The sequence below is a fragment of the Streptomyces sp. NPDC096132 genome, from assembly GCF_044763345.1.
Taxonomy (GTDB): domain Bacteria; phylum Actinomycetota; class Actinomycetes; order Streptomycetales; family Streptomycetaceae; genus Streptomyces.
The window spans coordinates 40,936-412,982 of the sequence record NZ_JBIWGA010000008.1 but is presented as its reverse complement, the minus strand read 5'-3'; the positions used below and the strand labels follow the sequence as shown (position 1 = coordinate 412,982).

Below are 372,047 nucleotides of genomic sequence, written 5' to 3'. Positions count from 1 at the left end.
CGCGGTGACGATGCGGTCGCGGGTCGAGTCCGCGGCGGTCGAAGAAGCCATGTCGTAAGACTACCTAACCAAAAAGTTTTGTTTGGCAAAGGCGGCCGACGGGGCGTACGGTAAAAACAAACATTTTGGTTTGACCTGAGGAGTGCGTCATGCAGCACCGGACACTCGGCGGCCAGGGCCTGGAGGTCTCGGCGACGAGCAGGAGGGCCCCAGGGCGGTCAGGGACTTCCGCGACGAGGTGGTCCTGGCCACCAAGTTCGGCTTCGACCTGACCGGGCACCGTCAAGGAGCTGATCAAGGCAGGCAAGGTCAAGTACTTCGGCCTGAGCGAGGCCGGCCCCCAGACCATCCGCAAGGCCCACGCGGTACAGCCGGTGTCCGTCCTGCAGACCGAGTACTCCCTGTTCGAGCGGGATGTCGACCAGCTCTTCCCGGTCCTCGACGAACTCGGTTAGAACGTCGAGGCCGTCGACAAGCACGCAGACTTGGCTGCGGCCAAGGGTGCCACGATCTCCCAGCCGGCCCTGGCCTGGCTGCTCACCCGCGGCGAGCACGGCGTACCCATCCCCGGCAGCCGCAGCCCGAATCGCACCGAAGAGAACACCGGCACGGCCGACCTCGCCACCATCGCCGAGATCCTGCCCCACGGCGGCTTCGGCGCCCGCTACGCCAAGGGTTACGTGCCCGCCTGGATCCGACCTGGCCCCGGCGTCCGACCGCCTCCACGGCCACCGCCCGAACCCTCACTCCGAGGGCCCAGCGGCCCTACGCACCTAACCGTCCGAACCGACGGACAAGTCCGTCACCCTACGAAACCACCGAACAGGACATCGATCATGACGCAGCAAACCATCGTCATCACCGGCGCCAGCGACGGCATCGGAGCCGCGGCAGCCCGGCAACTGGCCGCCAAGGGCGAGGAAATCGTCCTCGTGGGCAGGTCACCGGCCAAGACCGCGGCGGTCGCGCAGGCGCTGGGCGCCCGCTACTACGTGGCGGACTTCGCCGACCTCGCGCAGGTGCGCGAACTCGCCGACAAGCTCCAGGCGGCCCACCCGCGCATCGACGTGCTCGCCAACAACGCGGGCGGGATCATGGGCGACCGCGCGCTGACCGTCGACGGCTTCGAGAAGACCTTCCAGGTCAACCACCTGGCCCCGTTCCTGCTTACCAGCCTGCTCATGCCCGCACTGACCGCCGGCAACGCCAAGGTTGTGCAGACCGCAAGCGCCGCGGCGAAGCAATGGGGCCGCATCGACATGGACGACCTGCAGAACGAAAAGGACTACACCCCGAACAAGGCGTACGGCAGCGGCAAACTGGCCAACATCCTGTTCACCCGGGAACTGCACCGCCGCTACCACGCGCAGGGCATCGCCGCGGTGGCCTTCCACCCCGGTGTCGTGGCCACCAACTTCGCCAGCGACACCACCCACTTCATGCGGTACATCTACCACACCCCGGTCATCAAGAACCTGTTCACGATCAGCCCGGACAAGAGCGCCAAGGAGCTGGTCTGGCTCGCCGAAGGCACCCCCGGCGGCACCTGGCAGCCCGGCGAGTACTACGAGAAGCGCAAGCCGGCACCGTCCACCGAACAGGCCCGCGACCACGAACTGGCCCGTCAGTTCTGGGACCGCAGCGCCAATCTGCTGTCGATCACCACGCGGTGAAGGTCCGGCGTACGTGAATGACGCTCGTCGCCTGGGCGGTCACCGCACAGGCGACGGCATGCAAGCCGGACTCCCACCGGCCCGCCATACGGCGGGGAGAAACCGCCGCACGGCGACTGATCTCGGGGCGGTCAGGACAGACCATGACCCCCGGAGATGCTCGAACTGGTCGATGGGCACGCACGTGGCCGTCGTCTCCTCCGGCTTGCAGACGATGCGGGCGCTCTCCACTCTCCATGTCGGCCGTCGGCCGGAAGACCTCGTACGGCTCCACCCCGGAAGCAGAAGCACCTAATCCGCGCCACGCCCCAGCGCCATGTCCCGGGGCAAGTGGACCTCGACCATGACGTCTCCAGCCGATCGCGCAACCTGCGCGCCAGCCCCGATGCCCATCCCGCCGGCACACCTGTTCGGCCGCGCGATGCGGCGGCCCTGCCGGGGCGCGGCCCGGGTCGGCGCGCCCCGATCCCCAGGGCGTCCGCGCCTCATTGCGCCCTGAGCTCGCCCTGCTCCTCCGGCCACACACGCGAGAGCGGCCACAGCAGGAAGACAGCCACACGAGAACTCAGTCGTCGTTTCTGGTGTTCTCGCTCGGCAGGAACGTCTGGCGCGCCCAGAGGCTCAGCAGCGCCACCCCACCGACCAACAGCGGCACCGGGTCACGGGCAGGAGGAGCCAACACGTACCCCAGCACCGTGACCGTGCAGACCGTCAGGGGAATGAACGCGGCCGCACCCTCTATCCCCCATCGCAACGTCGGCTGAGCAGTGCCCAGAACCCTCGCCCCACCGGGCACCCACGGGCAGACAGCGACCACCAGCAGGCCCGCGGTATTGCAGGTGTCGACCAGCCGACAGGACATCGCCTCGGGGCTGTGCGGGCCGACCGTCCACAGCCGCAGGGTGTCGCCGATCAGCATGAGGGACAGCCCGACGATGCCAACCCACAAGGTGGCTCTCTGGTCGCTCCGTACGAGACGGCGCAGGGCAAACAGAAAACTGAGGAACACGACCTCCGCTGTCCAGAGAACACCCACCATCCCCGTCCCCAGCCGCCAGCCGTCACTGGCCCCCCGCAGCAGTACCCATCCCGTCATGAACACGGGACCGGCTGTGACGACCCCGTCAAGCACGCGCCGCAGCAAGACGCGTCGGCCCTTGCCGGCATCGGCCGCGACCACCAGACCGGCCATCCCCAGGCCAACCGCCAGCGTCACTCCGATGACCACCACCGAACCGAGCAGCGATGGCCCGTCCCGTCCCGAACCCGGCGGGTGAGCCGACAGTACGTTGACCGCCCCCCGGTACACACCCCCGGCTACCGCCGAACCCCCCAACAGCAGCAGACGCGTCCGCACCCGTCCACTCGCTCCCCACGCACGGACCACCAGGGAGACCGCCAACCCCCAACACCCGGTGGACGGACCGAAAGCCACCATCCGCGCCACCACGCCCCCGGCCACCCACGGTCCGCTGAAACTCAGCGCTGTTCCCACGAGACAGGCCACGCCCACCGCGCCCCAGGCCCACGCCCCGGTCCGATGGCAGCGGCCCGCCCGGACACTGAGCACGTCCGGCGACTTCCCCAACCCCGACATCAGGTGTGCCTTTCACCCGGTCCCCCGCCCGCCGGGCCTTTCCTGCAGCCCCCGGATCCCTTCAGAGACCGTAAAAGACTCGCCGCCCGCCCCGAACTGAACAATCGGCTCATTCACCCGTACTGCGTAAAGGAGTCCAGATCACCCCCGGAACCATTGAGCTTTTCAGCGTTGCCGCTCCAGGGTGAGGATGGCCGCGGTGATTGACGACGTTACCCACGGGCCGGCCGTGCGCACGACCGAACACCTCCCCCAACGGCGCGGGAGCCTCGTCCGTTGCGCACACCGGGAGCGTCGCCCGATCGGGTCCCGCGCTGAAATGGCGCAATGATTGCCTGATTGCGAGGATGCGCAGGTCACGCACGTCGCGCCTGTCAGGTCCTCAGACCTGCGCCGGTCCGAACATGCGCGGGGTCGTACTCCTCGTGGGTGCCCTCCAGCCAGAGGTTGGCGTGGTTGGCCGGGGTGCCGTGGCCGGGACCGGTCACCAACGGCCCATCGGCGTCCCGCTCACGGGCGAGCGTGTTGAGCGCCGCGTACACCGCAGCGGCTCCCGTAGCAGCGCGTTGCCGCGCAGGAAGATCCCCGATGCGGCCATGTAGTGGGCCGCTCGCCGGTACGCCGCATCTTCCTGGTGTGCCGAGCTCATCCGGTGGGCCTCCGTTTCCTACGAGGTCAGGGGGGTACCCGGCTGCCTCGGCACACGCGCCGAGCCGTTGCGGGCACAGCCGTGCGAAGCGGTCGGGACCGCGGGGAAGGAGCACCGTGTCGGCAGGAAACTTCGGCCCAGTCCTGGTGGCCGACGCAGGCTCGTCCAGCCTGAGGCTGACCGTGTTCGGCGACGACGGGCAGGTCCTGGCCGAACACCACAGCGCCTCCGCACCCGGCGAAGGCGTGTCCGACCCTCTGCGGCAACTGCTGGCCCAAACGCCATCGCCCACGGCCGTGGGTCACCGCATCGTCCACGGCGGACCCGGAATGCGCAGCCACGTCCTGGTCGACGACGAGGTCCGGACCGCCCTCGGGAATGTGGCCGACCTGGCACCGTTGCACGTCCCGCCGGCCCTCACTGTCCTGGATACCGCCCGGAACTTGCTACCCGACGTCCCGCACGCAGCCTGCTTCGACACCGTCTTCCACGCCGGCCTGCCCGCCGCCGCCCGCGAGTACGCGGTGCCCGCCACCTGGCGCGAGGCGTACGGGATGCGCCGCTACGGCTTCCACGGACTGTCCTACGCCTGGGCACTCGGCCGGACGGCCGAGTTGCTCGGCCGGCGCCCCGAGCAGCTCCACCTGGTGATCGCCCACCTGGGCGGCGGCTGCTCCGCCTGTGCGGTGCGCAACGGGACCAGCGTCGACACCACCATGGGCTTCACACCGCTGGAGGGGCTGGTGATGAGCCACCGCAGCGGAAGCGTGGACCCCGGCGCCCTGACCTGGCTGCAGACGCGGCATCGTCTGTCCGCCGACGACATCGAGGACGTACTGAACCACCATTCCGGTCTGCTCGGCCTCTCCGGCACCTCCGACGACACCCGCGACCTCGTCCGCAGCCGGGCAGCGGGCGACGAGCGCGCCGCTCTCGCCCTGGACGTCTTCACTCATCACTGTCGCCGCGGCATCGCCGCGATGGCCGCGTCCCTCGACCGGCTCGACGCCCTGGTCTTCACCGGGGAGATCGGCGAAGACCAGCCCGAGGTCCGCGAAGAGGTATGCACCCGGCTCACCGCCCTCGGCCTGACCGGCGGCCTGCGCACGCCCGACGACGCGAGCCGTCCGGCAATCGTCAGCGGGCCGGGGGTGGAAATACCGATCGTGGTCGTACCCACCGGAGAGGCCCAGCAGATCGACCACGAGACCCGAACCCTTCTCAGCGGCCCGTGAGGCGCATGCGCCCCTTCCGCCCCGCCTCGTCGCGTTCGTGAGAGAAGTGCGAGAAGGTGCCGCCCCGCTACCGCCCTCCGCGGTCAGCGCCGCCCGCCCAGGATGATCTTCCAGACGCGTGTTGCCACCTGCAGATTGAGCCGGGTGTCCACATCCGCCAGGTCGCGGTCGCTGATCTCACGGATGCGCTGCAGCCGGTAGCGCAGGGTGCTGCGGTGGACGGTCAGTGCGGCGGCCGCGTCGTCGTAGTTGCCTCCGCAGTCGAAGTAGCGCGAGAGCGTCTCCACCAGCTCCGTGTCGTGCCCTGCGTCGTAGTCGATCAGCTGGCCGAGCCACTCTCGCACGAAGTCCTCGAGTTCCCGGAGATCGTTTCCGGGCCCCAGGATCCGGTACAGCCCGAGGTCGTCGAAGAACGTCGTCCCGCTGCGCTGGCGGGAGTTCTGCCGCACCTCCAGGGCCCGCAGTGCCTCCTGGTAACAGCGGGGAATGCCGTCCGGTGAGTCGCAGCGGGTGCTCACCCCGATCGCGCCGTCGGGCGTCCCCAGCTCACGGGCCAGCGCAGTGTGCACGGCATCGTCGTCGGGCCTCGCTTCGGTCAGCAGGACCATCCGGTCGCCGCGACGGGTGATCAGCGGACGGGTCGCCATGGTGGCCGTCGCTTGCTCGACGGCACGGGTGAAGGAGCTGTTCGCGGCGTTGCCCGGCCAGTGCACCACGACCACGTAGTGGGTACGTTGCAGGTCGTGGCCGACGGCTTCGGCCCGGGCGTAGGCGCTCGTCTCGTCGGTGCCCTCCAGCAGGTCGTCGATCAACTGGCGGCGCAGCCGCGCTTCGACCTCGGTGAGTTCGCGCATATGCACGAGCTCCTGGGCAAGCGACCGCAGGGCCTGGTCCAAGGCGAACATGGTGTGCTCATTGGCCGTCGCCTCGGGGTCCTCGATGGCGAGGACGCCGAGGACGTCGCCGCGCGGCCGGGCCAGGGCGATCAGCCGGTCCTTGACTCTGACCGGGCCCGCTTCGCGCGCGACGTGGCTCAGCATCTCTTCCTGGGAGGTCGGGGACCGCACCGGATAGGGGTCGGGCCGGTCGGGACCCGCCCAGGACCTCAGGTTGCCGAACCGGTCCTCGATGAGCGCCGACAGCCCGGTGAGCTCGTACAGCGCTTGGGTGACGGCGTCCTCGCCGCCGCCCCGGGCAGCGACACGGGCGAGGGTCTCGTGCACGGTCTTCTGCAGGTGCAGCTCGGAGCGCATTGTGTCCAGCTCCCGCAGTGCGGTGTCCCGTTCGGTGCGCAGGCGGCTCAGTTCGCCGGCGTTGTCGTGCTGCGGGGCGCGCGCGACCGTCAGTGACAGGGCCGCCGATGTGAGCCCCACGAGGGTCGAAAGGAGGAAGTGCCCCTGCTCATCGGGCTCGGAGTGGGAGGAGACCACGAGGTAGCCGAGCAGACCGCCGGCCCCGCGCAGGCCGAACGCCCAGGTCCAGGACCGCTCTGGAACGGATACGGAACCGTCAGCCTCGCCCAACTCCTTCATCCCCGTGTCGTCGACCGTTGGCACTCCCACGTCATGGCCGGGGACGCGGGACAAGCCGTCGTCCGTCGCGAGGTATCCGGCCTCGGCGTGGTAGGGACCAAGGGCACTGACGTGCCGCATGGCCAACCGCACGATCTCACTCTGCTCCGCGCAGGTGAACAGGGTGTGGGACAGCACCAGCAGCCCGTGTGGGTCCAGCGCCGCGAGCGGACGGGGGCGGTGCCGTTCGGTGCCTGCGGTGTTGTTCGGGTGGCGGGTCACCTTCTGGTCGGAGACGTGCGGGGAAAGCCTCCGTGGCGGATGGGAGGCCATGGTCACTCCGTTCCCCTCCGGTCATCGGAGGCGCTCGAGCGAGTCGTGGGATCCACGCCGGTGCGAGCCCCGCGTACCCAGCCCAGGCAAGGCAATCCGACTTGTCCGAATTTGAGCCTTGTTCTCGTGGACCGACCGACCGCGTCGATTTCTGACCTAGCGGGTGCAGGCGGAGCGCGCCGCTCTCTTGCAACGCTGGGCCTGTCAGGGATCGCCGGGCGCACCGGTGGCCGTGGCAGGAAGGACTGGCTGATGAACGAGCAGGCCCGCAGGACCATCGCCTCGTACACGACCTACCAGGAGGCGGAACGCGCCGTCGATCACCTTTCCGACCACGGTTTTCCCGTCGAGAGGGTGGCCATCATCGGGCAGGACGTGCGCCTGGTCGAGCAGGTGACCGGCCGCATGGGACATGGCGGGGCCGCGCTGCAGGGCGCGGCAAGCGGTGCCCTGCCCGGTGCGCTGATCGGGTGGATCTTCGGGCTGCTGAACTGGCTGAACCCGGTCGTGTCGGGACTGCTCCTCGCCTTGTACGGGCTGGTTTTCGGAGCACTCGTCGGCGCTCTGCTCGGCCTGCTGGTGCACGCGGCCCAGCGTGGCCGCCGGGACTTCGCCTCGGTGAGCTCCATGCAGCCCAGCCGGTACGACGTCGTCGCCGACGAAGCGGTCGCCGACGAGGCGGTGCAGATGCTGGCCGAGCTGCCCAGCGGGACCGGTACCAGCACAAGCAGCGGGGTTTGGAAGGGCAGCCGCCCGCGGAGCGGTCCCGCCGTCACCTGAGCGAGTGCGGAAGACCGGGCGCGACTCCGAGGCGAGCCGCCCGTCGCGGAAGGAGTTCCTCATGGCCAAGGCAGTAGGCATCGACCTGGGCACCACGAACTCGGTGATCGCCGTCTGGGAGGGCGGCGAGCCGGCGGTTGTGCCCAACAGCGAGGGCAACCGCACGACGCCGTCCGTGGTGGCCTTCACCGACACCGGCGAGCGCCTGGTGGGCCAGCTGGCCCGCCGCCAGTCGATTCTCAACCCCAAGGGCACCATCTACTCGGCCAAGCGGTTCATCGGCCGGCACTTCGACGAGATCTCCGATGAGGCCAAGGCCGTCGCGTACGACGTGGTCGAGGGAGACGGCGGCGCCGCCCGCTTCAAGGTGCGCGACAAGCTCTACGCGCCTGAGGAGATCAGCGCGCAGGTGCTGCGCAAGCTCACCGACGACGCCTCCAAGCAGCTGGGAGAACGGGTCACGGAGGCGGTCATCACGGTGCCCGCCTACTTCAACGACGCCCAGCGCACCGCCACCAAGGACGCCGGACGGATCGCCGGCCTGGAAGTGCTGCGGATCATCAACGAGCCGACCGCGGCCGCCCTCGCCTACGGCATGGACAAGAAGCAGCACGAGACGGTGCTCGTCTTCGATCTGGGCGGCGGCACCTTCGACGTCAGCATCCTCGACGTCGGCGACGGCGTCGTGGAGGTACGGTCCACGGCGGGCGACAGCCATCTGGGCGGCGACGACTTCGACCGCCGGCTGGTCGACCAGCTCGCCGACGGCTTCCAGAAGGAGAACGGCATCGACCTGCGCCAGGACCCACAGGCCCTGCAACGCCTGTTCGAGGCCGCCGAGAAGGCCAAGACCGAGCTCAGCTCGGTGACCCAGACGCAGGTCAGCCTGCCGTTCATCACGGCCGACGCCTCCGGCCCCAAGCATCTGACCACGACGATCATGCGGTCCACGTTCGAGCAGATCACCGGCGACCTGGTGGAGCGCTGCCTGGGCCCGGTGCGGCAGGCCATGGACGACGCCAAGGTCAGTGACAGCGACATCGACGAGGTCATCCTCGTAGGCGGCTCCACCCGCATCCCCGCCGTCCAGGCCCTGGTGCGGAGGCTGACCGGCGGCAAGGAACCGAACATGAGCGTCAACCCCGACGAGGTCGTGGCGATGGGCGCCGCGATCCAGGCCGGGGTCCTCAAGGGCGAGGTCAAGGATGTCCTGCTGCTCGACGTCACCCCGTTGTCGCTGGGCGTGGAGACACGCGGCGGCGTGATGACGAAGATCATCGAGCGGAACACCACCATCCCGGTGCGCCGCAGCGAGACCTTCTCCACCGCCGAGGACAACCAGCCCGCCGTCGACGTCGTCGTCCTCCAGGGCGAGCGCGAGCTGGCCGCCGACAACCGGGTCCTGGGTCGCTTCCAGCTCACCGACATCCGCCCCGCGCCGCGCGGCGAGCCGCAGATCGAGGTCACCTTCGACATCGACGCCAACGGCATCCTCAACGTCACCGCGCGGGACAAGGACACCGGCAAGGAGCAGGGCATCACCATCAGCGAGAGCTCCAACCTCGATCGTGGCGAGGTCGAGCGGATGGTCCAGGAGGCCGAGCGCAACCGCGGCGAGGACCAGGCCCTGCGCGAGGCGGTCGACGCCCGCAACGAACTGGACGCCATCGCCTACCAGGTCGAAAAGCGCCTTGGCGAGCTCGGCGACGCCGCGCCCGCACACGAGAAGGCCCGCGCCGAGATGCTGGTGGCCGAGGCCCGCGAGGCGGTGAAGAACGAGGCCGGGGTGGACAAGGTCCGGCCGCTGACGTCCGAACTCCAGCAGGTCTTCGCGGGGCTCGCAGCCCACCAGGCGGGAGCCGCAGCGGGCGGTCCGGAGGGCACCGGCTCATCGGACGGATCCGGATCCGGGGACGACGACGATGTGATCGACGCCGAGTTCGACAAGGGCTGAGGTGGCCCGCCATGCCCAAGCCACACCAGGGCCGAGAGCCCGACCCGCCGCCCGAAGGCGCCGTACAGCCGCCGCGCGGGGACCTTGAGCAGTCCGGACCGCCGGCCGAGGAGGCCGAGCCGGGGCCCGACGCGGCAACCGCCACCGCCGCACCCGAGGACGAATCCGCGGTCGCGCTGCGAGAAGCCGAGGACCGCTGGCGCCGCGCCCTGGCCGACCTCGACAACCAGCGCAAACGCCACGCCAGGGAGCTGGAGCGAGAGGCCGCGGCCGAACGCGCCCGTACGGCCGCGGCCTTCCTGCCCGTCATCGACAACCTGGAACTCGCCCTGAGCCACGCGGCCGCCGACCCCGGTGCGATTGTCGAAGGTGTCCGGGCCGTGCGCGACCAGGCGGTGAACGTGCTGGAGCGGCTGGGCTACCCGCGCCACGCGGAGAAGGGCGTGTCGTTCGACCCGGCCCGGCACGAGGTGGTCGGCGTGGTCCAGGATTCCGACGCCGATCCGAACACCGTGGTCCAGGTGCTGCGACCCGGTTACGGGGAGGCCGAGCGGCAGCTGCGCCCTGCCGCCGTGACCGTCGCCAAGCGGGAGTGACCGTCCATGGCACGCGACTTCTACGAGGTGCTCGGCGTTGCGCGCACCGCCGACCCGGACGAGATCCAGCGGGCCTACCGCACCCTGGCCCGCAGGTACCACCCCGACGTCAACAAGGACCCCCAGGCGGAGGAGCGGTTCAAGGAGATCAATGAGGCCTTCAGCGTCCTGTCCGATCCGGACCAGCGAGCCCGGTACGACCGCTTCGGCGAGGACTTCCGCAGGATCCCGGAGGACTGGGAGGAGCGAGTCGCCGCCGGCGCGGGAGCCGGCAGCGGCTTCTGGGGGGCCACCGGCGCCGGTCCCCGGGTGCGGTACTCCACGGCAGGCTTCGGGGGCGAGGGGGTCGACGTCGAGGATCTGTTCGGCTCGCTGTTCGGCGGCGCCGGGCGGATGCGTGTGCCCGGCGCCGACCAGGAGGCCGAACTGCCGCTCACCGTCGAGGAGGCCTATCGGGGCGGCCGCCGTACGGTCACCCTCGCCGGGCCGGCCGGGCAGCGGCGCTACCAGGTCGACGTGCCGCCCGGCGCCACCGACGGGCAGCGCATCCGGCTGGCCGGGGAGGGCGGGCGCGGGAGCGGCGGCGACGCGCCCGCCGGGGACCTGTACCTGAGGGTGCGGATCCAGCCGCACCCCGAGTTCCGCCTCGACGGCCGGGACGTCCACGTGCGGCTTCCGGTCACCCCGTGGGAGGCGGCGCTGGGCGCGACCGTGCCGGTGCCCACGCCCAGCGGGGCCACGGCGAAGGTGACCGTGCCCGCCGGGTCCTCCAGCGGACGGCGCCTGCGGCTGCGTGGCGAGGGCATGCCGGGCCCGCGCGGCGCGAACGGTGACCTGTACGCGGAGCTGCGGATCATGGTGCCGCCCCGGCTGAGTGACCGGGAGCGCGAGCTGCTGGAGGAACTTGCCGCTGTCTCCTCGTTCGACCCCAGGAGGACGTGATGAGCGACCGACCGGCCGGGGCCCGCCCGTCCCACGCACGCACGCACGAGGTGGGCGTGCAGTACGCGATCGTGCCCGTGCCCAGGCTCTCCCTGGAGACCGTGGCCCGCCGCTCGGGCCTGCATCCCGACCTGATCCGTCGGTTCGTCGCCCTCGGATTGGTGGACGCCGACCGTGACGCCTCCGGACGGCTGGGGTTCGCCCCCACTGCCCCGGCCGCCCTGGCCCGCGTCCAGCGGTTGCGCACCGGGCTGTGCCTGAACTACGCATCCCTCGGTCTCGTGCTCGACCTGCTCGACCGCATCAGTCTGCTCGAAGCCGCGCTGCGGCGTGCAGGCGTGAGGAGTGATCTACCACCATGGACATGAACCGCCTGACACAGAAGTCCCAGGAAGCCCTGCAGGAGGCCCAGAGCGCCGCAGGCCGCCTGGGCCACACCGAGGTCGACGGCGAGCATCTGCTGTTGGCCCTCCTCGACCAGGAGGAGGGCCTGATCCCGCGGCTGCTGCAGCAGGCGGGCACCGAGCCCGAGGAGTTGCGCGCGGCCGTACGCGAGGAACTCTCCCGCCGGCCCAAGGTGACCGGCCCGGGCGCGGCACCGGGCCAGGTCTTTGTCACCCAGCGCCTGGCCCGGCTGCTGGACGCGGCGGAGCGGGAGGCCAAACGCCTCAAGGACGAGTACGTGTCCGTGGAACACCTGCTGCTGGCCCTGGCCGAGGAGGGCTCGGCGACCGCCGCCGGGCGCATCCTGAAAGAGCGGGCAGTGACCCGGGATTCCTTCCTCGGCGCGCTCACCCGGGTCCGCGGCAACCAGCGCGTGACCTCCGCCAACCCCGAGGTGGCCTACGAGGCCCTGGAGAAGTACGGCCGCGATCTCGTCGCCGAGGCCAGGACCGGGCGCCTCGACCCCGTCATCGGCCGGGATGCCGAGATTCGCCGCGTCACCCAGATCCTCAGCCGCAAGAGCAAGAACAACCCTGTCCTGATCGGCGACCCCGGCGTCGGCAAGACCGCCATCGTAGAGGGTCTCGCCCAGCGCATCGTGCGCGGTGACGTGCCCGAAGGACTGCGCGACAAGACGGTGTTCGCCCTCGACATGGGCTCGCTCGTGGCAGGCGCCAAGTACCGCGGCGAGTTCGAGGAGCGCCTCAAGGCCGTGCTGAGCGAGGTCAAGGCCGCCGAGGGGCGGATCCTGCTCTTCGTCGACGAGTTGCACACGGTCGTCGGCGCGGGCGCCGCCGAAGGTGCCATGGACGCGGGCAACATGCTCAAGCCCATGCTGGCACGCGGCGAACTGCACATGATCGGCGCGACCACCCTGGACGAGTACCGCAAGCACATCGAGAAGGACGCCGCCCTCGAACGCCGCTTCCAGCAGGTACTGGTCGACGAACCCAGCCTGGAGGACACCATCTCCATCCTGCGCGGACTGCGTGAACGCCTGGAGGTCTTCCACGGTGTCAAGATCCAGGACACGGCGCTGGTCGCGGCGGCGACGCTCTCCCACCGCTACATCACCGACCGGTTCCTGCCGGACAAGGCCATCGACCTCGTCGACGAGGCCTGTGCCCGGCTGCGCACGGAGATCGACTCCATGCCGGCCGAACTCGACGAGATCACGCGCCGGGTGACCCGCCTGGAGATCGAGGAGGCCGCCCTGTCCAAGGAGAGCGACCCCGCCAGCAAGGCCCGCCTGGAGGAACTGCGCAGGGAGCTGGCCGACCTGCGCGGCGAGGCCGACGCCAAACACGCCCAGTGGGAGGCCGAACGGCAGGCGATCCGCCGCGTGCAGGAACTGCGCCAGGAACTGGAGCAGGTCCGCCACGAGGCGGAGGAGGCCGAACGCGCCTACGACCTCAACCGTGCCGCCGAACTCCGCTACGGCCGCCTCCAGGACCTGGAGCGTCGGCTCGCCGCGGAGGAGGAGCAACTGGCCGCCAAACAAGGGCAGAACCGGCTGCTGCGGGAGGTCGTCACCGAGGAGGAGATCGCCGAGATCGTCGCCGCCTGGACCGGCATCCCCGTCGCCCGCCTCCAGGAGGGCGAACGCGAGAAACTGCTGCGCCTCGACGAGATCCTGCGCGAGCGCGTCATCGGCCAGGACGAGGCCGTCAAGCTCGTCGCCGACGCCATCATCCGCGCCCGCTCCGGCATCCGCGACCCTCGCCGCCCCATCGGCTCGTTCATCTTCCTCGGCCCCACCGGCGTCGGGAAGACCGAGCTGGCCAAGACCCTCGCCCGCGCCCTGTTCGACTCCGAGGAGAACATGGTCCGCCTCGACATGAGCGAGTACCAGGAGCGGCACACCGTCAGCCGGCTCATGGGGGCCCCGCCCGGATACGTCGGCTACGAGGAGGGCGGCCAGCTCACCGAGGCCGTACGCCGCAAGCCGTACTCGGTCGTGTTGTTCGACGAGATCGAGAAGGCGCACACCGATGTGTTCAACACCCTGTTGCAGGTCCTCGACGACGGCCGCATCACCGACTCCCAGGGCCGCACCGTCGACTTCCGCAACACCGTGATCATCATGACGTCCAACATCGGCTCCGAGCACCTCCTCGACGGCGCCACCGCCGAGGGTGAGATCAAGCCGGACGCCCGCGCCCTGGTCATGGGCGAGCTGCGCGGGCACTTCCGCCCGGAGTTCCTCAACCGCGTCGACGACATCGTGCTGTTCAAGCCGCTCGGTGAGCGGCAGATCGAGCGGATCGTGGAGCTGCAGTTCGACGAGCTGCGGCAGCGGCTCGCCGAACGCCGCATCACCGTCGAACTCACCGACGCCGCCCGGGAGGTGATCGCTCACCAGGGCTACGACCCGGTGTACGGGGCCCGGCCGCTGCGGCGTTACATCTCCCACGAGGTCGAGACACTCGTCGGGCGCGCCCTGCTGCGCGGGGACGTCCAGGACGGCGCGACCGTCCGCGTCGACGCCCAGCACGGAGAGCTGGTGGTCACCTACGACCAGCCCGAGGACGTGACGGGAGCGAGGGCGGCATGAGTACCGTGCAGGCCACCAACGTCACCTGCCCGCACTGCGGGCGCACCAACCGGGTACCCGTGGCTGCCGAGGGCCGCCCCACGTGCGGCAACTGCAAGCAGCCTCTGCCGTGGATGGCGGACGCGGGTGACGACGACTTCACCGAGGTCGTCGAGCAGGCCACCGTGCCCGTCGTCGTCGACCTGTGGGCCACCTGGTGCGGCCCCTGCCGCATGGTGAGCCCCGCGCTGGAGAAGGTCGCCGCAGATCTCGCGGGAAAGATCAAACTGGTCAAGGTCGACATCGACAGGAACCCGCGCCTGGCGCAGCGATTCGAGGTCCAGGCGGTACCGACGCTGCTTGTCCTCGACAAAGGACGGACCATCGCCCGGCAGGCGGGTGCCGCACCTGCCCCTGCCCTGCGGCGGTGGGTGGAGCAGACGATCGCGGGCCGCGAACCGGCCGGGAAAGGATGATCGGCCATGACCGTACGAACCGACCCCCACCTCGCCCTCGTACGTCCCGTCACCCCGCGCGCCCCGGGATGCGAGGAATGCCTGGCCACGGACTCCCCCTGGGTCCACCTCCGGCTCTGCCTGACCTGCGGCCACGTCGGCTGCTGCGATTCCTCGCCGAACCGGCACGCCCGCCGTCACGCCGCCGCCGACGGCCACCCGATCGTGGCGTCGCTGGAGCCCGGCGAGGACTGGCGGTGGTGCTTCGTCCACGAGGCGCTCGTGTGATGCCCGGCGACGAGACGCTGCCGGGCACAGCGCCGGTGCCGGACGAGGCGGAGGAGAGCGTCCCCTTCGAGACCCCCGACATCTACGGCGCCTATCCCCGTCTGTCGGACGACCAGATGGCCCGCCTGGCGCAGCACGGCCAGAGGCGCGCGGTCGACACTGGTGACGTGCTGATCCGGGAGGGCGAGCGGTGCGAGGCGTTCTATGTCCTCCTCAGTGGTTCGGTCGCCATCGTCGAGGGCTACGGCACCCCCGGCGAACGCCTGCTGCGTGTGCACGGCCCTGGCCGCTTCATCGGCGAACTCGGCCTCCTGAACGGACAGGTGGCCTTCTACACCGCCGTGGTCAGGGACCCCGGCGAGATCCTCACCCTGTCCATGGATCAGCTGCGTGACCTGGTGACCCGGGACTCCATCCTCGGTGATGTGGTGCTGCGCGCCTGCCTGGGCCGCCGTGCTCTGCTCGTCGGGCAGGGCGCCGGCTTCCGTATCATCGGCTCGCGCTATTCGCCCGACACCCGGCGGCTGCGCGAGTTCGCCGCCCGCAACCGGCTGCCGCACCGCTGGATCGATCTGGAGACGGACGAGGAGGCCGAGGCGCTGCTGCGCCGCTTCGCGGTCGGTCCGGAGCAGACGCCGCTGGTGATCTGGCGGGACACGACCCTGCTGCGCAATCCGAGCAACGCCGAACTGGCCCGGCTGATCGGCTTGCCGCCCCTGCCATCGGGCAACGGCCGCGGCGATCTCCTCATCGTCGGCTCCGGTCCAGCCGGTCTCGCCGCCGCGGTGAACGCCGCCTCGGAGGGCCTCGGCACGACCGTGGTCGAGGCGATGGCCACCGGCGGCCAGGCCGGGACGTCGTCCCGCATCGACAACTGCTTCGGCTTCCCCTCCGGCATATCCGGCGCCGAGCTCACCGAGCGGGCTGTGCTCCAGGCGGGCAAGTTCGGCGCCCGGATCAGCGTCCCGGCGGAGGCGGCCCGGCTCGAACGGCGGGACGGCCACTACGCCGTCAGGTTCGCTGACGGCAGCGAGATCACCGCCCGTACCGTCGTCCTGGCCACCGGCGCCCACTACCGCCGCCTCCATGTGCCCGGCATCGAGCCGTTGGAGGGCGCGAGCGTCCACTACTCGGCGACCGTCTACGAGGCCCAGCAGTGTCGTACCGACCCGGTGGCGGTCGTCGGCGGCGGCAACTCCGCGGGGCAGGCCGTGCTCTTCCTGGCCGGGTACGCACCGCAGGTGTATCTGCTCGTCCGTGGGCCGAGTCTCGAGGCGCACATGTCCCGCTACCTGATCGATCAGATCGAGCGCCACCCGCGGGTGCGCGTGCTGCTGCACACCGAGATGACCGAGGCACTCGGCGACAAGGCGCTGGAGGCGGTCACCGTGGTCGACCACCGTACGGGCGAGCACCGCCGCCTCGCGGTGCGGGCCCTGTTCGTCTTCACCGGCGCCGAACCCCACACGGAATGGCTGTCCGGCGCGCTCGCCCTCGACGCGCGCGGCTTCGTGCTCACCGGCGCGGAGGCGCAGGCCTGCTCCGTTCCCGAACTGTGGCAGAGCCAGGGCCGCGACTGCCTGACGTTGGAGACCAGCATGCCTGGCGTCTTCGCCGCCGGCGACGTCCGCAGCGGCTCGGTGAAGCGCGTGGCCTCCGCGGTCGGCGAAGGCGCGATGAGCATCCACTTCGTGCACCGCTACCTGGGCCAGACGGCCGCGCCCGGCGGCACTGACAGCACCCCGCACACCCGTCCGAAGGAGTCCGCTTGGCTCGCATGACACCCAGCGGGCGACGAGATCACGAGAAGGAGAAGGAGGCGATGGGAATGACCACGCCCGTCCGGCGCCACCGCGGTGGCGCGATGCAGGACAGGCCCCTTGGCTGGGCACGCAATCCGTTGACGGAGTTCGACCAACTGCTCAGCGAGATGAGCGGACTGATCGAATCCACGGTGGGAGGCGCGGCGCCCGCAGTCGCGTGGACACCCCTGGCGGATGTCACGGAGTCCGACGACGCCTTCCACGTCGAGATCGAACTCCCTGGCGTCAAGGGCAAGGACATCAACGTCGAAGCGAACGGCCAGGAGCTGGTGGTCACTGGAGAGATCAAGGAGAAGGAACGCAAAGGCGTCCTGCGCCGGAGCACCCGCCGCACCGGATCCTTCGAGTACCGGCTGCGGCTGCCCGGAGAGGTCGACACCGAAAAGATCAATGCGCAGATGTCGGATGGGGTGCTCAACATCACCGTCCCCAAGGCCGAGGTCGCAAAGCCCCGGCACATCGAGATCAGCGAGACGAGTGAAAGCACCGAGAACAAGGGCTGACACGCGAACGCCGCGGTTCCGGGCACCCGTCCGGCACCGCGGCCGGGCCGGCGAGGCTCGACCCCCGGGGTGACTCATGATCACGTCCCTGTCAGGCCCTCATGGCGGCGGAGACTCGGCACGCGGCTCCCCACCGGCTTCCTCGCGGCGCCGCAGACGCCAGGCGCGCAGCAGCCGAAGGGGGAGCAGGCCCAGCGGTGCTCGCCGGCCCATGTCCGCCTGGTCCTCGCGGTCGAATGCCTGTGCGTAACGCGCGGCGTCCTGGGCGGTCGGGTATCGCTTGGTGCCCTCCGCTCCGCACCCGCGCGCGCAGTGCCAGTGCATCGTGTCGCCCTCATGGAGAAAGCGAAAACGGTGTCCCAGCAGGTGACAGCGCAGCACAGAAGACCACCCTATGCGGACCAGTCCATACCGGCCTGTTCTACAGGTGACAGCCCGTGGCCCTGAACGAGGAGGCGCGGCATGACCACCACAGCCGAGCTCGGTGTCGTCACGACCAAGGTCCCCGCCCGGCTTGACCGGCTACCGTGGTCCCGATTCCATTGGCGGATCGTCATCGGTCTGGGAACCGTCTGGATCCTGGACGGACTCGAGGTGACGATCGTCGGGGCGGTCGCCGCCCGTATGACCGAGCCGGGCAGTGGCATCAACCTGACCAGCGCCGACATAGGCACTGCCGCCGCCATCTACGTCGCAGGCGCATGTGCGGGCGCCCTCCTGTTCGGGAGGCTCACCGACCGCTACGGGCGCAAGAAGCTGTTCATGCTCACGCTCGGCATCTATATCCTCGCCACCGTCGCGACCGCGTTCGCCCACGACGCCTGGTACCTCTACCTCGCCCGCTTCATCACCGGTATGGGCATCGGCGGAGAGTACGCCGCGATCAACTCGGCCATCGACGAGTTGATTCCGGCCCGTAACCGCGGGCAGGTGGACCTGGCCATCAACGGCAGCTACTGGGTCGGTGCGGCGCTCGGCAGCCTGGTCGCCGTGCTGCTTCTCAACGAGAGTCTGCTGGCAGCGAACCTCGGCTGGCGGCTGGCCTTCGGCCTGGGCGGCATCCTGGGCCTGGGCATCATGCTGGTACGCCGCCACGTGCCGGAGAGTCCGCGCTGGCTGTTCATCCACGGGCACGAAGACGAGGCTGAACGCATCGTCGACCGGATCGAGGCCGAGGTGCACCAAGAGACCGGCCGTGAGCTGCCGGAACCGGGCGAGGCGGTCACCGTACGCCAGCGCGACGTCATCCCGTTCAGGGAGATCGCCGGCGCGGCTCTGCGGCGGTACCCGCGTCGCGCCGTTCTCGGTCTGGCGCTCTTCATCGGACAGGCGTTCCTGTACAACGCGATCGTCTTCGACCTGGGCACCATCCTGAACGGCTTCTTCGACATCGGCTCGGGCTCGATCCCCTACTTCCTGGCCCTCTTCGCCATCGCCAACTTCCTCGGACCACTCCTTCTCGGCCGACTGTTCGACACCGTCGGCAGAAAGCCGATGATCGCGGGCACCTACTTCGGCTCGGCGGTCGTGGCAGCCGTCCTCGCCGTCCTGCTGATCAACGGCTCCCTGACGACATGGTGGTTCTTCCTGCTGGTCTCGCTGACCTTCTTCGTGGCATCCGCGGGAGCGAGTTCGGCCTACCTGACGGTGAGCGAGGTCTTCCCCATGGAGACCCGAGCCCTGTCCATCTCGCTGTTCTTCGCGATCGGCACGGCCGTGGGCGGAATCACCGGCCCGCTGCTGTTCGGCCACTTGATTCACAGTGGCGATGCCGACCTGGTGGCCATCGGCTTCCTCGTGGGAGCGGCAGCCATGGCGCTGGGCGGGCTGGCCGAGGTCTTCTTCGGTGTCCGGGCCGAACAACAGTCCCTGGAGAACATCGCCCGCCCGCTCACTGCCGAGGAAGCCGAGGCGGCCTGGCACAACGAGCCCGCGCCGCAGGACGCACGAGACCGCCGCCGGCCCGAGCACGTCCGGCAGGCCGAGCACGAGCGGGAACTGCGGATCGCCGACCGCACCGCCCGCCGCCGGGAGCGGGAGCGTGCCGGAGCCCGCCGCTACCGCCCGGGCACCGGACCGGGCAGCACCCTGTACTCGCCGGGGATGGCCGGCACCGCGGGCACGGCAAGCCGTACGTCCGCCATGGCCGAACAACGCCTCGACGACGAGATCGAACAGATCACCCACGCGCTCCAGGAAACCGGCCCGACGAGCCGCGACCGACTCGAACAGGCCGTGGGCGGCCGTTCCTGGGGCCCCGGACGCTTCCGCCGTGCCCTGCGTGAGTCCGAGCGGGAGTCCAGGGCCAGGAGCCTTGCCAACGGCAGCTACGCGCCGACGGACGGAGCCGGACGGCTCGACAGCGCACCGGACGAACCCCATGACCAGAGTGACCGGGGCACAAGGAGGCAGCGATGAAATACGACGGATTCCTCGCCCGTGTACGCGAGCGAGGCGAATACAACGACCAGGACGAAGCCGCGGACGTCACCAACGCCGTGCTGGAAGTGCTGGCCCAACGGATCAGCCCGGGAGAGGTCAAGGACCTCGCATCCCAGATGCCCGGCCCGCTGGGACAAGTTCTGGAACATGCCACGCCGCAGCGGGCGCAGAGCTTCGGGATCGAAGAGTTCTACCGCCGGGTCGCCGAGCGCACCCATGCCCGGCCGCGGACGGCGCAGTGGGACGCCAGCGCGGTCCTGACCACCGTTGCCGACGCTGTCACCGGCGGAGAACTGAATCAGATCATCAGCCAACTCCCCTCCAGTTACGCGGTCCTGTTCGGCAAGGCCGACCTTGCGGACTGAGCCCGTGAGGCGCTCGGCTCCTCAAAGACGTCGAGGATGCCTTCGAATGGCCCAAAGACCGGCGCAAGCGGTCGTACGCGGCACTGCGGGCCGTGCTGCACCCGCTCCGGGATCGTCTCCCGGTCGAGACGGCCGTGCAGTTCGGCGCCCTTGCGTTCACGGATCAGGGGGCTGCCACTCGAACATCAAAATCGTGGCGTCGTCGCTGAGTTTGTCGTGCCGATGCTCGAGGATGGCATGGATGAGCAGGCGCAGCACTTCCGGGGCGCTCTGCCCCGCTGCGGTCGACCGGATGATGTAGTCGGTGAAGCGCTCCAGGCCGAACTCTTCGCCTGCCTCGTCGCGTGACTCCACGACGCCGTCTGAGTAGAGCAGTATGCGGTCACCGGGTTCGAGGCTGACGTCGTGCAGCTGACGGGCGGTCCCGGCGAGACTTGCGGGCAGACCCAAAGGGGGCTCAGGTGCCCGCTCCAAGGCCCTGTGGAGCAGGCGATGGCGACGGATGAGCAACGGAGGCGGGTGGCCGCAGTTGCACCATCGCAGCACACCAGTGGGCATGTGCAACTGGGTGAAGACACCCGTGCAGAACTGCTCCGGAAGCCACTTGGCCAGCGCCTCGTCCACGGTGCCCGCGAGTTCGTTCAGGCCTGCCCCGCTGCGCCGGGCGTTACGGCAGCCTGCCATGGCGACAGAGGTGGCAAGTCCGGACGCCAGGTTGTGCCCCATGCCGTCAAGGATCGTGGCGTGCAGAACGTCCTCGGTGAACGCATGGTCGAAAGCATCGCCGCCCAGTTCGTACGCAGGCTCCAGAACCGCCGTCGAGACCACCCGGCCGGTGCCGATCGACCGGGGAGGGAGGAAAGCCCTCACCATCTCCGTGGGCAGGTGCATCGGCCTGGTACGCATGCGCTGCGCGATGGTGTCGCTGTAGGTGCGCTTGGATGTGATGATCAGTGCGAGGAGCAGCGCCGTCGTTCGACAGCGCCGTAGCTTGAGCCCGTCCAGGGTGCTCATGTGCAGCTCCACGACGCCCAGCCGCTCCGCCCCGTCGGCCAGGGGCAGCCAGACGTTCATCCCGCCGGAGGGGCCTTCTTCCACTCGGAGAGAGTCGGTGCGGTAGGCCCATCCGGCCAGCGAAGTGTCGAGGTCCAGTTCCGGCTCGCCTTCGACAAGAGGCACCAGCAGTCTTTGCTGGATGTCGACCAGATAGATGGTGGCCCTGCCCAGACCCATGGCCCCGGCATACCGGCTCAGGACCACGGGCAGTTCCACAGGTGATGCCAGCTGGGCTGCTCTGACCAGTTCCTCCAGCAGCCGCTCCCCGGACCCGTTGGACATGTTCCTGTCCATGCCTTCGATCATCCCCGCGAGGTGGAGCCGCCACAATCTGAGCCCTCCGACACCCGAGATATGGGCCGATCAGCCTGGGGTGCTGGGGCCCATGGCCTGCTCCGCCTGGTCCGGTCGCCACTCACAGCAGGAGGTCGAAGACGGCTCGAGCCTCGTCCCAGTGCTGGGTCTGGGGGTTCTTCAGGTCGGGGTGGAGGATCTTGAAGCTCTGGGCAAGGGCCAGGCTGAGTCCGCCGATGATGTCCGGATAGGCCGCCTCGGTCTCCTCGTCGGGCGTGCGGTCCAGAGCGGGGTGGGTGGCGAGCTGTTCCAGGATCGGCTTGAGCTCTACCTCCTGGTCGATCTTCCGGAAGTGGTGAATGCTCTCCTGCAGGCCTTTCGTGATCGGTAGGTCACAGGTCCGGATGACGTCGCGCCCGTTGGCCTTGGCAGTGGCCTGGGCGACGGTCAGCAGATCGTAGAGCTTGGCGTCGACGAAGTCGCTGTAGCGCTTGAGATCGTTCTTGTCGACGTCCAGCCCCCCGGCCGCGCGGAAGAACCTTTCGAACCTGGCGATGGACATCACGGTCATGACGGCAACCTCCGGCTGCGGGCGTCGGGTGGCTCCCGGCTCCCTGGGTTTCCCCGCCAGCCTGGCCGACGGGAGTCCGCGAACGCATGCGCATACCGGGCCCAATTAGCCTCCCTGTATTGCCCTGCCAGGCCCAGGCCTCCGCCTGCCCGGGGAGTCGGCCGGGCGCGCGGATCGACAGCAGCGTGAACACCGCGTCACCGAGCGGCCACGTAAGGGGTGCCCCGGATATCGCTGCTGATGAGGCCCCACGCCGCGGTGGCGAACACGCCAGGGACCGCTCGGGAAAGGCCGGTGGACAGTGCCCCGGTTGACGCGGACCTCCCGCCTACCAGCCGCTCCGACGCCGACAGGCCGGCGTGTCACGGGGCGTCGACGTTACCTCGGCGGCGTCTGCGGGCACTTGGGGTCGCGGGGCAGCCGACGAGGAGGGTCCAGTCATGCGGGTGTCGCGGGACGTTACGGTCGTGGCTCTCCTGGCGGATCCGGACGCGCCGACGGAGATCGCGCAGCGCATGGCCCGGACACTTTCTGCCCGGCTCGCCGACAAGTCGGGCCAGGGGCGACGGTTCGACGTCGAGGTGGTCAGTGAGCCCTTCACCTCGGGGACGGAGGACCCGCCCACCTTGATGCGCCGGATCATGGACCGTGGGAGTGCGGAGAACTGGGACATCGTCGTGGCCCTCACCGACCTTCCGCTGCACTCACACGGGCGCAAGCTCGCTGTGAATCTGAATCACGAACACGGCTTGGCGCTGCTCTCTCTTCCTTCGCTGGGGGGCCTGCGGCTACAGACGAGGGCCCGGCGGGCCGTCGAAGAAGCCGTGCTTGGCTTGGCGGGTCCGCACACCACTGGGGCTGAAGGACCTCCGCGAGGCCGGCCGCTTCTGGGGCCCTTCGTCAATCGTCTCGCGCCTATTCATCCGGGCCCGATCGATGAGAAGGAGACCGACGAGCTTCGGTACGTCGTCGGCGGGCCGCGCGGTTACCTGCGGGTGCTCGTCGGTATGGTCCGCGCCAACCGGCCGTGGCGGTTGGTGCCGGGCTTGTCGAAAGCCCTGGCGGCCGCACTCGCCACGGGAGCAGTCGCCACCGTGAACTCCACCGTCTGGAGCCTGGCCGCGGCCCTGAGCACGCCACGCCTCGTGATCGCCATGGTCGGGGCTGTCGCGATCATGATCGGCTGGCTGATCGTGGACGCGGAGCTGTGGCATCGATCAGCAGAGAGCTCCCCGGAGGCGCGGCAGAGGGCGCGGCTCTACAACGCCTCGACAGTAATGACCGTGGGTATCGGGGTGCTCGTCTGCTACGTGGGTTTGATGGTCATCAACTGGGTGTGGGCGCTGTTCATCCTCAACGACCAACTGTTCGCTTCCGTGACACGAACCCCGCTGCACGCCGAGGAGTACTTGACGCTGTCCTGGTTCGTCGCTTCGGTCGCCACCGTGGGCGGCGCGCTGGGGTCAGGTCTGGAGAGCGACGAGGCGATCCGGGCAGCCGCCTACTCCAAGCGCGAACAGGAACGTCGCCGCACGCTCCAGGACGACCACGGTGACCAGCCCCCGAAGTGAACCTTGTGACGGATCAGGACCCGCGCACCGAGGTGGGTGAGGGCTCCGGCGGCGGGGGGCGCCGCGCCTCCTGAAGCGGGGAGTAGTCGCCCGGCCGCGTCGAGCGCCGCCACACGTACACCGCTGTCGTCATCACGAGGATCAGCCCCGTCAGGATGAGCAGTTCGATCCCCTCGACGTTCCACCGGAAGGACTTCTCCGCCTCGGCCGTGACGATGAGCACCTTGCGGATGCCGGCAATCAGGCCGACGACGAGGAACGGCTCCGCGTCGAGGGTCCGGTTCCTGATGGTGAGGCGGACGGTGTGGAGCAGCTCGGCCACGATGAACAGCACAAGGCCGTTGTCCAGGGCGGAGAGAACGACCGTCTCCACGCGGTGCGGCCCCTGGATCGACCTGATGACGTCGTGGACGACCTCGACGGTCAGGAGCCCCGCGAGCAGTACCAGGAGCGCAGCGACGACGAGGTGGATGCCGTCCTCGATGAGCTGCAGGAGGCCCTGCACCCGGCCGCCCTCGATCTTCGGGAGAATGGGTCGCACATTCAGCATGCTAGGAGTCCCCCGGCCCGCAGGCACGACGTGCCGCCGAACGGGCGGACGAGCGGATCCCTCCCTCTGCCGGCCTCCCGGGGAAGCGGCGAGGCGCGACGAAGACATCCCCGCCAGGGCGGCCTTCTCGTTCCGCTCCTCCCTCCAAGGGTTGCGGCCCGTCTGCCTCGAAGCTGCCTGCTCTCCTCCCACAACTGCCAGTAGTCCGCGCCGCCGTCCTCGCTGCTGCTGACCGCGGTGCGCGGGTCCGGCTTGAGGACGACCGCGTTGCCGAGGGCCAGCGCCGGGGCCACGGCCCGCATGGGCAGACGAGCGGCACGTTGGCCGGGGCGATGACGCCGACGACTCCCACGGGGACCGGGCGGGCGAACGACAGCCGCTACTGCCCGGAACGCCGCCCCTCACCGTAGGGAGCTCCCGCCAGGGCCGCGGCCTCGTGGCACTCCTCCAGGCCACCGCCGCTGACCTGATGGGCCGCCCAGGGCCGGCCGGCGCCGGACTCCCGCACGAGCCCGGTCTCGATCTCGCGCCGGTGCTCCTCGAAGAGCCGCGCGGCATTTCGCAGCACGGCCGCGCGGTCCGGGTACGGCCGGGCCGCCCACTCGCGCTGGGCCCGCGTCGCCCGCTCGACCGCCTTGTCCACGTCGGCGGGGGTCGCCGAGCCGACGCGGGCCAGCGTCTTGCCGGTGGCGGGCTCCACAGCGTCGTACATCTCCCCCGAGCCGCTGATCCACTCGCCGGAGAAGATCCGGCCGTCCCCGGTGCTGCTGTCCAGGAAAGTCACGGCGTCCTGTTCCATGTTGTCCGGGTCGTCGGGTTGCAGAGGTGGCGGCGCCGGGGCGGCGGTCAGGGCCTGGCGAGGGGGGTGACGGCCAGGGCGTCCGCCGGGACGGCCGTGTCGGTCTCCTCGGAGGTGGCCGGTGCGCCGGCGTGTCGCAGGGCGATCGCGGCGATCACCACGCCTGCCAGGCTGGCGCCGGCGCTGACGTACATGCTGAGGTCGAGGCCCGTTTCCAGGGCTGTGCGGGCGAGCGGAGCGACGGTACGGGACAGCGCGCCGAGGTCGGCGTTCGCGACGGCGAGCGCGCCGTCGTTGTCGTTCACGGCGTTGGCCACGCCCAGCGCCCGGTCGGGGAGCCCGGCGGAGGCGAGCTTGTCGGAGAGGGCGCCGCTCGCCGTGCCCAGGGCCACGGCGCCGATGACCGCCGGGCCGAGGGACTGCCCGGTCTCGCGGACGAGGCTGGTGACCGCGCTGGCCATGCCGGCGTGCCGGATGCCGACGGCGCCGACCGCGACGGCCGTCAGCGCGGAGAACATCGTGATGAAGCCCGCCCCCATGAACAGGATCGGCCCGGTCATCGACGCGAGGTTCGTGGCGTCGGCCGGCAGCAACGCCATCCAGGTCTCACCGGCGGCCAGCGACAGCAGTCCGAAGATCAGCAGGGTCCGCGGGTGCAGGCGCTGCAGCAGCTTCGGCAGGAACGGTGTGAGCAGTATCGGGAACGCCTGGATGAGCGCGAAGGGCAGCGCGGCCTGGAGCGGTGAGAGGTGGTGGACGTTCTCCAGCTTGAGGCTCAGGGCGTACGCCGTGCCGATGAAGCCGAACAGGGCCAGCAGCCCGATGGCGGCAGCCGCGGCGAAGGACGGGTTGCGGAACAGTTCCAGCCGCAGCATCGGCACCCGCGATCTGTGCTCGACGACGAGGAAGGTCACGAAGGCGGCGAGGGCGAGAGCGAAGGCGAGCACGATGGGGGGTTCGGAGAAGCCGTCGTTGGCGCCTTCGATGACGGCGTAGAGCAGCGCCAGCAGGGACACGGCGATGGTGATCTGCCCCGGCCAGTCGAGTCCGCGCCCGGTGGGCTGACGGGAGTCGGCGACCCCACGGGCGCTGACGGCCGCGGTGACCAGGCCGAGCACCGCGAGCGGGACGTAGGCCCAGTGCCAGTCGGTGTGTTCGGCGGTGAACCCGCTGATCAGCGGGGCGATCATCGCGCCGAACGCCAGGCTGATCGCCCAGTACGACAGGGCACGCGCGCGGGCGGCGGGCTCCGGGGTGCCCGCGACGATCACCGCCAGCGAGGTGGGGAAGATCGCCGCGGCACCGAGCCCGGCGACCACCTGGCCGATGAGGAGCTGGGTCAGCGCGCCCGAGGTGGCGACGACCAGGCAGCCGGCCGTGATCAGCAGTCCGCCGACGACCATGAGGCGTTTGCGTCCGAAGAGGTCACCGAGGACGCCGAAGTTCAGCTCCAGGATCGCCGTGGGCAGGATGAAGGCCGCCGGGATCCAGGCCAGAGCGGCGACCGAGGCCCCGAAATCCCGCTGGATCTCCCCGAGGATCGGGGAGGCGAGCGGGATGCCGATCTGGGCCACGCAGATGGCGAGGCAGGCGGCGACGAACGTGCCGCGGCTCAACGGAACAGGGTGGGTCATGAGGGTCCTCCTGTACGGCTCGGGCGGACTCCGCCGGCCGATGATACGGATTTGACGTCTCGAATATCCGGACGCCGGTATCGCTGGACAGGACGCTGCACCTTCACGACTTCCCGCGTCAAGGGGCCGGACCGGCCGAAGTGCGCGATTGACGCCTCAACGACACCCAGCCTATTGTCCTGATAATCGAGTCGACCATCCCGATAAAGGAGACACTCATGGCGATCACCGGACTCGGCCACACCGGCTTCTGGGTGGACGACCTGGAGAAGATGCGCGACTTCTACGCCCGGGTCCTGGGGCTGACCGTGACCGACGAGGACGAGGAGCGGGGAATCGTGTTCTTCTCCTCGCGCCCCGACGAGGAGCACCACGAGTTCGTCCTGCAGCAGGGCCGCACCGCCCCGGCCGGCGCCAAGCTCACCCACCAGGTGTCCTGGCGGGTGGACTCGCTGGAGACGATCATCGAGTTCCACCACCGGTTCCGCGCCGAGGGCATCGAGGTCCAGCAGGAGGTCACCCACGGCAACGCGATCGGGATCTACTTCTTCGACCCCGAGGGCAATCGCAACGAGGTCTATCTGCGGATCGAGCGTGACGTGCGTCAGCCGTTCCGCAAGACCATCGACCTCGACCAGGACCCCGCGGACGTGCTCGCCGAGGCCGAACGGCTGCTGACCGACGGCGGCCCGGCCTACCAGCCGGTCCAGTGACCCATCCCCCACTACGGAGCACGCCCATGCCCCCACCACCGGCACAACAGCCGACGCCCCAGCCCCCCGTGCTCGTCGTCGGCGCCGGCCCGACCGGGCTCACGGCCGCCCATCTGCTCGGCTCCCGCGGCGTGCGGGTGCTGCTGGTCGAACGCAACACCACCACCAGCGACGACGCCAAGGCCATCAGTCTCGACGACGAGTCCCTGCGCACCCTGCAGCAGGCCGGACTCGACGAGGCGTTGTACCCGATCATCGTGCCGGGCACCGGAACCAAGTACTTCGGCATCGGCGGCCGCCCGCTCGTGCACGCCCGCGGCACCGGCGACCAGCGTTTCGGGCATCCCTTCAAGAACCCCTTCGCCCAGCCGGACCTCGAACGTGTCCTGTGCGAGCAACTGCGCCGACACCCGAACGTCGATGTGCGCTTCGGCACCCGGCTGACGGCCCTCACCCAGCGCCCCGACCGGGTGCGCGTGTCCCTGAGCACCGACGCGGAGGACGGACTGGTCGAGGAACTGGACGTCTCCTACGTCCTCGGCTGCGACGGCGGCCGCAGCACCGTGCGCGAACTGCTGTCCATCCCCATGCGCGGCACCAGCTTCCCCGACGAGGTGTGGCTGGTGGCCGACACACTGGAGGACGCCCACGACCAGCGCTACGGCATGCATCACGGCGACCCCGACCGGCCGGTCGTCATCGTCCCGGGCCGCGGCGGCCGCTGCCGCTACGAGTTCCGCCTCGAGCCCGGCGAGTGCGAAGCCGGCACGCCACCGCCGTTCCAGCTGGTGCGCCGACTCCTCGGCCCCTACCGGGAGATCACGCCCGAACAGGTCGAGCGCGCGGTCGCGTACAGCTTCCACGCGCTGCTGGCCGAACGGCTGCGCGACGGGCGCTGCTTCCTGCTCGGCGACGCCGCCCACATGATGCCCCCGTTCGCCGGACAGGGCCTCAACTCCGGCCTGCGGGACGCCGCCAACCTCTGCTGGAAGATCGACGAGGTGCTCGCGGGCCGGGCCGGCGACGCCCTGCTCGACACCTACGACACCGAACGCCGCCCGCACGCCCGGGCCGTGATCGACCTTTCCGTCCGGCTCGGCCGGATCGTCATGACCACCAGCCGTGGCCGCGCTCTGCTGCGCGACCTTCTGGTGCGCGGCGCCATGCGCACACCGCCGGGACGCCGCTACCTCACCGAGATGCGCTACCGCCCCACCACCCGCGTACGCTCCGGAGCCGTCGTCCGCCTCAACGGCCCCCGGCAGTCACTCGTCGGTACGCCACTGGCGCAGCCGCGCGTCCTGAGCGGGCCGCACCACCTGGCCACACGGCTCGACGACGTCCTCGGCCCGGGCTGGAGCCTGCTGGGGGTCGGCGTGCCCGACTCCGCCTGGACGGCCGCCGCACGGTCCGGCCTTCCGGACTCCGCCCACGTGGACGTCTACCTGGAGGACCGGGCTCCGCGTGACCGCGACGGCCGGGTGGGGATCGCCGACGCCGACGGCCGGCTCGACGCCCTCCTCACCGGTCTGGCAGGGCACTTCGTGCTCGTGCGCCCCGACCGGCTGGTGGCCGCCGTGTTCACCCCCGACCGGGCCGGGCACGTCGCGGCCGAGCTGAGACGCCTCACCACCGACGGGGGCACCACCGCACCGGCACCCGCCACGCCCCCCGCGGCTCCCGGCAGCACGCACACCCTCCTCCCCTCCGACCCGCCCCCCGCAGCCCACACCCAAATCCAGGGAGTACGCCGATGAGGCTCACCACCGTCCGTCTCGACGACGAGCACCGGATCACGACCGCCGCCCGGCAGGAAGGCGACGAACTCGTCCTGCTGCCGTACGCCGACGTGGGCGCCCTGCTGTCCGGCGGCGACGGCTGGCAGGAACGGGCCGCCTGGGACGGAGAGCGCATCCCCCTCGACGAGGCGTGCCTCGCTCCCGTCGTGCCCCACCCCAACAAGATCGTCTGCCTGGGACTCAACTACGCCACCCACATCAAGGAGATGGGCCGCCCCACGCCCACCCACCCCACCTTGTTCGCCAAGTACGACGGCTCCCTGATCGGCGCGCACGACGACATCCACATGCCACCGGTCAGCGACGACCTCGACTGGGAGGCCGAACTCGGCGTCGTCATAGGACGCGGCGGCCGCCACGTACCGCGCGAGCAGGCCCTCGAACACGTCGCCGGATACACGGTCGTCAACGACGTCACCGTACGGGACTGGCAGCACCGCACCCGCGAGTTCCTCTCCGGCAAGACCTTCGAGGCCACCACCCCCGTCGGCCCCGCTCTCGTCACCCCCGACGAGCTCCCCCCGGGCGCCTCGGGACTGACCATCGCCTGCAGCGTCGACGGCCACACCATGCAGAAGTCCAACACCGCCGACCTGCTCTTCGACGTCGCCGACGTCATCGCCTACGTCAGCACCATCATCACCCTGCTGCCCGGCGACCTGATCTGCACCGGAACCCCGGGCGGGGTCGGCGCCGGCCGCGACCCGAAGGTGTTCCTGCGCCCCGGCCAACAACTCGTCACCACGGTGGAGGGCATCGGGGAACTGCGCAACACCGTCGTCAAGGACCGGCTGTAGACGGTCGACAGCGGCCACGGCCCCCACCAGCCCACAGCCACCCGCCAGGGTGTCGCACATGTCAGGAACCACGTCCCCCAGCCATCGCGAGCGCAACTCCACGGCCGACCGGATAGCCGAACGACCGGACCTTGTGGCCCCCACATCCCTCGGCGGAGCCCGCATGCCGTCGTCCGCCCATCCCCCGGCGCTAGCCACCGTCGCCCCTCCACGACACCGTCACCTGCAGATGGCCGGTGGCCCTGCCCTTGGTGATCACCGCGCCGGCCTCGACGGCGAGGTCCACGCCGAACTCGACCGTGATCTCGTCGGGCCGGGCCTTGCGCAGCTGGTCGAGGGCCGCCTGCGCCGCCTCCGTGATCGGCTCCAGGGCGTCCTGCAGGGTGCCGGGCACCTCCCGGACGACGTCCACGAGGCGCCCGGCCTTCACCGGCCCCTCCGCCTCGGCCCGCGCCTCGACCAGGACGGAGCCCCCGCCCTCCAGTGGAATCCGAGTCAGCGGTGCCAAAGCGCCACCTCCTCCGTTGCTCGCGGGCGTTCAGCATGGATCCCGGCAAGCATCCGGCACGCCTGGCATATGCCGCAGCTCGGAGTGAGCCGTACGGAGGAGGCGTCAGACCGGCCGGGCCCAGCCCACCCGCTTCCTGCCGCTCAGTTGGACGTAAGGGGCGTCGACGCTCCCCACGCAACGAGGCCATTCGCACCATGGCCTGGTGCCCGGCATCGCTCCGAGCTGACCACGCACTCGGGCTTGTGCGCATGCCACCCACCGCCTCCCGTCTCCAGGAAGGCCAGGTCACTCGTCAACCGAGTCATGCCGCGATGCTGGACCCGTCACGCCCACAGTCGACGCAGAGCACGCATTCGGCCTACTCGAACGATCCACTGAGCACAGCTTGTGGTGATCTGATCACAGGGCGAAAGCGCAGTGGATGGCGAGCCCCACCGCGACAGGCCGCCACCGCTGCACGGCGGTCGGGAACCGCCCCGTGGCCGCCCAGGCGCCGGGCGACCTCGAGGCCCGTCGTAAGGCCTCATCCGGCAGGCCCCCGATCGCCCGGCAGGCCCCCGATCGCATGGACGCACGAGGAAGGCATGGCGATGACCCCTGCACGAGACACTGACCGCAGACCCGACGTCGACCGAATACCCAGGCGGAAGCTGCGCAGCAGGGCGGCAATGCTGGGTGTCTGCGGGCTGCTGCTGACCGCCCCGTACGCCGCCTGGCCCGGAGCAGCCCCCGCCATGACGCAGCTGGCCAGAGCGGACGGCATGGCCACCGACGCGGCGGTCCCGCCAGGACTGCGGCGCTACCACCAGCAGAAGCTCCTGTGGGAGACCTGCCCTGACGCCCCTTCGTTCCAGTGCACCACCGTGAAGGTGCCGTTGGACTACGCCCATCCGGACGGAGGCGACCTTCTCCTGACAGCCACGCGGAAGAAGGCCACCGGAACCGGCACACGGATCGGCTCGCTGCTGGTCAATCCCGGTGGGCCCGGAGAGTCCGCGATCAACTACTTGCTGGGCAACGCCGACTACTACTCCCCGTCCGTACGCGCCTCCTACGACCTGGTCGCAATGGATCCACGCGGTGTGCAGTACAGCACCCCGGTGGTGTGTGAGAACGACACTGTCACGACCGCCGCGGGGGTCGGCCGCCGCATGTCGACCGACTCGACGGAGATCGCATCGGATGACGCGGGATACGAACAGCTCAGCGACGCGTGTGCACAGCACGCCGGGCGGCTGCTCCCCCATGTCGGCACCCTGGATGCCGCCCGGGACATGGACGTTCTTCGTGCGCTCCTGGGCGATGACCGGTTGCACTACGTCGGCTTCTCCTACGGCACCTACCTGGGTGCGACCTATGCCGATCTCTTCCCGTCCCGGGTGGGCCGGATGGTGCTCGACGGTGCTGTCGACCCCGCTATGGACGGGTACCAGGACTTCCTGCAGACCGCGGCCGGCTACCAGCTGGCATGGGAGTCCTTCGCCGCCGACTGCGCGGCCCACGCCGATTGCCCGCTGGGCCACTCCGTCCAGGAGATCAGCCGCGGACTGGACACACTTCGGCGCTCTCTGGACCGCGCCCCCCTCCGGCAGGGCAAGGACATCTCCATCACAGGGGACGACCTCGTCGCCGCGGTCACGACGGCACTGACCATCCCCGAGTGGGAGCTGCTGCGCGCCGCGCTCCAGGGAGTGCTGGCCGATGACACCACCGCGCTGCAGCGACTCCTGGGCTCCGCGGAGGACACCTCCAGTAATGCCGCCGACGCGTTCTACGCCATCAGCTGCTTGAGCGCCCCCCTCGCCCCGCGGTTCACCTCCGTGCAGGTCCAGGCGGCGCTGCCGCAGTTCCTGAGAGCCTCGCCCCAGTTCGGCACTTGGTATGCGACCCAGCTCATGCAGTGCGCCCACTGGCCCGTCCCGCCGACCCAGCCCGCACAGCCCGTCTCCGCGCCAGGTGCCGCTCCCATCCTGATCGCCGGCACCACTCGCGATCCTGCCACCCCGTACCCCTGGGCCAAGGCGCTCGCCCGCCAGCTCTCCTCCAGCCGCCTGCTCACCTATGACGGCGACGGGCATCTGGCTTACCTGCACGGCAGTACCTGCGTCGACACGGCCGTGGACCGTTATCTGACACTGGGCCAGCTGCCCCCCGTCGGCAAAACCTGCACCTGACAGAACCTCACCCTCCCGTCCGGGCCGATGGGGCGCATCGCAGCATCGGCTCGACGGCACCAGGCTGTCCTGCCCTCGGCCTTCCAGGCGCGCCCGCCGATACCGCCGTCAGGGACGCGCAGATACATACCTGTTCCAAGGCCACGGAGCGCCCCGGGTCGGCCCGTAGCCCACTACGCCGACATCGAACGACTCGCTCACGTTGTCCTCGGCTCCTCGAGCCGGCACCGGGTTCGCCGCGAGCCGGGTCGGGTTCGCCGCGCGTCTCACGACGTGATTCTGCCGAGCCAGTCGGTGACGACCTCGTGGACGAACGCGACCCGTTCCTCGTAGGTGTCCAGCGGCGGCATCGCCTTCTTCCCGAAGATGACCGCCGCGGTCTTCTCCTTGCAGCCGCCTGGCCCCTCCCTCGCCGTACGCCTGGGGCTCGGAGGGCCGTTCGACGTGTGTTGCCACCTCTCCCTCGACCTGCCGGCGTTCAACAACGTAGCCTCGCTGAAACCCGCTGAGATCACCTCACTTGAGGACGATGCCAGGAGGGGGCGAGATGACCCGCTAGGGACCCGGTGAACAGGATCGCCACCCAAGCCTGTACGGGCGAACCAGATCTCGGGACTGTGTGACTCAGGAGCGAGCCGTCGAGCCTGTCGCCAGCATTCCGTTGACCACGAGCGCGGCCAGCGTCTCCGCCGTGGCGGTGAGCTGGTCCGGCGAGGCGGGCTCGGGTCTGCCCAGGCGCTTGGCCAGGGGGAGTTCGACCATCCCCGAGACGGGAGGAATGACGGCGAAGAACAGCACGTGCAGCGGTGCGGGCGCCATGCGGCCCGCCGCCACGAGCCGCTCGATGATCGACTTCATCGTCTGCAGGGTCGGCGCGATGTAGTGCTCGAACAGGTAGTCCAAGCGTTCCGTCTCCCGGTTGAGTTCGTCGACGAAGAGCCGTGCCATCAGTGGCCTGTCCGCCGCCATGCGGTAGAAGGCGGTGATGATCTGCCGCAGGTTCTCGGCGTCGTCGAGCGAGCGATCCACCTGCGGCAGACCCGCCAGCTGCGCACCCAGAGCGGAGTCGACCACCGCACGCCAGAACGCCGCCTTGGACCCGTAGCGGTCGTTGATGAAGTTGTGACTGACGCCCAGGCGGCGGGCCAGCTCGCGCGCGGAGGCATGGTCGTACCCCAACTCCGCGAAGGCCTCCATCCCGCGCCGCAGGATGCTCCCTTCCTCCGGCACCGCGGGAGTGCCCACGCCGGGGCGCCCCGGCCGTCGGGCGGATTCGGTTCCTGCTCCCACTTCTGCCTCCTTCACTGATCACCCCGGACCTCCTGGGGCTCCCCCACAGCGTACTTGACACCTGTCAGATAGAAGCTAATCTGACATACGTCAGACGAGCTTCCTCCGGCGCGAAGAGGGCCGCATGACCAGTCACTCTTCGTTGGGCTGACCTGCCCGGATCGCCACGAAACCCTCTTCCCCCCAGCAGCCGTGCCGGCAACGACTCCCGCTCGGCCCGGCGACATCCCCTTCCGAAACGAGAGCCAGATGACCGCAAGCCACACGCCCCCCACGAGCTCCGGCCGCGTGTTCGGCCCGGAAGCCGCACGCCGTCGGCACGGAGCGAAGGCGGACCACATGGCGACCAGGCTCACCGCCGGGGATCCCCTCGCCGACGCCGTCGTCGCCGAGCTGGACCTCTACGGCACGGGCGCCCGGCGCGTCCTCGACGTGGGCCTCCGGCGTGGCCTGGCCAGTCTCGACGAACCGCCTCCCGCGGCCGTCGCCGCGCTGCTGAAGCAGGTGGAGAGCGCCCCTACCTGGGTCGATCCCCTGATGCTCCACCGGGGCGATGTCGTGAGCCAGTCCGTACCCCCCATGTGGTTCGGCCTGTGCTCGATCACCAGCGCGCTCGCGTACGCCTACGCCTCCCCGGCCGTAGCGGGACCGCTGGCTCGGCAGGGACAGCCGGCCGCCATGGCCGCGCACCGGCTCGCGAAGGCAGGGGTGTGGACACGGCAGACCATCAGGCCGGGAGGACTGCTGCGCGGTGCCCCTGGATACGTGGCCACCGTCGATCTGCGGCTGCGCCATGCCCGTATGCGGGCCAAGGCCCTCAAGGACTGGGACGCCGGCGCCGAGGGACTGCCCATCGGGCAGCTCGACATGGCCCGCACGTGGCTGGGCATCACCCACGTCGCCTTCCGGACCCTGTCGGTCATCGGCATCGACGTCACCGCCGAGGAGGAGCGCTCCCTTCACCAGTACTGGTCGTACGTCGCCCATCTGCTGGGACTCGACGAGAGCCTCTACGGCGATGTGGCCGACCGCGCGAGCGCCGACCGACTGCGGGACCTGCTGGACTGGGCGACGGCGGCCCCGGACGAGAACTCACGCGCACTCACCCGGGCCATGATCGACGCGCAGGCTCGTGCGATGGCCGCCGCGCCGGATGCCGTGCTGTCCGAGGACCAGTTGCGTGTCCTCATCCACAACGTGCTCCGGCGGAGCTTCGGGGACGGGACCGCGGACCGCCTCGGCATTCCCACTCCCACCGCGACCGATCTCATGCCGCTGATCGGCACGCTCAATCGCCAGGCCCGGTACTGGCAGACCTTCTCCCCGGCCTCGGCCCAGGCGGCTCGCCGTCAGGAGCCCGAGGCGGCCGAACCAGAACCGACCGCCGTCGTCCTTCCTCTCGGCATCGCTCTTCGGCAGGGGACAGCGGTCAGCCACCGAGCACCTACCGCTGCCTGATCCTCCTCCGCCATGCCTCGCGGTCGAGGGCGACCGTCTCCGAGAAGGCCTGGCCAATCCCGTTGTCGCACTCCCCTTGGAGCTATCCGTCATGTCCCGAACCTCTACGGACACACCCGGCACCGCCGGCGTGTCCACCCTTCCTACCGGCGACCCCGGCCCCCGTCATCGCTGGTGGATCCTCGCCGTCATCGGTGTGGCCCAGCTGATGGTGGTGCTCGACTCGACCATCGTGAACATCGCCCTGCCCTCCGCCCAGAAGGACCTGGGCTTCTCCGACGGGGACCGGCAGTGGGTCGTCACCGCCTACGCGCTCGCCTTCGGCAGCCTGCTGCTCTTGGGCGGGCGGATAGCCGACCTCTTCGGCCGCAAGATGACCTTCCTGGTCGGCCTGGTCGGCTTCGCCGGCGCCTCCGCCCTCGGCGGTGCCGCGTCCGGCTTCGAGATGCTCATCGCCGCCCGCGCGGCACAAGGCCTGTTCGGCGCGCTGCTCGCCCCGGCCGCCCTGTCCCTGCTGACCACGACCTTCACCGACGCCAAGGAACGCGGCAAGGCGTTCGGCGTCTACGGCGCCATCGCCGGCGCCGGTGGTGCCATCGGTCTGCTGCTCGGCGGTCTGCTCACCGAGTACCTCGACTGGCGCTGGACCCTCTACGTCAACCTCGCCTTCGCCGCTATCGCCTTCGTCGGCGGCCTGATCCTGCTCCAGCGCTCGACCCGGGACAAGAGCGCCACCATCGACATCCCCGGCACGTTCCTCGTCTCCTCCGGCCTGTTCTGCCTGGTCTACGGCTTCTCCAACGCCGAGAGCCACGACTGGAGCTCGCCCGAGACCTGGGGCTTCCTGGTCGCCGGAGGGATCCTGCTCACCGCGTTCACCTGGTGGCAGACCCGCTCCACCCACCCCCTGCTGCCCCTGCGCGTCCTGCTCGACCGCAACCGCGGCGCCTCCTTCGTCTCCATCCTGATCACCGGCGCCGGCATGTTCGGTGTCTTCCTCTTCCTCACCTACTACCTGCAGCAGAGCCTCGGCTACACCCCCGTCAAGACCGGCCTGGCCTTCCTGCCCATGACCGCCGGGCTCATGCTCGCCGCGACTCTCGCCTCGACCGTGCTGATCCCCCGCATCGGCCCCAAGGCGATCGTGCCGCTGGGCATGGGTGCCGCTGCCGCCGGCATGGTGTGGCTGACCGGCCTCGACCTGAACAGCAGCTACACCACCGACATCCTTCCCCCGCTCGTCGTGGCAGGCATCGGACTCGGCCTGGTCATGGCCCCGGCCATGGCCCTGGCCACCGACGGCGTCGGCGCCGAGGACTCCGGCGTCGCCTCGGCGGCCGTCAACACCATGCAGCAGGTCGGCGGCTCCCTCGGCACCGCCCTCCTCAACACCCTCTTCTCCAGCGCCGTCACCAACTACCTCGACGGCAAGAACCCCAGGGACCCCGCCGTCCTCGCCCAGGCCGGCCTGGAGGGCTACTCCACCGCCTACTGGTGGTCGGCCGCCTTCTTCGCCGCCGGCCTGATCGTCAGCGTCGTCCTCTACCGACGTGGTGTCCCCACGCACGACCCCGACGCGGCCCCTGTCGTCCACATGTAAGGCTCCGCCGGGCCGAGGCACCGTCGCCTCGGCCCGGCGGTCGTTCGTCGTCCGGACCCCACTCGGTCCGCATCCGAGAGCACGGAGAAACCATGGAGCCCCGGAGCGGCCGGAACCGAAGGCCGGACCACGGCGGGTTCCCACAGCGCCCATGGTGGGTGGAGCTCACCCTGGTGTGCGGCGCCGCGGCGATGGTCATGAGCGCTCCCGTCTCCGACCTGCCCGAAACGCCGCACACCCCGGGATGGCTCTGGCAGTGACCTTCGGGTGCGTCGGGTACGAAGATCATCCCAGCCCTCACGGTCGGTGGTTCGACTTGGCGGCAGTCGAGGGCGGGGTGAAGGCGAGACCCAGGTCCCAGCGGGCACTGCGGGTGGTGTTGCCGTCGACGTACTTGTAGCCGTTGTCGTAGTGCAGGTAGTACGTGTGGGCGTCACCTGCGGTGGCGGCCTTCGCCCAGTCCGCGCGGGCGTCCTGCATGTCCCTCACCAGGGCGTCGACGGACTTGTCCGCGTGGCCCGGCCAGGTGCGGCCGCGCAGGACGCCCGTCTGCTTGCCGAGCACGTCCCGGACGTCCGCCGCCCAGTTTCTGTGGGCGTCCAGGTCCTCGTCGGCGTCTTCCTCCGGCTCCTCGTGGAGGACCTCGTCGACGGCGTTCATCGCCTTCAGGAAGGCCAGTTGGTCCGCGTCGAGCCTGGACTCGTCGGTACGAAGCGGGCCGTCCAGAGTGCCGTACGCGTCGGTGTGGGTGAAGACGCAGGTGATCTTGTTGCCTCTCCAGGCCCAGCTCTCCGCGGTGGGTCTCAGGTAGTTGACGCCGACTTTGTCGGTCAGCCTCCAGTGGTCCATCGCGTACGCGTCCTGGAGCTTCCAGCACTTGTCCTCGGCCTTGTCGGTGACGTCGTCGTCGCCCGGGTAGTCGCCGTCGGACAGCGGGATGGTGCCGAACACCTCGGCATCGTGCTCGAAGTTGCAGGACACCTTGTCGACGTCGTAGACGTTCCGGTCAAAGCCCGTGCCCGGGAGGTCGAAGCAGTCGCCCTTGGCGAGGGAGTAGCTGTTGCCACCCCGGGCGCCCTCCTCGAAGCCCTCCCAGGCGGCGGAGGCGATGTTCGTGGACAGCGACACCGCCCACAGCGCTAGTCCGAGGGAGGACACGACCGCGCCCGCGATCGCCATCCCCTTGCCGCGCTCACCCCGCTTCCTGATCTGCACCAGCGCGATGATCCCGAGGACCAGCCCCACCGCCGGCAGGAAGCACAACAAGCCCAGCACAAGGGCGGCGATGGCAATGCCGTTGACCGGAGCAGGGCGGGCGAAGGGGCTGTCGCCCTGGCCCCAGACCGGGTAAGGGGCGTAGGGGTGCGGCCACTGCGGTCCTTGCGGTCCCTGGAGGTGCGGATACGGGCCCTGCAGCTGTGGAGACTGGTACAGGTCCTGGGGCTGCTGGGACCCTGAGGGCGAGGGTATGGACACGGGCACCGTACTCCTGATTCAAACTGACGTGCGACGGTTCGAGCCATTGCCAGTACTTGTAGGTTGCCGTTCGGGTGAGGGGTTTGGACTGCAACGCAATGTGACAGTGCCAGGCGGCCCCGCCGTCGTTTGGATCGGCTACTTCGCGACGGTGGCGGCGAGCTTCGACAGCGGCTCCGCCAGCGCGTTGACCGCGTCCGACAGCTGCTTGCGGTCGGCCTCGCCAAGCTTGTCGTAGGACGTGAAGCCGTATGACGTCCTGTTCACGCGGTACTTGTCGAACATCGCGTTCAGCGTGGCGAACCGATTGTCCAGTTCGGTCGCCAGTGCCGTGTCGTTTTCCTGCCCAACCGCCTTGAGTAGCAGCTCAGACGACTTCTGCGCGCCCTCGATGTTGGCCGTGAAGTCGACCAGGTCGGTGTGCGAGTAGGGCTCCTCCTCGCCCGTGACCATGCCGGTGGCGACCTCGTCGAGCAGTTCCTTGGCGCCGTCGGCCATGGAGGTCGCGGTGATCTCCGCCTTGCCGATGCGGCTCTGCCAGTCACTGACGTCGGCGATCAGCTGGTCGGCAAGCTGCTTGTCACGGCCGGTGATTCTCCTGTCCTGCCAGAGGGCCTTCTCCAGGCGGTGCCAGCCGGTCCAGTCGGTGGCCGGGTCCTGGCTCTTCCTGAGGCCGTCCTCACGGACGTCGACCTTGAAGCCGATGTCGCCAAAGGAATCGGCGACTGGCGCGGTGTGCTCCCAGCCGATGCGGGAGAGCGCGTACGTCTTTCTGGCTTCCTCGATGTCGCCGTCCTTGACTGCCGTGGCGAAGGTCTCGGCCAGCCGCAGCGTCTCGTATGCCTGCTCCTGGGCGTAGGCGCGGTAGGTGGCGACGGCCCAGTCCAGGCGGGGGTCACGCTTGCCGGCGGTGCCGCCGGTGACCTTGAGATCCTGCCGGGCGCTGTCGGAGTTCATGCCCGACCTGCAGCCTATCTGGTAGTCACCGGCCTTCACCTCGGCGGTGACCCGCTGCTTGGTGCCGGGGCCAACGTTCTCGCGCTCGGCGAGGACCCGGTCGTCCGGGAAGAGGATGTAGACCGCGGTGACCAATGAGCCCTTGTTCTCGATGGCGAGTTCGACGTGTCCGGCGGCGATCTCCTTCTTGGAGATCTCGCACCTGCTGTCCGTGGAGATCACGTCGATGACGTGATCGCTGCCCTTGGCATCGCTCTTCTCGGCGCAGCCCGTGAAGGCGGTCAGGGCCGCCGCCGCGGCAGCGGTGACGACGGAGAGTTTGACGGCTCGCATCCAGGCTCCCGAGGATGGTTGGAAAATCACGTGGCGGAACCCGCCTGGAATGGTGAAGCTCGCAAAACAACGGCCGGCCCAAAGCTCGTTGCGGATCACCCCGTCACCGGCCTGCCGTGATGGCCTTCAGCCAAGCACTCAGGGTCGCCACCACGGTGACGGAGATCGTGGTGAGCCACACCGTGTACAGCCACACGGGTCTTGCTCTGCCATGTGAGGCGACCCACGTGACCCACGCGGCCGATGATCCGGCGGCCAGCGCCACCAACCAGCAGACGAGTACGGGGATCCCCGACTCCTGGAATTCCATTTTGAGCAGGAACAGCCACAGGTAGAGCGGGAAGGTGAACGCCGACACGATCACAGTTGCGGCGGTCAGCAGCTGCCGCACCACCCCATGTTGATGGTGCAGTCTGCCTCTCAGTACCTCACCGGTCATCAGGGTCGGCATCGTCAGCATGTACACCACTGTCCACTCCAGGCCTGAGAACCGGGAGAAGTAGATCAATGGCCAGCAGGTCGTGATGGTGATCAGCTGCGCCGCCAGCGCGTGCGCGGAGCCACGGGCACAGGGTGTGTACGGAAACGAGGCAGGCCACAAGACATGGTGAGCACCGATCTCAGGCCCCAGGCGCAGGGCCCTTTTCCAAAGAGTGCCGATCAACTGCTTCACGTACCAGCGCCTTTCGAACGGGAAGGGGCTGCGGGCACGTGCAGCGCAAGGCCCCATCACGTGTACAACTCTCGTGTAGCGCCTTATGAAGCGACATCCGTGGAATCACGTAGTCCAACACCGAAACATCAGCCGGGTCCGTAGGCGATGGCCGAGTCCGGCGAGGAGCAACCGCCTCGGGCGAGGCCACTGGAAGGCGTTCCGCCAGGTGGATGGGTGGGGCCGCGCAGCAATGCTCTCACCGGGGCGAGTCCAGTTCCGCGCGGCCTCCCGCCACTCCGTCCACGACGGTTTCCCTGTCATCCGGTGCTCCGATGCTCTGCTCGTCCTGACCTACCTCGCAGTCAACCGCTGACAGACGATCTACTCCACAGACAGCCGTCCACAGCCGACGTGAGCACCCTGCAAGACCGTCACACCAGCCGTTTGACCTGCGCCTTCAAGCTGGCGGAGGCTCACAGTGTGTGCACTACCAGTGTGAGGCTCGGGTCGCGGCAGGGAGGTCAGTACGTCGAACCAGGCGTGGACGACCAGCACCAGAGCGAGGCCGCACGACACCAGCGCCAGGCCCGGCCGACGCGGGAGCGAGGGCGATCGCCGCGCGGGCTCCCGTGGAGGTGAGGCACGGCGGGCCGGGTCCAGGAGTCGGTCGTGTATGAGGGTCATGGCTGTCCTGATGTCCGTGGTCAGTGAAGGCAGGGCGTGGATACGGCGGCGCCGCCGTAGTCGCCGACAAGGCGTGCGCGATCCGGGGCGGAGCCGTACCTCCTCCCCCGCGGGACTCGACTCCCGGCCTTCCACTCCTTCCGGTCGCGATCGCCGGCGAAGACGAAAAGGCGCAGCACCAGGAAGCGTCCGATGCCGGCGAGCCCTGCCGCGCCGAGGTACACGATCTGTTCCAGGAGCCTGCCCGCCGTCGGCTGCAGGGCATGAAGTGCGAGCACCGCGACGGTGGTCAGCACGTAGGAGGCCATGGCCGAGCCCCCGGACTGGAGGTGGCGGCGCCAACCGGCACGCCGCCCTGTGCGGAAGGTGACGAGTGAGTGCAGTTCCGTGCACAGGACGGTCGAGATCACGGTGATCAGCGCGTTCGCCACCGTCCACGGCATCGCCTCTGCCACGGTCGGTACGACGGCGCTCGCGGCGAGACCGGCTCCGCCGCCGAACAGGACGAAGCGGGCGAAGGAGGCGAGCGGGCCGGGCGGCGCGGAGGCGTTGCCCCCGTCGGCCTTGCCGCTGCCGCTGCTGCCTTCCGCATGACGTGACTCACTCATCGTCTCCCCTGCTCACCTCATGGGGTTGCCCCCTCCTGGCTTCCTCCTTTTTCACGCTAGGGGCGTCCGGACGGCGGACTCTGGTACCCGGGACGGCATTGCCGGCGGGCCGGTGGTACCCCGGTACCACGCGCACCGCGGTGGCACGGGCGGCTGGGTCCGCGGCCCTCTTCCCTCAGGTGCGTGACGGCGGGTGGTACCGCGGTACCACCCGTCCGCCGAAGTGCCCCCCGGGGTCCCACGGTTTGGGGCCCCGCCGCTTCTAACGTCGAAGACAGGCACCCGCGGTTGTGTCCCCGGCCCGTTCTCCCAAGACGTGGGTGCACAGCCTGCCGCGTTCGCCGCGGGCCGGGCCGGACGTCACGACCACCTGATGTCGTCGAGTACCGGAGTGCTCCGGCCGACACCGAGCGAAAGGCCGCCTGATGCCCACCACCACGATCCGCCGCCACCGGCACCCCGGTCGGCGCTCCGACCTCTCCCTGGTGCCCGGCCCCCGGGCGACGGCTGCCCCGACGAAGTACAAGGTGACCGGTTTTGGAGTCCTGCGCTCGGAGTGGCTGAAGTTCTGGTCGCTGCGCTCCAGCTGGATCACTCTGGGCGTCGCCGTCGTCCTGCTGGTCGTCTTCGGTGCGGTCGCCGCCTACACCTACAGTCCCGACGCCGTCGCGACGAGCGGGCCGCCCGGGCCGGGCAGCGACAGTGGCGGCGGCGACAGCGACGCCGTCAGTCTGGCGCTGACGGGTGTGACCTTCGCGTCGCCGGCCATCGGCGTCCTAGGGGTGCTCCTTTCGGCGGGCGAGTACAGCACCGGCATGATCCGCTCCACACTCGCAGCGGTGCCGCGCCGGCTGCCCGCCCTGTTCTCCAAGGCCGCCGTGATCGGGCCGATCGCCCTGGTCCTCACCACGGTCGGCGCGCTGGCCGCGTTCCAACTGGGCACCCCGGGTCTGGACGGCGAGCGGATCGCGCTCTCGCTCGGCGACGACGGCGTCCTGCGCAGCCTGGCCGGCGCCGGTGTCCACCTCGCTCTGGTCGCCGTGTTCGGCGTGGCGCTGGGGGCACTGCTGCGCTCCTCCGCCGGGGCCATCGCGGCGCTGGTCGGCATCCTGCTGATCCTGCCCGGCCTGGCCTCACTGCTCCCGGACTCCTGGTACGACACCCTCAGCCCCTACTTCCCCAGCAACGCCGGCTCCGCCGTCTACGCCCTGCACCAGTCCTCCGACGCCCTCTCGCCCGGGGCAGGACTCGCCGTCTTCGCGGGCTGGGTGGCCCTGACGCTCGCCGGTGCGGCCTACCGGCTCGTCAAGACCGACGCCTGAACCGGACACGAGGACCATTGATATCCATGAGGACGGAACGCGCGGCACCCGCCGCCGTCGCCCCGGGGACGACACTCCCGCCGTTGCCCGGCCTCGACGCCGCATGGGCGCACCCGGTCCTGGGCAGCATGTTGCGCGGACACAGCCACCGGCAGTGGCTGGACCGCCGCCACCCCTGGCTGCTCGACACCGCGGTCGTACTGCTCGTCGTGTGCGTCAGCATGCCCAGCCTGCTGGGAGGCACCAGCGGTTCTCTCTTCGGGGACGCGGATTCCCAGGGCCAGGTGTCGTCCGGTGCCATGGTCGCTCTCACTGCCGCGCTCGCCATTCCTCTGTGGTGGCGGCGCAGAGCTCCGGCCGTCACGTACTTCGTGATCGCGGCCGTGTCCCTCGTCGAGTGGTCTGTGGGGGTCTGGCTGCCGGCCGGCCTCAGCGTGCTCATCGCCTTGTACACCCTGGCCAGGCGCGGTTCGCTGCGCGTACTGGGCTGGGCCGGCGCACTGGCCGTCGCCACAGTGGTACTGGCCGCCTGGGTCCTGGCGCCCATCGAACATCCGCTGCTCGGCAGCTTCTTCCTGTTGGGGACGACTACCGCGGCCGTCGCCGTGGGGCTGACCCTGCGGATCCGCCGGATGTACCTGGAGGCGCTGGAGGACCGGGCCCGGCGCCTGGAGATAGAGCAGGAGCAGCGCCTACGGCTCACCGCCGCCGCCGAGCGCTCCCGCGTCGCACGCGAGATGCACGACATCGTCGGCCACAACCTCTCCGTCATGGTCACCGTCGCCGACGGCGCCGCGACCCTCGCCACCAACCGGGGCGAGCATTCGGCCGAGGCGCTGCGCATCCTCGGTGACACCGGCCGCCAGGCCATGAGCGAACTCCGCCGCGTCCTCGGCGTCCTGCGCGAGGGGCAGGAAGCGGCCCAGCTCCTCAGCCCTCAGCCGGGAATCCACGATCTGGACCCCCTGCTGTCACGCGTGCGGGCAGCGGGCCTCGCGGTGAGGTACCGGACGATGGGCGACCTCGACTCCCTGGGCAGCGGCGTCCAACTCACCGTGTACCGGGTCGTCCAGGAGGCACTGACCAACACCCTCAAGCACGCGGGGAGCGGCTCCTCGGTCGAGGTCACCGTGACCGCCGATACCGGCACGGTACACATACGGGTCGCCGACACCGGTGCGCCACCGGGCCAGACGGTGCGACCGGTGGCTGAGCCACGCGGCGGCGACCCCGGGCACGGTCTCGTCGGCATCCGCCAGCGGGCCGCCATGTACGGCGGCACCGTCGTCATCGGCCCCCGCGACACCGGGCACGGCTGGCTCGTGGACGTCGTCCTCGACGTACCCACCTCGCCCGCTCCGGGAGAGCAGCTGTCATGACTCCGGAAGCCTGCTTCCCTGGCTGGGACCGACCGCAGGGCTGAAGTACGGGGCCTGATGCTCTCGGTACCGGCTCGCTCGCCAGTCCGCCGTTCACCCCGTGAGCGCCTCCGGCTCCGACGGGACGGTCGGCCTCGACTGCTCGGTGAGGCGAGGAAGGCGGACGCGGAAGGTCGCGCCGCGGCCGGGGGTCGAGTCGACCTGGACGTGGCCGGCGTGGGCGGTGACCAGGGAGTGGACGATGGACAGGCCGAGGCCGGCGCCGCCGGTGGCGCGGTTGCGGGAGGTGTCGGCGCGGTAGAAGCGCTCGAAGATACGGGCGCTCTGCTCCGGAGTGAGTCCCGGGCCCTGGTCGGCGACCTCCAGGACGGCGTGGTCGCCGACCGTGCCGACGCCGATCCTGAGGGGTGTGCCGGGCGGGGTGTGGGTGACGGCGTTGCCGACCAGGTTGGTGACGACCTGCCGCAGCCGTGCCTCGTCGGCGAGGGCCGGTGCGGGTGCCGGCGGCCCTTCGCCGCCCGGGCCGGTGAGCGTGACGGCGCGGGCCGGGTCCAGGGCGCGTACGTCGTGCAGGGCGTCGGCGGCGAGGGTGCGCAGGTCGGTGGGGGCGAGGTCGAGATCCGGAAAGGCGCCCGGCGTTCGCATGCCGGTCGGTCTGCCCGTGGCTCTGAGGGCGTGCTCGTCGAGGCGGGCCAGCTGGAGCATGTCCTCGACGAGCCGGGTGAGACGTTCGGACTCCCGGGCGATGCGGTCCATCGTGGCGTCGACGTCCTCACGGCCGGCGAGGGCGCCCATGCGGTGCAGATCGGTCAGGCCCTTGATGCCGGCGAGCGGGGTGCGCAGCTCATGGCTGGCATCGGCGACGAACCGGCTCATCCGCGCCTCGGACTCGGCACGGGCGGCGAACGCGGCCTCCAACTGCCCGAGCATGCCGTTGAGCGCGGCCGACAGTCGACCCAACTCCGTGTTGGGTCCCGCCAGTTCGGGCACGCGGCGGGTGAGGTCGCCGCCCGCGATCTCGGCGGCGGTCTGCTCGACGCGGGACAGCGGACGCAGTCCGGAGCGGACCGCGAACCAGCCCGCCACGGCCAGCACCGCGAGCAGGCCGAGTCCCGTGCTCCGGTAGATCCGCCACATCCGGTTCACCGTGCCGTCCACCTTGGACATCGTCGTCGCCACCAGCACACTGCCGGAGGAGGTGGAGGTGGTCGTCGCCGTGGCCCCGGGCAGACGGGCGCCGGTGACTCTCGGCACGGCGATCACCCGCCAGCGCGTGTCTCCTGTCGTGCTGTCCACGGTGAACGGCCGGCCACCACGGGCGATGACCGCGGCTCGGTCCATCCGGGGCAGAACCGGTCCATGCGTCTCCCCTGTTCGACTGGTGCCGGCGAGGGAGTCGACGCTGGTCTCGACCACGCCCGCCTCCGTGACGTAGGTGATGACGGGGTTGCCGAGGACGTCCGTGCTGAAGTCACCGATACCGGAGGGCGGCTTCTGAGCCGCGCCGTTCTCCGCCGCTTTCGGTGGCACCAGTGCGAACACCTGGGCGGCGGCGCGGAGTTGGGCGTCGACGCGGTCCTCCATATAGCCCCGCAGGGCGTTCCCGGCGACCAGGCTGAACCCGGTGAGGCCGACCGTCAACAGGGCGACGGCCAGCAACAGGACGCGACTGCGCAGTGAGGCACGTGCCCACAGGCCCCCGGTCATGACTTCGGCCCGCGCAGGACGTATCCGACGCCGTGCACGGTGTGGATCAGCTTGGGGCCGCCGTTGTCGATCTTGCGCCGCAGATAGCTGATGTAGGTGTCGACGATGCCGGTGTCCCCGTTGAAGTCGTAGTCCCAGACCCGGTTGAGGATCTGGGTCTTGGAGACCGTGCGCCCGGCGTTGGTCATCAGGTAGTGCAGCAGCCGGAACTCGGTGGGTGACAGGCGCAGGGGTTCACCCGCGCGTGTGGCCTGCACTCCGTCGGGGTCGAGTTCCAGGTCGGCCGCGCGCAGCGTGGCGGTGGGGTCGCCGCCGGTGCGGCGCAGCACGGCGCGGATACGGGCGATCAGCTCCTGGAGGTCGAACGGCTTGGTCACGTAGTCGTCGCCGCCCAGCACCAGCCCCTCGATCTTGTCGTGGGTGGCGTCCCGGGCGGTGAGGAACACGACCGGGACGTGCCCGCCGCGGGGCGTCGAGGCGGGCCGGTGCCGCTCGCGCAGCCGTCGGATCACCTCGAAGCCGTCCAGGTCGGGCAGCATGACGTCGAGCAGGACCAGATCGGGCGAGACCTCCCTGGCCCGGTCCAGCGCTTCCTGGCCCGTCCCGGCCGCCGCGACGGTGAAGCCGGCGTGCCGCAGAGCCGCGCACAGCAGCTCCCGCACGGTCGACTCGTCGTCCACCACCAGCAGATTCGCCTCCCCCGCCGCCGCCACACCGAGATCGATTCCCGCGCCGGCGGCAGGCAGGGAAGAACGCTCAAAGGACGTCAAAGGAGGCCTCCATGGGACCGCAACCAGATTCCCGGCCTCGCCGGATACAGGGCCCCGGCAGAAAACACGCGGCACGCGGCGGCCGGGACCCTGCCGGGCAGGATACGAAATGGTGCCGTCTTCGCCGCATAAAGTCCGTTGTCACCGAGCCCGAAGAGCACCACGTGCCGAGGACAGCAGACTCCCGCCGAACCCGGCCAGAGCGCCGACGAGCAGCCCGAAGACGATCGTCCGCAGCACGCTGCCGCTCAGCTCGGCCTCCATGCCGCCCATCTCGCTGCCGAACATGCTGACGCCGAAGTGCCCTGATGCGCCCAGCAGCCAGGCCGACGTGCCCAGGACGACGGCCGTGACGACACCGAACCGCTGTGCCATGCCGAGGTGTCCGGCCAGCGGGCCCCGGTAGGGGTGCAGCGGAACCATCTGGGCGGGGTCCGTGACACGGGCCGCCCGGTAGGCGCAGCCGAGCAGGACGAGCCCGGTCACCGCGAGGGCACCGAGCCACAGCGGCCACCCGCCCGCCGACAGGGATCCCAGATGTTCGGTACGGTCGGTCTGCTGACCGCCGCCCATGGCACCCGTGCTTCCGCCCATGCCGCCCATGCCGCCCATGCCGCCCATCAGAGCGGCGAGGGGGTTGCTGCCGCTGTCGCTCTGCACCGGATGCACCGCGGCCGTCCACGAGGCACCGAGGCCCAGGGTCAGGAACACCGCCAGCGCGTTCGGAGCCAACAGGAGCGCGGCCCCGGCGACCGAGCCGGCCGGACCGCCGACCACCGCCCCGACAGCCGCCAGAATCACCAGCGGTACGGCCGCCAGAACGACGGCCGTACGCACGACGGCCGAGAGACTCCGCCCCCAGCCGGTGCGCAGACCGTCCAGCACCCCGCCCAACGGCAGCCGCACCCGCCGGCTGATCAGGAATCCCGCACCGAGCGCCACGGCCACCCACAGCACCGCGCCCAAGCCGGCCGACCCCGCGCTCACGTGGTAGGTCATCGCCGACTGGGCCCCCGAACCGCCGCCCATGAGCCCACCCAGACCACCGCTGCCACCACCCATCAGCTCGCCCAGACCACCGCTGCCACCTCCGAAGCCTTCGGTGGACCGGCCGCCGCCCGTCCCACCCATTCCTCCCATCGCGGACGCGGGCATGGTGGCCGATCCCTTCGCGAGCCCGGCCACGACCATGAGGGTGAACAGTGCCGCACTCGCCGCTCCGGCCGCCCGGACAGCCAGTTCGCCTGCGGTGAAGCGCCGTTGCTGCCCCTGCCGCAGCCGCCAGGAGAACGCGAGCCACAGCACGACGGCGCCCACGAGCGTGACTCCGAGCGGTACGACATCGGCCGCCCCGCTGATCGACGGGCTCATGCCGCCCCCACCGCCTCCGAACAGGGAGGCCAGCCCGCCCATCCCCCCGGAGTCCCCTGACACATCCGAACCCGCGCTCACCGATCCTCCGACGGCCATGGCGGTCAGAGCCAACGTCAACGACCAGACCGATCCGAAGGATCCCGCGTCGAGCAGCACCAACGCGAGCGCGGACACGGCCGCCATCGCGACCACCGCGCACAGCGTGGCCGCCGCCCCTTCCAGAGCGTTCTGCCAGGGACCGATCAACTGCACCGGCACGGTGCGGCGCGGGGACCGGGGGTTCGTGCCGGACCGTGAGCCGGCCGCGGTGCCAGGACGCGGGCCGGAGCCGGGCCTGGTCTGCAGACGGGGTGTGGTGGCAACCATGCAGGACAACTCCGCTTCGTTGGTGCGGAGGCACGCGGCGCCGATCGGCGCAGCTTCCGGCGCCGCGTGCCTGTGGGGACCCGCACACAGTGGCGGTCGCGGGTACGACATTTCCGAGAGGTTCTGGGAGGTTTCTGAGAACCGAACGGAGAACACACAGATCACACCGCGCGCACGCACGAGGAGCCGATCCGGTTCTCAGGAACTTCCCAGAAATCCCGTGTGAGCAAAGGGCTTTCGGTCAGCGGGCGATCGAAGGCCCGTCCACCCTGGGAACACGATCGTCTTGACGCCTCGGTCAACGTGTCAGGCTCCTTGAGAGTCAGGGCGTGACCGGTCAGTGGTACCCCAGTACCACTGACCGGTCGAAGTGTCCCCCCGGGTCCCACGGGTTCGGCCCGCATCGCTCCTAGCGTCGAAGACAGGCACCCGCGGTTGCGTCCGCGGCCCGTTCTCCCCAGGCGCGAAAGGCCCGAACCGACATGATCCAAGCGCAGGAACTGACCAAGCGATACGGGGACAAGACCGTCGTCGACAACCTCGGCTTCACCGCCAAACCCGGCGAGGTGACCGGCTTCCTCGGCCCCAACGGGGCGGGCAAGTCCACCACCACGCGCATGATCATCGGGCTGGACTCCCCCACCAAGGGCGCGGTCACCGTCAACGGCAAGTCGTACGCCAAACACGCCGCGCCGCTCCAGGAGATCGGCAGCCTGCTCGAGGCCAAGTCCGTCCACCCCGGGCGCAGTGCGCGCAACCACCTGACGGCGCTCGCCCACACCCACGGCATTCCGCGCCGCCGGGTGGACGAGGTCATCGAGCTGGCCGGGCTGACCAGCGTGGCCGGCAAGCGGGTGGGCGCCTTCTCGCTCGGCATGGGCCAGCGGCTCGGCATCGCCTCGGCCCTCCTCGGCGACCCGGCGATCGTGATGCTCGACGAACCGGTCAACGGCCTCGACCCCGAGGGCGTCCTCTGGGTCCGCAAGCTGCTGCGCTCCCTCGCCGACGAAGGCCGCGCCGTCATGCTCGCGGAAGGTGAGGCGGCGGTTGGCCTCGGTGTTCAACAGGGTGAGCACGAGGAGTGAGGCGAAGTTGGCCACGGCGGGCTGCCACCAGCCGCGCAACAACCAGTACAAGAAGGCCTGCCCCACGGTCGAGGCGATACCGATGAGGACGAAACAGCCGACCTGCCAGGCGAGTTGGGAACGGGCCGGGTCCGGGGCGAGCACGGCGTCGGGGTGCTCGGCGGCGGGTCCCGGGCGCCGCGGGACCGGGACCCGGGCGGCACCGGAGGCCTTGCGTCGAGCCATCGCCCACGATCGCCCTACATAGGGGGCAAACTGGTAACGATATTGTCGCCAATTCTGGGGAGTGCCGATGAGTCCCACCACCGCCCGGGCACTGCGCGTCGCCGTACTCGGCCTGGGAGAGGCGGGCAGCGCCATCGCGGAAGACCTCGCCGCCGCGGGCGTGCATGTGCGCGGCTACGACCCCCGGGTTGCGGTTGCCCCGGGCGTGGTGCACGCAGGCAGCGAGGCGGAGGCGGTGACGGGCAACGACGTCGTCCTCAGTGTCAACAGCGCCTCGGACGCCGAGCATGCCCTCCGGGCAGGCCTTACCGGGACGCCTCCCGGCTGTCTCTGGGCCGACCTCAACACCGCCTCTCCCGCGCTGAAGCGACACCTCGGCGAGATCGCCGGGGCGGCCGGAATCGACTTCGTCGACGTGTCTTTGATGGCGACCGTACCCGGCCGGGGGCTGCGGACCCCCATGCTCGCCTCCGGACCCGGGGCCAGGCGCTACGCCGCCGCACTCCGCTCCGTCGGCGCAATGGTGGACGTGCTCGAGGGGCCGGCGGGGCTGGCGGCTGAACGCAAGCTGCTGCGCAGCGTGTTCTACAAGGGATGGGCGGCGGCCGTAGTCGAAGCCCTCACCGCGGCTCGGGCCGCCGGCTGCGAGGAATGGCTACGGGAGATCATCGCCGGCGAACTGACGCGCGCGGACGCCGCGACCCTGGACCGGCTGGTCGAGGGCAGCCATCGCCACGCCACACGCCGCACCGTCGAAATGCAGGCCGCCGCAGACATGCTCACCGACCTCGAGATTCCCCCATCGGTCGCAACGGCCAGCAGGGATCTGCTGCGTCGGCTGTCTCGCGGGGAGTCGGGCGGGAGCGACACCTTGAGCCGTGAGACGCCGTGACACGAAGGGGTTGAGGATTGAGGATTGAGCGCCACGGGCTGCCCTACCCCGCGCCTTGGTCGGAGTCGACTCCTCATCGACACAATCCCGTCCTCCGGGCAATCGACGTCTTCATTCGGGTGGGTGCGTCGACGTCCTCGATGACCAAGAGCCGCCCCGGGACCGCTGTTGCGGGTCATGGCGTCGTTGACGGTGGGTTTGGGGCGGTCGGCGGGGCGGGATCGGTTGTGGACGGTCTGGCGCGGACGACGGCTTGGTCTCCTCGTGGACCGAACAGGTGCAGGATCTCCACGGTGCTCGTGTCCGCGGGGCCGAACCAGTGGGGCTCGGTGGTGTCGAACTCGGCCACTTCGCCGGGCCGCAGCGTGAAGTCCTGCGCCCCGAGGATGAGGCGTAGCCGACCGGCGAGGACGTAGAGCCATTCGTAGCCCTCGTGGGTGACCGGTTGCGGCTGGCGGGGTGCCAGTACCTGCTTGAAGACCTGGACTCGGCCCGGGTACTGCGTCAGGGGCACGAGGACACTGCCGCGCTCCTTGTGCAGGGGCCGGAGGTGCACCCGAGGGTCACCGCTGGCCGGCGCCGCCACCAGTTGGTCGAGTGCGACGTGGTGCGCCCGTGCCAGCGGGATGAGCAGGTCCAGGGTCGGGCGCCGCTTGCCCGATTCCACCCGGGACAGGGTGCTGATGGAGAGCCCGGTCGTGGCCGCGAGTGCCTCGAGCGTGAGTCCCCGTTCGCGGCGCAGCCTGCGCAGCCGGGGCCCGATGCCGTCGAGAATCTGCTCCAGCTCCGCGTCCTTGGATGCTGTGTTCATGGGTCCAGTTTTGCAGTGTTCGCAAATTTGATGGGCTGTGATCGTCGTCCGGTCCGATCCTTGCCGGGCAGTGTTCCCGGACGTGAGAGGTGGACCTTGACCGCGACGACTCACCCTGTTCAGCCTGTTCAGCCTGTTCAGCCCATGCTGAGCGCGCGCAGGCGCTGGACGGTACTGGCCGTCTGCTGCCTGAGCATGTTCCTGGTGGGCCTGGACACCACCATCGTCAATGTGGGTCTGCCGACCATCGGGCGCGACCTGGATGTCGACACGCGCGGTCTCGAATGGATCGTGGACGCCTACACCCTCGTCCTGGCCAGTCTCCTGATCTCCTCCGGCGCACTGGCGGATCGCTTCGGACGCCGCCGGGTGTTCCAGTGCGGGCTGGCCGTGTTCGGTGCGGCCTCACTTGTCTGCGCGCTCGCCCCGTCGGCGGACGTACTCGTCGCGGCCCGCGCCCTGCAGGGCATCGGCGCCTCGATGCTCAGCCCTGTGGCGCTCGCGATCGTGGTCAACGCGATGCCCGACCCGAAGGAACGGGCGCAGGCGATCGGCATCTGGGCGTCAGTGTTCGGGCTGAGCATGGCCGCCGGTCCCGTCACCGGCGGCGCGCTGCTCGCGGGCCTCGGCTGGCGGGCGCTGTTCTGGATCAACGCACCCGTCATCGCGGCTGCTCTGCTGCTCAGTGCGGTGTTCGTGCCGGAGTCCCGGGCACAGCGGACCCGGCGGCTCGACCTGCCCGGCCAGGTCCTGCTGACCATGGTCCTCGCCGTCGTGGTCGGTGTCCTGATCGAAGGGCCGCGCATCGGCTGGACGTCGCCTGCGGCGCTGGCGGGATACGCAGGGGCTGCCGTGGCGACCGCCGGATTCGTCTGGGTCGAGTCCCGCCGACGTGAGCCGCTGATGGATCTGCGGCTCTTCGGGCGCCCGGTCTTCAGCGGTGCCGTCGTGGGCGCGGTGGCGGTCTTCGTCGCCCTGAACACGACACTGCTGCTGAACACCCTCTACCTGCAGCACACCCGGGGATGGACGCCGCTGGCCGCCGGCGTGGCGACCTTGCCCCTGGCCGTCGGAGCGACCGTCTGCGCCCCTTGGTCCGGCCGTATGGTCGGCCGCACGGGACCCCGGCTGCCACTGCTCCTGGCCGGCGGTTTCATCACGGTCGGCGGGCTCTGCCTGGTCCGGCTCACCCCGTACACGCACGTGCTCCTGCTTCTGACCGCATACTCGCTCGTCGGCATCGGGTTCGGCTTCGCCAACGCCCCCATCACCAACACCGCGGTCAATGGACTGCCGCCCGCCCGAGCCGGCGTGGCCGGGGCGATCACCTCCACCGCACGGCAACTCGGCTCCGCCCTCGGCATCGCCATCGCCGGCGGCCTGGTCACGGCCGCCGGCCCGACGGGGCTCGCACACGCGTCCCGCCCGGGCTGGATCCTCGTCGCCACCTGCGGCGTACTGCTCTTCCTCGTCGCCCACGTATCACGGCCGAAGGAGGCCACCACGGGTCCCGCCTCCCCACAAGCGCGGTGACCCACGCGACTCACCGCACCACACCGTTGTCCCCGTTGAAGGGCGCCGCCGCCTTCGTCAAACGCTGCCGAACTCGCCCCACGACTCACGTCGCCGCCGAGACGGGAATCTCCCGGGCCTGCGCCTCGACGTGAGTGCACCGCTACCGCGGATTCGGCGGGAGGGGCTGGCCGGCGATGGTCGACCGTGCCCGAAGGCTGCTGATGTCGCCTCGGACGTCGGCCGTGTTGAACGCCTGCGTTGTGACAGAGCGCCGGGATGATCGGCTCATTGATGTAGGTCTTGAAACGAGCTGATCGGCGGCCTTGGGCGCGGCCGCGGGGCAGCCCGTACTGCCCGACTTGGGTCTCGGTGACGGCGACGCGTACGAGCTGCGCGTGGCCGCCGTCGGCCGCCGTGGGCCGCCGTGGGCCGCCGTGGGCCGCAGCAAACGCGGCGGCGTCCTCGCCCGGCCGGAGCACCTTCCTCACTCGCGCAAGGGCCGCTCCCGGCCCTGCGCTCGCCGCGCTTGCGATCTCTCGGCACAGGGCCCGGAGCTCAAGCCGCCACGCTGCTTCCCCCGACCGAGGGCGGCGGCCGGGAGTGGATCGTCGATTCAGCCGGCGGAAGGCCGCGGGGCACGCAGATGCGCCCGCTTCTCCAGTTCCTCCTCGTCGACCAGCGTCAGCATCGGCTGGCCCGGCGCGGCAAGCATGAACACGACGTACTTGGCCGGCAGATCCGACGAGGCGTTGCCGAGCTGCGCGTACGGCCGGCCGCTGCTTTGCCCCGCCCCGGCCGGTGAACCTACGTAATTCGATTACGTAGTTCTACTGGAGCCCCCGAAAGGCAGCGTTGAGAAACTCGCCCCAGGAGCTTCCTGATGGAGCCGTGGTGTCACACCGGGGAGCTTGCTGCCCCCTACTGGGCAACCGTCGCCGGCAGTCCAACGCGTAGCGAACGCTGTCCAGTCAATAGAGCCAGCTGAACATTGGAGAATCCCCCGTTGGTTTCCAAGATTCGTGTCCTTCTGGGCATGCTCGTGCTCCTGGCGCTGGCCCTCGGCGCCATCGCCCTGCTCGCGGCCATGAAAGCCGATGCCATCTGGTTCACGATCGTTCCTCTCGGCATCCTCTCTGGCGGCGCGACCTTCGTCCATTCGCTCGGATGGTTCAACAAAAAGGCAGGCGGGTGACTGACCTGGCGGCTCACAGATCGGCATGGATGGTCTCCGAGTGGATGACCACGCGGGTGCCGTCGAGCGCGCAGGGCAGAGTTGAACACGGACCGGGGGCTGCTGATCTCGGCCTACTGGCGGCGGCGTCCGCGAGCGGTCTGCTGCTGTGAGAACAGTCCGGGCAACCACTTGAACGATTTCGCTCCGCACACCCGCCGGAACCGCCCGCCCCCTGTGGTCGTCTTGTGCGCTGACTGTGCACGAAGCAGGGATATATGGGGGACGTTGTGACGCGGAGCGCGAAGAAGACCGGTCTCGTGGTGGTGGCTCTGGCGACGGTGCTCGCGGCCTCGGCCTGCGGCGGGGAAGCCGGCACGGCGGCCGGGAGCAGCGGCGGGACGCTCCCCGCTCACGGGACGGAAAAGTCCGTGGCTCCCTCCGGGGACGGGGCGTCGTCCGCGTCGCCCGGCTCGGAGCCGACGTCTGCCGACGCCGTGGGGACACTGTCCGGGGTCGCGCAGGCCGCGGCGTCACCCCTCACCCGGCACGTGCCGTGGAACCTGGACATTCTGGACCAGCGGTCGCGGCCGCTGAACGGGAAGCTCACCACCACCGCCACCGGCAAGGGCGTTCACGTCTATGTGATCGACACCGGGATGGACGTCGCCCACAAGGAGTTCGGCGGACGAGCCCGCCTCGGCGCCGACTTCGTGGGCCCGAAGGACTCCGGTGACTGCTTCAGCGAGGAGGGGACCGGCCACGGCACGTTCGTCGCGGGCATCATCGGCGGGGCGAAGTACGGGGTGGCGCCCAAGGCGGAGCTCGTACGGGTCCAGGGCATCCTCTGCGAGAGCGGGGGCGGCGGTTCCGCGGCGGCGGCCGAGGCGGCCCTGGTGAAGTCGGTCAAGTGGGTCACCGCGCACGCGCAGAAGCCCGCGGTGGTGAACATGTCGCTCAACCTCGACCACCGGTCGGCGGCGCTGGAGTCCGCCGTGAAGAAGATGGTCGACGCGGGGATCCCGACCGTGGTGTCAGCCGGCAACTACCACGACGACGCCTGCAAGCACTCCCCGGCCGGTGTCCCCGGCACGATCGTCGTGGCCGCCTCCACCTCGAACGACCGCGCGTGGAACGACAGCGGCTCCTACGGATCCGGGTACGGACGGTGCGTGGACCTGTACGCCCCCGGCCAGAAGGTCACGGCCGCCCTCGCCGGCGGCGGTACGTTCACGGAGACCGGCGGCGCCACGTCCTGGGCCGCGCCGCACGCGACCGGAGTGATCGCGCTGTACCTGTCGGCACACCCCCACGCCACGGCCAACGAGGTCCACGTCTGGCTCGACCACACGGCCACCCGTGGTGTCGTGCGCGGCGTCCGTTCCGACACCCCCAACCGGCTGCTCAACACGGGCGGTATCTGACCCGCCCCGGCCACCCCGGCCGCCCGGGCGCCGCGCCTCACCGTCCGCTCCCGACTGCGGGAAATTCCCTGCCGCCCCGAGTTCACGATCAGGGCAGCTCGACTTCCCCACTCGATTGCTTGCTCAACAAGCGTCGGTCATGGGGCCGCCCCGTGGCCTCGGCCCGGTCTACGCGCTCTCATCAGTCAGCGACGCGGTGTGTAGGGCGGAAAAGCGGCTGCATCGGTGAAGTCCAGGTCCGTGTCGGGCCAGCGTCGGCGCAGCAGGTCGGCTGTGCAAAGGGCCCAGCTGGTGAGGTGGGGCAAGGCACGATGGGCCGTGGCGGTGCGAGCTGCGGCCTCCAGCGTCTCGACGAGCTGGGATCTGCTGTCGTCCCCGGGCGCACGGGTGTCCAGCAAGGCGAACCGTTGCAGACGGACGATCGCCCAGGAGATGCAGGCTGCCGCCAGGCCGAAGCCGTACCGCCGGTCATCCTCGGCCTCGGGCACGCCGTCGGCCAAGGCGTGGCGGTAGTGGTCGGCAAGACCGGTGGCGATGGGGTCGCCCACGGTCATCCACGCCGGGCCGGGGACATGCAGGCAGACAGCGTCGACAAGGGCGTGGGTGTAGCCGGCGGACTCGAAGTCGATGAGGCGGGCGTCTGCGGGGCCGGACTCGTGGAGGAGGATGTTGTTGGTCTCCGCGTCACCGTTACTGAGGGCCAGGAACGGGCCGGGGTCGCTCAACTCGGCCAGAGCGCAACTGAGTTCAGCCTCGGCTTGTCCGGTGATGGGTGCGCCGAGAGCTGCGGCGTGTCCATGTGCCGCGCCCCGGTGCCGGACGAGCCGACTCACGTGGTCGGTCGGCGGGTCGATCGGTCCGAGGGAGATCCGTCGCGCGCGGTGGATGGCGGCGTGGCCGGCGGTCGCGGCGTTGAGTCGGCCGCAGGCGCGAGCGAAGACGGCCAACCGGTCGGTGTGGGGTGCGGCGCCGTCACGGCGGAGCAGGTGATCCAGGGCGGTGCGGGGTGCAAGGTCTTCCAGGACCATGAGTCCCTCGCGAAGGTCGGCCGCGAGGACCCGAGGGGCGAGGTCCAGACCGAGGTCGTCGCAGAGGAAGCGGAGTGCGGCCACTTCGGTACGGATTCGCCAGGGTTCGGTGCGGGTGTCGCCCGGATGGCTCCGCACCCATTTGACGACGGCGCTTCGGGGAGTGATCGCTCCGCCGAATGTCACACGCGCAGTGGCCCAGGGTTCCAGGCGCACCCACGAGTCGATCTTGACGGGCGAGGAACAGAGATCCGTCAAGAGCGCTTCGACGGTGGCGCGCTGGGGGGGCGCTCCGGCGGCAGACATCAGCGCAGTTTACGACCGTCGCTCGTCCTCGCGCTGAGTTGTCCGGTCACTGCGTACGCCTGCACCTCTGGCATGCCATGGGGACTTCAAGGTTCAGGCAATATTTTCGTGAACCGTCGTCCGGATGTCACTCGTCGTAGTACTCGCCGTCGTCGCCCTGGACCCTCGCGTTGAGAGCTTTCGCGACCTGGCGCATCTTCGCGACCAGAATGTCGCTCGGGTTCTTGGCGCTGATCTCTCCCGACGCCCAGTGCAAGGCGGTTCCGAGCCGCTCTTCGTCAGGATGTGTGGTCATCACTGCAGACCACTGAGAGGGCCCGCTCCCTTCAGACGGTGCAGGAATCATGGACAGGTCGGCGTCACTCTCAACGACTGCCTTCCATTCATGCGTGGCAATCTCCGGTCCGTCCTCGTCCCACCAGTCTTCACGCCGGGTGATGTGGATGTCGTAGCCCATGGCGCGAGACAGTAGACGACGCCACTGACAAGAGTCCGGGAGTCAGGATCGAAGAGCGCGCTTGCGCAGCAATGGGAGTTCGGCCCGGTTGAACATCTGCCGCTTCAGCGTCTTGAGTCGGTTGACGTGCCTTTCGACGACGCCGGAGCTGCAGTCCAGGGGCACCCCGGCCAGTACCGCATGGAGGTCCTGGCGCAGGAACCCCGCGAAGCCCTTGATCGGCGGTGGCGGAGCACGTCGGTGAACGCGCGAGCGCAGTCGCAGGCTGCGGTGATGTCTGGACACGCGAGTCGCACCTCATCCAGCCCTTCGGCGCCGTGTGACGACAGGTATTCGGCGGCCTGCGTGATCCATCCGGTGGCCGGCGCGGGCTGGGTATCTCGGCGGGGACTGGCGGTGCGGTGCCGGCTCGCACGGTGCGGAGGTAGCGGGTGAGGGTGGAATAGCCTCCTCGGTAGGCCTGTGCACAGAGGTGGCAGGGCATCGAGGGCGGTGTCGCGGTAGTGGCGGACGGTCTTGCGGTCCAGGCCCAGGCGGCGGGCGATCTCGCTCACGGGGTAGCCAGTGACAACCATGCGGTTGATCTCCACGTGCCGGTTCAGGACGCGCTGGACCATCAGCGTCGGCGGCAGGGCATCGAGCACCGGCATCTGAACGGGACAGTCGCGCCCCCGCTCGGCGTGCTTCTTCAGGCAGCCTCGGTGCTGGTGGCAGACCTGCTCGACCGCCGGGACAGGCTCTGGAGCAGGTGCCATCGATCGGCCACTTGCACCGTGTCCGGGCAGGCCTTGGTCGCGGCGCGGCTGTAACTGCTGTCTCGGTCACGGTAGATGACCTCGGCGCCGGGGTGCGCGGTCAGGGTACGACGGGGGCAGGTTGGCCAGTCGCACACCAGGCGGCGCACTGACAGATCAATGACCACTGGACGCCCTGCGAGACCGGTGTCGGCGAGGTGCCGCTCGTAGCGGCTATGGACACGATGCGCGGCCGTGCCGCAGCCGGGGCAATCCACCACGAGGTCGTCCCGAGTGCGCGCGGTGACGTGCACCGTGCCACCCTCGACCGGCCAGCGGCAGGACGGTCCAGGCGCCGCTGGTAGTGGCGTTGCCCCCGCGAGGGTCTCTGCCCACACCCAGGACAGGTGGTCGATTCGGTCGGCATCATGGAGTTGCGGGTGATACGTACCACCCTGGAACTCCTTCTGGAACGCAGCGAACGCTGCCTCACGACCGCGGTACTCGCCGGCCAGCGGGCTCTGGCCCGGGTTATGCCACACCACATCGGGGTGGAACACCTCCGCCGGCGCCTCCATGTCGCCCGCCGTCAAGGCGGCCATGACCCACTGAAGGACGGCAATGTTCGGATGATCCGTCATCACTGCCTCCTCCGGCCTCTGGCTTCTGACCCGGCGAACGCGTCTTCGCGCCGGCTCCGGCTGGACACAGCCGCTCTCGTTCCAGGCGGACCATGCCTTCCTCGCGGGCCGAGTGTGGCGGGGGCTCAGCGCCAGTCGTCGATCACATAGGCGTCGGGGTGGCTGTAGCCGGGTTCATTGGGCCTGTGCATGGTCACGCCCTGCAACCAGGTGCGGAAACCGCGGTCGACCATTCGCCGGTAGGCATCCTGGCGGGCCAGGTTCATTCCGGCGTCCAGTTGCCCCAGGCCGCGCTCGGCGGCGAGCCGCTCGCACCCGGTGAGCAGGCGTTCGAACCGGTCGGCCGCCTCCGGGCCAGGGCGCACGGCACCGAATTTGACGTAGCACACGTCCTCTCCGGCCTCCGATCCGGCTCCGCAGTGGCAGACGGCCAGGCCATCGAGCTCGGAGCCGGCTCCCTGAAGCAGGATGGTGTCACCGAGTCCCTGCGCGTGCGTGGCCACGATCTCGCGTTCCATGCTCAGGCCCTCGAACACGGTCCCGGTCAGTGTGCGGCACAGGCTCAGGGCGTCGAGCCGCTCGGCGTCAGGAAGCTCGCCGTAGAGCACTCGGCCGGGGACTGCGGCACTGTCTGCGACCTGCTTCTTCATGATGGCTGTGAGGAATCGGGGCCAGAACCCGTACCGGCGGTAGAGCTCAAGGTGCTTCGGACTTTGCGCGAAGGTGAACAGACCCAGGTGGCGGTTCTCCCAGGTGTCGAAGCAGTCCATGACCGGCTCCATGAGACGCCTGCCGACGCCCTGGTCCCAAAGGTCCGGACGTACGGTCAGCGGGCCGAAGTACCCGACGCTGCCCCAGTTGGCGGCGAAGTTCGATGCGACGACTTCGCCCTCGACCGTCGCTGCGAAGGCCGCCTGTGGATCGGCCGCCCAGCGAGTACGGACATAGTCGGCGGTCCCGAAGAACGTCTTCGGCTCGGGAGCCCCGAGGAACGTCCCGAAGGCGACCCTGAAGATCTCGTCGGCCCGATCCAAGTCAGCCTCACCCAGCGTGCCGACCGACACAGGGACCGTGCCCCTCTTGCGCTCCCCTGCCGGTGGGGTCATCGCTCTCTCCTTTTCCGGTTTTCCGGCCCTCCGTTTCATCGCACCATGGGCGAGCGCCGCAGGCGAGGCGAAGGGTCCACCGATACCCAGGGACCGAGGACCCGGCCGGTCCGCTGTGCCTCTCCGCCGGGAACCCCGGCAGTCACCAGGCCGAATACCGTCCCGTCGACCAACGGCTACTACAGGTACCGAGGCCCAGGAAAGCCACCCCCTGCCCGGGACGGAGAGCCAGTCGACGGGTGCTGTCCGTTCAGTTTCAACAGCATCGGCAGCTCGACCAAGCGACCATCGGCGTTCTGGGGCGGGATGATCGGACTGGGCGGCGCTCTCGGCCGTCCTCCCTGAACAAGGCGATGAGCCTGGTCGTGGTCTTGGTCGCGCTCGTGCTGCTGTTCGGGGAGGACATCAAGACCGCCGGGAGTCTCTCCCTGGTGGTCAACCTGCCGACCATGCTGGTCGCGTTCGTCCCGCCCGCTACAGTCGCGACGGCAGCCACGCCGTTCTCGATGCGAACCTCCGCATCACCTTGGTCATGGCCGCAGGCTCCATCGCCGACGCGGTGCTTGGCGGACTGCTCCTGGGCGTGTTCCCGGACCTGGTGCTCATCCCCCTCCTGGCCGTGATCCTGCTCGTCTCCGCGGTCACAGCGGCACGTCCGGCAGTGAGCGCCCTGCGGGAGTGCGTCCCGCCCGGACCGTGGTCACGCGTGCGCCGGGGGAATCCTGTAGGAAGGCAGATATGGCACAGGAAAGAGCCCTCGCCACACAGCAGCGGATCCTCGCGGCGGCCGGAGAGCTGTTCGCCCAGCACGGCTACTCCGAGACCTCCCTGGAACAGATCGAGAGCGCCGCCGGCGTGACCCGCGCAGCCCTCCACCACCACTACCGCAGCAAGGCGGCCATCGCCGACGCCGTCCTGAGCCACCAGCACGCCGCGCTCGTCGCGCCGGACGACCCGATCCGTCTGCAAGCCCTGATCACGCTCACCCGCTCCTACGCCACCGCTTTGCAGACCGACCCCGTGCTGCGTGGCGCCGTCCGGCTCGCCACGGAACCCGGCCGCTACATGACCACCGAGCCCTACCAGGGCCCCATCAACGCCGTCGCGGCCCTGCTGAGCGAGGCCGGCACACGCGGTGAACTGCTTCCCGGCGTCGACCCCGCCCGCTCCGCACGCTTCATCGTCGGCGCCTACACCGGCACCCAAATCCTCTCCGAGGCCACCACCGGCCGCGACGACCTCCAGGACCTGATCACCCTCATGTGGCAGCATCTGCTGCCCGGCCTCGCCCACCCCGCGACGATGCCCGCCCTGCGCATCACACCCGACTGACCGAGGCTCCGCCACTGCGGGACCGGCACCCCCTCAGTGGTTGCCCGCTCCGTCCACGGGACGGAAGCCCGCCGGCGCCTTCCCCTGACCGGGCCCTACGCAAGCCCGTCGTCTTCTTCCTACCGGCCTTCGCCGTCGCCTTCCCGGCCTGCCCATTCCTCGCCGACCCGCACCGGGTGCGGCTGTGCCGGCTCATCGCCCGCCAGGCCATGACCACCGCCGACCTGGCCGACCGGCTGTCGATGACCCGCCCGGATGCCTCCCGCCATTGAGGTGCCTGACGAGTGTCGGTACACCACGGCAGCGGCGTCGCCATGAGACGCTCGCTTCACTCCGCACAGGTCCACATCACGGGGCCACGTCGCGGGGGCCGTGACCCCTTCGAGGCGATCCCCGCGACGCGCCGTGCGAATCCTGACGTGGGAGGCCCGGTGGATGTCAGCACGTTCTACGCACTCTTTTCGACCACCTGTTTCGCGCTGGTCGGCCTCTGGTGGAACGTGGTCCAGGGTCACCGGGACTGGCTGCGCGATCCGGCGCTGCGCCGGATCGTCGGCGGTATCTACATCTCGTTCCTGCTCCCCGCGCTCATGGGGCTGTTCGCGCAGGTCGGCGGCACCGAGACCCCGGAGATCTGGCGGTCCAGCTTCGTGGCGCTCGCTGTGATCGGCTGTGTGTCGATACTGCGTCTGACCGGGCGCACCCCGGACGGCTCGTCCGTGTTCATCATCCTGGCGCAGGCGATGGCGGGCCTGTGCTACGCCTTGATCGCGTTTGTGGGCGCCAAGCCGGAGCTGGCCGACATCGTCGGCCTGAAGCCCATCCAGACCGAGGCAGTTCTGCTGATCCTGCTGGTCGTCCTGGGACACGGGCTGGTCTGGAGATTCATGGCCGGCGAAGGCCGGCCCGCTGACGCCGACCAGCTTCCGTGACGGCCAAGGTCATCACAAGGTTGGGCAGTCTTTTCCCAGCCCCTGCGCCGACCACCGGCCCCGCGTCGTCAGGGCAGGATCTCCTTGGGCTCGATCAGCCGTTGCAGGAGGGACTGCGGCCGGTACTTCCGCGTGAATTCGCGCTGTGCCTTGTCCCAGGGCAGATCGCGGTCGACGAGTTCGTAGACGAAGTCCTCGACGCCGCCGGTGTGGGTGGGGCCGGCGATGACCGAGTTGACCGTCACTCCCGTGCCCGCCGCCTGCTTCGCGAAGTCGCGGCCGACGGCGAGGAGCGCGGTCTTGGACAAGCCGTAGTGGATCATCTCGGCCGGCGATGCCGACGACCCGGGGCGCATGGTGGAACTCGTGCCCGGGGAGGTGACCCTCGTACGCGGCGGCACCGACCACTACATCGGCCACGAACCCGGCACCGATCGCCTCGAACCGGAGGAGTTCCGAGCCCGGCACGCCACAGCCAGGGATTCTGACATCCCGGGGGCGACCGTGTTCCTCTGCGGCGCATACCGGTTCTCCGGCGCCATCGGCAACGGGCTGCTCGAAGCCCTGCCGCAGGTCCTGACCCTGCAAGCAGCCGTCGGCGATCCGCTGAGGGACGTGATCGCCCTGCTCTCCCACGAGCTCGCCAACCCCGAACCGGGCCAGTCCACCGTGCTCGACCGACTCCTCGACGTCCTCCTGGTACTCACCATCCGCAGCGACTTCCGCCGCATCCCGAACGCGCCCCGCTGGTACCGCGCCTCCGTCGACCCCCGTCTGAGCGCCGCCCTCCAGGCCATGCACGAGGACGCAGGCCACCCCTGGTCCGTCCCCGAACTCGCCGCGCTCAGCGGCCTGTCCCGGGCCGCCTTCGCACGCACCTTCCACGAGGCGCTCGGCCAGCCCCCCATGCGGTACCTGACAGACTGGCGCATGGCCCTCGCACGCGACCATCTGCGCAGGGGCGAACTCGGCATGGCGGGCATCGCCCGGAGTGTCGGCTACAGCTCGCCCTACGCATTCTCAGCCGCCTTTCGCCGCCATCACGGCGTACCGCCCGGTGCTTGGCGACAACGAGAGTCGATGCGCGACGGGGAACTCAAGCCGGGCGGCCCTCACCTCCACTGACATCCAGAAACCTGAACTGTTCGCCCCGCTCATTGCCCTACCGGCACGACTCCCGCGGCTGGGAAGAGTCCGGCGCCAAGGCCGCCTCACAAGCAGGTCCGCGCCCGCGTCGAGCACGTCTTCGCGCGGATGAAGACCTGGCGCCTCCCCACCTCTCCGGTTCGGAGAATGCTCAGTCGATGCAGAACTCGTTGCCCTCGATGTCCAGCATCGGGATGCACGCATCATTGCCGTCATACAGCGTTTGCACGTGGACCGCACCGAGAGGGACCAGCCGCGCGCATTCGGCCTCAAGCGCGGCGAGACGCTCCTCGCCCACGAGACCGGTGCCGACCCGCACATCAAGATGCACCCGGTTCTTGACGGCCTTCCCCTCGGGAACGCGCTGGAAGTACAGTCGCGGGCCAACACCTGAGGGATCTATGCAGGCGAACCATGAATCCCGCTGCTCAGGCGGCTGCGCACGCTTGAAATCGTCCCACGTGGCAAACCCCTCCGGCGGAGGCGGTACGACGTACCCCAACACCTCGCACCAGAAGCGAGCGAGACGCTCAGGTTCTGCGCAGTCAAAGGTGACTTGGAACTTCTTGATCGCTGACATCGGCGCACCGTAGCAGGCGGACTCCTCCGTACGTCTCCCCCAGTCCTGACCAACGGCAGTTTGCCAAAGATCAGTTGTGGGACAGCCTTTAGGCTGGCGCGGTGACTGATGAGCAGGAGCGGGTGCAGCCGTCGGGAGTGTGGGCCACGGCCGTGGGCGTGGCCAGGGTGCGGGCGCTGGAGACCGAGCGGGTGAACGCGTTGTTCCGCGACCCACTGGCACAGGCCTTCGCCACCGCCGGCGGCCTGTGGCCCTCCTCGCCGCCGCTGTCCGATGACGAGGCCGCGCGCCGCCGTCGGCTGGCCGTGTCGTTCTCCATCGTCATCAGGACGAAGTTCCTCGACGACCTGTTGCAGCAGGCCTCCGCGTCCGGGGTCCGGCAGGTCGTGCTGCTCGGTGCCGGCATGGACAGCCGAGCCTTTCGGATGGACTGGCCCGAGGGCACCCGGCTGTTCGAGGTCGACACCGCCGCGCCACTGGACTTCAAGGCTTCGGTGCTGCGCCAGGAGCGGGCCGTCGCACGCTGCGAGCGGATCACCGTCGCGGTGGATCTGCGGGAGGACTGGCCAGGCGCGCTGGCCGCCGCAGGGCACGACCCGGCCGTGCCGACCGTGTGGATCGCCGAAGGACTGCTGATCTATCTGCCCGAGGACGCGGTGGAACTGCTGCTGGCCCGGATCAGCGCGCAGTCGGCGGCAGGCAGTCGGATGGGGCTGACGTTGGGCTCGCGCGGCGTGATCGAGCGCTTTGGTGCGGACGCCGTGCCGGGATCGGCGGCCTCCATGTGGGTCTCGGAGATGCCCGACGACCCGGTGGGCTGGCTGGCCGGGCACGGCTGGGAGGCCGACAGCCACACCCTGCGCGAGCGCGCCGCCGCCTACGGCCGCCCGATCAGCACCCCGCCGCAGCGCGAGGAGCGGCCCGGCGGACTGATCTCGGCGGTCCGCCGGTAGAGCGCCTCCCGGTTCCCTGGATGATCGATTCCAAGGGGGCCTGATGAGTGGACCAGGTGCCCGGGCGGTAGCCGGCGAAGTCCAGTTCCCTGCCGGTCGGTTGGGTGGGACCGATGACTCGGTCAGAAACGGGAGTGGGCACTGCTTCGCCCCGCCCAGCAGACGATTGCCCAAGTCCCTGTTCGGCTCACGAAGGCGACCGCGCGGCGTCGGGTACGTCCTTGTCCCCCGCGTTGGACCGACCGGAACGGCCACGCGGCGCGAGGCGCATGCCGCACGCTACGATGGCAGCCAGTCCCAGGGCTCCGGCTGCCGTGACCACGAGGTGAGCGGAGAGGAACTCGGCTGCGGCGCCGGCTACGGCAAAGCCGAGGCTCTGGCCGAACATGAGCCCTGCCATGGTGATGGTGAGCGCCCTGCCCCGCAGCTCCTCGGGTGTGGCGTCGAGTACGCGCTGGTCCAGCCCCATCGCGTAGGTGAATCCGAATCCGCATGCCACCAGCAGGAGTGTCGCCGGGACAAGCCCCGGCGCGAGGGCGAAGAAGAGCAGCGGGACGAACATCAGGCCGCCGAGCCGGAGTACCAGCCTGACGAGGGTGCTGGGTCGTAGCAGTGTCCCCGCCAGGATCTCGCCGAACACCGAGCCGGCCGGCGCGGCGCCCAGCAGCGGGCCGGTCGCCGTGGGGCCACCGCCCAACTGGTCGGCGTACGGGGCAGCAAGCGCCTCCGGTGCCACGACGAGCGTCGGCGGGAGCCACGTGAGCAGCAGCAGGGGCCGCAGGCGGGCAACAGCGAAAACCTGTCGGACGCCACTGAGCGAGGAGCGCGCCACCGACGGTCGTTCGTGCGCCCGGCGAGCAGGCAGCCGCCGGGTACCGAACTGGAGAAGGAGCGACGCAGCCCCGAACCCTGCCGACGCCAGCAGCAGCGCCTGTGTGGACGTCAGAGCAGGATCAACAGCAGGAGAAGGAGAACAGGGACGGGAGCTCCCGGAATGGCCATGAGGCTGACGACCACGCAGCTGACACCCTGGCAGGCCACGAGCACGTCACGGGTGGGGTACTGATCGGCGACCGCGGACAAGAGCGTGGCGCCGAGCAGATAGGGGGCGAAGCCGAGCGCGAAGGTCAGGGACGACAGCAGGGGTGACCCGGTCCGTTCGTAGACCAGCATCGAGAGCGTGATCTGGGCAGTCGCATTGCCCAACGTGGCGATGATCTGCGCGCCGGATACACCGCCGACTTCCTGACACCACCGCCATCAGGTCCCATGGCGACCTTCGACGATGAACTGAAGCAGGTGACCGCCACTCCCGTTGCCCAGGTGGAGGAGGAACTCCACCGGTGCCTCCAGGGCCTGAGCGCGGTACCCCTGCGGACCGGGAACTCGCCAACCGCCTGCTCAGCGAGCGCTTACGCGCTCGTGGGCCGGTCGGGGCCGGTCGTCAGACTCCAGGTGCCCTGACAGCGCACCGCGACGGCCGATGGCCGCGAAACAGCTGTTCCACTGCTTGGAACCGGGAATTCAGTCGCTCAATCAATGACGACTTCTCCTCTGCGACTGTCGCGGGTGAGGCGGGCGGTGGTCCTGCTGCCGGAGTAACGGACGACGTCCCAGCCGTCTCCGCTGATCGAAGACACGCCTCCCAGTGGGGAATCCTGTCCACGCGAAATTCAGCGGATCGAACGGTGCCCCCGCAATGGCCGGCAACGGCCGGCGGAGCGAGGTGGGTCACTGGAGGCGGCCTCCGAGATGGAGGGCGATCCGGTCAACGGTTCGGATCATCTGCGCGGTGTCCTCAGGACGGACCCAGAACAGAACGCGGTCGACCCCCGCGGCGGCGTAGGTGTCGACGTCGGCGAGTTCGCCGCCGAAGAGGGTGACGGGGAGCGGTTCGTCGCTGTCGGGCTTGCGGGCGGTCTTCTTGAACTCGGCGATGTGGTCGAGGACTCCGGGGCGGAGCATGGGGATCCATTCGTCGCCGTAGGCCACCACGCGCCGGGCGACGTTGGGGCCGTTGCCCGCGACCAGGATGGGCGGGTGCGGCTTCTGGACGGGCTTCGGCCAGGACGTGATGTGGTCGAAGTCGACGAAGTCGCCGTGGTAGGAGGCGATGTCGTGCGTCCAGATCTGCCGCATGGCCTCGACGCGCTCGCGCATGACGTGCCAGCGGTCGTCCGGGTTGGTGCCGTGGTTGCGCATCTCCTGGTTGATCCAGCCCGGGCCGACGCCGAAGTTCATCCGGCCGCCGGACAAAACATCGACGGAGGCGACCTCCTTGGCGGTCACGATCGGATCCCGCTCGGTGACGAGGAGAACCGCCGTGCCGATCTGGAGTGTTGTGGTGGCCTGTGCGATCGCGCCGAGAGCTACGAAGGCGTCCATGCCGTTCTTGAACTCCGGCGCGAGGTTCAGCACGTCGTACCGCTCGGGTGTGAGGGCCGGGATGTGGGTGTGGTCCGGCATGAACAGCGACTCGAAGCCGCGGTCCTCCAGCAGGACGCCGAAGTCCCCGGGAGGAATGGCGTCCTGGGTGGGGAACATGATGAAGCCGTACTTCACGACGCGCTCTCCTCGGGAGTGACGGTGACGACGATCTTGCCGACCTGTCCGCCGGCCTCGAGGTAGCGGTGGGCGTCGGCGATGTCCTCCAGGGGGAAGGTCCTGTCGATGACGGGGGTCAGTTCTCCCTTGGTGAGGCCGTCTCGGACGAACTCGACGGCGGCGGCACGCCGTTGGTCGTCGGTGGTGATCTCGAAGAGTTCGAAGCCGCGGAGGGTGAGGTGCTTGAAGAGCACCGCGCCCACGTCGAGCGACGCGGGGGTGCGGTCCAGGAGGCCGTAGACGACGATGACGGCCTCATGGGCGGCGGCCGCGACCAGATCCGCCAGGGCCGGGCCGCCGACCGGGTCGAAGATCACGCGGGCGCCCGCGCCTGCGGTCAGCTCGCGCACTTGGGCGACGACGTCCTCCTCGGCGGTGGCGATGACCGCGTCCGCCCCGGCGTCCAAAAGTTGCTGCCGCTTGCCGCTGGTGCGGGTCAGGGCGATGGCGCGGGCGCCGGCCTTGTGGGCGACCTGGATCGCAGCAAGTCCTACGCTGCTGGAGGCGGCGGGGATCAGGACGGTGTCTCCGGGGCGCACTCCCGCGAGGTCGACCAGACCGCCGTAGGCGGTGACGAACTTCATCCACACCGAGGCCGCCTCCTCGAAGGACAGGTGCTCGGGGTGGGCGACGACGGCGTGGGAGGGGACGAGGACCGCTTCGCCGTGCACGGGGTAGTCCGTCATGGTGAAGGACGGCACGACGCTGACGGCATCGCCCACGCGGAAGTCGGTGACACCGGTCCCGACGGCCTCGATCACCCCGGCCGCCTCGTAGCCGAGACCGGAGGGGAAGACCGGGTCGATGCCGTACTCCCCCAGGCGGAACATCGACTCCGCCCGGTTCAGCCCCAACGCCCGGGTACGGATGAGGACTTCGCCCGGCACCGGCTCCGGGTCGGGTATCTCCTCCAGGTGCAGGACATCGGGTCCGCCGGTCTCGTGGAAACGGACGGCTCGGCTCATGGTGGGACTCCTTGGTGGTCTGAGAACGCAAGGGGCTTCGGATCAGCCGATCAGCAGGCCGGCCGCGGTGAAGGTGTCGCCGTGCGTGACGGCGTGCACCCGGCCCGCGCCAAGGCCCTCCAGTTGCCTGGCCACATCGGGGTTGGTCCAGATGCGCAGCGCCGGGTTGGCCCGGGCGGCGGCGCGAAGCCGTTCCTCGTCGAAGTGGTCGAAGTGCTCGTGGGTCACCAGCACGACGTCCGCGCCGTCCAGGGCCTCCGGCTCGCTGAGCGTGCCGGGGTCGATGACCAGCGTCTGGCCGGCCTTCTCCACGCGGACGGCGGCGTGGCCGAACTTGGTCAGGCGCATGCCCCTCTTCCCCGCGGATGATCCGGCGATCGCGTCGGGCCGGTTCACGACGTCGTGTCGTCGTGCGTGACGGTGACGACGATCTTGCCGACCTGACCGTTGGCCGCCATGTAGCGGTGGGCCTCGGCGATGTCCGCGAGGTCGAAGGTGCGGTCCACGACCGGGGTGAAGGAGCCCGAGGCGAGACCGGCGTTGACGAACGCGACCGCGCGGGCCAGGCGCTCGGGGTTCGTAGTGATCTCGAAGAGGGTGTACGTGCTGCTGGTCAGCGCGGGGAAGGACTGGGCGTTGGGCAGCGGGGTGGGGCGCGGGTCGAGGGCACCGTAGACCACCAGGAAACCGCCGGGGGCGATGCCTTGGGCGAGGGTCCCGACGCCCGGGCCGGCGATCGGGTCGAAGGCCAGGCGGACACCTTCACCGCCGGTGATCTCCTTGATACGGGCGGGCAGGTCCTCCTCGTCGGTGACGATGACGTGGGCCGCGCCGGCGTCCAGTAGGCGCTGCTTCTTGTCGGCGCCGCGCGTGGTGGCGATGGGGATCGCGCCGACGTGGCGAGCGATCTGGATGGCGGCGAGGCCGACGCTGCTGGACGCCGCCGTGATCAGGACGTGGTCGCCGGGGCGCACCTGGCCGCTGTCGGCGAGGGGGCCGTAAGCGGTGACGTAGGCCATCCACACGGCCGCCGCCTGGACGGGGTCGATCTCCGCGGGGCGGGGCACAACAGCCGAGGCGGGCAGGATGACGTGGTCGCCGTAGGTGCCGTAGTCGGTCTGCAGGAACGCCGGCACGACTGCGACCGGGTCGCCCTCGGCGAAGCCGTCCACACCCTCGCCGACCGCTTCGACGACGCCTGCGGCCTCGTAGCCGAGCGTGGAGGGGAAGACGGGCTCGTAGAAGTAGTCGCCCTCGCGGTACATGATCTCGGCCCGGTTCAGGCCGATCGCGTCGACGCGGATCCGCACCTCTCCCGCGCCGGGGGCACCCACCTCCACCTCGCGGAGAGTCAGGACCTCGGGGCCGCCGAGCCGGTCGAACTGTACGAGTCTTGCCATGACGTATCCGTCCTAGGGGCGGGAATGGGGGAAATGCACCGAGTCCGCTCGGTGTCGACACCCACCTTGCCCCAAGGTTCGACAGTCGTCAAATTTTGAGCACCATCGAAATAAGCGTCCGTCGACGCACCTCGCCCGCGAGCGCGGCGAGCCGGCATCCTCAGGCCGCGCCCGCCTCGGCCTCCGTGGCGGAGGCGGCCATCACGGCCGAGAGCAAGCCGGGGAACCGCTCTTCCATCTCGTCCGTGCGCAGGGTGTTCATCTTCGACGTCCCCTTGTAGTACTGCCGGATCACGCCGGCCTCGCGCAGCACGTTGAAGTGGTGGGTGAGCGTCGAGAGCGACACCGGAGCGTCGAAGGTGCCGCAACTCATGTCCTCACCGGCCCGGACCAGCTGGGACACCACCATGCGCCGGACCGGATCCACCAGCGCCTCCATGACCTGCTGCAGCGAGACCTCCGACAGGTCGGGGTGCTCCACTGTCCGAGCGGCGGTACGGGGGCGGGCCACGGTGACTCCTCGAGACGGTTCGATGTGGTCAGGCCATAGTACGACCGCCATCGAAACCGAGGCCGCCCTCCAGGAGCCGTCTCGGCGATGTTGGCTGTGCCGTCCATGCCCGGACGGTTCCGCCGGGATGTGCCGACGGCGCGGGAGATGACAGCGTCGAAGGCACGGTCGGGCAGGATGCGGCACAGGTAATGAGGGGGCGGGCTGCGAAGCCGGTGGCGTAGCGGGCTTTGGGGCCGCGGGCGGTGACGGCTTCGCCGATGGCGTCGGCGATGACGCTGGGCGGGGACATGCGGTTGGCGTCGACCTCACTTCCCCACCAAGACGGACCTGGTCGCGGCCGCGCACACTGTGCCAACGCGCACAGCGCCTCCACCCCCCGCGCTGTCCACGACCGACAGGTCGCGGCGGCGGCCGCTTCGTCATCTCAGGGGCGTGGGTCTACGACGATGAGACCCTTGCCCGGGATCTTTCGGCCCTTCTCCAGGCCGGTGATCAGGTCGATGGCGGATCCGAACGGAACGGTCTCACCGATCGACATCCGCAGGTGACCGCCGACGGCCGCCCTGGCCGCCTCGGTGAGGATCTGTGTGGTCGGCTTGCAGAAGAAGATCTTGTGGCGCCGGATCAGGGCGGCGTGGAGGAACTTGGCGGGGGTCGCGTTGATGTCGAGGAAGACGCCGTCCCTCTTCAGCATGCGCATCGCGGTCTTCACCGGGAAAGCTCCGGAGGTGTCGAAGACCACGTCGAACGCGCCGCGCAGGGCGTCGTGTTGCCCCAGGTCGGTGCGCGCGTAGTCGAAGACCGGCTCGACAGCGAGGTCGTGGGCACGCTGCACGGACGCCGTGCCAGTGCTGCCGGCGACGCGTGCCCCGAGCATCCGGGCCACCTGCACGACAGCCTCGCCGACACCGCCCGTGGCGCCGGCGACGAAGACGCGCTGCCCGGAGCGCAACCGGGCCCGTTCGACCAGCCCGTGCCAGGCCATCACCGCGCCGGTCGGCAGCGCCGCGGCCTGCTCGAAGGACAGCGTGGCGGGCTTGACGGCCAGGTAGGACTCCAGCGTGACGACGGCCTCGGCGAACGCTCCGCTCTCCTTCAGGCGCGCGATGCCAAAGACTTCGTCGCCGGGCTTGAATCGGGTGACGTCCGGGCCCACGGCGCTGACGATGCCGGAGAAGTCCGAGCCCATCGCGCGAGGGAAGGAGCGGCCGGTCATCATCTTCAGCTCGCCTTGACGCAGCTTCCAGTCGATCGGGTTCACCGAGGTGGCCCTCACCGTGACGGCTACCTCCCCGTTGGTCGGGACGGGGAACTGGAACTCCTCCAGTCGCATCGTCTCGGGGCCGCCGTAGGTGTCGTACTGAATCCTGCGCATGTATGTCTCCAGGGGGATGCTCCGCCGCTGCGCCGCCCCTGCAGGAGAGCGGTCGGAGGACGGAGCGCGGGTGCTGCTGCGTTTCGCTGCCCAGTCAACGTATGCGGACATACATGACACTTTCCGTCATGTATGTGAAAGGACCTTTCGGAAGGAGAAGTCGCCGCCGGCCGGCACGCCCAGGCCCTTGCCGCTCAGGGCGTGCCGCAGGCATGCCGACCTGCCGGCCGACACCAGCCTGGCCATCGCGCACGGCGACTGGTACACGCCCAGCACCGACCTCGAACAGCTCATCGGACGGCCCGCCACCTCGCTGGCAGACGTCGTGGCCGCCCGGCTCAGGGCCCTGAGCAAGCTCCAAAAGTTTTTTCGGGATACATGACGTCATCTGTCATGTATCCCGCCCCAGGATGAGACACGAACCTGTTTGTCGCACATAAGCGACTGAACATCCCTGGACATCCCGAAAGGATTACCCCCCCCATGACTGCCACCATCGGAACCGCCCAGAAGATCGCTGACGAGTTCGTCCGCTCCTGGCTCGCCAGCGACGTCGAGAAGGCACTGGCCTTCCTCGCCGACGACATCGTCTGCGAGGCCCCCAACGGCCGCTTCGAGGGGCCGGACCGCTACCGCCGGTTCCTGGAGCCGTTCGCGAGCACCATCATCAGCGCCACCGTCATCGACGTCCTGGGCAACGACACCCACGCCGCCACCGTCTACACCACCGACGTGCCCTTCGCGAAGGACTTCCGCGGCATCGACTACATCACCGTCAAGGACGGCAAGATCAACCGCATCACCAGCGTCTTCGACCTCTCCCCGATGATCCAGGCCGGCGGCAACCCCCAGCACTGACCAACCCGGAAGCCGGATCCGCCGCCCTTCAACCGGCGGCGGACCCAGCCCCCAATCGGCCGGGTCCGCCGCGCCGCCCAAGCACACCAGCAAAGACAAATCAGGCAGCTGTTTTCAACCGCCGGACTTGATTTGCAAACTCAGCGGGACTACAGGCAAGTCTCTTTTCGAAAAAGCGTTGCCCCCACCATGCGCAAGAATGCAAGCGCGAGAAGTGCCACACCCACCCGCACCGTTTTTCCAGGCCCCGCAGGCATTGCATGCGGTGCTACTCTCACGTCTTCCCATTCCCACGGATCAGCGGGCCATACTCCCCATCCGACGCTCTCGGGAATGCAATCACTCACCACTCGTGGAGTTCTTCCATGTCTTCCGTCAAGTAGCCTCTCCGGGACCGTGCCTGGAGAAAGGCTTCCACGGGTTGCGCGCCCGAGAGCGTACGGCATGAGCCACTCGACGCGTTGCACCTGCTTCGGAAGCTGGGGTTGTCCACGTCGGACAGATGCCGCGCTCGTCAGCGATCTTCTGAGCGGTTCCGATGCTGCCAGTCATGGGGGAATCCTTCGCTCGTCGTCAGTCGTCCGTGGTGTCGGCGTACAGGGCGAGGGTCTGGCGGGCGTTGCGGGCCAGGGCATCGCGCAGCTCTGCCGGCTCCACCACCTCGATGGCAGGGCCGAACGCCAGCAGTTGCTCGGCCGACCTCAGCGCCGGAAAGCGCAAGATCAGCTCCACCGGCTCCCCCGCGGTACCCGCCTCGGCCTCGGCCTCGGCCTGCGCCAAGGCCGACGTGGGACTGGCCAGGTCGGCTTCGTGATAGCGCAGGAACCGGGCCAGCACCGACCGCCGCACCTTCACGACCACACGCACCGAGGCCGGGATCGCGTCGATGCGCTGCCGCAACGTGTCCCACACCTCCGCCAGCTCCACCCCCTCGCGGCGGCGCACCGGCTCCTCCACGAGCGACGCCGACAGCATCCGATCGAGGCGGAACATCATCGGCCGCTCCCGGTGGTCCGCGACGAGGTACCAGGCCCCGGCCTTGCTCACGAGCCCGTACGGATCGAGTGTGTACGAGCGCACCTGAGCGTCACGGCCGTGCCGGTAACGCAGCCTCAGCCGCCGGTCGTTGAACACCGCCGCTTGCAGTACACCGAGGTCGACCGCCGAAGAGCGCTGACTGCTGCGCCAGCGCACCGGGTCGATCATGATCCGCCTGCTCGCCAGATCGGCGTCCCCGCGAAATGGCGCCGGCAGCGCCGCCATCACCTTCCGCAGAGCCGAACCGATCGCCTGCCCCAGCCCCAGATCCGCGTGGGCCTGCTCGGTGACCAGGACGAACAGGGCACGAGCCTCATCGGCGGTCAGTCCGGTGACATCGGTCCGGTAACCCGGCAGCAAGGCGATACCCCCTTTGCTGCCACGCTCCGCGTACACGGGCACCCCTGCGGCCGACAACGCTTCGACATCCCGGAAGATCGTGCGCACCGACACTTCCAGGCGCGCCGCCAGCTCGCCGGCGGACATCTGTCCGTGGGTCTGCAGCAACAGCAGGATGGAGAGCAACCGATCCGACTTCATATCTCAAGCATGATGTAGATACATGACAAATGGCGTCATGTATTCCCGCCGGTGCCCCACACCCCGTGGGCAACGGGAAACGGGCTTCCTCAGGAACGACCCGCGGACGCGCCACCGTCGTAGGGAACCCCGGCCCGGACCGCCAGTCCGGAGATCAGCAGTTCCAGCCCGTAGTCGAACTCGACGTCATGGTCACTGACCGCCAGGTAGGGAGCGGCGGAGACGAGCAGGGGGTCCCGCACGGCCGCGATCTCGGCGGTCCGCTGCTGGACCTGGTCGGCGTCCATGGCCCCGAGGTAAATGGCGTAGCCGAGTTCGCGCATGATCGTGCCGATCATGAAGGCGGTGTAGCTGCGCAGGACATGGACCGACTCCCCCGGGGTGAGGTTCAGATCGGCTACGCAGGCCAGCGTCGACCGGATCGCCTCAAGCGCCGCGGGTGACTGCGTGGGTCTGGTGAGGACCAGCGGGAACGTCTTGGGATGCTGCTTGGCCGCGGCCCGGAAGGCGGCGGCGTGGGCCCGGATGCGGTCCTGCCACGTGCCGTCGCCCAGGTCGGGGAAGTCGATCCGGGCCAGAATCGCTTCGGCGACGCCGTCGAGCAGGGCTTCCTTGTTCGGTACGTGGTTGTAGAGCGACATGTTCTCGATGTCGAGCTCAGTGGCCAGTTTCCGCAGGGAGAACGCGTCGGGACCGTCCCGGTCGATCATCACCACCGCTGCGGCGATCACCTTCTCCCGCGTCAGACCGAGCCGCCTGCCCCGCCCCGTGCCACGCGCCATCATCCGTCGCCCTCCACCACTCGCGATCTCCCACGGAGCTCCACCGCCGGTGTCGACCACGCCTTGACATCACTTGCGCTGCAAGTCTAGCGTCACGAAAAACCGAAGACTTGCACTGCAAGTGTTGAGGGGCCCGAGTGTTTGCGGGTCCACGTGTTCATGGGGTCCAAGAGACGGAGGCTCACAGATGGCCACCACCATGCGTGCACTGCTCGGCGGCGCCGGGCCCGACTGGGAGATACGCGAGGTAGACGTACCGACGCCCGGACCGGGTCAGGTTCTCGTCCGTGTCGGCGCCGCCGCGCTGAACCGGGCGGACCTGTACATGCTGCAGGGCACCTACAACCCGAACGCGAAGACGAGCGACCTGTTCACGGCCGGCTTCGAACTCGCCGGCGAGGTCACGGCACTGGGCGAAGGCGTGGAGAACGTCGTCGTAGGGGAGCGGGTGATCGGCGTGACGCTCGGTGCGTTCGCCCCCTGGGCCCTGGTCGATCACCGGCATCTCGTGGCCGTACCGGGCACGCTGGAGTGGACCGAGGCGGCTGCCCTGCCGGTCGGCCTGGCCACCGAGTACGACGCCCTGGTGACCCAGGCGGGCTTCACCGCCGGTCAGAGCGTGCTCGTCGTCGGCGCCACCTCGGGCATCGGGCTGCTCGCGGTACAGCTGGCGAAGGCGCTGGGCGCCTCCCAGGTCATCGCGACGACGACGTCGGACAGCAAGGCGGACATCCTCAAGTCCGTCGGTGCGGACCTGGTCGTCGACACCCGCGCCGAGAGCCTCGGTGAGGCCGTGCGGGCGGCCACCGGGGACGCCGGTGTCGACATCGTCCTTGACCACGTGGGCGGGCAGCTGTTCGCCGAGACGTTCCAGGCCACGCGCGTCGGCGGAACGATCGTCAACATCGGCCGGCTGGCGGGAGCGGAGTCCACCGTGGACCTGGACCAGTTGGCGTTCCGGCGGCTCAGGGTGCTGGGCACGACGTTCAGCGTCCGCACGCCCGAGGAGATCGCGGACGTCTGCGCCGCACTGGTGCCCGAGGTCGTTCCGGCGGTCGCGGACGGCCGGGTCCGCGCGGTCGTCGACCGCGTCTTCGCCTTCGAGGAGGCCAAGGCGGCCGCCGACCACATGCGTTCCGACGAGGCCGTCGGCAAAATCGTCCTGGAGATGGGGCCGAAGCTGTGAGCAGGATCTTCGGACCGATCACACAGATCGGGTACGTCGTCCGTGACATCGAGGCGTCCATGGCCCACTGGATCGCCCATGGCGTCGGCCCCTGGTTCCACCTGGAACGCTGCGAGCTCGACTTCTTCCGCTACCGGGGCGTCGACTCGCCTCTGGAGATGAGCGCCGCGGTCGCCAACTCCGGCGGCATCCAGATCGAGCTGATCCAGCAGCGCAACGACGCGCCCTCCCTCTACCGGGACTTCCTCGCCGCCGGACACGAGGGCGCTCAGCACATCGCGTACTGGGCGAAGGACTACCAGGAGCTCTACGACCGGGCCCTGTCCCTCGGCTACACGGTCGCCCAGGAGGGCTCACTCGGCGGGGGCCGGTTCGCCTACCTCGACACCGAGAAGGTCCCCGGCACGGTCATCGAGATCTCCGACATCGGCGGCACCAAAGGCGAACTGTTCGCCGCGGTCCGCGACATGGCTGCCGACTGGGACGGCACCCACCCCATTCACCGGCTCGGCTGAACCGACCCCTTCCTGAGGAGGAGCAATGAAGCTCGCCTGGCAGGACCACGACGTCATCCACATGCCCACGCTCGGCACCCGGATCACCCTCTTCGACTGCCTGGACGAGGTCCCGGGCGGTTACGGAGCCAAGCTGGACTCGGCTCGCACGCAGGCGAAGGCGTTCCGCACCGAGTTCGCTGCGACCGGCACCCCGGACAGTGTGACCACCTGCGATCTGGTGACATTGCCGTACCCCACCAAGTTCGGCCTGTTCCGGGCCAGTCGGGCCATCGCCCCCTTCCTGTCCCTCACCAACCGCATGCTCGTCATCCGCTGGCGGGAGAGCGACGGGCGTCGGCGGGTGCTGCTGTTCGAGCCGAGCGACTACGAACTCGGGGAGAACACCCCGTACTTCGCCGCCCTCATCCGCCGCACTCCCGGTGCCCTGCGCTCCCTGTCCACCACCCGGCACGGCACGGTCACCGGCCACTTGGCCCGCCTCGGCATCCGCCCCGAGGACGTCGACTACCTCATGTTCGACCACCTGCACACCCAGGACCTGCGCCGCTGGATCGGCACCACCGAGCCCCAGGCCGACCTCGGCGGCACGGTGAAGCCCGTGTTCCCCAACGCCAAGGTCATCGTGCAGCGCCCCGAGCTGCTGGCCATGTCCCGACTCCACCCGCTGCAGCAGCCCTGGTACCAGCCGGAGACGTACGAGTCGGTGCCGCCCGAGGCGTTCCTCGCCGTCGACGGTGCCCTGCTCCTCGGTCCGGGCATCGCCGTCGTCGCCACTCCGGGACACGTCCACGGCAACCAGACCCTGGTCCTCAACACCTCCACCGGCATCTGGGCGTCCAGCGAGAACGCCATCGCCACCGAGTGCCTCACCCCCGAGCACTCCCGGCTGCCCGGCATCGCCCGCTGGGCCCGTACCTGGCAGCAGGAGGTCGTCCTCAACGCCAACACCATCGAGACGACCGCCGAACAGTACAACTCGCTGATCCTGGAAAAGACCCTCGTCGACCGCTCCCAGGCCGACCCGCGCTTCCTCCAGTTCTTCCCGTCCAGCGAGCTGACCGCCTCCTGGACCAACCCCGGCACCTCCCCCACCTTCACGCACAAGGCGCTGACCCACCGATGATCAACGACGACATCCGCACGGCACGGCAGAAACTCGTCCTGGACCACTTCCACGACGAGGTCCGCCAGGACTGGGACGACGTCCTGGCCACGTTCCCGCACCCGCACTACGAGCTGATCCCCCTGATGAAGGTCCACGACGGCGACCAGGCGGTGCGCGGCTACTACCACGACAGCCGAGTCGCCTTCCCCGACCAGGACCACGAGATCATCGCTCTGCGCCACAGCGAGGACGCCGTCATCGTCGAGTTCTGGCTGCTGGGCACCCACCTCGGCCCCTACGGCGGCCTCCCGCCCACCGGAAGCCGCTTCCGCGTCCGCATGACCGCGTACTTCATCTTCGACGCCGACGAGAACCTGGTCTGCGAACGCATCTACTTCGACACCCTGACCCTGCTGAAACAGCTCGTCGGGGGCCTGAACCTGAAGAACCCGAAGAACTGGATCCTGGCCGCACGCTGCCTGCGGGGCCTGATGAAGGAGGCCGGAAGCAAGCCGCACCCCTCCCTCGTCAACACCCCGAAAGCCGTACTGCCATGAAGGTCCACCACCTCAACTGCGGCACCATGCGCCTGCCCACCGCCCCGCTGGTCAGCCACGTCCTGCTCATCGAGACACCGAACGGCCTGGTCCTGGTGGACTCCGGCTTCGGCCTGCACGACGTCGCCGATCCCGAACGCCGCTGGGGACCGGCCCGCCGTCTGGTCAGGCCCGTGTTCCAGGCGCAGGAGACGGCCGCCCGCCAGGTGGAGGCGCTCGGCTTCCGGCGCGACGACGTCCGCCACATCGTCGTCACCCACTTCGACGCGGACCACATCGGAGGACTGTCCGACTTTCCCCGCGCCCAGATCCACACCACCGCGGCCGAAGTCCTCGGGTCCGTGATCTCCCCGTCCTGGCGGGAGCGCATCCGATACCGGCCGGCCCAATGGGCCCACGGCCCCGCACTCGTCGAGCACACCCCGCACGGCGAGGCATGGCGCGGATTCGCCGCCGCCAAGGAACTCGACACCATCGCCCCGGGAATCGTCCTGATCTCCCTGCCAGGACACACCCGCGGCCACGCCTGCGTCGCGGTCGACGCCGGGACGCGCTGGATCCTGCACGCAGGCGACTCCTTCTACCACCACGGCACGCTCGACGGGCACTCCCCCGTGCCCCGTGCCCTGCGCATCATGGAGACCGTGGTCGCGTACGACCTGAAGAAGGTGCGCGACAACCATGCCCGCCTCGTCGAGCTGTATCGCCGCGGCGACACCGATCTGGCCATCGTCAACGCCCACGACCCCGTGCTGTACGAGAAGATGCGAGCCGGCACCTGACACGGCGGGCTCCCCTCGCCCGCACGCCGGACGGCATCCCGGCCCAGCGCCCTGTCAGTCAGCGGCTTCGCGCAGCGCCTTGTCGATCTCGCTCAGGGCGCCGGTCAACCGACTGTAGTCGTCGGCGGCCAGCGGTCTGACGAAGAACTCCTCCACGACGTGGGCGTGGACGGCTGCGGCGCGGAGGAATGTCGTACGACCCTCGGTGGTCGGTTCGACCAGGGCCACCCGCCTGTCTTCGGGAGAGGGCACGCGGCGGACCAGGCCGGCCCCTTCCATCCGGTCGATCAGCCGGGTCGTGCCGCTGCTGGTCAGGGTGAGGTCGTCGGCCAGCTGCCGCTGCGAGACCTCCTCGCCGGGCCGGCGGCAGAGCCGGATGAGCACTTCCAGCATGGTGTGGCTGATCCCGCAGTCCCGCCGCAGGGCGGCGTCGATCCGCTGTTCCAGGCGGGTCGCGGACTTGATCAGCAGGCCGAAGTCCCGGACGAGCCCACTGTTGGCGGCGTGAGCGGCGGCCTCGGCGTGGGGCTCGGGCATGTCGTTCATCGCCGCGAGTTTACTGCCGGCGCACTCGCTGCCATCTCAATTGCTGAGCAGTCAATTGCTGAGTAGTCAATTAAATCCTAGAGTGGCCGTCACCCCGAGAGTGAGAGGGAGATCAGTGGATCTGCAGCACTGGCTCGGTCGAGCCGCTCACGCGATACAGGACTGGGCCGACACCTTCGGCCCCTACCGGCCCCACCCGTCCCTCCAGGTGGACGACGACCGCTTCGCCGACGCCTTCGAGGAGCTCACGGGAAGGCTCAAGGACAACTACCCCTTCTTCCACCCGCACTACGCGGGCCAGATGCTCAAGCCCCCGCACCCCGCCGCCGTGGTCGGCTACCTCACGACGATGCTGGTCAACCCCAACAACCACGCCCTGGACGGCGGCCCCGCCACCGCGACGATGGAGCGCGAGGCCGTCGCCCGGCTCGCCGCGATGTTCGGCTACGACACCCATCTCGGCCACCTCACCACCAGCGGCACGATCGCCAACCTCGAAGCCCTCTTCGTCGCCCGCGAACTCCACCCGGGCCGAGGGATCGCCTACAGCGCGGACGCCCACTACACCCACGGGCGCATGTGCCACGTCCTCGGCATGAAGGGCCACCCCGTGCCCACCGACGACCGGGGCCGCATGGATCTCGACGCGCTGGAGGACATCCTGCGTACCGGGGAGGTCGGCACCGTAGTCCTCACCACCGGCACCACGGGACTGGGCGCCGTCGATCCCGTCCACCAGGTCCTGCCGATCGCCGAACACCACGGCGTCCGTGTCCACGTCGACGCCGCGTACGGCGGGTTCTTCACCCTCCTCGCCGACGCGGACGGCCCCGAAGGACTGCCTTCCGAGCCCTGGCGTGCCATCGCCCGGGCCGACTCCGTCGTGGTCGACCCGCACAAGCACGGACTCCAGCCCTACGGCTGCGGCGCCGTCCTCTTCCGCGACCCCGAGGTCGGCCGCTTCTACCTCCACGACTCCCCGTACACCTACTTCACCTCCGCCGAACTCCACCTCGGCGAGATCAGCCTGGAATGCTCACGCGCCGGCGCCTCCGCCGCCGCCCTGTGGCTCACCTTCCAGCTCCTCCCGCCCACCCCCGACGGCCTCGGCCAAGTCCTGGCGGCCGGACGGCGAGCGGCGCTGAGGTGGTCGCAACTCATCGAAGATTCCGCGTACTTGGAGCTTTACCAACAGCCCGAGCTGGACATCGTCAGCTACTTCCCCACCGTCGAACCGGCCACCCTGACGGCCATCGACGCCGCCTCCGCCCGCATCCTCACCGACGGCATGAACGGCCCCGACCCGATCTTCCTGAGCACCCTCAAGGCCGGCCGCGAGGCATTCACCGCGCGCCACCCCAAGGTCACGGCAGACGCCGACGGTGCCCGGATCCTGCGGAGCGTGCTGATGAAGCCGGAGTCCGAGCACCACGTCGAGGACCTGCACGACCGGGTCGAGCGACTCGCCCTCGGGCCTGCGCTGAAAGCGGTCTGACCGGACCCGCGCCGACTCGGCGTTCCCGCGTGTCAGACCAGCGAGGCGGTGTCCACCACGAACCGGTACCGGACGTCGGAGGCGAGGACACGATCGAACGCCTCGTTGATCTTCTCGGCCGGGATGAGTTCGATCTCGGCGCCGATGCCGTACCCCGCGCAGAAGTCGAGCATCTCCTGGGTTTCGCGGATGCCGCCGAACAGCGATCCGGCATAGGAGCGCCGGTTGGCGAACAGGGAGGGCACGTTCACCGGAAGCGGCTCGCTGGGGGCTCCCAGGTTGATCAGGGCGCCGTCCAGGGCGAGCAGGGAGAGGTAGGCGTCGACGTCGATCTTGGCGCTGATCGTGTTGAGGACGATGTCGAAGCTTCCGGCGAGGTTGTCGAAGGTGGCGGGGTCGCCGGTGGCGTAGTAGTGGTCGGCGCCCAGGCGAAGGCCGTCGCCCTGCTTCTTCAGTGACTGGGACAGGACGGTGACCTCGGCCCCCATCGCCTTGGCGATTTTGACTGCGAGGTGGCCCAGGCCGCCCAGACCCACGACCGCGACCCTCTTGCCGGGGCCCGCGCCCCAGTGACGCAGCGGCGAGTACGTGGTGATGCCCGCGCACAGCAGGGGTGCGGCGGTGTCGAGCGGGAGGCCGTCGGGGATCCGCAGGACGAAGTCCTCGGTCACCACGATGTGGGTGGAGTAGCCGCCCTGGGTGATCCGGCCGTCCCGGCCGACGCTGCCGAACACCAGGGTGTGGCCCTTCAGGCAGTACTGCTCCTCGCCCTTCCGGCAGTTGGCGCACTCGCGGCAGGAGTCGGCCATGCAGCCGACGCCCACGCGGTCACCGACGGCGTGCCGGGTGACCTCCGAGCCGACCTCTGTGACCGTTCCGACGATCTCGTGGCCGGGGACGAGAGGGGTGGGGATGTCGCCGAACTCCCCGCGGGCGAAGTGGATGTCCGAGTGGCAGATTCCGCAGTAGGCGATCTCTATCAGGACGTCGTGCGGACCCACCTCTCGGCGGTCGATGGTCATCGGGACGAGCGGTTCGGTCACGGATGTGGCGCCGTAAGCGTTGACGGTGAACACGGTGTCTCCATTGGTGCTGGTCTTGCCAGAGAGGAACTCCAGCCTGCGGAATGCGCATCGCGGGTACCAGGCCGCGCTGCTCCGGGGAGTGCTGTTCCGGGGTGCGACACGGCCCCCCACTGGGTATCCGTGCAGGTCAGAGCGGCGGGGATGCCGGGCCGCCCTGATCCGGGCCGGTTCCTCGGAGGCTGGCGGCACCCTGTTGTGCGGCCATGTCGAGCAGGACGAGGGCGTCGTGGTCCGGGGTGCCTGGTTCGGCGTAGTAGGCGAGCAGGCGGTGGCCGGGTGTTCCCTCCAGTTCCATGTTCTGGAAGCCGAGGGTGAGGACTCCGACCTCGGGGTGGTGGAAGGTCTTGCGGCCGTGCGCGCGGACCCTGACCTCATAGCGGTCCCACATGCGGGCGAACTCGGGGCTCTTGAGGAGGAGTTCGCCGACCAGCCGGGTGAGGTCGGGGGAATCGGGGTGGGTGGCGGCCAGGGCACGCAGCTGCGCCACGCCACCGCGGAGCTGGTGGTGCCAGTCCTTGTCGAACAGGTCTCGGGCGGCCGGGTGGAGGAAGACGTAGCGGGTGAGGTTGCGCTGGTCGGCGGGCCAGTCCTCGATACCGGCCAGCAGGCGCAGCCCGCTCGGATTGCAGGCCAGGAGGTCGTTGGCGCGGGTGACCACGTAGGCGGGGCCCGGCCGCAGGTTCTCCAGCAGGAGCCGGACGCCGGGCCGTACCGCGCGGGAGGGAGCCGTCTGCGGCCCGGTGGCGCGGCGCGTGGCGCTCTGGGCGAGGCTGCGCAGGTGCTCGTGTTCCTCCTGCTCCAGGTGCAGTGCCCGGGCCAGGGCGTCGACCACGGCCGGGCTGGGCCGTGTCTCCCGGCCCTGTTCCAGGCGCGTGTAGTAGTCGATGCTGATGCCCGCGAGGGTGGCCAGTTCCTCACGGCGCAGCCCGGGCGTGCGCCGCCGGCCGGGCTGCGCCACGAGCCCGGCCTCGGCGGGATTGAGCCGAGCACGGCGGGCGCGCAGGAAGCGCCCCAGCTCGGTGCCCCCGCTCGCGGTGGCGTGCTCAGGTCGCATGGCGTCCAGTGTGACCGCCTCCTGACCTGCGAGGGGGGCTGGTGAGGGGCCCTGTCGCTCCCCGGAACGGTGCTCCCCGGCGCGCCGGGCGGTCTTCGCGCGGTGCTCCGCCTGTGGCCTCAGCCCTCGGGGATGACGACCTTGAACCGCTCGGGGCTGGTGACGTTGGGGTCCGGGCCGCCGCGGACACCGGTGTCGAGTGCGTCCAGGGCGGCGAGCTCGTCGGAGCTCAACCGGAAGTCGAACACGTCGAAGTTCTCGGCGATCCGGGCCGGGTTGGTGGACTTGGGGATCGCGTTGCGACCCTGCTGGATGTGCCAGCGCAACAGCACCTGCGCGGGCGTCTTTCCGTGGGCCTGCGCGATCGCTCGGACGGCCGGGTCCTGGAGCGTGCTGCGTCCGGTGCCGTCCTTGTCCCAGTAGAAGGTGATCCCACCGATCGGGGACCACGCCTGGGTGAGGACGCCGTGCTCGGCGTTCGCCTTCTGGACGTCGGGCTGGGTGAAGTACGGGTGCAGCTCGACCTGGTTCACGGCCGGGACGACGCTGGTGCGCTCCACAAGTTCCGCGAGGTGATGCGGCATGAAGTTGCTGACGCCGATCGCCCGGACCTTGTCCTCCTCGTAGAGCTTCTCCAGCGCCTGGTAGGCGGCCACCGTCGTGTCGAACCGCTCCGGCACCGGCTGGTGCAGGAGCAGAAGGTCGAGCTGGTCCACCCCGAGCTTTCGGATGCTCTTCTCGAACGCGTGCAGCGTCTCGTCGTAGCCGTAGTCCGTGACCCAGACCTTGGTCTCGAGGAACACCTCGGACGAGTCCACTCCGGAGCGGCGCAGGCCTTCACCGACCTGTCGCTCGTTGAAGTAGGCGGCCGCCGTGTCGATGTGCCGGTAGCCGGTGCGCAGTGCCGTCTCCACCGCCGCAGCCGTTTCCTCCGCGGGGCTCTGGAAGACGCCGAAGCCGAGAACCGGCACGGTGACGCCGTTGTTGAGGGTGAGTGCGCTGTGCTGCTGCGGATCAGTCATGCGTTCCAGTCTGTGAGCCGTGTGACCTGCGTACCAGCCAGCAGGGGGGCCCTGTCACACCCCTGAACACCGCTCCCCGGCACAGTGCGGCCTGCCGGTCGGCGCCCGTGGTGAGGAGGCTTGGGCGTGTAGGGAACAACGGTTCGAAAGGCGTGCGTCATGGTGAACATCGTCGGACTGCCGGGGCACCGGGTGACGACCTTCGAGTTGTTCTTCGACTTGGTGTACGTCTTCGCACTCACCCAGGTCACCGCTTTCATGGCCCACGCTCACAGCGGTACGGGCGTGCTGCAGGGGCTGTTGCTGCTGGCGCTGCTGTGGTGGTCGTGGTCGGCCTATGCCTGGCTCGGCAACCAGGCCCGAGCCGATCTGGGGATCCTGCGCGCCGGCATGGGACTGGCCATGGCCGGGATCTTCGTGGTGGCGCTCGCCGTCCCGGAGGCGTGGCACGACGCGCCAGGAGGCCTGGACGGTCCGCTCGTACTCGCGGGTGCGTATCTGTTCGTGCGCTGCGTGCACTTGGTGGTCTACGGCCTGCTCGCCCGCGAGGACCGGGAACTGGTGCGGCAGGTCGTCGTCTCCTGGCCGCCGGTGCTCGCCGGGGCAGGCCTGCTCCTCGCGGGCGCGTCCGTCGGAGGGGGAGTACAGACAGCACTGTTCGCGGTGGCGATCGCGGTGGACTGGGGGGTCGTGTACGCGACGTCCCGCAGGGGCAGTTGGCGTATTCACAGTGCCGAGTACTTCGCCGAGCGGTACGAGTTGTTCGTCATCATCGCCATCGGCGAATCGCTGACCGCCCTGGGCGTGGGCGCCGCCGAGCTGCCGGTCAGTCTGTCGCTGCTGGCGGTGGCTGTCCTCGGGGTGGGGGCGGCTATGGCGATGTGGTGGCTGTACTTCGACGTGGTGACCCTGGTGGCGCGGCGCAGACTGCACGAGGCGGCCGGCGAGACCCGGCTGGCGCTCGCGGCCGGTGCCTACGGCGTCGGCCACTTCCCCGTCGTCGCGGGCATCGTCCTGACCGCGCTCGGTATCGAGGGAGTCGTCGGTCACGCGGACAGCGGCCACGGGCTGGGCTGGTTCTCGGCCGGTGCGCTGTGCGGAGGAGTGGCCCTCTACCTGGCCGGGTTGCTGCTGTTCGGGCGGCTGGCGGTGAACGCGTGGGGGTCGTTCCGCCTGGTGGCCCTGGTCCTGGTGGCCGCTTGGACACCGACGGCGGCTGCCCTGCCGCCGCCGGCCGCCCTGACGGGTGTGGTCGTGATCCTCGCGGCGCTCGCGGCCGTCGAGACGTGGTGGTTCGCGGAGTTGCGCCACACCGTGCGCGCCTGAGGGCGGGAGTGAGCCCTTTGGGGCGTCGGCCGACGCCCCCGGTCAGAACCGGATCACGAGCTCGCGTGCGAGCACAGGGCGGAAACGTTGATCTTCCCGCGCTGCAGTTGCGCGTCGTGCGGGGCGTTCAGACCGCCGTCGGTGACGTACAACCGGCCGTCACTGACAGCGGTGGCGCTGGGGGAGGCCAGGCCGTCGGCACCGGTCAGCACCGTGTTCACCTGGCCGCCCGGATAGACCACGGACACCTTGTCAGGGGCGTTCTGTGCGGCGAAGACCACATCGGAGTGGTCGTTGAGGAAACTGAAGTCGTCCACCCCGTCGATGTTCTTGGTGACGACGTGGATACGGCCGGGCTTGCCGTTCCCGGTGACCGGGATGCGCAGCAGGCTGTCCTGGGCGAGGTTGGAGACCCAGACGGCTCCCTTGTGGAACCTCAGGCCGTTGGCGCCGAAGGGCACGGCCTCGGACGTGACGGGGGCCAGGGCCGGATCGGTCAGCCATGCCTTCGCCGGTCCGCCCGCGACGGGTACGGCCCACACCGTGCTCTTGAGACTGTCGGCGACGTAGATGGTGCGACCGTCCGTGTCCAGGGCCATGCCGTTGGGGAGCCCGTCGGTGGGCAGTGCCGCGAGACGCGCGGGGCTCTTGCCGGGCGCGATCTTCCACACCCCGGCGCGCGCCGCACTGGAGGACCAGACGTTGTAGTAGACCGTGCCGTCCTTGCCACGGATGTTGCCGGTGATGCCGTCGCCCTGGGCGGAGGTGGCGAGGACGGTGCGGTGTCCGGAGGGCGAGACGCGCACCAGCGCAGGCGCCTTGCCGGCGGCGGCTCCGATCATCGACAGCGTCACGGAGCGGTCCGGGTTGACGGTGATGTTCTCCGGGATCTCACCGGCGGCGTAGTCGAACTCGGCGACGGTCCGTATGTCCGTAATGACGAGCTGCTCGTGGGGCGTCGGAGTGGAGGCTGCGGCGGAGGGGGCGGACACGAGGACCGCCGAGGCCGCGGTTGCGATCGCGGCTGTGCGGATTCTTCTCTTCGCGGAGATCGAGCTGGCAGACATGGAGGTTCCTTGCGTTGCCGACACCTGCCCAGCGTGAACAGCGGGCAGGAGAAGGGAAGTTGCATACGGGCGACTCGGCGATGTGCGCGCCCTGAAGGGCTCATCGAGTGGGGCCGAGCGCAGTAGTCAGTCTGGCAGCGGAAGTTCAGGGCGGCTATGCGACAGGGGGGCCGGGGGGGGGGCCGCCCCCCCCCCCGGGGGGGGGGGGGGGGGCGCCCGCCCCCCCCGCGGGGGGGGGGGGGGGCCCCGGCGCCCCCCCCCCCCCCCCCCCCCCCCCCCCCCCCCCCCCCCCCCCCCCCCCCCCCCCCTCACTGAGTCTTCTGTTCGGCTCCCGCCGTGTCCAGGAGCACCAGCTTGTCGTGGTCGGGGGTACCGGGCTCGGCGTAGTAGACGACGAGCCGTTGCGTGCGGGTGCCCTCGATCTGCATCTTCTGGTAGCCGGGGGTGAGGTCGCCGACGTCGGGGTGATGGAAGGTCTTGCTGCCGTGGGTGTGCAACCGCACGTCGTAGCGCTCCCACAGGCTGGTGAACTCCGGGCTTGCAGCGAGCAGTTCGTCGACGAGTGGAGCCAGGCCGGGGGCGTCGGGTTCCAGGCTGTGCAGCGAGCGCAGGCGGCCGACGGCGGCGCGGATCTGGTCGTGCCAGTCGTCGAACAGTTTGGGCGCCGCCGGGTGCAGGAAGACGTAACGCACCACGTTGCGCTGCTCCACCGGCCAGTCCGCCAGCCCGTGGAACAGCCGCAGTCCGGACGGGGTGCATGCGAGGACGTCCATGGTGCGGCTGAGGACGTAGGCCGGGAAGGGCCTCAGCTTCTCCAGCAGCAGTTCGACCCCGGGTAGGACCGTCTCCGCGTCGGAGGACGGCGGGTGCAGTGCGGAGGCGCCCGCGGCCCGGGCGACGAGGACACGCAGGTGGTCGTGTTCGGCCGGGTCCAGCCGGAGGGCGCGGGCGAGCGCGTCGACGACGGAGGGGCTCGGGTTGGTCTCCTTGCCGCGCTCCAGACGGACGTAGTAGTCCACACTGACGCCGGCGAGCGTGGCCAGCTCCTCGCGGCGCAGTCCTGGAGTGCGCCGCACCCCCGGTCCGGTCGGTAGTCCGACCTGCGCCGGGGTCACCCTGGCGCGGTGGGCCCGTAGAAACGTTCCCAGCTCCGTGCCGCCGTTGCCGTCGTGCCGCTCACGTGCCATGCACACAGTGTGACAGGTCGATTGGATCAAGGTCATGACCTGGGGAAAGGTCGGTGAAAGGCCTTGTCACACGTGGGATCGGGCCGTCTGGGCCGGTGACGGCTCGGAGCCGAGCATGTCCAGCAGGACCAGGGCGTCGTACGCGGGCGCGTTCGGTTCGGCGAAGTAGGCGACGAGGCGCTGACCGGGTGTGCCTTCGAGTTCCATGGACTGGTGGCCGAGGGTGAGGTCACCAACCTCCGGGTGGTGGAAGGTCTTGCGGCCGTGCGCATGGATCTTGACGTCGTGGCGCTCCCACAGACGGGCGAAGTCCGGGCTCTTGACGAGGAGTTCACCGGCCAGACGGGTGAGGTCGGGGGCGTCGGGGTCGGTGGCCGCGAGGGCGCGGAGGCGGGCGACGCAGCCGCGGACCTGGTTGCTCCAGTCGTCGAACAGGTCGCGGGCGGCTGGGTGGAGGAAGACGTAGCGGGCGATGTTGCGGTCCTTGGCCGGCCACTGCTCCATCCCGGCCAGCAGGCGCAGCCCACCCGGGTTGTGTGCGAGCAGGTCGGTGGTGCGGCCGACGATGTGCGCGGGGTAGGGGCGCAGGCTCTCCAGCAGCAGCTTGGCGCCCGGCCGCACCGTCCGTGACGGGGCGGTCCTGGGTGCGGGGACGCGGCGGGCGGCCCTGCTCGCGAGGGTGCGCAGGTGCTCGTGCTCGTCGTCGTCCAGTTGCAGGGCGCGAGCGAGGGAGTCGACGACGGACGGGCTGGGGCGGGTCTCCTTGCCGCGTTCGAGGCGGGTGTAGTAGTCGATGCTGATTCCGGCGAGCGTGGCCAGCTCTTCGCGGCGCAGCCCGGGCGTGCGCCGCCGCCCGGTTCCTGCCGCGAGCCCGGCCTCGGCGGGCGTCAGCCGGGTGCGGCGGGCGCGCAGGAAGCGCCCGAGCCCGGTGCCGCCGTCCGCGGACTGCTCACGTGTCATGTCCTCCAGTGTCAGCATGCCGTGTCGTGCGCGGGAGGCGGATGGGGGGCCGTGTCACTCCCCCGAACGGCGCTCCCCCGCACGACACGGCCTGCCACTGCGCGTGGCCCTCCCGCAGGCTGGTTCCCGGTGGTGAGGGCAGCTCGCCGACAGGGTTCATCGTCGTCGAGGCCACGTGAGTGACATCGGTGAGGACTCGCACCGGACGGCGCTCGCGGTGAACCCGCCGCGCCCGTCGGCAGGCGCACAGCGCAGAGCGAAGGGGTTGGACACATGAGCAGGGACGCGAGGGAAGTAGTCGTCGTCATCGGTTCCGGAAGCATCGGTCTCGCCATCGCGCGTCGCGTCGGCGCCGGACGCACCGTGCTGCTCGCCGACTACAGCGACAAGGCGGCCCAGGCCACCGCCGAACGCCTGCGGGGCGAGGGGCACGACGTGACCATCCGCGTCACCGATGTCTCCGACCGCGACGCGGTGGAGGCTCTGGCCGACGCGTCCGCGGCTCTGGGGCCGGTCACCCAGGTGGTGCACACCGCGGGAGTGTCCCCCACTCAGGCGAGCGTCGAGCGGATCCTGCGTGTCGACCTGGTCGGCACCGCGATGGTGCTGGACGCGTTCGCCCGCGTCGTCGCACCCGGCGGCGCCGGCATCGTGATCGCCAGCATGGCCGGGCACCGGGAGAGCCCCTACGCGCCCGAGATCGAGCACGCGCTCGCCACCACCGACACCGCGAGCCTGCTGGAGCTGCCGTTCCTTCAGCCCGACCAGGTCGGCTCCACCGTCCACGCCTACGCTCTCTCCAAGCGGGCCAACTCGCTGCGGGTGCAGACCGCCGCCGTCGCCTGGGGCAGACGCGGAGCGCGCGTCAACGCCGTCAGCCCCGGCGTCATCGTCACGCCGCTGGCCCGGGACGAGCTGTCCGGGCCCCGGAAGGAATGGTTCGAGCAGGTGCGCAAGGCGTCGGCCGCCGGACGCTTCGGCACCCCCGACGAGGTCGCCGACGCCGCCGCCTTCCTCCTCGGCCGCCAGGCCGGCTTCATCACCGGCGCCGACCTCCTCATGGACGGCGGCGTGACCGCGGCCCTGCGCACCGGCGAACTGACGATCCCCTGACCCCCGGCCACGATCCCGAATCCCTCCCCCTGGCACAAGGAAAGACCATGACAACTGCACCCATGACCGTGCTGGTGGTCGGCGCGACCGGCAGCATCGGACGCCTCGTCGTCGCCGAGTCCGTCGCGCAGGGACACACCACCCGCGCCCTGGTACGCGACGCCGGCAGAGCCCGGCGCCTGCTCCCCGCAGAGGCGCGGCTCGCCGTAGGTGAGATCACGCAGCCCGACACGCTGTCTGGTGCCGTGGACGGCGTCGACGCCATCGTGCTGACCCACGGCTCCATGTCCTCGCCGGAGACGGTCGACTACGGCGGAGTCCGCAACGTCCTGGCGGCCCTGGACGGGCAGAAGCCTCGCATCGTGCTGATGACCGCCATCGGCGTCACCGCCCGCAGCAGCGCGTACGGCCATCTGCTGGAGTGGAAGCGCCGCTCCGAGCGCCTGGTCCGTGCCAGCGGCCTGCCCTACACGATCGTGCGGCCGGGCTGGTTCGACATGAACGGCCCCGACGAGCGGCGCCCCGTCTTCCTGCAGGGCGACACGCGGCGCTCCGGCACCCCCGCCGACGGTGCCGTCTCGCGCGGCCAGATCGCCCAGGTGCTGATGGCGGCCGTCGCCGCTCGGGAGGCGGTGCGCCGTACCTTCGAACTGGTCGCGGAACAGGGCTCCACACCCGGCGACATGACCCAGTTGTTCGCCGCGCTGGACGAGGACGCGCCCGGCGCCCTGGACGCGGTCCGGGACGAGGCCAACATGCCGTCGGCGCAGGAGCCTCAGCGAGTCCGCGACGACCTGGCCACCGTAAGCGCTTCTGCCGACGCCTGACGCCCGGAAAGAGAACCATGGAACATCGAAAAGGTCAGTGATGCTGGGGTACCCGCGTGACGGCCTTCGTCAGCACCGGCTCCCGGTCCAGCCGGAGCATCACGTCGTACTCCGGCGTACCGGGGGCGGCGTGGTAAGCGACCAGCCGCTGCCCGAAGCATCCCTCCGGCTGGAGCGAGTGGTAGCCGAAGGCGAAGGTTCCGGCCTCGGGGTGGTGGAACGTCTTGGTGCCGTGGCTGTGACCCCTGACGTCGTAGCGCTCCCACAGGCGGACGAAGTCCGGGCTCTTGGTGAGGAGTTCGTCGACGAGGTGGGTGAGGTCGGGGGCGTCCGGTTCGACACCGGAGAGGGCGCGCAGGCGGGCGACGCAGCCGCGGATCTGGTTCTCCCAGTCGTCGAAGAGGACACGGGCGGTGGGATGAAGGAAGACGTAGCGCACGATGTTGCGCTGTCCCTCCGGCCAGTCCTCCAGTCCGGCCATCAGCCGCAGTCCGCCGGGGTTGGTCGCGAGCAGGTCCAGGGTGCGGCTGACGATGTGCGCGGGACAGGGACGCATGCCCTCCAGCAGCAGTCGCAGGCCCGGGTCCACGGTCTGTCCGAGCGCCACCGTGGTCGCCCGCTCCGCCGCCGCGCCGCCGCGAGCGGCACACGCGGCGAGTTCCCGCAGATGCAGGAGCTCGGCCTCTTCCAGCAGCAGAGCGGAGGCGAGAGCGGCGACGACCGACGGGCTGGGGTTGGTCTCCCGGCCGCGCTCCAGCCGCGTGTAGTAGTCGATGCTCACGCCGGCCAGGGTGGCCAGCTCCTCCCGGCGCAGGCCCGGAGTACGTCGTAGGCCCGCCCCTTCGGGGAGGCCCACGTCGGCCGGGGTGACCCGGGCCCGGCGGGCCCGCAGAAAGTTCCCCAGCTCACTGCCACCGTTCATGCCGCTGCGCCGCTCACGTGCCATGCGGTCCAGTCTGGCAGCCGTGTGACCAGGGTGAAGGTCGCGAGAGGGGCCCTGTCACACCCTGGAACGGCGCTCCCCGGCACAGCGCGGTCTGCCAGGCGGTGAGCATCAGCGGCACGCTGGCACACGGCCCAGGAATCCGAAGGACGAGGAGCGGACGATGAAGCACATCAGGCTGGGAGACCTGGAGGTCTCCCGCATCGGTCTGGGCGCGATGTCGATGTCCCACGCCTACACCGGGGCAGGCACCGATGACGCGGAGTCGATCCGTACGATCCACCGGGCACTCGACCTGGGCGTCACCTTGATCGACACCGCCGAGGTCTACGGGCCTTACACCAACGAGGAACTCGTCGGCCGCGCGCTGAAGGGCCGCCGCGAGGGCGTCGTACTCGCCACGAAGTTCGGGTTCATGTCGCACACGGGCCGCGAAGGCGGGATCGACAGCAGCCCGGCGAGCATCCGCATCGCCGTCGAAGGCTCCCTCAGGCGCCTCGGCACGGACTACATCGACCTCTATTACCAGCACCGCGTCGACCCGGACACTCCGATCGAGGACACCGTCGGAGCCCTGGCGGAACTGGTCGCCGAGGGCAAGGTCCGCCACATCGGGCTGTCGGAGGCCGGCGTGGACACCATCAGGCGCGCCCACGCCGTCCACCCGGTGGCGGCCCTGCAGTCGGAGTACTCCCTGTGGACACGTGATCCGGAGCCGGAGGTACTGCCCCTCCTGCGGGAGCTCGGCATCGGCTTCGTGCCCTACTCGCCGCTGGGCCACGGGTTCCTCACCGGGCAGATCCGCTCGACCGACGACTTCGACGACACCGACTGGCGCAAGAACAACCCCCGCTTCACCGGTGAGAACTTCCGGCGCAACCTGCGCCTGGCCGACCAGGTCAGGGCCGTCGCCGACGAAGTCGGCGGGACTCCCGCGCAGGTCGCCCTGGCCTGGCTGCTCGCCCAGGGCGACGACATCGCCCCCATCCCCGGCACCAAGCGCGTCGAGAGGGTCGAGGAGAACACCGCCGCCGACGGCATCGTCCTGACCGCCGGGCAGATCGAGAAGCTCGACAACCTGCCCGCGGCTGCCGGTGACCACCACGACGAGGCGGGCATGCGCCTCCTCGGCCGGTGACAGGCCCACCGACCGAGCGGAACCCACCTCCGGAGCCACCGTGCGGCCAACAGCCGACCCCTCTGCCCGCGAGAAGATCCTCGAAGCGCACCGCGCCTACCTGGACGCCATGCACGAGGGCGACACCGCGGCCCTCGACGACCTGCTCGACGACGGCTTCACCCTCACCCACATGACCGGATACGTGCAGCCGAAGGCCGAATGGCTGGCAGAGATGAGACAAGGCCGGTTCGTCTACCACATCATCGAGGAGACGAGCACGACCCTCGACGTCGACGGCGACACGGCCCGCCTGGTCGTCCGGACCGCCACGGACGCCACCGTGTACGGCACCCGGGCGAACTGGCCGCTGCAACTGGCCACCGACTACGCCCGCAAGGGCGACACCTGGGTCGTACTGCGCACCGAGGCCACCACCTGGTGACCGAGATCGTCCGGAGGCGGATGTGACAGTGAACCGGCTGGGTCTGGTCGTGCACGGCGGACGCCCCGAGGCCGTGGCAGCGGCCGGCCTGGTCCGCGCGTGGTGCGAGGAACACGCCGTGCGATGCACGGACATCGACGTGTGGCACGACGGCGGGCGGCGCGGCGCCCGTGAGGAGGTCGAGGCCGCGGGCGACCCCGACCTCGTCGTGACCCTGGGCGGCGACGGCACCTTCCTGCGCGGCGCCCGCCTGGCCGCCGCGAACGACGCCCTGGTCCTGGGAATCGACTTGGGCCGGGTGGGCTTCCTGACCGAGGTGTCGGCGTCCGTGGTGCGCTCGGCGCTGGACGCGGTGCGGGAGGACCGGTTCGAGATCGACCTGCGCATGCTGCTCGCGCTGCGCGCCTCGCGCCGACTGGAGGTGCCGCCGGACATGGAATCCCTCCTCGCATACGGACGGGGGCCGCTCCTGCCGCCCCCGCAGGTGCGGTCCGACTGCGAGGTCGACAAGGACTGGGGCATCCCGCTGGACGTCACCGCGCTCAACGACATCGTGCTGGAGAAGCTGGTCCGGGACCGGCAGGTGTCCGTCGGGGTCTACGTCTCCGGCAGACTCCTGGCCTCCTACTCGGCCGACGCGCTGCTCGTCGCCACGCCGACCGGCTCGACGGCCTACAGCTTCGCCGCCGGCGGGCCCGTCGTCTCACCCCGCGCGGAGGCCCTCGTCTTCACGCCGGTCGCCCCGCACATGGCCTTCGACCGCTCGGTCGTCACAGCCCCCGACGAGCCCGTCGGGCTGCGCCTCCTGGAACGGTCGGGGCCGGCCGCGGTCAGCATCGACGGCCAGCTGCGGGGCGTCCTCGATCCGGGAGACTGGATCGGTGTGTACGCCGCCCCGCGCCGCCTGCGGGCCGTCCGGCTGAGCCCGATGGACTTCTACGGCCGCCTGCGCGAGCGCATGAACCTGACCGACGCGCCCGCCGCGATCGCCGACGGTTCCCCCGCCCCACTGTGGTCGGTCACGACGCCGCCACCCGGGGATCTCGCCCATCTGACCCTGCTGACAGCCCCGGACGGTTCCTGACCGGCCGCTTCTGCTCGCTGCGTCGAGCGCACCCCGGAACGGCACTCCTCGGCACCTCAGCCGCGCGGAGTCGGGGAACGCCTCGCGCAGGAGGGCCAACGAGGCCGGCACGATCACCGCGGCGCCCGCGCCCTGCACCAGCCGTGCCACGACCAGCACACCCAACTCAGGGGCGAAGCCGCAGGCCGCCGAAGCGAGGGTGAACACGACGAGCCCCGCCCCGAACGCCTGCCGCGCGCCGACCCGGTCGGTCACGGATCCCGCCGACAGGAGCAGCGCGGCGAACATCAGCGTGTAGCCGTCGACCACCCACTGCAGCCCGGTGATGCCGCTGTCGACATCACGGCCGATCTCGGGCAGGGCGACGGCCGCCAGCGCCCACTGGGCAGCGGTGCCGCTTGCCCGGCCGGGGTCCGTGCGGGGTGATCGCCGGGTGGACGCGCCGGGACTGAGCTCGGGTTCTCCTGTGAGAGGGGTGGTCTTCCGGAGCGGTGTCCAGCGTGCTCGTCACGCGCGTCGGGCGGCAGGCCGTGCTGTGCCGGGGAGCGGTGTTCCGGGGTGTGACAGGGCCGCTCAGGTCGTGTGCGCACTGGTCACAGACCTCTCGCAGGTGGCCTGTCACACTGGGGCCATGGCACGTGAGCAGCAGGGTGGCGGCGGCACGGAACTGGGACGCTTCCTACGTGCCCACCGCACCCGTGTGACCCCGGAGGAAGCGGGTGTGCCGGTCGGGCCCGGCCTGCGGCGCACTCCTGGCCTGCGCCGGGAGGAAGTGGCCACCCTCGCAGGGGTCAGCATCGACTACTACACGCGTCTGGAGCGCGGCAAGGAGACCAACCCGAGCCCGTCCGTCGTCGACGCCCTCGCCCGGGTTCTCAGGCTGGACGCGACGGCGCACGGACATCTGCGCGAACTCGTCGCCTGTGCCGCGCGCGGCACCGTCGCGGAACCCCCGGGTGAGCTCAGCCGCACCGTGCGCCCGGGGGTGCAGCTGATGCTGGACAACCTGCGCCCCTTCCCCGCGTACGTCGTCAGCCGGACGATGGACGTCATCGCCTGCAACCCGAGCGGGCTGCGGCTCTTCGCGGGCATGGGCGACTGGCCCGCGGACAAGCGGAACGTGGTGCGCTACATCTTCCTCCACCCGCAGGCCCAGAAGCTCTTCGACGACTGGGACGAGCAGATCCGTGCCTGCGTGGGCCGTCTGCGCGCCCTGGCCGGGGTCGAGGCCGACGCCCCGGACCTGGTCCGGCTGGTCGACGAACTCCACGCCAAGAGCCCGGAGTTCACCGACCTGTGGGAGCGCTACGACGTGCGCTGGCACACCCATGGCAGCAAGACCTTCCACCACCCCGAGGTCGGTGACATCACCCCCGGCTACCAGTCGATGCAGATCGAGGGCACACCGGGCCAGCGGTTCATCGCCTACTTCGCCGAACCCGGCACTCCCGACCACGACAGGCTGGTCCTGCTGGATATGACGACCTCTCCCGACGCGTCGGTGAGCGGCCCGCTCAGCGGCGGCTGACCGAGGCCTCGGAATCAGCGGCGGCCGAGGGTGTGCCGGCTGAGCTGAGTACGCCTACTCATGCGACCTCGCGCTCCCTCCGTCCACAGTGGTCATGGACACGGAAGGGGGGCGACAGTGGTGGGGCATCGACGGCATACCAGAGCCATTCCCGGCATGGTGTGCGGCGTGGCGCTGCTGGCGGCATCCGCCTGTTCGCAGGACGGCGCCACCAGCCCGAAGACCGCGCGGGCGGGCAGGCGAAGGAGTGGTTCTTCCAGGACGGGGACGACCAGTACAAGATCCGCTGCACGATGTTCGTCGACGCCTACTTCGGCGCCGACCCACACCGTGTGTCCGACACGATCGACGGCATCCTCACCGCAGGCGACCCCGAGGCCTCCCCGATGCCCTTCGACCACGACTTCATCTACGCGACCAAGGTCGTCGACTACTACCGGGGCAAGACACGCGACCCCCAGGGCCCAGGCACCGGCGATCCCAACGAACTGTTCAGCGCGCCTACGATCACGCTCAACTGGGACCAGATCCGCCAGAAGGGACAGCGTGCACTGATCGAGGAACTACCGACATGCTCCCCCAGCGATCCACCCGTCCAGCGATGCCTGCGCGAGCCGGCCTCCACCAACGTCACGAACATACGGCGCACGTACGGCATGGTGTTCAAGCTCAGCTTCTCCTCCAGCAACTACTTCACCGTGTACAAGGACGGTCAAGCAGTCGCCCGGTGATGCGGCTGCCAAAAAGCGTCCTCCCACACCGCGCGCACGGGTGGTACGCCGGCAGTGCCGCAGGCAAGTGTCAGCGCGTGCAGCGGCCCATGCCAAACCAGCAGGTCAGCGCGTCATGCGTGGGCACGGGGTGCGATGCGATCCGGCTGCTCTCGCACTGCTTCGTTCGAAGCGGGATTATGGGAGATGAGCAAACAAAGGGAGGCCCGCCATGAAATCCGGAGCCTCGGACGACGACACTGGGCTGTACTCTCACACACCCTCCCAGGCCGAGGGCGAGCGCGACGAACCGGACGAGCGTGCGGCCAAGGAACAGCATCCGGACGTCCCCAGGACCGAACCTTCCCAGGCGGAGGGCGAGCGGTCGGACGACGTCAGGACCCGATGACCGCACTGAAGGCGGCTCCGCCGGGCGGGCGCTGGGGGCCCGCCCGGCGTGCTGTTCGGCGCGGGCGGGTTCTCTCCCGCCGTGAACAGGTCCGTTACTTCAGGTAAGGGCCGTTCGCGCCGATCTTTCCGGGGCCGTCGAGGACGTACACCCGCAGGTTGCCCTTGCCCGGCGCCGCGACGCTCAGCGAACCGTTGGAGACGGTCTTCACGTCGCCGGTCACGGCGTCCCGGTAGGTGCCGTTGGGGATGCCGGAGTAGGTGGCCGCGTCGGTGACGGTGACAAGCACGAAGCTGTCGGTGGCGCCGCTGGTGTAGCGCCGTTTGAAGGCCATGCTGCCCGAGATGCCTTCGGTGGAGTACTGGCCCATCTGAAGGGCCGGGATCGCCCGGCGGATCTGGTTCAGCCGTTGCAGGTGTTGCACCAGGGGCTGGGCGAGCGTCGTGGCGACCTGGCCGTCGGCGGAGGCCACCGTGCCGAAGCCGGACGCCGTGATCGAGCCGGCCAGGTGATCGCCGTAGTAGGCACGGCCGGTCGTGGCGAGCGGGCAGGTCGGGCCGCAGTCGATCTGTTTGCCTTTCTGGAACTCGATCTCCGAGCCGTAGTAGAGGGTCGGGATGCCGCGGAAGGTCCACATCAGCGACATGTTCTCGGCCCAGGCGTCGGTGCCTCCGCTGTAGCGGGTGCTCGACTTGTTGGGGCCGTAGTCGTGGCTGTCGACGTACACGACGTTGTAGGTGGCGTCGTTGACGCTGTCGTCGGAGTCCTTGCCGTTGTTGTAGGCGTTCTGCGCGTCACTGAAGTTCATGTGCATGCGCATGTCGATGATGTTCATCCCGGAGAACCTGCTGTGGTCCGGGGTGTGGTAGGTGTTGCCCTGGAGGAAGGCGTTGGTGGACGTCGGCTGGTTGCCGGTGCCGAGGTTGTTCTCGTAGGTGTACTGCTCGATCGCCGCCGTCTCGTCGTCGGCGCTGTACTCCCTGCGTTCCTTCCATGTGTAGAACTGGGCGGAGTGGTTGACCGAGCCCCGGTTCCACTTGTCGTTGACGAAGGCCGCGACCTCGCCGAAGACGAAGAAGTTCTGTGCCGCCTCGGCGCCGAACCGCTGGGTGACGCGTTCCTGGATCGCGGGCAGGAAGCGGCGGTTCCAGGTGACCCGCGGGATGTGGACGGCCGTGTCGACGCGGAAGCCGTCGACACCCATGTCGATGTACTTGTCGTACGCGCCGATCAGGTAGTTCTGCACCTGGGTGTTCTCGGTGTTGAAGTCGGCCAGGTCCTCGTGCAGCCAGCAGGAACGGGCGTCCTCGCCCTCCCAGTTGCCGATCCAGCACTGGTGGTAGAAGGCCTTGGGGAACATGCCGGATGTGGGACTGGGCCACTGGCAGTTGTAGAGGGTGTAGCCCTCGGCGCTCTTTCCGCCGGTGGGCTTGCCCCAGTTGAGGCAGGTGTTGCCGGTCGGCTCGGCGGTGGACCAGAGGTCGCCGTTGTAGTACGCCTTACCGGACTTGGCCTCGACGGTGAGGCCGTCGTACTCGAAGCCGTCTTTCTTCTCGTCGTAGTACCAGCTCCACTGGCTGTCCCGGACGCCGTACACGGTCGGGGTGAACAGGCCCTTGGCGCCCCAGCGGGAGCTGTGGTTGTAGACGACGTCCTGGTAGATCTTCATGCCCTTGGCGTGGGCGGCGTTGATCAGATCCTGGTAGGAGGCACCGGTCGACTCCAGGCGGGCGTCGACCTTGTAGAAGTCGTAGCCGTGGTAGCCGTGGTAGTCGTAGTCCGAGCGGTTGAGGACGACCGGGGTGATCCAGACGGCCGAGAAGCCGAGTGCCTTGATGTAGTCGAGGCGCTCGACCAGGCCCTTGAAGTCGCCGCGGAACATGGGGTCGTCGTTCGCCGCGTTGCCGGACTTGGTGTGCTGGCTGCCGCCGCGGTTGTTGCTGCTGTCGCCGTCGTGGAAACGGGCGGTCATGACGAAGTAGATCGGGTCCTTGCGCGGGTCGGTACCCAGCGGGGTGCCGGCTGTCGGGGTGGCCGGCTTCTTCCCGGTCGTCGCCGTGGCCGCGGCGGAGGCGGCGGAGGTGTTGCCTGCCGCGTCCACGGCTTTCACGGTGTAGCTGTAGGCGGTGTCCTCCTCCAGGCCGGTGTCGGAATGGACGGTGGAGGTGACGTCGACGACCGTGCTGCCCTGGGTGCCGCCGGTGCGGGTGACCTGGTACTTGGTCACGCCGGTGTCGTCGGTGGCGGCGTCCCAGGACACCACCACGGAGGTGTTCGTCGCGCTCGCCCGTACGTTGGCCGGGACACTGGGCGCCTCGGTGTCGGGTTCCTCGGCGGTACACGGGTCCTTCGCGTTCGCGGTCACGGTGTTGTTCTTCACCGTGCTCGCCCCGGTCCCGATGGTGTAGTCCGCGCTGTTGTTGTTGTCCCAGACCCCGTTGCCGTTGTTGAAGGCGGCCTTCAGCGAGGTGGCCGTGCCGATGTCGACGGTCTTCTTCCACCAGCCGGTACAGGCGGCCTCCATGCCTACCCCGGGCACGGTGGTCCAGGAGCCTCCGGCGGGTGCGTAGTGGAAGTTCACGGTGGTCCAGCCGAGGGTCTCGGTCGAGTAGTAGACGGTCGACTCGTTGCCGGTGCCGCTCCCGCCGGAGTCGGCGCACGGGTCGCTGTGCGCCACCACGCCGTCCTTGACGGTGATGTCGCCGGTGCCCAGGGCGTAGTTCCGGCCTCCGTTGTTGTCCCAGACTCCGTTGCCGTTGTTGAAGGTGGCCTGGAGCCCGGCGGCGGAGCCCAGGTCGACCGTCAGCTTCACCCAGTCCGTGCACGCGGTCTGCATGCGCGTGCCGGGCACGGTGGTCCATGACCCACCGTCGGGGGCGTAGTGCAGGTAGTGGTCCGACCAGTTCTTCGTCTTCGTGTAGTAGAAGACGGTGGCCGAGGTGGCGGTGGCGGACGCCGAGTCGGCGGCCGCCGCGGGTGCGGTGGGGAGGGTGATGGGCAGGACGAGTGTCACTGCGGCGAGGGCTCCGGCCGCCCAGGGCTGGGCGAGGGAGCGGCGGCGTCTCATGCGCGGCTCCAGGTGGGGTGGGGAGGGTGCCACGCCTGCATCGACTTTCTGAAACTTTTAGCAACTCCTTGCAGGCATCCGGAGGTTACCTGTACATGTCAGCGGCGTAAAGGGTCTGCGCCGGGATCAGCCGGGCGGCAAGGGCTCCCGTGCAAGCGGCAGTGCGGGCCGAAGGAGGCGCAGCAACAGTTACGTCGCCACCCGCGTGACGGCGATGGAGCTGCGCTGTACCTGCGGAAACGAGTCCGCCTGTCTGATCGAGGGGCAACTCGGCCCGTGACGGGACCAAACAGGCGATCTACAATCCCTTCAAAATCAGTAACTGGAGTATCCGCACCGGGGGCATTCCATGGCGATAGCGCCACTCGACGACGAGGACCTGTTGCCTGGCGAAGGCATCATTCTGCGCAAGAACGCCAACGCGGTCATCACCGTGCGCGCGGCCGGTCTGTCGCGGTTCGCCTTTGACGACCTGATGTGGCTGGTCGGTATGCGTGGGAAGGAGGCCATCGGGGGGCGCTTGTACCTCACGAACTACCGCCTCGTCTTCAAGTCCCACCGCTTCAACCGCGTGCGCGGCACGTTCAGCATCTTCCTTCCCACCATCGAGGAGGTCAGGGATGCCTCCTTCGCGGTCACCCGCCAAGTCACCGTCTCCACGGCCCTGCAGGACGCCACGTTCGTCGTCTGGGGCATCCCCCAGCTCATCGAGACCATCGACCAGTGCCGGGCCGAGTTCGACCCCGCCTACACCGCCGACCTGGCCGCGCTCGTACTGGCGGAACCCTGGAAAAGCGGTGGCGGCCTCCAGACTGTCGCCCACTATGAAGCGCTGAACAAGGGCCTGAGTGCGGCCCGCAGATGGGGGGACGACTTCACGGAAGCCGCATCAGCCGTCGCCCACTCGATCGACAGCCGGTCCAACCACGCAGACGTAGCCGCAGCCCTGCACGTGGCAGAACTCCTGCTCCACACCGACGGGTCCGTGTGAAGCGCAGCCGGCACCTGATGCCGTAGCCGAGGGAGCCAGAGCAGCAGTAGGTACCGCGATTACGTGGATCTACGGACGACACCTGCGCCCGAACGATGGTGTATTCATTCGTCCTGAGAGCACGAGCGGGTGCCGGGGAGCGGGCGGTGCCGGTGACGGCGCGGTCGTACACGCACCCGGTGCTGGACGGACGCGTGGTCGTACGGCTGGTCGCCGGGGAGCTGGGCGCGGCCGCGGACCTGGCCGCCGGTCATCTGGGCCTCGTACCGCATTCGGAACCGGTCGAGGTCGGGCTGGGGGCGCGGCAGACGCTCGGGTTCCCGGAGTGGGTGCTGGTGCACCATCCGCAGGCGGGTCGGCAGGCGCTGGACCGTCGTCCCGGAGCTGGAGCGGATCGCCCGTCTGGCGAAGTCCCGGCCGGGGGCCGCTCTCGACGCGTGCCGGGAGACCGCCGACCGGCTGTCCGCCGCCGTGTCGCACTTCCTGCCGACGTTCTACGAAGAGGCGGCGCGCGCCTTCCTGGCGGCGGAGAACTCCGCGTACGCGGCCCAGTTGTTCGGCCGGGCCCGCACGGCTGAGGCCGAGCACGGGCTGGCGGTGGACCAGGAGCGACTGGACGCCGTCTTCCTGGAGTTCGCCCTGGCCGGGACGGTGTCGGCGAAGGCGATGTCGGCGTACGCGAAGGAACTGGCCACCCGGCTGCCGGCGGCCGAGGCGCTGGAGCGCTTCAGCCTGCTGTGTCTACGGCGCACCGCGGGCGGTCTCGTGCCGTCCGCCCAGCTGGGGCTCGACGTGCGCAGGCTCGCGCGGGCGGCCGGGGCCGAGCAGGTCTTCCTCGTCGACCTGTTGGCGCTGCCTGCCACGCTGCGGGCGCCGGCCGGCTGGTGGAAGACCCATCACGCGGCCCTCGTCGAACTGGCCCGGCAGCGGCCCTCGGTTTCCTTGGTCTGCAGAAACCGCCCGGTCGGGCCGGCCACCCCTGGCTGCAGGATGCCGCCGCTTGCACCAACCCAGAACGTCAGCTCGGACTGCTTCGGTCAAGAGCCGGATCCCTTATGTATCCCGTTCAGGAAAGACGCCGGATCGTGGGGCGCACGCTGCCCTACAGTGACGCCATGAGCAATCACTCCGAAGCTCCTGTCACGCCCGTCGATGCCTATGAACCCCCCTACTACGTGGCTGTCTTCAGTGCGGTGAGAACCCAGGACCAGAGCGGCTTCAGCGAGACCAACGCACGTATGGAAGACCTGGTGAAGGACATCCCTGGGTTCCTGGGGATGGATCACGCGCAGACTCCTGGCGGGCTGGGCATCACCGTCGGGTACTTCCGCGACGCCGACGCCCTCACGGAGTGGCGGACCAACGCCGAGCACCGCGCGGCGCAGAAGCGCGGGCGAGTCGAGTGGTACGAGAGCTACACGCTGCATGTGGCGAAAGTGGAGCGGAGCCACGGGTTCGTACGAGAGCAGAGCACGACAGCACGCTGACCGACCGAAGTCACCTCACCGCTTGGTGGATCCGCATCACTTGGCGGCGAGCAGTGAGCGGGTGCCATCGTGTCTCTCGAAGTAGTCGCGCAAAGTGGTCAGTTGGGGTCGGGCACGTCCCTCCGCGTCCATCAGGCCGAAGCCACGCTGGTGGAGATTCGTGTCCGTCGCCGGACGGGCCCAGTGGGCAGTGAAGACAACGCCCAGACGGATCTGCGGGTAGCGCAGGCGAGCCAGCTCGAAGCTGCGCACCAGGGATCGGCCGGCCGTGGCTGCGTCCTGGACTCCACGACGCCACGGCTGGCCGGCCGGCACCCCCGCGTTCGAGTGCACGGAGAAGCCGAACTCGGTCCACCACACCGGTTTGGCCGCGTCACCGTACTTCCGCATGACATCGAGCACCGCCGGGAAGTGGGTCATCCGGTAGCGGCTGGGCGGCTCGTCGTCCCATGGGTCTTTGGTCTGGTCGTCCAGGTACGGGTGCAGGGCCAGGACGTCGAAGTCGTCACGGGCATCGCCCCGGTAGACACCTTCGATGAAGTCCTCGTCGGTGTAGCAGGGGCCACCGAGAACCACCACCGCCGATGGGTCTCCGGAGCGCAGTCCTGCCGAACAGGCCTTGAGCAGATGAACATAGCGCCGGGTCCGGCTCGCGGGGTCGGCGTCGCCGGTGAAGGCCTTGAGGTTGGGTTCGTTCCAGACCTCCCAGGCGTAGACGTGCTTCCCGTAGGTCTTCGCCATCCAGCGAGCCCATGGGCGAATCGACTCGGGGTCCTCAGGGAATTGTGTGAACGGCTCTCGAGCGGCCGCATGCGGGCGCGCCCACTGCGGCGACTGGTGCACCGTGACCAGCACTTTGAGACTGCGTCGCGCGGCCGCGTTCAGCAGGGTGGCGAAACGTCGGTTGTAGTAGTGCGAGGTGCTGAACTCGCCACGGGACGGCTCGCTCGTCGACCACCCTACGTCGACACGGATGAGGGAGACTCCGTGCGCGCGAAGGCGGTCCAGATGGTGGCCGAAGAGGGGCAGGGGTGTCCCGTCCCTGGCCCAGTAGTCGTCCCACAATCCGTGGAACTGCACGCCGAAAGCCGGCGGCCGCGAGTCTGCCGCGACGGTGGGCGAGAGCGCGTTCCCGCTGCTCGGAATCACGGCTGCGGGAACGGCCAGGGACAAGAACGTGCGGCGGCGCATCGGCGACCACTCCTCGGAACGGGTCAGCACTCGGTGTTGTCATGGCCACGGGTCACCGGAAGCTCCGCGATCGGCGTCCACCCTCGGCGCAAGGCCGAGAACTTCACGCCCGTGCCGGTCCACTCACTCGGCCGGCTGTCGGCAGTGGGCATCATGACGACGTAGATCACGAACTGGCGGCCGATGAAGGACGGCGACCGGTCCCCCACCCACATGACCGCTTCCCACTTCCTCCGATCCATGGGGTCGAACCGGAGCCGCTCCTGGGTGAAGTAGACCTCGTACCGCTTGTCCCTCACGAAGATCCAGTACGCGTGGTCGGCCGGCGGCGGTGCGTCGAACTTGCCGTACACATGCTGGCAGAGTGCGGCGAGCCCGCCCTCCGGTACGCCCTCAATCGTCGTAGAGGGCACGCGCCCGGCCTCGTCGGACACCGCGCTCGTGAAAAGCCGCTCGACCGGCGGCGCGAGGACGGGGTAGATCGAGGCGAGTGAAGCCGCCACGGCGAGCCCGGCCACCATCTTCCGTCGCCATGTGCCGAAGCGGGCCCTGGCAACGGTCGGTTCATCCTCCGCTCTACGGGGCTCGGGAACCACCGGCGGGGCGCCGGCGGTGTCAGCGCCGTCCGACGCGGTTTCCGGATCTGGGGCTGGGCTCGCGGGCAACGAAAGGCTCCTGGACATACACGACGTGTTCTCGGGGCGCCACGCTAGAGGGCTCGAACCCCCGCCACACTCCCGGTCCGTCCGGCCTCACCCATTTGGCTGGAGTCGTGTGGGAGCCCGAAGCAGATGCAGTGGGCGTGATCGCGACGTGCGCCCCGCCAGTGCCTCAAGTGCGAAAGTGCCTCGCGGGTCCGTCGAGGCACCTGTGCGAGCGGCCCTCGAGGCACGTATGAGGGCCGGGCGCGCAAGAGTGTGGTGGACGTGTCGCGGCTCGGGTGCCCAGGCGGGAAGCTCTGACTGAGAGGTGACCAGACGCGGTGCGTGAGTCGAGCCGGCCATGCGCCCGCGCCTGCCGTCCCCGACAGCCGTCGGCATGCGCAGGATTCATGGACGTACGTCCGCCACAGTCTGCAATGGACGGCAACGAGAGGAAGAAAGGGAAAGGACGAGCAGTGAATCGACCGCCGTTCTCACCTGCCGTCGCCGTGTCTGCGCGGCAGGGCATGGGCTTGTCCCCGCAGCAGGTCACGGAGCAGATGCGCGTGTGCGGGGCTCCGGTGGACCCCGCGCAGGTTCATGCCTGGGAGGCCGGTGAGTACCGCCCCACCGAGGACGAGTTATTCGTCCTCGCGGACGTGCTCTGGTGCCGGACCACGGATCTGATGGGCATCGAGGAACCCAGCACGCTGGCCGAGCACCGTCTCGCGCGACAGTTCAGCACGGCCAAATTGGCCCGGCGCATCGGAATGAACGCCGCCGAATACGTGGCGGCCGAAGAACGGAACAGATGGACCGGCAACGGCCGCCAGACGGTGGCCCTTCTGCGCACGCTGAACCTCACCCCGCTCCAGCTGACGAAAGCCACGGGACAGACCGACATGCTGGGGATCATGGACGCCGAGCGGCACGGCAAGGGACGACACCACGATCATCCCCGGCATTCCGCCGCCACGAGGCGCTGGGACTCGTCCTCCGGTTGGTGACCCGAATGCCCGCACCCGCGCGGGCGGCCCCACGCCCTGGCGGGTCAGCGAGGGTGGATCGCAGCCTCGGCTGCCGCCTTGATACGGCGGCCGAAGGCGTCGGAGTCCTTGCGTGCGGCAGCCAGGGCCAGGCCGACCAGCAGCTTCCCCAGCCCATGGCCTTCGAGGACGTTGAAGATCCGCACCCGGGTTCTGCCGTCGTGCAGTGGCTCCAGGTCGTAGCCGCCCTCCCGCGCCGTGACGGTGTTCTTCGACACCTCCGCCCACCGGAGCTTCACCGGGGCTTCGAAGGAGGTGATACGGAACTCCCTGGCCGTCTTCATCCCGGCGTCCTTGACCGTGCTCCGGAAGACGGTGCCCTCGGAGGTCGGCGCGTCCGGGATCCGCTCGATCCTGAGCACCCGGGGACTGAACTGCGGATCGTTGCGCCCGTCGGCCAGGTAGGCGAACACCTCTTGGACGGGCCGGTCGACCTCGACCACCGCTTCGAATTGTCCGGACATAGACACTCCAGGTGGATTGAGTCACGTATCGCAACGGCACCGCGACCCTACGGGACCGGCGGGCATCTCGCGCGGTGTACGCCAAGACCATGACGGGCAGGCGTCGGCACTGGCTGGAAGCCGGCCCGCCTGAAGACGGCACGCGCCGAACACGGTCGCCGTGCGTCGTCCCGCCCGCACCGAGGATGGCACCGCACCACACCGGCACCACCCGACTGTGGCCGGATTGGCCGTCTGACGGATGTTCGATCCCGGCGATACTCAGGGCTGGGCAATCCGTCCCGAATTTCCGTCTCCGGAGGCCGCTGATGCCACAGATCAGTGTTCACACCGCCGTGCTCGAGGCCTGGCTGTCGGGTGCCGAGAGCGCGTACGGGCAGGTCAACCCCGCCGGGCCGCTCTACGTCGGTGGCGCCGCCGCCGAAGCCGCGCTCACCGACCCGAGCGACTCCCTCTACGGCTTCTGTTCCAGCCCGAGCGGGTCGCAGGGCAGTTGGTGCTGCTGACCGCCTGAGGCACGTGTGCGGCCCTCGATGGAGGGCTCTCCCCTGTGCAATGCCGTGACGTGGAACAACGGGAGTGGGGGAGCCGCACCGTACCGGACGCGTACCGCCCCGGGGAGCGGGGGTGTCCGGGGCTTGCGGTGCGGTTCTCCTGCCCCTTCCGTGCACATCGGCAGCCGAGCACGCACTCACCGCGGAACAGGGATGGTGGATGGTGAAGGGATCAGCTCCGGTGACGCCGGCGGACAGGGACGAGACGGAATGGTTCGCCCGTCCCGTCCGTACCCTCGGGCGCCCGTGGCGGGAGGAACTCGCGCGGCGGCTGGCGGACGTGGACGCCCTCAGCGCCCAGGAACGGGATGTCGTACTGGAGGCCGGTCACACGGCGCTGCTCAGGTCCCTGCACGCGAAGCTGTCCCGTCTGTTTCTGATCGAACTGCACGCGCTGCGCGTCGCGGCGGACGGTGTGCCGGCCGGTCAGGCGGCGGGGGCCGAAGCCGACACGGCGACATGGGCCGCGTTCATCGAGCAGGCCGCCGAGGAGGGCTATCTCGACCGGCTGGCCGGCCGCTACCCCGTCGTCGGTCGGCGGGTCGCGTCGGTCGCGCGGTTGTCGGTGGGCGCGACGGCCGGTTTCGCCGAGCGGTTCGCCGCGGACCGAGAACTTCTGCGGCCGCTGTGCGGAGCGTCCGCGGGACGGTTGCGCGCCGTCACGTTCGGGGCGGGCGACACCCACCGGGGCGGACTGACCGTCAGCCGCGTCGATTTCGACGACGCGAGCGTCATGTACAAGCCCCGCTCGTCCCTCATCGACAGGGCGCTGGGCGCTCTTCTGGAGGAGGTGTTCGACGACTTCGCCGACGCCCCGGCACCGCACGAGCGCATCAGGGTCCCGGGGACGCTGGCCCGCGAGGGCTACGGCTGGGCCGAGTTCGTCCACCACCGCTACTGCGCCGACGACGCCGAACTCGCCGTCTTCTACCGCAACGTCGGACACTGGCTGGCCGTGCTGCGCTTGACGGGCGGCACCGACATGCACGCCGAGAACATGATCGCGGCCGGTCCGGTGCCGGTCGTCGTCGACGCCGAGACCCTCTTCGACTCCCCCGCGCCGTTCCCGCCCAGCGGGCGCGGCGACGCGGTGGACGTGGCGGCCGCGGCGATCCGCCGTACCGTGCTGCGCACCGGACTGCTGCCCGTGCGCGGTACCGGTTTCGCGCTCGGCGGGGTCGACATCTCCGGGGTCGGGGCGTTGCCCGGCCAGCAGCCGCTGATCCCTCACCCCGTGATCGCGGAGGGCGGTACCGCCGCCGCCCGCTTCGAGGTCGATCTGGTGGCCATGCCCACCGCGGGCAACCACCCCAGCCCCACCCCGGTGCTGAGCGCGTACTGGGACCGGATCCTCGCCGGGTTCCGCGAGATGACGGCACACCTGCGACGCCCCGGCACGGACGCGCACCGACTGCTGCGCCGTTTCGAAGGCACCCAGGCCCGGCGAATCCTGCGGCCCACTCAGGCCTACGTCGACATCGGCCGGATGCTGTGGCATCCGGCATCGCTGCACGACGAGCCCAAAGCCGTGGAACGGGCCCGCGACATCCTGCGCCGCAACGCCGAAGTACTCCCCGGGGCGCCCACCGACCGCGTCGCTGTAGACGGCGAGATCTCGGACCTCCTTGTCGGCGACGTGCCGATGCGCACCTTCACCGTGGACCGGGCCGCCGTGCAGGCCACGCTGCGGGATTGGCACACGACCGACCTCCCGCTGGAGGAGTCGGTGATCCAGGATGCCCTGGTCGGCGCCTACCTCAACGAGCGTTCGCTGCCCGGGCGGGTGCAGGCCGCCGCCCGCAGCCCGCACGCCCGGGACCGGGAACGGCGCCGTCGCGACCTGGCCGCGCGGATGGTACGGCGGCTGTGTGACGGGGCCGTGCGCGGAGCGGACGGCACGGTCACCTGGATCAGCCCCGTCTTCACGCCCGCCGGATGGTCCATCAGGGTGCTGCCCGCCGACCTCTACACGGGGCAGGGCGGCGTCGCGCTGGCACTCGCGGAATATCTGGCCGAGGTGCGGGCCGGACGGGCGGACGAGGTGCCCGGCGTCACCGACACCTTCAACGGGGCGCTACGGGTCCTGATCAGCACGGAGGACCAGACACCCGTGCCACCCTCGGCAGGGGCCTTCAGCGGTGCCGCGTCCCAGGTGTGGACGTGGCTGGCGCTGCACCGAATCCTCGGCGAGGCCTGGCTGCTGGGGAGAGCCGCCCGGCGAGCCCTGCCCCTTGCACAAGGCCAGCTCGTCACGGACGACGTCGAGGTCGACCTCCTCAACGGTGCCGCCGGCGCCGTCGTCCCGCTGCTCGATCTGGCCGCCGCGACCGGGCAGGACCGCTGGCTGGCCGCCGCCGCCCGCATCGGCCGCCGCCTGAGCCGACTGGCCGTCATCGACGCCGCCGGCGCCCGCTGGACCACCCGGCTCAACCCGCAGGGCATCGGCGGCTTCGCCCACGGAGCCACCGGCATCGGTTGGGCTCTGGCCCGTCTCTCGCTCAGCAACGCGGGCACCGCCCTCGAACGAGATGGCTGGAGGCACCTCGCCGAGCAGGCCTTCGCCTACCAGGAATCCCTCTGGCAACCCCTTCAGGGCAACTGGATCGACGCCCGCATCGGCGCCGAGGAGGACTTCTTCACCAGCTGGTGCCACGGCAGCGCGGGCGTCGGCATCGCCATGCTCGACCTCCACCGGCGCACGGGTGATCCCGCGTGCCTCGACATGGCGCAACGCGCCGCCCATGCGTGCACCGCCGAAGGCTTCGGCTGGAGTCACACCCTGTGCCACGGCGACCTCGGCCTCTGGGAACTACTCACCGCCCTCGACCCCGCCCACACCACCCGTCTCGACGCGGAGATCCTCACCAGCCTCGAACAACGCGGCCCCACCGGCGGCCTGGCCCGCGAAGCCTTCTCCCCCAGCCTCATGGCCGGCCTCGCCGGAGTCGTCCACACCCTCCTGCGCATGAACCCCGCTGCCGACCTCCCCAACCCTCTCCTCCTCGACCACGCCGCATCTCCCCACCGCGGTAACTAGAAGGAACCCACAAAGAAGAGGAAGGCGTACGGAAGCACGAAAGCCGCGGTGACGCCAAATCTCCAGTCACCGGACCATATCCAGGCGATGATCAGGCACGGGATCGCAAAGAACAGGACGATGGACACCCACATCGCCCACCCGCTCGGATGCGGCGCCTCATCCGCCCAGTCAGCAGCAGCGGTGGCAGCGGTCCCGGAAGGAACCGCGTCGGTGGGCTCCTCGTCGAGCCAGACGCGGTCAACGCTGATGCCGGCGGCCGAAAGCGCCTCCACCGCACGACGCTTGGTGTCCTCGCCTGCGCCATCGACTCTTATGTTGAGCGAACTCATCGGCCCCTCCCCGGCTGCATTCCCGATGGTCCATGCAACAACGCGCGCTCCGCTGATTGTGAAGGCGATCCGGAGCGAGAAACAGCCCAGTCCCGGTCAGTCCACCGGGTGACCGGGACTGATGTCGAGACAGTCGCCGAGCCTCAGCGGGGATCCGTCGGCGCGCTCGCCCCACTGCACGGGCTCCAGGACGAAACCGACGTGATCACCCCCGTCGAGGTGCCCCTCGACGGTGCCGACGAACCAGGCGGCCGTGTCCTCCAGTACCACCGCCCCGCCGAGTGCCCGCGTCCAGCGCACCCGCGTGAACTTGTCGACCCGGTCTCCCGTCTCCCCGCCGAAGAGGGCCGCCAGCTCCTGCTGGTCGCGGGTCAGCAGATGCACGGCGAGGTACCGCGCGGTGCGGGCCACCCCATAGGTGTGGTTGACCTTGGACAGCCATACGACGAAGCGCACGGGCCGGATGGAGCACTGAGAGGAGAACCCGACCAGGCACCCCGACCGCTCCTCGCCCGCGGCAGCCGTGACCACGCACATCTCGGGGTTCAAACGACCCATGAACGCGTCGACGTCCGGCACGCCCTCACCTCCCGTCCGCTGCTCCACTCCCACCGTTTCCCGAGAGGCCGTCCTCGGGTTTCCATCCCCAGACGGTGAGCATGCCGGCCGACAGCGCGGCGCATTCGTCCGAGTTCAGGTACCGGACCGCCGCGTCGACGGCCGTGTCGTCGACCAGCCCGGTGGCGAGCATCGCTGCTCTGCTCCTCTCCCATGTGTCCGCCCAGAAACGGCTGATGGGACTGCCCGGCAGCAACGGCGGCACATGGATCTCGGCGGCGACGGACACGAGCCCCACTCCACGCAGCAGTTGCGGGTACGACGGTACCCAGGTGACATCGGTGCCGATGGTTGCCCGCAGCCCCTGCCACATCGCCCGCATCACCGCGTTGTACGGCGTGTCGGGCGTCCTGTCGCTCGTCAGGTCGACCGCGTCGCTGAGCACCAGCACGCCACCGGGCGCGACGAGTTCCGCCAATGCCGTGATGAGGCGGTCGCGCTCGGGCAAGTGCATCAGCACGAAGCGGGCGTGGACGAGCCCGAACCGGCCGGGGGCGAAGTCCGCCGCGGTGATGTCGGCCTCCAGCACATCGAGCCCGGGCACGGGCCGCGCCCTGAGGAAGCGCACGTCGCGGTCCACGGCAAGCACGCTCGCCACGCCCGCCTCGTCCAGCAGTCGACGGGAGACCGTGCCCGTACCGGCACCCAGGTCGAGGCAGTGCCACCCCCAGCCGACCCCGAGTGCCCGCAGCCGCGCCATGGTGATGTCGTCGTAGGCGAGGGCTCCGAAGTCGATGCGCTCCCCCTCGCCCGCCCGTTCCGGACGGAAGACGGCCTCGCCGTAGCGGCCGCGGCCCGGTGCGTCCCCGCGCGGGGCGCCAGTCACGTCGCGCTCGGCATGACCTGGAGGGTGTCGTCTTCGATGAGTTCCCGTGCCCGGTCGACCGGAGACTCGAACGGTGGGTCGTCGAACAGTTTCATGACTGGACCTCTTCACACGGTGGGGCGGAGCCGGGCGGCCCGAACCGCGGCTGCCGCCCTACCCGATCCTCCACCGGCGACAGCCCGCACGGCCGAGGCGCGCCGCGCCTGAGCCGATCGGACACCGCTCCGGGCCGATGGCACAGTGCTGCTCGCACCGGTCACTTCCGCTCCAGCGCTGCCAGCCGCAGCTCAAGCTGGTCAACTCGGTGCCGTAGCAGGGTGACCTGGGCTTCCAGGCTGACTTCCCGTTCCGCCCGGCGCTGAATGCGCGGTGACGCGGCGGCGCGCTCGATCACCGCGTCCAACTGGACCAGGCGCTGCGGCCCGTTCGGGCCGTCCACCAGCCGTGACTGGATCTCGCCATTGCGGTACCAGGACCGCAGGGCCGAGCGGGAAACGCCGGTCTCGGCCTCCGCCTTGGCCAGCGTGACCCAGGGTGTCTCGTCCAGCTGCTCGAACAGCTCCAGCTCGCTCTGCCAGCGCGCGAGCCGGTCCTCCCAGTCCGACGGTGTCTCCATCACACCTTCCCTTCAGCATGGTGACCCTGTCAATAACAGTGTATTGACAGGGTTGAGAGCATAGAGCCATGCCATTTGAACGGTTCACGGTGAAAGCCCGCAAGGTGGTCGTCACGGCTCAGGAGGAGGCGAGGCTGCTCAAGCACAGCTATATCGGCACGGAGCACATCCTGTTGGGGCTGCTCGACGCGCCGGACAGCATGGCGGCGAAAGTCCTGCACCAGCTCGGGTACGACAAGGAGACGGCGCAGGCCGACATCGCCGCGGTGGCCAAGCCCGGCACGGAGGAGCTGCGCGGCCATATCCCGTTCGCGCCGGGCGCGAAGAAGACGCTGGACCTCGCCCTGCGCGAGGCGCAGCAACTGCGCCACACCTACATCGGTACGGAACACATCCTGCTCGCCCTGGCCAACGGGGAAGGTGAGGGCGTCGGCGCGACGGTACTTGCCGAGCGGATCAATCCGATCAGCAAGATCCGTGCCGCGGTGCTGGCCTCACTGGAGGGGCCGCAGGACGTCGAGGCCGGCAGCCCCTGGCCGACCGGCACACCTGCCACCCAGGACACCGTGTCCGCCGCGAGCGCGCTGGCCGGTGGCGCACCGGTCGGCAGCCATCATCTGCTTGAGGCGATGCTGCGGGCGGAGAACAGCATGGCGGCCAGGGTGCTGCGCGAACTCGGGGTCGACCCGGACGCGGTCGCCGCCAAGATCGACGAACTGGATCCGGAGACGACCACGGACGCGAACCCGGAGGAGGCCGCCGCGCGCAAGATGGAAATCCGGCTGGTCGACGATGAGGTGCACCTGATCCTGCGGGACCCGACAACGCTCACGGTCGCCAAGAAGGTCACCGAGCTGTCCGGCGGCCCGGTCCAGGGCGTCGGCCCGGTCGCCGGGATGTTCGTCCCGCTCTGGCGGTCGGCCAACCAACTGCTGCAGCAGATCCAACGCACGCTGGAACCGGAACCGGAACCCGAAGACGGGGGCGGATCCGCCGCGAGCAATGTGGCCAAGGTCGTGCGCACGGTGCTCGCGCCCCGGCTCCGCCGGTGAACCCATGACCATCACCATCGTCGGAGCCGGGCTGGGCGGCCTGGCCCTTGCCCGTGTGCTGCACGTGAACGGCATCGATGCCGTCGTGTACGAACGGGAATCCTCGCGCGGCGCGCGCGGTCAGGGCGGCATGCTCGATCTGCACTCCGGGACCGGGCAGCGGGCGATGCGCGAGGCCGGACTGATCGACCAGTTCCACGCGATCGCCCGTCGTGAAGGCCAGGACCTGCGACTTCTCGAGCCGGACGGCACCCTGCTGTTACAGGAGGACACGCCCGACGACGCCCCGCTCGACCGACCTGAGGTCGACCGTGCCGATCTGCGCAACCTGCTGTTGGACTCACTCCCCTCAGACGCGGTGCGCTGGGGGCACGCGTTCGAAACCGCCGACAACGGCCTGCTGCACTTCGCCGACGGCAGCAGCGCGACGTACGACCTGCTCGTCGGGGCCGACGGCGGTGAATCCCGGGTCCGCGCGCTGCTCACCGACGCCCGACCAACGCACACCGGCCAAAACGTCGTCGAGCTCGGCATTCCCGACATCGACCGCACCCGCCCCGACCTCGCGGCGATGGTCGGGCGCGGCAACTACTGGGTGCTCGGCAGCGGACAATCCCTGTCGGCACAGCGCAACGGCGACGGCCGCGTACGCGTCTACCTCAGCTTCTACGACACCGCCGAGGACTGGTTCGCGACCAGTGGGATCCCGTTCGGCGACCCAGCCGCCGCCCGGGTGCGGCTGATCGAGCTGTTCACCGGCTGGGACCCACGGTTCACCGCACTGATCGCAGCCTGCGACGACACGGTCCTGCCGCGGTCGATCACCACTCTCCCGGTCGGCCTGACCTGGCCGTCGACGCCGGACGTCACGCTGCTCGGCGATGCCGCGCACCTGATGCCGCCGGTGGGGCAGGGCGCCAACATGGCGCTGCTCGACGGCGCCCTGCTCGGCCTCGCGCTGGCCGCGCACCCGGGCGACTTTCCCGCCGCCGTCGAAGAATACGAACGCGAGATGTTCGAACGCACCAGCGCCGCCGGGCGGCAGTCCGCGCACGTCCAGGCAATCCTGTCAGCGCCGGACGCCGGCCAGAAGATGCTCGCATTCTTCCAACCTTCGACTCCTACCGCGGCGACGAACCGGACACCCACGTGACGCTTCCTCAGCGAACTCTATTGACCGGTCAATTGGCTAATTGTACGGTGCTATAAGCTCGAGACGCTGACGGAGCTCACCATGACCGCGCCGCTTTACGTACAGATCAGGCGAGAGATCGAGGCGAAGATCCGGGCCGGGGAACTGCCTCCGGGCTCGCGGTTGCCGACCGAGAAGGAACTCTCCACCCAGTACGGCGTCAGCCGTGCCACGGCCCAACGGGTCCTCAACGACCTGGCCGAGGCGGGACTGGCGATTCGCCGACGGCGCCACGGAACGTTCGTCGCGGACGTGACGCGGCAGATCAATCTGCTCAACTTCGTCACCCCCGCGGCAGCCGTGAAGGGCGTACCGGGCAGACACGAAGTCGTCTCCGCGCGGATCGTCAGGGCCGCCGACGCCATCCTGGCGCTCCCCGGCGCCGCTGCCGACACGGCCGTGGTGGAGCTGGTCCGCCGCAAGCTCGACGTGCGCGAGGAGCCGCAGTCGGTCGAGCGGCACGTCGTTCTCTTCGCAGTGGCCCCGGACCTGCTGAACGAGAACCTCGAGGATGTCGTCACCCTGCGGTATCTGCTGCGCAGAGGAGTAGCGGTCGACGCGATCCGGCTCTACCTCGACCCCGTGACCCTCGGCGAGCAAGACGCCGTATTGCTGCACAGCGAGATCGGAACACCCGCGCTCATGAGGCGCAGGGAGTTGCGTGCCGAAGACGGAAGCACCGTCGAGGTCGTCACGACCCTCGTCCGTCCGGGAACCGCCGAGTTCTTCCTGGAGCTTCCGGTCCCCACCCTGTGAGCAGCGTGTCGCTGCCGGAAAGGAGAACCGCACGATGAAGGTCATCATCATCGGTGCCGGTGTGCTGGGGGTGAGCGTCGCGAGGCAGCTCGCCGTCGCCGGCGAGGACGTTCTCCTGCTCGATCAGTGGGGAGTCGGCGCCGGTACGAGCGCGACCACCTTCGCCTGGACCAACTCCAGCCGGAAGCCCGACCCGGACTACCACCGCCTGAACCTCGCGGGGATGGAGGAACACGCCAGGCTCGCCGAGCAACTGCGCGGCGCGCCGTCCTACTTCCCCAGCGGAGCGCTGCAGTGGGCGGACGCCGCGAACGAGCAACGGCTCGCCGACAACGTGGAGCGACTGCGGTCCCTCGGCTACCCCGCTCACTGGATCCCACGTGACGAGGCAACGCGGATCGCGGGCGACGTCCGTATCCCGGCGACCGTGACGTCCATCGCGCACTTCCCCAGCGAGGGATACGTTCTGCCGGACGTCTTCGTGAACAGCCTGCTGGCGGACGCCGAGCAGCACGGGGCCACGTGCGCGATCGGCGAGGTCGTGGCCATCGACGACAGGCCGGACGGAGTCGCCGTCACCCTGGCGGGCGGAAAGGTCTGCACGGGCGATCGGGTCGTCCTGGCGGCAGGCCGCTGGACGGAACGGCTCGCCGCACGTGCCGGGATCGACGTTCCCATGGTGACGGACACCGGTCGCGGGGCGCAGACCGTCGGGTTACTCGGGTACGCCCGGTCCCCGGAACTCGATCTGCGCTGTGTGATCCACAGCCCCGGCCTCAACCTCCGCCCCGCGACCGGCGGGCACACCGTCCTGCAGGCCCTCGACCTGAACGCCGACGTCGATCCGGCAGACCCTCCGTCCGCGGACGGGGCCATCGCAAGCACCCTCGCTCGGCGGTTCTCGGCACTGCTGACCGACCGGAGCCGGGCACCGAGGATCGACCTGCGCATCGGCTTCCGCTCACTGCCCGCAGACGGCCACACCGTCGCCGGCTACGCCTCCGCGCGGTCCCGCGTCTACTGCCTCGTCTCGCACAGCGGGGTCACCCTGGCACCGATTCTGGGACGCTTGGCCGCGGCCGAGATCACAACCGATCAGGAACAGGATCTCCTCCGGAGTTTCCGGCCCACACGATTCACCGGCATACGGCGCTCGGACACCGAGGTGGATCAACACGCCACCCGTCTGGGTGAGCAGTAGCCGACAGCGACGCCGGCTGCCGCAGGTTGTCGATCTCGGCCCGCACCGCTTGCTGGTACGGGTTGGTCGGCTCGTGGTCCGAGCCGGTTCGGAGGCGTGCGAGTTCTCGCAGATGACTGCGCAGCCCCTCAGCTCACGAGGCCGGCCTTCGTCAGCCACTCCTTCGCGACCGTGTCGGCGTCCTCCTTGTCGTTGACGAGCTTCTTCATCATGTCCTGCAGGTCGGCGGTGGTGAGTTTGGCGGAGACTGCGTTGAGCGCCGCCTTGGCCGTGTCGTCGACCGCGGACTTGTAGACGAGGGGCGTGACGTTCTGCGAGGAGAAGAGGTTCTTCGGGTCCTCCAGGACCACCAGCTTGTCCTCGACGATGGCCGGGTCGGTCGTGTAGATGTTGGCGGCCTGCACCTTGCCGTCCTCCAGCAGCTTCAGCAGAGTGCTCTGGGCACCCGCGTCGAGCGGCTGGAACTTCCCGAACTCGACGCCGTAGACCTTCTCCAGACCGATCCAGCCCTGCTGGCGGGTCTTGAACTCCGAGCCGGCGCCGAGGGTCAGCTTGCTCGCGACGGGCTTGAGGTCGGCGAGGGTCTTGAGGTTGTACTTGGCGGCGGTCTCCGCGGTGACCGTGACCGAGTCCTTGTCCTCGGCCTCGGCGGAGTCGAGGATCTCCACCGACGACGGGAGCTTCTCCTTCAGCTCGGCGTTGATCTCCTCGGTGCCGGTCGCGGTGCTCGTCTTGTCGACCGCCACCGCCAGCAGAGCGCCGTTGTACTCGGGGAAGACGCTGATGCCGCCCTTGACGATCTGGTCGTAGTAGACCTCACGGGCTCCGATGTCGAACTTGCGCGTCACCTTGAGGCCCTTGGCTTCGAGTGCCTCGGCGTAGATCTCGGCGAGCAACTGGTTCTCGGGGAAGTTCGCTGAGCCGACGACGAGGGCCTTGCCGTCGCCGCCACCGGTGCTGCTGCCCGTCAGCGGATTGCTGTCGCTGTCGCCGCCATCGCCGCAGGCGGTCAGCGAGAAGGCGGTGATCAGGCCGAACGCGGCGGCGCGGTACACAGCTCTCTTGGGGCTCATGGGTGTTTCCTTTCTTGGGGCCAGCAGGGCCCGGAGGCTCGGAAGAACTCAGGATCTGGACGCCGTGACGCGCAGGCCCGGCGAGACGACGACGCGCCGCAGCGCGGTGAAGACGATCTGGACGACGAGCGCCAGGAGGACGACGACGGCGGAGCCTCCGATGACGAGCTGGTAGTCGTTGCGGGAGAGTCCGTCGACGATGAAGCGGCCCAGGCCACCGAGGCCGGGGTACGCCGCGACCGTGGCGGTGGCCACGACCTGGATCGCGGCGATCCTGAGGCCGAGGAGGATCAGCGGCAGCGCCATCGGCACCTCCACCCGTGTCAGCACGTCCCACTCGGTCATGCCGACCCCGCGCGCCGCGTCCCTGGTGGCGGGGTCCACCCCGCGTACGCCCTCGAAGGTGTTGATCAGGATCGGCGGGACCGCCAGCGCGACCAGGGCCACCAGCACCGGGGTGGTGCTCAGCCCTGCGAGCGTGACGACGAGGACCACCAGGCCGAAGGTGGGGATGGCCCGCGCCAGGTTGGCGACGCTGGCGACGGCGAACGCCCCGCGCCCGGTGTGCCCGACGAGCAGCCCGAACGTCAGCCCGATCAGGGCGGCGAACAGCAGCGACACCCCGCTGTAGGCGAGGTGTTCCAGGAGCCGGTGGGGGATGCCGTCGTCGCCGTGCCACTGCTGCGAGGACGTCAGCCACTCCCCCACGAGCCGGACCTGGTTCAGGAAATCGTTCATGACGACGTCACCTTGCTCCGGGACCACGGGGTGAGCAGCCGCTGCGCGAGGACCAGCAGCGCGTCGGTGGTGAGCGCGAGCAGCATGATCAGCGCGATAGCGGTCACGATCGGGGTCGGGAAGTCGAGCTGGAGGCCCCGGGTGATGTAGTAGCCGAGACCGCCCTGTCCGATCAGCTGGCCCACGGCGACGAGACTGATGGACGAGACGGCGGCGACGCGTACCCCGGCTATGACGACGGGTACGGCTATCGGCAGCTCGACCTGGACGACCCGGCGTGCCGTGCCGAAGCCCAGCGCGGTGGCAGCCTGCCGGACCGGTTCGGGGACCGAGGCGAGGCCGTCCACGACGTTGGGCACCAGAACCGACAGGGTGTAGAGCGTCAGCGGGATCATCACCGTGCGTTCGGTCAGCCCCGTGTAGCGGACGAAGATCATGAACAGGGCCAGCGACGGGATCGAGTACAGGATGTTGGCCGCGGTCAGCACCGGCGCGTACAGCCGGCGCCAGCGATGGCACGCGATCCCGAGCGGCACCGAGATGATCAGCCCGAACAGCACCGGCAGCAGGCCGAGTCTCAGATGCACCTCGGTGTAGTCGGCCAGCTCGCCGGCGTGATCGCCGATCCACTGCCACCGGACGAGCGGCTCATCGTCGTTCATCGGTCATCACCGTCGGCCTTCTCGCCGTTGCCGTCGGCCTTCTCGCCGTTCGCCGTCGCTTCGGTGGCTTCGGCGGCCGTCACGACGGACAGTTCATGGGCGTCCGCGACGCCGACGACCGCGCCGTCCGCGTCGACACCCACCGCGAGCCGGGCGGGTGACAGGAGTGCGGAGTCGAGGGCCGCGCGTGCCGAGTCGCCGTCGAGACTGAAGGTGTGGCCGAGGAGGGTCAGAGGCGCGTCGGCCAGCGTGCCGCTCTCGGGCAGCTCGGCGGCCGCGACCCAGCCGAGCGGTCGCCGGCCGTCGTCGACGACGAGCAGCCAGTCCTCGCCGGCCGCCCGGGCCTGCGCGACGGGAGTGGCGGCCGTCAGTACCGGACCCTGGCGCAGCGGCACTTCGGCGGCCTTGACGAAGGACAGCCGGCGGATGCCCCGGTCCTGTCCCACGAATCCGGCCACGAACGCGTCGGCCGGGTGGGCGAGCAGCCGCTCCGGGGTGTCGAACTGGGCGAGCTTTCCGCCGGTCCGGAACACCGCGATGTTGTCGCCGAGTTTGATCGCCTCGTCGATGTCATGGGTGACGAACACGATCGTCTTGTGCAGCTCCTTCTGCAGCCGGATGAACTCGGCCTGCAGCTCCGCCCGGACGATCGGGTCGACGGCGCTGAACGGCTCGTCCATCAGCAGCACCGGCGGGTCGGCGCCCAGCGCCCTGGCCACCCCGACGCGCTGCTGCTGTCCGCCGGAGAGCTGGTTCGGGTAGCGCTTGGCCATCTCCGCAGGCAGCCCGACCAGTTCCAGCAGCTCCGCCGCCCGTGCCCGCGCCTTCTTCCGGCTCCAGCCGAGCAGCAGCGGAACGGTCGCGATGTTGTCGAGGATGGTGCGGTGCGGGAACAGCCCCGCGTGCTGGATCACGTACCCGATGCCCCGGCGCAGCTCGGGTGCGTGGACCTCGCGGATGTCCCGGCCGTGCAGGCTCACGGTCCCGGAGGTCGGCTCCACCATGCGGTTGATCATGCGCAGGGTCGTGGTCTTGCCGCAGCCGGAGGGACCGACCAGGACCGTGATGCCGCCTTCGGCGAGCTCCAGGGACAGTTCGTCCACGGCCGTGGTGCCGTTCGGATAGTTTTTGCTCACCGCGTCGAATCTGATCAAGGCTGCCCCTTACCCGGACTGCATATGGTCATGCAGAGTCATGCCTGGATGAATGACAGTCAATGGCTGACCATGAACGGCGCGTTACGTTCGCACGAAATCAGCAATCGCCCAGCTCAGACGCCGTCGAGGACGGGCTGCGTGCCCAGTGCCTCGGAGAGACGGTGATCGAACCGCGGGTGCACCCTTCGGGAACATCGGCGTCCGGGTCGAACTCGCGGAAGAGGTGCTCCCGCGGCTGGCGCGCGAGCGTGCCGCCGTACGGTCTGACGACGGGGCTGGGTACCCGCTCCTCGTACGCACTGCCGCGCGAGGAGCTCGAGGTGTTCAGCGTCCGCACGGTCCGGGGGCGGGCCGACGCGGTCGGCGATCCGCTGCAGATCCCCGTCGTGCGCGCTGCCGTCCTCGCCCGTGTGAACGGCCTCGCGGGCGGCGGCAGCGGAGTGCGACCGGAGATCCTGACGCTGCTCGTGGCCCTGCTCAACGCGCGGGTGTACCCCGTGATACCCAAGGTGGGATCGATCGGCGCCGCCGATCTGGTGCAGCTGGCGCATGTCGGTCTGTCGTCATCGGTGAGGGCAACGCCGAGTTCGCCGGCGAGGTGCTCGACGGCGCTGCGGCGGGCCGGTCTGGCCCCGGCCGTGCTGGGCCCGAAGGCCGGCTCTCGCCCTCGCCTTCGACACCCTCGCGCCGAGGACGACTCGACCAAGGCGGCGCTCGGCGCACGGCGGCTGGCCACGATCCTCGTACGGCTGCGGCGGTTGCTCGCCGTGGAGTCCGTGGTCGCCGCGCAGGCGGTGGATCTGGCGGCGCCGCCCGTACTCGGGCGGGGACCGCAGTTCCTGCCAGCGCGATCCGGAACGTCGTGCCCCGCTGGGACGACGTCCGGGCCTGCGGGGTGGACGTGGAGACGGTGAGCCGCGACATCCTGGGTGCGGACGATGTCCGGGGCGCTCTGCGCGCCCTGGCGGGAGGAGCGGTATGACCAACGTCGACGTGCACCAGCATCTGTGGACCCCCTCGCTGGTGACGGCCCTGCGATCGCGCCGCGAGCCGCCGTACCTGGAGGGCTGGACCCTGTTCCTGGACGGTGAGCCGCCCTACGAGATACCTCCCGCCGACCACGACGTCGCGCGGCGTGCGGAACTCGCCGCCTCCGACGGGCTCGGCCGGGCGCTCGTCTCGATGTCGGCCCCGATCGGCGTGGAGTGGCTGCCCGCCGCCGAGGCCCGGCCCCTGCTCGACGCCTACCACGACGGCGCGGCCGAACTCCCCGAACCGTTCGGCGCCTGGGCCGCCGCCTGCGTACGGGACATCGACGCGGACGCGACGGGCCGGGAACTGGACCGGGGGTTCGTCGGCCTCCAACTCCCGGCCAACGCCCTTGCGGACGCGGCCGGTTACGCGCACTGCGCCCCACTGCTGGATCTGCTGGAGGAGCGCGACCTCCCGTTGTTCGTCCACCCGGGGCCCGCACCGGGAGGTTCCGAGGGGCCCGGGTGGTGGCCGGCGATGGTCCCGTACGTCCAGCAGATGCACGCCGCCTGGTTCGCCTTCCGCGCCTTCGGGCGGCCGCGCCATCCGCGCCTGCGGGTGTGCTTCGCGCTGCTGGCCGGACTCGCCCCGCTGCACGGCGAGCGGTTCGCCGCCCGGGGCGTACCGGGGGAGAAAGCCGATCCGGACGTGTTCGTCGAGACGTCCTCGTACGGACCGGTCGCCGTCGACGCGATCGTCCACGCCCTCGGTGTGGACGCCGTGGTCCAGGGCTCGGACCGGCCCTACGCGACTCCCCCACGCCACCCCGGCTTCGGGCTGGGCGGAGCCGCGGCGTACGCCTTCCGCATAGCCAATCCGCGGCGGCTCCTCACGGGAGAGGCATGACACCCGGTCGAGGTACGGCTTGAGGGCTTGTCAGTGGTGGCGGGCAGACTGTGGAGCATGACTTCGGTGACCGCAGATGATTACGCCTGGATACGCTCCTCCCCGGTGTTCCGCCACGCGCTGCAGACCGGGTACACCCTGACCTCGGTGCGGGGCGTCGCCCCCGAGGAGGTCCTGCGAAGGATGGAGGCGGAGCCGCAGGACGTGTGCCTGGGGGTGGATACGCTGATCGAGCGGCAGGGGGAACTGCTCGACGCGACGGACTACTGGGACGAGTCGTTCCTCGCGGGTGCGTTCTCGGTGCCGGGCGAGGGCGGCGACTGGACGCTCGTCCTGGCCTTCGACGGTGGCGGGGGGATGCGGTCGCGGTTCCTGGAGGCCCTGTCGGCGGGCGGACGCGCCGTGGTGCATTCCAGTAACGGAGGCAAGCCGATCCACCTGTTCCACTGGTACGAGGACGGGGTGCTTCGCACCACCTTCGAATGGCCCACGGCCAGGGACGGCAGCACCCCCGACGACCTGAACTCCTTGATGCGTGAGGTCGGTTTCGACCTCTCCGACGACGAGAGCGACACCGGCACGCGCGTCGACACCAAGGCAGCGGTCCTCGCCCTCGCCGAGCGGCTGACCGGTGTGCCGGTGACGGAGGAACTGCTCCGTGATGCCGAGTATCGGCTCGGGCTCGTGCCGGAGGAGCCCGCCGAGGAGTGGACCGGCGTCGTCATCGACATCACCGACGCCCACGGGGAGCGCTTCTACAAGGAAGTCACCCGCCAGGAGGTCGAGACCGCCATGGCACGCGCCCGCGCCGAAGCCGCGGCACCCGTCGTGATCCGCGGGCCTTCGTCATCCGCCCCCTGACCCGCTCGGCGGCACCGTTCATCCGTTCATCGGCCGTAGGCGGAGAGGGGTGCTCAGCGCGGCCTGGCCGGCGTGAGGCTTGCTCCACGGCGAGATGTCCGGCGGCGACCGTCTCGCAGCAGGCCGCGTAGCCGACCGGATCGGCGTCGGAGAGTTTCCGCAGCAGAGCGCGGCCGAGAGGTGTCTCGGCCATACGCGGTGCGGCGAACCAACGGCCGGGACGGGTCGCGAGCAGTGGCTCGGTCCCCTGACGAGTGCGCCGCGCTCCCGCCAGGGTTCCGGCGGGCCGAAGTGGGCGGACGAGCCCCAACGCGGTGACGCGGTCGGCGGTGAACCGCCGTGTCCGGGTAGGTCGACCTTGAGGGTGGTGATGCCGTACGTGTCCCGGATCCGTTCGGCCTCGGCGACCATCTGCTCGGCGGGCGCGAAGCCGACCAGCTCGACTGTCGCTACGGCGCCTGCGGGACGTGCAAGTCGGTCTGCGAGTCCGGCAGTTACGACGACGGGGACTCAGCAGACCAGGACCTCGTCCACCTGGACACCCTCGAGGACTACGCCAGGGTCATCCCGTCTGGTGGCCGAGGGAGCTTGTATCGAAAGTGGATCAGTAGGGTTGGCCGTGGTGGGTGTCGCGCCAGTGCTGGAGAGGTCGCCATGTTGTTCGGGTCGCGGACCGGATTCGGTTTGGAGTTCCACGTCGAACGCGACCCGGGGCTGCTGTGCGTCGACGTCTTCGTCGGCGGGCTGCATGTGAACACGTGGGACAACGCGTTCTACCCGCCACTCCTGGTCAAGAAGCTGAAGGACGAGCTCAGTCGCTTTCGGACGCCGACTGCGCCGCCGGTGGGGTTCACCTCGCCGTCTGAGGCCTTTCGAATCGCCGAGAGCTGGATGTACGACGACGCCAGTACCGGGACCTCATCTGGGCCCGAGGCGGCACTCGCACGGTGTGTGTTCCTGGAGTGGGGGGAGTGCACCGACGAGGTGACAGCGTTCGCGTTCCCTGATGGGGACCGGATCCACCTCGCCTGTCGGGTGCGCGATGGAGGCGGTGCCGCCTGGGGCACCGAGGCCGGGCGTGAGCCAACGGTGGTGTCGGTGAGCCGGACGTTGCTCCTCGAGACGCTGGAGCGCGGGCTCGTCATCGCCGAACGTGAGTGGGCTGCCCGGCTCGCCGCCATCAAGGCCCGCAGTGACACAGGTGACGGCGAGGACGTGTCCAGCGTGCGCTCTCCTTAGGCGTGCATCGAATGGCTGCTCAACAGCCACTCGTCAATGGCCGCGATCAGGACGGCGGCCCCATGGCCCGTACGCCTCGGGTCTGTCCCGCCAAGGGATGCCGGTGCGGACTCGGAACCGTATGCCGTCGATCAGCTGTCGCCGACTTCAATCGAGATCACCTCACGGACAAGATCCACTTTCGACAGCCCTGGGCCTCGTCGATCGTCGCGGACAAAGGCCCCACCACGAAGCGGGCTCCGGATGAGAGGCTGATCGAGTCCGGCCTCCGTGTCGACCGAGGATCAGGAGTGTTCGTGCCCAAGCCACAACCCGTCCCGCAGGCGGTACTGAGCCCGCTCACCAACTCCGCCATCTTCCTGGTCGTGACCGTCGATCCCGGTGGGGAGCCGGTGGTGCGGGAGTTGTTGACCGACCTCGCCGGTCTGGTGCGTTCCGTCGGTTTCCGGATTCCGGAAGGCGAGCTGACCTGCGTCACCGGCATCGGCTCCGGCGCCTGGGACCGGCTGTTCGCCGGCCCCAGACCGGCCGAGCTCCATCCCTTCCGGGAAGTGACCGGTGCCCGTCACACGGCACCGGCCACCCCCGGGGACCTGCTCTTCCACATCAAGGCGCGGCAGCCGGACCTGTGCTTCGAGCTGGCCACACAGCTGATGGACCGGCTGCGCGGCGCGGTCACCGTCCGCGACGAGGTGTCCGGGTTCAAGTACTTCGACGAACGTGACCTCCTCGGTTTCGTCGACGGCACCGAGAACCCCACCGGCCCCGCCGCGAACACAGCCGTCGTGATCGGTGCCGCCGATCCGGAGCAGGACCCGGACTTCACCGGCGGCAGCTACGTCGTCGTACAGAAGTACCTGCACGACCTGTCGGCCTGGAACGCCCTGCCGGTCGAGGCGCAGGAACGGGCGGTCGGCCGCCGCAAACTCTCCGACATCGAGCTGCCCGACGACCTCAAGCCCGCCGACTCGCACGTCGCCCTCACCACGATCACCGACCCCGACGGCACCGAACGGCAGATCCTGCGCGACAACATGCCCTTCGGCGCGCCCGGACGCGGTGAGTTCGGCACGTACTTCATCGGCTACTCCAGTACCCCGTCGGTCATCGAGCGCATGCTGGAGAACATGTTCATCGGCGATCCGCCGGGAAGCCACGACCGTCTGCTCGACTTCTCCACAGCGGTCACCGGCACCCTGTTCCACGTACCCACCGCCGACTTCCTCGACGCCCCGCCCGCCGCACCGGATCCGTCGGTCACGGCCCAGGTCCCCGACGCATCCTTGGATGTCAGCGACCTCAAGCGGAACACCCCCCAATAGTCAACCTCCGGTGGCGTTCGAGGGTGGTGGCGAGGGGCGGGGTCGTGGATCAGAAGTCCTGGGGTACGGGGGCCAGCTTCCGGGACTTGTCGAAGTGGACGACGTCGGCCAGCGTGCCGCCGAGGATGGCGGCGCGGTCCTCGTCCCCGACGCCCTCGAAGTTCTCCGCGATGCACTCGGCGCTGCTGCGGAAGGTGCCCTCGGCGTGCGGGTAGTCGTTGCCCCACATGACCGTCGAGAGGCCGGTGATGTGACGGGCCTTGACGGCGGTCGGGTCGTCCGCGAACTGCACATGGATCTGGCGGCGGACGTACTCGGTGGGCTTGAGCGGATAGGGCCACTTGTCGTTGACGGCGAACAGCCGCCCCATGGCGGGCTGTTCCTTCGGCGCTCGGCTGTCGTCCCAGAAGCCGAGCCACCAGTCGGGGTCCTGGCCGGTGCCGGTCTTCCATGCCTTGTCCATGTATCCCATGAACGAGACCAGCCAACCGGCCGTGTACTCGATCAGGTTGAAGTGCAGGTCGGGGAAGCGCTCGCACACTCCGCCGCCGACGAGACTGGCGATGATGCCCTGCGGACCGGCCACCGCCGACCCGACCGCGCTGCCCATGGTCCGGCCGGCCACCATGTCGTCGGTCAGGTTGCCCTTGCCCATGTTCATGGCCGTCATCAGGCCCCGGACGGTCAGCGCGGTCCCGGACACCGCCTCCTTGACCTTCACCCCGCCGGTGGCGACGTGGATGAACACCGGCAGCCCGTGCGCCTGGGCGGCGGCCCAGACGGGGTCGTACTCCCGCGCGTAGTACGGCAGGGGCGGGATCTCCGGCAGGAGGATCGCACCGAGCCCCATCTTCGCGCACCGCTCGATCTCCGCCACGGCCTCGGGGACGTCCGTGAGCGGGATCGCGGCCGTCGGGCGCAGCCGTTCCCTGTACGGCAGGTAGCGCTCGACGAGGTAGTCGTTCCACACCCTGGCGTGGGCCATGGACAGCTCGTGGTCGTCCGTGAACAGGACGAACAGCGAGAGGTTGGGGAACATGACGGAGGCGTCGACGCCGTCGAGGTTCATGTCCCGGATGATGTGGTCCGGATCGCCGTCGGGGGTCTCGCCGCCGGTCTGGCGGTACTTGGAGATGGTCCATCCGTCGAAGCCGATGGTGTGCAGCTTCTTGAACTCCGTGTGGCCGCCCGGGACGATCGGCTCCTCGAGCGTGAACTCCTCTTCCCAGAGGGCCCGTTCGCGAAGATGCCCGGGCAGCCGGGTCTTGAAGAGATCGACCGGCTCGATGATGTGCGAGTCGCCGGACACGACAAATTCCTTGAACACAGGCGGTACCTCTTTCGAACGTCGTCGTTCGCGCTGGAACCACACCCCCGGATGATGCCGAGGTTAGATGTACCGACCGGTCGAGTCAATAATCAGGCCGTAGACGACGAGGACCGCGACCGCGAGCCCGAAACCGATCATCTTGATCATGGACTCGCCGGCGCCGATGAATCCGGAGAACACCGCCATCATGATCAGCGCGGCGGCGACGACCACCCGGGCGCTGTGCCGGAACCCGGAGACGATCGCCGGCTTGGGCGCCTCTCGGTGGACGTACGCCTCCCGCATCCGTGAGACCAGGAAGACCTCGTAGTCCATCGCCAGGCCGAAGACGATGCCCGCCAGGAAGATCGGCATCATGCTCATGATCGGGCCGGTGGACTCCACGCCCAGCAGCTCGGCGCCGTGCCCCTGCCTCGCCGTACTGGACGAACCGGGCGCGGTGGCCGAGATCTCCGACCTGTTGCGGGTGGACTTCCTGCATGGGGCGGAGGAGGCTGCCTACCGGGAACTCACCGCCCCGGACGCCTGGATCCACTATCCCGACACCGCACCGGTCCTGCGCGCCCTGCGCCGACGCGGGCTGCGCATCGGCATCGTCAGCGACTTCGCCTGGGACCTACGCACTCACCTCGCCCACCTCGCCCACCACGGGCTGGACGCCCTGATCGACACCTGCGTCGTCTCCTACGAGCAGGGCCGCGAAAAGCCGGACCCCCCAGCTGTTCCTCAAAGCCTGCGCCGACCCCCGCGCCGTGCTCATGGTCGGCGACAACCCGGTCCGCGACGGCGGCGCCACCGCCTGTGGCCTGCGCACCTACATCCTCCCAGCGGAACACCGCACGGGTGAGCGCGGCCTGGCGGACGTGCTGCGACCCGTCGGCTGACCGCGGCGGCCTGCGGGAGGAAGCCACGGTCACGGGCGGGGCGGCCACCACAGGCGGCGGGACCTGCACAGGCCGGCGCTCACCCGGCCGCCATCCCCGCGAGGCCGGCGATCACGCTTGCCGGAGGCACTCGGAACCAGGACCAACGTCGCCTGAAGCAGCTCAGGCACCGGAGGTGCGGCGGCCGCCGCCTCGGCGGTTGGAACTGCGGCCGCCGGTCCCGGCCCCGCCGCCCGTGGCTCTGCCGGTCCCGGCACCGCCGCCCGTGGTTCTGCCAGTCCCGGCACCGCCGCCCGTGGTTCCGCCGGCCGCAGACCGTCGGCCGACTCCGCGGCCGACCTTGCCTGAGGCAGCACCGGCCGCCGCGCCGGCCGCGGACTGGCGTCCGGAACCGCGGCCGCCCGCGGCGCCGGCACCACCCGTGGCCCTGTCGGACCCCGTCCGGCGGTCGGAGCCCCGGCCTCCCGTGCCGGTGGCGGCAGCTGTCGCCGCTTTGGCCCCGCCGCCGCTCCGGCGACGGCGGCCGGATCGGCCGGCGGGCTTGGTGGCGGTCTTCCGGTCCGGGCCGGACCCGTTCGGCGTCGCCGGCTCGGGGACCTGGATGGTGACGGCCACGCCGGAAGGCTCGCGGGCGCCGGTGAGGGCGGCCAGTTCCGCGTCGCTCGACCTGACGCGGGCCGAACGGGGGCGGATGCCTGCGTCCGACATGAGGCGGGTGACATCCCGTTTCTGCTCGGGCAGGACCAGCGTGACCACGCTGCCGGAGCCACCGGCGCGGGCCGTGCGGCCGCCCCGGTGGAGGTAGTCCTTGTGGTCGCCAGGGGGGTCGACGTTCACGACGAGGTCGAGGTCGTCGATGTGGATGCCCCGGGCCGCGACGTTCGTCGCCACCAAAGCGGTGACCTGGCCGTTCTTGAACTGTTCCAGGGTGCGGTTGCGCTGCGGCTGGGAGCGGCCGCCGTGCAGCGCCGCCGCGCGGACACCGACGGCCAGGAGCCGCTTGGCGAGCCGGTCGGCGGACCTCTTGGTGTCCAGGAAGAGGATGACCCGGCCGTCACGGGCCGCGATGCGCGTGGTGACGGCCTTCTTGTCGGTCTCGTCCTGGACGTGGAGCACGTGGTGCTCCATGGTGGTCACCGCTCCCGCGGACGGGTCCACGGAGTGCACCACGGGATCGGTCAGGAATTGCTGCACCAGGCGGTCGATGTTGCCGTCGAGAGTGGCCGAGAAGAGCATGCGCTGTCCGTCGGGCCGTACCTGCCGGATCAGCTTGGTGATCTGCGGCAGGAAGCCCATGTCGGTCATCTGGTCGGCTTCGTCCAGCACCGTGATGCGTACGTTGTCGAGTACGCAGTCCCCGCGTTCCACGAGGTCGTTGAGCCTGCCGGGACTCGCCACGACCACCTCGGCGCCGCGCCGGAGAGTGGCGGCCTGCTTGGTGATGGACAGCCCGCCGACCACGGTGGCCAGCCGGAGATTCACCGCCGTCGCGTAGGGGGTCAGCGCATCCGTCACTTGCTGGGCGAGTTCACGGGTGGGTACCAGCACGAGGGCGAGGGGTGCCTTGGGCTCCGCGCGCAGTCCGGCCGTGCGGGCCAGGAGCGCCAGACCGAACGCGAGGGTCTTCCCGGAGCCGGTGCGTCCTCGTCCCAGCAGGTCACGGCCGGCGAGCGAATTGGGCAGTGTGGCGGCCTGGATGGGGAAGGGGGTGGTCACTCCCTGCGCGGTGAGGGTCTTCAGCAGCGCCGCGGGCATGTCCAGACCGGCGAAGTCCTCGACGGCGGGAAGTGCGGGTGTCGTGCTTTCCGGCAGCCGGAACTCACGCGGTGACGAGGCGGACGGCGGGCGCGAAGAGGCGCGCCGGTTCGGCTTCTGGGGCCTTCGGGACATGCGGTGATCTGCCTTCCTGGAAACAGCACAAACCGGGGTCCGCACCATGACGGTGCGGACCCCGGTGAGCGGGTACGCGTCCGGCGATCAGGCGGGGACGATGTTCTCCGCCTGCGGGCCCTTCTGACCCTGCGTCACGTCGAAGGAGACCCGCTGGCCCTCCTGGAGCTCACGGAAGCCCTGGGTCGCGATGTTCGAGTAGTGAGCGAAGACGTCAGGACCGCCGCCGTCCTGCGCGATGAAGCCGAAACCCTTTTCGGAGTTGAACCACTTGACGGTTCCCTGTGCCATGACTTTCTCCATCTGTAGGCAGAGGCCCCATCCGGAGATGCCGGAAAACAAATCATGCGCCTGAAGGAGAAGCATTCCTGTCAGGCGCACATAGGTTCATGGGTACCACAACTGCAACACCCAGAGCCTAGCACAGCTGCCCAGCTCCCGGTGTGGGCCCGCCCACCCACTGCGCGGGCACCTGGCCCTCACGACTGAGCATCTGTGTCGCCAGCACCCGCAGGGCTGCCGCGAAGAGCGGCGGATTGCGCAGGAACTCCATGTGGATGCCGGGAAACTCCACCCACGGCACAGCGACACGGCGGGCGATCTCCACGGAAGGCCGCGCGTAGTACGCACCCCGGTCGGCGGCGCCTGCGCCCAGCACGATCGGGAAGGGCGCGGCCCGCAACGCGGCCACGTCGGGACGAAAGCCGGCGAAGCCGGGCCACTCCGTGCCGAACAGGTGGTCCTGGTTTGCCAGGAACCGCTTCCACAGGTCCTCGGGCCAGCGGTACGTCCCCTCGCCCCGCGTCGTGGCGGCAAACCGGCGTCCCGCCGCCGGAGCGCCGCCCTCGGCGTACAGCGCGGCCACGTCACCGAAGAAACCGCGATCGGGATCACCGTCGGGCAGAACGTTCACGGCAGGCGGCTCGTGCGCGACCAGACCGGTCAGCACCCGCGGGTGCAGCGCGGCCAGCGTGAGTCCGACGATCGCGCCCCCGCTGTTGCCGAACACCAGCGCATGTCCGCCCGCCACCGACTCGATCAGCCCACGGGCGTCGGCCGCCTGCTGAGCGAGGTCCATCGGTCCGGCGCGGCGGCCGGTGCTGCGGGAATTGCCTCGCCGGTCGTAGGTGATCACGGTGAAGGCGTCGGCCAGCCCCTCGGCGACACCCGCGTAGTACCCGGCGTCCCCTCCGGCCCCGCTGATCATCAGCAGGGCGGGCCCACTCCCCCGCACTTCGTAATACAGGCACGCTCCGTCGACCTCGCACACATCACTGAGCACGGCATCCGACATCACCGTCCGCACCTCCTCGGTACAGGGAGCATGGAGCAAAGCAGCAGTGGAACAGCCTGCAGCCATGCCTTACCCCACGGTGGGAAGCGCCGCCAGGTGAACGGCATGCTCTGCCCCGGACAGCGGAGTACTGACCCGCCCTCGATGGGGGGCGCGGCCTCGTGAGGGGCCGTTCCCCGATCAGCCGCCGAAGGCGGGGGCGTTGTCGTGGGCCCAGTCGGCGAAGGTGCGTGCGGGTCGGCCCAGCAGCTTTTCCACGGTGTCGGTGGTGGGGCCCGGCTGGTGGGCGTAGTCGGCGAGCGAGCCGAGCAGGCGGTCGGGGACCTCCTCGGGCAGTCCTTGCGCGAGCATGCCCTGGCGTACGTGCTCGGGCGGGAGCTCCTGGAAGGACAGCGCCCGGTCGAGGGCGGCGCCGATGAGGCGCACCTTCTCGACCTGGTCCAGTGACTGCGGCCCGGTCAGCGTGTGGATCGACCCCGGGGGAACGGTGCCGCGCAGGGCGCGTGCGGCGACCGCAGCGATGTCGATTTCATGGAGGGGCGAGGTGGCGGCTCGGCCGTACGCGCCGCGCACCACGTCACCGGACCTGATCTGGGGCGCCCAGGCCAGTGCGTTGGCCGCGAAGTCGGCCAGGCGCAGGACCGTCCAGTCCAGGCCGGAACTTCTGACGAGGTCCTCGGCGTGCTGGAACTGCGCGGCGAAGCGGGCTTCCCCCGCGGGATACGCCACGGTGGTGGCCGACAGCAGCACCACACGCCGCACGCCCTGCCCGACGGCGAGCCGCAGGAGTGCGCCAAGTCCCGGGCCGGTGGCGCGCGGGCTGATCTGCAGGGCCTGCACTCCTTCTAACGCCGCCTCGATCCACCCGGGGCGAAACAGGTCGCCGCTGACGGCTCGGACGCCGACCGGGAACGCGGCCGCGCCGGGACCGCGCGTGACCGCGGTGACGGCCGCGCCCTCCTCGAGCATCAGGCTCATCACCTGACGCCCGACAACGCCGTTGGCTCCAGTGATCAGGATCATGGTCTTCTTCCTTTGCTTGAAGCTGAGGTCGGTGGTGGTGGTCGTCAGACGCGCCCATGCCCCAGGTGGCGGGGCGGTGAGCCCGTGAGGGGGGTGGAGTCGAGGTACCGGACCTCGTAGACGCGTTCGCTGAACTTCCAGCCGTCGGGCGTGCGCTGGTAGCGGTCGTGATAGAGGGCGTGGTTGAGGTGTGAGCTGCCGTCGCGCATCCGCCCGAACTCCTGGATGTACACGCGCCCGATCGCGGTGTCGCCGTCGATCCGGATGACGCCGGGGTGGACGTTCTGCAGGAAGAACTCCCACAGCCCTTGCCCCCACTCGATCCCCGCGCGGATCTCCTCGCGGCCGAGGAACTCCTTGTCGATGTGCGGCCACCGGATGGCGCCGTCGGGCGTGAACAGCGAGGCGACGCGGTCGAAGTCGCGCATCATCACCGCGTCGGTGACCTCGGCGCGCAGCGCCTCGATCTCGACGCGATCGACGAGGGCCTGCAGAGCGTTCATCGGGTCTCCCTGCCTCATCGATGCGTCGGTCAGGTGTCCGCCGCCTGCCCGATGGGTGGTGAGTCCAGCATCGATGCAGGTCAGCGGCGGAACAATGTAGAGTCCGTGGGGCTATCCATAACGTGGGGGTTATGTATGGAGCTGCGCGACATCGAGATCTTCCTGACGCTGGCCGAAGAGCTGCACTTCGGCCGCACCGCCGAACGGCTTCACGTGTCCCAGGCCCGCGTCAGCCAGGCGATCCGCAGACAAGAACGCCACCTCGGCGTCGCCCTGTTCGATCGCACCAGCCGACGCGTGGCCCTCACCCCCGTCGGCCGACGCCTGCGCGAAGACCTCCAGCAGGCCCTCGACCTCCTCCACGCAGGACTCGCCCGCGCCCAAGCAGCAGGGCCGGGCGCGGGCCGGACCCTGCGCCTGGGCGTCTTCGGCCACGCCGGACACGAACTACGCCCCCTCGTCGACGCGTTCCGCATCCGCTGCCCCGGCAGCGACATCCAGTTCCGCGAGATCAACGCCAACGACGCGTTCACCGCCCTGCGCAGCGGAGAGCACGACGCGCACGTGCTGTGGCTGCCGGTCGCCGAACCCGACCTCACCGTCGGCCCCACCGTGCTCACCGGAGGCCGCGTGCTGGCCGTGGCGGCGGACCATCCGCTCGCCGAACGCGGCACCGCGTCCCTGGAGGACCTCGCCGACAACCACGTCGTCGACCTCGGCCCCGAAGCGCCCGAGTACTGGGTCGCCTCCATGGTCCCCACCCGCACCCCGCTCGGCCGCCGTGTCCCACGCGGGCCCACCGCGCGGACCTTCCACGAAGTCCTCTCCCTGGTGGCCGCCGGAAGCTGCGTCCATCCACTGGGCGAAATCGCCGCGCGCTACAACAAGCCGCCCGGCATCGTCTTCCTGCCCCTCCACGACGCCCCCACCCTCGAATGGGCGCTCACCTGGCGCACCACCGCGGACAGCCCCACCCTCCGCGCACTGGCCCAAACCGCCGCCGACCTCGGCCCCATCACCCTGTGACAGCGAAAACGGCCGGCACCCGGGGGCATGGTGAAGGCGGTGCGGGCGCCGGCTGGTCCTCGCGGGCACGGGGTCTGCCCGCGAGTGGGGCCCTGCGGTCCTTGTGGCGTCCGCGTCGGTTGCCGAGGGTGTCCATGAGGACTGCTTCGGTTCAGGGCGTCCGGCATGAGATCAAGGAGATCCTTTGACGCGCGACCACTTGGCGATGGACACGTCCGCACAGCGGGAGCCGAAAGCCAAGCCGGTGTCTCGGGCGGTCGGCGCGAAGGGCTGGACGCCCGGGGCGCCGGTGGACCGGGCCGGTGTGACGGCGCTTCAGCTGGCCGCGGGCAATGCCGTGGTCGCCCGGCTGGTCGAGGAGCAGCGCCACGCACACGGTCCCGACTGTGGGCATACGGACGGGACCGTGCAGCGGTCGGCCGTCCATGAGGTGCTGCGCGGCGCCGGTCAGCCGATGGGCGGTGAGCTTCAGCAGGAGATGGAGGCCCGGTTCGGCGGCGCGGACTTCTCCGACGTACGTCTGCACACGGGGGCCCAGGCGCGCCGCTCGGCCGAGGAGGTCGGGGCACGTGCCTACACGTCGGGCAGCAGCATCGTCATCGGTGACGGCGGCGCCGACAAACACACCCTCGCTCATGAACTCGGGCATGTCCTTCAGCAGCGGCAGGGGCCGGTGGGCGGTGAGGCCGATCCGCGGGGCCTTCGCATCTCCAAGCCCACCGATCCTCTGGAGGTGTCGGCCGAGCGGCAGGCCCACGAGGTGATGCGGGGGCAGGTGCCGGTGCTGCGGAAGGCCGAGAGCGACGCGCCGGTTCCGCAGGAAGCCGCGGCCTCCCCGGGGACCGCGCCGGCCGTCCAACGCGCCCCGCTCCATGTCACGCACGAAGGGGACGAGACCACGGGCCCGCAGGCCGTGGACTCCGACAACGAGCAGGACGTGCGCCGCTTCGTCTTCGATTCGATCCTCAAGGGCAACCATGAGGCGGTCTCGCTCATCATGAGCCGTCTCGAAGCCATCGATCCGCAGCCGGCCTACCTCGCCAACCTCCGCGAGGTGGTGTCTCAGGCCCCTGCCCAGGAACGCCCTCGCATCCCGCCCCTGGTCCACTTCATCTGGATCGGCGGCGGCATCAGCAAGGACGCCCTCGACAACGTCCTGGCGTGGGCGGAGAAGGCTCAGAACTCCGACTGGCGCATCATCCTGTGGAGGGACAAGGTCAGTACCTGGCCGTGGGGCGACACGCTCCGGGTGAGGGTGGCCAAGGCGATCGAGTTCAGGTACGTCGAGGACGCACTCGACGCGCGGGTCGCGGCCACGTACGAGAAGGCGACCAAGGGTCCGACGAAGGCGTACCCCTTGGCCTCCGACATCGCCCGGTACAGCATCCTCAAGAAGCTCGGCGGCGTGTACGCCGACGTGGACCTGGGGTCCGGGTCGATCGACCTCAAGCAGACTCAGCCGACGCTCCGCGAGAACGACGTCCCGGTCCTCGGACCCCTCATCCGGGACAAGGGCAGCCTCAACGCCTCCCTCTCGGCGGCGGGGGCCCCGCCCGTCACGGGTGTCGCGACCGCGGAGCAGGTCAGGACCGCGGCACACTACCTCCTCGGCACGGGTGGCTACGGCAACCACTTCATCGGCGCGCAGCGGAACTCCGCCGTCATGGAGAAGATGATCGACAAGATCGCCCGTTCCACCGGGGACATGGACGCCGCAGGACTCCACATGGCCGGCCCCGTGGCGACCGGGCCCTTCGCCCTCATCCAGGTGGTCGACCAGCACCTCAGCTCGGAGTTCGGCGTCCAGAGCCTCCAGGCCGGAGAGCACCAGTTGTTCCAGCAGGCGGGGCAGCAGTTCCACGACCACATGCAGTGGCTGACCGCGGAGAGCGAGAACCAGAACTACTGACACTGCGACCCGCGGCAGCCGGGCCGCGCGTTCAGCGGCGCCCGGTCTCCGCGGCGAAGGCGTCGAGCAGGGCGAAGGTGCGCGCCGGCTGTTCGAGATGGGGCAGGTGGCCCGCCTCCGCCACCGCTTCGAAGCGGGCGTTCCCGAACGACGCCGAGTACTCCTTGCCGTATGCCGGGGTCGCGATGCGGTCGCTCTCGCCCCACACGACGAGGGTGGGGGCGGTGACGGCGGCGAGGCGGGGGCGGAGCGCGGGATCGTTCATGGCGGGGCCGCCGGAGTAGACGCGCAGGGTTGCCATGTTGGCCTGGATGACGGCGAGTCGCTCGGCCGGGACGGTCGCCGGGTCGACGTAGAAGCGCTCGGGGTCGTGGTACGCGTACTCGGCGACGCCCCGTGCGTCGAGGGCGAAGAAGTCCCGGATCGGTTCGCCGTCGACCTGGATGCCGACCGCGTTCATCAGGACGACTCCGCTGATCAGACCCTCCGTGTCGGCCGTGACCAGTTCGGCGCCGATCCAGCCGCCGAGCGACGAGCCGATGACCAGAACGTCGGAGAGGTGCCGGTCGCGCAGGAGGCGGAGGTAAGCGGCGGCGAGGTCGGCCACGCGGGTGAGGCCGTCGGGCCGGGAGGTGCCGTTCCAGCCCGGGTGGGTGGGCAGCAGGGTGCGGGCGGTCGTGGCGAAGTGCTCGGCGATCGGGGCGACGGTGGCGGGACCACCGCCGCCGTGCAGGACGAGGACGGGGCGACCGGCGGCCGGGCCGGATTCGGTGAGTGTCAGTTCCGAAGTCATGACCCGGACCGTAACTAAGGATATTTATATAAGCAAGCTTAGTCAAGGTGCTAGCCTGGCGCTCATGGTCGTTGAACTGCAGATCCTCGGAAGCGCCGTGAAGGCCGCCCAGTACCGCCAGCACCGGGCGCTCGACAGCCGCCTCGCGTCCGTCGGCAGCACGCTCGCGCAGTGGGACGCGCTACGGGCGATCGGCCGCACGCCGGGCGCCAGCGCGCGGGAGCTGGCGGTGGCGACCTTCCAGAGCGAGCAGGCGTTCGGCACGCTCGCCGGAAGACTGGTGGCGCAGGGACTGGTGGACCGGCGCCCCGGGCACGGCCGCCGCATCGAGCATCACCTCACTCCCGAGGGGAACCGGGTCCTGAAGGCCGGCCACGAGGTGGCGGACTCGGTGCTCGAAGAGTGCTTCGAGGGTCTGACGGAGGCGGAGCGAGAGGCGCTGCTGGGGCTGCTGCGGAAGATGGAGGCGCAGGCCGAGGGCTGAGCCGCGGCGTCACGGCACGTCGGCCTGGTGAATGACCTCAAATCCCCTGCCTGCGTGAGCGATGAGTTCGGGCGGTGGATCGGGTCTGCCCTGGTATGACTCGGATCATCGCTGACATCTCGGTCTCCCTGGACGGTTTCGTCACCGGGCCCGATCCCGGGCCGGACAGCGGTCTGGGCACCGGCGGCGAGGCCCTGCACACCTGGGCCTTCTCCGACGACCCCGACGACCGCCGGATCCTGCGGGAGGCGACCGCCCGCTCGGGCGCCGTCGTCCTCGGCCGGCGGCTCTTCGACATCGTCGACGGGCCGAACGGGTGGGACGACACGACCGGCTACGGCGCCGGCGAGGTCGGCAAGCCCGCGTTCGTCGTCGTGACGAGCTCGCCACCGAAGTCGGTGCGGCTCACCGAGCTCGACTGGACGTTCGTCACCACCGGCCTCCCCGACGCCGTCGCCGCCGCGCGCGAGCGCGCCGAAGGCGCGTCGTCGGACAGCGGCAAGGACCTCGACGTCATCCTCATGGGCGGCGGCGCCACGATCGGCTCGGCGCTCGAGGCCGGACTGGTCGACACGCTGACGCTGCACCTCGCGCCCGTCGTGCTGGGCGCCGGGACGCCCCTGTTCACCGGCACCGCGCCGCGCACGCTGGTACGGCGGAGCGTGACCTCGACATCGACCGCGACGCATCTGACCTACGACATCCTCTGACAGCCCCTGGACGAGGTCGAGCCACAGGCTCATGCGTTGCCACTGCCACCGTCCTCGCTGCGCAGGAGAGCCAGTTGCCGACGGACGGCGGCGGTCACCCTGCGCTCGTCGTCCGTGGCGAGAAGGTCGAGCAGTGCACCGCGAAGTACCGCCAGCGTCAGTGTGCGGCGGACGGCGCCGTCCTCGCCGTCTCGTTCCGACTGCGGTTGGCAGGCGGCCAGGACGTCGAGCCAGTCGTCCACGGTGGTCCTGGCGAACCCGGCCCAGGGGCCGTCCGGCTCGACGAGGGAGCGTGCGTACGCCTCGACCCACAGGCGCAGCAGCGGCCGGTGCTCCTCGGTTGCGAGCCACGTCCACACCTGACCGGCCGCAGCAACCAGGCCGACGGGGTGATCGGCCTGACGGAGACGTGCCAGAAGCGCCAGTTCATCGCCGCGCGCCCGCTCCAACAACGCCCGTACGAGCCCGTCCTTGTTCCCGAAGAGGAACATCAGCACCCGAGTGCTGGAGCCGATGGCCTCGGCCAGCGGGCGCAGCGACAGGTCGGCCAAGCCGTGGGTGAGCGCGTACTGGTAAGCGGCCTCGAGCAATTGGGTCTGGCGTGCGGACGGGTTTGCGGTTTTCGGGGGCATGGATCTAGCCTAAAGCAACTGACACGACCGTGTCAGTAACGGCAGGTGATGAACAACTACGGAGGGTGCGCCGTGTCGCAGGGAGCCCGCCATCGGCAAGTCGTGGTCCGCCGCGCCGACCGTCCTGGCGACCTGGGTTGGGTGGTGATGGCTCACGGTGAGCTGTACGACCAGCAGTTCGGCTGGAACACCGACTTCGAGGCCCTGGTGGCCAAGATCGTCGCCGACTACGCGACAGGGCACTCCCCCATCACGGAGGCAGCCTGGATCGCCGAGGTCGACGGCGAACGCGCGGGCTGCGTGTTCCTGGTCGCCGACGACCGACCGGGGGTGGCCAGGCTGCGCGTCCTGCTCGTCACGCCGACCGCCCGGGGCCTCGGTCTCGGCACCCGTCTCGTCGAGGAGTCCCTGACCTTCGCCCGCGAGGCCGGCTACCGGCGTGTGACCCTGTGGACCAACGACAACCTGGTGTCCGCGCGCAGGATCTACGAACACTTCGGCTTCACTCTCGTCGACGAGGAGCCCCACCACAGCTTCGGCCACGACCTCGTGGGCCAGCACTGGACCCTCGACCTCCACGACAGCCCAGCGTGAGGATGAACGCGACCGCGTCCCGCTGGACGAGCTACGCGTGCCACCAGGGGGTCACGGCCAGGTTGGCACTGGCCAGGGCTGTTCCAGAACTGGCCCGAGGGGAAGACTCCGTTCACCGAGTGGGCGGTGAACAACGACAGCATGGAGGAGGTCGCCGTCTACGTCGGTCTGCTCTGGCGTCTGACGGCAGGTCTGGCCCGCTATGCCATCCCGACGTACTACCGCGACGACGCCGAACGGACGTTGGGACACACACGGCAACCACGACTCCGTCATGGTGGCTGCGCCCGATGGTTCGCTGCCTCGGCTGGCTGACCTGACAGCGGACCATGCCCGCCGTATCGAGGCGTACGAACGGCAAGTGGACGACCTCGAGGACGTTCCCGACTTCCTGAGGGCGATGCCCAAGCTCGCGAGAGTGGACCTGGACACTCCCTGAACGTGCTCTTTCCGGGGGCAGCCAGAGGCAGGCGCGGACGGCGGGGCCAGGCGCCGAGCCGGGCAGCTAGCGCGCCGCCACCTGCCCGGCCTCCGTCGAGGCTTTCGCCTCCGACGACGTGATCACCTCGGAGCTTCCGTTCCCCCGGTCCATGAGGCCTCCGACGAAGGCGAGACCGAGGCCCGCGGCCGCGAGAGCCGCGCCAACCAGGGCGGGCGAGGCCCAGCCCCAGCCGGCCGAGATGGCAAGGCCGCCGAGCCAGGCGCCACCTGCGTTGGCCAGGTTGAAGGCGGAGTGGTTGGAGGCCGCCGCCATGGTCGGTGCGTCCTTCGCCTTGGCCATGAGCAGCATCTGCACGGGCGTGGTGACGAGGGCGCCCATCGCCCCCATGACGACGAGTGTCGCCAGGGCGGCCACGGCGCTGTGGACCGTGAAGTAGAACGTCACGAGCGACACCCCGAGCAGGGCGAGGCCTCCGTACAGCGTCGGGCGCAGGGCACGGTCCGTCAGCGGACCGGCGATGAGGGTGCCCAGGGTCATTCCGGCGCCGTAGAGAGCGAGAACCAGGGTGGTCGAGGAGTCGGAGAAGCCCGTCAGGTGCGTCAGGATCGGCACCAGGTAGCTGTAGACGGCGAAGAAGCCGCCGAATCCCACGACGGCGGTGGCCAGTCCGATGGCGACCTGCCTGTTCCCCATCGCCCGCAGTTCGTGACGGATGCCCGCCTGGTGGCCACGCGGCTGGTGGGGGACGAAGGCGGCCAGCGCGGCGAGGGCGATCAGACCGATGACGGCGACCGCGCAGTAGGCGTACCGCCAGCCCAGTTGCTGCCCGAGAGCGGTGCCGGCCGGGACGCCGACGATGTTGGCGATCGTGAGTCCCAGAAACATCCTCGAGACGGCGCGCCCGGCCCGCTCGGGGGCGACCAGTCGGGAGGCCACGACGGCACCCACGCCGAACAGCGCTCCGTGCGGGAGGCCCGCCAGGAAGCGCGCGGCGAACAGCAGTCCGAAGGTGGGAGCGAGGGCGGACGCGACGTTGCCGATCACGAACAGCCCGGACAACAGCAGCAGGAGCCGCTTGTGAGGGATGCGGGCGCCGATGCCCGTGAGCACGGGGGCACCGACGACGACGCCGAGCGCGTAGGCGGAGACGACGTTCCCGGCCTGCGGGACGGACACACCGATCCCGTCGGCGATCTGGGGGAGCAGCCCCATCGTGGCGAACTCGGTCGTACCGATGCCGAACGCGACGACAGCAAGGGACAGCAGAGCCAGTGGCATGGAGCGGGAGTACCTTTCAAGGGCGACGAACCGGATGCGGCGGAGCGGACGGGGACCGTTGTCGCCCTGCTCCGGTGGCCAGTCGCGCCGGCCGCCATCGCCCGGTGCGCCCCCCAGGACAGGGAAGGCCCACAACGAGTGCAGCAAGGACAGGAGCCCTCGCATTCCAAGATCGAGCCACAGGGGATATGGCCTGCGTCACACCCTGACGGCAGCCCGCGGCGCCGCTCGGCAACGTCAACGCGCTCCGTTTCGTACCCTGGCGGCATGCGCATGCGCCCCACCCTGAGCTGGACCCCTGTCGAGGGCCTGCCGCCGGGCACGACGGATCTGGAGCCGATCATCGAGGCCCTGGGCGCCGGCGGTCTGCTGGTGCTCAGCGGGGCGGGCATCTCCACGGAGTCGGGCATCCCCGACTACCGGGGCGAGGGCGGGAGCCTGAGCCGGCACACCCCGATGACCTACCAGGACTTCACCGGCAGCGCGCACGCTCGGCGCCGGTACTGGGCGCGCAGCCACCTCGGCTGGCGCACCTTCGGCCGCGCCCACCCCAACGCCGGGCACCGGGCCGTGGCCGCGTTCGGGCGGCACGGCCTGCTCGCGGGCGTGATCACCCAGAACGTCGACGGCCTGCACCAAGCCGCCGGCAGCGAAGGCGTCGTGGAACTCCACGGAAGCCTGGCCCAGGTCGTCTGTCTTTCCTGCCGCGCCCTCAGCCCGCGCCAAGAACTCGCGCGGCGACTGGAGGAGGCCAATGCGGGCTTCGAGCCGGTGGCCGCGGGCATCAACCCGGACGGTGATGCCGACCTCACCGACGAACAGGTCGGGGACTTCCGCGTGGTGCCCTGCACGATCTGCGGCGGCATCCTCAAGCCGGACGTGGTGTTCTTCGGCGAGACCGTTCCACCGCGGCGCGTCGAGCACTGCCGCGCACTGGTCCGTGAGGCGACCTCGCTGCTGGTGCTGGGTTCCTCGCTGACGGTGATGTCCGGGCTGCGGTTCGTCCGCGAGGCGGCCCAGGCCGGGAAGCCGGTGCTGATCGTCAACCGGGACCCGACCCGGGGTGACCGACACGCCCTGACCCGGGTCGAGCTCCCGCTGGGCGCAGCCCTCACGACCGTCGCCGCCCGGCTGAGCATCCCAGTCGAAGGCTAGGAGCTGTCCCGCCGACCATGCCTCCTGAAATGAGTTCAGGTGGCGGTGGGCCAGGTCCGCAGCAGAGCGGCGATCTTCCCGGCGGTGCAGGCAGGGTCGAGGAGCAGGTCCTTGAGGGCGACGGCATCCTCACGGGCGGGCTTGACGGGGATCCCGACGGCTTCGAGGTACATGACGCCGGTAGCGGCCGCGACGGCCATGTTCGACCGCTCCAACCAGCGGCACCGGCCGAGCGTGTGCACGAGGGCGGCGGCCTTGGCGTACGGGCCGTCGTAGATGGGCTGCTCGAACAGCTCGGCCCGGTGGCGGGCGACCGCCGAGGCGGGAACGCCGTAGTCGTCGGGGGCCGGATCGTTCGCCCCGGCGGCCTCGGCGACCTGCAGGATCCAGGGAACGTCGATGTGCAGTTCCATCAGGCCGCGCGCGCCCCCCGCGGCGCCTGCTGAGCTTCCTCGGCCTCGTCGAAGACCGCCTGGTGCTCGGTCAGGAAGCGGGCGGCCGCGTCCAAAGCACGGGCACGCAGGCCGCTGGCATCGTCCTGCACGAGCCTCGCGAGGTAGTCCCCGATGCTCAACCCCAGATCCGCGGCGCGCTTCTTGGCGAGTTCCGCCACGTCCTCGTCCACGCGCGCGCCCAGCTGTGTCTTTGCCATACCGGCATGGTAACAGCTGTTACCAAGCTCGGCCTCCTCGAAGCCGCACTGGACAACGCACCGCTGCGCAGCCGGGCACGCCGAAGCGGGCGACGCAGCTCTGGTGTCCCCCCAGACACCCACCGGCCCGCGGCCCCGCACCAACCCCGCCAGGCGGCAACCGCGCGCCCTCCGCGGCAGGGACGCCGGTCGGGTGCGGCTCCGCACGGCCGAGGCAATCGGCGGCGGAATTTCCCAGGGCCCGACCCGGTGCGGCCCGAATAACCAGCCCCTCACCCCGCACTCACGACGACACCCGTTCGGTGCGAGTTCATTAGCCTGTTCGCCGCCCCGTGACGATTCCTCCACCACCTCGATTCCCGCTTCCCTGACCTGTGCAAATGCCCGTGTTCAAGCGAGCGATACACCCGCCCGGGCGACGCGTGGGCAAGCCGTCCTGTTGCGGAGCTGACAGACCGTCGGTTGCCTCGTCAGTGGCGTACAACGCAGGCGCCGCACAGACAAGCCGGACGCTGCTCCGTTGGAGGGTTCTCGTGGGCAAGACACACATGGGTATGGGCATCGGCCTGATGGCCGGTGCTTTGGTTCTACAGATTCCAGTCGCTGCTGCCGCCGGTGACTCAGGTCTCGACATCCGCTCGCGGCAGGGCGCCCACGGCTCCACGGTCACCGTCAGCACCACCGCCTGCGGCGCGGACGTGACGTACGGCAAGGGTCAGTCGGAGGTGGCAGGGGCGTTCCACCTCTTCGAGGGCGAGAGCAAGGGTGTGCTCACCGGCGAGTTCACCGTGCCGGAAGGATCTTCGTCCGGCACCGACACCGTCACCGTCAAGTGCCCGCCCCGGATCAGGATCACGGATTCGTACCAGCTCGGGGCACACCAGCCCGACGGTGCCGTCGAGGCCGGTTTCGGACCCACAGGGAACACAGCCGGGCAGCTCGCTCTGGGCGCAGCGCTGGTCGCCGCAGCCGCAGCCGGGAGCTTGGTGAGGATGCGTCACCGCTCGAACATGAACCGAAACTGACCGCCCGCATCCCCCGAGCGGCTCCCGGAACTCCTCTCCCGGGAGCCGCGAGGAACCAATCGCCTCCCCTCCCCCTCCCCGCTGCGAGCAAAGACCCGACCGCGATGGCCCCCACGCACACCACCAAGGCTTCCTCTTCCTCGTTCATCCCTTCGGCCAGGCTTCTGGCCTGGACACTCGTGGCAGGTACCGTGCTGGTGACCGGCGCGCTCCACGACGAGCAACCACCACAGCCTTCAGCAGGCCAGGCCCTCTTCCCCCTCTCAGGCCCCTCGGCCCACCGCACCGGCACCCCAGCAGACCCCGCGGTCCCTCCGCTCCCGCCCGCACAACCACTCCGGCTCCGGATCCCCGCCATCAACGTGAACGCCCCCGTCACCAACCTGCACCTCGACTCATCGGGGGCACTCGAGCCCCCGCCCGCCGACCACCCCAACCTCGCCGGCTGGTACAGCGAGGGCACGGCGCCGGGCTCCGCCGGGACAGCCATCACGGCGGGCCACGTGGACCTGCGCACCGGCACCCCGGGCGTCTTCTACTTGCTCGGCGCCCTGACCAAGGGCAACACGATCGAGATCAGCCGCACAGACCAGCGCACAGCCGTGTTCACCGTCGACGCCGTAGAGGTCTACGACAAGGAACGCTTCCCGAGCCAGAAGGTGTACGCCAGCTCCGAGCGGGCCGAACTCCGCCTGATCACCTGCGGCGGCGGCTACGCCAAGCAGACCGGTTACCGGGGCAACGTCGTGGTCTACGCGACACTCACCGCGGTCAACTGAGGTCAGAGCACCAGCCCGAGGCGATGGTCGTGGCGTGAGCCACCGGCTCCCGCAATTAGGTGCATCTGGGCGTTAACGTTGCTTTTGAGGTGATTATGCGCGCGAGGTGGAGCTGAGGCCGTGGCTTTTCGCGGAATCCGCCGGTGGCGGTGAGTCCATGCCCTCTCCCGAGCCGACTCCGGAGTCCGAACCACGTTCCTGGGCACCTCTGCTGGCGGTGTGCGCCGGGTATTTCATGGTCATCCTGGATGTGACGATCATCAACGTCGCCGTTCCGGTGATCGGCCGGGAACTGGCGGCCTCGCTCACCGGCATCCAGTGGATCACCGACGGATACACCCTCGTCTTCGCCGGGTTCCTGCTGACCGGCGGCGCGCTGGGCGACCGGCTGGGCAACCGCCGGGTCTTCTGCTGCGGCGTGGCGGTGTTCACCCTGGCCTCGGCCGCGTGCGCGCTCGCGCCCAGCGCCCCCTTCCTGATTGGGGCCCGGCTGCTGGAGGGGCTCGGCGCGGCGCTGATCGTGCCCGGCTCCCTGGCCCTGCTCCAGCAGGCCTACCCGGCGTCGGCCGCACGCGCGCGAGCCTTCGGGCTGTGGGGTTCGATGGCGGGCATCGCGGCTTCCGCCGGTCCTCTGCTCGGCGGGCTGCTCGTCTCGACGGCGGGCTGGCGCTGGGTGTTCCTCATCAACCTGCCGGTCGGCGCGGCTTGCCTGGCACTGACGCTGCGGCACGTGGCCCCCTCCCCCAGACGCACCGACCGGGCCCTGGACTGGCCGGCGCAGTGCGCGGTCGTGGCGGCGGTTGCCCTGCTGACCGCAGCCCTCAACGAGGCCGGACGGCGCGGCTGGTCGGATGCGGCCGTGCTCGCAGGCATGGGCCTGGCCGCACTCGCCGCCACGGCCTTCGTGGTGCGCGAGAGGCTCGCCCGCTCCCCCGCCCTGCCCCTGAGCCTGCTGCGCTCCCGCGCGATGAGCGGCGGAGCCGCTATCGGCCTGCTGTTCAACTTCGGCTTCTACGGCATGATCTTCACCGCCAGCCTGCAATTCCAGCACGAGCGCGGCTTCAGCGCCCTCGGCACCGGACTGGCACTGTTCCCGGCGGTGGGGATGACCATGTTCGCCTCGGTCCTGTCCGCACGGCTGACCCGCCGCACCGGCGACCGTCCGCTGGTGGTCTCCGGCATGCTTCTGGCCGCCCTGGGCCTGGCCGGCTGGGCCGTGGCGGGAGCCGATGCCGCCTACCCGCTGCTGGTGGCCCCGCTGATGGCCGTCGGCTTCGGCACCTCCTTCGCCCTCACCGGCTCAACCGCCACCGTCATGGGCGCCGCCCCCCAGGCCTACTCGGGGGCCGCCTCCGCCCTGTTCAACACCACGCGCCAGATCGGCAGCGCCACCGGCGTGGCCCTCGGCGGCAGCCTGCTCGCCACGGCCACCGACTACAACACCGGGCTGACCATCAGCATGGCGATCGGCGCACTCGCCTACTTGGCCGCCGCAGCCCTGGCATGGAGGTGCGTGCCGGCGAAGCCCGGGCACAGGGTGTCTTGAGGCCGCCGGGCCCGCCTCGCCGGCTGGGCGGAAATGGTCCTTCGACAGGCACGTACCGCGTGAACCTGGCGGGCCGGACTGGCGCCGCCCGTCGCCGCGCAACCAGAGCGGCCGGGGGAGCCCGGCCGCCGCGGCCCCGGCAACGGTGTTCAAGCCTGGCGAGTCCGCCCAGGCGCACCGACGTGCGGTCACCGCACCCTACCTCGTCGCGGACGCCCTCGACCGGGCCGGCGCCCGCTTCGAGAAGGGAACCAGCGCCGGTGGCGCTACGTTCCTTTGGCGTGGAGGAAACGCGCCTAGACACTGCTCGGATCCGAGCGGCTCGCCGGGTGATCGACCCGGTCTTTCTCGACACTCCGCTGTACCGCTGCGAGGCTCTGGAGCCCGCCCTCGGGTGCACGGTGAGCATCAAGCTCGAAACGGCGAACCCGGTCCGCTGCTTCAAGGCCCGCGGCACCGAGGTGGTCGCGAGCCTGCTGGCGGAGAGGGGCTCGCGAGCCGCGGTGTGCGCGAGCGCGGGCAACCTCGGCCAAGCCCTCGCGTGGTCCGGCCGCGGCCGGGGGCTCGACGTCACCGTCGTGGCATCCCGCTTCGCGACTCGGGCCAAGCTTGATCGCATCCGCGCACTGGACGCCAGGTTGGAACTGGTGGACGGTGACCACGAGCTGGCTCGCGAGCGGGCGGCCGCCATCGCACGGTACGACGGCATCCGGCTGGTGGAAGACAGCCTGGACATCGAGACCTGCGAGGGCGCGGCGACCATCGGCCTGGAACTGGTGGACACCGCCCCGTCGTTCGACACCGTCCTGATCGCTCTCGGCGGCGGGGCGCTGGCCACCGGCGTGGGGCATGTGGTGAAGGCATTCGCACCGGAAGTCGAGGTGATCTGCGTCCAGCCGCTGGGCGCACCGGCGCTGACACACTCGTGGCGCAGGCGACGTGTCGTCACGACCGACTCGACGAACACCATCGCTGACGGCGTCGCCGGCCGCCGCCCCATCCCGGCCGTCCTGGACGACCTCCTCCTGGTCGCTGACGACGCCGTCCTGGTCCATGAGGCGTCGATCATCGCCGGTATGCGGATGCTCCTCGACCACGCCGGCCTCGTCGTCGAGCCTTCGGCCGCACTCGGCATCGCGGCGATCCTCGAAGACCGTGACCGCTTCGCCGGCCGACACGTCGTCACCATCGTGTGCGGCAGCAACGTCGACGTGGACGCCTACCACCAATGGGTCGGCGCGGCTCCCCTCCAGCATTGATCGTTCAGGCGAGGCAGTGGGCGAGCAGCCACCGCGCTTCGTGTGCGGACAGGGTCAGCGAGTCCTCGTTCCCGGCATCGATGACCAGCACCACTTCATCGGTCGGCCAATGAGCGGCCAGCTGCCGCAGGGTGACAGGCCGGTAGCAGGGCACCTGGGGGAAGGCCCTGAGCAGCCGCTCCTCCGAGGTGAAGACCATCACCGAGGGGGCGAAATTCACGCTTTCGACCACCGGCAACACAAACCGCACGAACTCCCTGCGGTCACGCGTGTATCGGATCCCGCTGACCGCAGGGATCAACACATCACAGCCCGCCAGCGCCTCCAAGGCCCGGCTGTCGGGCGCCCTGGCAAGATCACGCAGAGCGTCACGCGCCACTGCCTCGAAGAGTTCGGCGGGGATCTCTGTCATGACGCCACACCTTTGCTGGACGAGCCCGCCACTCGATAGACCCCGTCTACCCGCGATCGGCCCGATCATGCGGGGCGCCGGTCTCTGCCGTACGGGTCGTGGGGGCACTGAGGCGAGGTAGGCCGGTGGAACAGTTCCTCGGTCCGGTTACAGCTCGGGGGTCGGCTCGGCGTCAGGTACGTCGAGGTCCGCCCAGCCGAGGCGTCATGTGCGGTCTACGTCCATACCGTGGAAGACGTCGGGCATGAGAGGTTCCTCGACCTGGGCGAGTTCCCATCGCACGACGCCGACGACGGGGAAGAAGATTTCGGCCGACTCGTTGCAGATGTGCCAGGCGGACTGCCTCGTCGCAGCAGCGGGGGCACGCATCTGCGGTTCGAGCGCCTGAGGATCGGATCGAACTCCTGATGCGGTCGATCGGGCGACCGCAGGTCACGGCTGCCGGTGACCAGGTTTCGGCGTACTGATCACACCCGCCTTCTACGACCCGCCCTCGAAGAAGCCGGACTTCAGGTCCCCGATGATGGCGTCGAGTGGATGCCCACTGACGATGAACGGTCCGCTCCAGGGCCCACTGAGTGCGAAGAGCAACGCCAGGCTCAGCCCGACCACACTCGCAATACCTACGATGAGCAGCGACGTTCGCAGGCTGCTGCGGAAGACCAGTGCGCCGGAGTTCACGATCAGGGCCAGTCCGCTGACCACAAGCGTGACGACGTAGAGCCCGGGAACGTCGCGCGAGGCGGCCGCGACGCGGGCGCGACGACTGCTGGTGACACCGTCCAGGGAAACCACCAGTTCCGTGCCTGTCGGGGTTCCCACATCGGGCCGGGCCGCCTCGGCGCGCACACTCCGCTCCAGCCGTGCGATCGCGCGAGCGGTGGCCGGGTCGTCACCGGACGCCGCTGCTGTGCCCTCCCACTCCCCGGCTCGCGTGGTCCGCAAGTAGTCCAGCAGGGCCGCATGGATCGGCTCCGACTGGACTCGCGGACTTGTCGCCGCCCATGCCAGGCGGGAGGCCGCGGCCGCTTCGTCGCTTACCAACCCCTCGGCTGCGCGCAGATAGCCGGCCTCGCTGGCCAGTGAGAGTGCCGCAAAGATCGCGAAGGCGGCGCCGAGTGTCGGCATCAGGGGCGTGGCGATCTGCGGCACCCGATCCCGTTCCCCGACCGGTACGAGCGCCCGGACGCCGACCCGCGCCACGGCCGCCACCAGCAAGGCGAGAAAGAGTCCGCCCAAAACCAGCACCACCGCCGGCAGCGAGGTCAACCAGTTCACCGCATCACCCACAGAGCGTTCCCGCGAGCGCCCCACGGCGGCGGCACATCGGCCCCCGCGACCTGGAGCTCCTCATCGATCACTTTTAACGAACGCTCCATGATCACAGGACGAAGCCCTTTGATGCTCGCGACGCCCGGCACGGCATCTCTTTTCATTTGGCCAAACAGCCGAATTCGGCCCAGTACGAGCCCGTATTTACGACTACCGCCGCGCCTGGGCTGCCCCGAGTACGCGGGATGAGGAAAGTGCGGTGATCGCGAAGAATCTGCGGGCAAGCGAGCGGTCGGCCGAACGCTGGCGGCGTGCCTGGCGGGAAGGCGGGATGGACGCCCTCGCCTCCACGGCCCCGACGACCGGTTCTGGCCGGGATCAGAGCACTGATCGCCTGGAAGTTCTGGATCGACTGCTTGTCGGCCGGGGTGTGGCGGCTGATGCACCGGCACGGCTGGTCCTGGCAGGGTCCCGCCCGGCGGGCTGTGGAGCGCCACGATGCTTCAGTACGCTGCCGCTGTTACGGCGCGGCTCGCTGGGCAACAACGCCTTCATCGACGACGACCACCTCGAACGCACCAGTTACGGCCCGACCTGATGGACGGCTGCCTCGCTGGCACCGAACTCACTCTCATCCGCCGGCCGACAACAATTCAGTAGCCCAGTAGGCCAGTTACGAGGACCACGGGACTACATCCACCGGAGGTGTGCAGCCGCGTATGCTGCGGCAAGGTGACGGGAGACATGCATGCGTAGGTCTGGTATCCAGGTGCTGACCTGGGGTTCCGCGTCAGTGTGGATGATGACGGCCGTGGCAGCGTGCGCTCACCCGAGTTCGGCGGCGAAAGACGCCTCCCAGAGCGCCTCCCAGGACTCCTCCACGTACACCTTCCAGTTGCAGAAGAGCGATCTCCCCTGGAGCGGCAGTCCCAGTCCGTACAACGCCGAGGTGAAACTCGATGACGGTCGCCGGGTGGCCATGTACTACCGCCGGGGTCAGGGGCTCGTCGAGCAGCACTACAGTCCTCGGGCGAAGGCCTGGACCAAAGCGAAGGTCATCCATCACACCAAGGCCGACGCATGCCAGGGCATCGAGCTCCGGGCGAACGGCGGAACCGTCGCGGCGATCGCGAACTTCGGCCCCTATTGCTACGACGGCGAGCCCCCGGCCGAGTCCATTGCCGCCGTCGGCACCGGCGGCCTGACCAAGTGGGACGTCAACGTCACGAAGGATTTCGACGGCTGGGAGCGGGCCTCCGTCTCCGATGACGGGAGTGAGGTCGTCTTCAGGAGGGACGTCACCCTCCGCTGGAGCCGTGCCGACGGGTTCGGCGATCAGTGACCGGCCTTCAGCGCACAGGTCATGGTCAGCAGTCTCCGAACCGTCGCCGGCTGCCGACATGTCGCCGCCCGCGACGGGTTCTGGTGGCTCCGCTTCGCCGTCGGCCGTAACCAGTACTCCAGCCGTAGATCGTGATCTTCATGGCTGGGCGGCTTGTCGGCGGTAGTTGCTGTGGCGGGCGCGAGCTTGGTGGCGTCGGCGCCAGGTGGACCAGCGAAGTCGTTGGGCCAGGTCGCGGGCGGGTTGGGCGATCAGGGTAGTGAACAGGCGCTGGATCTCGTTGCAGGTGAGCGGGACCAGTCCGTCGGGGCTGGTCCCGTCGTCGGACTGGGCCTGGTTGCGGCGTTCGAGGGCGGTGGTGACGGCGAGGAAGGCGTGGGCGAGCAGGGCCAGGGTGACCCACCGGTGCCAGGAGTCCCAGTGGCGCACTTGGTGCTCGTCCAGCCCCGCCAGTCCCTTCGAGCTCTGGAACGTCTCCTCCACCGTCCAGCGGCTTCCCGCGACCTTGACCAGCGTGGACAGCGGCACCGGACGGGGCGAGTAGCAGCGGTACTAGGCCAGTTCGCCGGTGCTGCGTTTGCGGCGGATCATAAGGTGTCGATGGCCCGTCGGTTCGCCCGTGGTGATGGCGACCAGTGCCCAGTCGTACCAGCGGTGCCCCTTCGCGCCGCGTCCGGCGGACAGTTTCTGCCAGGCCCGGCGAGGGATGCGCTTGGCCAAGTGGTCGGCACGCTGAGGGCCGGCCGGGGTGGGGACGCGGTAGGTGCAGGAGACCGCGAGCACGTAGCCCAACTGTCTTGCCTCCAGGGCGGTGCGCAGGTTCGGGTTATCGCCGTAGACCTCGTCGCCAGCCGCCCACGCAGCTGACACTCCGGCGTCCAGGGCGCGTTCGATCATCTGCTGACCCAGATGCGGCTTGGTCGCGAAGCGCGGTCGATGGCGGCGTGCCCGTGCCGGGAGGTGTGGGTGAGGTACACCGCGACTTGCGCGTTTTCGATCCTGACCGCGGTGCCGCTGTACTGGCGTTGCACTCCCACAGTGTGGGTGCCCTTCTTCAGGTCGCCGGTCTCGTCGACCACCAGCACCGCCTGGTCGTCCGCCAGGTGCTCCAGCACGAAGCCGCACAGGTCGTCACGGACCAGGTCGGCGTCCCACTTCGCCCGCCCCAGCAGGTGCTGCAACCCGTCCGGCGTGGCGTCCCCGACATGCTCTGCGATCGTCCAGCAGTTCTTGCGCGGCAGGTCCGCCAGGAGCCCGAGTATCAACTGCCGCACCCGATGCCGAGGTTCGACCCGCGCGAACCGGGCTCGCGATCCGACCCATCAGGCCCTCGAACACTTCCTGCCAACCGGCAGGGTCTACGCTGTGACCTGCGGCCACCGCATGATCATCTGTCTTCACACACCGATGATCAGCGGTGGCCGCACGCGTTCCCACGGCAGCCCCCACCAAAGATCAGGATCGTTGGCCAGGTAGTGGCGGCCGACCTGGCGACACAGATTAGAGTCCTTCAAACAGTCAAGGCGTCCGGAGACGGGGCTGCGCTACTTCCGTGCTTCGGTCGCGAGCGTGCGGGGTTCGCCCGCAGTCCCGGGCCAGGAGGACATGTGCAACGCGGCGAAGTCTGGTGGGTCGAGTTCGACGAGCGGCGGCCGGTCGTACTCCTGTCGGGAGACGAGGCGCGCGGGTTCCGGGCGATGCAGGTCGTCGCTCCGGCTGACGTCGACATCAGCGGTCTGGGAGTCGAAGTGGCAGCAGGAGCTACGGAAGGACTGCCCTTCGAAGGCGTGCTGCGGTTCGGCTTCTCGCATCCGGGCATCACCCCTTGCACCTGGCTGACCACACTGTCCCGGGACGACCTGATCGGGCAGGCGGGCGTCCTGTCCTCCGCGAAGCTCAGTGCGATTGAGGATGCGCTCCGTCTCAGTGAACAGGAGAAGGAGTGGACCCCAGCTACGGCTGCGAAGCTCAGCGACATCAGGGACGCCCTCCGTCTCGGCGAGCTCAAGTAGGCGGAGAAAGAACGGCCTCCCTGACAGCCCGGCCGATCTCGTCGAGATGATCAACGGTGTCCCCATCTACCCCTCCGGGGCGCCACCCGCAAGATCACGATCTACGGCTGGAGTACTAGACATGACGAGAGCCCCAGCGGAGGGTGCGTTCGAGGTGGTCGTCGTCGGTGATGCGGTGTCGGCCAGCGGGCCGCGCCGTGACAACGGACCCGATGCCCTCAACCGGGATCAAGTCCGGTATGTGGGAGGGCAGTTGCACGTTGGTGAGCCAGTCACGCACGGCAGCGCACTCACGCGTCCCGGCACCACCGGACTAACGCAGGGATCACCACACGTCACGCCCCCAAACAACGCTCCGAAGAGGTCATCGCCGTGAGGCACAGGGGCGCCCAGACGGCTCACACAGTGGCTACGCTCCCTGGACACCCCGCCTCAAAAGTTCGTCATCGACAGCGCGAAGCCTCTGCCGCCACTCCCTCGCGGCTTTGGGGTTGCGCCCCATGCCACGCGCCACGGTACCCCCAGCCCGCTGAGCGGCGAGGGCCCTGCGCTCCCGCAGTTGCTCGACAGAGAGGCTGGCCAGATCGGCGTACCAGTTGTCGTAGAGCTTCCAACGACTCATAGACCCAGGGTGCCGACCATCACGACCCCGCCGCACACCAATTTCGGGAACGCACGGGAAGCCGGCCCAGTCCGACGACGCCATGATTCGACCTACCTGCCAGCAAGCTCTCCAGCCACCTCACGCCGAAGTCGCTGCCATGCGAGATCGTCCGGGACGACGACGTCCTGGTTCTCCGCATCGGGGACGCCACCGTCAGCGTCTCCTGGGAACTTCTCGGGACCTGGTACACCGACATCGAAGGCTCTGAGTCACTTGAGTGGGCCAACTCGGTCATGAAGTGGTCGATAGGAACTTGGATACGAATCCGGCGTGCGCGCCGACAGCGCTGGGATGCAGACATCATCCGTGCCCTTGAGATCCCCGTCCCAAGGCTCGCGCAAGAACGAGCACGACAGCTGATCCAGCAGGGGAAGTGGCAGGAAGCCATCACCGAGATCAGGGAAGCGACCGGCTACGACCGCCGAGATGCCAGATGCGTCGTGCTCGCCCTGACGTACGGATGGAAGGTCCCCACCCCCGGACGGTTTCCTCGGACTCGGAGGCGCCCTGCCCAGAATCTCTCTGACATCCATAGGCGACATCAACAGCACTGGACGTAGGCATCCATGCGCGGCCAACACATATGCTCCGACAGGGCGGTCTCCTTGGGGCAGCAAGGCGCACCTTCGCGTCCGCCGGCCGTCAGTAGCCGTGGCCGGGCCAGTGCGGATCCGTCCAGCGGTCCTCACCGGTGAGTCCGAGCAGCCGTATCCGGTGCTGCAGATCCGCCGATGCGCCCGACTCGCGGAGCCGCATGGAAGCGTGGCTGAGGAGCCAGGCAACCAGTTCGGCGCGCAGTTCGTCCTCGTCGTGCTCGTACCAGGCGACGCTCCAGGGCAGGCCGTCTCCCAGGAGTTCGTACTCCCATTCCGCGGCCGCCTCGGCGAGACGTCGGTCGCTGAGGTACCCGGTCTGCTCTTCCCAGTCGACAAGCCAAGGGCCGAGCGTTCCGGACGCCTCGGCACACATCACGAAGACCTGATGTGCCGGGACGGCCGCATCCGGATCGGTGAGGCTCTGCACCCACCAGGCATGGAGGAACTCACGTACCGAATCGGCCTGTTCGTTGGGCCACTGTTGCCATCGGCCGCGGGCGAAGGAGTATCCGGCCTCCTCCAGTCCGGAGAGGGGTTCCGCGCGACCGGCGACCAGGACCCTCGCGAACTGCGGCAGGATGCGGCGCAGTACGGCCGCGTGATCGGTCCAGTCGATGGCCTGCCAGGTCCGGCGCAGGAGGTCCGGCTCCAGCTCCACATCCGGCGTCTTCAGAAGGGAGAGTTCCTCCGGGCCACCCCAGTGGCATTCGCAGTTGTGCTCGTCCGGATGCGCGGTCATGCCCTGGAAGGTGACGGTGAGGTTCTCCAGGGCGGCGCTGAGGCGGCGGCGTGCGGGACGGTCGGCGAGATGCATGATGTGCCCGGCCTTCGGGGACTCCGTACGGCTTCCGCCGGCCGAAGATCGCCACTGTACTCGGTGGGACGGGGCCTTGCATCACTCTGAGGCGTAGTCCGCTTGCGTGCTCCGCTGTACGAGCGCGAGGGCCTCCTCGCGGCTCAACTCCACATCACTCAGTGTGTTTCCTGTCGTGGCGAGCAAGGCGGTTGAGGATGTGCAGTTTCCCCGAGTCCGTGGCCATCGGTCGGCCGGGCCGGTGCCCGGACTGCCGGAAGCAGGCGAGACGCGTGGTCCGGCTGCGGGTGCGCCGGTACTGCGGGTGCGCCGGTACTTCTACGACTGGAGGTGTTCCCGGAAGACATTCGCCGAACCGGTGCCGACCTTGACCGACCGGCACCGACGGTCGAGCACCGGGCTGACGGGGTGGTAACTCGGTTGCGATCGGCTTGGTCACCTGGGCGAAGATGCCTGCATGAGCCGAGAGACGGATGAGGTACGCGAAGCGATCGCAGGAGAGCTGCGTCTTATGGATCCCAGCGTGCGCACATCACGCTCGCTTGCCCGACAGCTACTGGACCCGGACTTCGTAGAGGTCGGCGCTTCGGGGCGGCGATGGACGTATGACGAGATGCTTGCCGCCCTGCCCGAGCTGGACGGTGCGACAGAAAGCCGTCCGCGCTATGAGCCCTCGCAGTTCACCGGTGTCCTGCTGGCACCCGGGCTGGTGCACCTCACCTATGAGACCACGTTGGACGGAAAACGGGCACGGCGGAGTTCGCTCTGGCGCAAGCAGGGTGCGGCCACAACGTGGCAGCTGTACTACCACCAGGCCACACCCATCCCGCCCGGCAGCATGTAACTACGAGTCTCGGACGGTGATCGTTCGTTGTGACTCGCTGGAAATAACGGAGCGAGCTGACGACCGGGCAGTACTCGCGGCGATCATCCACGTTGCCAGGACAGGGTGCACCCAGCGGCAGCTCCCACCGGTCTTCGGCAACGGGCTGCCGATCTCAGTGGGCATCTCTGGCGCCCACACCCATACCGGTCAAGGCCTTGAGCCTGGGCGACATCGTTGGGGGGTCGAGCGCACGATGGCCTGGCTGGACGGCTGCCGACGTCTGCGGCTGGCCACGGGCAAGACCCGCCTGCTGAGGTTGACGAGTTCGCCTTCCGCAAGGGCTGCACCTATGGCACCGTGCTGGTCGGCGTCGAGGCCGGCCGGGTCGTGGACGTGCTGCCCGACCGTGCCTGGGAGCCCTTCGCGGCCTGGCTCAAGCAGCATCCCGATGCGGAGATCATCTGCAGGGACTGGGCCACCGCCAATACGAAGGCAATCAAGGAGGCCGCTCCCAACGCCCCGAGAAGACGCAGATCGCTGGCACCTGCTTCAGAACCTGTCCGCGGCGGTGGAGAAGACCTGTCACCAGCAACTCAGCTGCCTGCGCAAACACGCCGAGCAGGAGGTGGAGCCAAGCGTGCGCCGGAACTGCCCCGCACCCAAATCATCGAGCCGACCCGTCACCGCTTCGGGGACATCCGCCGCAAGCACCTCGCCACCCTACGGGCGGGTACCGCCGAACCCGTGCGGGCAGACATCCCCAGTCGAACACTCGTGAACTCCACGATCTCCGTCACGAAACTGCGGACAGAGCCAATTTCAAAGGCCCTGATCATCCGATGAGTCACCCCAACGAGACGCGTGATCGCCGGGACACGACCTAGGCAACATCTTCGGCTGACAACAGAACACGGGTCGCCTCGAGGTCGACGGCGACTATCCGCACCGACACGTCCTGGTCCTCGCGGACGAGCTGCGCAAGGTCCGCGACCGGCTCGGTGAGCGGAACGAGACCCTCTACGCAGTCGGCGATGCGCACGAAGTATCCGATCGGCGCGATCTTCGTGACTCGTCCGGTGACAACCTGGCCCACACGTTCCACGAACCGAGGGAGCAGGTCCTCGTGCTCGGCCCACTCGCGGAGCATGATGCCCACCTGGTGATTGTGCTCGGCGTGCCAGACCACCTCGCCGGTGACGAGTTGCCCCACGGTCGGCAGTTCCATGCACCTGGGCATCCTGTCGACTCTGGCCAGTCCAACGGCTTCAGGGCGGCCGTCGATGGAGAGGAAGACGCCGAAGGGCTGTCTGCCGACGACCTCACCGGCGATCGGGGTGCCGACAGGCAGAGAGCGAACCGTGTCGGTCCAGGCCGCGGCGGCACCGGCCGCTTGGCACCTGCCGTGTTCGGAAGGCCAGGAGTACTCACTCATACGCTGATCATGGCACTCACGAGCTGCGCCGTGAGCGCTTTCCGAGGTGCTGGTCATGGGCCGGCCAGGCAGCTTCACGAGCGGCGGGGCCGAGTTGTTCAGGCGTACCGTCAGGGTGCCGGCGACGAGCAGCCCCGAACAGTGGCGGTTCCGCCGGATGCGGTAAGGCGCCCCATGGGGATCCAAGGAGTCTCATGCTTGAGGCGAATCATCCGCTCCGCTTGTCCGTACCATTTCTCCAGCGGTGCTCTGCCCGTGACACCATCGCTGCGCGCCTGGCGGGCATCGGCCCGCCCAGGCGGCGCGCAGGGCAGACCCGTCCGGTGCTACACCCCGAGGAAAGGTCGTGCGTTACATGTCCGAGAACGCTTCCGTCACCGAACTCGCGTCGCAGTACACCGCTCAGGTGACCGCCGACCTGGAACGCAACGCCAAGGAACAGGAACGTATCGGCGCGGAAATCGCCGCTCTGAACGAGCAACTGGCAGCTCTTCAGCGGGACCACGGCGTGCTGGTCAGCATCCAGCAGGCCATCGACGCGGCGCCGACGCTGGCGCCGGCCAGGACGGCTGAGCCGTCCGACAGCGTCTCGGTGCCCGCGCCCCGTAAGAAGTCCGCCGGCGCATCCGGCACGAGCAAGCGGACGCAGCCGAAGAAGACCAAGGCCGCTGCCCCTCCCGCCCCCCGAGCCGAAAAGCCTGCCGGCCGCAAGCGCGCAGCCAAGACCGACGCCGCGAAGACGGCACCGCCGACGCTGGTCGACCTGGTCCGCCGCCACCTCGCCGAGCAGAGCGAACCCCGTTCGGCAGCGGAGATCGCCACCACTCTCGGCCAGGCCCACCCCGAACGCACGGTCAAGGCAACCGTGGTAAGGACCACTTTGGAAGGCCTCGTCGCGAAATCCCAAGCAGAGCGCAGCAAGCAGGGCGCGTCCGTCTTCTACAGCGCCGTCGCCGCAGCGGATGCAGCCGCGCCCACGCAGACCGAGGAGCAGCCCGCGCCGACCGATGCGTGACACCGCCACGGCGTCGTGCGAGGTGTGTGCGGGTGCTCTTTGGAGGAGCACTTAGCAGGCTTCATGGGCTGCCAGGTGGGGGTTTCGTACGGCGCCTGCCCCACCACAACGCCCGCGAGGCAGGCGCCGACCTCTGCGCCCCAGCCCGCCGCCCGCCGCCCGCCGCCCGCCGCCCGCCGCCCGAAGCAGGGAGCCATTGCGTCACGGCAAGCGGGTCAGGCGGGAGGGCGACCCCCCCGCCTGGCTGCCCTCGTTCCCCAGGGTCAGGGTGTCGGTGCCGGTCTTCGTCAGGGTGTAGACGTTGCCTCGCACGCACAGCTCGCCGATGGAAGGGTCCGTGGGGGCGCTGGTGGCCGCCTCGAAGACCATGGATGTTCCGTTGGTCTCTCGCAGCCGCAGCGTTTCGGTGCACCCGATGTCCCGGCCGCTGTCGGCGTCGGTGACGTGGCTGACCTGTCGGCCGACGATGTCGCCCTTGTCCGCCGCATGCAGGGTGACGGACACGGACACGCCGGTCGTACGGGCGTTCACGACACCGTCACCGGAAGTGCTGCCCGGGCCGGTTCCCTTCCAGGTGCCCACCCAGGAAGCGGGCAGGGCATCCGCGGCAGTGGAACGGGACGGGGAGGGGGACGGCGGCGGAGTCGTGCGCCGGGCGCCGTTCGTCCCGTCACCTGTGCCGTCCAGCAGCCAGGCCAGTGCAGCGACCACGGCCGCGGCCGCCACCACGCCCGCGACGACGGCGGTCGTCCGGGCCCGCGTCGGCCGCCGAACGGGCGCCAGGGGCACCCCCGTGCCGGGTGGACCGGTCAGCGCGGGGACCGAAGCGGTTCCGGCCGGAAGAGGCGTGGGATGGGCGTATGCGGCGGGTGGTGGTCCGTACGCCGCCGGCGCAAGGGCACCGCCGCCGCCACCGCCACCGCCACCGCCACCGCCACCGCTGGCAGCGTACGGACCGAATCCGGTCGTCGATACGCGGATGGGGGGCACCGGGTACGGCGGTGCGGGCGACGGCGCAGAGCGCTGCGGCAGTGCCGGCAGCTCGGCTTCCCTCGCGGCGATGTCCGCCGACAGGTCCGGTGGCAGAGCCGCGGCCCAGCTACCGGGAACGCCGCCGATCCGTTCCATGAGTTCGTCGGCGGTGGGACGGTCCTGCGGCGACTTGTGCAGGCAGTCGCCCAACAGCGGTACGAGCTGTGGCGGTACGTCGTGGAGCGCCGGCTCCTCATGGACGATCCGGTAGAGCAGCTGTGCCGCCGACGGGTCCTCGCCGCGCCTCAGGAAGGGCCCTTTGCCGGTCGCCGCGTACACCAGCGTCGCGGCCAGGGAGAAGACGTCGCCGGGCGCGGCCGATATCCCTCCGGTCGCCTGCTCGGGTGCCATGTATCCCGGCGAGCCGATGACCCCGCCGGTGCTGGTGTGCCGCGTGTCGTCGGCGGCACGGGCGATGCCGAAGTCGATGAGCAGGGGGTGACGGCGGGCGAGGAGCACGTTGGACGGCTTCACGTCACGGTGCGTGAGGCCTGCCCGGTGCACTGCCCGCAGTCCCTCCGCCAGTTCCGCGGCCAGGGCCCGGACGGCCGGCTCGGGCAGCGGGCCGTGGTGCTCCACCCACTCGGCGAGGGATGGTGCGGCCACGTACTCGGTGGCCAGCCACTGCGGCCGCTGCCCTGCGGGGCTGTAGTCGACGACCGCCGCCGTCCAGGCGGAGCGCACCTGGTCGCTGCTGACGATCTCGCGGGCGAACCTCTCCTCGAAGCCCGGGTCCAGACCGAGTTCGGCCCGCACTGTCTTCAACGCCAGGGGGCGCCCGGAAGCCGTACGGGCGAGGAACACCTGGCCCATGCCTCCGGCGCCGAGTCTTGCCAGCAGGGAGTAGCCGCCGATGGCCGGCGGATCCGCGGGATCCAGACTTCTCATGATCTTCTCCGGGCGGTACTCGGGCCGCGGCAGGGCGCAACACCGTGGACGGCGAGCACGGGGCACCGCCCGGCATCCGCGTGAGCTTAACCCACACGGGTGACGCGTCGTCATCGGCTTGCATCGCGCCGGAGCGGTGCTCGTCGGAACCGAACGCCCGTAAAAAGGCACGCCGATTGACAGTCCTTCGGGAGCCCGCGAACGACAACTTTGGTTTACGGCTCGCCATTCGTTAACTAGAGTTGCCGCATGGCCTCATTCGAGATCACTCCCGAAGAACAGGCAGAGCTCGACAAGGCTCTGTACGACGCCCTCAACCCGCTCGCATCAGCCTTGCGCTCCCGAGCGTCGGGGCTGCCCGAGGAACGCATGTGGGAGGCGGACCCCGTCGAAGTGACGCTGTCCGTGCTGGCCGCGTGGAAGGTGGTGGACGCGGAGGTCAAACGGCTGACGGCGATCGCGGCCGGCACCGCCGGGTCCTACGGTGCGAGCTACGAGCAGATGGGCGCCGTGTGGGGCATCACCCGGCAAGGCGCCCGCAAGAAGTGGCCCGAAGCCGTCAGCCGCCCCGCGACCACAGCGGCGGCGCGGACGAGCAGCGCGCTCGAACTCTGCGGCGGAACGGCCGAACTGACACAGGAGCCCTCGTCCGGCGGCTGGCGGTGGAGCGGCAAAGGCGCGGACGGAACACGGGGGGCGGCCGACGCCGGCGCCTCGTACGCCACGAAGGAGGAGGCCGCAGCCCATGCGGGAGCCTTCCTGAAGGAGCACACCCTCGGCCAGGCCTGAGGCCTACCGCCTTGGTCATCCCCGGATCGGGGTGACGGTGGCGGTGAGGTGCGGTGCGGTGTGATAGGCGGGCGGGCGCGTGGGCGCGGCGACGGGATGGGGAGGAATGCGTTGATCGTCTGGGTGAACGGTGCGTTCGGCAGTGGGAAGACCACGCTGGTGGAGGAGTTGCGTCCGCGCTGGCCCGAAGCGCTGGTCTACGACCCGGAAATGGTCGGCTTTGTGCTGCGGGAGATCGTGGAGGTGCCGACCGGCGACTTCCAGGATCTGCGGCTCTGGCGGCGGCAGGTCGCCGACCTGGCGGTGGGGCTGGTCGAGGAGTACGGGCGTCCGGTCCTGGTTCCCATGACCTTGGTCAACCCCGGCTATGTCGGTGAGGTGTTCGGCGCGCTGAAGGAGGCGGGCGTCGACGTTCACCACTTCTTCCTCAAGGTCTCGCGAGAGGTCCTGGAGCAGCGGATCGACGGACGGATCTCCTTCCACGATGATCCCGGGCGGGAGGAGCGGGTCCGGCGGTGGTGCAAGGACAGGATCGAGCAGTGCATGGCAGCGGTCGACACCCTGCCCGGCGACACGGTCTTCCTGGACGGTGAGCTGTCCCCGCGGGAGTTGGCCGACTCGGTGCTCGCCCGCGTCGGCGCGAGTTCAGAGCCGTAGGACACCCAGGGCCTGATCGCGTAGGGGGGCATGCACGGATGTGAGCCGATGCGCCCCCTGCGCCCCTCCATAGCTCTGCGTTAGGGTGTAATTGCCGTTGGTGACCGGAGGGGGCGTTCCGTGACGACCGATACCACCGAGTTCCTCGACAGGGCGCCCGCGGTCCCCCGTCTCGCGGTGCTCCGCGTCGGCGTGACCGGACACCGTTCGATCCCCGACTCCGTCCTCCCGTACGTCCGCTCCGCCCTGCGGCGCCAGTTCAGCCGTAGGGACGTCGAGTTGGAGGCCGTCAGCAGTCTCGCCGCCGGCGCCGACCAGTTGTTCGCCGACATCGCCCTGGAATACGGCGTCCCGGTGACGGCGGTGATCCCGGGCATGGACTACGAGACGCACCTGGGCGACGAGGAGACTCGACACACGTACCGCAGAATCCTCAGGTCCTGTACGACCAGGATCGATCTGCCCCTCCAGCCGACGCACGAGAAGGCCTACGTCGCGGCCGGCCAATGGATCGTGGAGCACGTCGACCATCTGATCGCCGTCTGGGACGGCCGTCCGGCCCGCGGCCCGGGCGGCACCGGAGACGTGGTCGCCTACGCACGGCGCCTGGGGGTGCCGGTGACGGTGCTGTGGCAGGCGGGCGTGCTCAGGGACTGACCGGCAACGCGCCCCCACCGGCCGGTCAAGTCGTTCGCCGTCTCGGCGAACTGACGTTCAGCCACCGAAGCGCACGAGCCATTCCGTGTGGGCAGGAGACATCAGACGTTCCGCCTCCCCCACGGCATCGGCCCAGCCCGCCTCGGTGACCGTGGTGGACATGGCGACCCGGGCCGTCTCCAGATCCTGTTCGATGAGGGAGTGGGCGTGCGTCAGCGGTCCGTGGCGTCGTACCTCCTGCCAGGCCACGCCCGCCGCCGCGGCCGCGCTGAGCAGTCCTGCCAGGTCCGCGCCGCCGAGCAGTCCGGCGGTGCGCAGCAGGGCGGCCGCCAGGGCGAACAGGGTCAGGCCGGCGGTGAGGGCCGACCAGCGGGCGGCGGCGCGGTGTGCGCGCGCTGCCCGGTTCTTGTACCAGACCGCCTGTTCGAGCAGCCGGTCACGCAGGTAGATGTCCCGGCGGGCGGCGTACGACTTGGCCCGTACGGCGCGCATCTGCGGGGTGATCTGCCCTTTCCCGAGTTCCTGGACCCCGTCCCGGGAGTCCTCCCAGCCACACTTGCGCAGCTCGCGCAGCCGCTCCTCGAGCCGCTCGGCGAACACCGCGTCCGGGTCCGCGACCTTGGAGTGGAAGGGGCCGCCGTGCACCATGTACTGCCAGGCCAGCGTCTTCACCAGCTCGGCGGCCGCCCGGTGCGCCTGCCAGTGGGTGCGGGAGCGGCGGCGCGAGGTGTGCAGACCGAGGAGGATCGTCACGCCGTACAGGACGGCAGCGAGCACCGCCATGAGATGGCCGGAGGCCTGCTCGATCAGCATGGCGGCCGCGGTGGCCAGGAGCAGCACGAGCAGATGCGTGCGGACCGCTTTGAAGGACTCGCTCTGATGGCGTAACGCCCATTGATCACTCCACCGGAACAGCGGTGGCAGGTCCCGCTCGCTCAGCAGGGTGCTCGGTGCAGGAGTCGTACCGGTCGCCATGGCGCCCCCCGAAATCGCTGCGCGCCCCCGACTTCTTCCGCGCGCCCCCGAAGTCCCAGGGTACGAATGGATGGACCGGCGGAACCAGTCCCCGCTCGACAGGTTGTCCTGGGCTTCCTGGTATAAGGTCCGCACTATCGGGAGCAGACTCGCTCGACGGTTCGTCTCTCCGGGGAAATCCGGGGACACCCAAGACGACGCACCCCGACAACCCTGCTGTTCCCATCGATCCGAACCGGAGCGACGAAACCGCCATGATCCTCGACGTGACGCCCATGAAGCGCCCCTCCCAGACCCTCGTCTCGGCCACTCGCCGGACCCGTCTGACGGACATCGACCCGTACGCGGCCGCCGCCGCGCGCGCCGCGGGCCGCGTGACGGACGTCCCCGATCGCCGCTCCGGCCGGCCGATCACCTTCAACTCGGCCTCCTGACCCGGACGCCGACGCGAGAACGTCACACGGACGGGGTGCGCCCGGCGGATTCGTCCGCCGCGCGTACCTACGTCCGTGATTCGATGGGGCGTCAATGCCCCCTGCGCTTTCGTGGTTTGACGTGTCGTGGGGTGGTCGGCATGGCACACTCCCTCCAGTGACGAGTAAGGCGCCGGACCATCCACCTCTGAGACAGTTGGTCCTGAAGATCCACAGCAGGTGTGATCTGCTGTGTGACCACTGTTACGTGTACCAGCACGCAGACCAGAGCTGGCGGTCCCGCCCGACGTTCATCCGCCCGGAGACGGTGCGTTCCGTCGCCGGACGGCTCGCCGAGTACGCCGTCTCGCGGTCCCTGGAGTCGGTGTCGGTGATCCTGCACGGCGGTGAGCCCCTGCTGGTCGGACCGGCCCGGCTGCGGGACATCTGCGCGGAACTCACCCGCCCCCTCTCCCCCCACACCACGCTCGACCTGCGCATGCACACCAACGCGGTGACCCTCAACCGCCGTCATCTGGACGTCTGCAAGGAGTTCGGGGTCCGGGTCAGTGTGTCGCTCGACGGGGACCGGGCGGCCAACGACCGTCACAGGCTCGACCGGCGGGGGCGCAGCAGCTACGACCGTGTGGTGCGCGGCATCCGCCTGCTCCAGGAGCCCGAGTACCGCCATCTGTTCAGCGGGGTGCTGTGCACGGTCGACGTGGCCAACGATCCCGTCGCCGTGCACGACGCGCTCACCGCACTCGAGGCGCCCCGGATCGACTACCTCCTGCCGCACTCCACGTGGGACAGCCCGCCGCCCAACCCCGCCGGGGCCAAGACCCCTTACGCCGATTGGCTGCTCGCGATCTTCGATCGCTGGGAGCAGCAGGGCCGCCCCATGCCGGTACGTACGTTCGACTCGGTGCTCAGCACCCTGCGTGGCGGTCCCAGCCTGACCGAGGCGCTCGGGCTCGCGCCCAGCGATCTCGCCGTGATCGAGACGGACGGCACCTTCGAACAGGCGGACTGGCTGAAGACGGCGTACGCGGGGGCTCCCGAGACGGGGTACGACGTCTTCCGGCACGGTTTCGCGGAGTTCGCCGAACATCCCGGGTTACAGGCACGCCAGTTGGGTCTGGACGGAATCAGTGACACGTGCCGCCGCTGTCCGGTCGTGCGCAGTTGCGGCGGTGGGCTGTACGGGCACCGCTACAGGTCCGGGCACGGCTTCGACAATCCCAGCGTCTTCTGTGGTGATCTCCGCTCTCTGGTGGAGGGCATCGCCGACCGGGTGACCGACTCCTCGTTCTCCCCGGCCGTCGTCAGTACGCATCAACTACGCTCCTCACAGCGTGAGTTGGACGCGGTCCTGCTGCGCCGCGTGCAGGAGCACCTGAGGCCCGAGCCGGGTTGGCCGGAGGCCTGGCGCCTGGTGGTGGCGCTGGACAGCGCTCCGGACTCCGCCCCGTACCTGGACGAGGTGCTCCGGCATCCCTATGTGCGGACAGGCCTGCAGCGGTCACTGCAGGGCCGTGCCGACCCCGCACGGTTCATGTCGCTGGCCGCCGCGGCGGCCTTGAGGGCAGGAGTGTCGGCCACCCTGGCCTGGGAGCAGCCCGGCACTCGTCTGCACCTGCCCACCCTGGGCACCTACCGGCTGGACGCCCCCGGTCGGATCGAGGTCGGTGTGACGGCGAACGCCTTCCGGGTGCGCGGCGACGGGGATCCGGAGGGGACGCTGGTGCGGCTCGACTCGGCCGCCGCCTCACCTCGCTGGCGTCCTCTGTCCCGGCTGTGGGAACCGGACGGTCCGCTCATCGACGACGGCGACCCCTACCGCGACTGCTATCCGGCCGCCGTCGCCCCGCCGCTGGAGGGCGACGCGTTCATCGAGCGGCTGAGACAGGCCTACGGGATCCTGGAGAAGGACGCTCCTGAGCGCGACGGCGATCCGGACGCGTTCCATCCCATCGTCCTCACTCCCTTGGAGGCGGGCAGCGGTCTGCTGCTCGGTGAGCACGGGTTCGGGGCGCTGGGCGTGGCCGTGGACGTGCAACCCAAGGAATTCGCCCGCGAGTTGCCGCGCATCGGACGCCGGGCCAGGCTCACCGCCCTGCGCGCGACGGCCGATCTGCACCGGCTGGGCAGCCCGGCGGGCGAACTGCTGGACCAGGCGGACGAGAGGCTGGGCCGGCAGGCGTACGACGAGGCCGCACGGGCACTCACCGCCCTGACCCTGCTGCCGGAGCGCGAACTGACCCGCACCGGCGCGGTGCTGGTGGCGCGGATGTGGTCGCAGTGGGCGGGGCGCCGTGGCTGACGGCTTCGGCTCCCCGGTGACAGATTCGGCGAAGAGGGAACAACTGAGCGCCCTGCTGGGCTCGTTGGGTGTTCGGCGCGGCGGTGTGCTGATGGTGCACGCCTCGCTGAGCGGCACCGGGACCGCCCCGGAGTCGGTGCGGGACGCCCTGCTGGACGCCCTCGGCCCCGAAGGCACGCTGATCGTGCCGACCTTCACTCCCGAGAACTCCGACACCTCACGCGCGTACCTGAAGGCCGTGGAGGGCAGGAGCGAGACGGAGGCGGCGGAGTTCCGCGGGTCGATGCCGCCGTTCGACCCGGACATGACCGAGTGCCCGACGATGGGGGCACTCGCCGAGTGCGTGCGGTCCACGCCGGGGGCCGTGCGCAGCGCGCACCCGCAGACCTCGTTCGCCGGACTCGGGCCGCGGGCAAGGACGTTGCTGCGGCGCCACCCACTGCGCAGTCACCTCGGCAGGCTCTCGCCGATGGCGAAGCTGTATGCCGCCGACGCCCAGATCCTGTTGCTGCGGGTCGGATTCGAGGTGTGCAGCGCGTTCCATTACGCCGAGTACCTGATGCGGCCGAGGCCGCCCAAGCGCACGTACCGGTGCGTGGTTCAGGACAAGGGGAACTGGGTCTCGTACCGTGACGTCTCCCTGGACGACAGCGACTTCGGCGAGATCGGCTCACGGCTCCCGCGGAAGTTCCTGCGGGAAAATGAGTGGGCGTCAAAAACTGTCGTACTTTGCGGAATGCGAGACGTTGTCGGCCACGCGAAGGGGCAGATGACCGGATATCGCCAGGCTTTGGCCTGAAAACGACGAACCGTCCGGGCGCTGTTCAGGCACATTGTTGGTTCCGGTTCAAGGCGCCGTCGGCGGGGGCAGTCCAGCGGCTTGTCGACGGGCAGGGGGGCGTGTGGACATCGCTGAACGGGTGCACGATCGGGTGCCGGACAACCGGCCCCATTTCTTCTTGTCCTACGCCCACACTCCGCCGTGGGGGCCGGACAGCGGAGATCCGGATCACTGGGTGCATGTTCTGTACAAGGATCTGTGCAGTCACATCATGGCGCTCACCGATCTGCCGGCCGGCTCCGCCGTCGGCTTCATGGACCGGGAGATGCGCTCCGGAGAGGGCTGGCCCGAGAAGCTGAGCGAGAACCTCGCCACCTGCCGGGTGTTCGTGCCGCTCTTCTCCCCGCGCTATTTCACCAGCGAGATGTGCGGGCGGGAGTGGTTCGCCTTCACCGAGCGGATGCTGCACGCCAAGAGCACCGGCGCGGGCAGTGTGTCGGCCATCGTGCCCGCCCTGTGGACACGCGTCGAGTTCTCCGAACTCCCCGACTCCGTACGCCACATCCACCTGGACAACTCGGGCTTCGGCGGCCGGTACGCGACCAACGGGATCTACGGGCTGATCAAGCTCAACCGGTTCCGCGACGAGTACGAGGAGACCGTGCTGGGCCTCGCCGAGCGCATCGTGCGGGTCGCCCGGGAGACACAGCTGCCGACCGGCCGCCTCCGCGACTACGAGACCACCCCCAGCGCCTTCAAACCGCGCGGCTCCGGTCCCCGGCACATCCATCTGACCGTCGCCGCCCCCACCCGCGACACCGTCCCCGACTACCGCGACCCCCACCCGTACGGCGACGACGCGCTGAGCTGGAACCCGTACCACTCGGAGTCCACCCGGCCGCTGTCCGCGCTCGCCGAGGACCTCATCCGCTCCCTGGACTACCGGGTGACCGTCGCCGACTTCGACGACGAGGACACCGGCGACCCGGCACCGGCCGGGTCCGCCGTGCCGGAGCCGGAGCCTGATCCGGAGGCCGCGCGGCCCGGGATCCTGCTCGTCGACCAGTGGGCGCTGACCGACGAGGAGCGCCGGCGCAGACTCAAGACCTTCGACGCGGCCGCCCGCCCCTGGGTGAGCGCGATCGTGCCCCGCAACCGGACCGATCTGCAGTGCCGCAGCGACGAGGGACAGCGTCTGGCCGACGAGCTGGAACGGTCGATGCCGACGATCCTGGAGCGGGCGCGGCGCGGGGACAGCCGGATCGCCGTCAACGGCGTACCCACACTGAACGCGTTCACCAATGTGCTGCCCGCCGTGGTGGCACACACCACCCGGCAGTACCTCAAGCACGCCGAGGCCAGGCTGCCGCAGGCCCCGCACGTGCCCAGACTCCGACTGACGGACCCGCCCGGCCCCGATGCGGGAGACGACCACCAAGGAGAGGCATGACGCCCGCCAGGGACGGACGCATCATCACCTTCTACTCGTACAAGGGTGGCACCGGACGCACCATGGCGCTGGCCAACACGGCCTGGATCCTCGCCGCGAGCGGCAAGCGCGTCCTGGCCGTCGACTGGGATCTCGAGGCGCCGGGCCTGCACCGCTTCTTCCACCCGTTCCTCGACCCCAACGCGCTCACGGCGACCACGGGCGTCATCAACATCCTCCAGGACTACGCCTGGGCGGCCACGGACGGCGCCCGCCGCACCGGGGCCTGGCATCGGGAGTTCGCGGACGTCGAGCAGCACGCCGTCTCCCTCACCCCCGAGCGACTGGGCCTGAACTTCCAGGACGGGGGCTCGCTCGACTTCCTCTCGGCGGGCCGCCAGTTCCGCGCGTACTCGGCGACGGCCTCCTCCCTGGAGTGGGACAACTTCTACGACCGCCTCGGCGGCGGCGCCTTCCTGGAGGCGCTGCGCGACAGCATGAAGCAGTCGTACGACTACGTCCTGATCGACTCGCGCACCGGGCTGTCGGACACGGCGGACATCTGCACCCTGCAGATGCCGGACATGCTCGTGGACTGCTTCACGCTCAGCGACCAGTCCCTGGACGGCGCCGCCGAGGTGGCGCACAGCGTCGGGGACGAGCACCGCAAGCGGCGGATCCGGGTGCTGCCCGTGCCCATGCGCATCGACGAGGGCGAGAAAGACAAGGTCGACGCCGGCCGCGCCCTGGCCCGGCTGAAGTTCATGGGGCTGCCCAAAGGGCCGAACGGCGAGCAGCTGGGCGCCGAGGAGGCCACCGCCTACTGGGGCAGCGTGGAGATCCCGTACCGGCCCTACTACGCGTACGAGGAGACGCTCGCCACCTTCGGCGACGAGACCGGCGACCCCAAGTCGCTGCTGTCCGCCTTCGAGCGGCTGACCTCGGTGATCTCCGACGGCGAGGTGACCGGACTGCCGCCGATACCGGAGTCGGTGCGGCTGCGCTGCCGCGACGCGTTCATCCGGCGCCGGCCGCCGACCGTGGCGGCCGAGATGGTCGTGGCCTACGCGGCGGAGAACCGCATGTGGGCGGACTGGGTCGGGTCACTGCTCCGGCGGGCCGGCTGCAACGTCACCCTGCACGACCTGTCCGGCGGCCCCCTGGACCGCGTCAAGCCCGCCACCCGCACCCTCGTCCTGCTGTCCAACGCCCTCCAGCGCTCCCGGCACGCGGAGACCGTCCTGTCCTCCCTGATGTCCGCCGAGACGGCCCCGGGCGCGCCGGTGCCGGTGCGCGTGGACGAGGTGCGGCTGCCGGAGGCGTACCTGGACCGGGGCGGCCTGGTCGATCTTCAGGGGCTCGACGAGACGGGGTGTGCCACCGTCCTCCTCGAGGCGCTGGAGCTGCCCGGGCAGCTGCCGGACGGCGGGCCGGCCGCGCCCCGGTTCCCCGGGCAGACGCCCAAGTTCTGGAACGTACCGCAGCGCAACAGCACCTTCACTGGACGCGGGCAGATCCTGGAGCAGGTGCGCGAGCAGCTGCGGGGCGGCATGTCCGTCGTCCTGCCGCAGCCGCAGGCGCTGTTCGGGCTCGGCGGCGTCGGCAAGACGCAGATCGCCCTCGAGTACGTGCACCGGTTCATGGCGGACTACGACCTCGTGTGGTGGGTCGCGGCGGAACACGTCGACGACGTGGTCGCCTCCCTCGCCGAACTCGGCGCCCTCATCGGCGCGCCCGGCGGCGAGGACATGGCGCTGGCCAGCCAGGAGACCGTGCACATGCTCTCGCGCGGGATCCCCACGGAACGCTGGATCCTGGTGTTCGACAACGCCGACGCGCCTGAGGACCTCACCGGCTACTTCCCCACCGGCAGCAGCGGGCACATCCTCGTCACGTCCCGCAACCAGTCGTGGTCGCAGCAGGGGGCGACGCTCGCCGTCGACGTCTTCCTGCGCCGCGAGAGCGTGGAGCACCTCTCCCGGCGGGCTCCCGGCCTGACCGCCGACGAGGCCGACCAGGTGGCCACCGCGGTCGGCGACCTGCCGCTGGCCGTGGAACAGGCGGCGGCCTGGCTCGCCGAGACCGCCACCCCGATCTCCGAGTACCTGCGCCGGCTCACCGAGCAGACGGCCGCGGTCCTCGCGCTCAACCAGGCCGCCGACTACCCCGAGACGGTCGCCGCGACCTGGAACATCTCCATAGAACGGCTGAAGGAACGCTCCCCCGCCTCGGTACGGCTGCTCCAGCTGTGCGCCTTCCTCGCACCCGAGCCGATCTCCTCGCAACTGCTCTACAGCAAGGAGATGATCGACGCCCTCAAGCCGTACGACCCCGCCCTCCAGGAGAGCCTGCTGCTCGGCCGGGTCATCCGGGAGATCGGCCAGCTCGCGCTCGCCAAGGTCGACCAGGTCTCCAGCTCCATCCAGGTGCACCGGCTGGTGCAGGCCGTGATCCGCTCGCAGATGACGGAGGAGGACCGGCGCACCGCCCGGCACATGGTCCACACGGTGCTCGCGGGCACCCGGCCCGACGGTGACGAACCCATCGACGACCCCGAGTCCTGGCCGCGCTTCGGCGTCATATGGCCGCATCTGGCCGCCTCCGACATCCGCAACTGCACGGAGGCGGACCCGCGCAGACTGCTCATCGACCGCGTCCGGTACCTGTGGAAGCGCGGCGAGTTCCCGCGCGCCCAGCTGCTCGCCGAAGACCTCCTGGCCCACTGGAAGCCGATGCTGGGCGAGGACGACGTGCAGTACCTCTACCTCCAGTGCCAGCTCGCCAACGTCCTTCGCTCTCAAGGGCGTTACGTCGAAGCACAGGAGATCGACGAGGATCTGCGCGACCGCCAGCGACGCGTCCTGGGCACCACGCACCCGCACACGTACGTCACCACCTCAAGCCTCGCCAGCGACCTCGCCGCCCTCGGCGAGTACACCAGGGCGGTGGAGCTGGCGAAGGAGGCGCACGAAGGCTTCAGCCAGATCTTCCACGAGTCGCACCCACGCACCCTCAACGCCGCCAACAACCTCGCGCTGGCCCTGCGCATGGTCGGCAACTACGGCGAGGCCCGACAGCTCGACCAGCAGACCTACGACCGCCGTACCGAGGTCCTCGGCCCCGAGCACCCCTACACGCTGGCGTCGGCCGACAGCCTCGGCCGTGACCTGCGCGAGGTGGGCCGGTACGCCGAGTCGGTGACCGTGCTGTCGAGGGCGTACCAGCAGCACAAGCGGATCCTGGGCAAGGAGTTCCCGGGCACGCTGCGGTGCGCCAAGTCGCTCGCGGTGTCCCTGCGCCGGGCCGGCCTCTTCGAGGACGCGCTGCGGCTGACGTCGGCGACCATGGAGCAGTACCGCATGCAGTACGCGACGGCCACCCCGGACTCGCTCGCCTGTGAACTCAACCTCGCCGCCGACCTGTTCGCGGCCGGCGACCGGCAGGAGGCGCGCAAGGTGGCCCAGCGGGTGCTCGCCGAGTACGTGAAGGTCCCCGGCGAGGCGCACCCCTACACCCAGGCCGCGATGAACAACCTGGCCATCTTCCACTGGGGTTGCGGCGACGCGGAGCAGGCCGAGGCCGTGTTCCGCAGGACGATCGAGCGGATGACGGAGGTGCTGGGCGACCACCACCCGCACACGCTGTTCTGTTCCGCCAACTACGCGATCGTGCTGGCCGAGACGGATCGTCTGGAGGAGGCCTGGGAGCTGGAGAAGCGCGCCGTGGACAGCCTGCGGGGTCTCCTCGGCTCCCAGCACCCGGAGACCCTGGCCGTCGTCAGCAACAGCGCCCTCACCCTCGCCGGTCTCGGCCGCACCGACGAGGCCCGGGTCCGCCGCGGAGAGGCCGTGACCGAACTGGAGCGCCAGTTGCGCCAACTCGGCGAGAACAACGGCATCACCAACCTCGTGACACTCGAACGGCGGGTGTACCGGGATCTGGAGCCGCTGGCGGTGTGAGGGGGCGTTGCCACGGGGGCCGTCGCGGCCGCCTCAGTCGCGCGGCGTGCCCCGCAGCAGCCAGTCCAGGACGTCGGGGAGGGCGCGCAGGGACGCGAAATGCGCGGCCTTCGGCTCCAGGACGGCCTTGGCGCGTGGAATGCGCGCGGCCAGCCACGAGAAGTGGGAGGCCGGCGAGAACACGTCCTTCGCGCCGTGCCACAGCAGCACCGGCACACCGATGTGCGCCGGATCGAAGCCCCACGGGCTGGTCAGTGCGATCGCGTCGTCGATCCAGCCGTACGGTGACGTGCGCAGCGCCTCGTGGTAGTTGCGCAGCAGCATCGACCGGATGCTGTTGTCGGAGACGATCAGCCGGTCCTCGTCGGTCAGGTCGGATCTCAGCTCCTCCAGCAGCCGCGCCGGGTTGCTGCGGATCGCGGCCGAGCGCGGGATGATCCCGGCGGCGTACCCCTCCGGGTCGGTGAACGCCGTATGGAACTCACGGACGTTGAACGGCGCCATCCCCGCGAACCAGTCGAGCCCCTCGGCGTCCCTCGGCGCGAGCCCCACCAGGGCGGCGGCGCGTGTCACCCGGCCGGGCAGGATCGCGGCGCAGGCGAGGGCGTGCGGTGCCCCGCCGGAGCGGCCGGCCACCGCGAAGCGTCCCAGTCCGAGGGCGTCGGCGACGGCGGCGACGTCCTCGACGACGTCCACGACCCGCCGTCCGGCCATACGGTCCGAGTCGCCGTATCCCGGCCGGTCGAAGCTGATGAGTCGGGCCCCGCGCTGGTAGAGGAACATCGGCCGGGGCCGCGGTCCGACCCGGCTGCCGGGCATGCCGTGCAGCAGGAACACCGGTCGTCCCCGTGGATCCCCCGAGACCTCCACGCTCAACCGTCGTCCACCAGCCGTCCGCACCAGGTCAGGCACCGCCGTGTCCCCCTCCCGCGCCCATGCCCGGGACCACGTTGCACGACACTTGCCCATACGCCCAGAGCGTGAAACGAGCGGGCAGGTCGACCGGTATGGAACAGGGATCGGCTCGGTCGGCGCGGGCCGGCTGTTCCTGCGATGCGCGTGCCGCGCCGGAAGCCGAACACACGGTTCGCGAACGTCCTGTGGGCCGTCGTGCCGCCGTTGGGCGCCTCCGTCGGCGCACTGGCCCTGCTGGCGGGCTATACCGCGACCGGCGCGGCAGGCGATCCGCCGCCCGACATCAGAGTCGTCGCCGCACGAGTCCTCGCGGCGCCCTCGGGCTCCGGCTCCACCCGCGCGTACTTCGCGATCCGCAACACCGGCCCGACGAGGGACACCCTGCTGTACGCGGACTCACCGGAACTGGGTATCAGCATGCTCCGCCGTACGGTGAACCGTGGCGGAGCCGAGGACACGGAGACCGTGGGAGCCGTCGACGTTCCGGCGGGCGGCACGGTGCGCATGGCCCCCGGCGGGCTCGGCGTCGTGATCCTGGATCCGCCCGTGCTGAAGGCGGGACAGAAGGTGTCCTACGACCTGTGGTTCCAGCAGAGCGGGAAGGTCGCCGTCCGGGCGACCGTGGCCGAGTCCGAGGCCCAGCCGGCGAAATGATGCCCGATGGCCGCCGGGGCGACGGCTCACTGGGCCGGGCTACCGGGCACAGTTCAGCGTGCGTGAACTCGACGTCTCGCCCACGGAGTACCGCCGTCTCCGCAACGACTTGCGGAGCCTGTCGATCAACGTCGTCGCTCGTCTCGCCGACGTGCCGAACCCGGATGTGGTGATCGTCGGTGGAGGCCCGGGTCAGGCGGAGCAGATGTCTGACGGGAGCCTGCACGAATGGTTGCGAGCGGTCGACCGGACCCCTGCGTGGACGGCGTCCGTCTGCACGGGGACCCTGATCCTTGCCGCCGCCGGAGTCCTCGAAGGTCGTCGGGCGACGACCCACTGGGGTGCGCTTGAGCATCTCGCCGAGTTCGGTGTGACGCCGGCGAACGAGCGGGTCGTCATCGACGGTCACTACGCGACCGCGGCAGGCGTCTCGGCGGGCATCGACATGGCGTTGACCCTCGCTGGTCTGATCGCGGGCGGCGACGTGGCGCAGGCCCTTCAGCTCCTCATCGAGTACGCACCGGAGCCGCCTTACAACTCGGGATCCCCGGACTCTGCTCCAGCGGAGGTCGTTCACGCTGTTCCCGCCCGGCTGACCTGCTGTCGGACGTGGGGCGCAAGAACGGCTGGACGATGACCGAGCGGGCCTGGCACGCCACCCCGCACCGGATCCGCCGACGAGGATGAGGATCTCGACGTCCTCGAGGGACCGGCTGCTGCGGTGCGGGAGGTGGCCGGGAGGGCCCTCCCGGCCACCGGCGCTCCGATCCCGTCGACGGTGACGGCAGGGGGCGGACTCCTCCGGGCGATGACCTGCACACACGTGACCGGTGCGCATCCCGGCCTTCTTCTGATCGCCGTGGCGCCCTGCGGCTGCTCTGGGCGGCGCCGCTGTCGGCCGTGGTTCAACACAAGGCGGCGTGCAGGGCAAGGGCGGCTTCCACCGCATGAACTGGCGAGTCCCGCTGGTGCTGACCTGGGCCGGAACCCGGGGCGTCGTGCCCCTGGCGGCGGCCCTGTCCATCCCCGAGACCACCGAAGCGGGCGCGGCGCTCACGGACCCCCCCTGGTCCTCGTCCTGACCACGCCGGTCGTCGTCACGCCCGTCGTCCGGGGCTTCACCCTCGCTCCCGTCGTGCGCCGCTCGGCATCGCCCTGGAGCCCGACCACACCGAGCACGTGGAAGCCTTGCCCGATGCCGCCTCGCGGGCATCCGCCGGCTGGAGGAGCTCTCGGACCTCGAAGCCGTACCGGAACGTCGTCCTCGACCGCCTTCGCCGGGGCCGTAGTCCGAGGGCCGTCAGCAGCGCTCGGCGAGCAGCAGAGCGCCGGCCCACGGCAAAAGCCCGTCCACCGCCGACCTGCCTGCCCGCTCGGACGCCGTGAAGTGGGCCCGGTTGATGTATTGCCTTGTCCAGCACGGTCATCCACGCCCCGAAGTGCGCGTTGGACTGGTGGACGGCGTACGTCTCCACTGTCTTCTCGGCTGCCGCCCGCTCCCCGGGGAAGGTGATGTTGTCGAGCTCGCGCCGGAACTCGCCGGTGAAGCGCAGGTCCTGATGGTCGGACTCGTACGCACGCCAGGTGGCGGCCAGTTGCGCGTCGTACGTCGCGAGGTGCGCGCCCTGGATGCCGTCCAGGAAGAGCAGCGGGCGCGCCGGCTTGGTCATGGCGGCACGGTAGCGGCCGGCCGCGGTTGTCTCCTGGCGTTCGACGACGCTCCTGAGCGCCTGATCTAAATCGAACGGGAGCTCACCGAACGTACATCCATGTGCACTCCCAGTTCGTCTTACAAGGGAAGTCCGCTGCCCTTGGAGGATCCGATGCACCGACGCCTCGTCACCTTAGCCATCACTGTGGCCCTTTGCGGCACCACGCTGGCCGCCACCGCCACGTCCGCCTCCGCCGCCACACCCCTGGCTGTCGACTGCCGCAGGGTGAAGTGCGTGGCCCTCACCTTCGACGACGGGCCGGTCACCGACACCCAGCGGCTGCTGCGCATCCTGAAGGACCAGAACGTCAAGGCGACCTTCTACCTCGTCGGCAAGAACGTCCAGAACCACCCGTCGACCGTGCGCGCCGCGGCGCTCGCCGGCCACCAGATAGGCAACCACAGCTGGGACCACGCCAACCTGACCAATCTCAGCGCCGCGAAGGTCAAGTCGCAGCTCTCCCGTACGGACACGGCGATCAAGCAGGCGACCGGAAAGAAGCCCACCACGTTCCGCGCCCCCTATGGCGCCCACAACGCGACTGTCCGCAACGCGGCCGGTCGACCGCTGGTGCACTGGAGCGTCGACACCCTCGACTGGAAGTACCGCGACACCGCCAGGATCATCAGGACTGTCAAAGCGGAGACCAGGCCCGGGGACATCGTCCTCCTGCACGACATCCACAAGACAACGGTCAACGCCGTGGAGGGCATCATCAAGGGTCTCAAGGCACGCGGCTTCCACTTCGTGACCGTCGACCAGCTCTTCGCACCCAACCAGCTGCCCGCCGGGAAGGTCACCTACCACAATCGGGGTGCCTACCGGCCGTGATCAGGGGCATGGGTCGGCGCCGTGGCAGGAACACGCTGGGGTCATGGATTCCGAAGGCGGCATGACCCCACCTGCCCTCGCCAAGCCCTTGGGTGGCGGCCCTCTCCCCTCACCCTGGGGCCATGTCGCCCAAGCCGCCGCCGTGCTCGCCGCGGGCATGGGTACCTCGTCGGCGCGCTCGGGGGCATCCTGGTCCCCGCGCTGGTCCGGTCGCCGATCCTGCTGCGCGTGTCCTTGCTCGTACTGACCGGCACCCTGGCTGCGATGCCCGCCACCCACACCACGGAGGTGTGGATCGCGTTGCGCCTGCTGGCGGGAGTGGCCGGCGCCCTGATCTTCGTCATCGCGGTCAGCTCCCTCGCACGGCCGTCGCCACTCTCCGCTGACGCGAGGCCGACGCCGGGCCTGTCCCAGAGACGACGCCCCCGCGCCCACAGCGATGACCAGCCCCCGGAAGCACCCATCTCCGCCCTTTTCCAACCCGGCCAAGCCGACCGCCCGCACCGAAGAGCAGAATGACCCGTGGACGTCATGGGAGCCGGGAGGATGCATGGGTGCGGACAGTGGAGTGGACTTGATCCACATGGCCGCTGCGGACAGTAGTGTCCGGCTGCGGGTGTTGGGCCGGCACCGGCCCGGGGAGACGCCGTACAACGACTACCTCGACGCCGAACTCACCGTCGCGAGCGGCTTCGCCACAGGTCGCCTCAAGTTCTCCCTGTCCCCCGAAGACCTGGACGCCTGGTCCGTGGCTCTCGACAAGCTGGCCGCGGGCAGGGGCATCTACTGGCTGCGCAACCCCGAGATCCGGATCGACCTCGACCGGCAGTTCTCGGAGTCCGTACCCATCGTCACCGTGGCGGATGACGAGTCCGTCTCCTCTGTCAGCGTCTGGATGGACGTGGGGCAGGGCTGGATCGATGACCTGCGCGATCGGTTCGACCTGGTCAGGCGCACCTGGCTGATCAAGGGGGGCACGTCCTCTCGTCCACGGATCCACTGGCGCTGAACATGATCGTCCGGTCCGGGTCAACGGCCCGCGCCCTCGTCGACGACGTGTCCGCCGGCGCTGAAGACGGCCGGGACAAGGAACGTCGCCGCTCGTCGGTGTTGACCTTCGAGTTGGTTGAAGCCCGATGATGACGCGGTGCCGAATGATGAGCTGATGCCGATCGGGGCCTTCGCCCAACTCAGTGGTCTGACCTCCAGCGCGTTGCGGTTCTACGCCGACTCCGGGCTCCTGCCCCCTGCCGAAGTCGACCCGGTCTCGGGCTACCGCTACTACAGCAGCGATCAGGTGGCACGGGCGGCCAGGCTGCGTCAGCTCCGCGAGCTCGCCATGCCCCTCGCCGCTGTCGAGGCTGTACTGGATTCCGGGGCTGACGAGGCGTTCCGGCTACTCGATGACCATGTCGCAAAGGTCGTTGGGGATGCGGCGGCCGTGCAGCAGAAGGCCGCTGTCATCAAGTCGGCGTTCGGCAACGTGCCAGGTCTTCCGATCACGGTGGTGAAGGGTCCCGTGCTGGCGGATGCGGTCGAGCAGGTCCTCACCGCGACCGCGCATGAGCCCGGGATGCCGGCACTCGCCGGCCTGCGCGTCGAGGCAAGTCATGAGGCGGTCACCTTGACCGCCACGGACCGTTATCGGCTCTCCACTCGAACCCTGGTGCCGGCTGAACCACCGAGGCAGACGTGGGCCGGCACAGTCAACGGCGACGAGCTGCGGGCCGCGGTCACCGGGATCCGCCGCAGTCCGCTGGTGCGACTGGAAGCGGTGCCGCACGGCATCTGGTTCCGCGTGGCCGAGCGGGAGGATCGGCATTGCCGGTTGTTGTCCGAGGAGTTCCCCGACCATCGACTGATGCTCGCGTCACTGAGCGAGGTCACCACTCGCGTGACGGTCTCGAAGGATCTGCTCCTGCGAGCCCTGGAAGAACATCCCGGCGAGCGCGTCGCGCTGCACGTTGCCGACCATGGCGTGAACGTCGCGTCAGCGGACGACGAACACCACCCCGGCATCCCGCTCCTCGCCACCGCGACGGGCCAGGCCCTCCGGATCTGGTTCGAGCTGACCACGCTGTATCCCGCCGTCAGCACCGCGATCGGCCCCGACGTCATGCTCGACCTGCGAGGACACGACCAGCCCGTCACCATCCGCTCCGCCGACCGCGGTGATCTCACCACTCTGGCCATGCCCATCAAGCCCGACCACTCCGAGAGGACGACGACGAGGAACAGTCCATGAGCACCGCGACAGGTGTCTGCTCTGCGGGCCAGGCCGGACGAGCCCGGCTTCACCGACCGGTGTCGGGCTCCTGCTCGCCGTTGTTGCCGGCGCTTTGGTAGCGGGCCAGTTCCCATGGGTCGTGCGCGGAGAAGAGTTCGACCTGGTCACCGTGGTCGCGGATCAGCTCGCGGAGCCGGGCCTGGGTTCCGAGGCGCAGGTCGGGATGTACCTGGGAGCGGGTCTGGACGATGTCCAGCAGGGGGTGGGGTTCTTTCAAGTCCCCCATTTCGCGGTGGTAGTAGTAGGCGTCGCCGCAGTGGAGGAGCCACCGGTCGCCGTTCTGAACGGCTACTCCGGTGTGGCCGGCGGTGTGACCGCCGAGGGGGACGAGCTTGATCTGGGGCGGGAGTCCCTTCGGCTGCACGGCGTTGAAGCCGAACCACTGCTCGCCGGGCTCGGGGTCGTAGGTGACCCAGCGGGGTTCGTGTGCCCAGTGGGCCGGGCGGTAACGGTAGTTGGGCGCCTCGTCGCGCACGGCGTCGAGTTCGGCGGCGAGCAGGTGGATCTGGGCGTCGGGGAAGTCGGGAAGGCCGCCGCTGTGGTCCACGTCGAGGTGGGTCACGATGATGTGGCGGACGTCGGATGGCGCGTACCCCAGCCGGGCGACCTGCCGGAAGGCCGTCTCCTCCTCGTCGAGCGCGGGCTGTGCCGTCTCGACCCATTCGGCGCCGAGCGACCTGACCGGGTCCCGGACGTCGTCGAGGCCGAGCCCGGTCTCGACCAGGACCAGGCCGTCGGCATCGGTCTCGATCAGCAGACAGTGGTTGACCGCGGGTGCGGGTCGCGGGCCGTCGTACGTGGCCTCGATCGTCCGGACCGATCCGCAGTTCAAGTGATGGATCTTCATGGCGACTAGGCTGCGACTTGAAGCGCGGTTCAAGTCAAGGGGGGCGCGGATGAATGAAGTGCTGTTGGACATCTCCGAGGTCGCGCGGCGGTCCGGGCTGGCGCCCTCGGCGTTGCGGTTCTACGAGAGGAAGGGCCTGATCGCCGCGGCGGGCCGCAATGGTCTGCGCCGTACGTACCAGCCGGACGTGCTGGATCGCCTGGCGCTGATCTCGTGTGCGCGCAGCGCCGGATTCTCGATCGCGGAGATCGACCGCTTCCTCGTGGCACGGCCCTCCGACGCGGATCTGCGCGTCCGCATGGGTGCCAAGGCCCACGATCTCGACGAGCAGATCGGTCGGCTCGTGCGGCTTCGTGACAGCTTGCGGCATGCGGCCGTCTGCGAGCACGAGCCGATCGTCGACTGTCCTGATTTCAAGCGGGCCGTCGGCAATGTGTCCGTGCCGGACGGGGCGAGGTGCGAAGCGGCACGTAGGTGAATCTCAGAGGGGGGTAGTGGGCGTGCTGGGTGGCGAGGTCACCCAGCGGGTGTATCGCCGTCGACACCTTCACCGCCGACAGCGCCGGATCCGGGGTGGTCTCCATCCTCACGGCCGCTCCGGTCAACTTCCCGTAGCAGCCCCCCGTCCGGGCTCAGCGCCCCGGCCGCCTGAAGTGGGCGTAGGGCGGATACGGCTTGAAGCAGATCATCACCTCGAAGGGGTGCCCGCCGCCGGGCCCCTGGACCAGCGTCGGGAGCGCCGCCATCAGGGCCATTCGGCCTTTGGCGACGCCCTTCTGGCGCGGGCCCCAGCCCGCGGCTTCGGCGAAGTACGTGGCGGTCTCGGCGAAGACGTCCCGGCTGCCGAACAGGAAGAACGTCCGGGCGTGGGTGGCGTGCCGCAACTCGTCCCGGAAGTCGGCCCGCTCCCAGCGCTCTCGCCAGTGGGCGGCGTCCCGGGCGGTGCGCGCCTCGTCGGTGCGGACGGTCAGCGGCGTGCCGTTCACCAGCTTGCGCCGCAGCTCGGGCCACTTGCTGGGGCGCAGGCCGAGCGAGTGGTGTACCAGCACGAGGTCCACCAGCTCACCCACGCCCTCGTCCGGCGGAACGCCGTCGCGCAGCGGCACGTGGACGATCGTGTGCCGGGAGTAGGCGGCGAAGGAGAACAGTCCCGCGAGCCCGTTCAGCCCGTCGTGGTCGCCGAGCAGCAGGCCGACGGGCTCGGGGGCGCGCAGTGAGGTGTGGCGAAGAGTCCGCCGGGGCTGGACGACACGGTGCTCGTACGGCCCGGTCCGAGGCCTGAACTGGCGCAGCCTCAGCCGCATACGGAGTACCTCATGACCCCAGGATCGCGGGCGGCAGCTCTGCTCGGCAACGGAGATTCCGCCCAGCGGGCTCCCGGCCTGCGCCGACGAGGTCGGCCGCCCCCGCGGGCCGGTGCACGGCCTCGTCGAGCGACCGGCCGTCCCCGTCAGTCGTCCAGTACCGCCAAGGCGTCGATCTCCACGAGCAGTCCCGGGGGAGCTGCATCTAGACGGTGGTGCGGGCGGGGAAGGGCTCGCCGACGGCCGCCGCGTACGCCTCGTTCAGCTCGGCCAGGTGGGCGGGATCGGTGAGGTACACGCGGAGCATCACGACGTCCTCCAGGCCCGCGCCGCCCGCCTTGAGTACGGCGGTGACGTTGCGCAGGGTCTGCACGGTCTGCTCGGCGACGGCGGTGCCGACGACGTCGCCGGTGTCCGGGGCGAGCGGGGTTGCCGGTCCTCGCGAACCGGACCCAGGTGTCGTGTGTGCGGGCGGCGAGATCCGCGGGGGGCTTGTCGGGGCCGAGCAGGGCGGCGGGCCCGTGCGGTACGGGGAGGTGCGCGAGGTCGAAGACGACGGGCAGCTCGACCGCGTGGGTGGCGCCGAGCTCTCCGTCCAGGGGCTGGGAGCGCCAGGCGAACTCGTAGGCGTAGGTGGCGGACCCGGGGTGGGCGGCGTGTGCGCCGGCCAGCTGCCCGCGCCGAACAGCGCGTCGCCCATGATGGCGGAGCGCAGCTCGCCGAAGGAGGCCTCGGGGCGTGCCCCGCAAGGCCTGCCGCCCGCTGGTACATGCGCTCAACCCCCACCGCGCCCAACGCGCCCGGGTCCGCCGCCTCCTCGAACACGTGGAAGCCTCAGCACCGAGCGGCGACCGGCCGGTGGCCCCGGTCGGCGGCTTTGTCACTGTGAGCCGTAGTACAGCCGGAAGAACTCCTCCATCGCCGCGTCGACGCCGGCCCGGTCGCCGGTGGCGAGGAGGTCGAGAAGCAGGCCGCGGACGGTGGCGAGTCCCAGTCTGGCGCGGGTCCGCGCCACGGCGGGGTCCGTGCCCGTGGCGACCTCGGCGGCCGCGAGCGGTTCCAGCCAGTCCGTGACGAGCCCTTCCAGGATGGGGACGGCTTCGGGGCGGCCCCGCAGCGCGTGCCCGTAGATCTCGAAGAAGAGCCGCTCCTGACCGGCCAGCCGAGGGTCCGTCAACTGCTGCCACAACAGGCGCGCGACGTCCACGGGTGAGAGACCGGGCTCCAGGCGGAGACCGGAGAGCAGTTCGCGCTCGCGCCGCTCCGCCGTACGGACGATCTCGACGAGCAGCTGTTCCTTGGAGCCGAAGTAGTGGATCAGCATGCGATGACTGACACCGATCGCGGCGCCGAGGCGGCGCAGGCTCAGGTCCGCGATGCCGTGTTCGGCGACGTGGTCGACGGCCGCGTCCACCAGTCGAGCGCGCCGGTCCCGGTCCGTCGCGGGCGCGGTCGCTCCCTCGGGCCGCGCATCGTCCATGTACACCACGCCGCGAGTGTACCAATTGGTACACGATCTATGTACCGTGTGGTACATGAAGCCTGTCACCGTGTCGATCGATGTCCCGCACACGCCCGAGCAGGTCTACGACTTCCTCGACGTCATGGCTCACCACGAGCGCTTCACCGACCACTACCTGAGCAACTGGCGCTACGACGGCCCCGGCCGCGGCACGGGATCGTCCGCCACGGTCACCGCGGCTCTGGCCGGCACGAAGACGGACGTCACCATCGAGGTCGTCGAGGCCGACGCGCCACGGCGCATCGTCGAACGCAACGTCAGCGCGGCCGGCCGGCGGCTGGCCCACGGCACGCACACCATCGAGCCACTGCCCGCCGGTGGCAGCCGTGTCGCGTTCACGTACGCCTGGGTGCGTGCTCCTCTCGCCGACCGCCTGCTCGCGCCCGTCGTGCGGGCCACGATGCGGCGCGCCAACCGCACGGTCATGGGGCGCCTGGCCGCCGAGTTGGCTCGCCACGAAGCCGCTTCCTGATGCGTGGTGTCTCACCACAGGTCGCCGTCGCGTGCCCAGCGCATTCCGGAGGCTCCGTCGTCGGCCGCGCGTACGGCCAGTACCTGGTTCACGCCCATCGTGTTGCGTTCGAAGCCCACGGCGGAGGCGGCCATGTACAGCCGCCAGATCCGGGCCCGTGCGGGTCCGACGAGGCGCACCGCGTCGTCCCAGTTCTCCTCCAGCCGGGTCACCCAGGCACGCAGGGTCAGCGCGTAGTGCTCGCGCAGCGCCTGGACGTCGCGGACCTCAAGGCCGGCCTCTTCCAGGAGCCCGACGGTCATGCCGACCGGGGTCAGTTCCCCGTCGGGGAAGACGTACCGGTCGATGAAGCCGTTGAGCTTGTAGGCCTTCTCGCCGGGGACGGGGCGGCGGGCGATCTGGTGGTTGAGCAGGCGCCCGCCGGGCCGCAGCAGGCCGTGCAGTCGGCGGGCGTACGCGCGGTAGCCGGCCGTGCCCACGTGCTCGGCCATCCCGATCGAGGAGATCGCGTCGTAGGGGCCGTCGTCGACCTCCCGGTAGTCCTGCACCCGGATCTCGATGCGGTGCGACAGCCCCGCCCCGGCGATCCGTTCGCGGGCCGCGTACGCCTGTTCGGTGGAGACCGTCACGCCCACCACGTCCACCCCGTAGTGCTGGGCCGCGTGCAGCGCCAGCGAGCCCCAGCCGCAGCCGACGTCCAGGAGCCGGCCGCCCTTGGCGAGGTCGAGTTTGCGGCACACCAGGTCGAGTTTGGCGGCCTGCGCCCCCTCCAGGGTCGCGTCCGGCGCGTCGGGCCCGGATTCCCAGTAGGCGCACGAGTAGACCAGGGACGGGCCCAGCATCAGGGCGTAGAAGTCATTGCCGACGTCGTAGTGGTGGCTGATCGCGGCCCGGTCCCGGCGCAGGGTGTGCGCCGGACCCCGGCGGGGGACGACCTCCTCGGCGGGGCGCGGCGGCGGCAGCGGGTTGCCGACCAGGGGCAACACCTCGCGCAGCGCGGCCACCGCCGCCACCACCTGTCCGGCGGTGCCGGCTCTTCGCCGGGGCCCGGCCTCCTCGCTCCCGTCGGGGCCGGGCCGTACGTCCCGGTCCCAGAGCACCTGGGAGAGGCGGTCCAGTACGTCGTACAGGTCGCCCTCGACCGCCAGGTCTCCGCTGACCCAGCCCCGGGCCAGGCCGAGGTCGTCGGGCTGCCACAGCAGATGGCGCAGGGCCGTGCGGTCGCGCAGGACGAGTTCCGGGCCGTCGGTGGGTCCGGCGACACTGCCGTCCCATGCGCGAATCCGGACGGGAAGGGGCGCGCCCAGCAACTGGTGGGCACACCGGGCCAGGACGACTGCTGCCTCGGGCATGGATTTCCTTTCGGCCAGGAGCGCGACCCGCCCTCTCTCCGGAGCAGGATCGTGCCACGCGTGATCAGCGGCTTCGGCGTCGTAGGCGCCTCACCTGCTAAGGACAGGGAAACCTGACGCGATCCGCCGGGTCAGCGGGAACCTGTGCGTACGGCGGTGACGACCTCGGTGCGGGACCGCAGTCCGGTGCGGGCGAACAGCCGGGACAGGCGCTGGGCCACCGCGTCCTCGCTGAGCCTCAGTACGGCGGCGATCTGACGGTTGGTGAGCCCTTCGGCGATCAGGGTGGCCAGCAACCGCTCGTTCTCGGCGGTGGCCTGCTTGCGGCCGGGGCCGGTGAGGCCGGCTTCGCGCAGGGCGGTGCGGGTGTGGAAGCGCCACAGGGTGGCGCCGGTCGTGCCGAACAGCTCGTACGCCTCATGCAGCAGCTCGGCCGGGGCCGCACCCGCTTCGGCGGCCGCCAGAAGAGTGCTCGCCGTCTCGAACGGCAGCCCGCGGGAGCGGGCCAGGTCGACCGCCTCGCGCAGGTTCCCGAGGACGGCGTCGGGGGCTCTGTGCCGCAGGACCCGGGCCGAGGCCAGCAGATGCCGCAGCCGTGCGCGTCCGCTGCCGGTACGGTCGGCGATCCGTCCCAGGTGTTCCAGACAGGTCACCGCCTCGGCGGTGCGCCCCGTCTCGGCCGTCACCTCGGCGAGCAGCGCCCACAGCTCCTCGGTGTTGTGGATCTGCCCACTCGCCCGGACGCTGTCGAGTCCGCGGCGCAGTGTCGTCTCGGCGCCGTCCAGATCGCCGAGGGTTCTGAGCACGTCCGCCTCGGACACGTTCATGGAGTACTGCGGCGGTCCCTCCTCGGGGCCGCGTGTGCTGTCCAGCACCTGGAGTGCACTGGTCGTACGGCCACGGGCGAGGAGGATGGCCGCGGTCCGCGCGGGCAGCAGACGGGTGTCCGACGCGGGAGTCTGGACCTCGCGGTTCGCCAGCAGCCGGCGAGCCGACTCCATCGCCTCGTCCCACCGGCCCGCGAGGTGGTGCCAGAGGAACCGGCTGAGCGGGGGCAGAACCTCGACGGTCAACCCGCGGGAGTCCAGCAGGGCGTTGGCCGCGGGCAGGTCCCCGGCGCCGGCCAACTCGTCGAACATCGCCATGGCCAGCGCGTAGTCGGCGTCGGGGAGCAGCTCCGGGGCCTTCTGCATCGCCAGGGCTCGGCGGAACCGCTCCGGGCGGCCCAGTGCCAGTTCCGCCGCGGCGCTGAAGACCTCGGGCTTCGCACGGACGTGCGGGCTGGTGTTCCACACGGCTTCGTCCCGGGAGAGCACGTCGAGTGCCTCCCGCCATCTCCCCAGCCGGCACAGGGCCAGGCCCTGCCCGGTCACCTTGGCCAGGGCGGGCAGCGGCAGTTCGTCCCACCAGGGCGCGGTCGCCTGCCGGGACAGCGTCGGCCAGTTCATCTCGTTGGCCGTCGCCGCCACCAGCAGGCTGGCGGTCTGCTGCAGTGCCAGCGGGGTCATGGCCTCGCCCGGGTTGCGCAGCAACGCTTCGGCGATGGTCCGCCCGGTCCGGTAGTCGCCCGCCATGTAGGCGGCGCCGGCGTACCGCTGCAGGGCCAGATCGCGGGCGGCGGGCCGCTCGATGAGGCGGGCGGCGGCCCGCAGCCACCGGAGCATCCCCAGGCTGTCGAGTTCGGGCCGGGCCTGCTCTGCGGCGGCCGTCAACTCGGCTACGGCGCGTGTGCGGTCGACCAGGATGCCCGCGTCCGCGATGCGGTCGGGCAGGTAGGTCCACGCGTCCGCCTCTTCGAGGAGAGCCGCCGCCGGGCGCGGCGCCCGCCCGGCGTCCACCGCCTCCGCGTCGCCCCTGTCCGCGTGCGCCCAGAGCGCCTCCACCGCGACGGCGGACAGCCGGCTGCGCTCCATCGGCCTCAGCCGTTCCAGGACGGTGTGTGCCGTCAGTGGCAGGCGGAACGTCCAGCCGCGTACGTCGGTGCCGTCCGAGCCGGGCAGTTCGTCGACGATCCCCTCCTCGACCAGACCACGGAGGCCGTCGGCGACGGCGGCCTCGGACAGCCCGGTCGACGCCGCGATCATCTCCGGGACCGGCCGGCCGAGCGGCCACAGGATGCTCAGCGCCGCGGCGACCGTGCGACACGGCTCCCCCAGCGCGTCCAGCGCCGTGACGAACCGGTCGTCGGTGCGCAGCACTGGAATCGGCGTCCGTGTGGGGAGGAAGGCGTGGCCGTCGGCGACCCGGATGTCGCCCTGCCGCGTCCAGCCCGTGAGCAGGGCGTCGACCGCCCCGGGTATCCCGCGGGTGAACTCGCGTACCTTCCCGGCCAGCGCGGCGTCGGGCGTGGCCTGCAGGCGCGATGCCACGAGCGCGGTGGTGTCCTCGGGTCCGAGGCGGGACAGTACGACCGTACGGGCCCCTTGGGCGTCCGCCAGCCGTGCCACGGCCCCGCCCGGGCGGTCGCGGCCGGACGCCCGGTCCTCGTCGGCATCGTGCTCGCCGTGCCGCACCGCCGAGACCACCAGCCCGACATCGGCCGCGAGCCCCGGGAAGTCGAGCCGGCCGAGCACGGCCAGGGACGCGGCATCGGCGTGCTGGGCGTCGTCGACCAGGACGACCGCGGGCCGGCCCCGCGGCTCCGGGGCTGTCCTCGCGGACTGCGCGAGCGCGGCGCGGAGCAGGTCGCCCATCGCCGTCCGGTCGCCCCTGTCGACGGCGGACAGCGCCCGCGTGACGGCCACCGGCTGCTGCCCCACGCCGGACCGGTGCTCCTCCAGCGCCATGACCAGCCGCAGCGCCAGCAGCAGCGGCCGTTCCCCGTCGCCCGGAACACACCCCACCGGAAACACGGAAGTCCCCTGCGTACGCAACCGATCGCCGACGGTCCGGAGGAACGCGCTGCGTCCCCCTCCCCGTTCGCCGCGCACCAGCACCAGGCGCGGGCCGTGCGGGTCGGTCAGAAGACCAAAGATCTCGTCCGACTCACGCGCGCGGCCGATCAGGCGGTCGTTCGCCCGGTCCGGGCGGGCGGCCGAACCGCTGTACGCCGGTTCGTCGTTGCCGGGGCGCGTAGCCACCATCAGTGGGTCCTTCTTCGGGTGACCTGCGCCCGGCGGCCGGTGTGCACGGCCGTCTCCGGCTGACCCCCGCCCTGGCCTGATTCGTGTGCTGACATTATGACCGTCACCGCCGTGGTGATCTGCCGGGCGCGGTGACACGCGCTCCCTGGTGCAGGTCTTGTGCGGGACGGCCGTTCACCCCCGAAGTGGACGAGGACGAGCGAGGAGTCGTCGTGCAGCAGCACCGTGGACCCGTCATCGGCAGGGACGGTGAGGTCCGCGAGGTCGTGGAGGCCCTGTGCGCCGGCGGTGCGTCGGCGCGTGTCCTGCTGGTCACCGGCGAGGCCGGGGCGGGCAAGAGCGCCGTGCTGGAGGAGGCCCGGTACGTGGCGGGCCAGGAGGGCGCCAGGGTTCTGCGGCTCGGTTGGGAAGGCGCCGAGGGCACGGCCGACGTGACGCTCGTCGTGGACCCGGTCCGCGGCCCGGTCGTCAGGGACCTCGAGGACTGCCCACTGCGTCTCCCCGCGTCCCGTCGGGCGCAGTTGCGCACCGCCGAGCACCACGGCGGGGTGGCCACCCTGTCCGCCCTGAGCGAGGCACTGACGGAGGCGTCGCGCCAGGCGCCGTACGCGTTGGTCGTGGACGGCGTCGAGCGCATGCCGCAGTCCATCGCCGAGTCCCTGGGGCTGCTGCTGCGGATCTTCCGCCCGCGGGGCGTACCGGTGGTGATGGCCGGCCGGCCCGGGCTCACGGCACACGCGGGCGGCTCCCCTCTGACGGCCGCGGCCGACCGGGTGCTCGAACTGCCGCCGTTGCAGCCGGCCGACGTCGCCGCGCTCGTCGCCGCACGGGTCGCCGAGCGGTTCGGCCGTCCGGCCGAACCCGCGGTGGCGGACGCCGTGTCACGTGCGCTGGGCACGCTCCAGGGCAATCCGCGGGCGGTGCTGTCGGTGCTGGGTTCACTGGACGAGAGCGGCTTGCTGGAGCTCGACGGCCGGCTGTCCCTGACGGTTCCGGAGCGAGGGCTGCGGTTGACCACGGAGCCGGCCGAGCTGATCCGGTTCGGCTGGCCCGACACGACTCCGTCGCCCGAGACCGTCGAGGCGGCGATCGTCACCGCCCGTGTGCTGGACCACGTCGAAGTGCGGTTCGAGGACGTGCTCAGACTGACGCCGTCGGCCGACGCGCGGGCCGTCGAGGGCAAGCTGGACCGGCTGGTCGGGGACCGGGTGCTGACCGTGGACCTGGACGGCCGGCTGTCGTTCGCCGTGCCGGCGCTCGCCGCCGCCCTGCGGACCCTGCCCACCTGGCGCGATGTGCCGGGGGTGTACGCGCGGCTCGTCGCCCCGGTGACGCGACGGCTGGGAGCCGAGGCCACGGGCAGCGGTTACCCCCGGCTGGCCGATCACGTCGCAGCCGCCGGCCGGCGCCTCGACGACGGGCTCGCCGTACCGCTGCTGTTGGCCGCGGCCCGCGAGGAGGCCCGGGCGGACTGGCCCCTGTCGGTCCGCGCGTACGCCGCGGCGCTACGACGGCTGGCGCCGCGGGACCGGCGGACGCCCGGCGTGCTCCACGAGGCGAGCAGCCTGAGCCTGCGGCACGGCGACCACTCCGGACTCCTGGCGATCGGCGAGCCGCTGCTCGGCTGCCTGGCCGCACCGCACGTCGAGAACCCCGACGGCCTGGAGACCATGGCCGGCGCGTGGGTTCTCGCGGCACTCCACGAACACCGGTCCCCGTACGCCGAGGACGCCGATCCCCGGTACGGCAAGGCACTGGAACGGCTGCCCGCGGCGGCGGGGCTGGCGGAACTCGGCGGGCTCTACGGCATCGGGCCGGTGCTGCCCCGGCCGGGGGCGGGTGCGCGTACCGGGCCGAGCACGGCACCAGGCACCGCATCGGCCACCGGTTCGAGCACCGATCCCGACACCGCCTCGACCACCGATCCCCACACCACTTCGGGCGCCGATCCGGGCACGGCCCCGGGCACCACACGGGACACCGCATCGGTCACCGATCCGGGCACGACCTCGGGCACCATACGGGACACCGCCTCGGACACCGCCCCGGACACCGAACTGGGTTCCGCCCCGGCCACCGATCCGGGCACCACACGGGACACCGCCCCGGACACCACACGGGACGCCGCATCGGTCACCGATCCCGGCACCACCTCGGACACACAACCGAACATCGCCCCGGGCGCTGCCCCAGGCACCCCGGCGGACACCGCCCCAAGCTCCGATCCGGAACGCTGCTCAGCGGGTCCGTTGCCCTCTCCCGCCGAAGTGCGTCTGATGGCCGCCGCGGTGGGCGGCGATGCCGAGCTGTGGCGGGCGCGGCAGGCCCTGCCGGGCGACGCGCTCGACGAGCGGGCCCTCGAACGGCTGCGCGGCGCCGCCGCCCACGGAGACCTGGCCGCTGCTTTCGCCGCCGTCCTCGGTGAGCGTTACATCGCGGTGGGAGACAGTACCGCCACCCGGTACAGGGGCATGGTGCGCGACTACCTGACCGGTGACTGGGACGCCGCACTGGCGACTGCGCGGCGGATCGAGGTGCGGAGCCGGTCCGATGCCACGGCGGGCGCCGCCCAGTTGGCGCGGGCGCTGGCCGCCGAGATCCACTGCATGCGCGGGGACGTCGTGCGCGCCCGTGCGTGGCTCGAGCGCATACCCGACTCCTTCACCCATCCGCTGGTGACCCGGGCGGCGCTGGGCGTCCGGTACTGGTCGGGCCGGGTGGAGGAGGCGTTGGAGGGGGCGTGGCACGACGTGCGGCAGGCACGCAAGAGCGGCCTGCTCGCCGGGGTGGAGCGGGTGCTGCTGCGCATCCTCTCGCTCGCCGCGCTGGAGGACAGACCGCAGACGGTCCGTCGGGCCCTGGAGGAGTTGGAGGCACTGCACGAGGAGGTGGCGGCGCCCATGACCCACGAGGCGGTACTGATCGGGCGGGGCATGGCGCACCACGACGCGGAGAGCGCGCTGACCGCCTACCGGATGCTGAACCGTCGCGAAGACGTCCATCTCCGGGTGGTCTGCTGCCAGTGCCTGACGGAGGTCGCCGACGATCCCCGGCCGTGGCTGGCGGAGGCGGCACGGGACGCGCACCGGCTCGGCATGGGGCGGCCCGTCCGCACGGGGCTCATGCGTGCCGCGCAGCGGCGGAACGTGTCGCTGCCAAGGCTCCGCGCGGCCAGGGAGACGTTGACCGAACTCGACGTCGAGCTGGTGCGCATGGTGAGTGCGGGTGCCACCAACCGGCAGATCGCGGTGAGCCTCGCCTGCAGCGAGAAGACGGTGGAACAGCGGCTGACGCGGCTGTTCCGCCGCACCGGGTGCCGCTCCCGGGCCGAGCTGGCCGCTGCCTGGCTGGACGGGAACCTGTCGCGGCTGCGGCATGATCCGCCGGACAGGCCCTGAGCGCCCTGTGCGTCGCCGGCGTGAGCCGCGTCAGGTGCGTGGCGGTGCCAGGGTTGCCGGGATGGGGCCGTCGGGGCGGACGGAGATGCCGTACTGCGTCTTCGTGGGGGTGGAGGCGAGGGTGAGGGTGTGGGCGGGCAGCAGGTGTTCGAGCAGGACGGTCGACTCGCGGAGGGCGAACTGCAGGCCGAGGCAGGCGCGGGGGCCGATGCCGAACGGGTAGTAGGCGCCCGGGTGGGTGGGGCGGCCGTTCGGGGTGGTGAAGCGTCGGGGGTCGAAGTGCTCCGGGTCCGGCCAGAGTTCGGGGTCGCGGTGCGTGAGGTACGGGCAGATCAGGAGGTCGGTGCCCGCCTCCACGGCGTAGCCGGCGAGGGTGTCGTCCTCGGCGGCGTGGCGGGTCAGGATCCACGCGGACGGGTAGAGCCGGAGCGTCTCGTGGATCAGGGCCTGGATGGCCTGGCGGCGCTGCGCCGAGCCTTCCTCACCGGCGGCGAGTGCTTCTTCGCGGGCGGCGGGGTGACGGTCGAGGAGCAGGTGGAGCCAGGTCAGGGTGGTGGCGGTGGTCTCATGCCCGGCAGCGAGCAGGGTGACCAGTTCGTCGCGGATCAGCCGGTCGGTGTACTCGGGGCGTTCGGTGGCGGCGTCGGTCAGGACGTGCAGCAGGCCCGGGCCGTCGGGGCCGGGCGGCCCGCTGCGGGCGGCCTCGACGGCTCGCCGGGCGACCGCGTCGATCCGGGCGAGGTCGTCGCCGACGGCATCGCGGGCGTCGGCGGCGTCGGCGCCGGCGGGCAGCGTCGGAAGGACGGCCGCCACGGCCTGTACGGCGGCCAGTTCGCGCTCGGTGTCGTCGTCGAGGGGGTGCCCGGTCAGGGAGCGCCAGATGGCGTCCAGGGCGAAGCGGTACATCTCCTGCCCGACGTCGATGGTCCGCCCGGTGCGCGCGTACCCGGCCCAGCGTTCGGCGGTGAGACGGGCGGCCTCGGTGATCCGCTGGTCGTAGCGGCGCATCCCGGTACCGGTGAACTGGGACTGCAGCAAGCGGCGTTGACGCTTCCACGCCTCACCGGTGGCGGCGAGGACGCCGTCGCCGATCAGCAGCCGGGCACGGTGGGAGCGCTTGACGTACTGGTCCGGGTGCCGGGCGAGGACGTGCTGCACCGCCTGGGGGTCGGTGACGAGAACGGTGGGCGTCGGCCCGAGCCGGAACGCGGCGACGCCGCCGACCCGCTCGCGCACCTGGGTCAGCAGGTCGACCAGTTCGCCTCCCTCCGCACGCCACCGCTGAACGAGTCCGGGTTCGGCTTCGGGGACCGGCCGCCGCGCCACGGGAACATCCGGATGGGAGCCGAGACCGGCTTGGGTGTCCATGTTTCCTCTCCTGGTCAACCACTGGGCTCGGCCGTACGGAGCACCGGCAGCACGGATTGTACGGGAGCGGGTACAGCCGGTCACAGCGCGCCCCGTGCCGCCCGGCACAGGCCTCGCCGATCAGCCGCTCACCGCCCGCAGGGCTCCTGGCCTGCGGCCGTTGAGTCGGTCGAGCGCGGTGCCGTGGCCTCGTCGGCCGGGATGTGCACGACCAGGCGCTGGCCCTCGTCCGGGAGCGCGAGCGTCTCGTACGACAGGCGCAGGCGGCCCGCCTCGGGGTGGTCCACGAGTTCGGTCCCGAACCGGGTGGGCGGGGCCGGAGCGGCGGAGAGCCGGTCGCCGAACGACGGCCCGGCCGCTTTCAACTCCTCGGCCAGGGCGGTCACATGAGGGTCGTGCAGCGAGGTCTCATGGAGCAGATGGGCGACCTGCTCGTCGGCCAGCCTGTCCCATCCGGGGTACGCCGCGCGGGCCCGGGCATCGGTGAACAGGTACCGCACCATGTTGGGTGGGTCGCCGTCGAGCAGGCCGAGCGGGCCGGCGTACCGCTCGTAGCCCTGAAGGGCGTCGCCGAGGGCGGCGAGGACCTGGGGTGAGGGGTTGCGGTCGCGGCCCTGTTCGAGTCGGGTGAGGTACTCGACGCTGATGTCGGCGAGGGTGGCCAGCTCGGCCCGGCGCAGCCCCGGCGTGCGGCGGCGAGAGCCCGTGGGCAGGCCCACCTCGGCGGGGGTGACGGCCTCACGTCGGGTGCGCAGGAAGGTGCCCAACTCGTTGTCGTTCACCTGTCGAACCGTACAACGCGTGCCGCCGCGGAGGATGGCCCTGCCACTACCACTCTCCGCCCGGCCACTGGGAACTCGACCCCTTTCACTCGGCGGTCGACTTCACGGTCCGCCACCTCGGGATCGCCAAGGTGCGCGGCCGGTTCACCGACTTCAAGGCCGGGCTGTACGTCGGTGAGACCCTCGACGACGTGCGGGTGACCGCCGAGGTCGCTCTTGCCTCCATCGACACCGGGAACTCCGACCGCGACGCGCACACCCTCTCGGCCGAGTTGCTCGACGTGGAGAAGCGGCCGACGATGACGTTCCGGTCGACGCATGTGTCCGGGGAGGGCGAGGACTGGACGATGGCGGGTGACCTGACCATCGGGGACGTGACCCGCCCGGTCACGCTGGCCGTCGAGTTCGGCGGGGTGGTGGAACACCCTCTGGACCGGAGGAAGCACGCCGGGTTCGAGGCGACGGGTGAGATCCGGCGCAGCGACTTCGGGCTGGACTTCGGGTCCGGGCTCCTCGGCGATGCCGTCAAGATCCACCTCGACATGCAGTTCGTCGGACCGCAGGGCCAGGCCGGCTGACGCCGGCACGGTGTGGCACCCCTCGGGGTGCCACACCGTGCCAAATCCAACAGTCAACTGGTCCTGTCGGGCGCGGGTGCGGTGAGACCCCCCGGGCCAGGCCGGAGCATCGCCTTGTAGAGGGCCTCGTGCTCGGGTGAGGCGGGCAGCGGGCCGCGGGCGGGGGCCTCGAAGGACTGGATGAACAGGGCGACGACACGGCGCCAGGCGTCGGGGGCGGCGTCGCCGGTGGCGTTGACGACGCCGGCGTTGGCCATGTGCATCAGCACCAGGTCCGAGGGATCGAAGTCCTCGCGCAGCCGGCCGGTGGCCTTGGCGCGGTCGATGAGCCGCACCATGCCCTCGTACGCCTCGTTGCGGCGCGCCTCGAGCGCCTTGGCGGTGGGGAAGGTCGTGGTCAGCACGTCAGCGAAGCCGTAGTCGGTGGCCTGCATCGCGCAGGCGGTCTCGATGTAGCCGACGAACCCGTGCCAGGGGTCGGGGTCGTCCAGGGCGACGGCGACCGCCTCGGCGTAGGCGTCCATGCGGTCGGCGAAGACGGCGGCGACCAGCTCTTCCTTGGTGGGGAAGCGGCGGAAGATGGTGGCGATGCCCACGCCCGCCTCGCGGGCCACGGAGGCCATGGAGGCGTTCAGCCCGTCGCGTGCGAACACCCTGCGGGCGGCGGCGACGATGCGCTCCCGATTGCGCTCGGCGTCGCTGCGCAGCGGCTGAGCGGCGGTGTCGTCGGAGTACTGGGCGCCAGGCGTCATACCGCCCACCCTACCAACCGGATTGCCCTATCCATTTTTGGTGGTAGCGTGGCCACGTCGAACCGGATAGCCCTATCCGGATCTCGAATCGGATAGGGCTATCCGGATAATCCCCGCCTCCTGCACCTCACGTTTCTCGAAAGGATCGCTGTGACCAGCATCGCCATCGTCGGAGCCGGCCCCCAGCTGGGCCTGGCCATCGCCCGCACCTTCGGCTCCCAGGGCCTGGACGTCGCCCTGATCTCCCGCAACCGCAGCAAGCTCGGCGACCTCGTCGGCACCCTCACCGCCGAAGGCATCACCGCCGCCGCCTTCCCCGCCGACGTCCTCGACCGCGACGCCCTCACCCAGGCCCTCAAGGACGCCGCCACGCAGTTCGGCGGGATCGACGTCCTGGAGTACTCCCCGCTGGGAACGTTCGGCTCGGTCGTTCTGACCACTCCCGCCGAGAGCGACCCGTCCGATGTGCAGCACGAAATCGAGTTCCAGCTGTACGGAGCCATGGCCGCCACGAAGGCGGTGCTGCCCGCGATGCGCGAGGCCGGCACGGGCACCCTGCTCTACACCACCGGCGCCGGCTCCCTCGACCCCCTGCCCGTGGTCGGCAACGTCAACGCCGCCGCGGCAGCGCTGCGCAACTGGGCGGTCAACCTGCACAAGGAGCTGGACGGCACCGGCATCCAGGCCGCCCACGTCGGCATCGACGTGTCGATCGGCACCGCCATCATCCCCGGCCGGCCGGTGATCCAGCCCGAGGACATCTCCCCCGTCTACTGGGAGCTCCACACCACCAGGCGCGACCAGGCCGAACTCGTCTTCAAGGGCTGATCGCACGGGCCCTCTCCTCCACCTCTGATCGCGCCGCGGCGTATACGGGCGCCGCGGCGCGATCGAAGCCTTCGGCTCCCACGGCCTCGACGCCGTCCTGATCTTGCGCGACCGCGACAAGCTCGACGACCTCGTCGGCACGCTCACCGCAGAAGGCATCACCGCCGCCGCCTTCCCCGCCGACGTACTCGACCGCGACGCCCTCGCCCAGCCCCTCAAGGACGCCGCCGCCCTCCGCCACCACCCACCGCGACCAGGCCGAGCGCTTCTTCCGCGGCTGACGTCACAGCCGCGCCGTACGTCAGCCTTCGGCCGGCGGCCTGTGGACGATCTCGCCGGTCTCGGCGTCGGTCACCTCCCACCCGAGCCGGTCGGCGATTCCCCGTGCCAACGTCAGGGCGGCCTCCCGCGCTGGTCGGTCGGAGGCGGAGACCAGCTCCACCGAGTTGGCGCGCTCCGGCAACATGCCCTCGCGAACCGCGTAGTTGCCGGCCGGGTCGCACTCCGCGATCGCCGCGTGCAGCCATTCCCGGCCGTCCTCCGCCCGGAAGCAGGCGAGGTCCGTCCGACGCAGGCCGGGCTGGGACTCCAGGTACGCGGCCAGCGCCGACGCCGGGACACTGCCGGCGTAGTGACCGTCGGAACGAACCGTCAGATAGCTGTACACGTGGGCATCCTGAGTGGGCGGTCTATTCGGCGTCGAGTTGATGGTCGGCCCAGACGTAGCTCTCGGGCAGCAGGTCGGTGACGGGGACGGTTCGGATGCGATCGGCTTCGCCGACGATGACCTTGAGGGTGGGGAAGTAGTCGAGAAGGACCTGACGGCACCGGCCGCACGGGGGAACGACTCCCCGTTCGCGGTCGCCCACGGCGACGATCGTGTCCAGCTCGTAGGCACCTTGGGCGGCTGCCGTGCCGATGAGGACCAGCTCGGCGCAGGGGCCTCCCGTGAAGTGGTAGGCGTTCACCGCCGTGACGATCCGGCCGTCCCGGGCGCGGCCCGCGGCCGCCATGGTGTGATTGTCACCCCGGCAGCGCGTGCGAGCGACGTGCGCCGCGGCCTGGATGAGTTCATGGTCGACGGGGTGGGTCTGCGCGGTCATCTTCTCTGCCTTCGTCAGGTGTCAGCAGACGTTGACCCGAGTGACGACGGCGCGCAAGCGAATATCGGCGGCGCGCTTGGCACATCGGATGCCGCGTCGGGCGGGAGACACTCCACTGGAGGGGGCAGAAATGACCGTATAGGATCGATTTGTTCCGTCGTCGTGCGGTACGGCACGCGAGGAGGCTCGGACGGGTATGGCAGATCCCGTAGGTCCCACAGGTACGGACGCTCAACGCATCGACGTCCACCAGCATGTGATTCCTCCCGACCGCGCCCGTGCCATCACCGCCCGTGCCGCGGCCGTCGCGTGGCCCGCGCCCGCGTGGGACCAGGCGAGCGCGCTCGCCATGATGGACCGGCGGTCGATCACCACCGGTGTGCTGTCGTACGCCGCGCCGCTCGCCGGCCCGGACGACCCCGCCGGAGCGCGCGAAGTGGCCCGCGGTGTCAACGAGTTCACGGCCGAGCTGGTCAAGAACCGGCCGGACCGCTTCGGTCACTTCGCCGCCCTGCCGCTGCCCGACGTGGACGGCGCGCTCGCCGAGGCGGCGCACGCTCTTGACGAACTGCAGGCGGACGGCGTGATGGTCCTGTCCAACATCCACGGCCGGTATCTGGGCGACCCGGCGTTCGAGCCGCTGTGGGCCGAACTCGACGCCCGCTCCGCCGTCGTCCTCGTCCACCCGACCGCACCCTCGGGCGCTCCCCTCCCGGAAATACCCCCTCCGCTGGCGGACTTCCCCTACGACACGACCCGCACCGCCCTGCACCTGACCATGCGGGGCGTGCCGCGCCGGTACCCCCGGATGCGGATGATCCTTCCCCACGCCGGCGGCTTCCTGCCGTACGCCGCGACCCGCTTCGCCCTCGCCGCCCGCCTCCCCGACGGCGCGGCCCCCGGGGCCCCGAGCGGAACCCCCGAGGAGCTCCTCGCCGACCTGCGGCGCTTCTACTTCGACACCGCCCTCTCCGCCGGCCCCTCGACCCTGCCCTCCCTGCTCGCCTTCGCCGAGCCCGAACACATCCTGTACGGCAGCGACTTCCCCATGCTCCCCGAGGACTGGGGCATCGGCTTCGACACCGCCCTCGACGAGTACGCGCACTGGGAACCCGGCCGACTGCACGCCGTCAACCGCGGCAACGCCGAACTCCTCATCCCACGCCTCGCCCACGCGCCCGTACCGTAGGCGGCGCCCAGCGGCCGGAGTGAGCCGCGTCGCGGTCCCGGCGGTCTACTGCGGGACGAAGACCGTGAGCCATTCCGCGTCGCGTGGCCGGTACCCGTGGCGATCCCACAGTCCTGACGCGATCGCCGGGACGTGACCGGCTCCGTAGACGACGGCCACCCGGATCGGCTCGTGGCCGCGCTCCGCGTGGATCTCGCCGAGCGCGTCGAGCAGACGCCGGTCGCGCCGGTCGGTCATCGCGTGCTGTACGGGATTGTCGGCCATCATCTCCGCCCGCAGCGTCGACGGCAGATCCTCGACCTCCAGGTCCTCATCGAGGAAGGCGCGCGGACCGCGCAGTGCGAACACCAGGCCCATCACGGGCGCGAAGACCATGAGCAGCAGGTACATCCACCGCGGCAGCGTCTTCAGGTCGGCGATCGCCTCCGCCGCGGTCACGTCCGGGTTGACCACCGGTACGCCCTCGGGCAGCAGCAGGTCGTCGCGCTGCTCCTGCAGGCCGTTGCGCCGCCGGCGCGGAGCGAACCGATAGGCGAGCGTGAGGGTGCTCACGCCGACCGAGTTCCCCCGGATTCCCTCCATGACGATGAGGTCGCATTCCCTGAGTCTCCTGCGGACCTGGGAGTAGAACGTCGGCGAGGCCACATGCATCATCGGGAAGATCACGAACTCGAGCGGCGTCCCCCTCCGCCTCATGGTGATCACAGCGGATCTGACGGCGTACCCGGTCACCTCGACGATCTGCATGACTCCCCCCGCGAACGCTGCCGGTCTCCCCTCCACCCACACCGGAACACGAGCCCGCCCAGGGCCGTGGTTCCGTACCGGCGTGGAGTGCTGGTCGGACGAGAGGATGAGCCGCCGATGACGCCGTCAGCGTGATGTGCGGCCCTGACCGCAACCGTCGGGGGCTCCGCGCACCTCCTGTCCCGCAGAACCACAACAAGCCGCTGAGGAGACCGACATGACGACCACCGCCTCCGAACACAGCGTCCCCCGCGCCTACATCGACCTCTACGCCGTCGACACGGCCGAGATCTTCTGGCCGGACCCGGCCGACCCGCACGAGGACATGGACCAGCTGCTGCCGCCGCCGAACCCCGCCCAGCGCCTCAGCTTCGCCATCAGCTCCCGCGACCGGCGACGCATCGACCTGCACGCGGCCCTGACCACGGCCGGAATCCCACCGCGCCCCGAGGACCGCGACGCCATCGACCAACTCAGCGCCCTGTCCGACAGCGTCAACACCGCCCTCCAGCGCTGGCTCCACCACAGCGTCTGACCGCACGGCACGACATCGTCCCGGTGCGCGCGCCTCTCGCCGTCGACACGGGCGCGCGCACGACGACCGCCTCACCGGCTCGTCAGTCGGTGAGTACGGCGGTGCGGTGGATCCAGTCGGTGCCATGGGACGCCCCGTGCATGAAGGCGGCGACGTCCGCGCGGCTGATCGTCGGATTGCCCTTCATCGGCAGTCGGTCGTCCGCGCGGAACGTGCCCTTGGCGGGGCCGTGGGTGAGCCGGGTCGGGTAGACCAGGGTCCAGTCCAGGCCGCTGGAGCGGATGTGCTCGTCCGCGAGCGCCTTGTCCGCGTAGATCGACCGCAGCAGCGTGCGGTAGATCAGCTTCTGCGGGGCGCTCGACCAGTCGTAGGTGTGCCCGACGCCGAACGACGACAGCCACACCAGCCGGGACACACCCGCCTCCTGTGCCGAGCCGATGACGGCGGCGGCGGAACGGGTGAAGAGATCGCCCGCACGCACCGAAGTACCCGCGCCGAGCGCGGAGATGACCGCGTCCCGCCCGGCCACCGCCGCGGAGACGTCACGCTGTGACGTGGCGTCACCGGTGGCAAGCGTGACCCGGTCGGCCAGATCACCGAGGGCCGCGGGGTTGCGGACGAAGGCCGTGACGGAGTCACCGGATCGCAGGGCCAGATCGACGAGGTGGCGGCCGGTGGGGCCGGTCGCGCCGAGGATGAGCAGCTTCATGACGGGGTCCTCCGTGAGTGCGGGGAGCAGTGCGAGCGCAAGAGTAAGCGGACAGCTGTCCGCTACGGGAAACGTAACGGACAGCTGTCCGCTTAGCAAAGCCGGCCGGGGCTGGGGCGGCGAGGACGTCCCCTATCGCCGCCCGGGCGCCCCCGCGCGCAAGCCGTCCATGATGAGGTCCAGCAGGCGGGTGGCGCGGGGCTGCCAGTCGCTCTGGGGGTCGATCTGCCAGAGGCCGCCGATCGCGAGGACGAAGTCGTCGGCGGTGACGCCCGGGCGGATGGTGCCGGCCGCGTGATTGGCGTCGAGGAGTTGCGCGATGGACGCGATCACCACCTCGTAGCCCGGCCGCGAAGGGCTGCCCGTCGCGCTGGTCGCCTGGCGCAGGGCGTCGGCCAGGCCGGTCTTGGTCATGGCGAACCGGGCGAGGTGGTCCATCCACTCACGCAGGGCCCGGGCGGGATCTCCCACCTGCAGGAGCTCCGTCGCGCTGTCGGTGAGCTGCCGTACCTCATGGCGGTGGACCTCCAGGACGAGCGCCTCGCGACTGGGGAAGTTGCGGTAGAGCGTGCCCTGTCCGACCCCGGCCTTCTTGGCGATCGCGCTCAGCGGGGCGTCCGGGGAGCGCGTCAGCTCGGCCAGTGCCACCTCCAGGATGCGTTCGCGATTGCGTTGCGCGTCCGAGCGCTGGGGTCCGTCATCCTTCGGCGCCACTCGCCCTCCTCCGGGCTCACGCCTGAACCCTCCTGACCCAGGGGACATGCCTCCCGGTGACCGGTAACGGACTACTGTCCGGTTGGCCCCACCCTAGTGGCGGGCCCCCTCACGGCCGGAGCCGGGAGGCCAGCCCCTCGAAGTAGCCGCGGTGTACGGCGGTCAGGTCGACCTGCTCGGGGTCCAGCAGCCACAGCAGGTGGGCGCCCTCGAGGAAGGCGGCCGTCTCCATGGCCAGGACGGCCGGGTCCAGGTCGGTGCGGGCCGAGCCGGCGGCCGCGGCACGCGTGAACAGGGCGGTCAGATGGGTTCGCAGCGCCCGGCCGCGGTCCCGGAACCAGGTGTGGAGGACCGAGCCGGGCTCCAGGTTCTCCGCGGTGAGGGTGGTGTGCAGGGCCGTCAGCTCACGTTCGGCGGCGGCGGTGTGCTCGGCCTCCCGGACGAACCAGCCGAACGCCTGCTCCAGGGTGGGTTCGGCGTCGTGCGTGACGGAGAGCCGCTCCAGGGCGCGTCGGTCGGCCTCCTCCAGGACCGCCTGGACAAGTCCGTCCTTACTGCCGAAGTGGTGGATGAGGGCGGAGGGGGTGGCGCCGGCGCGTTCGGCGATGGCGGCCACTCCGGTGCCGCGTACGCCTTGCCGCGCGAACAGTTCGATCGCCGCGTCGACCATCGCGCGGCGACGCTCCACGCCGCGCTTCTGTACCTGCCCCTTGACTCCGACCATGCCGATCAGGGTGCCCGTGCGGAGCCGTGGCGTCCAACCCGAGCGGGGCGGGAAATCCGGTGCGCGTCCTCACCGGAACCATTATCTTGAACGACCATGCAGGAAAATGAGCTGAAGAACGAGTACGACGAGTACCTGGTGGGCCGCGAGCGGATCGTCCGCGTGGACGGGCTCGAGTTGTGGGCGGAGGACTTCGGCGATCCGGACCACCCGACGGTGCTGCTGGTCATGGGCGCGCAGGCGCAGGGCGTGCAGTGGAACGACGGCATCGTCCGTCGTCTGGTCGAGGGGGGCCTGCGGGTCATCCGCTACGACCACCGCGACGTCGGGCGCTCTTCCACCGTCGACTTCGCCGCCCGGCCGTACACCGTGGCCGACATGGCCTGCGACGCGCTCGCCGTGCTGGACGCGTTCGGGGCCGAGCGAGCCCACATGGTGGGCGCGTCCCTCGGGGGCCTCATCGCCCAGCGGCTGGCCGTCACCCACGCGCACCGGGTGCTGACCCTGACGAGCCTGTCGTCCCAGCCCCTGGGCACGGACACGGCGGCGGCGGTGCAGCGCGCCCTGGCGGGGGCGCCGCCGGTTCCGGGCGAACTGCCCCCGCCCACGCCCGAGTTGCTGGCCGCGCTCGTCTCGACCTTCCCGGAGCCGGAGGCGGGCCTGGAGGAGTACCTCGCCGCCCGGCTGCCGCTGTGGCGTGTGCTGCACGGGCCCGTGCTGCCGTTCCACGAGGACGAGTACCGCGCGATGGAGCGGCGGGTGTACGAGCGGGCGCGCGATCTGCAGGCCGCGCTCCATCACACCTTCGCCGGAGCCGCCGGCACGGGCTCCACGGCGGAACTGGCCTCCGTCGGCGCGCCCACGCTGGTCCTGCACGGCACGGAGGACCCGATGTTCCCGCCGGCGCACGCCGAGGCCACGGCCGCCGCCGTTCCCGGCGCCCGCCTGGTCATGATCGAGGGCATGGGCCACACGCTGCCCACGGCACTGGACCACCGCCTGGCCGACGAGATCCTGCACCACACCGGGCGGGCATGACGAACCCGGCAGGGAGCCGAAATCCGCTGGAGGGCGCGTTTTACGCGCTCCTATAGTGGCCCGCATGCGCACGTCCTACCCCCGAACCTCTCATTTGCCCTGGTCACCAGGTGTCTCCGCGGACGATGTGCGGGCCGTCGGGGTGAGCGGGTTCGCCGGGCGGGAGGTCGTGGTCACCGAGAAGCTCGACGGGGAGAACACGACGCTGTACGCGGACGGGCTGCACGCGCGGTCCGTGGATTCCGGGCACCACCCGTCGCGGGCGTGGGTCAAGGCGCTGCAGGGGCGGGTGGGGGCTCGGATCCCGGCGGGGTGGCGAGTGTGCGGGGAGAACCTGTACGCGCGGCACTCGATTCCGTACGACGGTCTGGAGGGGTACTTCTACGGGTTCTCCGTGTGGGACGAGCACGACCGGTGCCTGGGCTGGGACGAGACCGTGCGGTTCCTGCGGGGGCTCGGGGTGCCGGTGCCGCCGGTGGTGTGGCGGGGGGTCTTCGACGAGCGGGCGCTGCGGCGGCTGCGCGTGGAGACCGGGCGGCAGGAGGGGTACGTCGTCCGGACCGTCGAGGGGTTCACGCTCGGGGACTTCGCCGGACGGGTCGGCAAGTGGGTGCGGGCGGGGCATGTCACCACGGACACGCACTGGATGCACTCGGCCGTCGTGGCGAACGGCCTCGGCCCGGCGGCCGCGCTGTGGGCCGTACGGTCCGGTGCGGCGCCGGACGGGGAGGCGCTCGCCGGACATCTGGGGGCGGCCGACCCGGACGCGGACGCGGCCGCCGAGGCGGGCGCGCGGCTGGACGCGCTGGGGCGCGGCGGGGACGTACGGCTGGCGGGCGTGCTGGCCGCGCTGCTGCACCGCACACCTCGGGCGTCGCTGATGAGCCGGGCCGCGGGGCCGCTGGGCGTGCCGCTCGCGCGGCGGGTCGCCGATCTGGTGGGTCTGCACGCCGCACTCCAGCGACCGTACCCGGACGCGGAGCGGCGGGCCGGGCTCGTACGGATGTCGTTCGCGGCCGATCTGGGGGTCCTGCATGCCGTCGCGGGGGCGGTCGCGGAGGACGGCGGGTCGCGCGAGGAGGTGGAGTGGTCCGCGCTGCACGCGCAGGAGTCCGGGCTGTTCGGCGAGGCGCCGCTCGGGCCGCTGCGGGCCGGGCTGCGCGACGCGCTGCGGCGCGACGGCGTGGGCGGCGAGGCGGCGGACCGCTGCTGGGCGGAGGCACGGGAGGCGTACGCCCAGGGGCGGGTCCTGACGGTGGAGGAGGCCGTCGCGGCGACCTGGCGGTGGCGTGGCGGGGACTTCCCCCGGCTCGTCCACCTGGTGGGGCCGTCCGGCAGCGGCAAGAGCGCCTTCGCGGCGCGGCTGAAGGGCGTTTCGGCGTGCGTGGCGCTGGACGGACTGCGCGAGGCGCGCGGTGCGCGGGCGGACCAGAAGGCCAACGGGGAGGTGCTGCGGGAGGGCCTCGACCGGCTGGACCGGGCGCTCGGGGCCGGTGGCACGGTGGTGTGGGACGCCACGTCGCTCAATCCGCACCAGAGGTCCCTGGTGCACGCCGTGGCGCGCCGGCGTGACGCCCTGGTCACGCACGCCGTGCTGCTCGCGGACGAGGACGAGCTCCTGCGGCGCAACGCCACGCGTGCGCATCCGGTGCCGGCGGGTGTGCTGGCCGGGCAGCTGCGCCGGTTCGTGCCGCCGTATCCCGGCCAGGCGCACCGCACCTGGTACGTGGGCGCGGACGGGACCGTCGAGGACCGCGACGGCACACTGGAGGGGGAGGACGCCTGATGCGTACCAGTGAGGAGATCTACCACCGGGTGCGCTGGGACGCGCGTTTCGACCCCGCGCGGTTCGTGCTCGGCATCCATCAGCGTGGCGCCGCGCCCAAGCGGGTGCCGCTGCCGGCGTTCGTGCCGGGTGGCGAGATCCCCTGGCACCGGGTGCTGTTCGTGGAGGCGGACGGCGAGCTGGTGTGGGACCGCGCCACGGGTGTGGACCGCATCGACGCGTCCGGCGCCGGACGGGTGCGCGAGGCGCGGCGGCTGCGGGCGCCGTTCTTCACGGCGCGCACCCCGCACCTGTGGGACGCGGCCGCCGGACGGTGGAGCCCCGCGGCGCCCGTGGCGCGGGAGGCGGGGCCAGGGGCGGACCGGGTGCGGGTGCTGACCTGGAACACACTGTGGGACCGCTACGACAGCCACCGCATCGACACCGCCGGGCGCCGGCCGCTGCTGCTGGCGGAGCTGGAGCGCGCCGACGCGGACGTCATCGCCCTGCAGGAGGCCGAGGCGGAGCTGCTGGCCATGCTGCTGGACACGGCATGGGTACGGGCCCACTACACCGTCGGCACCGACCCGTACGGGAAGGACGTCGACGACTGCGGGCTGATCCTGCTCAGCCGGCTCCCCGTACGGGAGGCGGCGCTGCATGTCCTCGGGCCGCACAAGGCCGTCACCGCGGTCGTCGTGGACACCGCGTCGGGACCGCTGACCGTGGCCGCCACCCATCTCACCAGCGACCACTCCGAGAACGGGGCGGCCCGGCGCGGCGCCGAACTCACCCGGCTCGCCGAGGGGCTGGCGGGCGTGGAGGGGGGCCTGGTCCTGGTCGGCGACTTCAACGACGGCGGACCCGGCCCGGCGCGCACGCTCGGCATGCTCGACGCCTGGACCGAGACGTACGGGCCGGACGACCACTCCCCCACCTTCGACCCCGGCGTCAATCCGCTGGCCGCCGTCTCCTCCCTCACCGGCCGCGCCTCCCGCCTCGACCGCGTCTTCGTCCGCCCCGCCGACGGGCCGCGCGTGACCGGCACGGTGCTGCTCGGCGACTCGCCGACCCCGGAGGGGCTGTACGTCTCCGACCACTACGGGGTCGCCGCCGACCTGTACTGCGGCGCCGGCACGCCCGTCGACGTGCTCGACGTCGCGCCGACACCGCGTACGGCACTGGCCTGGGTGCCGCCGCGCGAGCTGTGGCCGGCGATCCAGGACGTGCGCCGGGACCACGACGTGCAGATCCGGCGCTGGCCGCCGCACGTCAACGTGCTGTTCGGGTTCGTCCCCGAGTCGGACTTCGAGCGGGCGGCACCGCTGCTGGCCAGGGCGGCCGCGCAGGTCGCGCCGTTCACGGCACGGCTGGACGGCGTGCACACCTTCGCCCACCGGCACGCCGCCACCGTATGGCTGGACCCGGCTGCGGACGACGAGACGCCGTGGGCGGAGCTGTGGCAGGCGCTCGTGCGGCGCTTCCCACGCTGCCATGGCCGCCATGAGGGGTTCACCCCGCACCTGAGCCTGGGCCGCACCGGCGACCCGCACGCCGTCGCCGTCGACTGCGCGGCGCGCCTCTCCCCGCTGACCGCCCGGGTCGGCTCGCTCGTCCTGCTGTCCCGGCGAGGCGACGAACCCATGCGGGCGCGGGCCACGGTCGCCCTCGGCACCGGCGAGGTGCGCTGGCTCGGCGAGCCCGCCGTCGGCCGGCCCGACCGGGGTTGGGAGGACTGGGCCGCGCCCGCCTCCGACGCGGGCGCCCCACCCGCCGGCGACGACGCCGTGGCCGAGCGGATCGTAGGGCGTCTGGCGGACGCGCTCGGCGAAGGCGTCGTCCATCTCGCCGGGTCGCGGCGCATGGGCTGCGCGTTGGAGGGGGCCGACCTGGACGTGGTGGCGGCGCTGTCCGGCAGCGTGGACCTCGCGGCCGTACGGGAGCGGGTCACGGCGGCGCTGCCGGACGCCGAACGGATGCGGGAGGTCGTCGGCGCGCGCGTGCCGGGGCTGCGGTTCCACGTCGACGGGCTCGACGTGGACCTGGTGGTCGTGGCCACGGGGCCCCTGCCCGCGCAGGAGGCGGTGGCCCGGCGGGCCGAACTGGGTGAGGCCGCCGCCGTCGCGCTGAGCGCGGTGTCCGACGCGGACGCCGTCCTGGCCGCCGTGAGCACGCATGCGGCGGGTGCGGGCGGGCTCTCGCGGTTCACGGAACTGGCCCGGGGCGTGAAGGCCTGGGCGAGGGCACGGGGGCTGGACGCGGCGCCCTTCGGCGGGCTGCCCGGGGTGGCGTGGGCGGTTCTCGCCGCCCGCACGGTGCGGGAGTCGCCCGAAGCGGCGGACGCCGATGCACTGCTGCGGCGGTTCTTCGGCACGTGGGCCGCGTGGGACTGGCGCGAGCCCGTCACCCTCACCGGTCTCGGCGGCGGTCAGGAGGACCGCGCGGGCGCCCTGACCGTGATGACGCCCGGCGCGCCCGTGCGGTCCTGCACCGAACAGGTCGGCCCGGGCGGCCTCGACCTGCTCGGCCAAGAGCTCTACCGGGCCTGGGAGACCGTGGAGGCGGCGGCCGACTCCGGTACGGATCCCTGGCCCGAACTGCTGTCCCCGCCGCCCCTGCACCGGCGGCACGCCGCGTGGGCCGTGGTGACCGTCCTGCCCCGGCGGGCGGAGGACTTCGACGAGCTCAACGGGCGGGTACGCGGGCGGATGCGGGCGCTGCTCGGCGCCCTGGAGGACGCGGGGGTCAAGGACGCCCAGCCCTGGCCGCGGCCCCTGGTCCCCGCGCCCGCACCGGCGTCCCGCGAAGGGGCGGCCGGCGCGCGGTACGCGATCGGCCTCGGGCGCACTCCCCTGAGCGCCGAGCGGCTCGCCGAGATCGCCGGCCGGTGGGTCACGGGCCTGCCGGGGGTCGAGGTGACCCACGTCGAGGGCGGGGCGATTCCCACACTGCGGTGATCCCGGCGAGCCGGCCGCGCGGTCAGCCGGTGACCACCTCGTTCTTCGCGAGGCTCTCCGTGCGCGCGGTGACCGTGCTGCGCAGGGACTTCACCGTGCTGGTGACCCCTGACGCGTCGGCACCCGCCTTCTTGGCCTGTGCGCCGAGGGTGTCGAGGGCTTCCAGTGCGTACCCGGAGCCGTAGAACTGCTCGTACAGCTTCTTGTACGCCTGGTGATAGACGGTGTCGAAGGCGTCCGTCTCCAGGAAGCGTTCCTTGAGGATGTTGCCGCCCATGCCGCCGCCGCGACCCTGGCCGCTGTCCCCGGCCTGGCCGTCCTGCGGCGGACCGCCGTTCTGGTTCTGGCCGTTCGGCATGCCCTGCTGCGTTTCGTCGCCCATGCCCTGTGGTGCTCCTCCTCCGCCACCGCCTCCCATGCTGACGCTGTCGTCGGGCCCGGTGTCGGTGCTGCCGCTGAACGTGAGGTTGAAGTCCCAGCCCAGGACGGAGAACTTCCCGGTGTCCAGGTCGTACCAGAGGACGTAGTTGTTGCCCGGCCCGGCCATGTCGTCGAAGTTCATGATCAGGTTCTGGGTGGCCACGTACTCCGCGAACGAGTCGACGTCGACGTACTGGTCGAGTTCCTCCGCGAACTCGGTGTCCGAGGCCTCGTTCGTCCACCTGAGCAGCCTCATCACCGGTGAGAGGTCCTGACTGCCCTTGAGGTTCAGCTGTTTGAAGGACTTCTCGTAGTCGGTGGGGTCGTCCCCGACGTAGTCGAAGCTGCCGCCGGCCCGGGCCTTGTAGGCCACGCCGGTGGAGGGGAGCTTCGCGTCGACGTAGTCCTTGCTGGGGTTCTCGACCATCAGGCGGGTCACCGCGGAACGGTTGTTGACCTGTACCGAGGTGAAGGCGTAGTCCTCGGCGGCCTGGCCCGACTTCTTCATCAGCGAGAGCGCGAGGGCCTCGTTCACCGGGAGGGCCTCGTCCACGCCGGGGCGCAGGGAGATCTCGCGGTGCCCCTCGTAGGCCCGGCCCTCGACGTACTCGTCGATGCTGATGAGCCAGGGCAACTCCTCCGGCTTGGAGGCGGAGAGGTCGTACTGCGTCATGCCGCCGCCGGCACCTCCCATGCCGCCGCCCTGGGGTTGCTGCCGGCCGTCGGCGGTCTGGCCGCCCTCGGCTTGGCCGCCGTTCTGCTGCTGACCGTCGTTCTGCTGCGGGCCGCCCTCGGGCATCCCGCCCTGCTGCATGCCTTCTCCGGCGGCACCGGCGGCACCACCGCCGGGGCCGGCACCCCGACCGCCGCCGCGCAGGCTCTGGAGTGTGGAGTTCCCCTTGAGGCGGATGCCGACGTCGTTGAGGTAGACGCCGTCGATGGTGAGGTCGGCCTCGATGTACTCCTTCTCGCCGTCCTCCTGGTACTTCGCCATCATGTCGTCGTAGTCGGTCTGGTCGTACTCGAGGACGATCGAGTGTGCCGTCGAGGTGTCGAAGGGGTCGACGGTCCCGGTGACGTTCTCGACGATCTCGTCCGCGTCGGCGCGCGAGGCGCTGGTCACGAAGGGGGTGACACGGACGTCGCCCAGGGCGATCAGCAGGACGGAGAGCCCCACCACGGCGAGCGCGGCCGGCTTCCAGTGGTGGCGGAGCCGCAGCGGCAGGCGATGCACCAGCCGTCGGCGCGGACCGGCCATCACAGGTCCGTCTGGTCGTAACCGGTGAGCACGGTCACGCGCTGTCCCATGGTGCGTTCCTGGAGGGAGGCGACCAGTTCGCCGGGCTCGTGGCCCTTCTTGATGCGGACGGTGTAGAAGACCTCCGTGAGCGTGCCGCCGCGGATCGATTCCGTGCTCACCAGCTCGAACTCGTCGGTCAGACGCAGCAGGACGTCCTGGATGGCGTGGGTGTGGTCCTCACCCGCCGGCACCTGCACCTTGACGACCTGGCGCTGGACGTTGAGGGCGAACCAGTTGAACTTGTGCATGCACACGATGACGAGGGCGATCACCACGCCGCCCACGGCCGCGAGGGTGTAGAAGCGGGCACCGCACGCCATGCCGATGGCCATCACCAGGAACACGAACCCGACGTCGCGGGTCTCCTTGACCGCGTTCCGGAATCGGACCACCGACAACGCGCCCACCAGGGAGAACGCACGTGCCAGATTGGAGCCGACCACCAGCATGATCAGTGCGACGACCATGCCGACGACGACGAGCGTCTGCACGTACGACTGGCTGTACGAGACGTTCTTGTGGGTGGACCGGTAGACGAAACCGATCAGGGAGGAGAGGACGAAGGACAGCGTCATGGCGAGGACGATGTCGGTGACGCTGAACGTGCCGCTCAGGTCCTGCAGATCGAGGTTCACGGGTGGAACGCCTCCGTGGTGCGCTGGATGGTGGGGGATGTGGGGTGGACCGCGCTGTCGTACGCCGCGGTGAGGACGGGGGCCGGCGGAAGGTCCTCCTCCCGTACGTGGAAGACGGATCGGGGGGCCAGGCCGAACGCCTCGATGCTCTGGACGTACTTGGACACCCGGATCAGGTTCAGATTGCGCTTGGCGGCCAGGTCGGTGATCCAGTACGGGGCGCGCTCGTTCACCTTGATCTCCATGACCGACATGTGCGGCGGGATCGTGAAGCGGTTCTCCGGGGTGGGTGTGCCGAAGTGGAAGTCGCGGTCGCGTCCGCGGATGCGCCGGTCGAAGGTGACGCGCAGCCCGGTGTCCTGGTCACGGCCGACCAGGGCCTCGCGCTGGTATCCGGTGATGGCCGTGGGCCGGAGGTTCAGCCGGACGACCAGTTCGAGGACCTCGTGGACGAACGCCTCCTCCTTCGGGGTGTGTTCGATCAGCTCGCGCTCGTCGCACAGTTGCCGGGCCGTGGCGTACGGCAGGGTGATCCGGCGTTTCTGGGTGACCCGGTTGACCCGCTGCTTGATCTCCACGCAGACGGGGGACTCGTCGGTGACGCCGTCGAGGTCTCCGTAGTGCCGGATCCGCAGCTTGCGCCGGAATTTGAGGCCCTCGATCTTCTCCCAGTAGAAGCGGAGCTGGGGGGTGTCGTAGTAGAGGCTCCACACGCCGTAGCCGCCGACGGGACTGTGCAGGTCCCTGTCCATGCGTTCGGCCAACTCGTCGCGTATCCGGGCCGCTTGTTCCACGGGGACCAGGTACTTGAGTTCGTACCGGTTGAACGCGTGGAGTCTGCTCGCGACCCGCAGCGCACCCCCGTCCGCGACCGTGGGCGGCGCCGCCCCCGTCGTCCCCGGCCCTGCCTCCCGCGTGGTCCGCCCCGCGGACGGACGTGTGCGTTTCAGCCAACCAGCCATCGCTCCCTCTCAGTCTCCGAGCTCCGGTCAACAGCCTTGAGGTAGGAGATTGGTAAGAGATGAGAGGCTTCTTATACGAGCCTCTGAACGGAGTGAGTATTCGACGTTAATTCCAGGTGAACCACCTTGAGTGGGGGCGGAGTCGACCAGATCCGACAGAGCGGATCAGACCACCGAGCGCCGTGGACCAGGTCCATGGCGAGTACATCTCCGGCTCCTGGTCCGGGGTCAGGGCCGTGGGGCCGTAGCTCCAGTCCACGTGCCGGCCCAGCACCCAGCCGTCCTCGACGGCCATGACGGCGCCCTGCGCCATGTACTGCAACGGGGGGTGGGCCGAGTCGCCGAGGAGGGCGATACGCCCGGTGACCCACGTCATCAGCGGCTCGCGGTCGAACATCCGCCACCAGCGGTCCCGCCACATCAGCGGCAGACCCTTCTGGACCTGGTCGCAGGTGCCCTCGAAGGCGTGGTCGAGTTCGTCCGGCGTGCCCCAGTCCCCCTGGCCGGCCAGGGCCTTCGGCGAGCGGAACACCGCGACCTGGTTGAACATCCGGCCGCCGCGCAGCGGGAACTGGACGAAGTGGCAGCGCGGGCCGACGTACAGGACGCGTCCGCGCACCGGCGTCGATGTCGGCGAGGCGCTGCTCCGGCGAGCTGTACATCGGGGTGGGCTCACCGGTGCGCGCCCAGTGCAGAAGGTTGCGCAGGGCCAGGGCGCTGGCGGCCATGTGCGCCACGACGTGCTTACGGCTCCAGCCGGGCAGGAGCGAAGGCTCGCCGTACGACGTCTCGTCCAGCTCGGCTACGGCCTTGCGGCACAGGTCGGTGCCCTCGGCCACCCAGGCCAGTGTGGTGTGCAGGGTTCTCATCGCCTTCCCTCGGAGACGACACGGTTCTCCAGACGGCCCAGGCCCTCGATCTCGGTGACGACGGTGTCGCCCTCCCGCAGGAACAGCTGCGGTGTGCGGGCGTGGCCGACACCGCCGGGTGTGCCGGTGGCGGCACGCACCCCACCGCCTCCTCCACGACCTCGACCTCGACCTGCCCGACCGCACCGACCCGGCCGCGCTTCCGACCGTCCTCGCCACCAGCCGCAAGGACGTCTCCCTCGCCGCTTCCGCCCGCTCGGCGCCCACCCCGTTCGCCTCACGCAACGCCGAGAACGGCGAACTGCTCTCCGTCCAGGACGGAGAGCAGGACTACGTCACCGACTTCGGCACCCCGCGCGCCGCACCCGGCGACTTCATCTCATGTGCGGCACCGCGGTACCGCTGCCGAACGTCCGGGCCGTGGACGGCGGCAACCGCATCTCCGGGCGAACGGCGTGGAACTCCGGTCGCGACCCGAGCGGTCGGAGCTGCGCGATCGCGCCGCGACCAAGCTCAAGGCGGCCTTCATCACGGACCTGTGCCGCGACTCGGTGCTCGACATCGACACCGCCTCGGAGACGATCAGGCGCTTCACCCTGGACCTCCCCGTTGCCGATCGGCTGTCGTGACCTCACACCTCACCTGCCGCTCCAGGTCCGGGCGGCGGGCCGGACGGGCGATTCCGGTGGCGCGAGTCGTCCGGCTGGGGCTGTCTGTACGGGGGCGGTGCAGAGAGAGTGAGGGAGCATGAGGCAGACGAACGAGCGCCTCGGGACACCGCGGGCCGCCGGGATCGCCGGAGTCGTGTTCGCGGTGCTGATGGCCATCGCGATCGTCCTGGTGCGCGTCGCCCTTCCGGAGGGGGGCGACGCGGCCGACATCGACCTCGACGCGGGGCAGCGGCGTGCGGTGCGGACCGCGCTGGAGGTGCTGCCGTTCGCGGGGATCGCGTTCCTCTGGTTCATGGGCGCGCTGCGCGAGCAGGCCGGTGAGGGAGAGGACCGGTTCGTGTCCACCGTGTTCCTGGGCAGCGGGCTGGTCTTCGTCGCCACCTTGTTCGGCAGTGCCGCGGCGGCGGGCACCGTGCTCGGCGGGGACCAGGATCATTCGTCGTTCGGCCGCCAATTCGCCTACGCCCTGCTGAGCACGTACGCGATGCGCATGGCGGCGGTGTTCGTCTTCACGGCCTCGGCGATCGGCCGCCGCCTCGGTGTTTTCCCGCGGCCGCTCATCGTCCTCGGCTACCTCGCCGGGCTGACGCTGCTGCTGGTGGGCTCGGACGTGCCCTGGTCCGAGCTGGTCTTCCCGGGCTGGGCGCTGGTCGTCAGCCTGTACATCCTCCGGGGTCGGCGTCCCGCCGGCGCGGGGCCCGGTTCGGCTGCCTGAGCCGGTCGGGGCGCGGCGCTCACTCCAATGGGCCCCTCCTCGTCGCCGCTTCGCCGCAGGGCACCGAGGATGGTCACAGGGGGACCGGGCCACCGGAGAGGACCAATCCCTTGGTGAGGCTTGTCGTCGACCTGAACCGCTGTCAGGGCTACGCGCAGTGTGCGTTCCTCGCTCCCGAGGTCTTCGCCATGCACGGCGAGGAGGGGTTGCTGTACGCCCCCGAGCCCGACGAGTCACAGCGCGAGAAACTTGCCCAGGCCGCCGCGGCCTGCCCCGTCCAGGCCATCCTCGTGGATGCGGTGGACGTACCCGTGGGCGCGGTGGACATCCCGGCCGAGGCGGTGTCCGGTGAACGGTGACGGATCCCTGGACCGGTTCAGACGTGAGGGGCGCGTGGTCGTCGTAGGCGCCTCGATGGCGGGTCTGCGCGCCGCGGAGACCCTGCGTGAGAAGGGCTTCGCCGGATCCCTGACGATGATCGGCGACGAACCCCACGAGCCGTACGACCGTCCCCCGCTGTCCAAGCAGGTGCTGCTGGGCATGGCCGAGGCGGACCGCACCGCACTGCCCAGGCGCCGGACCCTCGACGCGACTTGGCGGCTCGGGGTGGCGGCGACCGGCCTGGACATGGCCGCCAGACGGGTGAAGCTGTCCGACGGCGACGAGGTGCCGTACGACCGGCTGCTGATCGCGACCGGGGTGCGGGCGCGTCCCTGGCCGCACGAGGCCGAGGCGGAACTCGACGGGGTCTTCGTGCTGCGGACCCGCGACGACAGTGCCGGGCTGGCGCGGCGGCTGGAGGAGAGGCCCCGGCGGGTTCTCGTCATCGGGGCCGGATTCACCGGCTCGGAGATCGCGTCCGCCTGCCGCGAGCGCGGTCTCGCCGTCACCGTCGCCGAGCGTGGCGCCGCGCCCCTGGTCGGCGCTCTCGGCGGGGTGGTCGGCGCGGTCGCCGCCGAGCTCCAGCGCGCGCACGGCGTGGACCTGCGGTGCGGGGTCATGGTGACCGCTCTGGAGGGTGATGCCGCGGGGCGGGTGCGCGCCGCGCATCTGTCCGACGGCTCCACCGTGGACACCGATGTGGTGGTCGTGTCGCTCGGCGCCACCCGCAACACCGACTGGCTCGCCGGGTCCGGGCTCGGGGCCGGTCCTCGGGGCATCGCGTGCGACGCCGGCTGCCGTGCCTTCGACATCCGCGGCATCGTGACCGACGACGTCTACGCGGCGGGCGACGTCGCCCGCTGCCCGCACCCCCTGTTCGGATACCAGTTCCTGTCGCTGGAGCACTGGGGCAACGCCGTCTCCCAGGCCGAGGTCGCCGCGCACAACATGCTCAGCGAGAGCACCGCCCGTATCCCCCACATGGAGGTGCCGTCGTTCTGGTCCTCGCAGTTCGGCGTCAACATCAAGTCGGTGGGCGTGCCGGTGCTGGGGACGGAGATCGTCGTCCTTCAGGGCACGCTCGACGACCACCGGTTCGTCGGCGTCTACGGGTACCAGGGGCGCGTGATCGGCGCGGTCGCCTTCGACCACGCCCGGTGGCTGCCGTTCTACCAGGAGCTGATCGAGACCGGGGCACCGTTCCCCCCGCTGTTCGCCACGGTCGACGGGCGATCGGACGGCCGGCGTCCGATGGACGCGGACTTCCCCGACCCGTCGGTCCCCACCCACGGCCCCACCGTGACCTTGAGCGGATATTCGCCGGCCGACCGCCGCCTGACGTTCACGCCCGCGCACTGACCCGTACGGCCACGAGGACCAGCCATGACGCAATCACTGCTGCACCAGATCCTGGACTACGCCAACCGCGCGAATCCGTACCCCGTCTACGAGGAGCTGCGCAAGACGCCGGTTCATCACGAGGAGGACGGGCCGTACGTCGTCAGCACCTACCACGAGATCCGCAGCCTGCTGCACGATCCCCGGATCAGCTCCGACGTCCGCAATCTGGCGCCGACCGGTCACGACCCGCTGGCCGAGCCCGCCCAGGAGGAGCAGAGCGCGCTGCCGCCCGGCTTCCTGCGGCTCGATCCGCCGGAGCACGACCGGCTGCGGCGCATGACGAACCGGCCCTTCGGCCCGCCGCATTCCCCGCACCGGGTCGACGGGATGCGCAAGGAGCTGCGCGACATCGTCTCCGGCCTCATCGACGGCATCGGCGACGCCGGACGGTTCGACCTGGTGGACGAGTTCTCCTACCCCTTCCCGGTGACGGTGATCTGCCGGCTGCTCGGGGTGCCCCGCGAGGACGAGGCGCGCTTCCACGGCTGGGCGGACGTCATCGCCGCGAGCCTGGACCCCGATCCGGACGCTGATCCCACCGAGCGGGGCAAGGCCTCGCACGAGGCGCGGATGCAGCTCGGCATGTATCTGGCCGGCCTGATCGAGGAGCGCCGCAAGAACCCCGGCCACGACATGCTCTCCGAGCTGGCGACGGCCAAGGGCCCGGACGGCGCCATGACCACGATGGAACTGCTCAGCACGGCCGCGCTGCTGCTGATCGCGGGCCACGAGACCACCGTCAACCTGGTCACGAACGGGATGCTGACCCTGCTGCGCAACCCCGACGTCCTGCAGCGGCTGCGTGCGGAACCGCGGCTCGCCGTGCCCATCGTCGAGGAGCTGCTGCGCTTCGAGCCGCCCGTGCAGCTGGTGCCCCAGCGCACCCCCCTCACGGACATCGAGGTCCGCGGCGTCACCATCCCCAAGGGTGCCTCCCTGTGGCTGGTGCTGGCCTCCGGCAACCGCGACCCGCAGCGCTTCGACGACCCGGACCGCTTCGACCCGGACCGCCGGGACATCCAGCACCTCGGCCTGGGCAGCGGCATCCACAGCTGTTTCGGCGCGCCGCTCGCCCGGCTGGAGGCCCAGCTGGCCCTGTCGGAACTGGCCCGCCGGCTGGACAACCCACGGCTCCTCGAGGACCCGCCCCCGTACCGGCAGAACGCCGTCCTGCGCGGACCGCGTCACCTGCCCATCACCTGCGACGGGATTCGCCCCTGAGCCCCACTCCCTGGAAGGCCGCGGAGGCTGGTGGCTGACGAAGTGTCGGTCCTCGCCCGCCGCCGACGCTTCTCACGTCACCCGGCACGCCACCCGGGACGTCAGGCGGGGGCCTGCGGCGGTGCCGTGGTGCCTCTCACCTCGAGGGAAGGGGTGGCCAGGTCGATCGTGGCGGGGCGGTCGGGCTCGGCGATGCGGTCTAGGAGGCGCTGGGCGGCGCGGCGGCCCATGTCGTGGCTCGCACTGTCCACGGTGGTGAGCCAGAGGTGCCGCAACTGGGAGAGGTACGTGTTGTCGTAGCCGACCAGGGACAGGTCCCGGGGGACCACGAGCCCGGTCTCCTCGGCGGCCGAGAGGGCGCCGACGCAGGTCATGTCGTTGACGGCGAAGACGGCGGTCGGGCGCTGGGGGCGGCTGAGGAGCCGGACGGTGGCCCGGTAGCCGCCTTCCTCGGTGAGGTCGCCCTGTTCCACCACGGCCGTGCCGGCCAGGCCGTGTTCGCGCATGGTGGTCTCGAAGCTGCGGCGGCGCAGTTCACCGACGGCGCCCTGGCCGGCGATGTGGGCGATGTGGCGGTGGCCGAGGCCGATGAGGTGCTCGGTGGCCAGGCGGGCGCCGTGTTCGTCGTCGTTGGCGACGATGTCCACGGCGGGCAGGACGGGCTCCCGGGTGCCCACGACTACGGTGGGCACCCGGTCGGCCGCGGTCCGCAGCACCCCGGGATCCTGGAGGGTGCCGACGGCGATGAGACCGTCGACCCGCAGCTCGGTGAAGGTGCGGGTGAGGTCCTCGCCGAGACGCCGGTTGAGATGGCCGTCGGCCAGCAGCATGCGCAGACCGCTGTCGTACAGCCGCGAGTTCAGTCCGTCGAGCAGTTCCACGAACCAGGGGTTGCGCATGTCGTTCAGCAGCACCCCCACCGTGCGGGTACGGCGCTCGCTGAGGCTGCGCGCCGCGGCGTTGGGCCGGTAGCCGAGCTCCTCGACGGCGGCGAGAACGGCCTGGCGCTTGTCCGGGCGGACGCCGTCCGCGCCGCGCAGCACCAGCGAGACCAGCGACTTCGACACGCCGGCCCGCGCGGCGACATCGCGGATGGTCGGGGTCCTCATGGTGTGGACCGTTCCATACCCGCTCTGCCTTTGTAAAGACCTTGACACCTGTACCCATGGCCCCCATGGTGAGCTCACCGGATTATGGAACGGTCCAAAGAAGGGCAGCCCAATGGTGAGTACGCTCGGCGTCGCGGTCGTGGGGTTCGGCTGGATGGGACGGGTGCACACCCAGGCGTACCAGCGGGTCGCGCACCACTTTCCGCAGCTGTCCGTGCGCCCCGAGCTGGTGACGGTCGCCGAGGAGGTGCCCGGACGGGCCGAGGAGGCCGCCGCGCAGTTCGGCTTCGCGTCGACGACCCGCGACTGGCGCGAGGTGGCGAAGGATCCGCGGGTCCAGGCGGTCAGCATCACCGCGCCGAACTTCCTGCACCGTGAGATCGGCGTCGCGATGGCCGAGGCCGGCAAGCACATCTGGATCGAGAAGCCGGTGGGCCTGACCGCCGAGGACGCCCGCGCGGTCGCCGACGCCGTCGCCAGGTCCGGTGTCCGGGGCACGGTCGGCTTCAACTACCGCAACGCCCCGGCCGTGGCGTACGCCCGCGAACTGATCGCCTCGGGCGGGATCGGCGCCGTCACCCATGTCCGGATCCGTCTCTTCAGCGACTACGCGGCGCATCCCGAGGGCGCGCTGACCTGGCGGTACGAGCGTGAGCGGGGCGGCAGCGGGGTGCTGGGCGACCTGGCCTCGCACGGCGTCGACATGGCCCGGTTCCTGCTGGGCGACATCACCTCGCTGGCCGCCGACACGGCCGTCTTCATCCCGGAGCGGGCCCGCCCCACCGGCGCCACGGCCGGCCACACCCGGGCCACCGGCGGCGCACTCGGCCCGGTCGAGAACGAGGACTACGTCAACTGCCTGCTCCGCTTCGCCTCCGGCGCCCGCGGCGTCCTGGAGGCCTGCCGGGTCTCGGTCGGCGAGCAGAACAACTACGGCTTCGAGGTGCACGGCACCAAGGGCGCCGTCTTCTGGGACTACCGCCGCATGGGCGAGATCGCCGTCAGCCGCGGCACCGCCTACCAGGACCAGCCCGTCAGCACGGTCTTCGTCGGCCCCGGCCACGGTGAGTACGCCGCCTTCCAGCCAGGCGCCGCCAACGCCATGGGCTACGACGACCTCAAGGTCATCGAGGCTCACAACTTCCTCCGCTCCATCACCGACGGCACCGCGCACGGACCGACCCTGGAGGACGCCGTGCACAGCGCCGCCGCCCTGGACGCCATGAGCCGCTCCGTCGAGCAGGGCGCGTGGGTGAGCCTGGCATGAGGACGGTACGGATCGGAGTGATCGGCGCCGGCAACATGGGCCACGACGCCCTGTACTTCGAGGCGGCGGAGACGGCCCGGTGCATCACCGTCGGCCGCCTCCAGTCCCCGCTCCGGCCTCTGGACGACTCGCTCACCACCCTGCGGGCGATGGACGGGATCCGCCGCCGGTACGGCATCTCCTTCCCCGCACTCCCGGTCTGAGTGCGGGCAGGGGCTGCCCGCACTCGGACCGGGACGACCGCTGTCAGCAGGTACGGCCGGTGTAGTAGGCACCGTCGATCTTGCTCGCGGAGCCGAGCCAGGACGTGCCGGGTCCGACACACCGCTCGTAGTCGGGCGCCCAGGCGACCTCCACCTTGATCACGACCCGGGAGCCGTCGGAGGTGCAGTGGTTGTAGTACGCGTCGGAGCTGGTCTCGTAGAAGCCGCACGGGTCGGCGGCCACCGGGCCCGCGGCGGCGGTCATCGCGCCCAGCGACGTGAGCGCGAGGGCGGCGACACCGAGAGTCCCGGCCATCAGACGACGAACACGCAAAGTGAAACTCCTTGCCAGTCAAGGACCAGAAGCCGGAGACCCCGGCTCCGCTGGTCGTTCGGATGCCCGCCAAGGATCGTGGCCCCGTCCCCGGCCCATGATCGAAACGCCGGGTCATTCACCCAGTGGATCGTTTTGCCGCTACGGCATTGGAGTGATTCCGGGTGTGCGAGCGGCGGCGTCAGCCGAGCTCGACCTCGAGGACCCGGTCCGCGTTCTTGCCGGCCTTGTCGGTGGTGATCCACAGCTTGTTCCGGCCGGGCACCTTCTCGGCGAGGCGCATCCGGCCGTAGGTGTTGACGTAGTACGCGACCGGCGTGCCGACGGTCGTGCCGGTGACCGGGATCCGCCACAGCCGCTGGCCGCGCAGGGCGGCGACGTACAGCGCGCCGTCGGTGTAGGTGAGGCCGCTCGGCACGCCCTCGGCGGGGCGCCACTGGTGCTTGGGGTTGGTCATGCCGGCGACCGCGCAGGCCCCCTCGCAGACGGGCCAGCCGTAGTTCTTGCCCGGCTGGACGAGGTTGACCTCGTCGTAGGCGTCCTGGCCGATCTCGGTCTCCCACAGGCGCCCCTGGTCGTCCCAGGTGAGGCCCTGCGGGTTGCGGTGCCCGTAGGAGTAGACGAGCGTGCCGAACGGGTTCCCCGGCGCCGGCTCCCCGTCCGGGGTCATGCGCAGGATCTTGCCGTTGAGGGAGTCCTTGTCCTGGGCGTCGTCGGGCGCGTTCGCGTCGCCGGCGGTGGCGTACAGGTAGCCGTCGGGGCCGAACTTGATGCGGCCGCCGTTCCTGCCGTGCGACCGGATGCCGGAGACGAGCACCTCGTACCCGCCGAGCGTGGTGCCGTCGTACGTCATCCGCGCGATCCGGTTGCCCTCCGCGGCCGCATGGTAGACGTAGACATAGTGGTCCTGGCTCCAGTCGGGTGACACGGCGATGCTGCGCAGTCCGCTCTCCGGCTGCGTGTTCACGGTGTGCGGCACGGCTCCCACCTTGGTCCTCACGCCGGACGGGGTGAGCCGGAAGATCTCGAAGGAGTCGCGCTCACTGATCAGCGCGGAGCCGTCGGGCAACCAGCTCAGTCCCCAGGGGAAGTTCCACCCCGAGGAGAGGGTCCTGATGTTCGACGGAACCCCGGCTGCCGGCCCGGACGGCACCGGGGCCGCATGGCCGCTCGCGGCCTGCGGAACCAGCAGTCCGGCCACCACGGCCACGGCGGCCACGCCCCGGGCCACGGCTCTTCGGTGCAGCTTGACGGTGTACACAGGCGCATCCTCCTGGAGATACGGCGACGACGTGTGCGCAAGAAGCTGCAGCAAATGTGACGAGAAAAGTCGCCGTAAGTGAGGAAGCGTCAGCGCGCTTCGTTCGAGGGGCGGGGAAGATTCACTCCTCGGGTCTACAGGTCGAAATCCACGTGTTCGACGTCGGTGAACTCCACGAGCAGGCCGTGGGCGCGGCGGCCGCGGTCGCGGAAGTACACCTCGCCCAGGCCCTCGGCTGCGATCTCGCGCAGTTGCTGCTCGGTGGCGCCGTCCTGCTGGGCCTCGAAGAGACGGGCGGCGTACTGCGGCGGGAGCGCGACGGTGAGGTGGCGCAGTCGTGCGTCGTCGGTGGTGCCGGGGGCGGCGGTGTAGCCGAACCGGGCGCGGGTGTCGATGACGATGCCGGTGGCGGTGGCCGCGGACTGCCGGGCCCTGGCGCGGATCTGGGGCTGCCAGCGTCGGCGGACCTCGCGTTCCAGACGTGCCGCGAGGTCCTTGCGGGGGGTGCGGATCTGGTTGTTGACGTAGCGTTCGACGGTGCGCTGGGTGATGCCGAGCAGGTCGGCTACCGCCCTGGTGCCCTTGTGCTGTCTGACCAGGTAGCGCATCTGCGCGCCGGCGCTCCTGGGGATGGGGCGGGTGAACGCCTTCTCCAGTGCGTGGTCGAGGCCGTCGGCGACGGTGTCCATGGGCGCTGGTCCTCTACTCTCCGTCGTCCGCGACGGTGACCTGGCCGGTCTTGATGTAGCGGGCCAGGTTCAGGTTCTCGCCGTACTTCTCGCGGACTTCCTCCGCCCACAGCGTGGTCTGGGTGCCCTCGTGCTTGACCATGCCGGGTGAGACCCCGAGCCGGAAGCTGCCGGGGACCGTCCGGTCGTCGGTGTCGTAGGGCAGGACGTCGAGCGGGGAGGGTCCGTCGGCGGCGTAGACGGCGCAGTCCGACAGGACCGCCACCGGGTAGCGGCCGGTGGCCGCGGCGAGGGCGACCATCTTGCGGTGCATGTTGACGCGGGCCCGGGAGATGACGGCGGCGCGGATGTCGGGGCGCCAGGTCGGCCGGGCGAGGGCCGGCCAGGCCTGGCCGGGTTTCCAGCCGCCGCCGTGTGCCCGCTCGCGGAGTTTGCCGATGCCGCCCTTGACGGTGGACTTGATCGCGTCCAGGACGATCGCCGTGTGCGGGTCGCGCTGCTTGTGGCCGTCCATCGCCGCGAGGAACTCGCCCGGAGGCAGCTTGTCGGGCACACCCAGGTCCCGCATGGTGTCGACGTAGGCGTTGCGCAGCCGCTCGTACCAGGGGTTGAGGTACTTGCCCTGGTCGGGGCGCACCCAGGCCTCCAGCGGTGCGACGTCGTAGCCGAGTTCCACGGCGTACGCCACGGTCGGCGTCGCGTACCAGGCCGGGCCGGTGGGGCGCTCGCCGGTCGGGGTGAACGGGCTGGGCAGCAACTCGCCCCGGAGTTGCCGCCACTGCTTGCCGACGAGGACGCGGGAGAGGTCGACGTGGGAGAGGTCGACGAGCCACGCCCCGGGCCGCGCCGGGTCGAACTCGGGGTTCGTGACGTGCGCGGGTGGCGTCGCGAGGCCCACGACCGCGCCGTTCGCGGCCGCGCCGAAGGCGAGGTTGACGTCGATGCCCACCAAGTAGCGCTGCATGCACTCGGGATCGGTGAGTTCCCGCGCCCAGTCGTAGGCCTCCTCGCAGAGCATCTCCGCCGGGCCGCGCTGGTGGAAGCGGGGCAGGCCGGCGAGGAGCGGGTGGCCGTCGGGGGCCTCGCAGGGCGCGCAGGTGACGGCGTCCTCGCCCAGCGATCCGGGCCGGTGCTCCTTGTGCCGCCGGCCCGTCTCGTCCGGGGCGCTCGCGCGGGTGGGCGGGTTGAGCGCGGTCATCAGCTCCAGGCCGGTGACGGCGGCGGAGCCGCGCGGGGTCATCACCCGCGTCGCGTAGGTGCCCAGCAGCCAGGCCAGCCGCGCGGGCGGCAGCTGAGCGGCCTCACCCCAGGTGCGCTGGTCGAGCGCGCCCCAGGACGGGACGCACAGTTGCACGCACTGCCGCTGATGGCCGCGGGCGGGGCGGTAGATCCGCGCCCACGGCCCCAGACCACGCCGCGTCAGCCGCCATTCGGCGCGGTCGAGCTGGGCGAGTGCCTTGTGGCCGTCCGTGAGCCGGCCGGCGAGCCGCTCCGACGGCGACAACGTCACCGGCAGCCCGTACCGCTGCAGCGCGCTCTCCGTGAGCACGAGCAGCGGGTCGGCGTCCTTGCCCGAGGCATGCAGCTTCGGCGCCCCGAGGCCGGCCTCCTGCAGCGTCCACTCCACCAGCGCGGGCAGCGACCTGGCGGGCACGTCCAGGACGAGACCGCCGGTGCAGTACGCCACGGTCTGCCCGTCGGCCTCGGTGTCGACGACGGCGAGCGGACCGTTCCCGAACCGCGGATCGGCCCCGGCCGAAGCGGTGCCCCTGCGCGGCGCGGACTTCTTCGCGACCGGACGCCTTGGCGGGGACGACGGCTGTGGCGGTGACATCGGTGGGGGCGGCGCCGCGGCGGAGGCGGGAGCGGGGGCGGAGGCCGCCGCCCGGGCAGGGCGCGGAGCGGACTGCTTCGACACGGGCGTGGCCTGCGGGGCGGAGGCTGCCGAGGCAGTCGAGGCCGTGGAGGCGGAGGCGTGCGGAGGCTGGGCCGCCGACGGCCCCGGCACGATGGGCCGCGCGGGCACCGCAGGAGACGCGGGCACCGCAGGAGACGCGGGCACCGCAGGAGACGCGGGCACCGCAGGAGACGCGGGCACCGCAGGGGGCGCGGGCACCGCAGGGGGCGCGGAGGTCTCCGGAGGCGTGGGCACCGCAGGGGGCGCGGGCACCGCAGGGGGCGCGGAGGTCTCCGGAGGCGTGGGCTTCTCAGGTACCGGTGTGGGGTCGCCGGGCGTCGTGGTGTCGGCGGGGTACAGCTGTGCGAGTCCGGCCAGCAGCCGGGCGTATGCCTCTCGTTCCGGGGGCCTGGGCTCGGTCCTGCCCGACTCCCAGCCGCTCACCGTCGCACGCCGCACCTGCAGCGCGCCGGCCACCTCGTCCAGGGTCAGCCCGTGGGCATGACGCAGCCGCTTGCGCTCCGGCGGCGCGGGCAGCGGGGAACGGGACGCGATCAGCGCGTCGACCGCATTGAACAGCTCCGACATCCGAAACCTCCCAACCCCCAGACCGTATCGCGAAGCGCACGTTTCACGTACCGAACGCGTACGGAGCACGCACGTGCGGCCGTCAGTGACCTGACGTGCGTCGCCACGGGTCGGCCTGGTGGGCCAAGGCGCGGGCTTTGTGGCGCAGTGCGGGTGGGAGGCGGTGGAGGGCGGTTCGGGCCGCGCGGCGGACGGGGGCCGCGGACGCGGTGCGCAGGAGGATCTGGTGGGCGACGGTCGTGCCGGCCGGTGAGCCCACGGCGAGGCGCAGTTGGTTGTCGCGGGCGGTCCAGCCGGGGATGACCAGGCGGGGTGGGGTGCCCACGGTGGCCGGGGTGAGCCGGGGGTGGGAGTCGGGGCGGGTGAGACGGATGCGGCGGCCGATGCCCAGGAGTTGGGCGTCGGCCCAGAGCTGGTGGGTGCCGGGCGGCATGGGGTGGCCGCCGGTGAGGGTCAGGGGGTCGATGACCGTCACGCCGGAGACGAGGACGTGGTGCCGGCCGGCGCCCAGGGGTTCCGTGCGGGGGCGCAGTTCGGTGTGGGGGAACCACCAGTGGTCGCGGGTGGTGTCGTGGACGAGGAGTTCTCCTCGGGCGTAGGCGAGGGGGTGGGGGGCCTCCCAGCCTTCGGCGCCCTTGATGCCGTCGAGGAGTTCGGGGTCGAGGAGCAGTCGGCCGTAGCGTTCGTGGAGGGTGAGGGGTTCGCCGTCGGGGCGGAGCATGCCGATCGTGGTCGTGACGTGGAGCCTGCCGTCGGTCCAGCGGATGTCGTCGATGGTGAGGCGGGGCTTGACGTGCTGGGTCCGCCGGGCCAGTTCGACGAGGGAGTCGAGGAGTCCCTCCTCCAGCAGGGTCGCCCTCAGCCTCGTGATCGCCGGGAGTCCGTGCCGTACGCCCCGCGGGTAGGCGTCGAGGGCCATCCGGCGCACGACGTCGAAGTAGCGTTCGAGCTCCTTGCCGGTGCGCCGGAGGACTCGGGGCTCGCTGACCGGGCGCAGGAGTTCGACGCGGTAGGAGCGACGCAGCAGGTGGTCCTGGAGGGGGCCCGGCTCCGTGCCCTCCTTGATGCTCTCCACGACCGTGCGCAGGTGGGCGTAGTACTCCTCGGGGGCGGCGGGCCGGTTGCTGGTGTTGCCTCCGTCGTCGCGGCGGTTCCACAGGTAGCAGGGGTAGTCGCCGAGGATGGAGACCGTTTTGGCGCGTACGTACGCCCGGGCCATGAACACCTGGTCCTCGAGGCGTACGGGGCCCTCGGGGAACTGGATGCCGTGGTCGAGGAGGAAGGCGCGGCGGAACATCTTGTGCGGGGTGAGACTCTCGAAGAGGGGGGTGTCCGCGGCCGTGCAGCGCTCGACGGTGTGTCTGAAGATGTTGTGGGGCCCCTGCATGGTGCCGGCCACCTTGCCCAGGACGATGTCGGAGGCGTTGCGGTCGGCGAGAGCGTGGAGGCGTTCCAGCGCCTCCGGGGTCAGTTCGTCGTCCTGGTCGACGAACTGGACGTAGGCGCCGCGGGCGTGACGGACACCGACGTTGCGGGGCTTGCCGGGCCAGCCGGAGTTCTCCTGGCGGAAGACGCGCACGTGCGGGTGGCGGGCGGCCAGCCGCACCAACCGCTCGCCGGAGCCGTCGGTCGAGCCGTCGTCGACGTAGATGACCTCGTACGACTCCCGGCCGATGCTCTGCTGGAGCAGCGAGGGTGAGCAGAGCTCGATGTAGCGGCCCGCGTTGTAGACGGGCACCACGACACTTACTTTCAGCACGAATCCCCCAGGCGGTTGCCGACGCGCCCGAATCCCGAGTTCGGTCACCACGCTAGGGGGAGACGCCCGCAAGCGCCCGGTACGGACGGTCCGGGTGGTCCAAGTGGGGGGGTGGGGCCCGACTCGACCCCACGGCGCGCACTCAGCTCGTCCATATGTTTCTCATGGGAAACCGAGAGAGGGTCGGTTCATGTCTGGCGTCTGCGGTACCCGCGACGGCACGGTTCGTGTGCTGATCGTCGATGATGAACCCGAGCTCACCGAGCTGCTCTCGGCGGCCGTGACCGAGGCGGGGTGGCATTCCTTCGCGGCGGAGGACGGGCGCGGCGCGCTGCGTCTCGCGCGTGACTGCGCGCCGGACGTCGTGGTCCTCGACGGGATGCTGCCGGACGTCGACGGGGTGCAGGTGCTGCGGCGGCTGCGGAGCGAGAACTCGCGGCTGCCCGTGCTGATGCTCACGGCCCGGGACGCGCTGGAGCACCGGCTCGACGGGCTGTCGGCCGGTGCGGACGACTACGTCACCAAGCCGTTCTCCCTGGAGGAGGTCATGCTGCGGCTGCGCGGGCTGCTGCGGCGTACGGGAACCGCCGATGCGGGCGAGCGGGGCAGCGTGCGGGTGCTGGGGGACCTGGTCCTGGCCGAGAGCACGCGTGAGGTGCAGCGCGCGGGCACGCCGATCCCGCTGACGACCAAGGAGTTCGACCTTCTGCGGTTCCTGATGAACCATCCGCACCAGGTGCTCAGCAAGGCGCAGATCCTCGACCACGTGTGGAACGCCTCGTTCGACGGCGAGGGAAACCTCGTGGAGGTCTACATCCACGGTCTGCGCGCGAAGATCGACAAGGGGCGGGCTCCCATGATCCGTACGGTGCGTGGTGTGGGGTACGCGATCAGAGCCGCGGACGGGTGGACGTGACCGCACCGACGGGCGGCGGTCTCGGGTGGCGTTCCCTGAGGGTCCGTCTGGTCCTCTTCGTCTCCGTGACCCTGGTCGTGGTGTGTACGGCGATGGCGCTCACCACGGTGTTCGTCCAGCGGGTGTATCTGCTGGGCGATCTGGACCAGCGGGTCACCGATGCCGCGGAGCGCAGTCAGGGCGGTCTGCAGCGCCGGACGGGCGGTGCGACGGATCTGGGCTTCCTCAACGAGCGGGGTCAGCCGACCGGGACGCTGGCGGCCCGCTTCGCCGACGGAGAGATCATCGCCGCGGAGGTGGTGACGGCGGACGGACATCAGCAGACGCTCACCGCCGCCCAGCGCGCCGCTCTGGAGGGGATCACCGCCGACGGGTCGCTGCACACCCGTACGATCCCCGGCCTCGGCACCTACCGGGTGACCGCCCTCGGCGGTGACGGGGTGCCCGTGCTCGCCGGGCTGCCGATGGCCGACGTCCAGCGGGTGATCGACCGTCTGGTCGTCGTGGAGACGGTGATCGCCGGCGGCGGCCTGGCCGCCGCCGCCTGCGCCTCCGCGGTGGTCATACGGCGGCAGCTGCGCCCCCTCGGCCGGGTCGCCGCCACCGCCGCCGAGGTGGCCCGGGTGCCGCTGGACCGGGGCGAGGTCGCCGCACTCGCCCGCGTCGAGACGCGGGACACCGATCCGGGCACGGAGGCCGGTCAGGTCGGCGCCGTGCTCAACCGGCTCATCGACCACGTCGAGTCGTCGCTCGCCGAACGCCGGCGCACCGAGCAGCGCATGCGCCGGTTCCTCGCCGACGCCAGCCACGAACTGCGCACCCCGCTGGCGTCGATCGCCGGCTATGCCGAGTACATGAACGGTGGCGACCGGTCCCCGGCCGGCGGTGACCGGACCATCGAACCGGAGCTCGCCTGGCACCGCGTCTCCGCCCAGTCGGCGCGGATGACCGACCTCGTCGAGGATCTTCTGCTGCTGGCCCGCCTCGACGAGGGGCGGCCCCTGGAGCTCGCCGAGGTGAACCTCGCGACGCTGGTGGCCGAGGCGGTCTGGGACGCGCAGGCCGCGGGCGGCGGGCACGACTGGCAGCTGGCCCTGCGTCTCGACGGCCCGGTGTCGGTCGTCGCCGACCCGTCCCGGCTCCATCAGGTGGTGGCCAACCTGTTGGCCAACGCCCGGGTGCACACCCCCGAGGGTACGAAGATCACGGTCGTCGTGGAGACCGTGGAGACCGTGGCGGACGCTGGTGCCGCGGCCGGCCCGCGGTGTGTGATCCGCATTCGCGACAACGGTCCGGGCATCCCGCCCGGCCTCCTCCCCACGATCTTCGAACGCTTCACCCGGGCCGACGCCTCCCGCTCCCGCACGGCCGGCAAGGAGGGCGGTTCGGGTCTGGGGCTGGCCATCGTCGCGGCTCTCGTGGAGGCGCACGGAGGCCGCATCGGCGTCGAGAGCGAGCCCGGGCGCACCGAGTTCACGGTGACGCTCCCCCTCGGCCGCTGACCCGGCCGACCCTCTCTCCGAACTCTAAGCACTCTCACAGAACCGCAGCTCAGGGAGCCCGCATCCGGTGTCCGGGCACCTTCTGCGACGTACGGATCGCCGCCCCTTAAGGCGTGGCTAAGTTCGCTGATCAAGAGTGATCACCGGGCGGCCGTCCGACGTGGATGTGCCCATGACGAAGGGAATCAGCGACGATGACCGAGCTCGACACCGGTGAGCCGACGGCCGGGAAGCCGCAGTCCGAGGCCGGCAGCGGTGCCCATGCGAGCCGCCGCAACTTCATGCGGAAGGTCTTCTTCGCCAGCGGCGCCACGGCCGTCGTGACCATGGGCGGTGCCGGAGCGTGGGCCGCGATGGCGGACGACACCACCGGGACGGCCGACGCCTCCGCCTCGGCCGTCCCGAGCGGCGCGCCCAGCGGCGGGCCGGGGGGCGGTGCCGGCGGTCCCGGCAACCAGTCGATCACCGAGGACTTCTTCGGCCTCACCACCGACGGCAAGCGGATCGACGACCTGTTCACGATCCACTCCACGGGCGTGGCCACCGCCCCGGTGATCTCCGCCGCGAACGCCTTCCTGGCCGGGCTGAGCGACGACCAGAAGACCTCGACGCAGTTCACGGTGCACTCCACCGAGTGGCGGCTGTGGAGCAACGTCGACTCCTACGACCGCCAGGGCGTCTCCCTCGCCGACCTGAGCGACGATCAGAAGGCCCTGGGCACCGCCCTGTTGAAGGCGGCGCTGAGCGCGGACGGTCTGGAGACCACGGAGAAGATCCGCCGCATCAACCAGGCGGCGGGTGAGGCGATCGACAACACCACTTCCTTCAACGAGGACGCCTACTACTGGACGGTCATGGGCACCCCGTCCGCGACCGAGCCCTGGGGCTTCCAGTTCGACGGCCACCACCTGGTCATCAACTACTTCGTGCTCGGCGAGCAGGTCGTCATGAGCCCCTGCTTCTGGGGTTCGGAGCCGACCTCGATGGAGATCGACGGCGAGACCGTGACGGTCTGTCACGAGGAGGTCGTCGCGGGGCTCGCCTTCATCAACTCCCTGACGGAGGCGCAGCAGGCCGTCGCCATCGAGTCGAGCACCAAGTCGAACGAGTCCATGAAAGCGGGCGCGTTCTCCGACAACGCCGTCCAGGAGTACACGGGCATCCGCGGCAACGCGCTGACCGCCGCCCAGAAGACGAAGCTGCTCGGCATCGTCCAGGCCTTCACCGGCCGCGCCAAGGCCGACGTGGCGAAGGTGAAGCTGGCCGAGGTCCGCAAGCACCTCAACGACACCTATGTCACCTGGGCCGGCGGCACCGGCGACGACGACGCCTTCTACGTCCGCGTCCACAGTCCCGTCGTATGGATCGAGGTCGACTGCCAGGCGCCGGGTCCGCTCGCCGGGGCCTATGGCGCCAGCCAGGGCAGCGGTGCCACCCAGAAGCACGTCCACTCGATCGTCCGCACCCCCAACGGCAACGACTACGGCAAGGAACTCCTGCGCCAGCACTACCTGACGTCCCCGCACCACCAGTGACCGGGACCGTGTGACCACCGGGCCGGGGCCCCGTCATCCCGGCCCGGTTTCCGGTCGTCCTCCGGGCGTCGCGCACTGCAGGACGAGCAGGGCGATGTCGTCCATGCGCTGTCCGGCCATGCCGGTCTTGCTCAGCAGGGTGTCCACGAGCGCGTCCAGGTCCCGGTCGTCGGCGTGGGCGAGATGGTGCGCCAGGTCGCTGATGGAGTCGTCGAGGTCGACTCCGGGTGACTCGATGAGGCCGTCGGTGTAGAAGGCGAGCGTCAGCTCCGGGACGAGCGGGAGTTCGGTCACGGGGAAGTCGGCGTCGGGGTCGATGCCCAGGAGCGGTCCGGGCTGGATGCCGACGGGCCGAGTGTCGCGGTCGGGGCGGCGGAGGAGGGGCGGTGGGTGGCCGGCGCTGGCCAGGGTCGCCCGGCGGCGGGCGAGGTCGAGGTGGGCGTAGAGGCAGCTGGTGAACAGGTCGGGGGCGAGGTCGGTGAGCAGCCGGTTGGTGCGGGAGAGCACCTCGTCGGGGGGTGTGCCGAGGGTCGCGTGGGCGTGAACCCCGGTGCGCACCTGTCCCATCAGGGCGGCGGCGGCGACGTTGTGGCCCTGGACGTCGCCGATGACGGCCGCGGCGGCGGTGTCGCCGAGCCGGATCACGTCGTAGAAGTCCCCGCCGATGTCCATGCCCCGGGTGGCGGGCAGATAGCGGGCGGCGACCCGCAGGCCGCTGATGGCGGGGAGGGTGCGCGGGAGCAGCGCCTGCTGGAGGCCGTGGGCGAGTTCGTGCTTGGTGTCGTACAGGCGGGCCCGGTCGAGGGCCTGGGCGATGAGGCCGGCGAGGGACGTCATGACGGCGCGTTCCTCGGCCGGGAACTCGTGGGGGTGGTCGTAGGACAGGACGCAGATGCCCACGGGACGGCCGGAGATGATCAGGGGCAGGAAGGCCCAGGCCTGTTTGCCGCTGGCCCGCGGGGCCTCGGGGTAGATGCGCCGCATGTCGTCGGGGTGGGAGAAGAAGGCGGGGATGCCACTGTCGAGGGCGCGGCCGGCGGGGGTGAAGCCGGTGTCGAGGGGGAGGCCGTCGAGACGTTCGATGGCCTCGGGGGCGTAGCCGCGGTATCCGGTGATCCGCAGCCGGCCGCCCTCGGCGCTGGACAGGACCAGGCCCTGGGCGCCGAAGGCCGGCATGATCTGGTCGGCGACCAGGTCGATGACGTCCTGGACGCCGACGACCTCGGTCAGCGCGGCCGCCAGGTGCGCGAGCTGGTAGAGCCGGCCGGCGCGGGCCGGGGTGTCGGTGCGCGCGGACTGGCGGGGCGCCGGGTACGGCGGGGGCTGGGCGCCGCTGGGGACGACCCGGACGCTGATGCCGCTGGCGTCCGGGTAGAGGTGGAACTCCAGCCACCGGTCCGGCGGGCGGCAGGCGGTGAAGGAGACCGGCTCGCGGCTGATCACCACGGTCCGGTAGCGGTCCTCGTAGGTGGGGTCGTCGAGCCAGCGCAGCGACTGCCAGGGCAGGGTGCCGAGCAGCTGGTCGGCCTCTCGGCCGAGGAGCTCGCAGGCCCCGGAGCTGACGTAGGTGAAGTACCCCTCCAGGTCCAGGGCGCAGCTTCCGCCGGGCAGGCGCTCCGCGAAGTCGGCGACGGCCGTCGCCGGGCTTCCGGAGCGGCGGCCGGCTCCGGTGGGTACGACGCGGGGCAGGTCGCCGCAGGCCGGGGACCAGCCGTGCGCGACGGCTCCCTCCACCAGCCGGGCCAGGCGCCGGCAGCGGGACATGACGTGCCCGCGCTCCCGCGCGGTCATGTACGGGGGGCGGCCGGCCGGCCACATCAGCAGCAGCGCCCCCCACCGCCGTACGCCGGTGACCGGCGCGGCGGCCAGCACCAGCGGGTAGGGCAGCGCCATCGCGGTCCGCGGATACGAGTGGGCCATCTCCCCCTGGCTGCCCACCCACACCACGTCGTCCTCGCGGAGTGCGTCGGCCACCGGCGCCGGAGCGGCGGTGGGCACCCTCGCCCAGGGCGCGGCGAAGTCGGCCGGTGCCCCGCACAGCAGCTCCAGGCACAGCACCTGCTCGTCCGGCGACACCAGGTACAGGGCGCCGATGGACGCGCCGGTCCGGCGTACCGTCTCCGCGAAGGCGGCGTCCAGCTCTTCGATGTCGGTACCGGGCCCGCCCGTGCCGGACGCACGCTCCCCACCAGGTGTGGCACGTCCTGGCCCAACATCCCCAACCTCGCCCATATGTGGACGTTACGCCGATATGGGATCCTCGGCATGCCCCGCGACCGGTGCCCCACCGGGCGGAGGGGGCCGCGAACCGTCGGGGCGGACACGGGCCGGCCCCGGGCGAACGCCGCCGACCGCTACGACCGCGGCAGTCGACGAGGCCGTCCGGGGCCGGGGCCCGCCTGAAACTAGGACCCCTTCCCCGACGCCTTTTCGAGGGCCTGCTCCACGGCCGGTACGCCCTGGCCGAGGAGCGTCTTCTCCATGCTGTGGTCGCTCTCGCGGCCGGTCCGCTCGCCCTGGGCGAAGCCGTCGGTGTCCACGACCTGTCCGCACCACTCCCCCTGGCCGACGGCATTCCCGTCGAACGGCACCACGGCGCCCTCCCCGAGCGCGACCCATCGGTCGTCCTCCCAGCGCAGGGCGAGGAGGTAGGTGTGGCCGGGCACGACGCGCGGGGCGTCGCCGGTCAGGTCCGGGATGCGGGTCGTGCCGTCCGAGCGCAGCACCTTCCAGCCCAGGCCGATGTAGTCCAGGGAGGAGCCCACGGTGGGATGGGAACGGGTGGAGCTGAACGGCTTCGCCTGTACGTCCAGTTCGACCGTCCGCTCCAGCTGGTAGCGGTACGCCCCCGCCGACAACTCCTCGCGCCCGCTCTCCCGCTCCTGCACCGCCCGGCCCACGACCACGACATCGGCGTACCGCACCCAGTCCTTCGCCGTCTCGGACGGGTAGCGGTTGACCGCGAGCCCGCATCCGTTGACGGTGTCCAGCCCCGGCCAGCCGATGAGCACACCCCCGACGACGCCGGCGGCCGCCAGCGCGGCGACGACCGGACGCCCCGCCAAGCGGGCCGGTAAAAAGTTTCTTCGCATCCGATGATCTTGATGCGCCCACGCCCCGACCGGCCGTGACCCACCTCACACTTCCAGTCACAGCACTGTCACAGCCGTTTCCGGCCCGGGCGATCAGCGGTGTGTAGGGTCGCCGGTCATGACGGACGACTGGCGGAAGGACCGGATCGGCAGCGCGCTGCGGGGCGCGAATCCCACGGTGCTCCGCAGGCTGACGGCCGGGTTCGCGGTGATCGGGGACGTCCAGTTCCTCCCCGGCTACTCGGTCCTCCTGGTGGACGATCCCGCGGTGCAGCGGCTCTCGGAGCTTCCCAGGGCCAAGCGGCTGGCGTTCCTGTCCGACATGGACCGGCTGGGCGAGGCCGTCGAACGCGCCTGCGAGCGGCTGGATCCGGCTTTCCGGCGGGTCAACCTGGAGATCCTGGGGAACGCGGACCCGTTCCTGCACGCGCATGTGTGGCCGCGGTTCGACTGGGAGCCGGCCGAGCTGGTCCGTGCGCCCGTGTGGCTGTACCCGCGCGAGCGGTGGAGCGACGAGCGACATGCGCTCGGCCCGCGGCACGACGCCCTGCGCGCGACGATCCGCGAGGAGCTGGACGCAGCGGGATGAGTGGCGACGACCTGGTCTCGCGGCCCATGCGGCTCGCGTGGCGTCCCGCATGCCGCAGGCGAGGGCGTCGGCGTCGCGGGGCTGGGCGTGGGTACCCGGCGGAGGGGTCTCCGGGAAGGTGACAGAGTGCCGGATGCTGATGACGTCGACGCGCTACCTGGTCTGGAGCTGTTGCGGCCTGCCGTGATCGAGGTCGCGCGGGAGACCGGTGCCTCCGTGACGGCGGTGTATCTGCTGCCGCCGGACGAGCCGGTGTTGCGGCTGGCCGTGCTGGGCGGGATTCCCTGGGACTTCGCGCGACCCTGGGCGCGGGTGGCCCTGGAGACCGCGTCCCCGGCGTCCGACGCCGTCCGGGAGCGGCGGCTGGTGTGGGTGGGCGGTCCGGAGGAGCTGGCGCGCCGCTACCCCCGGCTGGCGCTCGTCGTGCCGTACCACTTCACCATGGCCGCGGCCTCCCTCACCACCGGGACGGACACCTGGGGCGGGCTCGTGCTGCAGTGGCCCGGCTCGCACCCGCCGCAGCTGAGCAGACGGGAGCGCGATGTCGTCACGGACGGCTGCCACCGGCTGGCCCTGCTGCTGCGGGAGGCCGCCGTCGACGGCCGTGCGATACGGGCCGGCCCCGAGCCGCTGATGCTGCCCGCGGTGCGGCCCCGGACGGCGGGAGCCGCCGAGGCGCAGGCCGCGGTGGACTTCGCCGAGCGCATTCCCGGCGGCTGCTGCTCACTGGACGTGGACGGCCGCATCGCCTTCGTCAGCACCGGTGGCGCCGAGCTGCTCGGGGCCGGCATCGCCGACCTGCTCGGTGCCAAGCCGTGGGAGGCGCTGTTCTGGCTGGACGACCCGGTGGCCGAGGACAGCTACCGGGCGGCCGTGCTCAGCCGGGAACCCATGTCCTTCACCGCCCTGCGCCCACCGGACCGCTGGCTGTCCTTCCGCCTCGACCCGGACGCCTCCGGCGTCAGCGTGCACATCACTCCCACCCCCTCCGCCCACACCCGCGCCCCGGCCGTGGACCCTCCCCGGCCGCATCCGGAATCGCCCGCCACGACGGGGCGGGCCGTGACGCTGTACCACCTGATGCATCTGGCGGCCACGCTGACCGAGGCCGTCGGTGTACGGGACGTGGTGGAGCAGGTCGCCGATCAGCTCCTGCCCGCCTTCGGCGCCGGGGCCCTGGCCCTGATGACCGCGGAGGAGGGCAGGCTGCGGATCATCGGCTACCGCGGCTACACCGCCGACCTGATGCACCGGTTCGACGCCGCTCCGCTCACCTCGAGCACCCCCGCCGTACGCGCCCTGACCTCGGGCGTCCCGGCGTTCTTCGCCGGCTTCGCCGAGCTCAAGCGCGCGTACCCGCCCGCGGTGCTCCAGGACGGCATGTCCTCCTGGGCCTTCCTGCCCCTGATCACCTCCGGACGCCCCGTCGGCTCCCTCGTGCTGGCCTACGACCAGCCGCACCCGTTTCCTCCCGACGAGCGCGCCGTCCTCACCTCGACCGCCGGGCTGATCGCCCAGGCCCTCGACCGCGCCCGGCTGTACGACACCAAGCACGACCTGGTCCACAACCTCCAGGCCGGCCTCCTGCCCCACACCCTGCCCGACGTCCCGGGCCTGGAGGTGGCCGCCCGCTACCTTCCCGCGACCCGCGGCATGGACATCGGCGGCGACTTCTACGACTTCATCCACCTCGATCCCACCACGGCCGCCGCGGCCATCGGCGACGTCCAGGGCCACAACGTCGACGCCGCCGCCCTCATGGGACAGGTCCGCACCGCCGTCCACGCCACCGCCGGCGCACCCCCCGGCGAGGTCCTCACCCGCACCAACCGCCTCCTCACCGACCTCGACCCCGGCCTCTTCACCAGCTGCCTGTACGCCCATATCGACCTGGCCGCCCACCGCGTCCGCCTGGCCAGCGCCGGGCACCCGCCCCCGCTGCTGCGCCACCCCGACGGCAGCGCCGACATCCTCCCCGTGCCGCCCGGGCTCCTCCTCGGCATCGATCCCGACGCGCACTACCCGTCGGCCGAGATCCCGCTGGCACCCGGCTCGGTGCTGGTCCTGTACACCGACGGGCTGGTCGAAGCCCCGGGCGAGGACATCGGCGACGCCATCGACGGCCTCGCCCACGTCCTCACCCGCGACCACAGCGTCGGCATGAACGCCCTCGCCGACACCCTCGTCCGGCACGCCCGCCGCTCGGCCCCGCGCAGCGACGACATCGCTCTGCTGCTCATCCATCGCATCCGAGAGGGATTCCCGGCGACCGACCGCGTCACGACGTAGGTGCGGTCACTCCGGCCGGGCCGTGGCGGCGACGCGGAAGCCGACCGTCGGGTAGCGGCCGGAGGGGTCGCGGCCCTCGCCGCGGTAGATCGCGGTGCAGCTGTTGAGGTTGGCGTACCAGGAGCCGCCGCGGATGGCGTTGACCTGCTGCCCCATCTCGCCGCCGTGGGTGGCGGTGATGACGGAGGTGGTCCACTCCCAGCAGTTGCCGCACAGGTCCTGGACGCCGTCGGCGCTGACCCCGCCGGGGTAGCCGGTGACGGGGGTGGTGTAGCCGCCGCCCGCGGTCAGGGCGTCGTAGACGTCGGTGTAGATGAAGCCGGTGCGGCTCGCGGTGACGTTCCAGCCGGCCACGGTTCCGGTGCCGCCGAGGGAGAGGATCTCGGAGATCGGGAAGCTCTGCCCGTACAGGTCGGAGCCGGTGGCGGTGTACGTGGCCAGGTCGGAGCCGTGTTCGGCCAGTTCGTAGGCGGCGCACACCGCGTTGTAGTTGTAGTTGCTGGTCAGGACCGGGGCGGAGTAGCTGGTGCCGGCCTCGTCGCCCCAGGGGTAGGTGAGGGCGTCGGGGCCGGATGCGGCGTTCTCCCACTCGGCCTCCGTGGGCAGGCGGAAGGTCCAGCCGTCGGCGTCCGCGCGTTCGGTGAGCCAGGCGCAGTAGGCGGTGGCGGACTCGAGGGAGACCGACAGCACGGGATGGTCGGCCTTGTCCTCGGGGTAGGCACCGCCGTCCCAGTAGGGGGGAGCGGCCTGGCCGGAGTCGGTGACGAACTCCAGGTACTGGGCGTTGGTGACCTCGTACACGCCGAGCCAGTAGGCGTCGTCGATGGGTGAGGCCTCGCCCGAGCCGGCCGTTCCGGCGAGGTCGGTGGCGAAGACGAAGGACGGGTTGGCGGAGAGGGCGGCCAGATCCTGGCCGGCGACCGTGGTGGTGGTCGCGGTCGAGGCGGCGATGGCACGGGCGGGCCGTACGAGGGCGGCCGCGCCCGTGAGGGTGAGGAAGGCGAGGAGGGTCCTTCTGCTGATGCCTGGGGCGGTCGCGTTCATGACGGCTCCTGAAGGTGAGGGCGTCGCGCGTCCCTGCGCGCATCGCTGATGCTCCATCAACTCCCGCAACCTGTCGACACTTCGACCGTAACAGTCCCTTGAGAGTGAGCTGTGAGCGACATTACGTCGACAGTAGAGCCCTTCGACGGGTGCGAGGTGCGACGGGGCCCCCGCAAGCCGCCGGTCGTGTGGGGAGGGCGGGGCCGGGTACTCGGGGCCGGCAGTGTCGTCGTGTTTCCGGGATCCGGGTTCCCTGGGCGGGAGGAGGGGCGGTCATGTCGCAGCACGCCGACGACCAGGCTCTCGATCAGCGGACGGGGGTCGCCGGGCTGCGTCTGGCGAAGGGTGGGGACGGGCCCGCCCCGGCGGCCGACGCGGTCACGGAGACGCTGCCGGTCGACCGCAATCAGGCGATCCTGGAGGCCGCCAAGCAGGTCGGCTCGATCCTGAAACGCGAGGGGCATGCCTTCGCCCTCGCGGGCAGTGTCGCCGTGTACGCCCATGGTGGGAGCGCGAACCTCCAGCACGACGTCGACTTCTGCTTCCGGCCCGAGGACGCCGGGGCCGTCGCCGACACCCTCCGTACGGCCGGGCTGTCGGTGTACGCGCCGCCGGAGGACTGGCTGCTGAAGGCCGACTGTTTCGGCCAGCAGGTCGACCTGATCTTCGAGCTGGCGCATCAGCCCGTGTCGACGGAACTCCTGGAGCGGGCCCAGCAGCTTCCGGTCGAGTCGGTGTTCATGCCCGTCCTGTCGCCGACCGACCTCGTGCACAGCCTCGTGGCCGCGTTCTCCGAGCACCACTGCGACTTCGGGGCGGTGCTGCCGATCGCCCGGACGCTGCGCGAGAAGGTCGACTGGGAGAGCCTGCGCCGCGCCTGCGGGAGCGATCCGATGCCCGACGCGTTCTTCTACTTCCTCGAACGGCTGGACGTCATTCCCCCCGCGTCCCCGCACGAGCAGAGGGAGCCGAGGGAGCCGAGGGAGCTGAAGGAGGCGCCGCGATGACCGAGAACGTCGAGTACCGGGTCGCCCGGCTGCGCGACCGGCTCGCGGCGGGGGAACTCGGGGAACTGGGCGTGCGGGCCGAGGTGCGGGCCGGGTCGGTCGTGGTGACCGGTACGGTGCCCTCGGCCGGCTGCCGGGAGAGCGTGCTGCGGACGGTCCGGGAGGAGCTGGCCGGGCTCGCCGTACACACCGATGTGGTGGTGGCTCAGACCGCCTCCCCCGACCATGCGGAGGACCTGCCGTGATCCGTGTCGCCGCCGTGGGGGACATCCACATGGGGCCCGACAGCCGTGGTCTGCTGCGGCCCGCCTTCGACACCCTGCCCGACTGCGCCGACCTCCTGCTGCTGGCGGGCGACCTGACGCGCCACGGCACGCCGGCGGAGGCCCGGGTGGTCGCCGACGAGGTGCGGGGGCTGCCGGTGCCGGTGGTGGCGGTCCTGGGCAACCACGACCACCACGACGAGCAGCCGGAGAAGGTCACGGCGATCCTCCAGGAGGCCGGAGTCATCGTCCTGGAGGGCGGGGGGACGGTGCTGGAGTGCGGCGGTACGCGGGTCGGCGTGGCCGGCACCAAGGGCTTCGGCGGCGGGTTCGTGGGGCGCAGCGCCGGGGAGTTCGGGGAGCCGCTCATGAAGGAGTTCGTCCGCTACACACGGCGCTGCGCGGACGGGCTGCGGTCCGCGCTGGAGGCGCTGGAGCGGGAGGGCTGCGGGCTGCGGATCGCCCTCACCCACTTCTCCCCCGTCGCCGACACCCTCGCCGGTGAGCCGCCGGAGATCCATCCGTTCCTCGGCAGCTATCTGCTGGCCGAGGCGATCGACACGGCGGGCGCCGATCTGTCCGTGCACGGTCATGCGCACATGGGTACGGAGCACGGGATGACGGCCGGGGGCGTACGGGTGCGGAACGTGGCGCAGCCGGTGATCAAGCGGGCGTTCAACGTGTACCAGCTGCATCCGGCCGAGGCGCGCCGGGCGGCGCCTGCCGGTTGAGCACCGTGCGTGTCGGGCTGTGCGGCCGGCGGGAGGTCAGCTCTCCACGGCGAACTGGCTGCCGTTCTTCTCCCCGTCCTCCGTGAGCGCCGCGGCCACGCAGCGGAAGACCCGCAGGCCCTTGTCCCACTCCGCGGCCGTGGGCGGGAGGATGTCGGTCTGCCACTCCGCCGCGACCTCACGGCCCTCGGGGACCATGGTCGCGGCCATGACCTTCTGCGAGCACAGGGCCTTGACGTCCGGATGTTTGATCAGGTCCCGCGCGTTGTTCGTCATGCCGTCCCTGGGCAGCGGGGCGATCGCGAAGGTCTCCCACACGTGCTTGGTCGCGCAGTCCGCGCGGCTGACGGTGATGATGCCCGAGATGTCGGTGATACCGCTCCAGCACTCCGGGGTCGCGACGCACCGGCCGCCCACGCCGTCGACGGCCGTCGCAGGACAGTCCCCGGTCGTGGTGGCGACGCCGAAGCCGGCCGTGCCCTTGTCCCCGGCGGTGGCCCCGGAGGAGGGGGCGGCCGAGGTCGGGTTCCCGCCTCCGTCGTCCGAGCCGCCGTACTGGTAGACGACGACGGTGACCGAGACGCTCACGGAGACGGCGACGGCCGCCACCACGGCGATCAGCCGGGAGCGTCCCCCGCCCTTCCGTCCGCCGTCGCCGTCGTCGGGCCGGGCGACCGCCGTCGTGCCGCCCGTGCCGCCCGGCCGCCCCGGAGCCACCGTGGTCGCGGGCACCGCGTCCCGCATGAACGGCGTGTCGCGGACGGACGGCGTGTCCCGGTAGAGCGGTGCGTCCTGGTAGGACGGCGTGTCGCGATAGGACGGGACCGTGGTCATGGTCGGTGCCGGGCCGAAGCCGCCGGTGCCCCGCAGGTCGACGGTGTCGAAGTCGACGGCGGCGAGGGCGTCCCGGAACGCGCCCGCGTCGGACAGCCGCTCGGCCGGGTCCGGGGCGAGCGCGTGCCGGAGCACCTCGTTGAGGGCCGCCGGCATCCCGGGCAGCGGAGCGTACGGCCAGGTGTGCCGCACGATCAGCTCGGCGAGGCTGAGCTGGGTCCCGTCGTCCGGGTGGTGCGGCGGGAAGCCGCGCAGCAGCGCGTAGAGCGTGGCGGCCAGCGAGTACACGTCACCGGCGGGGCTGGGCTCGGCCATGTGGAAGGCCTCGGGCGGCGCGTAGGCCGGGGTCAGCGCCTCCCGGGTCACCGACAGGTCCCGCCCCGGCCGGGGCATGGCCGCGAGACCGAAGTCGGTGAGGGCCACCGCGCCGTACCGGTTGACCATGACGTTGCCGGGCTTGATGTCGCGGTGCAGCACGCCGGCCGCGTGGGCCGCCGCCACGGCGTCCGCGAGGCCCACGCCGATGTCGCGCGCCTCCTTCGGCGGGAAGGCGCCCTGCCGGTGCAGCCGCTCGCCCAGCGAACCGCCGGGGCACAGCTCCAGCACCATGTACGGGCGGTCGTCGGCGAGGACGCCCGCGTCGTACACCGGCACCACGTGCGGGTGCCCGGACAGTTGCCCGGCGGCCGTGACCTCGCGCAGGAAGCGCTGGCGGTCACGCGGGGAGGACAGCACCCGGCTGTCCACCTTCAGCGCGACCTCCCGGCCCACGGCCAGTTGCCGGGCCCGGTACACCGTGGCGAAACCGCCCTGACCCAGGACCTCCTGGATCTCGTAGCCGGACAGTGTCAGTCCTTCGGGCCCCATGTGCCGTACCCCCAGCGCGCGCCACCCCCGGCGGAACGTCCGACCGAGGATGAGGCGAGACTCTAGCCCACGGCACTGACAGGGTCGTTCACAGGTACTCGGTCGCCGCGTCCAGCAGCCAGTCCGTCAGATAACCGGCGAAGGAGGAGCGGACGAGGACCCAGAACCCGCCGCCGGGTTCGTCCCGGGCGACGAGCACGACCTGGGTGCGGCCCAGGGTGGTCTGGGCGCAGCGTCCGGGGCCGAAGGCGCGCGGGTGCAGGTCCAGGGAGCAGCCGTGGGCCAGGAGGTCGCCGGCGCGAGGGCCGGCGACGAGGAGGGTGGTGCGCTGCGCGGAGACGTCGGTGACGGAGACGTGTGCGTCCCCGGCGGCCGCGCGGACACGGCTCTCCAGGTCGCGTTGGGTGTCGGGCTGCCCCACGAGCAGCCATTCGTCCGGGCCGAGCCACAGCGCCGTCAGCTCCCGGGTGCGGACGACCGTGTTGGGTTCCAGGGGCAGTTGCAGGCCGAGGGCGAGGCCGACGGCGTCCGCCGCCGGGCCCTTGGCGTCGAGCCGCACGCCGACCTGGGCGAGGAGGGGCAGTTCGGCCAGCCGGACCGCGCCGCCCGAGGTGCGGGTGGCGGCGGCCAGGCGGTGCCTCGCGTGCGCCAAGGGGCTGCGGGGCGGGGCGGTCAGTGCGGTGTCAGCCATCGCGGCGGGCTCCCTCGGGGTCGTAGAGGACGGGACTGGCGACGGTCACCGGGACCAGCCGGTCGCCGACCGGGGCGTAGAGCCGTTCACCGATACGGTCCCGGCCGCCCTTGATCAGGGCGAGGGCGAAGGTCCGGCCGAGGGCCGCGCTGCGGTAGCTGGAGGTGACGTGGCCCAGCATCGGCACGGGCGGGGCGGGCAGGACGCTGTCGGACACCAGGTGGGTGCCCTCGGGGAGGAAGGTGCCGGGGTCCTCGGGCAGCAGGCCGACCAGGTGCTTGCGGTCGGGCCGGAGGGTGTCGGCGCGGGCGAAGGAGCGCTTGCCGATGAAGTCGGGCTTCTTCTTCGACACCGCCCAGCCCATGCCGAGGTCCTGGGGGGTGACGGTGCCGTCGGTGTCCTGGCCGATGATCGGGTAGCCCTTCTCGGCGCGCAGGACGTGCATCGTCTCGGTGCCGTACGGCGTGATGCCGTACGGGGCGCCGGCCTCGTACAGGGCCTCCCAGAGGGCGAGGGCCTCCCACGGCGACACGTTGATCTCGTAGGCGAGTTCGCCGGAGAAGCTGATCCGGCACACCCTGGCCTCGATGCCGGCGACGGTCGTCCCGCGCCAGGCCATGAACGGGAAGTCGTCGTTGGAGACGGCGAGTTCGGGCGCGAGCGAGCCCAGGACGTCCCGGGACCTCGGTCCGACCAGGGCGACGGTGGCCCACTGTTCGGTGACCGAGGTGCAGTGCACCCGCAGGTCGGGCCACTCGGTCTGGTGCCACTCCTCCATCCAGTCCAGTACGGCGGCGGCGTTGCCGGTGGTCGTGGTGACCAGGAAGCGGTCCTGGGCGACGCGGATGACCGTGCCGTCGTCGAAGACCATGCCGTCCGCCCGGCACATCACGCCGTAGCGGATCATGCCGACCTTCAGGGTGCTCATCATGTTGGTGTAGAGCAGGTCGAGGAAGACGGCGGCGTCCGGTCCCTGGACGTCGATCTTGCCGAGGGTGGAGGCGTCCATGAAGGCGACGCCGTCGCGGGCGGCGGCGCACTCGCGCAGCACGGCCGTCTCCATGTCCTCGCCGCCTCGCGGGTAGTACCAGGGGCGCTTCCACTGGCCCACGTTCTCGAAGAGCGCGCCGTGCGCGACATGCCACTCGTGCAGGGCGGTCGTGCGGACCGGGTCGCTCAGCGCGCCCCGGTCGCGGCCGGCGAGGGCGGCGAAGGAGACGGGGGCGTAGGGCGGGCGGAAGGTGGTCGTGCCGAGCGCCGAGATGTCCACGCCCAGGAGTTCGGCGACGACGCCGCTGGCGAGGATGCCGGAGGTCTTGGCCTGGTCGTTGGCGGTGCCGGCCGTGGTGTAGCGCTTGGTGTGCTCGACCGAGCGCAGGCCGGCGCCGGTCGCCCGGGCCAGATCGTCGACGGTGACGTCGCGCTGGAGGTCGACGAAACGCGGGGCGCCTTCCCGGCCGGGGACGGTGAAGACGTGCATGGGCGACGTGTACGGCTGCGCGGGCACGTCCGGAAGCCGGGGCGCCTCGGGGGTGTGGCCCTCGGCCTCGATCGCACGGGCACCCGCGGCCGCGCCCTGCGCGAGGACACCGGCGAGGTCCAGGACACCGTTGGCGCTGCCCGCGACCTCGACCGCCTGACGGCAGACGTCGGGGACGAAGGAGCCGAGCGTCTCGTCGTGGCGCAGCTTGCCGCCCGCCTGGCTGAAGAGGTGCGCGACGGGGTTCCAGCCGCCGGAGACCAGCAGGAGGTCGGCCGTGAACTCCCGCCGTCCCACGGTCTCTCCGTACGGCGCGACGCTCACGGAGGTGATCCGCGGGTCGCCCTCGGTGCCGACGACGGCGTGGCCGGTCAGCACCTCGATGCCGGCCGCGCGGGCGCGCTCGGCCCACGGGCCCGCGTCGGGGCGGGTGTCCACGACCGCCGACACCGACACGCCGGCGGCGTGCAGGTCCAGCGCGGCCTCGTAGGCACTGTCGTTGGTGGTGAAGACGACGGCGTGGCGGCCGGGCAGGACGCCGTGCCGGTTGAGGTGGGCGCGGGCCGACGCGGCGAGCATCACGCCGGGGCGGTCGTTGTCCGCGAAGGCCATGGAGCGCTCGTGGGCGCCCGTGGCGAGGACGACCCTGCGGGCGCGGATGCGCCAGACGCGTTCGCGGGAGACGTTCCGCGGGGCCGCGGCTCCGAGGTGGTTGGTGCGGCGCTCGACGGCGAGGAGGTGGTTGTCGTCGTAGTGGCCGAAGACGGTGGTGCGGCGCAGGACGCGCACCTCGGGGGCGGATGCGAGCAGTGCGGAGACCTGCGCGACCCAGTCGAGGTGTTCGGCGGTCGACAGCAGGCTGCCGCCGAGTTCCGGCTGGTCGTCGGCGAGGATCACCCGGGCACCGCTGCGGGCGGCGGCCGCGGCGGCGGCGAGGCCGGCGGGGCCCGCGCCCACGATCAGGAGGTCGCAGTGGGCGTGTACGGCGTCGTAGCGGGCCGGGTCGGGTTCGGTGGCGAGGCGGCCCTGGCCGGGGAGGCTGCTCGCCGCCAGGCCGTCGTACAGCTCGACGGTCGTGGCCGGGAGCATCGGCTCGGGGAAGGGTTCCTCGATCTGGATGACGGCGTTGGGTTCTTCGACGCCGGCGGAGAAGATGCCGCGGGGGCGGCCGAGCTTGATGCTGGTGCCGGCCTGGATGACGCCGTTGGCCAGGAGGGCGGAGGCGAGGGTGTCGCCTTCGAAGCCCTGGTATTCGGTGCCGTCGAAGGTGAAGGTCAGCTGGTTGTCGCGGTCGATTCGGCCGCGGGTCGGGTGCCGGAACGGATTGCCCGCGGCGGAGCCGCTGATGGTTGCAGCGCCCCCGCCGCCCCTACCCGTCCCGTCCTCCAGGGGCACTGCCCCTTCCACCCCGCCAGGGGGCTCCGCCCCCTGGACCCCCGTCGGCCCCGAAGGGGCCTCGCCCTCAAACTCCCCCAGACGGGCTGGATTTGCCGGGCTCGGCCGAGAAGTGACCGGACGCGGCTCCACCGTCTCCGGACGCTCCTCCCCCGCCCGGTACACCGCCAGGATCTCGTTCGTCGACGTGTCCCGTACCGCGTTGAACCAGCGGCGGCAGCCCGCCGAGTGGCTCCAGCGTTCGGCGAAGGGGCCCTTGGGGTTGTCGCGGAAGAAGAGGTAGCGGGCCCATTCCTCGTCGGTGAGGGACGCCGGGTTCTCCGGATACGGCACGTGCGCCTGGCCGCCGTAGTGGAACTCGGCTTCGTCGCGGGGCCCGCACCAGGGGCAGTGGATCAGCAGCATGGGGTCGGCTCCCTAGTGGGCCACCGCGGCCGCGCCGTGCTCGTCGACGAGCGCGCCGGTGGTGAAACGGTCGAGCGAGAAGGGGGCGTTGAGGGCGTGCGGGGTGTCGTGGGCGATGGTGTGGGCGTAGACCCAGCCGACGCCCGGGGTGGCCTTGAAACCGCCCGTGCCCCAGCCGCAGTTGAGGTAGAGGTTGTCCACCGGGGTGAGGCCGATGATCGGCGAGGCGTCGGGGCTGACGTCGACGATGCCGCCCCAGGTGCGCAGGACGTGGGCGCGGGCGAAGACCGGGAAGAGTTCGAGGGCCGCCGCCATCTGCTCCTCGATGATGTGGAAGGCGCCGCGCTGGGTGTAGGAGTTGTACGCGTCGATGCCCGCGCCCATCACCAGCTCGCCCTTGTGGGCCTGGCTGACGTACACGTGGACCGCGTTGGACATGACGACGGTGGGGTGGACCGGCTCCAGGAGCTCCGAGACCAGGGCCTGCAGGGGGTGGCTCTGGAGGGGGAGTTCGATGCCCGCCATGGCGGCGAGGACCGAGGTGTGACCGGCGGAGCACAGGGCCACCTTGCCGGCCGCGATCGGGCCGCGTGTGGTCCGCACCCCGACCACCCGGCCGTCGACCACGTCCAGGCCGGTGACTTCGCAGTTCTGGATGATGTCGATGCCGGCCGCGTCAGCGGAGCGGGCGAAGCCCCAGGCGACGTAGTCGTGCTTGGCGATGCCGGCGCGCGGCTGGTAGGTGCCGCCGAGGACCGGGTAGCGCACGTCCGGGGAGATGTTGACGATCGGGCAGACTTCCTTGACCTGCTCGGCGTCCAGCCACTCCGCGTCCACGCCGTTGAGGCGGTTGGCCTCGACGCGGCGCACGCTGTCGCGGACGTCCTGGAGGCTGTGGGCGAGGTTGAGCACACCGCGCTGCGAGAAGAGGATCGGGTAGTCCAGTTCCTCTTCCAGGCCCTCCCAGAGCTTGAGCGCGTGCTCGTAGATGCCGGCGCTCTCGTCCCAGAGGTAGTTGGAGCGGATGATCGTGGTGTTGCGGGCCATGTTGCCGCCCGCGAGCCAGCCCTTCTCCAGCACGGCGACGTTGGTGATGCCGTGGTTCTTCGCCAGGTAGTGGGCGGTGGCGAGACCGTGGCCGCCACCGCCGACGATCACCACGTCGTACGACCGCTTGGGCTCGGGGTTGCGCCAGAGCCAGTCGGGGTGGTCGGGGAGGTCGGCGCCTGGGGGTCCCCCCACGCCCGCAGGGCGTAGGGGGCGGGTGCTGGGGCTCATCGGGCGTCTCCGGCTTCTGCTTCTGCCTGGGACAGGTGCGGGTAGAGCGGGTGTTCGGCGGCCAGCGCCCGCGTGCGGGCGCGCAGGGCGGCGATGTCCGGCTCGGGCTGGAGGGCCAGGGCGATCACGTCGGCGACCTCGGTGAAGTCCTCGTCCGTGAAGCCTCGGGTGGCCAGCGCCGGGGTGCCGATGCGCAGGCCCGAGGTGACCATGGGCGGGCGCGGGTCGAAGGGGACGGCGTTGCGGTTGACGGTGATGCCGATCTCGTGGAGGAGGTCCTCGGCCTGCCGGCCGTCCAGCTCGGAGTCGCGCAGGTCGACGAGGACGAGGTGGACGTCCGTGCCGCCGGTCAGCACCTTCACCCCGGCCGCGGCCGCGTCGGGCCGGGTGAGGCGCTCGGCGAGGATGCAGGCGCTGGCGAGCGTGCGGGACTGGCGTTCGGCGAACTCCGGGGAGGCGGCGACCTTGAAGGAGACCGCCTTGGCGGCGATGACGTGCTCCAGGGGGCCGCCCTGCATGCCCGGGAACACCGCGGAGTTGATCTTCTTGGCGAGGTCGGCCTCGTTGGTGAGGATGACGCCGCCGCGCGGACCGCCGAGGGTCTTGTGCGTCGTGGTCGTCACCACGTGGGCGTGCGGCACGGGGTTGGGATGCAGTCCGGCCGCGACCAGGCCCGCGAAGTGGGCCATGTCCACCATCAGCAGGGCGCCCACCTCGTCGGCGATCCGGCGGAAGGCCGCGAAGTCCAGCTGCCTGGGGTACGCCGACCAGCCCGCGATGATCATCTTGGGGCGGTGTTCCTTGGCGAGCTGCTCGACCTCGTCCATGTCGACAAGGTTGTCCGCCTCGGACACGTGGTAGGGCACCACGTTCAGCATCTTGCCGCTGTAGTTGATGCGCATGCCGTGGGTGAGGTGGCCGCCGTGCGCGAGGTCGAGGCCGAGGATCGTGTCTCCGGGCTGGAGCAGCGCGAAGAAGACGGCGGTGTTGGCCTGGGCGCCGGAGTGCGGCTGGACGTTGGCGTAGCCCGCGCCGAACAGGGACTTGACGCGCTCGATCGCCAGCCGCTCGGTCACGTCGACGTGTTCGCAGCCGCCGTAGTAGCGGCGCCCGGGGTAGCCCTCGGCGTACTTGTTGGTGAGGACCGAGCCCTGCGCCTCCATCACGGCGGAGGGCGCGAAGTTCTCGGAGGCGATCATCTCGAGGGTGGACTGCTGGCGGTGCAGTTCGGCGCGGAGGGCTTCGTGGACCTCGGGGTCCAGCTCCGCCAGGGGGCTGTTCAGCGCGTTCATACGGCGTTCGCGTTCCTCTCGGCGGCCTCGACGACATTGGCGAGCAGCATGGCTCGGGTCATGGGGCCCACGCCCCCGGGCATCGGCGCGATCCATCCGGCCACTGTGGCGGCCTCCGGGTGGACGTCGCCGACCAGCCCCTGGTCGGTGCGGGTGATGCCGACGTCCAGGACCGCCGCGCCGGGGCGCAGCATGTCCTTGGTGATCAGTCCGGGCGATCCTGCGGCCGCGATGACGATCTCCGCCTCGCGTACGTGCCAGGACAGGCCCTTGGTCCCGGTGTGGCACAGGGTGACGGTGGCGTTCTCCGACCTGCGGGTCAGGAGGAGGCCGAGGGGGCGGCCGACGGTGACACCCCGGCCGACCACGCAGACACGCGCCCCGGCGATCGGTACGTCGTAACGGCGGAGCAGTTCGACGATGCCGCGCGGGGTGCACGGCAGTGGCGCCGCCTCGCCCAGGGTGAGCCGGCCGAGGTTGACGGGGTGCAGTCCGTCCGCGTCCTTGGCCGGGTCCATGCGCTCCAGCACGGCGTTCGCGTCCAGGTGACCCGGAAGCGGAAGCTGGACGATGTATCCGGTGCAGGCCGGGTCGGCGTTGAGCTCGTCGACGACGTCCTCGACCTGCCGCCGCGTGGCGTCGGCGGGCAGCTCCCGCCGGATGGAGGCGATACCGACCTGCGCACAGTCGCGGTGCTTCCCGGCGACGTAGGCACGACTGCCGGGGTCGTCCCCGACGAGCACGGTCCCGAGCCCCGGCGGCAGCCCACCACCGGCGGTCAACTTGGCGACGCGTTCGGCGAGTTCCCGCCGGATGTCGCCGGCGGTCGCTTTACCGTCCAGTATCTGTGCAGTCACTGACGGCACTCCTTCCAAGAGCCTGAACTGCAACGTACTGAAGGGGCGCGGGGCTGTGTCGATCAGCGGCTCCGCCGCGGGGCGCGACCAGCCACAGCGCACCCGCAGCCGAACGACAACCCGAATGCTCAACCACGAAGACGGGACATCGTCGGATCGAACAGCGGCTCCTCGGCCACAACCGCCTCGACACGCTGGTCGAAGTAGCCGATGTGCACGGTGGTCCCCGGCACCGAGAGCTCCACGGGCAGCCACGCGTAAGCGATCCCCTTGCCGATGGTGTAGCCGTACGCCGCGCTGGTGACGTACCCCACCGCACGCTCCCCGTCGAACACCGGCTCCTTGCCCATCACCACCGATCGAGGGTCATCGATGACGAGGCAGGTCAGCCTGCGCCGCACCTCGCCCTTGCGCCGCTCCAGCGCCTCCTTGCCGACGAAGTCGCCCTTGTCGGGCTTGACGGCGAATCCGACGCCGGCCTCGTAGGGGTCGTGCTCGTAGGTCATGTCGGTGCCGAAGGAGCGGTAGCCCTTCTCCAGGCGGAGGCTGTTGAAGGCACCGCGGCCGGCGATGATGCCGCCGAGCGGTTCGGCCGCCGCCCACAGGGTGTCCCAGAGCTTCGGGCCGAGGTCGGCGGTCGTGTAGAGCTCCCAGCCGAGTTCGCCGACGTAGGACAGCCGCATCGCCGTCACCGGGACGGACCCGATGTGGGCGCGCTTGGCGCGGAAGTACTTCAGTCCGTCGCCCGAGAAGTCCTCGTCCGTCAGCGGCTGCAGCACCTTGCGGGCGAGCGGGCCCCACAGGCCGATGCAGCAGGTGCCGGGGGTGATGTCGCGGACCTGGACCGTGCCGTCGGCGGGGAGGTGACGGGTGAACCAGTCGAGGTCGAGGTTGCCGTTGGCGCCGACCTGGAAGAGGTCGCGGCCGAGGCGGGCGACGGTGACGTCGCTGCGGATGCCGCCGTCGTGGTCGAGGAGCAGGGTGTACGTCACCGAGCCGACGGACTTGGCGACCTTGCTGGTGGTCAGCCGCTCCAGGAAGTCGCCGGCGCCGGGGCCGGTCACCTCCAGGCGCTTGAGGGCCGTCATGTCGTAGAGCGCGACGGTCTCGCGGGTGCGCTGGGCCTCGGCGCCGACGATCGGCGACCAGTACTGCGCCGCCCAGTCGTTGGGCGTGGGAATGCTGCGGCCTTCGACGAGCGGGGCGTTGGCCTCGTACCACTGCGGGCGCTCCCAGCCGTTCGCCTCCAGGAAGAAGGCGCCGTGCTCCTGCTGGCGGGCGTGGAAGGGGCTGGTGCGGATCGGGCGCGGCTTCCCGGACGGCTGGAGGGGGTGGAGGATGTCGTAGACCTCGACGAAGTTCTGGCAGTCGCGGGCCAGGACGTACTCCGGGGAGAGCTGGTGCGGCTCGAAGCGGTTGACGTCGCACTCGTGCAGGTCGAAGGAGGAGCAGTAGCCGTCGACCAGCCACTCGGCCATGGCCCGGCCGACGCCCGCGGAGTGGGTGACCCAGACCGCCTCGGCGACCCAGAAGCCCTTGACGTCCGGGGACTCGCCGAGGAGCGGGTAGTTGTCGGTGGTGAAGGAGAAGAGGCCGTTGATGCCCTCCTCGATCTTCGCCTCCTGGGTGGCGGGGAGGAGGGACCGGGTCTCGGTCCAGGCGTCCTCGAAGTCCTCCTCGGTGAACTTCAGGACCGAGGGCATGGCCTCGGCCTCGTCCACGGAGAGGATGTCGTCGGCGGAGATCGGCATCGGGCGGTGGCCGTAGTAGCCGATGCCGATGCCGTCGAAGCGGTCGCGGTAGTAGAGGTCGGCGTCCTGGTGGCGCAGGATCGGGCGGACCGCCTCCTCGGTCTGGCCGGCGAGGGCGGGCACCGGGCCGGTCCAGGCGAGCTGGTGGGCCAGCGGCGTGAGCGGGAGGTTCATGCCCACCATCCGGGCGATCTTCGGCCCCCAGATGCCGGCGCAGCACACGACGATGTCGGCGGGGATCTCACCCTGGTCGGTGAGGACGCCGGTCACCTCGCCGTCGGCCCGCAGGACGTCGAGGACCTCGTGGCGGGCGAGGAAGCGCACGCCGCGTTCCGTCGCCCGGCGGATCTGGGCCTCCACCGCGAGGACGGCCTTGGCGAGGCCGTCGGTGGGGACGAGGAGGCCGCCGAGGACCTTGTCGCGGTTGACCAGCGGGTGCTGCTCGACGCACTCGTCGGCGGTCAGCAGACGCGCCTCGATGCCCCAGGCGGTGATCCAGCCGTGGCGGCGGTGGAGTTCGGTGAGGCGCTCGGGGGTGGTGGCCACTTCGAGGCCGCCGACCTGGAGGAAACAGGGCTTGCCGTCGACGTCGAGGGAACAGAACTTCTCGACCGTGTAGCGGGCCAGCTCGGTCATGGTCTTGGAGGAGTTCGTCTGGAAGACCAGGCCCGGGGCGTGTGAGGTCGACCCCCCGGTGGCGGGGAGCGGGCCCTGGTCGACCACGGTCACTTCGGTCCAGCCTCGTGCGGAGATCTCGTCGGCCAGCGCCGCGCCCACGACGCCCGCTCCGATGATCACCACTCGGGGTCCCGCCATCGCCGCACCTCCGAATCGAACCGGCTCCGCCGGTCAGTTGCTGTCTGCGCAACAAGGTTCAGGTTGCGCAACTCAATGTGCCCGCCTCGGGGAGGGGGTGTCAAGGGGTCCGTGACGTCGGAAAACAGGCGGAAACACAGCTCGGAGGCGGTCTGGGACATGGCAATGCCCGGCGGGCGGTGCGCGCGGGTGCGCACCGCCCACCGGGCATGTTCGACCGCCCTGGAGCCGGGGCTACTTCAGCCAGGCCTTCACCTTGTCGGGGTTGGCCTCGACCCACTTCTTCGCCGCCGCGTCGGCCGTCATCTTGTCGACCGCGATGTACTTCGCCACGGTGTTCTGGTCGTCGTTCGTCCAGTTGAAGTTCTTCACCAGGTCGTAGGCGGGGCTGCCGGACTTGGCGAACTTCGCGCTGACGATCTTGTCCAGGTCGTAGACGGGGTAGTCGCAGGCGACCTTCGCCGCGTCGGCGTCACAGCCGCTGGTGTACTTCGGCAGCTCGACCTTGACCAGCGGCACCTCGGACAGGAACCACTGCGGCTCGTAGAAGTAGCCGATCACCCATTCCTTGTTCTTCTCCGCCTTGCGGAAGGCCTGGATGAGCGCGGTCTCGCTGCCCGCGTACACCACCTTGAAGTCCAGCTTCAGGTTCTTCACCAGCGCCTCGTCGTTGGTGACGTACGACGGGTCGCCGTCCAGCAGCTGGCCCTTGCCGCCCGACTCGGAGGTCTTGAAGTTCGAGGCGTACTTGTTGAGGTTCTCCCAGTTGGTGATGTCCGGGTGGGCCTTCGCCAGCCACGGGGGTACGTACCAGCCGATGATGCCTTCGTTGCCGGTGGAGCCGGCGTCGACGGCGGTCTTCTGCGTGGTGATGTACTTCTCCTTGAGATCGTCGTGGCCCCAGTTCTCCAGGACGGCGTCGACCTCGCCCGTCCCGAAGCCCTGCCAGGCGATCTCCTCCTTGAGGTCCTTCTTGTTGACCGTGCAGCCGAGGTCGTGCTCCGCGACGTACGCGACGACCGCCGCGTCCGCCTCGTAGCCCACCCACGGGTTGACCGCGAGGTTGAAGGTGCCGCACTTGCCGGAGCTGCCCGAGCTGTCCGAGCCCGAGGAGTCCTCGCCGACCTTCGCTCCGCTGCACGCGGTGAGGGTGAGGCCGAGGACGGCCAGGCCGGCCGCGCCGGCTCGCCAGTGTCTTGCCATGGTGTCCTGCTCCTTATGCGCTCGCGCGTCGCGCCGCAGCCTGAGTGATCCGGTCGAACATGACTCCGAGCAGTACGATGGCGAGTCCTGCCGCCAGCCCCTTGCCGTACAGCTCGCCCTGCGAGAATCCGGCCACGACGTCGTAGCCGAGGGCGCCCGCCCCTACCAGGCCGCCCACAACAACCATCGACAGCACGTAGATCAGGCCCTGATTGGTGGCGAGCGTCAGGGCACTGCGTGACATCGGCAGTTGAACCTTGGTGATGATCTGCCAGGTGTTGCACCCGGCGGAGGTGGCCGCCTCGACGGTGGTCGCGGGCACGGCCCGCACCCCGTCCGAGATGATCTTGATGGAGACCGGTGCCGCGTAGACGACGGCGGCGACGATCGCGGTGAAGCGCGTCGCGCCGAACAGCGCGAGGAACGGCACCAGATAGACGAACGGCGGCATGACCTGCGCCGCGTCCAGGGTCGGCCGCAGCAGCCGGTCCACCAGCATGCTGCGCCCCATCCACACCCCGAAGACGATGCCGAGCAGCATCACCAGGACCGTGGCGACAAGGGTCGAAGCGAGCGTCGTCATGGCGTCCGACCACATGCCCGTGCCGACCAGCAGGCCCACGCAGACAGCCGTGGTGACGCCGGAGCGCCAGCCGCCGAGGACGACACCGAGTCCGACGAGGACCGCGGCGACGACCCACCACGGGGAGTCGGTCAGCAGCGACTGGAACGGGTTGAGCAGACCGTTGGTGATGGCGTCACGGAAGGCGTTCGTCAGACCCGACAGGTTGTCCTGGGCCCAGGTCGTCGCCGTGTCGGCCGCGCTCGCGATCGAGCTGCCGACGCTGCCGTCACCGGGGAACTCCGCCGCCCACACGTAGGTGTGCGACATGTAGACGAGGACCGCCGTGACCACCGCGCCCGCGCCGAGCAGCTGCTTGCGCCACTTGAGGAAGCGGTTCTTCGAACGCCGGGCCGTCTCCTCACGGGCGCTGGCCGCGGTGGTGACCCGGTCGAGGACGATCGCCATCACGACGATGGCGAGGCCCGCGTTGAAGGCCGTGCCCACGTCGAGCGACTGCAGGGCCTGGACGACGGTCTTGCCGAGGCCGGGCGCGTCGATCAGGGCGGCGATGGTGACCATGGCGAGCGCGGCCATGATCGACTGGTTGACGCCCATCACGACGGTCCGCTTGGACATCGGCAGCAGGACCTTGAGCAGGGCCTGCCAGCGGGTCGCGCCCAGCGAGTCCGCCGCCTCGGCGGTGGTCTCCGGTACGGAGCGGATGGCGTGTGCGGTGATGCGGATCGCCGGCGGGGCCGCGTAGATCGCCGTGGCGATCACGGCGGAGGCGCCGCCGATCAGGAAGAACAGGGTCAGCGGGGCCAGGTAGACGAAGGTGGGCATCGTCTGCATGAAGTCCAGGAAGGGCGTCACGACCCGGTTGAACCGGTCGGACATGCCCGCCCACACACCGAGCGGGATCGCGAACAGCAGCGCGACGAGGACCGCGGAGAGGGTGAGGGCCAGGGTGTCCATGCTCTCCTGCCACAGCCCCTGGAGCCCGAGGAAGGTGAACCCGGCGACGGCCAGCAGCGCCACCCGCCAGTTGCCCACGGCCCAGGAGACGTAGCCGGCGATGCCGACGACACCGAGCCAGCCGATCTGCGGGACGGGACGGGCGCCGGAGGGCTGGGAGATCAGGTCCTGGATGAAGGTCACCAGGTTGTCGATGACCAGCCGGATCTCGTTGAAGAAGTAGAGGAAGAGCGGGTTGGAGTTGCGGTTGGCGCCGATGGAATCGTTGACGTCGTTGAACCAGCGGTGCAGATCCGTGAGGTCCGCCGCCGCGAGGGTGAGGGTCTGCTTTCCGCGCAGGACGGCGAAGAGCAGCAGCCACACGACGAGGATCGCGCCGACGACCATGGGGCGGCTGATTCTGCGGGCGGCCTTGACGGGTGCGGCCTTCTCGACCGTCTCCGTCGCCTCCGGTTTCTCCATGACGACGGTCATCACCTGCCGCCTTCCTGCCCGGCGACCACCGCGAGGATCTCCTCGTCGCCGACGATGCCGAGCAGCTTGCCGTCCTCGACGACCTTGACCGGCTTCTCGGCGGCCAGGACGGCCCGGGTGGCCTCCCGGACCACGACGTCCGGACCGAGCTCGGGGCCGTCCAGTTCGTCGCCGTCCTCCGGGGCGCGCATGATCCAGCGCAGGGTCAGGACGTCACCGCGCGGCACGTCCTTGACGAACTCGCGTACGTAGTCGTCCGCCGGGGCGCCGACCAGTTCGTCGCCGGTACCGCACTGGACCATCTTGCCGTCGCGCATGATCAGGATGCGGTCGCCCAGCTTGAGGGCCTCGGAGAGGTCGTGCGTGATGAACACCATGGTCTTGCCGACCTCGTGGTGGAGGCGGATGACCTCGTTCTGCATGTCCCGGCGGATCAGCGGGTCCAGGGCGGAGAACGGCTCGTCGAAGAAGAGGACGTCCGGGTCGCCGGCCAGGGCGCGGGCGAGACCTACGCGCTGCTGCATACCGCCGGAGAGCTGGTCGGGGTAGGAGTTCTCGTAGCCGGCCAGGCCGACGAGCTCGACGACCTCCAGGGCCCGGCGGGTGCGCTCGGCCCTGCCCATGCCGCGGATCTCCAGGCCGAAGGCCACGTTGTCCACCACCCGGCGGTGGGGCAGCAGCCCGAAGTGCTGGAAGACCATGGAGAACTTGCGGCGGCGCAGGTCGCGCAGGCTCTTGTCGTCCGCCTGGCGGATGTCCTGGCCCTCGAAGACGACCTCACCAGAGGTCGGTTCGATCAGCCGGGTCAGACATCGCACCAGCGTGGACTTGCCCGAGCCGGACAGGCCCATGACCACGAACACCTCGCCCTTGCGGACGTCGAAGTGCACGTCGCGTACGGCGGCGGTGCATCCGGTGCGGTCCATGAGCTCGCGGCGGGTGAGGCCGCACAGCTCCTCGTCGCCCGGTACCCGGTCGGCCTTCGGCCCGAACACCTTCCACAGATTGCGCACGGAGATGACCGGAGTGCCCTCCGAGTCCTGGGGCGTGCCGCGCCGCTGCGGCACCTCGGTCTGTGTGGGGGTCACGATCGACCTCTTTTCGGCGTTCAGCCGCGGAACCAGTGCTGCGGCCGGGGTTGGATGTTCTGCCAGATGTGCTTGGGTTCTCGGTATTCGTTCAGGCCGGTCGGTCCCAGCTCCCGGCCCACGCCCGAGTGCCCGAAGCCACCCCATTCCGCTTGCGGCACATAGGGGTGGTAGTCGTTGATCCACACGGTGCCGTGGCGCAGTCGCCGGGCGACCCGCTGGGCCTTCCCGGCGTCCTGCGTCCAGACGGCGCCGGCGAGGCCGTACTCGGTGTCGTTGGCGATGCGTACGGCGTCGTCCTCGTCGGTAAAGCGCTCGACGGTCAGCACGGGTCCGAAGGACTCCTCGTGCACCACGCGCATGTCCTGCCGGCACTCGTCGAGGACGGTCGGCGGGTAGTAGTGGCCCTGCGCGAGGGCGGGGTCAGTGGGGCGCTCGCCGCCGCAGCGCAGGACGGCGCCCTCGGCGACGCCTGCCGCGACGTACGCGTCGACCTTCGCCAGGTGCTGGGCGGAGATCAGCGCGCCGGTCTCGGCGTCTGCGTCGAAGGGCCCGCCGAGCCGGATCTGCCGGGCCCGGCGCACGACCTCGTCCACGAACGCGTCATGGATCGAGTCCTCGACGATCAGCCGGGCACCGGCCGAGCAGACCTGCCCCGAGTGCAGGAAGACGGCCGTGAGGGCGAAGTCCACAGCCGTCTCGAAGTCGGCGTCGGCGAAGATCACATTGGGGTTCTTGCCGCCGAGTTCCAGCGCCACCTTCTTCACGGTCTCGGCGGCGGTCGCCATGATCCGCTTGCCGGTCTCCAGGCCGCCGGTGAAGGAGACCATGTCGACGGCGGGGTCCTCGGAGAGCGGGGCGCCCACCTCGGGGCCGGTGCCCAGGACGAGGTTGCCGACGCCGGCCGGGAGTCCGGCCTCCTCCAGCGCCTTCAGCAGCAGGATCGAGGTGGAGGGGGTGAGCTCGCTGGGCTTGAGGACGAAGGTGTTGCCCGCCAGCAGGGCCGGGGCGACCTTCCAGGAGGCCTGGAGGAGCGGGTAGTTCCAGGGGGTGATCAGGCCGCACACGCCGACCGGCTCGTACACGACGCGGCTGACGGCGTCGTCGCGGCCGGTGTCGATCACGCGGCCGGCGTCGGTTCCGCCGAGGCCCCCGTAGTATCGGAGGCAGGAGACGACGTCGGCGATGTCGTACTCGCTCTCCACCAGCCGCTTGCCGGTGTCGAGGGACTCGGCGCGGGCGAACACCTTGGCGTCGCGCTCGACGAGGTCGGCGGTGCGCAGGAGCAGTGCTCCGCGCTCCCGCTCGGGGGTGTGCGGCCAGGGGCCCTCGTCGAAGGCTCGGCGGGCCGCGGCGATCGCCGCCTCGGTGTCGGGACGTGTCCCTTCCGACACGGTCGCACTGAGCGTTCCGTCGGCGGGACATCGGATTTCCCGGCGGCCGCCGGCCACCGGCTCCCGCCATTCACCATCCACATACAGGTCTGCCACGCGCCAAGCCCTTCAGCTGTAATGCGTTGCGCATCGTGCATCCAATTGCTTGTGGTGGAACACCCTGGCCAATGTGCAGACATACGTCAAGAGGTTGGCGGATGACGATTTCGCAAGAGGCCCTTCGACCCTTCTCTCTTGGCCGAGGGGCCCATCTCTCTCTTGACCGAGGGGCCCATCCAGGCCAAGTATGTTGCGCATCGCTCACTGAGTTGTGCATTACGCATCGACGGAGGTCGTCATGTCCCCTCGACCGCAGCCTGGCCGTGAGTACGTCCTCACCCTCTCCTGTCCCGACAGCGCGGGACTGGTCCATGCCGTGAGCGGCTTTCTCGTGCGGAACTCCGGAAACATCCTGGAGAGCCAGCAGTTCGATGATCGACTCCAGGGCCGTTTCTTCATGAGGGTCCACTTCGACGTGTCGGACCCGAACGCCGATCTGAAAAATCTGCGTTACCGATTCGGTCCCGTGGCGGAGGCCTACGGGATCTCCTGGACCCTGCGGGACGCGTCGACACCGACGCGGACGCTCATCATGGTGTCCAGGTTCGGGCACTGCCTGAACGATCTGCTGTTCCGCCGGCGCACCGGTTCTCTCAACATCGAGATACCGGCGATCGTCTCCAATCACCGCGACTTCGAAAGCCTGGCGGAGACCTACGGCGTTCCCTTCCACCACGTCCCGGTCACCAGGGACACCAAGCCCGAGGCGGAGGCACGGCTGCTCGAGCTGGTGCGCGAGCTGGACATCGACCTGGTGGTGCTCGCCCGCTACATGCAGATCCTCTCCGACGACCTGTGCAAGCAGCTGGAGGGGCGGGCCATCAACATCCACCACTCCTTCCTCCCCAGCTTCAAGGGCGCGAAGCCCTACGACCAGGCCTACGACCGCGGGGTGAAGCTCGTCGGCGCGACGGCGCACTATGTGACGTCGGACCTGGACGAGGGGCAGATCATCGAGCAGGACGTGGTCCGGGTGGACCACTCGCTCGACCCCGGGGAGCTGGTCACGGTCGGCCGGGACGTGGAGGCACAGGTGCTGGCGCACGCCGTGAAGTGGCACAGCGAGAGCCGGGTGATGGTGGACGGCAACCGTACGGTGGTCTTCCGCTGAGCGGTGAGGCATGGCGTGGGGGGGGGGGGGGGGGGGGGGGCCGCCCCCCCCCCCCCCCCCCCGACGCCGTATACGGTTTTTCACCCAGGGAGACGGTCGAGCAGCGCGCGGCGCCACTTCTCCGTCTCGGCGATCTGGTTGAAGGTGAACAGGTGCAGGCCCGCCACGCCCGCCGAGGGCGCGGTGAGGGCCTCCTCGGCGCGTGTGAGCAGCTTCTCGGGCGAGTAGCCCCCGGGCACGGCGAACCGCAGGAACCACGACGCGTGCCTGGTCAGGAACCGCGTCGACTCCCCCACGCCGATCTTCGTCGCCATGGACAGCAGCTTGGCCCGCTGCACGGGCCCGGCGACGCCCAGGTACACGGGCAGGACGACGTCCCGGCGCCGTATCCGGGCGATCCACTCCCCCAGCACGCGTGGATCGAAGCAGAGGTTGCTCACGATGTACGTGGCGTGCTCGCGCTTGTCCCACATCGCCTGGATGGTGAGGTCGTCGTGGATGAGCGGATGGCTCTCGGGGTAGCCGGTGATACCCACGCGGGCGAAGGGGCTGCCCAGCTCGCCCAGCCTGCGCAGGACCGGCAGGGCACCGTCGTAGGCCCCCGCCGGCGGGTCCGCGTCGCCCGCGGGGACGAAGACGTCGTCCACGCCGGCCTCGCGGAGCCGGACGGTGACCTCCTTGAGGTGCGCGTCGTCCCGCAGCAGCCGCGCGGGCACGTGCGGGACGACGCGGTAGCCGTGCTCCGTGAGCCGGGTGGTGAGGGCGAGGGTCGGTTCCAGGCCCTTGACCGGCGACGCCGTCACGGTGACGACGACGTCGCGCGGCACATGGGCGAGGACCTTGTCCTCGGTCGCCTTCGCGGGCAGCACCTCGTAACGGACGCGCTCCAGCAGCGTCCGCAGCCCGTCGGCGGCCAAGGTCTACCCGGCCTGCTTCTGGGCGTCGCGGTGGCGGTAGTAGGCGGCCTTGGACGGGGCCAGGGGCTCCTTGCCGAGGATCAGGTCGGCGGCCTTCTCCGCGATCATCATCACCGGGGCGTAGATGTTGCCGTTGGTGACGTACGGCATCACCGAGGCGTCGACGACCCGCAGGCCCTCCACGCCGTGCACGCGCATGGTCGTGGGATCGACGACGGACATCTCGTCGGTGCCCATCTTGCAGGTGCAGGAGGGGTGCAGGGCGGTCTCGCCGTCCTTGGCGACCCAGGCGAGGATCTCCTCGTCGGTCTCGACGGACGGTCCGGGCGAGATCTCCCCGTCGTTGTAGGGGGCGAGCGCGGGCTGGTTGAGGAGCTTGCGGGCCACCCGGATCGCCTCGACCCACTCGCGGCGGTCCTGCTCGGTGGAGAGGTAGTTGAAGCGCAGGGCCGGGTGTTCGCGCGGGTCCTTGCTCTTGATCTTCACGGAGCCGATGGCGTCGGAGTACATGGGGCCGACGTGGACCTGGTAGCCGTGTCCGCCCGCGGGCACCGAGCCGTCGTAGCGGACCGCGATGGGCAGGAAGTGGAACATCAGGTTGGGGTAGTCCACGTCCTCGTTGCTGCGGGCGAAGCCGCCGGCCTCGAAGTGGTTGGTGGCGGCCGGGCCCTTGCGGAAGAGCCACTGGAGCCCGATGAAGGGGGCTCGCCACTTCGCCAGGTACGGCTGCATGGAGACGGGCTGCTTGCAGGCGTACTGGATGTAGACCTCGAGGTGGTCCTGCATGTTCTCGCCGACGCCGGGGAGGTCGTGGACGACGTCGATGCCGAGGGCGCTCAGTTCCTCGGCGTTGCCGACGCCGGAGAGCTGGAGCAGCTGCGGGGAGTTGATCGCGCCGCCGCAGAGGATGACCTCCTTGGCGCGGACCTGCGTCGGGGCGCCCTTGCCACGCCGGTACTCGACGCCGACGGCCTTCTTGCCCTCGAACAGGACACGGGTGACCAGGGCGCGGGTCTTCACCGTGAGGTTGGGCCGCTTCCTGACGGGCTTGAGGTAGGCCTTGGAGGCCGACAGCCGACGGCCGCGGGAGACATTCCGGTCGAACTTGGCGAAACCTTCCTGCCGGTAGCCGTTGACGTCCTCCGTGGGCGCGTAACCGGCCTCCTCGGTGGCCTTGAGGAAGGCGCCGAAGAGGGGGTTGTCGGCCGGGCCGCGTTCGAGGACGAGCGGGCCGTCGTGGCCGCGGAACTCGTCGTCCGGGTCGGCCGCCAGACAGTTCTCCATCCGCCGGAAGTAGGGCAGACAGTGCGCGTAGTCCCAGGTCTCCATGCCCGGGTCGGCGGCCCAGCGTTCGTAGTCCATGGGGTTGCCGCGCTGGAAGATCATGCCGTTGATGCTGCTGGAGCCGCCGAGGACCTTGCCGCGCGCGTGGTAGACGCGCCGGCCGCCCATGTGGGGCTCGGGTTCGGACTCGTACTTCCAGTCGTAGAACCGGCTGCCGATCGGGTAGGTCAGCGCGGCGGGCATGTGGATGAACACGTCCCAGGGGTAGTCGGACCGGCCGGCCTCCAGCACCAGGACCTGATTCGAGGGGTCCGCGGAGAGCCTGTTCGCCACTGCGCTGCCGGCCGATCCGCCGCCGACGATGACGAAGTCGTATTGCAGGGAAGCCATGGTGCCTCGTCTCGCTCGCGCCATAGATACGCGAGGCATGCTAGTACCAGTAGCGCTATACGCACTAGGTTGCGAGCCACGCAACTTACGTGGCATTGGTTTCGACCGGGTTACTTGCAAAGGTGTTGTTTACTACGCGTATAGTTTCGCCGTGAGCAACTACAGCACAGACACCGAAACGACGAACTCGCAGTCCGGCGGAGTGCAGTCGGTCGACCGCGCCATCAGCGTGCTGGAAATCCTGGCCCAGCGCGGTGAGGCGGGGGTCAGCGAAGTGGCCGCCGAGATCGATGTTCACAAGTCCACCGCGTTCCGGCTGCTCGGCGCCCTGGAGGCGCGCGGTCTGGTGGAGCAGGCGGGCGAGCGCGGCAAGTACCGGCTCGGCTTCGGCATCGTACGCCTCGCCGGCGCGGTCACGGGACGCCTCGACATCACCCAGCAGGGCCGGCCGGTCTGCGAGCGTCTCGCGGAGGAGATCGGCGAGACGATCAACATCGCGGTCATGCAGGAGCACTACGCGATCAACCTGTACCAGGTGCGCGGCCCGGCGGCCGTCGCCGCGCACAACTGGGTCGGGGAGTTGACCCCGCTGCACGCGACGTCGAGCGGCAAGATCCTGCTGGCCCATCTGCCGGCCAAGGAGCGGGCCGCGGTGCTGGCGAAGTCCGGCCTGGAGAAGGTCGGCCCGCAGACCATCACCGCGAAGGCCAGGCTGGAGAAGAACCTGGCGGAGGCCCGGGAGCGCGGCTACGCCTGGACGCTGGAGGAGCTGGAGATCGGGCTGCACGCGATGGCCGCCCCGGTCCGTAACCAGGACGGCCAGGTCATCGCGGCGCTCAGTGCCTCCGGGCCCTCGTACCGGTTCACCGAGGAGCGGCTGCACGAGCTCTCCCCGATCCTGCTCAAGGGCGCGGAGGAGATCAGCCACCGGATGGGCTGGCTGGGCTAGCCCTGCCCGCCGCCGAGGCGTTCGTTGACCCAGTCGTGGAAAGCGCCGATGTGGTGCTCGCTGGGCACGAGGACGCCGCCCTTGGCGTACATCCGTGAGCTCATGCCGGGCTGGGTGCGCTCGCAGGCGTCGAAGTCCTGCACGTTGACGCGGTGGAAGAGCTCCACGGAGCGGCTGACGTCCTTGCCGCTCTCGACGACGTGCGGGAGGTAGAGCCAGTCGCACTCGACGATCGTGCGGTCGACGGCCACCGGGTACATCCGGTGGAAGATCACATGGTCCGGGACCAGGTTGATGAAGACCTGGGGCTTGACGGTGATCGCGTAGTAGCGCCGGTCCTGGTCCTCGGCGACGCCGGGGATGCGGTCGAGGCCCTCGGAGCCGTCCACGGTGAAGCCCTGGATCTCCTCGCCGAACTCGGCACCGTGGCCGACGTAGTACTGGGCGGCGTAGCCGTCGGCGAACTCGGGGAGCACCTCGGTGAGCTCGGGGTGGATGGTGGCGCAGTGGTAGCACTCCATGAAGTTCTCGATGATGAGCTTCCAGTTGGCCTTCACGTCGTAGGTGATCCGCTTGCCCACGGAGAGGTTGTCGACGTCGTAGCGCTCGATCGACTCGACGTCGCCGAGGCGTTCGACCACCGCGCCGATCACGTCCTCCTCGAAGGAGGGCGGGTTCTCCGCGAGGCACACCCACACATAGCCGAGCCATTCCCGCACGGCGACGCTCACCAGGCCGTACTCGGTGCGGCCGACGTCGGGCATCTTGGTGAGGTTGGGCGCGGCGACGAGCTTGCCGTTGAGGTCGTAGGTCCAGGCGTGGTACGGGCACTGGAAGGCGCGCTTGACCTCGCCGGTCTCCTCGGTGCAGAGCTTGGCGCCGCGGTGGCGGCACACGTTGAAGTACGCGCGGATCGAGTTGTCCCGCGCCCGGGTGACGAGGATGCTCTCGCGGCCCACGTCGACGGTGCGGAAGGCGCCGGGCTTGGCCAGTTCGGAGGCGCGCGCCACACAGAACCACATGGTCTCGAAGATGTGCTCCTGCTCCTGGGCGAAGATCCCGGGATCCGTGTAGGAGGAGCCGGGGAGGGTGGCGATCAGGCTGTCCGGCAGGCTGGTCGAGGTCACGGTGCACTCCTCGGGGAACGTCGTGGACGGGTCATTCACGCGCCGGGAAGAGCGACTCCGCACGGCGTCGGGACGTGGTGGTGTCAGCTGGTGGCGGCAGCGAGCTGCTTGCGCCAGCGGGTGAACAGCCGCGGCTGGTTCATCCCGAGTACGGCGACCGGGTTCCCGGCGCGCCGGTAGACCGCGAGGACGTTGCGCGTGTCCGCGGCACCTTCCTCGATGGTCACGCTGTCGGCGCCGGCCGCGTGGCCGGCGAACTGGATCTTCACTCCGTACTGGTCGGACCAGAAGTACGGCGGCCGAGGCACGCCCGGGTCCACCGCGCCGCCCGCCAGCAGCGTGGCCACGGCGGCGTCGGGGCGCTCGCGCGCACCGGTCCAGTGCTCGACACGGCGGTGGGCGCCGGCGCGGGGGTCGTACCAGTTGGCGCAGTCGCCGACCGCGACCACCCCGGCGAGGCTGGTGCGGCCGTCGGCGCCGCACTTGACGCCGTTGTCGAGCTCGACGCCCGACCCTTCGAGCCAGTCGACGCACGGACGGGCGCCCACGCCGACGACGACGATGTCGGCGGGAAGGGAGCGGCCGTCCTCCAGCAGGACGGCGTCAACCCGGTTCTCCCCGCTCAGCCCCTTGACGCCCACGCCGCACAGGAGGCGTACGCCGTGGTCCGCGTGGAGGGCGGAGACGAGGAGGCCCATATCGGCGCCGAGCGGTCCTGCGAGCGGCGTCGGGGCCGCCTCCACGACCGTCACGTCGAGTCCGAGGCCGTACGCGGTGGAGGCGACCTCGGCGCCGATGAACCCGCCGCCGATCACCACCAGCCGTCCGCCCCGGGCGAGTTCGTCGCGCAGGGCGCGGGCGTCGTCCAGGGTGCGCAGCGTGTGCACGCCGGCCAGGCCCTCGGAGCCGGGCAGGGTGCGGGCGGCGGCGCCGGTCGCGAGGACGATGCCGTCGGCCCGGACCTCACGTCCGTCGGCGAGCCGTACGGCCCGCTCGGCGCGGTCGAGTCCGGTGGCGCGGGCGCCGAGCAGCCATTCGGCGCCCAGGTCCTCGTCGTCCGTCTCCAGGGCGAGGTCGGCCTCGCCGAGGGTGCCGGTGAGGAACTCCTTGGACAGCGGCGGCCGGTCGTAAGGGCGGTGGAGTTCGTCGCCGATGACGACGAGCCGCCCGTCGTAGCCCTGCTTGCGCAGCGAGCGTGCCGCCGACAGTCCGGCCAGCGAGGCCCCCACCACGGCGACGGTCCTCACGCGGGACCCCCGGCGAGCCGGGACGCGACACAGGGCGGGAGGTTCGGAGCCTCGGTCGACACCTTGACGAAGATCATGCCGTCCTCGACGACGACCTCGTGGGTGCGGACCGGCAGCTTGGCCGGCGGGGCGTCGACGGCGCCGGTGCGCAGGTCGAACTTGGAGGCATGCAGCGGGCACTCCACCTCGCAGCCCTCCAGCCAGCCGTCGGCGAGCGAGGCGTCCTGGTGGGTGCAGGTGTCGTCGATGGCGAAGACCTCGCCGTCGTCGGTGTGGAACACCGAGACCGGCGGGTCGATGTCGAGCCGGAGGGCCTCGCCTCGCGGGAGATCCGCGAGACGGCACGCGGGAATCATCATGACACCTCGGTGCGTATAGCGAAACGGATTGCGGTAAGCGCAACATCAGTCTGGGGTCGCCCCGAACCCTTGTCAAGGCGTCCCGGGGCCCGCTTCGAGCGGGTTCGCCGGGCGCCCCCGGCGCAGCTCGAAACGCCCGTACCACCTGCGCGAACAGGTGGTACGGGCGCCGTGCCGGGGGCTTGCCCGAGGCGGTCAGAAGCCGCGGTCGATCCACTCCTGGAGGTGCGGGGCCTCCGCGCCGACGGTCGTCGTCTCCCCGTGTCCGGTGTGCACAACGGTGTCGCCGGGCAGGGTCAGCAACCGGTCCCGGATCGAGTCGACGATCGTCGGGAAGTGGCTGTACGACCGTCCCGTCGCCCCCGGCCCGCCCGCGAAGAGCGTGTCGCCGCTGAAGAGGGCCGACAGGGCGGGCGCGTACAGGCAGACCGCGCCAGGGGCGTGGCCCGGGGTGTGCAGCACGGTCAGGTCGACGCCGGCCACCGTGAGGACCTGGCCGTCGGCCAGTTCGCCGTCGGGTGCGCGGTCGGGGTGGGTCTGCTTCCACAGCGGCAGGTCGTCGGGGTGGAGCAGGACCGGGGCGCCGGTGCGCGCGGCGAGGGCGGGCGCGGCGTCGATGTGGTCGTTGTGGGCGTGGGTGCACACGATGGCCCGCAGGGTGCGTCCGCCGAGGGCTTCGGCGATCGCGTCGGCGTCGTGCGCGGCGTCGATGACGACGGCCTCGGTGTCGTCGCCGACGATCCACACATTGTTGTCGACGTCCCAGGTGCCACCGTCCAGGGAGAAGGTCCCCGAGGTGACGAGGTGCTCGATACGGGCGCCGGCCATCAGAGGACCACCACCGAGCGCAGGACGTCGCCGCCGTGCATCCGCTCGAAGGCCTTCTCGACCTCGTCGAGGGCGATGGTCTCGGTGACGAAGGAGTCCAGGTCGAGACGGCCCTGGAGATAGAGGTCGATGAGCATCGGGAAGTCGCGGGACGGCAGGCAGTCGCCGTACCAGGAGGACTTCAGGGAGCCGCCGCGGCCGAAGACGTCGAGCAGCGGGAGTTCGAGCTTCATCTCGGGGGTGGGGACGCCGACCAGGACGACCGTGCCGGCGAGGTCGCGGGCGTAGAAGGCCTGCCGGTACGTCTCCGGGCGGCCGACCGCCTCGATCACGACGTCGGCGCCATGGCCGCCGGTGAGCTCGCGGATCGCCTCGACGGCGTCGTTCTCGCGCGAGTTGACGGTGTGGGTCGCGCCCAGCCGCTTCGCGGTCTCGAGCTTGCGGTCGTCGATGTCCACGGCGATGATCTTCGCCGCGCCCGCCAGGCTCGACCCGACCACCGCCGCGTCCCCGACGCCGCCGCAGCCGATGACGGCCACGCTGTCGCCGCGTCCGACGTTGCCGGTGTTGATGGCCGCGCCGATTCCCGCCATCACACCGCAGCCCAGCAGACCGGCGGCGGCCGCGGACGCGGCCCGGTCGACCTTGGTGCACTGGCCGGCCGCGACCAGCGTCTTCTCCGCGAAGGCGCCGATGCCCAGCGCCGGGGAGAGTTCGGTGCCGTCGAGGAGGGTCATCTTCTGCTTGGCGTTGTGCGTGTTGAAGCAGTACCAGGGACGCCCGCGCAGACAGGCCCGGCACTGGCCGCAGACGGCGCGCCAGTTGAGGATGACGAAGTCGCCGGGCGCGACGTCGGTGACGCCCTCCCCCACCGACTCCACGACACCCGCGGCCTCATGGCCGAGGAGGAAGGGGAAGTCGTCGTTGATGCCGCCCTCGCGGTAGTGCAGATCGGTGTGACAGACCCCGCAGGCCTCGATCTTCACCAGCGCCTCCCCCGGGCCGGGGTCGGGGACGACGATCGTCTCCAGGCTGACGGGGGCACCCTTCGCGCGCGCGACGACAGCACGGACCTGGTGAGCCATGGCCACTCCTCGGCTGATACGAGACCTGAGTCGTATGTTGCTCAATACGGCACACATCTCATGTGCCGCAACACAGCATCGTGGAGGGCCGGGCGGGGGTCAAGGCTCCGGTGGCCCGGGACCGTGCACGACGGCGCCCGCACCCGAGCAGGCCGGTGCCCGCACCCCACGCATGGCGGTGCCCGGGACCGTCGTACAAGGTCCCGGGCACCGCGGGGCGCCGCGCCCGTCCCCACGGACGGCGCCGGTGTCCGGCCGGCCTTCCGCTCGGTTCGCCGTCGGCCGGACACGCCTCGTATCAGCCTCCGATGCGGTTTCCCGTCAGGGAGGGCGCCGTGTCGTGGCCCTTCGCGCCGGGGCCGGCGGCCGCGGGGGGTGCCGTCCGCTGCGGGCGGCGCAGCAGGACCACCCCGACGGCGGCGGCGAGCAGGGTCAGTACGGCGGCGACGATCAGGCAGAGGTGGAGGCCGTCGAGGAAGGCCTCGGACAGCGCGCCCAGGACACGGGGGGTGTCGGCGCCGAGGTCGATCCCGGCGACGGCGCCTGTACCGCCCTGCTCGGCGACCGCCGTGACGTGCTGGACGGTCCGCCCGGTCAGGCCGGCGTCGGTGAGGTGGCCCGGGAGGGCGTCGACGGCCCGGGTGGAGAGGAGGGCGCCCAGGACGGCGGGGCCGAGGGCGGCGCCGACCTGGCGGAAGGCGTTGTTGCCGGCGGCGGCCATGCCGGCCTGGTGGAAGGGCACCGAGCTGACGGCGGTGGCGGTCATCGGCGTGATGACGAAGGCCATGCCGAGGCCGAGCAGGGCGAGCCGCCAGGCCAGCGATCCGAAGGAGGTGTCCGCGTCGATGGTCGTGAGCGACAGCAGCGCGGCCGAGCCGATCAGCAGGCCGCCGGGGATGAGCAGCCGCGGCGAGACCCGGTGGACGAGACGGCCGACGGGGGCGCCGAGGACCAGCGGGACGCTCGACACCGTCAACAGACGCCAGGCCGCCTCGAGCGTGGACAGCCGCTGCACCATGCCGAAGTAGAGGCTGAGGGCGAAGAAGAACCCGATCAGGCCCAGGAAGCTGATCATGGCGATCAGGGTGGTCGCGGTGAAGGCCGGACTGCGGAACAGCGTGAGGTCCAGCATCGGGCTGGAACTGGTGCGTTCCACCATGACGAACGCGACGGCGGCGACCGCGGCGGTGGACAGCGCGACCATCACCTTGACGTCGGTGAAGGACTCGGCGCCGCCCTCGATGATGCCGTAGACCAGGGCGGTGATCGCCAGCGCGGCGGTGAGCTGGCCGGGCCAGTCCAGTCGGCGGGAGCCCGGCGCACGGGAGTCGGTCAGCAGCCGGGCCGCGCAGGCCAGGGCGGCCAGGGAGGCGGGGACCGGCAGGAGGTAGATCCAGCGCCAGTCGAAGTGGTCCAGGATGACGCCCGCGATGACGGGGCCGAGGGCCAGGGCGGCCGTCAGGGAGGTGGCCCACAGACCGATGAACCTGCCGCGTTCGCGCGGGTCGGGTACGGCATGGCTGATCAGGGCGAGGGTGGTGGGCAGCAGGGCCGCCGAGCCCAGTCCGGCGAGTGCTTGGCCGGCCCAGACGACCTGGACGTTCGGCGCGCACAGGGCGACGACCGCGCCCAGCGCGCTGAGGGCGAGGCCCGCCTGGTAGACCTTCTTGCGGCCGTGGACGTCACCGAAGACCCCGGCGGTGAGGATGAGCGCGGCCATCGGCAGGACGAACGCGTCGGAGACCCAGGACAGTTGGGAGGTCGAGGCGTTCAGGGCCCGCTGGATGGCGGGCAGGCTCGCCGAGACGGTGGTCACCGGCAGATAGGCGACGAACACGCCGACGCAGGCCATGACGAGCGTGGCGGCCCGGCGTTCCTGCGGCGCGTTCGCCGTGGTCGTGGCATTCACGGAGGACTCTTCCCTAGGGCGCCCGGCACGGGCGCTGGAACAGACTGACGTGCGCCACTCTGGAGCGCTCCGGTCGTCCGGGGCGAGCCACGGGCCACCAGAACGCGGATAACCGACATCAGGACCCCGTCGTCCCCGGATCTTCGACACGCCCTCGGAGCACGGGCGGCGGGGCCGATCAGGGTGTGGGGATTCCCGCCGGGCGGGCCGGGCGGCCCAGGCGCACCGGTACACCCGGCGAGTACAGGACGCTGACCGGCTCCTCGCGCGGCGCGGGGAGGCCGGCCGCGGCGATCAGGTTCTCCTCGCACTTGATCAGCTCGGCCCGGTGCAGGGGCCAGCGCGGATGGTCGTTGGGCAGATAGGCGGCGCCGCCGAAGAAGGCGTTGTGCATCCCCCAGCGCGCGGTGAGGAAGTGCTCCAGCGCGGTCGGCTCCTCGATACGGGCGCCGGGGCGCACCGCGATACGGCTGTAAGCGCCGCGCGGGCCGGGCCGGCGGCGGGAGCTGGTGTAGGTGACGGTCTCGCCGGCCGTGCGCACGCTCATCCGGGACCAGAGGTACGGCAGCCGGAAGCCGGCCCGGCCCATCGCCACCGGGATCAGCCGTGCCGCGTCCATCGACCGGAAGACGACGCCGCGCCGCCCGTGCCGGTCCACCGAGTACAGCCGGACGTTGGTCTCCGGGAACGACCCGAGGTACGGCACACCGGGCAGCCGGAGCCAGCCGACCCGGTGCATCCGGAAGGCGACGAGCCCGACGTACGTCACCCCGTCGTGCGTGTCGGGAACGGTCCCCCGCGGCAGCAGCCCCGCCACCGCCCCCGGAGCGACGGACCAGTGGATGAAGCACAGGTCGAGCCACTGCTGGGTGAGGAGCGGAGAGGCTATGACTCCGGGGGCGTCGGGCGTGACCGGGGCGGGCTCGTGCATCGCGCCAGCATGCCAGGCGCCCCGGACGGCACCTGCCCGGGCCCGGGCGCGGCAGGACCTCGCGCCTGGGCATCGGCCTGATGACCCCGCCGCCTCACCCGCCCCGCCGACCGCCCCGCCAGTCAGCGCGCCCCAGGCCGGGTCCCCGAGACGGCAGCGGCGTGCCGACGGCGACTGCGCCGCTTTGTTCGTCCGGCAGCCGACGGGGCGTCACGACGTGACGTCCACCAGGACCTTGCCGACGGCGCCGCTCTCCACCGCCCGGTGCGCGTCGGCGGTGCGGTCGAGCGGGAAGCGGACCAGCGGCAGGCCGTGCTCCTCGCCGACCGGGAGGGCGCCGTCGCGGAGCGCGGCGGCGATGTCCTCGGCGGCCGCGGCGCGCGCCTCGGGTCCGGCCGTGTAGAGCACCAGGAACTGGAAGCGGGTGTTCAGCACCATGTTCTGCAGCACGTTCAGTTCGACCGGCTTGCCACCGTCGTTGGCGTAGGTCGAGATCGTGCCGCGGGTCCGCAGTACGGCCAGGTCCAGTGCGAGGTTCGCGCCCAGCGCCACCTCGGCGACGATGTCGACGCCGTCGGGGGCGACCTCGCGAATCGCGGCGGCCGGGTCGCCCTCACGATAGTTGATCACGTGGTGGGCCCCGGCGGCGGTGGCCAGCCGGGCCTTCTCCGGGCCGCTGACCGTGGTGATCACGGTGGCGCCCGCCCATCGGGCGAGCTGGATCACCGCGTGCCCGACCGCCCCGGCCCCGCCGGCGGCGAGCACCACGTGGCCGGCGAGCGCCCCGGGCCGCAGCCGGCGCGGCCCGTCCTCGGCGACGGTGAGCGCGCGGTGCGCGGTGAGCGCGGGCACGCCGAGTGAGGCGCCGAGATCGAATCCGGCCGCGTCGGGCAGTGGAAGGGCCCGGTCGGCGGGTACGACGGTGAACTCGGCGGCGGTACCGGTGGGCCGCCCGGCGGCGGCCATGAACAGCCAGACCCGCTGACCGACCCGGCTCCGGTCGATCCCCTCACCGACGGCGTCGATCGTGCCGGCGCCGTCGAGGTGCGGGGTGACCTCGGGGAAGTGCTTGGGGTGGGCGGGGCCGGAGCGGGCCTGCCAGTCGGTCGGGTTGACCCCGGACACGGCCACCCGCACGCGGACCTCGCCGGGGCCGGGCTCGGGCAGGTCACGGTCGACGAGCCGTAGCACCTCGGGGCCGCCGTTGTCTCGGTAGACGATCGCCTTCATGGTCCGGCCTCGGGAGACGGTGCGGTCGGCGGACGGAGCGGCCGGAGCGGTCGGGGTGGTCGCGGTGGTCGGGGTGGTCATTAGGCCGGCTCCTCGGTCGGTGATTGCAGGGCGGTGTACAGCAGTTCGGCCTGGTAGAGGGCCATGATCCGGTGGGCGGCCGGGGTGGCGTGCTCCCGGGCCTCGGCCGGCTCGTGGTGCTCGACCTTGATGAGCCACGCCGTGACACACGCGTGCAGCAGCGCGCGCATCCGGTCCGTCATGTCGACGACGATGTCCCGGATGGCCGGGTCGGTGGTCGCCTCGCCCCAGGTCTGCACGCCGACCCGGGCGGCCGCGGGGTCGATGGCGGCGACCAGGCGGGCGAGCAGTTCGTCGGGGTCGGGCGGGGTGTCGCTCGCGGCGTACTCGCCGAGGACCTTGGCACGCTCGGCCAGCACCTCGCGGGCGGCGGCCTGGACCAGTTCGGCCTTGTTGCGGTAGTGGGCGTAGATCGATCCGGCCGAGAGTCCGGACTCGGCGGTGATGTCGGCGATCGAGGTCCGCTCCAGACCGTTGCGGCCGAAGCAGCGCACGGCCGCCTCGGTGATCTGGGCGCGCCGGAGTTCCTTGCGCGCGTCGGTGAGCCGGGGCATCGCGGTCCTCCCGTAAAAAGAACGGCGGTTCTGCTTGCGCCACCCTACAAGCAGAACCGCCGTTCTTTTTACGGTGGAGGTGCGGCGGGGGTGCGTCTCGCACGAAAGCGGGCCCGGCCCGGCCTCAGCCGTCCCGCTCCTTCGCCGGTCGGCCGTGCGGGGCGTCGCCCGCGGTGAGGTGTTCCAGGACCTCCACCAGTTCCTGGCAGGCGTGTTCCACCGAGCGTCTGGTGTTGCGCTGTTCCATGATCACGGCCGAGAGCAGCAGGGCGGTCAGGGCCATCGTGCCGTTGAAGGCCTGGAGTTTGATCATCACCTCGACCCGGCTGAGGCGGGCGAAGGGGCCGATCCGGTCCGTCGCGGCGATGGTCGCCATGACCGAGGTGAACAGCGCGCACAGCATGCTGCCGGCGAGCAGGAAGCGCAGGGCCGCCCAGATCAGCAGCGGATAGACGAGGAAGAGCAGACTGACCGGGCTCCGGGTGGCCAGGGGGACGGCAGCCAGGCAGATCAGGGCGAGGCCCGCGGCCTCCTTCCAGCGGGAGAGGTTCACGGGAAGGCGCGCCGACCGGAGCAGGAGCAGGACGGGCGTGACGATCAGGACGCCCATCGCGTCCCCCACCCACCATCCCAGCCAGACCGGCCAGAAGGACTGCGCTTCGAGCCTGCCGGTCAGGACGAGCAGGCCCGCGCCGACGGTCGCGCTCAGCAGCATCGCGGTGAGCGCCGCCAGGAAGACCAGGGCGAGGCCGTCGCGCAACCGGGCGAGGTCGGCGCGGAAACCGACCTTGCGCAGCAGGAGGCAGGCGCAGACGGGGGCGGCGGTGTTGCCCACCACGTTGACCAGGGCGAGGGGCCGCAGCGAGGTGATCGACACGATGACGAGGAGGACGCCGAGGGCGATCCCCACCCATGCGCGCAGGCCGAGGATCAGCAGACAGGCGACCGCGACGCCGGTGGGCGGCCAGATGGGGGTGAACACCGCCCCCTCGATGACGAGCTGCCGCACGAGTCCCAGCCGCCCGGCCGCGTAGTAGCAGACGGCGACCGCCAGCGTCTGGACGGCGAAGAGGGCCGTTCTGCGCGGATCCAGGTCCGGGATACCCACCACAGCAGCCATCAGACACCGTCACGGCACGGTCGGCCCGGTGAGAAACGCGGTCTCGGGCGCTATGGCTGCATCCGGGGTACGTTCCTCATGAGTCCGTCGTGTCCGACCACCAGGACCGCCGCGTCGTCCTCGTGCCCGACCTGTTCGGCGCCCTTGATCACGGCGGCGGCGAGGGATCCCGCCCCCATCCCGGCCACGGCGGCGATGCCGGCGAGGCGTACGACCTGGTCGAGGCCCTCCTCGATGCTCAGCGAGGGGCCCTCGACGACTCCGTCCGTGAGCAGGACGAAGACTCCGCCCTTGGTGAGCCGGTAGCGGGTGACCGGGTAGTCCATCCCCGCGACCACGCCGAGGGGCGGTCCGCCCTCGTCCTCGGCGATGCCCGACTTGCCGTCGGCCGTCGCCCAGACGCAGGGGATGTGTCCGGCGCGGGCGCTCTCCAGGACCCCGCTGGCGGGGTCGAGCCGCATGAAGGTGCAGGTGGCGAAGAGGTCGCTGCCGAGGGCGAGGAGCAGGTCGTTGGTGCGGGCGAGGAGCTCGCCGGGCTCGCCGGTCACGGAGGCGAGGGCGCGCAGACCGACGCGGACCTGCCCCATGAACGCGGTCGCCTCTATGTTGTGGCCCTGGACGTCGCCTATGGACAGGCCTATGCGGCCGTCCGGCAGGGTGAAGGCGTCGTACCAGTCGCCGCCCACGTTGAGGCCGTAGCAGGCGGGGGCGTACTGGACGGCCAGCCGGAAGCCGGGGGCGATGGGCAGGTCCCTGGGCAGCATGCCGCGCTGGAGGGCGAGCGCCAGTTCGACGCGGGAGCGTTGCAGCTCCGCGCGCTCACGCGCCTGGGCGGTCAGCGAGCCGAGCCTGGCCAGCAGCTCGTCGCCTTCGTCCGGGGGGCGCTTGCGGGACATCGATCACTCCGGGGATCACTCCGACGGGACGGCAGCCCCTTCGGGCAAACCTCGCATTCTACGTTTAAGGGATCATATCCGGCCGACGGCGGGGCCGGACGCCGTACCGGAGGCGACCAGGCCCGGGCGGGGCCGTGCGCGGGTGGACCAGCGTCCGTGCACGCGCGGGCAACACGGGGCCGCCGGGCCGTTCTAGCGTTCGCGGGCGACCGACTGGTGCCGGGGCCCGCACCGCCGGACACTGGACTACTGAAACCCGCACGCTCCCCCGCCCCCAGGCGGACGTGCACAGGAGATGACCGCTGTGAACTCCTTCTCCCCCGGCTTCCAGGGGCGCGCCCGGCGGACGGCCGACAAGCTGCCGCCCGGCCAGTACCCCACCGAGTCGTTCCCCGTCCTGTCCGCGGGCCCCACGCCGAAGGTGCCGACCGACACCTGGCGGTTCACCGTGACCGCGGAGACCGGCGAGACGTACGCGTGGAGCTGGGACGAGATGATGGCGCTCCCGCAGGAGGAGACCGTCCAGGACATCCACTGCGTCACGCGCTGGTCGAAGTTCGACACCCGGTGGCGGGGCGTACCCCTGGACGCCTTCTTCGAGGACGTCGAGACGGCCGCCGACTACGTCGTGGTCAGCAGCTACGGCGGCTACACGACGAACCTGCCGCTGGAGGACCTGCTCGACGGCCGGGCCTGGCTCGTCCACACGTACGACGACTACCCGCTCTCCCCCGAGCACGGCGGCCCGGCCCGGCTGCTGGTGCCCCACCTCTACTTCTGGAAGTCGGCCAAGTGGGTCCGCGGGCTCCAGTTGTCGCACGAGGACGACCCGGGCTTCTGGGAGAGCGTCGGCTACCACAACTACGGCGACCCGTGGCGCGAGCAGCGCAACTGGGGCGACTGAGCGTGGGCCTCACCTGGCGCAGGGCCCGGCTCGTCGAGCGCCGCCCGCAGAACGCCACCGCCCGCACCCTGGTCCTCACGGTGCCGGACTGGCCCGGACACCTGGCCGGCCAGCATGTCGACGTACGCCTGACCGCCGACGACGGCTACCAGGCCGTACGCAGCTACTCACTGGCCGCGCCCGCCGACGGCGACCGGATCGAACTGGGCGTGCAGTCCGTGCCGGACGGCGAGGTGTCGCCGTATCTGGCGGACGGGCTGCCCGTCGGGGCGGACGTGGAGGTGCGCGGGCCGCTCGGGAACTGGTTCGTGTGGCGGCCGGGGCGGCCGGAGCCGGTGCTGCTGGTGGCGGGCGGCTCCGGGGTCGTCCCGCTGGCGGCGATGGTCCGGGCCCGCCGCCGGTCCCGGGAGGGCGGCGACTTCCGGCTGCTGTACTCCGTCCGCAGCCCCGACGACGTCTGGTACCGCGAACACCTCGCGGACGGGGACGGCCTCGACGTGCGCTTCGTGTACACGCGGAAGTCCCCGCCGGGCGACTCCCGCGGCCCCGGCCGGGTCACCGCGGCGGATCTGGCGGAGGCGTCGGCCGGGCTGCCGCCCACGAGTCCGGTCTACGTCTGCGGCCCTACCGCCTTCGTCGAGACGGTCGGCGATCTGCTGACCGGCCTCGGCCGGGACCCGGCCGGCATCCGCACCGAACGCTTCGGCTGACCCCTTGGAGACCCCCATGGCGCAGACCGCCCCGCATCTCGACGGCAACTGCCTGGCCGGACCGCTCTCGGAGATCCTCTCCGTGGAGGCCACCGCCGCCTGGTGGCGCTGCCCGGAGTGCGCCCGCTCGGGCCCCCTGGCCGAGCTGCACGTCTACGGCCCCGAGCCGGGCCTCACCGCCCGCTGCCCCGGCTGCGCCCATGTGGCCCTGCGACTGGTGCGGGAGGAAGGGTACGTATGGCTGACGCTGGGCGGGGGAACGGGCGCGTTCCGCTTCGCCGTGGCCTAGCACGCCAACTCTCCTGCACATCAGTCCTGCTGATGAGATGTCACATCAGTACGGTGCGTAGTCGTCCGTCGTCCGGGGGGCCGATGTCCGATCCATCGTGAACCAGAAGAATCGTCCCTGTCATGGCCGTTCGGCAGGGAAGGGGCGATTCATGCGTGTCATCCGGTTCTTCGGGGCGTTCTTAGGCACCGCCTTGGTGCTGACGACGGGGGTGCAGACGGCGTCTGCCGACACCTCCGAAGGCGTCCGGCCGACAACGAAAAAGCTGGACCGGGCCGCGCTGCGCGCCAGTCTGGACGCCGTCCGCGAGGCGGGGATGTACGGCACCTACTCGTCGGTGCGCAACGGCGCTCCCGCCTGGACGGGTGCCGCCGGGGTCGCCGACGTGGACACCGGGCGGCCGGTCCGGCCGGGCATGCGTCATCGGGTGGGCAGCATCACCAAGAGCTTCACCGCCGTCGCCGTTCTGCAGCAGGTGGAACGGGGGCGGATCGCCCTCGACGCGCCCATCGGCGACTATGTCCCGGACCTGGTGCCCGGAGAGCGCGGCCGGAGGGTCACGGTACGCATGCTGCTCAACCACACCAGCGGCATCGGCGACTACATGTCGGGCGCGTTCCCCTCCCTGGCCCGGAACGACACGTCGAGCATCGACGAGGGGCGCTACCGCCGTATCCCGGGCCGGGAACTCGTGCGACTCGGCCTGGCGGAGCCCGCGACCGGCCGGCCCGGCGCGGAGTGGTCGTACTCCAACACCAACTACGTGCTCGCGGGGCTGCTCCTGGAGCGGGTCACCGGTCAGGACGCCGGCACGTACCTCACCCGGAACGTCATCGACCGGCTGGGGCTGAAGCACACCGTCTACCCGCGCGGCCCGTACATCTCCGGCCCGCACTCCCGGATGTACGAGTCCTACTTCGGGGTGATCGACCCGCCCCGCGACTACAGCGTGTACGACATGTCCTGGGGGAGCACGGCGGGCGCGATCGTCTCCACCACCGACGACCTGAACACCTTCTACCGCGCGCTGCTCGGCGGCCGGCTCCTCGGCCGCGCCGCCCTGGCGGAGATGCTCCGCACCGTGCCGGGCAGTGACGGTCTCGGACACGGACTCGGGATCGACTCGATCGACCTGCCGGACTGCGGCCGCTTCTGGGGGCACGACGGGGCGGTCTTCGGCGCCGGGACGATCGCGCTGTCCAGCCGCGACGGCAGGCGTCAGCTCGCCATGGGCTGGAACCTGACGAAGTACCAGCGACTGAGCGAGGACGGCGCGGTGGAGCCGAGCGCCATCGACGCCGCCCTCTTCGAGCACATCCTCCAGGCGCTCTGCCCGGCGACGGCCCAGCCTTCGGCGAAGGCCGGGAGCGGGGCCGGGCTGGGCTCCGCCACCGACGCCCGGCGGGTGATTCCCACCGGGCTGCTCGGCGTCGGGCTCGCCCCCAAGGACTGGACCGTCGCGGCCCGTTGACCCCGCCGCGGGCTCCTCCCGGCCCTGCCGGGCCCGGTCTCAGCCTCCCAGCGCCGCCGTGACCACGCCCTGGGCCTCCTCCTGGACCCGGGCGAGGTGTTCGGCGCCGAGGAACGACTCGGCGTAGATCTTGTACACGTCCTCGGTGCCGGAGGGGCGGGCCGCGAACCAGGCGTTGGCGGTGGTCACCTTGATGCCGCCGAGCGCCGCACCGTTGCCGGGGGCCTCGGTGAGCACACCGGTGACCGCCTCTCCGGCCAGGGTGTCGGCGGTGACCTGGGCGGGCGAGAGCTTGGCCAGCAAGGCCTTCTCCTCGCGGGTCGCGGGCGCGTCGATACGGGCGTAGGCGGGCTCGCCGAAACGGTCCGTCAGGGCGGCGTAGTGCTGCGACGGGGTCTTCCCGGTGACCGCGGTGATCTCGGAGGCGAGCAGCGCCAGGATGATGCCGTCCTTGTCGGTGGTCCACACGGAGCCGTCGCGGCGCAGGAAGGACGCGCCCGCCGACTCCTCGCCGCCGAAGCCGAGCGAGCCGTCGACCAGGCCGTCCACGAACCACTTGAAGCCGACGGGCACCTCGACGAGCCGCCGGCCCAGGTCGGCGGCGACCCGGTCGATCATCGAGGACGACACCAGCGTCTTGCCGACCCCGGCGCCGGCGGGCCACTGCTCGCGGTGCGCGTAGAGATAGGCGATGGCGGCGGCCAGGTAGTGGTTGGGGTTCATCAGGCCCGCGTCCGGGGTGACGATGCCGTGCCGGTCGGCGTCGGCGTCGTTGCCCGTGGCGATGTCGAACCGGTCCCGCTGGTCGATGAGCGAGGCCATCGCGTACGGCGACGAGCAGTCCATGCGGATCTTGCCGTCCCAGTCCAGCGTCATGAAACGCCAGGTGGGGTCGGCGAGGGGATTGACCACGGTCAGGTCGAGGCGGTGCTGCTCGGCGATCCGGCCCCAGTAGGCGACCGAGGCCCCGCCGAGCGGGTCGGCACCGATGCGGACGCCGGCGGCGCGGATCGCGTCCAGGTCCAGGACGCCGGGGAGGTCGGCGACGTATGTGCCGAGGAAGTCGTGGCGACCGGTCGTGGGTGCGGCGAGCGCCTGGGTGTACGGGACACGCCGTACGTCCTTCAGGCCGGCCGCGATGATCTGGTTCGCCCGGTCCTGGATCCAGGAGGTGGCGTCGGAGCCCGCCGGGCCGCCGCTCGGCGGGTTGTACTTGAAGCCACCGTCGGCGGGCGGGTTGTGCGAGGGGGTGACGACCACACCGTCCGCGAGGCCGGTGGTGCGGCCGCGGTTGTGGGTGAGGATCGCGTGCGAGACGGCGGGGGTGGGCGTGTAGCCGTCGGCGCTGTCGATCAGGACCGTCACGTCATTGGCCGCGAACACCTCCAGGGCGGTGACGCGGGCGGGCTCGGACAGGGCGTGGGTGTCGGCGCCGAGGAAGAGGGGGCCGTCGGTGCCCTGGGCGGCGCGGTACTCGCAGATGGCCTGGCTGGTGGCGGCGATGTGGTCCTCGTTGAACGCGGTGTTCAGGGACGAGCCGCGGTGGCCCGAGGTGCCGAAGGCGACGCGCTGCGCGGGGTCGGCCGGGTCGGGGTGCAGCGCGTAGTACGCGGTGACCAGCCGGGCGACGTCGACGAGGTCCTCGGGGCCGGCCGGGCGGCCCGCTCGCTCGTGCTGCATGTGCCCGCTCCTCCATGTCGGTTGACCATTGCATTCATTGGCATTGGCTTGGCTTGCTTTGCTTGGCTTGCGCTTCCATCTTCCGTCGCCGAGACCGTAGGCAGGTCCCAGCATTCCGGGCGTTTCTGCCCGAAAGGTCCGTCTCATCACCAAAGTGTGAGGGCTTTGGCTTGAGTACGGTCTCTCGTTTCTGTCTGCCGCTGGTGCGGCAGGGTTGCGCCACCTGCCCGCCCCGCCTTCGCCTTGCGGCGGGGGCGGGTGGCGCGGGTCTTCTGGTCGGCTCCACGAGGCTTCGACACCGCCGGTGCGGTGTCCTGGTCTCCGGCCACTCCGGTACCAGTCATGCAGGCTGCCGCGAGCGCGGCAAGGTTGCATGCGGCGTTGTCGTCCCGGTCGATGACCAGGTGGCAGGCGTCGCACTGGTAGGTCCGGATGTGCAGCGGCAGCTTGGCTTTCACCGCGCCGCACCGGAACAGGTCTTCGAGGACGGGTACCAGCGGTCGGCCACGATGATGCGGGTGGCGTGACGCTGGCGGGCCTTGTAGGTGAGCTGGCGGCGGATCTCACCGAATCCGGCGTCGGCGATCTGGCGGGCGAGGCGCCGGTTGCGGAGCATCCCGGCGACGCCCAGGTCTTCGACCACGACCGTGCCGTACTCGGCCGCCACGGCGGTGGTGAGCTTGTGCAGAGCGTCCGCGCGGAGGTTCGCCACCCGGTAATGCACCTTGTTGCGGGCCGCGTTGGCCTTCTCCCAGCGCCGGGACGGCTTCTGCCCGGTGCGCCGGTCGGGGCCCTGGCGGCGGGACACGACACGGGACGCGCGGCGCAGCCGCTTACGCGCCCGGTCGTAGTGTCGGGGATTGGGCACGGTGCGAATCTCGCCGGTGCTGTCGGCCATGACCGCGAGGGTCTTCACCCCGAGGTCGATGCCGACCGCCACGTCCGGCCGCGCCACGCGTTCGAGGTCCCGCTTGACCTCGGCCTGGAAGGAGACGAACCAGCGTCCACGCTCGTGCCGCACGGTCGCGGACAGGATCCGGGCCGTCCCGGCCTGGACACGGGCGAGGAGCTTCACCGTGGGCTCGTGGGTGCGGATCGTGCCCAGCCGGGGCAGCGTCACATGCCGGCCATCGGCGTCCACGCGGATCACGCCAGTGGTGAACCGGCAGGCAAGGCGCGCCTTGCGCTTCGCCTTGAACCGCGGCGCGCCCATCCGCTTGCCGCGCCGCTTGCCCTGCTTGGACTTCGCGTAGTTGTCGAACGCGGCCGACGCGCCTGCCAGCCCCGTGTTGTACGCCTCCTTGGAGTTCTCCTCCCACCAGGCGGCGAACCTCCCATCGGTGTGCTTGGCGGCGTTGAACGCCTTCCGCAGCGACGGCAGCGACCATGGCCGCCACTCGGTCAGCTCCTCCTTTGCGACGCCGTAGGACTCCTCCGCGCGGCGCTGCCACCAGGAGGCGGTCACCCAGCCGACAGCCCAGTTGTAGGCGGCACGCGCGGCCCCGCAGTGCGAGCGCAGAACATGCTCCTGAGCGGCGTTCGGGTCCAGGGCGAACCGGAACGCCTGCACCACGAACCCGGGCCGCGGACGGAACTTCTTCACCCGGCGTCCTCGCCCATCGCCACGGCCACCGCGCGGGCCGCACGCGTCTTCGCTGCCCGCCGCCCGTACAGGCGCGCGCACATCGACGTGAGCACCTCGGTGATGTCCCGCACCAGGTCGTCGGCGCTCTCGGTGGGGTCGAGGACGACCAGCCGCCGCCCGGACGCCGCGAGCACGGCTTCGAGGTGCTCGACGCCGAACCGGGCCAGCCGGTCGCGGTGCTCGACCACGATCACCGTCGCCCGCGGGTCGGACAGCACCCCGTGCAGCTTGCCGCGCCCGCCGTCCAGCCCGGAGCCGACCTCGGCGACTACCTCGGCAACAGCCAGACCCAGCCCGTTCGCGCCGGACACGACCCGGGCGGCCTGCCGATCCAGGTCGGCCTTCTGGTCGTCGGACGACACACGGCAGTACGCCACCACACGCCCGGACGGCTGGACGGCGACCTCGTCGACCAGCCACGTCCCGGACGGCGCCTGACGGACAGGCACGGGCATCTTCCCGTCCTTCACCCACCGCCAAGCGGTCTGGTAGCTCACGCCCTGCTGACGCGCCCACTCCGAAAGCTTCACAAGACCAAGAATATTCGAGATACACGACCAGAAATGACTAGGAATGACTAGAAAATATGTAGCAGCTTTCACCCCCTGTCACGCCGATCACCCGCGACGCCCCCGCACGGCACCCGGCCCCCGGATCACTCACGCGGGCCCAGTGGCACGGAGGCCAAGACGAGGTCTGAGTATCCGTACTCAGGCGTCGACGCCCCATCCACCGCGACACTTGGAGTGGATCATCGCCCGCAGAGAGGCCCGCCCGTGTTCAGCCGTACCGTCATCGCCCTGACCCCGTTCTTCGGGCGGCTCACCGTCACGAGTGAGATCAGGATGCGACTGCCCGCACCGAGCATCTTCGTGGCCAACCACGACTCTGTGGCCGATCCGGCGGTCGTCATGGCCGCCCTGCGCCGCTTCGATCTGCAGCCGGTGGTGCTGGCGACGGCGGGGCTGTGGCGGATCCCCGGGCTGGGGCGGGCGCTGACCCGCGACGGCCACATCCCGGTCCACCGGGGCACGGCCCACGCGGCACTCGCCCTGGACGCCGCCGCCGAGGCGCTGGCCGGCGGCCGGCACGTGCTCCTGTACGGCGAGGGCGGCCTGCCCCGCCGCCGTGACGCGGCCCCCACCCCGCCGGAGCCGTTCCGCACCGGCCTGGCCCGGCTCGCGCAGAGGTCGGGCGCGCTGGTGGTACCGGTGGGCCATGCGGGTGCCCGCCGGATAGCCTCCGGCAGCGCCACGAAACAGCTGGCGGGCACCCTGACGGCCCCGGTCCGCCGCCCCCGCTGCCACGTCCACCTCGGCGCCCCGATGCGTCTGCCCGCGGAGACGGACCACGGCACGACGGCCGCCCGCCTCGCCGTCACGGCGGCCTGGCGGACGGCGGTGCGGGCTGTGGGCGAACGGCCGTTGGAGCAACTGGCGAAGTAGCGGCCGCTGCGGCCCCGGGACCCTCATCCCAGGTAGGCGGGGGCGACGGGACGTGCCCGTGCCGGCGGCGGGGACGGTCCACAGGTCCGAGCCGTAGTCGCCGGGGAGGGCGGTGAGGTTGGCGCCGCCCGCCTTGAGCGTGTTGTTGAGGTCACGCACAGCAAAAGTCGCGCTCCGTGGTCGTCCCGCCGTCGGCGGCGCCGCTACACCGACCTCGGCGGAGACGTGCTCTCCCGCACCACCAGCCGCGTGGGCACCAACGTCGTCCCCCGCTCCGTGTCGTGCTGCCGCATCTTGCGCAGCACGGCCTGCACGCACAGCCGCCCGACCTCGGCGAAGTCCTGGTGGACGGTGGTGAGCGGGGGCATGAAGGAGCCCGCCTCGGGGATGTCGTCGAAGCCGATGACGCTGACGTCCTCGGGGACGCGCCGGCCGCGTTCGTGCAGGGCGCGCAGCAGCCCCAGGGCCATCTGGTCGTTGGCGACGAAGACGGCGGTGCAGTCCTCTCGGTCGGCGAGCTCGAGGCCGGCGCGGTAGCCGGACTCGGCGGACCAGTCGCCCCGGATGAGGGGCGGCGGGGTGCTGCCGGCCTCGGTGAGGGCGGCGCGCCAGGCGTCGGTGCGGCGCTGCGCGGCGAAGGAGTCCTCGGGGCCGCCGAGGTGCCACACCGTCTCGTGCCCGAGGTCGAGCAGATGCTCGACGGCGGTGCGGCTGCCGCCGGCCTGGTCGGTGTCGACGACCGTGTAGTGGTCGCCGGCGTCGGAGTCGACGACCAGGACCTGGACGTACGGCGGGAGCATGATCGTCGCGGCGTCCAGGAGGTGCACCTCCATGATGACGATCACCGCGTCGACGGCCAGTTCCTCCAGCCGGGAGAACGCGCCGCGCACCTCGTCCTGGGTGGGGAGGGCGACCGGCAGCAGGGTCACCGCGTAGCCCTCGGCGGCGGCGGATGTGGCGATGGCCTCGAGGGTGCGGACGTTGCCCGTGGAGGACAGCGAGAAGGTGATCACGCCGATGGTGCGGAACTCACCGCGTTTGAGGGCGCGGGCGGCGCTGTTGGGCCGGTAGCCGAGTTCCTTCATGGCGGCGAGCACCTGCTGCCGGGTCTCCTCGTTGACGCCGGCGTAACCGTTGGAGACGCGGGAGACGGTCTGCGAGGAGACCCCCGCCAGGCGGGCCACATCGGCCATGGAGGCGGTGACCCGCGCGCCTCTCGGGGTCTTCGCCGGGGTTCTTTCAGCCATGTCCACGGGTGTCCCCACCTCTCTGTCCGCGCAGGGTTTCCCGGTCTGACCAGGGGACCCTTGACCATCGTAATCAGGGCAGTGTAGACATGCCGCCATCAGATGTTTACGTAAACATAACAGTCCGCCCAGGCTCTTGCGTGGCCGATGTTTGCGTAAACATCATGGTCGCGGCGAGGCGTTCGGAAACCTCCGCGCAATGCCCCGCCGCCAGTTCCACACCCGCACGAGCGAGGAACGACATGACGACGCTGCAACCGCCGGCGGCCGCCGAGCCGCGGCCGGCTCCACCTCCGGCGAGACGGGACCGACGCTCCTGGGCGGGGTGGGGCTTCATCGGTCCCTTCGTGGCCGTGTTCGCCCTGGTCTTCCTGGCCCCGATCGGCTACTCGATCTACCTGAGCCTGTTCCGTGACCAGCTCATCGGCGGCACGACGTTCGTCGGTCTGGACAACTACACGCAGGCGCTGAAGGACGACCAGTTCTGGGACTCCGTCGGCCGGGTGGCGCTGTTCCTCGTGGTGCAGGTGCCGATCATGCTGGGCATCGCCCTGCTGGTGGCCCTGGCGCTGGACAGCGGGCGGCTCTACGGCAAGAGCTTCTTCCGCATCACGATCTTCCTGCCGTACGCGGTGCCCGCCGTGGTCGCCACCCTGATGTGGGGCTTCATGTACGGCACCAATTACGGCCTGGTGGGCGACATCAACGGCGCGTTCGACGTCACCCTGCCCGACCCGCTCTCCCCGGACCTGGTGCTGGCGTCCATCGGCAACATCGTGACCTGGGAGTTCGTCGGCTACAACATGCTGATCTTCTACTCGGCCCTGCGCGTCATCCCCAACTCGCTGTACGAGGCCGCGGAGATCGACGGCGCCGGACAGCTGAGGGTGATCACCGCGATCAAGCTCCCCGCCATCCGGGGCGCCCTCGTGATCGCGACGATCTTCTCCATCATCGGCAGCTTCCAGCTCTTCAACGAGCCGAGCATCCTGCGTCCGCTGGCGCGCAACGCCATCACCACGGACTACACCCCGAACTTCTACACGTACTCGCTGTCCTTCAACGGCCAGCAGCACAACTACTCCGCGACGGTGGCCATCATCATGGGCCTGATCACGATGGTGATCGCCTACGTCGTGCAGCTGCGCGGCATGCGCAAGGGAGCGTGACCCGATGAGCACTCCTCTCACCTCCGCCTCCCCCACCGCAACGGCCAAGGCCCCCGGCTCCGGCAAGGGCGCCCCGCGCCTGCGCAGCCCCCGCACGTACACCCCCGGCCGGCCCAGGCGCAGCAAGCTCCTCACCGCGCTGACCGCGCTCGTGGTCCTCTACACCGTGGTGCCGCTGATCTGGCTCGCCATCAACGCCACCAAGACCCAGGCGGGCCTGGCCGACTCGAACGGTCTGTGGTTCGCGCACGACTTCGCCCTCTGGGACAACGTCCGCGACACGTTCACCTACGACGACGGCGTCTTCACCCGCTGGCTCCTGAACACCCTGCTGTACGTGGTGCTCGGCGCCGGCGGCGCGACCCTGCTGGCGGTGCTGGGCGGTTACGCGCTGGCGAAGTTCGACTTCCCCGGCAAGCGCGGCATCTTCGCCACGGTGATCGGCGCGGTGGCGGTGCCCGGTACGGCGCTGGCGGTGCCCACCTTCCTGATGTTCAGCAAGATGGGCCTGACGGACACCCCGTGGGCGGTCATCATCCCGTCGCTGGTGTCGCCGTTCGGCCTCTACCTGATGTGGGTCTTCGCCACCGAGGCCATCCCCACCGAACTCCTGGAGGCCGCCCGGATCGACGGGGCCGGCGAGGCGCGCACCTTCTTCACGGTCGCCCTCCCGCTGCTCGCCCCCGGCATCGTGACCGTGCTGCTGTTCACCACGGTCGCCACCTGGAACAACTACTTCCTGCCGCTGATCATGCTCAAGGACCCGGACTGGTACCCCCTGACCCTGGGCCTGAGCGCGTGGAACTCCCAGGCGGAGACCATCGGCGGTGAGGTGATCTTCAACCTGGTGATCACCGGTTCCCTGCTCACCATCCTGCCGCTCATCGCAGCGTTCCTGTTCCTGCAGAAGTACTGGCAGTCGGGACTCGCCGCCGGAAGCGTCAAGGAGTGACCCCGCGGCCCGACGGCCGCCCCCAAACCCCACGCACAGCCACGCATTCGCGCAACCCCCACCCTCACCTGTCCCACCCACGAAGAAGTGGAAGCACCTTCATGCGCAGAAAGACCAGCCGCCTGCTGCGCGGCCTCGCCCTCCTGACCACCCTCGCCCTGGGCGCCACCGCCTGCGGCGGCTCGGACGACGACTCCGACACCAAGGCGGTCTCCGCCGGGGACATCCAGGCGGCCCTGAAGAAGGGCGGCTCGGTCACGGTCTGGGCCTGGGAGCCCACCCTGAAGTCGGTCGCCGCCGACTTCCAGAAGAAGTACCCCAAGGTCAAGATCAACCTGGTCAGCGAGCGGTCCGGCGACAAGCACTACACCGCGCTGTCGAACGCCATATCGGCCGGCAAGGGCGTGCCCGACGTCGCCCAGGTCGAGTACTTCGCGCTCGGCCAGTACGCCCTCACCAAGGGCCTGACCGACCTGGCCCCGTACGGCGCCGACAAGCTCGCCTCCAAGTACACGCCGGGCCCGTGGAACGCCGTGAGCGACGGCGACAAGGTCTACGGTCTGCCGATGGACTCCGGTCCGATGGCGCTGTTCTACAACAAGAAGGTCTTCGACAAGTACAAGATCGCCGTCCCGACCACCTGGGACGAGTACCTGGAGGCGGCCCGCAAGCTCCACAAGGCCGACCCCAAGGTCTACATCGCCAACGACGCCGGTGACGCGGGCTTCACCACCAGCATGCTGTGGCAGGCCGGTTCGCGCCCGTACAAGGTCGACGGCACCAAGGTCGGCATCAACTTCGACGACGCGGGCGCCAAGAAGTTCGAGACCGTCTGGCAGAAGCTGATCGACGAGAAGCTCCTCGCGCCCATCAACGGCTGGACCGACGACTGGTACAAGGGCCTCGGCGACGGCTCCATCGCCACCCTGGCCACGGGCGCCTGGATGCCGGCCAACTTCGTGACCGGTGTTCCGAACGCCTCCGGCGACTGGCGCGCGGCCGCCCTGCCGGCCTGGACCGCCGGCGACAAGGCGAGCGCGGAGAACGGCGGCAGCTCGCTGGCGCTGCCCGCGCTGGGCAAGAACAAGGAACTCGCCTACGCCTTCGTCGAGTACGCGAACGCCGGTGACGGCGTGGCCACCCGGGTGAACGAGGGTGCCTTCCCGGCGACCAACGCCGAGCTGCAGTCCTCCACCTTCCTCAACAAGGAGTTCGAGTACTTCGGCGGCCAGAAGGCCAACGAGATCTTCGCCCAGTCCGCGGCCAACGTCGCCGACGACTGGTCGTACCTGCCCTTCCAGCCGTACGCCAACTCGATCTTCAACGACACGGTCGGCAAGGCCTACGTCTCCGGCACCACGCTGGCGGACGGTCTGAAGGCCTGGCAGGACGCCTCGGTCAAGTACGGCGAGGAGCAGGGCTTCACCATCGAGAAGTAGTTCTCGAAAGAAGCGACGAAACGCCGGGCGGCGCGGCTCCCGGGCCGCGCCGCCCCCGTGCACCACCCCTCGTGCACCATCCCTTCGGAAGGACCGCCATGATCTCCACCCTCCAGTCCCGCATGCTGCGCGGGGCGGACGGTGACCCCGCCCCGCGTCTGGTCTACGGCGCCGACTACAACCCCGAGCAGTGGCCCAGGGACGTGTGGGAGGAGGACGTCCGGCTGATGCGGGAGGCCGGCGTGACCGTCGTCTCCGTGGGGATCTTCTCCTGGGCGCGGATCCAGCCGGGCCCGGACACCTGGGACTTCGGCTGGCTCGACGAGGTCATGGACCTGCTGCACGCGGGCGGCATCGGCGTCGACCTGGCCACCGCCACCGCCTCCCCGCCGCCGTGGCTGACCACGGCCCACCCCGAGATCCTGCCGGTCACGGCGAACGGCGAGACGGTGTGGCCGGGCGCCCGCCAGCACTGGCGGCCCACCTCCCCCGTCTTCCGCGAGCACGCGCTGCGCCTGGTCCGGGAGCTCGCGACCCGCTACCAGGACCATCCGGCGCTGGTCGCCTGGCATGTCTCCAACGAGCTGGGCTGCCACAACATCTACGACTACTCCGACGACGCGGCCCGTGCCTTCCGCGTCTGGCTGCGCGCCCGCTACGGCTCGCTGGACGCGCTCAACCACGCCTGGGGCACGGCGTTCTGGTCGCAGCGCTACAGCGACTGGGAGCAGATCCTGCCGCCGCGGCTGGCCGCCTCGCACCCCAACCCGACGCAGCAGCTGGACTTCAAGCGGTTCTCCTCGGACGCGCTGAAGGACCATCTGATCGCGGAACGGGAGATCCTGCGGGAGATCACGCCCGGCGTTCCGGTCACCACCAACTTCATGGTGATGGGCGGCACGAAGGGCATGAACTACCCGGACTGGGCGGACGAGATCGACTTCGTCTCCAACGACCACTACGTCCACCCCGGCCCGCAGGACCGCGACGAGCTGTCGTTCTCCGCCAACCTGACCAGCGGTATCGCGGGCGGGCGACCGTGGTTCCTGATGGAGCACTCCACCAGCGCCGTCAACTGGCAGGCCGTGAACGTGGCGAAGCGGCCCGGCGACCTGGCCCGTGACTCGCTGCTGCACGTGGCGCACGGCGCGGACGCGGTGTGCTACTTCCAGTGGCGGCAGTCGGCGGCCGGCGCCGAGAAGTACCACTCGGCGATGGTCCCGCACGCCGGTGCGGACAGTGACGTCTTCCGCGCGGTGGCCGAGCTGGGCGCCACGCTCAAGGCCCTGGCCCCGGTGGCCGGTTCGGAGCGGGAGACCGCCGCCGTCGGCATCCTCTACGACTGGCAGTCGTGGTGGGCGAGCGAGCAGGACTCGCACCCCACCTCGCTGCTCGACTACCGGCAGGAGGCCCTCGACTGGTACTCGGCGCTCCTCGCCCTCGGTGTCCGCTCCGACCTCGTCACCACCCGCGCCGACCTCTCCCGCCACCAGGTCCTGATCGCGCCCGTGCTGCACGTCGTGCCCGCCGAACTCGCCAAGGAGCTGACACGGTACGCCGAGCAGGGCGGTCATCTCGTCACCACCTACTTCTCCGGCGTCGTCGACGAGAACGACCATGTCTGGCTCGGCGGCTACCCGGGCGCCCTGCGCGATCTGCTCGGCATCCGCATCGAGGAGTTCGGGCCGCTGCTCGGCGGGGAGAGCGTCCAGCTGGACGACTCCTCCACGGGCACCCTGTGGACCGACCGGATCACGGTCACCGACCCGGACACCACCGTGGTGGCCCACTACGACTCCGGTGTGCACACCGGCCGTCCGGCGGTCACCCGCCGTACGACGGGCGCCGGTTCGGCCTCGTACGTCTCCACCCGGCTCGGCGTCGACGGGCTGCGCGCGCTGCTGCCCAGGCTGCTGGAGCCGACGGGCGTGCGCAGTGAACTCGCGGAGGAGGTCCGGGGCTCGGTCGAGCTGACCGTCCGACGCGGGGCCGACGCGCGCTTCCTCTTCCTGGTCAACCGCACCGACGGAACGGTGCCGGTGACCGGGCTGGAGGGCGAGGTCCTCGTCGGCGGCGAGCGCACCGACGGCGCCCTGGTCCTCGGGCCGCGCGCGGTCGCCGTGCTCCGCCAGGCCCTCTGATCACGCACCACGGCACCCGCACCCCCACGACTCCCCGGCACGACCTGACACGTGCCGGGGGCCATCCCCTCCCGCCCGGACGGGCGGGAGGGGCCCACTTCAGCGACCACCACCGCAGTTGGGAGCACAGATGGCACGCCGTACCCGCAGCAGACGGTCCCTCGGGGCCGCCGCGCTCACCGCCCTGGCCACCGGGGCCGCCCTGCTGAGCGTCCCCACGCAGGCGCAGGCCGACGCCGCCGTCACCGTGACGCCGGACCCGTCGTACCAGCAGGACAAGTTCGAGGGCTGGGGCACCAGCCTGGTCTGGTTCGCCAACGCGACCGGCGACTATCCGCCCGCGATCCGCGAGAAGCTCGCGAAGCTCCTCTTCGACGACGACGGCCTCGCGCTGAACATCGCCCGCTACAACATCGGCGGCGGCAACGCCCCGGACGTCAAGGACTACCTGCGCGCGGGCGGTGCCGTCGAGGGCTGGTGGAAGGCGCCCGAGGGCACCACCCGCACGGACACCGACTGGTGGAGCGCGGACGACCCGGCGGACTGGAACAAGGACGCCGACGCCACCCAGCGCTGGTGGGTGGAGCGCATCAAGAACGACATCGACCACTGGGAGACGTTCAGCAACTCCCCGCCGTGGTTCATGACCGTCAGCGGATACGTGTCCGGCGGGTTCAACGCCAACACCGACCAGCTGAAGGCGGACTCGGTCGACGACTTCGCCGCCTACATGGCGGGCGCGACCAGGCTGCTGGAGAAGTCCGAGGGCATCAAGGTCGACACCGTCGACCCGTTCAACGAGCCCAACACCGGCTACTGGAGTACTCGCCTGGGCTCGGACGGCGAGCCCGTCGGCGGCCGGCAGGAGGGCGCCCACATCGGGCCCGCGCTCCAGCAGAAGGTGCTCGCCGCGCTGGCGCCCGCGCTGAAGAAGGCCAAGGTCAAGGCCGACATCTCGGCGATGGACGAGACCAACCCCGGTCTGTTCTCGACGAACTGGAACTCCTACTCGCAGGACTCCAAGGACCTCGTCGGGCAGATGAACGTCCACACCTACGGCACCGGGCAGCGCACCAGCGTGCGCGACCTCGCCAAGGCCGCCGACAAGCCGCTGTGGATGAGCGAGGTCGAGGGCGACTGGGGCGACGGGCAGAGCTTCACCGACATGCGCCCGGGGCTCGGTCTCGCCCAGCAGATCGTGAACGACCTGCGTGAACTGGAGCCCAAGGCCTGGGTGTTCTGGCAGCCGGTCGAGGACTACGACAACATGAAGCCGGGCGGTGAGTCGGCGAAGGGCGGCAACTGGGGCTCCATTCAGCTCCCGTTCAGCTGCACCTCCACGGACACGCTGGAGTCGTGCCCGATCTACACGAACACCAAGTTCGACACGGCGCGCAACTTCACGCACTTCATCAAGCCCGGCGACAAGCTGATCAAGGTCGACGACACCTCCAGCGCCGCCGCCGTGACCAAGGACGGCAAGGGCGCCTCGCTCGTCCACGTCAACTCCACCACCGCGGCGCGCACGGTCACCATCGACCTGTCCAAGTTCCGCACCGTCAAGGACAACGCGACCGTCACGCCGACCGTGACCAGCGCCGACGGCAAGCTCGTGCGGCAGGCCCCGGTCGAGGTCGTCGACGGCAGGGCGACCTACACGGTGCCGGCCCAGTCCGTGACGTCCTTCGCCGTCAAGGGCGTCTCCGGTGTCGCGAAGAACGCGGGGCTCTTCTCCAAGGGTCACTCCTACACACTGACCGGCGTGCAGAGCGGCAAGGCGGTCACCGTCGCCGCCAACGGCACGAACCTGGTCATCGGCTCGGCCAACGGGACCGTCACCCAGGAGTGGCAGCTGGACGCCCGCTACGGCAAGAAGGGCGCCCGCCAGCGGTACGTCTTCGCCAACCCGGCCGAGGGGAAGCGGCTCGCCGTCCGGGACAACGTGCCCGTGGTCGAGCCCGACACCGGCGAGCGGGACCCGGCCACCGAGTGGATCCTGTCGACCACCGGTGACGGGACGTGGACCCTGGTGAACGTGGCCACCGGGCGTCTGCTGGAGGTCGGCGGCCAGGCCACCAACGAGGGCGCGGCCGTCACCACGTGGCCGGCCAACTCCGGCTCCAACCAGCGGTGGCGCATCACGGACGTGACGCCGTAACGCCCGCTAGTCCGCTGTCTCCGCCCGCATCGCGATCGTCGTGATGCGGGCGGAGTGCCGTGCGGGGGCTTCAGCCGGTATGCGCTCGAGGACACCGCCCGCGAACACGTCGTACAGCGGCAGCGTCTCGAGGTGGACGTAGCCGATGTGGCAGTCGCAGACGGCGAGCGGGCAGGGGCGGGGGCGCAGGGCGGCGCGGTAGGAGCCGTCGTAGAGGTTGCCGAGTTCGGCGCGGACGAAGTGGCAGCGGCGGACCGTGCCCTCGCCGTCGACCGAGATGACCGACTCTCCGGTGCGGCAGGGCAGTCCGGCGCTGGTGTGCGGGTGGCGGCTGTACGGGAACAGCGGGTCGAGGGCGGTCCACTCGTCGGCCTCGGCGTCCTCGTAGGTGTGGCCCTCGGCCGCGTTGATCCACAGGTAGACGTGCGCGGGCAGGTCGGCGCGCAGCCAGCGGGCCGCTTCCAGGTGGCCGGGCAGGCCGACGACGCCGACGCTGTAGCGGACGCCCCGGTCGGCCAGGTCGCGGCACTTGCCGAGGAAACGGTCGTAGGGGGTCTGGCCCGGGTGGTACGTGCACCACAGGGCCAGGGTGTCGGGGTCGGCCTCGGCGAGCCAGTCGGTGCGGCAGCTGAGGTTGGTCTGGATGGCGGCGCGGCGGATGTGCGGGAGGTGGGAGAGCTCGGCGAGCGTGCGCCGGTACCAGGAGCGCACCAGACCCTCGCCCCAGGGGGTGAAGAGGATCGAGAGGCGGTCGTCGGTCCGGTCCGCTGCCCACTGGGCGAAGCGTTCGAGAGCGGCGCGGTCGGCGCGCAGTTGGGCCGTGGAGTCGCGGCGCTTGGCGAACGGGCAGTAGGGGCAGTCGTAGTCGCAGGAGGCGAGCGGGCCCCGGTAGAGGAGGGTCAGGTCCATGGCGGGCCGGTCACTTCCTGTCGTAGGCGGCCATGGCGGCGCGTACGGCCGGGGAGAACAGCTCGGGGCCGATGGCGTCGGAGTGGGCCAGGCCCTCCGGGGTGAGCCGCAGGGTCGTGGGGTCGGTGTCGGTCAGCCAGCCCCGGCCGGCGAAGCGGGCGAGTTCGGCGCCGAAGTGGTCGGTGGGTGCGCTGCCGAAGCGGGCTCGGTAGTCGGCGACGGGCAGGCCCTCCGCCTGGAGGAGCGACTGCAGGAGGTGGCGGCGGCGTGCCTCGTCGGGGTCCATGCGGTAGCCGACCTCGGCGTGCGCGAAGTCGGTCGTGGTGACGTAGTCGTCGATGATGCCGCGGATCTGGTGCATGTCGACGGCGTAGTCGAAGGAGTAGTGCAGGCCGGCCGTGTAGGAGCGGGCGCCGCAGCCGAGGCCGATCATGCCGTCGGTCTGGCAGGCGTAGTCGTCGGCGCCCTGGGGCGGGGCGTCGGTGCGGCGGAACATGCGCATGGACTGCTGGGTGTAGCCGTGCGCGAGGAGGTGGTCGCGGCCGGCGCGGTACAGGCGCAGCCGCTGCTCGTCCCAGGCGGGATCCGGGCCTGGATCGGTGCTGCGGCGGTCGAGGCCGGTGAGGGGGCGGACGTAGAGGGGGTAGAGGTAGAGCTCCTCGGGGCGCCAGGCCAGGGCCGCGTCCAGGGAGTGCCGCCAGGACTCCTCGGTCTGGCCGTCGATGCCGTAGATGAGGTCGATGTTGAGGACCGGGATGCGGGCGTCGCGGATGCGGCCGAGGGCGGCCTCGACGTCGGCGCGGCGCTGTGGGCGTACGGCGGCCCGGGCCTCGGTGTCGACGAAGCTCTGGACGCCCAGGCTGAGGCGGGTGGTGCCGCGGTCGGCCAGGACGGCGAGCCGGTCCGCGGTGGCCGTGGCGGGTGACGCCTCGACCGACAGTGGGACCGCGCGCAGGTCGGCGCCCATGCGGTGCTCGGCGATGTCGCAGAGGCGCTCCAGTTCGGCGGCTGTGAGGAAGGTGGGCGTGCCGCCGCCGAAGGCGGCCGTGGCGAACCGGACCTCGTCGGTGTCCCCCAGGGCGTCCCGTACGGCGGTCGCCTGCCGTTCCAGGGCGTCCAGGTAGGCGCCGGTCAGGCCGTCGGGGGCGCCGATGCGGGTGAAGAGGTTGCAGAAGCCGCAGCGGACCTCGCAGAACGGTATGTGCAGGTAGAGGGAGAGGGTGTCCTTGGGTTCGGCGGCCCACAGGTCCCGCAGGCGCGGGCGGTCGTCCAGCGTCCGGTACGCGGTCTTGTGGGGGTAGGCGTAGACGTAGTTCTGATAGGGGCTGGTCAGCTGGGCGGTGGTCATCGGGCGGCCTCGGCGGGGTGGTCCAGGAAGAAGTGGGCGTACGGCACGGTCCACACGGACTCGTGGCCGAGGCGGTGGCCGGTGTAGCCGTCGTCGCCGTAGGCGGTGCCGTGGTCGGAGCAGACGATCGCGAAGCAGCGGCGTCTGCCGCTCGCGGCGGCGAAGAGGCGGCCGATGTGCCGGTCGACGTACTCCAGGGCGGCGGCGTGCGTCGCGCGGCTGTCGCCGGCCTCGCGGGTCGCGCCGGGCAGGTGGAACCAGTTCGGCTGGTGCAGGGCGGAGACGTTGACGAAGAGGAACAGCCGCTGGTCGGCGGGGAGTTCGCGGACGACTCGTTCGGCGTGGGCGATCTGGTTCTCGAAGGAGTGGGGTGAGGTGACGCCGAACTCCGGTGTCCAGTGCGACTCGTGGAAGAGGCCGGGCAGCACCGAGCCGAGCGGGCCCTGCTTGTTGAAGAAGCCCACTCCCCCGACGCACACCGTGTGGTAGCCCTCCTCGGCGAGGCCGGAGACCAGGTCGGGGGTCTCGTACACGAACGTGCCGCCCGCGGTGGTCTCGCTGCCCGCGAAGCTCGCCGCGAACAGGCGCGGGTGCGGACCGGGGGCGGCCGGGGTCGGCAGGAAGCCCGCGAAGATCGCCTGGTGGGAGGCGTAGGTGAAGCTGCCCGGCGCATGCCGCTTCTCCCAGCGGCCCCCGGGGAGCCGGCGGGCGAGGTTCGGGATGCGGCCCGCCCGCGCCAGCTCGTCGGCCACGTCGTACCGGAGGGTGTCGAGGGTGACCAGGAGGATGTCGTGGCTGCCGACGATGTCCTTCATGTCGGGCTCAGGCATGGGGTGTTCCTGTTCTGTGCCGGTCGTGCAGTACGGCGGCCACCTGGGCGCCGTAGGTGTCCAGTCCCTCGGCGCCGCTGCCGGGCAGGCCGGTGAGGCGGGGCAGCAGGTCGCCGAAGGCGTTGACCTCGCCCACGGCGGATCTGCGCCAGCCGACGGCCGGGAGCAGGTCGACGCCGACGCACAGGGTGCGCGGGAAGCAGGCCGCGGCCGCTTCGCACACCCCGAGGGCGTCGGTCCAGCGGGCGCCCGCCGCCTCGAAGGACTGCCGGACGGCGTCGAGGTCGCCTCGGCTGCCGCCGAGGTGGAGGTTGGTCATGGGTGAGCGGCTGGTGCGGACGACGGCGTGGGTGGCCCGCCCGGCCACGACGACCACTCTGAGGTCGGCGGCGCGCCCCTCCTGGGAGGCCTTCGGCAGCCAGCGTTCGAGGTGCAGGCCGTCCGGGGCGAGCGCGTCGACGATGGCCGCGATGTCGTGCTCGCGGTGGTAGCGGCGCACTCTGAGGGAGTTGTACAGACGGCCGTCCGGGGCGAGTTCCACGGAGGTGGTGGCCCTGATCCGGCCGCCGCCGCCCGAATCGACGGCGAGGACGCCCGACGCGGACGACCCGTGCGCGGGTTTGACGAACAGCCGGTGCATCCGGTGCTCGCGCATCAGCGCCCGTACGTCGTCCCAGCCGCGCACCGGCGCCGCCCCGGGTCCCGAGGTCGGTGAGGCGGGTACGGGGATCCCGGCGGCGTCGAGGACGGCGTGGCAGCGGCGCTTGTCGAACAGCACGGCGAGGTCGTCCGGGTCGTCGAGACGGGTGCCTCCGCGCAGCGTGCCCAGCGCGGCGATGAGGCGGGCGTACCAGCGGGCCGAGCCCTCGACCCGGGTGGGGTCCCCGGGGCCCCGCAGCAGGCGGTCGACCTCGTCGTTCTCACCGGGTGAGTCGACGCGGACGGTCTCGTCGGCGGCGAAGTCGGCTCCCCCGTCGCGCAGGACGTCGGCCCACGGGACGACGCGCGGCGCGGGCAGGCCGGCGGTGCGCACCGCGTCGCCGAAGAGGGCGACGCGGCGGTTCTCGGGGTTGCCGACGACCGCGAAGCGCGGTCCCGGCGCGGTGGGTGCGCTCACTCGCCCACGGCGACGTAGCGCCAGACCGTGCCGTCGTCCTCCGTGTCCTCCTCGGCGTCGTCGCGGTCGAGGTCCACCTCGACGCCCGCGGGCTCCAGGGTCTGCCGGACCCGGTCCTCGAGGGGCTTGGTGAGGTAGTGGTGGTGCAGGTCGAGCTTCTTGAGGTGGGTGAGCGGCTGGCCGCCGAGCAGGGCGGCGGCGCCGTCGTCGGTCAGGATGCCCATGGAGAGGTCCAGCACCTCAAGGCGGGCGACGACGGGGGCGGAGGCGACGGCCGCGGCGACGGCGTCCTGCATCTCGCTGTTGCGCAGGGCGAGGTGACGCAGGTTCGGCAGGCGGGCGCCGGACAGGATCGGCTCCAGGTCGGCCACCTCGCTGTCGCCGCCGTAGTCGGGGGTGCCGAGCCACAGGTCGAGGTGTTCGAGGGCGGGCAGGTCGCTGCCGCCGACCCCACGCACCACGTCGGCGGGCATGCCGCCGGTCTCGATGACGAGCCTGCGCAGCGCACTGTGGGTCAGTGCGGGAAAGCGCAGCCCGTTTCCGCCGCGCGCACCGAACTCCTCCAGGTCGGGGAAGCCGGCCAGGAGCGGGGTGACGTCGGTCTGGGTGATCCAGGAGATCTCGGACTCCTCCATCACCATGTCGCCGACGAACAGGGCGCGCAGCGCGGGGAAGCGGTCCCGGGCGGCCAGCAGGGCCTCGACGATCGGAGTGGGGTCGGTGTCGTACGACTCCTGCCAGGCGCCGACGATCAGGGCCTTCACCCGGGTGGTGTCGACGGTGGCGCAGAAGCGGGTGAAGGCCTGCGTCCAGTCCTCGTCGCTGCCGTACACGTCACTGGTGATCCGCCAGGCGACGGCGGCGGCGTCGGGCAGGCCGTCCGTCGGCGCGTCGGCGCTCGGGAAGGTGCGGGCGGGCAGCCGGTACAGGGAGTTCAGGTGGTCACCGATGGTCATACGGCTGCTCCTGGGGAGATTGCGTGTGCGGTCTGTGATGTCCGCAGTTCTACCAACAGGCACTGACAACGCCCGTGGGCGGGGGCCGGGTTCGGGGCGTTGTCAGTGCCGGCCCCTACGGTCGTGGTCATGAGGCCGGTGCGTGGCGCACCCGGCGGTGAGGGGAGAGCCATGTACCGGCAGGGAGACGTGCTGATCGTGCCCGTGGACGAGCAGGCGGTGCCGCCCCATGTGGCGCAGGCGCCGAGGGAGGCGCGGGACGGGCGGGGGCGGCTGGTGCTGGCGCTGGGTGAGGTCACCGGGCACGCCCACGCGGTGGTCGGGCCGGGTGATCTGGTGCGTGAGCCGGGGCCGTTCGGTCCGCTGCTGCTGCACCTGCCGCAGGGCGGCCGGGTGGTGCACGAGGAGCACGCGGCGATCTCGCTGCCGAAGGGCTGGTACCGGGTGATCCGCCAGCGCGAGTACGTGCCGGGGTCCGTGCGGATCGTGGCGGACTGAGCGCGGACTGAACAGAGAGTGGGGAAGGACGGATGACGACGGACGTGGAGATGACCGTGGTGGCCTCCGACGAGAGTGTGCGCGCCTGGCGGGCCTGTGCGGCGGCGGTCGTTCCCGCCGACCGCGCGGCCGCCGAGGACGGGGTGTGCCGGGCGTACCGGCGGGCCGGGCTCGCGGAACCGGAGCGGGTGGTGTGGGCCGGTTCGCCGCGCGAGGCGGTGACGCTGATCCGGGCGATGACGGACCGGGGTGCCGGGGTGCGCGAGGCGGTCCGCAGCGCGCCCTGGGCACGTGAGCGGCAGCGGCTGCACACGGAGTTGGGGGCGGCGGGCTGGCCGGCGCACTGGGCGGCGACCGGTGGGCGTCTGTGGGACTCGACGCAGGCGCTGGTGGACCGGATCCGGACGGGGGTCCTGGAGGAGCTGGCCGGCGGGGACACGGGCAAGGAGGCCACGGAGGTCCGGCTGATCCTGCTGGACGCGGTGCTGGGGCAGCACGACGCGCCGTGGCTCGCCGCGTTCCCCACGGACGACGGCCCGCTGGACGGGCTGGCCGCGGTGTCCCGCAGCGCCGGCTGGTGGTGGCCGTTCGAGCGGGTGGCCGTGGTGTGCGAGCGTCCCGTCGCGCTCCACCGCGACGAGGCGGGCAGGCTCGACCACGGGGACGGTCCGGCGCTCGCCTACCCCGACGGGTTCGCCCTGCACGCCTGGCGCGGCATGCCGGTACCGGCCGGCTTCCTCGCGGAACTGCCGACGCTCACCCCGGAGCGGATCCGCTCCGAGGAGAACGCCGAACTGCGCCGGGTCATGCTGGAGTACTACGGCTACGACCGCTATCTGGCGGACTCCGGGGCACGTCCCGTCCACCGGGACGACACGGGCACCCTGTGGCGGATCGACCTCCAGGACGACGAGCCGGTGGTGATGGTGGAGGTCCTCAACTCCACCCCGGAGCCGGACGGGACCCGGCGCACCTACTGGCTGCGGGTGCCGCCGTCGACCCTGACGGCACGCGAGGGCGTCGCCTGGACGTTCGGGCTGCAGGCGGACGTGTACGCGCCGATGCGGGAGACGTGAGACGGCCTGGTCTCACGTGTCACCGCTGCGGGAGGCGATCAGGTCCGGGAGTCGCCGGGCGATAGACGTGAGACCGACGGGCCTCAGAGCGCGCCGGTACGGGCCAGCACGTCCGTGACCTGCTCGCGCACCTGCTCCCGTGCCGGGGCGGGCAGGGCGCCCAGGTCGGTGCGCTCCAGGGCGTCCAGGACCCGATCGGCGTCCGGGTCGTACGGCGTCGACTCGCTGAGCACCTCGTAGCCGTCCCGCACGGCCACGCGCAGCCGTCCCGGGCCGTCGTCGTCGGCGTGCACCGCGGCGGCGACGACGAGGGGCGGCGGCCCGCCCGCCTCGCCCTCCACCTTGCGGTGGCCGCTCACCAGCGGGGTGCGCCAGCGCAGGGCGAGCAGGACGTGACGCTTGGCCAGCAGCTCGGTGAGATCGGTCTCGGACACGCCGTCGGGTTCCAGGACGGTGGCGCGGGCGTCGAGGACGAGGGCCGCGGGAAGCAGACAGCGCAGCGTGCTGCCGACGATGTTGCCGCCGACCGTGGCGGTACGGCGGACCGCGCCCGTTCCCACGCTCGAGGCCGCCCGGCGCAGCGCCTCGGGCACGGTGTCGTCGACGCGGTGCAGCAGCACGGCCCCGCCGAGTTCCTCGGGGCCGACCACGTTCGCCTCCGGCACGTTGCGCAGGGACACCGCCTGTTCGGGGAAGCCGTCCCGTTGCCAGGTGGCCCACACCAACGTGGCACCGCCGATCGGTACCGCCCCCTCGGCCAGACACCGCTGTGCTTCGGATATGGAGGCGGGAAGACGCAACTGCACGACAACCGACCTGCCTTCCCGGGTAGTTCGTGGTGAGGACCGTGTCGCTCACCCGCATGATCAATGGCAGAACGGATTCTGCCCAGGCGCGCGGGGGCGCATACAGGGCTCACCGCTGCACTGTGCGCAACGTGAAAATGCGTTGCGGCCGGTCCCGCTCCTGCCGACCCTTGCCCCATGTCCTTCGTTCTGCGCCCCGCCACCCTCGCCGACGCGTCCGCCGTGACCGACCTGCTGAACGCCGTCGACGTGATCGAGATCGGCCGGCCGGAGACGGACCTGCACACCGTCGAGGCCGATCTGAAGCATCCCGAGACCGATCTGGAGCGGGACTCCTGGCTCGCCTTCGACGGGGACCGGCTGGTGGCCTATGGGCTGCTGTGGGACAACTCGGGCGGCGAGCGCATCGACATCGACCACTACGTCCTGCCCGACCGGCAGGAGGCCGGGCAGCTCGTGCTGGAGGCCATGGAGGCCCGGGCGCTCGGGAGGGCACGGGAGAACGGCTCCGGACACTCGGTGGTGCATCTGCATCTCAACATCGAGCCCACCCTGGACACCTCGCTGATCCGGGCGCGCGGGTGGTCCGTCGTGCGGCGCTACCACGTGCTGCGCCGGGCCGTGGACCGCACCCGGGACCAGGCCCCGCCGTTGCCCGCCGGGGTGCGGCTGCGGTCCTGCGCCACCGAGGCGGACCGGCTGCGCGTCCACGAGCTGTACCAGGCCTCGTTCGCCGAGCACTTCGACTTCCAGCCGCGCGCGTACGAGCCGTGGCTGCACGACGTGGACGCCGAGGGCCTCGACTGGTCGCTGGTGTGGATCGTCGGCACGGAGGATCTCGGGGACTCCGGGTTCCTGCTGGCCCGCGACGACCGTGAGGCGATGGGCTGGATCCGCAGCATCGGCGTGCTGCGCGAGGCCCGTGGCCGTGGTCTCGCCGGGCTGCTGCTGGAGCAGGCCTTCGCGGCCTTCGCCGCCCGGGGACGGGACACCGTCGGCCTCGGCGTGGACACCTCCAACGCCACCGGCGCGCCCGCGCTGTACGCGCGCCAGGGGATGAGCCTCCACTACGCCGTGGACACCTGGGAGGCCGTCCTGCGGTGACCGCGGAGGCAGGGTCAAGTGCCCTGCTCACGCGGCGAGTTGTGCTCGCGGGGCGAGTGTCGCCCGTAGGGTGGGAAGCCCGGGCGGATTTCGCCGTCCCCGGGCCACGACCCGAGAGGAACGTCCCTGTGCGCACCCCGAGGCAGCGCGACGAAGCCGCCGTACCGCCTTCCGCCGTACGGAAGCGGACGGTACCGCCGACGGCGTCCCGGCCCTTCGCCGACGGCGTCTCCCCCGCCACGCTGACGGCGCTGCAGCGCACCGCGGGCAATGCCGCGGTGGTCCGCGCGCTCGTCGAGGGGCTGGGGCAGGACGCGTCGGCGCGGGAGCGGCACAGCCACGACGCGCACTGCGGGCACGGCCGGCCCGTGCAGCGGTCGGCCGTGCACGAGGCGCTGCGGTCGTCGGGCCGGCCGCTGGACGCGCCGGTGCGGGCCGAGATGGAGGCCAGGTTCGGCGGCGCGGACTTCTCCGGCGTCCGGCTGCACACCGACGCCGTGGCTCGGCGGTCCGCGAAGGAGGTCGGGGCCCTGGCCTACACCTCCGGCAACGACATCGTGCTCGGCGCGGGCACCACCGACCGGCACACCCTGGCACACGAACTGACCCACGTCGTCCAGCAGCGCCGGGGCCCCGTGTCCGGCACCCCCACCGCCGACGGGCTGTCGGTGAGCGATCCCGGGGACCGGTTCGAGCGGGAGGCCGAGGCCAACGCCCGGCGGGTGATGGCGGGACCGGTGCCCGAACCCGCGCCCGTGCAGCGGTCGGCCGAGGCTCCCGCCGCGCGGGCGGCGGACGGTCCGGTGGCCGTACAGCGCGCGATCAAGGTGACCCCGGAGATGTACATGGCGGGTGTGAACGTCACGCCCGAGACCGTCAGTGCGCCGCAGCTCCGCATGTACTTCGAGATGGTTCTGCGCGACGAGGCCAACCACGCGCAGGCGATGTGCACCGACGTCAACGCGGCCGACCTCGTGACGACGTGCTACGAGACCCTCTTGGCCACTCTCCAACAGAAGGCTCCGAACACGCAGACCGCGCTCGCGCAGACGAAGGGGCTGATCGACGCGATCACGGCAGCCCAGACGATGGTCGCCACCATGCCGCAGAACAAGAACTCGCGTTATGCCACGACGCCGGACCCGGCCTCCGGCTACCAGCACACCCCGCGCAAAGCCACCGCGGACCGGGAGTGGGGCACCGACGACAACATGCGCGGCTCCTTCGCCAAGGGCCTCGGCCCCAAGGAGGCCACGCTCGGTGAGGCCAAGCCCAGGAAGACCGGCAATCTGCCGCTCAAGCAGCTCCCCTGGCCCGAGGCCTATCGTCTGCTGCCGCGCCCGTTGCTGAACCTGCTGTTCGACGTCCGCTACCAGTTGGAGGCGCCGCCCGGCGATCGGCAGGTGATCGACGAGCGGACCGATCTCGAGAAGGCGAACCGGGACGCGACTCCCAATGACCCCGGCACCCTGCGCAGCTGGCACCAGGACGACTCCGGCAGGCTCCCCGCCAACGGGTTCGACTCCGAGAACGTCCCGGCCCACGCGACGGCTCTGCACGAGCACTACACCGACAACTCGAAGAGCGGCTCGGGCTCCTCCGTGCAGGTCGCCGCGGACGGGCCGCGCGGCTTCGCCGAGTACACCGGTACCGGCACCGACGCCACGCACAACGTCAAGGTGGTCCTGGACTACGTCCAGAAGCGGGTCTATCTGACGCTGACGCACTACCAGTACTGGGCCCTGATCCCGCCGGCGGCGGGCGGCTCGGCGCACACGTTCTGGGAGTCGCGGACCCAGGACCTGGAGGCCGCGGAGGGTGGCCTCGCCCAGGTGCCGGGCGGCGACCGGGCGGTCATGATGAGCCCCTGGGCGGAGATCCTCATGCCCAGGCGCAGCCAGGCCTGATCCGTCAGCCGGACGCGGTGAGCCACGGCATCGGGTCCGCGTAGTACCCGTCGTAGATCACCTCGAAGTGCAGATGGGGCCCGGTGGACAGGCCGGTGGAGCCGACCCGTCCGACCGGGCTTCCGGTCTGCACCGTCTGGCCCGCCTTCACCTCGATCGCGGACAGGTGGCTGTACGTCGTCTGCAGCCGTTTGCCCTCGATGGTGCCGTGGTCGATGACGACCCGGTTGCCGTAGGCCTTGGTCATGGCCGCGAAGACGACCGTGCCGGCGCGGGCGGCGGAGACCTGGGCGCCCTGGGGCGCGCCGAAGTCGACACCGGTGTGGAGTTTGGTGACGCCGGTGAGGGGGTGCTTGCGGGAGCCGTAGGGGGAGGTGACGGTGAGGGTGGTGGTCGGCGGGGCGAGGATGGCGTTCGCCTGGGCGCCCGCCGCGCCGCCGCTCGGGTCCTCGCGGTCGAACGCGGCGTACTTCGCGAAGAGGGCCTTGACCTCGGTGAGGTAGGTCCTCGCGTCGGCGGGGACGCGCCCCTCCTTCTTCACCGTGTCCGTGCCGACGGCATAGGCGGCGAGCGTGAGGTCGACGAGGTCCCCGTTGACGGTTCCGTCGGTTCTGAGGTCGGTGACCTTTCGGGCGAGAGAGCAGTCCTGGCGGCCGAGCGCCATGATCGCGTCGGCCGGATCGCCGGGCGAGGACGTGCCGTTGCCGTCGTCGTCCTTGCCCCAGGTCCGCCACTGCGCGTCGGTGAAGGCGGCGATGCCCTGCCCGCCGGAGGCACCGGCCGTGGCGTTGTTCCAGCCGGTGAGCTGGTCGATCTGGGCGGCGAGGACGGACGGTGTGACGACGGTGCAGGCGTCGGCGGCCTTGCGCAGCCAGGGGCCGTAGGTGTCGTTGACGCCGGCCACCGCGTCCTGCTGAGTGCCGTCTCCCGGGGCCAGGTCGCCGGGGAGTCCGCCGGTCAGGGCCAGGACTCCGGCCACCGCGGACAGGGTGAGCAGGCCTGGCAGGACGAGGAAGACGACGGGGCCCGGCCCGCGTCGGCGGGGTGCGGGAGGCGGGGCCTGCGTGGGTGCTCCGGGCTCGGTGTCCCGCATCGGGGTGTCGACGGTGTGCTCTTCGCTCACGCGGAGAGCTCCGCGGGGGATGTGCAGTTGTTCACGGGCGGACGTTAGCCCGCGGCCGCGCCGGTGTCACCGGACGCGAGGGCAGAGTGGCTGCCCCCGGGGGCAGAACCGGTCGGCGGCGGCCTGCCGGGGGCCTTGGTAGAAAGAGCCGCCACAGGCCTGGACCTCGGGTGCCGGCCGTAGTCCGCGCTCGGAAGGATGCGTCGTGTCCCTCTCCCACATCTCCCACCTGCACGGCCTGCCCGTGCACGTCTTCCCGCAGCCCGGCGCCGGGGAAGTGCCGCTGCCGGAGGCCGGGGCGGTCGCCTGGAAGCTGGTGAGCGGCCTGCGCACCGACGAGGAGGACTTCGACGAGCACTGGGAGCGCTTCCTGGACACCGTGGACCCAGCGGGGGTGCGCGCTCTGGTCCTCGGCGGGGGTGCCTACGGCGGTGACCTGGACGGCTGCGACCCCGAGGAAACGGCGGAGCTGCTCGCCGCGGCCGCCGACCGGCTGACCGGCCTTCAGGCCCTCTATCTCGCCGACCTCACGTTCGAGGAGGCGGAGTTGTCGTGGATCGTCCAGGGTGACGTCAGCCCGATCCTTCAGGCCTTTCCCCGACTGCGGGAGCTGGCGGTACGCGGTTCGACCAACGGTTACGGCAGCGGTCCGGGGCTGGAGTTCAAGCCGGTCAGCCACGCCGAACTGCGCGTCCTGCGGTTCGAGAACGGCGGGCTGCCCGCGCAGGTGCTGCACGGGCTCACCGCCTCCGAGCTGCCCGCCCTGGAGCATCTGGACATCTGGCTGGGCGAGGAGGGGTACGGCCGCACCGCGACCGTCGAGGATCTGGCGCCGGTCCTCGACGGCTCCGGGCTGCCCGCGCTGCGCCGACTGGGCCTGCAGAACGCCGACATCCAGGACGAGGTGGCCGCCGCCGTCGCCTCGGCGCCGGTGGTGGCCCGGCTGACCGCCCTCCACCTCGGGCGGGGCATCCTCACGGACGCCGGTGCCGAGGCGCTGCTCGGCGGTCAGCCGCTGACCCATCTGGAGGAGCTGGACCTGTACCACCACTACCTGTCGGACGAGATGGCCGAGCGGGTGCGGCAGGCCCTGGAGCCGCACGGGGTGACGGTCGACGTGTCCGGCAGGCCGGAGCTGGAGGAGGACGAGGAGCGGTACGTGGCCGCCGCCGAGTGACCCCGCCGGCGGCCGTCCGCTCAGCCGACCTCGACCAGCAGGTCACCGCCCTCCACCTGCTGGATGCGGTTGATGGCGAGCCTGCTGACCCGGCCGGCCTTCGGCGCGGTGATGGTCGCCTCCATCTTCATCGCCTCGATGGTCGCCACGGTGGCGCCGGCCGCGACCTCGTCGCCCTCGGCGACCGCCAGCGTCACCACGCCGGCGAAGGGGGCGGCGACATGGCCGGGGTTGGCGCGGTCGGCCTTCTCGGTCACCGGGATGTCGGAGGCGGCCGCCTTGTCGCGGACCTGGATGGGCCGCAGCTGGCCGTTGAGGGTGGACATGACCGTGCGCAGTCCGCGTTCGTCGGCCTCGCCGACCGCCTGGAGCTCGATGAGCAGCCGGACGCCGGGCTCCAGGTCGACGGAGTACTCCTTGCCCGGGCGCAGGCCGTAGAAGAAGTCCTTGCTGTCCAGGACGCTGGTGTCGCCGTAGGCCTGGCGGTGGTTCTCGAAGTCGCGGGTCGGGCCGGGGAAGAGGAGCCGGTTGAGGGTGGTCCGGCGGGACTTCTCCAGGCCGTCGCGGTCCTCGGTGGTGAGGTCCTTGACCGGCTTGGCGTCGGCGCGGCCCTCGAGGGCCTTGCTGCGGAAGGGCTCCGGCCAGCCGCCGGGCGGGGTGCCGAGTTCGCCGCGCAGGAAGCCGATGACGGAGTCGGGGATGTCGTAGCGGTTCGGGGCCGTCTCGAAGTCCTCCGGGGACACTCCGGCGCCGACCAGGTGCAGGGCGAGGTCGCCGACCACCTTGGAGGAGGGGGTGACCTTGACCAGGTGGCCGAGGATGCGGTCGGCGGCGGCGTACATCGCCTCGATGTCCTCGAAGCGGTCGCCGAGGCCCAGCGCGACGGCCTGGGTGCGCAGGTTGGAGAGCTGGCCGCCGGGGATCTCGTGGTGGTAGACGCGCCCGGTCGGGGAGGCCAGGCCCGCCTCGAACGGGGCGTAGATGCGGCGGACGCTCTCCCAGTACGGTTCGAGGTCGCCGACGGCCTGGAGGTCGAGGCCCGTGGGCCGCTCGGAGTGGTCGGTGGCGGCGACGATCGCCGACAGCGACGGCTGGGAGGTCGTACCGGCCATGGAGGCCACCGCGCCGTCGACGGCGTCCGCGCCGGCCTGGATGGCGGCGAGGTAGGTGGCGAGCTGACCGCCCGCGGTGTCGTGGGTGTGCAGGTGCACCGGCAGGTCGAACTCGCGGCGCAGCGCCGAGACCAGCTTGGCGGCGGCGGGGGCGCGCAGCAGGCCCGCCATGTCCTTGACGGCCAGGACGTGCGCTCCGGCCTCGACGATCTGCTCGGCCAGGCGCAGGTAGTAGTCGAGGGTGTAGAGGCGCTCGTTCGGGTCGGACAGGTCGGAGGTGTAGCAGAGGGCGACCTCGGCGATCGCCGTGCCCGTCTCGCGTACGGCGTCGATGGCGGGGCGCATCTGGCCGACGTCGTTCAGCGCGTCGAAGATGCGGAAGATGTCGATGCCGGTGGCGGCGGCCTCCTGCACGAACGCGTCGGTGACCTCGGTGGGATACGGCGTGTAGCCCACGGTGTTGCGTCCGCGCAGCAGCATCTGGAGGCAGATGTTGGGGACGGCCTCGCGCAGGGCGGCCAGCCGCTCCCAGGGGTCCTCGGCGAGGAAGCGCAGGGCGACGTCGTAGGTGGCGCCGCCCCAGCACTCCAGGGAGAGCAGGTTGGGCAGCGTGCGGGCGACCAGCGGGGCGGAGGCGAGGAGGTCCTTGGTGCGCACGCGGGTGGCCAGCAGGGACTGGTGGGCGTCGCGGAAGGTGGTGTCGGTGACGCCGATGGTCGGCGACTCGCGCAGCCAGCGGGCGAAGCCCTCGGGGCCGAGGTGGACCAGGCGCTGCCGGGAACCGGCCGGCGGCTCGCCGGCGGGCAGCGGGGGCAGCTTGGTGGTCGGCTCGATCAGCTCGGGCCGCTCGCCGTTCGGCTTGTTGACGGTGACGTCGGCGAGGTAGGTGAGCAGCTTGGTGCCGCGGTCGGCGGAGGAGCGGGCGGTGAGCAGGTGCGGGCGCTGCTCGATGAAGGAGGTGGTGACCCGCCCGGCCTGGAAGTCGGGGTCGTCCAGGACGGCCTGGAGGAACGGGATGTTGGTGGCCACGCCGCGGATGCGGAACTCGGCGACGGCACGCCGGGCCCGCCGGATCGCCGCTTCCAGGTCCCGGCCCCGGCAGGTGAGCTTCACCAGCATGGAGTCGAAGTGCGCGCTGATCTCCGTACCGGCGTGGGTGGTTCCGCCGTCGAGGCGGATGCCCGAGCCGCCCGGGGAGCGGTAGGCGCTGATGCGGCCGGTGTCGGGGCGGAAGCCGTTGGCGGGGTCCTCGGTGGTGATACGGCACTGCAGGGCGGCGCCGCGCAGGGTGACCGTGTCCTGGGAGAGGCCGAGGTCGGCGAGGGTCTCGCCGGAGGCGATGCGCAGCTGGGCCTGGACGAGGTCGACGTCGGTGACCTCCTCGGTGACCGTGTGCTCGACCTGGATGCGCGGGTTCATCTCGATGAAGACGTGGTTGCCGTCGCGGTCGAGGAGGAACTCGACGGTGCCGGCGTTGCGGTAGCCGATCTGCCGGGCGAAGCTGACGGCGTCGGCGCAGATCCGCTCGCGCAGCTCCGGGTCGAGGTTGGGCGCGGGCGCCAGCTCGATGACCTTCTGGTGACGGCGCTGGAGCGAGCAGTCGCGCTCGAAGAGGTGGATGACGTTGCCCTCGCCGTCGGCGAGGATCTGCACCTCGATGTGGCGGGGGTCGACGACGGCCTTCTCGAGGAAGACGGTGGGGTCGCCGAAGGCGGACGCGGCTTCGCGCGAGGCCGCCTCGATGGACTCGCGCAGCGCGGCCGGGTCCTCGACGCGGCGCATGCCGCGCCCGCCGCCGCCCGCGACCGCCTTGACGAAGACGGGGAAGCCGATCTCCTCGGCGGCCCGGACCAGTTCGTCGACGTCGGTGGAGGGCGCGGAGGAGCCGAGGACGGGGACGCCCGCCGCCCGGGCCGCCGCGACCGCGCTCGCCTTGTTCCCCGTCAGCGTCAGGGTGCGGGCGTCGGGTCCGACGAAGGTGATGCCCGCTTCCTGGCAGGCGCGGGCGAGTTCGGGGTTCTCGGAGAGGAACCCGTAGCCCGGGTAGACGGCGTCGGCGCCCGCGCGGCGTGCCGCGCCGACGATCTCCTCCACGGAGAGGTAGGCGCGCACCGGATGCCCCGGTTCGCCGATCTCGTACGCCTCGTCGGCTTTCAGCCGGTGCAGCGAGTTGCGGTCCTCGTGCGGGAAGACGGCGACCGTGCGCGCGCCCAGCTCATAGCCGGCGCGGAACGCACGGATCGCGATCTCGCCACGGTTGGCGACCAGCACCTTGCGGAACATCGTGGACCCCTTCAGCCTGCCGGTGTCGGGACCCATGGTGGCGGTGAGTGACCTTCTTGACCATGTGAGCCGGGCCACTCACCGGCATGTCTCGCTCGATGAGACGTGTTCCGCAGGGCGAGTCAGGTCGCGGTGGCCTCCGCCGCCGCCCGTCCCGCCTGGCGTCCGGAGAACAGGCAGCCGCCGAGGAAGGTGCCCTCCAGGGAGCGGTAGCCGTGGATTCCGCCGCCGCCGAAGCCGGCGACCTCTCCGGCCGCGTACAGACCGGGCACGGGGTTCCCGGCGGTGTCCAGGACGCGGCCGGAGAGGTCGGTCTGGAGGCCGCCGAGGGTCTTGCGGGTAAGGACGTTGAGGCGTACGGCGATCAGGGGTCCGGCGCTGGAGTCGAGGATGCGGTGGATGGACGCGGTGCGGCTGAGGGAGTCGCCGACGTAGTTCAGGGCGTTGCGGATGCCCATGACCTGGACGTCCTTGGTGTACGAGTTGGTGATCTCCCGGTCGCGGGCCTCGATCTGGCGCTTGAGGTCGTCGAGGACGATCAGGTTGTCGCCGGTGAGCTTGTTCATGCCGGCGACGAGGTCGGTGAGGGTGGTGGCGACGACGAAGTCCTCGCCCTTGTTCTTGAACTTCTCGATCGGCTCCGGGGTCTGCCAGATGCGGGAGAGCAGCTGCCAGATGTTCTTGTTGGTGAGGTCGGGGTTCTGTTCGGAGCCGGAGAGCGCGAACTCCTTGGCGATGATCTTCTGGGTGGTGACGAACCAGGAGTAGTCGTAGCCGGAGGCGGTGATCGAGCGGAGGGTGTGCAGGGTGTCGTAGCCCGGGATGTCGGGCGTGTCGAACCGCTTGCCGGTCGCGTCGAACCACATGGAGGACGGGCCGGGCAGGATGCGGATGCCGTGGCCGGGCCAGATCGGGTCGTAGTTGCGCAGGCCCTCGGTGTAGTGCCACATGCGGTCCGGGTTGACGATCCGGCCGCCCGCCTTCTCGGTGATGGCGAGCATCCGGCCGTCCACGTGCGCGGGGACGCCGGTGACCATGTACTTCGGCGGGGTGCCCATGCGGGCGGGCCAGTTCTGGCGGACGAGGTCGTGGTTGGCGCCGATACCGCCGGAGGTGACGACGACGACCGGGGCGCGCAGTTCGAAGTCGCCGACGACCGTGCGGGAGCTGGGCTTGCCCCGGGCCGCGCTGCTGGGTTCCAGGACCGCGCCGCGCACCCCGGTGACCACTCCCCCGGTGGTGACGATCTCGTCGACGCGGTGGCGGAACTTGAAGGTGACCTTGTTCGCGTCGACCGCGGCCCGCACCTTCTTCTCGAACGGCTCGACCACGGCCGGGCCGGTGCCCCAGGTGACGTGGAAGCGGGGCACCGAGTTGCCGTGTCCCGTCGCGAGGCCGCCGCCGCGCTCGGCCCAGCCGACGATCGGGAACCACTGCACACCGAGCCCGGAAAGCCAGGACCGCTTCTCGCCGGAGGCGAACTCGACGTAGGCCTTGGCCCATCGGTAGGCCCAGTAGTCCTGGCCCTTGGGGTCGTCGACGTCCCGGTCGAAGCCGGCCGTGCCCTGCCAGTCCTGCCAGGCCAGGTCGTAGGTGTCCTGGACTCCCATCAGGCGCTGTTCGTCGGAGTTGACGAAGAACAGTCCGCCGAAGGACCAGAAGGCCTGGCCGCCGATGCTCGCCTCGGGCTCCTGGTCGAGGAGGAGCACCTTGCGTCCGGCGGCGGCGAGTTCGGCGGTCGCGACCAGGCCGGCGAGTCCGTGGCCCACGACGATGGCGTCCGCGTCCTGCGACTCGGCGGCGAAGGCGGGGAAGGCGTGGGCGGCGAGGGTCGCGCCCGCGAGGACTCCGCCCGCCACGGTCATGGCGCGTCGGCGGGTGATTCCATCGGCTTCGGGGGTGTCCATGAGCGGCCCTCCTGGAGGCGTCGCTGGGGGCGGTACTTGAGCAGGGCTTGGGCAAGGTGTGGTCGGTACATGGGTGGCGCGAGAGGGGGTGTTCCTGGGACAGCTGCGCTGTTACCGTCGGTAGCCCAACAGGAAACCAGGTCGTCACAGCGCTGCGGTAGTGCGCGGGCGCCAACGTGACAACCGCTTGCTTGTGACCCGGTGACAGCGGCCGGGCGGAGAGGGGACCATGACGGTCGTCCACGGACCGGAGCCGGCCACGGCGGTCCTGCGGGGGATGGCCGACGACCCTGACGTGTACGGCGAGTTGGCGCACGCGGCCCGCAGCCGCTCCCCCGAGCTGTCCCGGCTGACGGAGGAGGCGACCCGGTCGCATGTGCGGGCGGTGCTGCGCGCGGCCGCCCCCTGGTTCACCGGCGCGGAGCGGACCGGTCCGGTCGACGAGCAGGACTTCACTGCCGCGCTGCTGCTGGGGGCGGACCGGGCCGTGCAGGGCGTGCCGATGACGGTCGTCCTGCGGGGTGTGCAGGCGGCGCTCGCCCGGGCGGCCGAGATCGCCGTGGACCGCTGCCGCTCGGCCGGCGTGTCGGACCGGGCCCTGTTGTCCGTGGTGCTGCGGATGCAGGAGTACGGCGCCGCGGTGGAACGGCAGGTGATCCACGGCTACCGTGCCGCCGAGCACGAGTCGCCGCGCGCGTGGGGCGCCGTGCGCACCCGGCTGCTGCACCAGGCGCTGCTCGGTGAAGTCGCGCCCTGCGCCGAGGAGTTGGCGCGCGCCGGCGTCCGGGCGGACGCGGACGGCCGCTACCACTGCCTCGTCGCCGCGCCCGCGGGCCCCCGGGCCGTACGCTCGGCGCATGTGGTGACCCTGCCGCTCGACGGCCGTACGGCGGGCCTCGGACCACGGCCGCCGGAGCCCGGGGAGCTCGCGCCGGAGGCGCTGGTCGTGGTCGCACCCGCCGCCGCCCTGCCGGAACTCCCCGCGCTGTACCGGCTGTGCGTGCGCGCCGTGGATCTCGGCCGGCAGCAGGGCCTGCACGGCCTGTACGACGTCACGGACTTCGCCGCCCGGATCGCGCTGGCCGAACAGCCCTCCCTGGGCGCGCTGCTGAGCCGCCGGCTGCTCGGCGACCTGGATCCGGCGGACGCCTTCCACCGGCAACTCGCCCTCACCGCACTGACGTTCCTGGACAACGGGCGCCGTCTCGACCAGACGGCGGCCGCGTTGTTCACCCACCCGAACACCGTCCGCTACCGGCTCGGCCGGCTCCGGCAGATCACCTCCGCGTCGCTCACCGACGGCGACGGCGGTCCGCTGGCCGCGCTGCACTGGTGGTGGGCCCTCACGGCGTGGCTGGAGTCCTCAACGCAGCATTGAGCAGCGGGGCTTGAGCGGCGACCTCATTTTGTTCGACCTGTCGGACATTGTTCGAGAACTCTTGACGCAGCCATGTACACCGTTTGACACTCTCGCAACATCACGTCACACGGCTGAAACGGCGGTCTCCTATGACGCAGAGAAAACGCTTCCGCGACCGTGCGAGACGCGGGGCGGGCCAACTGGCCGCACTGACCGCCGTGTCGCTGCTCATGGGGCTCACGTCAGCGGTGACTCCCGCACAGGCCGCGGACGACGTCACCGACGGACTCGCCCTCTGGTACAAGCTCGACGGCGCCTCGGGCACCACCGTCACCGACGCCTCCGGCCACGGCCGGGACGGCACGCTGAACGGCACCGCCGGCTGGACGGGCAACGGCCAGGGCCTCGCCTTCAACGGTTCGGACACCTACATCAAGGTGCCGAACGACGTCATGAAGGACATGAACTCGATCAGCGTCTCCATGGACGTGCTGATGGACGAGTCGCAGGTGGGCCCGTACTTCATCTACGGCTTCGGCAACACCAGCAGCGGCGCGGGCAACGGCTACCTCTTCGCCACCGGCAACTCGCTGCGCACCGCCATCGCGTCCGGCAACTGGTCGACCGAGCAGAACACCCGGCCCTCCGACTCGCACAACCTGACCCGCTCGGTGTGGAAGCAGCTCACCTACACCCAGACCGGCAACACGGCCGTGCTGTACGAGGACGGCGTGGAGGTCGGCCGCAACACGGCGGTGACCATCACCCCGGGATCGATCGGCTCGGGCACGACCACCGCCAACTACATAGGCAAGTCGGTCTACACCAGCGACAAGCTCTTCAAGGGCAAGATCCGTGACTTCCGGGTCTACGACCGCGCGCTCGCCGGCTCCGAGGTCGAGCAGCTCTCGCTCCCCGTCGCCGAGGAAGGCGTCGCCGCCGACAAGGCGGCCCTCACGCTGGGCGACACCAGCGCGGTGACCGCCGATCTGACCCTGCCGAAGACCGGTACGGCCGGTGGCTCCTCCATCACCTGGGAGAGCGACAACACCGACGTGGTCTCGAACGCCGGCGCGGTGACCCGCCCCGCCGCCGGTGAGCCGGACGGCCACGCCACGCTGACGGCGACCCTGAAGAAGGGCACGGTGAGCGCCACCAAGACCTTCGAGGTCACGGTCCTGCCCGCCTTCGACGACACGACCGCCGTCCAGCAGGCCGCCGAGGCGCTGACCGTCCACAACATCGACGACGTCCGCGGCAACCTCACCCTCCCGGCCACCGGTACCTTCGGCACCGAGGTCGCCTGGTCCTCCGCGAACGCGGACGTGGTCTCCGCCGAGGGCGTGGTCCACCGTCCCGCGCACGGCGACGGCGCCACGACCGCCGAGCTGACCGCCACCGTCACCAAGGGCGACGCGAAGACCACCCGCGTCTTCACCGCGAAGGTGCCGGAGCTGCCCAAGAAGGAAGCCCTCAAGGGCTACATGTTCAGCTACTTCACCGGCGAGGGCACCTCGAACGGCGAGCAGCTCTACGCGGCCCTCAGCAAGGGCAACGACCCGCTGAAGTGGCGGGAGCTGAACGACGGCCAGCCCGTCCTGACCTCCACGCTCGGCGAGCAGGGCCTGCGCGACCCGTTCATCATCCGCTCCCCCGAGGGCGACAAGTTCTACCAGATCGCCACCGACCTCAGGATCTACGGCAACGGCGACTGGGACGCCTCGCAGCGCACCGGCAGCAAGTCGATCATGGTCTGGGAGTCCACCGACCTGGTGAACTGGACCAACCAGCGCCTGGTCAGGGTCTCCCCCGACGCGGCCGGCAACACCTGGGCCCCGGAGGCCTACTACGACGAGACGCTCGGCGAGTACGTCGTGTTCTGGGCGTCGAAGCTGTACGACAACGAGGCCCACTCCGGCGACACGTACAACCGCATGATGTACGCGACGACGCGTGACTTCTACACCTTCAGCGAGCCCAAGGTCTGGGTCGACCGCGGCTACTCGGTCATCGACTCCACGGTCATCCAGCACGACGGCGAGTACTACCGCCTCTCCAAGGACGAGCGGAACAACACCTCCTCCACGCCGAACAGCAAGTTCATCTTCGAGGAGAAGAGCGACACGCTCCGCAACCTCTCCTGGACCGCCGTCGCCGAGGGCATCGGCAAGGGCGCGATGAGCGCCGCCGAGGGTCCGCTGGTGTTCAAGTCGAACACCGAGGAGAAGTGGTACGCGTTCCTCGACGAGTTCGGCGGCCGCGGCTACATCCCCTTCGAGACGACCGACCTGGCCTCCGGCGTCTGGACCCCGTCCACCGGCTACGACCTCCCCTCCCGGCCCCGGCACGGCACCGTGCTCCCGGTCACCCAGGCCGAGTACGACCGACTGCTCCAGACCTACCAGCCGGACCAGATCATCACGGGCGTCGAGGACGTCAAGGTCGAGACGCGCATCGGTGACGCCCCGGTCCTGCCGGCCACCGTCATCGCCGAGTCCGCGGACGGCGTGAAGCGCCCCGTGGCCGTCACCTGGGAGGACGTGGCCGAGTCGCAGTACGCGCAGGCCGGCACCTTCACGGTGAAGGGCGACCTGGCGGGCGACTCCGCGATCGACGTCAACGCCGAGGTAACGGTCTCCGCCGAGGGCCCGGACGTCCCGGCCGACCTGCTCCTGCACTACGACTTCGACGAGACCGGCGGCAGCATCGCCCGTGACTCCAGCGGCCACGGCTACCACGGCACCTACGTCCGTACGCCCGACTTCGGGACCGGCGTCGACGGCGGCTCGTTCAAGATGTCCGGCGGCAACAGCAGCTCCAGCTCGCCGTACGTCAAGATCCCCAACGGGGTCCTGAAGGACACGACCAGCGTCACGGTCTCCACCTACGTCAAGTGGAAGGGCGGCGACAACTTCCAGTGGCTGTTCGGCCTCGGCCCCGACAGCAACAAGTACCTGTTCGCGACCCCGTCCAACGGCGGCGGCAAGCTGTTCTCCGCGATCACCAAGGCCACCTGGTCCGGTGAGAAGCAGATGATCGGCGGCTCCCAGCTCACCCAGGGCGAGTGGAAGCACCTCACCGTCACCCTGAACGGCGCGACCGAGACGGCGATCCTCTACGTGGACGGCGCCGAGGCCGCACGCGTCAGCGGCGTCACCATCAAGCCGTCGGAACTGTACGACTCGGCGAAGGACTACTCCGGCTACATCGGCAAGTCCCTGTACTCCCCGGACCCGTACTTCGGCGGCGAGGTCGACGACTTCCGGATCTACAACCGGGCCCTGACGCCCGCCGAGATCCTGGAACTCAGCGGCAACACCACCGGGATCGCCGCGGCGACCCACCCGGCGCTCAAGACCGACGCGATCATCACCGACAAGGACAGCAAGATCGTCCTGCCGCTCACCCCGGGCAGTGACGTCACCGCCCTGGCGCCGGAGTTCACCCTGGCCCACGGCGCGACCATCAGCCCCGCCTCCGGCACCCTGCACGACTTCACCCAGCCGGTGACGTACGAGGTCACGGGCTCGGACGGGAAGAAGCGCAGCTGGACCGTCTCGGCGGTGGTCATGAAGAGCCCGGTCCTGCCCGGCCTCAACGCGGACCCGAACGTCGTCCGCTTCGGTGACACCTTCTACATCTACCCGACCACCGACGGCTTCGAGGGCTGGAGCGGTACGCAGTTCAAGGCGTACTCCTCCAAGGACCTGGTCAACTGGACCGACCACGGCGTCATCCTGGACCTGGGTCCGGACGTCTCCTGGGCGGACAGCAGGGCCTGGGCGCCGGCCATGGAGGAGAAGAACGGCAAGTACTACTTCTACTTCTGCGCCGACGCGAACATCGGTGTCGCGGTCTCCGACTCGCCCACCGGCCCGTTCACGGACGCGCTCGGCAAGCCGCTGCTGAAGGCCGGCGACTACACGGGCCAGATGATCGACCCGGCGGTCTTCACCGACGACGACGGCACGTCGTACCTGTACTGGGGCAACGGCCGCGCCTACGTGGTCCCGCTCAACGACGACATGGTCTCCTTCGACGCCTCGAAGGTCACCAACATCACGCCGAGCAACTACAACGAGGGCACCTTCGTCATCAAGCGCAAGGGCACCTACTACTTCATGTGGTCGGAGAACGACACACGTGACGAGAACTACCAGGTCGCCTACGCCACCGGCCCCTCGCCCACCGGTCCCTGGACCAAGCAGGGCCTGATCCTGGAGAAGGACCTCTCGCTCGGCGTCAAGGGCCCCGGCCACCACTCCGTGGTCCATGTCCCGAACACCGACGACTGGTACATCGTCTACCACCGCTTCGCCATCCCCGGCGGTGACGGCATGCACCGCGAAACCACCATCGACAAGCTGGAGTTCGACGCCGACGGCCTGCTGAAGAAGGTCGTCCCCACCCTGGAGAGCATCGACCCGGTCACCATCGTGCACGCCGGCCCGGACGCCGAGGGCGTGGAGGGCGACGCGATCGCCCTGAACGGCTCCCTGTCGGGGGCGGGCGGCCCGAAGTGGACGGTCGAGAAGGACGCGCCCTGCACGGTCGCGGACCCGACGGCCGCCCGGACCACGGTCACCTGCACCGACAACGGCACGTTCACCCTCACGCTGACCGGCGGGCGCAGCACCGACACGGCGGTCGTCACCGTGTCGAACGCGGCCCCGGCCGTCACCTCCGCCACCGGCCCCTCGGGCCCGGTGCCGGCGGGCCGCCGTACGACGGTCACCGCCGCGTTCACCGACGCGGGCGCGGGCGACACCCACACCTGCACGGTCGACTGGAAGGACGGCGGCAAGCCGGCGGCCGGCACGGTCACCGCGTCCGGTTGCCGCGCGGAGCACACCTACACCTCGGCGGGCCTCCACCGTCCGGTGATCACCGTCACCGACGACGACGGCGCCTCGGACAGCAGGACGCTCCCCGAACTGGTCGTGTACGACCGGGCGGCGGGGCCGGTGGTGGGCGCGGGCACCCTCGCGGCTCCCGGCAAGGCGTTCTTCTCCCTCGCCGTCGGCTATCTGCCGGGCGCCACCGCTCCGGCCGGGCAGGTCACCTTCGACCTCGGGTCGGCCCTCAGGTTCCGCTCCACGGACGTCGACTGGCTCGTGGTCTCCGGCTCCACGGCCGTCCTCGAGGGCTCGGGCACGGTGAGCGGCAAGAAGGGCTACGGCTTCCGGGTCACGGCCACCGACAACCCCGACACCTTCGCGATCAGGATCTGGAAGAAGTCCGACGGGACGGTCGTCCTCGACACGGGGGCGGGGGTGAAGCCCGGCACCGTGACGATCGGCACGCACCGCCGCTAGGACCGGGTTAAGGTCATGGGCCCCCTGCGCTCGCAGGGGGCCCGTTCGTCGTCCTGGGGGGGACCTCGCACATGCCGACACCCGACGAGATCTGGAAGAGCGCCGACCTCGCCACCCGGCGGCTCGCCGGGCTGGCCCTCAACCCGGCCACACCACCGGACATCTTGCTGCGCCTGCTCCTGGACGGCCCGCTCGCGGTCCGGATGGTGCTGTGCCGGGACCGGGCGCTGCCCGAGGTCGTCGTCGACGCCGTGATCACCCATCCGGACCACCTCACCCGCCGCTTCTTCGCCGGCAGCGCCCATGCCGATCCCGCTTCGCGGGCGCGGCTGGTGGACGATCCCAACTGGATCGTGCGCGGCTGGCTGGCCGACGGGCCCCTGCCGACCGGCCCGCACCGGCCGAGGCCGCTGCCCGACGCGACCGTCGTCCGCATCCTCAGCACCTACGACAGCGACCAGCTGGGCGGAGGCATCTACCGGCAGTTCTCGAACGAACTGCGCCAGGCCATGCCCACGCACCCCGATCCCAAGGTCCGGGTCTGGGGCGTCGGCATGTGGACCTCGCTGTCCGCCGAGCGCCGCGCCGCGCTGCTGGCGGACCCGGACGACGAGGTGCGCAGGAGGGCGGAAGGTCATCGGCAGAACGAGGATCCGGCATGGGTGGAGAGCAATCTGCCGGACCGCCCGTGCCACGCGCGGACCTACACCCTGGTGAACCTGCCGCTGACCAGGTCCGTCGTGGACAGCGTGCTCACCGCTCCGGCGGGTCCCCAGGAGCGCTCGATGATCGCGGGCAACGCCTCACTGCCTTCCGACGTGGTGGTCCTGCTGGCCTCCGATCCGGACCCGGAGGTGCGGGAGGAGATCGCGCGCCGGGACGACCTCGGGCCGGACCAGTTGCGGGCCCTCGCCGTCGATCCCGAGCCGAAGGTGCGGCTCGCCGTGTCCGTCCACCCGGCGTGGAGCGAGGAGGAGCGGGCCGGGATCGACTACGCGGTTCCCATGGACTGCACGTTCGGCCCCCACTTCGAGCTCCTGTACCCCCGCGATCCCGAGGCCGTCCGGCGGGAGGCCCTGTCCGGGCATCCGCTGCTGCGCCGACACGCGGCGACGGAGCGATGGCTGCCGCCGGACCTGGTGGACCTGCTGAGCGCCGACGACGACCTGGGGGTACGGGTCCTGCTGGCCCAGAACCATCCCGGCGCACCGGCGGCGCTGCTGCTGCGCAGCTTCCTGGAGTACACCGGCCGGGAACGCGAGCACCTCCTCACCCGGCCGGCCTTCCCGACCGACGGGCTGGCCGGGTACGCCGACCACGCGGACCCGGCGGTCCGTGCCCTGGCCGCCCGGGATCCCGGGACGCCGTCGGAGGTCGTGGAGCGGCTGACCCGGGACCCGGATGCCGGGGTGCGGGCGGCGTTCGCCCGGCATCCGAACCTTCCCCCGGCCCGGCTGGCCGAGTTGCTCGACGACGAGGAGCTCGTGCGGGACGCCGCCGCCAATCCGGCACTGGGCGTGGACGCCATCCGGCGGCTGGTGGCGGCGCTGCCGGTCAGCTGACGGCCAGCAGGGCCTCGAGCGCCCGTGCGGTCCCCGGATACCGGGCGAGCAGCTCGGTGCCCGCCGGTTCAGCCGTCTCCCAGGTGCCCTCGAAGCCCAGCAGACCTGCCAGCGCGTCGCAGGTCGCTGGGTGGGCGGCGAGGAGTGCCACGCCCCCGTCGGTGCGGGCGGCCGGCAGCGCCAGGGGCGGTTCCTCCGGGAGCCGCCACGGCGGCACCCAGGTGTCCAGGTCCGTCAGGCGCGCCGGGAAGAGGCGGCCCGCCTCGCGGACGATCAGCGGGGCCAGTTCGCGGCCGTCGGCGCGCAGGGTGGTGATGAGGGTCGGCAGCCAGGGCAGCAGGATCCGGTCGGGCAGTCGGGCGAAGGCGTTCGACACCGCCTCGACGACGAAGTCGGCGAGGGTGGGCACCGGTTCGAGGGCGTGCACGAACCCGCTGAGGTAGCGGGGGTAGGCCGGGACCACCAGGGGGTTGGCGAGCAGGTCGTCGCAGCGCTCCCGCAGGACGGCCCGGGGCAGGGTGCCCAAGTGGGTTTGGGCCGCCCACAGCAGGGCGGTCCGTGCGGGCTCGGACGGGTGGGACTGGGCGAGGGCCAGTTCGAGCTGGGTGCGGTCGCAGCCGAGCGAGAGGGCCAGGCTCTCCATGCTGAACAGGAAGCCCAGCATCGCGGCGACCTGACGGACGGTCGCGTCGTCGTCGGTGAACGCGGTCGGCAGCTGGGTGCAGTAGTGCGCGTAGCCGGTCTTGACGAAGGACTCGATCCACGGCGGCAGCACGGGTTCGCTGGTGCGGTAGTACGCAAGCAGACGGCGGACGCGGCGCAGCACCTCGGGCGCGCCGTCGACGCTGCGTTCGGCCGCCAGGACCTCCAGGGCGTGGCTGCCCAGTTCGTCGGCGAGACGGCGGCTGCGCAGGTAGAGGATCGCGTCCTCGACGGTCTCCAGGACGGTGGCCGCGGTGGCCTGCGGGGCGTACGCGGTGCGGCGCAGCCGCTGCTCCAGGACCTGCTCGATGCTGACGCCCTCGTAGCCGAGTTCGATGAGCGCCCGCTGGTGGGTGCCCAGGGCGAGGTCCCAGGACTCCTGGATGGGGCGTTCGCCGAGGCTGCGGTCGCCCATGATGGGCCGGGCGGCGCCCTGGGGCAGCAGTCGGCGCAGCATCCACAGCACGTCGGAGCAGTGCGCCAGTTCGGGCCGGGAGGCGATGTCCAGCAGGGCCCGCTGGACGCCTCGCTGCTGGAGTTTCAGGTTCAGCGGGGCGAGCCGGTCGTGGACGTCGCGGGCCAGGGGCGGCAGCGCGTCGTAGCCGACCTGGCCGACGCGGTCGCCGCCCATCATGATCTCGACCAGTCTGCCCACGTCGCGCCGGCCCGGTACGGAGTCCTTCTCGATGCAGGTGACGGCCGCGTCCTGGAAGTCGTACGGCGTCGGTTTGGCGCGGTCGCGCATGCCGGCCAGCAGGATCGACGTCTCGAAGACGGCGATGGCGTCGGCGGTGGAGGCGAGATAGCCGTTGCGCCGGGCGGCGCGCACGATGTCCACCGACCAGCCGAGCAGTTCGGCCTCGTCGAGGGGGTCGAGGGCGGGCGGCCGCTGGAGGAAGCCGGTGAGCCGGTCGGCGGGCGGGGTCGGGGCGGCGGAAGTCGGCGCGGGCAGGGCCTTCTTCGGTCGGCTGCCCGCCTGGCCGGCCAGCCGGTACGGCCGTACCCGGGTGCGCTTGAGGTTCTTGGCCCATTCCGTCGCGGCGATGGAGACCGAGCCGGCGGCCAGGCCGAACTGCGCCTCGATCGCGGCGTGGCTGGACGGGATCAGGCCGTGCCGCCACTTGGTGCCGCTGGGCGGGCTGACGGTGAAGGTGTCACTGCCGTGCACGCCGAACTCGGCGACACGGCTGGCCGCGTGGAAGGCGCCGCAGACGTAGAGACAGTCGCCGGGGTCGGTGCCGGTGGCGGCGAGGTGCTCGCGCATCCGGGTCCACATGTACCGCTCGCGGTCCTCGTCGACCCGGACCTTGTGCGGGTCACCGGGGGCGAGGCGGCGGAAGAGGCTGCCGATGAGCAGCATCACCTGGCGGTAGGTGTCGTGGTCGCCGTCGCCGAGGGGGAGTTCCACGTACTGGTGCCACCACTCGGACCAGTGGCGGACCCGGCCGTGGCGCAGGAGGTGTTCCTCCAGTTCGGCGAAGCGGGGGCGCAGGTCGCCGATCTCCACGCCGACGGCGTCGCCGTGCAGGGCGCTCTCCTCGCCGGCCGCCGGTGCGTCGGGGTCCGAGGGGGTGGGTTCGTCCCGGGTCTCCCACTGGAAGACGTGGTCCGAGGAGCGGTCGACGAGGACCAGTTCGACGCCGGGGGTGTCCAGGGCGTAGGCGATGGCCTGGTACTCGGCGGACGCCTCCGTGATCGGGGCGACGACCGACAGGGGTGACCAGTCGGCGGGGAAGCCCTCGACCTCCGACGCGAACGCCTGGACGGCCACCGGGAGGCGGCAGTTGCGCAGTTCGGTGAGGAGGGGAGCCATGTCCTCGCACAGCTCCAGGTACACGACCTTCGGCTGCTTCTCGCGCAGCCGGCGGGCCATGGCGATCGCCGAGGCCGGTGAGTGGTGGCAGACGGGGAAGATCTCCAGCGGCTCGCGCACCGCGCGTTCGACGTCGTCGACGATGCCGCGCAGGATGCCTTCCAGTGCGCCGGGTCCGTCGGCGAAGGCCGTGGCGGCCTCATGGAGCTGTCCGCGCAGCGCCTCGAAGGTGCCGCCGCTCATGACAGGGTCGCGATCGCGTCGCGGCCGCCCTCGAGGAACTCCGGCCAGGAGCCGCCCTCCTCCTTGCTGCGCGGCTCGACGACGCCGTGCAGGTACTTGTTGAGGATGGCGAGGTCCTCGGGCTCGCGCCGGGCCAGGGAGCCGACGAGGGAGGAGGCGAGGGTGCGGGCGGTCAGGGCGCGCTCGCCGAAGAAGTTGCTGTGCAGGATGGCGTCCTCCAGGACGCCGATCTGTTCGGCGGTCGACAGGGCGGACTCCAGTTTCTCGTCGTCGCTGCCGGCGGCGGCCGCGGAGGCGCGCAGGTCGGCGAAGCTCTGCAGCAGGACGTCCAGCAGGGTGGGCGGCACGTCCAGTTCGATCTGGTGGCGGCGCAGGAGTTCCTCGGTGCGGAAGCGGACGATCTCCGCCTCGCTCTTCTTGTTCGTCACCACCGGAATGCGGACGAAGTTGAAGCGGCGCTTGAGCGCGGAGGACAGGTCGTTGACGCCCCGGTCGCGGCTGTTGGCGGTGGCGATGACCGAGAAGCCGGGCTTGGCGAAGACGATGTTGTCGCCGCCGGCGCCGTCCAGTTCGGGGACGGAGATGTACTTCTCCGACAGGATCGAGATCAGCGCGTCCTGGACGTCGCTGGTGGAACGGGTGAGTTCCTCGAAACGGCCGATGGTGCCGGTCTCCATCGCGGTCATGATCGGCGAGGGGATCATCGACTCCCGCGACTGGCCCTTGGCGATCACCATGGACACATTCCACGAGTACTTGATGTGGTCCTCGGTGGTGCCCGCCGTGCCCTGCACGACCTGGGTGGAGTTGCGGCAGATCGCGGCGGCCAGCAGTTCGGCGAGCCAGCTCTTTCCGGTGCCGGGGTCGCCGATGAGCAGCAGACCGCGGTCGGAGGCGAGGGTGACGATGGAACGCTCCACGAAGCTGCGGTCGCCGAACCACTTCTGGTCGATCTCCCGGTCCAGGCCGTCGGCGCGCTCGGAGCCGAGGACGAACAGGCGGACCATCTTCGGGGAAAGGCGCCAGGAGAACGGCTTGGGGTTGTCGTCGATCGACTCCAGCCAGTCCAGTTCCTCGGCGTACTTGATCTCGGCGGGGGCGCGCAACAGGTCGGTCATCACAGTGCCTTTCTCAGAATGGGGGGTATCAGGCGAGGAACGTCTTGAGCTCGTGGACGAGCTTGCGGATGTGGCCGGAGATCACCGGTGTGCCCTGGTCCTTGAAGCGCTCCCGGAACCACGGGTTGACGCTGCCGCGCCCGGAGCTGGTGACCGAGCCGACGGGGATGAACTTGACCCCGGAGCGGTGGAGGGCGGCCATGCTGTCGAACAGGGACTGGTGGTGCCACTCGTAGAAGTCGGAGATCCACACCACGACGGTGTTGCGCGGCTCGGCGATCTTCGGCTGGGCCAGGGCCATGGCGACCGTGCCGTCCGTGCCGCCGCCGAGCTGGGTGCGCAGCAGCGTCTCGAAGGGGTCGTGCACCCACGGGGTGAGGTCGAGCGCCCGGGTGTCGTACGCGACGAGGTGGACGTCCACCTTCGGCAGCCCGGCGAAGATCGACGCCAGGATGGTGCAGTTGACCATGGAGTCGACCATCGAGCCCGACTGGTCGACGACGACGATCAGCCGCTGCGGGGTCGTCTTGCGGGCGGTGTGCCGGTAGTAGAGGCGGTCGACGTAGAGCCGTTCCTCTTCGGGGCTGTAGTTGGTGAGGTTCTTCCAGATGGTGCGGTCGAGGTCGAGGTTGCGGAAGACGCGCTTGGGCGGGATCGAGCGGTCGATCTCGCCGACGGTGGCCTTCTCGACCTGGGTGCGCAGGACTTGGGCGACCTCGTCGACGAAGCGGCGGATCAGGGACTTCGCGTTGGCCAGGGCCACGCCCGAGAGATTGTTCTTGTCGCGCAGCAACTGCTCGATGAGCGACATGCTCGGGGTGAGCCGGGAGGCCAGCTGCGGGTCGGCGAGCACCTCGCGCAGGCGCATGCGCTGGACGAGGTCGGCCTCCAGGGAGCCGAGTTCGGGTCCGATCGCCGGGATCAGCCGGCTGAGGTCGGGGCTGGTGCCGTTGCCGCCGGTGCCGGTCGGGCTGACGCCGGGGCCGCCGGCGCCGGGGCCGCCCGCGCCGCGCCCTCCGCGCAGGTCGCCGGGCGAGCAGCCGAGGGCGCGCTCCAGCCAGCCGGCGTCGGACTGCCACCGGGACAACTGACCGGCGCTGACGGCTCCGCTGCCGGTGGCGAAGACGTTGAGCAGCACCTTGGACACCAGGGCCGCGCGGCGCACCTCCGCGGCCCGGTCGCGGGCCTCGGTGTCGCCGGAGTCGTCCTCCGCGGTGTCGGGCACCATCAGCCCGTCGAACTCCCCCGCCAGCTCCGGATGGCGCTGCACGATCGAGTCGACGGAGGCCTGCGGGTCCAGCAGGGCGGGCGGCAGGCCGATGTCCTCGACGACGGCGAGGCTCGCCGATTCCAGGGCGGCCTGCTCCTCGGGGTCGAAGAGGCGGGCGAGGAGCCGCCAGTACAGGACCTGCCGGCGGTTGTCGTGCGGAGTCGGTGCGGGCGTCGGGTCGTTCATTTGCGCAGCAGCCTTCCCGCTCGCTCCCGCAGGACGGTGACGGCGTCGGTGGCGGCCTTCTCGGCCCTGACGCCCGTCTTGTCGGTGGTGCCGCCGGCCCAGGCACCCGCGTGGAGGGCGACGGTCTTCCTGCGGACGGTGGTCTCGACGGCGAGCGGCTGGAGGCGGAACGCGCCGTCGTCCCAGCGGAGCAGGCCGATGCAGGCACCGGAGGCCTCGACGGCCTCGGGGGTGAGGGGGCCGGCTACCGGGATGCGGTCGGTGTCGACGGCGAGGTCGTCCCCGGCGGCGGTGAGGACGAGGGTGTCGCCGTCCCGCCGGGTGGTGTAGCCCTCCAGGAACACCGGTTCGGCGAGGCGCGCGGGGTGGCGGTCCAGAGGTGCCGTCGGCGCCGCTGCGGCGGTGGGGAGGGCGACGCGGGCGGTGGCGAAGGGGTCGGCCGGGTCGCCCGGGCGGGCCAGGGACTCGTCCCAGACGAGGTCGCCCTCGGCGGTGAGGGGCATGGCGTCCAGGTGCATCGCCCGGCCTTCGCCGAAGGCCGCGAGCAGCGACAGATGGGGCCGCAGCAGCTGCCAGACGCCGGCCGCGACGACGGTGTCCGGCTTGGGCACCGAGACGCTCGCGCGGACCAGCCGGGGCGGGGTGCCGTCGTCGGGTTCGAACACGGCGTGGACCTGGGCCTGGGCGGCGGTCGCGTGTTCGTGCAGGTCGACGCCGAGCGGCAGCAGCCGGCCGGTGGCGGTGCCGGCGGCGCCCGGGTCGGCGGCTCCGGACTGCGTGAGCAGCAGGGCGTGCGCCCACAGGTCGCCCCAGCGGCGGGCCGGGAACCGCTCCAGGGCGGATCCGGGGCAGGAGGCGGCGAGTTCGGCGGCGAATCCGTCGAGCAGGGTGGCCAGGCGGCGCAGTTCGGGCCGGGGCAGCATCGCGGAGACGATCTGGGCGGCGCCGCCGACGAGGTCGTGGTCGATGCCCTGCCAGCCGGCGCGGGCGAGGTCCGCGAGCCAGGTGCGGGCGGCGGCGAGCAGGTTGGCCTGCTGCCGGTCCCCCATGTCCTGCGAGGTGTCGGCGGTGCGGGTGCGGCCGGTGGAGTCGTCGGCGCGGGCCGTGAGCGCGTCGTGGACGGCGCCGAGGAGGGCGGTGCGGGCGGCGGCCAGGGCGAGGAAGTGGTCCTCGCTCGCGGTTCCCGCCGCGGCCTTCTCGGCGGCCTCGGCGACCCGGGCGGCCGGCGGGCTGCCGGCGACGGCGCGGGCGAGGTCCGCCAGGTCACCGGCCCGGTCGGCCCGGGGGCGCAGCAGGCCCGCGACGAGACAGCGGTCGAAGGCGTCGACCGCGGCCAGGGCCTCGTCCAGTCCTTCCACGGGTGCGGTGAGCGCGCGGGTGTGCTCCCCGGCGCCGGTGTTCTCCCCCGCGCCGGAGGTGAGCGCGCCGGGCGTCTCGCCGCGGGTCGGCGGGAACCACTGCATTTCCGGCAACGGGGCGGTGACCGGGGCCTGTTCGAGATAGGCGAGGTGGCGCAGGAACCGGCTGAAGACGGGCGCGGCGGCCGCCTTGCCTTCCGCCTGCGGCGGGCGGGCTGCGGTCATCGCGGCGGTGAGGGCGGCGGCGTCGGGCTCGCCGCCCGCCGGCTCGACGCGCAGGTAGCGGGCGACGCGCTCGGCGCCGTACTGCAGGACCGCCTCGGTGACCAGGGCGCGGATGTGGTTGCAGAACGAGCCGCGCGCGCCGCCGCAGGGCCGGTTGTTGTTGGTGCTGCACGCGAAGGCGTGGGTGCCGGACGCGATCGACGAGACGTACACCCGCTCGATGTCCGAGCCGCTGGAGACGACCCCTTGGAGGCGTCCCTCGGCCAGTTCGACGAAGGGGACCTTGGCGAGCTTGCGCGGTCGGGCGGGCGGCACCACCCGGGCCGTACTCGCCCTTTCCCAGTTCTCCCGGTCCGACACTCACCATCTCCTTTGCGGCACACGGCTGCACACGCCGAATCGGCGCAGCACAAGGGGGGTTGTCGCACCGGATCGGGGCGACACAAAAGAACGTACAGGCGGCCACTGACAACGCCTCTGACCTGCGACGACAGTTCCCTCCGCACGCGCGGGTCCCCGCTCTCTCCTAGAATTCCGGTGATCGTGCCGGGACGAGGGCAGGGCATTGCGCGCGGAAAGGGCGGAGTTGAGCGGGGAGCGGGCGGCGTTCGGGGCGCTGCTGCGGGAGTTGCGGCTGGCCGCGTCGCAGACCATCGAGGGTCTGGCGGAGGCGTCGGGCGTGAGTGTGCGGGGCATCGGGGACCTGGAGCGGGGGCGGCGGGCGGCTCCGCAGCGGCGTACGGTCGCGGCGCTCGCGGACGGTCTGGGGCTGGACGAGACACTGCGGGAGCGGCTGCTCGCGGCCGCCCGGGCGGGGCGCGCTCCGGGGTACAGCCCGGTGGGCGTCACGGCGTTTCCACGGGGCATCGACGACTTCGTGGGCCGGGAGCCGCAGTTGACGCGGCTGGCGGCCCTCGCCGAGCGGCGGGACGCCGTCCAGCCGGTGGTGGTGGCGGTGTCCGGGCCGCCGGGCGCGGGCAAGACGACGCTCGCGCTGCACGCCGCACGCGGCCTCGCCGACCGGTTTCCCGACGGGCAGCTGGTCCTCGACCTGTGCGGTACGGACGACGAGCCGCCCGGCCCGGCGGAGCTCGTGCTCCGGCTGCTCAAGGCCCTCCAGGTGGCCGACCGGGACCTCGCCCAGGCCGGGCCGGAGGGCCATCCCGCCCTGTACCGGCGGGTGCTGGCCGAGCGGCGCTGTCTGCTGGTGCTCGACGACGCGCGCGACGAGGCCCAGGTGCGGCCCCTGCTGCCGGCGGCGGGCGCGGGCATGGTGGTCGTGACGAGCCGGCGCATGCTGACCGGGCTGGAGAGCGTGCACCGGCTGCCGCTCGGGGAACTGAGCCCGGCGGAGGCCGCCGAGTTCCTCACCGCCCTGGTCGGCGCCGAGCGCGCCGCGGCCGATCCGGACTCCGTCGCCGAGGTCGCCGAGCGGTGCGGGCATCTGCCGCTCGCCCTGCGGGTGGCGGGCAACTGGCTGGCCACCCGCACCGGTTGGACCGTGCGCCGGCTGGCCGACCGGCTCGCCGCCGAGGACCGGCGCCTGGACGCGCTGGCCGCCGGGGATGTCCGCGTGGCGGCCGCCTTCGACCTGTCGTACCGTCAGCTCACCCCCGCCGCCGCCCGGTTGTTCCGGCGGCTCGCGCTGGTGCCGGGACCGGACACCGGGGCCGCCGGAGCCGCCCGGCTGACCGGGCAGCCCCTGTTCGACGCCGAGGACACCCTGGAGGAGCTGGTGGAGACCGGCTTGCTGGGGGCGTACGGCGAGCGCTACCGGATGCACGACCTGCTGCGGCTGTACGCCCGTACCCGGCTGGAGGCGGAGGAGAGCGCGCGGGACGCCGAGGAGGCCCGCACGGCGCTGTACGGCTGGCTGCTGGAGACCACGGTCGTGGCCGGGCGCTGGTTCGAGCCGGACCACGGTGCGCCGACGGCCGGCTGGGCGGGGACGGTCGACCTGTCGAGCGCGGACCGCGCCCGGGCGTGGCTGCAGGCCGAGGGCGCGAACTGGCTGGCCGCCCTGCGCGCGGCGGCGGCCGCCGGTGAGCACGCGATGGTGGTGGAGGTGGCGGAGGCGCTGCACTGGTTCTCGGACCAGTGGATCTTCTGGGGGCACTGGCCCGAGGTCTTCGGTACGGCCGCCCGCTGCGCGCGGGCGCTGGACGATCCGGTCGGAGAGGCGACGCACCTCAACTACCACGCGTGGGCCCTGCTGACCTGCGAGGGACGCCCCCACGAAAGCCTCGAGCGCTCCGCCGAGGCACTGGCGGCCGCCCGGCGCGCGGGCGACACCCGGCAGGAGGCCTGGTCCCACATCTACCGCGCCCTGGCTCTGCGCCGGCTCGGCGACCATGTGCCGGCCGCCGAGCACATGGACCGTGCGGCTTCGCTGTTCGAGGCCGCCGGCGATCTGCACGGCAGCCTTCAGGCCCGGCACGGCCGGGGGCTCGTCCTGATGGACTCGGGGCGGCCCGAGGAGGCCCTTGTCGTGTACGGGCGCACGCTGGAGTTCCTGGAGCGGGTCCACGACCGGCTGGAGCGGCACATCGCCGACTTCGGGCGGGGCGGGCTGCACTCGGGCATGGGTTCCTGCTACGCGCTGATGGAACGCTGGACGGACGCGGTCGAGCACCAGAGCGCCGCCGTGGCGATCTGGCGGACGAGCGGCAACACGGCCATGGAGAGCCGCCAGCTCATCCGTCTGGGCAGGGCCCTGCTCTCCGCCGGACGGTCCGCCGAGGCACGGGAGGCCTTCGCTCGCTGTGTCTCCCTCGGCCCGGACGCCGACCCGCAGCGTGTCGCGGAGGCCCGAAACGCCCTCGCCCGCCGGGACGCCGACTAGCGGCCGTCCGGCGGGCGAGGTTCCCCGCGCCGTACGGCCCATCGTCGTGGCTGCGGTTCAGCCGTGTCTTGTCCCGCAGCGCACGGAGTTGTTCCCTCGGCGCACAGCGGGCGGCGCCCGCGATTCTGCCTCCTTCCTGCCTGGAGACCGCCACCACCCGCTGCTTGGCTGAGGGCGGCGGGGAGACCGGGCCGCCGCCGTTCCGCGTTCTCCTGTGCCTCGTACGGCAGGAGAGGAGAACCGGGTGAGCCTGGTGTGGACGACGGATGCGGTTCCCGAGGGGGAGAGACTCGCGTACTGGCGGGACGCGGTGGGCAGGGCGCTGGTGCCGATGACCGTCACCGCCCGCGAGGACGGCCCGTTCTCGGGCCGGGTCACCACCGGGCGCCTGGGGTACCTGCGGATCTCCACCGTCGAGGCCGACCCGCAGCGCGTGAGCCGCACGCCCGCGCAGATCGCCCGCGCGGACTCCGATCACGTGGCCGTCGGCGTCCAGACGTCCGGCACGGCCACGCTCCTCCAGGACGGCCGGCGCTCCTTCGTCGGGGAGGGCGACCTCGTCGTCTACGACACGGCACGCCCGTACGTCCTGCAGTATCCGCGGCCCTTCTCGACACGGGTCGTGCACATCCCCCGGCGGGCGGTGGGCCTGCCCGAGGAGGAACTGCGGCGGGTGACCGGCACCGCCATCGCCGGCACGGAGGGTTCCGGCGCGCTGCTGGCGTCCTTCCTGACCACGCTCGCCATGTCGGTCCCGACGTGTTCCCCGGCGGTCGCGACCAGGCTGGCCGCCAGTGTCGTCGACCTGTTCGCCACACTCGTGGACGAGCGGACGCCGGCCGACACGCTCTCCCCCGCCGCCCCGCGGCACCACCTCGTGCCCCGCATCCGGGACCACATCGACCGGCACCTCGCGGATCCCGGGCTGTCCCCGCTGAGCATCGCCGCGGCGCACCACATCTCCGTGCGGTATCTGCACCGGCTGTTCGAGGACGAGGGGGTCACCGTGGCGCGGCTGATCCAGCGGCGGCGGCTGGAGCGGTGCGCCCGGGACCTGACCCGTCGTGACACGGCGGCTCCCACGGTGTCGGCCGTGGCCCAGCGGTGGGGTTTCGCCAATCCCGCCCACTTCAGCCGGGTGTTCCGCGCGGCCTACGGACGTTCCCCGCGGGAGTGGGTGCGTTCCGGCTCGTTCATCTAAGGTTGCGGGTCCGAGGGCATCTCGGCGGCAGGTCGGTCGGTATACGGTCCGAAGCGCGCTTTCCCTGATCAGGAATGGCTTACGTCAACGGAGATTCGAGCCGAACAGAACAGGTGCCATGCCGACCGCCGTATCCGATGCCTCGCCCCGCTTCCCCCAGTCCGCGGCCCCGTCCCGCCATGCGTCGGCCACCGTCGTGCTGGCCTGCCTCGGGGTCTTCGTCTCCTATCTGCCGGTCGTCGGCGTGTCGGTCGCGCTGCCGGTGATGCAGCAGGCCCTCGGTGCCTCCACCGCCGGGCTCCAGTGGATCACCGACGCCTTCATCCTGCCGACCGCCGCCCTACTGTTGACCTGCGGGATGCTCGGTGATCTGTACGGCCGCAAGAAGGCGTACCTCGCCGGTCTGGCCCTGTTCTGCCTCGGCTGTCTGGTGTGTCTGACCGCCGACGGTGTCGTCCAGGTGTGTGTGGGTCAGGCGTTCGCCGGCCTTGGCACGGCCGCGCTGCTGCCCTCCACGCTCGCCCTGATCAGCGAGGTCTGCCCCGATCCCGGCCGACGGGCCCGGGCGATCGCCCTGTGGACGGCGTCGCTGGGACTCGGCCTGACCCTCGGGCCCTTGTTCAACGGGCTGATCGTGGAGCGGGCGAGCTGGCGGTGGATCTTCCTCCCGGCGCTGGTCGTGGGTGCCGTCGCCGTCGCCGCCGGCGCCGCGGTCCTGACGGAGTCCCGGTCCACCCGGGAGCGGCAGCTCGACATCCCCGGACAACTGCTCGCGATCGTCGGCATCACGGGGCTCGTCTACGGCGTGATCGAGGGCGGCAGCGAGGGCTGGTCCTCGGCCGAAGCGGTGACGGCGTTCCTGGTGACGGCGGCCGCGCTGCCGGCGTTCGTGCTGGTGGAGCTGCGTTCCCCGTGCCCGATGCTCGACCTGCGGCTGTTCCGCTCCCGCGCGTTCTCCGGGGCGGCCCTCGTCATGGCGGTGACGTTGTTCGCCCAGGTCGGTCTGGTCTTCGCGCTCAGCGAGTACTTCGGGCTCGTCCACCACGCCTCGACGTGGGACATCGGGCTGAGGCTCGTGGCGCTGAACGGGTTCACCGTCGTCCTGGGCCCGCTGGTGGGCCGGCTGATGAACCGGAACTCGCCCCGGCTGCTGCTGGTGACCGGTCTGGTCGTCGGGGGCGTCGGCGCCCTGTGCGTGACCTTCTTCCGGGCCGACACGGGCACGGGTGCAGCCGCACTCGTCATCGCGGTGCTCGGGATCGGCATCGCGCTGGCCATGGCCCCGATCACCACGATCGCCATGGACAGCCTGCCGCACCGCCTGGCGGGCACGGCCGGGGCGGCGAACAGCGCCCTGCGGCAGATAGGCAGCGCGCTGGGCCCGGCGGTCTTCGGTGTCGTCCTCACCCAGCGCACCCTGGACAGCCTGCCCGCTCATCTCGCCGGATCCGGTCTGAGCCCCGCCGACCAGGGCGAGGTCCTGGGCGTGGTGTCCCACGTCGGCATCCAGGCCGGCGCGTTCCTCCGGCTGGACTCCCCGGAGACGACCGGGCAGGCCCAGGCGGCCTACGGGGCGGGCTTCACCGACGCGCTGCACACCTGCGCGGTCGTCGGAGGCGTAGGGATGCTGGCGGCCGCGGCGGTGGCGTACGCGCTGACCGGGGTGCGCGGCCGGGCCGCTACGGAAGGGCACGCGGCCGTCTGACCGGCGTGCACGGCGGAAGGACACACGGCCGTCCGACCGCGTGCCCGGCCCGGCCGGTGCGGAAGACCACGCGGTCACCTGAATCGCCTTGCGCGGCCGGACCGATACGGCAGAACCTCACCGCCGTGCGACCGCCATGCGCGGCCGGACCGATACGGCCGGGGACGCGGCCGTCCGACCGTGTGCCCGCCCCAGTCGGCGCGGAAGACCACGCCGCCCTCCGACCACCATGCGCGGCCGGACCAATACCGCAGACCCTCACCGCCGTCCGACCGCCATGCGCGGCCGGACCGATACGGCCGGGGACGCGGCCGTCCGACCGTGTGCCCGCCCCAGTCGGCGCGGAAGACCACGCCGCCCTCCGACCACCATGCGCGGCCGGACCAATACCGCAGACCCTCACCGCCGTCCGACCGCCATGCGCGGCCGGACCGATACGGCCGGGGACGCGGCCGTCCGACCGTGTGCCCGGCCCAGTCGGCGCGGAAGACCACGCCGCCCTCCGACCACCATGCGCGGCCGGGCCGGTACCGCAGACCCTCACCGCCGTCCGACGGCCATGCGCGGCCGGGCCGGTACCGCAGACCCTCGGCGCCGTCCGACCACCAAGCGGGGCCGGGACGGGCGGAAGACCACGCCGCCGTCCGACCGCCGTGCGCGGCCCGGTCGGTACGGCGGACCCTCGCGGTCGTCCGGCCGAAGGTCGCCGCGAGGTCAGCTAGGGGTGCGGCCCCGGCGTGCCGTGCACGCGTACAGCAGCGCCGCCCCGGCGACCGTGGCCGCCGCCGTACCGGCCGCGAGGGCTCCGCCACGGGAACGCCAGGACAGCACCGAGCCGGTCGAGTAGGCGGACAGCACGGAGCCGGAGCTGAGCCAGGAGCCCGCGGAGACGAAGGAGACGGCGGACCCGACGGATCCCACGGACAGGAAACTGCCGACCGAGGCGACGGACAGGGAACTGCCGACGGAGCCGATGGAGAGGAACGAGTCGACCGAGGCGATCGACAGGGCCGAGTTCTTCGACCAGAGCGAACGCCAGGAGCCGTCGGCGCTGTCGGCATGCTGAGTCACGGATTTCGCCACAGACCTCATCATGATCCGAGCATAGGACCGGACCGGCCGGGATGTCGGCCGATCGGGAACCGTCAGGACGGCGGCCAGTCGCGGTAGGCGATCCGGGTCAGTTCGTGGATCTCACCGACGGTGCCCCATTCGTCGCGGCCGAGCCGGGCCAGGGGCCGCAGCCGCCGGATGTCGGGGTGCCCGTCGACGACGACGTCCGCGCGTACGGCGGCGTGCACGACCTGGCCGAGGACCAGTGTGGAGTTGCCGATGCCGAGAGTGGAGTGCAGTCGGCACTCCAGCGCCACGGGCGAGGCGGCCACACGCGGCGGCTTCACCCGCAGCGAGGGCTCCCGCTCGATGCCGACCGCGTCGAACTCGCCCTCGTGCGCGGGGAAGTCGGTGCCGCTGGCGTTGATCTGCTCGAACAGCGGCTCGGAGGCGAAGTTGACCACGAACTCGCCGGTGGCCTCGACGTTGCGCAGGGAGTCCTTGCGGCCGACGGAGGTGAACTGCACGATCGGCGGGTCGGTGCAGGCGACGGTGAAGAACGAGTGCGGTGCGAGGTTGGCGGTCGTGCCGTCGGCCGCGAGGGTCGACACCCAGGCGATCGGCCGGGGTACGACGACGGCGGTGAGCAGCCGGTAGAAGGCGCCCGCGCCCAGGGACTCGGGGTCGTGGTCAACGCGCATGCGGGCCACCCTACGGCGCCGCCTTCATCCCACGTCCCACAGGAACCGGTGGGTGTGGATGGCGAAGTAGGGGAAGGACTGCACACCGCTGACGCCTTCGATCTGCCGCACGGTGTCGTTGACGAAGTCGAGCAGGTCCTTCGCGGTGGGGCTGACCACCTCGGCGAACAGGTCGAAGCCGCCGGAGGTGAGCACGGAGTACACCACCTCGGGGTGGGCGGCCAGCGCGTCGGCGACGGGGCGCGGATCGCCGGCCGCGGTGATGCCGAGGAGCGCCATGGCCTGGCCGCCCATGGCCATCGGGTCGGTGACGCCGACGACCTGGACGGCGCGGGAGTCCAGCAGCCGTTGCAGACGCTGGCGGGCGGCGGAGGCGGACAGACCGACCCGGGGGCCGAGGTCGGCGTACGCGATACGTCCGTCGGTCTGCAGTTCGCGCAGGATGGCCCGGTCGATCTCGTCCACGTGTGGGTCCCTTCCCGGTGGTCAGCCGGCCAGTTCGGCCAGGGCGGCGGCGAACAGTTCGGTGTGGGTGTCGACGTCCTGCTCGCTGGTGTCGGGGCACATCAGGGCCATGTTGTGGAACGGGGTGAGGAGGATGCCCCGGTTGGCGAGGTAGAGGTGCAGGAAGTCCTCCAGCTCGGTGTCGCCGGCGGCCGCGGCCTCGGTCCCGGTGCGGGGGGCCGGGTCGGTGAAGCGGTACTCGGTGCGGGCGCCGAGCCGGCTGACGGACCAGGGCAGGGCGTGGGCTTCGATGCCGGCGCGGACGCCCGCCTCGAAGCGCTCGGACAGCTTGTGCATCCGGGCGAACGCCCCGTCGGTGAGGACGTGTTCGAGGGTGGCGCGGGTCGCCGCGACGGAGAGGGCGTTGCCCGCGAGGGTGCCGCCGACCCCGCCCATGTCGACGAGGTCCAGGTCGGCCCGGCCCAGGAGCCGGTCGGCGAGGTCGGCGGAGAGGCCGTAGGCGCCGGCCGGGATGCCGCCGCCGATGGCCTTGCCGATGGTCAGCACGTCCGGTTCCAGGTCCCAGGCGGCGGTGCAGCCGCCCGGTCCGGCGGAGAAGGTGTGCGTCTCGTCGTTGATCAGCAGGGTGCCGTACCGGCGGGTCAGCTCGCGCACGCCCTCCAGGTAGCCGGGTTCGGGCAGGAGGATGCCGATGTTGGTGAGCGCGGGTTCCATCAGGACGGCGGCCACGTCGCCGTGGGCGAGTTCACGCTCCAGGTGGTCCAGGTCGTTGTACTCGGCGACCCGGCTGGTGAGGGTGACGTCGCAGGGGGCGCCGACGTTTCCGGGACGGGCGGTGCCCTGCCCGTCGGGGCCGGTCACGATCAGGGACTCGTCGACGCTGCCGTGGTAGCAGTAGCTGTTGACCAGGATCTTCGGGCGTGCGGTGACGGCCCGGGCGAGGCGGATCGCCCAGCGGTTGGCGTCGGTGGCGGTGAGCGAGAAGCTCCAGCGGGGCAGGCCGAAGCGGCGGGTCAGTTCGGCGCCGACCCATTCGGCGTCCTCGGTGGGCAGCATCGCGGTCGCTCCGCCGAGCGTGGTGAAGCGGTGCTGTACGGCCTCGGCGACGGCGGCCGGCGAGTGACCCGCCATGGCGCCGGTGTCGCCGAGACAGAAGTCGACGTACTCGTGCCCGTCGACGTCCCGGACGCGGGCGCCCCGCGCGGACTCCAGGTACCGGGGGAAGGCGCCGGCCGTCTTGTTCATCCAGGTCATCGGCACCCGGCCGAAGAGGTGCCCGGCGCGGGCGTAGGCGTCCCGGGAGCGGGGGTTGCGCCGCTCGGCCTCCGCGCTCTCGCGGGCCAGGAGATCACGCAGTCGGGCACGGTCCATGGCACACCCCGGATCCGAGGGACGAATGAATGCGATGAATCTACGGTCGCCGACGCGGGAATCTCAAGGCTTGACGATCGAATCGATTGTCACCGCGATCGATTCAGTCGTCCATCGCGTTCTCCGCAACGGCCTCCGCAATGACCTCCACAGTGGTCTCCAGCGCGGTCTCCGTCGCGGGCCCCACCGCGGTCTCCGTCCGGATCCTGGCCACGGCCGCGCCCACCTGTTCCTGCACGGAACCGTCCGGCGGGGCGCCCTGGACGGCGGACACCAGGTCCTGGGCGAGGTGGTGCAGTTTGGTGTTGGTGTGCTGCGAGGCCTCCACGAGCACCCGCCAGGCGTCCTCGGCGCTCAGGGCGAAGGAGGCCATGAGGACGCCGCGGGCCAGATCGATCACCGGCCGGGTCTGCATGGCGCGCCGCAGCTGGACGACCTCGACGCGCAGGTCCCGCAGGGTTTCCGGGTCCGCGTCCTCGCCCCCGCCCGGGTCCGTCGGCTCGGGCTCGGCGAACAGCGGGCGGGTGCCGGTGAGCGCGAGGAGACGTTCGACGGCGGGGGCGAGGGTGCGCAGGGCGATCGTCTTGCCCTGTCGCAGACCCTGCTCACGCATGCTCAGCAGCACATTGAGGGTGGAACAGTCGCAGAAGTCGACGCCGTCGAGCTCCAGGTCGACACCACCGACGGACGCACCGAGGGCCGCGCGCAGGGCGTGCTCGAGCCGCTCGGCGGATTCGAGGTCGAGTTCCCCGCGTACGGCCACGACGACACGGTCACCGTCCGGCCGAACGCCGATCCGCGGGACGGAATTCACGTCGTACACAGGCTCCGGCATGACCGCCTCCCTCGGTCACTTTCCACGTGACAACAGAGTCGCCCGCCCGCCTGTCACCCGTCAACCAATACACGAAAATAAGTTCCTGTGTTTGTATACGTGAATGCCCGGCCGTAGGATCGATCCATGGAGGGAGTTGCCGAGTCGCACAACGGATGGACGTTTCTGACCAACCACGCACGCGTGCTGGCGGCCATCGCGGACAACCACAGTGCCCGGATCCGTGACATCGCCGCACACTGCCGGCTGACGGAACGCGCGGTTCAGAAGATCATCGCCGACCTGGAACAGGACGGTTATCTGTCGCACGTCCGGGAAGGGCGGGGCAACGTCTACCGGATCGAGCCGGACAAGGTGCTGCGCCACCCGGCGGAGGCCGGCCTGCAGGTCGCCGCTCTGCTCTCGCTGCTCGCCCAGGACGAGGCGACCCGCCGATCATGAACGGTGGTGAACCGGTCATTGCGGGCCCGCCCGAGGGAGCGAGAGACGAAGGTCACGAATACGTATCGGACATTTAACGCTTGAATCTTCACACCTGTCACACATGTTGGCTAGGTTGACGCCCATACCGCACGAACGGCTCCGGCAAACCCCGCCGGGTCCCGCGGCCCAACAGCCCGGCAGGGCACAGAGCTTGGGGCACCCTCGACTCGGGGGTCGCCCGGATCCGCGGGCCGGTACGGCCCGGCGGAGCACGGAAGGAGTACGTCTTCCATGGCGACGGAGGTCGGCGAGCCGAGCCGGGCGGAGATCCAGCAGGCGGTCAACGCGCTGTACGACCGGGCCGAGAGCGACACCGGGAACTTCAACGCGACGCGTGCCAGGTCCAACGCGAACCGCCGGTCCGGTGTCTCCCTCGCGCGCGGTGGGCGCGGTTCCGGCGACCCGTCGACCGAGGCCATGGCCCGCAAGTGGTTCGACGTGGCACGCAGTTCGATCGGCCCGACCGTGGAAGCGGTCCTGCCGGCCGACCGGACGCCGGCCCGTGCCATCGGCCCGTCCGCTCCGCGCGTGCCGAAGGAGCTGGAGCAGGCCTTCGAGAACAGCGTGCAGCGCACACCACGCCTCGCACTGGAGGCACCCGAGCGGCGGGTTCCCGAGCTGACGGCGCGTGCTGTCGCCGCGCTGCCCCCGGCGCCCGAGCAGGCACCCGCGGCGCCCGAGCCGCGCCGGCAGGAGCCCAAGGCCCTCCCGCCGGCGGCACAGCCGTCGCCCGCGCCCTCGATGACGCCCCCGCCGATGGGGCAGCCGATGACACAGCCGATGGGGCAAGTCATGGCGCAGCCCATGGGCCAGGCGATGACGCAGCCCATGACGCAGGTGATGGCGCAGCCGATGGGGCCGCAGCCCGGCGCGGTGTCACAGCCCATGGCAGCACAGCCGATGAGACCGCCGGCCGCCCCGGTGCCGAGGCCCGGCGACACCGCGGAGCAGCAGGCGATCCGGACCCAGGCCGCGGCCGCGTGGGCGGGGCAGGGGCAGGGGCAGGCGGCCCCGACCCCCGAGGCTCCCGCACAGGCCGGTGGTGGCGGCAACGACCAGCTTCCCGAGTTCAAGATCATGACGCCGGGGGCCGGCGGCTCCACGCGCGGGGGTGCTGCCCAGCCCGCGACCGTCTTCCCGACGTCCGAATTCGGCGTCGCGAAGCCCGCGTTCGCCTTCCCGATGCCCGAAGTCGACCCCACGACCGGCACGTTCATCCTCCCCGACTTCGACGCGATGAACGGCACCCCGGCGTCGGGCACCCCGGCGTCGGGCACTCCGACGCCGCAGGCCGGCTCCGCGACCGGCTCGTTCGCCTTCCCCATGCCGGACGCCGCCACCGCCACGCCGACGGCCGCCCCGGCACCCCAAGCCGGCCCCGCCTCCGGCTCGTTCAGCTTCCCCATGCCCGACGCCGCGACCCCGCAGGCCGGCCCCGCCTCCGGCTCGTTCAGCTTCCCCATGCCCGACGCCGCGACCCCGCAGGCCGGCCCCGCCTCCGGTTCGTTCAGCTTCCCCATGCCGGGCGCCGCCGCGACCACACCTCCGGCCGGCACCCCGATGCCCCAAGCCGGGCCTGGCACCGGGTCGTTCGCCTTCCCCATGCCCGACGCCGCCGCGACCACACCCCCGGCCGGCACCCCGATGCCCCAAGCCGGGCCTGGTACCGGCTCGTTCGCCTTCCCCATGCCCGACGCCGCGCCTTCCACCCCGCCCGGCGGAACCCCGGTCGTCGCAGCCGCGAATGCCGGGGCCGGCTTCCCTGCCGCCGAATTCGGCGGGGCGCAGGCTCCGTTCGCCTTCCCGTATCCCGCAGCCGACGGGTCCACGCCCGCCGGCGGCACGCCGATGCCCCAAGCCGGTCCGGCGAGCGGCCAGTTCAGCTTCCCCATGCCCGACGCCGCTCCGACGGCACCCGCGCAGGCCTTCCCGGCTCCCGAACTCGTGGGCGCGGCCCCCATGGCAGGCGTCGCGGCCCCCATGGCAGGCGTCGCGGCTCCCATGGCCGGGGTCGCGGCCCCCATGCCGGGCATGGCAGCCCCCGCGACGGGCGTCATGGGGGCCCCCGCACCCGTGGACGCCCTCACCGGCCCGATCCTCGCGGCCCCCGCACCGGCACCCGCGCCCACCCCGGCTCCGATGCCCGCCCCGGCCGCGGCTCCCGTCGGCGCCACCTTCAGCGCGACCGGTACGGCCTACCTGGGCAAGGCGGACAAGGCGCTCGCCTTCGCGCGTGCGCAGATCGGGCGGCCCTGTCTTCCGGGTGCCACGGGACCGGAGTCGTACGACTGCTCCAGCCTCACCCAGGCCGCCTGGCGGGCCGCCGGGGTGACCCTGCCGCGGTCCGCCATCGACCAGGCGAAGGCCTTCACCCGGGTCGGCCTCGACCAACTCCGCCCCGGTGACCTCGTGTTCTTCCACGACGACCTCAGCCACGTCGGCCTGTGCACGGACGGCGCCATGATGATCCACGCCCCGGGCCCGGGAGCGCGCATCCGCGAGGAACCGATCGTCGCCGTCGGCGAGGGCACGGTGCGCGGCGCGGTACGCCCCGCCTGAGGCGAGCATCCGCGCCACACCGGCCGGGCGCGTGTGGCCGAAAGAGGGGCATCGCGGGGCCGGTCCGCACGGTCACACTGGCGTCCGGTCCGGTGCAGGGAGGGATCCCGTGGGGGACGCGCAGGAGAGCGTGCGGAAGGTGGACCGGGGACCGGGGCGGCCCGGCTGCCCGGTGAGCCGGGAGACGGACGGAAGCTGGGTGGTGCGCGGGTACGCGGCCGCCCGGGAGGTGCTGCGCAGTACGGACACCGTGCAGGCCGGTCTGGGCATCGAGACGGTGGAGAAGCTGCCGCGGCGCATCCGCCGGCCCGTGCTGTACCAGGACGGGCCGGAGCACCGGGAGCAGCGTCGGCAGACCGCGCGGTTCTTCACGCCCCGGTGGGTGGACGAGCACTACCGTCCGCTCATGACCCGGGTGGCGCAGGAGCAGGTGGCGGTGGTGCGGGCGGCCGGTACCGCGCAGCTGTCCGATCTGAGCTTCACCATGGCGATCGAGGTGGTGCGGGACATCATCGGGCTCACGCACAGCCGGCCGGGGCTGAAGGAGCGGCTGGAGCGGTTCTTTCCCGAGGAGTTCGGGCAGCCGGGGCTGACCAGCGCTCGGGGCCTGTACTGGCTCGTGCGTCAGAACGCGAACTGGCTGCGCATCCACCTGGCCGACGTCCGCCCCGCGATCCGGGCGCACCGCCGCCGGGAGCGGGACGACCTGATCTCGCACCTGCTGGCCGAGGGATGCTCGGGCGCCGAGATCCTCGGCGAGTGCCTGACGTACGCGGCGGCCGGGATGGTCACCACGCGGGAGTTCATCTGTGTCGCCGCCTGGCATCTGTTCGACGACCCGGGGCTGCTGGAGCGGTACCGGGCGGCTCAGGAGCCGGAGCGGCTGGCGCTGCTGCAGGAGATCCTGCGGCTGGAGCCCGTCGTGGGGCGGCTGGCCCGGCGGGCCACGGCGTCCCTGACGGTCGGCGGGACGCCGGTGGAGGCCGGGGAGCTGATCACCGTCCATGTGGACGAGACCAACGCCGATCCGGCGGTGGTGGGCGGTGACCCGTGCCGTCTGCGTCCCGGCCGTGAGCTGGGGCTGGGCCCGGGTGCGGCCGGGCTCGCCTTCGGGGACGGCGCCCACCGCTGTCCGGGCGCCTCCGTCGCCGTACTGGAGGCGGACGTCCTGCTCAGCCGGCTCTTCGCGCTCGACGGGCTGCGGATGACCGGCGTGCCGCGCGTGTCGTTCAAGGACGAGATCGGCGGGTACGAGATCAGGAACCTGACGGTGACCGTCCCGAGGTGAGACGGGCGCCGGCCCCCCTTCAGCGCATCGCGGAGCCGGCGCGGGTCTGGGTCCTGCGGACGTTGTTGTAGGCGCGCAGGAGGAGTTTGGAGACGGCGCACGGCGACATGTCGACGTGGCACTGACGGCAGGTGCGCACGTGCTCCTCGTAGGCGGTACGGGCCTGGTGCAGGGCGTCCTCAGAAGAGGTCATGGGGGTCCTCCGAACGAAACGACGGTTACCGTGGGACCTGCCTACTCGCCAGTAGCCCACGTCGAAGGAAAGTGGACCATGTTACTCACGGTAGCGAAAAATGCGATTCCGGCCGTTCCCGGAACCGACGAAGGGAGACGACGGTGACGGTCGAGAACGACGGGCGGCGCGCGGCGGCGGTGTTCGACGCGCTGGGGTCCGGCTACGAGAAGGCGTTCGCGCACTCGGAGGCGCATCGCAGGTCCCTGGAGTGGCTGCTGGGGCGGCTCACACCGGGCAGCCGGGTGCTGGACGTCGGCAGCGGCACGGGTCGGCCGACGGCCGAGACGCTGGTCACGGCCGGCCACGACGTGCGGGGCGTGGACGTCTCCCCCGTCATGGTCGACCTCGCCGGCCGCCAGGTGCCCGGGGCCGCCTTCGAGTGTGCCGACGTACGCGAACTCCCGCTGGAAGAGAGCTCGTTCGACGCGGTCTGCGTGTACTTCTCCCTGCTCCAGATGGACCGCGCCCAGCAGACCGGGCTGATCGGCCGGCTCGCTCGGGCGCTGGTGCCGGGCGGCAGTCTGGTGCTGGCGACCGTGCCGCTGGACATCGAGGGCGTGGACGCGGTGTTCATGGGGCAGCCGGTCCGGGTCACGAGTTTCGGCGGCGAGGACCTCGTCGAGGTGGTGCGGGGCGCCGGCCTGACCGTACTGGCCGAGGAGAACACCCTGTTCACCCCGGACCATCCGGAGGCCGTGCCCGAGCCCCACCTCTTCCTGTACTGCGGCCGGGAATGACCGGCCGCCGTGCTCAGTCCTCGACGCGGGACGCGAGGGACAGCACCAGGGCCGCCGACCCCGTGCCCAGGAGGGCGCCCGCGATGACGTCGCCCGGGTAGTGCACGCCGGTGTGGACCCGTGAGTAGCCGACCGCGCAGGCGAGCAGCCCGAGCGGGACGGCGGCGGCGGGGAAGGCGGGGCCGACGGCGGCGGCGAAGGCGACGGCCGAGGCGGTGTGCCCGGACGGGAAGGACGCGGAGTCCGGCATCGGCACGTGGCGGCCCGGGAACGGCGAGTCCTCGGAGCGGTGCGGCCGCCTGCGCCGTACGAGCCGCTTCCCGACCAGGTTCGCCGTCGCCGAGGCCACGCCGATGGCGGCGACGCCCAGGACGGCGGCGCGGCGCGAGCGGCCGCCGCGCAGAGCCAGGCCCGCCGCGACGGCGAAGGACAGCTTGGAGTGGTCGGCGGCCGCGGACAGCCGGCGCAGCGCGCTGTCCAGGGTGGGGGTCCTGGTGATGGTGACCGTCTCGTACAGCGCCTGGTCCAGGGTGGCGAGGTCGCGGACCAGGGGCGGGGTGGTGAGCTTCGGCAGGCGGTCAGACATCGTAGGCATCCTTGATCGTGCGGGGATCGGGGTGGCCGAGGGCGAGACGCACGATGCGCCGCCAGTCGACCGTGGGTGGCGCGTAGGCCGCGCCGGGGCGGTGCCGTGGCACCCGGACCCTGAGCACGCTGGGCCGTACGGTGCACACCACCGGAGTGGGCAGTTCGAGCGCCTCGCCGTCGACGGCCACCGGGATGCGGTCCCGGTCGGCCTCGACGACCACGCGAGGGGAGGTGAATGTGGTGATGCCACTGGCCCGTTCGCCGAGCAGTGCCAGTTCGGCGGCCTGGGCGGCGCCCTCCACGCGGACCCCGATCACACCGAGCAGGCCGGTGTCCAGACGGGGGCGGCGGCCGCCGCCGAGCGGGTCGGCGCGGGCGTAGGCGTTGTTGCTGACGAGGACGGCCTGCGGGGCGTGGATACGGGTGTCGTCCGCGCGGACGTCGAGGCCGGGTCCCGCGCCACCCTGCAGCAGGTCGGGCAGGTGTTCGAGGGCGGTGGCGGCCTTCGCGTCCCGGTACTCGGGGTTCTGCACTATCTCCGCGTACGCGCCGAAGGAGACGGTGTTGACGAACGCCCGCCCGTCGACGTCGCCGAGGTCGACGCGGAGTTCGACGCCGTGGGTGAGCGCGTCGAGGCTGAGCGCGGGGTCGGTGCGGTCCAGCCCGAGGTCCATGGCGAAGTGGTTGCGGGTGCCGGCGGCGATGACCATGAACGGCAGGTCGTGTTCGGCGGCGACGGCCGCGACGAGCGCCTGGGTGCCGTCGCCGCCCGCTACGCCGAGCAGGTCCGCGCCCTCGGCGACGGCCTTGCGGGCCTCCGCGACCGGGTCGGTCCAGCCGTCGCCGTCGCCGAGCAGGACCACTCGGGCGCCCAGCGCCTCGGCCCGCTCGGCGAGGCCGTGCTTCTCGACCTTTCCGCCGCCCGAGCGCACGTTCATGATCAGGACGGGCCGCTGGGGCGGCGGGACGCGGCGGCCGTGGGTGCCCTTGGGGCGGCGCAGGCTGCGCAGCGACTGGCGGGCCGAAGCCAGGGCGGCCCCCCACAGCGCGAGGGCGCCGACCGCCACCACCCACAGGCCGGAGGTGGCGTACAGCGCGAGCACGCCCACGGGCGAGGTGACGGCGAGGACGCCGCCGAGGATCCGGGCGCCGCCACGGTGGGCCAGCATCCACCAGACGCCCGCCCCGGCGAGCGCGAGTCCGGCGAGGCCGGTGAGCAGGACCACCCAGCCGCCGGACCCGGCGCCAACGGCCACGACGGCGGCGCAGCCGAGGACCAGGACCAGGGCGAGCCTGGCCCATCTGCGCGCGCGGGCGACGGCGTCCTGGGCCGTCCTGCCCGTGGTCCACTTCGAAAGCGTCTCGTTCACCGTGCGCCCGCCATGCTCCGGGGTCCCCTCGCTGTGCGTGTCGTGATGGGTGGACAGCAGTCGGTCAATTGTCCATGGCACAGCAATCCGGGGTGGCAGCCGGGTCGTTGGAAGGCTCCAGACGGCAGAAACAGGACGCCCGGACGGGTACGTCCGCCAGCGCCGTCGCGAACTTCAGCTGCTGGGCGACGATCAGGGCCTCCGCGTTCTTGCCCTGACGGACCAGGCATTCGTGGAAGCCGTGCAGCGACCAGACGTTGCCCGGGTGCTGGGACGGGCGCGGCAGCGTGTCGTCGAGTCCGAGGTCGGCGCGGTAGACCGCCTCCGCCTCCGTGACCCGGCCCTGTTCGAGGAGCAGGGCGCCGTAGGCGTGCCGGGTGGGCTGCATCCAGCCCCACGGCTCGTCGTACGGAAGGTTGTCGTCCAGTTCGATGGACCGCTCCAAGGCGGCGAAGGCGAGGTCGTACCGGCCCCTGCGGTACTCCAGTTCGCCGTCCAGCATCGCGGAGGCGATCGCGAGGATGTCCCGGCAGGTGTTGTTGAACAGCATGCGGGTCTCCTGGACCCGCTCGGCCGCCGCCCGGAACAGCTCGCGTTCGCCCTCGGCCTCCGTCACGCGGCCGGTGGCGGAGAGGGCCACCCCGCGGGCGTAGTGCAGCAGCGCGGTCGTGAAGCTGTAGAGCTCCCGGTCGGCGGGGAGCGGCAGGGCGAGGATGTCGTCCCAGCGGCCGAAGCGGATCAGGATGTGGAACCGCATGCCGAGGAAGGCCTCCAGCCAGTCGGCCATGGGCGGGCTCTCCACCCGCAGCAGCTGCTCCGGGATGGTGGCCTCCAGTCGGTCCGCGGTCTCCAGGGCGGTCCGGCACCGGCCGAGGAACATCGCGCCGTAGATCTTGAAGTGGAGGTCGTGGCACCGGTACAGCGTGTAGAAGTTCATCGCGCCGGAACGGGCCAGGACCTTCTCGTCGGCGGCGATCGCGGCGGTGTTGTCGGTGACGACCCTGCGGTAGTCGCCGCAGAGCACGTCCAGGTGCGAGGGCATGTGCTGGAGGTGGCCGGCGTCCGGCACCAGCCCGCGCAGCCGGTCGGCGACCTGGAGGGCGGCCTCGGGGGTGGGCGACATCTCCATGAGGTGGATGTAGAAGTGCAGGACGCCCGGGTGGACGTCCGCGGCCTCGTCGGCGAGCGCCCGGTCGAGCACCTCATGGGCCTCCCGGGTGCGGGCGCCCTCTGCGGGCCGGCCGGTGCGCACGTCCCACAGCTGCCAGGGCGTGAGGTTCATCAGGGCGTCGGCGTACAGGGCGGCGACGTCGAGGTCGTCGGGGGCGAGTGCGTGGACGGCGTGCATCGCGTCGGCGTACGGCGCGTTCCACACCGAGCAGTCCTTCGCGGGCCGGTGCTGCGGATAGCGGGCGCGCAGCGCGCCGATCAGCGCCCTTTCCACAGGGGTGGCGCCGGCGGCCTTCTCGTGGGCCAGCTCCACGGCCGCGTGGGTGCGCGCCACGGTCCGCTCCAGGTCCTGGTCGTCGAAGAACTCCCAGGGCTTGTTGTAGTTGGGGCCGAGGGCGTAGGCGATGCCCCAGTACGCCATCGCGCAGTCGGGGTCGGCGCGGGCCGCCCTCTCGAAGCAGTCGACGGCCTCCTCGTGGTGGAAGGCGTACGACCACACCAGCCCGCGGTCGAACCACAGCTGGGCCTCCGACGAGGAGGTCGTCACGGGCCGGCCGTGGCCGCCGAGGTCGTAATAGTCCATGTCCACGTTCTCCACGGAGTTCTCCACGGATTCCATGGTGCTCCCATCGTCTCGTCCTGCGCGGTTCGAGCGACGTATACCGCGCGGGCCGGCGCCGGGGCGGTGGCTTCGGGGCGGGAGCACCCGTACGGGGAGAGGGGCCCGTCGGCGGTGCGACGGGCCCCTCGGGGGTGATGCGGTGTCTCGTGGTGATGCGGTGTCCCGGTGGTGCTCGGGTGTCTCAGTGCGTGCGGCGGACGTTGCGGTAGAGGACGACGAATCCGGCGATCACCAGGAGCCCGCCCGCGGCCGCGGGCCACAGGCTGGTGCCGGTCTCGGCGAGGCTGCCCTCGACGGCCTGCGGCTGGGTCCCGCCGCCGATTCCGGTGCCCGTGTCGGCCGGGGGCTGCGCGCCGTTGTCGGCCGGGGTGTCGGTGGCCGTGGCCGCCGTGGAGGGCGTCTGCTGCGGGGCGGTCGCCGCGGTGCCGACCTCACCGTCCTGCGAGTCGGGGGCGGAGGGAGCGGAGGTGGCGGCCTTGGGGGCGTCGACGTCGCCCGCGGCGGGCTCGGGGTCCGCGGGTTCGGTCACCGGGGCCTCGGGGGCCTGGGACTGGGCCGGGGGCTGCTGCCCGTCGTCATCGGCGTTGTCGTCCGCGCCGCCGCCGGAGCCGTCGTCCGAACCGTTGCCTTCGTCGGATCCGTTGCCGGCCCCGTTGTCGTTGCCGTTGTCGGCACCACCGCCGCTGTCGGCGCCGCCACCGGTGTCGGACCCGTCGTCCGAGCCGTTGCCGTTGTCGGCACCGCCGCCGTTGCCGGAACCGTTGTCGTTCCCGCCGTCGTCACCGCCGCCGCCCGTTCCGGCGCCGCACGTGCGGCCCTCGTTGATGCAGTCGACCATCTGCCCCATCAGGTCCTCGTCGAAGACGTTGATGAAGTCACCGTGGTCGGTCACCGGCTTGTGCAGCTGCTCGGGGAAGGAGTCCACCGCGAACAGCGGTGTCGTACGGCCGCCGTCGGCGAGGCTCGGCGCGTCGACGTCGTAGACGATGCGCTGCACCAGCTGCGGGATGGCCTCGAAGCCGGTCGGGCAGGTGCCGTCGGGTGCGGCGAAGGCCACGTGCGTACGGTGGTTGGCGCTGTCGATGTTGCTGCCGTCCCAGCAGCTCTGGAAGCGGAAGGTGCGCACCACGTCGCTGCCGGACGGGCACAGCGGGTACTTGTCCTTCAGCTGCCGGTCCTCGAAGCCGGTGCAGCTCCAGGAGGCGTTGGCGTTGGCCGGGCCGTTGACGAAGGCCTTGGCGTCGCCGGTGATGATGCGCAGCAGCCGGGGCATCTCGGTGACCTTGGAGACCGGGTTGCCGACGAAGGTCAGTGTCACGTCCTTCGGGGTGACGATCTCGCCCGCGTTGCCCTCGATGCCGCCGCCGGGGCTCTTGGCGTCCTGCTCCTCGGTGCCGTTCTGCAGCCGCAGGACCGGCCAGTAGTACGTGGACCTGTCGCCCTGGTCCACACAGCTCGTCTCGGCGTTCGCCAGGTCGTCGTCGGAGGCGAAGGCGGTGTTCGACTGGTTGCCGATGTAGTCGTGGAAGTGGTGGGCGCCGTTGCTGACACCGGGGGCGACGATGACGTTGTCCGAGTTGAACAGCCCGTTCTCGTTCACGCCGCAGCTGGTGACGAAGGTGCCGCGCGAGGGGCCCGAGCGGGGGTCGGGGAGCTGCTGGGTGGCCGCGACCCTGGTGATGTCCACGTAGTCCGCGCCGACCGGGCCGTTGCCGGCCTGCCCGCCGTTGCCCTGCTGGCCGTTCTGACCGGGCTCCTGAGCCGAGCCCTGTCCCTGCCCTGCGTTCTGCCCCTGCTCCTGGCCCTGTTGGCCGTCCTGCTGCTTCTGCTCCTCGGTGACGCGCAAGGAGCAAGCGGCCAGGGAGTCCAGGCCGTCCGGGCGGTCGCCGTCGCGGTCGATGGCCTCCGCGATCCGGCCGATCGTGGCGCCCCGCTTCTCCTTCAGCGGGTTCATCACCGCGTTGTCGGCGAAGCCGGAATCCTGCCGTACCGCCTGCGCCTGGTCCTGCAGTTGCTGATAGGCGGAGGCTATCTGCTCGTCCAGGGCGGCCAGTTCGCGGTCGACCTCCTGCCTGGCCCCGTCGGGGACGGTGGTGAGGCTGTTGCCGACGTCGGGACAGTCGATGGTGACCGAACCTCCGCCGGTCAGCTCCACCGTCTCGCCGTTGGAGGTGGCCGAGGCGTAGACGTTCACCGCCATCAGCCCGCCGCCGCCGAGGATCAGGGCGACCGCGGCGAAGGTCGCCCGCCGTCCGCCCGTCGGGCGCCTGCGTCTGTTCTGTACCAAGGAGTGCTCCTACGCGTCTTCGTCGTCGGCGGCCTGGGCATGGAAATCCCCCGGCCCTATACGCAGCGGGGCGCAGGAGTGTTCAACCGACGCACGAATTCATAGCAAGATCTCAGGCGGGGCGCCTCGGCGGGCCCTCCGGGACCGTGGCGGACAGGAGCGCCGGAGCCCTGAACAGCCGCCCGAGACGCGCGCGTTCGTGGTACAGACCCAGGACGACGGCGGCGGCCACGGCTATCAGATGCTCGCGGCCGGCCAGATTGGGCTTGGCGATCGACTCGACCACCATGGAGCCGCCGGTGAGGAAGAAGACGACGGGGGCGCGGCGCACCACCGAGAGGTAGGTGAACAGCCCCACGACGGCCGCCGACGGGCCGGTGTCGAGCACCTGCCCCGCCTCGGGCGGCAGTCCGAGCCCCCACCAGCCGGGCCCCACCGCGATCATGACCCGCACGGTGAGGGTGCCGGCCAGGGTGGCCGCGTAGGCGACGGCCAGGGTCCTGAGCCGGCCGAGGGCGAGTTCGGCGAGGGCGAAGGCGAGGAAGAGCTGGGTGATGCCGGCCCACACCGGCAGGTCGAGGGCGGGGACGTACAGGGAGACCGGGGTGCGCAACAGGGCCAGCCACAGCGGGAGGTCGCCCTGGACTCCGCCGAGGAGCCGGACGGCCGTCTCGCCGGCCGGGTGTTGCGCGAGGGCGTGGAAGAAGATCACGCCGCCGCAGGCCACGAACGCCAGCAGCAGCGCGCCGGGGCCTCGCCGGCGCAGTTGCCGTACGGGGTCGACGACGATGCCGTACCACTCGTCGCGCAGCGTCCGTCCGACGAACGCGGCCGCCCGGGCCGCGGCGCCGCGGCGCGGCCCGGCCCCGCCGGCCCCGGCACGGCCGGCGCGGCGCCCCTCCACTTCTGGACGCAGGATCACCACGGGTCCCCCAAGAAAGCTCGTCGCACGGACGTCCCTGTCCGGGCCGGTCGGAACAACTCCCCCTCCCGTGCGCCGCCGCCCCGCGCAACGGGATCGGCGCACGTCACCGGCAGGGGACGCCACCCCGGCGGGTCAGCCGGTGTCGCTCCTGTGAAGACGCGCGCGAGGCCTGCGAGGATCACTCCGGCACGGACCGCGACTGCCGGCACCCCTGTGGTGACGGACGGTCACCGGCGACAGACGGACTCCCCGGCTCGGTCATTTCCGGTCATACGTGCGGTCGGCTCCCCGGCTCCTGCTGCGGGAGGGTCTGCGCCTCGCCCGGCAGGGTGGGCGCGGGCAGGACGGCCACTCCCTCCTCCGCCCGCGCCAGTTGCTCCGCCGTGTCGCCGGGCAGGCGGGGTGCGACCGGCCGGGCGGAGGAGAAGCGGAAGGCGGAGGTGAAGTCGCCGAAGGTGGCGCGCCGCCAGGCGCTGATGTGGGGCTCCTCGACACCGGTGACCCGTTCCAGGAACCGCAGCGCCGAGGTGTGGTCGAAGGTCTCCGTGGCCACCCAGCCGCCCACGGTCCAGGGCGAGACGACGACGGCGGGGACGCGGAAGCCGCCGCCGATCGGCAGCCCCCGGACGAACTCGTCGGGCGTACCGGCGGGCGGGGTCGGCGGGGGCACGTGGTCGAACAGGCCGTCGTTCTCGTCGTAGGTGAGGATGAAGGCCGTCTTGCGCCACACCTTCGGATTGGCGGCGATCGCCTCGATCTTCGCGGCGACGAAGTCCGCGCCGGCCGCCGGCAGGTGGTCCGGGTGCTCCGACTGGTGACTCGTCGGCATGATCCAGGACACGGTCGGCAGCCGGTCGGCCCGGGCGTCCTCCTCGAACGTCCCCTCCGGCTGCGGCCGTACGCCCCGCTCGTACAGCGCGGAGCCCGGCGGGGCGTCACGGAAGGCGGCGAACTGCTCCAGCACGTTGCAGTAGTAGTCGTCGTCCTGCTGGTACACCTTCCAGCTGACCCCGGCGGCCTGGAGCCGTTCGGCGTACGTCGTCCAGCGGTAGGGCACCGGTGCGGTGTTGTTGGTGACCGGGCCGCCCCGGGTGCCGCCGGGGTCGAGGGTGCCGGTCATCCACAGCAGACGGTTGGGCCAGGTCGGGCCGAGCACCGAGCAGAAATAGTGGTCGCAGATGGTGAAGGTCTCCGCGAGCGCGAACTGGAAGGGGATGTCCTCGCGTGTGTGGTAGCCCATGACGTAGGGGGCGTTGACGCCGTCGGCCTTGCGGTGGGCGGGCAGCCAGCGGTCCATCCGGCCGCCGTTCCACGCGTCGTGCTGCACCGACCAGGCGTGGCTGGTGGAGGGGATGGACTGGGCGCTGGTGGTTCGGGTGTCCAGGTGGAAGGGCAGCAGATAGCCCTTCGGGTTCTCGGGGTCGGGCTGATGGAAGACCGAGCGTCCGGTGTCGAGGGTGAGCGCGTCCGGGTCGGCGAAGCCGCGCACGCCGGACAGGGTGCCGAAGTAGTGGTCGAACGAGCGGTTCTCCTGCATGAGCAGGACGACGTGTTCGACGTCGGTGAGCGAGCCGCGCCGGGGCGGCTCGGCCGCGACGGCCTTGCGCACGTTCGGCGGGAGGAGGGCGACGGCCGCCGCGGCGCCCAGCGCGCCCGCGGTCGAGCCCAGGAGTCTGCGGCGGGTCAACTCGGCCATGGGTGCCCCTTGTCGAGCGCGTCGGTGCGGTGCGTGCGGTTCAGGTGGTCCAGACGTCCCCGCTGTCGCAGACCCGCGCCCCCATGTTGCGTTCCATCATCCGCAGCGCCGCGTCCGCGAGGTCGGCGTGGATGTGGGCGACGGCGTCCCGTGGCACCGTCGTCCGGAGGTGGCGGATGTGGGCGTCGAGCGCGGAGTACAGGACGCACTGTTCGGTGACCTGTCCGCACAGGACGAGGTGGTCCACGCCCTCCTGGTCGAGCAGGTACGGCAGCGGGGTCTCGAAGAAGATCGAGTGCCGGGCCTTGACGACGAACAGGGAGTCCTCGTCGGGCCGGAGCGGCTCGACGAGGTCGGCGTGGCGGCCGGCGAGGGCCTTGGTGAGGAGTTCGCCGTGGTGGGAGCGCCACTGGCCGAAGTTGTCGTTGACGTAGACGACCGGGGTGCCGTCGTGGCGGGCGCGGGCGAGGAGGCCGGCGGCCACCGGGACCACGCCGCGCGCCGACGGCAGCAGCAGGTCGGCGTCCTGGTGGTCGTAGGTGTTGATCATGTCGATGACGATCAGCGCGGTCTTGCCCATGCGGGTATGGGTGCCCGGCCGGGCCGCACGTGTGACGGTGCGTCACTCGTGCGTACGAGACGGACGCCCGTTCGCGTTACAGTGCACCGCCGACATCGAGAGGAGACAGCGCGGTGCGCTACGGGGTGGGGAACGGACGACGGGGGCTGGCGCTGGCCGCTCTGCTGGCGGGACTGGTGACGGGCTGCGCGGCCGGGGACGGGGAGGGGAACGGGGGGTCGGCGGCGGCCGAGGTCGCCGAGCGGGGCGCGAGCGTCGGCGCGGCCGGCTCGGCCTGCGAGCTGCCCGTCACCTTCGACGTCGCCAAGGCCTGGAAGGCGAAGGCCGTCGACGCCGAGGCGGCCCAGGACGTGAGCGAGGAACTGGCCGACCTGGCCGACGCGTTCCTGCGCCAGGGTCCGGTCACCATGGCCTGCGAGATCGACGCCAAGCCCGCCGGGAACATCGGCTTCCTCCGCGTCTGGACCGGCGAGCCCGGGGACGCCGACGCGCGCGCCGTGCTCGAGGACTTCGTCGCCGACGAGCAGGGGGCCGCCCGGGCGAAGTACCGCTCCTTCGAGGCCGGCGAGGTCAGCGGCTCCGAGGTCGAGTACGTCACCCCCGGTGGCGGAAAGGAGACGAAGAAGGCCCACGCCCTCGCCGTCACCACCCCCGACGGGCCGGTCGTCCTCCACCTCGGCGGCCTCGACAACGAGGAGCACGAGGCCATGCTCCCGGCCTACGAACTCGCCAAGACGACCCTGCGCACCACGGGCTGACCCCGGGCGGCGAACCCGACCCGCGGGCCGTGCGGCAGGCGGCCCGCCTCGGCGCGCACCGGGTGAGGATGCACATCCGGGCAGGTGTGGCGCATTCTTGCTGTGTCGCCCACGCGGCGGCGCACGGACGAGGTAGGGCCGATGACTGGGAGCGCCGGGGACGAGCGGAGGCCGGCCGGGTCGCTGCCCGGGCTGCTGACCGCGGCCGCGGTGGACGCGCTGCGGGCGGCGGGCGGGCGCGCCGGGGGCGTCTACCTGTGCTCGCGTTCGCGCGGCAGGGTGATGCGGCTCGCTGTGCTGGCGGGGCTCCCGGGACCGTTGTTCCGGCCCTGGTGGCGGGTGCACGTGGACCGGCCGTTCCCGGTGGTGGACGTCCACCGGACGGGCGTACCGGTGGTGCTGGCGAACGCCACGGAGGCGATGCGCCGGTATCCGCAGCTGGCGGCGGGGCTGCCCTTCCAGTTCGGTTCCCTCTATGTCCCGGTCGCGGCGGGAGGCCGGTCCTTCGGGGTGCTGATCGTGCTGCGGGCGGCGGTGTCCGACGGCGTGGAGGTGATGGCGGAGCGCGAGGGGCTGGCGCGGGTGGCGGACGCTCTGGCGGCTGCCCTGCTGCGGTTGGAGGCGGCGGGCCGGACCGTCACCTGGGACGCGGAGCCGGTGTGCGTGCGGCCGCCCGCGGCAGGCCCGGCGCCGGGGCGGGTCGGACGGTTCTCGTGGGACCCGGCGTCCGACACAGTCGTCGCCGACGAGCGGGCGCGTGCCCTGTTCGGGCTGCCGCCCGGGGACCTTCCCGGCACACTCGACGCCCTCGCCCGGGCCGTCGACCCGACCGACGCCCACCGGCTCCCCGGCCTGCTGCACGAGACCGCGCGGGGCAGCCCGCCGCCCCTGCCGATCGAGGTGCGCACCACGGAGGGCGGTCTGCGGCTGCTGGAGCTGTGGGCGGCGGCCGAGGGGGAGTCCGGGTCCGTCACCGGGGTCCTGCTCGACCCCGGCGCGGGCGCCCTCGCCGACGGCGCGGCCGATCTGCTGCCGGAGGGCGTCTTCTGCGTCGACCGGCTGGGGCTGATCGTCTACGCCAACTCCCGGGCGGCGCACTTCCTGGGCGTGGACCACGCCGAGCTGGCCGGCCGGCCGCTGTGGGAAGCCGTGCCCTGGCTGAACCAGCCCGCCCTCGATGAACATCTGCGCGCCGCCCTGCTGTCGCCGGAGCCGGTGCACTTCCATGTACGGCGGCCGGCCGACGGCCCGCGGGTGTTCGAGGGCGACTGGCTGAGCCTGTCCGTCTACCCCGGCCCGGACCTGCTGACCTGCACCGCGGTCCCGGCGAACCGCGTTCCGCCCGACGCGGCCCCCGACCCCGTGGACACCGAGGTCCCGGCGCCGGAGGAGGCCGCGTCGAGCGCCCCGCTGTACCGGCCGATCGTGCTGGCGATCGCGCTGACCGAGGCGGTGACCGCCCGCCAGGTGTCGGCGGTGGTCATGCAGGAGCTGCTGCCCGCGTTCGGCGGCCGCCGGCTCGCGATCTACCTGCTGCAGGAACGTCATCTGTACCTGGCCTGGGAGAGCGGCTTCCCGGAGGGTTTCCTCGCGCCGTTCGAAGGGGTGGGCCTCGACACCCGGCTGCCCGGCGTGGAGACGCTCACCACCGGCCGGCCGCTGTTCTTCGACTCGATGCAGCAGCTCGCGGCCGCCTACCCGGGCATCGAACTGGACGCGACGGAGGGCGCCCGCGCCTTCCTCCCGCTGATCGCCTCGGGCCGGCCGGTCGGCTCGTGCATCCTCGGCTTCGACGGCCCGCGCAGCTTCAGCCAGGAGGAGCGCACCGTGCTGACCGCGCTGGCCGGGCTGATCGCCCACGCGATGGAGAAGGCCCAGCGCTACGACACGGAGGCGGCCCTCGCGCGCGGGCTGCAGCAGGCTCTGCTCCCCCGGCGGCTGTCGCAGCACGCGCGCGTGGAGACCGCAGGGCGCTATCTGCCGGGCACCGAGGGCATGGACGTGGGCGGCGACTGGTACGACGTGGTGGAGGCCGGGGACGGGCTGGCCCTGGTCATCGGGGACGTCCAGGGGCACGGGGTGCAGGCGGCGGCCACCATGGGGCAGCTGCGCAGCGCGGTCCGGGCGTTCGCGCTCGGCGACCATCCGCCGCAGGAGGTCATGTCGGGCACGAACCATCTGCTCATCGATCTCGACGCCGGCCAGTTCGCGAGCTGCTGCTACGTGCGGCTGGACCCGGCGACGGGCCGGGCCCGGGCGGCCCGGGCCGGTCATCTGCCCCCGCTGCTGCGCCTCCCCGACGGCCGTACGACCGCGGTGGAGCTGCCGGGCGGGGTGGTGCTCGGGGTCGATCCGCGCGCCCGGTACCCGGTGACGGAGCTGCGGCTGGAGCCCGGCGCGATCCTGGCGCTGTACACGGACGGGCTGGTGGAGCGGCCCGGGCACGACATCGACGACGGCATCGCCGCGCTGCGCACGGCCCTGTCCGCCGCGGACGGCTCGGGCGGGCGTTCCCTCGGGGAGGTCGCGGACCGGCTGACCGCGTCGGCCCGGCAGGCGGCCGACCGGGCGGACGACATCGCCCTGCTGCTCGCCACCCTCCCGGACGCGCTCGAAGATCACGTAGGGAGAGCATGACGGGCCCGGCCTGTGACCCTGTGTGACGCCTCTCGCCTCATGGGGCCGGGCAGTGTAGGAATGGCACATGGCACGTGTCCTGGGGCGCCCGGGTGCCCGGCCGGCCCGTCGTCCCCGGAGCCCGGGTATGCGGCGTGCGCCCGAGTCGGCGCTGGGCGGGCGCAGTCTCGCAGCACAGGTGTTCGTCCTGCAGGTGGCGATCGTGCTGCTGCTGGTCGTGGCGGCCGTCGTGGCGCTGCTGCTGCAGGTACGGCACGACAGCACCCAGGAGGCCCGCAACCGCTCCCTCGCGGTGGCCGAGACCTACGCCCACTCGCCGGGCATCGTGGAGGCCCTGCGCAGCCCGGACCCGACGGCGGTGCTCCAGCCGTCGGCCGAGGCCGCGCGCAAGGCGTCCGACATGGACTTCATCGTCGTCATGAACACCGAGGGCATCCGCTACACCCATCCCAAGCCGGACCGCATCGGCAAGAAGTTCGTCGGGAACATCCAGCCGGCGCTGGAAGGCGGCACCGTGGTCGAGGAGGTCGACGGGACCATCGGCCGGCTGGTGCAGGCGGTCGTGCCCGTGAAGGCGCCCGACGGGACGGTCGTGGGCCTGGTGTCGTCCGGCATCACCACCGAGCACGTGGGCGGCAACGCCGACCGGCAGCTGCCGCTCGTCCTCGGCAGCGCCGCCGCGGCCCTCGCCCTGGCCACCGCGAGCACGGCGCTGGTCAGCCGCAGGCTGCTGCGGCAGACCCACGGCCTCGGCCCGCGTGAGATGACCCGGATGTACGAGCACCACGACGCGGTGCTGCACGCCGTACGCGAAGGGGTCATCATCGTCGGCGGGGACGGCGAACTGCTGCTCGCCAACGACGAGGCGCACCGTCTGCTCGACCTGCCTCCGGACGCCGAGCGCCGCCAGGTCCTGGACCTGGGTCTGGATCCCGGCACCGCCGAGCTGCTGGCGTCCGGGCGGATGGTCACGGACGAGGTGCATCTGGTCGGTGACCGGCTGCTGGCGATCAACCAGCGGCCCACCGATCTGTCGGGCGGCCCGGCGGGCAGTGTCGCCACGCTGCGCGACTCCACGGAGCTGCGCGCCCTGTCCGGCCGGGCGGAGGCGGCCCGGGAGCGCCTCGATCTGCTGTACGCGGCCGGTGTGGGCATCGGGACCAGCCTGGACGTGACCCGGACGGCGGAGGAGCTGACGGAGCTGGCGGTGCCCCGGTTCGCGGACTTCGTCACCGTCGACCTGTTCGACGCTGTCCTGGACGGTGAGGAGCCGGAGGCGCGGGGCACGCTGCGGCGCACGGCGATGTGCGGGGTCCGCAAGGGCGCGCCGCTGTACGCGGTGGGCGAGCGGATCCGGTTCGTGGACTCGGCGCCGCAGGCCCGCAGTCTCACCGAGGAACGGGCCGTCCTCGAGGCGCGGCTCGCGGAGGCGCCGGGCTGGCGGGCGCAGGATCTGGAGCGGACCGAGCAGGTCGTGGAGTTCGGCATCCACTCGCTGATCACCGTGCCGGTGCGGGCGGGCGCGCTGGTGCTGGGCGTGGTCAGCTTCCTGCGGTCGGAGCGGCCCGAGCCGTTCGACCCGGAGGAGGTGGCCCTGGCGGAGGAGCTGGTGGCGCGGGCGGCGGTGTCCATCGACAACGCGCGCCGTTTCACCCGTGAGCACGGCATGGCGGTGACCCTGCAGCGCAGTCTGCTGCCGCGCACGATGCCCGAGCAGAACGCGTTGGACATCGCCTACCGCTATCTGCCCGCGCAGGCCGGCGTCGGCGGCGACTGGTTCGACGTGCTGCCGCTGTCCGGGGCCAGGATCGCGCTCGTCGTGGGTGACGTGGTCGGGCACGGGCTGCACGCGGCGGCCACGATGGGGCGGCTGCGCACCGCGGTGCACAACTTCTCCGCCCTGGACCTGCCGCCGGAGGAGCTCCTCGGGCTGCTGGACGAGCTGGTGACCCGGATCGACCAGGACGAGGCGGCCGACGGCCCCCACGGGCCGGTGTCCGGGGCAACCTGTCTGTACGCCATCTACGACCCGGTGTCCCGGCGGTGCACCGTGGCCCGGGCCGGGCATCCGCCGCCGGCGCTGGTGCACCCCGACGGCCGGGTGGAGTACCCCGACGTGCCGACCGGGCTGCCGCTGGGTCTGGGCGGGCTGCCGTTCGAGACGGCCGAACTGGAGCTGGCGGAGGGCAGTCGGCTGGTGCTGTACACGGACGGGCTGGTGGAGGACCGGCAGCGGGACATCGACACCGGTCTGGAGCTGCTGCGCACGGCCCTGGAGCGCAGCGCCGAGGGTACGCCGGAGGAGGCCTGCCAAAGCGTCCTGGACGCGTTGCTGCCGGCTCGCCCGACCGACGACATCGCGCTGATCGTGGCGGGCACCCGGGCGCTCGGTGCGGACCGGGTCGCCGAGTGGGACGTACCGGTGGATCCGGCGGCGGTGGGCGAGGTGCGGGCCGCGGTCGTCCGGCAGCTGGCCGTGTGGGACCTGGAGGAGCTGTCGTTCACGACGGAGCTGATCCTGAGCGAGCTGGTCACCAACGCGATCCGCTACGGCAGCGCCCCGGTGCGCGTCCGGCTGCTGCGGGACCGCACCCTGATCTGCGAGGTCGCCGACAGCAGCAGCACCTCGCCGCATCTGCGGTACGCGGCGATGACGGACGAGGGCGGCCGCGGACTGTTCCTGGTCGCGCAGCTCACCGACCGCTGGGGTACCCGGTACACGCCCACCGGCAAGGTCATCTGGGCGGAACAGCCGCTGCCGTAGGGCGGGTTGAACCGGTGCCGATATGATCTTTGGCTCATAAATGATGTTTATGAGTCCATAGACCGGACCCCCGTACCGACTTAGGTATGCCTCAGTTTAGGCTTCCCCCGAGTTGATCTGTCACCGCTCGAAGGGAACCTGATCATGCCCCGCCCCCTGCGGGTAGCCATCGTCGGAGCCGGCCCCGCCGGGATCTACGCCGCCGACGCGCTGCTCAAGTCCGATGTGGCCGCCGACCCCGGTGTCTCCATCGACCTCTTCGAGCGGATGCCGGCCCCGTTCGGACTGATCCGTTACGGCGTGGCCCCCGACCACCCCCGGATCAAGGGCATCATCACCGCCCTGCACCAGGTGCTCGACAAGCCGCAGATCCGCCTCTTCGGCAACGTCGACTACCCGACGGACATCAACCTGGACGACCTGCGCGCCTTCTACGACGCGGTGATCTTCTCGACCGGCGCGATGGCCGACCGTGAGCTGTCCATACCGGGCATCGAGCTCGACCGCTCCTACGGCGCCGCCGACTTCGTCTCCTGGTACGACGGCCACCCGGACGTGCCGCGCACCTGGCCGCTGGAGGCCGAGAAGGTCGCCGTGCTGGGCGTCGGCAACGTCGCCCTGGACGTGGCCCGCATCCTCGCCAAGACGGCGGACGAGCTGCTGCCGACGGAGATCCCGCCGAACGTCTACGACGGTCTGAAGGCCAACAAGGCGCTGGAGATCCACGTGTTCGGCCGCCGTGGCCCGGCGCAGGCGAAGTTCTCCCCGATGGAGCTGCGGGAGCTGGACCACTCCCCCAACATCGAGGTCATCGTCGACCCCGAGGACATCGACTACGACGAGGGCTCGATCGCGACCCGGCGCGGCAACAAGCAGGCCGACATGGTCGCCAAGACGCTGGAGAACTGGGCGATCCGCGACACCGGCGACCGCCCGCACAAGCTCTTCCTGCACTTCTTCGAGTCGCCCTCGGAGATCCTCGGCGAGGACGGCGCCGTCGTCGGTCTGCGCACCGAGCGCACCGCGCTCGACGGCACCGGCAACGTCAAGGGCACCGGCGAGTTCAAGGACTGGGACGTCTCGGCGGTCTACCGCGCCGTCGGCTACCTCTCCGAGAAGCTCCCCAAGCTGCCCTGGGACATCGACTCGGGCACGGTCCCGGACGAGGGCGGCCGGGTCATCGAGGAGAGCGGCAGCCACTTGCAGTCGGTGTACGTCACCGGCTGGATCCGGCGCGGTCCGGTCGGCCTCATCGGCCACACCAAGGGCGACGCCAACGAGACCGTGTCGAACCTGCTGGACGACCACGCGGGCGGCCGTCTGCAGACCCCGGCCTCGCCCGAGCCGGAGGCCGTGGACGCGTTCCTCGCCGAGCGCGACGTCCGCTTCACCACCTGGGAGGGCTGGTACAAGCTGGACGCCGCCGAGAAGGCGCTGGGCGAGCCGCAGGGCCGCGAGCGCGTGAAGATCGTCGAGCGTGAGGACATGCTGCGCGAGAGCGGCGCGTAGGGATGCCGGAGGGCTCGGGGCTCGTGGCGGGATGCCTGCTCCCCGAGCCCTCGGTTCACCTGCTCCGCAGGTCGGTCGAGGCCAATTCACTGGGCCGCATGATCGACGCCTGCTAGCGTCCCGGCGTGTTCTCCCTCCACGAGCCTCCCCTGTTCACCCGGCTGCACGACGCGCGGCGGGTGCTCGTCGCCGGCGCGGGCGGCGGTTTCGACGTGTACGCGGGTCTTCCGCTGGCGCTCGCGCTGCGCTCGGCCGGCAAGGACGTCCATCTGGCCAACCTCTCCTTCACCGAGCTGTACGGCCTGCCCACCGAGGTCTGGCAGGCTCCGGACGTCGCGGCGGTGCGCCCCGACACCCCGGCACGCGGCGACTACTTCCCCGAACACGCCCTCGCCACCTGGCTGGACCGGCAGGGGCTGCCCGCCACGGTGTACGCGTTCCCCCGGACCGGCGTGGCCCCGCTGCGGGACGCCTACCGGGCCCTGCTGGACCATCTCGGCGGGGTCGACGCCCTCGTCCTCGTGGACGGCGGCACCGACATCCTGATGCGCGGGGACGAGCACGGACTGGGCACGCCCGAGGAGGACATGGCGAGCCTCGCCGCCGTGCACGCGCTCGACGAGGTCGAGCACCGGCTGGTGGCCTGCCTGGGCTTCGGCGTGGACGCCTATCACGGCGTCAACCACTCCCTGGTCCTGGAGAACCTCGCCGCGCTGGACCGCGAGGGCGCCTACCTCGGCGCGTTCTCCCTGCCCCGCGACAGCCGCGAAGGCGCCCTGTACCTGGACGCCGTGGCCCACGCCCAGGCGTCCACGCCCGGGCACCCGAGCATCGTCAACGGCTCCGTCGCGGCCGCCGTACGGGGCGACTTCGGCGACGTACGGTTCACCGAGCGCACCAGGAACAGCGAGCTCTTCGTCAATCCTCTGATGTCCCTGTACTTCTGCGTGGACGCCGTGGGCCTGTCCCGCCGCAACCTCTACCTGGACCGCCTCGCGGAGACGGTCCTGATGCGGCAGATCAGCACCCGCATCGAGGAGTTCCGCGAGGAACTCCCCCTGCTGCGGCAGCCGAAGGCGTTCCCGCACTGAGGCTTCAGCCGTCGTCGCGGGCGTGGGCCTCGATCACCTTGCCCTTCACATCGGCCTCCAGGTAGGCGCCGCCGTAGTCGTCGGAGAGATAGACGTTGATCGTCGGAGGGTCGTCGAAGACGGTGGACGCCGGGTCGATCACCAGATAGCGGCTGGTGGGGTCGCTGATGTTGAGCGTCCGGTCGGCCTTGGTGAACAGCCCGGGCACGGCGGCCCAGTTGACGGTGTCCAGGTCGAGGGGGGTGTCATTGCTGCTCACGGTGCCGCCGGGCCCGTCCTTCACGGCCACGTCCCCACCCCGGTACTCGTAGCGGTCGTAGAGCTTCGCGTTGCCCTTGACGGGCATCTCGGCGATGGCGTACTCCGGGTACACCACGAGTCTGGTGACCGTCGAGACGCCCGAGGCGGCCTTCAGCTTCTTCGCGACGGTACGCAGACCGTCCTCGGTGAGCAGGTTGAGCGTCCCCTCGGTGTCGCCGCCCGACGACGAGGAACCCGACGTACTGCCCCGCGAGGCGGAGGCGGAGGCGTTCGGCCCGGTGACACCGCCGGTGCCGCCCCCGCCGTCCTGTATCTGCGGGACCAGCCACACGGCGAGACCGGTCAGCGCGGTACCGATGACGGCCCTGGCGACGGCCGTCGCGAAGGGGCGTCGGACCGCCGGTGGGGTGGGGGAGGTCGGGGCCGTCACGTCGACGGGGGCAGGGGGCGGGGCGGGGGTGAAAGTGGGCGCGGGCACGGGGGTCGGCGGCGCGAGCGGGTAGGAGGTCTGCGCGCCGGTGAACCCCGGGGCCACGGTGGGGCCCGGGAACGCCTGCGCGGGAGCCCCGGGTGCGACGGGGCTCCCGGCCGGCGGCCCGAAGGCGCCCACCGGCTCCGCCGGGGTGTCCCCCGTCACCGCCGCGAGCAGACGGTCGACCTCCTCGGCGGTGGGGCGGGCCTGGGGGTCACGGACGAGGAGGGCGGTGAGGAGGCCGGTCAGCGGGCCCGCCTGCCGGGGCGGCGGTACGTCCTCGCCGAGCACCGCGGCCAGCGTGGCGAGCGTGCTGGCCCGGCGCAGCGGGTGGTGGCCCTCCACGGCGACGTACAGCAGCATCCCCAGCGACCAGAGGTCGGCGGCCGGGCCGCCGTCCTTGCCGCTGACGCGTTCCGGCGCCATGAAGTCGGGCGAGCCGATGACGGAGCCGGTCGCGGTGAGGCTCGTGGCCTCGCGGAGGGCGGCGATGCCGAAGTCGGTGAGCACGGGGCGTCCGTCGGGGCGCAGCAGGACGTTGGCCGGCTTCACGTCGCGGTGCTCGATGCCGACGGCGTGCGCGGCGCGCAGCGCGGACAGCACTTCACGGCCCACGCGCGCGGCCTCGAGCGGGGTCAACGTGCCGTGCTGGAGCCGGTCCTGGAAGGAGCCTCCCGTGACCAGCTCCATCACGATCCACGGATAGGTGCCCTCGCCCCCGTCGACGATGTGGTGGATGGTGACCACGTTGGGGTGGTGCACACGGGCGAGTGCGCGGGCCTCGCGCAACACGCGCTCCCGCAGCGTCCGGGCACCCTCGGGATCGTATTCGGCCAGCGCCGGATCCGGCGGCCGTACCTCCTTGACCGCCACGTCCCGGTGGAGCGCCAGGTCACGGGCGCGCCACACCCACCCCATGCCACCGCCGCCGAGCCGGTGCAGCAATTCGAATCGGCCGTCGACGATGCGTCTCTCAGGTTCCCCGGTGTTCATGGGGGGAGCTTAGGGGTAGTCGCGGACAGTGGTGTGTCCGCCAGAGGGGGCACAGCGCGAATGGTCCGCCCTGCCACGGGCATGCTGTGAACGAGGTCACTTCCGGCGGGCCGTGCCGGAACCATTTCCGGACTCGCCCTCCCCCCACGAACGCCACGAAGGACATGTGCTTTGGCTCTTACGTACCCTGACGCCCCCTCGGCCCGTCGTCCCGGCCGATGCTGGACGATCCGTGTGGTCGGGCACCGGGACCGCAGCGCTTCGGTCACCTGCTCGTCGGCGTGCGCGATGCCGCCGCGCTCGCGGGACATCGCGGCCCTGCGCCGCTTCGCCGAGGCCCACGCGGCCGCGCACGCCAGAGCGGCGGCCGTGCATCACGACGCCGCCTGCTGGTGCCGGCGCCAGCGGTGCGCGCTGCACGAGGACACCCGGGTCAACTGCGCGGGCTCGGTCGTGCTCGTGCTGCGGCACGACCCGGCGGTCGGCCAGGTGTGGACGCTCACCGAAGTGTGCTCCGCCTGCGCCCCGTTGATGCCCCACGCGCGCGTGATGAGCCGCGCGGTCCCACCGCCGCCCGCGCCCCGGGACGCGGAGCGGGAGCCGTACGACCGCCGCCCGGCGCCGCCCGGCCCCACGGCACCGACCGTGGCCCCGCCCCGGCTCGTCCCCGGCGGCTTCAGCGCCCCGTCGAGCCCCGCCCCGGGCCCCGGCCCGGAACGAGCGGGCAACCGCCGCCGAGGCGTCGGCAGACGACGCGGCCACGCGGAGGCGGAGGGCAACGGCGACTGAACCGGCCTGGCGGCCTGGGTGCCGGGTTTCCGGAACATGGGCCGGGAGGCCGGGACCGCCGAACAACAGCGCCGGGGTGCAAGGCCTCGGTCGGGCGCCGGCGTCGGTGGTCAGCGCTCGTGTCGGGACTGTGGGGGGATGCGGACGGGCAGGGAGCCCAGGATGCGGCCGCGGCCCGTCGGAGAGGGTGTCTCCCCCAGGAGGCGGGGCCGGTCGGCCTGGGTGCCCGCCGCCACCAGTTCGGCGATACGGCCGCCGCTGCGCCGTCCCTCCAGGTGGAGCCGGCCGACGTTGACCCGGTCGTCCGCGAGCAGCGTGAGGACGGCGGTCGGGCCGGCCGCGTAGGTCGCGACGTATCCCCCGGCTCCGCGGACGAGCAGTTCGCGGAAGTCGCCGCGGGCCGTGAGGTCGGCCATGCGGCGGCCCACGCCGAGGGCCGCCGCGGTGAGTGCCGCCAGCGCCTCCGCTTCGACGTCCGGCATGTCCCGGGCCAGGACCAGTCCGTCGGCACTGGCCGCCAGCGCTCCCGTCAGCTGCGGCATGCGCGTGCGCAGCCGGTGCAGTTCGTTCAGAACCTCGGCCTCGACGGCCATGACCGTGTCCTTTCGGCGCGTTGGCGGCGGGAGCGGTTCAAGTGCGGGGCGGGGCAGGGTCGTTCACACGACCCGGAGCGAGCGGGTGACTCCGAGGCTACGGAACGTACCGCCCCCGGAGGACGACTTTGGCATTTTCCATTGGAACATGCTGCGCAACAAGCGCCCAGGGCAGGTGATCGACAAGATCCAGCGGTTCGGCCGCGGTCTGATGATCACCGAGGCACGGTCTGGGTGATACGCCACAGACGGCGGGGGGCGTCAGGGGCTGGGAGGACTGCATGTCGTTTCGCTCTCGCTCGATGAATACGCGGTGCACGTTCATCTCGCGCCACGGCCGCACGGCGGACGGTCACTCCGTCCGAGGTCGTGGGGCTGTCGCGCGGCAGCCGAGCGGGGCCGGCTGCGAGCGAGAGGTCTAGATACGCCACCGCGAGGTGCGAACAAGCGCGGTTCTACCCGTACGTCTCATGCGCGTACGGAACTGCCGGCGCCGGGGCTGCGGCCGCACGAGAGCCTCGGGAAGGTCGGCGAACGCCGTCATCCCGGCCTCAGCGGACGGTTGGTGAGCGGCCTGAGCCGTCGTACGGGCAGCCCCGTGCGGGCCACACTCCTCGGCCCCATGGTCCCGATGCGGCCCATGAGGTACCGCATCGCTCGCCACCGCCGTCCGTCCGTCCGTCCGGAGGCTGTGGCGACGGTGGGTGTCAGCCGGTCCGGCTCGTCGAGCCGGCCGTGCAGGAGGCCGCACAGCCCGAGCACTACGAGCAGGGCCGCGGACAACAGAGCAAGAAGTGGGCGCCGCCGACGCGAGTCGGCCAGGGCACGCAAGGCGGGCGCGGGGGTACGAAAGTGTGTCGGCACAGGTCCTCCGTGCGCTCGCCCCCTCCCACCACAGCGGCAGCCACGGCAGAGGGGAACGGCAGGCATGGGTGGGGGTACTACGGCGTCGACGACGCAGCGCCGAAGTCACCTCAAGGTGCGAGGAAGCAGCGGACCACTGCTTCTAGACCTGCTGAACCGCGGACAATCTCAGGGCCGTCGACGATGCGGCGGACAGCGCCGGCTCGTTATGCAGCACGGCCACCGGCGACACATCGCTGGTCACCAGGTGTCCCTCAGCGCTCTTGGTGCTCAGTCCATGGGTGGACACGATGCCGAACAGCAGCACGACCATGGTCAGCACGCGCAGCAACGGGCCCGCACACGCGCGAGCCCGCACCAGGCGCGGGAGTGACCAAGCCGTAATCATGCCGTGATACTAGCGGCTCACAGACCTCGGTCCGTCAACTCCCGCACCACAGCGCGCTAACGAGCCACACATGACCTGCTTGCTTCGGCGAGGACTCCGGACGGTTGCCCATGACACTCCTGACCTGCAAACCGAGCGTGCGTTCTACTATGAGCCCGCGTAGAGCGGCGATCAGGGAGCGACCATGCGGTGGTTGGGGGAACTCGAGGCGGAGATCATGGACCGCCTGTGGCGTTGGAAGCGTCCCGCGACCGTGCGGGAGATCGTCGACGACATCAACACCCAGCGGCCGCTCGCCTACACCACCGTGATGACCGTGGCCAACATCCTTTACAGCAAGGGCTGGCTCCTGCGCGAAAAACAGGGTCGCGCCTGGACGTACTCTCCGGTCCGGACGCGCGAGCAGTACGCGGCCGCGCTGATGGAGGAGGCGCTCGGCGCCAGTCAGGACCATCCCGCGGCCTTCGCCCACTTCGTGGAGCAGATGGGCCCGGAGGAGGTCAGCGCGCTGCGCAAGGCGCTGCGCGACGCAGGGCGAAGGGATCGCCCCTGAACGAGGGTTCACCCTCTGGCTACTAATCTACTTAGCAGATACTGAGCACGTCCCACCCCGGGTGCGTACTAGGTCCCAGCAGTCACCTCTCACGTGGCTCAGCGGGATGCACAAGAAGGGTGGACATGGGAACTCTGACTCTGAGCTGGTCCATAGCGGCGGTCTCCGCTCTGGTCGCCGCCGTCGGTGCGGTGCGGGTCGTGACCACGAACGGCGAAAGCCGCTATGCAGCGGGCGGTGACCTGCTGATGGGGCTCTGCATGGCTGCCATGGCCCTGCCCGCGACGGCTGCCTGGTACGGGGGGCTCGGCATGTGGTGGTCGGCGCTGTTCGCCCTCCTCGGGCTCGGCGCCGTAGTGCTGGCCGTCAAGCGCACGCGCGAACGCGGCTGGAAGGAAGGCCGCCACTGGGTACACCTCATCGTGGGCAGCACGGGCATGGTGATCATGACACTGGCCATGACGACCACGCCGTCCGGCCCCGTCCTCGCGCTGGGCAGCGGTCATGGCCACGGTTCCGCGATGCCGGACATGTCGAGCATGTCGGGCATGTCGAACGAGGAAGCCGCGGCGGGCATGCGGCACTCGGCCGGAATGGAGGGCATGGCCGGCAGGGAGTCGTCGTACGGAGCGGGGGTGGCGGACATGAGCGGTCACGTCTCCGCCACCGGGGCGGACGCCTCGCCATCGTCGTCTCTCTGGCGTTTCGTGATCGCCGCGCTCGCCGTCTATTTCCTGCTGTCGATCGCCGCCTCGGTGTGGGCGCGCGTGCGCGGCACCGACAGGAACGCTCCCACGGCGGGCCGGGAGAACGGTCGGCGCCGTGGCTGGGGCCGCTGGCTGCTCTCGATGCCGGACACGATCGTCGTCTTTCTGGCGTCGCTGACGCTCTCCGTGTGGGACAAGGCACGCACCACGGAACGAGGTCGCCACGGCGGACGGCGCCGCCGGGCCGGCGCCACCCCGGACGCAGCCCTCGCCGCTCACATCGGCATGGGCGGGACCATGTCCGCCATGCTGCTCATGATGGTCGCCTAGCCGGCGGCTCCGGCGATGGCGGAATGTGGGCGGCACCACACCGAGCATACCCCAGGGGGGTATATGGTTGGGTCGTTCGGGAGGAGCGGGGACGAGCTCCTCCCGAAGCGTCCACGCATCGACACCCGAGGATGAGAAGCCATGACCGACCCGAAGAACTCCACCACCGTCTACAAGGTGTCCGGCATGACCTGCGGACACTGCGAGGGAGCGGTCTCGCAGGAGATATCCGCGCTGGAGGGCGTCACGGCGGTCGCCGCGGTCGCCAAGACCGGTGAGGTGACGGTCACCTCTGCCGCCCCGCTCGACGAGGAGGCCGTCCGTGCCGCCGTCGACGAGGCGGGTTACGAGCTCGTCGGCACGGCATGAGCCCGTCCGGGGTCGGGCAACCCCGGACCACGCGTTTCCTCCCCCGCCGGGACGTGCCGCTCCGCTGATACGGACGCCGCACGTCCCGGCCTTCCCCAGGAGAATCCCCATGACCAGCACGGCTCCCGAGAAGACGCTTCCCGACCGGGCACCTGCGCCCGTCTCCGAGGTCGAGCTCTCCATCGGCGGCATGACCTGCGCGTCCTGCGCGGCCCGCATCGAGAAGAAGCTCAACCGCATGGACGGCGTCATGGCGACCGTCAACTTCGCCACCGAGAAGGCCAGGATCTCCTACCCGGACGGCATCGCAGTCGCCGAGCTCATCACCACCGTCGAGAAGACCGGCTATACCGCCGCGGAGCCGCCTCCTCCCACTCCTCCGGTGGGCGACGAGGGCGAGGTCCGGGCCGCGCCGCCCGCTGCGGACGACGAGTTGCTCTCCCTGCGGGAGCGCCTGTTCGTGTCGCTCGCGCTCTCGCTGCCGGTCGTCCTGATGGCGATGGTGCCGGCCCTGCAGTTCGACAACTGGCAGTGGCTCTCGCTGACTCTCGCCGCGCCCGTCGTCGTCTGGGGCGCGTTCCCCTTCCACAAGGCAGCCTGGACGAACGCCCGGCACGGCGCCGCGACGATGGACACCTTGGTGTCCATCGGCACGCTCGCCGCCCTCGGCTGGTCGCTGTGGGCACTGTTCTTCGGTCACGCCGGCATGCCGGGCATGCGGCACGGTTTCGAGTTCACCATCTCCCGCTCCGACGGCTCCTCCTCCATCTACCTGGAGGCCGCGGCTGGGGTGACCGCGTTCATTCTCGCCGGGCGCTACCTGGAGGCGAGGTCGAAGCGCAAGGCGGGTGCGGCGCTGAGAGCGCTGCTGGAACTGGGCGCGAAGGACGTCTCCGTTCTGCGGGGCGGCACGGAAACGCGCATACCTGTCGCGCAGTTGGCGGTCGGCGACCGCTTCGTCGTGCGGCCCGGCGAGAAGATGGCGACCGACGGGACCGTCGTCGAGGGCGCGTCGGCGGTGGACGCCTCCATGCTGACCGGCGAATCGGTGCCCGTCGACGTCGGCGTCGGTGACGCCGTCACCGGGGCGACCGTGAACGCCGGTGGACGCCTCGTCGTCGAGGCGACCCGGGTCGGCGCCGACACCCAGCTCGCCCGCATGGCGAAGCTGGTCGAGGACGCCCAGAACGGCAAGGCCGAGGTACAACGCCTCGCCGACCGGATCTCCGGCATCTTCGTCCCCGCGGTCCTGCTGATCGCCGCCGCCACTCTCGGCGCCTGGCTGGGCGTCACGGGGGACGCGACCGCCGCCTTCACGGCCGCTGTGGCCGTCCTGATCATCGCCTGCCCGTGCGCGCTCGGTCTCGCGACGCCGACCGCCCTCATGGTCGGTACGGGACGCGGTGCCCAACTCGGCATCCTGATCAAGGGCCCCGAGGTACTGGAGTCCACCCGCCGCGTCGACACGGTCGTCCTCGACAAGACCGGCACCGTCACCACCGGCCGCATGCATCTCCAGGACGTGTTCACCGCACCGGGCGTGGACGAAGGCGAACTGCTGCGACTGGCGGGCGCGTTGGAACACGCCTCCGAGCACCCGATCGCCCGGGCGATCGCGGCCGGCGCCGTCGAGCGGGCCGGAAGTCTGCCGGTACCCGAGAACTTCGAGAACGTCGCCGGCCTCGGCGTCCAAGGCGTCGTCGGCGGCCACGCCGTGCTCGTCGGCCGCGAGAAGCTCCTCGCGATGGGGGTCCCCCCGCTCGAGCGAAGCCGAGAGTGGGGGAGAGCCATCGAGCTGCCTCGCGAACTGGCCGAGGCCAAGGCCGCCGCGGAGGCAGAGGGCCGTACGGCGGTCGCCGTGGCCTGGGACGGCAAGGCGCGCGGTGTCCTCACCGTCGCGGACGCGGTCAAGAAGACCAGTGCCGAGGCAGTGGCGGAGCTGCGCAGGCTGGGGCTGAAGCCCGTCCTGCTGACCGGGGACAACCAACTCGTCGCAGAGTCGGTCGCCCGGGCCGTCGGGATCGACCAGGTCATCGCCGAGGTCCTGCCTCAGGACAAGGTCGATGTCGTCAAGCGGCTCCAGAGCGAGGGCCGTACGGTCGCCATGGTGGGCGACGGCGTCAACGACGCGGCCGCCCTGGCCACCGCCGACCTCGGCCTCGCCATGGGCACCGGCACGGACGCGGCGATCGAGGCCGGCGACCTGACCCTCGTACGCGGCGACCTGCGGGTGGCGGCAGACGCGATCCGTCTCTCCCGCGCGACCCTGGCCACCATCAAGGGCAACCTCTTCTGGGCCTTCGGCTACAACGTCGCCGCCCTGCCGCTCGCCGCGTTCGGCATGCTCAACCCGATGATCGCCGGTGCCGCGATGGCCTTCTCGTCGGTCCTCGTCGTCACCAACAGTCTGCGTCTGCGTTCCTTCAAGTAGCCCCTTCGAACCACTTGACCGCGGGCGTGCGGACGCGTCGGTGTTCCGGAGCCGTGTCGGATCAGTGCCCGCACGCCACCAGCACCGGCAGCAGCGGCGCCGCGACGGTCGCGGCGGCCACGCTCAGCCAGGTCGCGCGATGCGGCCGGGGCTGCGGGGTGAGGACGCGCCGGAGACGAATCAGGGCGCCGCCCCCGCCGGCGCCCAGGGCCGCCGGCGGGATCCGCCCCGCCGCGACCTCGTACATGGCGCTCGCGAGCGCCTCCCGAGGATGGGAACGCAGGGCGCGGTCATCCGCGATCATCTCCACCAGCAGCGTCGTCTGCTCCCTGGCATGGCGGGCCAGGGGCAGACCGGGGAAGGACCGGGAGAACGCTTCCGCCAGCAGGTGCAGGAGATGGTGCCTGCCGTCGATGTGCGCACGCTCGTGTTCCACAACCGCCCGCAACTGGTCCTCGGACAGGACGTCCAGCGCACCTTGCGTGATGACGACCCGACAGCGACGGCCGGGCAGGCAGTAGACGGCCGGCGCCGCATGGTCGACGACGGTGGCGTCGTATGCGGGGGCCGGTTCGCCGACGAGGGTGAGCAGGTCCAGATGACGCCTCCGTGCCCGGCGCGCCTGCCAGGCGCAGTGCACCAGCCAGCCGGGCGGCAGCATCAGGACGGCGCCGGGGACGGCGAGCGCCAGGACCGCGCCCGAGTCGGACGCGACCGCCCCCGGATCGCCGACGATGAGGCCGCAGGCGCTGATCAGCCCGGCGAGGCCGTCGTGCGTGTGCTCCTCGGCAAGGAGCAAGTGGTAGACCGCAAGGACGGTGGCGACGAGGAACGAGGCCATGAGGCCCTGCCAGGCGAGGACCGCCAGCGCCGGAGCGCGGTGAGCCCACTTCGCCCGGCACAACAGGGAGGGCGCCAGGGCACCCACCACAACGGCGTATCCGGCAAGGACCGCGGCTGCGCTCATGCTTCGCTCCGCCTCTCGACCAGTCGAAGGGCCGAGCGTAGAGCGAATCCGGCTGGCGGGTGACCTTCGCCACCAATCAGCTTAGTAGATCAGTAGAAATCGGCCTCTCTCACGGCACTGCCCGCATCCCTTGAGTACTGTCGGAACATCAGATCCAGAACGGCCGGTGACGGAGTCCATGTGAAGGTGAGCCGATACGTACGCGCGGGAGGCGCCCTCGGGCACCTGCTGCTCGTCGTCGCACTCGCCCTGGGCGTCTTCGCGATGCACAGCATGGGCCATCCCGGCGAGTCGGCCCACGCGACCATGAGCACCGCATCCCACTCGACAACGACGGATGCGACTGCTTCGGGCCGCACCCCGATGAGCGCTCCCGCCGACATGGTCGTCGACGGTCACGCCACGGATACGCCGGCGCCGTCGTCCTCGCACGAGCCCCCCATGACCATGGACATGCTTTCGCTCTGCGTGGCGGTCCTGTTCGGCGCATGGGTGCTCACCGCCCTCGTCGGGTCGGCTCTCGCCCGTCGCCAGGAGTGGCCGGCAGAGCTTCTCGCCCAGGTGGCCGCCGCGGCACGGCCCAACCACCCGCCGGGCACACCCGATCTCACCCGTTTGTCAGTTCTGCGGCTGTAGGCCGAACCGCTCTCGCGGGCGCGTACCACGCGCGACCCCGCGGCTTCGCCTGCGCACAAACAGCCCAAGAACCAACACCACGAGGTGAATCGACCATGACTGCCTTCACGCGTGCCCCGCACCGCAAGCTCGTCCGCCGCAGCGCCGCCGTAGGCGTCGTCGCCGCCGGCGCTCTGTTCCTCTCCGCCTGTGGAGACGACGGCGACGACATGAGCGGCATGAACCACGGCAGCGGCAACAACTCGGCGACGGCCGAGGCCGGCTCATCGAGCTTCAACGACGCGGACGTCACCTTCGCGCAGATGATGATCCCGCACCACGAGCAGGCCCTGGAGATGGCCGAGCTCGCCGACGGCCGGGCGTCGGACTCCGAGGTCAAGGGCATCGTCGCGAAGATCGAGCAGGCCCAGGACCCCGAGATCAAGACGATGCGGGGCTGGCTGAAGTCCTGGAACAAGCCGACCGCCGCCGAGTCCATGCCCGGCATGGACCACGGCAGCGGCGGCGGAATGATGTCCGACGCGGACATGGAGCACCTCGAGGGCATGAAGGGTGCCGAGTTCGACAAGATGTTCGCCGAGATGATGATCGAGCACCACAACGGCGCGATCAGCATGGCCGAGGACGAGCAGAAGAACGGCAAGAACACCGACGCCGTGAAGATGGCCGACGACATCGTCGAGGGCCAGTCCGCCGAGGTCAAGCAGCTGCAGAGCATCCTCGACCGACTCTGAGGACCACCGACCACCGCCAGGTCGACAGGAGGACACCGCCGAGCCCCAGGTGTACAGCGAGGACGACGGCGACGGAGCTACTGCTTGTACGCCCTCACTGCAGCCGGCGACCTGGATCGCCGGCATGCCCGAGAAACCCCAGGGGGGTATATTGAGCGCACAGAGACGGGTCTTTGCGGAGGCGGTGACGATGGCGCATATCCACGTCAGCCGCATCCGCTGGGCCCGCGGCGCCTTGATCGCCCTGCTCGCGGCGCTGGCCTTGTTGATTCACCACGAAACGGCAGCGCTCGGCAGCCCGGGCGGAGACACCATGCGGTCCACGCATGCCGGGCACGTCATGCCCGGCATGGCATCCTCATCGGGCGCCGCCCCACAAGGCTTTGCCTCCCACCACCCGGGCCCCTCGTACGCCTCCGCGCCCACGCACGGCACCGAGGGCAGCGCCTGCGCTGATGCCGGCATGCAGCACTGCGCCGCTGCGAGCGTCGACACGGTCAAGTTGGCTTCGCCGCAGCAGGGCCATGTCGAGCAGGCAGCGCATCCGCACCAGAGCAAGGCCGGGCGGTCGCCCGGCGGGACGATCAGCCGCGCGCCACCCGACCTGTCGGTCCTCTCCCAGCTGCGCATCTAGGCCGCGCCGACGGCACCCGTGTGCCGTCTCAGCCGCGACCCACACGCAGCTCGACCAAGAGGACTCACATCGTGAACAGCATCAACCGCCGCTCTGTCCTGCTCGCCGGACTCGGCGCCGCCGGTGCCGGCGCACTCGCCGCCTGCACCAAGTCCAGCACGACCCCCGCCCTGGTCAGCCCGTCGAGTTCCGCGGTCGTGGCCGCGGAGAAGAAGCGGGCCGGCACCGGCAGGCAGCGCAAGGTCACACTCACCGCCGCTCCCGCCACGATCGACCTGGGCGACGGCGTCAAGGCCAAGACCTGGGCCTTCGACGGCCGCACGCCCGGCAAGGAGATCAGGCTGTCCGCCGGGGACACCCTCGCCGCCGAACTCGCCAACCAGCTGCCGGGAAAGACCACCACGTCGATCCACTGGCACGGCATCGCCCTGCGCAACGACATGGACGGCGTACCCCCGGCCACCCAGACCGCCGTGCGCGCCGGGAGCACCTTCACCTACCGGTTCATCGCCGACACCCCCGGCACGTACTTCTTCCACCCCCATGTCGGTGTCCAGCTCGACCGCGCTCTGTACGCCCCGCTGATCGTCGAGGACGCGCGCGAACCTCTGGCGTACGACGACGAATGGGTGGTCGTCCTCGACGACTGGGTCGACGGCGTCACCGGCACCCCCGACGAGGTCTTCGCCGAGCTCGAGCAGGGCATGGGCGGTATGGGCATGGGCGGCGACTCCGGCTCCGGCATGGAGGGCCACGACATGCACGGCATGGGGAGCATGAGCGGCGACGCGTCCCCGTCCGCGTCCGCCTCGTCGGGCGGGATGTCGTCGAAGTTCATGCTCATGGGCGCCCGGAGCGACCTGCTCGGCGGCGACGCCGGAGACGTGAAATACGCATACCACCTGGTCAACGGACGTGTTGCCACGGACCCGGACGTCTACCAGGGCAAGCCCGGCACCAAGGTGCGCCTGCGCGTCATCAATGCGGGCGGCGACACCGCCTACCGCATCGCCCTCGGCGGCCACCGGATGACCATCACCCACACCGACGGCTTCCCGGTCCGACACCGACAGGCGGACGCACTCCTGGTCGGCATGGGTGAGCGCTACGACGTGCTCGTGACTCTCCAGGACGGCGTCTTCCCGCTGGTCGCCCTGGCCGAGGGCAAGAACGCGACCGGCCGGGCTCTCGTGCGCACGGGCTCAGGCAGCGCTCCGTCGCCCGCCGTACGGCCGAAGGAGCTCAATGGCACAGTGATGACCGCCTCCCTGCTTCGCGCAGCCGACGGCGTGCGACTGAAGTCCGCCGACCCCGACGTCACGCACCAGATCAGGCTCACCGGCGGCATGATGCGCTACGACTGGGCCATCAACGGCAAGCGGTACGACATGGCCGATCCGACAGCGAACCCGCTGCTCGTTGAGGAGGGCCAGCGCGTCCGGCTCGACTTCGTCAACGCGAGCGACATGTGGCATCCGATGCACCTGCACGGCCACACCTACCAGCTCGGCAGCACCGGTCCGCGCAAGGACACCACCATCGTGCTGCCCAAGCGGAAGGTGTCTGTCGTCTTCGACGCGGACAACCCCGGCCAGTGGATGCTGCACTGCCACAACGCCTACCACGGCGAGGCCGGGATGATGGCACTCATGGCCTACGGGGCCTGAGCCCGCGGTCACCGGTCCGGGGGTCGGGACTCAGCGGTCCCGCCCCGGACCGTAGTACCCGAGGAACATGTCCACCCCGCTGACGACGAGGCGGTTCGTGAGGCCGTCCTCGATGTGGGTGCCGTAGGTGCTGAAGACCATGTGGGGGAAGACCAGCAGCGCGTAGAGCTGGATGATCGCGGCTTCCAGGTCGGGAATGACCAGTCGCCCCTGGTCGGCGAGCGTGCGCAGGACCCCGGCGACGGCCGGGTGGTGCCCCTCGGGACCATGGCCGTGCCAGGCCCGCCCGAGTTCGGGGAAGCGGTGCTGTTCGGCGGCGACCAGGTTGCGCAGGGCGATGACGTCCTGGTTCGTCCTGACGGCGTGCACCCAGGCGCGTGCGGCGTCGATGAGGGCCGCGCGCAGGTCCTCGGCCTCGGCCAGCCCTTCGAGGGCGGTCGAGGAGGCGTGGCCGAGGGGGTCGTCGAGTGCGCTGGTGATGACCGCGGTGAACAGCGCTTCCTTGCTGCCGAAGTGGTTGTAGACGGTCACCTTGGACACGCCCGCCTCTGCGGCGATGGCGTCCATTCCGACGCCGAAGCCCTCCCGCAGGAAGAGTTCGCGCGCCGCCCGGACGATGGCCTGCCGCTTCAGTTCGGCGCGAGGGCCGCTGGGGGGCTGCTTGACGCTGTCCACGCTCATGAGCCGATCCTAGCAACTGACTGAACTGAACAGTTGAGTTCACATGTACCGCGCCGTACAGTTCAGTTGTGGGCGGAGGCAGCGCGGATCCGCACAGCTGGGGCCGCCTTCGCCCCTTCCCGCACTTCCGTCTCCTGCGACAAGGACGCGTCATGACGCATTCGGCTCATTCCGCAAGCCGCACGCACCACGCTCCCGAACATCACCAGCCCCCCGCCGACCCACGCCGCTGGGTGGCGCTGGCGCTCATCTGCGTCGCGCAGTTCATGCTGGTTCTCGACGTCACCGTGGTGAACGTCGCGCTGCCCGACATGGCCGCCGACCTGGACCTGAACCGGGCCACACTCACCTGGGCGGTCACGGCGTACACGCTCTGCTTCGGCGGGCTGATGCTGCTGGGCGGCCGCCTTGCCGACGCCCTGGGCGCCCGCCGCACACTCCTGGCCGGCCTCGCGGTCTTCACCGCCGCCTCCCTGGTCACCGGCCTCGCCGGAACCGCCACCGCGCTGCTCGGCGGGCGGATCGCCCAGGGTGTCGGAGCCGCTCTCCTCTCCCCCGCGGCCCTCTCGATCGTCACCACGACCTTCCACGGCACGGAGCGCAACAAGGCGCTGGGCGTGTGGGCCGCGATCGGCGGCTCGGGCGCGGCGGCCGGTGTCCTGATCGGCGGCGCCCTGACCGATGGACCGGGCTGGCAGTGGGTCTTCTACATCAACGTGCCGATCGGCCTCGCCGTGCTCGCCGCCCTGTCGGCGCTCGTCCCCGCCCGCACCCCGCTGCCGGCACGACTCGACCTACCCGGCGCCCTCCTGGTCACCGCGGCCACGGGCTCGCTCATCTACGGCCTGGTGGAGGCGGGCGACGCCGGCTGGGCCGACACCGCCACGCTTCTGCCGCTGGCCGCCGCGACGGTTCTGTACGTGGGGTTCGCCGCGGTCGAACGGGTGAGCCGAGCCCCGTTGATGGACCTGCGGATGTTCACCCGGCGCCCGGTACTGGCAGGTGCGTTCCTCATGCTCATCGCCACCGCGCTGCTGATCGCGTACTTCTTCCTCGGCTCGGTCTACCTCCAGCACATCCGCGGTTTCACCCCGTTGAGGACCGGTCTGCTGTTCCTGCCCGCAGCCGTGGCCACCGCGCTCGGCGCTCATCTCGCCTCCCGCCTCGTCGGCCGGATCGGCAGTCGCACCGTCGCCGTGGCCGGCATGGCGATCGCTGCGGTCGGATCCGTGCCCCTGACCCGACTTTCCGCCGAGGGCAGCGTGGGCACCGGTCTGCTCCCCGGCCTCGTCGTCGCTTCCTTCGGCCTCGGCACGGTCTTCGTCACCGCCACCACCACGGCGCTGGGCATGATCGAACACCACGAGGCGGGCCTCGCCTCGGGAGTCGTCAACACCTTCCACGAGGTGGGCGGTTCGATCGGCGTGGCGGTCGTCTCCACGGTCGCCGCCTCCGGCATCGAGGCAGGCTCCGTCGGCGGATTCACCGACGCCTTCACCGTCTGCGCCGTCGCGGCGGCAGCGAGTGCCGCGGTGGCCCTGGGACTTGTACCGCGTGGCAGGCCGCAGCTGAGCGGCGGGCCGCACGTGCACTGAGGCGGCATGCCGCCGTGAAGATCACGGGCGGCGTGAACCAGCCCGTCTCCGGCAGGGACTGGCCGCCGGTGTGCGGGACCGCTCCGTCCCGCACACCACGTCCAGCACGAGCCGCTCGAATACAGGCGGGAACCGGCCATGCGGGACTCGTGAAGCCGGGAAGGCCGGCAGCGGCGGCCTGGCCGCGCTCATGACACCTCCTTCGCCTCAAGGATCATCGGCATGAGGTGGGGACCGCGGAAAGTGGGGGTGAGGGCACGCCGGATCCCGGACGGGTCGACCTTCGGCCGGGCCACCCGCTCCAGGAAGACCTGGACGGCGATCTCGTTGACGAGCCGGCCCAGCCGGCCGCCCAGGCAGTAGTGGGCGCCGTGTCCCAGCGCGAGGTTGGTGCTGCGGGGCCGGTTCAGGTCGATGCGGTCGGGGTCGGCGAAGGCCGCCGGGTCGCGGTGGGCCGCGCCGATCCAGACGAACACCTCCTGGCCCGTCTCGACGGTCCGCCCGCCGAGCCGGACCGGTTCGGTCGCGCGCCGGCGGGTCAGCTGCACGGAGCTGTCGTACCGCATGAACTCGGGCGTGGCGGCGGGCACGAGGGACGGGTCGGCGGCGACCGTCTCGTACACGTCCGGCTGGGACAGCAGCGCCAGCACGGTGTTCCCGATCTGGTGGGCCGTGGTCGTCTGACCGGCCGTCAGCAGGAAGACGAGGTTGCCCAGCAACTCCTCCTCGCTGTGGAACTCGCCGTCGTCCCAGGCGTCCAGCGCGGTCTGCATCAGGTCATCGGTGCGCCGGGTGCGGCGCAGGTCCAGCTGCCGGCGGAAGTAGTCCATGTACTTCCCGACGCCGGCCAGGTGGTACTCGGGGTTCTCCTTGGCGGCCGGCCCGTCGTCCACGAGCAGCCCCCAGCTGAGGATGAACTTCCAGATCCGGCCCCGGTCCTCCTCGGGGATGCCCAGGACCTGGCACACCGTCTCCGACGGCAGGGCCAGGGCGTAGTCCGCCATGAAGTCCATCCCGCCACGGGGCAGGACCGCGTCGAGGAGACGGTGCGCGGCCCGCTCGAGGTCGGCGCGCATCGCGTCCACGGCGCGCGGCAGGAACGGCTGGGACATCGCTCGGCGCAGGCGCTGGTGGTCCGGCGGGTCACTGACGAACACCTGGGTGTGCAGGGCGCGCAGGGCGGGCGCGGTCCGCTCGGTGCCGGTGGCCGGGTCCCACTGCGGGCGGCGGGCCGAGAGCCGCGGGTCGCGCAGCGCGCTCAGCGCGGCGTCGTAGCCGGTGACCATCCAGGCGCCCGCGTCGCCCATCCGCGGGTCCCAGAGCACCGGATCGGCCTCACGGGCCCGCCGGTAGAGCGGATACGGGTCGTCGATGAACTCGGGCCGGTAGACGTCGGACAGCGACACCTCGGGGGCGGTCGGCTGCGTCATCGCAGATCTCCTCGGTAGCGGACACCAGAGAGTCGGAGGGCACGGGGGTCGCCGTCGGCGCCGGACACCGTCCAGCGGCCGGTGCGCGCACTGCCCCGGACGAGGAGCGCCGAGGCGCCGTCCGGGCCGGGGATCCCCTCCCCCAGGTCGATGTGCCGGATCGTGAGCACGGGGCCCGGGGAATGCGCGGCCGTACGGCGGAAGACGTTCTCGAGGGCGGTCAGGGGAAGCGCGTTGACGGGCCAGCTGGGCAGCACCCAGAGATCGCCGGCCGGGGTCTCGCGGATCTCGGCCTCGCAGGTGCCGTGCGGCCCGTTGCGCCAGCGGGCGGCCGGCAGCACGAAGCCCGACCAGTGCAGGAGCGGGCCGTCGTACGGCTCCCCGGCGCCGCCCTCGTCGAAGGCATCGGCGTACGGCCCGTTCGGCCCGTCCCCGTCGGGCTGCCGCCCGGAGTGCAGCCGGCCGGAGGGGGCGTACACGAGCCGCAGCCGGGCGACCGGGGCGTCGGTGCCGGGCGTGCGGTAGTGGACGTCCGCCGTCCAGTCGCCGTCGGTGTAGCCGGCGGTGACGGACCGGTGCAGGGCGATGCGGCCGTGCCGCAGGCGCAGGTGCGCGAGTTCGACGCGTACGTCCCGCACGCTCCGCGGGGTCAGCGGGGCGTAGTCCTCCGGCTGCACCCAGGCCGCGCCCCGCACCGCGTTCTCCAGCAGCAGCGACACCGGCAGCGCGGCCTCCTCGCCGACCCGTACGTCGGTCAGCACGGGGGCGTGCGCGCGGTCCAGGGCGATCAGCGCGGTCAGTTCCGCGTGCGGCACATACGTGCGCGGCTCGCCCAGGTGGAACACCGCCGACCGCAGTTCACGGTGGCCCGGCAGATCCGCGCTCACCCGGTATCCGCGGCTCTGCTGCGGGCCGAGGGCGCGGCCCAGCGGGCCGATGTAGGTGACCTCTCCGCGGGACCCGGCCGTCAGTTCCCGCGTCCACAGGTCGATGCCCTGCGCCACGTCGAGCGCGGCCATGTAGCGCAGAGTGGCCTCGAAGTTGGCGACCATGCCGAGCCGGTCCCAGGTGGGCCAGCACAGCGTCATCACCGGGAAGGCGGCCCGGGTCCGCGCCCAGAGGCCGAGGCGGGCGAGCCCGTCGTTGGCGGCGGCGTAGTCGAGCTGGCCGACCATGCCGCCGAGCCGTCCGGTGAGGGAGCCCACGTTGCAGAAGAACTTCAGGGGCAGCGCGCGTACCGCGGAGAACAGGTTGACGAAGCCGTCCACCTTGGTCGCGACGGTGCGCAGGACGTCGTCGTCGGTCTTTCCGGGCAGCCGGGCGGGCGTGTCGACGCCCGCGTTGTGCACGACGCCGGTGAGCCGGTCGCCGTACCGGGCGACCAGGGCCGCGGTCTGGCCGGGATCCGTGACGTCGCACACCGCGTAGGAGATGCGCAGTCCCTCCCGGTGGGCCTCCTCCAGGTGGCGGACCAGTTCCCGCTCACGCCGGACAGCGGCGATCTCGGCGCGGATCGCGGCCAGGGGGCGGCCCTGGCGCCGCTGCGCCCACAGGCTCCGCTCGTGAGCCGTGACCCGCTCGTCGTCGAGCGTCCTGGACGGGGCGTCCGGGCCGGGCAGCGGGGCGCGTCCGGTGACGACCACCGCGCAGCCGTGGCGGGCCGCCAGCGTCCGGGCGAGCCGCCAGCCGATGCCGCGTCCGCCGCCCGAGAGCAGCACCAGGTCACCGGTGCCCAGGGACAGCTCCGGCGGGCCGGCCTCCTCCCCCACCGCCTGGAGGGTGCGGCGGCGTCCGCCCCGGTGGCCGATCTCGAACGGGCCCCAGCGGTACAGCTCGCGGGTGATCCGCCGGGGCAGCTCCGCCAGATCGGCGAGGTCGGTGTCCACGACGCGGATGTTGCAGTTGGGGATCTCCCGGTGCACGGTCTTGGCGAGGCCGGCCCAGATGCCGCCGAGCGGCTGCGCGGGCGCCGGGGCGTCGGGGATGTCGGAGGCGTCGGAGGCGTCGGAGGCGTCGGAGGCGTCGGAGGCGTCGGAGGCGTCGGAGGCGTCGGAGGCGTCGGAGGCGTCGGAGGCGTCGG

At 71.0% G+C, this 372,047-nt stretch carries 328 protein-coding genes and 15 pseudogenes; 166 read left to right on the top strand and 177 right to left on the bottom strand.

The features are described from left to right. Positions 1 to 290: 290 nt before the first annotated feature. Positions 291 to 560, top strand: a pseudogene (locus tag ACIRF9_RS21940) (aldo/keto reductase); the annotation flags it as partial. Positions 561 to 836: 276 nt separating this feature from the next. Then, positions 837 to 1,673 (top strand): SDR family NAD(P)-dependent oxidoreductase, encoded by an 837-nt coding sequence (locus tag ACIRF9_RS21935; protein ID WP_403824649.1) that lies wholly within the window; start codon positions 837 to 839, stop codon positions 1,671 to 1,673. Between the two features lie 565 nt (positions 1,674 to 2,238). Here ACIRF9_RS21935 and ACIRF9_RS21930 read toward each other — a convergent pair. Both ACIRF9_RS21930 and ACIRF9_RS21925 read right to left on the bottom strand, forming a co-directional pair. Further along, positions 2,239 to 2,904, bottom strand: coding sequence for a hypothetical protein (locus ACIRF9_RS21930; protein ID WP_403824597.1), 666 nt, complete (start codon positions 2,902 to 2,904; stop codon positions 2,239 to 2,241). A gap of 740 nt (positions 2,905 to 3,644) precedes the next feature. Then, positions 3,645 to 3,812, bottom strand: a complete 168-nt coding sequence (locus ACIRF9_RS21925) for a hypothetical protein (protein WP_403824594.1) — start codon at positions 3,810 to 3,812, stop codon at positions 3,645 to 3,647. 223 nt (positions 3,813 to 4,035) lie between these two features. On the opposite strand from ACIRF9_RS21925, the gene ACIRF9_RS21920 reads away from it, so the two are divergent. Then, complete coding sequence (locus ACIRF9_RS21920; RefSeq protein WP_403824591.1) at positions 4,036 to 5,154, top strand: acetate/propionate family kinase; 1,119 nt, start codon at positions 4,036 to 4,038, stop codon at positions 5,152 to 5,154. 83 nt (positions 5,155 to 5,237) lie between these two features. Here ACIRF9_RS21920 and ACIRF9_RS21915 read toward each other — a convergent pair whose 3' ends face one another. Next, positions 5,238 to 6,998 carry a PucR family transcriptional regulator gene (locus tag ACIRF9_RS21915; protein WP_403824588.1) on the bottom strand — a complete coding sequence of 587 codons (1,761 nt, stop codon included), beginning with the start codon at positions 6,996 to 6,998 and terminating at the stop codon, positions 5,238 to 5,240. 252 nt (positions 6,999 to 7,250) lie between these two features. On the opposite strand from ACIRF9_RS21915, the gene ACIRF9_RS21910 reads away from it, so the two are divergent. The 10 genes from ACIRF9_RS21910 to ACIRF9_RS21865 all read left to right on the top strand — a co-directional run bounded on the left by ACIRF9_RS21910 (position 7,251) and on the right by ACIRF9_RS21865 (position 17,316). After that, the gene (locus ACIRF9_RS21910) at positions 7,251 to 7,778 is read left to right on the top strand and encodes a general stress protein (RefSeq protein WP_403824585.1); all 528 of its coding nucleotides are present in this window, start codon (positions 7,251 to 7,253) and stop codon (positions 7,776 to 7,778) included. A gap of 61 nt (positions 7,779 to 7,839) precedes the next feature. Next, positions 7,840 to 9,732: a molecular chaperone DnaK gene (gene dnaK, locus ACIRF9_RS21905; RefSeq protein ID WP_403824582.1), complete on the top strand. Its 1,893-nt coding sequence runs from the start codon at positions 7,840 to 7,842 to the stop codon at positions 9,730 to 9,732. An 11-nt stretch (positions 9,733 to 9,743) separates the two neighbouring features. Continuing rightward, the gene (locus ACIRF9_RS21900) at positions 9,744 to 10,328 is read left to right on the top strand and encodes a nucleotide exchange factor GrpE (protein ID WP_403824579.1); all 585 of its coding nucleotides are present in this window, start codon (positions 9,744 to 9,746) and stop codon (positions 10,326 to 10,328) included. A gap of 6 nt (positions 10,329 to 10,334) precedes the next feature. Further along, on the top strand, positions 10,335 to 11,270 hold the full coding sequence (locus ACIRF9_RS21895) for a DnaJ C-terminal domain-containing protein (protein ID WP_403824576.1): 936 nt from the start codon (positions 10,335 to 10,337) through the stop codon (positions 11,268 to 11,270). Beyond that, entirely contained in the window at positions 11,270 to 11,638 is a 369-nt protein-coding gene (locus tag ACIRF9_RS21890; RefSeq protein WP_403824573.1) for a chaperone modulator CbpM, read from the top strand. The genes ACIRF9_RS21895 and ACIRF9_RS21890 overlap by 1 nt, the downstream gene beginning before the upstream one ends. Further along, positions 11,629 to 14,268, top strand: coding sequence for an ATP-dependent chaperone ClpB (gene clpB, locus ACIRF9_RS21885; RefSeq protein ID WP_403824570.1), 2,640 nt, complete (start codon positions 11,629 to 11,631; stop codon positions 14,266 to 14,268). Before ACIRF9_RS21890 ends, clpB begins: the two co-directional genes overlap by 10 nt. Next, entirely contained in the window at positions 14,265 to 14,723 is a 459-nt protein-coding gene (gene trxA / locus ACIRF9_RS21880) for a thioredoxin (protein WP_403824567.1), read from the top strand. Before clpB ends, trxA begins: the two co-directional genes overlap by 4 nt. Positions 14,724 to 14,729: 6 nt before the next feature. Continuing rightward, positions 14,730 to 14,990 (top strand): UBP-type zinc finger domain-containing protein, encoded by a 261-nt coding sequence (locus tag ACIRF9_RS21875; RefSeq protein WP_403824564.1) that lies wholly within the window; start codon positions 14,730 to 14,732, stop codon positions 14,988 to 14,990. Next, positions 14,990 to 16,771, top strand: a complete 1,782-nt coding sequence (locus ACIRF9_RS21870; protein ID WP_403824562.1) for an FAD-dependent oxidoreductase — start codon at positions 14,990 to 14,992, stop codon at positions 16,769 to 16,771. Before ACIRF9_RS21875 ends, ACIRF9_RS21870 begins: the two co-directional genes overlap by 1 nt. 47 nt (positions 16,772 to 16,818) lie before the next feature. Next, positions 16,819 to 17,316: an Hsp20/alpha crystallin family protein gene (locus ACIRF9_RS21865; protein WP_403824559.1), complete on the top strand. Its 498-nt coding sequence runs from the start codon at positions 16,819 to 16,821 to the stop codon at positions 17,314 to 17,316. A 99-nt stretch (positions 17,317 to 17,415) separates the two neighbouring features. Here ACIRF9_RS21865 and ACIRF9_RS21860 read toward each other — a convergent pair whose 3' ends face one another. Then, entirely contained in the window at positions 17,416 to 17,640 is a 225-nt protein-coding gene (locus ACIRF9_RS21860) for a hypothetical protein (protein WP_403824557.1), read from the bottom strand. Positions 17,641 to 17,778: 138 nt separating this feature from the next. Between ACIRF9_RS21860 and ACIRF9_RS21855 the strand changes: the two genes are divergently transcribed. The 3 genes and pseudogenes from ACIRF9_RS21855 to ACIRF9_RS21845 all read left to right on the top strand — a co-directional run. Beyond that, positions 17,779 to 19,734 carry an MFS transporter gene (locus ACIRF9_RS21855; protein WP_403824554.1) on the top strand — a complete coding sequence of 652 codons (1,956 nt, stop codon included), beginning with the start codon at positions 17,779 to 17,781 and terminating at the stop codon, positions 19,732 to 19,734. Then, the gene (locus tag ACIRF9_RS21850) at positions 19,731 to 20,123 is read left to right on the top strand and encodes a DUF2267 domain-containing protein (RefSeq protein ID WP_403824553.1); all 393 of its coding nucleotides are present in this window, start codon (positions 19,731 to 19,733) and stop codon (positions 20,121 to 20,123) included. The genes ACIRF9_RS21855 and ACIRF9_RS21850 overlap by 4 nt, the downstream gene beginning before the upstream one ends. A gap of 26 nt (positions 20,124 to 20,149) precedes the next feature. Then, positions 20,150 to 20,332: pseudogene (locus tag ACIRF9_RS21845) on the top strand (hypothetical protein); the annotation flags it as partial. Here the strand turns inward: ACIRF9_RS21845 and ACIRF9_RS21840 are convergent. Both ACIRF9_RS21840 and ACIRF9_RS21835 read right to left on the bottom strand, forming a co-directional pair. Beyond that, positions 20,280 to 21,473 (bottom strand): PP2C family protein-serine/threonine phosphatase, encoded by a 1,194-nt coding sequence (locus ACIRF9_RS21840; RefSeq protein ID WP_403824550.1) that lies wholly within the window; start codon positions 21,471 to 21,473, stop codon positions 20,280 to 20,282. The pseudogene ACIRF9_RS21845 and the gene ACIRF9_RS21840 overlap by 53 nt on opposite strands. Before the next feature lie 121 nt (positions 21,474 to 21,594). Next, on the bottom strand, positions 21,595 to 22,044 hold the full coding sequence (locus tag ACIRF9_RS21835; RefSeq protein ID WP_403824547.1) for a DUF1931 family protein: 450 nt from the start codon (positions 22,042 to 22,044) through the stop codon (positions 21,595 to 21,597). A gap of 467 nt (positions 22,045 to 22,511) precedes the next feature. Between ACIRF9_RS21835 and ACIRF9_RS21830 the strand changes: the two genes are divergently transcribed. Next, positions 22,512 to 23,615, top strand: coding sequence for a hypothetical protein (locus tag ACIRF9_RS21830; RefSeq protein ID WP_403824545.1), 1,104 nt, complete (start codon positions 22,512 to 22,514; stop codon positions 23,613 to 23,615). Positions 23,616 to 23,628: 13 nt separating this feature from the next. Here ACIRF9_RS21830 and ACIRF9_RS21825 read toward each other — a convergent pair whose 3' ends face one another. The 4 genes from ACIRF9_RS21825 to ACIRF9_RS21810 all read right to left on the bottom strand — a co-directional run bounded on the left by ACIRF9_RS21825 (position 23,629) and on the right by ACIRF9_RS21810 (position 26,598). Continuing rightward, positions 23,629 to 24,165 carry a phosphate-starvation-inducible PsiE family protein gene (locus ACIRF9_RS21825; protein WP_403824542.1) on the bottom strand — a complete coding sequence of 179 codons (537 nt, stop codon included), beginning with the start codon at positions 24,163 to 24,165 and terminating at the stop codon, positions 23,629 to 23,631. Further along, positions 24,159 to 24,467 (bottom strand): hypothetical protein, encoded by a 309-nt coding sequence (locus ACIRF9_RS21820; RefSeq protein ID WP_403824539.1) that lies wholly within the window; start codon positions 24,465 to 24,467, stop codon positions 24,159 to 24,161. The genes ACIRF9_RS21825 and ACIRF9_RS21820 overlap by 7 nt, the downstream gene beginning before the upstream one ends. A gap of 77 nt (positions 24,468 to 24,544) precedes the next feature. Beyond that, a complete protein-coding gene (locus ACIRF9_RS21815; protein WP_403824536.1) occupies positions 24,545 to 24,949 on the bottom strand; it encodes an aldehyde dehydrogenase family protein in 405 nt (134 codons plus the stop codon). A gap of 62 nt (positions 24,950 to 25,011) precedes the next feature. After that, a complete protein-coding gene (locus ACIRF9_RS21810; RefSeq protein ID WP_403824533.1) occupies positions 25,012 to 26,598 on the bottom strand; it encodes an MFS transporter in 1,587 nt (528 codons plus the stop codon). A gap of 218 nt (positions 26,599 to 26,816) precedes the next feature. Here ACIRF9_RS21810 and ACIRF9_RS21805 point away from each other — a divergent pair, with 218 nt between their 5' ends. From ACIRF9_RS21805 to ACIRF9_RS21795, 3 genes are read left to right on the top strand one after another with little or no spacing between them, the layout of a single operon-like run. Beyond that, positions 26,817 to 27,311 carry a VOC family protein gene (locus ACIRF9_RS21805; RefSeq protein WP_403824530.1) on the top strand — a complete coding sequence of 165 codons (495 nt, stop codon included), beginning with the start codon at positions 26,817 to 26,819 and terminating at the stop codon, positions 27,309 to 27,311. Positions 27,312 to 27,337: 26 nt separating this feature from the next. Beyond that, the gene (locus ACIRF9_RS21800) at positions 27,338 to 29,068 is read left to right on the top strand and encodes a bifunctional 3-(3-hydroxy-phenyl)propionate/3-hydroxycinnamic acid hydroxylase (protein WP_403824527.1); all 1,731 of its coding nucleotides are present in this window, start codon (positions 27,338 to 27,340) and stop codon (positions 29,066 to 29,068) included. After that, positions 29,065 to 29,907 carry a fumarylacetoacetate hydrolase family protein gene (locus ACIRF9_RS21795; RefSeq protein ID WP_403824524.1) on the top strand — a complete coding sequence of 281 codons (843 nt, stop codon included), beginning with the start codon at positions 29,065 to 29,067 and terminating at the stop codon, positions 29,905 to 29,907. Before ACIRF9_RS21800 ends, ACIRF9_RS21795 begins: the two co-directional genes overlap by 4 nt. Positions 29,908 to 30,097: 190 nt before the next feature. Here ACIRF9_RS21795 and ACIRF9_RS21790 read toward each other — a convergent pair whose 3' ends face one another. Beyond that, positions 30,098 to 30,415, bottom strand: coding sequence for a CU044_2847 family protein (locus ACIRF9_RS21790; protein ID WP_403824521.1), 318 nt, complete (start codon positions 30,413 to 30,415; stop codon positions 30,098 to 30,100). Between the two features lie 593 nt (positions 30,416 to 31,008). On the opposite strand from ACIRF9_RS21790, the gene ACIRF9_RS21785 reads away from it, so the two are divergent. After that, positions 31,009 to 32,592: an alpha/beta hydrolase gene (locus tag ACIRF9_RS21785; protein ID WP_403824518.1), complete on the top strand. Its 1,584-nt coding sequence runs from the start codon at positions 31,009 to 31,011 to the stop codon at positions 32,590 to 32,592. 266 nt (positions 32,593 to 32,858) lie between these two features. Here the strand turns inward: ACIRF9_RS21785 and ACIRF9_RS21780 are convergent, their stop codons facing one another. After that, positions 32,859 to 33,074, bottom strand: a complete 216-nt coding sequence (locus ACIRF9_RS21780; protein ID WP_403824515.1) for a hypothetical protein — start codon at positions 33,072 to 33,074, stop codon at positions 32,859 to 32,861. 142 nt (positions 33,075 to 33,216) lie between these two features. Then, positions 33,217 to 33,822, bottom strand: coding sequence for a TetR/AcrR family transcriptional regulator (locus ACIRF9_RS21775; RefSeq protein ID WP_403824646.1), 606 nt, complete (start codon positions 33,820 to 33,822; stop codon positions 33,217 to 33,219). A gap of 399 nt (positions 33,823 to 34,221) precedes the next feature. Here ACIRF9_RS21775 and ACIRF9_RS21770 point away from each other — a divergent pair, with 399 nt between their 5' ends. Together ACIRF9_RS21770 and ACIRF9_RS21765 are read left to right on the top strand one after the other, a co-directional pair. After that, positions 34,222 to 35,340: an oxygenase MpaB family protein gene (locus ACIRF9_RS21770; protein WP_403824512.1), complete on the top strand. Its 1,119-nt coding sequence runs from the start codon at positions 34,222 to 34,224 to the stop codon at positions 35,338 to 35,340. A 91-nt stretch (positions 35,341 to 35,431) separates the two neighbouring features. Continuing rightward, on the top strand, positions 35,432 to 36,940 hold the full coding sequence (locus ACIRF9_RS21765) for an MFS transporter (RefSeq protein WP_403824509.1): 1,509 nt from the start codon (positions 35,432 to 35,434) through the stop codon (positions 36,938 to 36,940). 297 nt (positions 36,941 to 37,237) lie between these two features. Here the strand turns inward: ACIRF9_RS21765 and ACIRF9_RS21760 are convergent, their stop codons facing one another. The 4 genes from ACIRF9_RS21760 to ACIRF9_RS21745 all read right to left on the bottom strand — a co-directional run bounded on the left by ACIRF9_RS21760 (position 37,238) and on the right by ACIRF9_RS21745 (position 41,653). Then, the gene (locus ACIRF9_RS21760; RefSeq protein WP_403824507.1) at positions 37,238 to 38,416 is read right to left on the bottom strand and encodes a DUF4190 domain-containing protein; all 1,179 of its coding nucleotides are present in this window, start codon (positions 38,414 to 38,416) and stop codon (positions 37,238 to 37,240) included. A gap of 138 nt (positions 38,417 to 38,554) precedes the next feature. Next, on the bottom strand, positions 38,555 to 39,706 hold the full coding sequence (efeO, locus tag ACIRF9_RS21755) for an iron uptake system protein EfeO (RefSeq protein WP_403824504.1): 1,152 nt from the start codon (positions 39,704 to 39,706) through the stop codon (positions 38,555 to 38,557). Positions 39,707 to 39,809: 103 nt separating this feature from the next. Next, a complete protein-coding gene (locus tag ACIRF9_RS21750; RefSeq protein WP_403824501.1) occupies positions 39,810 to 40,379 on the bottom strand; it encodes a hypothetical protein in 570 nt (189 codons plus the stop codon). Between the two features lie 686 nt (positions 40,380 to 41,065). Next, complete coding sequence (locus ACIRF9_RS21745; protein ID WP_403824499.1) at positions 41,066 to 41,653, bottom strand: GtrA family protein; 588 nt, start codon at positions 41,651 to 41,653, stop codon at positions 41,066 to 41,068. A 425-nt stretch (positions 41,654 to 42,078) separates the two neighbouring features. On the opposite strand from ACIRF9_RS21745, the gene ACIRF9_RS21740 reads away from it, so the two are divergent. Continuing rightward, positions 42,079 to 42,975, top strand: coding sequence for an ABC transporter permease (locus ACIRF9_RS21740; RefSeq protein WP_403824496.1), 897 nt, complete (start codon positions 42,079 to 42,081; stop codon positions 42,973 to 42,975). 26 nt (positions 42,976 to 43,001) lie between these two features. Beyond that, positions 43,002 to 44,354 (top strand): histidine kinase, encoded by a 1,353-nt coding sequence (locus ACIRF9_RS21735; RefSeq protein WP_403824494.1) that lies wholly within the window; start codon positions 43,002 to 43,004, stop codon positions 44,352 to 44,354. A 93-nt stretch (positions 44,355 to 44,447) separates the two neighbouring features. Here ACIRF9_RS21735 and ACIRF9_RS21730 read toward each other — a convergent pair whose 3' ends face one another. The 3 genes from ACIRF9_RS21730 to ACIRF9_RS21720 all read right to left on the bottom strand — a co-directional run bounded on the left by ACIRF9_RS21730 (position 44,448) and on the right by ACIRF9_RS21720 (position 48,571). After that, positions 44,448 to 46,061, bottom strand: a complete 1,614-nt coding sequence (locus tag ACIRF9_RS21730) for a sensor histidine kinase (protein ID WP_403824491.1) — start codon at positions 46,059 to 46,061, stop codon at positions 44,448 to 44,450. Continuing rightward, entirely contained in the window at positions 46,058 to 46,774 is a 717-nt protein-coding gene (locus ACIRF9_RS21725; RefSeq protein ID WP_403824643.1) for a response regulator transcription factor, read from the bottom strand. Before ACIRF9_RS21725 ends, ACIRF9_RS21730 begins: the two co-directional genes overlap by 4 nt. A gap of 198 nt (positions 46,775 to 46,972) precedes the next feature. Beyond that, positions 46,973 to 48,571 carry a streptophobe family protein gene (locus tag ACIRF9_RS21720; RefSeq protein ID WP_403824488.1) on the bottom strand — a complete coding sequence of 533 codons (1,599 nt, stop codon included), beginning with the start codon at positions 48,569 to 48,571 and terminating at the stop codon, positions 46,973 to 46,975. Between the two features lie 482 nt (positions 48,572 to 49,053). On the opposite strand from ACIRF9_RS21720, the pseudogene ACIRF9_RS21715 reads away from it, so the two are divergent. Together ACIRF9_RS21715 and ACIRF9_RS21710 are read left to right on the top strand one after the other, a co-directional pair. Beyond that, positions 49,054 to 49,602, top strand: a pseudogene (locus tag ACIRF9_RS21715) (ATP-binding cassette domain-containing protein); the annotation flags it as partial. A 346-nt stretch (positions 49,603 to 49,948) separates the two neighbouring features. After that, complete coding sequence (locus ACIRF9_RS21710; protein ID WP_403824485.1) at positions 49,949 to 50,773, top strand: DUF1932 domain-containing protein; 825 nt, start codon at positions 49,949 to 49,951, stop codon at positions 50,771 to 50,773. Positions 50,774 to 50,948: 175 nt separating this feature from the next. Here ACIRF9_RS21710 and ACIRF9_RS21705 read toward each other — a convergent pair whose 3' ends face one another. Beyond that, positions 50,949 to 51,584, bottom strand: a complete 636-nt coding sequence (locus ACIRF9_RS21705) for a helix-turn-helix domain-containing protein (protein ID WP_403824482.1) — start codon at positions 51,582 to 51,584, stop codon at positions 50,949 to 50,951. Positions 51,585 to 51,728: 144 nt separating this feature from the next. On the opposite strand from ACIRF9_RS21705, the gene ACIRF9_RS21700 reads away from it, so the two are divergent. From ACIRF9_RS21700 to ACIRF9_RS21690, 3 genes are all read left to right on the top strand, one after another. Then, positions 51,729 to 53,117, top strand: coding sequence for an MFS transporter (locus ACIRF9_RS21700; RefSeq protein ID WP_403824480.1), 1,389 nt, complete (start codon positions 51,729 to 51,731; stop codon positions 53,115 to 53,117). Between the two features lie 985 nt (positions 53,118 to 54,102). Then, positions 54,103 to 54,291: a hypothetical protein gene (locus ACIRF9_RS21695; RefSeq protein ID WP_403824477.1), complete on the top strand. Its 189-nt coding sequence runs from the start codon at positions 54,103 to 54,105 to the stop codon at positions 54,289 to 54,291. Positions 54,292 to 54,548: 257 nt separating this feature from the next. Then, on the top strand, positions 54,549 to 55,694 hold the full coding sequence (locus ACIRF9_RS21690) for a S8 family peptidase (protein WP_403824475.1): 1,146 nt from the start codon (positions 54,549 to 54,551) through the stop codon (positions 55,692 to 55,694). Between the two features lie 185 nt (positions 55,695 to 55,879). Here ACIRF9_RS21690 and ACIRF9_RS21685 read toward each other — a convergent pair whose 3' ends face one another. The 5 genes from ACIRF9_RS21685 to ACIRF9_RS21665 all read right to left on the bottom strand — a co-directional run bounded on the left by ACIRF9_RS21685 (position 55,880) and on the right by ACIRF9_RS21665 (position 59,966). Then, complete coding sequence (locus ACIRF9_RS21685; protein WP_403824472.1) at positions 55,880 to 56,806, bottom strand: hypothetical protein; 927 nt, start codon at positions 56,804 to 56,806, stop codon at positions 55,880 to 55,882. A gap of 349 nt (positions 56,807 to 57,155) precedes the next feature. Next, complete coding sequence (locus ACIRF9_RS21680; protein WP_403824469.1) at positions 57,156 to 57,485, bottom strand: hypothetical protein; 330 nt, start codon at positions 57,483 to 57,485, stop codon at positions 57,156 to 57,158. 42 nt (positions 57,486 to 57,527) lie between these two features. Then, a complete protein-coding gene (locus tag ACIRF9_RS21675) occupies positions 57,528 to 57,770 on the bottom strand; it encodes a hypothetical protein (RefSeq protein WP_403824467.1) in 243 nt (80 codons plus the stop codon). A 403-nt stretch (positions 57,771 to 58,173) separates the two neighbouring features. Next, on the bottom strand, positions 58,174 to 58,860 hold the full coding sequence (locus ACIRF9_RS21670; protein WP_403824464.1) for a nuclear transport factor 2 family protein: 687 nt from the start codon (positions 58,858 to 58,860) through the stop codon (positions 58,174 to 58,176). Positions 58,861 to 58,985: 125 nt separating this feature from the next. After that, complete coding sequence (locus ACIRF9_RS21665) at positions 58,986 to 59,966, bottom strand: GNAT family N-acetyltransferase (RefSeq protein ID WP_403824461.1); 981 nt, start codon at positions 59,964 to 59,966, stop codon at positions 58,986 to 58,988. Between the two features lie 738 nt (positions 59,967 to 60,704). Between ACIRF9_RS21665 and ACIRF9_RS21660 the strand changes: the two genes are divergently transcribed. From ACIRF9_RS21660 to ACIRF9_RS21650, 3 genes are all read left to right on the top strand, one after another. Then, a complete protein-coding gene (locus ACIRF9_RS21660; RefSeq protein ID WP_403824458.1) occupies positions 60,705 to 61,298 on the top strand; it encodes a ScbR family autoregulator-binding transcription factor in 594 nt (197 codons plus the stop codon). Beyond that, the gene (locus ACIRF9_RS21655; RefSeq protein ID WP_403824455.1) at positions 61,229 to 61,570 is read left to right on the top strand and encodes an ArsR/SmtB family transcription factor; all 342 of its coding nucleotides are present in this window, start codon (positions 61,229 to 61,231) and stop codon (positions 61,568 to 61,570) included. The genes ACIRF9_RS21660 and ACIRF9_RS21655 overlap by 70 nt, the downstream gene beginning before the upstream one ends. Positions 61,571 to 61,729: 159 nt before the next feature. Then, positions 61,730 to 62,230 carry a hypothetical protein gene (locus tag ACIRF9_RS21650; protein ID WP_403824453.1) on the top strand — a complete coding sequence of 167 codons (501 nt, stop codon included), beginning with the start codon at positions 61,730 to 61,732 and terminating at the stop codon, positions 62,228 to 62,230. A 77-nt stretch (positions 62,231 to 62,307) separates the two neighbouring features. Here the strand turns inward: ACIRF9_RS21650 and ACIRF9_RS21645 are convergent. Then, positions 62,308 to 62,562 (bottom strand): annotated as a pseudogene (locus tag ACIRF9_RS21645) (SDR family oxidoreductase); the annotation flags it as partial. 22 nt (positions 62,563 to 62,584) lie between these two features. Between ACIRF9_RS21645 and ACIRF9_RS21640 the strand changes: the two are divergent. Then, the gene (locus ACIRF9_RS21640; RefSeq protein WP_403824450.1) at positions 62,585 to 63,355 is read left to right on the top strand and encodes a cupin domain-containing protein; all 771 of its coding nucleotides are present in this window, start codon (positions 62,585 to 62,587) and stop codon (positions 63,353 to 63,355) included. 172 nt (positions 63,356 to 63,527) lie between these two features. Here ACIRF9_RS21640 and ACIRF9_RS21635 read toward each other — a convergent pair whose 3' ends face one another. Beyond that, on the bottom strand, positions 63,528 to 63,956 hold the full coding sequence (locus tag ACIRF9_RS21635; protein WP_403824447.1) for a VOC family protein: 429 nt from the start codon (positions 63,954 to 63,956) through the stop codon (positions 63,528 to 63,530). A 137-nt stretch (positions 63,957 to 64,093) separates the two neighbouring features. Here ACIRF9_RS21635 and ACIRF9_RS21630 point away from each other — a divergent pair, with 137 nt between their 5' ends. After that, complete coding sequence (locus ACIRF9_RS21630; protein WP_403824641.1) at positions 64,094 to 64,909, top strand: class I SAM-dependent methyltransferase; 816 nt, start codon at positions 64,094 to 64,096, stop codon at positions 64,907 to 64,909. A 187-nt stretch (positions 64,910 to 65,096) separates the two neighbouring features. Here the strand turns inward: ACIRF9_RS21630 and ACIRF9_RS21625 are convergent, their stop codons facing one another. From ACIRF9_RS21625 to ACIRF9_RS21590, 8 genes and pseudogenes are all read right to left on the bottom strand, one after another. After that, entirely contained in the window at positions 65,097 to 65,645 is a 549-nt protein-coding gene (locus tag ACIRF9_RS21625) for an MFS transporter (protein WP_403824444.1), read from the bottom strand. Positions 65,646 to 65,851: 206 nt separating this feature from the next. Next, positions 65,852 to 66,115, bottom strand: coding sequence for a hypothetical protein (locus tag ACIRF9_RS21620; protein ID WP_403824441.1), 264 nt, complete (start codon positions 66,113 to 66,115; stop codon positions 65,852 to 65,854). A gap of 525 nt (positions 66,116 to 66,640) precedes the next feature. Further along, positions 66,641 to 67,471 (bottom strand): LLM class F420-dependent oxidoreductase, encoded by an 831-nt coding sequence (locus tag ACIRF9_RS21615; RefSeq protein ID WP_403824439.1) that lies wholly within the window; start codon positions 67,469 to 67,471, stop codon positions 66,641 to 66,643. Beyond that, positions 67,468 to 68,478 (bottom strand): zinc-dependent alcohol dehydrogenase family protein, encoded by a 1,011-nt coding sequence (locus ACIRF9_RS21610; RefSeq protein WP_403824436.1) that lies wholly within the window; start codon positions 68,476 to 68,478, stop codon positions 67,468 to 67,470. Before ACIRF9_RS21610 ends, ACIRF9_RS21615 begins: the two co-directional genes overlap by 4 nt. A 57-nt stretch (positions 68,479 to 68,535) precedes the next feature. After that, positions 68,536 to 68,826: pseudogene (locus ACIRF9_RS21605) on the bottom strand (MBL fold metallo-hydrolase); the annotation flags it as partial. A 44-nt stretch (positions 68,827 to 68,870) separates the two neighbouring features. Then, entirely contained in the window at positions 68,871 to 69,878 is a 1,008-nt protein-coding gene (locus ACIRF9_RS21600; protein WP_403824433.1) for a zinc-dependent alcohol dehydrogenase family protein, read from the bottom strand. A gap of 160 nt (positions 69,879 to 70,038) precedes the next feature. After that, positions 70,039 to 70,389, bottom strand: coding sequence for an ArsR/SmtB family transcription factor (locus ACIRF9_RS21595; RefSeq protein WP_403824431.1), 351 nt, complete (start codon positions 70,387 to 70,389; stop codon positions 70,039 to 70,041). Between the two features lie 427 nt (positions 70,390 to 70,816). Then, a complete protein-coding gene (locus ACIRF9_RS21590; protein ID WP_403824428.1) occupies positions 70,817 to 71,767 on the bottom strand; it encodes an NAD(P)-dependent alcohol dehydrogenase in 951 nt (316 codons plus the stop codon). A gap of 187 nt (positions 71,768 to 71,954) precedes the next feature. Here ACIRF9_RS21590 and ACIRF9_RS21585 point away from each other — a divergent pair, with 187 nt between their 5' ends. Beyond that, positions 71,955 to 72,149 carry a hypothetical protein gene (locus ACIRF9_RS21585; protein ID WP_403824425.1) on the top strand — a complete coding sequence of 65 codons (195 nt, stop codon included), beginning with the start codon at positions 71,955 to 71,957 and terminating at the stop codon, positions 72,147 to 72,149. A 101-nt stretch (positions 72,150 to 72,250) separates the two neighbouring features. Further along, positions 72,251 to 72,625 carry a nuclear transport factor 2 family protein gene (locus ACIRF9_RS21580; protein ID WP_403824422.1) on the top strand — a complete coding sequence of 125 codons (375 nt, stop codon included), beginning with the start codon at positions 72,251 to 72,253 and terminating at the stop codon, positions 72,623 to 72,625. 573 nt (positions 72,626 to 73,198) lie between these two features. On the opposite strand, the gene ACIRF9_RS21575 is transcribed toward ACIRF9_RS21580, so the two are convergent. Together ACIRF9_RS21575 and ACIRF9_RS21570 are read right to left on the bottom strand one after the other, a co-directional pair. Beyond that, on the bottom strand, positions 73,199 to 74,203 hold the full coding sequence (locus ACIRF9_RS21575) for a helix-turn-helix transcriptional regulator (RefSeq protein WP_403824419.1): 1,005 nt from the start codon (positions 74,201 to 74,203) through the stop codon (positions 73,199 to 73,201). An 89-nt stretch (positions 74,204 to 74,292) separates the two neighbouring features. Next, positions 74,293 to 74,985, bottom strand: a complete 693-nt coding sequence (locus ACIRF9_RS21570) for a TetR/AcrR family transcriptional regulator C-terminal domain-containing protein (RefSeq protein ID WP_403824416.1) — start codon at positions 74,983 to 74,985, stop codon at positions 74,293 to 74,295. 187 nt (positions 74,986 to 75,172) lie between these two features. Here ACIRF9_RS21570 and ACIRF9_RS21565 point away from each other — a divergent pair, with 187 nt between their 5' ends. From ACIRF9_RS21565 to ACIRF9_RS21545, 5 genes are read left to right on the top strand one after another with little or no spacing between them, the layout of a single operon-like run. Then, positions 75,173 to 76,171 carry a zinc-binding dehydrogenase gene (locus ACIRF9_RS21565; RefSeq protein ID WP_403824413.1) on the top strand — a complete coding sequence of 333 codons (999 nt, stop codon included), beginning with the start codon at positions 75,173 to 75,175 and terminating at the stop codon, positions 76,169 to 76,171. Next, on the top strand, positions 76,168 to 76,686 hold the full coding sequence (locus tag ACIRF9_RS21560) for a VOC family protein (RefSeq protein WP_403824410.1): 519 nt from the start codon (positions 76,168 to 76,170) through the stop codon (positions 76,684 to 76,686). Before ACIRF9_RS21565 ends, ACIRF9_RS21560 begins: the two co-directional genes overlap by 4 nt. A gap of 25 nt (positions 76,687 to 76,711) precedes the next feature. Continuing rightward, positions 76,712 to 77,812, top strand: coding sequence for a hypothetical protein (locus ACIRF9_RS21555; RefSeq protein WP_403824407.1), 1,101 nt, complete (start codon positions 76,712 to 76,714; stop codon positions 77,810 to 77,812). Continuing rightward, positions 77,809 to 78,351 (top strand): ester cyclase, encoded by a 543-nt coding sequence (locus ACIRF9_RS21550; protein ID WP_403824405.1) that lies wholly within the window; start codon positions 77,809 to 77,811, stop codon positions 78,349 to 78,351. Before ACIRF9_RS21555 ends, ACIRF9_RS21550 begins: the two co-directional genes overlap by 4 nt. Next, positions 78,348 to 79,133, top strand: coding sequence for an MBL fold metallo-hydrolase (locus ACIRF9_RS21545; protein ID WP_403824402.1), 786 nt, complete (start codon positions 78,348 to 78,350; stop codon positions 79,131 to 79,133). Before ACIRF9_RS21550 ends, ACIRF9_RS21545 begins: the two co-directional genes overlap by 4 nt. Positions 79,134 to 79,187: 54 nt before the next feature. Here ACIRF9_RS21545 and ACIRF9_RS21540 read toward each other — a convergent pair whose 3' ends face one another. After that, the gene (locus ACIRF9_RS21540; RefSeq protein ID WP_403824399.1) at positions 79,188 to 79,679 is read right to left on the bottom strand and encodes a MarR family winged helix-turn-helix transcriptional regulator; all 492 of its coding nucleotides are present in this window, start codon (positions 79,677 to 79,679) and stop codon (positions 79,188 to 79,190) included. Between the two features lie 115 nt (positions 79,680 to 79,794). Here ACIRF9_RS21540 and ACIRF9_RS21535 point away from each other — a divergent pair, with 115 nt between their 5' ends. Further along, positions 79,795 to 81,174: a pyridoxal phosphate-dependent decarboxylase family protein gene (locus ACIRF9_RS21535; RefSeq protein WP_403824396.1), complete on the top strand. Its 1,380-nt coding sequence runs from the start codon at positions 79,795 to 79,797 to the stop codon at positions 81,172 to 81,174. 32 nt (positions 81,175 to 81,206) lie between these two features. On the opposite strand, the gene ACIRF9_RS21530 is transcribed toward ACIRF9_RS21535, so the two are convergent. The 3 genes from ACIRF9_RS21530 to ACIRF9_RS21520 form a co-directional block, all read right to left on the bottom strand. Beyond that, on the bottom strand, positions 81,207 to 82,250 hold the full coding sequence (locus ACIRF9_RS21530; RefSeq protein ID WP_403824393.1) for an NAD(P)-dependent alcohol dehydrogenase: 1,044 nt from the start codon (positions 82,248 to 82,250) through the stop codon (positions 81,207 to 81,209). 136 nt (positions 82,251 to 82,386) lie between these two features. Continuing rightward, entirely contained in the window at positions 82,387 to 83,313 is a 927-nt protein-coding gene (locus ACIRF9_RS21525; RefSeq protein ID WP_403824389.1) for a helix-turn-helix transcriptional regulator, read from the bottom strand. Positions 83,314 to 83,432: 119 nt separating this feature from the next. Then, entirely contained in the window at positions 83,433 to 84,335 is a 903-nt protein-coding gene (locus ACIRF9_RS21520; protein ID WP_403824386.1) for an aldo/keto reductase, read from the bottom strand. A 159-nt stretch (positions 84,336 to 84,494) separates the two neighbouring features. Between ACIRF9_RS21520 and ACIRF9_RS21515 the strand changes: the two genes are divergently transcribed. Beyond that, the gene (locus ACIRF9_RS21515; protein ID WP_403824384.1) at positions 84,495 to 85,661 is read left to right on the top strand and encodes a low temperature requirement protein A; all 1,167 of its coding nucleotides are present in this window, start codon (positions 84,495 to 84,497) and stop codon (positions 85,659 to 85,661) included. 53 nt (positions 85,662 to 85,714) lie between these two features. Here the strand turns inward: ACIRF9_RS21515 and ACIRF9_RS21510 are convergent, their stop codons facing one another. The 3 genes from ACIRF9_RS21510 to ACIRF9_RS21500 form a co-directional block, all read right to left on the bottom strand. After that, on the bottom strand, positions 85,715 to 86,728 hold the full coding sequence (locus ACIRF9_RS21510) for an SMP-30/gluconolactonase/LRE family protein (protein ID WP_403824381.1): 1,014 nt from the start codon (positions 86,726 to 86,728) through the stop codon (positions 85,715 to 85,717). A gap of 308 nt (positions 86,729 to 87,036) precedes the next feature. Beyond that, the gene (locus ACIRF9_RS21505; RefSeq protein WP_403824378.1) at positions 87,037 to 87,915 is read right to left on the bottom strand and encodes a helix-turn-helix transcriptional regulator; all 879 of its coding nucleotides are present in this window, start codon (positions 87,913 to 87,915) and stop codon (positions 87,037 to 87,039) included. Between the two features lie 66 nt (positions 87,916 to 87,981). Beyond that, positions 87,982 to 88,875, bottom strand: a complete 894-nt coding sequence (locus ACIRF9_RS21500; RefSeq protein ID WP_403824376.1) for a helix-turn-helix transcriptional regulator — start codon at positions 88,873 to 88,875, stop codon at positions 87,982 to 87,984. Between the two features lie 273 nt (positions 88,876 to 89,148). Between ACIRF9_RS21500 and ACIRF9_RS21495 the strand changes: the two genes are divergently transcribed. Beyond that, positions 89,149 to 89,988: an SDR family oxidoreductase gene (locus tag ACIRF9_RS21495; protein ID WP_403824373.1), complete on the top strand. Its 840-nt coding sequence runs from the start codon at positions 89,149 to 89,151 to the stop codon at positions 89,986 to 89,988. A 47-nt stretch (positions 89,989 to 90,035) separates the two neighbouring features. Next, complete coding sequence (locus tag ACIRF9_RS21490) at positions 90,036 to 90,815, top strand: SDR family oxidoreductase (protein WP_403824371.1); 780 nt, start codon at positions 90,036 to 90,038, stop codon at positions 90,813 to 90,815. A 34-nt stretch (positions 90,816 to 90,849) separates the two neighbouring features. On the opposite strand, the gene ACIRF9_RS21485 is transcribed toward ACIRF9_RS21490, so the two are convergent. Beyond that, positions 90,850 to 91,761: a helix-turn-helix domain-containing protein gene (locus tag ACIRF9_RS21485; protein WP_403824368.1), complete on the bottom strand. Its 912-nt coding sequence runs from the start codon at positions 91,759 to 91,761 to the stop codon at positions 90,850 to 90,852. Between the two features lie 160 nt (positions 91,762 to 91,921). On the opposite strand from ACIRF9_RS21485, the gene ACIRF9_RS21480 reads away from it, so the two are divergent. From ACIRF9_RS21480 to ACIRF9_RS21470, 3 genes are read left to right on the top strand one after another with little or no spacing between them, the layout of a single operon-like run. Beyond that, a complete protein-coding gene (locus ACIRF9_RS21480; RefSeq protein ID WP_403824365.1) occupies positions 91,922 to 92,896 on the top strand; it encodes an aldo/keto reductase in 975 nt (324 codons plus the stop codon). Positions 92,897 to 92,936: 40 nt separating this feature from the next. Next, positions 92,937 to 93,320, top strand: coding sequence for a nuclear transport factor 2 family protein (locus ACIRF9_RS21475; protein WP_403824363.1), 384 nt, complete (start codon positions 92,937 to 92,939; stop codon positions 93,318 to 93,320). A 22-nt stretch (positions 93,321 to 93,342) separates the two neighbouring features. Next, complete coding sequence (locus tag ACIRF9_RS21470; RefSeq protein WP_403824360.1) at positions 93,343 to 94,404, top strand: NAD(+)/NADH kinase; 1,062 nt, start codon at positions 93,343 to 93,345, stop codon at positions 94,402 to 94,404. Between the two features lie 69 nt (positions 94,405 to 94,473). Here ACIRF9_RS21470 and ACIRF9_RS21465 read toward each other — a convergent pair. Further along, positions 94,474 to 94,782, bottom strand: a pseudogene (locus ACIRF9_RS21465) (MFS transporter); the annotation flags it as partial. 253 nt (positions 94,783 to 95,035) lie between these two features. Here ACIRF9_RS21465 and ACIRF9_RS21460 point away from each other — a divergent pair. The 3 genes from ACIRF9_RS21460 to ACIRF9_RS21450 all read left to right on the top strand — a co-directional run bounded on the left by ACIRF9_RS21460 (position 95,036) and on the right by ACIRF9_RS21450 (position 97,051). Beyond that, on the top strand, positions 95,036 to 95,932 hold the full coding sequence (locus tag ACIRF9_RS21460) for a helix-turn-helix transcriptional regulator (RefSeq protein WP_403824358.1): 897 nt from the start codon (positions 95,036 to 95,038) through the stop codon (positions 95,930 to 95,932). A gap of 161 nt (positions 95,933 to 96,093) precedes the next feature. Then, a complete protein-coding gene (locus tag ACIRF9_RS21455) occupies positions 96,094 to 96,663 on the top strand; it encodes a hypothetical protein (RefSeq protein WP_403824355.1) in 570 nt (189 codons plus the stop codon). 211 nt (positions 96,664 to 96,874) lie between these two features. Further along, on the top strand, positions 96,875 to 97,051 hold the full coding sequence (locus ACIRF9_RS21450) for a hypothetical protein (protein WP_403824352.1): 177 nt from the start codon (positions 96,875 to 96,877) through the stop codon (positions 97,049 to 97,051). A gap of 94 nt (positions 97,052 to 97,145) precedes the next feature. Here ACIRF9_RS21450 and ACIRF9_RS21445 read toward each other — a convergent pair whose 3' ends face one another. Further along, a complete protein-coding gene (locus tag ACIRF9_RS21445) occupies positions 97,146 to 100,118 on the bottom strand; it encodes a carbohydrate binding domain-containing protein (protein ID WP_403824349.1) in 2,973 nt (990 codons plus the stop codon). Positions 100,119 to 100,467: 349 nt separating this feature from the next. Between ACIRF9_RS21445 and ACIRF9_RS21440 the strand changes: the two genes are divergently transcribed. From ACIRF9_RS21440 to ACIRF9_RS21430, 3 genes and pseudogenes are all read left to right on the top strand, one after another. Next, positions 100,468 to 101,109, top strand: coding sequence for a hypothetical protein (locus tag ACIRF9_RS21440; protein WP_403824346.1), 642 nt, complete (start codon positions 100,468 to 100,470; stop codon positions 101,107 to 101,109). A gap of 95 nt (positions 101,110 to 101,204) precedes the next feature. Beyond that, positions 101,205 to 102,048: pseudogene (locus ACIRF9_RS21435) on the top strand (DNA-binding protein); the annotation flags it as partial. A 176-nt stretch (positions 102,049 to 102,224) separates the two neighbouring features. Beyond that, positions 102,225 to 102,596, top strand: a complete 372-nt coding sequence (locus ACIRF9_RS21430) for an antibiotic biosynthesis monooxygenase family protein (protein WP_403824343.1) — start codon at positions 102,225 to 102,227, stop codon at positions 102,594 to 102,596. Positions 102,597 to 102,632: 36 nt separating this feature from the next. Here the strand turns inward: ACIRF9_RS21430 and ACIRF9_RS21425 are convergent, their stop codons facing one another. Then, positions 102,633 to 103,787 carry a cellulase family glycosylhydrolase gene (locus tag ACIRF9_RS21425; protein WP_403824341.1) on the bottom strand — a complete coding sequence of 385 codons (1,155 nt, stop codon included), beginning with the start codon at positions 103,785 to 103,787 and terminating at the stop codon, positions 102,633 to 102,635. 23 nt (positions 103,788 to 103,810) lie between these two features. Next, positions 103,811 to 104,290 (bottom strand): hypothetical protein, encoded by a 480-nt coding sequence (locus ACIRF9_RS21420; protein ID WP_403824338.1) that lies wholly within the window; start codon positions 104,288 to 104,290, stop codon positions 103,811 to 103,813. Positions 104,291 to 104,865: 575 nt separating this feature from the next. Here ACIRF9_RS21420 and ACIRF9_RS21415 point away from each other — a divergent pair. Continuing rightward, the gene (locus ACIRF9_RS21415) at positions 104,866 to 105,435 is read left to right on the top strand and encodes a helix-turn-helix domain-containing protein (RefSeq protein ID WP_403824335.1); all 570 of its coding nucleotides are present in this window, start codon (positions 104,866 to 104,868) and stop codon (positions 105,433 to 105,435) included. Between the two features lie 44 nt (positions 105,436 to 105,479). Here ACIRF9_RS21415 and ACIRF9_RS21410 read toward each other — a convergent pair whose 3' ends face one another. Then, complete coding sequence (locus ACIRF9_RS21410) at positions 105,480 to 105,938, bottom strand: SRPBCC family protein (protein ID WP_403824332.1); 459 nt, start codon at positions 105,936 to 105,938, stop codon at positions 105,480 to 105,482. A gap of 308 nt (positions 105,939 to 106,246) precedes the next feature. On the opposite strand from ACIRF9_RS21410, the gene ACIRF9_RS21405 reads away from it, so the two are divergent. After that, positions 106,247 to 106,444, top strand: coding sequence for a DUF6229 family protein (locus tag ACIRF9_RS21405; RefSeq protein ID WP_403824330.1), 198 nt, complete (start codon positions 106,247 to 106,249; stop codon positions 106,442 to 106,444). A 208-nt stretch (positions 106,445 to 106,652) separates the two neighbouring features. Next, entirely contained in the window at positions 106,653 to 109,529 is a 2,877-nt protein-coding gene (locus ACIRF9_RS21400; RefSeq protein ID WP_403824327.1) for a type 2 lanthipeptide synthetase LanM family protein, read from the top strand. Here the strand turns inward: ACIRF9_RS21400 and ACIRF9_RS21395 are convergent. The 4 genes from ACIRF9_RS21395 to ACIRF9_RS21380 form a co-directional block, all read right to left on the bottom strand. Beyond that, positions 109,526 to 109,861, bottom strand: coding sequence for a hypothetical protein (locus ACIRF9_RS21395; protein ID WP_403824325.1), 336 nt, complete (start codon positions 109,859 to 109,861; stop codon positions 109,526 to 109,528). The genes ACIRF9_RS21400 and ACIRF9_RS21395 overlap by 4 nt on opposite strands. A 96-nt stretch (positions 109,862 to 109,957) precedes the next feature. After that, a complete protein-coding gene (locus ACIRF9_RS21390; protein ID WP_403824323.1) occupies positions 109,958 to 110,440 on the bottom strand; it encodes a flavin reductase family protein in 483 nt (160 codons plus the stop codon). A gap of 4 nt (positions 110,441 to 110,444) precedes the next feature. Next, positions 110,445 to 111,305 (bottom strand): class I SAM-dependent methyltransferase, encoded by an 861-nt coding sequence (locus ACIRF9_RS21385; protein WP_403824320.1) that lies wholly within the window; start codon positions 111,303 to 111,305, stop codon positions 110,445 to 110,447. 256 nt (positions 111,306 to 111,561) lie between these two features. After that, positions 111,562 to 111,921 (bottom strand): excisionase, encoded by a 360-nt coding sequence (locus ACIRF9_RS21380; RefSeq protein WP_403824318.1) that lies wholly within the window; start codon positions 111,919 to 111,921, stop codon positions 111,562 to 111,564. Positions 111,922 to 111,989: 68 nt separating this feature from the next. On the opposite strand from ACIRF9_RS21380, the gene ACIRF9_RS21375 reads away from it, so the two are divergent. From ACIRF9_RS21375 to ACIRF9_RS21360, 4 genes are all read left to right on the top strand, one after another. After that, positions 111,990 to 112,973 (top strand): Clp protease N-terminal domain-containing protein, encoded by a 984-nt coding sequence (locus ACIRF9_RS21375; protein ID WP_403824315.1) that lies wholly within the window; start codon positions 111,990 to 111,992, stop codon positions 112,971 to 112,973. 4 nt (positions 112,974 to 112,977) lie between these two features. Beyond that, on the top strand, positions 112,978 to 114,126 hold the full coding sequence (locus ACIRF9_RS21370) for an FAD-dependent oxidoreductase (protein WP_403824312.1): 1,149 nt from the start codon (positions 112,978 to 112,980) through the stop codon (positions 114,124 to 114,126). A gap of 81 nt (positions 114,127 to 114,207) precedes the next feature. Beyond that, a complete protein-coding gene (locus ACIRF9_RS21365) occupies positions 114,208 to 114,921 on the top strand; it encodes a GntR family transcriptional regulator (RefSeq protein WP_403824309.1) in 714 nt (237 codons plus the stop codon). 34 nt (positions 114,922 to 114,955) lie between these two features. Beyond that, positions 114,956 to 116,122, top strand: coding sequence for an NAD(P)/FAD-dependent oxidoreductase (locus ACIRF9_RS21360; RefSeq protein WP_403824306.1), 1,167 nt, complete (start codon positions 114,956 to 114,958; stop codon positions 116,120 to 116,122). A 128-nt stretch (positions 116,123 to 116,250) separates the two neighbouring features. On the opposite strand, the gene ACIRF9_RS21355 is transcribed toward ACIRF9_RS21360, so the two are convergent. The 4 genes from ACIRF9_RS21355 to ACIRF9_RS21340 are packed head-to-tail and all read right to left on the bottom strand — an operon-like array spanning position 116,251 to position 119,749. Continuing rightward, complete coding sequence (locus ACIRF9_RS21355; protein ID WP_403824304.1) at positions 116,251 to 117,195, bottom strand: ABC transporter substrate-binding protein; 945 nt, start codon at positions 117,193 to 117,195, stop codon at positions 116,251 to 116,253. Positions 117,196 to 117,243: 48 nt separating this feature from the next. After that, complete coding sequence (locus ACIRF9_RS21350; RefSeq protein ID WP_403824301.1) at positions 117,244 to 117,933, bottom strand: ABC transporter permease; 690 nt, start codon at positions 117,931 to 117,933, stop codon at positions 117,244 to 117,246. Next, positions 117,930 to 118,595 carry an ABC transporter permease gene (locus ACIRF9_RS21345; protein ID WP_403824298.1) on the bottom strand — a complete coding sequence of 222 codons (666 nt, stop codon included), beginning with the start codon at positions 118,593 to 118,595 and terminating at the stop codon, positions 117,930 to 117,932. The genes ACIRF9_RS21350 and ACIRF9_RS21345 overlap by 4 nt, the downstream gene beginning before the upstream one ends. Then, the gene (locus ACIRF9_RS21340) at positions 118,592 to 119,749 is read right to left on the bottom strand and encodes an ATP-binding cassette domain-containing protein (RefSeq protein WP_403824295.1); all 1,158 of its coding nucleotides are present in this window, start codon (positions 119,747 to 119,749) and stop codon (positions 118,592 to 118,594) included. Before ACIRF9_RS21340 ends, ACIRF9_RS21345 begins: the two co-directional genes overlap by 4 nt. Positions 119,750 to 120,000: 251 nt before the next feature. Between ACIRF9_RS21340 and ACIRF9_RS21335 the strand changes: the two genes are divergently transcribed. The 4 genes from ACIRF9_RS21335 (at position 120,001) to ACIRF9_RS21320 (ending at position 123,730) form a co-directional block, all read left to right on the top strand. After that, on the top strand, positions 120,001 to 120,666 hold the full coding sequence (locus tag ACIRF9_RS21335; protein ID WP_403824292.1) for an aromatic amino acid lyase: 666 nt from the start codon (positions 120,001 to 120,003) through the stop codon (positions 120,664 to 120,666). 64 nt (positions 120,667 to 120,730) lie between these two features. Beyond that, positions 120,731 to 121,630, top strand: a complete 900-nt coding sequence (locus tag ACIRF9_RS21330; RefSeq protein WP_403824289.1) for an amidohydrolase — start codon at positions 120,731 to 120,733, stop codon at positions 121,628 to 121,630. Positions 121,631 to 121,687: 57 nt separating this feature from the next. Then, the gene (locus tag ACIRF9_RS21325) at positions 121,688 to 122,491 is read left to right on the top strand and encodes a DUF6461 domain-containing protein (protein WP_403824286.1); all 804 of its coding nucleotides are present in this window, start codon (positions 121,688 to 121,690) and stop codon (positions 122,489 to 122,491) included. A 654-nt stretch (positions 122,492 to 123,145) separates the two neighbouring features. Then, the gene (locus ACIRF9_RS21320; RefSeq protein WP_403824283.1) at positions 123,146 to 123,730 is read left to right on the top strand and encodes a hypothetical protein; all 585 of its coding nucleotides are present in this window, start codon (positions 123,146 to 123,148) and stop codon (positions 123,728 to 123,730) included. 33 nt (positions 123,731 to 123,763) lie between these two features. Here ACIRF9_RS21320 and ACIRF9_RS21315 read toward each other — a convergent pair whose 3' ends face one another. Further along, positions 123,764 to 123,862 (bottom strand): hypothetical protein, encoded by a 99-nt coding sequence (locus tag ACIRF9_RS21315; protein WP_403824638.1) that lies wholly within the window; start codon positions 123,860 to 123,862, stop codon positions 123,764 to 123,766. A gap of 164 nt (positions 123,863 to 124,026) precedes the next feature. On the opposite strand from ACIRF9_RS21315, the gene ACIRF9_RS21310 reads away from it, so the two are divergent. Beyond that, a complete protein-coding gene (locus tag ACIRF9_RS21310) occupies positions 124,027 to 125,052 on the top strand; it encodes a Dyp-type peroxidase (RefSeq protein WP_403824280.1) in 1,026 nt (341 codons plus the stop codon). A 49-nt stretch (positions 125,053 to 125,101) separates the two neighbouring features. Here the strand turns inward: ACIRF9_RS21310 and ACIRF9_RS21305 are convergent, their stop codons facing one another. Both ACIRF9_RS21305 and ACIRF9_RS21300 read right to left on the bottom strand, forming a co-directional pair. After that, positions 125,102 to 126,361 carry an amidohydrolase family protein gene (locus ACIRF9_RS21305; RefSeq protein WP_403824276.1) on the bottom strand — a complete coding sequence of 420 codons (1,260 nt, stop codon included), beginning with the start codon at positions 126,359 to 126,361 and terminating at the stop codon, positions 125,102 to 125,104. Positions 126,362 to 126,487: 126 nt separating this feature from the next. Further along, positions 126,488 to 126,796 (bottom strand): annotated as a pseudogene (locus ACIRF9_RS21300) (MMPL family transporter); the annotation flags it as partial. On the opposite strand from ACIRF9_RS21300, the gene ACIRF9_RS21295 reads away from it, so the two are divergent. After that, entirely contained in the window at positions 126,714 to 127,229 is a 516-nt protein-coding gene (locus tag ACIRF9_RS21295) for an HAD family hydrolase (RefSeq protein WP_403824273.1), read from the top strand. The pseudogene ACIRF9_RS21300 and the gene ACIRF9_RS21295 overlap by 83 nt on opposite strands. Positions 127,230 to 127,428: 199 nt before the next feature. Here the strand turns inward: ACIRF9_RS21295 and ACIRF9_RS21290 are convergent, their stop codons facing one another. The 5 genes from ACIRF9_RS21290 to ACIRF9_RS21270 form a co-directional block, all read right to left on the bottom strand. After that, on the bottom strand, positions 127,429 to 129,156 hold the full coding sequence (locus ACIRF9_RS21290) for a DEAD/DEAH box helicase (protein WP_403824270.1): 1,728 nt from the start codon (positions 129,154 to 129,156) through the stop codon (positions 127,429 to 127,431). A gap of 87 nt (positions 129,157 to 129,243) precedes the next feature. Next, positions 129,244 to 129,447, bottom strand: coding sequence for a cold-shock protein (locus ACIRF9_RS21285; protein WP_020943502.1), 204 nt, complete (start codon positions 129,445 to 129,447; stop codon positions 129,244 to 129,246). 127 nt (positions 129,448 to 129,574) lie between these two features. After that, the gene (locus ACIRF9_RS21280; protein WP_403824268.1) at positions 129,575 to 130,450 is read right to left on the bottom strand and encodes an alpha/beta fold hydrolase; all 876 of its coding nucleotides are present in this window, start codon (positions 130,448 to 130,450) and stop codon (positions 129,575 to 129,577) included. 180 nt (positions 130,451 to 130,630) lie between these two features. Further along, entirely contained in the window at positions 130,631 to 131,473 is an 843-nt protein-coding gene (locus ACIRF9_RS21275) for an NAD(P)H-binding protein (protein ID WP_403824265.1), read from the bottom strand. Between the two features lie 44 nt (positions 131,474 to 131,517). Continuing rightward, positions 131,518 to 131,976 carry a nuclear transport factor 2 family protein gene (locus ACIRF9_RS21270; protein WP_403824262.1) on the bottom strand — a complete coding sequence of 153 codons (459 nt, stop codon included), beginning with the start codon at positions 131,974 to 131,976 and terminating at the stop codon, positions 131,518 to 131,520. A 135-nt stretch (positions 131,977 to 132,111) separates the two neighbouring features. Here ACIRF9_RS21270 and ACIRF9_RS21265 point away from each other — a divergent pair, with 135 nt between their 5' ends. Together ACIRF9_RS21265 and ACIRF9_RS21260 are read left to right on the top strand one after the other, a co-directional pair. Then, positions 132,112 to 133,002, top strand: coding sequence for a LysR family transcriptional regulator (locus ACIRF9_RS21265; protein ID WP_403824259.1), 891 nt, complete (start codon positions 132,112 to 132,114; stop codon positions 133,000 to 133,002). A 184-nt stretch (positions 133,003 to 133,186) separates the two neighbouring features. Next, positions 133,187 to 134,911: a DUF4157 domain-containing protein gene (locus tag ACIRF9_RS21260; protein ID WP_403824256.1), complete on the top strand. Its 1,725-nt coding sequence runs from the start codon at positions 133,187 to 133,189 to the stop codon at positions 134,909 to 134,911. 31 nt (positions 134,912 to 134,942) lie between these two features. Here the strand turns inward: ACIRF9_RS21260 and ACIRF9_RS21255 are convergent, their stop codons facing one another. Next, the gene (locus ACIRF9_RS21255; RefSeq protein ID WP_403824252.1) at positions 134,943 to 135,704 is read right to left on the bottom strand and encodes an alpha/beta fold hydrolase; all 762 of its coding nucleotides are present in this window, start codon (positions 135,702 to 135,704) and stop codon (positions 134,943 to 134,945) included. A 64-nt stretch (positions 135,705 to 135,768) separates the two neighbouring features. Here ACIRF9_RS21255 and ACIRF9_RS21250 point away from each other — a divergent pair, with 64 nt between their 5' ends. Together ACIRF9_RS21250 and ACIRF9_RS21245 are read left to right on the top strand one after the other, a co-directional pair. Then, positions 135,769 to 136,188, top strand: a complete 420-nt coding sequence (locus ACIRF9_RS21250; RefSeq protein WP_403824249.1) for a MarR family winged helix-turn-helix transcriptional regulator — start codon at positions 135,769 to 135,771, stop codon at positions 136,186 to 136,188. A 95-nt stretch (positions 136,189 to 136,283) separates the two neighbouring features. Then, positions 136,284 to 136,898, top strand: coding sequence for a dihydrofolate reductase family protein (locus ACIRF9_RS21245; RefSeq protein ID WP_403824247.1), 615 nt, complete (start codon positions 136,284 to 136,286; stop codon positions 136,896 to 136,898). A gap of 29 nt (positions 136,899 to 136,927) precedes the next feature. On the opposite strand, the gene ACIRF9_RS21240 is transcribed toward ACIRF9_RS21245, so the two are convergent. Continuing rightward, positions 136,928 to 137,530 (bottom strand): TetR family transcriptional regulator, encoded by a 603-nt coding sequence (locus ACIRF9_RS21240; protein WP_403824244.1) that lies wholly within the window; start codon positions 137,528 to 137,530, stop codon positions 136,928 to 136,930. A gap of 72 nt (positions 137,531 to 137,602) precedes the next feature. Here ACIRF9_RS21240 and ACIRF9_RS21235 point away from each other — a divergent pair, with 72 nt between their 5' ends. Beyond that, on the top strand, positions 137,603 to 138,124 hold the full coding sequence (locus ACIRF9_RS21235) for a GNAT family N-acetyltransferase (protein ID WP_403824241.1): 522 nt from the start codon (positions 137,603 to 137,605) through the stop codon (positions 138,122 to 138,124). A 505-nt stretch (positions 138,125 to 138,629) separates the two neighbouring features. Here ACIRF9_RS21235 and ACIRF9_RS21230 read toward each other — a convergent pair. Continuing rightward, positions 138,630 to 139,844: an MFS transporter gene (locus tag ACIRF9_RS21230; protein ID WP_403824239.1), complete on the bottom strand. Its 1,215-nt coding sequence runs from the start codon at positions 139,842 to 139,844 to the stop codon at positions 138,630 to 138,632. 267 nt (positions 139,845 to 140,111) lie between these two features. On the opposite strand from ACIRF9_RS21230, the gene ACIRF9_RS21225 reads away from it, so the two are divergent. Then, positions 140,112 to 140,999 (top strand): NAD-dependent protein deacetylase, encoded by an 888-nt coding sequence (locus tag ACIRF9_RS21225; protein WP_403824236.1) that lies wholly within the window; start codon positions 140,112 to 140,114, stop codon positions 140,997 to 140,999. 35 nt (positions 141,000 to 141,034) lie between these two features. Here ACIRF9_RS21225 and ACIRF9_RS21220 read toward each other — a convergent pair whose 3' ends face one another. Both ACIRF9_RS21220 and ACIRF9_RS21215 read right to left on the bottom strand, forming a co-directional pair. Further along, positions 141,035 to 141,412, bottom strand: a complete 378-nt coding sequence (locus ACIRF9_RS21220; protein ID WP_403824234.1) for a fic family toxin-antitoxin system, toxin component — start codon at positions 141,410 to 141,412, stop codon at positions 141,035 to 141,037. Beyond that, positions 141,412 to 141,651 (bottom strand): hypothetical protein, encoded by a 240-nt coding sequence (locus ACIRF9_RS21215; RefSeq protein ID WP_403824233.1) that lies wholly within the window; start codon positions 141,649 to 141,651, stop codon positions 141,412 to 141,414. The genes ACIRF9_RS21220 and ACIRF9_RS21215 overlap by 1 nt, the downstream gene beginning before the upstream one ends. 554 nt (positions 141,652 to 142,205) lie before the next feature. Here ACIRF9_RS21215 and ACIRF9_RS21210 point away from each other — a divergent pair. The 4 genes from ACIRF9_RS21210 (at position 142,206) to ACIRF9_RS21195 (ending at position 146,260) form a co-directional block, all read left to right on the top strand. After that, the gene (locus ACIRF9_RS21210) at positions 142,206 to 142,676 is read left to right on the top strand and encodes a sortase (protein ID WP_403824230.1); all 471 of its coding nucleotides are present in this window, start codon (positions 142,206 to 142,208) and stop codon (positions 142,674 to 142,676) included. A 104-nt stretch (positions 142,677 to 142,780) separates the two neighbouring features. Continuing rightward, positions 142,781 to 143,455, top strand: a complete 675-nt coding sequence (locus tag ACIRF9_RS21205; RefSeq protein WP_403824227.1) for a class F sortase — start codon at positions 142,781 to 142,783, stop codon at positions 143,453 to 143,455. Between the two features lie 157 nt (positions 143,456 to 143,612). Continuing rightward, complete coding sequence (locus ACIRF9_RS21200) at positions 143,613 to 145,001, top strand: MFS transporter (RefSeq protein WP_403824224.1); 1,389 nt, start codon at positions 143,613 to 143,615, stop codon at positions 144,999 to 145,001. Between the two features lie 281 nt (positions 145,002 to 145,282). Next, positions 145,283 to 146,260: a threonine/serine dehydratase gene (locus ACIRF9_RS21195; RefSeq protein ID WP_403824221.1), complete on the top strand. Its 978-nt coding sequence runs from the start codon at positions 145,283 to 145,285 to the stop codon at positions 146,258 to 146,260. Between the two features lie 4 nt (positions 146,261 to 146,264). On the opposite strand, the gene ACIRF9_RS21190 is transcribed toward ACIRF9_RS21195, so the two are convergent. Together ACIRF9_RS21190 and ACIRF9_RS21185 are read right to left on the bottom strand one after the other, a co-directional pair. Then, on the bottom strand, positions 146,265 to 146,672 hold the full coding sequence (locus tag ACIRF9_RS21190; RefSeq protein WP_403824219.1) for an SseB family protein: 408 nt from the start codon (positions 146,670 to 146,672) through the stop codon (positions 146,265 to 146,267). Between the two features lie 480 nt (positions 146,673 to 147,152). Further along, entirely contained in the window at positions 147,153 to 147,950 is a 798-nt protein-coding gene (locus ACIRF9_RS21185; protein ID WP_403824216.1) for a hypothetical protein, read from the bottom strand. Between the two features lie 305 nt (positions 147,951 to 148,255). On the opposite strand from ACIRF9_RS21185, the gene ACIRF9_RS21180 reads away from it, so the two are divergent. Together ACIRF9_RS21180 and ACIRF9_RS21175 are read left to right on the top strand one after the other, a co-directional pair. Next, complete coding sequence (locus ACIRF9_RS21180) at positions 148,256 to 148,612, top strand: winged helix-turn-helix domain-containing protein (RefSeq protein ID WP_403824213.1); 357 nt, start codon at positions 148,256 to 148,258, stop codon at positions 148,610 to 148,612. A gap of 80 nt (positions 148,613 to 148,692) precedes the next feature. Next, positions 148,693 to 149,286: a hypothetical protein gene (locus tag ACIRF9_RS21175; RefSeq protein WP_403824210.1), complete on the top strand. Its 594-nt coding sequence runs from the start codon at positions 148,693 to 148,695 to the stop codon at positions 149,284 to 149,286. Between the two features lie 138 nt (positions 149,287 to 149,424). On the opposite strand, the gene ACIRF9_RS21170 is transcribed toward ACIRF9_RS21175, so the two are convergent. Both ACIRF9_RS21170 and ACIRF9_RS21165 read right to left on the bottom strand, forming a co-directional pair. Beyond that, positions 149,425 to 149,814 carry a hypothetical protein gene (locus tag ACIRF9_RS21170; RefSeq protein WP_403824208.1) on the bottom strand — a complete coding sequence of 130 codons (390 nt, stop codon included), beginning with the start codon at positions 149,812 to 149,814 and terminating at the stop codon, positions 149,425 to 149,427. Positions 149,815 to 149,838: 24 nt separating this feature from the next. After that, positions 149,839 to 150,560: pseudogene (locus tag ACIRF9_RS21165) on the bottom strand (IS701 family transposase). A 333-nt stretch (positions 150,561 to 150,893) separates the two neighbouring features. Here ACIRF9_RS21165 and ACIRF9_RS21160 point away from each other — a divergent pair. Continuing rightward, complete coding sequence (locus tag ACIRF9_RS21160) at positions 150,894 to 151,298, top strand: type II toxin-antitoxin system PemK/MazF family toxin (protein ID WP_403824205.1); 405 nt, start codon at positions 150,894 to 150,896, stop codon at positions 151,296 to 151,298. A 1,306-nt stretch (positions 151,299 to 152,604) separates the two neighbouring features. Here ACIRF9_RS21160 and ACIRF9_RS21155 read toward each other — a convergent pair. After that, on the bottom strand, positions 152,605 to 153,372 hold the full coding sequence (locus ACIRF9_RS21155; protein ID WP_403824202.1) for a hypothetical protein: 768 nt from the start codon (positions 153,370 to 153,372) through the stop codon (positions 152,605 to 152,607). 457 nt (positions 153,373 to 153,829) lie between these two features. Here ACIRF9_RS21155 and ACIRF9_RS21150 point away from each other — a divergent pair, with 457 nt between their 5' ends. Together ACIRF9_RS21150 and ACIRF9_RS21145 are read left to right on the top strand one after the other, a co-directional pair. After that, positions 153,830 to 154,216: a DUF4440 domain-containing protein gene (locus tag ACIRF9_RS21150; RefSeq protein ID WP_403824199.1), complete on the top strand. Its 387-nt coding sequence runs from the start codon at positions 153,830 to 153,832 to the stop codon at positions 154,214 to 154,216. Positions 154,217 to 154,432: 216 nt separating this feature from the next. Beyond that, positions 154,433 to 155,041: a transposase gene (locus ACIRF9_RS21145; RefSeq protein ID WP_403824196.1), complete on the top strand. Its 609-nt coding sequence runs from the start codon at positions 154,433 to 154,435 to the stop codon at positions 155,039 to 155,041. 37 nt (positions 155,042 to 155,078) lie between these two features. Here ACIRF9_RS21145 and ACIRF9_RS21140 read toward each other — a convergent pair whose 3' ends face one another. Continuing rightward, entirely contained in the window at positions 155,079 to 155,630 is a 552-nt protein-coding gene (locus ACIRF9_RS21140; protein WP_403824193.1) for a S1 RNA-binding domain-containing protein, read from the bottom strand. 355 nt (positions 155,631 to 155,985) lie between these two features. On the opposite strand from ACIRF9_RS21140, the gene ACIRF9_RS21135 reads away from it, so the two are divergent. Beyond that, positions 155,986 to 156,645, top strand: coding sequence for a hypothetical protein (locus ACIRF9_RS21135; RefSeq protein ID WP_403824190.1), 660 nt, complete (start codon positions 155,986 to 155,988; stop codon positions 156,643 to 156,645). Between the two features lie 201 nt (positions 156,646 to 156,846). Here ACIRF9_RS21135 and ACIRF9_RS21130 read toward each other — a convergent pair whose 3' ends face one another. Then, positions 156,847 to 158,565 carry a serine/threonine-protein kinase gene (locus ACIRF9_RS21130; protein WP_403824186.1) on the bottom strand — a complete coding sequence of 573 codons (1,719 nt, stop codon included), beginning with the start codon at positions 158,563 to 158,565 and terminating at the stop codon, positions 156,847 to 156,849. 249 nt (positions 158,566 to 158,814) lie between these two features. On the opposite strand from ACIRF9_RS21130, the gene ACIRF9_RS21125 reads away from it, so the two are divergent. From ACIRF9_RS21125 to ACIRF9_RS21115, 3 genes are all read left to right on the top strand, one after another. Continuing rightward, positions 158,815 to 159,354 carry a hypothetical protein gene (locus tag ACIRF9_RS21125; protein WP_403824183.1) on the top strand — a complete coding sequence of 180 codons (540 nt, stop codon included), beginning with the start codon at positions 158,815 to 158,817 and terminating at the stop codon, positions 159,352 to 159,354. Between the two features lie 111 nt (positions 159,355 to 159,465). After that, the gene (locus ACIRF9_RS21120; protein WP_403824180.1) at positions 159,466 to 160,011 is read left to right on the top strand and encodes an AAA family ATPase; all 546 of its coding nucleotides are present in this window, start codon (positions 159,466 to 159,468) and stop codon (positions 160,009 to 160,011) included. 177 nt (positions 160,012 to 160,188) lie between these two features. After that, a complete protein-coding gene (locus ACIRF9_RS21115) occupies positions 160,189 to 160,668 on the top strand; it encodes a hypothetical protein (RefSeq protein WP_403824635.1) in 480 nt (159 codons plus the stop codon). A gap of 57 nt (positions 160,669 to 160,725) precedes the next feature. On the opposite strand, the gene ACIRF9_RS21110 is transcribed toward ACIRF9_RS21115, so the two are convergent. Further along, positions 160,726 to 161,643, bottom strand: coding sequence for a DUF4231 domain-containing protein (locus ACIRF9_RS21110; RefSeq protein WP_403824177.1), 918 nt, complete (start codon positions 161,641 to 161,643; stop codon positions 160,726 to 160,728). A 254-nt stretch (positions 161,644 to 161,897) separates the two neighbouring features. Between ACIRF9_RS21110 and ACIRF9_RS21105 the strand changes: the two genes are divergently transcribed. The 5 genes from ACIRF9_RS21105 to fxsT all read left to right on the top strand — a co-directional run bounded on the left by ACIRF9_RS21105 (position 161,898) and on the right by fxsT (position 170,548). Continuing rightward, positions 161,898 to 162,077, top strand: a complete 180-nt coding sequence (locus ACIRF9_RS21105; protein WP_403824175.1) for a hypothetical protein — start codon at positions 161,898 to 161,900, stop codon at positions 162,075 to 162,077. A gap of 157 nt (positions 162,078 to 162,234) precedes the next feature. Continuing rightward, positions 162,235 to 164,379 carry a radical SAM/SPASM protein FxsBH, inactivated beta-hydroxylase extension form gene (gene fxsBH / locus ACIRF9_RS21100; protein ID WP_403824172.1) on the top strand — a complete coding sequence of 715 codons (2,145 nt, stop codon included), beginning with the start codon at positions 162,235 to 162,237 and terminating at the stop codon, positions 164,377 to 164,379. Between the two features lie 91 nt (positions 164,380 to 164,470). Further along, positions 164,471 to 165,178: an AAC(3) family N-acetyltransferase gene (locus tag ACIRF9_RS21095; RefSeq protein ID WP_403824632.1), complete on the top strand. Its 708-nt coding sequence runs from the start codon at positions 164,471 to 164,473 to the stop codon at positions 165,176 to 165,178. A gap of 103 nt (positions 165,179 to 165,281) precedes the next feature. Continuing rightward, positions 165,282 to 166,610, top strand: a complete 1,329-nt coding sequence (locus ACIRF9_RS21090) for a TIR-like protein FxsC (RefSeq protein WP_403824169.1) — start codon at positions 165,282 to 165,284, stop codon at positions 166,608 to 166,610. Beyond that, complete coding sequence (gene fxsT, locus ACIRF9_RS21085) at positions 166,607 to 170,548, top strand: FxSxx-COOH system tetratricopeptide repeat protein (RefSeq protein WP_403824166.1); 3,942 nt, start codon at positions 166,607 to 166,609, stop codon at positions 170,546 to 170,548. Before ACIRF9_RS21090 ends, fxsT begins: the two co-directional genes overlap by 4 nt. Before the next feature lie 33 nt (positions 170,549 to 170,581). Here the strand turns inward: fxsT and ACIRF9_RS21080 are convergent, their stop codons facing one another. Then, positions 170,582 to 171,460 carry an alpha/beta fold hydrolase gene (locus ACIRF9_RS21080; protein ID WP_403824163.1) on the bottom strand — a complete coding sequence of 293 codons (879 nt, stop codon included), beginning with the start codon at positions 171,458 to 171,460 and terminating at the stop codon, positions 170,582 to 170,584. Between the two features lie 141 nt (positions 171,461 to 171,601). Here ACIRF9_RS21080 and ACIRF9_RS21075 point away from each other — a divergent pair, with 141 nt between their 5' ends. The 3 genes from ACIRF9_RS21075 to ACIRF9_RS21065 all read left to right on the top strand — a co-directional run bounded on the left by ACIRF9_RS21075 (position 171,602) and on the right by ACIRF9_RS21065 (position 173,199). Continuing rightward, entirely contained in the window at positions 171,602 to 172,117 is a 516-nt protein-coding gene (locus ACIRF9_RS21075) for a copper chaperone PCu(A)C (RefSeq protein ID WP_403824160.1), read from the top strand. 58 nt (positions 172,118 to 172,175) lie between these two features. After that, positions 172,176 to 172,754: a DJ-1/PfpI family protein gene (locus tag ACIRF9_RS21070; RefSeq protein ID WP_403824158.1), complete on the top strand. Its 579-nt coding sequence runs from the start codon at positions 172,176 to 172,178 to the stop codon at positions 172,752 to 172,754. A 283-nt stretch (positions 172,755 to 173,037) separates the two neighbouring features. Further along, positions 173,038 to 173,199, top strand: coding sequence for a hypothetical protein (locus ACIRF9_RS21065; protein WP_403824155.1), 162 nt, complete (start codon positions 173,038 to 173,040; stop codon positions 173,197 to 173,199). A 36-nt stretch (positions 173,200 to 173,235) separates the two neighbouring features. Here the strand turns inward: ACIRF9_RS21065 and ACIRF9_RS21060 are convergent, their stop codons facing one another. Then, positions 173,236 to 173,787: a hypothetical protein gene (locus ACIRF9_RS21060; protein WP_403824152.1), complete on the bottom strand. Its 552-nt coding sequence runs from the start codon at positions 173,785 to 173,787 to the stop codon at positions 173,236 to 173,238. A gap of 153 nt (positions 173,788 to 173,940) precedes the next feature. Here ACIRF9_RS21060 and ACIRF9_RS21055 point away from each other — a divergent pair, with 153 nt between their 5' ends. The 4 genes from ACIRF9_RS21055 to ACIRF9_RS21040 all read left to right on the top strand — a co-directional run bounded on the left by ACIRF9_RS21055 (position 173,941) and on the right by ACIRF9_RS21040 (position 176,905). Then, positions 173,941 to 174,660 (top strand): polysaccharide deacetylase family protein, encoded by a 720-nt coding sequence (locus ACIRF9_RS21055; RefSeq protein ID WP_403824149.1) that lies wholly within the window; start codon positions 173,941 to 173,943, stop codon positions 174,658 to 174,660. A 21-nt stretch (positions 174,661 to 174,681) separates the two neighbouring features. After that, positions 174,682 to 175,179: a YbfB/YjiJ family MFS transporter gene (locus ACIRF9_RS21050; RefSeq protein WP_403824146.1), complete on the top strand. Its 498-nt coding sequence runs from the start codon at positions 174,682 to 174,684 to the stop codon at positions 175,177 to 175,179. Further along, on the top strand, positions 175,100 to 175,669 hold the full coding sequence (locus ACIRF9_RS21045; RefSeq protein ID WP_403824143.1) for a DUF5959 family protein: 570 nt from the start codon (positions 175,100 to 175,102) through the stop codon (positions 175,667 to 175,669). Before ACIRF9_RS21050 ends, ACIRF9_RS21045 begins: the two co-directional genes overlap by 80 nt. Positions 175,670 to 175,807: 138 nt before the next feature. After that, entirely contained in the window at positions 175,808 to 176,905 is a 1,098-nt protein-coding gene (locus ACIRF9_RS21040; RefSeq protein WP_403824629.1) for a MerR family transcriptional regulator, read from the top strand. Between the two features lie 49 nt (positions 176,906 to 176,954). On the opposite strand, the gene ACIRF9_RS21035 is transcribed toward ACIRF9_RS21040, so the two are convergent. Continuing rightward, positions 176,955 to 177,794, bottom strand: coding sequence for an MBL fold metallo-hydrolase (locus tag ACIRF9_RS21035; RefSeq protein ID WP_403824140.1), 840 nt, complete (start codon positions 177,792 to 177,794; stop codon positions 176,955 to 176,957). 49 nt (positions 177,795 to 177,843) lie between these two features. On the opposite strand from ACIRF9_RS21035, the gene ACIRF9_RS21030 reads away from it, so the two are divergent. Then, on the top strand, positions 177,844 to 178,272 hold the full coding sequence (locus ACIRF9_RS21030; RefSeq protein WP_403824138.1) for a MerR family transcriptional regulator: 429 nt from the start codon (positions 177,844 to 177,846) through the stop codon (positions 178,270 to 178,272). Positions 178,273 to 178,426: 154 nt separating this feature from the next. Here ACIRF9_RS21030 and ACIRF9_RS21025 read toward each other — a convergent pair whose 3' ends face one another. From ACIRF9_RS21025 to ACIRF9_RS21010, 4 genes and pseudogenes are all read right to left on the bottom strand, one after another. Beyond that, positions 178,427 to 179,098: a hypothetical protein gene (locus tag ACIRF9_RS21025; protein WP_403824135.1), complete on the bottom strand. Its 672-nt coding sequence runs from the start codon at positions 179,096 to 179,098 to the stop codon at positions 178,427 to 178,429. A gap of 146 nt (positions 179,099 to 179,244) precedes the next feature. Then, positions 179,245 to 179,579, bottom strand: a pseudogene (locus tag ACIRF9_RS21020) (RidA family protein). Then, positions 179,482 to 179,840: pseudogene (locus ACIRF9_RS21015) on the bottom strand (carboxylesterase family protein); the annotation flags it as partial. The pseudogenes ACIRF9_RS21015 and ACIRF9_RS21020, both read right to left, overlap by 98 nt. A 138-nt stretch (positions 179,841 to 179,978) precedes the next feature. Continuing rightward, complete coding sequence (locus tag ACIRF9_RS21010; RefSeq protein WP_403824627.1) at positions 179,979 to 180,578, bottom strand: TetR/AcrR family transcriptional regulator; 600 nt, start codon at positions 180,576 to 180,578, stop codon at positions 179,979 to 179,981. A 55-nt stretch (positions 180,579 to 180,633) separates the two neighbouring features. On the opposite strand from ACIRF9_RS21010, the gene ACIRF9_RS21005 reads away from it, so the two are divergent. Further along, positions 180,634 to 181,092 (top strand): SRPBCC family protein, encoded by a 459-nt coding sequence (locus tag ACIRF9_RS21005; RefSeq protein WP_403824132.1) that lies wholly within the window; start codon positions 180,634 to 180,636, stop codon positions 181,090 to 181,092. An 11-nt stretch (positions 181,093 to 181,103) separates the two neighbouring features. Here ACIRF9_RS21005 and ACIRF9_RS21000 read toward each other — a convergent pair whose 3' ends face one another. Beyond that, positions 181,104 to 182,444 (bottom strand): class I SAM-dependent methyltransferase, encoded by a 1,341-nt coding sequence (locus ACIRF9_RS21000; protein ID WP_403824129.1) that lies wholly within the window; start codon positions 182,442 to 182,444, stop codon positions 181,104 to 181,106. Between the two features lie 131 nt (positions 182,445 to 182,575). Further along, positions 182,576 to 185,527 carry an AAA family ATPase gene (locus ACIRF9_RS20995; protein WP_403824126.1) on the bottom strand — a complete coding sequence of 984 codons (2,952 nt, stop codon included), beginning with the start codon at positions 185,525 to 185,527 and terminating at the stop codon, positions 182,576 to 182,578. Positions 185,528 to 185,739: 212 nt separating this feature from the next. Between ACIRF9_RS20995 and ACIRF9_RS20990 the strand changes: the two genes are divergently transcribed. Next, positions 185,740 to 188,925, top strand: coding sequence for an AAA family ATPase (locus tag ACIRF9_RS20990; RefSeq protein ID WP_403824123.1), 3,186 nt, complete (start codon positions 185,740 to 185,742; stop codon positions 188,923 to 188,925). A 30-nt stretch (positions 188,926 to 188,955) separates the two neighbouring features. On the opposite strand, the gene ACIRF9_RS20985 is transcribed toward ACIRF9_RS20990, so the two are convergent. Together ACIRF9_RS20985 and ACIRF9_RS20980 are read right to left on the bottom strand one after the other, a co-directional pair. Then, complete coding sequence (locus tag ACIRF9_RS20985; protein WP_403824120.1) at positions 188,956 to 190,293, bottom strand: cytochrome P450; 1,338 nt, start codon at positions 190,291 to 190,293, stop codon at positions 188,956 to 188,958. A gap of 120 nt (positions 190,294 to 190,413) precedes the next feature. Next, positions 190,414 to 191,075: pseudogene (locus ACIRF9_RS20980) on the bottom strand (helix-turn-helix domain-containing protein). 34 nt (positions 191,076 to 191,109) lie between these two features. Here ACIRF9_RS20980 and ACIRF9_RS20975 point away from each other — a divergent pair. Next, positions 191,110 to 191,653 (top strand): annotated as a pseudogene (locus ACIRF9_RS20975) (YceI family protein). Positions 191,654 to 191,706: 53 nt separating this feature from the next. On the opposite strand, the gene ACIRF9_RS20970 reads toward ACIRF9_RS20975, so the two are convergent. Beyond that, a complete protein-coding gene (locus ACIRF9_RS20970; protein ID WP_403824117.1) occupies positions 191,707 to 192,405 on the bottom strand; it encodes a TetR/AcrR family transcriptional regulator in 699 nt (232 codons plus the stop codon). A 150-nt stretch (positions 192,406 to 192,555) separates the two neighbouring features. On the opposite strand from ACIRF9_RS20970, the gene ACIRF9_RS20965 reads away from it, so the two are divergent. Then, positions 192,556 to 193,233, top strand: a complete 678-nt coding sequence (locus ACIRF9_RS20965) for an SDR family NAD(P)-dependent oxidoreductase (protein ID WP_403824114.1) — start codon at positions 192,556 to 192,558, stop codon at positions 193,231 to 193,233. Here the strand turns inward: ACIRF9_RS20965 and ACIRF9_RS20960 are convergent. From ACIRF9_RS20960 to ACIRF9_RS20950, 3 genes are read right to left on the bottom strand one after another with little or no spacing between them, the layout of a single operon-like run. Further along, positions 193,223 to 193,477, bottom strand: a complete 255-nt coding sequence (locus tag ACIRF9_RS20960) for a hypothetical protein (protein WP_403824111.1) — start codon at positions 193,475 to 193,477, stop codon at positions 193,223 to 193,225. The genes ACIRF9_RS20965 and ACIRF9_RS20960 overlap by 11 nt on opposite strands. Before the next feature lie 57 nt (positions 193,478 to 193,534). Next, the gene (locus tag ACIRF9_RS20955) at positions 193,535 to 193,900 is read right to left on the bottom strand and encodes a hypothetical protein (protein ID WP_403824109.1); all 366 of its coding nucleotides are present in this window, start codon (positions 193,898 to 193,900) and stop codon (positions 193,535 to 193,537) included. 22 nt (positions 193,901 to 193,922) lie between these two features. Continuing rightward, positions 193,923 to 194,336: a cytidine deaminase family protein gene (locus ACIRF9_RS20950; protein ID WP_403824106.1), complete on the bottom strand. Its 414-nt coding sequence runs from the start codon at positions 194,334 to 194,336 to the stop codon at positions 193,923 to 193,925. Positions 194,337 to 194,532: 196 nt separating this feature from the next. On the opposite strand from ACIRF9_RS20950, the gene ACIRF9_RS20945 reads away from it, so the two are divergent. Then, on the top strand, positions 194,533 to 195,525 hold the full coding sequence (locus tag ACIRF9_RS20945) for an amidohydrolase family protein (protein ID WP_403824103.1): 993 nt from the start codon (positions 194,533 to 194,535) through the stop codon (positions 195,523 to 195,525). 45 nt (positions 195,526 to 195,570) lie between these two features. On the opposite strand, the gene ACIRF9_RS20940 is transcribed toward ACIRF9_RS20945, so the two are convergent. Next, complete coding sequence (locus ACIRF9_RS20940) at positions 195,571 to 196,272, bottom strand: hypothetical protein (protein ID WP_403824100.1); 702 nt, start codon at positions 196,270 to 196,272, stop codon at positions 195,571 to 195,573. 217 nt (positions 196,273 to 196,489) lie between these two features. On the opposite strand from ACIRF9_RS20940, the gene ACIRF9_RS20935 reads away from it, so the two are divergent. Then, on the top strand, positions 196,490 to 196,807 hold the full coding sequence (locus tag ACIRF9_RS20935; RefSeq protein WP_403824097.1) for a hypothetical protein: 318 nt from the start codon (positions 196,490 to 196,492) through the stop codon (positions 196,805 to 196,807). Positions 196,808 to 196,889: 82 nt separating this feature from the next. On the opposite strand, the gene ACIRF9_RS20930 is transcribed toward ACIRF9_RS20935, so the two are convergent. The 3 genes from ACIRF9_RS20930 to ACIRF9_RS20920 form a co-directional block, all read right to left on the bottom strand. After that, positions 196,890 to 197,516, bottom strand: coding sequence for an NAD(P)-dependent oxidoreductase (locus ACIRF9_RS20930; protein WP_403824094.1), 627 nt, complete (start codon positions 197,514 to 197,516; stop codon positions 196,890 to 196,892). Between the two features lie 132 nt (positions 197,517 to 197,648). Continuing rightward, positions 197,649 to 198,278, bottom strand: a complete 630-nt coding sequence (locus ACIRF9_RS20925; RefSeq protein ID WP_403824091.1) for a TetR/AcrR family transcriptional regulator — start codon at positions 198,276 to 198,278, stop codon at positions 197,649 to 197,651. Positions 198,279 to 198,339: 61 nt separating this feature from the next. Further along, entirely contained in the window at positions 198,340 to 198,954 is a 615-nt protein-coding gene (locus ACIRF9_RS20920; protein WP_403824089.1) for a TetR/AcrR family transcriptional regulator, read from the bottom strand. A 96-nt stretch (positions 198,955 to 199,050) separates the two neighbouring features. On the opposite strand from ACIRF9_RS20920, the gene ACIRF9_RS20915 reads away from it, so the two are divergent. From ACIRF9_RS20915 to ACIRF9_RS20905, 3 genes are all read left to right on the top strand, one after another. Next, the gene (locus tag ACIRF9_RS20915) at positions 199,051 to 199,992 is read left to right on the top strand and encodes an alpha/beta fold hydrolase (RefSeq protein WP_403824086.1); all 942 of its coding nucleotides are present in this window, start codon (positions 199,051 to 199,053) and stop codon (positions 199,990 to 199,992) included. 64 nt (positions 199,993 to 200,056) lie between these two features. After that, positions 200,057 to 201,778 (top strand): RNA ligase family protein, encoded by a 1,722-nt coding sequence (locus ACIRF9_RS20910; RefSeq protein WP_403824083.1) that lies wholly within the window; start codon positions 200,057 to 200,059, stop codon positions 201,776 to 201,778. After that, a complete protein-coding gene (locus tag ACIRF9_RS20905) occupies positions 201,778 to 204,714 on the top strand; it encodes a poly(A) polymerase (protein ID WP_403824081.1) in 2,937 nt (978 codons plus the stop codon). Before ACIRF9_RS20910 ends, ACIRF9_RS20905 begins: the two co-directional genes overlap by 1 nt. 22 nt (positions 204,715 to 204,736) lie before the next feature. Here ACIRF9_RS20905 and ACIRF9_RS20900 read toward each other — a convergent pair whose 3' ends face one another. The 6 genes and pseudogenes from ACIRF9_RS20900 to ACIRF9_RS20875 form a co-directional block, all read right to left on the bottom strand. Beyond that, entirely contained in the window at positions 204,737 to 206,392 is a 1,656-nt protein-coding gene (locus tag ACIRF9_RS20900; protein ID WP_403824078.1) for a CotH kinase family protein, read from the bottom strand. Beyond that, positions 206,392 to 207,069, bottom strand: coding sequence for a DUF4956 domain-containing protein (locus ACIRF9_RS20895; RefSeq protein WP_403824075.1), 678 nt, complete (start codon positions 207,067 to 207,069; stop codon positions 206,392 to 206,394). Before ACIRF9_RS20895 ends, ACIRF9_RS20900 begins: the two co-directional genes overlap by 1 nt. After that, entirely contained in the window at positions 207,066 to 208,031 is a 966-nt protein-coding gene (locus tag ACIRF9_RS20890; RefSeq protein ID WP_403824072.1) for a polyphosphate polymerase domain-containing protein, read from the bottom strand. Before ACIRF9_RS20890 ends, ACIRF9_RS20895 begins: the two co-directional genes overlap by 4 nt. Before the next feature lie 106 nt (positions 208,032 to 208,137). Beyond that, positions 208,138 to 208,638 (bottom strand): annotated as a pseudogene (locus ACIRF9_RS20885) (3-hydroxybenzoate 6-hydroxylase); the annotation flags it as partial. A 49-nt stretch (positions 208,639 to 208,687) separates the two neighbouring features. After that, positions 208,688 to 208,900, bottom strand: a pseudogene (locus ACIRF9_RS20880) (maleylpyruvate isomerase N-terminal domain-containing protein); the annotation flags it as partial. Next, the gene (locus tag ACIRF9_RS20875) at positions 208,897 to 209,040 is read right to left on the bottom strand and encodes a fumarylacetoacetate hydrolase family protein (protein ID WP_403824069.1); all 144 of its coding nucleotides are present in this window, start codon (positions 209,038 to 209,040) and stop codon (positions 208,897 to 208,899) included. The pseudogene ACIRF9_RS20880 and the gene ACIRF9_RS20875, both read right to left, overlap by 4 nt. Before the next feature lie 315 nt (positions 209,041 to 209,355). Here ACIRF9_RS20875 and ACIRF9_RS20870 point away from each other — a divergent pair, with 315 nt between their 5' ends. From ACIRF9_RS20870 to ACIRF9_RS20850, 5 genes are all read left to right on the top strand, one after another. Further along, positions 209,356 to 209,529 carry a hypothetical protein gene (locus ACIRF9_RS20870; RefSeq protein ID WP_403824067.1) on the top strand — a complete coding sequence of 58 codons (174 nt, stop codon included), beginning with the start codon at positions 209,356 to 209,358 and terminating at the stop codon, positions 209,527 to 209,529. A gap of 118 nt (positions 209,530 to 209,647) precedes the next feature. Continuing rightward, positions 209,648 to 210,286: a hypothetical protein gene (locus ACIRF9_RS20865; RefSeq protein WP_403824064.1), complete on the top strand. Its 639-nt coding sequence runs from the start codon at positions 209,648 to 209,650 to the stop codon at positions 210,284 to 210,286. Between the two features lie 113 nt (positions 210,287 to 210,399). Then, on the top strand, positions 210,400 to 210,645 hold the full coding sequence (locus ACIRF9_RS20860; RefSeq protein WP_403824624.1) for a ferredoxin: 246 nt from the start codon (positions 210,400 to 210,402) through the stop codon (positions 210,643 to 210,645). Next, positions 210,635 to 212,026, top strand: coding sequence for an NAD(P)/FAD-dependent oxidoreductase (locus ACIRF9_RS20855; protein WP_403824061.1), 1,392 nt, complete (start codon positions 210,635 to 210,637; stop codon positions 212,024 to 212,026). Before ACIRF9_RS20860 ends, ACIRF9_RS20855 begins: the two co-directional genes overlap by 11 nt. Positions 212,027 to 212,050: 24 nt before the next feature. Next, positions 212,051 to 213,289: a cytochrome P450 gene (locus ACIRF9_RS20850; RefSeq protein WP_403824059.1), complete on the top strand. Its 1,239-nt coding sequence runs from the start codon at positions 212,051 to 212,053 to the stop codon at positions 213,287 to 213,289. A gap of 101 nt (positions 213,290 to 213,390) precedes the next feature. Here ACIRF9_RS20850 and ACIRF9_RS20845 read toward each other — a convergent pair whose 3' ends face one another. Further along, entirely contained in the window at positions 213,391 to 214,398 is a 1,008-nt protein-coding gene (locus ACIRF9_RS20845; protein ID WP_403824056.1) for a LacI family DNA-binding transcriptional regulator, read from the bottom strand. A 112-nt stretch (positions 214,399 to 214,510) separates the two neighbouring features. Between ACIRF9_RS20845 and ACIRF9_RS20840 the strand changes: the two genes are divergently transcribed. Both ACIRF9_RS20840 and ACIRF9_RS20835 read left to right on the top strand, forming a co-directional pair. Continuing rightward, positions 214,511 to 215,665, top strand: coding sequence for a Gfo/Idh/MocA family protein (locus ACIRF9_RS20840; protein WP_403824053.1), 1,155 nt, complete (start codon positions 214,511 to 214,513; stop codon positions 215,663 to 215,665). Further along, positions 215,662 to 215,868: a hypothetical protein gene (locus ACIRF9_RS20835; protein WP_403824052.1), complete on the top strand. Its 207-nt coding sequence runs from the start codon at positions 215,662 to 215,664 to the stop codon at positions 215,866 to 215,868. Before ACIRF9_RS20840 ends, ACIRF9_RS20835 begins: the two co-directional genes overlap by 4 nt. Positions 215,869 to 215,911: 43 nt before the next feature. Here the strand turns inward: ACIRF9_RS20835 and ACIRF9_RS20830 are convergent, their stop codons facing one another. The 5 genes from ACIRF9_RS20830 to ACIRF9_RS20810 form a co-directional block, all read right to left on the bottom strand. Beyond that, positions 215,912 to 216,184, bottom strand: a complete 273-nt coding sequence (locus tag ACIRF9_RS20830; protein ID WP_403824621.1) for a DUF6355 family natural product biosynthesis protein — start codon at positions 216,182 to 216,184, stop codon at positions 215,912 to 215,914. Between the two features lie 199 nt (positions 216,185 to 216,383). Next, on the bottom strand, positions 216,384 to 217,463 hold the full coding sequence (locus ACIRF9_RS20825) for a PQQ-dependent sugar dehydrogenase (protein ID WP_403824050.1): 1,080 nt from the start codon (positions 217,461 to 217,463) through the stop codon (positions 216,384 to 216,386). 134 nt (positions 217,464 to 217,597) lie between these two features. After that, positions 217,598 to 218,152: a telomere-protecting terminal protein Tpg gene (gene tpg, locus ACIRF9_RS20820; RefSeq protein WP_403824047.1), complete on the bottom strand. Its 555-nt coding sequence runs from the start codon at positions 218,150 to 218,152 to the stop codon at positions 217,598 to 217,600. 13 nt (positions 218,153 to 218,165) lie between these two features. After that, on the bottom strand, positions 218,166 to 220,637 hold the full coding sequence (gene tap, locus ACIRF9_RS20815; RefSeq protein ID WP_403824045.1) for a telomere-associated protein Tap: 2,472 nt from the start codon (positions 220,635 to 220,637) through the stop codon (positions 218,166 to 218,168). A gap of 82 nt (positions 220,638 to 220,719) precedes the next feature. Further along, entirely contained in the window at positions 220,720 to 222,396 is a 1,677-nt protein-coding gene (locus tag ACIRF9_RS20810; RefSeq protein WP_403824042.1) for a glycosyltransferase, read from the bottom strand. A 190-nt stretch (positions 222,397 to 222,586) separates the two neighbouring features. Between ACIRF9_RS20810 and ACIRF9_RS20805 the strand changes: the two genes are divergently transcribed. The 3 genes from ACIRF9_RS20805 (at position 222,587) to ACIRF9_RS20795 (ending at position 226,349) form a co-directional block, all read left to right on the top strand. Next, positions 222,587 to 223,312 carry a response regulator transcription factor gene (locus ACIRF9_RS20805; RefSeq protein WP_403824039.1) on the top strand — a complete coding sequence of 242 codons (726 nt, stop codon included), beginning with the start codon at positions 222,587 to 222,589 and terminating at the stop codon, positions 223,310 to 223,312. After that, positions 223,303 to 224,814 (top strand): sensor histidine kinase, encoded by a 1,512-nt coding sequence (locus ACIRF9_RS20800; RefSeq protein ID WP_403824036.1) that lies wholly within the window; start codon positions 223,303 to 223,305, stop codon positions 224,812 to 224,814. Before ACIRF9_RS20805 ends, ACIRF9_RS20800 begins: the two co-directional genes overlap by 10 nt. A gap of 194 nt (positions 224,815 to 225,008) precedes the next feature. Beyond that, the gene (locus ACIRF9_RS20795; protein ID WP_403824034.1) at positions 225,009 to 226,349 is read left to right on the top strand and encodes a DUF3500 domain-containing protein; all 1,341 of its coding nucleotides are present in this window, start codon (positions 225,009 to 225,011) and stop codon (positions 226,347 to 226,349) included. 33 nt (positions 226,350 to 226,382) lie between these two features. Here the strand turns inward: ACIRF9_RS20795 and ACIRF9_RS20790 are convergent, their stop codons facing one another. Both ACIRF9_RS20790 and ACIRF9_RS20785 read right to left on the bottom strand, forming a co-directional pair. Next, positions 226,383 to 228,581, bottom strand: a complete 2,199-nt coding sequence (locus ACIRF9_RS20790; RefSeq protein ID WP_403824031.1) for a SpoIIE family protein phosphatase — start codon at positions 228,579 to 228,581, stop codon at positions 226,383 to 226,385. A gap of 173 nt (positions 228,582 to 228,754) precedes the next feature. Continuing rightward, positions 228,755 to 229,414, bottom strand: a complete 660-nt coding sequence (locus ACIRF9_RS20785; RefSeq protein WP_403824028.1) for a hypothetical protein — start codon at positions 229,412 to 229,414, stop codon at positions 228,755 to 228,757. A 145-nt stretch (positions 229,415 to 229,559) separates the two neighbouring features. On the opposite strand from ACIRF9_RS20785, the gene ACIRF9_RS20780 reads away from it, so the two are divergent. Together ACIRF9_RS20780 and ACIRF9_RS20775 are read left to right on the top strand one after the other, a co-directional pair. Next, positions 229,560 to 230,030: a diadenosine tetraphosphate hydrolase gene (locus ACIRF9_RS20780; RefSeq protein ID WP_403824025.1), complete on the top strand. Its 471-nt coding sequence runs from the start codon at positions 229,560 to 229,562 to the stop codon at positions 230,028 to 230,030. 126 nt (positions 230,031 to 230,156) lie between these two features. After that, positions 230,157 to 232,319: a SpoIIE family protein phosphatase gene (locus tag ACIRF9_RS20775; RefSeq protein WP_403824023.1), complete on the top strand. Its 2,163-nt coding sequence runs from the start codon at positions 230,157 to 230,159 to the stop codon at positions 232,317 to 232,319. Between the two features lie 6 nt (positions 232,320 to 232,325). Here the strand turns inward: ACIRF9_RS20775 and ACIRF9_RS20770 are convergent, their stop codons facing one another. Continuing rightward, positions 232,326 to 233,363, bottom strand: a complete 1,038-nt coding sequence (locus ACIRF9_RS20770; RefSeq protein ID WP_403824019.1) for a formylglycine-generating enzyme family protein — start codon at positions 233,361 to 233,363, stop codon at positions 232,326 to 232,328. Between the two features lie 275 nt (positions 233,364 to 233,638). Between ACIRF9_RS20770 and ACIRF9_RS20765 the strand changes: the two genes are divergently transcribed. The 3 genes from ACIRF9_RS20765 to ACIRF9_RS20755 are packed head-to-tail and all read left to right on the top strand — an operon-like array spanning position 233,639 to position 235,364. Then, complete coding sequence (locus tag ACIRF9_RS20765; protein ID WP_403824016.1) at positions 233,639 to 234,370, top strand: hypothetical protein; 732 nt, start codon at positions 233,639 to 233,641, stop codon at positions 234,368 to 234,370. Continuing rightward, positions 234,367 to 234,615, top strand: coding sequence for a BON domain-containing protein (locus tag ACIRF9_RS20760; RefSeq protein WP_403824014.1), 249 nt, complete (start codon positions 234,367 to 234,369; stop codon positions 234,613 to 234,615). The genes ACIRF9_RS20765 and ACIRF9_RS20760 overlap by 4 nt, the downstream gene beginning before the upstream one ends. Further along, entirely contained in the window at positions 234,612 to 235,364 is a 753-nt protein-coding gene (locus tag ACIRF9_RS20755; protein ID WP_403824011.1) for a metallophosphoesterase, read from the top strand. Before ACIRF9_RS20760 ends, ACIRF9_RS20755 begins: the two co-directional genes overlap by 4 nt. Before the next feature lie 36 nt (positions 235,365 to 235,400). Here the strand turns inward: ACIRF9_RS20755 and ACIRF9_RS20750 are convergent, their stop codons facing one another. From ACIRF9_RS20750 to ACIRF9_RS20700, 11 genes are all read right to left on the bottom strand, one after another. Next, on the bottom strand, positions 235,401 to 237,065 hold the full coding sequence (locus ACIRF9_RS20750) for a serine/threonine-protein kinase (protein WP_403824008.1): 1,665 nt from the start codon (positions 237,063 to 237,065) through the stop codon (positions 235,401 to 235,403). 88 nt (positions 237,066 to 237,153) lie between these two features. Then, positions 237,154 to 237,756, bottom strand: a complete 603-nt coding sequence (locus ACIRF9_RS20745) for a sarcosine oxidase subunit gamma (protein WP_403824005.1) — start codon at positions 237,754 to 237,756, stop codon at positions 237,154 to 237,156. Then, complete coding sequence (locus tag ACIRF9_RS20740; RefSeq protein WP_403824002.1) at positions 237,749 to 241,036, bottom strand: sarcosine oxidase subunit delta family protein; 3,288 nt, start codon at positions 241,034 to 241,036, stop codon at positions 237,749 to 237,751. Before ACIRF9_RS20740 ends, ACIRF9_RS20745 begins: the two co-directional genes overlap by 8 nt. A gap of 12 nt (positions 241,037 to 241,048) precedes the next feature. Further along, entirely contained in the window at positions 241,049 to 242,278 is a 1,230-nt protein-coding gene (locus ACIRF9_RS20735; RefSeq protein WP_403823999.1) for a sarcosine oxidase subunit beta family protein, read from the bottom strand. Between the two features lie 32 nt (positions 242,279 to 242,310). Then, entirely contained in the window at positions 242,311 to 243,606 is a 1,296-nt protein-coding gene (gene glyA, locus ACIRF9_RS20730) for a serine hydroxymethyltransferase (RefSeq protein WP_403823997.1), read from the bottom strand. After that, positions 243,603 to 244,463 (bottom strand): bifunctional methylenetetrahydrofolate dehydrogenase/methenyltetrahydrofolate cyclohydrolase, encoded by an 861-nt coding sequence (locus tag ACIRF9_RS20725; RefSeq protein WP_403823994.1) that lies wholly within the window; start codon positions 244,461 to 244,463, stop codon positions 243,603 to 243,605. Before ACIRF9_RS20725 ends, glyA begins: the two co-directional genes overlap by 4 nt. 128 nt (positions 244,464 to 244,591) lie before the next feature. Further along, a complete protein-coding gene (locus tag ACIRF9_RS20720; protein ID WP_403823991.1) occupies positions 244,592 to 247,030 on the bottom strand; it encodes an FAD-dependent oxidoreductase in 2,439 nt (812 codons plus the stop codon). Positions 247,031 to 247,264: 234 nt separating this feature from the next. Beyond that, positions 247,265 to 248,233: an ABC transporter substrate-binding protein gene (locus ACIRF9_RS20715; protein WP_403823988.1), complete on the bottom strand. Its 969-nt coding sequence runs from the start codon at positions 248,231 to 248,233 to the stop codon at positions 247,265 to 247,267. A 13-nt stretch (positions 248,234 to 248,246) separates the two neighbouring features. Next, entirely contained in the window at positions 248,247 to 250,247 is a 2,001-nt protein-coding gene (locus ACIRF9_RS20710; protein WP_403823985.1) for an ABC transporter permease, read from the bottom strand. Next, complete coding sequence (locus ACIRF9_RS20705; protein ID WP_403823982.1) at positions 250,247 to 251,335, bottom strand: glycine betaine/L-proline ABC transporter ATP-binding protein; 1,089 nt, start codon at positions 251,333 to 251,335, stop codon at positions 250,247 to 250,249. Before ACIRF9_RS20705 ends, ACIRF9_RS20710 begins: the two co-directional genes overlap by 1 nt. 20 nt (positions 251,336 to 251,355) lie before the next feature. After that, complete coding sequence (locus ACIRF9_RS20700; RefSeq protein WP_403823979.1) at positions 251,356 to 252,825, bottom strand: aldehyde dehydrogenase family protein; 1,470 nt, start codon at positions 252,823 to 252,825, stop codon at positions 251,356 to 251,358. A 241-nt stretch (positions 252,826 to 253,066) separates the two neighbouring features. Here ACIRF9_RS20700 and purU point away from each other — a divergent pair, with 241 nt between their 5' ends. Beyond that, positions 253,067 to 253,939 (top strand): formyltetrahydrofolate deformylase, encoded by an 873-nt coding sequence (gene purU, locus ACIRF9_RS20695; RefSeq protein ID WP_403823975.1) that lies wholly within the window; start codon positions 253,067 to 253,069, stop codon positions 253,937 to 253,939. A gap of 80 nt (positions 253,940 to 254,019) precedes the next feature. Here purU and ACIRF9_RS20690 read toward each other — a convergent pair whose 3' ends face one another. Together ACIRF9_RS20690 and betA are read right to left on the bottom strand one after the other, a co-directional pair. Then, positions 254,020 to 254,856 carry a 5,10-methylenetetrahydrofolate reductase gene (locus tag ACIRF9_RS20690; protein ID WP_403823973.1) on the bottom strand — a complete coding sequence of 279 codons (837 nt, stop codon included), beginning with the start codon at positions 254,854 to 254,856 and terminating at the stop codon, positions 254,020 to 254,022. Between the two features lie 3 nt (positions 254,857 to 254,859). Further along, positions 254,860 to 256,530: a choline dehydrogenase gene (betA, locus tag ACIRF9_RS20685; RefSeq protein ID WP_403823970.1), complete on the bottom strand. Its 1,671-nt coding sequence runs from the start codon at positions 256,528 to 256,530 to the stop codon at positions 254,860 to 254,862. Between the two features lie 202 nt (positions 256,531 to 256,732). Here betA and ACIRF9_RS20680 point away from each other — a divergent pair, with 202 nt between their 5' ends. Continuing rightward, a complete protein-coding gene (locus tag ACIRF9_RS20680; protein WP_403824618.1) occupies positions 256,733 to 257,479 on the top strand; it encodes an IclR family transcriptional regulator in 747 nt (248 codons plus the stop codon). On the opposite strand, the gene ACIRF9_RS20675 is transcribed toward ACIRF9_RS20680, so the two are convergent. From ACIRF9_RS20675 to ACIRF9_RS20625, 11 genes are all read right to left on the bottom strand, one after another. Beyond that, positions 257,476 to 258,606: an aromatic ring-hydroxylating dioxygenase subunit alpha gene (locus tag ACIRF9_RS20675; RefSeq protein ID WP_403823967.1), complete on the bottom strand. Its 1,131-nt coding sequence runs from the start codon at positions 258,604 to 258,606 to the stop codon at positions 257,476 to 257,478. The two genes, ACIRF9_RS20680 and ACIRF9_RS20675, sit on opposite strands and share 4 nt — an antisense overlap. An 83-nt stretch (positions 258,607 to 258,689) precedes the next feature. After that, positions 258,690 to 259,853: an NAD(P)/FAD-dependent oxidoreductase gene (locus ACIRF9_RS20670; RefSeq protein ID WP_403823964.1), complete on the bottom strand. Its 1,164-nt coding sequence runs from the start codon at positions 259,851 to 259,853 to the stop codon at positions 258,690 to 258,692. Next, positions 259,850 to 260,212: a bifunctional 3-phenylpropionate/cinnamic acid dioxygenase ferredoxin subunit gene (locus tag ACIRF9_RS20665; protein WP_403823961.1), complete on the bottom strand. Its 363-nt coding sequence runs from the start codon at positions 260,210 to 260,212 to the stop codon at positions 259,850 to 259,852. The genes ACIRF9_RS20670 and ACIRF9_RS20665 overlap by 4 nt, the downstream gene beginning before the upstream one ends. 195 nt (positions 260,213 to 260,407) lie before the next feature. Next, entirely contained in the window at positions 260,408 to 261,040 is a 633-nt protein-coding gene (locus ACIRF9_RS20660; protein WP_403823958.1) for an MBL fold metallo-hydrolase, read from the bottom strand. After that, the gene (locus tag ACIRF9_RS20655; RefSeq protein WP_403823955.1) at positions 261,040 to 262,125 is read right to left on the bottom strand and encodes an S-(hydroxymethyl)mycothiol dehydrogenase; all 1,086 of its coding nucleotides are present in this window, start codon (positions 262,123 to 262,125) and stop codon (positions 261,040 to 261,042) included. The genes ACIRF9_RS20660 and ACIRF9_RS20655 overlap by 1 nt, the downstream gene beginning before the upstream one ends. Before the next feature lie 298 nt (positions 262,126 to 262,423). Beyond that, the gene (locus tag ACIRF9_RS20650; protein ID WP_403824616.1) at positions 262,424 to 263,977 is read right to left on the bottom strand and encodes an MFS transporter; all 1,554 of its coding nucleotides are present in this window, start codon (positions 263,975 to 263,977) and stop codon (positions 262,424 to 262,426) included. Between the two features lie 235 nt (positions 263,978 to 264,212). Further along, entirely contained in the window at positions 264,213 to 264,965 is a 753-nt protein-coding gene (locus ACIRF9_RS20645; protein WP_403823952.1) for a YqjF family protein, read from the bottom strand. 210 nt (positions 264,966 to 265,175) lie between these two features. Next, a complete protein-coding gene (locus tag ACIRF9_RS20640) occupies positions 265,176 to 266,276 on the bottom strand; it encodes an NADPH:quinone reductase (RefSeq protein WP_403823949.1) in 1,101 nt (366 codons plus the stop codon). Then, complete coding sequence (locus tag ACIRF9_RS20635) at positions 266,276 to 266,830, bottom strand: TetR/AcrR family transcriptional regulator (RefSeq protein ID WP_403823946.1); 555 nt, start codon at positions 266,828 to 266,830, stop codon at positions 266,276 to 266,278. The genes ACIRF9_RS20640 and ACIRF9_RS20635 overlap by 1 nt, the downstream gene beginning before the upstream one ends. Positions 266,831 to 266,954: 124 nt before the next feature. Continuing rightward, positions 266,955 to 267,950, bottom strand: coding sequence for an MASE1 domain-containing protein (locus tag ACIRF9_RS20630; protein WP_403823944.1), 996 nt, complete (start codon positions 267,948 to 267,950; stop codon positions 266,955 to 266,957). Positions 267,951 to 268,000: 50 nt separating this feature from the next. Next, positions 268,001 to 268,846 carry a PP2C family protein-serine/threonine phosphatase gene (locus ACIRF9_RS20625; protein WP_403823941.1) on the bottom strand — a complete coding sequence of 282 codons (846 nt, stop codon included), beginning with the start codon at positions 268,844 to 268,846 and terminating at the stop codon, positions 268,001 to 268,003. Positions 268,847 to 269,150: 304 nt separating this feature from the next. Here ACIRF9_RS20625 and ACIRF9_RS20620 point away from each other — a divergent pair, with 304 nt between their 5' ends. The 4 genes from ACIRF9_RS20620 (at position 269,151) to ACIRF9_RS20605 (ending at position 272,220) form a co-directional block, all read left to right on the top strand. Next, positions 269,151 to 269,750, top strand: a complete 600-nt coding sequence (locus ACIRF9_RS20620) for a sulfite oxidase-like oxidoreductase (protein WP_403824613.1) — start codon at positions 269,151 to 269,153, stop codon at positions 269,748 to 269,750. Beyond that, positions 269,720 to 270,460 (top strand): FAD-binding oxidoreductase, encoded by a 741-nt coding sequence (locus tag ACIRF9_RS20615; RefSeq protein WP_403823938.1) that lies wholly within the window; start codon positions 269,720 to 269,722, stop codon positions 270,458 to 270,460. Before ACIRF9_RS20620 ends, ACIRF9_RS20615 begins: the two co-directional genes overlap by 31 nt. Before the next feature lie 16 nt (positions 270,461 to 270,476). After that, positions 270,477 to 270,749, top strand: coding sequence for a DUF6510 family protein (locus ACIRF9_RS20610; RefSeq protein ID WP_403823935.1), 273 nt, complete (start codon positions 270,477 to 270,479; stop codon positions 270,747 to 270,749). A gap of 151 nt (positions 270,750 to 270,900) precedes the next feature. Then, complete coding sequence (locus tag ACIRF9_RS20605) at positions 270,901 to 272,220, top strand: serine hydrolase domain-containing protein (RefSeq protein ID WP_403823933.1); 1,320 nt, start codon at positions 270,901 to 270,903, stop codon at positions 272,218 to 272,220. Positions 272,221 to 272,259: 39 nt separating this feature from the next. On the opposite strand, the gene pgm is transcribed toward ACIRF9_RS20605, so the two are convergent. From pgm to ACIRF9_RS20585, 4 genes are all read right to left on the bottom strand, one after another. Further along, on the bottom strand, positions 272,260 to 273,900 hold the full coding sequence (gene pgm, locus ACIRF9_RS20600) for a phosphoglucomutase (alpha-D-glucose-1,6-bisphosphate-dependent) (protein WP_403823931.1): 1,641 nt from the start codon (positions 273,898 to 273,900) through the stop codon (positions 272,260 to 272,262). A 146-nt stretch (positions 273,901 to 274,046) separates the two neighbouring features. Further along, positions 274,047 to 274,358, bottom strand: a complete 312-nt coding sequence (locus ACIRF9_RS20595) for a hypothetical protein (RefSeq protein WP_403823927.1) — start codon at positions 274,356 to 274,358, stop codon at positions 274,047 to 274,049. Beyond that, positions 274,355 to 275,503 carry an IS607 family element RNA-guided endonuclease TnpB gene (gene tnpB, locus ACIRF9_RS20590; RefSeq protein ID WP_403823924.1) on the bottom strand — a complete coding sequence of 383 codons (1,149 nt, stop codon included), beginning with the start codon at positions 275,501 to 275,503 and terminating at the stop codon, positions 274,355 to 274,357. The genes ACIRF9_RS20595 and tnpB overlap by 4 nt, the downstream gene beginning before the upstream one ends. Further along, positions 275,500 to 276,075, bottom strand: coding sequence for an IS607 family transposase (locus ACIRF9_RS20585; protein WP_403823921.1), 576 nt, complete (start codon positions 276,073 to 276,075; stop codon positions 275,500 to 275,502). The genes tnpB and ACIRF9_RS20585 overlap by 4 nt, the downstream gene beginning before the upstream one ends. A gap of 246 nt (positions 276,076 to 276,321) precedes the next feature. Here ACIRF9_RS20585 and ACIRF9_RS20580 point away from each other — a divergent pair, with 246 nt between their 5' ends. Continuing rightward, positions 276,322 to 276,990 (top strand): lysophospholipid acyltransferase family protein, encoded by a 669-nt coding sequence (locus tag ACIRF9_RS20580; RefSeq protein ID WP_403823918.1) that lies wholly within the window; start codon positions 276,322 to 276,324, stop codon positions 276,988 to 276,990. A gap of 203 nt (positions 276,991 to 277,193) precedes the next feature. Here ACIRF9_RS20580 and ACIRF9_RS20575 read toward each other — a convergent pair whose 3' ends face one another. Beyond that, the gene (locus ACIRF9_RS20575; RefSeq protein ID WP_403823916.1) at positions 277,194 to 278,237 is read right to left on the bottom strand and encodes a LacI family DNA-binding transcriptional regulator; all 1,044 of its coding nucleotides are present in this window, start codon (positions 278,235 to 278,237) and stop codon (positions 277,194 to 277,196) included. A gap of 242 nt (positions 278,238 to 278,479) precedes the next feature. Between ACIRF9_RS20575 and ACIRF9_RS20570 the strand changes: the two genes are divergently transcribed. From ACIRF9_RS20570 to ACIRF9_RS20550, 5 genes are all read left to right on the top strand, one after another. Further along, positions 278,480 to 279,406, top strand: a complete 927-nt coding sequence (locus tag ACIRF9_RS20570) for a carbohydrate ABC transporter permease (protein WP_403823913.1) — start codon at positions 278,480 to 278,482, stop codon at positions 279,404 to 279,406. A 4-nt stretch (positions 279,407 to 279,410) separates the two neighbouring features. Then, positions 279,411 to 280,358 carry a carbohydrate ABC transporter permease gene (locus ACIRF9_RS20565; RefSeq protein WP_403823910.1) on the top strand — a complete coding sequence of 316 codons (948 nt, stop codon included), beginning with the start codon at positions 279,411 to 279,413 and terminating at the stop codon, positions 280,356 to 280,358. 101 nt (positions 280,359 to 280,459) lie between these two features. After that, a complete protein-coding gene (locus ACIRF9_RS20560; RefSeq protein ID WP_403823907.1) occupies positions 280,460 to 281,797 on the top strand; it encodes an ABC transporter substrate-binding protein in 1,338 nt (445 codons plus the stop codon). A 98-nt stretch (positions 281,798 to 281,895) separates the two neighbouring features. Then, complete coding sequence (locus tag ACIRF9_RS20555; protein ID WP_403823904.1) at positions 281,896 to 283,938, top strand: beta-galactosidase; 2,043 nt, start codon at positions 281,896 to 281,898, stop codon at positions 283,936 to 283,938. Positions 283,939 to 284,068: 130 nt separating this feature from the next. Then, complete coding sequence (locus ACIRF9_RS20550; protein ID WP_403823901.1) at positions 284,069 to 286,096, top strand: glycoside hydrolase; 2,028 nt, start codon at positions 284,069 to 284,071, stop codon at positions 286,094 to 286,096. A 6-nt stretch (positions 286,097 to 286,102) separates the two neighbouring features. On the opposite strand, the gene ACIRF9_RS20545 is transcribed toward ACIRF9_RS20550, so the two are convergent. From ACIRF9_RS20545 to ACIRF9_RS20525, 5 genes are read right to left on the bottom strand one after another with little or no spacing between them, the layout of a single operon-like run. Next, on the bottom strand, positions 286,103 to 287,005 hold the full coding sequence (locus tag ACIRF9_RS20545) for an STM4011 family radical SAM protein (RefSeq protein WP_403823898.1): 903 nt from the start codon (positions 287,003 to 287,005) through the stop codon (positions 286,103 to 286,105). A gap of 10 nt (positions 287,006 to 287,015) precedes the next feature. Next, entirely contained in the window at positions 287,016 to 288,353 is a 1,338-nt protein-coding gene (locus ACIRF9_RS20540) for an STM4012 family radical SAM protein (RefSeq protein ID WP_403823897.1), read from the bottom strand. Further along, on the bottom strand, positions 288,350 to 289,168 hold the full coding sequence (locus tag ACIRF9_RS20535) for an STM4013/SEN3800 family hydrolase (RefSeq protein WP_403824610.1): 819 nt from the start codon (positions 289,166 to 289,168) through the stop codon (positions 288,350 to 288,352). Before ACIRF9_RS20535 ends, ACIRF9_RS20540 begins: the two co-directional genes overlap by 4 nt. Positions 289,169 to 289,175: 7 nt before the next feature. After that, positions 289,176 to 290,300 carry an STM4014 family protein gene (locus ACIRF9_RS20530; protein WP_403823895.1) on the bottom strand — a complete coding sequence of 375 codons (1,125 nt, stop codon included), beginning with the start codon at positions 290,298 to 290,300 and terminating at the stop codon, positions 289,176 to 289,178. Then, positions 290,297 to 291,256, bottom strand: a complete 960-nt coding sequence (locus tag ACIRF9_RS20525; protein WP_403823892.1) for an STM4015 family protein — start codon at positions 291,254 to 291,256, stop codon at positions 290,297 to 290,299. The genes ACIRF9_RS20530 and ACIRF9_RS20525 overlap by 4 nt, the downstream gene beginning before the upstream one ends. A 171-nt stretch (positions 291,257 to 291,427) precedes the next feature. Between ACIRF9_RS20525 and ACIRF9_RS20520 the strand changes: the two genes are divergently transcribed. Then, positions 291,428 to 291,754 carry a hypothetical protein gene (locus ACIRF9_RS20520; protein WP_403823889.1) on the top strand — a complete coding sequence of 109 codons (327 nt, stop codon included), beginning with the start codon at positions 291,428 to 291,430 and terminating at the stop codon, positions 291,752 to 291,754. Positions 291,755 to 291,786: 32 nt separating this feature from the next. Continuing rightward, entirely contained in the window at positions 291,787 to 292,830 is a 1,044-nt protein-coding gene (locus tag ACIRF9_RS20515) for a DUF6745 domain-containing protein (RefSeq protein WP_403823886.1), read from the top strand. 83 nt (positions 292,831 to 292,913) lie between these two features. On the opposite strand, the gene ACIRF9_RS20510 is transcribed toward ACIRF9_RS20515, so the two are convergent. Then, on the bottom strand, positions 292,914 to 293,636 hold the full coding sequence (locus ACIRF9_RS20510; protein WP_403823883.1) for an FAD binding domain-containing protein: 723 nt from the start codon (positions 293,634 to 293,636) through the stop codon (positions 292,914 to 292,916). A 177-nt stretch (positions 293,637 to 293,813) separates the two neighbouring features. On the opposite strand from ACIRF9_RS20510, the gene ACIRF9_RS20505 reads away from it, so the two are divergent. After that, entirely contained in the window at positions 293,814 to 294,740 is a 927-nt protein-coding gene (locus tag ACIRF9_RS20505) for a GNAT family N-acetyltransferase (RefSeq protein ID WP_403823880.1), read from the top strand. 128 nt (positions 294,741 to 294,868) lie between these two features. Next, positions 294,869 to 296,647: a DUF4157 domain-containing protein gene (locus ACIRF9_RS20500; protein WP_403823878.1), complete on the top strand. Its 1,779-nt coding sequence runs from the start codon at positions 294,869 to 294,871 to the stop codon at positions 296,645 to 296,647. A gap of 4 nt (positions 296,648 to 296,651) precedes the next feature. Here the strand turns inward: ACIRF9_RS20500 and ACIRF9_RS20495 are convergent, their stop codons facing one another. Further along, positions 296,652 to 297,770 (bottom strand): M23 family metallopeptidase, encoded by a 1,119-nt coding sequence (locus ACIRF9_RS20495; protein WP_403823875.1) that lies wholly within the window; start codon positions 297,768 to 297,770, stop codon positions 296,652 to 296,654. Positions 297,771 to 297,975: 205 nt separating this feature from the next. Between ACIRF9_RS20495 and ACIRF9_RS20490 the strand changes: the two genes are divergently transcribed. Continuing rightward, positions 297,976 to 298,947: an STM4015 family protein gene (locus ACIRF9_RS20490; RefSeq protein ID WP_403823872.1), complete on the top strand. Its 972-nt coding sequence runs from the start codon at positions 297,976 to 297,978 to the stop codon at positions 298,945 to 298,947. 20 nt (positions 298,948 to 298,967) lie between these two features. On the opposite strand, the gene ACIRF9_RS20485 is transcribed toward ACIRF9_RS20490, so the two are convergent. Next, on the bottom strand, positions 298,968 to 302,342 hold the full coding sequence (locus tag ACIRF9_RS20485; protein ID WP_403823869.1) for a pyruvate carboxylase: 3,375 nt from the start codon (positions 302,340 to 302,342) through the stop codon (positions 298,968 to 298,970). Positions 302,343 to 302,464: 122 nt separating this feature from the next. After that, positions 302,465 to 304,249 carry an FAD-binding dehydrogenase gene (locus tag ACIRF9_RS20480; protein WP_403823866.1) on the bottom strand — a complete coding sequence of 595 codons (1,785 nt, stop codon included), beginning with the start codon at positions 304,247 to 304,249 and terminating at the stop codon, positions 302,465 to 302,467. Positions 304,250 to 304,478: 229 nt separating this feature from the next. On the opposite strand from ACIRF9_RS20480, the gene ACIRF9_RS20475 reads away from it, so the two are divergent. From ACIRF9_RS20475 to ACIRF9_RS20465, 3 genes are all read left to right on the top strand, one after another. Then, positions 304,479 to 305,627 carry a PucR family transcriptional regulator gene (locus tag ACIRF9_RS20475; RefSeq protein ID WP_403823863.1) on the top strand — a complete coding sequence of 383 codons (1,149 nt, stop codon included), beginning with the start codon at positions 304,479 to 304,481 and terminating at the stop codon, positions 305,625 to 305,627. Between the two features lie 131 nt (positions 305,628 to 305,758). Next, positions 305,759 to 310,924 carry a family 43 glycosylhydrolase gene (locus tag ACIRF9_RS20470; RefSeq protein WP_403823861.1) on the top strand — a complete coding sequence of 1,722 codons (5,166 nt, stop codon included), beginning with the start codon at positions 305,759 to 305,761 and terminating at the stop codon, positions 310,922 to 310,924. 71 nt (positions 310,925 to 310,995) lie between these two features. Next, positions 310,996 to 312,486 carry a hypothetical protein gene (locus ACIRF9_RS20465; protein WP_403823858.1) on the top strand — a complete coding sequence of 497 codons (1,491 nt, stop codon included), beginning with the start codon at positions 310,996 to 310,998 and terminating at the stop codon, positions 312,484 to 312,486. Here ACIRF9_RS20465 and ACIRF9_RS20460 read toward each other — a convergent pair. From ACIRF9_RS20460 to ACIRF9_RS20445, 4 genes are read right to left on the bottom strand one after another with little or no spacing between them, the layout of a single operon-like run. After that, a complete protein-coding gene (locus ACIRF9_RS20460; RefSeq protein ID WP_403823855.1) occupies positions 312,479 to 315,244 on the bottom strand; it encodes a hypothetical protein in 2,766 nt (921 codons plus the stop codon). The genes ACIRF9_RS20465 and ACIRF9_RS20460 overlap by 8 nt on opposite strands. Continuing rightward, entirely contained in the window at positions 315,241 to 316,362 is a 1,122-nt protein-coding gene (locus tag ACIRF9_RS20455) for an AAA family ATPase (protein WP_403823852.1), read from the bottom strand. Before ACIRF9_RS20455 ends, ACIRF9_RS20460 begins: the two co-directional genes overlap by 4 nt. 28 nt (positions 316,363 to 316,390) lie before the next feature. Beyond that, the gene (locus ACIRF9_RS20450) at positions 316,391 to 317,818 is read right to left on the bottom strand and encodes a VWA domain-containing protein (RefSeq protein WP_403823848.1); all 1,428 of its coding nucleotides are present in this window, start codon (positions 317,816 to 317,818) and stop codon (positions 316,391 to 316,393) included. Further along, positions 317,815 to 319,176, bottom strand: coding sequence for a hypothetical protein (locus tag ACIRF9_RS20445; RefSeq protein ID WP_403824607.1), 1,362 nt, complete (start codon positions 319,174 to 319,176; stop codon positions 317,815 to 317,817). Before ACIRF9_RS20445 ends, ACIRF9_RS20450 begins: the two co-directional genes overlap by 4 nt. 790 nt (positions 319,177 to 319,966) lie before the next feature. On the opposite strand from ACIRF9_RS20445, the gene ACIRF9_RS20440 reads away from it, so the two are divergent. The 3 genes from ACIRF9_RS20440 to ACIRF9_RS20430 all read left to right on the top strand — a co-directional run bounded on the left by ACIRF9_RS20440 (position 319,967) and on the right by ACIRF9_RS20430 (position 325,149). Next, positions 319,967 to 322,243, top strand: a complete 2,277-nt coding sequence (locus ACIRF9_RS20440; RefSeq protein ID WP_403823845.1) for an ATP-binding protein — start codon at positions 319,967 to 319,969, stop codon at positions 322,241 to 322,243. Positions 322,244 to 322,487: 244 nt separating this feature from the next. Beyond that, positions 322,488 to 323,444 carry a helix-turn-helix domain-containing protein gene (locus ACIRF9_RS20435; protein ID WP_403823842.1) on the top strand — a complete coding sequence of 319 codons (957 nt, stop codon included), beginning with the start codon at positions 322,488 to 322,490 and terminating at the stop codon, positions 323,442 to 323,444. Between the two features lie 118 nt (positions 323,445 to 323,562). Then, complete coding sequence (locus tag ACIRF9_RS20430) at positions 323,563 to 325,149, top strand: DHA2 family efflux MFS transporter permease subunit (protein ID WP_403823839.1); 1,587 nt, start codon at positions 323,563 to 323,565, stop codon at positions 325,147 to 325,149. Positions 325,150 to 325,863: 714 nt separating this feature from the next. Here ACIRF9_RS20430 and ACIRF9_RS20425 read toward each other — a convergent pair. The 5 genes from ACIRF9_RS20425 to ACIRF9_RS20405 all read right to left on the bottom strand — a co-directional run bounded on the left by ACIRF9_RS20425 (position 325,864) and on the right by ACIRF9_RS20405 (position 329,574). After that, positions 325,864 to 326,220, bottom strand: coding sequence for a hypothetical protein (locus tag ACIRF9_RS20425; RefSeq protein ID WP_403823836.1), 357 nt, complete (start codon positions 326,218 to 326,220; stop codon positions 325,864 to 325,866). 74 nt (positions 326,221 to 326,294) lie between these two features. Continuing rightward, positions 326,295 to 326,903: a flavin reductase family protein gene (locus tag ACIRF9_RS20420; protein ID WP_403823833.1), complete on the bottom strand. Its 609-nt coding sequence runs from the start codon at positions 326,901 to 326,903 to the stop codon at positions 326,295 to 326,297. A gap of 24 nt (positions 326,904 to 326,927) precedes the next feature. Next, positions 326,928 to 327,368, bottom strand: a complete 441-nt coding sequence (locus ACIRF9_RS20415; protein WP_403823830.1) for an Lrp/AsnC family transcriptional regulator — start codon at positions 327,366 to 327,368, stop codon at positions 326,928 to 326,930. Between the two features lie 21 nt (positions 327,369 to 327,389). Further along, positions 327,390 to 328,739, bottom strand: a complete 1,350-nt coding sequence (locus ACIRF9_RS20410) for a transaminase (RefSeq protein WP_403823827.1) — start codon at positions 328,737 to 328,739, stop codon at positions 327,390 to 327,392. A 103-nt stretch (positions 328,740 to 328,842) separates the two neighbouring features. After that, entirely contained in the window at positions 328,843 to 329,574 is a 732-nt protein-coding gene (locus ACIRF9_RS20405; protein WP_403823824.1) for an anti-sigma factor antagonist, read from the bottom strand. 126 nt (positions 329,575 to 329,700) lie between these two features. Between ACIRF9_RS20405 and ACIRF9_RS20400 the strand changes: the two genes are divergently transcribed. The 3 genes from ACIRF9_RS20400 (at position 329,701) to ACIRF9_RS20390 (ending at position 333,904) form a co-directional block, all read left to right on the top strand. Continuing rightward, complete coding sequence (locus tag ACIRF9_RS20400; protein ID WP_403823821.1) at positions 329,701 to 330,015, top strand: helix-turn-helix transcriptional regulator; 315 nt, start codon at positions 329,701 to 329,703, stop codon at positions 330,013 to 330,015. 273 nt (positions 330,016 to 330,288) lie between these two features. Next, positions 330,289 to 332,616, top strand: a complete 2,328-nt coding sequence (locus ACIRF9_RS20395) for an NlpC/P60 family protein (protein WP_403823819.1) — start codon at positions 330,289 to 330,291, stop codon at positions 332,614 to 332,616. A 109-nt stretch (positions 332,617 to 332,725) separates the two neighbouring features. Next, positions 332,726 to 333,904 carry a cytochrome P450 gene (locus ACIRF9_RS20390; RefSeq protein WP_403823816.1) on the top strand — a complete coding sequence of 393 codons (1,179 nt, stop codon included), beginning with the start codon at positions 332,726 to 332,728 and terminating at the stop codon, positions 333,902 to 333,904. A 19-nt stretch (positions 333,905 to 333,923) separates the two neighbouring features. Here the strand turns inward: ACIRF9_RS20390 and ACIRF9_RS20385 are convergent, their stop codons facing one another. Beyond that, positions 333,924 to 334,097 carry a hypothetical protein gene (locus ACIRF9_RS20385; RefSeq protein ID WP_403823814.1) on the bottom strand — a complete coding sequence of 58 codons (174 nt, stop codon included), beginning with the start codon at positions 334,095 to 334,097 and terminating at the stop codon, positions 333,924 to 333,926. Positions 334,098 to 334,240: 143 nt separating this feature from the next. Here ACIRF9_RS20385 and ACIRF9_RS20380 point away from each other — a divergent pair, with 143 nt between their 5' ends. Continuing rightward, complete coding sequence (locus ACIRF9_RS20380; protein ID WP_403823811.1) at positions 334,241 to 334,876, top strand: class I SAM-dependent methyltransferase; 636 nt, start codon at positions 334,241 to 334,243, stop codon at positions 334,874 to 334,876. A gap of 13 nt (positions 334,877 to 334,889) precedes the next feature. On the opposite strand, the gene ACIRF9_RS20375 is transcribed toward ACIRF9_RS20380, so the two are convergent. The 7 genes from ACIRF9_RS20375 to ACIRF9_RS20345 all read right to left on the bottom strand — a co-directional run bounded on the left by ACIRF9_RS20375 (position 334,890) and on the right by ACIRF9_RS20345 (position 344,114). Continuing rightward, complete coding sequence (locus ACIRF9_RS20375; RefSeq protein ID WP_403823808.1) at positions 334,890 to 335,462, bottom strand: phosphatase PAP2 family protein; 573 nt, start codon at positions 335,460 to 335,462, stop codon at positions 334,890 to 334,892. Beyond that, positions 335,455 to 336,834, bottom strand: a complete 1,380-nt coding sequence (locus tag ACIRF9_RS20370) for a diacylglycerol/lipid kinase family protein (protein ID WP_403823805.1) — start codon at positions 336,832 to 336,834, stop codon at positions 335,455 to 335,457. The genes ACIRF9_RS20375 and ACIRF9_RS20370 overlap by 8 nt, the downstream gene beginning before the upstream one ends. Positions 336,835 to 336,898: 64 nt before the next feature. After that, positions 336,899 to 338,587, bottom strand: a complete 1,689-nt coding sequence (locus ACIRF9_RS20365) for a hypothetical protein (protein ID WP_403824605.1) — start codon at positions 338,585 to 338,587, stop codon at positions 336,899 to 336,901. Positions 338,588 to 338,807: 220 nt separating this feature from the next. Then, positions 338,808 to 340,826, bottom strand: a complete 2,019-nt coding sequence (locus ACIRF9_RS20360) for a DUF1996 domain-containing protein (protein ID WP_403824602.1) — start codon at positions 340,824 to 340,826, stop codon at positions 338,808 to 338,810. A 199-nt stretch (positions 340,827 to 341,025) separates the two neighbouring features. Beyond that, positions 341,026 to 341,829, bottom strand: coding sequence for a hypothetical protein (locus tag ACIRF9_RS20355; protein ID WP_403824600.1), 804 nt, complete (start codon positions 341,827 to 341,829; stop codon positions 341,026 to 341,028). 277 nt (positions 341,830 to 342,106) lie between these two features. Next, positions 342,107 to 343,534 carry an alkaline phosphatase family protein gene (locus ACIRF9_RS20350; RefSeq protein ID WP_403823802.1) on the bottom strand — a complete coding sequence of 476 codons (1,428 nt, stop codon included), beginning with the start codon at positions 343,532 to 343,534 and terminating at the stop codon, positions 342,107 to 342,109. A gap of 40 nt (positions 343,535 to 343,574) precedes the next feature. After that, the gene (locus tag ACIRF9_RS20345) at positions 343,575 to 344,114 is read right to left on the bottom strand and encodes a cysteine hydrolase family protein (RefSeq protein WP_403823800.1); all 540 of its coding nucleotides are present in this window, start codon (positions 344,112 to 344,114) and stop codon (positions 343,575 to 343,577) included. Between the two features lie 113 nt (positions 344,115 to 344,227). On the opposite strand from ACIRF9_RS20345, the gene ACIRF9_RS20340 reads away from it, so the two are divergent. The 5 genes from ACIRF9_RS20340 to ACIRF9_RS20320 all read left to right on the top strand — a co-directional run bounded on the left by ACIRF9_RS20340 (position 344,228) and on the right by ACIRF9_RS20320 (position 352,873). Continuing rightward, positions 344,228 to 344,872 (top strand): lipoprotein, encoded by a 645-nt coding sequence (locus ACIRF9_RS20340; RefSeq protein WP_403823797.1) that lies wholly within the window; start codon positions 344,228 to 344,230, stop codon positions 344,870 to 344,872. A 141-nt stretch (positions 344,873 to 345,013) separates the two neighbouring features. Next, the gene (locus ACIRF9_RS20335; RefSeq protein WP_403823796.1) at positions 345,014 to 347,509 is read left to right on the top strand and encodes a SpoIIE family protein phosphatase; all 2,496 of its coding nucleotides are present in this window, start codon (positions 345,014 to 345,016) and stop codon (positions 347,507 to 347,509) included. Between the two features lie 127 nt (positions 347,510 to 347,636). Then, positions 347,637 to 350,273, top strand: a complete 2,637-nt coding sequence (locus ACIRF9_RS20330; RefSeq protein WP_403823793.1) for a SpoIIE family protein phosphatase — start codon at positions 347,637 to 347,639, stop codon at positions 350,271 to 350,273. Between the two features lie 144 nt (positions 350,274 to 350,417). Then, positions 350,418 to 351,782, top strand: a complete 1,365-nt coding sequence (locus ACIRF9_RS20325; RefSeq protein ID WP_403823790.1) for an FAD-dependent oxidoreductase — start codon at positions 350,418 to 350,420, stop codon at positions 351,780 to 351,782. Between the two features lie 125 nt (positions 351,783 to 351,907). Further along, positions 351,908 to 352,873, top strand: coding sequence for a DUF1152 domain-containing protein (locus tag ACIRF9_RS20320; protein ID WP_403823787.1), 966 nt, complete (start codon positions 351,908 to 351,910; stop codon positions 352,871 to 352,873). A gap of 4 nt (positions 352,874 to 352,877) precedes the next feature. On the opposite strand, the gene ACIRF9_RS20315 is transcribed toward ACIRF9_RS20320, so the two are convergent. Beyond that, on the bottom strand, positions 352,878 to 354,599 hold the full coding sequence (locus ACIRF9_RS20315) for a serine/threonine-protein kinase (RefSeq protein WP_403823784.1): 1,722 nt from the start codon (positions 354,597 to 354,599) through the stop codon (positions 352,878 to 352,880). 234 nt (positions 354,600 to 354,833) lie between these two features. Between ACIRF9_RS20315 and ACIRF9_RS20310 the strand changes: the two genes are divergently transcribed. Next, entirely contained in the window at positions 354,834 to 355,388 is a 555-nt protein-coding gene (locus ACIRF9_RS20310) for a hypothetical protein (protein WP_403823781.1), read from the top strand. 110 nt (positions 355,389 to 355,498) lie between these two features. On the opposite strand, the gene ACIRF9_RS20305 is transcribed toward ACIRF9_RS20310, so the two are convergent. The 3 genes from ACIRF9_RS20305 to ACIRF9_RS20295 all read right to left on the bottom strand — a co-directional run bounded on the left by ACIRF9_RS20305 (position 355,499) and on the right by ACIRF9_RS20295 (position 357,167). Continuing rightward, positions 355,499 to 355,981 (bottom strand): roadblock/LC7 domain-containing protein, encoded by a 483-nt coding sequence (locus tag ACIRF9_RS20305; RefSeq protein WP_403823778.1) that lies wholly within the window; start codon positions 355,979 to 355,981, stop codon positions 355,499 to 355,501. A 540-nt stretch (positions 355,982 to 356,521) separates the two neighbouring features. Continuing rightward, positions 356,522 to 356,764, bottom strand: coding sequence for a hypothetical protein (locus ACIRF9_RS20300; protein WP_403823775.1), 243 nt, complete (start codon positions 356,762 to 356,764; stop codon positions 356,522 to 356,524). A 223-nt stretch (positions 356,765 to 356,987) separates the two neighbouring features. After that, on the bottom strand, positions 356,988 to 357,167 hold the full coding sequence (locus ACIRF9_RS20295; protein ID WP_403823772.1) for a hypothetical protein: 180 nt from the start codon (positions 357,165 to 357,167) through the stop codon (positions 356,988 to 356,990). 250 nt (positions 357,168 to 357,417) lie between these two features. On the opposite strand from ACIRF9_RS20295, the gene ACIRF9_RS20290 reads away from it, so the two are divergent. The 4 genes from ACIRF9_RS20290 (at position 357,418) to ACIRF9_RS20275 (ending at position 361,623) form a co-directional block, all read left to right on the top strand. Beyond that, positions 357,418 to 357,786: a BlaI/MecI/CopY family transcriptional regulator gene (locus ACIRF9_RS20290; RefSeq protein ID WP_403823769.1), complete on the top strand. Its 369-nt coding sequence runs from the start codon at positions 357,418 to 357,420 to the stop codon at positions 357,784 to 357,786. Between the two features lie 125 nt (positions 357,787 to 357,911). Next, a complete protein-coding gene (locus tag ACIRF9_RS20285) occupies positions 357,912 to 358,823 on the top strand; it encodes a DUF5134 domain-containing protein (protein WP_403823766.1) in 912 nt (303 codons plus the stop codon). A gap of 141 nt (positions 358,824 to 358,964) precedes the next feature. Beyond that, complete coding sequence (locus tag ACIRF9_RS20280) at positions 358,965 to 359,192, top strand: heavy-metal-associated domain-containing protein (RefSeq protein ID WP_403823763.1); 228 nt, start codon at positions 358,965 to 358,967, stop codon at positions 359,190 to 359,192. Between the two features lie 109 nt (positions 359,193 to 359,301). Continuing rightward, positions 359,302 to 361,623 (top strand): heavy metal translocating P-type ATPase, encoded by a 2,322-nt coding sequence (locus tag ACIRF9_RS20275; protein ID WP_403823760.1) that lies wholly within the window; start codon positions 359,302 to 359,304, stop codon positions 361,621 to 361,623. A gap of 61 nt (positions 361,624 to 361,684) precedes the next feature. Here the strand turns inward: ACIRF9_RS20275 and ACIRF9_RS20270 are convergent, their stop codons facing one another. Beyond that, positions 361,685 to 362,590, bottom strand: a complete 906-nt coding sequence (locus ACIRF9_RS20270; protein ID WP_403823757.1) for a M56 family metallopeptidase — start codon at positions 362,588 to 362,590, stop codon at positions 361,685 to 361,687. A gap of 186 nt (positions 362,591 to 362,776) precedes the next feature. On the opposite strand from ACIRF9_RS20270, the gene ACIRF9_RS20265 reads away from it, so the two are divergent. The 4 genes from ACIRF9_RS20265 (at position 362,777) to ACIRF9_RS20250 (ending at position 366,261) form a co-directional block, all read left to right on the top strand. Next, positions 362,777 to 363,226: a DUF6153 family protein gene (locus ACIRF9_RS20265; RefSeq protein ID WP_403823754.1), complete on the top strand. Its 450-nt coding sequence runs from the start codon at positions 362,777 to 362,779 to the stop codon at positions 363,224 to 363,226. A 95-nt stretch (positions 363,227 to 363,321) separates the two neighbouring features. Then, on the top strand, positions 363,322 to 363,960 hold the full coding sequence (locus ACIRF9_RS20260; protein ID WP_403823751.1) for a DUF305 domain-containing protein: 639 nt from the start codon (positions 363,322 to 363,324) through the stop codon (positions 363,958 to 363,960). A 124-nt stretch (positions 363,961 to 364,084) separates the two neighbouring features. Beyond that, positions 364,085 to 364,594, top strand: coding sequence for a hypothetical protein (locus ACIRF9_RS20255; RefSeq protein ID WP_403823748.1), 510 nt, complete (start codon positions 364,085 to 364,087; stop codon positions 364,592 to 364,594). Between the two features lie 71 nt (positions 364,595 to 364,665). Further along, positions 364,666 to 366,261 carry a multicopper oxidase family protein gene (locus tag ACIRF9_RS20250; RefSeq protein WP_403823744.1) on the top strand — a complete coding sequence of 532 codons (1,596 nt, stop codon included), beginning with the start codon at positions 364,666 to 364,668 and terminating at the stop codon, positions 366,259 to 366,261. A 30-nt stretch (positions 366,262 to 366,291) separates the two neighbouring features. Here the strand turns inward: ACIRF9_RS20250 and ACIRF9_RS20245 are convergent, their stop codons facing one another. Further along, on the bottom strand, positions 366,292 to 366,942 hold the full coding sequence (locus ACIRF9_RS20245) for a TetR/AcrR family transcriptional regulator (protein ID WP_403823739.1): 651 nt from the start codon (positions 366,940 to 366,942) through the stop codon (positions 366,292 to 366,294). A 152-nt stretch (positions 366,943 to 367,094) separates the two neighbouring features. Between ACIRF9_RS20245 and ACIRF9_RS20240 the strand changes: the two genes are divergently transcribed. After that, entirely contained in the window at positions 367,095 to 368,537 is a 1,443-nt protein-coding gene (locus ACIRF9_RS20240; RefSeq protein ID WP_403823736.1) for an MFS transporter, read from the top strand. A gap of 188 nt (positions 368,538 to 368,725) precedes the next feature. Here the strand turns inward: ACIRF9_RS20240 and ACIRF9_RS20235 are convergent, their stop codons facing one another. Both ACIRF9_RS20235 and ACIRF9_RS20230 read right to left on the bottom strand, forming a co-directional pair. Continuing rightward, entirely contained in the window at positions 368,726 to 369,967 is a 1,242-nt protein-coding gene (locus ACIRF9_RS20235) for a cytochrome P450 (protein WP_403823733.1), read from the bottom strand. After that, positions 369,964 to 372,047 (bottom strand): SDR family NAD(P)-dependent oxidoreductase (locus ACIRF9_RS20230; protein ID WP_403823730.1); only part of this gene is annotated, 2,084 nt, incomplete at its 5' end. The genes ACIRF9_RS20235 and ACIRF9_RS20230, both read right to left, overlap by 4 nt.

What these genes read in the sequence shown, in the direction of transcription:
- ACIRF9_RS21935 (WP_403824649.1), top strand. Translation starts at nt 837, where the DNA reads ATGACGCAGCAAACCATCGTCATCACCGGCGCCAGCGACGGCATCGGA.
- ACIRF9_RS21915 (WP_403824588.1), bottom strand. Translation starts at nt 6,998, where the DNA reads ATGGCCTCCCATCCGCCACGGAGGCTTTCCCCGCACGTCTCCGACCAG.
- ACIRF9_RS21910 (WP_403824585.1), top strand. Translation starts at nt 7,251, where the DNA reads ATGAACGAGCAGGCCCGCAGGACCATCGCCTCGTACACGACCTACCAG.
- dnaK (WP_403824582.1), top strand. Translation starts at nt 7,840, where the DNA reads ATGGCCAAGGCAGTAGGCATCGACCTGGGCACCACGAACTCGGTGATC.
- ACIRF9_RS21900 (WP_403824579.1), top strand. Translation starts at nt 9,744, where the DNA reads ATGCCCAAGCCACACCAGGGCCGAGAGCCCGACCCGCCGCCCGAAGGC.
- ACIRF9_RS21895 (WP_403824576.1), top strand. Translation starts at nt 10,335, where the DNA reads ATGGCACGCGACTTCTACGAGGTGCTCGGCGTTGCGCGCACCGCCGAC.
- ACIRF9_RS21890 (WP_403824573.1), top strand. Translation starts at nt 11,270, where the DNA reads ATGAGCGACCGACCGGCCGGGGCCCGCCCGTCCCACGCACGCACGCAC.
- clpB (WP_403824570.1), top strand. Translation starts at nt 11,629, where the DNA reads ATGGACATGAACCGCCTGACACAGAAGTCCCAGGAAGCCCTGCAGGAG.
- trxA (WP_403824567.1), top strand. Translation starts at nt 14,265, where the DNA reads ATGAGTACCGTGCAGGCCACCAACGTCACCTGCCCGCACTGCGGGCGC.
- ACIRF9_RS21875 (WP_403824564.1), top strand. Translation starts at nt 14,730, where the DNA reads ATGACCGTACGAACCGACCCCCACCTCGCCCTCGTACGTCCCGTCACC.
- ACIRF9_RS21870 (WP_403824562.1), top strand. Translation starts at nt 14,990, where the DNA reads ATGCCCGGCGACGAGACGCTGCCGGGCACAGCGCCGGTGCCGGACGAG.
- ACIRF9_RS21865 (WP_403824559.1), top strand. Translation starts at nt 16,819, where the DNA reads ATGACCACGCCCGTCCGGCGCCACCGCGGTGGCGCGATGCAGGACAGG.
- ACIRF9_RS21860 (WP_403824557.1), bottom strand. Translation starts at nt 17,640, where the DNA reads ATGCACTGGCACTGCGCGCGCGGGTGCGGAGCGGAGGGCACCAAGCGA.
- ACIRF9_RS21855 (WP_403824554.1), top strand. Translation starts at nt 17,779, where the DNA reads ATGACCACCACAGCCGAGCTCGGTGTCGTCACGACCAAGGTCCCCGCC.
- ACIRF9_RS21850 (WP_403824553.1), top strand. Translation starts at nt 19,731, where the DNA reads ATGAAATACGACGGATTCCTCGCCCGTGTACGCGAGCGAGGCGAATAC.
- ACIRF9_RS21840 (WP_403824550.1), bottom strand. Translation starts at nt 21,473, where the DNA reads ATGGACAGGAACATGTCCAACGGGTCCGGGGAGCGGCTGCTGGAGGAA.
- ACIRF9_RS21835 (WP_403824547.1), bottom strand. Translation starts at nt 22,044, where the DNA reads ATGACCGTGATGTCCATCGCCAGGTTCGAAAGGTTCTTCCGCGCGGCC.
- ACIRF9_RS21825 (WP_403824542.1), bottom strand. Translation starts at nt 24,165, where the DNA reads ATGCTGAATGTGCGACCCATTCTCCCGAAGATCGAGGGCGGCCGGGTG.
- ACIRF9_RS21820 (WP_403824539.1), bottom strand. Translation starts at nt 24,467, where the DNA reads ATGCGGGCCGTGGCCCCGGCGCTGGCCCTCGGCAACGCGGTCGTCCTC.
- ACIRF9_RS21810 (WP_403824533.1), bottom strand. Translation starts at nt 26,598, where the DNA reads ATGACCCACCCTGTTCCGTTGAGCCGCGGCACGTTCGTCGCCGCCTGC.
- ACIRF9_RS21805 (WP_403824530.1), top strand. Translation starts at nt 26,817, where the DNA reads ATGGCGATCACCGGACTCGGCCACACCGGCTTCTGGGTGGACGACCTG.
- ACIRF9_RS21800 (WP_403824527.1), top strand. Translation starts at nt 27,338, where the DNA reads ATGCCCCCACCACCGGCACAACAGCCGACGCCCCAGCCCCCCGTGCTC.
- ACIRF9_RS21795 (WP_403824524.1), top strand. Translation starts at nt 29,065, where the DNA reads ATGAGGCTCACCACCGTCCGTCTCGACGACGAGCACCGGATCACGACC.
- ACIRF9_RS21785 (WP_403824518.1), top strand. Translation starts at nt 31,009, where the DNA reads ATGACCCCTGCACGAGACACTGACCGCAGACCCGACGTCGACCGAATA.
- ACIRF9_RS21770 (WP_403824512.1), top strand. Translation starts at nt 34,222, where the DNA reads ATGGCGACCAGGCTCACCGCCGGGGATCCCCTCGCCGACGCCGTCGTC.
- ACIRF9_RS21765 (WP_403824509.1), top strand. Translation starts at nt 35,432, where the DNA reads ATGTCCCGAACCTCTACGGACACACCCGGCACCGCCGGCGTGTCCACC.
- efeO (WP_403824504.1), bottom strand. Translation starts at nt 39,706, where the DNA reads ATGCGAGCCGTCAAACTCTCCGTCGTCACCGCTGCCGCGGCGGCGGCC.
- ACIRF9_RS21745 (WP_403824499.1), bottom strand. Translation starts at nt 41,653, where the DNA reads ATGAGTGAGTCACGTCATGCGGAAGGCAGCAGCGGCAGCGGCAAGGCC.
- ACIRF9_RS21740 (WP_403824496.1), top strand. Translation starts at nt 42,079, where the DNA reads ATGCCCACCACCACGATCCGCCGCCACCGGCACCCCGGTCGGCGCTCC.
- ACIRF9_RS21735 (WP_403824494.1), top strand. Translation starts at nt 43,002, where the DNA reads ATGAGGACGGAACGCGCGGCACCCGCCGCCGTCGCCCCGGGGACGACA.
- ACIRF9_RS21730 (WP_403824491.1), bottom strand. Translation starts at nt 46,061, where the DNA reads ATGACCGGGGGCCTGTGGGCACGTGCCTCACTGCGCAGTCGCGTCCTG.
- ACIRF9_RS21720 (WP_403824488.1), bottom strand. Translation starts at nt 48,571, where the DNA reads ATGGTTGCCACCACACCCCGTCTGCAGACCAGGCCCGGCTCCGGCCCG.
- ACIRF9_RS21710 (WP_403824485.1), top strand. Translation starts at nt 49,949, where the DNA reads ATGAGTCCCACCACCGCCCGGGCACTGCGCGTCGCCGTACTCGGCCTG.
- ACIRF9_RS21705 (WP_403824482.1), bottom strand. Translation starts at nt 51,584, where the DNA reads ATGAACACAGCATCCAAGGACGCGGAGCTGGAGCAGATTCTCGACGGC.
- ACIRF9_RS21700 (WP_403824480.1), top strand. Translation starts at nt 51,729, where the DNA reads ATGCTGAGCGCGCGCAGGCGCTGGACGGTACTGGCCGTCTGCTGCCTG.
- ACIRF9_RS21690 (WP_403824475.1), top strand. Translation starts at nt 54,549, where the DNA reads ATGGGGGACGTTGTGACGCGGAGCGCGAAGAAGACCGGTCTCGTGGTG.
- ACIRF9_RS21680 (WP_403824469.1), bottom strand. Translation starts at nt 57,485, where the DNA reads ATGGGCTACGACATCCACATCACCCGGCGTGAAGACTGGTGGGACGAG.
- ACIRF9_RS21670 (WP_403824464.1), bottom strand. Translation starts at nt 58,860, where the DNA reads ATGACGGATCATCCGAACATTGCCGTCCTTCAGTGGGTCATGGCCGCC.
- ACIRF9_RS21665 (WP_403824461.1), bottom strand. Translation starts at nt 59,966, where the DNA reads ATGACCCCACCGGCAGGGGAGCGCAAGAGGGGCACGGTCCCTGTGTCG.
- ACIRF9_RS21660 (WP_403824458.1), top strand. Translation starts at nt 60,705, where the DNA reads ATGGCACAGGAAAGAGCCCTCGCCACACAGCAGCGGATCCTCGCGGCG.
- ACIRF9_RS21640 (WP_403824450.1), top strand. Translation starts at nt 62,585, where the DNA reads ATGGTGGAACTCGTGCCCGGGGAGGTGACCCTCGTACGCGGCGGCACC.
- ACIRF9_RS21635 (WP_403824447.1), bottom strand. Translation starts at nt 63,956, where the DNA reads ATGTCAGCGATCAAGAAGTTCCAAGTCACCTTTGACTGCGCAGAACCT.
- ACIRF9_RS21610 (WP_403824436.1), bottom strand. Translation starts at nt 68,478, where the DNA reads ATGAGCCGAGCCGTCCGTTTCCACGAGACCGGCGGACCCGATGTCCTG.
- ACIRF9_RS21600 (WP_403824433.1), bottom strand. Translation starts at nt 69,878, where the DNA reads ATGGCAAGACTCGTACAGTTCGACCGGCTCGGCGGCCCCGAGGTCCTG.
- ACIRF9_RS21590 (WP_403824428.1), bottom strand. Translation starts at nt 71,767, where the DNA reads ATGCGCAGGATTCAGTACGACACCTACGGCGGCCCCGAGACGATGCGA.
- ACIRF9_RS21580 (WP_403824422.1), top strand. Translation starts at nt 72,251, where the DNA reads ATGACTGCCACCATCGGAACCGCCCAGAAGATCGCTGACGAGTTCGTC.
- ACIRF9_RS21575 (WP_403824419.1), bottom strand. Translation starts at nt 74,203, where the DNA reads ATGAAGTCGGATCGGTTGCTCTCCATCCTGCTGTTGCTGCAGACCCAC.
- ACIRF9_RS21570 (WP_403824416.1), bottom strand. Translation starts at nt 74,985, where the DNA reads ATGGCGCGTGGCACGGGGCGGGGCAGGCGGCTCGGTCTGACGCGGGAG.
- ACIRF9_RS21565 (WP_403824413.1), top strand. Translation starts at nt 75,173, where the DNA reads ATGGCCACCACCATGCGTGCACTGCTCGGCGGCGCCGGGCCCGACTGG.
- ACIRF9_RS21555 (WP_403824407.1), top strand. Translation starts at nt 76,712, where the DNA reads ATGAAGCTCGCCTGGCAGGACCACGACGTCATCCACATGCCCACGCTC.
- ACIRF9_RS21550 (WP_403824405.1), top strand. Translation starts at nt 77,809, where the DNA reads ATGATCAACGACGACATCCGCACGGCACGGCAGAAACTCGTCCTGGAC.
- ACIRF9_RS21545 (WP_403824402.1), top strand. Translation starts at nt 78,348, where the DNA reads ATGAAGGTCCACCACCTCAACTGCGGCACCATGCGCCTGCCCACCGCC.
- ACIRF9_RS21540 (WP_403824399.1), bottom strand. Translation starts at nt 79,679, where the DNA reads ATGAACGACATGCCCGAGCCCCACGCCGAGGCCGCCGCTCACGCCGCC.
- ACIRF9_RS21525 (WP_403824389.1), bottom strand. Translation starts at nt 83,313, where the DNA reads ATGCGACCTGAGCACGCCACCGCGAGCGGGGGCACCGAGCTGGGGCGC.
- ACIRF9_RS21520 (WP_403824386.1), bottom strand. Translation starts at nt 84,335, where the DNA reads ATGACTGATCCGCAGCAGCACAGCGCACTCACCCTCAACAACGGCGTC.
- ACIRF9_RS21515 (WP_403824384.1), top strand. Translation starts at nt 84,495, where the DNA reads ATGGTGAACATCGTCGGACTGCCGGGGCACCGGGTGACGACCTTCGAG.
- ACIRF9_RS21510 (WP_403824381.1), bottom strand. Translation starts at nt 86,728, where the DNA reads ATGTCTGCCAGCTCGATCTCCGCGAAGAGAAGAATCCGCACAGCCGCG.
- ACIRF9_RS21505 (WP_403824378.1), bottom strand. Translation starts at nt 87,915, where the DNA reads ATGGCACGTGAGCGGCACGACGGCAACGGCGGCACGGAGCTGGGAACG.
- ACIRF9_RS21500 (WP_403824376.1), bottom strand. Translation starts at nt 88,875, where the DNA reads ATGACACGTGAGCAGTCCGCGGACGGCGGCACCGGGCTCGGGCGCTTC.
- ACIRF9_RS21495 (WP_403824373.1), top strand. Translation starts at nt 89,149, where the DNA reads ATGAGCAGGGACGCGAGGGAAGTAGTCGTCGTCATCGGTTCCGGAAGC.
- ACIRF9_RS21490 (WP_403824371.1), top strand. Translation starts at nt 90,036, where the DNA reads ATGACAACTGCACCCATGACCGTGCTGGTGGTCGGCGCGACCGGCAGC.
- ACIRF9_RS21485 (WP_403824368.1), bottom strand. Translation starts at nt 91,761, where the DNA reads ATGGCACGTGAGCGGCGCAGCGGCATGAACGGTGGCAGTGAGCTGGGG.
- ACIRF9_RS21480 (WP_403824365.1), top strand. Translation starts at nt 91,922, where the DNA reads ATGAAGCACATCAGGCTGGGAGACCTGGAGGTCTCCCGCATCGGTCTG.
- ACIRF9_RS21460 (WP_403824358.1), top strand. Translation starts at nt 95,036, where the DNA reads ATGGCACGTGAGCAGCAGGGTGGCGGCGGCACGGAACTGGGACGCTTC.
- ACIRF9_RS21450 (WP_403824352.1), top strand. Translation starts at nt 96,875, where the DNA reads ATGAAATCCGGAGCCTCGGACGACGACACTGGGCTGTACTCTCACACA.
- ACIRF9_RS21445 (WP_403824349.1), bottom strand. Translation starts at nt 100,118, where the DNA reads ATGAGACGCCGCCGCTCCCTCGCCCAGCCCTGGGCGGCCGGAGCCCTC.
- ACIRF9_RS21440 (WP_403824346.1), top strand. Translation starts at nt 100,468, where the DNA reads ATGGCGATAGCGCCACTCGACGACGAGGACCTGTTGCCTGGCGAAGGC.
- ACIRF9_RS21430 (WP_403824343.1), top strand. Translation starts at nt 102,225, where the DNA reads ATGAGCAATCACTCCGAAGCTCCTGTCACGCCCGTCGATGCCTATGAA.
- ACIRF9_RS21425 (WP_403824341.1), bottom strand. Translation starts at nt 103,787, where the DNA reads ATGCGCCGCCGCACGTTCTTGTCCCTGGCCGTTCCCGCAGCCGTGATT.
- ACIRF9_RS21415 (WP_403824335.1), top strand. Translation starts at nt 104,866, where the DNA reads ATGGACGGCAACGAGAGGAAGAAAGGGAAAGGACGAGCAGTGAATCGA.
- ACIRF9_RS21410 (WP_403824332.1), bottom strand. Translation starts at nt 105,938, where the DNA reads ATGTCCGGACAATTCGAAGCGGTGGTCGAGGTCGACCGGCCCGTCCAA.
- ACIRF9_RS21405 (WP_403824330.1), top strand. Translation starts at nt 106,247, where the DNA reads ATGCCACAGATCAGTGTTCACACCGCCGTGCTCGAGGCCTGGCTGTCG.
- ACIRF9_RS21400 (WP_403824327.1), top strand. Translation starts at nt 106,653, where the DNA reads ATGGTGAAGGGATCAGCTCCGGTGACGCCGGCGGACAGGGACGAGACG.
- ACIRF9_RS21395 (WP_403824325.1), bottom strand. Translation starts at nt 109,861, where the DNA reads ATGAGTTCGCTCAACATAAGAGTCGATGGCGCAGGCGAGGACACCAAG.
- ACIRF9_RS21380 (WP_403824318.1), bottom strand. Translation starts at nt 111,921, where the DNA reads ATGGAGACACCGTCGGACTGGGAGGACCGGCTCGCGCGCTGGCAGAGC.
- ACIRF9_RS21375 (WP_403824315.1), top strand. Translation starts at nt 111,990, where the DNA reads ATGCCATTTGAACGGTTCACGGTGAAAGCCCGCAAGGTGGTCGTCACG.
- ACIRF9_RS21370 (WP_403824312.1), top strand. Translation starts at nt 112,978, where the DNA reads ATGACCATCACCATCGTCGGAGCCGGGCTGGGCGGCCTGGCCCTTGCC.
- ACIRF9_RS21365 (WP_403824309.1), top strand. Translation starts at nt 114,208, where the DNA reads ATGACCGCGCCGCTTTACGTACAGATCAGGCGAGAGATCGAGGCGAAG.
- ACIRF9_RS21360 (WP_403824306.1), top strand. Translation starts at nt 114,956, where the DNA reads ATGAAGGTCATCATCATCGGTGCCGGTGTGCTGGGGGTGAGCGTCGCG.
- ACIRF9_RS21355 (WP_403824304.1), bottom strand. Translation starts at nt 117,195, where the DNA reads ATGAGCCCCAAGAGAGCTGTGTACCGCGCCGCCGCGTTCGGCCTGATC.
- ACIRF9_RS21350 (WP_403824301.1), bottom strand. Translation starts at nt 117,933, where the DNA reads ATGAACGATTTCCTGAACCAGGTCCGGCTCGTGGGGGAGTGGCTGACG.
- ACIRF9_RS21345 (WP_403824298.1), bottom strand. Translation starts at nt 118,595, where the DNA reads ATGAACGACGATGAGCCGCTCGTCCGGTGGCAGTGGATCGGCGATCAC.
- ACIRF9_RS21330 (WP_403824289.1), top strand. Translation starts at nt 120,731, where the DNA reads ATGACCAACGTCGACGTGCACCAGCATCTGTGGACCCCCTCGCTGGTG.
- ACIRF9_RS21325 (WP_403824286.1), top strand. Translation starts at nt 121,688, where the DNA reads ATGACTTCGGTGACCGCAGATGATTACGCCTGGATACGCTCCTCCCCG.
- ACIRF9_RS21320 (WP_403824283.1), top strand. Translation starts at nt 123,146, where the DNA reads ATGTTGTTCGGGTCGCGGACCGGATTCGGTTTGGAGTTCCACGTCGAA.
- ACIRF9_RS21295 (WP_403824273.1), top strand. Translation starts at nt 126,714, where the DNA reads ATGCCCGCCAGGAAGATCGGCATCATGCTCATGATCGGGCCGGTGGAC.
- ACIRF9_RS21290 (WP_403824270.1), bottom strand. Translation starts at nt 129,156, where the DNA reads ATGTCCCGAAGGCCCCAGAAGCCGAACCGGCGCGCCTCTTCGCGCCCG.
- ACIRF9_RS21285 (WP_020943502.1), bottom strand. Translation starts at nt 129,447, where the DNA reads ATGGCACAGGGAACCGTCAAGTGGTTCAACTCCGAAAAGGGTTTCGGC.
- ACIRF9_RS21280 (WP_403824268.1), bottom strand. Translation starts at nt 130,450, where the DNA reads ATGTCGGATGCCGTGCTCAGTGATGTGTGCGAGGTCGACGGAGCGTGC.
- ACIRF9_RS21275 (WP_403824265.1), bottom strand. Translation starts at nt 131,473, where the DNA reads ATGATCCTGATCACTGGAGCCAACGGCGTTGTCGGGCGTCAGGTGATG.
- ACIRF9_RS21270 (WP_403824262.1), bottom strand. Translation starts at nt 131,976, where the DNA reads ATGAACGCTCTGCAGGCCCTCGTCGATCGCGTCGAGATCGAGGCGCTG.
- ACIRF9_RS21265 (WP_403824259.1), top strand. Translation starts at nt 132,112, where the DNA reads ATGGAGCTGCGCGACATCGAGATCTTCCTGACGCTGGCCGAAGAGCTG.
- ACIRF9_RS21255 (WP_403824252.1), bottom strand. Translation starts at nt 135,704, where the DNA reads ATGACTTCGGAACTGACACTCACCGAATCCGGCCCGGCCGCCGGTCGC.
- ACIRF9_RS21250 (WP_403824249.1), top strand. Translation starts at nt 135,769, where the DNA reads ATGGTCGTTGAACTGCAGATCCTCGGAAGCGCCGTGAAGGCCGCCCAG.
- ACIRF9_RS21245 (WP_403824247.1), top strand. Translation starts at nt 136,284, where the DNA reads ATGACTCGGATCATCGCTGACATCTCGGTCTCCCTGGACGGTTTCGTC.
- ACIRF9_RS21240 (WP_403824244.1), bottom strand. Translation starts at nt 137,530, where the DNA reads ATGCCCCCGAAAACCGCAAACCCGTCCGCACGCCAGACCCAATTGCTC.
- ACIRF9_RS21230 (WP_403824239.1), bottom strand. Translation starts at nt 139,844, where the DNA reads ATGCCACTGGCTCTGCTGTCCCTTGCTGTCGTCGCGTTCGGCATCGGT.
- ACIRF9_RS21225 (WP_403824236.1), top strand. Translation starts at nt 140,112, where the DNA reads ATGCGCATGCGCCCCACCCTGAGCTGGACCCCTGTCGAGGGCCTGCCG.
- ACIRF9_RS21220 (WP_403824234.1), bottom strand. Translation starts at nt 141,412, where the DNA reads ATGGAACTGCACATCGACGTTCCCTGGATCCTGCAGGTCGCCGAGGCC.
- ACIRF9_RS21215 (WP_403824233.1), bottom strand. Translation starts at nt 141,651, where the DNA reads ATGGCAAAGACACAGCTGGGCGCGCGCGTGGACGAGGACGTGGCGGAA.
- ACIRF9_RS21210 (WP_403824230.1), top strand. Translation starts at nt 142,206, where the DNA reads ATGGGCATCGGCCTGATGGCCGGTGCTTTGGTTCTACAGATTCCAGTC.
- ACIRF9_RS21205 (WP_403824227.1), top strand. Translation starts at nt 142,781, where the DNA reads ATGGCCCCCACGCACACCACCAAGGCTTCCTCTTCCTCGTTCATCCCT.
- ACIRF9_RS21200 (WP_403824224.1), top strand. Translation starts at nt 143,613, where the DNA reads ATGCCCTCTCCCGAGCCGACTCCGGAGTCCGAACCACGTTCCTGGGCA.
- ACIRF9_RS21190 (WP_403824219.1), bottom strand. Translation starts at nt 146,672, where the DNA reads ATGACAGAGATCCCCGCCGAACTCTTCGAGGCAGTGGCGCGTGACGCT.
- ACIRF9_RS21175 (WP_403824210.1), top strand. Translation starts at nt 148,693, where the DNA reads ATGCGTAGGTCTGGTATCCAGGTGCTGACCTGGGGTTCCGCGTCAGTG.
- ACIRF9_RS21155 (WP_403824202.1), bottom strand. Translation starts at nt 153,372, where the DNA reads ATGCATCTCGCCGACCGTCCCGCACGCCGCCGCCTCAGCGCCGCCCTG.
- ACIRF9_RS21150 (WP_403824199.1), top strand. Translation starts at nt 153,830, where the DNA reads ATGAGCCGAGAGACGGATGAGGTACGCGAAGCGATCGCAGGAGAGCTG.
- ACIRF9_RS21140 (WP_403824193.1), bottom strand. Translation starts at nt 155,630, where the DNA reads ATGAGTGAGTACTCCTGGCCTTCCGAACACGGCAGGTGCCAAGCGGCC.
- ACIRF9_RS21135 (WP_403824190.1), top strand. Translation starts at nt 155,986, where the DNA reads ATGTCCGAGAACGCTTCCGTCACCGAACTCGCGTCGCAGTACACCGCT.
- ACIRF9_RS21130 (WP_403824186.1), bottom strand. Translation starts at nt 158,565, where the DNA reads ATGAGAAGTCTGGATCCCGCGGATCCGCCGGCCATCGGCGGCTACTCC.
- ACIRF9_RS21125 (WP_403824183.1), top strand. Translation starts at nt 158,815, where the DNA reads ATGGCCTCATTCGAGATCACTCCCGAAGAACAGGCAGAGCTCGACAAG.
- ACIRF9_RS21110 (WP_403824177.1), bottom strand. Translation starts at nt 161,643, where the DNA reads ATGGCGACCGGTACGACTCCTGCACCGAGCACCCTGCTGAGCGAGCGG.
- ACIRF9_RS21105 (WP_403824175.1), top strand. Translation starts at nt 161,898, where the DNA reads ATGATCCTCGACGTGACGCCCATGAAGCGCCCCTCCCAGACCCTCGTC.
- ACIRF9_RS21095 (WP_403824632.1), top strand. Translation starts at nt 164,471, where the DNA reads ATGGTGCACGCCTCGCTGAGCGGCACCGGGACCGCCCCGGAGTCGGTG.
- fxsT (WP_403824166.1), top strand. Translation starts at nt 166,607, where the DNA reads ATGACGCCCGCCAGGGACGGACGCATCATCACCTTCTACTCGTACAAG.
- ACIRF9_RS21075 (WP_403824160.1), top strand. Translation starts at nt 171,602, where the DNA reads ATGCGCGTGCCGCGCCGGAAGCCGAACACACGGTTCGCGAACGTCCTG.
- ACIRF9_RS21060 (WP_403824152.1), bottom strand. Translation starts at nt 173,787, where the DNA reads ATGACCAAGCCGGCGCGCCCGCTGCTCTTCCTGGACGGCATCCAGGGC.
- ACIRF9_RS21055 (WP_403824149.1), top strand. Translation starts at nt 173,941, where the DNA reads ATGCACCGACGCCTCGTCACCTTAGCCATCACTGTGGCCCTTTGCGGC.
- ACIRF9_RS21045 (WP_403824143.1), top strand. Translation starts at nt 175,100, where the DNA reads ATGACCAGCCCCCGGAAGCACCCATCTCCGCCCTTTTCCAACCCGGCC.
- ACIRF9_RS21035 (WP_403824140.1), bottom strand. Translation starts at nt 177,794, where the DNA reads ATGAAGATCCATCACTTGAACTGCGGATCGGTCCGGACGATCGAGGCC.
- ACIRF9_RS21030 (WP_403824138.1), top strand. Translation starts at nt 177,844, where the DNA reads ATGAATGAAGTGCTGTTGGACATCTCCGAGGTCGCGCGGCGGTCCGGG.
- ACIRF9_RS21025 (WP_403824135.1), bottom strand. Translation starts at nt 179,098, where the DNA reads ATGCGGCTGAGGCTGCGCCAGTTCAGGCCTCGGACCGGGCCGTACGAG.
- ACIRF9_RS21010 (WP_403824627.1), bottom strand. Translation starts at nt 180,578, where the DNA reads ATGGACGATGCGCGGCCCGAGGGAGCGACCGCGCCCGCGACGGACCGG.
- ACIRF9_RS21005 (WP_403824132.1), top strand. Translation starts at nt 180,634, where the DNA reads ATGAAGCCTGTCACCGTGTCGATCGATGTCCCGCACACGCCCGAGCAG.
- ACIRF9_RS21000 (WP_403824129.1), bottom strand. Translation starts at nt 182,444, where the DNA reads ATGCCCGAGGCAGCAGTCGTCCTGGCCCGGTGTGCCCACCAGTTGCTG.
- ACIRF9_RS20995 (WP_403824126.1), bottom strand. Translation starts at nt 185,527, where the DNA reads ATGGTGGCTACGCGCCCCGGCAACGACGAACCGGCGTACAGCGGTTCG.
- ACIRF9_RS20985 (WP_403824120.1), bottom strand. Translation starts at nt 190,293, where the DNA reads ATGGACACCCAAGCCGGTCTCGGCTCCCATCCGGATGTTCCCGTGGCG.
- ACIRF9_RS20970 (WP_403824117.1), bottom strand. Translation starts at nt 192,405, where the DNA reads ATGACGCCTGGCGCCCAGTACTCCGACGACACCGCCGCTCAGCCGCTG.
- ACIRF9_RS20950 (WP_403824106.1), bottom strand. Translation starts at nt 194,336, where the DNA reads ATGACCGCGCAGACCCACCCCGTCGACCATGAACTCATCCAGGCCGCG.
- ACIRF9_RS20945 (WP_403824103.1), top strand. Translation starts at nt 194,533, where the DNA reads ATGGCAGATCCCGTAGGTCCCACAGGTACGGACGCTCAACGCATCGAC.
- ACIRF9_RS20940 (WP_403824100.1), bottom strand. Translation starts at nt 196,272, where the DNA reads ATGCAGATCGTCGAGGTGACCGGGTACGCCGTCAGATCCGCTGTGATC.
- ACIRF9_RS20935 (WP_403824097.1), top strand. Translation starts at nt 196,490, where the DNA reads ATGACGACCACCGCCTCCGAACACAGCGTCCCCCGCGCCTACATCGAC.
- ACIRF9_RS20930 (WP_403824094.1), bottom strand. Translation starts at nt 197,516, where the DNA reads ATGAAGCTGCTCATCCTCGGCGCGACCGGCCCCACCGGCCGCCACCTC.
- ACIRF9_RS20925 (WP_403824091.1), bottom strand. Translation starts at nt 198,278, where the DNA reads ATGTCCCCTGGGTCAGGAGGGTTCAGGCGTGAGCCCGGAGGAGGGCGA.
- ACIRF9_RS20920 (WP_403824089.1), bottom strand. Translation starts at nt 198,954, where the DNA reads ATGGTCGGAGTCAAGGGGCAGGTACAGAAGCGCGGCGTGGAGCGTCGC.
- ACIRF9_RS20915 (WP_403824086.1), top strand. Translation starts at nt 199,051, where the DNA reads ATGCAGGAAAATGAGCTGAAGAACGAGTACGACGAGTACCTGGTGGGC.
- ACIRF9_RS20910 (WP_403824083.1), top strand. Translation starts at nt 200,057, where the DNA reads ATGCGCACGTCCTACCCCCGAACCTCTCATTTGCCCTGGTCACCAGGT.
- ACIRF9_RS20905 (WP_403824081.1), top strand. Translation starts at nt 201,778, where the DNA reads ATGCGTACCAGTGAGGAGATCTACCACCGGGTGCGCTGGGACGCGCGT.
- ACIRF9_RS20900 (WP_403824078.1), bottom strand. Translation starts at nt 206,392, where the DNA reads ATGGCCGGTCCGCGCCGACGGCTGGTGCATCGCCTGCCGCTGCGGCTC.
- ACIRF9_RS20890 (WP_403824072.1), bottom strand. Translation starts at nt 208,031, where the DNA reads ATGGCTGGTTGGCTGAAACGCACACGTCCGTCCGCGGGGCGGACCACG.
- ACIRF9_RS20865 (WP_403824064.1), top strand. Translation starts at nt 209,648, where the DNA reads ATGAGGCAGACGAACGAGCGCCTCGGGACACCGCGGGCCGCCGGGATC.
- ACIRF9_RS20850 (WP_403824059.1), top strand. Translation starts at nt 212,051, where the DNA reads ATGACGCAATCACTGCTGCACCAGATCCTGGACTACGCCAACCGCGCG.
- ACIRF9_RS20845 (WP_403824056.1), bottom strand. Translation starts at nt 214,398, where the DNA reads ATGAGGACCCCGACCATCCGCGATGTCGCCGCGCGGGCCGGCGTGTCG.
- ACIRF9_RS20840 (WP_403824053.1), top strand. Translation starts at nt 214,511, where the DNA reads ATGGTGAGTACGCTCGGCGTCGCGGTCGTGGGGTTCGGCTGGATGGGA.
- ACIRF9_RS20835 (WP_403824052.1), top strand. Translation starts at nt 215,662, where the DNA reads ATGAGGACGGTACGGATCGGAGTGATCGGCGCCGGCAACATGGGCCAC.
- ACIRF9_RS20830 (WP_403824621.1), bottom strand. Translation starts at nt 216,184, where the DNA reads ATGGCCGGGACTCTCGGTGTCGCCGCCCTCGCGCTCACGTCGCTGGGC.
- tpg (WP_403824047.1), bottom strand. Translation starts at nt 218,152, where the DNA reads ATGGACACCGTCGCCGACGGCCTCGACCACGCACTGGAGAAGGCGTTC.
- tap (WP_403824045.1), bottom strand. Translation starts at nt 220,637, where the DNA reads ATGTCGGAGCTGTTCAATGCGGTCGACGCGCTGATCGCGTCCCGTTCC.
- ACIRF9_RS20805 (WP_403824039.1), top strand. Translation starts at nt 222,587, where the DNA reads ATGTCTGGCGTCTGCGGTACCCGCGACGGCACGGTTCGTGTGCTGATC.
- ACIRF9_RS20795 (WP_403824034.1), top strand. Translation starts at nt 225,009, where the DNA reads ATGACCGAGCTCGACACCGGTGAGCCGACGGCCGGGAAGCCGCAGTCC.
- ACIRF9_RS20790 (WP_403824031.1), bottom strand. Translation starts at nt 228,581, where the DNA reads ATGGGCGAGGTTGGGGATGTTGGGCCAGGACGTGCCACACCTGGTGGG.
- ACIRF9_RS20780 (WP_403824025.1), top strand. Translation starts at nt 229,560, where the DNA reads ATGACGGACGACTGGCGGAAGGACCGGATCGGCAGCGCGCTGCGGGGC.
- ACIRF9_RS20770 (WP_403824019.1), bottom strand. Translation starts at nt 233,363, where the DNA reads ATGAACGCGACCGCCCCAGGCATCAGCAGAAGGACCCTCCTCGCCTTC.
- ACIRF9_RS20765 (WP_403824016.1), top strand. Translation starts at nt 233,639, where the DNA reads ATGTCGCAGCACGCCGACGACCAGGCTCTCGATCAGCGGACGGGGGTC.
- ACIRF9_RS20760 (WP_403824014.1), top strand. Translation starts at nt 234,367, where the DNA reads ATGACCGAGAACGTCGAGTACCGGGTCGCCCGGCTGCGCGACCGGCTC.
- ACIRF9_RS20750 (WP_403824008.1), bottom strand. Translation starts at nt 237,065, where the DNA reads ATGGGGCCCGAAGGACTGACACTGTCCGGCTACGAGATCCAGGAGGTC.
- ACIRF9_RS20745 (WP_403824005.1), bottom strand. Translation starts at nt 237,756, where the DNA reads ATGGCTGACACCGCACTGACCGCCCCGCCCCGCAGCCCCTTGGCGCAC.
- ACIRF9_RS20740 (WP_403824002.1), bottom strand. Translation starts at nt 241,036, where the DNA reads ATGCTGCTGATCCACTGCCCCTGGTGCGGGCCCCGCGACGAAGCCGAG.
- glyA (WP_403823997.1), bottom strand. Translation starts at nt 243,606, where the DNA reads ATGAACGCGCTGAACAGCCCCCTGGCGGAGCTGGACCCCGAGGTCCAC.
- ACIRF9_RS20720 (WP_403823991.1), bottom strand. Translation starts at nt 247,030, where the DNA reads ATGGCGGGACCCCGAGTGGTGATCATCGGAGCGGGCGTCGTGGGCGCG.
- ACIRF9_RS20715 (WP_403823988.1), bottom strand. Translation starts at nt 248,233, where the DNA reads ATGGCAAGACACTGGCGAGCCGGCGCGGCCGGCCTGGCCGTCCTCGGC.
- ACIRF9_RS20710 (WP_403823985.1), bottom strand. Translation starts at nt 250,247, where the DNA reads ATGACCGTCGTCATGGAGAAACCGGAGGCGACGGAGACGGTCGAGAAG.
- purU (WP_403823975.1), top strand. Translation starts at nt 253,067, where the DNA reads ATGTCCCCTCGACCGCAGCCTGGCCGTGAGTACGTCCTCACCCTCTCC.
- betA (WP_403823970.1), bottom strand. Translation starts at nt 256,530, where the DNA reads ATGGCTTCCCTGCAATACGACTTCGTCATCGTCGGCGGCGGATCGGCC.
- ACIRF9_RS20665 (WP_403823961.1), bottom strand. Translation starts at nt 260,212, where the DNA reads ATGATGATTCCCGCGTGCCGTCTCGCGGATCTCCCGCGAGGCGAGGCC.
- ACIRF9_RS20660 (WP_403823958.1), bottom strand. Translation starts at nt 261,040, where the DNA reads ATGGCCGGCGCCCGTATCGAGCACCTCGTCACCTCGGGGACCTTCTCC.
- ACIRF9_RS20655 (WP_403823955.1), bottom strand. Translation starts at nt 262,125, where the DNA reads ATGGCTCACCAGGTCCGTGCTGTCGTCGCGCGCGCGAAGGGTGCCCCC.
- ACIRF9_RS20650 (WP_403824616.1), bottom strand. Translation starts at nt 263,977, where the DNA reads ATGGCCTGCGTCGGCGTGTTCGTCGCCTATCTGCCGGTGACCACCGTC.
- ACIRF9_RS20645 (WP_403823952.1), bottom strand. Translation starts at nt 264,965, where the DNA reads ATGCACGAGCCCGCCCCGGTCACGCCCGACGCCCCCGGAGTCATAGCC.
- ACIRF9_RS20640 (WP_403823949.1), bottom strand. Translation starts at nt 266,276, where the DNA reads ATGACCACCCCGACCACCGCGACCACCCCGACCGCTCCGGCCGCTCCG.
- ACIRF9_RS20635 (WP_403823946.1), bottom strand. Translation starts at nt 266,830, where the DNA reads ATGCCCCGGCTCACCGACGCGCGCAAGGAACTCCGGCGCGCCCAGATC.
- ACIRF9_RS20630 (WP_403823944.1), bottom strand. Translation starts at nt 267,950, where the DNA reads ATGGCTGCTGTGGTGGGTATCCCGGACCTGGATCCGCGCAGAACGGCC.
- ACIRF9_RS20625 (WP_403823941.1), bottom strand. Translation starts at nt 268,846, where the DNA reads ATGTCCCGCAAGCGCCCCCCGGACGAAGGCGACGAGCTGCTGGCCAGG.
- ACIRF9_RS20610 (WP_403823935.1), top strand. Translation starts at nt 270,477, where the DNA reads ATGGCGCAGACCGCCCCGCATCTCGACGGCAACTGCCTGGCCGGACCG.
- ACIRF9_RS20605 (WP_403823933.1), top strand. Translation starts at nt 270,901, where the DNA reads ATGCGTGTCATCCGGTTCTTCGGGGCGTTCTTAGGCACCGCCTTGGTG.
- pgm (WP_403823931.1), bottom strand. Translation starts at nt 273,900, where the DNA reads ATGCAGCACGAGCGAGCGGGCCGCCCGGCCGGCCCCGAGGACCTCGTC.
- ACIRF9_RS20575 (WP_403823916.1), bottom strand. Translation starts at nt 278,237, where the DNA reads ATGGCTGAAAGAACCCCGGCGAAGACCCCGAGAGGCGCGCGGGTCACC.
- ACIRF9_RS20570 (WP_403823913.1), top strand. Translation starts at nt 278,480, where the DNA reads ATGACGACGCTGCAACCGCCGGCGGCCGCCGAGCCGCGGCCGGCTCCA.
- ACIRF9_RS20565 (WP_403823910.1), top strand. Translation starts at nt 279,411, where the DNA reads ATGAGCACTCCTCTCACCTCCGCCTCCCCCACCGCAACGGCCAAGGCC.
- ACIRF9_RS20560 (WP_403823907.1), top strand. Translation starts at nt 280,460, where the DNA reads ATGCGCAGAAAGACCAGCCGCCTGCTGCGCGGCCTCGCCCTCCTGACC.
- ACIRF9_RS20555 (WP_403823904.1), top strand. Translation starts at nt 281,896, where the DNA reads ATGATCTCCACCCTCCAGTCCCGCATGCTGCGCGGGGCGGACGGTGAC.
- ACIRF9_RS20550 (WP_403823901.1), top strand. Translation starts at nt 284,069, where the DNA reads ATGGCACGCCGTACCCGCAGCAGACGGTCCCTCGGGGCCGCCGCGCTC.
- ACIRF9_RS20545 (WP_403823898.1), bottom strand. Translation starts at nt 287,005, where the DNA reads ATGGACCTGACCCTCCTCTACCGGGGCCCGCTCGCCTCCTGCGACTAC.
- ACIRF9_RS20540 (WP_403823897.1), bottom strand. Translation starts at nt 288,353, where the DNA reads ATGACCACCGCCCAGCTGACCAGCCCCTATCAGAACTACGTCTACGCC.
- ACIRF9_RS20535 (WP_403824610.1), bottom strand. Translation starts at nt 289,168, where the DNA reads ATGAAGGACATCGTCGGCAGCCACGACATCCTCCTGGTCACCCTCGAC.
- ACIRF9_RS20525 (WP_403823892.1), bottom strand. Translation starts at nt 291,256, where the DNA reads ATGACCATCGGTGACCACCTGAACTCCCTGTACCGGCTGCCCGCCCGC.
- ACIRF9_RS20520 (WP_403823889.1), top strand. Translation starts at nt 291,428, where the DNA reads ATGTACCGGCAGGGAGACGTGCTGATCGTGCCCGTGGACGAGCAGGCG.
- ACIRF9_RS20515 (WP_403823886.1), top strand. Translation starts at nt 291,787, where the DNA reads ATGACGACGGACGTGGAGATGACCGTGGTGGCCTCCGACGAGAGTGTG.
- ACIRF9_RS20505 (WP_403823880.1), top strand. Translation starts at nt 293,814, where the DNA reads ATGTCCTTCGTTCTGCGCCCCGCCACCCTCGCCGACGCGTCCGCCGTG.
- ACIRF9_RS20485 (WP_403823869.1), bottom strand. Translation starts at nt 302,342, where the DNA reads ATGTTCCGCAAGGTGCTGGTCGCCAACCGTGGCGAGATCGCGATCCGT.
- ACIRF9_RS20480 (WP_403823866.1), bottom strand. Translation starts at nt 304,249, where the DNA reads ATGGACACCCCCGAAGCCGATGGAATCACCCGCCGACGCGCCATGACC.
- ACIRF9_RS20475 (WP_403823863.1), top strand. Translation starts at nt 304,479, where the DNA reads ATGACGGTCGTCCACGGACCGGAGCCGGCCACGGCGGTCCTGCGGGGG.
- ACIRF9_RS20470 (WP_403823861.1), top strand. Translation starts at nt 305,759, where the DNA reads ATGACGCAGAGAAAACGCTTCCGCGACCGTGCGAGACGCGGGGCGGGC.
- ACIRF9_RS20465 (WP_403823858.1), top strand. Translation starts at nt 310,996, where the DNA reads ATGCCGACACCCGACGAGATCTGGAAGAGCGCCGACCTCGCCACCCGG.
- ACIRF9_RS20460 (WP_403823855.1), bottom strand. Translation starts at nt 315,244, where the DNA reads ATGAGCGGCGGCACCTTCGAGGCGCTGCGCGGACAGCTCCATGAGGCC.
- ACIRF9_RS20455 (WP_403823852.1), bottom strand. Translation starts at nt 316,362, where the DNA reads ATGACCGACCTGTTGCGCGCCCCCGCCGAGATCAAGTACGCCGAGGAA.
- ACIRF9_RS20450 (WP_403823848.1), bottom strand. Translation starts at nt 317,818, where the DNA reads ATGAACGACCCGACGCCCGCACCGACTCCGCACGACAACCGCCGGCAG.
- ACIRF9_RS20430 (WP_403823839.1), top strand. Translation starts at nt 323,563, where the DNA reads ATGCCGACCGCCGTATCCGATGCCTCGCCCCGCTTCCCCCAGTCCGCG.
- ACIRF9_RS20420 (WP_403823833.1), bottom strand. Translation starts at nt 326,903, where the DNA reads ATGCGCGTTGACCACGACCCCGAGTCCCTGGGCGCGGGCGCCTTCTAC.
- ACIRF9_RS20410 (WP_403823827.1), bottom strand. Translation starts at nt 328,739, where the DNA reads ATGGACCGTGCCCGACTGCGTGATCTCCTGGCCCGCGAGAGCGCGGAG.
- ACIRF9_RS20405 (WP_403823824.1), bottom strand. Translation starts at nt 329,574, where the DNA reads ATGCCGGAGCCTGTGTACGACGTGAATTCCGTCCCGCGGATCGGCGTT.
- ACIRF9_RS20400 (WP_403823821.1), top strand. Translation starts at nt 329,701, where the DNA reads ATGGAGGGAGTTGCCGAGTCGCACAACGGATGGACGTTTCTGACCAAC.
- ACIRF9_RS20395 (WP_403823819.1), top strand. Translation starts at nt 330,289, where the DNA reads ATGGCGACGGAGGTCGGCGAGCCGAGCCGGGCGGAGATCCAGCAGGCG.
- ACIRF9_RS20385 (WP_403823814.1), bottom strand. Translation starts at nt 334,097, where the DNA reads ATGACCTCTTCTGAGGACGCCCTGCACCAGGCCCGTACCGCCTACGAG.
- ACIRF9_RS20375 (WP_403823808.1), bottom strand. Translation starts at nt 335,462, where the DNA reads ATGTCTGACCGCCTGCCGAAGCTCACCACCCCGCCCCTGGTCCGCGAC.
- ACIRF9_RS20365 (WP_403824605.1), bottom strand. Translation starts at nt 338,587, where the DNA reads ATGGACTATTACGACCTCGGCGGCCACGGCCGGCCCGTGACGACCTCC.
- ACIRF9_RS20360 (WP_403824602.1), bottom strand. Translation starts at nt 340,826, where the DNA reads ATGGCGGTGAACGTCTACGCCTCGGCCACCTCCAACGGCGAGACGGTG.
- ACIRF9_RS20350 (WP_403823802.1), bottom strand. Translation starts at nt 343,534, where the DNA reads ATGGCCGAGTTGACCCGCCGCAGACTCCTGGGCTCGACCGCGGGCGCG.
- ACIRF9_RS20345 (WP_403823800.1), bottom strand. Translation starts at nt 344,114, where the DNA reads ATGGGCAAGACCGCGCTGATCGTCATCGACATGATCAACACCTACGAC.
- ACIRF9_RS20335 (WP_403823796.1), top strand. Translation starts at nt 345,014, where the DNA reads ATGACTGGGAGCGCCGGGGACGAGCGGAGGCCGGCCGGGTCGCTGCCC.
- ACIRF9_RS20330 (WP_403823793.1), top strand. Translation starts at nt 347,637, where the DNA reads ATGCGGCGTGCGCCCGAGTCGGCGCTGGGCGGGCGCAGTCTCGCAGCA.
- ACIRF9_RS20325 (WP_403823790.1), top strand. Translation starts at nt 350,418, where the DNA reads ATGCCCCGCCCCCTGCGGGTAGCCATCGTCGGAGCCGGCCCCGCCGGG.
- ACIRF9_RS20315 (WP_403823784.1), bottom strand. Translation starts at nt 354,599, where the DNA reads ATGAACACCGGGGAACCTGAGAGACGCATCGTCGACGGCCGATTCGAA.
- ACIRF9_RS20305 (WP_403823778.1), bottom strand. Translation starts at nt 355,981, where the DNA reads ATGGCCGTCGAGGCCGAGGTTCTGAACGAACTGCACCGGCTGCGCACG.
- ACIRF9_RS20290 (WP_403823769.1), top strand. Translation starts at nt 357,418, where the DNA reads ATGCGGTGGTTGGGGGAACTCGAGGCGGAGATCATGGACCGCCTGTGG.
- ACIRF9_RS20285 (WP_403823766.1), top strand. Translation starts at nt 357,912, where the DNA reads ATGGGAACTCTGACTCTGAGCTGGTCCATAGCGGCGGTCTCCGCTCTG.
- ACIRF9_RS20280 (WP_403823763.1), top strand. Translation starts at nt 358,965, where the DNA reads ATGACCGACCCGAAGAACTCCACCACCGTCTACAAGGTGTCCGGCATG.
- ACIRF9_RS20275 (WP_403823760.1), top strand. Translation starts at nt 359,302, where the DNA reads ATGACCAGCACGGCTCCCGAGAAGACGCTTCCCGACCGGGCACCTGCG.
- ACIRF9_RS20270 (WP_403823757.1), bottom strand. Translation starts at nt 362,590, where the DNA reads ATGAGCGCAGCCGCGGTCCTTGCCGGATACGCCGTTGTGGTGGGTGCC.
- ACIRF9_RS20260 (WP_403823751.1), top strand. Translation starts at nt 363,322, where the DNA reads ATGACTGCCTTCACGCGTGCCCCGCACCGCAAGCTCGTCCGCCGCAGC.
- ACIRF9_RS20255 (WP_403823748.1), top strand. Translation starts at nt 364,085, where the DNA reads ATGCCCGAGAAACCCCAGGGGGGTATATTGAGCGCACAGAGACGGGTC.
- ACIRF9_RS20245 (WP_403823739.1), bottom strand. Translation starts at nt 366,942, where the DNA reads ATGAGCGTGGACAGCGTCAAGCAGCCCCCCAGCGGCCCTCGCGCCGAA.
- ACIRF9_RS20240 (WP_403823736.1), top strand. Translation starts at nt 367,095, where the DNA reads ATGACGCATTCGGCTCATTCCGCAAGCCGCACGCACCACGCTCCCGAA.
- ACIRF9_RS20235 (WP_403823733.1), bottom strand. Translation starts at nt 369,967, where the DNA reads ATGACGCAGCCGACCGCCCCCGAGGTGTCGCTGTCCGACGTCTACCGG.